Below are 345840 nucleotides of genomic sequence, written 5' to 3' on the forward strand. Positions count from 1 at the left end.
AGATGGCGATCCACCTGGATCGCCTAGAAAGACGAGGATAACCACCAGGGGTTCTCTTTTCATCCCTAGAATGCAAAACAAAAGAAACCCTGTGCCTTTAAAAAGACAGGGTTTCTCAACAATCTGAGGCTGCCGTATTGGCAGCCTATTTGAGTTATGGTAGTCATTATTTTCAACGCTAAGCAGGTTCTTGTTCTGTTTATTCCTTTGAGATACTTACATGAACCTTCCAAAGACTACAGAGATACGTAAATTGAAGTGGGACCTGCCACAAAGGTATTCGTTGTGCCCCAAGCAAGCTGATTTCCGTTTGACCCAACAGCTCTAATTTCTATTCTGTAAGCGGCGAATTCCTCCATCCCGACATCTCTGCCTGTAACACCCTGACTTCCCCACTCAACCAAATTTCCGTTTTTATACACGAAATACTCATAGCGAGTTGCGCCAGAAACATTTCTCCAAGAAACATTAGCGAAGAAGTAAGACGAAGCGGAAATCGATTCAGGATTAACAACACTTGTGGCTGCCGGTGCAGGAGCTTGAGTGCTTTCTTGGGCAAAAGCTGGAACAGCGGCAGTAAGTAAGAGAGCGGTCGTAAGTAAGGTTACAAACGTTTTTTTCATAGTTTGGCACACTTCCTTTTCAATTTTTCAACTTTAAGTCCATTATGTGTAATATTCTTCCAGGTGAATCTATATTACCATTAATGGTAATAAAAGATGAATGATACAAATTACCTATTTTGTGGGTCTATTTATAATTTGTGGATATCAACGAGTGGATATCCGCGACCATCGCCCCGAAGGACTAGGTCTCGGCAGGTATCTCTCCAGCCATCTTTAGGCGGTAAATCATCTCTTTTTAAGTGACATTGCTAGTGTTATTAAGCTAATAAGAAGTGTTGAATTGTAATAGTTAAGGTGATAGTTTACATTCGCAATCCCTCCTAAGAGGGGCTTTTCCCCATTTTAGGAACAATAGGAACTCCGTATGCTGAATAAATGATTTTTGTTAAACAAGAGGGTATTCGTCGCATAAGTGGCAATACGTTTTTTATTTTATTAAGTTATGTAGTAATACTCTATTTGACAAAATAGGTAGATATTTTGGGAGAATGTGCAGGAATATAGTGGTATATATCGAAGTTATGTGATTGGTCATTACATGCTAAGAACATAAACAGGGGAGAACTGAATGATGAAGGAGAAACTAAAAGGCCTACTAATGGGAGTAGTAATTGGGGGTCTGCTATTTGGTACAGCGGCATTTGCTGCTAGCACGGCAAAAATTGAAGTCTCGTTTGAAAACATAAAGTATATGTTCGATGGTGTTCAGAAAGTTAGCACAGAAAATGCGATTCTCTATAAAGGGCAGCTATATGCTCCAGTGAAATTCGTTGCTGACGCTTCGGGGAAAGAATTTTCGTATGACGGGAAAAATAAAACAGCCTGGGTTGGTAAAAAAGAAGGTTCGTTTAAATATTTATCTGATGTAAATTATGCAAGAACGGATGGCCCTAGTGGTTCAAGCGTTCATTTTAATCAAAACCCTTACAGCAATAAAATTGAAATTGCAGGAGATAAATTCCAAAAAGGAATTGTTTTTAATCTTAGCTTTATGAACAACAAAAGTACCTCTATTGACTATAACTTAAATGGAAAGTATAAAAAGCTGTCAACTTTTATTGGCGTAGATGATGAAACGAAAAATTCGAATAGAGTGGTTACCTATCGCTTTATTGGTGATGGGACAGAATTGGATTTGCTTGAAAATGTAAAGGGCGGAGATAACCCTAATCCTGTAAAAATTGATGTGAGTGGGGTACTTAAGCTTCAAATTGTGGCGGAACCAGGAAATGTTTTCGAGTCTACGTGGGCAGCACTCGCAGAGCCTAAATTGTTTCAGTAACATGCATAAATGATACTTTATCAATCTTAACAGAATTAATAAAAGAGAGGGTCATCGAATAGCATTTCTCGTTGACTCTCTCTTTTTTGAATGACCTGATTTCTCAGTTCAGCGGATTGCAGAAGCTAGCGGTGTTTTACCTAAGCTCAAAGATACTATTTCTTAACAGGCGTAAACACACCATTATGATAGGTTCCAAGATCATAGTTGTGGATCGTAATGGTATGCGTAAGCTCATTCCATTCTGGTGCAACGGCATCCATGCTGTACATTTCCAGACACCACTCATATTGATCTCGCGCTGCTTGCATGAACGTGGTTACAACATTGTTCAATTCCTTATCAGATAAAGTGAACTTCCCAGACCCCGCATATTTATTATTAAATTCGGGCTGAGTGCGAACGTCTATGGTCGTGCCGCTCGTTCCTTTGCGATAGACGATATCGTCGAAGTAGATTTTATCCAATATCAAATGATCGGATACGACGTTTTCCTCCATGTCATGTTGAATATTTGCATACAAGAGATTGTTCTGCAGTTGATTGATCGTAAATCCCTGTTTGCTGTTGTCTCTTTTTAGTTCCTCATAGTCCGCTTGCAATTTAGAGAAGGATTGCTGCAGCTTCTCTGTGGCTTCGTTGACATTATTGCTGTGTACCCATGCGTAGATAGATATGGCGATTGCACAGCAGGTTGCAAGTATAGAGATAACTACAATGCTGGAAGAAAGGAATCCTCCATTGGCTGTAGACTCCGATTGCTCAAGGATCCACTTGTCATCCATTTCTGTTTTCTCCTATCATGTAACTTCCTTTGTGAGATGACTGATTTCGATTACAGGAAAAAACCCGTAGGACAGCTACGGGCGCATAAATCGATATCATGATCTATAATTAATTTGGAACTTCATTGGTGACTACTATGAGGTGGGTGAACGTCCCGCCAACCTTGTTATCAACTTCCATCCGTCCCGTTACTAGCCCAGAAATCGTAACCTCGTCGCCAACTTCGATATCTCCGCTTGGAACAAGACTCAAAAAGTCAACAATGACTTCATCTTCGGTGACAATAATAATCTCCGAACGAAGAGGAACTTCATCGCTAGGTGGATAATCGGTGACTAAGCTCACTACACCAGTGAATTTTACTAATTTCCCATAATAATCCCATGGAGTCTTATGTACCTTAGCGGGTACAGCTTTCCCGGATGCTGGAAGCTTCTTGCCAGTCAGCAGCAAGTCCGCTGCAAACTCTATATTTCCATTTGTCTCCGCATCTACATCGGTTACGTTCCAAGTTGTATTGGCCTCAGACTGTTCCGTTTCTGCGGCTAGAGCTGCTTCCTCAGCAGCTTTTTTTTCTGCTGCTTCTTTATCTGCCTTTTCTTTTTTTAATTTGTCGGCTTCTGCTTTTAATTTTTCATTCTCTTCTTTTAGTTTCTGCTGCTCAACAGCTGATTCTTTCGGAGCACTTGCGTCTTTTCCACTGCAAGCAGTGAGCATCATGAAGCTGGAGGCGATTAGTAAAATGATAGCTAATTTCTTCAAGCGTGCATCTTCCTTTCGTTATTCCCTTGAAAAGGGAGAGTAGCGCCGAAGCAAGTCGCTAGACTTATTCGATTCTATGAGTCAATTGTACCATCTTCCATTTCTGGGGCGAACTTATTTAATGTTTATTTCACTATAAACTGGGAATACACATTCAATTTCTAACCTATTTTCTATCGATTCGACATTAATATGAAGGAGTGATGATAGGCCTTAGTACAATTGGCCTTGTCGGCGTTAGCAGCAGAAGAACTTAAAGCTGTTTATTGTAATGTGTCTCGGACAAGCTACAAGCCGCATGTATGGATGAATCAGCAGAAAATTTTATATTGATTATAATTTGTGAACCGAAATAGTAATGTTGTGAACAACTAGCCTAATACATAACAAGAGAAAACAAGCTATATCAGCCGGACAATTGCCAGAGCCAAACTTCTATGAAAGTACGTATGCTTTACTATAGAAGATTTGCGACGGCATTTCTAACTTAGGGTGATTCTCCTATATACAATCCAAATGTGGCAATGATCCAAGCGGCGTTCAACTCCTTTGAACGCTTTTTGGTGATAGATCAGCTCTCGCAGCATGCATGGCAAGTCTTCTAGGAGCAACACATTATGCAGAAGCGAGATGATGAACCATGAGCATCGCCATTCAACAACGTCTGATTCCAGATGGCAGTCCGAACAAGCCGAGCAAGCCTATGACACCTCAGTGGATTACGATCCACAACACGGACAATACAAGCGGAACAGCGGAATCGCACGCGCGCTACTTGTTAGATGGAAGCGGTGGGAGACAAGCATCATGGCACTATACGGTGGATGACAAGGATATTTATCAGCATCTGCGTGATAATGAGCAGGGATGGCACGCGGGCGATGGCAATGGGCCTGGCAACACGACAAGCATTGCTATTGAGGTATGCATGTATACGGGCATGAATCAAGATGTGGCTTGGAATAACGCAGCGTGGCTCGTGGCAACACTGATTTTGCGCTATAAGCTTACGATCGATCAAGTTGTCCCGCATAAGAAATGGTCAGGCAAGCAGTGCCCTTCGCAAATTCTCCCGTACTGGAGCCAGTTCATTATTTTAATTAAGGGGCAAGTACAGCAATTTCAAAATGGAATTCGCATTCTAGTCAATGGACAAGAAGCAGCGCAGGGAATAATGAAGGAAAATGTCGTATACGGTCCGATTCGTGATATAGCGTCAGCATTGGGTCTTTCTGTTGGATGGGACAATACGAAGAAGGTCGCGTATCTCAACAATATTTCTCAGCCAAATAGCATCATTCTGAATGGCAGTGCCTATGTACCTGTTCGAGCAATTGCCGAATCCATAGGGGCCAGCGTCACATGGAATGGAACGGAGAGAATTGTCAGCATCCAGCGCTAGGATACGAGTGAATGGGATCGCGGAAGATTGGCGTGCGTATCCCATATACCATAGGTTAATTTATTGGGGTAAAGTGGTAAAGGGGCGAATATCGCCTCTTTTTTCTTTCTATAATAGTCTTTTTAAAGAAAGTAATCAGTAAAATGAAAAATATAATTGCGAATTATAAATATTTTCCATCATTTTACTACCTGTAGTCTGATTCAAATGATACAATGTCTAGGAAAATATATCCTTCACAAAAAAATCGAAAATGAGAGAGGGGAATTATGTGGCAAAAAAGAAATGGATGTCATTTATGCTGCTCTTGGTACTAATGGGATCGCTGTTATCAGCGTGCGGTGGTTCAAGCACAACGACCAATCCGCCGAAGGATGAGCCCAAAAATACCGAACCAGCGAAAACGGAAGAGCCAGCGAAGGAGAATACGGCTCAGACCCCGAAAGATGGAGGTACAATCACGTTAGGTACCTTCTCGGATATCGTATCGACAAGTCCAATCTTCACGAGTGACACTTCCTCAGGTGACGTAATCAACTTGATTTTTGCCAGTCTGTATGACCTTGACCGTCAAGCGAACGTAGTCGTTGAGCCTTGGTCTCTCGCCGCTGAACCTCCTCAAATCAGTGAAGACTCGAAGACCTACACGGTAAAATTGAAGCCAGAAGCCAAATGGAGCGACGGTCAACCCGTAACAGCCGATGATATCATCTTTACCATTAATACAGTCCGCAACCCAGAAGCAGGCTCCCCAGCAATTAGCCAGTTCGAACATGTTGAATCGGTAACGAAGGTCGATGAGCACACTGTTCAGATCAAGTTAAAGCAAGTATATGCCCCATTCCTCTACTCTCTTAGACTTCAACCAGTGCCATATCACATCTTGAAGGACGTTCCGATTACAGAATTGAAGAAGCATTCATACGGTTCCAAGCCAGAGCAGACTGTAACGAACGGTCCTTGGAAATGGGTAGAATGGAAGCAAAAGCAATATCATAGCATGGAAGCAGACCCGAATTACTGGGGAGCGAAGAAACCTCACATCCAGAAAGTCATCTACAAAATCTACGCAGATCAAAATACAGAAGTGCAAGCTCTCATCAAGGGAGATATTGACTCCGTATCCGCGATTCCAGTCACTCAACTCGCAGCTGTTCAAGCTCGCGACAACCTCAAAGTCATCTTGGCACCAGGACCACTCTACGAATACATGGGCTTCAACTTTAACAAAATGAACTTCGATAATAAAGAAAGCTTCTTTGCTGGACAGAAGACAAGACAAGCGATTGCTCATGCGCTTAATCGCCAGGGCATGGTCGACAGTATCCTTAAGGGAACAGGTAAGTTGATGAACTCGCCATTCTTGCCTGGCTCATGGGCTGATCCAGTTGAAACTGCAGTAGTTTATAACTATGATGTGGAATTGGCGAAGAAGCTGCTGGCTGAAGACGGCTGGAAGGCTAACAATGACGGCATTTTGGAGAAGAACGGCGTCAAATTCTCCTTCGAACTTCAATACAATACAGGGAACAGCCGCCGTGAACAGGTTGCTGCTGTTATCCAACAGAACTTGAAAGATATCGGAATTGAAGTAAAGCCTAGAGGCATTGACTTCGCTGCTTGGCAAGAGCAGAACATTAATCCAGGAAAATATCAAGCAGTTTTGGCGGCATGGTCATTAAATGATCCGGATCCGAACGCGGAGAGCATTCTCTCCTCGAAGTTCTTCCCGCCGAACCAAAACTCGGGTTGGTATAAAAATGAAAAAGTCGATCAATTGTGGGTAAAAGGCTACTCTGTCGCTGATCAGAGCGAGCGTAAGAAGGTTTACGCAGAGATCGGTAAAGAAATCACAACGGATCTTCCTTATGTATTCTTGTATCAATATGGTACACCACAGGGCTTGAACCCTCGTGTGAAATATGCGGAAGAAGACAGACCTGAACCAGGACTCGCATATGGATACATGTTCCGCATGATCAACTGGTGGGTAGAATAAGATACCCAGCACAGTTTGAATATGTATGATGAGGGGAGGGGGTTGCTTGCCCCTTCCTCTTTTATATGGACGTGCTTATACATGAACTCACACGATACGAATTAGGAGGATTTCCTATGACGGAGTACCTGATCCGCCGTATACTACAGTCACTCTTAGTGCTGTTTTTGATCTCCATTGTTACCTTTGGACTCATTCATGCAGCACCAGGAGGTCCGACGCAAATCTTTCTGTCGCCGGGACTGTCTCAGGAAGCGGGTAAAATACAAGCGAAAAATCTTGGCTTGGACAAGCCAATTCATATTCAATATATCCGCTGGGTGGGCGGCCTGATGAAGGGTGATTTGGGGAAAACCTTCAAGAATAACCTTCCAGTAGGTGATATACTCTGGCCGACAGTGAAGAATACTGTTGTTCTGATGAGCGTTGCATGGCTGCTCTCCTTAATCATTGCGATTCCCTGGGGGATATACAATAGTACGAGAGAGTATGGATTATCCGATCAGACAGCTTCATTAATCTCTTATGTTGGGTTTGCAATGCCGACATTCTGGTTCGGTATTCTATTGCAGAGTTATTTTTCTATTAAGTTGGACTGGCTGCCCTTATCCGACATGTATTCGATGGGGAAAGAGGGCGATATTCAGGATTTATTCATGCATCTTATTCTGCCTGTAACGGTTCTTACATTAGGTTTCTTGGCTTCTTATGTGAAATATTCCCGATCCAGTATGCTTGAGGTGCTAGGACAGGACTACATTCGAACAGCGAGAGCGAAGGGGATGAAGGAGAGAAGAGTCATTGCCCGTCATGCTCTGCGGAATGCACTCATCCCGATCATCACAATTCTTGGCTTGGATCTGCCAATTCTCATTGCGGGAGCAACCATTACGGAGAGTGTGTTTAACTGGCCGGGAATGGGGCGGCTGTTCGTAGATATGGCGGTGTCACGGGAGTATTCAGTTCTCATGGCGATTACTCTTATTACAGCGGTTATCGTCGTTATTGGTAACTTGATTGCGGACATTCTGTATGCCATTGTTGATCCGCGCGTACAATTGGGCAGAGGGGGCGTGTCGTCATGAGTACAGCGAGTTTGCAGGATGCTCAGCTCGAACCGGATAAGACCCGTGAGATAGGCCCTCATAAGTCGGAGAAGCCGACAAGTATGACTTTAATGGCATGGAAGAAATTTATGAGCAATCCATTTGCAGTGGTTGGAGCCATCGTACTATTATTCTTTGTCGCCATTGCTGTATTTGCCAAATATATTGCCCCATATGACCCAGCAGCGATCGATATGCTGAAGTCAAGTTTGCCATCGGGCAGTCCTGGTCATCCACTTGGAACGGATGAATTAGGAAGAGACATCTTGTCACGGCTTATCTATAGCAGTCAAGTGTCGTTATCAGTCGGCTTTTCTGTTGCATTTATCTCTGTTGTCATCGGTACGATCATCGGCTCGATTTCCGGATATTTCGGCGGATGGATCGATACGATTTTCATGAGATTTGTTGACGTTATGAACTCTACTCCAACCTTGTTCCTGAACATCTTGGTACTCGCCATCTTCGGCGCGAAGTTCAGCTACATGATATTAATTCTGAGCTTTACAAGCTGGATGGGCTCGGCAAGACTTGTAAGGGGAACATTCCTGCAACTGCGTGAGATGCAATATGTGGAGGCGGCAAAGGCGATCGGTGTGTCCAGTTGGGGGATTATCGGCAGGCATTTGCTTCGCAATGCCACGGCTCCTATTATCGTAAACGCTACCTTAATGGTAGGCGGGGCAATCCTTGCTGAGTCAGGATTATCTTATCTCGGTTTAGGGGTACAGCTGCCTGATACGAGCTGGGGATTGATGCTTAGCAACGCACAGCAATTTATGCTTGTCGATCCGACGCAAGCGCTTTATCCTGGAGCATGTATTTTTATTGTTGTGCTGGCGGTCAATTTTATTGGGGACGGCATCCGTGATGCATTTGACCCGCGCAAGAAAGAGAAAATTCCACGTAGGAGGGTGCAGCAATGGCGGGAAAACTTCTTGAAGTCCAAAATCTGACCACAGGATTTGTGACAACACAGGGCATTGCGAAGGCAACAGATCGAATATCTCTTAGCGTGGAAAAGGGCAAGACACTGTGTATCGTAGGGGAATCCGGAAGTGGTAAGAGTGTTGCCTCAATGTCGATTATGCGATTGATCGACTATGCAGGCGGAACCATTTTTGAAGGCAGCATTCACTACAATGGTGTAGATCTAACAAGCAAATCGCAAAAAGAAATGATAAAGGTCCGCGGTGAGCAAATCGCGATGATCTTCCAGGATCCGATGTCGGCGCTTAACCCGGTATTTACAATAGGGGATCAAATTGCGGAAAGCTTGCAGCTTCATTCGGAAATAAGCAAGAAGGCAGCATGGGATCGGGCGATTGAAATGCTGCGCATGGTTGGAATTCCTGATCCGGAAATGCGTGCGAAGCAATATCCGCACGAGATGTCAGGCGGTATGCGGCAGCGTGTCGTTATCGCGATGGCACTTATATGTAAGCCAGAGCTGCTTATTGCAGATGAGCCGACTACCGCGCTGGATGTAACGGTTCAGGCACAAATTCTTGATCTGCTACAGCGCCTTCAGCAGGAGCTCGGCATGGCCATTGTGCTGATTACCCATGATATGGGCGTGGCTGCGGAGATGGCTGATCGCATTGCGGTTATGTATGCCGGCAAGATTGTGGAGGAAGGAAGTGTTGAAGAAATATTTGATCATCCTTCCCATCCTTATACAGTGGGTCTCCTGCAGTCGATTCCAGGCTTGGAAGGAGCCAGAGGCGAGGAGTTATACACGATTCCGGGAACAATCCCGAGTATCAACAACCTGCCTTCGGGCTGCCGCTTCAATCCACGCTGCGCGAAGGTGGAGGAGAAGTGTCGGCATCACGAGCCTGTTCTGGGGGAAATCCGGAGTAATCATCAGGTGGCATGTTGGCTGTACGACAGCAATAATGACGAACAATCCGAGGTGAAGCGCGCATGATGGATCAATCATTGATTGAAGTTCGCAACCTGAAGAAGTATTTCCCGATCAAGACGGGTCTCTTCAACCGGGTAGTTGGTCATGTTAAGGCTGTAGACGATGTTACCTTCAGTATTACCAGAGGGGAAACGTTCGGTCTCGTCGGCGAATCGGGCTGTGGCAAATCAACGCTAGGCAGAGCTATTCTTCAATTACAGAAGCCAACAAGCGGAGCTGTATTCTTTGACGGGAAGCAGATACAAGGGATGAATACGAAGCAGCTGCGGCTGATGCGGCAGGATATGCAGATTATTTTCCAAGATCCGTTCGGTTCCTTGAATCCCCGTATACACATTCGGGATATAATTGGAGAACCGCTTCGTGTGCACCATAAGGCCTCTTCCAGCGAAGTCGATAAGCGTGTAGTGGAATTGATGGAGTTGGTCGGATTGGATCCAGTTCGACGCAACCGTTATCCGCATGAATTCTCAGGTGGTCAGCGCCAACGGATAGGCATTGCTCGGGCGATTGCACTTAATCCTAGCTTTATCGTAGCAGATGAAGCCGTCTCGGCGCTGGATGTGTCCGTTCAATCCCAAGTGCTGAACCTGCTCATGAAGCTGCAGAAGGAACTAGGACTGACCTTCCTCTTTATTGCGCATGGTCTGAATGTGGTACGCCATATTTCTGATCGTATCGGGGTCATGTATCTGGGGAGATTAGTCGAAGTGGCACGCACAGAGGATTTGTTTGCGAATCCTAAGCATCCGTATACGGCGGCCCTGTTGTCAGCGATTCCAAGACCGAATCCGCACTATAAGAAGGAGCGAATTGTTCTGCAGGGAGATGTGCCATCTCCGGCGAACCCGCCTTCGGGGTGCCGGTTCCATCCACGATGTGCCTTCGCTCAAGAGAAGTGCCGGCTCGTAGCGCCGGAGCTGGAGACGGTTGGCTCAGACCGGCAAGTGGCTTGCCACTTCCCGTTGGAAGCAGCTCCAGCATCGATCTTGGCATAATAGAATATACCCATAAAGGCCGGGCCAATGTACCGTGTGGTTATTATGGCATTGTGGGGGACTTATATAATGCTTCTTTCTTGCTGCGACATGAGAACACGCTTCTCTGCAGCAGGAAAGAGGCTTTATTCTTTTTTCGATGCCTGATTTAATGCTGTCAATGTTATGGACGTATGGTCACTCTTGTATGGATGGGGACAAGAGCTGCTAATTGGAGGACATCCTCATTGTACATGCGGATACAGCCGTGAGATACGTAGTGCCCAATGGAGGAAGGATCATTCGTTCCGTGAATGCCGTAATGGGGCTTCGACAAGCCCATCCAGAAGACGCCAAATGGGCCGCCCGGGTTCGGCTCTTTGTTAATGATCGTATATTCCCCTGTAGGGGTTTGGGTTAACATCTTGCCGACGCCCACAGGATATTCCCTTACAACGACATCTCCGTCCAGTAGGTATAACCTGCGATCAGACAGATCGACAATAATTCGATATTGTGGCATATCGCCCAACTCCTCTTGATCAGCATATGCGATAGCAGGAATGGGGGTTCATCGAATGAATAAGCGTACAGTGGAAGTGCCTGTCGGCGGTTCACAGTACGCTTATTCTGATTCATGTCGTCTTATTGTATCGAACTCATTGCTCTATTGAATCCATTGCATTATTGAACGATTCTGGCTTATTTGCCCTGTGTGAGAGAGTTGCATTAGACTAGATATGATGACTGCTATAAGAAAATCATGACGTAGAAGTGCAACTAAGCGGGGGCAACGGTGTTTAACAGAGTAACTATTAATGCGGATCGTATTTCATATTGATCATATTTAATAATGATCATAATCAATAGATATCACAATCAATAGAGATCATAATCAATAGGGTTCATATTTAATAGAGATCATAGTTACCGAAGGAAATTGAGATAGAAAGCGGTGATAAGGCAACGTAGCAATCGTCACTCATTTACATAGTCGAAGAAAAGGAAATCATACAGGATTGGAATTTTGCCACCAAAGGGGAACAAAGGCATGGAACGGGCTAACATATTGCTGGTCGATGATGAGGAAGAAATGACGGTGTTCGTACGTGATTCATTGGAGGATGACGGGTATTCGGTACGCACGGCACACAATGCGGATCAGGCGCAGCGGCTTATTACGGAACAGTCGCCCGACCTAATTGTACTCGACGTTATGATGCCTGGCACGGATGGAGTGGAATGGTGTAAGCGGGTTCGAGAAGCGGTTGCTTGCCCGATTCTATTTGTCAGTGCGAGGGTGAGTGAAGCAGATCGTATATACGGTCTAGCGGCAGGGGGCGATGATTATATTAGCAAGCCATTTAGCATGCGTGAGCTGAAGGCGCGCATTGAAGCGCATCTTCGAAGAGAACGACGCTATGTGCGGCAGCAGGATAATCATGAGCAAGTACTCATATTTGGAGCATTTACAGTGGATGTGAAGGGGATGGAGCTTCGTTATGAAGGCAAGCGATTGCCGTTAACAAGCCGGGAGTTCGCGATCGTAGAACTGCTTGCTCTCCATCCGGGACAGGTATTTGCACGCGAGCATATTTACGAACAGGTATGGGGTATGGACGCCCTTGGAGATGATACGACAGTTACGGAGCATGTGAAGAATATTCGGGCGAAGATGGCAGCAGTTCACACGCAATCGCGCTGGATTGAAACCGTATGGGGCATCGGCTACAAATGGAAGGTGCAGGAATGAGCATGCACTCCTTTAAACGTCAGTTTATTACATACTTTGTATGGGTAATCGGTGCGAGTCTGGCACTGACGATTGTTGTATGGGGAGCCTTCATATGGATGCAATCGTATGACGACGGCGTGTTCAGACCTGCCAATTACTATGAGAAGCAGATTCCGCCCATACGCAAGTTAGTAGAATCAGAAGGGGAACGCTTGCTGGATAAGGAAAATCAATCGCTCATCGAACGATTAGTAGATGAGAAGGGGATACGTTACGCAGTTGTTGATCGAACAGGTCAATATAGATATGGATCGCTGCCTGATCCGAACATACGTGGTGGGCGCGAACTGATTTCCCTACTCAATGCAAGCGGGATGACGGGAATGGGGCGTGCTCGCAACGTATTGCCTGTCGTCAATCAGTCAGAAGAACTGCAGGGAGCTGTAGTCATCAACTACACACTTTCTGTTGGCGTTACTGTGCGATCGAAGCTAGGCCCTTACTTCGGACTGTTAGTCATCGCGGTCTTATTTTCACCTTTTCTATTTGTCATTCTATTTGCATGGCTGTTCGGTCGAAGGTTCGGCCGCAAGCTGAGCCGCCCCATCGAGGAATTAATAGAGGGCACGAGACGGGTTCAGCAGCGGGATCTGGATTTTAGCTTCTCCTATGAAGGTACTTCTGAAATGGCTCAACTCATGAAGGCATTCGACGAGATGAGGCGGGAGCTATATTTGTCTCTGCAACGCGAGTGGAAGATGGAGCAGCGGCGGCGCGAGATGGTAGCTGCGCTCGCACATGATCTGCGTACCCCGCTCGCAATCGTGCAAGGTCATGTAGAGGGTTTGCTGGATGGTGGAATGAATCGTCCGGATCGTCTGCAGCGATATTTGACGACGATTGATAAGAATACAAAGCGGGCCATTCGCCTCGTGCAGGAAATGAATCAGGTGTCGGAAATGGAGTCGCCGCAGTTCCGTTTGAACCGAAAGCCAGTAGAGATGAATCGATTTATGGAAGAGGTCGCACAGGATATGCAGCAGCTGTGCGCGGAACAGCAGATTGAATTCCATTGCATCCCACCTGCAGATCAACAAGCAGATGGAGCGCTGCTTCTCGATGGGGATCGTTTGAGACAGCTTATGGACAATCTGCTCGCTAATTGCCTTCGCTTCACACCTTCAGGCGGCACAATTACGTGGAAGGCGGAATGGAAAGTGCATGAGTTGGAGATGTCGATTACAGATACGGGAACTGGGTTCCCAGCACATATGCTGGATTCCGTATTTGATAAGTTCGTTCAAGGCGACGCATCACGTTCGCAATATCAAGGGCATGCCGGACTTGGGTTGTATATGGCGAAGCTCATTATTCGTAAGCATGGTGGGGGCATTCAAGCAGCGAATACGCCTGAAGGAGGGGCACGTATCACACTCAGTTTCCCATTACGTAGATAGCAAAAGAGTTGACAGCTGAAGAGCAGTAGCAACAGAATGCAACAAGTATAGCGAATAATCTATGTCATTTTGTGCAAATCTACTTTATATATTATACTAGTCCATGATTTTAGAAATAGAGAGGAGCAACCTCATGTCATCTATTCGTATAGGTATTGTAGGTTACGGTAACTTAGGCAAGGGCGTAGAGAAATCGATCCGCCAAAATTCAGATATGGAGCTCGTTGGCATTTTCACACGTCGCAGCCCAGAATCCATACAAGCAGAGGTTCCTGTCTTTTCACTCAATGATGCGGAATCTTACAAAGATAAAGTAGATGTAATGATTTTGTGCGGAGGTTCTGCAACGGATCTTCCAGAGCAAGGTCCTGAGCTTGCACGTATGTTCAACACGGTGGATAGCTTTGATACACATGCACGTATTCCTGAATATTTCGCATCTGTCGATGAAGCTGCTCAAGGAAACGGACATGTTGCAGTTATCTCGACAGGTTGGGATCCAGGCTTGTTCTCCTTAAACCGCTTGTTGTTCGAATCTGTTCTTCCAGAGGGCAATGAATACACATTCTGGGGACGTGGCGTGAGCCAAGGTCACTCCGATGCAATTCGCCGTGTAGAGGGCGTTAAGAACGGTGTACAATACACAATTCCTTCCGAGGAAGCTGTTGCGAAGGTACGTCAAGGGGAGAACCCTGAATTGTCCACTCGCGAGAAGCATTTGCGTGAATGCTTCGTTGTAGTAGAAGAAGGGGCGGACAAGGCTCGCATCGAGCAAGAAATCAAGTCCATGCCGAACTACTTCGCAGACTACGACACAATCGTGAACTTCATCAGCGAAGAAGAGCTGAAGACGAATCACTCTGCAATGCCTCACGGCGGTCTTGTATTCCGCAGCGGCGTGACTGGTGAAGGCACATCGCAAATTATGGAGTTCGGACTGAACTTGGGCAGCAATCCTGAGTTCACAGCGAGCGTTCTCGTTGCTTATGCTCGTGCTGTATATCGTCTGGCACAACGCGGCGAGTCCGGCGCGCGCACTGTATTCGATATTCCATTCGGCCTGTTGTCTCCGAAGTCTCCGGAGCAGCTCCGCAAGGAATTGCTGTAATAAGGTAACGTAAATAAGTCGGATCGAACCCTTGATATTTCGGGGCTATTCGTTAATAGGAAGGGGTTGTCCCAAGTCGCTCTAGACTTTTGGGACAGCCCCTTTTTATTCGAATGTTCGAGGCTGCTAGGAATAAGTGATGCCTTCCCCTTCTGCTACGAAGCCTTCGATTACCTCTTGGCAGAGGCTGTCGATTCGCGTACGATGAGCTTCGTTGGTAGCAGTAATTCCATATATGGCTCATGCTTGTGTTCCATGCGCCAGAAAAGTCGTTCGACAGCTTTGCGACCAAATTGGTTGAGATCAATCCCCATTGTGGTTGTCATCGGCGTAGCTAAACGAGACAACTGGCCATTGTCAAAACTGCAAATAGATATGTCTTTCGGCACTTGGAAGCCGAGCTGATGAAGAGTTGAGTTAAGGAGAAATCCAAGACCATCGTTAACACAAAACCAAGCAGTCGGTTGAGTACCTATAGACTTCATCGTCTGCATTACATATTTGGGTTCCTCGAGTGCATTCTTCACAATCCACTCCGGATTCGCGGCGATGCCCTTATCGTGAAGTGCTAATCGATATCCATCTAACCGCTCATGATAGCTCGGCGAGAAACTGATATTCCCCATAAAGCCGATATGCCGGTGCCCTAAATCGTATAGATGCTGAACGGCTTCGTAAGCGCTGAAGCGATTGTTTGTTAGGATGCAGTCCGCGTGAATAGCGGGATGGTGGTGATCAATGAGCACTGTCGGTATTCCAGTTGCAATAACCGCATTGGTATAAGATGTGCTGAGGTGTGATAAGATTATAATACCATCTACATCCTTATTTTCCAAAAAAAGAGGCAATACAAGTTCGCGCTCCGTTTCTTCATTTATGGATTGAATAAGCAGATGTTTGCTGCGTCTCCTCGTTTCCTGTTCTACACTCAAATATATCTCCCCAAAGAAACTTTTTTGCGCAAATGCGAAATCCGAAGCAATAAGTGCGATGTTGCCGGATTGTTCAGATAGCCGTTTCTTGCGTGCAGAAGGATACTCATAACCCATTCTTTCCGCTGTTTCAATAATCAGTCGACGCGTTTCTTCGCTGACGCCATCTTTCCCGGAAAGAGCTTGGGATACGGAGTTTTTTGAAATATGGAGAAAATCAGCAATATCCTGCATCGTTATTTTCGTTCTCATAAATAGGTTCGCCCTTCCTTTCATTCATTATCATAACTGTAAGGTATCAAAATATTTAAGAAAAACTTGAATGATTTTGTAATAAATAATCAATTCTAGCGAATAGATGGTTTATTCATGAGTTTGACTATATGAAATTATGCCAGAAATCAATCCAAAACAGTACAACATTACAATTTTTATTATAACGTTACAAAATATTTTTGTTAAGTTGAATAACTCATGTGAATAACGATGATTGTACATAATATCCATTGTTTGTAGATTGACAAGGGTATTAATTTGAATAATAATGTTAATACAAACGCTTTCATGTTGTTATTGTAACCTTATTTATTAACATTACAAAATATTTTGTAATGTTCCATTTGGTTATTACACCATCTACAGGAGGTTTGTTTCAATGAAAAAGAAACTGTCAGTATTGCTGATTCTTACGATGGTCTTCTCTCTCTTGGCTGCTTGCGGAAAAGGGGCAACGAAGGAAGGTGCAGACGGAGTAACGACGATTGAACTTTGGGCGGCACCGAATCCGCCACAGCAAGCTTACTGGATGGAAATGGCCAAGGAATATGAGGCTGTTAATCCGAAGATTAAAATCAATGTATCTGCCATTAAAGAATCGCCAAGCTCGGAAGCGAGCATTCAGGCGGCAATTGCAGGGGGGAACGCTCCGGCTATTTCGGAGAACATCAATCGCGGCTTCGCAGCTCAGTTAGCGAAGAGTAAAGCGCTTGTTCCACTGAATTCGTTACCGCAGTTCAATGATATCGTGTCGAGCCGCAATATGGAGAAAACGCTCGAGCCTTGGAAATTTGCTGATGATAATCAATACGTGCTTCCGATTTACTCCAACCCGATGTTGTTCGGCTGGCGCATTGACATTCTAAAGGAGCTTGGCTATAACGAGGCGCCGAAGACGTATAGCGAAGTGTTGGATGTAGCGAAGAAGCTGAAAGCGAAATACCCGGATAAATATGTATGGGGCAAAGGCGCAGATTTAGTGGATCCTACCCCTTGGAAACGCTGGTTCGACTTCTTTATGCTGTATAACGCATCATCTGACGGCAACAAGTTTATTGACGGCAACAAATTTGTCGGAGATGAAGCAGCAGGGGTCAAAACGCTGGAGTTTGTAGACAATCTGCGTAAAGAAAACGCAATTCTCTCGAAAAACGTAACTGATCCTTTTGAAACAGGAACAGGTATCTTTACGGATCTTGGACCATGGACATTCAACTATTGGGCTGAAAGATTCCCAGAAATGAAATTCAATGAGACGTATACGCTCACTCTTCCTCCCGTTCCGGACGGAATGAATCCTGCGGAAGCGAAGACGTTCTCTGATGCGAAAGGTCTCGTTATTTTCTCCAGTGTGCCGAAGGAGCAGCAGGAAGCGGCTGCCGAGTTCCTCAAATGGGTATACTCCGATGCGAAGCACGACGCGACATGGTTCGAGAAGACGAACTTGCCTCCGGCGCGCGACGATTTGGCTGAGTTGCCAGAATTCAAAAATATTATGCAAAAATCGCCTGGACTTGAATTGTATGCAAAATCCGTTCCGCATGGTGTTCCGGCAATCGACAACCCACGGTACAACGAATTACAGACAATTATTGGACAAGAGGCTTTCAACAAGGTAGTCAGAGGCGAAATCGATCCGAAGACTGCATGGGATAATATGAAAAAGGCAATTGAAGGGGAACTTCAATAATGGTTGATAAGCAAAATAATCGGTTGGGCTGGTTATTCACCAGTCCCTACCTCATTTATGGTCTTGTATTTTTCTTGGGACCGTTAATATGGTCCCTCTTTCTGTCATTCACGAACTGGGATTTAATCGCACCAGAATACGATATTGTCGGCTTTAAAAACTTCATTAAGGCTCTGTCATCGCCAGGTGTAGTATCGGCATTTTGGGTAACGTATAAATTCATGATTGTGTTTGTGCCGCTCGTTACCATAATGTCACTCGGAGTAGCCGTGCTTGTACAAGGATTGCCGAAGTTCCGCAGTCTTTATTTAATTGGCTTCTTTTTGCCGTACTTATCATCGGGTGTCGTGGCATCGCTTATCGTGAAGGGCTTCCTTTCCTTTAACAGTCCGGTGAATGTTTTTCTACGCAACAACTTTGGACTTGACATCAACTGGCTTGGCTCACCGCTATCGGCGCTGTGTCTCGTAGCGCTCATCATCGCTTGGAAATTTACCGGATATTATGCGCTTATTCTTACATCCGGACTCGAAAGCATTGATAAGGAAGTATATGAAGCAGCAGCGATCGACGGAGTTACGGATCGACAACGCTTCTGGAAGATCACGTTACCGTTACTATACCCTGCAATGTATACAACACTGATTTTGGCGTTTGGCGTTACCTTCGGTATTTTTACAGAGGTTTACCAATTGACAGGCGGAGGACCGAACTTCGCTACGAACACTTGGCAGATGGAGATTTATACCCAAGCGTTCAAGAACTTGCAGGCGGGCTACGCTTCCGCAGTTGCGATACTGGCATCTGTAGTTACGTTCATTTCAATTTTCATCATTAAAAAACTGCTGGAAACGTGGGGTAAACGAAATGGTTGGGTCTAAACAAAACAACAAATTCCGTTTGACGGTTCGTTACATCGTAGCAACGCTCCTGCTTCTGGTCATGGTATATCCCTATTTGTACATGGTATTAAACTCGTTCGCTGATTGGTCGCAGGTTGACCGAAAACTTATACCGGGCAGCTTCTCTCTGAAATCGTACGAGTGGCTATTTACCGGCGGTGAGTCTGGAATTGCTCGTCCATGGCTGAATGCTTTCCTGAACAGCGTGATCGTTTCGGTTGTATCGACGGCACTCATGATGCTCTTCGGCGTCATGGTAGCTTACGCGTTGTCGAAGCTGAATTTCAAGGGGCGGGACACAGTGAACAATTTCGTCTTGTTCCATATGTTCTTTCCGGCGATCATCCTGCTCATCCCGAACTTCCTCGTCATCCAGAAGATCGGTTTGTATGATACGTACTGGGCAATGATTATTCCCAAAGCGATCAGCCTATGGGCAATTTTCATGTATACGAACTTTTTCAAGGCAATTCCAACGGTATTCATCGAGGCGGCGAAGCTGGATGGAGCGTCCGACTTCAAGATTTTGTATCGCATCATGATGCCAATGTCGAAGTCGATTACTGCGGTTATCTTCTTGTTCCTGCTCATGGAGCGCTGGACAGAATTGCTGTGGGATATGATCGTTGTACGCAGTGACAATATGCTGACGCTGAACGTGCTTTTGTCACAAATGTTCGGCCCTTATGGCGGTTATCCAGGTCCGCTGTATGCCGCGTCGGTGCTGTTGACGCTTCCGATTATAATCATGTTCCTCGTGTTCGGCAAAAAGTTCAAAGAAGGTATGCAATTCAGCCTGAAGTAACCGTAGCAGATGGACTACGCAATGGGAGTGGAGAAAGTGGAGACACCTTGGTGGAAATCTGCCGTGTTTTATGAAATCTATATGCCGAGCTTTTGTGATGGAAACGGTGATGGAATAGGAGACTTTGCTGGTATTGTATCCAAGCTTGACGAGCTTCAGGAGCTCGGCGTCGAAGGCTTATGGCTGACGCCTTTCTATCTATCGCCCAAGGTGGACAATGGCTATGATATCGCCGATTATACGACCATCGATCCGGACTACGGAACGATGGTCGATTTCGACACTTTCATTCGTGAGGCGCATGATCGCGGTTTTAAGGTCATCGTTGACCTTGTACTGAATCATACGTCTGTGGAGCATCCGTGGTTTAAAGAATCTCGATCATCGCAGACGAATCCGAAGCGCGATTGGTATATATGGAAAGATCCAGTCGAAGGGGATGTCCCTAACAATTGGGAATCGTTCTTCGGCGGGCCCGCGTGGGAGTATGACGAATCGACGGGACAATATTATTACCATGCATTTGCGAAGGAACAGGTCGACTTGAATTGGGCCAATCCTGACGTACGCACGGCGATGAAGGAAGTTATGGGTTTTTGGCTTGATAAGGGCATCAACGGTTTCCGTCTCGATGTCATTAACTTCTTGAAAGTATCCGGAGAATTTCTTGATAATCCGTACGATGCGGCAGGCGAGCAGCAGCATGTGCACGATAAGGACCAAGCTGGCATCTTGGATGCGATTGCCGAGATATGCGCGTACGTGCATGAACGGGAAGGGGCATTCATGGTTGGCGAGATCGGCTCGGAGGATATGGACGTATTGAGACGTTATAGCGGCAAAGGGCTGCTTGACGTCGTATTCAACTTCAATCTAGGCAGTCAGGAGACATTCTCGTTCGATCGTCTCTATACAGAGTTGCAGAAGATGGAAGAGGTTCATGCATCTGATCAAGTGCCGACGCTATTCTTTAGCAGCCACGACATGCCGCGGCACATTTCACGGTTCGGCGATGGAAATCCAGAGCTGGAGGAGAAACGTGCGAAGCTGATCGCCACGCTGATGTTGACCGCAAAGGGTGTGCCGTTTCTCTATTACGGTGACGAGATTGGGATGCGCGATTTCGTGGCTGAGACAATCGAGGATATGCGTGACGTTCAGGGGCTGACCGCGTATCAGCTGGCGCTTGCGAACGGCAAGTCCTCCGAAGAGGCGCTGCATATGGCCAATGCGAAGTGCCGGGACAAATCCCGTACGCCGATGCAATGGACGGAGGAGAAATTCGGCGGCTTCTCGGATGCTGAGCCATGGATTGGCATGGGGCCGCAGCATCGTCTGTTGAACGTAAGAGCAGAGAAGCAGCGTCCAGATTCTATTTATCAATTTTATCGGAAGCTAATCGCACTCCGGCGCCGGCATCCGGCACTTCATGGAGGCTATTATGCCTTGATGGAGCGGCGTGAAGACACGTTGCTATACGTTAGGCGCGCAGCTGGCGAAGAAGCACTCGTGGCGCTTAACTTCGGTGCGAAGCCATTGGCGCTGTCGTCTGGCCTTCGAATAGCAGGTAACCCGTACTTGGCCTTATCGAATTATCGTGAAACGGCTGAAGATTTCGGTTCATTCATCCTTCGTCCGTATGAAGCGGTCGTCTGGATAAGCGAGACTAACTAATGAAGGAGATATGTCCGTCATGGAATTAATCAAAGGCAGTGTAAAGACGTGTGAAATCCTACAGCAGGAATATATGGCGCATAACCAGCTGGCACAGAACGCAGAGAAGCTGTCGTTTACCGGGGTTGGCGACAAGGACGTATACAATATTACGGCTCCATTTGAAGATGCAGGTGAACTGGTCATTGCTGGACGCGTCGAATCACGTGACAGCGAATTTTCCGAAGTTCGTTTCTTTGTTGAACAGAACGGGGAATGGGTACCGCGTGAAGGTGCACCAACATTCGAACTTCAGGATCCGTTTCAAACGCGAATCGGCGGCGAGCTCGTACTCGGCGGTGTGCAAATTTATCCGCATCCGACACAGGAGAACGCGCTTATGTGGCGCACAGTGTTCTACAAAGGGAAGAGCATCGCAGAGCTGAAGCCTTTCTTCAAGGGACCGAACGGAATGAAGGATTTGCGCATTGTTGAGCTTCAAGATGGCAGCGTTGGCGTCTTTACTCGCCCACAAGGAGAAAAAGGCGGCCGTGGAAAAATTGGCTATTCTCGTGTGAATCGCTTGGAGGATCTATCCATTGAGCTGATTAACAATACTTCGCTGCTTGACGGACAATTCATTGACGAAGAGTGGGGAGGCGCTAACGAAGCGCACCTGCTAAGCGATGGTCGAATCGGTGTACTTGGTCATATCGCCAACTTCGATGCACAAGGGGATCGTCACTATTACCCGATGGTATTTGTTCTCGACCCAGCAACGGGCAAGTATTCCGATATCAAGCTCATCGCTGTTCGCAATAAATTCTTGCCAGGTGCCGCGAAGCGTACTGATCTTGTAGATGTCGTATTCAGCGGTGGACTCGTGCGCAACGGAGATGGTACGGCAGTGCTGTATGCCGGCATAAGTGATGCAGAAGCACATCGTTTGACGATAGCGGATCCGTTTCAAGAGTTTGAACAGGCATAATAGTATTTACTATTTTACAGCTTAAGGAGTCTACAATATGAATATCTATCGTTATGAAGAAAATCCGATCATTACGCCAGCTGACGTCAAGCCACACCGTGACGACTTCGAAGTCATTGGTGCGTTCAACGCGGGCGTTGCAACCTATAATGGCGAAGTGCTGTTGCTTCTGCGTGTAGCGGAGCGTCCGATCAGCAATAATCCGAACATCGTAAAGGCACCTCTGTTCAATCCAGAAACGAAGAAGCTGGACATTATTGATCTTCGCATAGATGATGAACGCTATGATTTCTCGGATCCGCGTGTGATCCGCAACAAGACACTGAACGCGACTTTCGAATATTTGACTTCGATTTCTTATATTCGCATTGCGCGCAGTAAAGATGGACATAACTTTATAATCGATGAAGCGCCATTTGTATATCCGTCTACGGAATTGGAGACGTTCGGTATTGAAGATCCACGGGTAACGCAGATTGGCGATACGTACTATATCTATTTCTCCGCCGTATCCCCGGTAGGAATCGGTGAATCCATGGTATCGACGAAGGACTTCGTGAACGTGACGCATCACGGAATGATTTTCGGCCCAGACAATAAGGACGTGCTTATTTTCCCGGAACAAATCAACGGCAAATATTATGCGCTGCACCGTCCGACGATGAAGAGCATCGGCAACCCGGAAATTTGGATTGCAGAATCGGATAACTTGCTGTACTGGGGCAATCATCACCATCTGGCTGGCTTGCGTCCGGGCATGTGGGATGGCGGCCGCATGGGCGGCGGCGCTGTGCCGTTCAAGACAGAGAAGGGATGGCTGGAGCTGTACCATGGAGCGACGAAGGATCATCGTTATTGCATGGGCGCCGTTCTGCTGGACTTGAATGATCCGACGAAGGTAATTGCCCGTTCCGATAAGCCAGTGATGGAGCCGGAAGCGGATTATGAGAAGAATGGCTTCTTCGGCGATGTCGTCTTTTCTTGCGGAGCTATCATAGAAGGCGACACGGTGAAGATGTACTATGGCGTAGCAGATACATCGATGGCCTGCGCTGAGCTAAGCGTCAAACAAATTTTGGACAGTTTAACATACTTATAAACGAATTTAGAACAAAGAAACGTTAAAGCGCCAAAACCAGAAGGTTTTGGCGCTTTCTGAATAGGAGCACGAGATGAGATTAACTGATAACTGGAAGCTGCGCGATTTCAACGTTGGCGAAGCGCGTGACTTAGAGGTAGCATCCCCCGATTATATCGATTATTTCTGGATGACGACGCAGGTGCCGGGCGATGTGCATGCGACCCTAATCGAAAGAAACATTATTGATGATCCATTCTATGGGCATAATGACCAGAAGTGCCGCTGGGTCGAGGAGAAAGTGTGGTGGTACCGCACGGTGTTCACTTGGGACGGTGAACGGGAAGCCAGAGAGCGAATGGAGCTTGTTTTTGAGGGGCTTGATACGTTTGCAACCGTATATCTGAATGGAGTTGAATTGGGCTCGACAGATAATATGTTCATCAGCCACTCGTTCGAGGTAACAAGAGAGCTTAACAAGGGCAAAAATGTGCTGGCGGTTAAGATCGATCCGATCCATTTGCATGCCAAAGACAAGATTCAGTATTACTGGTCCGGGTTCAGCAAAAAAAGGATTTGGACGCGGAAAGCGCAAAGCCACTATGGCTGGGACTGGGGGCCGCGTCTCGTCTGCGCGGGTATTTGGAAGGACGTTCATCTCGTCAAGCGCCGCCATGGCTATGTAGACAACGTGTTTGCGCGTACGTCAGAAGTGAAGAACGGGGAAGCAGTCGTAGATGTGACTGTCGATGCGCGAGTGTTCGACCGCAGCGAGGCGTGCCTCGCAGAAGTAGAATTGCTTGATGCGCAAGGGAATCTTGTCGCGTCGCAATCGATTCAGCTTGATCGCAGCCTGGGCTTCGTACAAGACGGTGCCATTTGCACACATGGGCGATCCGATGACGTGCGTCTGCATGTTTCGAATCCGACATTATGGTGGACGCATGATCTGGGCGAACCATATTTGTACCAGTTAAAGGTAACACTTCGGAGTGGCAGCGAAGCAGTTGACACATGGCAGCAGCAGTTTGGTATTCGAACGCTGGAATTGCTTCTGCACGACGAAGCAGGGGAACATGCCTTCACGTTCGTGCTCAACGGCGTGAAGCTGTTCGCGAAGGGTGCGAATTGGATTCCGATCGACAGCTTCATTGCGGCTGTACCGGATGACCGGTATACTCGGTTAATTCGGATGTCACAAGATGCCAATATGAATATGCTGCGCGTGTGGGGTGGAGGCATCTACGAGCGTGACATTTTCTATGACGAGTGCGATCGGCTTGGCCTGCTCGTCTGGCAGGACTTTATGTTCGCCTGCGCGCTCTATCCAGACTATAATCGCAACTTTATGGACAATGTGCGGCGGGAAATCGATCAGGTTGTCAAGCGGCTGCGCAGCCGGACATGCCTCGCGCTATGGTGTGGCAATAACGAAAACGACTGGCTGTACGAGGCGCTGCATTCAAGCGGTGAAATTTTGCATCCATTTTATGGAGAGAGGATATATCATGAGCTGATGCCAGCAATGCTGGAGGCGCTTGATCCAACGCGCCCGTTCTGGCCGAGCTCGCCATACGGGGGCAACGACCACAATTCCCGCGAGGTTGGCGATACTCACAATTGGCAGGTATGGCACGGCAACATCGAACCGCGTGTGTTCGGCCAGCCACAGGTGCAGGACTATAGCGTAGAAGGATTGTCATTCAAAAAGTTCAAAGAGGACACTACCAAGTTCGCAAGTGAATTCGGGATGCATGCTTCCTCCAACCGTTACACACTGCAGCGCAATATTCCGGAGAACCAATTCTTCTGGGGCAGTGAAGAAATGATGTACCGGAATAAGGATATCCATTATCCGAAAGGCATTCTGCTTATGGAAGGATATACGGGCGCGCCTACAAATATAGAGGAATATATGAACTACTCTATGCTGACGCAGGCTGAAGGCTTGAGATACGGTATTGAACATTACCGCCGCAATAAGCCGGATACGAGTGGCGCATTATTCTGGCAGCTGAACGACTGCTGGCCAGGTACGAGCTGGTCGGTCATCGATTACTATGGACTGCCGAAGGCATCGTATCATTACGCTCGCAAGTTCTTTGCGCCTGTGGTGCTGACAGCGGATCACGACGCTGGACAGGATCTCAGTCTGTGGGTGCTGAACGATCGATTGGAAGCTTATGAGGATACAGTTCGCCTGACCGTATATATGATGGATGGAACGGTACTGAGTGAATACAGCTTCGATGTGTCCGTAGCGGCGAACAGCAAATTACAGGCTGCCGTGCTGTCCGAGGCGGAACTGACGAATGGGGCCGATCCGACAGAGGTCGTATGTGTCTTGTCCTCGGCGAATGGCTTGCTGGAGGATAATTTCGTTTATTTTCGCGATTACAAGGACATGCGCTTCAATACAGTGAAGCTTAAGTTTGAAGCGGATGAGGCAGCGAGCGTTATCCGTATAAGTGCGGATCGTGTTGCGCGCATGGTCAAGATCGAGCTCGATGAGGAATGGATCGTGCTGAGCGACAATTTCTTCGATCTTCTGCCTGGACATGTGAAGGAAATACAAGTCTCACAATCCGAAGGAAAGAGCATTCCTTGGAATACGCTGCGCGTATCCGCATTGAATGAAGGTAAATAGCGCCAGATCATGATGGCGAGAACAGCGTAGCAAGTAACAGTATTACGACATTATTTTGTGAAAAGGGATGAGGAGCATGAAGGCGGCAGTTCTTCGTGGAGCAAAAAACATGGAAGTTACGGAATGGGGCGAGCGCCCGCTTGGCAAGGATGAGGTGCGGCTGCGGGTTGCTTGCTGTGGAATTTGCGGCACAGATCAGCATATTTACCATGGGCATCCGGGGTCAGCGGAGGTAACGCCGCCGATCGTGCTCGGGCATGAACTGGCCGGAACAGTCGAGGCTGTAGGTGAGAATGTTGTGAATATGCAGCCAGGTAATCGGGTGTCGGTTGATCCGAATATGTATTGCGGATCATGTGAATATTGCCGCGGGGGACGTGCTCACCTGTGTGATCATCTGCAGGCTGTTGGCGTTACACGGGATGGCGGCATGGGTGAACGATGCATCGTTCCCGCTACCAACTGCTACAAGCTGCCGGAACAGGTAAGCTTGCTGGAAGGAGCGATGGTCGAGCCGCTCGGCTGCGTGCTGCATGGGTTCAAGAAGCTGGAGCTGCGAGCGAATCAGCACGTGATCATTGCGGGTGGCGGCTTCATTGGCCAGCTGTTCCTGCAGCTTGTCAAAGCTGCTGGTGTTGCACGCATTACCGTCATTGAGCCGGTTGTGCAGAAGCATGGGTCGCTGCTGGCACTCGGCGCACATGCGGTTGTATCGCCAATAGATGGAGGAGCGGACGAGCTGCGGAACTCTGCAGACGTCGTTATCGAATGCGTCGGCCGGTCTGAGTCAGTTGAGTTGGCATGTGCAGCTGCACGCAAAGGCGGCCAGGTGCTGCTCTTCGGCGTCGCTGCCCCGGATGTGCGCGTGAGTATTTCACCATTCGAAATTTTCAGCAAAGAGCTGCGCATTATGGGATCGTTCATCAATCCATACACACACGAGGAAGCAATTACGCTTATTGCGCAAGGAATTGTACGCATCGAGCCGCTTATCAGCCATCGCTTCCGTATGGGAGAGTTGCCGGACATCATGTCGCGCTATCCTCAGCTGAATGTGACAAAAGGTGTTATCATGCACGAATAGCAAGTAGCCATTGTTCAACCTATATAGATGCCTGCAATATGGAATAATCGAAACAGCCGCCCCGGCTCTTTGCTTGGGCGGCTGTTTCAATCTGAGAGCGGAGGCCAAAGTCTAATGTGTTCACCTCGTTATATGTGGTTAGTGGAATACCTTCCATTAATGCAACATAGCTCTAATTGGACATGTTCCAGTGCTGAGCAATGAATTCGTCACGACCAGACTTGGCACGATCCGCCTTATAATGTTCCGGCTCTTTGCGATAATAGTCCTGATGATGGTCCTCCGCGGGATAAAATGGAGTGGCATTGCGAATAGATGTGATAATGGACTTATCGAAACGGCCGCTTGTATCCAGCGCGGCCTTGGATGCCTCCGCCAAGCGGCGCTGCTCATCGGTATGCGTGAAGATGGCAGTCGTATAAGATTCCCCGCGATCGTGGAACTGACCTCCGTCATCCGTGGGGTCGATTTGCATCCAGTACAGATCGAGAATAGTCTCATAAGAAATGATGTCTGGATCATACGTGATTTGTACGGCCTCCAGATGGCCGCTAGTCTGCGATTTAACTTGTTCATAGGATGGATTGGAAATGTGTCCGCCCGTATATCCGGATACGATGCGATGCACGCCCTCCCACTGATCAAACGGCTTAACCATGCACCAGAAGCATCCTCCTGCAAATGTAGCGGTTTCGATTCTGTTGTTCTGTTCATTCCGCCCATTAACTTTGAGAGTAGTGGGTTGTCCCGCAGGCATTGACATCGTAGTTGCCCTCCCTGTTCACAATAATAGATAATATTCTATATTCACGGCTACCTATCTACATAAATTCAGATAAATGATCTACATGAACGCTTATCTGACGCATTCAGAAATGGGAATACCGCTTTTTAACAGTGTACCGCGGGAAGACTCAACTGCCAAGGAGTGATATGAATATGAACTTCGGTCTCGATCCATTTCCGCTCTATTTGCGGCATATAACATTGCTGTGCGAACAAGTACCATCCTTTCATGAATACCCCTTTGCCCTCGCTGCTATCCGCCCTTTTACCCAGCTTTCTTTTCGCAAGCCCGTAACCTTTATTGTCGGGGAGAACGGAACAGGAAAATCCACATTGCTGGAAGGAATGGCAATTGCCTGGGGATTTAATCCGGAAGGCGGATCCTTGAATTTTTCATTTGAAACCTCGGCCACGCATTCGGTGCTGCACCGTTATCTCCGGCTCTCACGAGGAATACAGCGTCCACGAGACGGATTTTTCTTGCGTGCGGAAAGTTATTACAATGTAGCGACGAACATAGAGGAGCTTGATGCAAGCGAGTCGCCAGGTCCAAAAATCAAAGAGTCGTATGGGGGGGAATCGCTTCATGAGCAGTCTCACGGAGAATCGTTCCTGAATACGTTCCTGCACCGTTTTGGCGGTCGGGGGATGTACATGATGGATGAGCCCGAAGCCGCATTATCGCCGCTGCGGCAGATGACGCTGCTTGCACGGATGCATGAACTGGTTGGCAAGCAGTCTCAATTCATTATTGCAACCCATTCTCCCATTTTAATGTCCTATCCCGACGCGGATATATGGCAGTTGGATGAGGAGGGCATTCGTCAGGTTGCGCTGGAAGAGACGGATCATTACATCATTACCAAGAGCTTCATGAATGATCGGGATGCTATGCTTCGGACGCTGTTCAATGATTGAGATACATTACGTTATCACATTGCGATCAGCTTGGACAGGTACGCGGTACGTGACAACGGGGATGTTGATTGGCTGTCCACGGGTCAAGATTACGGGTATGTCCTATTGTAAGATAGATACGCTCATTATGGGGTGACACACCTATGATTAAGTGCTAACGTTCGGTACATACACCCCTACGAGGACAAAGAGGCTTATGTATTGACGACGATCGTAAATGGCACGACAGCATCACACGATGCGCACGTTCCAGTTGCTTGGAACGCACAGCTATTCAACTGGTCTAGTAGAGCTCCGTTATTCCAAATAATCCTTAATCTGATACCATAATAAGAGCGCAGTCGTTGTTCAGATACAACGTTCTGCGCTCATATTAAATCGATTTCGTTTACATGTTGCCGATTTGGTTTAAAAAATATCGTTACGAACGCTCTACGATCGTGTTGTACGTTGTGCGGTCAGTATGCTTCACCAATTGAACAAGAAGTTCCTTCGCTGCGTCGATATCATCTGTATGAACGATCGAAGCAGGTGTGTGGATATATCGTCCGCATACGCCGATGACCGTCGAAGGAACACCCTTGTTGCTCAAATGCACTTGGCCAGCATCTGTTCCGCCTGGAGATACAAAATATTGATACGGAATGCGATATGTATCCGCAATATCTTGGATGAATTCCACCAGACCGCGATGTGTAATCATCGTAGGGTCGAGGATGCGAAGCAATGCACCTTTGCCGAGATGACCGAAGGAATTCACATCACCCGTCATATCATTTGCTGCGCTGCAATCCAGTGCATAGAAGATATCCGGCTGAATCAAGTTGGCAGATGTACGGGCACCTCTAAGACCAACCTCTTCTTGAACAGTTGCACCGCAGAACAGTGTGTTTGGAAGCTTGAATTGTTCACGATGAAGTTCCTTCATCAATTCAATGGCAAGTCCAACACCATAACGGTTGTCCCATGCTTTGGCCATAATTTTCTTCGGATTAAGCAAGGGAGTGAACTTGCAGACTGGAACGATTTGTTGTCCAGGGCGAACGCCTGCCTGTTCAGCTTCTTCACGGCTGTCCGCACCAATGTCGATGTACATATGCTTCACGTCTACAGGCTTGTTCGCTGTAGCTTCGTCAAGCAGATGCTTCGGAATGGAGCCTACAACACCTGGAAGCGGGCCGTTTGGCGTAATAACTTCGACCTGCTGGGCAAGTACAACTTGTCCCCACCAGCCGCCAAGCGGTTGGAACTTCAGCATCCCGTTTGGTGTAATTTGCGTGATCATGAAGCCAACTTCATCGAGATGGCCGGCTACCATAACGCGAGGGCCTTGCTCGTCGCCGCGCATAACGCCGAAGACACTGCCGAGTGCATCATGCACGAATTCATCTGTATATTTGGATAATTCAGTTTTTACCAAGGCACGCAGTTCCCGTTCGAAGCCGGGAGCAGAAGGGAATTCCGTCAGCGTGCGGAATAATTCTAACGTTTCCTGTTGCATGGGATTGCTCCTTTCATCACTAAAGCCTGTTCATCATTTTAGTATGAACCGATTTGATGCAGGATGCAAGCATGATAACGCCGTCCTGTAGAGAAAGCCAGGACGGCGTAAAATATATCTATTTGATTAACACAATAATGAATATTAAGATTGCGCTTGAATAAATGCGTCAATGCGAGACATTACGTCTTCAGATACGCGCTGCAAGCGTGCTGCAGCATCTTCGCCAGTCGAGCCCTTCACGGCGAAGTACATCTTAATCTTCGGTTCCGTTCCGGATGGACGGAGGCAGAACCAGCTGCCATCCTCGAGGTGGAACTTCAGTACATTTTCCTTCGGCAGATCATACAGACCTTGTGCGAAGTCTTCCGTTAAGGTGATAGCCACACCGCCTGCTGTGGAAGGAGCATCTTCACGCCAATTATTCATAATGCCTTGAATGATCGCTACACCTTCTACACCTTTCAACGTACGTGTTTGCAGTCCTTCGAGATAATGACCATGCTGCGCATACAAATCTTGTAGAATCTCGTACAGTGTCTTGCCCTGTGCTTTGTAATAAGCACCAGCTTCACTGATGAGCATAGCTGCGATAACAGCATCCTTATCGCGTGCATAGTTGCCTGCCAAATAGCCATAGCTTTCTTCGTAGCCGAAGATGAAGGTATGCTCGCCTGTGCGATCAAATTCTGTCATTTTCTCGCCGATATATTTGAAGCCAGTGAGCGTGTTAAATACAGTCATGCCGAAGGATTGAGCGATTGCTGCACCGAGCTCACTCGTTACGATCGTTTTGATCACAGCTCCGTTCGCCGGCAATGTCCCCTTGGTCTTCATCGCGTCCAGCAAATAATGCACCATAATCGCTCCGGACTGGTTGCCGGTCAGCACGACATATTCACCGTCCGCATTCTTCACAACAGCACCCATGCGGTCTGCATCCGGGTCTGTACCCATGATAATGTCCGCATCCCAAGATTTAGCCTGCTCGATGGCAATGCTGAATGCCTCGCGCTCTTCAGGGTTTGGCGACTTCACGGTAGGGAAGCTGCCGTCCGGCAGCTCTTGCTCTGCCACGACTCGAACCTGCTGGAAGCCGATGCGATCCAATACGGCGCGTACGGGCTTATTGCCTGTACCATGAAGCGGCGTAAACAGTACACGGAACGAATCGCTAGATGAGCGAATGATATCTTCATTTTGGCTGACAGAAGCCACGGCATTTATATATGCTTCGTCCATCTCTTGCCCAAGCCACACGAGGAGTCCCTGTGCTTCTGCTTCCTCGCGGCTAAGCTTCTGAATGCTCGCAAATGATTCGATGCCGCGAATTTCAGCAATGACGCGTGATGCTGTATGTGGCGTGATTTGTCCACCATCGTTGCCGTATACTTTGTACCCGTTGTACTCTGGCGGGTTGTGGCTTGCCGTTACCACGATGCCTGCGCTTGCCTTTAGGTTCCGCACAGAGAAGGACAGCTCAGGAGTAGGGCGCAGACTTTCGAACACATATGCCTTTACGCCATTGCCCGCTAGAACCAAGGCCGCTTCAAGCGCGAACTCTGGAGAGAAGTGGCGAGAGTCGTAAGCGATCGCGACGGAAGGAGCAGCTTCTTCTGCCTTCAAATATTGGGCAAGACCTTGAGTTGCTTTGCCTACTGTATATACATTCATGCGGTTGCTCCCCGCGCCAATCACGCCGCGCAAGCCACCTGTACCAAATTCCAAGTCTTTATAGAAACGGTCTGTAATTTCTCGTTCGTTGCCAGCAATCTGCTGCAATTCTGCCTTCGTCGCCTCATCGATGTGCGCATCGTTCAACCACGCATCGTAGGCCTGCTGTGCACGCAGTGCAGTGTCCATTCGTGAAATCCTCCTTCAACAAAATCATTTACCTAACGGTTACTTATCCTATTGTACTGGATAATGAAGCTACCTGCATGTGTAAAAATCATAGATTCCTTTTTATTCCTGAATGTGTGTAGTCTGTTGAACAATGAAACAAATATATGATTCACAAAGCGAATTGATGCTTTCGTACATGCTTCTACACCTTGCGGCAGATGACGATCATTGATGATGAAGCTTGCAACGGCTCGGCAGACCAATTTCCATATAAATGGAGAAGTTCAAACCCGTTCAATTCCAGAAGTCTTGCCAGCTCTTGTGGATACGTGTATCGAAGATGAATGGTCGATGTACGTTCCATCACTGTCTTCTCTCCTTCACGGAAGCGGCGGATTATCGTATAATGCTGAATTTGTGTCACAGGGTCGTATACCGCTAGCGTATACACATCGCATCGCTGCTGCGATCCCATCGGGATGGAGTGCCAAAACTCCTCCTCTTGTAGTTGAAGCAGTTCGTCCGCGGTCGGGAAGCGTGTATCGAAGATGAATATCCCGTTATCTGTTAGCAGGCTGCGAACAGACTGCAGGAGGCGATTTTGCAGCTCATTGGTTAGGAAATGTTGAAACGAATTGCCCACCATATAGGCAAAAGGCGCTTCTGTGGCCAGATTCAAATCCGTTAGATCCTGCTGCATCCATTGGATGCTTATGTCTGAACGTTGTGACGCCTTCGCACGGGCTTGCTCCAGCATTCCTTCGTGAAGATCAATGCCGATCACGGCATAACCTGCTTCTGCGACCGGTATGGTTAAGCGTCCTGTGCCACAAGCCAAATCAACAATAGGGCCGGTTCCCCCGGCTTGCTGCTGAATCCACGAGAGGAGCAGGGATAACTCCGGGCATCCCTTATTTTCCATATCATATAATGCAGGATCCTCATATTCAGATAAATCCCATTCAGTGAAGGTCATAATATTCTCCTTTGCATACAGAATATAACTATAGGTGAATTGTAGTTCTTGGTAATTGTTGTGTCAATTTTGCTAGTATAAGAGGCAACAATAACAATGAAAGCGCTGCTGTAGCCACTTTCTCCAAGAAAGTGGCTTTTTTCTTTACCCGATCTTTATCTCATCTTGATATGAGGCTAGTAAACTAGCTTTATTAACGAGATCGATAAAGAAGGGAAGAGGTAGTCTACGAATGAAAAGATTGACCATGGTATGTTTATCGGCGCTCCTATTATTGGGGCTCTCGACTTATGTTTATATGCAGGATGTACACGGTTCGCAAGAAGAGCATGTCCTTCTACGAACACCAGAAGGTGGAGGGCAGCAATTAGTAGGAAAGACGATTGTCCTTGACCCCGGTCATGGGGGACACGATTCAGGCTCGGTTGGCCAGCAGGGCACGCTGGAGAAAGATGTGACGCTGCAGACCGTTCAGGCGATTAAGCGCGAACTTCAGCGACGGACAGGCGCACAGGTCGTGGTCACACGAGAGCAGGACGAGACAGTATCTTTGCAACAGCGAATTGATGTCGCTGAAGAGAAGTCAGCGGATCTCTATGTAAGCGTCCATTATGATGCTTACGATACGGGAGAAGCCGAAGGAATGACAACCTACTATTACGATGATAACAATTGGCAGCTGGCCAACACGATGCATGAGTATCTGAAGCAGAGCCTCAATATGAGAGATCGCGGCGTTCATGTAGGAGATTACATGGTGCTGCGGGATAATTCAAGACCGTCGATCCTACTTGAGCTTGGATACATCTCCAATCATGATGATGAGCAGCGAATGAAGTCGCAAGCTTTTCAAGAACAAGCAGCCAATGCAATTGTTGATGGAATCATAGACGTGCTGCGATAACAACGCAAGGGAGAGTAAAAGAGAGTAGGATACAGGCACAAACACAGATGCAAGTTGCGTAGACAGCTCCGGTTATGCGGATATAGATCAAAAATAAGAGATGCGCGATGGCGCATCTCTTATTCTCTTTATTATGAATTGGGAAGGGGGAAAATAGAGAAAAATGATTAAGGCAAATCGATGACCATCACATAAGTGCCTGGTTTGAAGTGGAACTTCATCGTACCGGCATTCTCGATACGAGCCGCATCACGACGATGCAATACTTCACCGTCCTCGAAGCCAACTTCGCCTTCCATCACGAATACATACAGGGAGCGGTTCGGTCGTTGTTCAATAGTTACTTCTTCTCCCTCTGAGAATTGGCCCAAGTACATCGTCATATCTTGATGAATATGGGCAGTTCCAAGTTCCTCTGCGTGATTGGATACGACCGGAAGCAGACGGTTCTGGATCGAATCCAAGCTGTACGTATGTGTCTCGTAGGATGGATCGATTCCGAGACGCTCCGGCATGAACCACAATTGCAACAATTCAAGCGGCTCAGAGCTGGATGCATTTGCTTCACCATGGTAAATTCCTGTTCCGGCGCTCATGCGTTGAATTTGACCAGGTACAATAATTTCGCGGTTGCCCGTGCTGTCCGTATGCTCCAGCTCACCTTTCAAGACGACGGTTACTATCTCCATGTTTTTATGCGGATGCAGATCGAACCCAGTGCCTGCCGCAATATGGTCGTCATTCAAGACGCGCAGTGCGCTGAAGTGCATATTTTCTGGATCGTAGTAATCAGCGAAGGAGAAGCTGAAGTACGTCTTCAACCAACCGTGGTTATTGTGATAGCGGTCTCCTGCGCGTTGGATGGAACGTTTCATTGACGTGTTCATTGTAAAGTCCTCCCACTATGGTTAATAATCTGTACGATTTGGCTTCAGTAGTTGTATGCCTTGGTACAAAGAGAGTAATTAATAATTGCGTTAGTGAACAATTAATAAATGGATAATGCTGAAGTTACAACAATGCATCCAGAGACAATGAGCCTGCGCCAATCAGTGCAACGCCGATAGCAGCTGCAATCAGCATCACGTTGTATTCAATCCCGTTCGAAGTTACCCAGTAGCCGTTCGCCCCATGAACCTTCACAATCGCAACAAGCATCGTACCGACAATAAATGCCGCGCCAAGCCATGTGAGGAAGCCGAGTCCGAACAGCAAGCCGCCAGCAAGCTCAGTTAATCCAGCCATCAGTGCCATGAGTGGTCCAGGACGCATTCCGATAGACTCGAACCAGCCGCCTGTACCTTTAATTCCGTAACCGCCAAACCACCCGAACAGCTTCTGTGCTCCGTGTCCCATCATCGTCAATCCAATAACGAGACGAATAATCAATAATCCGTAATCTGCCAACATTTTATATTCCTCCTAAAGTAATGTTTGATTTGATTGCAAAACACTTGTACCAAGAATCTTTAATTCGAGATATTAGTTCGAAGGAATACCCTTCTCTATTGAAAAGGGCTACTTCGGTGAAGGGACGCTCTGTCCCAGTTGTTTTAGCAAGCTGATCAGTTGATCCTTGTCTTCCGTAGGCATTCCATTCACTGCCTCATGAAGGGCCTTCGCATGCCGTGGGAATATGTCGCCAATGACTGCTTCTCCTTCAGGTGTCAGTTCAGCGTATATGACGCGACGATCTTTCTCGCAAGGTCTTCGCTGCAGGAACCCCTTCTTCACGAGCTTATCGATCACATAGGTCATTGTGCCGCTTGCCAGCAAAATCTTGCCGCCAATCTGCTGGATAGGGGTTGCACCCTTATGATAGAGCAATTCCATGACCGCAAATTCGGACGGATTGAGCTCATAATGCTTCATATCCTGCTGGGCATAATCCATTAAAGCCTTGGAAGCACGGGATAAGACAACGAACAGCTTCAGTGATTGCTGAATCTCGGGATCGAATGCATCCGTACGAGGTCTGGTCATCTGTCATTCACCACCTTTATGTTAAGGAATTTCAATATCTTGAAAAGTAATATCTTTAATTCGAGATAAATATATCATGATCAAATCCCGATGTCAACTCATAATTTTCAGCTGTACATGCAAACCTATATTGGGAGAAGACGGAGACTCGGTACAGAGTCGGTATTCAGTGCAGGGAACTTCGAAGGAGGTAGGGTTTTATGCCTACAACAGAAGAGCAGCATAACGGAACTGCTCAAGCAGGTATGCCGCAAAATGTGGAATGGTCCTCTTATGGAGAACACAATGTTGCCTTCTTAAAAGATTGCTTTCAGCAGTGTGAAGACATGATTTTTTACAACTTCGAATTGCAGGGAGGCAAGAAGGCTACCTTATGCTATCTGGATGGTCTAACGGATACGGCGATGCTGGATGAACATATTATTGAACCGTTGAAGCAGCGTTATCCGGATCAGACAGACTCCGCTAATGTCCTGGTAGAGGATATTCTGCGAACCGTCACGGCTGTGAAGGTGATGCCGATTTATTCTATGGAGACTGCGATAGAAGCGATCCTATCAGGCTTGGCGATTCTCATTCCGCATCGGGCTGCAGCCGGCTTCACCATAGATGCTATAAAGTTTGACAAGCGCGGTGTATCAGAACCGACTGCCGAATCCGTCATTCGTGGCCCGCGTGATGGGTTCGTAGAGACATTGCAGACAAATGTTGCTTTGCTGCGTCGCCGTATTAGAACACAACAATTAAAAATGGAGTCATTAAAGCGCGGCGCGTTGACCCACACCGAAATCCGGTATGCCTACATCGAGGGGATTGCTGATCCCGACTTAGTGGAAGAGGTGCGTAGACGCTTGCAACGCATCTCCTTGCAAAGCGTGCTGGACAGCGGGTATGTGGAAGCATGTCTGGAGGATAAGCCTGCTTATCTGTTTCCTCAAATCGTAACGACCGAGCGTCCGGATGTAGCTGCCTCCCACTTGTTGGAGGGACGGATTGTTATCATTGTGGATGGTTCGCCAGTCGTTCTCATCGCTCCCGGACTGTGGGCATCGTTCATGCAGTCGCCGGAGGACTACTACCATCGCCATTACTTCGGCACTGTTATCCGTTGGTTGCGCTATCTTTGTTTCATTATTTCACTGCTCGGGCCATCTCTTTATGTCGCTATTATTACGTACCACCAAGAGATGATACCCACCGAGTTAATATTAACGATGGCGAGGGCACGTAGCCAGATTCCATTTCCAGCACTTGTTGAGGCGTTGTTAATGGAAATCATGTTTGAAGCAATTCGCGAAGCAGGCGCACGTTTGCCTCAGCAGGTTGGATCTGCGGTCAGCATCGTGGGTGCGCTCGTCATCGGTCAAGCGGCAATATCGGCTGGACTTGTATCTGCACCGATGGTAATGGTCGTATCCATTACGGGTGTATCCTCGTTCCTTGTGCCTCATTACAACATGGGCATAGCGGTTCGGATGTTGCGTTTTCCGATTATGCTATTTTCGGGATTTCTCGGCTTGTTTGGGTTGATAATGGCAGTTATTTTGCTTGCGACGCATCTGTTGAAACTCAAGTCATTTGGTGTTCCCTATTTATCGGGCATTGCTCCTATGCGTAAAAACGAGCTGAAGGATATTCTGCTTCGCGTTCCCGTGTGGAGTGAGGATACGCAGATCGAGCGTATGTCGTCGGCAGGGATAAACGAGGGAGTAGATAGGTCAAAGTCGTAAGGAAGGTTTATGAAAATAAATCAAAAAAGCTTGCTATACAGCGGCAATACGGAGAAAAGAGGTGAAAGTATGGGCTTGCGCAAGGACTCTCGGAACATAGTCAGACTGGTCGTTCTGTGTTGGTTATGGATAATATTGGCTGGTTGCTGGGATCGGACAGAAATTGAGCAGCTTTCGATCATTCTTGCCGCTGGATTGGACAAGGACGGAGATGGCGATGTAAAGATGACCTTGCTGGTGTACATTCCGAAAGAAGGAGGAGGTGGCGGAACGACGCCTGGCGACAGTAAAAAAAATGGCGGCGGAGGCACGACCACTGTATTCTCTGCTAAAGCAAAGACACTGGGTGAGGCGGTATTTAAGCTGCAAAATAAAATGCCGCGATATATTTTCTGGGGTCAGACCGAAGTGTATGTCATCAGCAAAAAATTAGCTGAAGAGGGATTACTTAAACATTTCGACTTTTTCCTTCGATATCAGAATCCACGGGAGAATGCACTGCTGTTTATTGCGGACGGCAAGGCAAGCGAAGTCCTGAAGTCATTGCCGCAGCTTCATCACGATGTCGCTGAATTGTTCAAAGATTTGGGGAAATCGCGATCCGTATGGAATGTGACGCTGCTTGATTATATGAAAATGATGGCTGGGGACTCGACAATGGCTTTTGCGCCATACGCTGAATGGAAGGAGAGCGAGCTTGGCATTCAGGCTCCCTCTATTGAAAAGTTGGCCGTTTTTAAGAAGGATCGCTATATTGGAGAGATTGGCGGCCAAGACATGATTGGCGTGATGTGGCTGCGTGGTGAGCAGAAACGGTTAACTGTTTCCTTTTGTAAGGAAGGAGATAGCAAGGACTGTTTGTCCCTGCGCGTTCATCGTAATTCCATTACATTTGACCCCTACTGGGACGGTAAGCAACTGACGATGCGCGTAAAGCTAGTCGCCTTTTTGGACATGATCCAGAATAACACGAAGTTGGACGTATCGGATGCGGATCAGACGAAACAAGTGGAATCAAAAACGGAGGCGAACATTGAACACCTCATCAAACAATCCATCAAGACGACGCAGCAGAGACTGAATACGGATGTGCTCGGATTCGCATCTCGTATACATCGGAAATATCCTGCTCAGTGGAAGAAGCAAATCCGATCCAATTGGGAAAAGATTTATGCCGATATGAGGACAGAAGTACGCGTACATGCCGTTATTGAACGTCCGGGTAGTATCACAAGTACGATCGAGCAGAAAGCAGGGGTTCAATAATGGGAGTCTATTTTTTGTCGGGTATGGGGCTTCTGCTTCTCGCAAATTTCATATTTGAATGGAGAATTCGAAGCAGGACGTCTATTCGAGAAAAGCGGGTATTTGTTATTATTTGGAGTCTGGCGTGGCTTGTCGTGCTGTTGGTCAGTGAATTCCCGCAACGGACAACTCCACGCCAATGGATAGATTTCATCTATAAGCCGCTGCTGTTGTGGTTGAAACATCCGTCTTGATTCTAAGGAAAAAGGAGGTTGCAGGGGGATGGAACAAGGGAAAATAACATGGCCGCAGCTATGCATGCTGATGTACTTAATGGTATGCGCTACTGCAGTGCTCGTGATTCCGACGGTAGCCTCTCAGATAGCCGGACGCGATGCGTGGTTAACTTCAATCATCAGTTCTTTAGCGGGATTTATTTCGCTCTATGTCGGTATGCGGCTAAATCGATACTTTCCCGATAAGACTATGGTAGAATATGGGCCGATTCTCATTGGCCGTTGGGCAGGGGCGTTGGCAAATGGGATCCTGATGTTCTATCTGCTGCATGGGGCGGGAACCATACTTCGAGAGTATGGGGAGTTCATCGTGGGATCGCTGCTGCTGCGTACACCGGAGATGGTCATTAGTACGGTACTCATTTTCGTATGCGCGGTAGCAATTCGAGGGGGAGTTGAGGTCATTGGCAAATTCGCATTGATTATTGCACCTTTGTTCATGGTCTTGCTGCTGTGCATCCCGTTGTTCCTTCTTCCCGTATTGAACGGTACAGAGATGTTCCCCATATTGAACAATGGGTGGAAACCGGTTTTGCATGGGTCGATAACGCCGGCAACCTGGTTTCTGGAATTTGTGCTGATTGGCTTTTTCCTCCCCTTTGCGATAGGCAAGCGCAGCCGTTGGAAATGGAGTGTAGCCCCTGTAATACTTATGCTAATCACGATGGTCGTTACGAATTTATTATGCTTGTTCTTATTCGGTCCGTTAACGTCGATGTTTACATTTCCGGTGTTTGTGGCATCTCGTTATATCAGTCTTGCCGACTTTTTTGAGCATGTAGAAGCAATCGTGGTCGTGTTGTGGGTGTTGGGCGGCTTCGTGCAAATTGCTACATGGTATTACATGCTCGTGCTTGGTACCGCCCAATGGCTGAAGTTAAAAGATTATCGGTCTATCATATTTCCACTCGGTGTGTTGATCATTGCGATGAGCTTTTGGACTGCAGATAATTTGCAGGATATGGTCGATCTTTTCATGACGACAGAGCCATTATTCGCGGCAACTGTGCTGTTGTTGTACCCGCTGCTGCTTCTGATTATCGCATGGTGGAAAAAGAGACGGGCCTTACATAAGGAAACACGAGATTAATGCCGTAATTTCTAACTAATTAGCGAATGCTTCTCTTTGAGGCGGCTCATGCCGCTGCGATGTTGAAATTTCGGTGATGCAATGCGGCAGTCTCGATTGACGATGATGGTGCTAGAAGGTAGAATGACGGTGATTTCACAAAGTAACCGCTTTCGAGCGGTACCTGACAAGTACAAGGAGTGTGCATCGTCATTACTACAACCAGGTCTCGTCACAAGCGCAAATTTTCCGATAGTCGGAAATATTTGTGGATAGGCACACTGGAGGGAGCTAACGCAGTCGTTACCCTTACTTTGCTCGGCGGCCCGTTCCTAACCGGATATTTATTGTATTTAGGCGCATCCTCAAGTCAGATCGGATTTATACTGTCCATCACGACATTTGTGAATGTCCTGCAAATTGCGATTGCTTACTTGCTGCAGCGGGTGCATTCGCCGAAGTGGACGCTGATTGGGTTAGTTGCTGTGCATCGACTTACGTGGGCGGCAACGGGATTGATTCCGTTTCTGTTCGACAAGGGCTTATGGATCACGGTGTACATGATCATGTATACGGTGGCGTTCGTTGCCAATGCGGGAGCGGGTATCATATGGACCAACTTTATGGGGGATATGGTTCCTGCTTCGGTTCGAGGGAGATACTTCGGTATTCGCAATACGATTGTCAACGCGGTAGGGAGCTTAGCGCTGTTTATTGGCGGGCAGATTCTTAGCGCTTATCCCGGAGGAAAAGGCTTCGAAATTATATTTATGATTAGTTTGGTATTTGCGCTGTGCAATATCGGCATGTTCTTCTTCTACCCGAACTTGCCGATGACGCGATCGACAGAAACGAACCTGATATCGATGGTGAAGAAGCCGCTGCGTGATCGTGCTTTTATGATGCCAGTGCTGTTCTTGTCAGTATGGCTGCTGTTCCAAAATATGATATTGCCCTTCTTCTCCTATATGATGCTGGAGTTGCTTGGGGTTGGTTATGATCAAGTATCGATCATAACAGTCGTACAGACGGTAGTAGGCATGTGCAGCCTCTATGTATGGGGCAATTTGAACGCGAAGTACAGCAATAAGTTTTTGCTGTTGTGCACACTGCCGATCATTGCTATGTCTTGTTTGGCTTGGTCGCTTACGGCATGGATTCCGACGTTCGAGGCGCTGCTCATCGCACATAGCTTAGTTGGGATTGGGGTAGGCGGCTTCAACCAAATGGCATTCAACTTCATTATTGGCGATACGCCGAAGACCGAACGGCCGATGTTCATTGCCATGTATTCAGCAATTACGGGACTGGCCGCTTTCGTTGGTCCGATAGTTGGAGGCTTGCTGTTTGACGGGATTAAGGGGCTGCCGATGTGGTTTCAGACGTGGGGACTTGCGATGCTTCTGGGCGTATGCATGCTGCTTCTTGCGGGGACGCTTGGAAGGCACGTGCTGCTTCGGGAAGGGCGGCATGTGAGTCACCGGTCGGAGAAGCAAATCAGCGGCTGAATTGCTCAGCATGTAAGTTGTGTACATAGCTGATTAGATGCATAGCATGGCTATGCCCCTAGAAAATAGCTGTGTTTTTAAAATAAAAGATGGGGCGTTCTATGAGGGTAGCTTTCGCTTCTATTCATGGGACGCCCCTGTTCTACAGGATAGTAAGGTTACGGATTCATTTGCTGCTTGCGATATGTGTTTGGTGACATGCCTTGTGTCTTCTTGAATACTTTACTGAAATATTTCTCATCCTGATACCCAATCATCTCAGCCACCTGAGCGATGCGCAGGTGGGGGTTGAGCAGCAACCGGAGTGCTTTGTCCATGCGAATATTCGTTATATAGTCAGACAGGTTAATGCCGAGCTGCTGCTTGAATTTGCGAGAGATGTATTCGCGGCTTACATAGAAGCGCTGCGCGATATCCTGCAGCGATACCTCCTCATGATAGTGCTGCTCCACGTACTTGGCGATATCATAAATGATGTGCTGTTCTTCCTTCTTTTGCTGCACCAGCAGGCCGGACAGCTGAGTAAGGGAAGACAGCCAGACCTGCTCCCAGTCTTTCCATGAGAAATCATCCATACATTCGGGACAATGGAAGTGAATAGACAGCTGATCTGGTGTACCAGCGTGCATCTCCTCAACTGAAGCGGCATCTGGAGCGGCGGCTTGCTCCAACCGCACACGAAAGGCTTCCCACTCCTTCATCCAGCCATTAAGCATATCCGGGGTCAACTGCGACAGCTGCTTCTGTGCTTCGATGAAGACGTGTACGGCTTGGCGGAGCTGTTCTTCATGCCCGCTTAACAGAGCGAGTCTCCATTCCTCCTCGAAGGAGGCAAGTCGGATCTGCTTGGAGACTCCCGTATGCAGAGGGGGAGAAGCGATTCGCGCGGTCTCATCCGCTATTGATTCCGTTGTAACCTTAAACTTATGGATATGCGTTCTATGCATGAGCAAATTGCGATGCATTAACGCATGTTTGGCTTCGGCATATCCGGCGGAGATTCCTGCGGGCAGGGAGAATGAACTCGATACACCGAAGTGCAGTCGGTGCTTGAAGGTCTGTTCCAGCCCGGCATTCAGTTGTTCCAGCACTGCCTCCAGCCGCATGGGAGAGTCCCACATGACGATAATAAGCTCGCCTTCCGGGGCGCCATAGCGGAAAGCGGTGCCGCAAGTCGATACGTGATTACGCTGCCCATCCGATGCGTAGGTCTTGCCGTTCAGCAGTTCATCGGCAATATTGACAAGCGAGTAGAATAGCAGATGTCTATTCTCGCCGAATTTCCCGCGCCAATTGACGTGCCCTGCGTGAATTCGAGCTACAGCAAGCCGAGCGCACGTGATGGCTTCGGGGAGATAGAACTCGCGCTGCAATCTGCGCACATTTCCTTCATAGACACAAGGATCGTCCAATAAACCAGACCACAGCTTCTCAGCCAGCATTGGCTTGAATTCGTTGGCTTGCATGCGCTGCTGCTGGCTTGATTGGCGAACGTCCTCTTCTTGCGTCCATGCGGCGATCGCCTTGCCGATGGCGTTATTAACTGCATCGGGGTCGATTGGTTTCAATATATAATCCATGCCTCCATGCTGCATAGCATGGCGAACGAGTGAGAAATCATCATGCCCGCTGATGGCAATGATCTTGCTTGAAGGAGCATGGCGGCTCATCCACTCCATAAGCGCTGTTCCGCTCATGGTCGGCATCATCATGTCGGTCATGACCAGTTGAGGCTTGTGCTCCTGAATCAGTTCAACAGCCTGCTCACCGTCCGCAGCCTCCATAACCGTATCAATTCCGTGTGTATCCCAGTCTACAAGCAATCGGATTGCATCCCGTACGTGCTTCTCATCGTCTACGATTAATGCCTTCATCATGTTAGTTCTCACGCTCCAATTCCAGCTCTATAACAATACGAGTGCCTTGGGGTTCCTGCTCCTCGACTCTCATCGTAGATTTGCCGTCGGTGAACAGCTGCAGCCGGGCGAGCACATTGACAAGCCCGATGCTGGACGGCGAGCCAGATGAAGAATCCGAGACGAATTCGTCCCGTGATAAAGTATGGCTTGTTCGTGTGCCTAGTTGCTCCGGATGTACCTCCTTCAGCCTCTCGTTCAGTTCGAACCGGCGCATCAAGGTCATGCCTCGACCGTTATCTTCAACGATAAGTTGCAGATAGGGGGCAACTATTCCTTGTGCTTGTTCTGCCCGCTCGATATATCTAGTGCGAATAGCAAGCTGCCCACTCGGTACGGAACGGTCAATTCCGTGCTTGAAATAGTTCTCGACGAGAGGCTGCAGCGTCATCTTCGGCACTTGTGTGTCCAGCGTTCGTTCGTCAATATCGAATACGGCTTGGAAAGTGTCTTCGAATCGCTGTAATTGCAGCTGCAAATAGGCCTTCACATGTTCGAGCTCTTCTTGCACGGTTGCTGTGCTCTTGTCCGTATACATGCTGTAGCGCATCATCTTGCCCAGCGCGGTGACAAGCTTATAAATATGCGGCGCATTATGCTGCAGCGCCAGTGTTCCAATCGATTGCAGCGCATTGTTCATGAAATGCGGGTTAATCTGGGCCTGCAGCGCTTTGAGCTGGTTTGATTTGTTCGCAAGCTCAAGCTGATATTCCCGCAAAATAAGGTTATTGATCATGTCCATCATATTGCGGAATCGCTTCAGGACGACGCCGATCTCATCGTTGCTGACAGGCTGGATATCTACGCGCAAGTTCCCTGTTTGCACTTGGTTGATGTAGCGGACGAGCTGACGTATCGGCTTCGTAATGCGGAACGATACGACGATCGTAGCAATAATGATGACAATCAGCGACAGGGCGATGAGCATCATGTTAATGACTGCGGCCTGATTCGCCTCCTGCAGCAAGTACGATTTCGGTATCTTCTTCACGAGCGTCCAATTCGCCAGCGGCGTCGCAACGCGCTCATGAATGAAAATGGCTCCATCCTGCTCGAAGTGGCCACTTTCTTTCTTGTTGATTTGTTCGCGGTTGTACCAACTTGCTTCGAGCTGCTGTCCAATGATTTGTCTGTCATCTGCGTAGAAGACGTGTCCGGAATCATCTAGCAGATAGATGCTTTCCTGCTCCTGCGTGTACAGTTGATCCACAATTTGAGCGAGTGATTCAAGCTTCACATCGACCGACAGCATCCCAATTCGATCGTTGGCAGGGATGCGGTAAATCGGCCGGTGCAAGGTGAATACCTGTACACTCGGGAAGAAGAACGGTGACGACGAGAACCCGTACGTATGGCTTAAATGCGTAGGCTGCATCTGAATGCCGTTCTTCGCATATCGGGCTGTATCCTCATAGAGCTTCGCATCGTAGATGCGCCGAGGCACGCTCTGAATGACCAGCGAGGCGCGCTTCGTTTCGGTGCGATAGAAGTACACCTGCCATATTCCGTTCATGGATGATGCCATATTTTGCAGCGTGACATAGGTGTAGGAATCGAATGTGTAATCGTCATAGCCTCTGTCCAGCTGGCGATAAAATTCATAGTCGGTATAGATCGTTAAGGAGGCACGGTTCAAATTGTCCACGAAATTCGCTAAGTTCGTCTTCCCTTGGAACATTAGCTGATGGTTCTGCTCAATGGCGCGCTTCTCTAGTGAATCCGTCGTATAGCTGTATGAAATGATCATCGTCGCTACAGTCGGGACGATAGTGGCAATGAGCATAAATAAAATAAGTTTGGTACGGATACTGTTCCAACGCATACATTCGCCCCCTCAGATTCACAGTGTAACGCTTACATTGGGAGGGGGTCAATATATTCCACCTTTTCGTTCAAGACCATCTGTGGTAACCGTTTACATTAGCGTGCATACTGAAAGCAACAAGAACGGATAACCTCTATTATTTCTGTTGAAAAGGAGAGAGTCGGATGTCGCGTAAACGATCATCTCAAGCCCTGCAGCAAGTCTTTTTCATCGGACCTGCGGCATTCTTTTTTACCCTTATCGTCGCAATTCCTTTTGTGCTCGGCATGTACTATTCCTTCACCGATTGGAATGGAGTCGCGGGTACTGTGAAGTGGGTAGGGCTCGATAATTTCATTCAAATATTTGCGAAGGACTCGGATTTCTTCCCAGCCTTCTGGTTTACGACACGCTTTACGGTCGTCGGCATTATACTAACGAACTTATTCGGCTTCGCGCTGGCTTATATTTTGACCCGACAACTGAAGCTGCGCAACGTGCTGCGGACGGTATTTTTTATGCCGAATGTCATCGGGGGGCTGCTGCTTGGCTTCATCTGGCAGTTCATTTTCATTAAGGGATTTGCAGCGGTAGGAGAGATGACCGGGATTGAGTTTTTCAACCTGCCGTGGCTCGGTGACGAGACAACGGCCTTCTGGGGAATCATTATCGTATTTGTCTGGCAGACTGCCGGTTACTTGATGGTTATCTATATTGCAGCAATGATGAATGTGCCCAAAGACGTGCTGGAAGCTGCAGAAATTGACGGGGCAACCCGGGGACAGGTGCTGCGCAACATTATCATCCCGCTGATTATGCCGGCTGTAACGGTATGCTTGTTCTTGGCGATCTCTTGGTCGTTCAAGATGTTCGATCTGAACTTGTCCCTGACGAAGGGCGGCCCGTTCAAATCAACAGAATCGGTTGCGCTTAACATTTACTTAGAAGCATTCCAGAACAATCGATACGGCCTCGGCACAGCGAAGGCGCTCGTATTCTTCTTGATTGTCTCTGCCATTACGCTCATCCAAGTGCGCATCACCAAGAGCAAGGAGGTTGATATGTAATGGAAGCCATTAAATCATACAATATGCGAACCTTTATTTTAGAAGTCTTGATGGTTATTGTGGGGCTTGTCTTCCTTGTCCCGTTCTACTTCTTGCTCGTGAACTCGGTGAAGTCCTTCGGGGATCTTCTGTCCAACGCGGCAAGCTGGCCGGAATCGTTCGAATGGGCGAACTATCAGAAGGCATGGGAAATGACGAAGTTCCCGCAAGCTTTCACCAATTCATTGCTTATTACGGTAGTAAGCGTTCTGCTCGTAGGCTTAACGAGCGCTATGGCGGCATATCGGATGGTGCGCCACAATACGCGTTTCAACCGAACGTTGTTCATGCTGTTCGTTGCGGCAATGGTCATCCCGTTCCAATCGATCATGATTCCCCTCGTGAAGGTAACGGGAACGTTGAAGTTAACCGATAGTATGCTAGGGCTGGTTGTATGTTATCTTGGATTCGGCGCGCCGCTGTCGGTATTCCTGTTCCACGGCTTCATCAAATCCGTTCCGCTTGAAATAGAAGAAGCTGCTGTCGTGGATGGTTGTTCACCCTATGGTGTGTTCTGGAAGGTTGTATTTCCGCTGCTGAAGCCGATGTTCGTTACGGTTGCGATTCTGAACAGCTTATGGATCTGGAATGACTACTTGCTGCCTTCGCTTATGCTGCAGAGTGCCAGTCTGCGGACGATTCCGCTCGCAACATATGCATTCTTCGGACAGTTCACGAAGCAGTGGGATCTCGCACTGCCAGCGCTCGTGCTTGGTATAACGCCGATCGTGATATTCTTCTTGGCGATGCAGAAGTATATTATCGAAGGGATTACTGCCGGTTCGGTCAAAGGGTAATTAGTACACGAATCGATCAATGAATTCCACCTGATCGGTCAATTCTATCTCTGTAACCGTTTGCAAAACAGGAGCTATAATCAAGATGCAGCAAGCGATAAGAACCACTGGCAGTTCACCTTAGCCAATTATGCTGCTGGGTTGTTGATGGTTCCGACGGATGAGTTGTGGAACATGTGGAAATGGTACAGTGAGAAGATTGGTATAGCAACCGAATGAATGAAAAGGGAAACAGACAAAGGGAGGTCTTGCAATGAAGCGAGTTGCGAAATGGTCTTTGTTAATGATGTTGGCAGTGTCCGTCATGCTGGCGGGCTGCGGATCGAAGGGCGATGGAGGAACAACGAGCTCTGGCGGCGATCAAGGAAAAGGCAATCAAGAAGTAAAGACAGTTAAAATATTTCAGTTCAAAGTCGAAATTGCTGAGGCTCTCAACCGCCTAAAGGGCGAGTTCGAGAAGACTCATCCGAATATTAAACTCGATATTCAGACAGTGGGCGGCGGTGCGGATTACGGCGCAGCATTGAAGGCGAAGTTCGCAAGCAACGATGCTCCTGATATATTCAACAATGGCGGTTATCAAGAGATGATTACGTGGGCAGATCATCTAGAAGACTTGTCTGCGGAGCCATGGGTTAAGGATGTCATTCCTCTTGCTAAGGAGCCTATGACGAAGGACGGCAAGCTGTACGGCATGCCGATGAACTTAGAGGGATACGGCTTCATCTACAATAAGGATCTATTCCAGAAGGCAGGCATTACAGAGATGCCGAAGACGCTGACTCAGCTTGAAGACGCAGCGAAGAAGCTTCAGGCAGCGGGCATCACGCCTTTCTCGAATGGTTATCAGGAATGGTGGATTCTCGGTATTCACAACTTGAACGTGCCGTTTGCACAACAAGCTGACCCAAATGCATTTATTAAGGCGCTTAGTGATGGCAGTGCGAAGTTCCAAGGCAACCCGGAATTCGAGAAATGGGTGAAGCTACTCGATCTGACGGTGAAATACGGAAATAAAAATCCGCTCACTACGGACTACAATACACAAGTAACGCTGTTTGCTAAGGGTGAGACGGCGATGATGCAGCAAGGCAACTGGACACAAGTGCAAATCGACAGCATTGATCCAAAATTGAACTTGGGTGTACTCCCAATGCCAATCGATGATGATGCAGCGAAAAATGATAAGCTCCTCGTCGGCGTACCGAACAACTGGGTAGTGAACAAGAACTCGAAGGTGAAAGAAGAGGCGAAGACATTCTTGAACTGGATGGTATCTTCTGATATCGGCAAGGAATACATTGCGAAGCAGTTCAAGTTCATTCCTGCGATGTCGACGATTCAGGCGACAGCGGATGACCTTGGCGACATTGCCGCTGAAGTGGTGAAGTACAGTCAGGACAACAAAGTGCTGAGCTGGAACTGGTTCAAGTATCCGGACGGCGCAACGCAAGAATTCGGCAATGCAATTCAAGCCTATATTGCCGGCAAGTCGGATAAGGACAAAATGTTCGCTGACTTCCAGAAGGCCTGGGATAATCTGAAAAAGTAACAATAAATGCGGCGGCCTCTATCCATCTAGAGGCCGCTTTGCTGTTGCCACAGGTTAGCCGTTTTCATCAGAGGTTAGGCTTAAAAGGCAGTCAATTTGGGGCAGGTGATCTCACAATACCTGCATTTCGAACTTTGTCACACTGGTGTAACAGAGGGACGATATGATGTGGCATGCATTCAATTCGCTACCTTCGTGCCCGAAGGGCATACTTCTGTGTTCTATTGACGGTACGGGGGAGTAGCGGTGATGAAGGAGGCATGCACACAGATGAGAAGAGGATTACTAACAACGATTGCAGTCGCTATGGCTGTAAATATGTGCACAGGCTGCAGCCAACAAGAGGTAGCCAAGGCGGAGGATGGTGCAGTAGCGGTATCCTCCAACCCGGTTCAAGCCATACAGGCTGCTTATCGTGAATTCACGTACCAGGTTGACCCGGCAACATTTGATATCGTGATCGAGCATGGCGGCGTTAAGGAACACGCTTCTATCCCGATCAAGCCACGGAAAGTGCGTGATATGAAGAAGAGCACGGATCGTACAGAATGGACGTATCCGGACGATAAGGTCAAGGTAGTTCTACAGAAAAAGGAGGGGTATCTGGACATTCGTATTCAATCGATCGGAGCGGAACAATTCGCATGGCCGACGGTACAAGCAGACAGCTACATGCTGCCGCTATGGGAAGGCAAGCGAATCCCTGCCCAAGATCCGAATTGGAAGAAGTTCCTCCATGAAGAGACGATGACATGGGGCGAGTCCTTCTCGATGAATTTCATGGCGCTCAATAAGAGCCAATTCAGCCTGCTCTATGTGGTCGAGAATCCCTTTAACAATGAAGTTTCGTTCCATACAGAACCAAGCATTGATATGTCGTTTACGCATGAGTTCCCATCGATTAATCCAAACAAAGAATATGGATTCCGCTTATATGTAACGGACAATGATCCAGTCGCTGTAGCGAAGCTGTACCGGGAATATGTGAAAGAGCAGCAAGGCTTCAAGACACTTGCGGAGAAGGTGAAGGACAATCCGGACATTGAGAAGCTATATGGCGCTCCGCATATTTATATGTGGAATAGCCAAGTGTTGGCTGAGACGAATATCCATTGGCCTGTCATGAAGAAGAAGCTTAATGATCCGATATGGTCATGGATTGCGAAGCTGGCGGATCAATTTACGGAGGATGGCGGTCAAGAGCTGCGTAATGCGCTGGCAGAAGGCAGGAAGGATGGAGTGTATGCGTACCAGAAGCGGGTAATGGTCAGAGCCTTGAATCAGGTGATGAAGCTGGAGAAGTTGTATCAAGCGGATCAATTCCCGAAGCTGGATGCCGAATCACAGCAGCTTGTCTCTACTGGTGTCAGCAAGCTAAGTGAACAGAAGCTGTACGAACTGAACAAGCGCTTATTGAAACATGCATTCGGAGAGGCATTGGACGATCCGTCAGCATGGGGACAAGATAAGTCTAATGCAATCGTCTCTGAGATGAAGCAGGACGGTATTGCTAAGGCGTGGATTGGATTGCCGAACTGGGCAGATGGATTAATGAATCCAGCCTTCGTCGAGAATGCTTCGAAGCTTGGTTACTTAATAGGGCCTTATGATTCGTATCATTCGATCCAGAAGGAAGAGAACAAGGACTGGAATACAGCCTACTTCCCAGATGCCTCGCTGTATGAAGAAGCTACGATTACCAATAAGAATGGGGTCAAGATCGGGGGATTCCTGAATCGCGGACGCAAGTTGAATCCGACCTTATCCCTTCCTAGTGTGAAGCAGCGCATGGAGCAGATTCTGCAGGATCACATTCTGTACACTACGTGGTTTATTGATTGTGATGCAACAGGGGAAATTTATGATGACTACACCCCTGGACATATCACGACGCAGGAGCAGGATCGGAAGGCACGCCTTGAGCGCATGAATTATATTGCGAAGGAGAAGCATATGGTCATTGGCTCCGAGGGTGGGAACGACTTTGCCAGCAGCGTGATTGCTTTCGCGCATGGCTTGGAAACCCCGGTCATCAAGTGGATCGATAAGGATATGCGTGAAGATAAGAACAGCCCCTATTATGTAGGAGCCTATTGGTCACCGGATGGCGGTATCCCGGGCAAATATGCGAAGCAGGTTCCGCTCAAGGAGCTGTACCAGCACATTTATATTGATCCTGCTTACTCCCTGCCTTTATTCAAGCTGGTATACAACGATTCGGTCATTACAACCCATCACTGGGAATGGGGAAGCCTCAAAATAAAGGATGAGGTGGCAGCACGCATGCTGTACGAGTTGCTGTACAATGTTCCGCCGCTGTATCATCTTGATAAGCAAGAATGGGACAATCATAAGGCGCTGATCACGTCATATTTGAAGGTGTGGTCTCCATTCCATGCGAAGGCTGTGCAGCGGGAAATGACCGCATTTGAGGTGCTGTCTTCGGATCGCCTTGTGCAGTCGGCTCAGTATGGGGAGGATTTGAAAGTCGTCGTTAACTTCTCCGGTAAGGATATTTCCTATGGTACAGATACAGTGAAGGCAATGTCAGCGCTTATTCTCGATGGGAAGCAGCGCATTGTCTTTGAGGCGGGTTCAGCTGTTATGGCGAAATAATCTATTAGCAAAGCAACGAAGAAAACGTAGCACAGGAGTAGTATGCTTGCTGCCATGCGTAAGTTGTATGCCAACTGACATGCTCATGCTACAGCTCCTGTGCTATAGGTGCAGGTGAGTTTGGAAGGTTGATGGGGGATGCGGGGAGAATATCTATGTGATCTGTTAATTCGTTGGGAGTATGGTTGGCATAAGACTAGGGCGGCAGCTACCGACTTTCAAACGATTGCAACTCGTCGATATAAGGGAGAGATATTCATGAGCGTGTACCCAATCGAACCACTTATTGAAGCCTTTCGCGCAAGTGCCGATCCAGACAGGGCGGCAGCGATGTCCGCTTATATGCGGGATCAGTTCCCGTTTCTTGGAGTCCCTCAGCCTGTGCGCAAGCTGTTGATTAAAGAGCATACGCAGTTGTACGGCAAGCCGCAGTCTGCAGAAGAGATATTGCATGCAGCTCAGCATTTATGGAATCTGGAGGAGCGGGAATTTGCTTATGCTGCAATGGGACTATTAGAAGGTGGAGTGAAGTTTTTCAATTTGGCACATATACATAGAATCGAGCAATTCATTGTAACCCGATCTTGGTGGGATACGGTTGATGGACTGGCAACCTGCACAGTGGGAGGGGGGATGAAGCGATACCCTGAGGCTTGGGCGGAATATGCCGATCGCTGGATTCATTCGGATCAGATGTGGCTGAACCGCACAGGGATACTGTTTCAGTTGAAATACAAAGCTCAGACGAATACGGACTTGCTGCATCTTGCGATTCATTCGCATATTGCATCGAAGGAATTTTTCTTGCAGAAGGCCATTGGCTGGGCGTTGCGTGAGTATGCGAAGACAAATCCAGAATGGGTAAGGGATTATGTAGAGCAGCATGTGCTGATGCCGCTAAGCCGGCGTGAGGCATTGAAGAGACTGGAGAGCAGGTAATCCAGCAGTAAGTGTGGCAGTGTAAGCAGCTTGGTCTAGTTGTACAGATCCGTATTGGAGGCAAGCTAGTTCATATATATCCAGCAAATACATTCATATCCAGTACATCCATTCATATAAAAAGTATTGACGAGTTCCGTCCCTATTTCTATAATACCAATTAAACAACTTGGAATTGTTATAATAAATAGATGAAGGGGTTATGATGATGAAGGAACAGAACTGGATCACCCTGCAAGACTGGAATGTCTATGCGAGCTGGGGGGCTGCATTGCTGCTCGTTATCTTGCTGTGGTGGCTTGCGAAGAAGAAGGTTGGGTTCGGCCTTCGCGTACTGCTGGCCATGGCGCTTGGCTTGACTCTCGGCGCGGTATTCGGAAAGTCTGCGGCAGATGTTAGTATCCTAGGCTCTATCTATGTCAGCTTAATTAAGATGGTTGTCATGCCGCTCGTATTTGCTGCTATTATTTCGAGTATTACCTCTGTGAAGGATCCGAATGTATTGAAGAAGCTTGGAACGAAGACCATCGCGTTGTTCCTGATTACGACTGCTGTCGCGGCTGTTATCGGTCTCGGAACAGCTCTCGTTATTGATCCTGGTTCTGGTATTGCTCAGAGCTCGGAAGCGGCGCAGGGGTTCGAACAACGTGAGATACCAACTTTCAAGCAGGTGCTGCTTGATCTCGTACCTTCCAACCCGATCAATGAGATGTCACAGGGCAAGGTCGTACCGGTCATTATATTTGCGGCCTTCATTGCAGTGGCGATTACATTAGAGGGGCTGCGTAATCCCGAACGAGTACAGCCGATTCGCGCCTTCTTCCAATCCTTCTCCCATATTATGTTTCGTGTGACGAAACTGGTTATTAAGCTTACTCCGTACGGCGTATTCGGGCTTATGACCTCGATGGCCGCCAAGTATGGATTATCGACTTTGAAGGAGCTTGCTTGGTTCATTATTGCGGTCTATGTAGCGTGCTTGATCCATATGATTGTGACTTTCGGGTCGCTTGTCACCTTCGGTGCGCGTGTGAATCCAATCCGCTTCTTCAAGAAGGCGTATCCGACCATTGCAGTCGCCTTTACGACACGCAGCAGCTACGCAACTCTGCCTGTGAATCTGGAAGTGATTACGAAACGAATGAAGGTGTCGGATCGAATTGCCAGCTTTGTGGCTCCGCTTGGTGCTACAATTAATATGAATGGTTGCGGCGGGATTTACCCGGCCATTGTTGCCGTGTTCATTGCACGCGTATACGGCATTGATTTGAATATTGCCGATTACTTGCTCATCATTGGTGCAGCAACGTTAGCTTCTGTTGGCGTAGCGGGTGTTCCGGGTCCAGCGTCCATCTCGACGACTGTCGTGCTCGTTCAGGCAGGCCTGCCGATTGAAGGATTTGCACTTGTTCTCGGTGTAGATGCAATCGTAGATATGGCACGTACAGCAGTAAATGCGACAGGTACGACGGTTGCGTCATTGCTTATTGGCAAAAGTGAAGGCGAGTTCGACCGAGAGGCCTTCAATCGTGATGAGGATGATGATATTGAAGTTGGACGGGAAGCGAAGAACAGTCATAACACTGTAACCGTATAGCATCGAGGAAGAGGAGAGTCTTCTAGTCCGCAGCTAGAAGACTCTAGCATCTGTATCGCATCTCTACTATTCGCAATACGTATTTTATTGCGATATAATAGACTCTCAATCTGGAATTGATAGATTGGGAGAGGGGAAATACTAATGAGTCAGCATAGTATGACTGCGAAGTGTCTTGTATTTGCTCTGGGAACAGCAATTCTGCTCAGCGGCTGCCAAAGCACGGACAAGACAGCAGTAACATCCGGACAAGAACAAGTTGACCCGGCACTGACACCAGCGCCGGATAATAATAAGCAGGGAGAAGGAAGCGGAGAGGGTCAGGGAGAGAATGGCTCCTCCAATACCGATGACACAACATCCGTTACAGCCAAGCTAAAATCGGAATACGGACTCAGCTCCACGATTGAACAGCAAGGCGATAAGGCGGTTGTTACCAATCCGGAGTCCATCCTCGTTGTGGTCAATAAGGAGCGTTACTTGCCAGATGGTTATGAGCCGCCGGATCTTGTGGAGCCGAATGTGAAGTTCTCCTTCGAAGAGGCACATGAGAAGCGTCATATGCGCAAGGAAGCGGCAGAGGCGCTTGAGGAGATGTTCAAGCAGGCGAAGGAAGAGGGCGTGACGCTGCATGCCGTATCGGGTTACCGTTCTTTCAAGCGTCAGGAATCCCTATTCAATCATTACGTGAATACGCAAGGGAAGGAATATGCGGCCCGCGTTAGCGCAGTTCCTGGAACGAGCGAGCATCAGACGGGCCTCACGATGGATTTATCGAGTCCAAGTGTAGGCGATGTACTGGAAGAGGTATTCGGTGATTCGGATGAAGGGAAGTGGGTGGCTGAACACGCTCACGAATTCGGATTCATGATTCGCTATCCGAAGGACGGGGAGAGCATTACCGGTTATGTGTACGAGCCATGGCATGTCCGCTATGTTGGCAAGGAAGCAGCCAAGGCAGCTTATGATGGAAAATTGACGTTAGAACAGTTACTGCAATAATACAAATTATATTACTTAATAAGAGAGGCTGAGCTTGGATTTCAAGCTCAGCCTCTCTTCATTCGATTCATCTGTCAACGATTGGGTGCACTACGAGGAAGCGTTCGATTGCTCGTCACGCTTCTCAGCCGCAAACCCTTCGATGCTGTGGCGGCGGCGCTCATTCTTGGCTTGCAAGTTATGACGCTCTGTCGCGCTAATCTCTTCAGCATGCTCAGTTAAATACTGCTCAGTTTCATGCAGTTTGCTCGATGTGTTATCAATTGCATTCTGCAGACGAGCTGCGTTGTTAGAGCGATCATCGGGTTTGGCCATGTTCGTGGTCCTCCTTCGTGATGACAGTTATCGGTTGATGCCGGTGAACATGACAGATCAAGTCCTCCGGCGTCATCGTTACGATGTGCAAATGGTGCGTGTTTTATCCAACCATTTCTCATCCCAGAGATGAACATCATCACTGCCCATGGGGAGCATTAGCACTATTGAGCATTCTCCCAAGGCAAGCCCTTCTGAATCGTGTTCGCCCAATCCTCGTGATTGTACGATAATATTTCTTTGCGCAGCTCCAGCATCTTCCGATCCAACTGATCGACTGCTCTTGCGGCCTCGGTTAACTCTTCTGTTACATGAGCCGGAACCTGCTGTTCGAACTTGTAGTAAATAATGTGCTCCAGACTTGCCCAGAAGTCCATGGCAAGCGTACGAAGCTGAATTTCAACATAGATCCAGCGTGTATCCTCGAATAATACGAGCGGCACTTGAACGATGACATGGAGACTCTGGTACCCATTGCTCTTCGGATTTTTAATATAATCCTTGATTTCCACGATACGAATATCTTCACGGGTCTTTAAATGTTCGAGTATGAGATAAATATCCTTAACGAAGGCGCAGACGATACGCATGCCTGCTACGTCATATATTTTGTCCACGATGGAATCGAGCGTCAATGGGAAGCCCTTGCGCTGCAGCTTGCTGAAAATGCTGTTAGGCTCCTTCAGACGCGTCTTAATATGTTCGATGGGCGGATAACCATTGCGTATTTTCCATTCCGCTTGAATGACCTTGATCTTAGTCTCCAGTTCTTCTAATGCAAGCTGATACAAGGTAGGTAACTGCTTTACCTGTTCGTATTGCTTCATAATCATATCGGTTTTGGACATGAAATATCCCCTCAATTTAGCACGGTATAGTAATCGGTTATTCGTCGTTTTTCTTCTATTCCTAAATAACAACATAGCATCTGATCCTATTGTACTGGATAAAGGGTGTGTATTTCAAAACTCAACTTTCGGGCGCAACCCTATATGACGATGTTCCAAGCATCCAGGAGCAGTTGGCTTACTTCAGCCTTCTGTCCATGCACGATTGCTGGGGAACTGATGTACAACTGCTCGCGTGCCCTCGTTACGGCCACATAAGCAAGCCTGCGTTCCTCTTCAAGGAGCGTATCATTCGTGCTTGCGTTCTCCGCCTCAGGACGGGAGATGTCATGCATCTGTTCTGCTCGTGGTCCTGTTCGCAGTGCCGCCGAGCGGTCTGGCGGGGCTCCCTTGCGAAGCGCTGTTCGGTGAGGGAGAATTCCATCGGCCGCACCGATTAGGAATACTTCAGGGAACTCCAGGCCCTTGGCGCGATGAATGGTCATGCAGGTGACGGCATCCTCCAAATCCCCATCCTCTGCACGTTGCATCGCGGAAGGAGCTCTTGTCCCTGCCTGCATTGGTGCTCGTCCAGAAGACAGAGAGCTGCTTGTTCGATGCTGTGCTCCATACTCGGGGTTCATCGCAACATACTTCTCCTTCAACTCGTCAATATGCTTCAGGAAGGCCTCGACAGTATCGAAGCGCTTGGCTGAGGACTCCAATTCCTCAAGCGTATCCGCTGCCCCTTCTTGATGAGCGGTTGATCGTTCTCCAGAAGATGCAGCCGTGAACTTGTCATAGAATTCGCGTCGCATCTCTCGTAGCGCGATATATGGCTTCATCGCAGCCAGTTTCTTAATAAGCTTAATGCGTGGCTTGACGGCCTCGCGCTGGAAGGAGGGCAGCTTGTCCCAACTCTGCAGATGGATAAGCGGATATTTCTTGGCCTTGATCCGCTCTGCTCCCATCAGATATTGCATGCCTGTCTCCCGCGGGACATATAGTGCGGCAACAGCGCTGTCCAGTGCGCTGAACTCACGCGGGGCAAGCGACAGCCGAAGATGGTCGATAAGCGGGCGAACAAGATTATGGTCATAGAAAAACGGCTCGGCTCCGAACTGGCGAAATGGAATGCCCTGTATCGTCAAGCATTCAATGAGTGCGCGGCTGGTGTTCGCTGTTCGGTACAGGATAGCGAAGTCTTGCCACGTATGCGTACCGGCATTAACAGCCGCTTGAATATGATCGGTGATAATCTGTGCCTCTTCCTCCGCATCGCGGGGGCGAAGATAGCGCGGCGCACTTGGTGCACGTTCCTTATCCGTCACGACATGAACGCCAGTTGGTGTTCTCATCTGCTTCGGCAGCCGCTCTTCATTATGGGCAATGACCGCATTGCCTAGGCCAACAATGGCTGGTGTAGATCGGAAGTTAAAGTCGAGCGTAACCTGCTTCGCTGAAGGGTATTGATTTTTAAATTCCGTGATATAACGATGGCTTGCTCCATTAAAAGTGAATATCGTCTGATCATCGTCACCGAAAACGGCTAAGTTTTGGTGCCCGTCGGTAATTCGTTGAAGTAGTTCATACTGCACAGGCGTCGTATCTTGAAATTCATCTACAAGCACATATTGGAAACGGCGGCGGAGACGCTCAAGCAAGTTAGCGTCTTCCTCCAGCAGCCGTAGAAGATCGATCAGCAGGTCATCGAAGTCTTTGCACCCTTGCTGCGCTTTTTGTTCTTCGAAGCGAATAAGCGCACGCCGAATATCGAGTTCACTTGCATTTGTTGTTTTCCAATCAGTAGGCATCAGGCGGCGTGATTTGAGCGAGGAGAGCGCAGCGAGCGCCGTCTCGGCTTGCAGGGTATCATGCAGCCCGAGCTCTCGTAGTATGCGCTTCATCAAGCCATGCCGTCTGCGTTCCTCTGCCATCAGTTGGAAGGGAGGCGCATAAGCCTGCAGCAGCTTGAGAGCGAAAGAATGAAAGGTGCGTGCCTGAACCTTGCGAGCCATATCGCGTGTAACGCCGGGCAGCTTGGCAAGGCGCACTCGCATCTCTTGCGCAGCTTTATTTGTGAAGGTGACCAGCCATAGCGACTCCGGTGATACTCCACCGACGGTCATCAAATAGGCAGCGCGTGCGGTCAGCACGGATGTCTTGCCAGATCCAGCTCCTGCCAAGCAGAGCAAGGGCCCGTCTATATGGCGTACTGCATCCCGCTGTGCGTCATGTAGACGTATCCCTTGTCGCTCTAACGCAGCGAAGAAGTCTGCAGATGCAGGAAGGGCACCGTTGCCGTCATTGCTCGGTTGAGCGCGATCATGGCGAGAAGCTGTGTATGGGTCTGCCGATCGCGCTGTAGGTACGGGTTGTTCCCTCTTTATACCAACTGGACGAGAGCGCCACTGGGCTCTGACCGTTTCTGATGAAGAAGGAGTGGTCATGATGGTGTATCTCCTTTATGATAGAAATAAGCGTTACATGATATTATACATGTTCTAGCAAGGCAGCGGACAGGGACACATGTTTTGCCTGAGCCATGCATACGTTGTTGTTGAAGGCGTTGTAATGACAAGTTCAAGGCAAAGAATAGCGCATGGTTGTGGCGATGGGTTTCACATCGCTAATACTGCGTTTATTAGTTTAACAGAGGAATTCTGCCGTAATGGTAGTTGAAAGGAGATATTGGGATGAACCGCTTTATACAAGTAATTAAAGATGGTGCTTCCAAAGCATCGGAAAAAGCGCATAACATGATGGAAATGAACCGGGTTCAAGCCCAAATTGTAGCTAAGCGCAAAGAATGGAAGCAGAATGTCTATGATATCGGCGAACTCGTATATGATGCCTATAAAAAGAATGACTTAACACTTGCGGAGGAAGGTTTGAAGGAAATTGCTAAGCTGAATCTGCTCGTTGAAGAAGAAATGAAGCTTCTGGATTGGAAGGTAAGCGAGCTGCGTAAGCAGAAGCGCTGCGAATGCGGCGAAATTGCCCCATTTTCGGCTAATTATTGTTCGGTATGCGGACGCAAGCTGCCAGAGCCGCCACAAGTGGAGGAAGAAGAGATTGATGAGCTCGGCATGGCCTTCCTGAAGGCCAAGCGGGAAGAACAAGAGGAGGCGGCTGCTGCTCAAGAGGCTGTGCGCTATCCGGAACATACCGATTATAAGGAGCATGACTATACGTACGAGGAAGAGGAAGAAGATGAGCATGTATTGGAGCCGCATGCGGAAGACTCCCAGAGCAGTGCATCTTTCGATCAAGGCCGGCTTAAACAAGGTGGAGCGGCCGATCGGGATCATGATGACTTGAACGTAACGGTCGGCGGGCGCCGAATTACCATTATGAAAGAAGAAGAAATAGCGGGTCGACGCTGTTCGAACTGCAACAGCACGGCAGACGAGGAAGCCAAATGGTGTGAACGGTGCGGGACGCCATTCGTATAAGCATCTGGTTCCGTTGCACCATTCACTTCGCGTAAGTTGAGGCGGTACAGACTGACAACAACCCAGCTGCAAGAAGTCTAAACTGGGAATGGGGAAATGTGTATCAGTCAGCTTATATGCATGGAATGACAATAGGGGCCTGCCATCTATGGAAATACGGCGGCCTCTTTTTCATTGTACGAGCAATACGAGTATGGAGACACCTAGAGCAGGAGGAGTACGATGGAAGGTCAAGGTCTAATTACACATTTACGTTCATTGGGATTTACCGAGATGGAAGCTAAAATTATTGTCAGTCTATCCGAACAAGGTGCGATGACGGGGTATGAGGTTGCTAAGAAACTAGGCGTGTCGCGCTCCAATGTATATGCAGCATTACAGCGGCTCGTTGATCATGGAGTCATTCTGCATCGGGATGGGGAACCCTCTCACTATGCGGCATTGCAGCCGGAGGAATTGACGCGCATATTAGCCTCTCGATTAGATTCATCGCTTCACTATATTCGGGAGCACATGCCCGTGACAGAGGCTGATGAGACTTCGTTCTACAGTATCGAAGGTGAGCGGGCGGTTATCGAGACCGTGAAACGCGTACTCCAGGAGGCTAAGCTGGAAATTATCGCAGATGTGTGGCCAGAGGATGCGACCTTAATTCGGGAGCACTTGGCACTTGCTGAGGCGCGGGGAGTGAAGGTGCTGTGGTCCATCGCGGGTTCGGAGGACAATGCAAGTATGCGGGTGCCTTCCTTGTTCGATACAGATGGCATGCGTCACACGCGTCCTTTTGCATTTATTATTGATCGTAAGGAAGCATTGGTTGGGTCTATGGGGGAAGGTGTGGCAACGAAGGCGCTGCTTACAGAGCATGCAGCGATCACTCGGCTTGTTTTAGGGAAGTTCGTACAGGATCTCGTATTGTACGAATGGCAATGCGAGATGGGGGCTGAAGATGCAGAGGCATTTAACAAGCGGATTCAAACGGTCATCTCATCGTATTTTGATTAACATCAATCGTGACAGATAAGTGAAAAATGACCAAAACCCGAAACCGGTCAAAGTATCTTTACGTATAGATACATATCGGAACGACTAGTATACCAGCAAGCCAAATCGGTATTTGACATAGATACATGTAATGGATGTTGAAAGACTTCATATGCATGTAAAGTATGTGCCGATCTTCTTTCGGAGAAGATACGAGGAAGGACAGCTTCGCTAAGAGACAGCAAGAGGAGGGCATCGTATGGAGTGCATTGTACATTTTGAAGTTGTTCATCACGGAACTGACGAGATCGCGAAGCTTCGCGGCCTAGTTATGACACCGGATAAAGAGAAGCCAACTGTGGATGATATGCAGGAAATGCTGCGTATGATGGGGTATGAAGTTCATTGTACGGATGAAGCAGCGCTTCGCTTCGAGCCAGATCGCGCGGGTACAGATGTAGAAGAAATTCGGATTAAAAAAGTGGATATGGGCGAGGAAGTATATACGCCAGATATGCAGCTTCGCGCGATTGCGGAGCAGCTTATGAGCAAGCCGAACCGTTCCATATAGCCATGTAGTCTCGCTATATCCGATTGGACAAAAAAGGCCTTCTTCCTACAGACATCATCAAGAGGATGGTGTGGTGCAGCAAGAAGGTCTTTTGTTGAATGATCTTAAATGGAGAACTTGCCGAACGTGCTCGTTACGCTTTGGCTTCGGACTCGTTCAGGATAGAAGTACAGTGTCCGCAGCGAGTAGCTTCTTTCGGAATTTCCGACAGGCAGTATGGGCAAGACTTCGTTGTCTCCTCTGCAGGTGCTTCGGGCTTCTTGCGATGAAGCGCATTGATCCCTTTAATAAGCAGGAACACAGAGAAGGCCACAAGGATGAAGTCGATAATAATACTAATAAATTGGCCGTATGCGATAACGGGAATTCCCGCTGCTTGTGCTTGCGCCAATGACGATACGTCTTGATCACTCAAGTTAAGGAACAAATCCTTAAAGTTGACTCCGCCCATCAACAGTCCGAGTGGAGGCATAATGAGATCGTTGACAACCGAAGTCACGATCTTATTGAAGGCACCGCCGAGAATAACACCGACTGCTAGATCGATAACGTTGCCTCGCATTGCAAATTGCTTAAATTCACCGAAAAATGATTTGACTTTTGATTCTCCCACGAATGGTTCCCCTTTCTCATGTAGGCATTACCATGTAATACTTACCCTTAATCGCGATACAGAAACAGTTTTTTTAGACAATCTTCGATTCGTAATGATGACTTGATGAAGGCTGAAGCATGAGCAGCTTATGTCTACCAATTGCAGCTTGGAGCGGAGTAGTGCCAATCCGTTCCCCATCACCATAAGCAACGCGAGCGTTCGATGAAGTGATATGAACATCGTGTCCGCGCAGCATCGAGACATAAGGCAGATTCACATGCTTGCCGGAAAATACGGTCGGGAATAGCTTCATTAAGGTCCAACGGGTGCAGCTGTGTACAATGCATATATCCAGCTCTCCGTCATGTGGGTCAGCTTGTGGACTGATACGGATTCCTCCCCCGTAGGAAGAGGAGTTGGCGATAGCCGTTAGCCACACGTTGTCAAAATGATGTATGGTACCGTTGATTGTAATGGAGGCTCTTGCGGGCTTGAACGTAAACATCGCGATGACCGCACCGATCAAATAGGCAGCGGAGCCTATTCGAAGTTGGTTGCACCAACGCTTATAACGGCTCTGGTTGACGGCTTCTGCTACTTCCGCATCAAATCCTGTCGCCAAAGCGGTCAATGTCCACTTGTCGTTGATCTCGATCAGATCGACAGCATTTCGCTGCCCGTGAAGAATGGTATGCAATGCTTGCAATGGTTCAGTAGGTATATGAAATCCTCGAGCGGTATCATTGCCTGAGCCAGCAGGAATAACTCCTAATGCAGCTTGGGTACCTGCTAGAATTGGCAGTAGTCGATGAATCGTTCCATCTCCGCCGAGTACCACAATCGTAGAACGAGGGTATTTCGTAAGATGAGCACTTACGTGCATCTCTGCTTCTTCGGGTGTTGCTGTCACGCAGGAGGTATATTCGATCTCTAGCTGCTGCATGCGCGATTCTATCAATTGCCATGTGCGCAGCCCTTTTCCATTGCCTGCATGTTGATTGATTACAAAGAGCATCAAGATTCCATCTCTCCCATGTTTGCCGAATCCAAGACGTTTCATACGGGCACTATATTGAGATTGCAACTGACTATTATTCTGTTTACTGCTATTCCATAATAGCAGAACGTTCTCTGTTTGGGGTGATTTTCGGGCAGGAAGTTTATATCAAATGTAAATGTTTGTGAGAGAGATTCATGAACATCGTTCAAAATTGAGTATTTCTTGCTCGTGTCGAAAAGGGAAAATGGGGAAGCTGTCGAATGGATATAAGAAACATTTTCCATATTTGCTCATGTGAATAGTTCAGGGGAGGGACAAGGTAATGTCCATGTTCAACCGTTTCCTAGGGAGCATTGGTCTTGGCACGGCCCAGATCGATACGCTTCTGGAACGTGGAAGATATGCACCGGGCGAGGAATTACGTGGAATTGTGAAGCTGCGGGGAGGCCATATCCCACAGTATGTCGAGCGCCTTGAGCTTGTATTAATGACGGAGTATGCGCGCCAATTGGATGGTCGAAGCGAGCGCAGTTATTGTGAGCTTGAGCGCTATACAATCCGTGAATCCTTCACGCTAAGTACGAGTGAGACGAAGGATGAGTCATTCTCCATTGTATTGCCGAATCGGGTTCCACTTACGATTGATAACACCCCTGTATGGCTGATGATAGAGCTAGGCGTAGATTGTACTCGTAACATCGAGCCAAATGACCACGATCGAATCGAAATTATCCCTACGGTCGAGCAGAGCATTGTAATTGACGGTGTGAACCGACTTGGCTTCCGACTGCGAACTGCGGACTGTATTCATGCCCCACGAATCGGCGGTAAATTCCCATTTGTACAGCAATTCGAATTCATTCCTACCTCTTATTTTCGCGGAGAAGTTGAAGAGATGGAGCTCATCTTTTTGGCGGCAGAATACCAGACAGAGCTGCTCGTCTATCTCAATGGACGTGCGCGTAATGTGCGGGGGATACTTGTGGATACGGATATGACAGTTGATCATTTCCTTCGCTTTCCGCTTACGAACCTCGAATGGCGCAGCATGGGGGCTGAAGGCTTCGCGGGTGAACTGGCAGAAATGATCCGACAGCACTTGTAATCGTTCCAGATGTACAAGGTAAGATTGCCTCACGCTTCATCGATTGGCTATATGAATCGGATATACATAACGAAGGGAGAGATTCGGGGCTGTAGACAGCTTGGAATCTCTCCCTATCATTTTAAGGAAGCATGAACGTATGCAGCTTATTTGTCGCCACGGTCGGTATGCTTGCGTGGACTCGTTTGCCTGGATTGCTTCTGCCTTGTCTCATCTGATTTGGCAATAAGCCGCTGATCCGTCTCACCAGTGTGGTGATTGTCGAACAAATATTGTTGGAGCTCCCACTCCGAAGCACCAAGCTGAGGATCAGATGGGAAGGTCTGACCGCGGTGCAAAACTTCCTCGCGTCCCCATTCATTGGCATAGATGCCGTCCACTTCAACATGCTCCCTCGATATCGGATTCATCTTATGGTCATTTTCAGTCATGCAGGTCATGAGCTCCTTTCGTTTGCTGCGTGCAAGCGGCAAGCTTCAGGTGATGGATCATCACCTCATTGAATGCTCTTATTAAGGTGCCCTGCCTACTTGAAATTATCCTGTGATGAATACAAAGGAAACGAATCAGTTATTTCAAAGAATGAGCGATTCGATTCGTGTAAATGATGTCTACAGCTTCTATAGCTGATAATGAGCTTCGAGCCTCTTCCCGCCGAGCCAGAGCAGGAACAGAACAGCAACCGCGACTAGAATGCGCCATGGCTGATGGATAAATCCCTGCCAGTCATGGCCGATGAAGGCCATGATGAATATGACAACCGACTTCCCGGCAAATACGGCGCATAAGAATGTACGAAACGGGATCGTGCTGATTCCTGCGGCGATATTGATTAGCGCTGATGGTGTGAATGGGAAACAATATAAGATGAACAATGGTGTGAATCCTTTGGTCTCCAGCCACGAGAAGAATCGCTGCGATGAAGGCATGTTCTTCTGCAGGTAAGCGCTGAACCGGCCGCCGAACTTACGAGCCAGCCAGAATACAAGGCAAGCCCCGAGGCTTGCGCCAATCCAGGAATAGAGGAAGCCAAGCCCTAAGCCGTAAGCAGCTGCATTTGCCATAACAAATACGATAAGCGGCAAGAAAGGCAGGATGGCCTCCACGAGCGGGAGCAATATGCCAGGTAACGGCCCCAAGTTCGAATATTGCTGCATCCAATGCTCGACTTGATTGATATCCAAATGTTTAAGCCAACTGATTGTGTTATGTACCCACTCCCACAAAACAAGTTCCCCCCGATGTTGAAACTACAGTTCCTTACGCTGTTGCTTAGTACATGTAACGTATGAGCGTTCTAATAGTTTCATTGTCTTGAATCTAGTGCGGTTCATGAATTAGATAAAATAGAAACCTCATTACAATTTCCGGAACTCACCGGATCGCTGCATAATGGTTCGTTGAAGCTATTGCTCGGCAAACCAGCGTGATGGAAACAGCAAATACACGATGGAGACGATGCCGAACAATGCTGCGCTAATCCATACGACCATGCTGGCAGACGTAGCGCTCGCAATAAAGCCCCCGAGAACGGGGCCGATGAGGACGCCAATGCCCTCCACAGTGGATAACAGACTCCATCCCAGTCCCTTCTGACCAGGTGGGACATAGAGGGCGAGCAGTGCGTTCCACGCGGGAAGCACTGCGGAATATGACAGGCCTAGAACCACGGCAAGTCCGTAAGCCATCAACTTCGACGGGTGCAGTGACAACGAGGCAAGCGTCAAGGCGAATATGCCGAATCCAATCACAAGGAATGGCTTGCGGCTGCTCTTATCTGACCATTTGCCCATCGGTACCAGCCCAAGTACTGTACAGCCGCCGCCGAGGAGCAGAAGAAGTGAGTATTCTCTGTGCTCGGTGAATGATAAAGACTCTGCAACAAATGTGGGCAGAATCGGCACAAGCATGCTTGCTCCGAGTGTCTGCAGAATCATGCCGGGCAGCAGTGGCTTGATCGCCTTCAGCTTCTCGCGCAGTGCTTCCCACTGCTCACGGAATGGAACGGAAATACGTTCGGCTTGCTTGCCGCCTGCGACGAAAAAGCTAAGCAGCCAAGCGACAGTGGACAAGGCAACAAGCAGCCAATACGAGAATGCAGGCTTATAGTCTAGGATAAGGTTCAACACGACAGGGCCGGCGCCCATCCCAACCAGCCATATCATATAGAGGAAGCCCATTTGGGCAGCTCGTTGATCTTCTTTTACCTTCGTTAAGCAGACAATCCATACGGGAGATATTCCAACGCCATATAAGGCAGCTGCCAAGATGAACACCCATGGAATATTTCCGTAATGGAACAGAGCAATCCCTGTCAGTGAAATAAGCAATCCTATATTAATAATCAATCTGGCGGGGAAACGATCCAGCAAATATCCGATAGCTGTCTTAAGCAGCGTATCCGTCAAGTAATGTGCGGTAGTCGCGGCCCCGATAATGGCAAGGCTAATGTACAGTATGTTCTGGCCATAGATAGGGATAAATGAAACGAGCGCTGCTCCTCGCACAAATTCAACGAAGAATAAGATGACGGCTAGCAGCACGATGTCCCTTCCCATGCCTAATGCACAAATTTTTTTCACATACAACGCCCCTTTCCTGATTGTACCATTATATCGTGCGGCACAAGCCCTCGCCAGCAGCGATAGTCGGATTGAATATTAAGAAAATGTAGCAGCAGACAACAGCTGCTCTTCCATCCAACGCTTCGGATGTCTCCACCGGTATACATGTGGATTGCCAGCGAAGACGGCAGTAAGGGAGCGCGACGGCACTACATATATCACTTGTCCGCCATGACCAACTGCACAAGCTGCCTCCTCGCTTCCTAATTGATGGAGCCACCATTGGTAGCCGTAGGCGCCAAAAGCAGGCATGCCAGGTGAATAGGGGCGATGCGATTCCGTAATCCATGTAGAGGGTATGACGTTAATGCGCTCGTCCGATCCTTCATTACCAGCAGGAGGTTGGATGGAACCGCCATCTAGTATGAGCTGGCCGAATCGAAGCATATCTGGGCCAGTCAGCCAGAGCCCAACATGGCCTGCTGCATGCCCGTCAGGGGATAAGTCCCAGCGGTAATGATCGATCCCTATTGGAGATAGCAGATGCGCTCTTGCATATTCATCTGCACGTATCCCAGTGCAAGAGGTGAGCAGGATCGATAACAGATGGGAATCAATGCTCCGATATTGAAATTGTCCGAACCGTTCGGGATGGACGGGCAGTCGCAGCGCATACTTCACCCAGCTGCTGCTGTTATGGAAGCTGCGTATCCAGCGCTCTCCGAGTCGATTGCCTGTCTCCCATAGCAGACCTGATGTCATTGTAAGCAAATGCTTGAAGGTAATGCGGTGCCACCAAGTATCTATCTGGCGCTTGCTCACGATGTCTTGCGGCAAATAGTCAGTGATTGGTTCATGCAGCGAAGGCATGTCCCCGCGATGAACGGCAATGCCCACGAGTGTTGAAATGAAGCTTTTGGTAGCAGAACGCAGATCATAGAATTGCCCAAGTCTTACTCCTTCGGCATATACCTCTGCGATTACTTGTCCATGACGCGCACACGCGAAGTAATACATACGGGGGAACAATTTTGGCAGCGTATCCAATGCCTGCTGCAATTTATCATGGTCAAATCCAGCCTGTTCCGCTGCGTCAGCTTGAATCGGACTCGAGGAATGCTGATTCATTGAGATTGCTCCTGTTTATTGTAGTAGTAATGGAATTTCAGCCTTACGACAGCTTGATTACGCGTTGTATGTTAACTCTAATGCTGTTACTAGCATACCCAATGGAGAAATGATTAAGATATGTTGGTGTGATTTTGCAGCTCGGCTGAATATGATATACTAAGACTAAAAGGTTGCAAATTCCAGTAAGTGAAGCGATAGTCCAATTGGTTCTCCGTTGCGGAGCATGATCTACAACGCTTTGGGAGGGAATTTTCATGGCAACAAAAGGTCACAACGAAGTGAAAGAAAGCTTGTTGGAGATGACACGTATTTTCCGTCCGAAGAATCCACGGAAATTCGTGAAGGAGTACATCCGAAAGTATCGGATTATGGGCGGCTATGAAGATGAATTAACTCAGCTTGTAGAATTGGAAATGTGCAAAATGGATACCAGTGTGTCGTAACGTTGTAACCGTCTCTGATCAGACATTACGAGGAACTGAAGTGCAAACCTGCGAATGTAAGGAATAACTAAGAATATGTACAGAGTAGGCGCGCCGGTAATCGGGGCGCCTTGTTTGCGTATGGATGGGTGAAATGAAAGGTCCAATAGTGCTTCTATAACAGATGATCCCGTGCATATACTTATCATTGGGACATGTAACGCTGGAGGAGTATGCGATGGAGAATACGAAGACTGCTGCGCAGATAGAGCTGATGCAGAAGGCAGGATACTTGGCAGCCCGCTGCCATCGTGAAGTGGCGTCAAGGCTCGCACCTGGCGTTACGACGGTGGAAATTGATCAATTCGTAGAGCGCTGGCTATTGCAGCAGGGAGCAACTGCTGAGCAGAAAGGGTATTATGGATATCCGTATGCAACATGCGCTTCGGTGAATCAGGTTGTATGCCATGGGTTCCCGTCTGCCAAACCTCTTAAATCAGGTGACCTCGTTACGATAGATTTTGTGGTGAATTACAAAGGATGGCTCGCAGATATGGCATGGACCTATGGAATTGGCAACGTACAGCCTGAGGCCAAGCGTCTTATGCAACAGACACTCCATGCATTACGTTATGCAGCGAAGCTGGCGACCCCTGGAAGGGCGGTTGGGGATATAGCGGCTGCGATCGGACGAATGGGGCGTGATGCGGGGTATGGAGTCGTAACTGCGCTTGTGGGGCATGGTATCGGGCAGTCTATTCATGAACCTCCTGAAATTCCGAATGATGGGTGGCCTGGTCGGGGGCCTTATTTGGAAGAAGGGATGGTCATAACGCTTGAACCGATATTTACGCTAGGTACATCTGGTGATGTGATTCTGGGTGCAGATGGATGGTCTGTTGCTACATGTGACGGTTCCTGGGGAGCGCACTTCGAGCATACCGTAGCGGTGACTGCAGATGGACCGCGTATTTTGACTTGTCTTCCATTTACACCAGGGGGAAAGAATAATTCGTCAGGGACTTAGGATAGGGCAGATCAACTATATACCATAATTATATAGGTAGAAATATGAGGGAGCGATGCGGCTGCATCCCTCCCTAAAACTAGTGCAAGTAACACACATCATTCTCATTGTCAGTTAGAGCTGTTCAACGTCTCATGAGTTGTTAGTGCATTGTGCGGTGTATAAGCTTCAGAATGTCCGCCTCTGCGAACTGCAGGGAATCTCCAGGATAAGCGTGCATGACATAAGGAGTTAATCCGTTGAATAAGTCCATATTGGCGCTAATTCGAACATGCTTCACCCCAGAGGTCTGACTCCGAACCGTCTTGTCGATGGTATGAAGAAGCTCATCTGATAATTTGTCGCTCTGCTTCACTGTACGTACCGGACTATCCGAAGTTATGAAGCGCGGGGGCCAGCGATTCGCCTCGCGTTCCATGTGACCAGCTGTATTCGGGGCGCCGATTCGGGATTGCTCATGCTTGCCTCCGCTGCCGATTGTACCTAGACCTGTGCCATCAAGCGTGAGTGCGATATAAGCGGTATCCTTATGCTGCAAGACATAGGCTACACTGACTCCATCCAGATGTCCGACAGCATCGCTGACAGATTGATTGATGAACAGGGGACGCGGATTAGACAATGCCTGCGGCTGAGATGTGGAATGGGACTGCTTTGTGTACTTTGTGTTCTGTTTTGTACGATAGTTGCTTTCGGTGCCCATTTGGGGCAACGGGGTTCCAGAAGGTGCTGATTGTTCCTTGACCTTCCGATCTGCATAGTTCGCCTTCGTGTTGCCTCCCGGCGACCTTGACTTCTCAGCCTCCATCCCAGCACAGCCGGAAGAGACCAGCATGACAGCAGCGATTATAAATGTGACAATCCAGTGAACATGATTTGCGTTGTTGTGAACATCATTTGACAACTCCATTCAACCTCCTTATTTACTTCCATTAGTGTTCAAAAATCAACATGCGAGTATGCGGAATATAGATTTTTGTGATCAAAACAGGCAGGAAACTGCCAGAAATTGAGTGGTTTCGACAAAGGCGAGCAGTCTCATTTTGTATTTTGTAAACGTTTACAAATACTGATATAAAGCCGTTTTTCAGAGTGTTTGAACACTTTGTGAACTGACCGGGAAACATTGACAAATAAATATATGGAAATTATATTTAGGTAAGTGATTGTAGTAATTGACAGGATTACGACATCCGTGTTTAAACCGGGGCCTGCCTGAAGGCATTCGAACATGAGAATGACTTCCGACGAAGGATTCTTACCGGTCTGAAATCGAATATGCATGCGCCTTCATTGCGCAAAGGATTCGTTGCGCAATGAATGATTGGTTAATATTGGCTTATCTGGATGGACGGCAGCTTGTACTCACTTCTAAGCCATAGGGGCACTTGCATTGAGATTCGACACAGCATGCGATGGGGTAATCAGCGAAAACGTACAAAGTGGGGTTGATCAATGATGAATCGGTGGCACGCAGTGAAGCGACTACTTCCACTGTTCGCCGGACTCGTCCTGCTCCTAAGTGCTTGCGGTCGTGCTGATATATCGGCTCTCAATCCGCAGGGGCCCATTGCAGACAAGCAGTTCGGATTAATGCAGTTGGCGATTACGATTATGACGCTGGTCGTTATTGTCGTATTCGGTATTTCCATTTATGTCGTCCTTCGCTATCGCAGACGACCGGGACAGAACGAGATTCCGAAGCAAGTCGAAGGGAACCACAAGCTTGAAGTGATTTGGACGGTCATTCCGATCATCCTCCTCATTATTTTGGCAGTTCCAACGGTGAAGTATGTATTTGCCTTCGCTGAGGATTATAGCCAAGACAAAGATGCAATTAAGGTTAAGGTAACAGGTCACCAATATTGGTGGGAATTCGAATATCCTGAGTACGGGATTACAACAGCTCAAGACATGATTGTTCCGAACGGGAAGAAGATTGCACTTGAGTTGAAGACAGCTGATGTCCTACACTCCTTCTGGCTTCCATCCATTGCGGGCAAGATGGATACGAACCCATCCGGCAACGTCAACAAGATGTACATTGAGACATATGTAGAAGGCGTGTATCGCGGGAAGTGCGCTGAGCTATGCGGATACTCCCACGCATTTATGGAATTTAAAGTGAAGGCGGTCAGCGAAGACACGTTCACGGCTTGGGTTAATGAGATGAAGGCTGAACCAAAACCGTTCGAAGGTGACACACAAGTTGCAGAGAGCTTCAAGCAGAATTGCTTGTCCTGCCACGCTATCGATAATAAGCCGTCCATGGGGCCTAACTTGAAGGGGTTTGGCAGCCGTGAAGCAGTTGCCGGTATTATGCTTAACCGTGAAACTGCTGATGAGCCACTGGATCAGAAGAAGGTTGAGGAGCAACTTCGTCAATGGATTCAGGATCCTGAGAAAGTGAAGCCTGGCAATAAGATGCCAGCATTCAAAGATAAGTTGTCTGAGCAAGAACTCGATGGCATCGTGAAATACTTGGCAGATTACAAGCTTGATTCCTTGAAAGCAATCAATAAGCAGTAGATTTCAGCATCTTCTAGGGGAGGTAACGACCTTGGCTCACACGGTGAAGCGACATCGCGGCTTGATGGATTGGCTGACGACGGTCGACCATAAGAAGATCGGCATTCTGTACCTTATCGCCGGGGCTTTATTCTTCGGTATTGGCGGTATTGAAGCCATCTTGATCCGGATACAATTAATTCAGCCTATGAATGATTTCGTAGACGCAAAAACTTTTAATGAATTGATTACCATGCACGGCACCACGATGATTTTCCTCGGTGTAATGCCGATTATCTTTGCACTAATGAATGCCATTATCCCGCTGCAGATTGGGGCTCGTGACGTTGCGTTCCCGTTCTTGAACGCACTCGGCTTCTGGACATTCTTCTTCGGCGGCTTGCTGCTGAACTTGAGCTGGCTGATGGGCGGTGTGCCTGATGCAGGCTGGACATCTTACGTACCGTTATCAAGTACGGATTATAGCCCAACGCACGGTGTGGATTTCTACACCATCGGCTTGCAGATTTCTGGTTTGGGTACACTCATCGGGGGCATTAACTTCTTGGCAACGATTATTAACATGCGCGCACCGGGAATGTCCTTCATGCGCATGCCGATGTTTACATGGGCGTCCTTTATTACGTCTGCATTAATTCTATTCGCTTTCCCTGCTGTAACGGTGGGATTGATCCTGCTCATGTTCGACCGCTTGTTTGGCGGGAACTTCTTCTATGTACCGAATGGAGGAAGTGTGGTGCTCTGGCAGCACATCTTCTGGATCTTCGGTCACCCGGAAGTGTACATTCTGATTTTGCCGGCATTCGGGATTATCTCCGACGTCATCAGTACGTTCTCTCGCAAGCGCCTATTCGGGTACAGCTCCATGGTATTCGCAACGATCCTGATCGGTTTCTTAGGCTTCATGGTATGGGCTCACCATATGTTTGCAGTTGGTCTTGGGCCAGTAGCGAATGCGCTGTTCTCGATTGCAACGATGCTTATCGCAGTACCAACCGGTATTAAAATATTTAACTGGCTATTCACGATGTGGGGCGGTTCGATTAAGTTCACCGCGGCCAATCTGTACGCAGTAGGTTTCATTCCAACATTTGTTATGGGTGGGGTTACGGGCGTCATGCTGGCATCTGCGCCTGCTGACTTCCAGTTCCATGATACGTACTTCGTCGTAGCGCACTTCCACTACGTTATTGTTGGTGGTTTGGTGCTTGGCTTGTTCGCAGGGCTCCATTTCTGGTGGCCGAAGATGTTCGGACGCATGCTTCGTGAAGGACTAGGCAAAGCTACCTTCTGGATGTTCTGGATTGGATTCCAATTGACATTCTTCGTTCAGCATTTCCTTGGTTTGATTGGAATGCAGCGTCGGGTCTTTACGTACTTGCCGAATCAAGGCTTCGACCTCATGAACTTGGTAAGTACGATCGGGGCAATCATGATGGGTATCGGGGTTCTTATGTTCTTGTACAACATTGCAATTACATCAAGAGATCCGAAGAACCTGGGCAACGATCCTTGGGAAGATGGTCGTACGCTGGAATGGACAATTCCATCTCCACCGCCAGAGTACAACTTCAAGCAAACTCCGCTTGTACGCGGCTATGATGCTTGGTGGAAAGAAAAGATGGAGGGCAACACGGAAATGCCGGCTGCAGAGCCGATTGGTTCCATTCATATGCCATCGCCATCTATTCTCCCGTTCATGATGTCTGTTGGCTTGTTCGTGGCAGGCTTCGGCTTCATGTTCGCGAAGGATGATTTCAATAATGCACTGCTGAACGGTTTGTTCAACAATCATATCGTTGCAGGTTTCGGCCTGCTGATTACATTCGGCTGTATGTTCCTGCGTTCGATTAAGGACGACCATGGATATCATATCGAACCGGAAGAGTTGGAGCAGAAGGGGGTTAAAGCATGAGTGCACATGCACATCACGCAGAAGGCGAATGGCCACATGAGCCGGAAAAAGCAACCCTAGAAGGCCGCAATAAGGTCGTCGGCTTCTGGTTGTTCCTTGGCGGAGAGGCAGTATTGTTCGGTACGCTGTTCGCAACATTCCTTGCGCTACGCAACCAAATCGGTGATGGTCCTGCCGCTTCCGAGCTGTTCAAGCTTCCAATGATTGCGGCTGCTACAATGATCTTGCTGACCAGCTCCTTGACGAGCGTGTTCGCTATTCAAGCGATGCATCGCAAAGAAGTCAAAGCCATGCTCAGCTGGCTCGCAGTAACGGTTGCATTGGGACTAGGATTCTTATGTCTTGAAATATACGAGTTCGTAGAATATGTGCATGAAGGTCACACGTTTACGACGAGTGCGTTCAGTTCATCCTTCTACACCCTGGTCGGCTTCCATGGCGCGCACGTTGCCTTTGGTGTCGTATGGATCACACTTGTTATTTTGCAAACAATGAAGAAGGGCTTGAATTTGGTTACAGCACCGAAGATTTACGTCTCCGCACTGTACTGGCACTTTATCGACGTTGTGTGGGTATTCATCTTCACAGTTGTATACCTCATGGGAAAGGTGGGTTAACCAAGTGACAACACACCAAGTAACATCAGACAACTCGAAGCGTCGACATAAGCATGAGGGCAAGCAGAAGCATATTATTGCATTCATCTTCTCTATTGTGCTTACGTTGATCGCATTTTCTACGGTAGGTTCAGCGGGTGAAGTAAACCCAACGTTCACGGTTATCATCCTTCTCGTCATGGCAGTCTTGCAGGTTGTCATTCAGATGGGGTATTGGATGCATATGAAAGATAAAGGACATATGATTCCGATCATGTTCATGATAGGCGGAGCCTTCATCGCCTTAACAGCCATTGTTATGGCTGTTTACTGGGTATGGTGGTAAGTCGGATAGAGAGAAGAGGGGACGCGGGAAAGCGTCGCCTCTTTTTCCGTAATAGGGCAAAATGTGACGAAATGGTGGCGCCTCGGGTGTTGCAGGATGAGGAGGGCTGAACATTTATGTTCGGATTGACAGAATACTTCAGTTTCTATGATGTGTGGAGTCCGTTGTTCCTTGCAGCAACGGTGCTTATCAATGTGTTATATTTCGGGCTGACAGGGCCTTTTCGCAATCGATTCTCATCTTCTGAGCCAGTGCCTGCGTCGAAGAAGCTAATGTTTGTAATTGGGACAGGCTTGCTCTACCTAGCTCAAGGCGGGCCTATTAATATGATGAGTCATATGATGTTTACCTTCCATATGGCGATGATGGCATTATCGTACATCATTGTACCGCCGCTTCTATTATTAGCTATTCCGTCCTGGTTATGGCGATATCTATTGGATCGCAAGCCGCTGAAGCGTTTGAAGCTGTTGACGAATCCGATTCTTAGCGCTGTTCTATTCAATACCTTGTTCTCTTTCTATCATGTGCCGGCAGTGCATGATTATGTCATGACTCATTATACGGAACATATTATTTACTACATTGTATTGTTCATTGCTGCTATGCTGATGTGGTGGCCGATCGTCGTTCCGGTACCAGAGTGGAACTCGTTGACAGATGTGAAGAAGATGGGCTATGTTTTTTTGAATGGCGTTCTAATTACTCCTGCTTGTGCATTAATCATCTTTGCAAGCGAGCCTCTCTATGCTACGTATGTGGACAAGGAAGCCTGGGTGCAGGCAATGGGCTATTGCATATCGGGGGATCCTGTAAAGATGCTCGCCGCATTTGATGGGCCTAGCTTCTTTAATTGGTTCACTCCGATTGAAGATCAACAGCTCGGAGGCATTCTAATGAAGCTGATTCAAGAAACGATGTATGGCTGTATTCTCTTCTACGTATTCGTCCACTGGTTCAGACGTGAAAGTAAAGATGATGACGATTTTGTGGACACCGCAGCAGAAGGGCAGTTGAATTCGTAAAAATGCTCTATAATGGGTAGCGTAAGCAGAAGCAGGAGAGTTATTGGCTGCTTCGTTGCCGATGCATATGAGGAGGGCGTTTCATTCGTGGATTTGTACTTTATTATGCCAACTATCAGCACGACGTTCATCGTCGTCAGCGCCATATTGGTCGCTATCGGTTGGGCTCAAATTATTAAGGGCAAGCGGGAACAGCATAAGAAGACAATGCTGGCAGCGGCCGTAGCTGCGACAATCTTCTTCATTATTTATGCGTCTCGCACGGTTTTCGTTGGCAATACCGCATGGGGCGGCCCGGATGACCTTAAGGTATATTATCTGGTCTTCCTGTTGTTCCATATTGTGCTTGCAGCTGTAGCAGCTGTGTTCGGCTTGACGACACTGTATACAGGGTATAAAGGGAGTTATGCGAAGCACCGCAAGCTGGGTAAGTTCACCTCTGTCATCTGGTTCATTACTGCAATAACAGGGGCAACCGTATATCTTTTGCTGTATATCTTGTATCCAGGTGGTCATACAAAGCCAGTAATAGATGCTATATTTGGTCTGTAATCCACTAGTAGACGGCGATCTGTGAAGAGGATTTCCACGAATCGCTGGTTTGTTCGTGAGTGCGATAGTTAGTTTAGAAGAAGCTCGTTCTTTCTGCACTTTAAGTGCGAAAGGCGAGCTTTTTTTGCGTGCTTAGATTCTTCAGCATAGTAGGCTTTTAACGGTGCAAATAAAGATGAGTCTGGATAGGGTAATGTTTATTTTTCCTAATGATGGATTGACAGGGAAGTAGTCACTCATTATACTGTGTATAAAGATATATACAGTAAGCACAGTGATGAGCGAGCAAGCAAGCACACTTGATTTACCGATCTATAGTGTGAATTAGTTTGATATAAAGGGGGTCTTAAAGTGCGCAGACCATATAGAGAAGCGTGGATGCTTGTAAAGAGTGATCTTGTTCGATTCAAGTGGGGCTTATTGATGACGGTAGCGTTCAGTATTTATATGGCCACGATGAGCGGTCTGGTGTTGCGAGAGTTATTTCGTGGCGACGAGGTCTTGACGAGAGCTTTCAAGGGGGTTGCGGATTTTGTGTTTCTTTTTACGATCCCGAATCTTGGCTTCTTTATCTCTCGAAGATCGATGCGATATATGAAGGATGACTCGTATACGAAATGGATGAGGAAGCTGCGCATACTCCCAATCGATGCGAGAACCATAGTGTATTCACGTACGATGCAGATGTGTGTGGCTCTGCTGATTAATATGAGCATTGTTATCGTGGGGCACTACTTACTCAGTGAGACATTGAGAAGTCTTGGCTGGATCAGCATCTTATCCTATGTATTCATGTTGGTAGCGTACGCTGTTGCTGTTAATTGGTTGTATATCTCGTGTGAGCTGAGCATGAGCGGACGACTATATATGAGGTATACATTTATTCTACTAGGCGTTATAACCATGGTGTCCGTCCTGATAGCGGTAGCGGACGGAAGTATTTTACAGACTTTGGTATACGTAGCGCGATCGTACCCTTGGATGGGTATCGTGTTGTCCATTGTTATCATCGTCAATTCGATGGTGATCGGAATGAATCGTTTGCATAAGATCGTTCTGAAGCGAGATTGGATGTGAATAAGCACAGAACGAATCTGGAGGTGATGAGGAGCGGTGTTTATCCCCATTCAAATTAATACGAATAGCTCCGAACCGTTGTATGCCCAAATTAAACACCAGCTTCGCGCACTTATCCTGAGCGGACAGGTCGAAGAGGGGATGCTGCTCCCGTCTATACGCGAATTCGCGAATCAGCTCCAATGCAGTGTCATCACGGTAAGAAGGGTGTATCAAGACTTGGAGAACGAAGGGCTGCTGCGGACGAAGCAGGGCACGGGGACGTTTGTGACACCGGTTCAAGCGGCAGAACGCGACAGGTATCGGAAGGAAGCGATCGAGCAGGCACTTGAGCAAGCCGTTGAAGCTGCAATGCATGTGGATGTATCCACTGAAGAACTCATGCTGATGCTTCAGGAAGTCATCCAGCGCAAGCACAGCGGGAGCTAGCATTTGGTGCGTACAAGGGGGGAGAAGCATTGGACAATCAACATGTAATTGAGATGAAACAGGTAGTGAAGCAGCGTGACAACTTCCGCATTGGCCCGTTAAATCTATGCATACCACAAGGCTGTGTCACCGCGATCATAGGTACAAATGGGTCAGGCAAGACGACGATGCTCGGAATGAGCCTGGGGCTTGTTCATCCTGATGAAGGGACGATAACCGTGCTGCAGGAGAAGACAGAGCCAGAGCTAAGTACACTTGTGAAGGCGCGTATTGGCTACGTAGCGGAGAACTCCGATTCGGAGGTGGACGATATGACAGCGGAACAGCTTGTATCCTTTGTATCACAGTGGTATCCATCATGGGATTGGCAGCTCTACCATCAGCTTATGGCGAAGTATGAGCTGCCGCCGAAGCAGAAGCTGAGCAAGCTGTCGAAGGGAATGCGCCGTAAGCTGGATTTGATCGTTGCGATATGTCCGAAGCCAGAGCTGCTAGTGCTTGATGAACCGACCTCCGGGTTCGATCCACTATCTTGGCGCATGATGATCAATGATTTGCATGCGTATTTAAAGGATGGGAAGCGGACCGTCTTAATCGCGACACATATCGTGGATGAGGTAAAGCGGTTGGCTGATTATATTCTGGTCATGCATAAGGGCAAGGTGCTTCATTTTACGGAAAAGGACGCCCTGTTCGATGCGTGGAAGGTGTTCGTCGTGGATGGCGAGGCAGCGGATTACGAAGGTGCACCAGGTCTGATGAAGGCTATGCAGGAGCGCTTCGGGGTAAGACTTATTGCGCATAATGCTACCGGTTTGGAGCGTTTTTTGCACGATGAAGGGATTGAGGTTGTTCAGACTCATGCATTGGAGCTGGATGACATATTAGCTTATATGATTGAGATGCATATTGAGGGGAGCGTATACGCGCAATGAATCCATTACAGTTGCAGCAAGTCGTGAAGCAGTACGGTGAAAAGACAGCCGTGAATGGTCTTAGCTTTAAGGTAGAAGAAGGGGAAATCTACGGATTGCTTGGTGCGAATGGTGCGGGCAAGACGACGACAATGCGGATGGTTCTTGGTCTTATTTATCCAGATGGCGGATCTATTACGTATCATGGCAAGCCTTATCATGATGGGCTGACTCGCATCCTCGGGTATTTGCCGGAGGAACGGGGAATGTACCCGAAGGTGAAGATTAGTGAGCAGGTAACGTACTTGGCGCAGCTGCGCGGGATGAAGCGTGCGGAAGCAGACAAGAACCTAAAGTATTGGCTGGAACGGTTCAATGTACCGGAAAACTACAACAAGAAAATTGAGGAGCTGTCTAAGGGAAATCAGCAGAAAATCGGCTTCATTGCAGCTATTGTTCACAAGCCGAAGCTGCTCATCTTGGACGAAGCATTCAGCGGCTTGGATCCCGTTAACGTCGAATTGTTGAAGGAGACGGTTAAGGAGCTGCGCGATCAAGGCACGAGCATTCTGTTCTCTACGCACCGGATGGAGCATGTAGAAGAACTGTGCCAGAACCTGACGATTTTGCAAAAGGGTAATGCGGTGCTGCAAGGGTCGCTGCGTGAATTGAAATCTCAATATCCACGAGAGCATGTCATCCTGCGCACGAGTGGAGATGTGGATGGTTTGGATCGCATCGCAGGCGTCCAATCCGTTTCCCGAACAGGAGACGGTTATAAACTGCACATTACGAATGAAGTGGCCGCACAGGATATCCTGCAGCTTGCGATGGCAAAATCGACAGTTCAGCAGTTCGAGCTGAAGGAGCCGACATTGAACGAGATCTTCATTAAAGCAGTTGGAGGCGAATCTAATGCATAACCTGGGGACGGTCATTCGATTCACATTGAAGACGAAGATGATGACGAAGTCGTTCATCATTACAACGATTATTTTAGCACTCATTATGTCAGTTGGGGTTAATATTCCGTATCTGATCTCGCAATTTTCGAGCAATGAACCTACATCAATCGGTCTGGTACAGGGTGGAGAGTACGCGGACATTGTGAAATCATTTGAAGATCAAATGACGAAGCATAGAGGCAGCGACTTAAAGCTTGTTCCGTCCGCTTCAGAAGAGGAGCTGCGCAAGAAAGCGGAGTCCGGCGATCTGGAAGGATACTTGAAGTTCGAGCCAAAGAAGGACGAAGCGGGCAATGTGGAGAAGCAATCGTTCCCGCAGGTTGTGTTCCATGGCAAGGATGAGCTTGGACATGGCGATGAGGCGACGGTTACAGGTGCATTAAGTGCAGTGAAGACTGAGTGGCTCGTGAAGGATTCACTTACCGAACAGCAGAAGGCAGAGCTGAGCAAGCCGGTTACGATTGATACACAGAAGATCGTGAAGGAAGGCGAGAAAGCGAAGGAAGAAAATCCGATACAAAAAACGATTTCGATTATCGTCGTTATGGTATTGATCATTCTGTTCTTCATGACGAATACGATGACAGGTAACATGATTGCATCCGAGGTTACGCAAGAGAAGAGCTCGCGTATTATGGAAATTCTCATTACGAGCGTATCGCCGCTCGCGCAAATGTTTGGGAAAATTATCGGCATGTTTATACTTGGACTGATACAAATTATTGTGTTCTTCGCTGTGGTTGTGATTAATCTGCTGCTGCCGCACAATTCAGCCCCACTGAAGGCACTCAACTTCGATATCTCGATGATTGATTGGACAGTGGTTGGCGGAGGATTGCTGCTCTATGTGCTTGGCTACTTCCTATATGCGACGCTGTTCGCAGCAGTAGGCTCGCTCGTAAGCCGGACAGAAGACTTGGCACAAGCGATTATGCCGATTACGATGCTCTCGTTGGCGGCGTTCTACATTGTAATGTTTAGCGTGTCGTCACCGAACACCTTGCTGGTAAAAGCGACATCCTTTGTTCCATTCTTCACACCGACCTCGATGCTGCTGCGGATTGGTACGGGAAATGCAGCATGGTGGGAATTCTGGGTGAGCATTGCGATCTTAATCGTATCCATCCTGTTCTTCGGCTGGCTCGCTGCGAAGATTTACCGCACGGGCGTACTTATGTACGGCAAGCGCCCATCGTGGAAGGAACTTCGCAAGGCGATGAAGGCGTACAAAATTTAGTACGAGCTTCAAACCACCTTGTGAGTAACAGTTATAATTGAGACGGATACCACAATATTTGAAACAAATGAAGGCATAGATTTAAGAAGATGTATATTGCCTGATAAGCCATACCTTGGTTTATCAGGTTTTTTTTTATTCAACCAGCTTTCTTTGAGTGTGTTTCATTCAATTCATTACACTGGGAAATCATGTCAAATTGAAAACGAGGTTCATTCCATAGGTACCAGATTTGCGAGAAAGCTTCGGGAACAGGGCTTTATTACCGGAGAATTTGATCATGTATATATTGTGCTGACTCCCTTACTTGAAGAGCAAGTAATCATGGAATCAGAGCGGAGACCGGAAAAATGGATGAGGTATTTTTATGTAGGTGTTTCTGTTGACTCTTTTAACTGCAAAACGAACCTGGAAAAAGAAGAATACATTCTTCAACTTATCTCAACCGTATTGAAAAAAATATCTATAAATGAGGAGCAAATGAGATTAGTAAGTGAGATTAGATGCATAGTAGAGGAACAACGTGGGGCAGCATCCTGGAATTGACTCACACGCTTCATCATTACAAAGGCGCTGCGCGGACAGCGTCTTTTTCTTGGGTTTTAGCGGTTACCGTGTAGTGTGGTGCCCTTCTTTTTAACTGCTGCAGCAATCGTGATATGATAGAGGCAAGCAAGGAAGGTTAGGACGGAAGCATTATTGGGGGTTAGTTATAAAGATGACTACAAATAAGCTGTACATGGCCATTTATGAAGATATTAGGGGAAAGATTGCTTCAGGTGAATACGCACCGGGAACAAAGCTTCCTTCGGAGCATGAATTTTGCGTTATCTATGACACGAGCCGGGGAACGATTCGTAACGCGCTCGATCTGCTTGTCGAAGAAGGGCTTGTCAATCGCCATCCTGGCAAGGGCGTATATGTGCTAGACAATAATGCCATCGCGTTCTCATTCGGCGGATTGGTCAGCTTCAAGGAAGCAAGCGAGAGCAGCGGGCAGAAGTTCGAGACGACCGTACCTTACTTTGAGGAAATTACGATTACGGACAAGCTGCATGAGCGAACTAAGCTGCCATTGGGCGCAACAGCATATTGTCTGCATCGGGTGCGCGAGCTTGACGGAGAGCGCATTATTTTAGATATCAATTATTTTTTAAAGGAGAAGGTGGAGGGCCTAACGAAGGAAATTGCTGAGCGCTCGATATACGACTATATCGAACAGCAATTAGGGCACAAAATAGGCTTTGCCCAGCGCGTGATCCAGGTGGAGCCTGCGACGGCAAAGGATCGGGAACACTTGATCATGAAATCGTACGGCTTCGTCGTCGTTGTGAAGAACTATGTATATATGCATGATGGTGAGTTGTTCGAGTACACGGAATCGCGCCATCATCCTGAACGATTTGTGTTTACTGACTTTGCGCGGAGACGATGACGAGGTACTAAGCATCTCGTATTCAATTGATAAAACAAACCGATGTTGCGAATTTTATAGTTGACGTAACTTAACGAAATGAAACAGCGGCAGTCTTGGATGAGAAAAGAAATCCTAGAGTGAACGCTGTTTTTTCACGATCTCCTAACCAACTTGTCTATACAAGTGTTTACAAACCTGTCTATACAAGTTATAATGGTCTCAACAAACGTGGAAGCGATTCCATTGGGGAGGTACATCGATATGGCAGTTGATCAACGTTCGGTTGAGCAGATTTTAGAAGCCATTGGTGGAAAAGAAAATATTTCTGCGGTTACGCATTGTGTAACGCGACTTCGCTTTGCATTGAACGACGAAAGCATTGTTGATCAGCAAGCATTGGAGAAGAATGAACTTGTCAAAGGATCATTTGCAACGAACGGGCAGTTCCAAGTCATCATCGGTCCAGGACTTGTACAGAAGGTGTACGAGAAGCTGCTTGAGATTAGCGGTGGGGAACGAGCGTCTACGCAGGACATCAAGAATGTGGCATCCAAGAAACTAAACCCATTGCAGCGTGCAGTGAAGGCGCTTGCAGATATCTTCATTCCGATTTTGCCTGCTATTATTACGGCAGGTCTATTGATGGGGATCAACAATATATTGACTGGCAAGGGCATCTTCTTCGCGGATCAAGCCTTCATTGATGTATATGCTCAGTGGAAGGGCTTCGCGGAGATGATCAATCTGATCGCCAATACCGCCTTCGTCTTCCTGCCGGGGCTGATCGGCTGGTCAGCGGTTAAAAAGTTCGGCGGCAGTGAACTGCTCGGGATTGTGCTAGGATTGATGCTCATACATCCGGATTTGCTGAATGCTTGGGCATATGGGGATGCAGTTGCGAATGGAACGGTACCGCACTGGAACTTGTTTGGATTTGAATTCGAGAAGATTGGCTATCAAGGGCAAGTGCTTCCTGTACTTGTATCTGCTTTCTGCTTGGCGAAGATCGAGGGCTTTCTGAACAAGCGTGTGCCGGATGGCTTCAAGCTGCTGTTGGTCGCTCCGACTACGCTGCTTCTTACCGGGTTTTTGTCCTTTATCGTGATTGGACCGTTGACCTTCACAATCGGCAACGCCATCACATCGGCTTTCGTTGGAATTTTCGAGCATGCGGCTGTACTGGGTGGACTTATTTACGGCGGCTTGTATGCGCTGCTTGTTGTAACAGGTATGCATCATACATTCCTGGCAGTCGACCTGCAGCTCATTGCAAGCACGGGCAGCACGTTCCTATGGCCGATTCTCGCCTTGTCCAACATTGCGCAGGGCTCGGCGGCGCTTGCGATGGTGTTCGTTACTAAGGACGAGAAGCTGAAAGGGATGTCCGTGACCTCGGCGATATCTGCTTACTTGGGCATTACCGAGCCTGCGATGTTCGGTGTGAATCTGCGGCTGCGGTACCCGTTCATCTCAGCGATGATCGGCTCTGCATTGGGCGCAGTCGTTATCTCAGCATTTCAGGTAAAGGCCGTGTCTATCGGCGTTGGCGGATTGCCAGGCTTCCTATCTATCTTCCCGCAGCAGTGGGTTCCATTCTTCCTCGGCATGGCGGTGGCGTTGATTGTACCGTTCGTCATTACGCTTATTATTGGGAAGACGAAGCGTCAGGCATAATTAGGGCATTCATAACGATACACAGAGCGATTCCTATATCGTACTAAAAATAAGAACTACATGGTGGTGCAAGACAATGACACAACAATTGGAGCAGGAGTGGTGGAAGAAATCTGTCATCTATCAGATTTATCCGAAGAGCTTCAACGACACAAACGGTGACGGAATTGGGGATTTGCAGGGGATTATCGACAAGCTGGACTACTTGAAGGAGCTCGGAATCGATGTCATATGGTTGACGCCGATTTACGAATCTCCGCAGAGAGACAACGGCTATGATATTAGCGATTATTACCGTATCCAGCCGGAATACGGCACGATGGATACATTCGAGAAATTGTTACAGAAAGCGCACGACAAAGATATCCGCATCATTATGGACATCGTCGTTAACCACACCTCGACGGAGCACGTCTGGTTCAAGGAGGCTGCAAGCAGTACGGACAATCCGATTCGCAACTACTATATTTGGAAGGATGGCGTAAACGGAGGGGAGCCGAACAATTGGCAGTCTAAATTCGGCGGCAGCGCCTGGGCGTATGACGAGAAAACGGAGCAATATTATTTGCACTTATATGACGTTACCCAGGCTGATTTGAACTGGGAGAATCCAGTTCTGCGGGATAAAGTGTACGACATGATGCACTATTGGCTGAATAAGGGCGTTGATGGATTCCGGCTGGACGTTATCAATGTGATTTCCAAGGATCAGGACTATCCGAACGATACGCTGGCAACAGCTACGGCTGATGGACGCAAATATTACACAGACGGGCCGCGCATTCATGAGTTTCTGAAGGAGATGAATGCTCGTGTATTCTCGCAGTATCCGCACATGTTGACGGTTGGCGAAATGTCGTCGACGACGATGGAGAACTGCATCAAGTATACGCACCCGGATGAGCGCGAACTGAGCATGGTGTTCAACTTCCACCATCTGAAGGTCGATTATCCGAATGGGGAGAAATGGGTTAAAGCCGACTTCGACTTCCTTCAGCTTAAGCGGATCATAAGCGAGTGGCAGGTTGGCATGAATACAGGCGGGGGCTGGAACGCCTTGTTCTGGTGCAACCACGATCAGCCGCGGGTAGTATCTCGCTTCGGCAATGACGGTGCCTATCGTGTGCAATCGGCGAAAATGCTCGCTACGACGCTGCACTTGATACAGGGCACACCGTACGTGTATCAAGGGGAAGAGCTCGGCATGACGAATCCGCATTTCTCGCATATTAGCGAGTATCGGGACATCGAATCGATCAATGCACATCGCTTGCTGCAGAAGCAGGGCGTTCCCGAAGCGGACATAATGGCCGCACTGCAGCAGAAGTCGCGCGACAATTCGCGCACGCCAATGCAGTGGGATGCTTCGAATCACGGAGGCTTCACGACGGGGATCCCTTGGATCGGCTTGGCTCCGAATTATCGTGACATCAATGCCGAGGCGGCGCTGCGCGATCCGGATTCGGTCTTCCATCATTATCGCGAATTGATTGCACTGCGCAAGCAGTACGACATTATCGTGCACGGCGACTACCGCCTACTGCTGGAAGACGATGCGCACACATTTGCTTACATGCGCACACACGGATCAGAACGATTGCTCGTCATCAGCAACTTCTATGGCGAGGAGGCGGAGTTCACGCTTCCAGTGGAAGTATCACTACACGGTGAAGCGCATATCCTTATCAGCAATTATAAGGATACACCGAGTACGATCCAACAGCTTACACTCCGACCTTATGAGTCTGTGGCCTTTCTTATCGGGAAGCATGACTAGAGAAAATAGCAGCAATGCTTGGCAGAATCCTGCCGGGCATTGCTTTTTTTAATGGGAGAGACAGAGGGGAAAAAAGAAAGCAGACAGCTTCTTCTGACATCTTCTAATGAAGACAGAATCCTGTCAGTCGGCTGTCTGCTTACTGGTTTGTTCAGGTCGTTAACGGCCTATTTTTAGTATCCTCTATATCCCGTTTGGGGAGTAGTGTTTACATGTGAGACGTAGTGCTGCGTATCGTTCACCTGTGGATACGTATGGGTTACATACCCCGCTGCATAACTGGTTGGTGCAGTATGTGTTTGATGGGCGAGGTTAACAATTTGCTGCAATTGTTGTACAGCAGTTTGATGGCCTTGAAGTGCAGTTTGTATCACATGGGCAGCATGCTGTTCGATTTTAGCAAGCTCCTGTAAGCGAACTGCGTTCTGCTGCTCTTGCTGCAACAACTGCTGGTATTTTTGCGTTGCTGCATTGGTTTGCTGGATTAATTGTTGCGCTAGTTGTTCGATTTGCACAGTATTCGTATGTGTCATTGGGCAGACTCCTTTTTATCCATAGTTTCGTATGGTTTCATCTTCCTTATATTGTCTAGCTTGATTGTTATTTATGCATCGCGGCTCTGGCCATAAATCGTTATATGTAAAGTAAGTTGTTTGGATTAGTGAGCGACTAAGCGTTTTGTTCCACCAATGAGATTGTAATAGGCGGTTTGGTGAACTACAGTACCAGTCATAAAGATATGAGATATAGCAGATGCGGAGATCTAAGTTATTAATTTTAAGCCTCCTTCATAAACCTTTGTTAGAACGATAAAGGAGGTCATCCCGTTGAATCAACCAGCGTTGTTTGAGCATCGCTTCTGGCTGCAAATTTTAGGCGATCATGCAAGATTCATCTTCAATGCGCTTTCCCCGAAAGAAACGTCAGATATACAGACTGCACAACAATTTATTCAAGCGTTCGATCAGCTTCTTCAACAAGCACGAGGGCTGCAATCAGATGCAGAGATCGGAACACTGAACCAGCAAGCCTACACGCTAACCATCAATCTGCGACATTTTAAGCTGAGTATTCTTGAACGTCTGATCCTTGGGCGTGTTACAATTGCGTTCACTCCAACCTTTATCAATCACATGGTGAATGAACTTGAGGAATACTTACGTATTTTAACCAACCTATTGGAAGGCAAGCCGGTTCCCCAATTTGATGCACTGCACCATGATTTCCTTTGGTTGCCTGACGCAGCGGGTCATGCTGCATCTATTTCCAGCGATTTGGATTTTGTAGAAAAGCGATTGATTCAGAAAAGTAAGGATTTTGAAGAGCATTTTCAACAATTCTATTTAAAGAGTATCGAAATGGCAGGGTACATGCGGACACAGCTTCGGGATTTTCCAGCGTTCCGCAGATTTCATACTGACGTCGATATGGAGATGAATTTGTTCAGAGCCTTTTTGAAGGAACTGGAGGATTTAGAATTGTCAGCCGAAGTGCTTAGTCGTATTTCCCCGCTCATACCAGATCATATGATGAGGGAAGAGTGCTATTATTTAATGAAGCTAGCACAATTAGGCTTAGTACCTGATCCGGAATGCAATCCAGACCATCCGAGGATAGATGAGAAGGTGTAATATTCCGCTGCAAAGCGGTTTTTTACTTTTCTCGAACTTCATTACGATTAAGCTATGTGCAACCCTTTCGGCTACTGACTCGTCTAACCAAGTAACTAGATAATGTAGGAGACGATAACATAAAAACATGTATGGCTTTACTTATATCTGTTATGCTGGCTTTTGGTGGTGGATCGAGTTCTTTTGCTCAGGAGTCAACTTCATCATCCCATACAACAAATGAGACGCTGGATGTAGCCAAGATGTATCGTGTTTCCCATGAGCTTATTATGGATGTTAACAGCGGACAAGCCGTGTTTGATGGGAGAAGCTTATCTCTTGATAAGCCAATCATGAAAAACGGACGTGTTTTTGTGCCTTTGCGCACACTGCGTGCAACAGAAGCCGTTAACCTATTAAAATTTGACGCTTCTACCCAGCAAGTCCAGGTCATCATGAATAGCGAACTGAAGCCCCCCTTTGAACAGCTTTTCTTTCGGGTAGGCTCCGATAAGGTTTATAAGGAAGACGGATCTGCCTTGCCTGGAGCAACCATCGCTAAGCCGTTCATTGCCAAAGGCGTCACTTACATACCGATTCAAGCCTTGACTTATGTGGGCATCAGCCCAGCTACTGCGAAACAGAAGGTAACGCTGAAGTGGAGCAATAAAGTCATCGAACTTCTACAGCCAAAGTGGGAAACGGACAAGGACAGCACAACCTTTACGATGCTTTATCAAAAGGATATGAATACGCCATCAGTCGCGACCGCCTTGAGCGGAGGAGGCTGGTTAGGGGGCAATGATCATGCCAAGGTCTTGAAAAAAGACATTTCGCTTGATGGTCGACAGTATAATCGAATCGAGTTTACCCTACCGCTCCGCCCCGGACCAAATGCGTTGAGAATTACAGCCGTGTCAGGTGGTGAGAAGTATATTTCGGTTATGCGGAAAGTTTCAAGTGAAGGCGCCACCCCTGTTCGTCTGTCTGATGAGGGGAAAAAGTACATCGCTATTGATCCATCTGCATCGGGTTATGTTCGCACACCGCAGGGAGGTTCAATCGACATTGCCGGTCGGGTGGTTGCTGGGAACGAGAAGCTTGGAGCGCTTAGCTTCACCGTGCAGCAATATGATAACGAGCAGGCTGTCAAATCTAATCCTTATAAGGACATCAAGGAAGGAAAGATGCCTATCCAAGAACAAGCCTTTAAAGGATCGGTGAAGCTTCAGCACAAAGGCTACTATCTGATTACACTGTATAGCGCCGACAATGTTCCGGCATTTGACCGCGGAGCTTGGGCAGAAATCGTTGTTGAAGTGTATTGATGATAATTGAAAAAACCCTTGATTCGGTTATACTACCGAATCAAGGGTTTTCTGCTTATTCTGCTTTTTCTTTTACGCCGATCCATATTTCGCTGTATACCTGATGAGGATCGGACATATCTCCGGTAAAGCAAATTTCAGGCACATCGATTAACTCATAGGAAGATGAAGGCAGCCACTCGGAGGCGATTTTTGCCCATGTCTGCTGTAGGGTATGAGGGTAGGAACCAACTGAGCTGAATATGGCCCATGTACAGGCTGGCACTTCAACTACTTCAAAGCTGTCAAAATCAGCATCAAGCGTCGTAATCGATCCGATGAGATGATCTAACTCGCCTTTTTCTTCATGACGTCCTTCGCAGAAATGATAAGATGCATTGACCACAGTGGTCACGTCGGTATTTCGATAGCTTTGGAGTTTTGTCCGCTGTTCTACGGTAATCGATTGAGCAAGCTTCAGAATATCAGCATTCTCGCCCTCAAATACGATGGGCACGCGGCGCTTCACACCCACAAGCTTGAAGGCGTCTTTCCGTTCGATTCGATAATTCATGTCGATTCCTCCTTGAATAGTGAGCTGGAAGGTCATGCGCGGGAATACCTTCAGATGATTCAGACCTCTCACTTCCGAAGGAGCAACCCCAAGCCAATCCTTGAATGCTCTCGTGAATCCGTCCACCGAATGGTAGCCATACTTGATCGCGATATCAATTACCTTAACGTTACTCTTGTGTAATTCCTGACCGGCTTGAGACAGCCTGCGGTTGCGAACATACGTGTTCAGAGACATACCGGCCAAATAGGAAAAGAGTCTTCGAAAATGATATTCCGAGGTTCCTGCAAGCCGAGCCACCTGGGCGTAATCGATGTCCTGATCCAAATTGTCTTCGATATAGCCCAAAGCAAGATTCATATCCTTCAGCATATCCATATCATGCCCTCCTTCGACTATCATTGTAGTGAGGTTAAACAATCGACATCCGACATTTCGCGTATGGAAATGGTCGTTACGTATGATCTAGAATATCCGCAATTATCGAATCATGAAAGCTTGGATGTCAAAATACCTATTTTGCCATGGTAGTCCTCATCATCTTCCACGAAATGCATATTCAGGAAACTGCGGGGCATATTACGGAAAGGTGATGAAAAATGTGGCAGGCGATTGCGCCTTATATACCAAGCTGGCAAGCATTCGCGCAAGCGGCGATTGCAGGCATTGTTCCTTATGTATTATCGAAGATTATGTCTATCACGATGAAGGATGAAAATGATCAGGGGAATCGGAAAGCCGAGACGGCTTACGAGGGGTTTGTAGGCCATTTTGAGGAGGATCTCAATAAGGTCAAGGAAGATATCGGCCAGATGGAGGATGTCAACATACGATTGTTCCAGCTCGGCTACACGACACAGCGTGCAGCGCTTGTGTTCGTTGGAGGGATTTCGGATCGGGACTTTATTGATAAGCACCTGCTGAAATCCTTGATGGGCGAGCTTCGGCCACCATCTGAGGGGGGAGCAGTTGCTTCTCCTGATTATAAGTATACGAAGGAATATTTGGTCGAGCATATTCTCCCTGTCGGATCAATGAAGGAGAATATGATTGTTAATGACTGTACGTACGACGTGTTGAAGGGCGATACGGCTTTGTTCATTGAAGGGCATATCGGAGCCATTATGTTCAATACGAGGAAGGTGAAGGTGCGCGGCGTGGACGAGCCGCCATCTGAGGTACTCGTACGCGGACCAAGGCTTGCCTTCAATGAATGCCTCGTTGACAATATGACGCTGCTCAGGCAGCAAGGTGAGAACAAGAAGCTCACTTTCATTCATCGCCGTGTCGGAACCCGGGTACAACGTGAGATGGTTCTCGCATACATCGAGGATATAGCTGATAAGCAGCTCGTTACCGATGTGCTGGATCGCATTAGCAAGATCGATATCGATGATGTTCCGGATTCAAGCTATATAGAACAGCTGATTGAGGATAATTACTTATCTCCTTTTCCGCAGCTGCAGAGTACGGAACGGTTGGATCGAACCTTTTGTGCCTTGATGGAAGGACGGGTGGCGATTTTTCTTGAGGGAAGCCCGTATGCTGTGCTTGCACCGGCGACGTTCACCATGCTGCTTCAATCGCCGGAGGATTATTATGAACGATGGATGGCGGGGACGCTAGTTCGTTGTCTGCGGTATTTTGCGGCATTTGTATCAACTTTTGGCCCTTCCTTGTATATTTCCTTGATCTCGTTCCATCAAGGTCTGATCCCAACGAAGCTGGCATTGTCCATTGCAGGCACCCGTGTTGGCGTTCCGTTCCCTTCAATCATCGAGGTGCTCATTATGGAGGTGGCGCTGGAGATCTTGCGCGAAGCGGGTCTTCGCCTGCCGAAGCCGATTGGGCAGACGGTCGGTATTGTGGGCGGTCTCGTTATCGGAGATGCTGCGGTTAGAGCGGGTATCGTCAGTCCGTTCACGGTTATCGTTGTTGCAGTAACGGCGATAACCTCCTTCGCTATTCCGCAATACAGTGCAGGTATTTCTTTGCGCATTTTGCGGTTCATCGCGATATTTTTTGCATCGATCCTTGGCTTGTATGGTGTTGTTCTGTTCTTCTTAGTGCTATGCAGTCATCTCGTTAAGCTGAAGAGCTTCGGTGTGCCATATATGAGCCCTGCTGTGCCTTACCGTTTGTCAGATTGGAAAGACTTCATTTTGCGTGCCCCGCTAAGGCTGATGAAGAAGCGTCCCAAGATGCTGGACACACGTAATCCGACCCGTGAGGAGTAGCAGATAGAAGGAGCTGTAGAGAACCATGAGTCAACCCATTGGATTGAATGAGAAAATTACGACACAGCAGGCGGCTGTATTTGTAGCCAATTATATACTGGGAGTGGGGATTCTAACGCTCCCCCGAGCAGCAGCGGAGAAGGTGAAGACACCGGATATATGGCTGACCGTCATTCTCGGCGGCCTTGTTGCTATGATAGCAGGCATTATTGTAGCGAAGCTCAGTCAGCAATTTCCAGGTAAGACCTTTTATGAATACAGTCAGCTTATTGTAGGGAAATGGCTAGGGATCGTGCTGAATGTGTCGATCATTATTTATTTCATCGCGACATCCGGTAATATGGTGCGAGCCATGTCGGAAGTAATGAACTTGTATTTGCTTGAAGGTACTCCACGCTGGGTGGTGATTATGTCCTTCCTGTGGGTGGGCATATATATCATGGTCGGTGGGGTAGCTGCAATTGCTCGCTTCTTCGAAATTGTATTTCCGCTGACGGTCCTGATTATTACGGGCTTGGCTCTGTTAAGCTTTAAAATATTTGACGTAAATAATTTAAGGCCAGTGCTAGGGCAAGGGATAGGTCCTGTATTGAATGGTGTGAAGACGACAGGACTTTCTTTCTCCGGCTTTGAAATATTGCTCGTACTGCAGGCGTATATGTCAACACCGAAGAAGGCTGTTCGTGCAGTTGTAATTGGCATTCTCATTCCGATGCTTTTTTACGTGGTTACTGTAGTGATGACAGTTGGATCTTTATCCATTGCTGGTGTTGTCAGCCGCACCTGGCCTACGATCACGCTGTTCCGCAGCTTCGAATATCCGGGGATCTTATTTGAACGATATGAATCGTTGCTGCTGGTCATTTGGGTAATTCAGATCTTTACTACATATGCGATTACACATTATGCGGCTGCGCTTGGCATGGCACGAATGACAAATAAGAATATTCGTCCGATGCTGTACTTGCTTATTCCGGTTATCTATATTGCCTCCATGTCTCCCAGAAATATTAATGATCTCTTCTCTATGGGAGATCGTTTAGGTGACGCAGCCATGGTGATGTTCGGGATATTACCTATTATTTTGTTAATGATTGTGAAGTTGAGAAGGAGAATGGCAAGCGATGAGCAGGAACAATAAGTGTCAGAACGTATCCAATCGTTGCTGCAATGTTGTCTTAGATGCTGCACAATCAGGTGGGCATTTGCGGGAGGATAAGCCAAGGAGATGCAAGCTGACAGCTATGCGCATTGCGATCATCTCACTTAGCATCCTGCTGCTCAGTGGGTGCTGGAGCCGAAGAGAAATAGAAGATTTGAACATTACAGTAGCTGCAGCGTTGGACATTGGCCACATCTCGTCAGAGGAGCAAGAATTTGAGAAAAAGGGTGCAGATTATCCGCGTAATCAGAGGATTACATTAACGTATCAAATGGCGAAGCCAGAGCAGTCTTCAGGGCAAGATGCATCAGGAAGCAAGAGAAAATATCGAAATGTGTCCCTGTCTGGGGATTCTTTATATCAGATTTCGAGAGAGACTTCCTTGAAGGAAACGAATCCAATATTCGGACAGCACTACAAAGCGCTGGTCATCGGTTCTGACTTGGCGCAGCAACTGAATTTGCGAGATGTACTGGACTTCTTTATGAGGGAGCAGGAATTTCGTCCTAGCTGCTTGGTTTATATTAGCCGGGGAACAGGGAAAGAGGTATTAGATGTAAATCTCCCGGGAGACGTTCCAGCCTTTCGCTTGTTAGGGATATCTGATAATCACTATCGAACGAATCGTTTATTGAAGCCCTTGTCTCTCACCAACTTGCTGGAGAAGTTGAATTTGATGACCAGTTTCATGATACAGAATGTCGTCACGGCCAAAGGGGAGCTGAAGCTGTCGGGAGCTTCCATTATATCAGGCAGTACAGGCAAGCAGCTTGGCTATCTTGACGAAGAGGATATGGAAGCGGTGAACTGGGTTCTGGGCGGTAGCAAGGGCGGTGTAGTAAAAAGTAAGGACATCATCACCAACCAAGTATCTGTATATGAAATTACCAACGTGAAAAGTCAAATTACACCGCATGTTGAAAATGGCCGCATTTCTTTCGATGTAAAAGTAAAGTCGGACGGTCGGTTAGGCGAGCAGATGATTAGCGATGGCAATGACTTTGACAATAAGTTTATTCGTCGCTTGGAAGAAGATGCTGAGAAGCAGATTAAAGAACTGGTGACCAAATTGCTGGATAAGCTGCAAAAGAAATACCACGCAGACGTGCTAGGGTTTAGCGATAAGCTGCGCATCGCATATCCTCGCCTGTGGGAGAAAGAGAAGAAGACATGGGATGAAACGTTCGCGACGACACCGATACGTTATGATGTCCAAGTAACGATTAGAGAATATGGAACGACGAATATGAGAGCGCGGCAAGTAGTAGGGCAGGAGGGTTAGTCGGGTTCTATCAATTCGTAGGTTGGGTATTATATACAGTGAAAATCCTGCTCTCCAATTGTTACAATGAATGCACATATAGTCTTTCGGATTCAAAATACATGTTTACACATATGATTTGCCGCAGCACGTGCATTGGGGGAGAGAAGATGCAAATCATTCAAGGGACAGCCTTGCTGTTGCTTGTCCTTTCTTTATTTAGTTTGTTCAGCTTCAGAGCACCTAACGGAATGAAGGCGATGGGAGCCTTGGCGAATGCTGCTGTTGCCAGCTTCTTGGTTGAAGCTTTCCAGCGCTATGTTGGCGGCGATATGCTGCAGCTGGAATTTTTAAGAGAGGTAGGAGTGACAGCCGGCGGCATGGGAGGCGTGGCTGCCGCTGCACTGGTGTCTCTGGCAATGGGAGTGTCGCCTGTGTATGCGCTTATGCTGGGTGTTGCGTGTGGCGGACAGGGGCTGCTTCCTGGCTTCATTGCGGGATACGTCGTCTCGTTCCTGGTTAAAGTATTCGAGCGGAAGGTGCCGGCAGGACTTGATCTTATCGCCTGTATTGTGGTCGCAGCGCCACTGGTGCGTTATTTGGCGAAGTTCGTAAGTCCTATCGTAGATGCAACGCTGCTCAACATTGGCAGCATTATTTCGGCTACGGCTACCGATAATCCGATTATTATGGGCATTATTTTGGGTGGTGTGATTACAGTCGTTGCGACTGCACCACTTAGCTCCATGGCCTTAACGGCTATGCTCGGCTTAACAGGATTGCCGATGGCAATCGGAGCCTTGTCCGTAATGGGGTCATCATTTATGAACTTCGTGTTCTTCCATCGCATGAAGTTCGGTGATCGTCGTACAACACTTGCAGTCGCTATTGAACCTCTGACACAAGCTGATCTAATCTCAGCGAACCCAATCCCGGTGTATGTCACGAACTTCATTGGGGGGGCAGCCGCTGGGGTGGTCGTGGCGCTTTTTGGGCTGGTCAATGATGCGACAGGGACTGCAACACCGATTGCGGGACTTATGGTGATGTACGGTTTCAATGATCCAGTTATGGTTACGATTACGGCCGTGTTATGTGCATTAGCTGGAGCTGGAGCAGGATTCCTTGGTTCGATTCTATTCCGCCATTATCCGATTCGTACGGTGGCTGAGGTTCGTGGCACACATCCTATTCAGGCTGATTCAACCAGTGAATCAGCAATATAAATCGGGGAGAAGAAGGATCATGATAATCTGGGCATATCCCCAATCTACAAGGCATGCATATACGTTAATCAGGCGAGGGCGGAGCTTGCGGATCTGATCGATTGAGAGTGTTTCCACATGGGAGACGCTCTTTTTCTTCTATATTCCCGTTTTTTTGTGTAAACTGAAAGGATACAGAATTTCGCGGATGCTTGCGATCGGACAGGTCTTGGAAGAGCATTGCCGCAGTAATGGAGGGTATTGACGTTGCAGCAACCGGACGTATCTGTGGACGACATCAACCGCTTAGCCGGGCAAATGAAGGAGCACTATTCGTACGCGACGCTGGAGCAGGGATGGCGCTATTACCGCAAAAATGCAGTATCCCATGTGCATGAGGACGTGGGGAAAGCTCGGGTGATCAGGGCTGAGGTGCATGAGACGGAACGCTATCATGTGAGCCTCCATATGAAACGTATCGAGGCGAGTACTTGCACTTGCCGAACTGGGAATGAGTGCAAGCATAGGGCGGCGCTGTTCTTCCAATTATGCGAGGCAGCAGGGAAGAAGCCTGAACTGTACCTGTCTGATTTCCGTCAAGCCTTCATTGTGCTTGAGAGACAACGTACTGCTGCTCGCAAGCGTGAAGAACAGAAGGCCGAACGGGAACGCCGCGTTAGAGCGAGTCAGATGACCTTATCAGCAGATGCTTCCGCCAAGGACTGGCATCTCTTATTTCATAGAAAATATGCACGGCCGTTTACAGACTTCCAATCCTCTGTAGTGGATATTACCAAGTGGGTTAAGGAGCAGCTGTATCGTGACAGCGAAGCGATGGCTGAGCCGGTGCGCACGCTGCTGCGCATGCATGTTCAGTTGTTCTTGATTCAGCAATTGGCTGAACGCTATGCGCAAGCTGCGCGAGGCTACCATTCTCGCGATATTTCCGCGGATGATGCTGTTCGTCCTTGTATGGAGGAGCTTACAGAATTAAGCCGCCGCTTCGCAGGCTCAAAGCTACCAATGGCCTTTAAGGAGCATCTTCGCCACTTAGGTGTCGTGGCAGAGCAGGTGGCGCTATCTGAAGAGGAGTCCCCTGTAGATAGACTGGCTGCCTTTGCGCTCGTGTGGTCGGGGGTACTGAACGATCCCGAAGAGCTGCAGCTTGAGCGTGCACGGCTTAAGGAGAGGTTGAAGCCGTTATCCGAGCTTCGTCCACGCCTGCGTGATTCAATTCGGGTCGCGCTTATCCATATTGAATCGTTGCTTGGCTGTGACGAGGATGCAATCGCTCATGTGCATTCACTTACTTTCTATAATGAACCTGAGCGATTTGTACAGTATGCTAACGATCGAATGCACAGTGGAGATCACGAGAAGCTGCTGATGTGGTTGAAGGCGCTGGCTCCGATGGTCAGCCAATCCCGCCAACGAGAGCATTTGGAACGGTATTGGATGTTGTGGAAACAGGCTTATGATGCACACGTAGGTATGCATCAAGAACTTGATTCGCTGTTGCTGGCACTGCTGCCTGGTATATACCCGTATCTGTCTGCTTTCCTCCTAGAGCAGGGAAGATATCGTGATTGGGCTGATATTCAGATCGCACGCCGCATATCGCCGGGGGAGGCAGATGCGGCTGAATGGAGGCAAGTCGCTGCTGCGGCGCCAGACATGCTGCTGCCGTTATATCATCAGGCCATTGAACGGCATATTGAGGAACGCAATCGCGATCAATACAGGATAGCGGTTACCTTGCTGCATGAGCTGCGCTCGATGTATGAACGCAAGGGCTCTCTTTCGACGTGGGAGAGGTACATGGATAACTTGCTGGAACGGTATTCTCGGTTAAGAGCATTTCAAGAAGAATTGAGAGGAGGGGCACTGCTGACATGATCGAACAATCGCCTTGGAACGTGGAATGCTTGAGACGAAGCGACGGTACATTCCTGGTATTTCATAGTGGAATGAGGCGGGACGTGCGAACACTGAAGCATCTGTTGTTCGGTTGGCATGCTCCTTCCTTCTACGGCACGATGCTCCCTGTAGAGGGAGAGGGGCGTATTGAAGGGATTGTTGTTACCGCGGCTGAAATGCTGGAGGTGATAGCGATGACGCCGCACGTAGGTTGGACAGAGTTGAAATCAGGAGACAGCTTCCGCATTCTAAGTGAGGCGGCTAAGCTGTATATGGTTCTGCTGCAAGAGGGGCGATATGAGCCGTCTTACGACAAATGGAAAGCGGGTGCATTCGGCTGGGAACTGCTGCTAAGCGAATCCGAGCAGAAGCAGCAGCGCGAATTGCTTCACCAAGCGCAACAGATCGAGCATCCCGAGCTTGTCGATTGGTTCGATGTGTTGATGACAGAACTGCTAACGGATAATCAGGAGCGAGATTCATTGCGTGCTGCCGCTCTGCGTGCACGTCCGGAACTGGAGGAGCTGCGCATTCCCCTGCAATCATCGCAGTGGACGGGGGAGCAAGATTGGCTCGAAATGATAGGCTGGACCCGAGATGAGACGCCCTTCCGTGTTGTGCTTCGTATTGATGAGCCGGAACAGGAGCGGATGCCTTGGGCGCTTCGCATCTTGCTGCAGGACAAGATGGATCCGAATGCTCAAATTGCATGCGTATTGAGCGAGTATAGGATTGATGGCGAGATCAGGAGTCAAGCGAAGGCAGCTGCTGGAGATTTTCCGGAAGAATGGAAGCCGTTCCTCCAAGAGAGGCTGATTCGAGATATCGGAAAGGTGCTGCAAATCGCCCCTTGGCTTGAGGATTCCGGGGTTAGCCGGAAGTTTCTATTGGAGCAGCCGGAACACACCAGTATGCATGAGACAGAAGCAGGTTTGGAAACGAAGCAAGAAGATCAAGAGGACACAGAGATCCGTTCTCTCCGATTGAAGACGAAGCTTGGCGAAGAGGATGCATGGCGGTTCTTAGCTGAGGGAAGCCTTCAGCTAGCAGAGGCTGGGTTCCGGGTCATTGTGCCTGCTTGGTGGCAGCGTGTGCGCCAGATGAGAACTCGGTTAAAGGCTAGGGTTCCTTCTTCCGCAGGTGCCTTCTCCGCTTCTGCGATGGGATTGAATCAGATGATTCAGTTCGATTGGAGACTCGCGGTAGGTGACGTGAACTTAAGTGAAGCGGAATTCCGTCAGCTCATCGAACAAGATCGCAGGCTGGTTCAACTTCATGGCCAATGGATTCAATTGAATCCGGATGACGTGAAGGAAATTCGCCGCTTGATGAAGCAAGTCGATGGCGGTGGGATGACATTCGGCGAGGTGCTTGAGCATCATATGGCCATGGAACGGAAGCGTATGGAGGAAGGGCTGCTGGATGAAGATATTGAGCGTGACAATAGCCTACAGCTTGAACTGGAACTGAATGAGCAGTTGCAGCATTGGCTAGGCATGCTTCAGCATCATGAATCGATCCCACCTAGTGAGTTGCCGGTAGGATTGCAGGGAACCCTGCGGAAGTATCAGGCTGATGGATACTCTTGGTTAATGTTCCTTCGTCAATTCGGCCTTGGCGCCTGTCTTGCGGATGATATGGGGCTTGGTAAGACGATACAATGGATAGCCTATGTTTTGAGAGTGAAGGAAATGGAACCTGCGTCAGGGGCTTCTCTATTGATTTGTCCAACTTCACTTATTGGGAACTGGCAGAGAGAGCTGGAACGATTTGCGCCGGATGTTCGAGTGTATTTGCATTATGGTGCTGACCGAATCGGGGATGAGCGATTTGCAGAGGAGATTCGCATGGCTGATGTGGTCATCACAACATACACGTTGGCCTTGATGGATCGTGAGCTCCTATGGCCGATCATGTGGAACTCGCTATGCTTGGATGAGGCGCAGAACATTAAGAACCCTTATGCGAAGCAGTCTGCAGCCATTCGGAAGCTGCGCGCGAAGCACCGGATTGCCTTGACAGGTACGCCAATGGAAAATCATTTGACGGAGCTGTGGTCGATCTTTGATTTCGTAAATCCAGGATATTTGGGTACGTTGGCACAATTCCGAAGAACGTACGTGAATCCGATCGAACGCAGTCGAGATGCAGAGTGGACGAAGCTTGTGCAGCGACTAGTGCAGCCATTTCTGCTGCGCAGGCTGAAGCGGGATCCTGAGATTCAGCTTGACTTGCCGGATAAGAATGAATCGAAGGTCTACGTTCCTCTGACCGCGGAGCAAGCTTCGGTGTATGAGCAGACGCTGCAGACACTGTTCGATGATCTGGATCGACTCGATCCAATGGAACGAAGGGGCAGAGTACTCACTGCGTTGACGAAGCTGAAGCAGGTATGCAATCATCCATCACTTGTGCTGCGAGACCGAGTATCTGGACGGGATTCCGCGCGTTCAGGCAAGCTGACACGCCTGCTAGAGATGCTGGATGAGCTGCAGTCGACGGGAGAGCGGAGTCTCATCTTCACACAGTATGCTGAGACGGGCAAGCTGCTGCAAGAGGTGCTGGAGCGAAACATGAAGGAGACCGTTCCGTTTCTGCATGGCAGTGTGCCGAAGGCAGAGCGGGATCGCATGGTTCAGCGCTTCCAGGACGAGTCACTTCCAGCAGAAGAACGTCCGCGCATCTTCATCCTGTCGCTAAAGGCTGGTGGAACGGGACTGAATTTGACAGCTGCCAATCATGTGTTCCATTACGACCGCTGGTGGAACCCAGCGGTGGAGAATCAGGCTTCCGACCGGGCATACCGTATTGGGCAGACGCGGAATGTGCAGGTGTATAAGCTGATTGCACTCGGCACGTTGGAAGAGCGAATTGACGATATGATTGAGCAGAAGCAAACTTTGAATGAGCAGGTAATTGGCGGTGGAGAGAAGTGGATTACAGAGCTGTCCCCAACCGAATTGAGAGAGTTGTTCGCCTTAAGGCGGCATGTCATGGAGTAAGGGATTTGTCCTCATTCTTCTGCATGGAATGGTCTGCATAATTTTTCTAATTATACAGACAATAATGTCCATGAGGAGGATGATGGACATGTGCAGGAGACTTTCGATTTCCGCTGATCTATCAGAGATTGAACGGGCATTTGGCATTGAGCAGGTGCTCTACCCCTATCAACGGCGCTTCAACATTAGTCCGACACAGACGGTGCCGGCTATTAGGGAGCTTGAGGGTAGACGTGTGTTGGATGAATACCGGTGGGGGATGGTTCCCTTCTGGGGCAAGGATTCACTGAATGCTGATATTTATTCCATTCATACGAATTCAGCATACTGGAAGCTGACAGAGCGACAGCGGTGCATCATTCCGTGCAGCGGGCTCTATTATTGGCGGCAGGAAGGCAAAAAGAGTTATCCCGTTCATGTGGTGCTTCGCAAGCAAGGGATCTTCGGCGTAGCGGGATTGTACGAAGTATGGCGCGACGCACAAGGGAGAGTGCAGCAGACTTGTACGCTGCTAATGGCGCGTTCCAATGAGCTAATTGCGGAATTCGAGACACGTATGCCAGCTATATTGGATCCAGAGGAGGCCGATGCGTGGCTTCGCCCAGTCTCGACTGAGATTGAGGCGCTTGCCAGACAACTGAGACCCTATACTTCGGAACGGATGAGACTATACCCGGTTACCTCGCTGATTGAGAATGAGCAATATGATCATTCGGACTGCATTCAGGAATTGGATGTAAGGCTTGGCCGAATTAAGGCCTGACAGCAGGGGGAAATAGGGGGTCAGATGACGGTTCAGGATTCAGATGGACAATATCGCGATGAACAACAAGGAACAATGCTCTTTATGCAGCCTTGACTCGAACAATCGGGTCGAGGCTGTTTTGCTGTACTGCACTTATGGTCAAGTGGTTGCAGCTGACAGCAGGTATAGGATAACTTCTCCCTTTTATGTATGGTGATCATGCTATAATAGCTTTTACAACTGAAGTTCGGTGAGCGACTTGGGGAGAGGGGAGATTTCCATGCAGCGTAAGCCATACCCGGAATGGTCATGGTCGCCGTCGCGTCATGTGCTGTTCGAAGAGTGCAGACGCAAGTATTTCTATCATTATTATGCCTCGCACAATGGATGGTTTCGTGATGCGCCGCCATTGGCAAGGCAGGCCTATCAGCTGAAGCAAATGACCAACCTGCATCTTGTATTCGGAGAAGCGATGCATAAGATGGCAGAGGCTGCATTGATGCAGATGAACCAATCCAGTCGGGTGATGGACGCTGAGGACATCGTTCGGCGAGTACGAAACTTGTTGAATCAGGCGTATACGGACTCGCTCGACGTGGAGGCATGGAGAGAACTTCCGAAGCAGCGCACAATGCTGCATGAAATATACTATGGCAAACAACTGCCAGCCCGTACCATTGAAACGATTAAGGCTCGGATCCCGATACTGGCCGACCGTTTTCTGAACAGTCTCAGTGTGCAGCATTTTAGACAAGATTCGGGTGTCCGGCTTATGGAACTGGAACGCTTAAATACAATATTGTTAGCAGATACGAAAGTATATGTGAAGCTGGATGTCATGTTCCGTCAGGATGATCAGTACATTATTGTAGATTGGAAGACGGGGCAGGAGGATGAGCGCAATAAGACGCAGCTGCGCCTGTATGGATTATATGTGCACCGGGTGTACGGGGTTCCCTATGAGAAGCTTGATATTCGTACAGAGTATCTACTCAGCGGCAGCTGTGTAGAAGATCATGTACATGAAGAAGAGATGGAAGAATTAGAGCGCCACGTTATAGATAGCATGCTGCTCATGCGTGAGTACTTGGAGGAGCCGCTCCGCAATCAGCCGCTCTCGATTGAAGCATTCGAGCCGACCGAAGAGACTAGACGTTGTCGTCGTTGCCCTTTTTTGGAGATATGCGAATACGGGAACCGAAATGAGGCCGTATCGTAGCCATATGAAAATAGACGCTTCCATCTCCACCAGTATAGTGGTGGAGATGGAAGCGTCTTTGCATTTTTTGTGGAAGACTGATCCGTTTGCTACTGACGAATACGAATTGGGGCAGTCTATGAGATGAGCTGATTTTAAGGTGTAAATTGGTCTGGAATGTTCTGTTCATTATTGATGGAAAAGAGGCAATTATTCTTGAAATAGAAGCGGTATGGGGAGGGAGGAGGCTAGGTAGGAGCGCATTTTGGCAGAACATTAAAATAATCGTTTGAATTTATGAATGGAACCGTGTATACTACAACTACAGAAACATTCAAACATTCGTTTGATTATTGTAATGATTACGATTAAGCAGATAAAACACCTTCAATGCAATCATTCATAATTAACGTGCTTAATCTTCAAGGAAATTAACAACAATATAGGTAATGAGGTGAATGCAATGGTTGCACAACGTTCGACGGACGATCTGGAGAACATCCAATCGCATACGCTCGATAAAGAAGATGTATGTGAAATTGTATGTTATGACGCTGTTAAAATTAATGCTTTAAAGGGTCGGGTTGAAGACAACGAGGTACAGGGTATGGCTCAAATGTTCAAGGCGTTGTCTGATCCGACACGGATGAAGATGGCATGCTTGCTGGATGAAGGGGAAGAGTTGTGCGTATGCGACATGGCGATATTGACAGGCCAATCGATTGCGACAACTTCACATCACTTGCGAGTGATGAAGAATCTAGGCATCGCGAAATCACGCAAGGATGGTAAGAATGTGTTTTACACCTTGAGTGACCATCATATTCGGTTGCTCGTTCGAATGACACTAGAACACTTGAGAGAGGAGCATTGTCATGACGACGCGGAGCACTGAAAAGGCTGATGAACGAATTGCATATCGGGTGCAGGGATTGTCGTGCGGCAACTGCGCTAGGGAAATGGAAGGCGAGATTCGCCGGTTGAAGCATGGCGAGGATGCCACATTAAGCTATAACAGCGGTACACTCAGGATGAGCAAGGACATTGATGTGGCTGCCGTAAAACGGATATTGCGTACAGATGGCGCCAAGCTGGTCGAATCAGGCGGAGGAGCTGTCGCAAGCGCTGCAAGTGCTCCAGTCCAAGGTCACATAAAATGCGCTTGTGACGGTCAGGACCATGAGCATTCCCACGAGGGGCATAGCCATGCAGGACATTCGCATAGTCATTCCCATAGCCACTCAGGTGGCAAGGCGCATCAACATGACCATGGGCATGACCACGGAGCCGAGGGTCATGGACACGATCACAGCCATGGGGATATGAATCGAATGAAGTGGCTGCTGGGCATCTCAGGCTTGCTCTATGTTGCAACATTTATTTTAGATAGCTCGCTGCCGAACGGCGTTCTGATAGGCATGTATCTGCTCGCGATGCTGCTTAGTGGATATGGCACCTTCATGAAGGGACTTCGCAATCTGCTGCGGCTGCGCTTCAATATGGACACTTTGATGACCGTGGCGCTTACCGGGGCAGTTGTTATCGGGGAATGGAAGGAAGCAACACTCGTTGCCATCTTATTCGGATTGAATGAGATGCTGGAAGGTTACGGCATGGAGCGTGCTCGTCAGTCGATGGAAGCTCTGCTGGCAGTAGCTCCGAAGCAGGCAACTGTGCTGCGAGAGGGGCAAAGTATTACCATTCCGATTGAGCAGCTCGTTGCAGGAGACATTGTACTCGTTCGGCCGGGTGAGAAAATTCCTTCAGACGGTACGGTCGTTGAGGGGAACAGTGCTGTAAACGAAGCAGCCATCACTGGTGAATCGCTGCCGGTAGCCAAAGCGGCTAACGATGTTGTATTCGGGGGCAGTGTGAACACGGACGGCATTTTGAAGGTTCGTATTGATAAAGCCTATGAAGATTCCTCTTTGGCGAAGATTCTGCATCTCGTGCAGGAAGCTCAGGATACGAAGACGCCAACAGAGTTGTTCATCGATCGATTCGCTCGTATCTATACGCCAATTATCATGATTATTGCAGCACTAGTAATGCTTGTACCTCCTCTCCTTATGGGTGGAGAGTGGTATAAATGGTTCTATCAAGGGCTTGCTGTTCTTATCGTCGGATGTCCATGTGCACTTATTCTTTCATCGCCAATTGCAATCGTTAGCGGAATTACACGCAACGCTCGCAACGGAATTCTGATCAAGGGCGGCGTCCATTTGGAGCAGCTCGGCAAGATTGAGGCACTGGCTTTTGACAAGACGGGTACGTTGACGAAGGGAGAACCTGCTGTACAAGATGAGGCAATTTATGATGAAGAACGCTTCTATCGCGTAGCTGGTTCCATTGAGCAGGCTTCCCTTCATCCACTTGCGAAAGCTGTTATGCGTCATCTGGAGGCCAAGGGACGTACTTCCTTCGAAGAACCTACGCATAGTGAGACCGTACCGGGAGAAGGCATACGGGCTGAAATCAACGGTGCTGTATACTGGGTAGGCAGCGAACGTGTCATTGATAAGCTGCAAGGCGGTTCGGCTGATCGCGTGCAGCAGGCGCGAGAGGCTGCAGAGCAGATGAAATCACGTGGATTAACCTTGGTAGTGGTTGTGTCTGAACAAGATGGTGAGCCGCTGGGTGTGTTCGGATTGGCCGATGAGATTCGTGAAGAGAGTAAACGGACGATAGCAGCACTGCACGCCGCTGGGGTGAAGCATACGGTCATGCTGACTGGCGACCATGCTCAATCTGCGGAGCAAGTAGCGAAGAACGTAGGCGTGACAGACTGGTTTGCGCAATTGTTGCCACAACAGAAGGTCGACAAGATTAAGGAGCTTGGCAAGAAGTATCCGGTCGCAATGGTGGGTGACGGCATTAACGATGCGCCTGCACTTGCTTCGGCTAGTCTAGGTATTGCGATGGGCAAAGGAACGGACAGTGCCGTTGAGACGGCAGATATCGTCCTGATGCAAGATCATCTTGGCAAGCTGCCAAGCGCCATTCGAATCTCGCATAAGGTCAACCGTATCGTACGCTGGAACATCGGACTTGCACTGGGACTGAAGATCATTGCCCTGCTGCTTACGATTCCAGGTTGGCTGACACTTTGGATTGCCATCCTTTCTGATATGGGAGCAACCATTGTTGTTACCTTGCTTGGTATGACGGTACTCCTTGGACGAGATCGTGAGGAATAACGTGAGAACGCAAGAGATTGTTTCTATTGGGAAAAAGTAATCACCAGAAACCGTATATACCGCCTGTCTTCTCCATTTCCGGAGGGGCAGGCGGTTTTTGTAATTGAGGTTCTCTCTTACAAGCTTCAGGATGAGCGTGAGGCGAAATTTTTCTCAAATAGAAGATAGTTGTTGTCGGTTCTTCCTTGGTACACAAAGCCTGCCCCTCGATAGAATGATTCCAGTGCGGCAACACCAGCAAGGCAGTCGAGCCGGATGTTGTGCTTGTCTGGGAAATCAATACCGCTCTCGACCCAGGCCAATATGTCACGTCCGATCCCTTGACCCGCATAATGGCGGTTCACAGCCAGTCGGTGCACATATACAGCATCCTCCAATGAATCATTCCCCCATAGCATACGATCCCAAGGACTTGGCGTTGTTAACAGCATCACCATACCAGCAAGCTGCTCTTCCTGTTTAAACAGGAAGACATCGCCGTTCAAAATTGCGTTTGCAGTCTGGTGAGAGTCTTGTCCCTCAAGCAATGGATTCCATTGCGTAGAGCCTTGTTCGTGAAGCCATCGTGCAGTATTATGCAGCAGCGCCATTACGTCCTCCGTGTCAGCTGGAAGTGCGCGAACAACGCGGAGCCCGTTAGGCAATGACTGATTTTGAATCAATCCTTCATTCACAACAATACCCCTCCATTTTTACGCCCTATGTCCATAATAGTTATTCGTGCTAAGGCGGTAATTATATTGAAGCTATTGTATCGCATCCACCTCGATTTTTGCACTGCTGATACGGAACACGGAAGCAGAAGCATTTCTAGAGTAAGAATGGGAACAGTCGGGCATCCTTACAAGATATGGATGGAGCAACTGGAGGTATATGTACATGAATGAGGCATGGATGCCAGCACGGCAGATGAATAACAGGGATACAAGACAGAATAGGGATGCTGCGATGGCTGCGCAGAATGGGAGCATGGGAAATCGAAAATATGTCATGCGAGCGATATGCTGGGGAGTACTATTCTCATGCTTGCTGCTAGCAGGATGTGGATCTACAATGACCGTCTCCTCGGGGGAAGCAGCGTTTTATGCTGGAGAGCCATTGGTTAGTGAACAGGCAGTGCATTCCCCTTGGATCGTAACGAAAAATATGACCCGAATCAATACAGATGATCATGTGAAGGCAGCTGTCACCATATCTCGCACAGTATGGCCTGGGCACATCGATGAGCAGCGACCGAATGGCGTCGTGCTTGTGCCTGATGAGCAGTGGGCGACTGCGATGGCTGCGGCTGATTTGATTCATTTCCCTAACAACGGCCCTCTTCTCTATATCAAGACAGATCGATTGCCAGAGGAGACACGAGCAGAATTGCAGCGCTTGAAGCCTAAGGGAGCTCCTGATAATAAAGGGGTTCAAGTTATCGTTGTAGGCAAGGTAGATGGGGCAGTTATAAATGAAGTCAAGAAGCTCGGATTCAAGATGGACGTTATTGCTGGGGATAAGCCGGCAGAAGTGGCGGCAGCGATTGATGATTATTATGCTAGAGTGAGCAAGGAGCGGCCGATGTCGGTAATAATCGTCTCCTCAGATGAACCAGCTTATGCACTGCCTGCGGTCAATTGGATTGCACATATGCAGGAGCCTGTCTTGTATGTGAATAAGCAGGGAATTCCACAGGCTACGGCTGATGCGCTTGCCAAGCGCCGCAAGAAGGCGGTTATGTATATTCTTGGCTCGGAGAACATTATTCCACGGGAAGTGACCGATGAACTTGCAGTGTTCGGAAGGGTAGAGCGGATTGCTGCTGCGACGCCAGTCGAGCAGGCAATTGCCTTTGCGCAGTATAAGGATAAGAAAACGGGGTTCGGGTGGGGAATAGCCACGCCAGGCCACAATTTCTCCTTCGTGAAGGAAGGAAATGAGTGGCTGGCGATCGCACAAGCCCCTTTCGCGCATCTGGGCAAACATGCCCCGCTGCTCTGGGTACAGCGGGATCAGGTGCCAATGGCGGTGTATGACTATGTGCAGTCGATCAGACCCTATTACGAGCATAGTCCTGTAGAAGGGCCATATAATGCAGCCTGGTTAACAGGAGCGGAAATGTCCGTTGTCCCACGAATTCAAAGTGAGCTGGATGCTTTGCTCGAAATTCAAGCGAGGAGCGGGGCAGGGCACGGATCTACGCATCATCACAGTTCGTGATTCAGAATAACGCAGCATGCAAGCTTCCTTCCCCGATGCTCATTGTTTCGGAAGGAAGCTTGTTACATACATAATGTAATCAAGATAACGTGCAGGTACGCGTTGACATGTTTATTTGAAGGAAGATGTTATCTTGTTCTTAGGCGTATCATGCTGGGTGATTTCAAGTTGGTTGAGACGGCTTACTAGCTACAATTCGGAGCCGCTTGTAATCGCCAGTCCACATGCCGTTATGATACAGAGCAGGTCGGCATTTTGCTTGAACCAATTCCATAAAGTTTGGAATATCCGCCGATGATAAGGATGAAGTAAAATCATGCGTGAAGGCATGCAGCCAATGGAGTAACCCGTTCTCACCGTCAGTCAATAACGTGGGTCGTTCGAAGTGAATCGCAGAGGTGACTTGAAAGCCGGCTTGCTCAAGAACAGTACTGTATTCGCCAATAGTCGGATAATACCAGGGATGAAGCGGCTTCGGATCGATACTGAAATGTTGCTCTAGAACCTCCTCGATGGCTCGGACAATGACTTCCACATTCCCTTTGCCTCCAAGCTCTGCGACGAAGCGCCCGCCAGGACGTAGAGCGGTGTAGATATGGCGTGCGGCTGCTTCAGGCTTCTTTACCCAGTGGAGGGCGGCGTTCGACAATGCGGCATCAAATGATCCTGCATAATGTCCGGGGCATTCGGCGGTGATATCCATGGGGATGAAGGTGAGGGAGGGGTATTTGTTACGAGCCTGCTCAATCATGTTGACGGATTGGTCGATTCCGACTACTCTTGCCCCTGCCTCTGCCATGTTAGCTGCCAAATCGCCCGTCCCGCATCCCACATCAAGAATTCTCTCTCCTGGCTGTGGCGAGAGCCATCCTACTACATCTGTGCCATACTGCGATACGAATTGAAGCTTGCTGTCATACAGTACAGGATTCCAATGATGATCGGTTGACATTAGCAGCGCCTCCTCTTTTGTTACCTTCGATAGGATTGATTGATCCGCTGTAATTAGTATGACAGATGGGATGTATATAGGTGAAATATATAATATCTATATGCTCTATAGTTATTAGTTATTAAAAGGCTAGGTTGTTGCTAAGTGATGGCAATCTTTGATAAATAATCTTTCATTTTGCACAAAAGAAATGGAAAAATGGACGGCTTTCCATTACATTTAAGGAAGGTGAAAAAAAGTTAGAAGAGGTGAATAGATTGGGTAAATCTTCAAAATCCAAACGTGCGAAGCAGCCTGGTCAGACTAGACCTTCAACTTCAGCATCCACTGCTGGGCAATCCCGGCCAACGTCAGCTTCACGCAGCAATAAAAAGCGCAATGACCGCATCTTCATGTTCATGATTCCTGTGGCAATTGTGGTTCTGCTCGGACTTATATTTGTATTGAACAAGCAAGGGGAGCAGATCAAGCAGGATGAGGTCTTGAACAGACCTGCCGTTCAGTTCGATCTGACTGGACAGCCGACACTTGGTTCTACAGAGGCGAAGGTGTCAATTGTCGAATTCGGTGATTACAAATGCCCTGCATGTAAGGACTGGGAAGAAACGGTGTTCCCGCAGTTGAAGAAGGACTTTATCGATACGGGAAAAGTGAAGTTCACCTTCATTAATTACCCGTTCATTGACAACTCCTATTTAGCGGCGAATGCAGCAGAGGAAGTGTTCCGTCAGAAGCCGGAAGCATTCTGGCCTTATCATGAGGCAATTTATCATGCGCAGGGCAAAGAGCAAGACAATTGGGTGACAACCCCATTGCTCGTAGACCTAGCCAAGCAGGTGTCGCCAGACATCGATGTAGCGAAGTTGGAAGATGCAATTGAGAAGCAGACGCACAAAGACGCAATCGCGCAGGATTTGAAGTTGAAGGATCTTGCGAAGGTATCAGGTACGCCATCTGTATATGTGAATGGCAAAGAGTTTACAGGTCAATGGGACAGCTACAGTGAATTGAAAGCGTTCATCGAGAACGTATTGAATGAAGCGAAATAGCATCTACAGCGAGTATACAAGCGGTAAGTGATTCGTTCGTTAATAGTGTTATTCTTTTAAATCAGGAGGTAATGATATATGTCTGTAATCCGGCGTTATGCATTATATGTTGCTTGGATCATCTCCCTGATTGCAACTTGTGGAAGCTTGTATATGAGTGAAATATTGTTGTGGGAACCGTGCAAATTGTGTTGGGTTCAGCGGATATTCATGTATCCGCTCGTCCTTGTGCTGGGGATTGCCGCATACCGCAATGACCGCAGTATCGTTCGGTATACACTCCCGCTATCGATTATCGGCGGGTCAGTATCAACCTATCATTATTTGCTGCAGAAGGTACCGGGGATGGCAAGCTTAACTCCTTGCCGCTCTGGGGTTCCGTGTAATTACGATTATATGGAAGGCTGGATTACAATTCCGTTGTTGGCGTTTATCGCATTTCTACTCATCACGATTCTGCTGATCATCGCACGCAAAAACGAGCCAGAGGAATAAGGCGTAGGGTTGTCGACGAGGTGGGGGAGAAGGAAATGATGAAATTCGGATTGCAAATGAAAATGGTAGTTGGCATGCTGGTGGTGTCGGGCGTTACCTATGCGACAAGCGGATTTTTCATCTTCGTGCTGAAGCCGTACTTAGCACCGGGAATGAATGAACTGTTGTATGACGGCATCATCTTCATGCTCGGCATATTCTGGACCTGCTTGCTAGGTTGGCTTGCAGCACGCCTCATTGTGAAGCCGATTATTCAATTGACGAAGGCGGCAGACGAGGCGGCGCAGGGAAAGTTGAATGTGAGCCTACCGTCGTACCATTTCCATGATGAGGTCAATGTTCTGATTGCTTCTTTTGGCCAAATGGTACGCAATTTGCAGCATATGATTACGGAAATTAAAAGCAGTGTTGATATTACGACGCAAAATACTTCAACATTAAGCGGTGCCATGACTCAAGCTGCTCACCAGATCGAACAAATCTCCTGCGCGGCTGACGAGATGAATCGTGGAGCGGAGCAGCAGGCGATGTGGACTGCCTCAGCAGCTGAATCGGTGGAACAGATTCACGCCTCAGCTGCTGCCGTTCAGGAAAGAGCGGAAGAGACGGAGCGTATGACTCAAGATATGCTCGGAACGCTTGCAGACAGTGAGGAGATGTTGAAGTCGATCATTGATGGCATGCTGATGGCGGCTGAATCTGGACAGGCCTCGATAGACACGGTACAGCGGCTCAGCGAGCAGGCGGAGCAGATTGGAGATATTTCGACTACGGTGCGAGAAATTGCTGATCAGACGCATTTGCTTGCCCTGAATGCTTCGATTGAAGCGGCTAGAGCAGGAGAGCATGGTGCTGGATTTGCCGTCATCGCATCCCAAGTTCGGAAGCTGGCGGAGCAGAGTGCTTCTGCGGTGAATAATATTAATGACCGCATCGTTCTGATGCAGTCTCAGGTGGAGCAGGCTGTTCGCTTGATTACGAAGCAAGTCGACATCGTAAGTGTTGAAGCGACGAAGAAGGATGAAGCTGCAAATGCCCTGAGTGCTATCGCACATGTAACGAAGCAGGCTTCGAAGGCCGTTCATGATATTGCAAGTGAAGTAGAGCAGCAGACAGAGCGCTTCGCAACTACGCTGGAGCAGACACGGAGGATGGCTTCCATTGTCAATGAGATGGCGGAAGGCACTCGTCAGGTAGCGAGTGCGACACAAGAACAGACAGCTGTCATGGAAGAAATGGCTGCCTCCTCTGATGTGCTACGAGATCAAGCGACTCGTTTGCAGGCGCAGACATCGGCATTTAAGAATTAAAATAGGAAATCACCTAATTAATGGCAATTTAACATAGACTTGCATCAGCCAAATGGATGCAAGTCTTTTCTTGTGACATTTGTTCATAAACTGGTATGTAAAATACATGTTCATTTGCGGCGAAATTGATATGATGGAGATATAAGTGCTTCACAATAAACGGTATAAGGCAGGAGGAGAACAAATCTTGACAACGCTTTCATATGAAGGTCAGCAATTTATGCTTCAAGGCAAGCCTACACTGCTTATTTCTGGTGCTGTTCATTATTTCCGTATTGTGCCTGAATACTGGACAGATCGGCTTCGCAAGGTGAAAGCGATGGGCTGCAACTGTGTAGAGACATATATTGCTTGGAACGTGCATGAGCCGCGAGAAGGCCAGTTCAACTTCAAAGGAATGGCTGACATTGCGGAGTTTGTCCGCATTGCAGAGCGTGAAGGTCTGTACGTTATTGTGCGTCCAAGCCCTTACATATGTGCGGAATGGGAGTTCGGGGGGCTGCCGGCTTGGCTGCTGAAGGAAGATATGCGGCTGCGCTGCAGTGATCCTAGATTCCTAGAGAAGGTATCCGCATACTATGATGCCCTTCTCCCGCAATTGAAGCCGCTGCTTGCGACAGCAGGGGGGCCAATTATTGCCGTGCAAATTGAAAACGAGTATGGCAGCTATGGCAATGATCAGGCTTACTTGCAAGCTTTGCGCGGCATGTTGGTAGAACGTGGCATCGATGTCCTATTATTCACTTCAGATGGTCCTGGTGATGATATGCTGCAGGGTGGGATGGCCGATGGCGTGTTGGCGACCGTCAACTTTGGTTCGAGACCGAAGGAAGCGTTCGACAAGCTGAAACAGTATCAGCCAGATGCTCCGCTTATGTGTATGGAATATTGGAACGGTTGGTTCGATCACTGGTTCGAAGAGCATCATACGCGCAGCGCAGAAGATGCAGCGCAGGTGCTGGATGAGATGCTGGGAATGGGCGCCTCGGTGAGCTTCTATATGCTGCATGGGGGTACGAACTTCGGATTTGGCAGTGGAGCTAATCACGGGGGACGCTTCGAGCCAACGGTAACCAGCTATGACTATGATAGTGCGATTAGTGAAGCAGGAGATATTACACCGAAGTATCGGTTATTCCGAGAGGTAATCGGTAAGTATGTATCGCTGCCTGAAGGTGACCTGCCTGAGAATACGCCTAAGACAGCGTACGGTGAAGTCACAGTGAACCGAGCTGTGAAGCTGTTCGATACGCTTGCGTCTATGACGGATGTGAAGATGAGTATATGTCCGGAGCCAATGGAAATGTATGATCAGAATAATGGCTTTATCTTGTATTCCACTCAAGTGTCTGGCCCACGCACAGAATGCACGCTGACGATTCAGGATGTTCACGATCGTGCTCATGTATTCTTGGATCAGAAGCTAATCGGCATAGTGGAGCGCTGGGATCCCCAGAAGCTGGCGGTGACGATTCCAGAGGGGGGAGCGCGGCTTGATATTTTTGTAGAAAATATGGGGCGTGTCAACTATGGATCAGAGCTGTATGATCGTAAAGGGATTACGCATGGCGTTCGATTGAATGGGCAATTTCTGTTCCATTGGGAAGTGCGCAGTTTGGAGCTGGAGAATCTGAATGGCTTGCAATTCAAAACAGCTGATTCTGGGCTAGAGGGAGAGCAGCCGGCATTCTACGAGGCTACGCTATCGATTCAAGAGCAGCCGCAGGATACATTTCTTCGCTTGGATGGATGGAAGAAGGGTGTAGTGTTCGTAAATGGCTTCAATCTTGGACGTTACTGGGAAGTTGGTCCTCAGCAGACACTCTATGTTCCAGCACCAATACTCCGCCAAGGAGAAAACCAAATTGTCGTATTTGAGCTGCACACACCGGGGGACAAGCTTACTTTTGAAGCGGTTCCGTCCTTATAATGTCATATGTAGATTGTAAGAAATACAGAGCAGCCTTTCTCCTCCGAGAAGGGCTGCTCTACTTATTTTGCTTCACAGCAAGGCTGATAAAAAATAATTGCCATTCGAACAGCACAACATGTTGTGTTGGCGTGTGAATAAGGTTAATTACGCGCCTAAGCCGATCAAAGTTAATCAAATGACCGGAAGCATGTTGTCGGCTTCAGCAGGAACGAGATCAGGGATAAGATCGATTCCGGGTTCCAGTACGGGACTAGGTTCTTCTACCACTTCGACTGTATCTTGAACGGCATCGGACAATGGTTCTGCCACTTCTTCATGATTTGGAGATCCAACGGTTGTCTGTATGAACGTTGTTACTCCTTGCCGGTAGCGTTCTTGATCAACGGAATAAGCGGTACCATGCCCGGCTCCCTCAATGAGGATCAAGGAAGATGTATCATGCTTCGCTTCATGCAGTTGCTCACTCATCCATGTCGGCACGAAACGATCCTCCTTGCCATGAATGAATAAGACGGGGAGGGGGCACGTCTTCATAATTCGTAATGGGCTTACTTGCTCCATGCGGAATCCAGCCTTGCGCAGAAGCAATCGATTAATGAGTGCCATAGTAGGCCATGCAGGCATTTGATTCAGCTTCGTTACTTGATAATGAATGAGCTGTGTCAAATCGGAGTAGGGGCAGTCAGCCACAATGAATTGTACCTGTGGCCTGCGGATTGCTGCGTATTCGAGCACGGTTCCCCCACCAAGCGATTGACCATGCAATCCAATGATGCAATCCTTCCCCTTCCGTTCAACAATCCAGTCCACCCACATTTGCACATCGTATTTTTCTTTGTAGCCAAAGGTTGTGTACTTGCCTTCACTCTGACCATGCCTGCGCTGATCAATAAGTAGTACATTAAAGCCTTGCTCGGTGAACATATCCATAAATTGAGCTGACCAAGGAAGAGCTCCTGTATAGCCGTGAACAATTAGCGCAATCCGGCGTGAATTCGGAAATTTCTCCATATAATAGCCGTGCAGCTTAATGCCATCATGGCTTCGGATAGTGACTTCTTCTTTGCGGCAAGCTTCAAATTGTTCACGAGTGAAGACCCCCTGCTGTTCAAGCATCTCCAGACAGCGCTCGTAGGTGGAACATTTGGAGCGTGTCATATAGTGAACAGCATAATGGGGAATGAGCCAAGCAGACAGTAACAAAAAGATAATAATGCCAAATGCAATCGGTGTCAGCATTGCTGTCAGACCTCCAATCACGTATACATTAGTCAAGCATGTTGTCCGCGGATACGGATTAGGATGTGCAGATTGCTGTCGATTTAACCGGACTCCAAGCAACCATCGCAAGTAATGCTTACAGTACTGAAGCATTGACCACATAGCTAAGGAAAGATTCTTGTCATGCCTGAACGGGTAATGGGCTTACCAATATAGACTATGACCATATATACCTGTATGTGAAGTGGTATGAATTGCAAGAGCAGGATGGATTGGATTTCGGAGCCATTGTCCGTTACAATGGAACGGGGTAAGAGAAAGAACGAACTCGAGGGTCGAATAACATTCCGAAGCGGGATTATATACATAAGAAAGCTTGAACAATGCGGCAATACAAATGGCTGCAGGCTGATTATTCGTACTTTCATGAACATTACACACAGAAATGCCGCTGATTTAGCTGCAAGCCTGTGTCACATTTCGTCAAAAACGTTTATAATGATTGCATAGACAAGCCCCGCCTCTGCGGGGTGTTGCCTTGTTCTGAGCGGGAACTGAGTACGTTCTACGCCATATGCAACGAGCGAAAGGATTTGGAACAATTATGTGTGGCATTGCTGGTATATATCATTTTCATGATCAACAACCTTCTGAACAAGTAGTACGCTCGATGATGGACTTGATCCACCATCGCGGACCGAATGACGCGAAGCTGTGGATTGGCGATCGTGTTGGACTAGGCTTCCGCCGTCTGTCCATTATCGATGTCGCAGTTGGAGCGCAGCCGCTCAGCAACGAGGATGATTCAATTTGGATTATTTTCAACGGAGAGATATACAATTATCAAGAGCTGCGTGAAGATTTGATCCATCGCGGGCACCAATTCAAGACACATACGGATACAGAAGTAATTATTCATCTGTACGAAGAGCATGGTTCGAAGTGTGTGCATCATCTTCGCGGTATGTTTGGCTTCGCCATCTGGGATCGCAACAAGCAGGAGCTGTTTATTGCGCGTGACCATTTCGGGATTAAGCCTGTATATTATTATCAAAATGACGAGATGTTCGTCTTTGGTTCGGAAATTAAAAGCTTGCTGGCGGTTCCAGGTGTTCAACGCCAAGTGAACATGAACAGCTTCTATAATTATTTAACATTCCAATACGTACCTGATCCGAACACGATGTATCAAGGGATTCATAAGCTGCCACCTGCGCACTCTATCACAATCCCGTTCGGCGGGAAGCCGATTATTGAGAAGTATTGGGATCCAATGTTCGAGCCTGTGGATCGTCCATTGACACAAATTATCGAGGAAATTCGCGATGTCATGCGCGACTCCGTAGAGCACCATCTTCATAGTGAAGTGGAGCGCGGCTGCTTCCTCTCCAGTGGGATTGACTCGACGATTACATCTACTTTGATGCGTTCGATGGAACCGATCAAGACATTTAGTGTCGGCTTCGAAGGTGCGAACAATGAGACAATTATTGCTCGGGATACGGCTAGACAGCTGGATACGGAGCATTATGATCGCATGATTACACAGGAGATGTACTTCGACGCAGTACCGCGGGCGATCTGGCACTTGGACGAGCCAGTAGCGGATCCATCCGCGATTGCTTTGTATGAGGTTGCTCGCTTAGCGAAAGAGCATGTCACAGTCGTATTGTCAGGTGAGGGCGCGGATGAATTGTTCGGTGGATACCGCATATATCGCGAACCGCATTCCCTTCGTTATCTGTCATGGATGCCTGAAGGCATGCAGCGTGCGATGCATAAGATGGTGCAGTCCGTTCCGTTCAACTTCTACGGCAAGAACTACTTGCTTCGTGGAACGACGCCGCTTGAAGAACGCTTCCTCGGCAACGCGAACATTATGACGGATGATGCGAAGGTAGAACTGCTGCGTGCGACACAGTCCGAGATTGCTGACTTCACGAAGCCGTTTGATATCGCACGCACCTATTATGACCGTACACGCCACCTGGATCCTGTATCGCGGATGCAGTATATCGATATGAATCTGTGGATGCCTGGCGACATCCTGATGAAGGCGGATAAGCTGACGATGGCGCATTCGCTCGAACTGCGCGTTCCGTTCTTGGATCGCAAAGTATTCGACGTGGCCCGCAGCATCCCAGCCCATTACCGCATTGCAGACGGTACGACGAAATATGCGCTTCGCAAAGCGATGCAGGGCATTATCCCAGATTCGGTATTGAACCGTCCGAAGCTTGGCTTCCCGGTACCAATGCGCGACTGGCTGCGCACGGAACGTGCAAACATCATGTGGGAAGAGTTGTCCGCAAGCGGTATTGACCACCTCGTCAATTTGACGGCTGTTGAAGATATGTTCCGCCGTCACAAGAATGGACAAGGAGACTACTCCCGCAAGATTTGGACATTGCATGTGTTCGCCCTCTGGCACCGCACATACATGAAACAGCAATAAAATAGTGGATTTAGATAAGCAGCTCCTGTTAAGCAGGGGCTGTTTTTTTGCGTCCAGTTGAAACTGGGAAAATGCAGGATATTGTAATTCCGATTAGGCAGCATGCATCACATCTCATCTCATGAAATCAACTAATAGGCTCATTAATGAAGAACGCGATTATTATCGAAAAAGGGAGAATTTTGAACGTTAGCTGACAGGTTTAACAAAACTTGTTTGGGATTATTTTCATATCCCCATTACAATCAGAGTGAATCTATAAAAATTGGAGGTTATGAACCATGCGCAATAAGTTTGTCCCGTCTATAATCATGGGACTCGTATTCCTATTAGTATTTTCAGTCTCGACAGCATTTGGAGCAAGCAGCATAGGTGATCCATCCTATAATCCAGACTACGGCTGGAAGCGTTACACCCAGTATTCTTCCGAAATTATGTATAGCGGAAATTGGTGGAATAGTGGTAATGCGAAACAAACCAGCTCCAGAAGCGCTTCAGTAAAGTTCAACTTTGTCGGCAGCTCGGTTCGCCTCATCGCACAAAATTATGGATATGGCTCCTATGATATTTCCGATAACATTACAGTTATTGTTGATAAAAAACCTTACACCACGATTTCAATGAGAAATATTCCTTCTGATTACTACAATCCACGTCTGGCTTATGAATTGACAGGATTATCGAATAGCGAGCACAGTATTGAATTTATCAACCAGACCGATAAGCTTATGTTCGTCAGCGCCGTGGATGTACCATCTGACGGGCAATTGCGCCCATACAATCCAGACGCCGTGTATACGCCGAAAGTGAGCGTAACTTCTGTGACGTATACCGTGTACTTGAATCAAACGTTTGACGTGCAAATTAAGCTTGATAATGTCAAAAATATTTATGCAGAAGATGTCAGCTTAACCTATGACAAAACGCGTTTCGAGCTCGTTGATGCATACGCTGATAATAAGCTGATGATCATTCATCAGAAAGATTCCGATGTGCTCCGCTTCATTACAGCAAGTAAAGGGCGCTATAATGGTATTAATGGCAGCAGCGTATTGTTGAATTTGAAGTTCCGAGCTACTAATTTAGGACGAGGCAAGGTTGATGTTGTAAAAGCAGTTGTTGCGGATAACGGACAGAATGAAGTAAATGTAGCTCGCGAGAACATGAACTCTTGGACGTTCACGGTGGTAGGAAGCCCTGAGTTCAGCTTGAAGCATATCGGTAAGCTTGCCTATCACTATCAAGAGGACAAGTCAGTATTGCCAAGCAATATTCAAAATGTCGTGGGCGACAACGGCCCAATTGAGCAAGTTGACCTGAAACAACTGGTCAAATCAGTGTTGTCCAACCCTTTGTATAATTAGTATCCATATAGAAACAAACGTTGTATCAAAATGCTAAAAAAGCAGCGAGCCTATTCCACGAAGGGAACGGCTTGCTGCTTTTCCTTTGTTGCATCTATTCGCCGGTAGGCGAGTATTAATTCGAAGAAGCTTGTGGCTGTGTCATTGTATCGTCAGAGCCCTCGCCTGGCTTGCGCTTCTGCATCGCCTCACGGGAGATACGTCCGTTGCCGATCAGCAATGCAACGAAGATACCGACCACGATGAAGCCGAGACCTGTCAAGAAGACAGTGGAGAAGGAAGCAGACCAAGCATCCTTGATCGTATTCAGCACGTTCACTTTCAAGTCCTCAGGAAGCTGTTTCAGCAAATCGCTGTTAATCAGCAACTGATACAGTGTATTGGAATCTGTGCCGGTCTTACTCAGAACGGCTTGCGTTCCTGGATCAGCACTAGCTGTTGCATTCGCAATATTTGTTGCAATGACGCTGTTCATAATAACGTTGAACAAGGTTGCCCCGATCGTCGATCCGATAGAGCGGAAGAACGTCGTAGCGGAAGTGACTGTACCCAGCTTTTCGCGTGGAAATGCATTCTGTACAACCAGCGTAATAATTGGCATAACCATACCGATACCGAAGCCAAGTACAACCATGAACGAATAAGCTATCCAAGTTGAAGTGCTGACACCCATTGTACTCATGAGCCAGAAACCGATGGACGTAATGATCATGCCCATCGTCATAACCGCACGATAACGCATGCGCAGAACCAGCTGTCCAGCCAAGATGCTTGCAATAATCAAGGCAATCATCATTGGTGTCATCGTGGAGCCTGCTTGCGTCGGTGTTACGCCAAGCACCCCTTGCATGAACATTGGCACGAACATAATTGCACCGAACATGCCAAGACCAACGAGAAAGCCGAGTGCTACAGATACGTTGAAGATACGGCTCTTGAAGAGTGACATATCAATTATTGGTTCTTCTGCTCTGTGTTCAACGAAGACAAACAGAACGAAGAGCACCAATGCACCAGCAAACACGAGAATGCTTGTTGGAGAATCCCATGCATACTTGTTATGGTCAAGCGACAGCCCAAGCAGCAATAAGACGATACCCGGGATAAGTGTGAAAATTCCGAGCCAGTCGATCGAGATTTTTTTGCTCTTGTCTCGAGGCTCATCAATTGATTTCATGCCAATAAAGATTAAGATCGTTGACAATAAGCCGAACGGAACATTAATAAGGAAAATCCAGTGCCAGCTGATATTATCAACAATAAATCCGCCAAAGAACGGACCGATGACGGAACTAAGACCGAAGATGGCTCCGAATACCCCTTGCCACTTGGCGCGTTCCTGCGGACTGAACATCATTCCGATAATCGTCTGGGACATCGGCATCAGCATACCGCCGCCGATACCTTGGATCGCCCGGTAAATAATTAACTGCTCCATATTCACTGCCGTTGCGCATAAGCCTGAACCGACAACGAAGATAAGCCATCCAGTCAGGTAGATGAATCGGCTTCCGAACAAGTCCGCTAATTTACCGGCTAGTGGGATGACTGCTGTTGAGCAGATCATATAAGCGGTTGTTACCCAAGCGAAGATGGCGAACCCATTGAGATCCTTAATTATCGTTGGCATGGCCGTGCCGACGATCGTCTGCTCCAGGGAACTGAAGAACATCCCCATAATCAGACCGAATAGTACCATATTGCGGCGAGATGCCGTATGGTCTTTCACTGTGGCCATTTATTAATCACCTTTCTTTCATGCTCGTTTATATGTTGTGTGAACGACTGACCTTCGGGTCAAAAAATAGCATGTTGATACTATAATCCCGATTGACCGCGAAGTCAATTGTTTTGGAACTAAAATATTTTTCATCATATTATGTTTGTGGTATGGTAGGAATAACGTAACAAACGATGCTGACTAGGCGGTCAAAAAGGGCTGAACCGAAAGTCATGACATACGGAGGACGGAACATGGAAGAGAAAAAACGTCTCATCATGGAAACAGCGCTCTCGCTGTTCGCTGAAAAGGGTTATCATGAAACCTCGATTCAAGAAATTGCAGAACGTATCGGAATTGCCAAGGGCTCAGTCTATTCCTTCTTTCGTTCGAAGGAAGAAATATTGTTCACAATATTCGACCATTATCATCAGATGATGTATGAATTAGCGCGGGATACACTCGCTGACAATTTGCCGGCTCGCCAGAAGCTGAACAAGCTCATTCACATTTCTCTGGAGCAGTTCGGCAGATTCAAGTTGTTCCTTACCCTGCAGCGTAAGGAAGCACACCTATATAAGAAGCGGGAAATTCGAGATATGGTATTCGATTTCCGTGCAAAGCGCTTCTTTACCTTCCGCCAAGTGGTTGCTGAAGTTTACGGTCAGGAAGCGGAACCTTATTGGATGGACTTAGCGACAATTATTAGTGGTATGACCATTGAGTTCATGAGTTATGCGACATTTGACCGGAAAAATGTGGATTTTGATCAAGTGTGCACCTTTATTGTGAATGTTCTGGATGCGACTGCGGAGTCACTTGTTCGCAAGAATGCCGAGCCTGTACTTACCATGGCGCTTATGAATGATTTTATGCGTTCCGGACACGTAAGCATGTCCAACTCGCAGCAACAATTGCTGGATCAAGTGTGGCTGCTGAAGGATGCAGTGATGAGTGCGCCGTTCAGCTTAAAGCAGCGTGAGGAAGCGGAGCAAGCGTACACAGCTCTAGAGTCAGAGATATTAAGGGGAAGCGGAAAAACGGTAAATGCGAGAGCAATGGCATTGTTCCTCTGCTCGATGCCGGACGATCCAATTGAACAGGCGGCCAAGCGGATTCTAACCTTGCTGGAGCACACTTGCGAGTCAGAAGGGGATGAACGAACATGCAAGCGTGGCTGAACAGAATTGATCCGATCACGAAGGGGATATGGCTGTTCGGCACCGGTCTTGCCGTTATGATTAGCATGAAGCTGAATTGGCAGCTTGGCTGGTTCTTATCCCTGCTTATCATCGGAGTGACGGGAGCGGGGTGGTCAGGTGCGCGATGGAGAACGGTGCTCATTCTGCTGCTTGGCTTCGCTCTGCCGCTCTTTCTATTCCAGTGCCTAGTCCTGCCAGGTACCAAGATTCGGCTTACGATTCTCGGATTGAATCTGACCGAGGAAGCGTGCCGTACTTCACTCACGCTGACGCTGCGTGCATTGACGCTGTTCTTGTCGTCATTGCTATACGCTACGACTACAGAGCCGCGTGATGTTGTCACGGCGTTGTCCCATCATCTAAGGCTGCCGAATCGCTTCGCGTTCGCCGTTGCCATCGCGCTTCGCTTCGTCCCTCTTCTCGCTGAAGAAGCGCGCAATATTCGTGAGGCACAGCGGATGCGTCAGCTTACCGCGCCGCAGGGGATTGGTGAGCGAATGCGTCTAGCGGGGCAATACGTCGCTGCGGTTACGTCCAGTGCGATGCGAAGAGTTCAAAATGTAGCGACAGCAATGGAAGTGAAGCAATTCGGGGCAAGCATTGCTCGAACGTCATGGAGAACTTTGCGTTTTACTGCGCTTGGGATCAGCTTCGCGACTGCGACTGTAGGAGCTATGACTGCGACAATTCTTTTGGGTTAATAAAAAACGCACACAATAATGATAGATTTGACTTGCATTTCCATGCCATCCCTTGTAACGTTAATGGTAGTTTATCTGTTGTGGGTTAACATATACCAGTATCACAACGTTACATAAGTAGAAGAATTGGGGATGAGTCATCTATGAGAATGGGAAATGGAACAACTACAATGAACGAATCTCGTTTCTCGCTCCGTTCCCTTACACTAGCGGACTGGGTGCTGATGGCACTGCTTGCAGCTGCAAATGGTGTAATGACGACCGGGTTATCTTGGGTAAATAAGCTGCTGCACTCTGTTGGTGGACCAATGCTAACATCAACGATCGTCGGCTTGTACATGATATATGGTCTGCTTGCGATATATGTTATCCGTAAGCCAGGGGCAGCGTTGGTAACATATTCGCTTGGCGCTTGTGTACAAATCTTAATGGGAAGCGCATATGGGGCTTGGTCTTGTATTGCTGCGGCATTATGCTATGCGGTTGTGATTGAACCGTTGTTTTATGTATTCCGTTACCGTCAATACAATTGGTTCACCATGCTGTTCGTAGGTACAGCAGCAGTACCGCTGTGGTTTGTGGTTTCGGCCTTTATGTTCGGTTATATCCACTATGAGATGTGGGTACTTATTGCAACCTTAATTATCCGCTGTATAAGCGGGATGCTGCTGTGCGGTGCTCTAACCAAGATGATTGGGGATCGGATTGCTTCTACAAGAGCAATGCGCCCATTCGCACTAGGAAGAGAGTCACGCGGGCAGTAGTATGGTAGGGGGCCAGTCTAATATGAGAATCCTACAATCTAAGGAGGTCATGCGCGCTGAGCGTGTGGCCTTTACTTATTTTGGCGAGTCTGAACCAGTATTGCAGCCATGCAGCTTCTGTATCAAGTCTGGATCTGTTGTGCTGCTGGCAGGGGGGAATGGGAGCGGCAAGACAACGCTCCTCAAGCTGATGGCTGGTGCAATGCAGTCGCATGAAGGCCAGCAGCAAGGTGAATTGAGCTGCGGCATGGTGCAGGATGGACAGGCGCCAATCAGGGGCTTTATCCTGCAGGAGGCCAAGGAGCAGTTTGTGATTGGTACGGTTGAGGATGAGTTAGCCTTCGCACCCGAGAATCTTGGCCTGCCGCGAGAGGTCATCCATAGTAGAGTAGAAGAGCAGCTTGATAAGGCTGATTTGCGTCAACTGCGCTTGCGTCAGGTTCAGCAGTTGTCAGGAGGCGAACAGCAACGTACAGCTGTTGCTTCTGTATTGACGATGGAGCCGGATGTGCTGCTTATTGATGACGCGTGGAGTCAGATGGATAAGGAATCTCGACGCCGTCTGTTAGAGCAGCTTCAAGCTTGGCATAGTCAGGGTAGGACGATAGTATTAGCCGCATCGCGCCTAGACGAGCTGTCAGACGAGTGGCAGCATGGCTGGATACAAGATGCACAGCTTCTTCTGTTGCATAATGGGAGAATGGTGTATGATGGAAAGATGCCTGTATATCCCTCAAGGGATGGTTTGAACGGTCTATCCCGTCCGAAGGACGATCTTCGCTGCTTGGAGCTCTGTTATGAGGCAGGCATTATACCTCCGAAGTGGGAAGGGAACGCTGAGACAACTATTATGTCCATGCAGGTGCCAGCCACTGTAAAACAAGGAAGTGCTGGAGACGATGCTGCTGTACGAGCAGAGTGTGCTGGGGGCGAGTGTAGTAGAATACTCGAAGAAGAAGTCCTTCTGCACTTATCGAAGGTGAGCTATCGGTATCATCCTATTGCTCATCGTGATCAGAAGCGTCGGCAGACAGAGGACGCGCTTCATAATGTTACCTTCCAGCTTAAGGCAGGGCGATGTATGCTGCTGACGGGCAAGAACGGGTCGGGGAAGTCAACCTTGTTCCGCCTTATAACCGGCGGCTTGTCGAAGCGCTCCGGCAGCATGGAAGGTGAATGGTGGATTGCAGGCCAATTGGGGCAGAAGCTGCGATCCTGTGAAGTGGCAAGACTTATTGGATTCACAGCACAGCAGCCCGAATCGGGCTTCTTTGCAGCGTCCGTGCAAGAGGAACTGCGAGATGCTCTCCATGTAGCGAATCAATGCGGGCGATTGCGCATAGAAGGACAGTCTTGGGAAGGCCACGCTGTCTATACGCATGAACAGGTGGAACGGGAAGTGGAGTCTCGCTTGCAGCAATATTGTCTATGGGAAGTGAAGCATCTGCATCCGCATGATATGCCAACTGGATTGAAGCGGCTGCTCAGTCTAGCAATTGCTTCCGCGCACGAACCTGAAGTCATTCTGCTAGACGAGCCGACAGCCTCCTTGGATGCGGTACATGCAGCCTTCGTTCGCGACTGGTGTCTGCGCAAAGCGGAACAGGGATGCGCGTTGATTGTTGCCACACATGATCGCATGTGGGAAGAGGTAGAGCACCCGCGATTGATGCATGCTAATATGGATCGGGGCTCACTGCACATCAATTTATAGTGAATCATGAGCTGCGGAAGCTGTACGAGATTTAGGAACGAAGGAAGGGTATTTATGGGGAACGAGGCTTCTATGCAAGCTGGACGAAGCCGCAAGCTTGTCACACTTGCACTACTATTGTCGACCTTTCTGGCGGCAATCGAGGTAACAGTAGTAAGTACAGCAATGCCGAAGATTGTTGCAGATTTAGGCGGATTATCCTTGATTAGCTGGGTATATGCCGCTTATTTGCTTACTACGGCAATCTCAACACCATTGTTCGGGAAGATGGCTGATTTATATGGCCGTAAGAACATATTTATAATCGGCTCCGCTCTGTTTGTAGGGGGATCGATGTTGTGCGGTCTATCGGGCACTATGACGCAGATGATTATATTCCGTGCTCTTCAAGGAATCGGAGCAGGCGCTGTAATGCCTGTTACCTTCACGATGGTAGCGGATATTTACACATACGAAGAACGGGCCAAGATTCAAGGCTTATTCAGCTCTATTTGGGGAATTGCTGGGTTGGTCGGGCCGTTAGTCGGCGGGTTCTTCGTCGATTCTTTATCATGGCACTGGATATTCTACTTCAATGTGCCGTTCGGCATCGTGTCAGTATGGATGATCATGGTGTGCTTCCATGAGAAGGTGGAGCGCAAGGACAAGCCTGTCGACTATGCGGGGGCAGCGACATTCTCCATCGGGATGACCGCATTCTTGTTTGCGATTATTACAGGCGGACAGGGGATCGCGTGGAATTCTCCATGGATGTTCGCACTGTTTGGGACTGCGGCTGTGTTCCTTGTTCTCTTTTTCCGGATCGAAGTGAAGGCAAAGGAACCGATGGTGCCGCTCAAGTTGTTCCGGATTCGCGACATCGGGGTGTCAAACCTTGTCAGCTTCCTCGCAAGTGCGATCGTGATGGGGATCAGCTCCTATATGCCGCTCTGGACACAAGGTGTGCTGGGGCAAAATGCCTCCAGTTCAGGCCTGTCACTGACCCCAATGTCAATTGGCTGGCTGATTGGATCAATTGTAGGCGGCCGTATGCTGATTAAGATAGGGGCACGCGTGACATCGACGCTAGGGATGATATTGATCGTGATCGCTTCCATATGGCTGTCGACGATTTCAGATACAACCCCGCTTATTTTGATCGTAATCATTATGTCATTGTCAGGCCTAGGTTTCGGCCTGTCGTTCACGGTATTTACCGTCATTGTCCAGTCTTCTGTCGATTGGAGCATGAGAGGTGCTTCAACAGCATTGAACACGTTCGTACGGTCGTTGGGGCAGATGCTTGGCATTGCCGCGTTCGGGACATTCTTAAATGCGAGCATTGCATCGATGGTATCGGATGCGGGGCCTGACGTATCCTCGCGTGTCTCGAATGAAGATCTGAGCAAGCTGTTGAATCCAGAAAGTGCAAGCTCGCTGTCGCCTGATTTAATGGGTACACTGCGTTCTTTCCTGGAGTCAGGGCTAGGGCAGGTCTTCCTGATAATGGCTATTATCGCGGTCGCATGCTTAGTAAGTATGTTGTTCATGCCTAAGTCGACAAATTCCGGGGGATCATCCGGTCAGGATGAAGCTTCTCCATCTCATTAAAGACAGGTGCAATGATACTTCTTTACGTAACTGAACCTAAAACACTAGATAATCAGGTCGTTTTTCCGGTAGTAGAAACTGCTTGGAAGGGCGGCCTTTTTCTTATGGGGATTGTTTCTCTTGCAAATAAATCACTCTACATTATCCTGCACAAAAGTAGGAAATTTTGGATTTGTGTCGAAGTATTTCGAAATAAGAGAAATGTACTGCTTCCATCTGTAAAGGAGTCACTCTGCCATGTCACGTACGTTACACCCATTGGCTTCGCTGCGTACAAGTATGCTGTTCGTGATACTGACCGTTCTCACTGCAGTGTTCTCTGTAATTGGACTCGAATTTTCATACGGTGCGGAGTTCATGTTGTGTGGGGCCACTCTGCTCATTATGCTTGTTCTGTATGGTTCGCACTGGGCGGCAATTATGGCGCTTATTATTGGACTAGGGTTTTATTTCTCAGGTTACGGTTCGTTTATATTGCTGCTTATTGGATTGGAAATGATATTGGTTGGATATATGTATGAACGGAAAAGGGGGTTCCTGCTTCTCTGGGACAGTCTGTTCTGGTTCGGAATCGGAGCCCCGCTTGCAGCGGTTTTATTTTGCCTGCAGACCAACGAGTACAACGCAGAAGCACTACTTCAATATTTTATGTTCGCAATGAGCGGACTATTGAATGCTCTGATCGCTGATGTGGTCGTTACCTATATGCCATGGAAACGGCTGTTGCCTGATCTGCGAACGAAGCCCGTGTATCTCAATCAGCTGCTGATGCATCTCTCTGTCGCAATCGTGTTCCTTCCGTTTCTGCTGAATATGCTGATTGATAGTCGCGATATGCAGCAGGACATCGAACGGGATTCTTTAGCAAGAATTGAATTGCAAACCGCTCAAATTACAGATGCACTTCTGCAGATGGACAGAAAACAGCGCCAAGGGCTCAATCTTGGATCGATTATGGAGACAGGGAAGCTTTACGATAATTTAAAGCTCCATTCCCAGAATGGCTTATTGAAGTTGGCTGCGTTCAATCATAAGGGCCAATTGGTTGCTTCGAGTGATGAGGTGTGGTTCGAAAGCAATGCAGTGTACATGGAAGATACTGTACCTAATAAATCACCTGTTCGCATGGCCGCTCATCATTCACAAATTCGGATGGATGCTTACGGGGTGAAGTCCTCTTTTTCCCGTATTCTGCCCCCTGACAGAAATTATGATTATGGAACAAGAAGGTGGAATGACGGTTATTATGTTTTGGAGGACAAGCTGACCGATCATCCGATCGCTAAGGTTGTTGGCTTTATTCCGATTTCCTATTTTCTACAAACGACGATTGACGTCTATTTGCGCAAGTTTTTAATGTTGTTCATGGTCTGCCTGCTGGCTACCGGGGTATCACTTGCGGTAAGCCGCTTTATTGTTCGCTCTCTTCGTGATTTGGAGGAGGCGACGGCAGGGATGCACCATAAATTGCTGAAGGACAAGACCGTCAAATGGCCTTGCATTCGAATCGGAGAGATTCGTTTACTGGCAATCAATTTCCGGGCAATGAGTGATCGGTTAACGGAAGTATTCAAGGAAATGCTGCGCATGAATGAGAAGCTGCTTGACCAGACGAAAATGCTAGAGCTGTCGGAAGAGAAGCTCCAGCATATTGCTTATTATGATACGCTGACCCAGCTTCCCAATCGGCATTACTTTACGATGAATGTAGAGCGGGCGCTGGAAGATGCGGATGACAAGGTTAGTTCATTGGCGTTAATGTTCATAGATATAGATCGGTTCAAGCATATCAATGATTCGCTCGGCCACAATGTAGGAGATATGCTCCTTGTACAAATTGCGCAGCGCTTGTCGGATTGTCTATCAAAACTGTCCGGCCGGCATTTGAGCTCGCGATATGGCGGGGATGAGTTCATCATTATGCTCGAAGACAGCTCAAGAGAGGAAGTCAACGCGGTCGCTAAGCGGATTTTGCAGCGGCTGCGAGAGAGCTTCCTTGTACAGGCTCATGAACTATTTGTCTCTGCCAGCATCGGCGTATCCTTATATCCGGATAACGGATATGTATATACGGATCTGCTCAAGCAAGCAGATACAGCCATGTACGCTGCCAAGGACAGTGGTGGCCATTCAGTGGTCTTCTATGATGAACTACAGCCGACCTTGCAGCCTGAACGCATGTTTATGGAGACACGTTTGTACAAAGCGTTAGAACGTAGAGAACTGCTGCTTCACTATCAACCGATCGTAGATGCCTCGGGGAAAGTCACAGCCGCAGAGGTGCTGCTTCGCTGGCTTTCTGGTGATGAAGGGTTTATATCGCCGACACAGTTCATTCCGGTCGCGGAAGAGACTGGACTAATCGTTCCTATTGGGGAATGGGTGCTTCGATCTGCATGCATGCAATACCGGATGTGGGCTGATGCAGGGATGCCTGCCTTCCAGCTGGCTGTGAATGTCTCGTTAAGGCAATTGCTTACGAATGACTTCGTCGCGACAATTGATCGAATTATTCGCGAGTGTGAGTTTAATCCGAGTGATTTGATTTTGGAGATAACGGAAGGATACGTTAATAAATCCACCGAGCAGGTCAACGAGGTATTGCACAATCTTAAGAAACGAGGAGTTCAGATAGCGATCGATGATTTTGGAACGGGCTATTCCTCGCTGCACCGCCTAAAGACTTTGCCTGCTCATGTGCTTAAAATTGACCGTTCTTTTGTGCGGCATTTGTTCGCGGATAAAGTGAACACTGCGATTGTTCAAGCGGTGATCCAAATGGGAGACAGCATGAATCTTAAAGTGACAGCTGAAGGGGTTGAAACACCTCAGGAGCTTGAACAGCTGCTCATACTTGGTTGTAGGCAGTTCCAAGGATATTATATTAGTCCCCCGCTGGCAGCCAATGAATTTGCTGCTAGGTTCCCTGACTTTTCAAGCAAGCTAAGAAGCAATTCAATTGCAGCATATGGAGGTTAATTTGTGAAAGGGAAGGGCTTGCCATTTCGAAGATTAATTGTATTCGCAATGATGATCATCATGATATTTTCTTCAACCGGATGTGATGAGACCACGATCCCACCGCAATTGCAGGACGATGAGCGAGTCGTAGAATCTAAGCCGCCTTCCGCAATAACCGTGTGGTGCTTCGAACAACAGTATGTAGACTATGCCAAGAAATTCGAAATCGAGCACCCAGGCGTGAAGGTAAATGTAAAGCGTTTTTCTTATGAAGACCATGTTGATGCTTATTTGGATGCCTTAGAGCAGGGGGATGCTCCGGATGTTATGGAGGTTGGCCATGAATTTCTAGGGGAATTTACGGGGATACAAGGGTTGATGGACTTAAATGCCGCGCCTTTTCTCGCGAGCACGCTGAAGCCGGATATTTCTCCTGACTTATGGGATACTGGACTATCCTTTGACAATAAGCGTCTTATCGCTCTCCCAATTACAACTTCGCCGCTTGTCACCTTCTATCGCAAGGACATTATGGAGCGATACGGATTTCCGTCAGACCCAGAAGAATTGGCTATCTACATGGAGGATCCGAACCGCTGGCTGGCAATGGCGGAGAAGCTGAAGGAGCATGGCATTTATTTAATTCAGTGGGATCGGGAACCCATGCAGTGGTTTGAGTCCATGTTCCCGCTACTTAACAGTAAGCTGCAATTCAACCGGAATAATGCCATGATCGCGCAAGGCATGCTGTTGTCTCAGCGTGTTAATGTGCAGGGGCTGGATGCAAATGTCGGATTGTGGACGGATGCGGGGAATGAAGCGCTGCGGAGTGGGAAGCTGGCAATGGTGTATCTTGGTTCCTGGGGAGAGCTGCAATTGGAGGAGTGGGTGCCGCATATGAAGGGATTGTGGAGAGCTACTCGCTTGCCTATGAAGTTGTACGGCTACTCGACAGGCGCATCGCTTATTATGTCTGAACAGGCCCAGAACAAGGAGCTGGCATGGTCGTTCATGAAGAGCGTGTTCTTTGGGGTGACCGATGATGCAACGGTTGCGGCGCATATGCCTTCTCGCAAAGTATTACTGGATAAAGCACGCAGAAGCGAGTTTCTTGGGGGACAGCAGTCAGATCGATTATATATGGAGCTGGCTTCGAAGATGAAGGAGTTCCGTCCAACCCCGCTTGATAAGCTGGCTGTCGAATGGTATCGCAGTACGAGGCAGAAGGGGATCGAGAATAACTCTCCGCCTGGTGTAATACTCAATCAGATTGAGAAGCTCATTGAGCAGCAATTGCAGCAGGAGAGGCGCGTGCTATTGCGATATTCGCGTGCGACATTCAGAACGTTGGACTTGATGTCATGAAGAGAAATAACAAGAGCGGAAGAACATGTTCTTCCGCTCTGTGCGTTGATTCAGCCCTTTTGGAAATTTAAGCGTATTAACTAATGGAATTGCTAGGAGCCCTTTTTCGTGACAAGGCTTAACTTCTCTGCTTGGATCCCGAGCTTCTTGAGCAATTGAATAGCCTCTTTTTTCTCCTCGAGCGTCAGCCCGCTCATGGCACGCTTTAGGAGTAGAGAATGCTTGGGGAACAGTCCCTGCATTTCTTCACGGCCTTTATCAGTCAACTCAGCGAAGATCACGCGACGATCCGTCGCGCAAGGGTGGCGGCGCAGCATGCCGTTACGTTCGAGCTTATCAATGACATAGGTTACGTTTCCGCTCTGTAGAAGGAGCTTGGAACCGATTTGTTGAATGGGTTGAGGCCCTTTATGATAAAGCATTTCGAGTACGGAGAAGTCAGTCGGGTTATATCCTTCTATTTTGCATCCAGCAGCTGAGTGATCCGTTACGCTCTTGAATGCCTTAGAGAAGACACGGAATAAATGCAAGGCAGCTTCGGTCTCATGATCGATTCGTTCAGACATACGAATCCCCCTCATTTCTTGATTTACTCTTTTATCGTATATCGAAGGAGATAGGAGATTAAATGTCTTTTGTCACACTTGTGAAACAATGAACAAAAAAATTTTGAATTATTCAAATTTAGAAAGGGCAATTCGGTAACATTTGGTTGAACCTGGCATTCAGCACATTGAAACTGCCCAGCTCTGTGCAAGAATAGATACGATAGAGTAAACTAAAAGTTAGAAGAACGGTTAGGTACAGCAGCTTGGCTATGCCTAAGATGAAGGGGGAGATCCGCATGGTTGTTCTTGATGCAAGCATACAATCTGCAGGATATGAGAAAGGCGAGTCTAAAATACATAATATCGAGTTTCAAGTAGAAGCGGGTCAATTGGTAGGGTTAATCGGTCCGAACGGTGCTGGGAAGAGCACGACAATCAAGTCCGTGCTGGGCATTATGCGAGATGTTGCTGGCAGCGTTCGGATTGGGGATGGCAATGGAACTTATGCATACGTGCCTGAACAGCCTGTCCTCTATGACTCCATGACATTATGGGAGCATTTAGAACTCGCTGCATCTGCATATGATCTGCCGCAGGAACAGTTTGTCGAGCAGGCGAATTATCTGCTCACCGAATTTCAAATGACAGAGGTGAAGCACCATTTCCCAACGAGCTTCTCGAAGGGGATGCAGCAGAAGCTGATGCTTATCATTGCCTTCATGCTCAAGCCGTCATTATACATCGTGGATGAGCCCTTCATTGGCTTGGATCCACGAGCAACGCGGAAGTTCCTCCGTATGCTTGAGGAAGAACGCAAGCGGGGAGCGGGCGTCCTCATGAGTACGCATGTACTCGACACGGCTGAGCGCGTATGCGACAGCTTCATCCTGCTTCATCAGGGAAGCGTGGTTGCAAGAGGGACGTTTGATGAAGTGCGGCAAATAAGCGGGTTGCCGGATGGAACCCTATTCGATTGTTTCGAGGTGTTGACCTAATGGGGAGCGAGGGACAGGTTCGTCCATTGTCGACGATGAAGGTAACATCCCCGCAAACACTCGCCTTCCGCCGCTTCCAGACGAATATGGTGTATCAATGGCGGGCACTTCGTATCGCATTGGATTGGACGGTATGGTTGTATATTGTCGTACCGCTATTGCTCCTAGGGGTTAAGTTCTATTGGGGATGGTGGGTGGAACCCTTGGATGCTGCATGGTTGAAGCTGCCTATAGCGGTCTGGCTGCTTCCCTTGCTGCTGCCCATCATAAGTGGATCACTTCGCACTTGGGTGGAAGGCGGGGATATTCTCTTCCTTCGTCAGCAGCCCTATTGGTGGAAGCCGCTTGTTCGATTCGGGTTAATTCAATATGCACTGCGAGGAACGATCATAACGGCTGTCATACTGTTACTGCTTGCTCCGTGGCTCATACGCGGGTATTCGTTGCATAGTGCGGATTTACTTACGATTGGATTTGCCGTTAGCTCCTTATCCTACTTAGCAGGATTAGTACGGAACTATAATTTGGCCGCTTTCTCAGGTTGGACACGTTGGATGATCCGCTTTGTCACAGGGGTGGCAGCTCTCGGATTGTATGGAGTTATTCTTTACTTGCTCGGTATTCATGTGAGTTGGGTGCTCGTCTATGGCTCGATTATATTGGTAAGCTGCTTCCCTCTTATTCGCTGGCGAAACCATGTTCAGCATACATTTGAGCATGATGTTGAACGGGAGGGCGAGCTCAAGATGCAATTAACGGCGATGCTGCTGTCGCAGAGCGTGGATAGAGCACAACGGCGCAAACGAACACGCCCAATGTTGTTCCCGAAGTCGGGCTACTTCATGAAGACGAATGAGTCAGGCCGCCTTATTGGAGCTATCGCGGTCAAGTCATTGCTTCGAAGCAGCACCCATCGCAAGTTTTATTTGCAGCTCCTCTTTATTGGAATGAGTGCGTCCTATATCACTTCACTGCATGGTCTGTTCATTCTTATAGGGCCGGTGCTAAGCGGTATTCTCGGATACTGGCTGAGCACGTATTGGAAGGAATTCATCGATGGTGATGTGGCGTCGATGTTCAGCTTCCGCTCAGAGAGTTTGCAGCAGGCCTCGGCGCATATGGCGCGTGTCTTATGTGCAGGGCCGGGCGTGCTGTGGGGGTTGTCTGCAGGTATTGCTGCAACACCTATTATGATTCCGCTATATGTAGCGGGAGGTGGTCTGATGGCTGCCTTCATCGGCAATACAATTGTTACGCTGCGTGGGTGGAAGCAGAAGAAGCAAATGGAGGAGAGACAAGAACAGTCACGTTTGTCCTCTACTGAATAAAGTATTCGGCAACTGCTCGTACAACCAATTGCAGGGCAGCTTGTGTGTATGTTCCTCCTGTCTGGCGGGTATATTAACGTAAGCTTATTCGAATAGGAGGAACGAGGATGCAAGATACGACTGCGATTCGGTTCCGATTCTCGGATCCTGCAGGTGCAAGACTGGCGTTCGATACATTGGAGGAGCTAGGATATACGCCTGCTTACGACAGCGCTAGTGAGACAGAACTGCATATCCATGTAGACAAGCGAGATTTGACCTCTGCGCTTGAGATCGCAGAGGCGCACGGCGGCCAGCTTTTAGAAGAAGCGAGTATGACGGAGATGTCCGTTATGGATCAAGCCTATGGAATGAATTATATCCCTATCCCGGCCCATATGGTCAATGAGGATTGGGCAGATGATGACCGCTATGCGTCTGCTAGGCACAATCCGAGTCATGATGACTTGTCGCATCGTGATGAAGAAGCATACGGGATGTTTGATGATGAGACGACGAATCACTTCCCTGGCGGCATCCATCTCTAATGATAGAAGACAAACAGCCTGCTCTATGAGCAGGCTGTTTGCTTGTTATGCTTGATGTAGGGTCTGCTGAGCAGCATGCATCCCTGCCGTATAGCCAGTTGCGAAGGCAGCTGTAATGTTATAGCCGCCCGTATAGCCATGAACATCCAATATTTCTCCGCAGAAATAGAGTCCATGCGCCTTTTTGGAATGCATCGTCTTCGGATCGATCTCCTTAAGATTCACACCGCCGCCTGTAACAAAGGCTTCCTCAAGCGATAACGTGCCGTTGACCTTCACAGGAAATGCCTTAATCAATTGGCACATCTCCTGCCATGGCTGCTTCGGAATATGGTCGTATGTGGTACTTTCATCGATGCCAGACTGTTCAAGCAGAAGCGGGATTACTCGTTCAGGCAGCAGATGCTTCAGTACATTCTTAATAGCTTTCTTCGGTTCTTGGGCACAAATGCGAAGCGAATCTCGAACAAGCTCATCCAGTGACTGATCAGGCTTCATATCGATGGTGACCTGTACGGTCTGAAGGCCGGAACGCTTCAATTCCTTCACGACGAATTGGCTGCAGCGAAGTGCAGCAGGGCCGGACAGGCCAAAGTGGGTAAAGAGCAGGTCGCCTTGATGCTCAATAATCTTCTTCCCCTTGCTGTTCCATACCGTGATCCGAATATCGCGCAAGGACAATCCTTGAAGCAGCTTCTCACGAATAAAGTACGTATTCGAGGTTAGAGGCACTTCCGTCGGATACAGCTCCGTAATGGAATGTCCGGCAGCCTCTGCCCAAGCATAGCCGTCTCCTGTTGAGCCCGTATGAGGAACAGACTTCCCGCCGGTAGCCAGTATGACCGCTGGGGCATACAATGCGGATCCATCTTTGAAGCGCACACCTTGGACGGAACCATCCTCGTACAGCAGATGTGCGACAGGCTGATTGACACGAATCGCTACTCCTAATCGGCGTACTTCTCCCAGAAGTGACTCAACGACCGTCTTCGCCTTGTCTGATACGGGGAACATACGGCCATTGTCCTCTTCCTTCAATGCAATACCGAGATTCTCGAAGAACTCGATTATATCCTGATTGTTAAAATGATTGAACGCACTGTGCAGAAATCTCCCATTGCCAGGGATATGCTGAATCAGCTCGTCCAGTGGTTTATTGTTCGTTACATTGCAGCGTCCTCCGCCAGATATAGCAAGCTTGCGGCCAAGTCGGTCTCCCTTATCCACGAGAATTACCTTGGCTCCGTTGCGTGCAGCAGAGATGGATGCCATAAGTCCAGAGGGGCCGCCACCTACGACGATAACATCGGTTCGTTCCATTTTGTACTCCTTTGACAGGTCTTTGACAGGGTTAGGATACGCACTGCGCATCCCTTACTGAAGCCTATTGTATCGTAAAAACTAAAACTTCGCTAAAACGTTCGGCTGTTCCATTGAAAAGCCCTCATTTTTATGCTTTAATCAAGCCAATCTTACCATTTTCTATCCTGACAAGAGGAGAACTGTATGTACGTAGCACTTAAGGAAGTCTTACTGCAAAGCCTTATTGCCTGCATACCAGCGATTGCCTATCAAGTCTGCTCCTTGAAGCCAGAGCGGGTGTCCCGCGCCCCTCTCGTCATAGGATTGTCTTCTGCTTTTTCTATGCTGTTATGCATCGTATTTTCCTTCTATACAGAAATGCCCCAGCCGTTTGATTTTCGATTTTTGCCATTTATGCTCGGAGTAATGTATGGTGGATATCGGGTTGGGTTCCTCATGATTGGATTATATTTAGGTATGCTTGGTTTTTTCTATCACGATGGGCATCCCCAGAAGCTGTGGAGTGATGCACTCCTTTATATGATCCCGCTATTGTTTGCTTTTATTAATTCTTTCCGTCATTCCGGATTCCGCCAACGTGTCACTATTATTTTGTCCTTCTCCTTCGCGGGTATTGTTCTCTATTCCTTGGTTTATGGAGTGCTGCTGTGGAGGCATGAACGAGTTATTGATGGCAGTATGCTTCTATCGATGCTCATGCTAGGAGCAGCCTTTTTCTTAACCGCTTACTTAGCTGTGTACTATATGGAAGAGACGAGGGAGAAGCTATTCCTTGTACAAGGATATGAAATCGTCTCTACGAAATATCGTGAAGAAGCAGAGAAGCTGAATCTATTAATAGACACGACACCGCTCGGTGTCATCGCGGTTGATGCACAGACCAATATAACCGCTTTAAATGATATGATGCTGCGCAGTATGCAGAATGCAGCACCTCATGTGACAAAGGGAGACATTCTCGGCCGCCCTTTTCGCTGCCTGTTGACACAGGTGGGGGATATTCCAACTTTGTACGACGGCATGTATCGTGCACTCGCGGGAGAGAAGATGGAAGGCGTAGTGGTGAAATTGGACGAACGAGAGTACGTCGTTAGTACAAGTGCGATTCGAAGCGAGACTACTGGAGCGATAACAGGGGCTGTCGGCATGCTGCATGATATTACGGAGCTGTCGAAGCTGCGTGCAGAGCTGGGCAAGATGGATCGCTTAAGCTTAGTCGGGCAGATGGCGGCAAGCATCACGCACGAAATTCGTAATCCAATGGCGGTTATTCGTGGGTTCATACAGCTGCTCCAAGAAAAGAGTCCCGCGCATTTGAAGGAATACTATCGAATCGTAATGGAAGAGATCGATAGAGCAAACAGCATCATTAACGACTTTCTCGCTTTAGCGCAAAATCGTATTATTGAGAAAGAACAGGTTCACCTTCATGACATTATTCATCAGTTATCACCGTTGCTTTGGGCTGATGCAAATATGAGAGGTCAAGAGATTGCGTTGAAGCTTGCGGAAAATGTGCCGATTTTCCCTGTCAATGTGAAGGAGATGAAGCAGCTTATTCTGAATCTGTCGCGCAACGCCATGGAGGCGATGGAAGCGATGGAAACGGGAGCGGTGCTTACGCTCGAAACAAGATTTGTTGGAGGGCAAGTGCAGCTGCGTATTCAAGATACAGGGTCTGGTATTCCCGCCGACATTGTGGAGCGGCTATTTGAGCCATTTTACACAACGAAATCAAAGGGGACGGGCCTTGGCTTGCCATTGTGCTTGAGTATTGTCGAACAGCATGATGGAACGATAGAGGTGCATACGGGGGAAGATGGGACGGTGTTTGAGGCAGCCTTTCGCCTAGAACAGACGAGCCAATCTCCGGTTCATGTCCCGACAGCTGCATGGGACTCTTCACTTGCACAGCATCCAGTACAACTAGGGAATATACAGCCGGATAAGGAGGAAGCATTGAACCAAGTCTAGTCTTTCGCTAATATGAAGCTTGGAGGTGGATAGGGTGAGCGTCATGCAGCTTGGCAATTTTACAATTCATTGGGGACTGCTCGTTAGCCTGCTCTCCTTGCTTCTAGCAGCTGGGGCGGTGGCGCTCCGGGCACGCGCGGAAAGTGGAATCTCGCGCCGTTATGGAGATTGGGCAATGACAGTTATTCTTGTCGTCATACTTAATGAGAAGTTCGGATTTTTATGGGACACGCCCTCAATCCTGTGGCGGCAGCCGCGTTCGCTGCTGTACATGACAGGTACTTCCACAGAGGGGAACATCCTGCTTGTGCTTGGTATTATGGTATGGACGACCTTATACATACGCAAGCATCAATTGTCTTATCCCGTGCTCATTGATCTATTGTCGCATAGTATGTTGACTTTCGTAACGGCATATGGATGGCTCTATACGCTTAATGGTGGACAGGCCCCGGGATTTACACCGCTGCTTCAGCTTAGTGGATTCCAGGTGGAGGGGATACCGCCGGCTGAGACGCTCGGTTGTATCGTTCTCCTGGCCTTGCTCTGGTCTCGTCAGAGAAGGCTCGGATCGCTTATTGACACACAGATCGCCTTTGTTGTATGCGGTGTAGTCGGCATGCTTGGCAGTTATGCATATGGCAGTGGATCTACATGGATGTACTTAACAGTGGATCAGTGGATCTACAGTGTAATGCTAGCGGTAGGTTATATGGTAACCCGCAGTAGAGAGCGGGGAGTGGCGCATAAGAATACGCAGGCCGAGGCTGCCATGCCTGTAGAGCCTCCTGCATCACAAGGATAGGTCAGTTGCTGCCTGAGCATAATAGAACCGACTTTGTGAAAAGGAGGCCTATGCGATGAGCCAAGATTCAAAGGAACAGCGCAAGCAAGACAAGCAAAACAGCGCTGCGAATGATACCTGCGGAGTCGATAAGAAGTTGAATGGCCCGAATCGCCCTTCTACGTAGGAGGATGCGATCTTCGGTCATGGAGCTTCCTCAGTAATGAGGGCCTAACTGGTAGAAGTCAGCGAGCCGGAACCGTTATCGGTTTCGGCTTTCCCTTGCTTTACTTCACTACAAATGGTTACAATAGTAGCGACAGTGTCCGATGGTACTCATCCATCACTGACAACGGAATTATTTATAGAGTAGGAGTGAAGTACGGATGTCCATGTCTTTTGAGCAATATATGCGTGATATGGTTCAACCTATGCGTGACGAGTTAACTTCCATCGGCTGCGTTGAATTGCGAACACCAGAGGAAGTGGAAGAGAAGCTGGCTACAGCGAAGGGAACAGCACTTGTTGTTGTCAATTCAGTATGCGGTTGTGCCGCTGGACTGTGCCGTCCAGGCGTACGCAAGTCATTAGAGAATGATGCTACACCTGACCACTTGTTCACCGTATTTGCTGGGCAAGATAAGGAAGCAACGGCGAAGGCTCGCGAATACTTCGCACCATATCCGCCTTCTTCTCCATCGATTGCTTTGATGAAGGATGGCGAGCTGGTGCATTTCATCGAGCGTCATCAAGTAGAGAATCGTTCAGCAGAGGAGATTGCTGCTGATCTGACGGCTGCATACGATAAGTTCTGCCGCTAAGTTAACTATGCCCCGCATCTTGTGATGCGGGGATTTTCTATAGAATTGTAGGCCAAGCACGGATGCTTGTAGGAAGGGGACGAAATAATGAGTTTACAGCAAGAGATTATCAAGCGCTTCAACGTGCAGACACAGATCGATCCAGATGCTGAGGTGCGCAAGCGGGTCGACTTCTTGAAGCAGTATGTGTTGAATACAGGAACGAAGGGGCTTCTGATCGCGATTAGCGGCGGGATTGACAGTGCGGTTGCGACGGGATTATGCAAGCAGGCGACGGATGAATTGACTGCAGAGACAGGCAAGGAGTATATGACGCTTGGCGTGTTCCAGCCTTATGGTACTCAGGCAGATATTTCTGATAGCTATGCAACCGCGCAAGCATTCAATCTGAAGCATACGGTAGAAACGAATATTGCTAAAGCGGTTGATGAAGCCGCCCAAGAGGTAGAAGCGGCGCTTAAGCAGCTGCCGGAAGCACGTTCCTTGAGTGTTCCAAATAAGGGAAACATGAAGGCTCGTACTCGGATGGTTGTGCAATACGCGCTTGCCTTTGATCTGAATTTGCTAGTTGTAGGTACTGATCACGCTTCTGAGGCGTTGACTGGCTTCTATACGAAGTGGGGAGACGGAGCAGTGGACATTACGCCATTGTCTTCTCTGAATAAGCGTCAAGTGCGCCAACTCGCGAAGCATATTGGTGTCCCTGCCAGCGTCATTGATAAGGCACCAACAGCAGGCCTGTGGGAAGGCCAAACCGATGAGAAGGAGCTTGGCATTACGTACGAGCATAATAGCGACTATCTCGAAGGTAAGAACATACCGGATGACGTGCGCGAGAAGATCGAGCGCCAATATCAGAAGACGGAACATAAGCGTTCCCCGATTCCCGGCATTTAACAGAACGAAATAACAGGTACGCCGCTGAAAAGCAGTTACCTATTACAGAAGGCAAGCATCGCACTTGATGCTTGCCTTTTTGTATACATTGGACGCTTTCCGAACTACTCGGTATCATGCATGCCTGCTTTATTGCGCCTTCACTTTCGGTTATATCGCGCGAGGATGTGCATCATGGGATACGCCCTGCCAGAATATTTCTTTTAATCGAGGGCGTGCGGCCTGCGGCTGTACTGCGCACTGTTCCTCAAACAGGCTGCCTAGTTTCAGGCAAGCTGTAGACAATGCAGATTCAGAGCCAGCGGCAACGAGCAACCCGCGGGATTCTAAATAGGCGATGACAACTTCATCTTCCTGAAGCTTACGTTTCAAACGGAATGGAGATTCTGGATGATTAAGCTGCTGTTCTGTATATATGAAAATCGAATGTTCAGGATAAAGCGTATGCTCGATGAATGGGAGATGACATGTGATGACTTCTTGCTGAGTAAGTGACGCTAGGAGATGTTGGAGTGTAGAAATAGAGTGTTTGACATTGGCATTCGTGCGTAAGTCCGAATATAGAGTCGTCATAGGTATCCTCCTTGCTGACTGTGTCTGCGTACAGCGTGAGTGCGCTGCTGCGCTGAAGAATGTTATTCTGAGAATTACCCGTATTCTATCAGATCGAACCAAAAAAACAAGTGAACGGACTGTGACGGCTTATGCAATACGGTAATAATTCAGTAGCCCATTTATTCCATAATATGTATAATATAAGTGGCTAGTTTTGTATTTTTCTGTTATCTATTCAATATCAAGGAACTCAATTCATTGAATGGGAAGAGGCGATGGAATGGCAAAGCAGCGTATTAAATTGGCGAATGGTTATCGCGTGTTGTCGGTATGGCTAGCGGTTATTATGCTGGCAGTCTCCAGCATGAGTTCTGCTCGCGCGGAGGAAGAACTGAACGTGTCTGCAAGTGCAGAGATTGTGGCTAAATGGGAATTTGCAAACCTAAAGAACGATCCAGGCATCTTCTATGCTGCATCCGGTTTATCCAAAGATTCCGCTACGCTTATCCAGGAGGTCGGTGGGAGTTCCAGAATAGGATTTACATTCGATGAGAACGAAAAGAGCATCCGTTATCAAGGTTGGGACAAGGGCAAAGGCAAGAAAGCATGGCTAGCCGCCTTGTCGACGAAGGGACTGGAGCAAATTACAGTATCTTCGCAGCAGAAGTCCTCCAGTACTGGGCCTAGGGACTTCAAGCTCCAAATTAGCACGGATCTGGCCAAGTGGACGGACGTTGAAAAAGGCACACTTGTGCTAGGCACGGAATACAGTACTGCCAGCTCGTTAAACGGTACTGCGCTGCCAAGCAGTGCAGCCGATCAAGAGCGATTATATATTCGTTGGGTCGTAAACTCTGATTCAAAAGTGTCAGGCAGCGGCTCGATAAGCGATACCGGCTCAAGTCGAATCAAGGATATCGTTGTTCATGGCGTACCCAAAACGAACAGCTCACTCAAGGCGCCGCAGTTATTAAACATGACCTTCAATGGAGGAACCAAGACAAGCCTGGCGTTTGCTTGGTATACGCCGAAGGAGGTATCTGGCACGAAGCTGCAGGTGGTGGAAGCCTCCGAAATGGAGAACGGCACATTTCCGGAAGCTAAGGCGACTACTTATACGGGAAGTTCCGAAATTATCGAGACATTCATGGTAAAAGGCGATCGATCCTCCAAGAAAAAAACGAAATTCGCAAGCCATAAGGTCACGGCTGATAATCTCAAGCCGGGGACGTCATATCGTTATCGGGCAGGAAATGGGGATGCGGACGGATGGGGAGCTATCGGCTCATTTACTACGGATCACGCAGACAATCGAGATTTTCATTTTATCGTAGGATCGGATTCGCAAGCCTCCAGCAAGTCCACATTCGAACTCTGGCAGGATACGTTCCGCAGAGCGATCGAGCATATCGTGGATCCGAAGTTCTTTATATTAACCGGGGATTTGGTCGACAATGGTGATTTGGAATCACAGTGGCAGTGGTTTCTGGGCCTCCCTCAGCAGGAACTTGCCCGAGTGCCGCTTGTGCCCGTGCTTGGCGGCCATGAGGTGAAAGATTACGATGGAGACGAAACTACGGACAACAATAATTTCTACAACCATTTTAACTTGCCGAAGGATGTAGTGAAAGGTACTCATGACGGTTCCGTGTATGCGTTCGAATATGGGGACGCGCTCTTCATGCAATTCAATTCCCAGTTCGAGGGCGGATTGAATAAAAAAGGAGAACTAGAGTGGGTGGATCCCGAATTCAACGCTCAATTGGACTGGATGAGAAATCAGGTTGCAAAGACTGATAAGAAATGGAAGTTCGTGTCGCTCCACAAAGGCCCTTACTCGGCAGGAGACAATGCTGGACAGTGGGAAGATGGCCGAATCCAGTTCTACAAAAAATACTTGGTGCCCGTATTCGATGAGCTGGGAATTGATATTGTGTTCGAAGCCCATGACCATATGTATATGAGATCCTACCAAATGCTCAATGATAAGCCGATCAAAAACGTGGTGAAGGATAAAGAGGGGAATGTAGTCGATCCGAAAGGCTCCGTGTACCTCATGACAAACTCAGTAGGCGGGAAATTTTACGAAAAACATCCGGGGTATGACGATTATTTTGCAGTCATTGACGCACAGCCCTTCAAAAAGATGTTCACTGATGTTTCGATATCGAACGATGTTTTGAAATTCACGTCCTATACGGCGGCAAAGAACGAAGGGATTAAGAAATACGACGAGTACAGCATTAAAAGAACGGACGGCAAGCCTGGCAAAGTGGAGCAAGCCCACCTGAAGTTCGAGAGCAGAGATGCGATTCTGTCGTGGAGTCGTCCTGCCGTTGCGTCGGAGCCTGTTAGAGGTTTCCGAATATATGAGCAGGATGATAAGGTTGGGGAAAATTGGAGCGTATATGTCCCGGCCCTTCCAAATCAAGCCGAATATAGTTATGTGCTTAAGAACATGGATTCTAAGCAGAGCTATCGCTTCGTAATTAAGGCGGTAGGAGCAAGGAATAATTCGGATTCCGTTCAGGTTGCTCATGGCAATCAATAAGCTTGGCGAAGTGGCGACATCGGGAAGCTTCGGAATTGCGGCTTGAAAAACAAGAAGTGCGAGCATCAGCAGCAGTCAGCTGCGTCACATATTCAATATAACACGGTATAGAACCAAATAAAGCAGAAATAAATAAACCGGTTCCTACTGCATAGTAGAACCGGTTTATTTATATTGTTATCGCTTTTAGATGATTCACTTCGCCATGATCTTAAATTGGAGTCTCGGTTATAATCCTTGCACCGTTGGAGCAGGTGCCGGTTTCAGCTTGCGTGTTCGTCTGTGGCCAATTACCCATGATACGAGCAGTGTCCAGATTGGAATAACCCAGAGGAAGACTGCGAATGGTGCATATTGATGAACGGGAATACCCAATATTGTGCCGCACAGTACCGCAAGCAGGTTCCAAGGAATAATAGCGGCAAAGACGAGCGCGCTGTCCGCAATCACCCTTGCAAGCTGTTCTTTCGGGAAACGCTCCGACCACAGCGGCATCACGCTCCGGCCTGCCATCATAATTGGCAGTGTCTGCGTACAGGATACAAGGGTTAATGATAATCCGAATAAACCGACACGGATGGTTGCTCCTGGCAGTGCGCTGTTGCGCCCGATAAAGGCAGAGATATACGGCTCCAGCGAACGAGTAGCCTCCAATATGCCATTAAAAGCACCCGCGATCATAATAAATAGGACAAGCTCAATCATATTCAGTACTCCCTTCGTATGAAGGGAAGGGAGCTCGGCATTTTCATATCCAAACAAGAAACCATTCACCCATTCGACTGGCGTCGCTCCTTGCAGCCATGTACCGATCACCAGAGCAACAATAATGGACAAGGTAAAAGCAATACGAGCCTGCAGTCGGAATATGATTGCGATAATCAAGACAGCAGCTGGAGCGAACAGCCAAGGACTGAAGGTGAAGTGGCTATGGAATGATTCCATGCGCAGTGCTTGTTCTGGTACAGTCCACTTCCCCTGTGTATCGAACCACATGAAGAATGCAGTCGCTGAAGCCAGTGCCAGCAGCGTGGTTGGCACGAGAGCTGGGTATTGGCGACCGACACTCGTCCCTGTAGAGTCCGCGACAAGACGATGCGTGCTGGAGAATGGCGATGTCCGGTCTCCGACAAATGCGCCGGAGACGAGTGCCCCTGCCATAAGCGGCAATGGAACGCCCGCAATCGCAGCTACCCCCATCATAGGGATGCCTACAGCACTAAGTGTTCCAGTTGAAGTCCCGAGCAGCATGGAGAAGATCGTGGAGAACCAGAACGTGAGTGTTGTCATATAAGCAGGATCGATCCAAGACAACCCCTGTTCGATAAGATAAGGGATCGTTCCGCTTATGGTCCATGCGGGAATCATAAGTCCGACCATAATAAGTATCCAAGCTACCCCAAGTGTATGCTTGGCTCCATCCCTCATATAACGAAGCAGAGAAGTCCATGTATTGCCTTGGCGACGAGATAAGATGGTGAGAACGATGAAGCCGAGTGCAAACCCAATAAGGAGTGGAACATGAAGCAAGTAAGCTGCAGTTAGTCCTGCAATGGTAGTCATAATGACCGTAATCAGCTGTTGTTTCGATAACATGGCAATTAGGCAACTCCTGTCTTATACTCTAATGCTGCATCTATCATGCAAGCAATAATCATCACGATGGTTCAAGCAGATTACGTTCAGGTTGTACTGTCGTTCTTCGCTGGCAGTTCAATGTGGGTGGTGATGAAGCCAGTCCGAGGTAGCCTCGATTGCAGCTTCAAGTGCTGGGGTCGTGCCTTGGAAGGGATGAACTGTATTAAATGTGTGTCCGGCATTATCAATGGTTATCCATTTCGCTGCAGGATAGTTATCAATTAGCTGTGCCGATCCCGCGCGGAATCCAGGCAAATCATCGGAGCCTTGAACGAGAAGCAGGGGGAAATGAGCCTTCTTCATACGTTCAATCAATGCATATCTCTCCACATTAGCCTCCAAATCCTCCAGCATAACTCGATCTAATGGCAATGCCTCTTTGGTGCGGGCATTAATAACGGCAGAACGCCCGGATTGCCTCATCTCCTCCTTCTGTTGTTCCGTGAACAAATCCATATGCGTAACACCATTCCACGAAATTACGCCACTTACCGCATCCGGGTGGTCGAGTGCATAGAGCAGACTGCTTGCGCCTCCACGGCTATGTCCGAGCAAGTAAATGGGTGTCTCCGGCAATACATCATATTCGATTCTTTCAGAAATTATCCACTGGCCAAATTTATCTGAACGTACCCAGTGGAAGAGACGATCTATATCTTCCTGCTCTCGCTGATAGGTGTTAACGGCAAATCGATCAGGTTCATCGAAGCGATCGAGCGAAGGGCCAACACCGTTATATGTGAAGTTGAAGGTTAGGGTCAGGAGTCCGCTGCGTTCAGCTAGCTGTTCACCGACATAAGGGAACATGCCCCAATCCTTGAATCCCTTGTAGCCGTGGGCTACAAGAAGCACACCTGTCTTTGGCTTTTCCTTTGAATTGAAGGTGCTGCCAGGGGTGAAGGCATCGCCTCGCAAAATGCGTTCTTGCCCTTCCCATGTGAGCGTAAATGAATGTCTCATTAATCCGACCCCCTTGGTCTGATAATATCCAGCCATATTGTAACACAGAATAAGAAAAATGGTGCATGGTATTCCAATAAATGTATTGACATATTTAGGTTTACAGGTGTACTATGTGTACTAGTTGAAGTAGTACACTTGTGAACGAATCTATTTGAAGCTGCTACGTGATTGCAAATGTGAAAGGAGGCTGCCATGTTTCGATTACATGAACAGAGCGCTATGCCGATTTATGAGCAAATCGTCGAACAGATGAAGGCTCTAGTTGCGCAGGGAGCGCTGCAAAGCGGAGACAAGGTGCCGTCCGTGAGGGAGTTGTCGACAATGCTGTTAGTAAATCCAAATACAGTGAGCAAGTCTTATCAGGAATTAGAACGCCAAGGAGTAATTGTGACGGTTCGAGGCAAAGGAACATTCATTGTGGATACACCTTTCCCTCGCATGGCGAATGAACGAATGACGAAGCTGAAGGATGAATTGAACCGCATCGCCGTTGAAGCGAAACATTTGGGGCTGGAACGGAAGGAATTTATAGAGATGGTGGAGCAAGCTTCGGAGGAATGGTGGAGGGATGAATCATGATGCGAGTGACGGATGTCCATAAAGCAATAGATGGGAAACCGATACTTCGCGGAGTAAGCTTTACGATTGAACCAGGGAAAATCATTGGACTCGTAGGACGGAATGGAGAGGGTAAGACCACCTTACTGCGGACGTTGGTTGGGGTATACGACCCAGATCAGGGCAGTGTATCGTATGACAGCAAGGATATTCACACGCACACACATGCGGCATGCAAGCAGGATGTTGTATTCGTACCCGATGCTCCAACTGCGCTAGAAATGTACACGATTCGGGAATGTGCTGCGTGGTACGGAATGATCTATCCCAAATTCGATTTGTTCTTCTTTACGTCGGCGATGGAGCGGTTCAAGCTGCCGATGCACAAGCGAGTTCGCACCTTGTCCAAAGGGATGAAGATGCTGTTCAGTACAGCGCTTGGTCTTGCAACGAAGGCGGGGTTGATCCTATTTGACGAACCGACGAATGGCGTCGATGCCGTTGCTAAGAAACAGCTCCTCAGCTTAATTGTCGACTCGCTCCATGAGAACAATTCCATTGTCATTTCGTCACACATGCTTAGCGAGCTTGATCGGATTGCCGATTCTGTGGTTCTGCTGCGAGATGGGAGAACGGATGATATATGGGAACTGGAGCTTTTGCGCGAGCAGATGAAGAAGCTGCAGGTCGTATTTAACGGGGATAAATCTCCGATGTGGCTGCATCGGGAAGATGTGTTCGTTCTACAACAGGTCGGCCGTGTATATACGGTTATCCTAGAGTCGAATGAAGCATTGACAGAATTGCAAGAGCTGAAGCCGCTGCTCGTCGATGAGCTCCCATTGACGCTAGAGGATTGGTTTATCGGGAAGGCGGGAGATAACGATGATGAAGCATAAGCTGTTCGTAAAGGCGCTCTGGTGGAAGGAGTATCGTCAGACACGCGTTATGCTGTGGCTCATGCTGCTGGCGAGTTTTTTTCCTATCGTTTATTCGCACATGTGGAAGCTGTGGTTGGCTCCTGATTCATTGAAGGAGATTTTTGCTCAGAACTTTACTGATGCATTTCATCATGGCCTTCTTAGTGAAAGGTTATATGGGGATTATGGCGGTGGATTGATCTTTATCATTATTAGTAGTTTTATATTGTCCGTTTGGCTATTAGGTCAGGAACGGCGGAATCAGATGAATGAGCATATGTTTGCCCTGCCTTATCCAAGATGGATATTGTATTTGACCAAATGGATGATTGGTATTGTGTACATTGTGAGCACAATTGTTATTACACTGGGATTAGATTTCGTGGTGCTCGCATCCTCGCATTTAAGTGAATATGTCTCTATAGGGGAGATAGTTGTACGAGGACTCCATATGATTTTTGTAGCAGTATCCATATACACGCTTACCTTGTTCCTAGGATCCTTTACAGGTACATGGTCGATGCAGGCGTTGATGTTTCTGTTGTGCATGACGCTGTTTGATTTTTTGCGGTTTGTCATAGGGAAATTCATTCATATATTCATGATTCCTGTGTCGGAATCCGCTCAATCTGTGCTGGACGGTGGAGGATGGGACAGTTTCTTTAATGTAGGGGAATGGATCATTCATGAAGGGCCAGGTTATTCGTATGGGTTTGTAAGTGTCGTTTCGATATTGTTATTACTCGCTGGCATGTGGCTGTACTCCCGCAATCGTGCGGAGAATAACGGCAAGCAGTTTGTATTCCCTGTTATAGAAAAGGCTTATACTGTGTTAGGTGTCATATGTGCGGCGCTATACGGGGGATATTTGGGTTATGAGTTTTTTTATCCGGGAAGGATTGGATATGTGTGCGGAGCCGGGGTTGGCGCTGTACTTTGCTATCTAATTATTCGAACATTTACACATATACACACACGCCGATAAAAAATATAGATTTTGCTGCTGATTGAGAGAATCGTCCATGCGTAATGTTATGCAGAAGCTAGGTTCCGAAATTATAGATTTTCTGGTGGGAGGTTCGTGACTTATGAGTTCAGAAGCAGTCCTTCAGCTCCGCAATGTAACCAAACAAATTGGTAAACGCACAATCGTGGATCAGATATCCTTCGATGTTCCGGCGGGAGAAGTATTTGGATTTCTGGGTCCCAATGGGGCGGGCAAGACGACAACGATTCGGATGATTGTGGGTTTAATTTCGATGACATCTGGTGAGATCTACGTGAAAGGAATTCCTGTGCACAAACAGTTCGAGCAGGCAATGACCCATATTGGAGCGATAGTTGAAAATCCAGAGATGTATAAGTTTTTGACAGGGTATCAAAATCTCGTATATTACGGACGAAGACATTCGGGCATAACGAAAGAGCGGATTGACGAGGTCGTGAAGCTCGTTGGGTTGGAAAATCGCATTCATGAGAAAGTAAAGCGTTATTCACTGGGTATGCGGCAGCGGCTTGGTGTCGCTCAAGCGCTGTTGCACAAGCCTTCCGTACTAATTCTCGATGAGCCAACGAATGGGCTGGATCCAGCGGGGATCCGTGAGCTGCGAGATTATTTGCGCAACTTGGCGCATCAAGAAGGCATCAGTGTCGTCGTATCCTCTCATTTATTGTCTGAGATGGAGCTGATGTGTGATCGAGTTGCGATCATCCAGACTGGCAAGCTGATCGATGTTCGCTCAATGAGGCAATTGAAGGAGAAAGCGGATACGCAGCATATCGTGATTGATGTCGAGAACCCGAAGGCAGCTTGGGAGATGCTATCTGCAATGATGCCCGATCTTGATATGCATGTTGATGAAGGCCAGCTTCATATTTCGGCAGGGCGCAAGCGGGTGCCTGACCTGACAAGGGCGCTCGTGCATGCAGACATCGATGTGTACGGCATTCAAGCGGCAAATCTGTCATTGGAAGATCAATTTTTGGAGCTGACAGGAGGTGAGCGTATTGTCTAGCTACTACAATCTCATTCAGAACGAGAATATGAAGATATATCGGCGCCCTCGTACATGGATTATGATCGGAATACTTATGGCTGTTATTGTGCTGCTGACCGGTATTATGGAAATTGACAAAGATCCGCGCAAGGGTGAGGGATGGCAGCAATATCTTGTCCAATCCAATGAACATTTGAAGCAGCAACTTGCAGACACCAGTGGAAATATTGGGCCGGACGCGAAGCAGGAGTTAACGAACCGGATCCAGCTCAATGAATACTACATGGAGCATAATCGTAATCCGCATGCCTTGAACATATGGAGCATCGTGAATCTTTCTTCGAAGCTGATGCTGGTTGTTGTTCTATTTACTGTTGTTATTGCAGCGGATATGTTCGCTGCCGAACATTCGTGGGGGACGATCAAGTTATTGCTCGTTGGGCCCGCCTCACGCACCCGCATATTACTGAGCAAGTATGCGGCTACCCTCCAATTTGCATTTGTTCTTACTGCAATCAATATTCTATTCTCCTTTTTGGTAGGAGGGGTTGTTGAGGGTTTTGGAGGTTTCTCACAGTCACTCATAGGTATCGGAGAAGACGGTGCAATTGTAGAAAGTTCGAGGCTGCTTGCGCTGCTGAAGGATTATGGGTTCAGTATCATTGAGCTAGTTATGTTTGTGACATTGGCCTTTATGATATCGGCGGCATTCCGCAGCTCGTCTATGGCTATCGCATTTTCCCTGTGCTTTTTGCTCATTGGCGGAAATATGGCAGCGCTCTTCGCGCATTATAGCTGGGGGAAATATATACTGTTCGCCAATATCGACCTCCGTCCGTATTTCGAGGGAACACCACTCCGCCCGGATATGACGCTCGGCTTCTCGATTGCCGTGCTGATTGTTTACTTCCTTGCATTTCACGTTGTTTCTTGGCTTACCTTTACAAAGAGAGATGTAGCAGGATAATAGAGCTGGGCCGCCTACTTGAATAGGCGGCTTTTGTTGCTTCTGAGTACATTCACACCTTCTGCACCTTCCGACTTCCTATTTCCCAGTAATGACCTTGAACCATGAATGAAGAAATGGACATTCGTTGAAAGCATACTTGTAACCGTACTATGCCACTGTATGGAACGAGCGTATTTCAATCAACAAGACAACTTCGATGATAAGTTCTCAAATCTTATTTATGCTTGCATGTTACGTAGTGATGAATCCCCCACCCCTTTGATTCAATTTATGTTTACATGTAACACAACGAAGAATCATTTACCTCTTTGATTTGGTGTCATCTATTTATGTTTGCATGCAACACGGCGAAGAATCATCTACCTCTTTGATTTGGTGTTATCATTTATGCTTGCATGTAACACAGCGAAGAACCATTTACCTCTTTGATCCGGTGTTATCTATTTATGTTTGCATGCAATGCAGCGATGAATCATCTACCCTTTTGGTTCTGTGTCTCTATTTATGTTTGCGTGTAACGCATTTGCGAATCATCTCTATCTATGATTGAGCGGCATCAGCAGAGCATTAACGCCGTTTCGAATCAGTTGCATCTTGATTGCGTATCATCAGAACTTGTTCTTATTTGCATGTAACAGGCTTTTGCATCATTTGCAGCTTCACTATCAATGCGCCGCCCTCACTATTGTTGCCATTCGCCCATGTTCGTGCATATGTTGGAGTAGTGGCTCCACGTACTGATTATCTTTCATGAGACTAGGGGCATACATGCGGGCTTGGACAAGGGGTGACTTTTGCCATCTTAATTGTCTGAGAAAATTTGATATACTGGAATGTATGTAAGGGAACGTCCATACAACGATAGAGAGCTTCACATAGGCGAACACTCTCGTATTGGTATGGCTATAATGGATGTTAATGTGAAATGAATGTAATGGTAAGGTTGAATGAATAAGATAAGTAAGGATGGAATAGCATGCATAACCTCTCAGAACGGTATCATGAATTATGTAAACGGATTGCGGAAGATTCGATAAAACAAGGTGAATGGCTTAAAGAACATACTTATACCCGAATGGGTGGCAAGGCCGATTTGTATGTAACGCCCGATAATTACGAAGGGCTGCAAGTTGTCATTGATTTCGCACGTCAGCATGAACTGCCGCTAACGATCCTTGGATTCGGCTCCAATCTAATCGTGAAGGATGGCGGAATTCGTGGAATTGTTGTCAATTTGAACAAGTTGAACAAAATCGAACGCCACGGAGATCAGATCATCGCGCAGAGCGGTGCGGCAATTATCGACGTATCGCGTGCCGCGCGGGAGCATCATTTGTCGGGACTTGAATTCGCTTGCGGCATACCGGGTTCTGTAGGTGGAGCATTGTACATGAATGCTGGTGCATACGGCGGAGAGATTGCGGATGTATTAGAAAGTACGCTGGTGCTTACGCCGGAAGGGGAGCTAGTTCGGCTTACCAAGGAGCAGCTTGAATTAGGATATCGCCGCAGCAACATCGGTCCGAAAGGATATATGGTGCTGGAAGCAACGTTCTCACTTGTGCCGGGAGAATATGATGCAATTAAGGCGAAGATGGATGAACTCACATTTTTGCGTGAATCGAAGCAGCCGCTTGAATATCCATCTTGCGGCAGTGTCTTTAAACGTCCTCCGGGGCATTACGCGGGACAGCTCATTCAAGAATCCGGCCTGCAGGGAACGCGTTTGGGTGGTGCTGAAGTATCCACGAAGCATGCAGGATTCATCGTTAACGTGGACAATGCGACTGCAGGCGAATATATCTCTCTTATTCGCCACGTACAAAAGACAGTTAACGAACGATTCGGCGTCGAGCTCGAAACTGAAGTTCGCATCATTGGCGAAGACGAATAATCACATCCTCAGATCTTGTAAATGGTTTGAGATAAACGGAGCAGCATACAATTCAGACTAGTTGCAAAAGTTATAGAGCCCTATGGAGCCAGAACCTAATTCCAATATTGATGGAATTCCTCTGGTGTATCCACAGGGCTCTTGTTGTTTGTGTTGTTTGTCTAGTGATAGCATTTGGGTGTGTGATTTGTCCTCTTGCGGAGGAAAAAACACTGAAATGTCTTTCAAATAGTGGACACATTTTCGGAGGAGAGGTACCTACCCAGAAGTCTTTTTTTATCTATATATGGTTATATATGTTCATATTTGTTTCTATATATAGAAATTCAGGTATGGAGGACATACTATCCTCTTTGTCCACCTTTGTATAGACATTTTTCTTGTTTGTCCATTCACAGTGTACAAAATAGTAGCACGCGCAGATAAGTGTCTTAATTAGTTGCATTGATCTCACCAACGCCGTAAAATGCTGTCGGTCGAAGCCAAATGCCAAATGCCGAAGCAAAAACCAAGACCAAGATCCGAGACCGCAAGACCGAGACCAAGACCAAGACCAAGACCGAATCCGAATCCGAATCCGAATCCGAATCCCCAGCCTAAGCCAGAGTCATCTTTCTATGATTTCTTTCTTTTATGTTTAACTGGGCTTATTTTCTCCGCTGGTTCCCTGTTTACTCTAAGCACGCTGGCGCTTGCAGCTGCAGAACGCGGCGGAGCACCCGGATGGTGCGAGCGGCGATGTCATGCACATCGTCTGGCGTGGCGCATAGCGGCAGCCAGAAGTAGAGGGTGTCACCGAGCGGGCGGAGGATGAGTCCATCCTCGAAGCCCGCCTCGTACATTTGCGCCCCGATGCGCTGCTCGGGCGCAAATGGTTTGCGGTGTTCGACATCCTCATATAGGTCGAACGCCGCAACGAACCCGAGCTGCCGCACATTTGCAACGTGTGGCAGCTCGGCAATGCCGCGCATCGCCTCGCCGAGCGCGGCAATGGTGTCTTGCGCTCGTTCGAGTGTATGCTCCTCCTCGAACAGGCGCAGGGAAGCGAGGGCCACGGAGCACGCCACCGGATTGCCGGTGAAGCTGTGGCCGTGGAAGAATGTCTTCTGCGCCGCGTAATCATCGTAGAACGCGGCGTAGATGCTGTCGCGGCACAGTGTAGCCGCGAGCGGCATTATGCCTGCGGTCAGCCCCTTGCTGAGACACATGATGTCGGGGCTGACCCCGGCGTGCTCACAGGCGAACATCTTGCCCGTTCGCCCGAACCCCGTTGCGACCTCGTCCGCAATAAGGTGGACATCGTACGCAGAGCACAGCTCGCGCAAGCCTTGCATATAAGCGGCAGGCGTCATGATCATGCCGCCAGCGCCCATCAGCATCGGCTCGACGAGGATGCCCGCGAGTGTATCACCCTCGCGTTCGAACAGCTCGCGCACCGGCGCTAGTGCCGCCTCCGCGACCTCCCGCTCGCCAATAGGGCCGGATATGCGAGTAGTGCGCATATCCGGCGCAGGCACGCGGTGGGCATGGAACAGAAGCGGCTTGAAAAGTGAATGGTAGAGCGGAACTCCGCCCACACTTACCGCGCCCAATGTATCACCATGATAGCTGCCATCCAAATAAACAAACCTTGTCTTCGAAGGGCGGCCAATCTGCTGCCAGTATTGAAAGGACATCTTAATAGCGACTTCCACAGCAGTCGATCCATTGTCCGAATAGAATACCTTATTTAGCCCCTCGGGGCTAAGCTGGACAAGCTTCTCCGCCAGTTCTATCCCTGGGGCATGAGTTAAGCCGCTGAACATAATGTGATCGAACTGATCCAACTGCTCGGCAATCGCGGCCTTAATGCGTGGATGCCCATGTCCGTGAAGGTTGCACCACCAAGAAGACACGGTGTCGTAATAGCGACGCCCTTCTGCATCGTATACATACATGCCCTCCGCACGTTCAATTAACACATGATCACGATCGGCATACTCCTTCATTTGTGTAAAGGGATGCCAGACATACGAACGATCCTTATGTAGAAGAGATTCCCGTCTTTCTGTTTCCATCTCATTTCCAGCTCCTTTGTAAATAACGAACGCTCTGAATCTTTAATGTTAACTGATTATTATATATAAAGGTTAACATTGAAGATTCGGCAGGGCAAGAACTTTACACGAGGGCATTGTCTGAAGAGAGACACTATCCGCAGGGAAACTTCATCAATAGGAGAGCATTGTCTGAAGAGAGACACTATCCGCAGGGAAACTTCATCAACAGGAGGGTATTGTCTGAAGAGAGACACTATCTGCAGGGGGATTTCGTCAACAGGAGTGTATTGCTTATAGAGAGACACTAACTACAGGGAGACTTCGCTACAGGAGAGCGTTGCCTAAAGAGAGACACTGTCTACAGTGAAACTCCGCTTATGGAGGACATCGTCAGCAGGGAGAACGCCGTCTATAAGTACTCCGTCTACGGACGGAGCAGCTTATTCACCTGGAGAACGAATATAAGATCCATCGATGGTCGGTTGTTGATACTAAACCTGTTAGGTATTATTTACCATATAGGGAGGGGTGGAACGTGAATCCTGTTATTTATGAACTCGACCATGTGAGTCAAATGTATAAACGCGGCAAGGTGAAGGCGAATGTAGATATTTCGCTGCAAGTGCAAGAAGGTGAAATATTGGGGGTGCTTGGCCCCAATGGAGCGGGCAAATCAACCCTGATCAAGCAGATGATCGGACACCTGAAACCTACAGAAGGAAAGGTGCTATTCAAGGGTATGGATGTATCGCGCCATACGAAATATGTGGCACAGCAGGTTGCCTATTTCTCGCAGGATCCGCATGTTTTGTCTGTGTTGAAAGCACAAGAAGCGCTGGAGTTTACCGGGCGCCTGCGAGGGATGACAAAATCGGACGCCATAAGACAGTCAGCGGAGTTGCTGGAGATGGTGGGATTGTCTGACTTTCGCGATAAGCAGCTAAAGCATTTGTCTGGAGGGCAACGGCGGATGATTGGCATCGGGACTGCATTGATCGGCCGTCTTCCAGTCCTTATTTTCGACGAGCCGACGAATGAACTGGATCCCACGAACCGCCGCCTCGTATGGAATTTAATTAAGGAACGCAATCGTGAAGGGGCGACCATTATCCTAGTTACGCACAACGTGCTTGAGGCAGAGCAGGTAGTGGATCGGGTTGCAGTGGTCAATCATGGACGCTTGCTAGTAATTGATGCGGTCGCCAAGCTGAAGCAGAAGGTCGATCAGCGGCTCAAATTCGAGCTGACCACGGAGTTTGGCCGCCGTGAGGCTGCCGAGCAGGCTTTGAGACAGTGGGGACAGCTTCATATTGATGGCGAGAACCGGCTTCGTTTGCTCGTAGACAAATCAGAAGCGAGCCTTGTGCTCGATTATATTGTTCGTTCTCCTCACTTGCCGATCGAGGAATACGCGGTAAAGCCGCCAAGTTTAGAGGATGTGTATTTCCATATTGATCGTCAAGCAGAGCAGGAGGTGCAGGATGTATGAAATCAGAAGCAGCAAGCAGATCTGATATCGTTAGCCAGTCTGCAGTCAAATCAGCAGTCCCATTCGCAGGTACAAGAGGAATTGGGCGGAAGTTGACAGAGTTTATAATCCTAATCCGAATTCAATACGCCAACATTCGAGACACATGGGTGTGGGTTCTGTTGATGTCAACAATGTTTCCATTTACAACCATGCTATTCATGATTTCTTTTACTGACAATCCGAGTCATGAAGCATTGATCCGGGTCATTGCCGGCAACCTCATATTCGGTATTATCGTAACGGGGATGAACTCGATGGGGCAGGAGATATCGTGGCAGAAGCATCAAGGTCATTTTACGTACTACTTGTCATTGCCGATATCCAAGCTGAACTTCGTAATTGCCAATATGCTGAAAGGCTTAATGAGTGCCCTTCCGTCCTTTGTATTGCTTGCATCATTTGGGAAATGGGGATACGGCATTGATTTTCATATTACATGGGCGCTGCCGATTGTTGTGCTATTGTCCTTGACCAGTGTTGTTGGCGTCGGTGTAGGCATCGGGTTCTGGTCGCCGAATCATCAGCTGACAAATATGCTTGTGCAGGCGCTGATGATGTTCGTTACATTTCTGTCGCCCGTCATGGTTGATATGCATCAGCTGCCATCATTATTGCAGTGGGTGGCCTATATTTTTCCGACCACATATGCGGCAGAGGCGATGCGGGGAGTACTTTTGACAGGATGGACAACAGATGTCATGCTGAACAGCATCGTACTGCTGGGGTACAGCATAGTATCGATTCTTGTGATTCATTTCTTGGTGAAATGGCGTGTAGGCGAATAATTGATTCTGGAGCGTATGTGGGCGCTGTCAGCCGTTATAGGTTGGGCAGTGCCTCTTGCATGTGATACAATTACCGCAAGATTAATTTCGTGTATATATCTGGAAGCGTTGATTTGCGATTGATCGGCGAAGCCGCATGGAAGGAGAGGATCAGGATGATACATGGATTAGGGCATGACATCATCGAAATTGAGCGTGTCAACAAGCTGCTGCATGATCACATCGGTGTACGATTTATCGCTCGTATACTAACAGAACGCGAACAGGCCGTATATGCGACCAAGGGAGGAAGGCAGGTCGAATTCGCCGCTGGCCGATTCGCTGCCAAGGAAGCAATCGTGAAGGCGTTTGGAACGGGAATCGGAGAAGTGATCTCCTTCCAAGACATCGAGATATTGCCGGATCAGCTTGGCAAGCCGATTGCCCGATTGAGCAAAGCTGCTTGGCAGCGGCTCGGCTTGTCCAGCAGCGAATATCGCATTCATCTTAGCATCTCGCACCAGCCGAGCATTGCGTCGGCACAGGCTATTGTAGAATGGCGTACGTCAGATACATAGTGGAATGGGGGAGTAAGATTATGGCGCCGGAAGAAGTGCTTCTGGAGGTATGTGACTACATCGGGTGCGACAGGTCGGAATTGCATATAATTGGTGGTTACGATCTTAATGTATACGAGGCAGCTATTGTAGGGAGAAGTCCTGTCATTATAAAGTTATATGAGCATGGAATTCATAATACGGCACATATTCAGTCTGAAGTGGAATGGGTGCAATATCTTCATGAATACGGTATTCCGGTTGCAGCACCGCTTTCTTTAAGAGGTCAACTTGTTCATTCCCTGCCAACTCACTTTTTTACGATATATGAGAAGATAGTAGGCCAACAAATCCAGATCCATGATGAGCAAGTGTGGAATGAACGCTTATTCAAGGATTGGGGGGCAGCCCTTGCACAGATGCATGCAGCTTCAGAAGCTTACGATGGATCTCCTCTTGTCCGTCCGCATTGGAAGGAGCATGCACTGTACCAGCAAGAGCATCATCAGCTTGATCCGACTGTGCGGAGCAAATGGGAGCAGTACTGCAAATGGTTGTCTGAACAGACGGTTACTCCCGCAGAGTATGGAATTGTTCACGGCGATCTTCATCAGGGCAATCTCCTGATTAAACAGAATACCCCAGTTATCATTGACTTCGGAGACAGCGAATACCATTGGTACGCATATGATGTGGCGATCGCCATCTATCATGCTGTCTCCACTGTGCAAGCTCCAGAAGAACGGCGAAACTTCGCCGAGCGCTTCCATGATGCAATGATGGAAGGTTACACAAGCCATCGCTCCACGAGGCTTATTACACCACGATTGAATGACTTCATCGATTATCGACATGTATTTTCCTATGTGTATCATCATACTTATGCAGACTTTAGCAAGTTGACGGATCAGCAGGTTATCTTTATGCAAAATATGAAACAGTCCATCGTCCAGCAGGATCATTTTTTAGGATTTGCACTTGCGTAGCAGGTAAGCGGAGAGTTCGGAGTGTGTATGCTTGATTCGCCATGTCCACGTACAGACCCTGGTTGTACGTCCGCCCTTATTTGCCAGTTCGAACGTTGAGGAAGTTCAGGCGTCGGGCAACCTTCAGCTAAGCTTTAGTGGCTATACAGAGGATGTGGTGAATGAAGGGTTTCGAAGCGGTTTGTTCACTCTTGGCGAGCGTAGGGAGTCGCGTGTTCCATTACTAAGCGAGGTAGGGGAATCGGCTGTCGACCATTGGTATGATAGGCAGCATGTGAGCGGGAGCGGAACCTTTTCACCAGGATAATAATGAACAGCGTAAATAGAAGATGGGGTTCCCGACAAGGGTACCCCATTTTTATGTAAGAGTCTGCAAAATAATGATAAGCATGAAGCGTTTATTAGGCCTCAAGAGCGTCTACATATTGCTTCGCTTCTACGAGCGACAAGCCAAGCACTTCTCTCGCCTTTTTGACTGCGGCTACTTTCTTGCCGTCGCGTACAAGCTGAAGCACCTCGTCTTGAACAGGATGTCGAGACAGGCCGTCTTCTTGGGCGATGTGGTCATAACTTACCTGCATTGCCTTGATGCGTGCCTCCATGGCACTTACCTTGTTGTACACAGATAAGCATACGAATAACGTGATGAGTGATATCGTGATAGATAGGTATTCCATTCGAACATCCCCTTTCGATCCCTATATATCAATTATCTATTATCTATTATAGCTGAAAGGATAGGCCTCTCAAAGCAAAACGGCTTATTGCCGTCCTTGCTTACTATGAGGTGTTCGTATGTTGGCATATATTCATCGAGCACTTATCTTATAGGGTTATCGGCCTCGAGGGGGAAGAGGCTATTTCTTGCTGGCGAGCCAGTCAGCAATTTTGTCGATTTCTTCTTTTTCCAGACGTCCGCCTTGGGCAGGCATGAGTTTGCCGCCATTTTCAATCGTATTCGCAATCTCTTCCTTCGTCAGCTTGCTGCCGATCTTTTGCAGGTTTGACTCTGGCCCCATCATCCCTTGCATTTCATTGCCGTGGCATTGCATGCAATTGTTTTTATACAGGGTGACAACTTCTTCTGGGCCTTCTAGTGCAGCTGATTTTTTGGCGTTTCCTGAGCTGCTCTCATTGCTGCTATTTGCTCCTCCTCCGCATCCGGCAAGCAGTCCTAGCAAGGCGATACCGGCGACAATTGGGATGAAGCGTGTGAACATTCGACGTTGTGGCACTGATGATGCCCTCCATTCTATTGGGACATTTCTATATGAATAGTATAGAAATTCCAGTACCTCTCTTGCAAGCGCTGGTGTGGATTGTTGGCAGAACGTTCACAACTGGTTCCCTTCATGTATAATGGGCAAGGAGACTGCGCTTATAGGATGAATACTAATTACTAGAGACAAATCAATAGACAAAAGACAGGAGGCCGTCATGGACGAGCAAAAGAGATATTTCAGCCGCGAGCTTCTGCTCTGGTATCGGGCGAATAAGAGGGATCTGCCTTGGCGGCGTCAATCGAATCCCTACTACACATGGGTATCCGAAATTATGCTGCAGCAGACGCGTGTGGAGACGGTAAAGCCGTATTTCGAACGCTTTATAGGGAAATTCCCTACCGTTGAGGCGCTGGCAGATGCACCTGAGGAAGAAGTGCTGAAGGCATGGGAAGGGCTCGGATACTATTCCCGGGCGCGTAATTTACAGACTGCAGCACGAGAAGTGAAGGAACAATACGGCGGACAAGTCCCTAATGACAAGGCGAAGGTGTCCGCGTTAAAAGGCATTGGGCCATATACATCCGGTGCGATCATGAGCATTGCCTTCAATCGGCCGGAGCCGGCAGTGGATGGCAACGTAATGCGGGTGCTGTCGCGTTATTTCCGCTTGCATGATGATATCGCAAAGCCAGCAACGCGTGTTCATATGGAGCATTTGGCACAGGAACTTATTCCGGAGGGCTGCGCATCCGATTTCAATCAGGCACTAATGGAGCTCGGCGCGCTCGTGTGCACGCCAAAATCCCCGTCATGTCTGCTCTGCCCAGCTATGGAGCATTGTGAGGGACGCATGGCAGGAGAAGAGCTTATCCTGCCGATCAAGACAAAAGCGAAGCCGCCGAAACCGGAGCTTCGGTATGCGGCATTGATTGAGGGAACTGGAGAACATGAAGGCAAGGTGCTTGTCCGTCAACGTCCGGATACCGGCTTGCTGGCGAAGATGTGGGAGCTGCCGCATATTCTCGTACCGAAGCAGGTGGGCATCGTCGGGATGAGCGACGCTGAGTCGTATGCGATTCTGCATCATTCCTTGCAAGCGGAGGGGGTAGATGTTGCGCCCGTTGAACACTGGATGGATGCAGAGCATACGTTCAGCCATATTCATTGGCAAATGCGCGTGTACCGCTGTAATCTTCGCAATCTGCAGCCGAAGGACAATACCGTATACAAATGGGCAGGTCCAGAAGAGATGGAGGAGCTTGCCTTCCCGAATGTATTCGTGCGATTGTTAAAAATCCGCTTTCAGTAATCCATTTAGTTACTTTCGTGACATTTATTCTGGTGTAGATTTTAAAGATTTACTAGACAAATTAAAGGGTGCTTGCCGTTTAGGCGGAAGTTCCCTTTTTTTCTATTTCGTAAACGTTTACAATGGTCACGACAACATTGTGGAAGCGTTACCAAAGTTAGGAGAGACTTCGGATACGCTTGTTGAGGCATTGGATTTGTCTATACAACATCAAGAGAAAGTCGTCACTTTGGAGGGGATTCTAATGAAACGATTGAAACCGACTATACTTTCCCGAGGTCAGATAAAACGCAAGTTTGCCTTGATGCTCAGCACAGCGATGATTGCTGGATCGCTTGCTGGCTTCGCTGGCCAGGCAGAGGCTGCGCAGCCGCATTCCTCGTATTGGTACCCGGATACGCTATTGTCGTGGTCGGCACAGACAGACAAGGATGCGGCATTCAACCGCAGCTCCGTGAAGCTGGACACTTCTCGTGTACAAGGAGCGAAGGTGAACCCGAATGCGAAGTCAGACGCCAAGGTCATGGCGCTTGCTTCGATGTACAAAAGTACGAGCGGTGCACCATCGCAAGGCAATGACAGCTTCCATGGCTACGCGTTCAGCTACTGGCAGTATGTTGACAAGCTGATTATGTGGGGCGGATCTGCCGGGGAAGGCTTGATCGTTCCTCCAAGTGCGGACGTAATTGATGCAGCGCACAAGAATGGCGTACCGGTATACGGCACCGTATTTCTTCCACAAAAGGAGCACGGCGGTAAAATCGAATGGATGCGTGATCTGATCCAGCAGCGTGAGGACGGTACGTTCCCTGTTGCAGACAAACTGATTGAAGTCGCGAAATACTATGGCTTCGACGGCTGGTTCATTAACCAGGAGACACAGGGCGGCACGCCGGAAGATGCGCAGAATATGCAGAAGTTTTTAAAATATTTGCAGAAGATCAAGCCTTCCAATATGGAAATCATCTGGTATGACTCCATGGTGAAGGATGGCCCTGTGAAATGGCAGGGTGGACTGACGGACAACAATAAGATGTTCTTCCAAGATGGGGAGGAGCGAGTAGCTGACAATATGTTCATCGACTTCCGCTGGCAGTTCAAGAAAGATGGCAAGTACGACTACGTAACGCCATTCCAGAACTCGCCGAAGGCAGCTGAGCAATTGAAGCGGGATCGCCATGAGCTGTTCGCAGGTATGGATTTGGAAGGCGGCGGCGGTTATCAAGGGGAGTACAACTTCCCGGTATTGTTCCCGGAAGGTCAGGACGCGGTGACATCGCTTGGCCTGTATCGCCCAGACTGGGCGTTCAATACAACCAAGACGAATGACGAATTCATGAAGAAGGAGCAGCGTCTGTGGGTAGGCGATAGCCTCGATCCATCCAAGACGAAGGCGAACGATTGGGCATGGCGTGGCATTGCGCATGATATCGTAGATAAGACGGTCATTACGAAGTCTGACTTCGTGACCCATTTCAATACAGGTAACGGTACGCAGTTCAGTGTATTCGGCAAGAAGGTCCGTGATCGTGAATGGTTCAACCGCAGTCTGCAGGACGTTCTGCCGACATGGCGCTGGATGGTTGACGAGTCTGGACAGAAGATTGCACCAAGCTTCGACTTCTCGAACTCCTTCTATGGCGGCAGTTCCTTGAAGCTTCAGGGCGAGGTTGCGGAAGGCGCTTCTTCAAATGTGAAGCTGTACAAGACTGATGTAGAGGCGACAGCTGCTATGCAAATGACGTTGACGTACCATTCGAATGCACCGGAAGCTGCTGATCTGAACATCGGTGTTGCGTTCGAAGGAGCACCGGATACATATACGTTTGTGAAGCCTTCTGATACGAAGGCAGCTGGCGCGAAGAGAGACTGGACACAGGCAACTTATGACTTGAGCCCATATGCAGGCAAGAAAATTGTTGGCGTATCCGTTCAAGTGGAAGGCAAGGCCAATGATAATCTATACTTGGCAAACGTAGGGGAGTTTGCGATCCGCGACAAGAATGAGAAGACGGCTCCTGTAGGTCAAGTATCGGATGTACGTATAATTGAAAACGATGTCCGTGACGGCATTTATGCAGACGCTCGCTTGACGTGGACAGCGCTGGGCGACGATGTGCAGTATTACCAAGTCTATCGTGTGAAGCCGGACGGTTCCCGTGAATTCATGGGCGCAACAGGCAACAACTATTACTATGTGTCTGAAATGAAGCGCGGCGGCGACATGGAGAAGACGACGCAACTAGCAGTCGTTCCGGTGAATCGTCACTATGAGGAAGGCCGCGCGGCAATGACTTCGTTTGACTGGCCTGAATATCCGTCCCCTAAGGCAGACTTCGAGGCGGATAAGACGTTCGTGGCGCCAGGTGAGGAAGTACAGCTGACAGATAAGTCTTCGGAAGTGACAACAGAATGGGAATGGAGCTTCCCAGGCGGAACGCCTGAGACAAGCAAGGAGCGCAATCCGAAGGTAAGCTTCGCGAAGGAAGGCACGTATGAAGTGAAGCTGACTGCGAAAAATGCAGTTGGTGAAGATGTAATGACGAAGTCGCAGCTCATTACGGTATCCAAGGAAGCAGCGTTCCGGGCAGAGGATCTGGCTAAGGGTGCGAAGACAGAAGCGTCCAGCTTCGTCAATGACAGTGAAGCGCCACAGTTCGCCGTTGACGGCGAGATGCATACGAAATGGTGTGCAGTCGGCAATGAGAAGCACTGGCTGAAGGTTGATTTGGGTAAGGAGTATGATGTAACACAGTTCATCGTACACCATGCAGAGGCTGGCGGTGAATCGGCTGCCTTCAATACACGCGAGTTCACGATTCAGCTCAGCATGGACGGCGAGAATTGGACGGATGCTGTGAAGGTGACGGACAACGAGAAGGGCACGTCCAAGCACGCGATTGCTAAGACCAAGGCTCGTTATGTTCGCCTTAACGTTGAGAAACCAACCCAAGGCGGAGATACAGCAGCTCGTATCTACGGCTTCGAGGTGCAAGGCATTAAGAATGTAGCTGCTGAATAATCGAAGATTCGAAGATGGATAAGAGGGTCTTCCCCTTAGGCGACGATGGTCGGCGAAGGGGAGGCCCTTTTTTATGGTTATAATGATTTGTTGGGTGGACAACCTCTACTTCGATTGCTTCCGGTGTCAGGCTAGAGGAAGATAGAATAGGGAGAATTATTGGTTCATAGTGTGATGGAACAGGTATGCAACAGGGTGAAAAATAATGACATTATATTTATGTTATATTGGATAGGGAAAACTCCAATGAAGATGACATGTACTTTAGGGAGCAGCGTAAAATGAAGCGAGAAGCTTCCCAATAGAACGTAGGGAAATAATAGCGAGTAGACCGTGATTGTTGATTTCAAAGAATGTGTAAACCATCTGCCATTAAGGCGGTTGATAGCAATTGCCAGAGAGAAAGGAGTGAGAGAGATGGCTGAACGCATCATTTTACCTTTTGGAGATCCGATATTGCGCAAGCGCTGCAAGCCAGTTACAGAGCTGAATGCGCGTACGATATCGCTGCTTAATGATTTGAAGGATACCCTGTATGCTGAGAAGGGAAGAGCAGGACTTGCGGCACCGCAAATTGGGATTTTGCGACGTGTTGTCGTCATGGATGTCGGAGACGGATATATTGAACTTATTAACCCAGAGGTTGTCGAGACGGCTGGCGAGCAGGAAGGGATGGAGGCTTGCTTGTCTTATCCTGGGTACTACGGCAGAGTGAAGCGTCATCAATATATTAAGATAACAACGATGAACCGGGATGGTGAGACGGTCACATTGGAGGCTGAGGATTTCTTTGCCCGCTGCATCCAGCATGAGATGGATCATTTGGATGGTGTGCTATTCATTGACCGTGTCGAGGATGATTATCTTGTCCATGGAACGAATCATCAGCATATGCCGCTGTTTCATGCACTTAGATTGACATCCCCAGAACAGCGTACCTAAGGGTGGAAGAGGCAGTTCCTCCATTTATCTCAGTATGTACCTGTGCTTCATAGACTTGAATACACGAAAGGTATTGGATGTTTGCTGAATCTTCTTTATTCCGGCGCTTGGGGTCGAATGATAGAAGTAATCATTTAATCGATAAGTGGAGGTGCAGAGGGATGGAGGAGCTACATCAACGATTTCTGGAGCAGCAGCTTCCCCGTAGGTATACGAATCTTGCTGCCGAGAAAATGCTTGTGGAGAAGTACCGCGCGATTGAAATCCCAGCAGAGGTGCTGGCTGATTTGCAGCGCGATCCACTGGCGAATTTTGAACAGGTATTCAAGTGCTTCAAGATTGAGGATCGTGATGTTCTGAACCGGATATATAGTGATACGGAGAAGGGCATCCAAGAAGAGCATAAGGCCAGATATGAGGAGCGGGAAGCTGAAGATAGGCCTCCGGAACCATCGGAGAAGGAATGGATTCGGATTCGAAATGGAGAGCTGCTTCGAGTTGTACTCACTAGTGAAGATGGGGAGCATATGCTCGGATTTACCGTGCAGGGATTGTGTTATGCATTAGTTGATGATCTTATGATTATGAAGGGGATTCCTCAAGGGGAAGAATGTTCACTGAACAACGAGTATTATGTGCACTATCTTCAATTACTACAGCGGCAGGGTCATTTATAAGGCGATGACGAAAGGGGAGGTCGGTGCTCAGCACTGCCTTTTTTTGTAAAGGCGGTCTTCCACTTACACAATTCGGCATGTATGTACAGAAGTGTAAGAGAGTCCATGGAGTGAGCAATTGCAAGCAATTATTATCGAATGAAGAGTGAGGTTCTGCAGTGAGCAGAACCTCTATTTGTTCGCCACCAGCACTCTGATTATATGCCCTAGTGTCTAGTGTCTGGCCTTATGCATTCTTATGCAGTGATCTTGTCCAGTATCATGAAGGCCGCTCCGATCGCAAGCGCCTCGTCACCGTAGCTGCCCTTGCTGAACATGACCTGATATTGCGGATAATGATAGGTTTTGCGAATAGCTGTTTGTGTTGCGGTATAGAAAAATAAATCATTCGCGTTCATGAGCGGTCCGCCAAGCACCACTTTCTCTGGATGGAGAACGTTGAGCAGGTTGGCTAACCCAATGCCGAAATAAGTAGCAGCCTGCGTTACAATCTCGGTCGCCAGTGGATCACGCCGCCGCAGTGCCTCCATAATATGCGCATATGAAATGTCGGAGCTTGCCCCCGCGATCTGCTCAAGCAGACTGCGGCGACCCATTCGGACGAGTGCGTTCGCTTCGCGTTCAATGGCGTATACGGTGGCATATGACTCCAAGCAGCCGTAGTTGCCGTTCCCTGTACGTGGGGGAATGCCATCTGCCTGAATGATCATTTGCCCAAGTGAGCCCTCCATGTCGACAGCCCCATAGATAAGCTTGCCTTCGGACATCATCGCGGAACGGAGCCCAATGCCGACATGTACGTACAGCATATGCCGGACATCTCTTGCCCGATTGGCCCACGCTTCTGCCCGAATTGCGGTGTTCGCCCCATTATCGAGCATGACAGGCATGTTCAATTGTTGTTCCAAGTCATTGACGATCGAGACATTCTCCCAGCCAGGAGAAGGGAAGAAGCTAGGCTGCAAGATGACACCTTCGAATCGATCCAGCGGACCGACGGCGCCGATTCCAAGACCGAGTACCTTATCTGGGCTGAGCTTATGCTTGCCCGTCCAGTGCTTAATCTGCTTCGTTACTTCTGCCAACAAGTATTCCGGTGTCATGAGTGCAGTCATTTCCCATTCGCATGTATCGAGCTTATTTCCGGCCATGTCCAGCATGACGAGGCGGGAAGAGGTGCGGGAGATATCAAGGCCGAATGCATAGCCGTAATCAGGAACGACTCGGTATAGAATCGGTCTGCGTCCGCCAGTCGAAGCGCCAAACCCACATTCAGCGATGAGTCCAAGCGCAGTTAGCTCCTCCAATACACGAGTCAGTGTGCTGACCGTAAGCCCACTGTACTGGAGCAAGTCCAGCTTCGAGATTTCATCGGTGCGTCGAATGAATTGAAATATTTCCTTCGCTTTGGAGGAAGGAATATGTTGATCCAATGATTTATCCATATATAACAATCCCCGCAATTCCTGACAATAGGATGACGGCTATCGGATGGAGCTTCAGCTTCATCAGCGCAAGTAGTGCACAGGCGAAGATTGCGACTGGAATGAATGATGATAATGTCCACTTCGCCGTGAGCCCAGAATGCATCGCCATGTTGACCGCCGCATAGGCGATCAGTGCGATTACGGCTGGCTTCATGCCGTCAAGTGCAGACTGCACCCACTGATTATCATACACGCGGTAGAAAATAGTGGCAATAAGCAGCATGATGATTGCAGATGGCAGGATAACTCCAAGCGATGCAGCGATACTGCCGATCAAGCCAGATGCAGTATACCCCACATATACGGCGCTGTTCATCGCAATAGGGCCTGGAGCCATGCCAGCGAGTGTGATTGCTTCCGTATACTGCTCTGCAGTCATCCAGTGATGAGACAATGCTTCGTGTTCAATAACCGGAAGCATCGCATATCCGCCTCCGAAGGAGACAAATCCTAGTTTAAAAAAAGTCCAAAAGAGTTCCCATAACATGGTGCATCCATCCTTCTTGTTCGATTATGGGAGGCTAACCATATCTATTCCATCAACCTAGACCGCTCTATTGTTGTGCTGCTTCGCTTGGCGGGAGCGGGTGGCGCTATTGCTTGTGCGCGGTGGCTTGGAACGGTCGTGTGGATGGTCGCCCATAAAGCTGCTGCGAGTGATCCAATTCAGTACGAGACCAGCGGCTGCTCCAATGGCTAACATGATAACGGGGTGGAGTGAAGTCCAGAACAGCAGTGCTAATGTGGTCAAGGTGATGATCCATGTGAACACATTGGTTAAGGTGCGCGTGCCCAGACGCACGGCTGCATATACAATAAGTGCAACGATAGCAGGTTTAATACCGAACAATGCTGCCTGTACATACGGTTGATCACGTAGTCCGGCTGCCCCAGCGCATAATAACAGCATAATGGCAATAGTAGGCAAGGAGATGCCGATGACTGCTGCTGCGAGTCCGGATAGGCCGGCAATGCGATAGCCGACGAGTGCGGCGACATTGACACCTATACCGCCAGGAGCGGCACCAGCTAGTGCAGTGATTTCCCCCATATCGTCTGTTTCCAGCCATTTGCGCTTTTCAGCGATTTCCCGTTCGATGACAGGCAAGATTGCATAACCGCCGCCGAAGGTGGTCGGTCCAATCTGGCTAAAGGTCAGAAACAATTGAAGGAGAAGGGTGCGCTTCTTTATTCGCTGCGCGGGACGGAGAGCATTTTGATTCATGGTGATTATCATCCCTTCCGTTCAGTGGTATGGTAGCTTCAGTATAACGCACTTAATTCCATTTTGGAATAAACTTTTGACCAATCGATGTAAATGATCCGTAATATGAAGAAGATGAATTGCGATTTATTGGATTTTAGAGGGAGTTTAATCTATATTGGAATCATGTTGACATGCATCTCGATTCGTTTACACGAAGAGGTGGCATGATTGAAGAAATTAAGAAGATTACAGGGACATAAGTGGGAGTCATTTCCCATTACTTATTGCGAAGGCAGTCGAGGAAGGGAGCAAAATGCCTGCGAGCTTGTGGCGGAGGGCTTCTATATATTAATATGGAATTATTAACGTAAGGAAGTAGGCAGCGTTTGCAACCAGTAACGGAAGCCGATGCCAGAGGAGGTACATTGGATAAGCGAATATCTCTCGGGCTGTATGTTCTCGCTGCTGTACTCATCTTGGTGTACCATGAGAAGCTGCTTGCTGTACTGCGTCATATGGAGCCTGGAGCAGGTGCGCTCATCATTATGTTTCTTGCTGCTGTCGCTATATCCCTATTTCCTGTCATTCCATTCGGTCTAGTGGCAGGGATTATAGGCGTTACTTTTGGCTTCTGGATTGGGGGCTGGATCAACGTGGCGGCTTCGACGGTAGGGGCTGCTTTGATGTTCCTTGCTGTTCGAAGCGGGATATCCAAGCAGAGCAGGTCGTATATCGAGCGTATCGGCTTACTTCGAAGCTTTAATCAATTAATGGAACGAAATGCATTCACTGCTGTGCTTATCGGACGGATGATTCCCATTGTCCCAGCTGTAGCGATTAATGCATATGCGGCCATGCTGTCTATCCCTCTACGCACCTTCATGGTGGCAACTGTATTAGGGAAGCTGCCGGTTATGTTCCTGTTCGCCTATGTCGGCGAGCAGTTGCTTCAAGACTGGACAAGGATTCCGGTCGTCTTGCTTCTATATGCCGTGTACGTGGCTGGCATTTATGGAATACATCGAGTCGTGGAGCGATGCCAATCAAGGCGTGGCCGCACGTAGCGACACAAGGAATTGCGATAATATCGTTATGGAGGAAAAGTTGAATATGTCCAACATTGCATCAAACATTACACAGCTCATTGGCAACACACCCCTAATGGAGCTGAACAACTACAGTCGCAAGCATGGCCTCGGAGCGAGGCTCGTTGCGAAGCTGGAAGCATTCAATCCTGGCGGAAGCGTCAAGGATCGTATCGGATATGCAATGCTTAAGGCAGCCGAAGAGCAAGGTGTCATCGACCGCAGTTCGGTCATTATTGAACCGACAAGCGGCAACACGGGGATTGCATTGGCGAGCGCTGCTGCAGCACTTGGTTATCGTATTATTATTACGTTGCCAGATACGTATAGTATGGAGCGCATTAAGATGATGAAGGCGCTTGGTGCGGAAATCGTGCTCACGCCTGGATCAGAAGGGATGCAGGGTGCAATTCGGAAGGCGGAGGAGCTTGCCGAGAGCATTCCGAACTCGTTCATCCCACAGCAGTTCCATAATAAGGCAAACCCAGAAATGCACCGGAATTCGACAGCACAGGAAATATGGCGCGATACGGACGGAGAAGTGGATATCTTCGTGGCAGGGGTCGGCACAGGTGGGACAATTAGCGGTGTAGGCGGCGTATTGAAGGAGAATAAGCCATCGGTACGAATTACAGCAGTTGAACCTGCTGATTCTCCTGTTCTGTCAGGAGGAAATCGCGGTCCGCACATGATTCAAGGTATCGGCGCTGGCTTCGTGCCGAGCACATTCGATCGCAGCATCGTTGATGAGATCATCCGGGTTACGAACGAAGAAGCATTCACTGCAGCGCGCGAGCTTGCGAAGCAGGAGGGCTTCTTAGTTGGTATTTCCTCCGGCGCAGCCTTGGCAGCTGCAACACAGCTGGCGAAGCGCCCTTCGAATGCAGGGAAGATGATTGTTGTGCTGCTGCCGGATACAGGCGAGCGCTATCTGTCGACACCGTTGTTCGAAGGCTAAGCGGCAGGCGCTGGAATACTTATTATATACGTGTCATGGTCAGTAGCAGTGTGACGAGGTAACTGCAGCGTACAGCGAAACAAGGTATGAACGTAACATGGTACAAGAAAACAACGTAAAACAACGTACAACGAAATAAGCATCAGCTGCAGGGAAGCACATGAATCTCTGTAAATAAGAAGCCCTGATCCTGTGCAAAGCAGGTCGGGGCTCTTTGCATATGAATAATGTGTTAACATCATAAGCGCTGCTAACAAAAACAGCCGTCCTCCGAGCAGAAAGCCTGCAAGGGGACGGCTGTTGCCAATGCATGAATTACTTGTTCAATGCATCTTCGTAGCGTTTTTCAACTGCTGACCAGTTCACAACGTTCCAGAACGCGGAAACATAGTCAGGGCGTTTGTTTTGATATTTCAAGTAGTATGCATGCTCCCATACATCCAAGCCGAGGATAGGCGTCTTGCCTTCCATAATCGGGCTGTCTTGGTTAGGCAGGCTGTATACGGACAATTTGCCGTCAGCATCTACTGCAAGCCATGCCCAGCCGCTGCCGAAGCGTGTAGCTGCAGCTTTAGCGAAGTCTTCTTTGAACTTGTCGAAGCCGCCAAGCTCATTGTTGATTGCATCAGCCAATTTGCCGGAAGGCTGGCCGCCGCCGTTTGGTCCGATGATTTCCCAGAACAGGGAGTGGTTCGCATGGCCGCCGCCGTTGTTGCGTACAGCTGTGCGGATGCTCTCAGGAACAGCATCCAAGTTAGCGATAAGTTCATCCAGGGATTTATCTTGCAATTCTGGAGCAGATTCCAAAGCTGCATTCAAGTTCGTTACGTATGTGTTGTGGTGACGATCGTGGTGAATCATCATTGTTGTTTCATCGAAATGTGGTTCCAAAGCGTTGTTGGCATAAGGAAGAGCTGGTAATTGATGTGCCATTGTGTCATACCTCCTAATAATTATGTAGCATCTTATATACTTCTAACCTAATTAAACATGAAGCGAACGAATAAATCAACATAAATGTTGCGAAAGTCTGCATTGAAAATAAAGCCTTCGCAATTCTTCACAAATAGATGAATAACAACCTGTCATTCAACGCTATCATATTACCCGAAAATGGTTCTTTTCAAACGAATGCTCCATTGGAGAACGATGGATCAGGGCTAGCAATGAATACGAATTCTTTACAATTTCTATAACCTTTTCTTGTATTGGGTAATGTAAACGCTTTAAATAAAGCGTTTACAAGAGAAAACGAGAGATTTTCCGATCTTTTTTATGGAAGTTGAAAGATAAAGAAGGATTTTCGCGATTTTTGTCGTATTTGTAAAGGTATTGCACAATCTATGTAGATAACCACAAGATACAGATTTAATGTAAAGGCGTAGAAAGGTGTTAGACAGAGAGACAACCGATCACGAAACCAAGCTCAGGATGAGGGAGAGTAAGTCATGAATGTTCGTTCCTTTCGTTTGTCGGATTATCTTCCGGCAACCCAGTTGTTGAAGGAATCACTGTCAGATGAATGTTGTGAGAAGACGCTGGAAGCATTCGCGCGTCAGTTATCGTTGGACGGAGAGCTGGTGCTCATCGCAGAACATGAGGCATCTAGTGGGGAGCAGGCTATTGTCGGACTTGTCATCGGAACCGTTGATCGTAACAACGGCTACTATTACCGCCTTGCCGTACACCCAGATTATCGCAATCAAGGAGTAGGCAAAGCACTGGTAGCGGGATTGGAACAGAAATTCCAACAACGCCGCGTCAAAAACATTATGATTGCTGTGGACGAGCATACAGAAGTCGTATTGCCATGGTTTGAGGCATTGGGGTACGGAGCGAAGGATATGCTGCGCTCCCTGTCGCAGCTGCGCATCGTTGCAGGGTAACGGCGCGCAATCCTGTATTGCAGATGTATTGCAAGGTCGCAATCGGCCTCACTCGGTAAGAGTGGCGATACACGATTTACTATAGCCAAACATTGTACAAGGAAGCATATCTTCTCAACCGTTGCATTCGGGGAAAAGATATGCTTTTCTATTAGTAAAGCGAATTGAACGCAAAGCCGAGGAATTAGCATGAATCGTTATGAGGAAGCTCTTGTGAAAAGTTTCAAGCACGATGGTCACCTGCATCGGGTATGGCTCGAGAACTGGCTTGTGCCCTCCACGATGCGGCATCCTGATCATGTGAAGGAAGACATGTACGTCCTTATCAATAGTCAGACGCCGATTCGGGAGTCGGATGGGAAGCAGTGGGTCAGCAAGATTCCTGCTGTAACCTTCTTCATCCCGAAGCAGTGGTTCAACGTTGTTGCTCTTATCGAGGAATGCGGTGTTCGGTATTATTGTAATATAGCATCGCCTCCGTATCGGTGCGGCAATATTTTCACTTATATTGACTATGATTTGGATGTCATTCGCATGGCGGACGGGCAAGTTCAAGTAGTGGATCAAGATGAGTATGAGCACAATCGCTTAACCTATCATTATCCGGAGCTTGTTGAGCAGAAGGTGAAGCTAGGCCTGGATCAGGTGTTGGAGTACATTGAGCAGGGTCGTACTCCATTCCATGATGGAACGGTACGTTGGTATTACGAAGAATGGAAGCGGTTGTTAGACGAATCTCGTGAACAGTAAGCGAGTAGACACGAAATCGGTGAACGGCGCCTGTTCCAGAACTTAGTTCCTGGGATGCATGGTGCCGTTTCCGATGTTGGCGGATTGTGGACAGGCTTTTTTTATTGAGTATTGGCGCATAGCGCATTAGCGGAATGAATGGAATATGAAAATACATCATGAGACGACAAGGAGGTGAATGGGATGCTTGATTCGAAGAAGCCGCATGGACAACAAAATCATGAAGAGCGGGTGATGCCTGATCAGGGTGCTTCCAAGGAACGGTGGCGCAAGTTGAAGCAGGATATTATTGAGGCCGCCCCGGCACTCGGAATTGATCAGGTTGGCTTTACGACGGCAGACCCATTCATTGAATTGAAGGCGAGGCTGCAGCATTCCATTGATCAAGGCTATGCCTCGGGATTCGAAGAGCCTGACTTGGACAAGCGTACTCGCCCCGAATTGTTGCTGGAGGATGCGCGCTCAATCATAGCCATTGCTGTGGCCTATCCTTCCAAGCTGGAGGAGTCGCCGAAGTCGAAGGCTGGCTCCTATCGGGGAATGTTCGCTCGGACAGCATGGGGACTTGATTACCATCATGTTCTGCGTGATCGTCTCGCGAAGCTGGAGGCTTTCTTGCGTGAGCGAGTGCCTGAACAGGAACTGCGGGTACGAAGTATGGTGGACACAGGGGAATTAAGTGATAGGGCCGTAGCAGAGCGTGCAGGTATTGGGTTCAGCGGCAAGAACTGCTCGATTATTTCGCCGCAGTGGGGATCGTGGATTTACTTGGGCGAAATGATTACGAATATTCCGTTCCCGTCTGACGAGCCTGTTACAGAAGACTGCGGCGAGTGCACGCGCTGTCTTGATGCTTGTCCGACAAGTGCCCTTGTCGGCCCGGGACAGTTGAATGCGAACCTGTGTATCTCCTTCCAGACGCAGTCGAAGGACATCTTGAGCCATGAGATGATGACCAAGATGGGGAATCGGCTGTATGGCTGCGACACATGCCAGATCGTTTGTCCCAAAAATAAAGGAATGAATTGGACGCACCAACCCGAAATGCAGCCTGATCCCGAGAAGGCGAAGCCTCTTCTCGTTCCAATGCTGCAATTATCGAATCGTGAATTTAAGGAGCAGTTCGGCTCATTGTCGGCTGCATGGCGCGGCAAGAAGCCGATCCAGCGCAATGCGATTGTGGCGCTTGGGAACTTCCGTGATCGAAGCGCGGTTGGGGAGTTGCGTGCCTTGCTGCGAGAAGATACGCGTTATGATATTCGTGCGACAGCCGCTTGGGCGCTTGGTCAGATTGGCGGTACTGATGCGAAGCAGGCGCTGCTGTCAGCCTTGAATCGTGAGAAGGAGGATGCCGTTGTGCAAGCGATAGATGATGCCCTGCAGCAGTTCGACAATCATGTGGAACCTATTTATGTGCAGGAGATGGAGTCGCCGATAGGGATGCTGACCGTTGCCTCATCGGCGACAGGACTGTGTTCTATTGAATTCGGCAGTGTGTTGGATACCTCTGCGCGTCTGAACGCCTGGGCGCAGCGCACATATGGTCGGGCTGCCCTCCAGCGTCATCCGGAACGGCTGCAGGAGGCAATTCGCCAATTGGAGGAATATTTCAGAGGGGAGCGGCAATCGTTCGATTTGACGCTTGATTTCCAAGGAACGCCATTCCAACGTGAGGTGTGGCGCGCTCTAATGGATATTCCGTACGGGGAGACAAGATCCTATAAGCAGATCGCAGAGGCAATTGGACGTCCGCAGGCAGTACGAGCAGTCGGTGGGGCGAACAATCGCAATCCGATTCCGGTTATTGCGCCATGCCATCGTGTCATTGGAGCAGATGGCAGACTGGTCGGGTACGGCGGGGGGATGGACAAGAAAGTTACTCTCCTCAAGCTGGAAGGCATGCAGGCGAATGAAGAGCGGATGCTGACTGCTCCTTAATGGAACAGGGGATATTTGTCACGATTGATGGTACGTGCTATCATAGTGGCGGTACGGTATATTCGAAATCGAACGGCACATCGATCGCTTTTCGTTTTCTATGTGAAGTTTTCGGTGGATCATTCACGGAATCTGTACCCTACTTGAATATAGAAGCAATGAGCTAAACTTGACGATGTTGGGGTGACCATGGGAAGATGTGGACAGTAATTACGGCAATCGTAACATTAATTGTAGGCATTATCATCGGCTTCGCTGGCGGCGTGTACTACTTGCGTAACCAAATGACGAAAATGCAATCTGACCCTCAAATGCTGCAGAAGATGGCGAAGCAAATGGGCTACAATCTGAACTCGAAGCAGATGCAGCAAGCACAGCAAATGATGAAGAACAAGAATTTCAAGAAAAACCGCTAAGTTAACGAGATCATGCTCACAAGCGCGGCGGAAGGAGGAACGTTCGTGGCTGGTTTGAAGGATTATGTGAATACACAGGTTGGTACGAATCGCGAGAAGATTGAGCATCATATTAAGGAAATCTTGAAGCTCGTCGGAGAAAATGTTGAGCGCGAAGGATTGCTGGATACGCCAGCACGCGTGACTCGCATGTATGAGGAAATCTTCGCCGGTTATGAGGTAGATCCTCGTGATGCGCTCGGGGTAGCATTTGATGAAAATCACGAAGAGCTTGTCATTGTGAAGGATATTACGTATTATAGCCAATGTGAGCATCATATGGCGCCCTTCTTCGGGAAGGTGCATATCGGATATATTCCAAGCGGCAAGATAGCAGGACTTAGCAAGTTCGCCCGCTTGGTGGAAGCAATCTCCCGCCGCTTGCAGGTGCAAGAGCGGATCACTACCGAGATTGCCGACATTATGGATGAAGTACTCATGCCACACGGCGTGATGGTCGTTGTGGAAGGCGAGCACTTGTGCATGTGCGCCCGTGGTGTGAAGAAGCCGGGAAGCAAGACGGTAACGATGGCAACACGCGGCAGCTTCCGGACGGATGCGGCGCAGCGCGCGGAATTTTTGTCACTGATTAAGTAGTAATGTGATGTATGTGGGTGAACTATGAACTGATGAACCCCGTTCCGGGCATGGGACGGGGTTTTTTTCGGACAGAGCAGGGAATTTGAATAGGAGGAGTTACAAGTCACATGACAGAAGCAAAGAAGAAGTCGGAACAGAAAAGTCCGGAACAAGAAGTAGAATTGACAGCGGAACAGAAGCTGTGGGCGAGATTGTATGAAGCAGCTTCTGCGTTCAAGAAGCAGGCGAGCTGGGAGTGGATGCCGGAGAACGTGATCTTTGGCGTGAGCAATCCCGAAGACGGAGAAGTGGGCTATTGCACGATTATGAATGGAACAGACTACTTGTTCGGTCTGGCGTTATTCCGCGGCGGTGAAGGATTAGAGAGCCTGAACAGCATGATGCTGGACAATCATGAGCAGAATGCATGGCTGCACCGCCAAAAATGCATCATGGTAACGTTCGAAGACCGTACGGATCTGGAAAAGCACGATTTGGCGCAGATCAAGGAGCTCGGGTTCCGGTTCCGCGGCCGTAATGCATGGCCAATGTTCCGCGCATACGACCCGGGGTTTGTTCCATGGACGCTTGACGAGAAGCAGGTCAGTTTCTTGGCGATCGCCTTAGAACAAGCGATAGATCTGGCAGCGCGCGTGAAGAAGGACAATGCGGTAATGACAGCACCGCAATCCGGTCAAGTGTTGGTTCGTACTCCGGACAACAAGAAGTGGGTAGATCGCTGGATGGATCCTGACTTCGTATTGGAGCGTCCTGTGAAGGTTGAAATCGAAGATCGGAATCGTCTGAATGATGTTATGAATCGTTTCCCGAATAAGAAGGGCCAATGGGAGACAGAATTTTTCTATGCGCCTGTTGCTGTGAAGGGTGAAGGCGAGCGTCCGTACTATCCGCGTCTTTGCTTGTGGGTAGACCGTACGACACGTGCAGCTGTAGGTTTCCATGTCGCGTATGATGACAACTTTGAGCAGGAATTCCTGAATCACTTCTTGCAGCTTATTGAAGAGCAGGGGGTACGCCCACAGAAGCTCATCATTCGCACGAATGAATGCGTGGATCTGTTCGAGAAGACAGCACAGCGTCTGAAAATTCGCATTGAGCGCGAGTCGCACCTGGCGTACTTGGAGGAAGCACGTGGAGACTTGTTCGATTATTTCTCCAAGCAAGAAGGGTAGAAGGAATCTATTTACGTTATAAATGATATATGTCCTTAATAAATAGGGAATGAGGAGAAGGCATGGCTTCGCTGAAAGGCGGGTCGTGTCTTCTTTTTTCTTATACTGCTCACCCGGGAAAGGAGGGTGTCTTAATGAAATCGCTGCATGTATAATGGGAATAAAGATGTTTATGCTATCTATGGAAATAAAGGAGTGCTGCTATGAAGATTTCAATGCATATTACAAAGGAAGACTATTGGAAATTTAATAAATTCGTGATATACAGCATGCCGAAATACCGTAAAGTCATGCTGGCGAACATCATCGGCCTGCCCTTGTTTTTAAGCATCATTCTTAAAGTTATCGGAAAACCATGGGTGTACTCGATTGTCGTTGGGGTAGCGCTGGGGGTGCTTTTGAACGTATTTATGTATTTTTCGATTAAGAGAAAGGTTATGCGTTGGTCTGCTTCCACAGAAAATGCAGCCTGGCTTGGCGATCATACGATGGAAATCGCTGAGCATGGAATTGATGAGACGACGCCGGTCGGCAGCGCTCATTACAACTGGGATGCGATACCGGAAATCAGAATGACCAAGGACTGTATCTATATCTTCATCAGCTCGATGCAGGCACATATTATCCCACTTGCTTGCTTGTCTAACCCGTCCGAGCAGACACAGCTTATTCAGCTTCTTGAGGAGCATCATAAGAAAAAGATTATCGTACATTCCTAACTGGTGATCACATAATTACATTCAAGCAAAAAGTCCTCTGTATACAAAAGTTGACAAGGAAAAAGCCTAATCAACATCTTGTAAGCAGAGGACTGTTATGTTAAGATCTAATGTACGATATGGTTATATTTTAAAACGCATTACTATCCAAATATATAATACCATATCGAATCACAGGCTGTCAACCTTGATTTATAAATTTCTAAAGAAGCGGGTGGTTAGATGAGTACGAAAGAAGAACAATGGCGTCTAGAAGAGGAACGAGCGGTTCGGGTGATGGAAGCTATTGAGCAGCATATTGAGCCCCTGCAGCAGGATATTGGCGACATCAAACACGAAGTAGTCGAATTCCGCAAGGCATTCTGGGACGATGTCAAAATCAACATGGACGATATAAATGAGGCGATAGAGACCTTCGCCAGCATGAAGCAGCAGGCAGAGGTGTTAACCGAACGCGAGCATAGACACCGCCATGCTGCGCGTCAGTTGGATGTATTAACTCGCATGGCGAAGTCTCCCTACTTTGCACGAATCGATTTCAAGGAAGATGGAGAAATGCGCGGTGAGGAGATCTATTTAGGCATTGGCTCTTTCCGCAATGAAGAAGGCGAATTTTTCGTATATGACTGGCGAGCTCCGGTGTCGAGCTTGTATTATGATTTCCCTCCAGGCCCTGCGCGCTACACGACTCCTGTAGGGGAGATAGAAGGTACGATGGAACTGAAGCGTCAGTTTCTTATTTCGGAAGGCCGGTTCCGTGGAATGTTCGATACCGGGGTTACGATTGGAGATGAACTGCTGCGTCAAATGCTTAGTCAGCCGTCAGCCGAGCATATGAAGAGCATTGTAGCGACCATACAACAGGAGCAAAACCGCATCATTCGCAATGAACGGAGCGGCGTGCTGATTGTGACGGGGCCAGCAGGCAGCGGTAAGACGTCGACAGCCTTGCAGCGTATTGCATACCTGCTCTATCGGTATCGGGAAACACTGCAGGCGGAGCAGATCGTATTATTTTCCCCAAATCCTCTGTTCAACCGTTATGTCTCGACAGTGTTGCCGGAGCTGGGAGAACGAAACATGGAGCAGACGACCTTCCAGGATTATTTGGAGCACCGCCTAGGCAGCAGTTTCAAGCTTGAGCATCCGTTCGAGCAAATGGAATATTCACTGACAGCTGCAGAAGAACAGGGCTATAGCGCTCGTATGGAGGCGATCCGCTTCAAGGCAAGCCGTAACTATATTGATATGATCCATGCGTACGTACAGTGGTTAGGGACAGAAGGCCTGCAGCTACATGATATTTGCTTCCGCGATGAGGTAATCGTAACTGCAGAGCAAATTCACAGCCAGCTCTACCGTTATGATGCATCGCTTCCGCTGCCGAACCGTTTGCGCTTGCTGGCCGAATGGCTGCGTGGGGAACTGCATCGCGCGGCGAAGCAAGAACGCAAGAAGGCGTGGGTGGATGAGGAAGTAGAGATGCTGGATGATGATGCATACCACGAAGCTTATATGAAGCTGCAGCGCAAGAAGCAGTTCTCGGAGGAAACCTTCGATGACTTCCAGCGTGAACGCGACTGGCTTGCTGCATCGATTGTGAATGAGCACTTCAAGTCTCTCTATTCACAGGTGAAGAAGCTTGGGTTTATTGATATGGAGGGGACGTATCGTCAGTTGTTCGCTATGCCGGATGTATCGGAGCGATGTGCGGCAGCCGGAACGCTGCCTGCGGAGTGGAGAACCATATGTGCAGATACGGAAGCACGCCTTCTATCAGGGGAGATGCCGTTTGAGGATACAACGCCATATCTGTATCTGAATGAATGCATTAAGGGGTTCCGTGTGAATACCTCTATTCGCCAACTGTTCATTGATGAGGCGCAGGATTACTCACCGTTCCAATTCGCATTGTTAAGACGAATGTTCCCGCGCTGCAGCATGACGCTGCTTGGTGACTGGGAGCAGGCGATTTATCCACATGCTGGGGAACAGGATATTAACAGCAGTTGGTTATCTTCGGATATGCGCGGCGATTCATCTACGGAAACTTTCCACTTGACGCGAAGCTACCGCACAACTCGTCCGATTATGGAGTTCGCCCGCTATCTGGCTATGGATGGCGATCGTATTGAACCGTTCGATCGGGCTGGGAATCTGCCGACAGTTACCGTTGTAGAGGACAGAGCGGAGCGTGATCGACTGGTCGTGGATCGCATACGGCAACTGCTGCAGGAAGGGCATCGCAATGTAGCCGTGATTTGTAAGACGGCTCAAGAGAGCAAGGAAGCATATGAGGCGCTGCAAAATGAAATTTCGATTTACCTTGTCGAGCAAGATACGGCCTCATTCCATGAGGGTGCGCTGGTTATTCCTTCGTATTTGGCCAAGGGAGTAGAATTCGATGCAGTTGTCATCTATGATGCATCGGAAGCTGCCTATGGGCGTGCAAATGAACAGAAACTGCTGTATGTATCCTGCACGCGGGCCATGCATGAGCTTCATGTATTCTGTGTCGGCAAGCCGAGTCCATGGCTGGCTGCGGTGCCGGCGGAGACATACCTTTCTCTGTTAGATCCCAAGAAAGCTGATAGGGAATAGAACAGAAATAGAACAGAACTGCCTTATTCGATTAGCCGGCTGTAGTAATCTTAGGCAAGGGAGGTATGGACATGAAGGTATACATCGTAGATGCTTTTACAGATGCGCCATTCCGCGGCAATCCGGCTGCGGTCTGTCTCGTTGAACAGGAATGGGATGAGACGATGATGCAGCATATCGCATCCGAAATGAATTTATCCGAGACAGCATTTGTTCATGTAGATGCAGAGTGGGAAGAGGGGGCTCAGCGCCCTCTCGGCCTTCGCTGGTTCACGCCTGAGGTCGAGGTTGATCTATGCGGACACGCAACGCTGGCTACGGCTCATGTATTACGGCAATGCGAGATTGTAAGCGGGGACAGAGTCTCCTTCGAGACGAAGAGCGGCATTCTCCATGCTGCATATAAGGAAAGCGGGGGCCAATGCGAGATCACGCTGGATTTCCCAGCATCTTCGCTAATGCCCGTAGAGGATGAGGCGCTGCGAGTGCGTCTGGAGGAAGCGCTAGGCTGCTCGGTGCATGAGGTACTTAGAAGCCGAATCGAGTTAATGGCCATCGTGGATTCAGAACAGACTGTACGGTCGCTGGAGCCACACTGGGAACAGCTTAAGGCGTGCGATCAAGAAGCGATTGGTGTGCTCGTTACAGCGAGAGCAGGGGAATCAGCCCATGACGGAATTGACTTCGTGTCTCGCTGTTTCTTCCCCGCGCTCGGTGTGAATGAAGACCCGGTTACGGGATCTGCTCATTGCACGATGGGGCCATATTGGGGAGCCAAGCTCGGCAAGTTGTCTCTTACTGGACGTCAATGTTCTGCAAGAGGAGGCGTTGTGAAGTTGGAGCTGCATCAGGAGCGGGTGTACTTAACCGGCACGGCTGTCACAATTATGGATGGCAAGTTCACTTTTTCGTAGATTAGTGATTTCATTTAAGGAGGGAATAGAATGGGAGTTTGGATGGAGATGACCATTCTCATCTTGCTCGCCTGCGATCTACTGCTCCTTCTGCACATCAACAGTAAGCTTCCAAGGCGGGATCGCGCCCAGGAAGCTTACGATCGTGCGAAGAAGAAGTATGGGATTGACTGATGCCTGCACTGCCCATAGGGTTATACAACCAATGCCTGCATATCCACGTTTCGTCTTACATGTCAATAATTCATAATAATGACCTCGTTGATCACACCACGGCCATCACCTTTGGAATTAATGCTTCGCCTCGCTTTTACCGTATGGATTCGATATCCCTCATACAATTGATGAATATAGTCTGTCGCATGATTGGACAGCATGACATATACACCACGTTCACTAAGTTCCTTAAATACATTGGCTAGACGCTGTTGTTCCGGTCGGCCGAAGCCCCCCTTGGCATACGAAGTGAAGGCGGCAGTTGGCGTCAAGGTGTCATACGGAGGATCAAAATAGACAAAGTCGCCGGCGCGTGCCTCCTGCACAGCCTCAGCAAAATCTCCATCCATCATTCGAATATTGGCGCGGTTCAAATAGGAGGACATACTGCGAATAGTTGTTTCTCTTATGATGTTCGGCCGCTTGTATTTCCCGAATGGAACATTGAATTGGCCGCCTGCATTGACTCGGTATAAGCCGTTATAGCATGTCCGATTCAAGTAAATAAGCCTGGCGGCGCGTTCGATAGAGGATAAGGCGGCGTAGGCTTCTTGGTTCCGATCCCATGCCCGAATTTCATAATAGTAGCCTTCGTCGTTTCGATGCTGGCGAAGGGCTTCGATAAGTTGGTCTGGCTGCTGCTTTATCATTTGGTACACGTTGATGAGCTCTGGGTTGACGTCGTTAATGGCCCCGTTGTCTGGCGTTAATGCTAACAATAACGCCGCTCCGCCGATGAACGGCTCGAAGTAGGCTGCTCGCGTCCAGTCTGCTGAAGGCAGAAGGGAACGGATGCTGGGAAGTAGTTGGCGTTTGCCGCCAGCCCATTTCACAATAGGTCTGAGCAATTCGCCTCACCCCTTTCGAAGTCGATAACTCATTGTTCTGGTACAAAAGGAAAGCGCGGCACAGAACCGCACGTGATCCAGCTATTTCCAATTATTATTGTATAGAACGAAAAGGGTGCGGCGCAACGGCGAATAAGCTCGAAAAATAGGAAGTAAACACCTCATTCATCGAATGATGTTGTAAGCTTAGAAGGGAGTCCATTTCAATTTGCGAGCTTGCTCGAATCGTTCGGATACAGCGGGCCAATTGATGACATTCCACCAATCGGAAATATATTTTGGCCGTTCATTTTGATGCTTCAAATAATAAGCATGTTCCCATACATCGAGCGGCAGCAGCGGGACGACATCCCATTGGGACAAGTTCTGATGCTTCTCAGCTTGCAAAATCTCCAATCTTCGGCTGCGCGGACTCCAGACGAGTATCGTCCAGCCACCACCCTCAACCTTCTCTGCTGCGTTCGAGAAATGCTTCCGGAAGGCATCGTAGCTGCCAAAGTCATGCTCAATTTGGCGCAGCAGACTGCCTGTAGGCCTGCCTCCACCCTGCGGACTCATTACATCCCAGAAGATGGTGTGCAGATAGTGCCCGGCCCCATTGAACGCAAGCTCGTTCTCCCAATATTTCACCAGATCGAACTTATTGGTGCGCCGTGCTTCCGCCATCGCCGACTCGGCCTTGTTCAAGCCGTCCACATAGCTCTTGTGATGCTTGTCATGATGAATGCGCATCGTCTTCTCATCGATATAAGGTTCAAGCGCATTATAAGGGTACGGAAGCGGTGGAAGCCGATGTCCGCCAATTGGAACGAAGGATTCCTCATCCGCGTCATCATCCTGTTCCGGAAGCGCGCTGCGCGTATTGCCAATGTGAGCATGAATGCCTTGAATGGATTGTTGTTGATAGGGATACTGATGTTGCTGGGGCTGATACTGATGCTGCGGCCAATGCGAGGAAGGCTCGTTCCCCGCAGCGTGAATGCGAGCTGGTGGGGAGGAGCTGCTGCTAGAACGAGTGTTATGATTGCTTCCCGGGGGCTCTACTGCTGGGTAAAAGACAGGTTTAATGGCATTCAGAAAGTACTGGGAGCGCTCCGTGATATGATCGAATACGACAGGGGCGTGCTCCGTATGCTGCACGGCTTGGCTGTTGTGCTTAATGGCATCAAGCTGCTGAACGAATTGCTCGGATTGATATACAGAAGCGCGGAGCAATTCTTGAAGCTGTTGAAGCTGATCTGGCTGAAGGACATCTGGCTGCTGCAGGGCGGTGCGCAGCTGTCCCCTCGCTGCATCTTCCGTCTGTGACAGAACCTGTTCCCATTGGGCAAGCAGCTGTACGTATTCAGGCTCCAGCTGGGGCACAATCGCGCGAATGACCTCTGTATTCTTCTTCTCCTGCTGCTTCCAGTAGGCACTCTCTTCCAACACACGCACAGGCATAAGTGGCCCGTATATGAGCTGCAATGTTCTCCCTCCTTATTGATTGAAATGGTTCTTTTTATTGTATTAGCTTCATAGGTTGACCTATGTAAAATGGCACAAAAAAACCGCAAGCGGGGTGCTTGCGGTACTACTTCGATTCATTCCATTTCGTGTCCTGTGAAACTTCCTTGCCGAATTTATAAACGTCTCAATCGGCGTAGCAGGGAAGTTAGTTCTGTGCAATGAACAAACCGCGATCAGCACGATAGGCTGCATTCAGGAATGCGGATGTCTTCGACAAGTATTCCTTGCGCTGTGTGCGATAGATAAGCTCATGCTGTGCATTAGGGACGATCCATGCCTGCGAGAGCTTATTGGACTGATGGGCGGCAATGCCTTCTGCAATTCCATATGGCGCCTTGGAGTCCGCTGTTCCATGAACGAAGAGAATCGGCATCTCATAGTTCGTTGATTTCACTTCGTTGTATGGAATTTGCTGCAGGCTCGTGCCATTGACAGCAGGGAAGAAGGTACGCAGCAGATCAAGCGATGGATGCTTCGGCAGTGGAGCGTACTGCTGCAAATTATGATATAGCGTATCTGGCTCCAGCAGGAAGGTGCTGTCCAGAATCATGGCATTAATATCATGGGTAAGCAGTGCTGCTTGAAGCGCCGTTCCGGCACCCATGGAGAAGCCCCATACGACGACGTGCTCAGCACCGCGTTCCTTCGCGAGCTTGACTGCGCCTAGCAGCTGTTCCTTCTCCAGACGGCCGCCTGTTGCTTTGGTCGGATGCTGTTCGGAAGCAAATCCATAGTCGAACATGATGACATTGTAGTCGAGTCGATGTGCGAATTTGGCGAGGTCATACATCGGCACCCAATATTCTTCTCGATTGGCCCCGTAGCCATGGCTGAAGATCAAGGTGCGCTTGGAAGGCTTATCAGATGGAATGTACCATCCGTCTACCAGCGTATGCCCATCGCGAGCGGGAAAGGATACCGTCTCGTACTTCATCCCTTTGGCCTCCATTGGATTGGAGAACAGCGGGGGTACTTGCGGATTGGCGAACATCCATGCGATGAATCCGTGCAGGGCAAGGAAGATGACAATCGCAGCGAAGAAGGTCGATAGGGATAGCGCAATGGCTACATGCTTCACTCGTAGTCTCCGCGCTGCCGCAGGGGCTGCTCCAGATGGGCCGAGCCATTCAGGCTGTAGTGCGGGAGATGTAATAACAGGTGTGCTCATGTAGATGACCTCCTTCGATGATGTAATGCAGAATGGTGTCGAGCCCAATAAATTCATATAGAACAAAAGTCCCGATGGGAGCTGATTCGTGTAAACGTTGTCTTCGTATCATTATCGTATGCGGGAATCCGCATAGGGTCAACGGATTTGCGCGATTTGTAAGGTGATTGTAATCGTCCCGTAACATTGCAATCTCCCTGTAAAAACATGTCGAAACAAGGGACGTTCGTAGGATGCGGGAGAATGGTGCTAGTATCTTTACGAAAATAAGGAAGAGAGTTATACTAGTTGTAACGATGTTCCATACTATGGAACCGAAGAGGGAGATACATGGTGGAAGAACGAGGAAAGCTAACCGTACGCGCCGTAGAGCGTGCACTCGATATATTAATGTGTTTTGCCAATGAGCGAGATATCAGCTTGACGGAACTTGCAACCCGCGTTGGGCTGAATAAGAGCACTGTTCATCGTCTGATGACAACATTGGAGGATCGCGGATTCGTACTTAAAAATGGCGATAAGTATCGCCTGGGATATCGGGTATGGGAGTTGGCGGCGAATTTGACGCAGGTCGATGATCCTGCTCAGCTGCTGCAGCCGGAGATGGAGCTCCTGCGCGATCAGTTGGATGAGACGGTGAGTCTATATGTGAAGGATGGCAACGACCGGATACGGATTCAGGCCGTGCAGAGCAATCAGGCGATCCGTAGAGTAGCGCCAGTAGGCGTTCGTTTGCCGTTGTTCGTGGGGGCATCCAGCAAGGTGCTGCTTGCCTTTGCTGAGACGCACGAGCTAGAGGCTGCATTGCGCGATTCACGCTGGCCGTCCTCCATTGACAAGGACAGCTATATGAAGCAGCTTGAGGAAGTGCGTCGACTCGGATATGCTGTGAGCTTGGAAGAACGCGAACTTGGAGCGGCGGCTGTATCTGTGCCGATCATGGATCGGAATCAGCGGCTGGTCGCAGCCTTGTCGGTATCGGGGCCTGTCAGCCGGATGTCGGCAGATACGCTTGTATCCTTTGCCCCGCAGATGATGGAGACTGCCCGCCGAATGGGCACGATGCTGCTGACGATGCAGTAACAGTCAGTCTGCTGTAATCGACGGTTAAGATTGTCTTTTTGCTAGATTCTGTGCATTGTAAATAATAAGTTCTTCGGCCCCTCTACTGCGGTAAGCAGTGGAGGGGCCGAAGTTGTATAGACCTATGAAATGCGCCTGACAGCACCCATCAGAACGGAGATCGGAATGCCAGCCATGATCTGCAGTGATGTATAAGGTTATGCTGAAGTTATTGCTCCAATTGCGACATCCTGCTATAGGGTTTGTGAGGAATGACGCTGGCGATATTGGCCGGGAGTTATTCCTTCGAGCTTCTTGAACATACGATTGAAGTAGGGGGCCTGGTAACCGGCCGATTCAGCGATTTCATTGATCTTCATATCCGTGGTCAGTAGAAGCTGCTTGCAATAGTTCATTCTTATCGAGGTAATATAATCGACATAGTTCGTTCCTGTCATTTGCTTGAACGCTTTGCTCAGTTGGGAGATGCTGACGCCATTACTTTTCGCATAGGTTTCGAGTGCAATCTCTTGGCCGTTGCTTTGTGCAATCTGTTCGAGCAGATTGTCTACAATCTCCTTCATAGATGCATTGAAGCTGCGAGAGAGCGAATGAATGTAAGGGTGGATCACCTTCTCTTGGAACCAGGACAAGGATGCTTGTGGATTGCGCAGCATACGAAGCTCTTCATACAGCTGGGCGCTGTCATAGACGGCATACGGATTATGGCCGGCCTGAAGCATAGCGCGATGGATGCTTCCCATTAGTCGCAATAGCGCTTGATGGACAAGCCATTCTGCCGCGTGGCTTGCTTGCAGTGTCTCTACATACTGCTCCAAGGCTTGCGTCGCTTCCTGGGCCAGACCCATATTGAGAGCGTAAATAAGCTCCTGCTCAAGCACAAGCAGAGGGGCTTCAAGCAGCGTATTCGCTCTATCCAGCACTTGATCGGCCTGAAGCAATTGGCTCGTTGCGTCGAAGGTGCGGCAACGAAGCGCACGCTGAGCCTGCTCCATGGCATGGGGAATATCCATCCACGACGAAGTTGGCCCGTTATAGACGATGGTGGCCTGGATGCGCAGAACCTCATGCAGGACGTTGATATAATGGGAGCACAGACTGTGCAGCTCCTGTTGTGCTTCTGCTTGAGTATGATCCTGTGTGGGAAGTATGAGCACAAGTCCGAACGATCCATCTAAGAAATTAATCGTGTGAACATGTTCCGCTGCGGATTGGGATAGCTCTGCCACGATATTGATAGCTGCGTACGTTAATAGAACATCGTCTTTATCGGACAGCGGCTTATATTCTTCATCGGTTGTATGAAGTTGTAGAACGATTGCTGCAAATGACCTGCCTTCAATGGCGACCCCCATCGTATGAAGCTTCTCAATCATCTCCCTCTCCGTCCAGTGCGCTGCCTGTCCTGTAATGAATTGATTCATAATTGCCTCGCGCATGGACGGCACGGCCTGATTCAGCCTCCGTTCCAATGTTTCATTTGTAATTCGATAATGCTGCCATTCCCGTTCAATATAATCAAGCTCATTGTGAACATCCGTATCCGGGGAGCGCCAGCCTGCAAGCAAGTTCATCATCCGGCGTATCGGCCGATACATACGGTGGGAAGCGAACCAGCTTAACGCTAACGCAGCCAGCACGGCAAATATCCAGCACACAATGAGGATATGTGTATAGGGTCGTGTAGGTGCTGTAATGATGGATTGAGGGGTAGCCGATAAGTAAGTCCATTTGCCGCCCATTTTCTCCAAGGTTACGGTGTTTATGAGCAATGTATCCTGATCCAAGGGAACCTTGCTGCTTCCGCTAGGTTGATTCAATGCCTCTGTATGTTGAGTCTGATGAGATTGAATAGCGGCGAATGCCTCAGGATTCTGTCTGCTTGCTCCGCTTTGCCCAATAATGTGTCCTTCCTCGTCCAGCAGGTAAGCATATCGGTCTGGGTTCGCAAATACGAACAGCTTAGACGGATTGATGTAAATCACGATAGCCCCATAAGATGCGTTTCCATTGAACGGCAGCTTCATTACGACGGCATGGGACGAGCCTCTACTGAAGGGACGCTGCAATTCATGTGTCCAGAAGATGCCCTGCTCGGCCGTCATAAGCTCCTTCCAGCGAGATTCTTCTTCCTGCTCCAATGTCCGAAGACCAATCGAGGGCTGAAGTACTTTGTTCTGCTTCGCCACGTACAAATACACCTGATCAATAATCGGATCGGCATTCTCGATCAGCGTGAGCGTATCGAGCAGTTGGTTCGTTTCCTCGAACTGCTGTGCGAAATCCATATCGGAAATCGTCGGCTTGAAATGCGGCTTCACGACCATATGTAGAGCGTAATTAATAAGCTGCCCAAGCTGTTTATCGATTTGTTTGGCTGCTTCAATCATCTCGCTGTCGTTCTTCTCTTGAAACTGCTTCACAAGCTGCTGGTTGCCCATATATAAATAAGCCGCACTGATGATCGTGATTGGCAGGCAGGTCAGCAGTACGGCGAGCGCGAGACTTTTCCAATAGAAGATTCCCTTGGAAGAGGGACGTAGTATATCATGCAGCTTTCCCATGAATTCCTCCTGTGTGGCAATGGATGATGAAACGGAATAATGGAGTAATCATTGATATTGGAATAGAAATTGTAATTTGCTCGACTGCACGAAGCTGTTCATACAAGAACGGTAGTATGGAATGTTCTGGTATGGTGGCCGATTGTATTTATCATACTGAATGGCACAACGGATGAAAAGGCTTACAGAAAAAAAGTGCAGCCTCAGGAAATCGCAAAAATGCTGCATCGAATCTCGCAGCAGTGATTCTTTGCGGGGCTTGCTTGTGCGTTCATCGAGCGATGAATAAGCACGGTTATGCAGGCAGGCAAGACGCTTCAGCAAAAAAGTCAAATTGCATGAAATTGTGATAGCGTTTACATTGATAAAAATCCTAGCAGACATTGTGATACTCGTTGTCTCAATTGAACATGCAGAAGAAAGTGAGGTAGTACTGGTGAGCATGGAACCATCAACATCTGCAGCCCAGTTAGAACGGAGGACATCATCTAAACGAAGAGCGCGCACACGTGTATGGGTAGATGTGAAGAGGGATAGATACTTGTATTTGTTGGCGCTGCCAGGACTTCTCTTCTTCCTTGTCTTCAAGTATGTTCCGATTACGAATCTTGTGATCGCCTTCCAAGACTATTCGCCGTATTTCGGTGTGTTTCAAAGTCCATGGGTAGGATTCGAGCATTTCAGCCGCTTCTTTGCAAATGAAGATTTCTACATTCTGCTGCGCAACACACTCGCTATCAGTTTTCTGAATCTGTTGTTTTTCTTCCCGGCGCCGATCATTCTTTCTATCATGCTGAACGAGGTTCGGCATTCGATTGTAAAGCGAACAGTACAGTCTCTCATTTACATTCCGCACTTCTTATCTTGGGTGCTTATATCGGGGTTGACGTTCCTCATGTTCTCGCAATCGGAAGGGTTGTTCAACAAGCTGCTGCTGTCTATGGACAAAGAGGCTTTTGATCTGCTCACGAATCCAAGTTATTTCTGGGGAATGTTGACGGCACAGTCGATCTGGAAGGAGGTCGGTTGGGGGACGATTATCTTCCTCGCTGCTATCGCAGGAATCGATCCTCAGCTGTATGAGGCTGCGGTGATGGATGGAGCAGGGCGGATGCGCCGCATTTGGCATATTACGCTGCCGGGCATGCGCAATGTGATCATCATTCTGTTTATTTTGCGGTTAGGCACTATTATGGATACCGGATTCGAGCAGATTTATCTGATGATGAATGCAGCCGTCTCCAATGTAGCGGAAGTGTTCGATACATATGTGTACAGGGTTGGGATTAAGCAAGGGGAGTTCAGCTACAGTACAGCCATCGGATTGTTCAAATCGGTAGTTGGCGTCATTCTTGTGGTGGCGGCCAATCAAATCGCCAAGCGCTTCGGACAGGACAGTTTATATTAAACAGGGAGGGAGACAAGTGCTATGAGAGATAACAGTGTGAGAGATCGCTTATTCAATATCGGGAACATAGCCATTCTGCTGCTCATCAGCTTGGCGACCGTCTTTCCCATTTACTATACAATCGTGCTGTCGTTCACGGATCCAACGGAATATTACACAAAGCCGCTTATTTTGTTCCCGGCCAAATGGTCACTGGATGCCTATCAGTACTTGCTCGCAAACGGCTTGTTCGTCAGCGCACTCGGTGTGAGCACCTTTCTGGCTACAGTAGGAACAGCGTGCAGCCTCATCGTAACCGGGGGCTTGGCTTATGCGCTCTCTCGGAAGCGACTGCGCTTCCGGAAGGCCATTCTGTTTCTTATTTTGTTAACCTTTCTGTTCCAGCCAGGACTTGTGCCGCAGTATTTAATTGTGCGCAATGTCGGACTTATCGATAATATCTGGTCGCTTATTATTCCGTCGCTGACCAGTGGGTGGTACGTTCTGCTTATGAAGGGATTCTTCGACAGTATACCAGATAGTCTGGAGGAGGCGGGACGCATTGACGGGTGCAACGAAATCAGCGTATTTTGGCGCATCATATTGCCTTTGTCACTTCCAGCGCTGGTCGCATTCGGCTTGTTCTTTGCGGTAGGGTATTGGAATACCTATTTCAACGCGCTTATGTACATTAACGACCAGAGCATGTGGCCGCTGCAGGTGCTGCTGCAAAACCTGCTGGTCGATCCGGCGGCAATGGGCGGCGGTGCAGGGGGAAGCGGTGCGGATTTTCGTATGAATCGTCAGATGCCGTCTGAGACGTTAAAAATGGCTGCAGTCGTTATTGCTACCGTACCGATTATGCTGGTGTATCCATTCTTGCAGAAGCATTTCGCAAAAGGTGCGATGGTCGGCTCTGTCAAAGAATGAGTAGATATAGATACACATTGACAGCCTGTAGCGCTCGCATATCAAAAAGGAGGGTTCAGAATGGTTCACAATTCATCACGTAAGTTGTCATCCTTGCTCAAGACAACAATGTTTATCATGCTGGCATGTTCATTGCTGCTGACTGCATGCGGCGGTGGAGGCACAGGCGGTGCCTCTGGGGGAGAAGGTCCGACGAAGATTACACTGCAAACGTTGAATTATGCGCCCGACATGGTGAACAACAGCAATCCGATGTGGAAGGAACTAGAGAAGAACACGAATACACAGCTGGACATCACATGGCTGACACCAACGACGATTGAAGATAAGGTCAATGTGATGCTGGCGTCCGGTGAGATGCCGGATGTTACCTTTGTGGAGTCGCTGAACAACTCGCAGCTCCAGAAGATGATTAAGCAAGGCGTGTTCTGGGATTTGACGCCTTTCATTACGGATTATCCGAATCTAACGGAAGGCGTTAAGGCGGCGATGTGGGAAGAGACGAAGATCGAGGGCAAGAACTATGCCATTCCACGGTACTATCCAAGCTTTGGCGGCGGTGTATTCCCGATGCTGCGTAAGGATTGGCTGGATGAGCTGAATCTGCAAGTGCCAAATTCCATGGATTCGCTCTTCGACGTACTGAAGGCATTTAAGGAGAAGGCGCCCGGCGGGAAGACTGATATCGTTCCGTATGCGGCATCCCCAGACTCGCTCGGTTTTGTATATAACGTCTTCAATGAAACGCAAGGCGCATGGAAGTTGAAGGATGGCAAGCTGGCGCCGATCATCACTGAAGATGCTTCCCGTGATGCGCTGCTGTGGATTAAGAAAGCCTACGATGCAGGACTGTTCCCGAAGGATTTTGCCATCTTAAAGTTCTCGCAAATTATTGATATGGTTCGTGGCGGCAAGGTAGGAGCGGTGGGCTTATCCATGAACCATGTCTGGATCCAAGGGGAAGTGCTTCGCCAGATCGATCCGAAGGCCGACCTCATTCCGGCCTCTTACCTGGCGAATCCGCAGGGGGCTAAGTATGTCCCTTCCGGTGAGTCCTATTATGGCGTGTATCTGATTCCCAAGAAGGTGCCAGAGGAGAAGGTGAAGAAGATTCTGGCGCTGTTCGATTATGGAAATAGCCCAGAGGGCAATATTCTGGAGTACTACGGTGTGAAAGACGTACACTACAAGGAAGAGAACGGCAAGCGGATTGCGACTGAGCAGGCGAAGAAAGATCTGACGGGAGACGGCAACATGTCGAGCTTGTTCCACTTGATTAGCGACGATATGGCTATTGCTGCAGTGGGGATGCCAGATGAATTGTATGAACGCAACGTGAAAATTGTAAATGAGCGCAAGGAGCATGTTGTACCAGATCCAGGACGCGGCATTTATTCGGAAGCCTATAATCGGTTCTACCCGGAAATTAAAAAGAAGGTAGATGATATGCGGACGAAGGTGATCATTGGGAAAGAGACGATTGAAGCCTATGATCAGTTTATTGCGACCTTGAAGCAGGATAAAGAGCTGCAAATGATTACAGATGAAATGAATAAGGCTTACCAAGCAAAATAATGAGAGGCCAAGGAACGCTGCTGCTTGCGGGCGTTCCTTCGCTTCATTAGAGGGGGAGAAGCAACATGAAGCCTATCACTGCGGTTGTGATTGGAGCAGGGGATCGGGGAGCACGTGCATATGCTCCATATGCGCTGGAGAATCCGCATGAATTTCGTATTGTAAGTGTCGCTGAACCGAATACAGAACGACGACGCAAATTTGCCGAGCAATTTGCACTAACCGCTCAGCAGCAATTCGATTCTTGGGAGTCGCTGCTTGGCAACGAGAGGCAGGCAGAAGTTGCAATTATCTGTACATTGGATCGAATGCACCTCCAGCCAACGCTCCGGGCACTTGAGTTAGGGTATCATGTTCTGCTGGAGAAGCCGATGTCGCCTGTGCCGGCAGAGTGTGTGGAGATGGAGCTTGCGGCCAAGCGGCACAATCGTCTGCTCACGATCTGCCATGTGCTGCGTTATACGGCATTCTGGTCATCTTTGAAGCGGGAAATCGACCGAGGTGCGATTGGTGATATCGCCTCGATACAGTTAAATGAGAACGTGGGCAATATGCATATGTCGCACAGCTTCGTACGCGGCAATTGGCGCAATAGCGACGAGTCGAGCCCGATGATCCTGCAGAAATCATGCCATGATATGGACATTTTGGCGTACTTAATGGGGGAACCGTGCACACGCATTAGTTCGTTTGGCTCGTTAATGCATTTTCATGAAGGGAATCGACCGGAGGGTGCACCGCTGCGCTGTATCGAGGGATGTCCGGCAGAACATGTCTGCCAGTATCATGCGCCGCGTTATTACCTGGGGGAAGGCATTGGATGGGCGCGGAAAATTACAGACGATCATACGAAGGAAGGCATCATTAAGGCGCTGTGGGAAGGGCCGTACGGCAAATGTGTCTATCAGACGGATAATAATGTTGTGGATCATCAGGTCGTCAATATGGAATTCGCCAGTGGCGCAACGGCTACCTTCAGCATGTGCGGCTTCACACACGACAATACTCGCATTGTGCAGGTGATGGGCACGAAAGGGGATATTCGCGGCAATATGGAGGATGATGCTTTCACGCTCCATGATTTCGTGACGAAGGAGAAGCGTGTTGTCCATATTCATGCATCTGCTGCGGGGCATGGGGGTGGAGATGCAGATATAGTCCGCTCCTTTATTAAGGAAGTGCGTGATTTCGAGGCGGGAATGGTGACGGAGAGCAAGTCTTCTGCCTCTGTCTCCGTACGCAGCCATCTGATGGCATTCGCAGCAGAGGCATCACGGTTGGATGGGGGCAGATCGATTGATCTACAGGCCTATTATGATGAACTGGCAGGAGCAGCGGTACAACCGCATGTTCATGAGAAACATTGCTAATCATGTCGTAATGCATGCATACTGATGAACTTAAAAAAGCCAGCGATCGCTGGCTTTTTGCATTTGTATAGATAAGTGCACAGTGTTTGGATAGGTATATAAATGTGCAACTGTATAGTGCACACTTGAATGATACGAGCCTTGCACGAGTAAAGGCAAATACCAACATCGTTCTACTACGAGAAAAGAAACACTAATTACGAACTAGTGGCTATACGCTGGCATGTATCATAAAAGACGGCTTCCAAGGAACGATGTCCATTTTCTGTACGGCAAAGTCTAGCGACAGAATCGCATGCGACCATGACGCCTTCATTCATGAAGGCGACAGTATCGGCCGTGTCCTCCACGACAGACAAAATATGAGTCGAATAGAGGATTGTTGTTCCTTTCCTGCGTTCAGCATGGATTAGTTCCTTGAACGTATGCACCCAATAGGGATCAAGTCCGTTGGTGGGCTCATCCAGAATGATGATCGGAGCTTCAGGCAGCAACGCTTGTACGAGCGCGAGCCGCTGCTGCATTCCCTTGGAATAATGGCTTACCTTCTTATGCTTGTCTTGTTCCAACCCAACGAGGCAGAGCAGCTCATCGATGCGACCTCGCGGCACCTGCAGCAGCTTGGAGAAAAAGTGCAGCACCTCGTATCCCGTCAAGGAACGGGGAAATACCATATTGTCAGGCATATAGGCGAATGTGGATTTATAGGCGCTGTCCGTGGACGATACCCTGTGCCCGTTCAAGTAAATGCTGCCTGACGTTGGCTTCACAATGCCGATCATCATCTGAATGATCGTGCTCTTCCCGGCGCCATTGCCTCCACATAAGGCGAAGCATTCGCCTTGGCCGATTGAGAAGTGGATATCGCGCACCTGATTCTGCTTGGAATAAATCTTGGATACATTATCGAATCGAATCATCGCATTTGTCGTCATTCGCGGATGCGCCCCCCCTGCTTCACAATGATGATGGATAAGGCAAGCGGAGCAATGATCCATGCCGCAGCCGTCAGACAGAAGGCAATTTGTCCGGTGCTCCCCTCGGCCCATATCGTAAAGTCATAGAGCGTCGGCCCGAATATCATGCCGCTCTTCATTTGAACGATGCTCCACACCCGTATCAGCTCAACTGGGTTGAACAGGATGGATGTGGTTAAGAGTGTAATAATCCAATGAAAAGGGACAACACTGGAGACGCCCATCACGATATATTCGTACAGGAGCACGCTGAGCGCCCATGTCAGAATACTGATTCCAAGCGCTTGGAATCGCGTGCTGGCATACACGCCGATGACCGAAGCTATCGCCAGGAAGATAGCCGCAAGCAGCAGGGTCAAGGCGATAAAGAGAAAAAACAAGGAGGCGGCGAACATGCCAGTGCGGTTCGTTATCCACAGCACAGTTCCGACAATACCGTAGCCGAGCAGGATAACGGCTGCAATGGCCGCCAGCATGCCTATGTATTTGCCAAGGACAATGGAAGTGGGCGATACCGGGTAGGTGAGCAGTAATTGATAGCCCCCATCCTCTTTATCTCCCGCGAGCATGGTACTGCCCATTAACAGCGTGAGAAGCGGAACGAGGAAGAGGGAGAGATTCAGAAGTCCTGCAGTCATTCTCGTAAACCCTTCGTATCCTGCCTGATAGCCGGTGCTGCCGAAGAATACGATGAACAGCGCCAGTAGTGTAAATAATATGGAGAAGCTTGCCAGCCAGCGGCTGCGAATGATCAGCTTCATTTCCTGCTTCGCAATCGAACCTATATGCTTCATTGATGACCGTCCCATTTATGCTGCTTCAGGTCAGAGAACGACAGAACGTTTCCTTTGCCCTCTTGTGCAACGTATTGCTCTGCTTGTTCCTTGTTCGGAAAGGCCAGCACGCCATTCGCCATTGGTGTCCAGAAGTCTTGGTGGTAGGCGAACCAGGCCTGCTCCAGCTCTACCCAATTGCTTGCGGCGTATACATAGGACTTGGCAATCGGATTGTCTGCATTGTGATACGATTGGATATAATCCATCATGCAGCCGATATCATCGAAGGTCATAATCTTGCCGTCCGTTAATACAACCTCTGTTGCGTAGTCTTCGTTCGCTACGCTCATATTGCATATGATGCATACATCGATATCAGGGTTAATCGGGCGCGGCTCATAGCTTGGCTTGCCGCAGGATGTGGCAAGCAGGAGGCCGACTGCCGCTACGACTGTTCCGAATCTCCATGTCATTTCTGAATCCTCCCTTGTGCAAGAATGAATATGCCGCCAATTAGGAACAAGCATCCTGCGATGCCGATAAGATGGCGGCTGTCTGCAGGAAGCTCCGCTTCTAGGACTGCTTGTGCAGGATCATCTACAAGCGGTTGAGGGGTGGGCTGCTGCGTAAGCGGAAATCGATCTGCTCCGCTCGTAGAGCTAGTGGAAGGCAGCATGTGATTAACTGCATTCCATAGCTGTATGGCAGGGCTCTCGAAGTAGAATTGCAGCTGCGGCTGCTTCGGCAGCAGCTTGTCATAGATGGAGCCTGCGTAGTAAGGTAGTTCCCCAATGCCGTCGCCGGTAATATCGAAGGAAGAGTAGTCGTCCCAATAATTGCCCGATGTGCCGTCATCAATGGCCTGCTTAGCATCCAAGCTTCGTGCCTGTACGACATTGCCGATGAACTGATTGCCCGATATGGTAGTTCCGGTATTGCCCTTCAGCAGACTAAGGCCAAGATGATTGCCCGCGATGACATTGTCCGAAATGATGCTGTCTCTCGCATCCTCCAGCGCGAGACCGTTGCTGTTGTACATTATGTGGTTGCCCCGCATTGTGATGTGATCGGTGTTATAGAGGAGCGCTCCGTAGCCGCGATAATCAAGCTGCTTCTGCATGATGTTCTGCTCAATCCGAAAGGAGGAGGAGCTCATAGCCATCATCCCGTTAATGTTGTACATGAATTGGTTGTCCGATACGCGACCGCCTTCACCGAACATGAGATGAATGGCGTAGCGTGAATCGGATATCGTGTTGCTGCTTAGCGTACTGTCGGCTGCAAAGTCGATGTAAATGCCGTCCTGCACATCATAAATGTCATTGCCACGGACGACATTACCACTGCCATAGAAGAGGTGAACGCCGTTGCCCCGCTTAGAGATGCGGCTGTTATTGCTCGTTATCGTATTGTTCTCGATCTGATTACGGCTTCCTTTGTTGACATAGATGCCATTCTGTACGCGGGACAGCGTATTGGACATGATCAAGTTGTCCGAGGAGGCGATATAAATACCAGCGTCCTGCTTTTTGCTGCCGCTCTGGATAATCTGAAATCCGGTTAGGGAAACGCCGGGGGCGGTAATCGTGACGACATGTCCTTGATTATTGCCGTTCAGCGTAACCTTAGCACTGCCTGCAGCTTGGAGCTTCAGTGGCTTATCAATGACAAGCTGTTCATGATAGCTGCCTTCTTGTACGGTAATGGTTGCGCCTACTTCAGCCTCATTAATGGCCTTCTGGATCGAATCTCCGGCACGAACGATGAACGCCTTCCCATTAGCGTTGGCGGCATGCAGCTTGCTTGTACCTGGGAAGCAGGTGAGGAGAGACAATAGCAAAGCTAGAGCGGCCAGCAGCATTTTTCTGTTGACTTGTCTGCAATTGGTCACAATTGGCCACCATCCTGTCCCCATTTTCATTTTCTTTGGCTCCTACATTACGACACAATTGTGTGCAAAGATGAAAGAATGTGTGAACGGAGCATGACAACCCGCAAGTTTTTATGTCTCTCTGTATCGCGGCAGCGCAATCGTCACAGTCGTCCCCTCATTCTCGATGCTGTGAAAGGTCAGCGTTCCGCCATGCATAGCAACAATATTGGACACAATGGCAAGCCCCAACCCTGTTCCACCATCCTTGCGGGTTCGCGCCTTATTGGCTCGATAGAACGGCTCGGTTATATGGGGAAGATGCTCAGGGGCAATGCCGATGCCGGTATCGCTGATGCTCAGCTCACAATGGGTGTCCGAGCTTGCGCGCAATTCGACGCTGATCGTTCCCTGTTCCGGCGTATACCTTATGGCATTGTCCAGCAGGTTATGGAGCACCTGCTCGATTTGATTTTGATCGGCTTCAATAATAAGCTCGGGATCAAGATCGATCGCCAATGCAATTTGCTGCTGGACAAGTATGTGTCTGTATGTCATCAGCACATCCTCAATAAGCTGAGCATACACCAGATGGGTGATGGCAAGCGGATAGGCATTGTTCTCCAGCTTGGCCAGCTCTAGCAGATCATGAACTAGCCGCTGCATGCGGCCGGCCTCGCGGTGGATCAGGCTGATATAGCTTCGCTGATCTTGTTCAGATTCAACAACCCCATCCAGAATCGCTTCGCTGTATCCCTTCACATAGCTGATAGGGGTCCGCAGCTCATGGGACACGTTCGCGAGAAATTCTTTTTTGCGCTTATCCTCCTCGGCAACGGCACATGCCATCTGATTGAAGGCTTGTCCCACCTTGCCGATTTCATCATGTGTTGTAATCGGAACACGTTCCGCATAATTGCCATGTGCCATCTCATGGGCAGCGGACTCCAAGCGTCGAAGGGGCTGCGTGATGCGGTTGATTAATGTTCTGCCCAGCGCAAGGGACAGGAACACGAAGCATAAGGTGATCGGAATGAAAATGCTGGTCAGTTCCTTGTTCATCTCCATAATGGTTGCAAGCGGGATGTACAGGAATAAGATGCCTTGCAAGCGATTGTCGTCCAGCAGCGGGATGCTGACAGATAGAATCGTGCGGCCGAAGCGTTCCTCGAACCCGGACTTGGTGACGGGGTTGCCCTGAAGGAGCTGCTGGCGATCCTGCTCGCTGATGAGGGAGTCGTATTCGACTTCGAAGGGAAGGCAGGCGCTTAACTCGCGCGGGTTCGTGACAAGAAACACCTCCGAGTCAGACATCTTGTTGTACCAATCGATCTGATCGCGCAGCTTGGCGGTGACCTCTCCACCGCTATAGTTGCTTGCAAGGCGAAGCCCTTCCAGCCGCAGTCCTTCATCTACCTTTTCGACATAGTATTTTTCATAGAAGTAGTGAGTGAGCGCATACGAAAAAGACACAGTTCCGATAATCGCCGCGCATACGATAAGCCACATTTTCTGTGCTAAGGTTAGCTGCTTCATGCCATTTACACCTCTAGTTTATATCCGATGCCCCACATCGTTTGTATGAATTCACCCACATTGCCGAGCTTAATGCGCAGTGTTTTGATATGTGTATCTACGGTTCTAACACTGCCCTCGTAGTCGATACCCCACACGTGCTCCAGAAGCTGCTCGCGGCTGAGTGCTTGTCCGCGGTGGCGGCATAAGAAGAGGAGAAGCTCGAATTCCTTCAAGGTGAGAGCTAAGGGCTTGCCGCATACCTTGACCGTTCTACCTCGTTCATTGATCTCGATTTGGCCGTATAGCTGAACCGTTTTGTCTGCTGCAGATTCTCGATTAACCCTGCGCAGAACCGCGTCGATGCGGGCGATCAGCTCGCTTGGACTGAACGGCTTCACAATATAATCGTCGGCACCGATTTTCAGGCCATAGACACGATCCCATTCTTCTCCTCTTGCCGTCAAGAAGACGATTGGCACGTTAGAGGACTGGCGTATGTTCAGACAGAGCGTGAAGCCATCCAGTATCGGCATCATGACATCGGCAACAATTAGATCGATGGACATGGCAGACAGAATCTCTAGCGCTTCCTCGCCATTCGCGGCTTGGTACACCTCGAATCCAGAGCTTTTCAAATACATATGCACGAGTGCTCTCATATCTTCTTCATCATCGATAATGAGCAATCGAGACTGGTTCATGCTTGTTCCTCCTTGCGCTTATGAGTTGGACGTAATCTGGAATGGGCCTTGGCCCACAGGGATGATTGAGCTGACGGTGAGTGAGTTGGGATCAATGACATAGATCTGATTGCTATCATAACTAGCGATGTATAGATTGCCGCCAATTTCCTTCATCTCGAATGGGTTGGCGCCAATTTTGATCGTGCCAAGCTCTGCGCCGGTATTCCGCGCGAACTTGCGAAGCGTGCTGGAACCGTGACTCAGTGCGAATATGCCTGTATCCGTCTGTGCAAAGCTTACGGGCATATAAGGAGCTGGGATGCGCCGAATAAGCGACCCGGTATCCATGTTGTACACATGGATGTCCGACTCGACCTCAGCTCCGCTTCCGTGACCGCCAACCCACAGCTCACGCCGATCATCCAACAGCAGACCGCCAGCCGAAGATTCGTTAATGCTGAATGTTTGTACAACTTTTTGCAATTGAGTGTCTATAATGGACATCGTCGTATCGTCGAAATTGATGACGTACAGCCTGCTCCCGTCCTTCTCCTCATACATATGCAACGGCTGCTTGCCTACAGAAACCTCGTACTGAAGCGTGCCGTCCAGCCGGAAAGCGCGAATCGATTTATGATGCTGATCAACAAAATAGACAAATTGCTTCGAATGGGACAGCAGCGCATTGGCCGCTCCTTTGCCTACGTCCCATGTCTCGATCTGCTTTCCCGTAGACAATTGGTAAATGAGAGCCTTGTCCGCCTGCTTGCCGTAGACGAGCAATTGATCCTGCGCAAGGAATAGGGCGCCGCTAAGCGGGAAATCGAGCTGCCATGCCGCCGACACCTTATTGCGGACAGGATCAAGGAAGGAGAGACTATGGTCCTTCACATTGACGCTGACGATAATAGGCTGCTGCTCTATAGGCTGGAAATCATTTTTGCCGCACCCGGTAAGAACAAAAGCAAGAGTGAGCAGAACAAACAAAGGCAAAAATGTGCGTAAGAAAGGTGCAAGGCGCATAAGGCGCTTCCTCCTGTATTTCAAAAAATGGAATATAGCAACATTATAGCGGCTTTAGACACAAAATCTGATCAAATCTATGAAGTTTCGTACTTCTTTTTGGAAAATTGCAACATAAAGTTCAACAATTCATTTCACTTCCTTCACAATCTCCTCACAATTGCTTGCTAGCATTTGTTCTGTCAATGAATTCCATCGTGGAGGGTGTTATATGAAAAAGGGGTTAGCTATTTTTATTTGTTCGATCATGATGCTGAGTATTCTTGCTGGATGTGGCGGTGCAGACCATGCGGGAGAGAAGGGCGAACAAGCTGCGGCGCCAGTTGAGGGGGCAGCGGCTCCGAATACGGGGAAGGAACAAGTAAGCCAAACGGCTGAGAATAAGGCACAACTCAAGCAGGAACTGGCTGCAGCGCATGCGGAGGAGCCAACTCATGAGGACTTATGCGCCTTTTGCCAAATGAAAATCTATTTGAGAGAAGAAGATATGGGGATGTTTACAGCGCAAATGCAGACAGCAGATGGTCAGCATCTCTATTTTGACGATGTCGGCTGCTTATTGAATTATGAGCGAGATATGAAAGAGAAGCCGGCTGCATCCTGGGTGAGAGATTATAGTACATTAGAATGGGTGACAGCAAAGGATTCAACTCCGGTAAAGGCGGATATTAAGACACCGATGAAATATGGCTATGCGTTGTTCGCTACGCAGGATGCAGCGCAGAAGTTCGTGTCGGACAATCAAGCCCTGAAGGGCAAGGAAGCATCGTGGAAGGAAATTGATGAAATCTCCCACCAACGTTATTTGAAGAGAAAAGAGAAAATGAAAAACGGCGGCATGCACAATGGAAGCATGAACAAACCAATGGATCATGGCAATAATGGGGACAAGCACAAAAGCGATGATAAGCAAAAAAATGATGGCAAACACTAAAGTGATAACAAATACTAAAATGATGACTTTGAAGGATAACAAACACTAGTGAAGAGGATTAAAAAGGAATCTGTCAGACATAGTTGATATAAGTTGAAAAGGTGTCAAGGTAACAATAATAATGATGGATGAATCAAAACAAGTCCCACCTGTTGCAAAGCAGCGAGCAGGTGGGACTTGTTGCTACAAGAGAAGCAGCAGCATTGCGACGAGTGTCGTGACGGTTAAGCCGATGATCACCGGGACAAGGTTGCGGCGTGCCAGCTCGAACGGGCTGATGCCACAAATAGCTGCTGCTGGTATGAGCGCCCAAGGGATTAGTGTTCCCCCTCCGACCCATATGGCGGCAACTTGACCGAGTGCAGTCAGGGTATCTGTCCCGCCGCCAATGGCGGCCCCGAACAGGGACGCTATGGAGCCGGCAAGCGAGATGCCGGAGAATCCTGACCCATCCAATCCTGTAATAGCTCCTACAATGGTGAGGGTAATTGCACCGATGGCAGGGTGGAGTGGAACGCTGTGTGCAAGCGCCAACCCTAGATCATTCACAATCCCATGCGATGCCGCGGGCAGAGTTTTGCCGAAGATTTCGAAGAAGGCAGAGTCTCCTAAATAGAAAAATGCGGCGATTGGAATGACAGGGCCGAATACTTTGAACCCAAATAGAAAGCCGTCCACGAGGTAGCTTGTTGTCTGTTCAAGTGCTTGCTTGCGATGGGTGAGCAGGGTAACGACGATGAGTATGATTGCAGCGGTTCCGCCGATAAGCGCCGTTGCTTCTCCACCCTGAAGATTCAACTTGAACAGCATGATGACGTCGATGACGAAGAGCAGGGGAATGAGAATGGCTAGAGTTGTTTTGGCAACGGGAGATAAGGGAATACGGGTCACATGGAAGCTGCTGCGGTCGTCATTTTTGGCAAGACCGGTACTCATGGTCAGAAGACCACGCCCCATATCGCGGCGCATCATCCAGAACGCTACGACCGTAGTGACGACACCCATGACCAGCACAAGCGGGATGCTGGCTTCCAGCACGCTCTTAACGGGCAATCCGGCTGCATCCGCGGTAAGCTTCGGTGCGCCCTGAATGACGAAGTCGCCTGACAATGCGATACCATGTCCGAATAAATTCATAGCCATCGCAACAGCAAGAGGAGGCAGCCCTACGCGAATTGCTGCTGGCAGCAGCACCGCACCAATAAGAGCGACACCTGGCGACGGCCAGAAGAAGGTGCTGATGACGACCATAACAATCCCAAGTGTCCAATAGGCCATCGTGGGACCGCGCATTAGCTTGGTGAATGGAGATACCATCGTTTCATTAATGCCGGACGCGAGCAGCACACGGCTCATCGCGACAATAATCGAGATGATGAGAATGGTGCCAAGCAACTCCTTAATGGCATAAATAAAGCTGGTAAATATACCGCTGACCGCTGAACTGACCGAGGAAGTTGCCAGCAAGCCGAGCAGGAATATCCCCGCCATACATACAATGGTCGTATCTCTCCGCATGACGAGGAAGCCAATAATTAACCCAATGAACAGCAGATACACCCAGTGTATCCCGACGAGTGTAACGACCAATGGAATCGCCTCCCATAATGTAAGCGTTAACATAGGTTTCGGAAGCGTGGAAGCTCTTCGAATTATGTGCTTCATACTATGCGGATACCTATCATTTGGTCATCATCAGGCGGATGAGAGAGGACGCGAGTCGTTCACATTTGCATTTAACCGGAAGATACAGCCAGCAAGCGGCGTGTCCTTGCATAGCTCTGTGCTAATCGCTACATATGGCAGGCACAACCTAAATGCCTGCCATATGAAGGACGCGCTTCAGCTTGTCGATGTCGACGATCAGGTTATCAAAGCCAGCGAGCTGCTTTGGCGGCTGCTCGATATTACATAGAACCTCATAGTAATTCATACCTGCATAATTGCTAATTTTCCAAAAGTAACTATCCATAACTGTTAACGGCGTCAGTTCGATCAATGTAGAGCCTGGATTGCAGAACACGGTGTTAATGCTCCCGCTTCCGAACGGCGAAACGATAACTTGCGCTGAAGAATAAATTGCAATCTTTTCAGCCGTGGACAGTGGTGTAAGCACAATGCGGACGAAGCCCTTCTCGGCCAAAACTTGCATGACTTCTTCTTCATTAATGACGTGTCGAACGAACGCATCTTGGCGGCTAACGTAGATTCGCTCATAGCCAGGACGAGGAGCAATGGAAGTATTTTTCAGACGGGTGCGAATGTATTGACTGGCCCAGCTCGGGCATCCGCCAATAAGGAATGGTACGGCCGGCACGACCAGCTTGTTTGCGACCAAATGGAAATCGTTACGGTCAACCTGTATTAACTTTTCTATCGGAAAGCCGAGCATTTGCAGCGATTCATATTGGAAAGAATGTGTCAGTTGGCCAACCAAATATTTGTCGATAGCGATTCCGCTCTGCTCCAACAAATGAATGCGGGTCAAATAATCAAAAAACCAGTGCCCGAAAATAGCTTGGTGATATGCAGTTCCGGGAACATTATAGCCCCACATTAATGTGGCAACAGTTTCTGATGTATATTGCGGCTCAGGAAGCTCATTGAACGGGTAAGGATAAGGGGGGAGTTCTACGTCTTGAAGCCGGCGGTGGTCAGGGGTTACCACGTGACCGCTTCCAGTCATGACCCTTCCCCCTGGTATAACGGCCACGAATGCTTCATCAAAGTGACATATAGATCCCCAGCGAGGCGTGTCTACTCCTTTGGGAGGAGGAAGAATAATCGTTTCTGCCGGGTAAAGCACACGATACATTTCTTGAAACTGTTGAAGGTTGAGAGCGGCTCCGGCAGCCCAGTCCCGTGTTCGCTGATAAGTAAGATGCGGAAATACGTTCACTCTCCAGTCCTCCTTTTGCAGATTGCTTCAGTTGCAATATGCAACGAATAGTAGACTTTATGAGTAGAGTATGCCAAAGAGTAAGAGGCAGCGAGGGCGGCTCTAAAGGGGGAGATGCACATTTCATAGACGTTTTTGGCTTGGAAGGATAGGCTCGCTGACCGGAAAAAGGGTTGTTTCTCTCCGGTACAGCGTTTTTTTATTGCTTTATGTTTCTGCGCGGTATGTCTTGCCCAGCTGGGCCCCCAATCCGAAGTAATGGCGGAAGTTATAAATCAGAGGGCTCCATTTCTGAGGGTCAATATGATTATCGTCGATGAGAATATCCTCGTGGGCATGAACTTGAATGGCTTCCGTCTCGACAATTGCCATAAATGAAGTATGCTCGGGGACACGAATATGTCTCACCTGTGCCTCGATTTGAATGGGGCACTCTGCAATACGGCTCGGCTGTACGACAGTTGATTCAGTTGGCGTCAATTCGCTCACTCCATATTTATCTGAATGATAGTGAATTCCGATGTGCTGTTTGAATTCGGGAACCTGCTGCTTTCCTGTATAGGGAGCCAGCTTCTCGACATTGCCCCACAGCTCAGGGCTCGGAACGTTGATGACGCATTGCGGATGGCGCTGTATATTTTCAATCGCTTTGCCTCCAAGTCCAATCCCCAGTACAATACAATTTCCTAAGGCCCAAGATGAAGACAAGGGGCTTATATTGGTGGTTCCATCTTCATTTAATGTGTTCAACAATATGACCGGAGTCCCATAATACAAAACTTTCGGCTGAATGCTTCTTGCAGACATCATCTTCTTCATCATTTCCATATTCATTGTGCCTCCTATGGTCGGGTTCTTTGTTCATACCTCTGCATTGTAAAACGTAAATAGTTCCATTATCATCGAAGTATGAAATACAATCTTGACAATCAAGGAGGGGAATGTCGTGTCTAGACAAATGGATGCCAATACAGCTGTCATCGCTTCGCTTGTCAGCGATTGCTCTCGTGCTGCTATGTTGACGGCACTGTTGGATGGCCGATTTCACCCAGCGAGCGAGCTTGCTTCTATGGCTGGAATTAAGCCGCAAACTGCCAGCTTCCACTTGGCCAAAATGATCGAAGCCGATGTCATCACGATGGAGAAGCAGGGGCGACACCGCTATTACGGCATTCGGAATCAAGAGGTCGCTCATGTGATGGAGACTTTACTATCAATTGCGCCTCCTGTTCCGATCAAGTCATTGAAGCAGCACAATGAAGATAAGAAAATCCGTTATGCGCGCACTTGCTACGATCACCTCGCCGGGCGTGTGGGCGTACAGGTGACAGATGCTCTTCTGCGAATGGAATTGATGGAAGATGTCGGGGAGACTTATCAGATTACAGAGCAAGGCGAGGCGTTTTTCACGGCATTTCATATAGATCTGGTAGAGACGCATAAGAAACGGCGCGCCTATATATTGAAATGCTTGGATTGGAGCGAGCGTCGCCACCATCTGGCAGGAGCACTAGGCAACGCGTTATTAGAAAGAATGCTGGAGCTAGGCTGGATGAAGCGGCTGCCGGATACGAGAGCCATTCATATAACGGAGGCGGGGATAGCAGGCTTGAAAGAAACGTTCGAAATTGACCTAACGATCCTTGCGGAGTTGTGATGTGAACAGCTCTCCATACAGAATGGACTCGATAGGGCAGCCAGTCATGGTGGAGAGCGTGTCATTGCCGTAATATGACTTGCCTTGGTTAACGTAGAAGGTAACCTCCATCAGGATACAGCGTGCTTCCTGTTGTATAGCCGTTCGTCATTAAGTAGATAACTGTATGCGCGGCTTCTTCGACATCTCCTACCCTGCCAAGCAAGTTAAGGCGCGCAGATTGCTCATAGGCCTGCTCTCGTATGGCCTGTTCTGCACCTTCCCAGTTGAAGGGCGTTCGAACTGTCCCCGGAGAGATGACATTCACGCGAATGGGTGCTAGCTCTACGGCTAAGGCTTTGCCAAGACTTTCGATGGCTCCATTGCAAGCGGCGTATGATGCGCCGTCGTCAAGGGGACGTTGACTAAATGCACCTGACATCAGCACGATGGAGCCGCTGTGGTTCAAGTACGGCAGCCCGTATTTAACCGCATGGTATTGCGGCCAGAACTTGGCGTCGAAGCAGCTGCGAGCTACTTCAAGCGTTGATGTAATCGGGCCGCGAACATACGAAGCCCCAGGCGTGAATAAATGATCAAATGGGCCAACCGTTTCAAAGAGGCGCTCGAGTTGATACTCATCGCGATTATCCAACGTATAAGTCTCTGTCACATCTGTCCCTAATAGCTGACGGGCTTGCTCCAATTTATCTGCGGAACGGCTGGCAAGCACGATGGAAGCTCCTTGTTCAGCGGCTTGCTTGGCCGTCTCCAAGCCAATTCCCGAGCTCCCTCCAATAATGACAACACGTTGCTTGTGTAATGAAATCGTAGACATAGATCTTGACTCCTCTCACTTGTAATTCGACGTTATTATGGAACAAGTAGAGAAGGGTGCCAAGTAGACACTTTCATCGTACTTAGTACGAAAAATCGTACTTTTTGACAGGCTAAGGAATTGGAGGGCAGGACATTTATTTAAAAATATAGGACAACATATCCCTTGCGAGGTGAATGAAGTGATGGATTTGCAGGAGCCGCGATTACTTGGCGTGATGACGACGCTTGAGCGAATCGGAGGCAAGTGGAAGCCTCTCATTCTATTTATTCTAGTAATCAATGGCACCCAACGATTTGGGGAATTGCGGCGGATCATTCCAGATGTCACCCAAGGCACGCTGGCCAAACAGTTACGGGAGCTGGAACAAGATCAGCTTATTGAGCGGATCGTCTATCCGGAGGTGCCGCCTCGGGTGGAATACCGTCTCTCGGAGCATGGACAATCCTTGGTTACTGTTCTCGATAGTATGTGCAGCTGGGGGAGAGAACATTTGAAGTTCATCCATGGCCAACAGCGGGATGAAGGAGGGGGAAGGGGCCAAGGTTGATGTCGGGGCTGAGTCAGAGGCAGCAACAGTAACAGTAACAGTAACAGTAACAGTAACAGTAACTGAAGTAACAGTAGCAGAGTCTGAGAATTGAGCTAGTCTATTACCTATTCTAGCCATACATTACGTACAGGTACTTCTCTTTTTTTATACACTTATAAAAAAGCCCCCTTATGCTTTATTGGAGGAACACACTAGGTGTCCAGCCAATATCGTCGATAAGGGGGCTCTTCATGTTGACCATGTTGGGCCGAGATTAATTATAGTTACGCGTGCGAGCGCTCTTGCGCGATCATTTGGCGAAGAACCGTTTGCAGGATGCCGCCGTTATGGTAGTAGTCGACATCGACCATGCTGTCGAGACGAACTGTTACCGGGAATTCGAATTGCGTACCGTCTTCGCGAGTTGCCACAACTTGCAGAGATTGACCTGGCTCCACGTTGTTGGACAAGCCTACGATGCTGAATGTTTCCGTTCCAGTCAAGGCGAGAGTCTGCCAGCTGTTGCCGTCTTGGAATTGAAGCGGCAGAACGCCCATGCCGACCAGGTTGGAACGGTGGATACGTTCGAAGCTTTCGGCGATAACAGCTTTTGCGCCGAGCAGGTAAGTGCCCTTCGCAGCCCAGTCGCGGGAGCTTCCTGTACCGTATTCTTTACCAGCGATTACGATCAGGTTTGTACCGTCTGCTTGATACTTCATGGAAGCATCATAGATGGACATCACTTCATCCGTAGGCAAGTACTTCGTTACGCCGCCTTCTGTGCCTGGCGCTATTTGGTTGCGGATACGGATGTTTGCGAATGTACCGCGCATCATGACCTCATGGTTGCCGCGGCGGGAACCGTAGGAGTTGAAGTCCTGACGAGTTACGCCATTATCGATCAAGTATTGTCCAGCAGGGCTGTCGACCTTAATATTGCCGGCTGGCGAGATATGGTCAGTCGTTACGGAATCGCCGAGCAGCGCTAATACCTTCGCGTCGCGGATATCTGCGATATCGTTCAAATCAGAACCAAGGTTCGAGAAGAACGGAGGATTCTGAATGTACGTGGACTTCTCATCCCACTCGTACAACTCGCCTTCTGGAACCGGAATGGAGTTCCAACGCTCGTTTTGAGTAAATACATTTTCGTATTTATCACGGAACATATCCGGTGTAATCGCTTGAGCAACAGCTTCCTTGATTTCTTCGGATGTTGGCCAGATGTCCTGCAAGAATACAGGTTCATTGTTGCTGTCGTAGCCAAGCGGCTCGTTCGCAAGGTCAATGTTGACTGTACCCGCAAGTGCATATGCCACAACCAGTGGAGGAGAAGCAAGATAGTTCGCCTTCACCTGAGCATGGACACGGCCTTCGAAGTTGCGGTTACCGGACAAGACAGCGGCAACGGTCATATCCTCATCTGCGATTGCCTTGCTTACTTCGTCAGGAAGCGGACCGGAGTTGCCGATACATGTTGCGCAGCCGTAGCCGGCAACATGGAAGCCGAGCGCTTCCAGCGGCTCGATCAAGCCGGATTTGTTCAAATATTCGGTAACGACCAGGGAACCAGGAGTCAAGCTGCTCTTCACGTAAGCAGGCTTCTTCAAGCCGCGCTCTACCGCTTTCTTTGCAACTAGACCTGCACCGATCATTACGCTAGGATTGGACGTATTCGTACAGCTAGTGATAGCCGCGATTACGACAGCACCTGTCTTCAGCTGTGTTGTCTCACCGTTCGGATGAGTAACCGCAACTTGCTGTTCGATCTTCTCGTCGCTCAGACCATATCCACCCTTATCGATCGGCGTGCGCACGATATCAAGGAAGGATTGCTTCATGTTCGTCAGCTCTACACGGTCTTGCGGACGCTTCGGACCAGCCAAGCTTGGTACGATCGAGCCGAGATCCAATTCAATGACATCTGTGAATGCCGGATCTTCGGTAGCCTCCGTGCGGAATAAGCCTTGGGCTGTATAATAAGCCTTCACGAGCTCGATTTGCTCTTCGGAGCGGCCAGTCAAACTCATGTAGTTCAATGTCTCTTGATCAACAGGGAAGAAGCCGATCGTTGCTCCGTATTCTGGAGCCATGTTCGCTACAGTTGCACGGTCAGCCAAGCTGATGTTCCCAAGGCCTGGACCGAAGAATTCAACGAACTTGCCGACTACGCCCTTCTTGCGCAGCATTTGGGTAACTGTCAGTGCAAGGTCAGTCGCCGTAGCGCCTTCCGCCAAGCTGCCTGTCAGCTTGAAGCCGATAACCTCTGGTGTAACGAAGTAGAGCGGCTGTCCGAGCATGCCTGCTTCTGCTTCAATACCGCCAACGCCCCAGCCTACAACGCCAAGACCATTGATCATCGTCGTATGCGAGTCTGTACCAACGAGCGAGTCAGGATATACTTCAGTAACGCCGTCAACCTGCTTCGTAGCCGCTACGGAAGCGAGGTATTCCAAGTTCACTTGGTGAACGATACCTGTTGCAGGTGGTACCGCACGGAAGTTGTCGAACGCCGTTTGCGCCCAGCGAAGGAAGCGGTAGCGCTCTTCGTTGCGCTCAAATTCCACGTTCATGTTATATTCGAGTGCATCCTTGGTGCCGAATGCATCAACCATGACAGAGTGGTCAATAACGAGATCGACCGGAACAAGCGGATTAATTTGCTTCGGATCTCCACCGGCTTTTTTCACCGTATCTCGCATCGCTGCCAGATCGACAACAACGGGTACGCCTGTGAAGTCCTGAAGCACGATACGTGCTGGAATGAATGGAATCTCTTTATTCTCATCACGGCCATTCGCCCAATTGGCGATCTGGTTCACGTGATCCTTCGTAATGGCGCGGCCGTCGAATTGGCGCAGGGCTGCTTCAAGCAGCACCTTGATCGAAAATGGAAGGCGGGAAATATCGTTGCCTTGCGCCTCGAACGCTTCCAAGCTGTAGTAGCGATAGGAATGATTGCCGACGGTTAACTCGCGTGCTGTAGAAAAAGCATCTGTTCTTGCCATAGAGAAACCTCCTTCTTGGTTCTGTGTTCATCTCTTGCTTGGTGATGCATCTGATTCACGTGTGCTGGCAGGTATGCAGGTAGTTAATTTTTTTCTATTAGTTCCACTAGATGAAACGTTATTTCATAATTGCTTCACATCTCCAGTATAGCGTGTTCCCGTATGAGCGTAAAGAGGTTTTTCTGCATAAAAATGCCTAAATGTACGTGCTTTTCGCACATATTTGTGATGTCTGGTCGTTTGTTCGATAAAGAGCAGATTCGTAGCCCTAAGCACACAATTGATAACCGTGCTTCCCAAGGGCATTCCACAGGACATGAGCGATGTGGATGACGCATATATATGGTAGCAATATTCCGCGGCTTTCAAGGACGGTTGTCCGCCGGAGGCGCGCCCGTACAAGGAGGCAGTAGCATGCGGCAAGATTGGAAAAATACGCTGTATCTCTATGTAGATCAGCACAATCGCTCAGAAGTGGATGATCGGAATTATGCGGTTCAGGCACCCATCGAGGATATGGAGTATGTCATGAAGGCCAGCGAGCGGGCTAGAAGATTGAAATTATGGTATCGCGAACGCGGGACAATACCGCTTAAGAGCGAGACAAAGGCTAAAATCGTACGCAAGCATGAAGGCGATGGAGAAGTGGCTGTCGATGTAGAGTTCCACGTCCAGCGCGAGTATGACCAGCAGGGTGTGTCCTTGTTCGATGAGCGAATTGACATCGAGCGATTGACCTTGAACCGAGACGGTGACAGCTGGATTATTACAAGAGTAGAAACACCGGCCCATGAGCGTCATGGCAGCAAGCTGGATGACGAGAATTATGAGGCGCAGCATTATGCCGAGAGGCAGAACCGCTCGATGCCCCTACTGAATCATGATGTGTTAGGCATGAATATGCGGACGCAGAAGTCTTCCCCCTATCGGCGGGAGAGAGCGGTACAATATGCAGAACAATGGTGGAACGAGCCTAATCCCCGTTTTCTGTCGTTTGAGGTCGATTGCACCAATTATGTCTCCCAATGTCTCTTTGCAGGGGGGGTGCCTATGAACTATACTGGTAGAAGAGAAACGGGCTGGTGGTATAAAGGAATGGTCAACGGTCAGGAGAGCTGGAGCTACAGCTGGGCGGTCGCGAACAGTCTAGAGCGCTTGCTTGCTAATAGCGCATCTGGCTTGCGGGCAGAGCTGGTTGCACAGCCAACTGATCTGCAGCTTGGCGACGTTATCGCCTATGATTGGGATGGAGATGGCCATTTCCAACACACGACGATCGTAACTGCATTTGATGCAAACGGCATGCCGCTCATTAATGCGCATACGACGAACAGCCGTCACCGTTATTGGGACTATCAGGATTCTTACGCTTGGACTGAGGCTACGCAATATCGCTTCTTCCATATAATTGATGCTCTGTAGAGGAGCAGCATGGACAGCGTAGGAGGGACAACAGGCGCTTGATGCGCTGACGGAGGGAATTATGGGACAACAGGAGAAGATGCGCGTCGGCTTGGTGTACGGCGGCAAATCAGGAGAACACGAAGTATCGTTATCGACGGCATTTGCCGTGATGGGAGCAATGGATTACGAGAAGTATGATATTATTCCATTCTATATTACGAAGACAGGGGAATGGCGCGTAGGAGAATTGCGTCATCAACCATTTAGCGATAAATCAGAGCTGACATTAGAAGGCGCTGCCGGTTACACGAAGGACGCAATGGAAATGCTGTTCGCTCGAGTCGACAGCACCGGAAATGCTGGGAACGGCATCGATGTTATGTTCCCGCTTATTCATGGAACGAACGGGGAAGACGGAACGATCCAAGGCTTGTTCGAAATGGCGAATGTGCCTTATGTCGGCGCAGGTGTATTGGCATCATCCGTAGGTATGGATAAGGCTGTCATGAAGCAAGTATTTGCGCATGCCGGCTTGCCGCAATGCAAATATGTTCACTTCATTCGCAGCGAATGGGAGCATCATCAAGCCGATGTGATGGCCAATATTGAATCAGAACTTGGCTACCCATGCTTCATTAAGCCAGCTAACTTGGGTTCGTCGGTAGGCATTTCGAAGGCGCGCAATGATGCCGAGCTGAAGCAGGCAATCGAGGTTGCGCTTCGCTATGACCGCAAGGTAATTGTAGAAGAGTTCGTAGACGCTCGCGAAGTAGAAGTCAGCGTGCTTGGCAATGACGAAGCAGAAGCATCCGTGCCAGGCGAAATTGTGTCTTCCGGTGAGTTCTACGATTACAAAGCAAAATATATCGATGGCAAATCGCAAATCGTTATCCCAGCTCCGCTGGACGAAGAGCTTCTGGATCGTCTGCGCGAGATGGCGGTACTTGCATTCCGAGCGATTGACGGCTCCGGCTTGTCTCGCGTCGACTTCTTCGTACGACGTTCGGATATGCAGGTATTCATCAATGAAGTGAATACGATGCCCGGCTTCACGCCTTTTAGCATGTATCCGCTCATGTGGAAGGAAACAGGGATTGCGTACGGAGCGCTGCTGGATCGTTTGATTCAATTAGCAATGGAACGCTACAAAATGAAGCAGCAGCTTTATTTTGAAAATGTATAAGCAGAAGGCTTGAGTTATTGCAGGTTACGAATACGGAACTTGCGTAACCTATTTTAAATAGGAAGAAATAGAATGGGCTGTCTTGTGGGTAGAGCAACTACTTGCAGGGCAGGCCCATTTTTTATGGTAATAACGAGGATGCATATGGTCTATCCAATTGTGGCTGCTTTTATAAAGAAAGTATGAAATCCGAAGGATGCAGCTTAGGAACAATTATAATGTGGACAAGGAGCGAGGGACACATGAATGCGAACATATTACTTGTCGAAGATGATAGAGAAATCGCGAGAATTGTTAGAGATCATTTGCGCCGGGAAGGATACGAGGTCACCTGGTCTTCCACAGGACTGGAGGGATGGGAGGACTTCCGCAGCGGTGCTTATGACATGGTTATCGTTGACTTGATGCTGCCGGAGATGGATGGGTTCACCTTGTGTAAAAATATCCGGCTGTCGAGCAACGTTCCGCTTCTTATAGTAAGTGCGCGGCTCGAGGATGAGGTCAAGGTACAGGGCTTGAAGCTCGGGGCGGATGATTACGTGACGAAGCCGTTCAGCTTGTCCGAGCTTACGGCTAGAATCGATTCGCATCTGCGAAGATTCAAGCGTTATACGGATGGGACAGAAGCCTCAACGAACAGCTTGTCCTTCGAGGGCGGGCTCGTTATTGACGAGGATCACCAGCTCGCAAGCGTAGGAGATCAGTCCATCGCCCTAACAGTCAAGGAATGGGCGCTTCTCGTACTTCTTGCTCATCACCCGCAGCGTGCGTTTACGAAGAAGGAGCTGTATGAGCATGTGTGGCAGCAGGCCGATGCCGAGGGCAATAATACGGTGTCCGTTCATATTAAGAGTCTGCGTATGAAGCTTGGAGATGACGTACGCAATCCTACTTATATACAGACGGTGTGGGGAACGGGCTATCGGTTCATTGGTGAGCGGCGCGGATGAAGATTACACATTGGCTGATGATCACTTGTCTTGTCGTTATGATTCTGCCGCTCGTGGCATTTGCTGCTTTATTCGGGCTGCTGCAGTCCTATGATGAACGGGAAGGATTAGCTGAATATATGGATGTGATGGAGCGCCTAAGTGAAGTGGAGCAGGTTATAGCAGCGCCTTCGCTGTATCGCATCCAGCCGCAGGACAAGTTCCAAGCGGTCAGTCGAGTCGCAGATCACTCGCTCAAGATCACACTGTATCGGGCAGATGGCGTTCAAGTATTCACATCGATGGAGAACAAGCTGCTTCCATCCATGTATCGTGTCAATCCGGAGCAATTGTATGAGAACCTGTACAAGCTGGAGCAGAGCCATGATACGTATACGTTGAAAAAGCCCATGTTCGAGAAAGGAACACTTATTGGGTTCTATGAAGTCACGATGGTACGCGAAAAGTGGCTTAACGCCTTCCAATATAGGACGTATATCGTCATTGGTTGTGCCGTGCTGTTTTTTATTGCCCTATATGGCGCGGCGCTTATTGTTATTCAGCGGAAGCTGAATCTTCCAATGAAGCAGTTGATGCGGCAGATGACTGCATTTGCACGCAATGAGCTTGTTCCTGATATTAGCCGCAGCTCCAAGGACGAGATGGGAGCCCTGATTACCCATTTTCACGACATGAGAGAGCAGGTTGGGCAGGCCAGAGCGCAAATTGCTGCGGAGCAGCGGGAGCGGGATTACATGGTCGCATCGTTGTCCCATGACCTGAAGACGCCGCTTACCTCCATTCGAGCATATGCGGAATCGTTGCAGCAAGATAAGCAAGTAACAGCGGATGAGAAGAAGGAATACTTCGGCATTATGCTTGATAAAATCGGCTACATGCAGCAGATGCTGGACGATCTGGCGACCTACACAGCACTTCGTTCTACGGAGAACGGGGATGGGCAAGAGCAAGTCCTCGTGGACGGGGAAGAACTGTTCGATATGCTGTTCTCGGGATATGATGCGGTTTGTGCGCAGCGAGGCATTCATCTCGACATTCGAAATGAGGTGGCCGGCGTCTATCCATTCCATGCGAAGCAGATGATGAGACTCGTGGATAATTTGATGGGGAATGCAAACCGGTATACGCCGCATGGGAAAACGATTTGGCTGGGGGCTTTTTCAGAGAATCAGCCGCTGCCGGAATGGCTGTTCCCGGCGTTTGTTGACCGTGTTCAGGCTTGGAGAGGGAATGCGCTAGTGCTGCTCGTTCAGAATGAAGGCGAAGAGATAGAGCCACAGCATATTGAGAAGCTGTTCCAACCTTTTTACCAGGCTGACATGGCGAGGACGAAGTCTCGTAATGGCGGAGCATCTGGACTAGGACTTAGTATCGCAAAAATGATCGCGGAGCGGCATGGCGGGAGCATCGGCGTATGGTCGGCTGCGGCGCATGGCACATTATTGGCCTGTCGATTTAGTTACGAACAAGGATCAGACAGAGAGGATGAATGAAGATGATGTTCCGATTTGCAGGCAGTCTATTACTAGCAAGCAGCTTGATCTTTACAGGCTGTACCAGTTCGGTGAAATTGAGCGGGGAACAACTCGTGAGTCAAGCGCTGGAAGCGGGTAAGAAGGAAGTCTCCTACTACGCGGAAGGTGTTACGGTTTCTTATGAGAACGGCAAAGAAACTGAGCGTTATATCCTGAAGGAATGGTCGGATGCAGAGACGAAGAAGAAGCGGGAAGAAGTAATTAAGGACAATGAGCGAGCCATATCTGTGAGTGACGGCAAGCTGATTACGGTATGGGATGAGCATAATCGGCAAGCGTTCAAAATGGACGTAGGTGACGGGATGCGGTCGATGACGCAGCGGGAGCAGTTGAAAAATATGCTGGAACATTTGAACAAATCGTATCGTATTGAATCGATGGGAGACGAAAAAGTAGGCGAACATCAAACGGTTCATATTAAGGCTTCATCCAAAAAGAAGGATGCCCTGCTGAAGCAAATGGAGTTATGGGTCGATCAATCTACTTGGATGGTGACAAAGAGCAAAATCGATAGCGGTGCGGTCAAATCCACTTTCGAATATACGAAGCTGGATATGGCGCCGAAGTTCACGGCAGATACGTTCCAGTTGAGCATACCGAAAGATATTCCGGTGCGTGACATCAATGAGCTGAACCCGGCGAAGCAGGTATCACTGGAGGAAGCGAAGAAAGCGGCAGGAGCCCCATTTCTACAAATAACGGATAAGGATTTTTCGTTGAAGAAGATAGAGTTGGCGCAGTTAGAGGGAGAGATGAAGCGTACGGAAATCTCTTTGGAGTATGACAAAAACGGTATATCTTATGTAAGTGTCAGTCTGTTCAAGACACCTGCCGACGCACAAAGAGATCTGGGCACAGCAGTAACGGTGCGCGGGAAATCAGGATGGTATTGGGACGAAATACACTCGCTTACGTGGGACGAGGATGGATTCCGTTACACGATGATTCCGTCGAACCCAGATGTTACGCAAGAAGAACTAATCAAGATTGCAGAGGGCATGAGTAAATAAGTCCCGATGGTTGGAGGGGGATATAGATGGAGAGTAAGCTGGGGCAAAAGTTGCATCCTGATTATAGGAAGGCATCTCGCATTGCAGGCGTCATTTCACATGGCATTATGGCCGCAGTCATTATTGCCTATGTTATTATCGCTTCTGTACAGGGTTGGATACAGTACCCCGCTTGGATTGCATCAGGATTATGGGTGTTGTCTTTCATTTGGTTCGTATGGATTGAACCGGTACTGACTTATCGTTATTTTGCATTCGAAGTATTTGAGGAAGAGCTGCACATTCAATCAGGAGTTATTTATTTGAAACATACGATTGTACCTATGAATCGCGTACAGCATGTAGAGACAGAACGCGGGCCGCTGCTGCGCAAGTATGGGCTCTCGCAATTGTCAGTCGTCACTGCGGCGACGACTCATCGGATTCTGGCAGTCCAAGAGGAAGAAGCGGAGCGGCTAAAGGCCAAAATTGCAGAGCTGGCGAAGGTGGATGACCATGAAGAATAAGGAGATGCGCCTTCATCCACTGCACATGGGATTTTCGATTCTACAGGTAGCCAAGGCCATATGGCCTTTCCTCATTCTCTACGCATGGAAGGCTAAGGATCACTCGTGGATGCAGATTCTTTTTGCCGCCATTGTTGTCTATGCAATCGTAGATGCGGTGTTGGATTGGAGAAGGTTCACCTTCCGCTTCGAGGAAGATAAGCTCGTCATCAATAAAGGGATTTGGATTCGGGAAGAAAAAACAATCTTCTATCGGCGCATTCACTCGGTACGCTTGGAGCAGTCCTTCCTGCAGCGTGTAAGCCGGACAGCTCAGTTGAAGATTGAGACGCCTGGTGGAGATGCGGATGGAGATGGCGTGCTGCCTACATTGTCGCTTGCACATGCGGAGGAATTGCGCACTATTTTAACGCAGCGCAAGCAGAGTACTCCGCAGATCGGTCTAGAGAGCGGCGATATACCTAAGACGGCAGGCGCTAATCATATGCTGCCTAGTAACAACGTCCGTGCGACAGCAGGCGTGGATAAGATGGATCAGGACACACCGTCAGAGGAGGCGGGCTTGTTCGCACGGGACATAAGGCTGAAGGTAGGAACATTATTCCTATCCTCGGCGACAACGATCCATTTAGGCATGCTGCTTGCCTTCTATTTGGCGATTACGAACTTCGCAGATGACCTGCTGAAGCTGATTCTGCCAGATGGGCTGATGCAAAGACTAATGGATCAGATGATGTCCGCGATCCCAAGCCATCTGACTTATGTCGTGCTCGGAGTCGGTGGTCTCATACTTGCATGGCTCATCTCAACACTGTTGTTCGTAGCGAAGTACTATCGATTTACAGCGGTGGTGCAGGGGGACGAGATTGTCATTTCCTACGGACTGTTCGAGAAGAAGGTGAACGTCTTCAAGCCAGGCCGAGTGCAGGAAATCATTGTGAAGGAGGGCATGCTTCGTCAGCTGCTCGGGTACGCACAGGTGGAGGTCGGAGTGCTGTCAGCAGATAAGAAAGAATCCTTGCTGCTGCATCCGCTTATTCGGGTTCGGGATCTTCCGCATTTGTTAGCCCATTTTGTACCGCAGGTTGAATTGGCGGACGATGCTGTGCAGCATCGTCCGCCTGGTCGGGCCTGGTGGTACTATATTCGTATGGAACTGCTGCTCTTCCTTACCACTTACGGACTGCTCTATTGGTGGCAGGGGAATATGGCCCATTGGCTGTGGCTCCTAATGCCGATATTGCTCGGGATGGGGACACTGCGACTTAAGGACGCGGGAATTGGTATCCAGAATAAGCAGCTAATGATGCGAAGCCGTATGATCGCTAGAAAGTCCTGCTATATGTTGAGACCGCATATTGTCTCGCTTTCAACGAAAGACAGTTACTTTCAGCGTCAGCGTAATATTCGCTCCCTACATGTTACGATTATGAGCGGACATTCCTATACTGCGACATGTTTCGACGACCGCGACGTCGCACGTGTACGGCAATGGTACAGCCGTCACAAACCTGAATAACCAAACAGGAGGGGGAATCCTCCTGTTTTTTTTATGTTCTGTAAAACTATGGTGCAAAACGCTCAGACGAAGGGTGACCATAGTCCGATAAATATACATTTTATTGGTAAAATGGTTACAAAAACGCAACTTTTTCGACGTATTCGCGTCAAATGATGACAAATGATATCGATTTACAATTTCTCCAACCGAATCGTTCGCGTAATCTGAAAAGGAGCGATCAAATCGCTTTGCAGCAGGCTTTTTCTTTGCTTCAGCGCTGTAATAACCAGCAGAAAATGAGGGTCCTAGTTTTCAAAACGCGACTATCTAACCATGTTATTCCAGAAAAAAACTTGGTTAGATAGTAAAAGAGGTTGCGGACAACACTCACAGAAAGGATGAACAGGTCACATATCTATGAACCGTAGGAAAAAGCGAAATCTCGTTATAGGCATACTGATGCCGGTCGTAATTATACTTGCAGGCGGATTGTATTGGATGCCGGAATTGCTGTCTTCCAAGCCTGTCGCCTACGCTGGTGAGGATGGCATCAAGCTGAAGTTCAAGACGGAGGGCGACCGCATCCTAGAGTACAAAGAAGATGGCTTCGAGCCAATCTTTGTTAAAGGAGTCAATCTGGGCGCTACACTGCCTGGATACTTCCCAGGGGAGTTCCCGATACAAGAAGAAGATTATCTGCGTTGGTTCCAGCAGATACATGATATGGGCGCGAATGTGATCCGGGTGTACACCGTGCACAATCCGGTGTTTTACGAAGCGCTTGTGAAGTTTAACCGCGATAAAGCGGAGCGGCCGCTCTATTTTATTCAAGGCATATGGTCGCCTGAGGAAGAGCTGATCGAGTCGCAAGATGCTTATTTGCCCGAGATCAAAGAGAAGTTCAAGCACGAAATTGAGAAGGTTGTACGAGCGGTATACGGCGATATTACGCTGCCAGATCAATCCGGTACAGCGAGAGGGAAGTATAGGACGAACGCCAGTGATTACTTGATGGCATGGCATATCGGTACGGAATGGGATCCGGTGATGGTTGATAAGACAAACAAGAAGCATAGCAAGGTATCGGCTTACACAGGTTCCTTTTTCAACGCGACTGGGCAAGCAAGCCCATTTGAGAACTGGCTCGCCGAAATGCTTGATCACGCTGCCGCGGTGGAGAACGAATATGGATGGCATCACCCGATGACGTTCACGAACTGGGTAACCACAGATGTGCTGAAGCACCCGGGAGAGCCACTATTCCAAGAAGATATGGTGAGCGTCGACGCAAGGAATATTCAGCCGAAGGCTTGGAGCGCGGGATATTTCGCTGCTTATCACGTCTATCCGTACTACCCGGACTTCTTCCACTTGGATGCTTCGCTGCAGACGATTCGCGACAAGCAAGGGCAGTTCAATACGTACAAGGCGTATCTGCGCAAGCTGAAGGCGGAGTTCAAGGATATGCCGGTCATGATCACGGAATATGGCGTGCCATCTTCGATTGGCATCTCTCATCTGGGTATGGGGGGACGCAATCAAGGCGGTCATAATGAGCGTGAGCAAGGGCGTATCGATGCATCGCTCACACAGGACATTTACGATGAGCATTATGCAGGAGCAATTCTGTTCATGTGGCAGGATGAGTGGTTCAAAAAGACGTGGAATACGATGAAGATTGAAGTTCCTGCTGACCGCAGGCCGTATTGGCTCAATGTGTTAACGAACGAGAAAATGTTTGGGCTACTGGGCATGTACCCGAGCAAGGCGGATGCCATTGTTATCGATGGGGATTCCAAGGATTGGGATGCTATTCCAGACGAAGAGAAAATGCTGCTGAAGTCAGATTTGCCGGGGGTTCGTGAGATGTGGATCACCCATGACGAGGGCTATGTCTATACAATGCTTAAGCTGGATAAGCCGTTCGATCCTGACAAGCAGACGCTATACATCGGGGCGAATACGCAAACAGGCGGCAATCGCACCATGAAGGAGCTTCCGGGTATTAAGCTGGACGAAGGGCTGGAGACACTTACGGTCATCGGCAAGGACAGTGAGGTTCGCATCGCTTCGAATTATGACTTCAACAACAGGCTGTATGGCCCATCCGGTTATTGGATGGTTGAACCGAAGCCGCAGGAAATGAAGGATAATTCAGGATTGTTCAATCCATGGAAGCTGGCAGTTAGTCTGAAGATGGAACCCCCGGATACAAGATCGGCGCATCCATTTCAAGATATTGTTGTAGGCAAGCTGCATCGAGGGACGAGCGACCCGAACAGCAAGTCATACAACTCGCTTGCAGCTTGGGAGGCGAAGGGCGACATCGTCGAAATTCGAATTCCGTGGATGCTGCTCGGTTTCGCAGACCCAAGTACGAAGCAAGTCATTTCATATGGCGACGTGGAACGAAAGCGAGATCTGCCGACGATTGCAACAGAAGGGATACGATTCTTGCCTTGGGTTGTGGAACGAGGAGGGAATTCATCGACAGGTGCACAAACTCGTGCATGGAAGAACTATTCTTTACACAATATCCAAGTATACACATGGAAACAGTGGGATAAGGTTGGCTATACAGAACGCTTGAAGCAAAGCTATTACGACATGAAGGAAGTGTTCCATCGTCTTCCATGACACATGCGGCCACCCATAGGTGGCATGCGACTTCCGAAAGCGGTTCGGCAAGTTCCTTGCTGAAAGCAACATTGATAGGGGCTTGAAGAACTGCCACTTCTCATGGAACAAAGGAGGCACACGTTACATGTATACAAAGTTAGACCTTGCTGTGTCTTTCATCTACGTCTGTCTGGGCCTGATTGGCTTCGGCGTATTGATACTGCTCATCATGAAAGCCCGAAATATACGGCTGATGCAGCAACGGGACGCGATCATGAAGAAATATAAACCTTACTTTATCTATTTGCAGCGTCATATCGGTGACGAGGGTTCCTTCCAGCCGCAGAAGGGGGCAGTTGCACCATTGGAGGCTAGGGTTATCCAAGACAAGCTGATCGAATGGATCGAGAAATTCCGTGGGACTCAGCGTGACAAGCTAACGAAGCTGTGCGAAGATATGGGGCTCGTTCAATTGGATATGAAGGATCTGAACAGCATGTTCTACGCGAAGCAGATGCAAGCGGCTTTCCGCTTGGGAGGAATGAGATCGTCCAGGGCGGTTCCGCAGCTGCTGGAACTGCTTAAGCAGGAGAAGTCGGCAGAGCTGATTCGAGTTATTGCCCGAGCTGTTGCGAAATGCGCGGACGATACGGCATCTCTGGGGGTAATGCTGGATGAGCTGGCGAGTCGTGAGCAGCACAATGAGCTGTTTGCCGCAGAGATATTGGAAGAATCAACGTTAGACGTGACCCCGCTTCTTGTTGGATGCTTAGCGGATAGCAATAATCGCTTGGTGAAGACAGCCTTGTTGGCGCTGCGCGGGCATGCTGGCGCAGAACTTACGCCTGCATTGTTCAAGCTTGCTGACAACAAGGACAAGGATATACGCTCCTTAGCAATTAAGCTGCTGGTGCGCACGGGCAATGTGCTGACGAAGGAGACATTGTGCAGTTGGTTCAAGGATCCTGAATGGGAAGTGCGGGCGGCTGTTGCAGAGTCGCTCAGCACGTACAATCATACTGCCAGCATTGTCATCTTGAAGGAAGCATTGACGGATTCTAACTGGTGGGTTCGGTATTACAGCTCGAAGAGCTTGGCTACGATGGGGGATGAGGGCTTCCGCGCGCTGTGTGAAGCAGCACTTGAGAGAGATGATCCTTACAAGTCGGATATGGCCAAAGATCGTATTCAAGAGGAGCTTCTGCGCGAGCATTACAATACGAATCGAAGGAAACACGTGTCCAGCCAAGCAACGAAGCGGCTCTTATATGAGCAGTATTTCGGCAAGGCTGCGACAGCACCGATATTTCGAAGCATAGGAGGCGATTATTCTGCTTAGAGACCTGCTTCTCATGTACGGCTTATTCGCCATGTACTATGTGATCGTCGTCAATAGTATTTATTTCGGCATCATGCTCTTCTCGTTCAAAAGCATTTTCTCGATCGTACGCCGAAAACGTTACGCATTAAGCGGGACAATAGCGGGATCAGAGCATGTCCCGCCGGTCTCGCTGTTGGTACCATCCTACAATGAAGAGCTGACGATTATCGAAAATGTAAAGTCATTAATGACACTGAATTATCCAACCTACGAGGTTATCGTCATCAATGACGGCTCCAAGGATGAGACCTTGAACGTGCTGATCGAGGAATTCGCCCTATATCGAATGGATAACTTGTCCATTCGGTATGCCGTGAATTGTACCAAGATCAATGCTGTCTATCATAATCCAGAGTATCCATTTCTCTATGTCATTGATAAAGCGAATGGAGGGAAGGCGGATTCCTTAAATGCAGGCATCAATTTCTCGCATTACCCGCTTATCTCGTCCATTGACGCGGATTCGCTGCTGGAGAAGGATTCCTTAATTCAAATGACAACCATGTATATGTCCGATCCAGAGCGATATGTGGCAATCGGTGGCAATGTTCGCATCGCTAACGGCTGTTCGATTGAGAATGGAACGGTGAAGGAAGTGCGCTTGCCGAAGAAATGGTGGCCGATGTTCCAAACGCTGGAGTACTTAAAGGCGTTCCTCGGCGGTCGAATCGGCTGGAGTGCGATCAATGGACTAATTATCGTGTCGGGTGCATTCGGGCTATTCCGCAAGGACTATGTCATCAAGGTCGGCGGATACCGTGAAGGCTATCCAGGTGAGGACATGAACATCATTATCAAACTTCATCGCTATATGCTGGAGAATAAACTGCCTTACAAAATTGCCTTCTGTCCGGAAGCTGTATGTTGGACGCAGGCACCGGATACGTATCATATTCTGTCCAACCAGCGCAAGCGCTGGGGGCGAGGGAACTTGAAGAATATGATCGAGAACTACGATATGACGTTCCGTCCGAAGTACAAGGTATTCGGTCTGTTATCAATGCCGTATACGATTATTTTCGAAGCGCTCAATCCTTATTTCAAAGTAACGGGATTGATGTCTTTAATCGGTTATGCGCTGTATGATATGACACATTGGGAAGTTGTGCTGGTATTTATGCTCATTAACTTCTTATCGGGTTTATTGCTAGCTGTAGGCTCGCTTTTGCTGGAGGAGATTGCGTTCAAGCGCTATCCGCGCATTAGCGATCTCGTGCGAATGCTTGCGTTCAGTGTGCTGATGTTCTTCGGATATCGGCAGCTTGGCAGCCTATGGCGCATTCAAGGGCATATTCAATTTTTCCAGAACAACAATTCATGGGGAGCCATGACGCGTCAGAGTTGGAGTGAAGAAGGAGAACAAACGAAAACCGCCTAAACGGCGCAGGGAAGGTGGAGACTGCACATGCTTCAAGTAATGGAACGAAATGCAGAGTTCGAATTTGTACCGACTTTCAAGCAAACGGTGAATCATCTGGTGATGAGTTATCCCGGACATAGCGTAGGCATTATCTTTATCCATGCGAAGCCGCTTGGACGTACGTGGGAGGCTGAGCTCAGGTCAACGCTGGATAGTGAGCAAATTCCATTTGAGCTGATGAATGCCACAGATCAGAATGTAATTGCCGTTATGCTGCCGCGCGTTACTCTGGATCAGACGCACTATTACGCACTCATGCTGAAGAGCGTGGTAGAAGAGCGGTTGGCAGGGACGCCAATCGTATGTGCGGTTGCCGCAGTGGCAGATTCGCAGGAGGCTGAGGATATTATTCTCGGTCGTTGGAACGACTGGCCGGCTGCAGATTCCTCCCATATTCGGGTTCTCCATGATCACCTTCAGCTCGAAGGAGCGAAGCGCATCCTAGTCGTGGATCACGATGCTAGCGTAAGAGAGTTCCTGAACATTTGGCTAACTTCACAGGGGTATGAGGTGCACGAAGCGGAAGATGCCTTGACAGCGCTCGATGTTATTTATGCAGGTCAATTCGATTTAATCTTAACGGAGCTGAATTTATATGGGATTAATGGTCTGCCATTCATTTCGCAAATTCAGAAGATGAATTTGGAGAAGCAGCCGAAGATCGTGATTCTGTCCGAGCAACGGGTAGGAAAGACGATAGATTACTGCTTCGAGCAGGGCGTTAGCGACTATATTACGAAGCCATTCTCGCCGGTAGAACTTGATGAACGGCTTAGCCGCTGTTTGTCATAACTATACACAATTAACTAGTGGATGGAAGGGTGAACAACTGTGAACATGTATGCTGCCAATTTAGAACATGCAATCGAACACAAAACTTCTGTAATCGGAGTCATCGGGTTAGGCTATGTCGGTCTGCCGCTTGCCATTGAGATGTGCAAGCAGGGCTTTCAGGTCGTCGGAATTGATGTTGATTCACGCAAGATCGAGAGTATCCATAACGGACATTCCTATATTAAGGATATCAGCGATGAGACGTTGACGCAGTGCATGAACACAGGCCGGTTGTTCGTGACGACTGACTTCAGTCATATTCAATTGCTTAATGCGGTCAGCATTTGCGTGCCGACTCCACTTAGCGAGAATCAAGATCCAGATACATCCTACATTACGCGTGTTGTGGAACAAATTAAGAAATATATGCGGAAAGGCCTGTTGATTACGCTCGAGAGTACAACGTATCCAGGCACGACAGAAGAGCTGATTCAACATGAAATTGAAGCCTCCTTGGGTTACCGAGCAGGAGAGGACTTCTTCCTCTGCTTCTCACCGGAGCGCGTGGATCCGTCCAATCCGAAGTTCAATACATTCAACACACCGAAGGTCATTGGCGGGACGACACCAACCTGCCTCAAGCTGGGAGCAGCACTGTACGACAATATCGTAGAGAGCGTCGTTCCCGTCACTTCGACGAAGGTAGCAGAAATGTCGAAGCTGTTGGAAAATACGTTCCGCAGTGTCAACATCGCCTTCATTAATGAGATGGCGATGATGTGCGACCGGATGTGCATCGACATCTGGGAGGTCATCGATGCTGCAGCGACGAAGCCGTTCGGATTCATGCCTTTCTATCCGGGACCAGGTATTGGCGGCCACTGCATTCCGCTTGACCCCATGTACCTGTCTTGGAAAGCGAAGGGGTATCGTTTCTATAGCAAGTTTATCGATATCGCACAAGCTACCAATGCCAATATGCCATACCATGTCATGGAGAAGACATCACGAATTTTGAATCAGAGCTCTAAGTCGATTAAAAACTCGAAAATATTGATTCTGGGTATGGCCTACAAGCCGAACATCGACGATTTGCGAGAATCCCCGGGTCTTGAAATCTATGAGCTGTTTAAGGCGAGCGGTGCTCAGATCGATTATTATGATCCGCATGCGACACACTTCAAGAACAAGGCTGGCAAGACGGTGCATACGATCGATTATGATTTGCCGGCGTTCCAGACATATGACTGCATGGTGCTGATTACGAACCATCAATCGTTCGATTACGAACAGCTCGCGGATTTGAATATCCCGATATTGGATACGCGCAATGCATTCAAGGGCATTCATCGCCCGAACATTCACAAGCTCGGTTATACCGAACAAGAAAGCGTCCGAGAAGTAGAAGAGGCGGTTCTTGTCTAAATCGGGTACGAATCCCATGCGTCCTCGGAATAGTAGGATAGGGAGACTTCGGCGATTCGCTCGAAGTTCACGGGGGGTGTTAGTTACGCTGTTACTGTGCTGCTGTGTCGCAGTCCTATTCTCGCTTCGATCTGCGGATGCGGATCGGACAAAGGCAACATGGTTGTGGGATACGGAATGGATTCGCGATTCGGGGGAGGATATCGTCTCGTTCTGCCGGACGAATGGAGTGAATCTCGTCTATTTGCAGATAAGTGACAGAGTAGAGCAGACTACCTACCGTGAATTTATTCGGAAGGCGCACGAAGCCGGGATTGACGTTCATGCTTTGAACGGTGCGCCGGAATGGGCGAAGGAACGGCATGAGGAGGAAGGTAAGTCATTCATTCGGTGGGTGAGTGATTATAATCAGCAGGCCGCAGAAGGCGAGCGATTTGCTGGTGTTCATCTGGATGTAGAGCCTTATTTATTGCCGGAATGGAAGCAGGATGAAGCAAGCCTCGTCTACAGCTGGGTTGACAACATGAAGATCTGGCTGGAGGCAGGGCGGGAGGCAGGTCTGTACATGGCTGCGGATGTTCCCTTCTGGATGCCGCGCCTGGATATGCCGGCTGGGAACGGCAAGGTAAGCAGCTGGATGCTGGAGCAATTCGACTCCTTGACGATTATGGCATATCGGGACAACTCGGATTCGATCTATGAATCGTCCAAGAGGCTGCTCTCGCAGGCGGACAAGCTTGGCAAGCCGATTGTCATTGGTCTTGAACTGGGCAAGACCAATGAAGGAGGCTACTTGTCCTTCCACGGCAAGCCGCTTGATTATTTCGAGGAGCAACTGCGTGATGTGAAGGAGCTCGGTGCAAGCCATTCCTCCTTCGCAGGAGCAGCGGTTCATCACTTGCGCGTGTGGTATGACCGAGCGAAGTAAAGAGAGCTGCTTCGCGGTTCAACAAACGTCGGCCTTCGGGAAGATATCCTCCGGCGCAATCAACCCCTTCTCTTGCGAGAAGCTCCATGAGGGGGGGATAGAACCTTCATACTTATCGAAAACGTAACGAGCCTGTGGATGTGCATCCACAGGCTCGTTGCTGCGTAAGGTGGAAAAGTTGTAACGTCTACTTCACTATCGTCTCCCTCGAACCGTGTATCGCGCTTGTTCCACCCACCAGATACACTGCGTTTTTGTCAGCATCCAATGCAGCTCTCAGCTTCGTTGCGACTACCTTTCTGTCCTTTTTATCCATATAGTCATTGTGGAAGCGGTACTCTTTCAGTCTGTTATCCCACTCCACTTCACATCCGCTAATATCGACACCCAGCACCTTTTGGGCCAGTGGAGCAATCACTTCTTTTGCATCTTTTGCCGTAATCTCCTTGTCGGTCGTTACCTTTTCCTTTAGACGCGATTTGTGAATGACTTCTATCGCCTTTCCCGACTTTGTATCAACTTGAATGTAAACACCGTCTCCTTGCAATACCCACATCGGTATGGCCAGCACCTTTTCATAGTCAAAATTACCATGTCTGAGTGTTGCCTCAGTCACTTCTTTCAATTCATGATTGAACGCTGTTTTCACGATTTCTGCTGCTGCTTTTGTCCATTTTGGATCAAGTTCTTTGGCATCAACTTTAATCGAGAACCCATTGAGTTGATCTTTTGCATCAGACCCGGCACCTGGTTTATAGAGCGAGATATAGAAGTCTTCCTCTGTGAAAAAATAGTTCGTATCTACAAATTTACCCTGTTTGTCGTCATATCGTCGACGCATTTCCACTTCATTAGTCAGCATATAGGTCTTGTTTGGATACAGCTCTTTTAATCTTTGAAGGACTTTATTCTGATCCTCTTTACTGACTTCATCGATTGAGATTTTTGCAAAACCCCACCATATTCCACCTGTTTTCGGATTAAAGTCAATTGAATATTTGTCATCCACAGATCGGACTGTTGCACTCCCAACCGAACCGGAGTAGCTCTCGCCGACATCCTGCATCTTGGCCTCTTTGCCCGCCAATTCCTTCATTGCTTTTTTCAGCTTGTCGGCCATCTTCTTGTCAATCTGAACCTTCACCTTCTCCGGTTGCTTCTGCTCTTGTGCAGCCGCAGCTTCGACAGGAATCGGTCCTCCCAATGAGGCTAGCATGCCGGATACGACCAATGTTGCGATGATAGCTTTTTTCATAAACATGATCATCCTCCTATGCATCTGTTTGTGTTTTTAATTCCCTGCGGCCGCTCTGCTCCCGGACTTTATATATACGACGTTTTTCTCGGCATCCAATGCCGCTCTTACCGCCGTAACATCATTTTTTTCAATGAAGCGGTAATCTTTAAATAAACTATCCCATTTCACTTCATATCCCGTAATGTCGATATTGAATAATTTCTTCGCAAGCGGAGCGACCGCTTCTTTGGCTTCTTTTTCGGTCATCTCTTTGTTCGTCGTGACCTGATTGCCTTGTTTATTGATCAGGCTGATTGCTTTCCCTTTCTCCATGTAAACCGTCACTTTGTCGTCCTCAAGCACCCACGTATAATGCTCAATTTGCGCCTTCGTCACGTCGAATTGATGATCGAACGCCGTTTTGATCGCTTCCGTTGCCGACTTCAGCAATTTCGGATCAAGTTCTTTTTTGTCAATATCAATTGTCACAACGGACAAGGCATAACCTTCTGAAATATTAGCATTTACTGAAACTTTAAAATCCTTCCCGGAAAACTCATAAAACATATAATCTCCAAATTTGCCCTTGCTATTATCGTAGGATCGTGACTGTGTAACTTCCTTGTTAAATACGTATTTCTTCTTTGAATAGGCGTTCTTTAACTCTTTTAAAGCTTCGTCTTGAAATTTTTTGTCGACTTTGTCGATTGTCGTCTTGTTGGAAACAAACCATATTTTTCCGCTTTTGGGATCAAAGCCAACACCATAATTTCCATCTGCAGATTGAACCGTGACCAAACTCTCTTTGATATGTTCACCGGTATCCTTAAGCTTAATCTCTTTTCCCGCATATTGATTTACCGCTTTTTGCAGCTTGGGGGCCAACTTCTTATCGATGGGAACCTTCTTATTATCGGATTGCTGCTCTTGCTGATTCTCTTGCGCTGCCTCCGCTCCGGCAGGAATTGGGCCGGCCAATGTGGCCAACATACTAGAAACGATCAGGGATGCTAGAATGACTTTCTTCAAATTCATACAAAATCCTCCTATGTTTCATATTCTCATTGTGTACCACTGTTGTATCTCCTACTATCGCATACAGTATATAACAATATCAATCCACTCATTTGTGACATCATCTCTATTATTTTGTCAGTTTTCTCAAACCTATATGACTGATATGCTTGATGAAAAAACTACGATTCGTGATGCGCTTGACCAGATGCAGCGCGAATTGCAGGCGACTCTTGTAATACCGTAAACGAACGAGCCTGTGGATGTGCATCCACAGGCTCGTACCGTCTCGTTACGGTGTAAGGTAAAAAGGTTGGAACGTCTACTTCTCCATCGTCTCCATCGTCTCCATCGAACCGTGTATCGCGTTTGTTCCACCCACCAGATACACTACGTTTTTGTCAGCATCCAATGCAGCTCTCAGCTTCGTTGTGACTACCTTTCCGTCCTTTTTGTCCGTATAGTCATTGTGGAAGCGGTACTCTTTCAGTCTGTTATCCCATTCCACTTCACATCCGCTAATATCGACACCCAGCACCTTTTGGGCTAGTGGAGCAATCACTTCTTTTGCAACTTTTGCCGTAATCTCCTTGTCGGTCGTTACCTTTTCCTTTAGACGCGATTTGTGAATGACTTCTATTGCCTTTCCCGACTTTGTGTCTATTTCAACGTAAACACCGTCACCTTGCAATATCCACATCGGTATGGCAAGCACTTTTTCATAGTCAAAATTACCATGTCTGAGTGTTGCCTCCGTCACTTCTTTCAATTCGTGATTGAACGCTGTTTTCACTAATTCTGCTGCTGCTTTTGTCCATTTTGGATCAAGTTCTTTGGCATCAACTTTAATCGAGAACCCATTGAGTTGATCTTTTGCATCAGACCCGGCACCTGGTTTATAGAGCGAGATATAGAAGTCTTCCTCTGTGAAAAAATAGTTCGTATCTACAAATTTACCCTGTTTGTCGTCATATCGTCGACTCATTTCCACTTCATTACTCAGCACATAGGTTTTGTTTGGATACAACTCTTTTAATCTTTTAAGGACTTTATTCCGATCTTCTTTACTGACTTCATCGATCGAGATTTTTGAAAATCCATTCCCTATAACCCCTGTTTTCGGATTGAAGCTAATCGAGTATTTCCCATCCACAGATCGAACGGTTGCACTTCCAACCAGACCCTTGTAAGTCTCGCCAGCATCCTGCAGCTTGATTTCTTTTTCGGCCAATTCCTTCATTGCTTTTTTCAGCTTGTCGGCCATCTTCTTGTCAATCTGAACCTTCATCTTCTCCGGCTGCTTCTGCTCTTGTGCAGCCGCGGCTTCGACAGGAACCGGGCCGACTACGGTGACCAGCATACTAGATACGATCAGGGATGCTAGAATTGCTTTTTTGATATTCATTTCATTTCCTCCTATTTATGAATATATGAGATATATTTCCATGCTAACATTGGATAATTAAGATTCAACTTAATAGATTCTGAATATAATTTAAGAAAAAAATCAGAAATGAAGGTGTATAAATATAACAATATCAATCAATCCGCTTATTTGTGACATCATCTCTTCCGAGAACATGATTGCCTATCATGTTGAGAGTCAGAAGGCGGGTTGCCAGTCTCCACCTCGCCATGATTCAATATAGGTACACTTTTTTACAGGCAAAGGAGCGGATAAGATGGGATTTCAGACTGAGTTTAATTCGGTATGCAAATTTAAGACGGAGCAGGAGCTGTATGAGCTGCTGGAATATGGACGGGGCAAAATGACGAAGCAAGGCTTCCGAGTGTTCCCGACAGGGCAGAAGGTGATTGCCTATACACCAGATAATGTGGCCGTAGCTATCGTGAAGATTGTTGCTTCGATCGCGGAAATCAATTTCCAAGGGGATGAAGTAACCGAGGTGGAGATGGAGTTAATACGCAAGCTGAATGAGGATGAATCACGTATTCAGACTGCATTAGCGCATGAAATGTTTTTCGGAGATCCAAATCGCAAATAATTGTTCAGTAGAAGCCCTACATGCCGAGAGGTATGGGGGCTTCTTTGTATTTGGCTGCGTCTTCGCATACAGTGATGGACGTTTGTAGACGGTTCCTATAGGCAGTTAATGTTGAAATAACTGAACAATCCTACGAAACTGGGAGCCCGGGGGTGAATTGGGCATTTTGCAAAAAAAAGAGCACCCCGATCGTCTTAAGCAACCGGAATGCCCTGCCTTACCGTTTTTATGCTATGCTTGCAGCGCCTGTTTGAATTGCTCAGTCAGGAGCGGCACGATTTCGAACAGGTCGCCCACGATGCCGTAATCGGCAATCTGGAAGATTGGCGCTTCCGGATCTTTGTTGATCGCGATAATGACGCGCGATTGGCTCATTCCCGCCAGATGCTGAATGGCGCCGCTAATGCCGCAGGCGATATACAGCTCCGGCGTGACGACCTTGCCCGTCTGTCCGATTTGCAGGGCGTAGTCGCAATAACCCGCATCGCAGGCACCGCGGGAAGCGCCAACAGCACCGCCAAGTAGAGAGGCGAGCTCCTCAAGCGGTTTGAATCCCTCGGCGCTGCGGACGCCTCGTCCTCCAGATATAATGATTTTCGCTTCACTCAAATCCATTTTGCCAACCGTATTTTGCACGACCTCGCGAATAACAGCGGATAGCGGCGGTTCAGGGTAAGCAATAGCCGTTACAGGCACTGTTCGGCCAGCTTCTGCTGCCGGAGGCTGAATGTTGTTCGGGCGTATGGTTACGATCCATGGTGCAGCAAGGAACTTCTTCTTCTCCATGGCCTTGCCTGCATAGATCGGGCGCGTGAATAATACCTCGCCGCTGCTGTCCACTTCAATTGCGATGATATCGGAAATTTGGCCGCTATGCAGGGAAGCAGCCAACTGCGGTGCCAAGTCTTTGCCCCAAGCGGTATGGCCGAAAAATACGCCATCCGGGTTGGCTGCTTGCACAACGGCTTGCAGCGCGGCAAAATAAGCCTCCGGATGATAATGAATGAGTGCAGTATGCTCCACAGTATAAATATGATCGACGCCGTAGGCCGCCAAGTCGCTGGAATAGCGGGTTGCATCCGCACCGATGATCACAGCGGCTACAGTGCCTCCATTGCCTGCGGCTGTGCGGGCTGCCCCAATCGCTTCATAGGACACTTGGCGAAGACTTCCACCCTTCGCTTCGGCTACGACAAGAATCGTTCTGGACATATCAATACGCCTCCTTGGAATATGAACTTACCGGATTCGTTGCATTCGATGAGAACTATACGACCTTAGCTTCCGTCCGCAGCAGTCGGAACAACTCTTGGACTTGAGCGGCTGGTTCCCCGGCGAGCAGCTTGCCGGCTTGGCGCTGCGGAGGCAGGAATAGCTCCGCTTGAGCTGTACGTGCTTCAACTGATACACCGAAGTCGTCGAGCGTAAGCTCACGGAAAGGCTTCTTCTTCGCCTTCATAATGCCTTGCAGCGAAGGATAGCGCGGATCATTCAAACCTTGCTGGGCGGTGAATAGGGCTGGAAGAGGTACCTCTACTACTTCTGTGTCTCCTTCGGCATCCCGGGAGCAGACGGCACGGGCATCCGCGATTTCAAGCTTCGTAATCGACGATACATGCGGAATGCCAAGCAGCTTCGCAAGTCTAACGGCCACTTGGCCGGAACCGTTGTCGACCGAGAAGTTGCCGCCAAGAATAAGATCGTAAGATTCTGTTCCGACAAATGCGTGCAAGGCATGCGCAACGGCATGCTCATCGCTACCGATTCGCTCATCGTTGAGCAGCACGGCTTCGTCAGCGCCCATGGCAAGTGCTGTTCGCAGCGCCTCAGATGTACGCTCGGGTCCTGCGGAGACGACGATAACCTTGCCGCCTTGGTCGTCGCGAATGCGAATCGCTTGCTCAACTGCATACTCATCATAAGGATTAAGGACGAATTTGACTCCGTCTTCTGCAATTTTGCCTCCTTCGGTGATGATCTTTTCCTCCGTATCGAATGTCTGCTTGACTAATACGATGATATTCATCGTTCATTGCCCCTTTCGCTTTATTTAGTTTCAAAATATCTAAAGCGGACTTGCAGAACAAGTGGACTGCCATGCAGGAGATTGGGTAGGAGTACAGCTCTGAGAAGGGGGATTACAACGTCGGTATCCATTTCCTATATGGCGATAACGTGATAGTGAATCCAAGATGAGACATGGATCATATATCCAAGATGGGTCTTGGTAGAACAAGAATAAATAAGAACCTGACCTTAAGAACAGGGTGTAATCGGGAAATTAGAAGGGGAGAGCTAAGGCTCTAGTCCCTTTAGGAAAAAAGTGATCGTGCCATCCAGCTGCCCGACCAGAGAATACTTCTGCCCGGAAATAAGCCATGACGTCACGACTTCATCCATAGAACCGAATATGAGTAGACGGGTAAGCTTGACGTCAATATCGTCACGGAATACCTTTTCTTCAATGCCCTGCAATAAGATACGTTCAATCAGTACAATATAGGGTTTTATAATTTTTCCGATTTCCTTGCGAAGCTCAAGGGAGCTTTGTCTCAGCTCGATTTGCGTGACGAACGCCAAGTCCGGATTGCTCTCAAACTCGGCAAAATGGATTTTGCATACATTACGCAATGCCTCTTTGGCCCCAGTTGTTTCTTCAAGGCTTGCATGAAACTTAGCGATAAGCTCTCCAAGCTTCTCCTGAAATAAGGAAATCAGGATATCCTCCTTTCGTTTGAAGTATAGATAGATCGTGCCGTCAGCAACTCCGGCAGTTTTTGCAATTTTGGAAACTTGCGAGCGGTGAAACCCGTGTTCTGCAAAGACTTTGACCGCTGCTTCGAGAATTTGGGAATATTTTTCTTTTTTCTGACTTGTCATGGAATCACCTCGGTGCTAGAATATGGAATACAAATGAATGAATGCTCATTCAGTTTCTGCTGCTATCATAAATTAGAACTGAGATCATTGTCAATCATTGGATATAGATCTGGGTTAAGGCAGTAGAAAGGCACATGGTGACAAGGGGATGAAAACGCTTCCTGTAGGTAATTCATTCATTTGCAATACTGAGAAAGGGGATGGTTCCGATGCCGGGAGCGATTGTGCAGCTTGTCCTATTTTTGGCCGTTACGGGACTCGGCGTTTATTGGTTTGCCAAAGCGGTCTATCACCGGTTCTTGTATGTCAAACTCGGACAGCCGGTAAATTGGAGCGGACGGGTGAAGCACAATTTGCATGCATTTGCCGCCCAAGTGTTCGGGCAGACGAAACTGCTGAAGGATAAGAAAAGCGGCCTGATGCATATTGTCATCTTCTATGGTTTCATCATTTTACAAGTTGGCGCACTGGATATTATTTATAAAGGATTGTCGGGCAAACCGCTGCCCATTCCCGGGTACGAGGCATTCGAGCTGCTGCAGGAAGCAACCGTGATGTTGATACTCATTGCCATGGGGTATGCTGCCTATCGCAGATACGGGGAGAAACTAGGAAGGCTGAAGCGGGGCTGGAAGCCATCGATTGTCGTCTTCTTTATTTACGCTTTGATGTTGTCTGTCTTATTGACGATGGGATTCCATCGGTTAGCTGAAGGAGAAGGGGCATCGGGATACGCGCCGATATCTTCCCTTATAGCAGGTATTTTTACCGGCATATCCCACGGGGTGGCTGAGGCGCTCTATATCGCATTCTGGTGGGCGCACTTGTTGATTTTGCTTGCGTTTCTTGTCTATGTGCCGCAGAGCAAGCATTTCCATCTACTGTCGGCTCCCGTCAACCTGCTGCTTCGGCGCACAGAGCCTGTCGGGCGGTTGAGCAAGCTTGACTTGGAAGATGAGGAAGCCGAATCGTTCGGTGTGGGCAAAGTGGAGGATTTTACACAGAAGCAGCTAGTGGATCTGTACGCATGCGTCGAATGCGGGCGCTGTACGAATGTATGTCCGGCTGCCAGTACAGGGAAATGGCTGTCGCCCATGCATATGATCGTCAAGCTGCGCGATCACCTGACAGAGAAAGGAGCGGCTATTACCTCTCGTTCACCATGGACTCCTGCCTTTGCATTCAAATCAACGGGTACTCACAGCATGAATCCAGAGGGGGCCGAGCTTGGAAAGTGGCACGGACAGGGGATAACCGATATTGCTTCGACGATGCAGGCGCAGGCAGCCACTTGGCAAATTGCACAACACCCCCCAGAGCAACTTGAGCTTATCGGCGATGTGATGTCCGAGGCTGAAATATGGGCATGCACGACCTGCCGCAACTGTGAGGATCAATGTCCGGTCGGCAATGAACATGTCGACAAAATCGTCGATATGCGCCGTTATCTGGTGCTGACGCAAGGGAGCATGCCGCATGATGGGCAGCGGGCGCTGCAGAACATTGAGCGTCAGAGCAATCCGTGGGGCATTAGCCGCAGTGATCGTGTGAAATGGGTGAAGGAAGTTGATCCTGAAGGTGTGCTTCATGTACCAACCGTGAAGGAGAATCCGGAGTTTGATATCCTGCTGTTCGTCGGCTCCATGGGCTCTTATGATAATCGCAGCCGGAAGGTAACGCGGGCGCTTGTGCGCCTGATGAATGAAGCTGGCGTGAACTTTGCCATACTCGGCAATGAAGAGAAGAATTCGGGCGATACTCCGCGGCGGATGGGCAATGAATTTTTGTTCCAGCAGCTATGTGAGGAGAACATCGTCACTTTCCAAAAATATAATGTACGCAAAATTGTTACGGCTTGTCCCCATACGTACAACACGTTAATGAATGAGTATCCCGAGTTTGGGCTGGAAGCCGAAGTACTCCATCACAGCGAGCTGCTTGATGAACTGATTCGCGCGGGAAGTCTTGTTCCACAGTATGAGGTGGAGGAACGAATTACGTACCACGACTCCTGTTATCTTGGACGCTATAATGGCGTTTATGAACAACCGCGCAATATCCTGCGCGCGATACGCGGCGTAACCCTGCTTGAAATAGAGCGAAGCCGTGAGAATGGCATGTGCTGCGGAGCTGGCGGCGGCATGATGTGGATGGAAGAGACTGCAGGCAAGCGTGTCAATCTGGCGCGCACTGAGCAAGCACTGGCCACAAAGCCGACCGTAATTTCATCGGCATGCCCGTACTGCCTCACAATGATGGAGGACGGCACGAAACTGCTTGAAGCCGAGGAATCCGTTCAGACGCGCGACATCGCTGAAATTTTGGAACTAGCTGTGTTCGGGGCGGTTAAATTGGATGACAAGCAGCCGATATCGGTTTCATAAGACAGCCTTCAGTATAACCACAAGAAATGATTGTATTTTTTGAACAATGGTCAATAACATCATTCTCTCACCATCAATGAACTACTCCATATATCAATCTTCTATAGAATCTTCAACCACAACAACAAGCAAAGTTCAGATATGTACCCTCAAGAGCAGCTTAACATCAAGCAGCGATCTGAACTGCAGCGGAGCATTGCACATCTCAGAAGTACACATTTCAAGCAATACACACCTCACGAAGTACAGACACACTTACAAGTCCTGAAGCAGGAACATCTTACGAAGTGCACCCAGCACTTCTGAAGCAGGGAACATCTCAGAGTATCGTCATCAGCCAACAATTTCATATCTATTAAAGTCTTGAAGTCGTTCTTGTTGTTCTCATCATGTGACACAGACCATTACAAATTGGGAGGGAACTCGCATATGGTTCAACCGATTCAATGCGCCGCCGTTATCGGCTCTGGCGTAATGGGTGCGGCTATTGCCGCCCACTTGGCGGGCGCGGGCATTCGCTGCTTGTTGCTCGACCTTGTACCGAACCAGCTTACAGAAGCTGAATCTAAGAAAGGACTCACACTGGAGCATCCAGCTGTACGCAATCGTTTAGCTGCGGATGCGATCGCGCGCCTGAAGAAGACGAAGCCGGCACCGCTTTATAGTGAAGAGTTCGCGGGCAGAATTACACCGGGCAATCTCGAAGATGATCTGTCGAAGCTTGCAGACGTGGATTGGATTATTGAGGTCGTCGTCGAGAGACTGGATGTGAAGCGCGACCTGCTGAAGCGAATCGAAGGGGTATGGAAGCCGGGAACGATCGTAACATCGAATACGTCGGGCATATCCATCAACGACATGGTTGCTTCGTGCGGAGAGTCATTTAAAAAGCACTTTTTAGGCACTCATTTTTTCAATCCTCCACGTTATATGAAGCTGCTTGAAATTATTCCGGGAGAGACGACAGATCCGGAAATTGTGTCCTACATGCATGAGTTCTGTGAGCGTCGCCTCGGCAAAGGCGTCGTTGTAGCCAAGGACACGCCGAACTTTATCGCCAACCGAATCGGTACATTCGGACTGCTTATTACATTGCGAAATATGATGGAGCTTGGGTACACGGTCGAGGAAGTAGATGCTGTCACTGGGCCTGCGCTTGGTCGCCCGAAGAGCGCAACGTTCCGTACACTTGATCTGGTTGGACTTGACACGTTCGTGCATGTAGCAGCGAATGTGCATGACCAGACAGCAGCGACAGTAGAGAAAGATGTATTCAGCGCGCCGGATGTTCTCACCCGTATGGTTGACTTAGGCTGGATAGGTGAGAAACAGGGCCAGGGCTTCTATAAGAAGGTAAAGACCGACTCTGGGAAGGTCATACAGGCACTGCGCTTTGACACGATGGACTACGAGCCGGTACGCAAAATCTCTTCCGCCTCCTTGGAAGCGTCAAAGTCTGCCAAGGGCGCAGCGAATAAAATCAAGGCGCTGCTCGGTACAAAGGATCGTTATTCCGAACTGGCATGGAACACGCTGAAGCCGGTGCTGCTCTATTCGGCGCACAAGCTGGGCGAAATCGCCGATTCGATTGTCGATATCGACAATGCGATGAAATGGGGCTTCAATTGGGAACTCGGGCCGTTCGAAGTATGGGACGCGATCGGCTTGGTGTCGGCTGCCAAACGTATGGAGGCAGAGGGCGACGTGCTGCCAGATTGGGTACGCGCGTGGATTGCTGAAGGACATACTCACTTCTATGAGAAGCGGGAGGCACAACAATTTTACGTTCATGGCGGGGAGTGGACTGAGCTGGAGTCGGCAGCGGAGCATATTTCGCTCAAGCAGCTCAAGCAGCAGAACAAGGTCGTGCTATCTAACCCGGGTGCTAGCTTGATTGACATCGGGGACGGCGTAGCTTGTCTGGAATTCCATTCGCCGAACAATGCCATCGGTGCGGATATTTTGACCATGATTCAGAAAAGCGTGGAGGAAGTTCGCCGTAATTACCGCGGACTCGTTGTGGCAAATGAAGGGCGTCATTTCTGCGTGGGCGCCAATGTCATGCTGCTTCTAATGGAGGCTCAGGAAGAGGAATGGGATGAAATTGATCTTATCATCCGCCAGTTCCAGACTACGATGCTGACGCTGAAGAGACTGGAGAAGCCTGTTGTAGCTGCGCCGCATCAAATGACGCTTGGTGGTGGGGTAGAAGCGTGCCTGCCGGCAGACAAAATCATTTTCTCTGCGGAAACGTACTTCGGATTGGTCGAAACGGGCGTTGGCTTAATTCCAGCGGGCGGCGGCTGTAAAGAGATGACCTTGCGCTCAAGCCAAATCGTCGGCCAAACGAATCCAGACCTGCAATCGTACATCAACAGCTATTTCGAAACAATTGCTATGGCGAAGGTATCGACAAGTGGACATGACACGAAGCGGCTCGGCTATATGGGGCCTAACGACTCCGTCGTTATCAACCCGGATCGCCGTATACATGAGGCGAAGATGGCCGTGCTGGAAATGGATCGGGCCGGATATGCGCCGAGAGAAGAGGAGCGCATCCGCGTTGTTGGTGAACCTGGCAAATCCGTCCTGCAGCTGGCAGCCTATACGATGCACCTCGGTGGCTATATTTCGGATCATGACCGACTGATTGCCAATAAGCTGGCGCATGTGCTTGCGGGCGGCAACGTACCGGCGAACAGCTTGGTGAGCGAGCAATACATGCTCGATCTGGAACGTGAAGCTTTCTTAAGCCTGTGCGGCGAACCGAAGACGCAGGCGCGCATGCAGCACATGCTCTCCAAGGGCAAGCCGCTGCGCAATTAATATCCTTCCAAATTAGGAATGAGGGGAGATCGCAATGAAAGAAGCTGTCATTGTATCTATAGCGCGTACGCCGGTTGGCCGGGCGAAGAAGGGAAGTCTCGCGCAGACGAGAGCTGAGGATCTGGGGAGAACGGTACTGGAGGAAGTTGTTCGACGCGCACCAGGCTTGAACAAATCGGATATTGAGGACGTCATACTCGGCTGCGCAATGCCGGAAGGCGAGCAAGGCTTGAACATGGCACGAATCTTGTCGTTGTATGCAGGTTATCCGCAGGAGGTGCCTGCGGTTACGGTTAACCGGTTTTGTGCTTCTGGCCTGCAATCGATCGCATTTGCTGCAGAACGGATTATGGCCGGCTCTGCGGACACGATTGTTGCCGGCGGGGTAGAGAGCATGAGCGCGGTGCCAATGACCGGTTTCAAGCTCGCACCGCATCCGAAGCTGATCTCAGAAATGCCGGAAGTATACATGGGCATGGGATACACTGCGGAAAATGTTGCGAAGCGATTCGGCATTAGCCGTGAGGATCAGGATCAATTCGCTGCTAACAGTCATCGCAAGGCTGCGGCAGCCATCGCCGAAGGCAAATTCCGTGACGAGATTGTACCTGTCTCAACGGTACAGAGAGGGGTCGACAGCAATGGACGGCCTTGGGAAAAAGAACTGACCTTCGATATGGATGAATGCGTTCGGCCGGACACGACAGAAGAAGTGCTTGCGAAGCTGAAGCCTTCGTTCTCCGTGGGCGGCAGCGTCACGGCAGGCAATAGCTCGCCGATGAATGACGGCGCGGCAGCCTGTGTACTGATGAGCGCCGATAGAGCGAAGGAGCTTGGATTGAAGCCGCTTGCGGCCTTCCGCAGCTTCGCGTTGGCTGGCGTCGCGCCTGACATTATGGGCGTCGGACCTGTAGAAGCGATTCCGAAGGCGCTGCGCAAGGCCGGTATTACGCAGGATCAGGTCGATCTGTTTGAGCTGAATGAAGCATTCGCCTCGCAATGCCTGCATATCATTCGCCACTTAGGGCTGGATGAGAGCAAGGTGAATGTGAATGGCGGCGCGATTGCGCTCGGCCATCCGCTTGGCTGTACGGGATCGAAGCTGACGGCAACACTCTTGCATGAGCTTCGCCGACGTGGTGGCGGCTATGGTGTCGTATCCATGTGCATCGGTGGTGGAATGGGAGCTGCCGGAGTGTTCGAAGTGTTTGCTTAAACGCTGTGCGTAGACTTATTGCCTTGCATTGTTGTTCAGATTGATCAAATGATTCAAAGCCATTTATCCATTCTTAATCCACTTCGAAAGGAAGAAGATTACCATGACCATGTTGGAACTGAAAATCAAAGGCGGAAGCTTTGTCATTGATGACATCACTCCCGATGCGATTGTTACTCCGGAGGACTTCACCGAAGAACAGCGCATGATGGTGGATACAACTCGTGATTTCGTAGAAGGAGAAGTGCTGCCGCACGACGAAGAATTGGAAAAATTGAATTACGATTTGACGGTTAAGCTGATGCGCAAGGCCGGGGAAATCGGGCTGCTTGGCGCAGATATTCCAGAGGAATACGGCGGTCTTGAGCTCGACAAGGTCAGCTCTACGCTGATCGGCGAAACGCTGACCAAAGCATCTGGCTTTGCGCTCTCGGTTGGCGCGCATGTGGGCATCGGAACACTGCCGATCGTGTTCTTCGGCTCACCGGAGCAGAAGGCCAAGTACTTGCCTGACCTGGCGACAGGCGCTAAAATCGCTGCTTATTGCCTGACGGAGCCGTCATCCGGATCAGACGCGCTTAGTGCGAAGTCGACAGCGAAGCTGTCTGAGGATGGCAGTCATTACGTGCTGAATGGCTCAAAAATTTTTATTACAAATGCAGGCTTCGCGGATATTTTTATCGTATATGCGAAGGTAGACGGCAAGGACTTCACGGCATTCATTGTTGAGAAGGGAATGGAAGGCTTCACGGTTGGGCCGGAAGAGAAGAAGATGGGCATCAAGAGTTCTTCCACTTGTCCGCTCTTCTTCGAGGACGTCAAGGTTCCAGTGGAGAATGTGCTTGGAGAGGTAGGCCGCGGACATGTCATTGCGTTCAATATTTTGAACATCGGCCGCTTCAAGCTGGGCGCGGGATGTCTCGGAGCAGCGAAGGAAGCGATCGAGCTGAGCGTGAAATATGCTGGCGAACGCAAACAGTTCGGCAAGGCGCTTACAGAATTTTCTCTGATCGGCAATAAGCTGGCGGATATGAACATCCGTACTTATGTAACGGAGTCGATGGTGTATCGGACTTCTGGCTTGGTGGACAATGTGCTGAAGGACATCGATTACAAGCAGCCGGATTCGGGGCAGTTAATGGCCAAGGCAATTGCTGAATATGCGCTTGAATGCTCCATTAATAAAGTGTTCGCTTCAGAGGTGCTTGATTTCGTAGCCGATGAAGGCGTACAAATTCACGGCGGCTACGGCTTTACGCAGGAGTATAAAATCGAGCGCATCTACCGCGACTCCCGCATTAACCGCATTTTCGAAGGAACGAATGAAATCAATAGATTGCTTATCCCAGGAACGCTGCTTAAGAGGGCCGCCAAGGGGGAATTGCCGCTCCTGCAGAAGGCGAAGGCACTCCAAGCCGATCTGATGTCTATCGTATCCATGCCGGAATCAGGTGGAGCGATGGAGCAGGAGGAACATCTCGTCCAGATGACCAAGAAGATATTCCTTATGCTTGGTGGATTGGCGGCTCAGAAATACGGTACATCGCTTGAGCAGCATCAGGAAATCTTGAGCAACCTTGCTGATTTAATGATTGCTGTATATGCAATGGAAAGCACGCTGCTGCGCACTAGCAAGCTGATGGCGAAGTCCGGCGAAGCGAAAGCAAAACTTGCGATGCAGATGACAACCGTATACATGCATGAGGCATTCGCTGATATTGAACGAACAGCTAAGGAAACGCTGGCGGCAATGGAGTCAGGCGATGTCTTGCGCACGCAGCTGTCCATTCTGAAGAAGCTGGCGAAGAGCACGCCGATTGACGGCGTTGGCATCAAGCGTGAGATAGCGGAACGCGTGATTCAAGCGGAAAAATACGTGGTCTCGTAATACGCGGGAGCTCCCCGCGAGGAAGGGATGGTTAGGCATGCCATTGGAGAAGCCATGGCTCCGTCATTACCCGCAGGAAATTGACCCGACGTATGATTACCCGCGACAAAATGTCGCCCAATTCCTCATTGATGCAGCGCAAGAATATCCGACACGGCCTGCGCTCGAATTCATGGGGAAGCAGCTGAGCTATGAGCGGCTGCTTGAAGAATGCTGCCGATTCGCAAACGCGCTTGTGCGGCTTGGGATCGGCAGGCAAGAACGAGTGGCAATTATGCTGCCCAACTGTCCACAGACCGTTATTGCGTATTACGGTACGTTAATGGCTGGTTGCATAGCTGTACTGACGAATCCGCTTTATAAGGAGCGGGAACTGGCAATCCAGCTAGCCGATTCCGGTGCGGCTGCGATCATAACTCTTGATGTATTATATCCGCGTGTGCGTGCCGCTCAGGCACGCACAACGCTTCGGCACGCGATCATAACCTCAATTAAGGATTACTTGCCCTTTCCGAAAAACGTGCTGTTTGCCTTTAAGATGAAGAAAAATGTTCAGGCGGCAGGGATCACTTATGATGATCAGGTTCATGCCTTCGCTCCGCTGCTCAAAAGCGTTCCGCCAAAATTTATGTGCGCCGAGATCGATGGAGAACATGATCTGGCATTGCTGCAGTATACGGGAGGGACGACAAGCACCCCTAAAGGGGTGATGCTGACTCATCAGAACTTGGTTGCCAATACGATGCAATCAGCTTCATGGTTCTATAAGGTGAAGCGCGGAGAAGAAATCTTCTTGGGAGCGCTTCCATTTTTCCATGTGTTTGGAATGACCATTTTGATGAATCTGTGTACGTTATGCCGGGGGATGAACGTGCTTGTGCCGAAATTCGAACCCTCTGAGATGCTGCGCATTATTCATAAGCTGCGCCCGACCGTGTTCCCAGGGGCACCGACGATGTACATTTCGCTCATTAATCATCCTGACACGGATCGTTATGACCTATCTTCCATCCACACGTGCATTAGCGGTGCTGCTTCGCTGCCGCTTGAGGTGCAGGAGAAGTTCGAGGCGATAACAGGCTGCGTGCTTATCGAAGGGTACGGCTTGACGGAAGCATCGCCGATTACGCATGCGAACCTGCTCTGGGGCAAGCGCAAAAACGGCTCTATTGGCATTCCATTCCCCGATACGGAGGCGAAGATTGTTGATTCCTACACGGGAGAAGAGTTGCCACAGGGCGAGGTAGGGGAACTAGTTGTCCGCGGGCCACAAGTAATGAAGGGGTATTGGAACAAGCCGGAGGAGACCGTAACGGCGCTTCGGGATGGCTGGCTGTATACAGGGGATCTGGGCAGGCAGGATGAGGATGGCTTTTTCTCCATCATAGATCGAAAAAAAGATTTGATCATTGCCGGCGGGTTCAATATTTATCCGCGGGAAGTGGAGGAAGTGCTGTACGAGCATCCTTGCGTGAAAGAAGCCGTCGTAGTCGGTGTGCCCGACTCCTACCGAGGAGAGACGGTCAAGGCATATATTGTGACTCGCACAGGTACCCAAGTGACCCAAGAGGAGTTAAATGTCTGGTGCCGCGAGCGGATGGCCTCCTTCAAGGTACCGCGCCAATACGAATTTCGCAGTGAGCTGCCGAAGACGATTGCAGGCAAGGTGCTGCGCCGCATGCTTCTGGAAGAGGAAGAATTACTGGTGAAAAAGTAAAAAAGCAAAAAAAGCGAATAAGCAATTAAGCGAAAAGCAGTAGAACCACTAGCAGGCATAAGGTTGAATACGAAAGCGATCGGAGGCGGAGATTTTTATGGCAGAACAGGCCGCATCCCCAGTAGCTATTGCCAGTGAGCGACTTGATCAATTGTATGCGCAAGCGAAGGGAACCTTCTGGGATTACCTTGGCTGCGAGACGATAACGGCAGAGCCGGGGCATGTCGTTCTGAAACTTGATGCTGAACCCCATCATTTGAACGTCATTGGCATCGTTCATGGAGGGGTACTGTCCTCCCTATTGGATAACGCTATGGGATTGGCTACGATGCTGGCTCGTCCTGATGAACATACCGTTACGTCCAACTTGAACGTCAACTTCGTTGCGCCGCTGCATACCGGAGAAATTCGAGTTACGGCGGAAATCGTGCATGAAACGCGCCGTTCAATTACGTGCACAGGACGAGTAACGGATGCAGATGGCAAGCTCGGTTCCCTTGCGCTGGCGACATTCCGGGTGATATAACCATGTAATAGGTAACGGTAACTTCATAAAGCAAGCCCCTGTACCAATCGGTCAGGGGTTTTTGCATTGTTAGGCAGGTTAGGAGTGTTGGCGCAAATTTAGTGATGAGGAGAGACGGCACTCGGTACATCCGCAACTACGAATATCTCTTAGCCTAGTTCGATTAAGCGCAGGATAGTAAGGTTATGCTAGAAGGAGAGAATGCCTATCAGGCAGGGTAGAAGTAGGGCCTATACGGCGATAGAAGTGGAGAGGGGTCCGAAGTATGCTGGTTCGATTCGGATACGTGGCGATGTCCGTCACGGTGGCGAATGCTTCGCCGTCGCGCACGATGACATTCACATCATTTTGTAAACTGGAAGATCGTGCTGCGGCGTTGCGCAAGGCGGAACGCATAGCGGAAGAAAATTTGCATAATACATTGCGGCTCTTGAAGCACAATCGTGCGCATGACATTCAACTGTACCGCTTCTCTTCGAAGCTAATCCCGTTGGCTACACATCCCGAACTAAGCGACTGGGATCCATTCCCGGCCTTGCAGGAGGCATTTCAGGCAATTGGACAATATGTTAATGAGCATCATATGCGCGTGTCATTCCATCCCGATCACTTTACCGTCCTGAGTACGCCGCGCGAAGATGTGCTCATCAAGTCTGTAAAGGATCTGGAGCATCATGTTCGGATGTTCAAGGCCATGGGAGTGGATGCTCGTGCGAAGAACAACATTCATGTCGGCGGGGCATATGGAAATAAGAAGATCGCGGGAGAGCGATTCATAGAGAACTTCAAGACATTGTCTGAAGAGGTACAGAAGCGCATGACACTGGAGAACGACGACAAAACCTTCAATGCGGTAGAGACACTTCATATAAGCGAGCAGCTTGGTGTTCCGATGGTACTGGATATTCACCATCAGTGGGTGAATCATGAAGAGGAATCGTTGGATGAGCTGTGGCCGCGCATATTGAAGACATGGCAGACGCCATTTGGGCAGGCGGACGCAGCGCCGGACGATCCCCTCCCACCTAAAATCCATGTATCCAGTCCGAAGAGCGCTTCCGATATACGTGGCCATGCCGATTATGTGGAAGTGAAGCCCCTACTCGCCTTCCTCAGGGCGATTGCTCCCTATACGGAGCGCATCGATGTCATGCTGGAAGCGAAGCAGAAGGACGGGGCATTATTTCAATTGATGCGGGATCTTGTCCCTTATACGGCGGAAGGGGTTACGATTCTCGACCAAGCGAGCGTGCGAATTGATCCGTAGCTCTTAGCGATGAGATCCACTTGCTACTTGAAAATCAAGCAAAAATAGGATACGTTGAAAAAAGAGCTTTTCCGCAACAGCCAAAAGGGGCATGCATAGTTCATGAAACCAAATTTGATGATGCGAAATGGCGAGAGGAGGAAATTTAGCAATGTCTCAATTATTAGCAGGTAAAAATATCGTGGTTATGGGTGTCGCGAACGATCGCAGCATCGCATGGGCCATCGCGCAATCACTCGCCGCACAAGGGGCAAGATTGGCATTTACATACGAGAGCGAACGTGTAGAAGCGCGTGTACGCAAGTTGGCAGAGACGATTCCAAACGCCATCATTCTTCCGTGCAACGTTACAGTAGATGAAGAGATCGATCAATTGGCAGATAGACTTCGTGAAGAATTCGGTACACTGCATGGTCTTGTGCACAGTATCGCATTTGCGAAAACAGAAGAATTGACAGGACTGTATGCAGATACGTCCCGTGCAGGCTTTGCGCTTGCGCAAGACATCAGCGCATACTCTCTCGTAGCTGTAGCACAGCGCTTGCATCCGCTCATGACAGAAGGCGGAAGCATTATGACGATGACATACCTCGGCGCAGAACGCGCGATGAAGAACTACAATGTCATGGGTGTAGCGAAGGCTGCGCTTGAGGCTTCTGTTCGCTACTTGGCGGCAGATCTGGGACAGTTCAACATTCGCGTCAATGCGATCTCCGCAGGTCCGATCCGTACGCTTGCTGCGAAGGGCATCAGCGACTTCAACTCGATCTTGAAGCAGGTTGAAGAGAAGGCTCCACTGCGCCGCACGACAGACACGGCGGAAGTTGGCGATACTGCAATGTTCCTCATGAGCCACTTCTCACGCGGCATTACGGGTGAAGTGATCTACGTGGATAGCGGCTTCCACATTGTCGGCGTGTAACACTCGACTTCCATATCCGCCTTGCCTGGCAGCCGCCTGAATTGGTAGCTGCCTGCGGGCGGATTTTTATTTATCCGGGTGGCCGGGCAATCTCATCCCGCTCAGTAATAGGGACTTACTATGTGAGGAGAAAGTAGGAGCATCCAAATGGCAGCAACCATTGTATTTCTTGTTCTTATTGGCCTAATTGCAGCAACGTTCGGCAGTCTTGTCGGACTGGGCGGCGGTATTATCATCGTACCGGGGCTGATTTTTTTCGGGCCGCATTTGCTAGGAGAAGCGATATCCTCCCAGACAGCGGTGGGAACTTCATTAGCGGTGCTTATTTTTACAGCGCTTTCCTCCACACTTGCCTATATGAAGGTGAAGCGGGTGGATTGGCGAAGCGGTGCGATTTATTTTATAACGAGCGGGCCTGCTTCTATGCTGGGTGCGGCGTTAACGGAGTATTTCAAGGACAATGTATTTAACTTGGTGTTCGGGTTCTTCATGCTCGGGATGGCAATTCTGATGATCGTGAAGGAACGGTTGAAGCCGGTGAATATCACGTGGCGAGGCACACGTACGTATGTAGCTCCCTCTGGTCAAGCGACTGAATATGGATACAGTGTTGTGCCAATGCTGTTTATTGGATTTGCAGTCGGCTTCATCTCAGGGCTGTTCGGGATCGGGGGAGGATCGTTGTTCGTTCCGCTTATGGTGCTGTTATTTCGTTATCCGCCGCATGTCGCTTCAGCCACATCCATGTTTGTCATCTTTCTATCCTCCATTCTCGGAACTACGGTTCATGCCTGGAATGGATCGGTCGATTGGATGCTGGTAGCGGTATTGGCTCCAAGCGCTTGGATCGGCGGAAGATTAGGGGCCGCAATTGCGAATCGAATGTCTGGCAAAGGGCTGTTGCTTGTCCTCCGAATTACCCTGTTCGTACTGGCAATTCGCATGATTGTGAGTGGATTTGCAGGCTCATGAACATTTTACATAGGCTAGGGTATTCGAACGAAACTTATAACTGATTACTACGTATATTGGAAGAAAAGGAAGCAATTTTTAATAGAAAGTAGCGTGAAGCCTTGAATACTTCAGATAAAACTCCACACGTGGTCACCAGTAAAAGTTATACAGCGGTAGCGGTCAACTGTGCGGCTAAGACAGGTGAATGGATCAAGAGTAAATTAGGGCAGTACATATCGCTCAATATAAAATCATCTATGCACGATCTCGTTACCGAAATTGACAAAGGAGCCGAGCAGATGATTCGTCGTCTGCTGTTGACTCATTTTCCGCAGCATGCCGTTCTCGGTGAAGAATCGGTAGATCCTGGAAAGGATGCAGCCAAGCGGGCGTTGGAGAACGCACTGCAGGAGGAATATGTATGGATCATCGATCCGCTTGATGGTACCACGAACTATGTTCACGGGTTCCCATTCTACTCCGTTTCTATTGCTTTGGCGCATAAGGGAGAAGTCATTGTTGGGATTGTGTACGATCCGATGAGAGACGAACTATTCGTCGCAGAGAAGGGCAAGGGGGCCTATGTGCACGGAAGCCGAATGCAGGTGGCGCCTGAGCAGCAGCTTGGAGCCAGCTTGATTGCAAGCGGATTCCCCACGGAGCGCGAGCGTGCGCTGCCTGCGAATCTGGCGGGAATTACTGCACTTGCGCCGCAGGTTCGCAACATCCGTACCGCAGGTTCAGCTGCTCTCCATATGGCCTATGTGGCGGCAGGCCGCTTGACAGGGTTCTGGGAACTCAACCTGAATGCTTGGGATTTGGCGGCAGGAAGCTTGCTGATCACGGAATCTGGTGGCAAGGTGACAGATACGTATGGCAAGCCCTATCATTTGGGCGTGCGTGATGTCGTTGCTTCGAACGGACATATCCATGGCTCCTTCATTGAAGCGCTAAGAGATGCGAAAGCTCAAGGGTAGAGAATAGCATTCAAGCTCATACTAGTGGAAGCATATGTTTGAGGGAGGTGTTCCTGTGGCTGAACGGGACAAGGATTCACAAGAACGACTGGAAGCGGAGCTGCATGAGCGTCTGACGGCTGGGGAGATGGAGTCCGAAGAGCCAAGTGAGGCTGTGCGGCGGCGGATAGCGCCGCGGACCGAAATCCGTATTCAGACGACGCTGGATCCAATCGTGGAAGAGACGAATCGGTATCGCTCTATCGCTGAGGAAGTAGACGACCGTTATGACCAATATATGAAGCGCGCTAAGCGCGATGGAGAGTCCCGGACATAGTCCGGGATTTTTTTGTGTACCAAAACCATTGCCCGAAGTGAGTCATCTTACTATCGAAATTCATTTTGATGGAGGTTGTTGTTGAAATGACTTGCTTTTCGCAAGTGTATTTATTATCTATTTTTTTCATTTCTGTATAAAAAAACTATTTTAATGGGTTGTGCATCTTATTATCGAAATTGACTTCAAATGAAGGAGGAACGATAATCATGAGATCAAATAAAAAGCTGCTTGCAGCAATAACTGCATTCAGCATGCTCTTCGCTCCGCTCATTACAGCGTGGACAGATTTAGCTAAAGAGAGCACGAATAAGGGCATCAAAAGTAATGGGCAAGTGGAAATAGCGATAGCTGATCTGGACGCGCAAAAGGTCCAGAGGGCAATGAAACAACTAACAGGCAAGGAAGTCGAGTTGGAAGCTGCCTCGGAATCCAAAGGAACGACGTAATATCATATTTTCCGTTTCCAAAACTATTTAGGGCCTCCATGCATCATAGTGGTGACCGAAGGGGGAGGAACTATGGATCAGAAGATGCTGATTGTCCGCGCGCAGCAGGGCGATACACACAGCTTTGCACTAGCGGTACAGCAAATTCAAGACCGATCGTACCGAATCGCATATAGTTATCTACACGATGAGGCCGCCAGTATGGACGCAGTATGCGATGCTGTGGAGAAGGCCCTTATTCATATACAGAAATTGAAAGACCCCGAAAAATTCAACACTTGGTTCACTCGGATTGTCATCAATCAGTGCAAAACCTATTTGCGTAAAAATAAATCGATAGTCTACATAGAGGACGAAGAGGTTATGGGAGTCGCAAAGCGTCCGCCGACGGACGAAATGCTGGATTTTCAGGCTCTTATGGAGCAGCAGCCGCCAATGACGCGGATGCTCATCCAATTGAAGTATGTACAAGGATACACGCTAGAAGAAATTGCAGAGATGACGGATATGCCGCTGGGCACGGTTAAAACGAAAATATATAACACAATTAAGTTGTTTAAAAAGCAAATGATGCCAGAAATGAAGGAGGCTAGATGCTGATGGAATTTAGGGATGAGGAGATCGAAGCAATGTTCGCAAAATTGCCCGAAGTGCCTATTCCACCTAATCTGTCTCAACGGATTGCGGAGCGGATCGAAAATATGGATCGCCGCCGCTATCGGACGAAGATTGTACAGCGCAGCATAGGAACGGTTGCGGCCGGCGTTTTGCTGTTCTCTGGCTCGATCATGTTTGTGCCTTCCTTTGCCGCGTATGCGAAGCAAATCCCCGGACTGGAGGCCGCAGTCAAGTGGCTGGAGGGGGCGGGCAGCTTTATGGGTATCCGCAATGCCAAGGAGCATGGTTACATTCCGGTACAAACCTATCGTACGAAGTGGGGAGAGCGGGAAGTAAGCGTAGATAATTTGTATTTGGAAGATGATCGTCTGTTCGTTACGGTTACAATCAAGGGCGAGGATATTGCCGAGGCGCAGCGTTCCCGCCGATTGTATGACGAGTTCGAGGATTATACGGCTACGCTGCCTGAATTTGAAGAACACCGATTCTCGGATGGAAGCAATCATACGACTTCCTATCATATTGAATCCGAGGATGAGTCGCGTAAACAGGCTAAAGCAAAAGCGGATGGTATAGTTACTTGGACACATAACATTCCTTTGCTGCCAGAATACGTCGAACAGCTAAAACGAGAAGATAAGGATCGGAAAATAACGATCCGGCTGACAAAAATTAAGCGCAATAACGAATATAAAAATATTTACTCCGAATCAGAGGATATTCAGGTTCCGCTCGGAATCAACAATATAAAGCCAACCCGCATGGTTAATCTGGAGCGGACGGCAGAACCAGCAAACTCAATTGTGCAGCAGTTTGCTCTTAAGGATATTATGATCTCTCCAACCCGCATGCTGCTTGAGGCTCGAACTCGAATTCAAGATGAAGGAAAGGCAGATCTGCATCCGGGTGACGATTGGAATGAGATTGTCCGAGAGAATCTTATTCTGAAAGATGAAACCGGTAAAGTGTATCCGATTCGACAATCTTCAGGATTCAATGATTTGGTGAATGGGGTTAGCCGCAACCAGTGGGAGTTTGTCCCGTCTGTCTATTTCGAGAACAAGCCGAAGCGCATGACTCTGGAATTGAAGAGATTGTATGTGACTCAAGCCCGGCCCAATCATACGTTCCGTCTTCGCACGGATGATAAATATCCAAAGAAGATCCAATACCAGGGCAAGGATATAACGATATTAGGCACGGAGTATGATAATAAGGGAATCCTCCATCTCAAGGTTCAGCCAGATCAAGCGGGAAATAACCCGTTTCAGAGCGCATTCTTGACGTATGAGCCCTATTACTTGAAGCTTCAGGAATCAAGCTCGAATGAGCTTTGGAAGCAATATGACTTGAAGCTGGATACACCGGAGACGAGAGCTATTCCATTGGTGGGCAAGCAACTATACGAAAAATATGAAAGAAATATTACGTTCAGTTGGGTATTGGGAACGATTTTTGAGGATAAGGATAAATGGGGACAGGAGAAGACCAAGCAAGATGTTTATGATATTGCGATTATGGCCCCGAAACTGGACGAATATGAGATATCGTTACGAAGATACAATGAGCCGGTAGAGGTCAATCAAAAGATTGAGTTTACGATCCCGCCGCTCGCAGAAGAGCATGATCAGGTAGGCAGCTTGATGGAGCCGAAGCATGGCAAGACGGTGAACGATCTTGAATCTTCCTTATTGAAGCGTATTAAGCAGGCAGTACGAGAAGTTGCCGGCCGTGACATTGAGTTGAATGGTGTCGAGGAATACCGTGGATCGTCTTATCATGATGTTACCGTTTATAGCAAGGATAACAAGAGCTATGCCGCTCTTGATGTGAAGCGTGGAACTTTCGATGTGAGCATCTCTATGAACTACGCTGAGCTGCCAGATAAGATGAAGCGGATTGTTGAAGCACAAACAGGACTGGACGGAAATCAGCTGGCTGCCCGTATTCAGGAAATTACTCGTGCAAAGACAAGGGTAGATCGGGATGTGCATACCTGGATGAAAGGAAAAGATATCGACATCGAGATGGAGGGAGAACGAGTCCTCAGCATGTCTTATGACATTCCGGTGGATCAAGTAAGTGCTAAGGCGCTTGAGTCGGCGAAGAAAGCTTCCCTCATCGTGAGAGGGAAAGTAACTCCGATGGCGTATGCGAGCCGTACTTATCACTATGACAGCCTTACTGGTATTGCGAAGGATGATTACCATTTAGAGGCTCAGAAGCATGACTTGTCTATGCAGGTAGGCTATCACTCTGGACGCATACTGTCAGTTTCAGATTCTGATATTTTGGAAACGGGGACAGATGCAACCGAGGCCCTCTTCGACCAATTCTCGAATAAGCAGGTACTCGACGCAGCGGCGCCAGACGTGAAAAAGCTGTTCGGGATTGATTTAAACGGGTATTCAGTTGAGCGATATAACGGTCAAAACTGGTATATATTTAAAAAGGAAGGCAGCTTGACGATTGAAGGGCAAATGAATCGTTATTTGAAGTTCTATTATATGGATATTGTTGGTATGAACGATATAAATTTAAATTAGACAAGAGAAAAAAAGGTTAGAAAAGCTGACCCGCGAAGCAGAATTCGCTTTGTGGGTCAGCTTTCTGTGTTCATAGGGGTAGTCAGGCATGTAGAAAAAGAAATCCTAATTGTAGAGCTCCCTGCGTACATATCAAAAAGGTGGTGTTTAGGTACAGCCGACATGAGCTATTACGGGCCAGGTTTCTTAGTTGGAGCGGGGGGATGCGGTTGATTGGCTTTCTCATATGGGTGTTAAGCTGGGTGTGCTTGTTTTGGATATGGGGCGAGGCATCAGCGCGCAAGGGGAAGCAGATTGGGTGTCTATGGGCGCTCGTTGTCTTCCTGCTTGGCCCGGTAGGGATAATCCTCTACCTCATTTTGCGTAATTATGATTAGGGAGAGTTTGTCTAAGAATCATGGGAGCAAAGTTTGAATACGGCCAGAAAGAAAAGGAACTGACTCTCTGCATAACTGGATGCAGTGAGGACAGTTCCTTTTGTGCTAACGGTGCGCCTATGTTGCTTGTGCAGTTGGCGCTGTCTTCGTATAGGTGATCGCTTGGCTGCCCATTTGCTCCCATCCACGCTTGAAGGCGGCGCGCGTGATACGATCGCGGCGACCAAGCGGATCATGCACGTATACATATTGCTCGTCATAGCCGATCACGAGCAAGGAGTGCTCATAGTAGGTCACTTGGATTGGCCCATCAGCAGTATTCCACGTTACCCAAGCGTTAGCGGGAACAGAATCGTACAGTGTCGTATGGATTACCCATACTGGCGTTCCTTGTCCAACCGTCCATAACAGATGATCCAGGGAGGTGCCGGTCATATCAATGATTCGTCCCGGCAAATACTTCTCCGCAACCGCTGCTATCGGCTCATGATACACCCCGAGACCAGGATTGGCGAACGTGTACATATCACCGACGAATCCGCGATGCGGATTGCCGAAATAAATGCCGCCATTCTTCTTCTCATAAGGCGTTGTATCTTTACGGATATTCTTCGCAAGCTCCATCTTGTCTACCTTCTGACCTGCGGATTGCAAGAGCATAGCAAGCGCAGTCACTTCACAGCCGCGCGGCAGCTCAGGGAGCTGCAAAATAAGCGGTGCTCCATTCAAGCGGATCGATTTCGGCGCAGGCTTCTTCGGATCCCACATCACATGCTGACCGCGGTAGGTGACTCTGCGTCCGGGAACCTGCTTCGCGTAATTGACAGCATCCTCCCAGCTATGGAACAACGCTGCATAGCTGGTTCCCATCTTGACTGCATACGAACCGAAGGCATCGTAGGCTAGATAGGAGGACAATTCCTCTCTCCACTCGTTCCACTTCTCTTGTTTAGGCGCTTTCTGTGTCGTGGTCAGCGCGATAACGCCGTCGCTGCTGTAAATATGCCGACCAAACGCTTTACTAGCCGGTCGAAGCGGGACGTAGGTAACTCCGTCCTTCTGGACAGGTAATGTGTTGACAGAGACTGCGGATTTGCTGCCGGATGGGGTCGCGATACTAACCTTGCCTGCCTCGAGCGAATACGTAATCTTTGCGTCGTCTCTTGATAACGTAAGGGTGCGGCCACTCTTATCGACAGCCAGCTCTGCGTCAAGCTTGTCCGCCAAGAAGCGGGCAGGTACAAGTGTCTCTCCCTTCTCTTGATAAGGAGCAGCCTTCGGCTCGGACTCTGCAAGCGGCACCAGATAGCGGCCTACCCTTGCAGTGTTGCTGTACAGCAACAGAACAATGTCATCCGAAGGCGGCCCGAAGGAGAAGGATAGGGAACCTTCCTTGAGCTTAGAGAGAATAAAATTTTGAAAGGGAAATGCACATAAAGCTAGCAATATAAGAAACAGCAGCCATCGATTCAGCTGCCTGACGATTCGCGGCAAAGTTTATACCCTCCTCAGACATACTCCCTTCTTATATCGGCAATGTACCGAGGTTTCATTAGGTACTAAATTTTTTACCCCATTTATCCAATAAATGAACCTTTTATAGAAGATAGTTGTTAATCTAGTAGTGCATGTTCAAGGGGAGCAGCAACTAGCGATGTGTAGGAAAGGTGGAGAACCTGTTGACGGACAGGGAATTTTTCGAACGATACAACAGAGATGTATACAGGACCTGCTACTATATGCTGCGCAATGCCTCGGATGCGGAAGACGTCTGCCAGGAGGTGTTTATGAAGGCGCTCACGTCGGGATGGGAGCAGGTGGAGTTTCTCAAGACGTGGCTCATGCGAATTACGGTCAATCATTGCCTGAATCACTTGCGCAGGAGTAAGTCGAGATGGATGAAGGAGAAGATGCTGCTCTTGTTCCAACGGGAGCAGGTGGAGCCTTCAGTCCTAACTGTAGTCGAACAAAAGGAATCGGAGGACGAGTGGAAGCGGCGCCTCGCGAAGCTGCCTGACAAAATCCGCATCGTCATCACCCTGAGGTATACGAATGATCTGCCGCTTGCCGACATCGCGGAGATTCTGGATATTCCGGTGGGGACCGTGAAATCCCGGTTGAACCGGGGATTGAAGATGATGAGAGTCATATTGGACGAGCTGGACGATGATTTGAAGCTGCCGGATGAGCAATCAGTCAAGCGGAACAGCAGCTTGGGAAGAAAGGAAGGTGAGGAACTTGGAGAAAAAAACAAACGAAGTAACGAATCTTTCTCAGCAGCTGGGCGATGATGGCAGCCATTCCTACCCGGACTTCGAGGCGATGTGGATGCGGATTGAGGCGGCCAGAAATGAGCAGGACGAACAAGGAACGTTTGCCGCTTCGTTACAGAAGAAGCCGTTGTTCCGCGGGCGCAGGTTGGCTGTGCTGTCAGTGGCTGCGTTTGTGCTGTTGGCTACTCCAGTGCTCGCCTATATTACCGGGAAGTGGGAATTTAATAATCTTAAAGGTGTGGAATCAGCGATCCAACAGGGATTCGGGCAGCCGATCAATAAGAAGGTCACGAATAGCGGCGTCACATTCACTATCGATACAGCGGTGTCCGACGATAATGGAACCACGCTGTTATACAGCTTGAATACAGGGGATAAGCAGGAGCGCAAATGGATGTTCGACCAATTTGAATTCAAAGACGATAAAGGAAATTCCATTGCGCGCATGGATCTGGTGCAGATGATGAAGATGAAATGGGATAATGGCCTCTATTGGCATAATTGGAATGAAGAAAGCCGAACCTACAACGGCTTCTTCGATACGTCTTGGACGGTTCCCGGCAAGGAAGCGAATGTGCAATTGTCTGCGCGCGGGCTGCAGGCGTTCGACTATGTTCGTGTACCAATCGATTTGGATCCGCGCAAGGCAGAGGTGCAGACTTTTCCGATTCATGATGGTGGGATTGAGGAATTGAAGGTACAGTTCGTGAAAGACGGACAAGGGCAAGCACTCCTCAAATATTCTGTTTCTTACACGGATGATTCGAATTTCAACATCGTTGGCCCTCAAATTGTGGTGAAAAAGGAAGGGGGAATGGTAATTCGATCAGGTGATAAGGCGAATAGAATGATCCCGATTGAGGGGCATCTAGAATGGGGTGTACAAGAAGGCTATAGCTCGGACGAACTGCTTCAGGGCGGCAATTCATTCGAATTTGTGTATGGCGTGAAGGGAAGCCATATCGAGGGAGAATGGGATATCGACATGTTCACCTTGAACAAGGAGAAGGCGCTGCAGGCATCAGTGACCCGGGAATTAAATATTCCGCTCCACACGTCGCAAGGAGATTCGATCCTCCGCAAGCTGATTATCAGACCGACAGCGATAAAATTGGAAGTAGAGAATAAGAAAGTATTCGAGGAAATTCCATACCGAGAAGTTTCGTTGCTCGTGAACGGACGTAAGCTTGAAGGCTGGGAGATGATACTGGAATATGCCAATACTTCGCTCTATGGATATCGGCAAGCCTTCACGTTTCCGGCAAGGCCCGACTTACGTTTGACCGCGGACACGCCGGTAGAATTGTTGTTGGAACGTGAGATCGAGAAGATAAAGGACTATAAGAAGCCAATCAAGTTGACAGCTATTTCAGATGAAAAGAAAGAAACGCTTGTGAACGTAGAGGGTTATCCGGTCAAAGTAACCTACTATACCAAAAACGGTGACCTGTATGTCGAGAACGAGAGCGAGGATCTAAAGTTCAGCGGCGTTTCTCAGACGTATATGAAACAGGGAGACGAGCGAAAATTCGGGGAAGCCCTGTTTTTCAAATGGGAGGAGAACTGGCTCGATTGGGAGAAATCCAACAAGTACGTAAACGTCTATCGCGGATTTAAGGGACATGAAACAGAGATTTACTTGTTCGAGTTCTTCATTCGACATTGGGATCGGAATATGAAAATAAAGCTGCAATAGGATGAACGATGCTGTCCTCGTCAGGATATGACGTGAGGGCAGCATTTTTTTGCATTCCTTCCAAATTAGTGAACCTAAATGAGGGCGGCTGTGTTAATTAGCATAGAGGCTTGCGCCTAGGGGATCCCATAAAACGCTATCGTGCGGCCTGAATAACAACCAATATCGCTTGAATAAGAGGGGAGAATAACCTATGAAAAATAAGATGAAAGTAACAATCGCTACACTTTGCAGCATTCTGATGCTAGGTTCCATGAGCGCTGCTGTACAGGCAGCATCGTCACAATCAATCAGCAGCATTACGCTCAAAACGGCAGCAGCCAAAGCGCCGACTGATGCAGAAAAAAAGAAAATGTTCGAAGCAGAGAAGAAAAAGATATTTCAAATCAAAAAAAATCCGGGGGATTTCTATGTTCTATATGTCAGTGATAAAAAACTGAATGGCGGAAGTGAGTTTTTATATTCTTCGGAGTTCCCCAAGTTCACAAAATATGAAGACTACAAGAACTGGACAACTAAATTGAAGGGAGCAGTTATTCAGGAGCCAGAAGGGATGCCAGAAGGATATAAATTCGTAAATGGAGTAATCCAAAATCCGTATACACAGTTCAATGCGCAAGTGAAGGCGGAAGCCAAAGGCAAAGTGGTGTATTCCAAAAAGATAGAATGGGATGAAGCGGGAATGATCAGGCTGGAATATGCCAATGGCAAAAACAAATTGGTGCTGAGTCTGAGAAAGATAGAAAACGGAGAGGAAAAGAAATCTAAAGAAGGATTCCAGTTTAAGTCTGCCGACGAGAAGGCCAAAGAAAATGCTAAACAGCCAAAGAATGAAATCCTTCAAGACATCAATAATTCACTGTCATGGACAGAAAAAGGAGTAAGCTGCACGATTTCCACAAATCCCGAGAATCCTTTGACGAAGGAAGAGATGATCAAGCTTGCGAAAACGATGATTAAAAAATAGTTCAGGAGAGGAGCATTACCCATGAAAAACACAAAGAAAGTAACAATCGCTACCCTTTGCAGCATTCTGCTGCTAGGTTCCATGAGCGCTGCTGTACAGGCAGCATCATCGCAATCAATCAATAGCATTACGCTCAAAACGGCGGCAGCCAAGGCTCCAACTGATGCAGAGAAAAAGCAAATGATCGAAGCGGAGAAGGCAAGGATAGTAAAGCTCAAAAAAAATCCTGGTGATGTTTATCTCGTGTATGTCAGCGATAAGAAGCTGAATGGCGATAGTGAGTTTTTATACTATGTGGAATTCCCAACATTTCAGAAATACGAAGACTACGAGAAATGGACTTCTAAATTGAAGGGAGCAATTGTGCAGGAGCCAGAAGGGATGCCAGAAGGATATACCTTTGTTAAAGGAGTAATCCAAAGTCCGTTCAGCAAAAAATTCGAGGCACAAGTGAAGGCTGAAGCCAAAGGCAAAGTAGTATATTCCAAAAAGATGGAATGGACGGAAGCGGGAGAGATCAAACTGGAGTACAAAAAAGGAAAAGATAATATCATTCTCCAAATGCAGACGGTTCATACCGAAGAAAAGGAAGCTAAAGGATACACATACGAATCCGCAGATAGCTTACATACTGATCGGAATCAAGTTACCTGGTCGGAGAACGGAAAGGTATTTTTCCTCTCCGTAAATTCTGGAAATCCATTGACGGAGGAAGATTTAATGGAGCTTGCGAAAACGATGATTAAAAAATGATACTATGCTGAATCCGGCAAAGCATTATACGGACGAGCAGTGAAGAAGGCGCAAGTGAAGCTGGAATTTTGCCCGCAAAGACAAGTAAAACAGAAACAGCCATAGTCGTTTCCCCCGGCTATGGCTGTTTGTTTGCTTAGGTTAGATATCTTAATCTTGTTTATTCAGCATATGGAATACTTGCTCGAGGTTCTTGTCTCCGCTGGACGACGACTTGAAGGGGCCAGAAGAACATTTAAATCAGAAGAACTTGGGAGGAAAGGAAGGTGGGGGATCTGGAGAAAAGAATAAACGGAATAACAAAACTTTTTCAGCAGCTGGGCGATGAAGGCAACCATTCCTACCCGGACTTCGAGGCGATGTGGATGTGGATCGAGGCGGCTAGGAACGAGCAAGGCGATCGAAGGATCTCTGCCGCTTCGTTACAGATGAGGCCGTTGTTCCACGGACGCCGGTTGGCCGTGTTGTCAGTGGCTGTGTTTGTGTTGTTGGCTACTCCGGTGCTCGCCTATATTACCGAGAAGTGGGATTTTAATAATCATCAAGGTGTGGAATCAGCGATCCAACATGGATTCGGGCAGCCGATAAATAAGAAGGTTACGAATAGCAGCGTCACATTCGCCATTGATACGGCGGTATCCGACGATAATGGTACCACGCTGTTATACAGCCTGAATACAGGGGATAGGCAGGAACGAAAGTGGATATTCGATCAATTCGATTTCAAAGACAGTAAAGGAAACTTCATTGCACACCTGGATGATGTGCAGAAGATGCAAATGCACTGGGGAAAAGGCTACTATTCGCATGCATGGGATGAAGAAACCCAAACCTACAACGGCTTTTTCGAAACGCCTTGGACGGTGCCCGGCAATGAGACGGATATGCAATTGTCTGTGCGCGGGCTGCAGGCATATGACTACGTTCACGTTCCGATTGCTCTGGATCCGAGCAAGACAGAAGTACAGACCTTTCCGATTCATGGCGGCGGGATCAAGGGAATTGAAGGTGCAGTTCGTGAAAGGCAGGAAAGAGCAAGTACTGCTCAAATACTCCGTGTCGTATACGAATGATTCGAATTTTAACATCGTTGGCCCTCAAATCGTAGTAAAAAAGGGTGGGAAAAAGGTAGATCGAACGGGCTATAAGATGACTGAATATATTGAGATTGAAGGGCATCCGGAATGGGGCGCGCAAGAAGGCTATAACCTGGGTGAACTACTGCAGGGCAGCAACTCATTCGAATTTGTGTATGGCGTGAAGGGAAGCTATATTGAGGGAGAATGGAATATCGGCATATTCACCTTGAACAAGGAGAAGGCGCTGCAGGCATCAGTGACCCGGGAAATGAACATTCCGATCCGCTCGGCACAAGGGGGATCGATCCTCCGAAAGCTGATCATCAGACCGACAGCCATGAAATTAGAAGTGGATAATAAGAACGGATTTAGCGGACTTCCGTACAAGTCGGTTTCGTTGCTGGTGAACGGTCGTAAGCTGGAAGGAGAAGAAACATGGGATTATGCCAATTCTCCGTTAGGTGCTTACAGGAAAGTGTATACATTCTCGACACCCCTTGATTTGCGACTGACCGTAGACGTGCCGGTAGAATTGCTGCTGGAACATGAGTTCGAGGAGATAAGAGACTACAACAAGCCGATCAAGTTGACTCACATTACAGAGCAAAAGAAAGAAACGATTGTGAACGTAGAGGGTTATCCGGTAAAAGTGACCTACTATATGAAAGACGGTGACCTGTATGTCGAGAACGAGAGCGAGAATCTAGAGTACAGCGGCGCTTCTCAGACATACATAAAACAGGGGAATGAGAGGATATACGGGAAAGTCCTATTTTACCAATGGGAGAAGAACTGGGTCGATTGGAGGAACTCCAACAAATTCATGAACATCTATCGCGGATTTAAGGGAACCGAAACGGAGCTTTGCTTGTTTAGTTTCGATATTCGACATTGGGATCGGAATTTGAAAATTAAACTGCAATAGGATGAACGATGCTGTCCACGTCATGATATGACGTGAGGCAGCATTTTTTTTCATTCCTTCCAAATTAGTGAACCTAAATGAGGGCGGTTGTGTTAATTAGGATAGAGGCTTGCGCCTAAGGGATCCCAAAACACGATAGTGTGGCCTGACTAACATCCAATATCGTTTGAATTAGAGAGGAGCATTACCCATGAAAAACACAAAGAAAGTAACAATCGCTACACTTTGCAGCATTCTGCTGCTAGGTTCCATGAGTGCTGCTGTACAGGCAGCATCGTCGCAATCATTCAACAGCATTACGCTCAAGACGGCAGCAGCCAAAGCTCCGACTGATGCAGAGAAAAAGAAAATGATCGAAGCGGAGAAGGCAAGGATAGTACAGATCAAAAAAAATCCTGGAGATGTGTATCTCGTGTATGTCAGCGATAAGAAGCTGAATGGCGGAAGTGAGTTTCTATACTATACAAATTTCCCGACATTCACCAATTATGAAGACTACGAAAAATATAGTTCTACATTAAAAGGGCCTATCATACAGGAGCCAGAGGGCATGCCGGAGGGATATGCCTTTGTCAAAGGAGAAATCCAGAATTCAATCGATTATAAGAAATTAGAGGCACAAGTGAAGGCTGAAGCCAAAGGCAAAGTGGTGTATTCCAAAAAGATAGAATCGCCAGAGGTGGGAGAGATCAAGCTGGAGTACGCCAAAGGAAATGATAAGTTGTTCATGCAAATCTTCACGATAGATCGCAATCTAGAAAAGGATGCCAAAGACGAAGGGTTCAAGTACAAATCTGCTGACGAATATGATGCAGAAACAAAGAAGAAGAATCCTCAATTCGTTAGAAATTCGGTGTCATGGACGGAGAAAGGGGTAAGATTCACCATTGCCACGAATCCCGGCAATCCATTGACGAAGGAAGAGCTGATCGAGCTCGCGAAAACGATGATCAAGAAATGATAGGGATTAAGGCCGACAGAAGCTGCAGGTACGGGTTGCCTGCGGCTTGGATACGGAAGCAAAGGAGAATGATAGGCGAGATGCGATGGGGTTCGTGGTTGAAGCAAGGTGTGATTCTAGTAAGCATTATGGCTCTGGTGAGTGGATGCTTCGGATCGAAGCCTGTGCTGGAGGAGCTTGGTAAGGATGGCCGCGGCAAATTAAAGGTGCTTTACTCTAATGAGGGCGATTTCTTTCGAGACTACGGAAATGTATTTACGCTCAAATTTCCGAATATCGACATCGAAGTGGTCGAGACCAATGGATTATACCAGCAGATGCAAATCCAAAAAGGTGTTGATTATGGGACGCTATTAACGAAGCTGATCGATGAACAGCAGCCAGATGTGTTGACTCTATCAGCTCCCGAGTATGAAGAATACGCATTGGGCGGCAAATTATATAATCTAGATTCGATCATCAAGCAGGAGCAATTCGATCTGGAAGGGTTCATGCCAGGTTTGATTGATATGGTGAGAGAGCAGGGAGGAGGCGCACTATTTGGCCTGCCGCCGTTTTTCTATACGGATGTACTCTACTATAATGCCGATTTATTCAAAGCGAATGCGATAGATCTGCCCAAAGGCGGCATGACTTGGAAAGATCTGTTTGATCTGGCTGCGCGCTTCGAAGATGCGGGAATGCCGGGGCTATATGCTGGCTATGAGAACGCGGTTGGGATGCTGAAACGCATAGCGGACACATGGGGCCTGCAGGAATTCGATGCCAAGGGGGAGCATATTCTGCTCGAATCCGAGAGTTGGAAGCAGGCCTATCAAATGATGACGGATGCAATACGTACCCGCGCACTGCAGGTTCAGAAATCGGATGCGATGTTTCTTCCTTCGTCCAACAATCTCTTCCTGCAAGGCAACGCGGCCATGACCTTTGGCAGCTCAGGCTTTATTAGTGAGTTTAGCGATCCGCAGAACAAGAAGGCAAGCAAGATGAATTGGGGCATGGTTCCTGTCCCTATTGATCCCTCCCACCCAAATGAAACGACAAGTGCAAGGCTCTATGAGTATTTTTCCATTAACGAGCATTCGAGCAATAAGCGGGCCGCCTGGGAATTTGTAAAGTACGTCAACGGACCGAAGATGGCGAAGGCAAGCTCTTCCATCTACTATAAGCTGCCGACGCGAACCGGATTCGTCAAGTCGATTCAGGGCAAGAGTACAGAAGCTTTCTATGCCTTGCAAATAAAAAATATGAAATACGAGTCGGCGATAAAGCGGGTTCCTAATGAATTCTACAGTGCATATTCTCCTTTGCGGGAGGAAGCATTGAAGGCCATCATTGACAAAGAGAAAACCGTGGATGAGGCCTTGACAGAACTACAGCAGAAGGCACAGGCAGCGCTTCAGAAGGTGCGCCAAGACAAAGTGAAATAAAAGAGATCGATGAATAGGCGTGTAAAGGGGAAGTGAAGTGAAGAAATGAGGCGAACCGGAAAACGAAAAGCGGCTGTACTGATTCTGCTCAGCATCGTCCTGGTCATAAGCGGATGCTTCGGGAGTAAACCAGATGGGCTTGGCGGTGAAGGCAACGGGAAGCTGAAGGTGTATTATCCCTATGTGGAGGACTTCCACAACAAGTACGGCCAGTTATTTAAAAGCCAGTACCCGGACATTGAAATTGAGATCATCCAGGCGGGGAATGAAGGAGAAGACGCATCGGACAAATTAAGCGAGAAGGATAAGCTGCAGCGTATGATGGAGCGTCAGAAGCCGGATGTCCTTGTTCTCAATCTGGATGAGTACGAGCATTTATCCAGCATGGGCAAGCTGTATGATTTGGAATCGGTTATCAAGCAGGAGCAATTCGATTTGGAGGGTTATATGCCCGGTCTGATCGACATGCTGCGAGAGAAGGGGAACGGTTCTCTACTTGGGCTTGCTCCTACGCTCAGGGCTGGGTACTTATACTACAATGCGGATATGTTTCAGGAGAAACGTATTGATCTGCCGGTGAACAAAATGCAGTGGAAGGATCTCTTTGAATTGTCTGCAAGATTCCATAACGGAAGGACGGATGAAGATGCTTCCTATGGATTGATAGATAATCAAGCTTCTGATGTATTGCGGGAAGTCGCGGATACGATGGATTTGCAGCTGTTCGATACGGAAGGCAAGAAGGTGCTGCTGCAGTCCGAAGGCTGGAAGCAAGCATTTCAGTTAACGGTCGATGCGATCCGGAAAAAGGCGGTATCCGTTCGTTCGCCGGAGCAGAGCGGCGATCCGGGATCGCGTTATATATTAGCCATGAACAAATTCGTTAACGGGGAATCCCCGATGATTCTCAATGATTCGTCCTTTGCAGCACACATTGGCGGGTCTTCTTCCAAGATAAATTGGGGCATGGTAACCGTCCCGATCAATCCGGCGCACGCAGATGAGTCCGACAGAATCTCTGCCACGCAAATATTCGCCATTGCCGCCGATTCGGCAAATAAACATGATGCTTGGGAGCTCGTCAAGTTCATGAACGGCACAGGAATGGCGAAAATCATATCCCGTTCAGGAAGAAGTGATTTACCAGCGCGGACGGGATATATCCCGAGAAGCTTGGAAAGAGGCGCTGAATCCATTTATATGCTGAAGCCATCGAAGCATCATACGAACGAGCAGTGGAAGAAGAACATTCCAGACAGCTTCTATCAGGTGTATGAGCCGCTGCTGAATGAAGCGCTGCATGCGGTGGCCGGAGATAAGATGACATTGGAACAGGCGATTGCGGATCTGGAGCAGCAGGCGCAAGCGAAGCTGGATCTTGCCCGCAAGGACAAATAAAGCAATAAACAGCCATAGCCGTAGCGAACGGACTATGGCTGTTTGTTTGCGTAGGATAGGTATCCTACCTTAGTCTTACTTATTCAGCATATGGAATACTTGCTCGACGTCTTTATCCCCGCGACCGGAGATGTTGACGATGATGATCTGCTCTTCTCCAAGCGTTGGCGCGAGCTTCAAGGTATGAGCAACCGCGTGTGCGCTCTCAAGTGCAGGAATAATGCCTTCTGTCTTCGACAGCACTTGGAAGGCTTCAAGCACTTCTTCATTCGTTACCGTCACATATTCCGCGCGTCCGGACTCTTTCAAGTGGCTGTGCTCCGGTCCGATACCCGGGTAATCCAAGCCTGCTGCGATGGAGTAGGTTGGAGCAGGATTACCTTCCTCGTCCAAGAGAACAAGACATTTGAAGCCGTGCAGTACACCAGGAACTCCCTTAGTTAAGGATGGCGCTTGATCCGGCTCAACACCGATTAGACGTACAGATCGCTCCTCAATATAATGGGAGAAAGCGCCGATTGCATTACTGCCGCCACCAACACAGGCGATAACGGCATCAGGGAGACGGCCTTCTTTCTCCACAATTTGACGCTTCGATTCTTCGCTAATAATCGATTGGAAATGCTTCACGATAGACGGGAACGGGTGTGGCCCGACAGCAGAACCTAACAGATAGAACGTAGACGCATAGTTTTCCACCAGATCATCCAGTGCTACATCCACCGCATCCTTCAGTCGTCCTTGCCCCTTCGAGACCGACACGACCTTGGCTCCAAGCAATTCCATACGGAACACATTCAATGCCTGACGGCGAATATCTTCTGCCCCCATATAAATGATGCACTCCATACCGAACATGGCACATACCGTTGCTGTCGCAACACCGTGCTGGCCTGCCCCTGTTTCCGCGATGATGCGGTGTGCGCCCATGCGCTTAGCAAGCAGAATCTGCCCGAGTACGTTGTTGATTTTATGGGAACCGGTGTGATTCAAATCCTCGCGCTTCAAATAAATCTTGGCGCCGCCGAGCTTCTCTGTCAGATGCTTCGCATAGGTGAGCGGATTGTCACGACCTACGTATTCGCGTGCGTACATATTGTATTCTTGGATAAATTCCGGGTCGTCCTTGTACTTGTAGAAAGCTTCTGCGAGACGCTCCAATACCCCTTGCAATTGGGGCGGTACATAGCTTCCTCCGAACTGCCCGAATCTGCCTTGCTCTGTTGATACGGTCATGTGAATACCCCCTCGGTTCCAATGATTAGCAATAATTTGTCCATATTTTAGCGCACTATCGGGTTAAAGTCTAACATTATTTCTGGTGCATTAGCTTCTTATAGACATGAAAAAGGGTATAAAGTTCAGGAGGTGTGTCCGAATCTTAGATGATGTGCGTCATATTATTGGAACATGAATGACTTAATGATATAATCAATATGATGAAAACGTTGTCTTTCGATTTGCGTTTTCGATTTTCGTAAGCGCGATCATAAGTTGGCATATGGGGGATCTCCTCTGAACGAGACAGATAAAGTCAGGCTTGAGAAGGTGAGGGAGAAACATGAAATTGTTAGGCGCTATTGAAGGCGGAGGCACGAAGTTTGTCGTTGCTGTCGGTACCGAAGATGGACAAATTCAGCAAATCGAATCGTTCCCGACGACGACACCGGAAGAGACGATGGATCGTACGTTTGCGTTCTTTAAAGATAAAGGGGTTAGCAGTATTGGCTTCGGTTCCTTTGGACCGGTTGATTTGAATCCGAACAGTCCCACATACGGACATATTGCAAAGACACCTAAGCCGCATTGGAGCGGATATGATGTAGTCGGACATTTGAAGCGTCATCTTAATGTCCCTGTCGGCTTCGACACGGATGTAAATGGAGCGGCACTCGGTGAAGCAACATTCGGCGCGGCTAAAGGATTGAACAGTTGCTTGTACATTACAGTAGGTACAGGCATTGGTGCTGGTGCTGTCGTGGAAGGCAAGCTGGTACACGGTCTGCTTCATCCAGAGATGGGTCATATTATGGTGAAGCGCCATCCAGAAGATACGTATGAGGGCAAGTGCCCATACCACAAGGATTGCCTTGAGGGTCTTGCTGCAGGTCCGGCAATCGAAGCGCGCTGGGGTGTGAAGGCGTACGAGTTAGGCGAAGACCATAAGGCTTGGGAGCTTCAGACCTTCTATTTGGCACAAGCGCTCATGAACTACATTTTGACGATTTCTCCAGAGAAAATCATTCTGGGTGGCGGCGTTTCCAAGCAATTGCACTTGTTCCCACGCATTCGCGAGCAAGTGAAGACATTGTTGAACGGATATGTTCAGCATCCTGCCATCTTGGAAGTGAACGAGGATTACATCGTGCCTCCAGCGTTGCAGGATCGTGCGGGTATTACAGGCGCATTGGCGCTTGCTGTACAAGCACTACAATAGAGAGCCACAGGAGCGATTCCCTGGACATAAAAAGAAACCGTTCTTTGCTACATGGATGCAGGATCAGCCATTTGGTGAAAGGAACGGTTTCTTTGTGTTTGCGAGATTTGCAGAGATCCATGTACCTCAGGCCCTCATAGCTGATTAATAAAAGCCAATATGCGATTATTCACTTCATCCGGGAATTCCCCGTTGATTGCATGGGATGCGTTGGGCCAGCATTCGATTTGAATATGGGGGGCGTAAAAAGAAGTTTCCCGCACCGCCTTCTCTGAATCATGCATCGCGCTGTTCTTGGCCATGAGTGCTAGAATAGGCATATCGATTGTCCGTATTTGCTCCTTGCTGATCAGAACCGGCGCAGGAAGGCTGAGCTTGAAATTTCGCATGCCGAGCTCGATTAGCCTAACAATTGGTTCGCGTTCGTCCGCTTTGGCTCCACCAGAGATGTAGCTCAACATTTTCCAACGTATAAAACTGGGTACGATTGGAACAGCTGCCGGAATGGAAGCTGCAATCATCTTCAGCGATGGGGGAGCGAATACAAAGACTGGATCTAATAGACTGATGGAAGCCAAATGTGAAGGGGCGTGCCTTGCGAGATTCGCCGCTGTCCAGCCTCCAATCGATACACCTACGAGGTGAACAGCCCTGACCCCTAAGCTGGACAAGGCATCACTTAGCCAACTGGCTTGATCTTCGGAGCTGCGAATCGGCTTACTCTGCCTGCTCATTCCCGGTTCTCCAAGCAGATCGAGCGTATAGACAGGCCTTTCCTTCATGAGGCCGTGAAGATTCGGTGCCCACATCGGCGTAGATGATGAGCGCCCTGGCAGCAGCAGGAGGGGCTCCTTTCTCTGATTTTCTGGCTTTGTGAACAAATAGCTTCTTACGCTTCCAAAGGAAGTCACGATATCCATCGTTTCCTGCGGCTCGGGGAGCAGCTTCATCGCTTCCCAATAAGCTGCTTCAAAGTCCGCCTTCCCCATTTCTGAAACATATCGTCCGATCTTTGACTGGTCATTTCTCCTCTTCATACTCCCTCCTCTCTGCTCCCTAAGAAATGTCGATGAGCTTCTTCCATAAAGTGTTCGCAGTATTCGGTTAGGAACCGATCTTCCTCTGGCCAGTGTTCCTTCTCCTCATAGCTTATCCGGTATGCCTCCCGCAGCTCTTGCTTCTCCTTGGTAGCATACCGAACAAAGGAATCCCACCTCTTGCCAAGGGAGTAGCCGGCGTCGCTGACGGGATGAATGCCATTAATCATGAGCATGTAAGCTTCCAAAGTCAGCCCCTTCCACTGCCAATATATCTGGATCGCGGCTTGATCATTTTGAACATGCTGTTCGAATATTGCCCTGGCTTCCGTTGGAAGGTTCATGTTGATATAGTCCAAGAGAAGATGTTTCCGTTTATTCAAAGCCAGCTTCATGATCGTTTCCACATTGATCGAGTCACTGTTCTCCATGCACGAAATCATCGCATCTATGAATGCCCGGTCTGAGCGGAATTCCATTTCTTTTGTGAACAGAAGGTCGCTTTGGCGCCGCAGTATGCGCTTCAGATCTCCTTTATTTTCATACGTAAGGCATTGTTCTTGAATTTCTTTTAGGTTAAAGCCTAAGTCTTTATAAAAAAGAATTTGCTGCAACTTTACCAAATCGCGCTCTCTATAGGTTCTTTTATTGCTGCCTCCGCTGCGCTGAGACGCCAGTAAACCGATGTTATCGTAATACTGAATGGTTCTAACGGTAGTGCCGCACAGCTCCGCTAATTGTCCGATTGCGTATTGTTGTTCCTCCAAATCTTCCACCTCCTGTAATTACTTTCCCATATGACGTAGCGTCACGCGCAAGCCTTATTTTTGCTTTTTCATGCATCTTGGCAGCTTATTCTACGACATCCCTGCACTGTCTGATCTAGCATATTTCATCGGATTGCATACTTTTTCCTGCACTAGGGAAAGGTAAGGCGTACTTAGCGTACTTACATACCTTGATGCGATGAGGGGTTGAATCACATGTTCAAATCAGCGTTCGGCGTGTTGCAGAAAGTAGGCAAGGCGCTTATGCTGCCTGTCGCCATCCTGCCTGCGGCAGGTATTCTGCTTGGCATCGGCAATGCGCTGCGCAATCCGGATATGATTGCGAGACTACCTTGGCTTGGAAATAGTGCAGTCAGTGTCATCACGAACGTCATGGAGCAAGCGGGAGGCATCGTATTCGATAACCTATCTCTCTTGTTCGCGGTTGGCGTTGCCATCGGTCTTGCTGGCGGAGACGGGGTAGCGGGCTTGGCGGCTATCGTTGGTTACTTCGTTATGAACGTAACGATGAAGGTCATGATGAACGTTACACCTGATGTTGTGGCTGGCAATTCTGCATATGCTACGATTCAAGGTATTCCGACTCTGCAAACGGGCGTGTTCGGCGGGATTATAATCGGGATTGTCGCAGCTGTTCTGTACCAGCGATTTTTCACCATTGAGCTGCCCTCTTATTTGGGCTTCTTCGCTGGCAAACGGTTCGTACCAATTATTACGGCTGTAACCTCGCTTATTATCGGTATCATCATGGTGTTCGTCTGGCCATCTGTTCAACATGGCTTGAATGCCTTCTCGCATTCTTTGCTTGATTCGAATCGAGCGCTGGCCGCGTTCATATTTGGTATTTGTGAGCGGGCACTGATCCCGTTTGGGCTGCATCATATTTTCTATTCTCCATTTTGGTTCGAATTTGGGGAATACATGGACAAGGCAGGGCAGCTCATTCGCGGCGACCAGAAAATATTTTTTGCCCAGTTAAAGGATGGGGTGCCTTTAACAGCCGGAACCTTCATGACTGGTAAATTTCCATTCATGATGTTCGGACTCCCGGCGGCTGCACTGGCAATCTATCATGAAGCGCGCAAGGAGAACAAAGCAGTAGTAGCAGGCTTGATGGGCTCGGCTGCACTAACTTCTTTTTTGACAGGGATTACGGAGCCGCTTGAGTTCTCTTTCCTGTTCGTTGCTCCTTTATTATTTGCTGTGCATGTGGTGTTTGCGGGGCTGTCGTTCTTAACCATGCATTTGCTTGGCGTCAAGATCGGCATGACGTTTTCGGGCGGCGTTATTGACTATTTGTTGTTCGGCGTCTTGCAGAATCGAACGCCTTACTGGCTCGTTATTCCGGTTGGGCTTGTGCTCGCCGTCATCTATTACTTTGGCTTCCGCTTTGCAATTCGCAAGTTCAATTTGCGAACACCGGGACGTGAAGACACAGCTCCAGCAGCTGCCGCAGCTACGGGGTCAGCCGCTTCTAATGAATTGCCGCGCGGCATTTTGAATGCGCTTGGCGGTAAGGAGAACATTGCTTCCCTCGATGCATGTATTACGCGTCTTCGTGTACAGGTGAAGGATTCCGGTGATGTGAATAAGGATCGTCTGAAGGAGCTCGGAGCCTCTGGGGTTCTTGAGGTCGGCAACAGCGTACAGGCGATATTCGGTACGCGCTCTGAAACTATTAAGCATCAGATTAATGAGCTCATCGCGCAGGAATCGATGGAGCTGAGGCCTGACGATGGAGATGCAGAAGTTCATCGTGATGCAGATACAGAGCCAAAGGATCGAGACAGTCGTCAGACATCGGATCGCGATACGGGTGATAATCGATAGCGCTTAGAAGAAAGCTATAGAAATACGGCGTAGAAGTAAGACGTACAACCTGTTTTATATACCTGATTGCTGGCAACCGAATGAGGCAACTGAGAAATACAAGCAGCTTAACTGAATGTCAGTGATTGATGATGACTGTCCCCTCACAACTTGAGTTGTGGGGGGATTTTTGATTGTAAGGTTTGTTATCTGGGTTCACAACAACATCTCCAAAAAACTTCTCCTGCTTGATAGGCTCATGATCACAGTAAAGTGTGATGTGTTGGTATTGATTAGAAATTTTCCGTTACTACAACATAATTGTTAACCCATTAACATAATATTTGGTTAACAAACTCTTGTCCTTTGAGAAATCATTAGGTAAAATATATTTCTGAAATGTTAACTATATATTTATTTCTATGGTTAACGTTGAGGAGGTGCTGCATATGGTTCCATATATACATACAGACGAGAAACACCATTTCTCAAGAGGGCTATTTATATCCTCCACAGGAACTGGGATAGGGAAAACGATTGTGACCGCAGGAATAGGGGCGTACTGCCGCGAGATATGCCAGCGTCGAATTCGAATATGGAAGCCGGTACAGAGCGGGGTAACCTTAGGTGATCCTGAGGCAGACAGCTATCGTCTGCGAATGGGAAGCGGACTGTTAGAGACACCGGAAGAAGAGATCGCGACATGGACGCTGCCAGATCCGTTGGCGCCATGGATGGCGTTTGAACGGGCGGGGGTTCCATTTGCATTCGAGCGCTTGTTGGAGGAAGGACGGAGACGGCAGGAGGATGGTTCCTTTTTGCTGGTTGAAGGAGCGGGAGGGATCGCAGTACCGTTCAGCGCAGAGTACACGATGGCTGACGCTGCTCGCGAACTGGGTACACCTGTGCTGCTCGTAGCTCCCCCCGGTTTAGGGACAGTAAGCCATACGGTGACAGCAGTGCAGTATGCGAGGGAGCGAGGCATCACGGATATAGCAGTCGTATTCAGCGGACCGCGGTCATTGGCAGATGAGCGAGAGATTGCGGAAAATGCTCGGATGATTGAGGCCATGGCTGGTGTGCCCGTATGCGGAATTGTTCCCTGGCTGATACAGCCTGCTGATGTTCAAGCTGCAGAAATAGTAGTTTGGGCGGCTTGGCGAGAGCAGTGGCTCGAATCCTTTGTCCGAATGGAGAAAATGATGGATTGGCTGCGGAAGCGGATCTAAGCGGCATCGGGGACAAAATGATGGATAGACATTGAGATGGATAGACACAAAGATGGATAGACACAGACACAGAGATATAGATACAGAGGTGTAGACACAAAGATATAGACAAAGATATAGACAAAGATATAGCACTGAGATGTAGAAACAAAGATATGGGCAAGGATATAAGCACATAGACATAGACGCAGAGATGCAGATACAAAAATGGAAAGACACAGATAGATGTAACGTTACACGGATGCATAGAAGCTGAAACAGAGGATGCCACAACCTTTAAGGGAGAGATCAGGATGAAGGAACAGTTGGTAAAGGCGGGTATGGATTGGCGCGGTCTTGCAGCAGAGATCATTGAGGGGAAGGTATTATCGCGTGAGGAGGCGCTATCCGTTCTGAAGGCTGAGGATAGTGAGCTGCTTGCCATTATGGATGGGGCGTACCAGGTGCGGCGGCATTATTACGGCAATAAGGTGAAACTGAACTTGATTATTAATGCAAAGAGCGGTTATTGCCCGGAAGATTGCGGGTATTGCTCACAGTCGACTCAATCTGATGCCCCAATCGAGAAGTATACGATGCTGGAGAAGGATACACTTGTGGACGGTGCGCGCAAAGCGATGGAAATGAAGGTGGGGACGTATTGCATTGTCGCCAGTGGGCGGGGGCCTACGAAGCGGGAGTTGGATCAGGTCGTTGCAGCTGTAGAAGAAATCAAGACGACAATGCCGATGAAAATCTGCGCGTGCCTAGGGATACTCTCGCAAGAACAGGCGGATCGGCTGAAGCAGGCCGGCGTTGATCGTTACAACCACAATTTGAATACGAGTGCCGATCATTATTCGCATATTACTTCAACGCATACGTATGAGGATCGAGTACATACGGTAAGTACAGCCAAGGCAGCAGGTATGTCTCCGTGTTCAGGTGTCATCATGGGGATGGGGGAGACTGACGAGCAGTTGGTGGATGTGGCCTTTTCCTTGCGCGAGCTGGATGCAGATTCGATTCCAATCAATTTCTTAAATTCAATACCTGGTACGCCACTGGCTCACCTGAATGAATTGGATCCGCGCCGCTGCTTGAAGGCATTGGCGATGTTCCGCTTCGTCTGCCCATCGAAGGAGATTCGGGCATCCGGAGGCCGTGAAGTGAATCTGCGTTCCTTGCAACCGCTAGCGCTCTATGCGGCTAATTCCATTTTTGTCGGCGACTACTTGACGACAGAAGGGCAGGAAGCAACAGAAGATCATCGGATGATCGAAGATCTCGGATTTGAGATTGAACGATGTGCGTTATAAGTTCTGGGTCTGACCGCTGGGCATGGATGCGCGAACAATTGGCGGAACGCGAGCAGGTCGGGCGTCTGCGTCAATTGACGCAGACAACTTGGCTGCCAGATGGCTGGGTGAATCGCGATGGGAAGAGGGTACTTAATCTTGCCTCCAACTATTACTTGGGGCTATACCCTTGGATATCTGAGACAATGTGGCGATCATTGCATGAGGAAGCTGTGGAACTGGGGGAGCCGGGACTGCGGATCGGGTCTGGGGCTTCGCGCCTCATTACAGGGCATGATCCTCACCATGAGGCATTAGAGCGGGAGATGTTGGATTTCAAGCAGACGGAGGCATGTCTCATTTTCTCAAGTGGATATATGGCTAATGCGGGAATTATCCCTGCGCTTGTCGGTCGTCACGACGTAGTATTTAGTGATCGACTCAATCATGCGAGCATTGTGGATGGGATTATGCTAAGTCGTGCAGCGCATGTTCGCTACCCGCATCGCGATCTCAATCGACTGGAAGACCAACTGAAGAAGTGGACGGTTGGTGCATCGGGGGCGGGGAGGGCGTCACGCAAGCTGATTGTGACCGATGCGGTGTTCAGCATGGATGGAACAAGGGCACCGCTGGAAGAGCTAGTTATGTTGAAGGAGCGGTACGGTGCAATCCTGATGGTGGATGAAGCGCATAGTGGCGGTGTGTACGGTGCCGAGGGGGAAGGACTCTGCCATGCGCTTGGCATTCATGGGCATGTGGATATCATTATGGGCACGTTCGGCAAGGCTTTCGGGGCAGTCGGTGCCTATGTCGCTGCGGAGGATATTGTGATTAGGTATCTTGTGAACCATGCTCGAACTTTTATCTATAATACGGGTTTGCCGCCGTTCATAGCAGCGCTTGTGCGCTCACGGCTTAGGGAAGTTCGCGCTGCAGGCCAGGCTCGTTCGGAGTTGATGCATAAGGCGGCGCTCTTTCGTACGCGATTGCAGGCTGGCGGCCTCGACACGGGAGAAGGGGACAGCCATATCGTTCCCGTCATGCTCGGCTCTGATCAGAGAGCAGTTGCGGTTAGCGCGGCTCTGGCTGAAGCTGGCGTAGCAGGTCTTGCGATTCGCCCGCCAGCTGTGCCTGAAGGAACGGCCCGCATCCGGTTCGCACCCTCTCCGCTGCATCGGGATGAGGAGCTGCTGCGGGCAGCAGATAGGGTTGTGGACGCTGCGAATCAATGGCAGGAAGCGTAACACGCTGATCGGCGACAGTAAAGGATATAAACTTAGAAATATAGAGGATAAAGATAAAGTTTGAGAGATAGAGAATGAGATAAATATAAAGGCAGAGACAAAAACAGTAGGACTGACAGTTACACGGGCAAAGAGAGATAAGGATGAGAAGAATGATAAATATGAGAGTGATGCAAAACTAGAAATTAAAAATTGATGCGGGATAGAGCATGAAGATAGAGGTTGATATATGGATGAAGAAAGCGATGGCATGAAATATGTATGCTATTATACCGTCCATGCTGAAGGGGATATGGGGAGGATGGAGATGCAATCGACAGGATTTGAAAAAGGCTGCTTGCAAGTTGCGGCATCATTGAAGCTCCCATCTAAACCGAAGCTGTTATGGGTACATGGCTGGGGAATGTCCTCTTCGGTATGGAGGCACCTTGCAGCGATGCTGCCTGAGTTCGAGCATCGTTATGTGTCGTATGCTGATGCGAGTACAGTTGCAGAGCTGCTGGCTGCGGTTCGACGGCCGTTTGAAGATGAGCCGGAAGGGGAATGGCATGCGATTGGTTGGTCGATGGGCGGTATGCTGCTGCTAGAGCTGCTGACTGAATGGCGCGAGGCATCGGACATCGGGCTGAATAAAGCGTGGGAGCAGGATCAAGGGCAAGAGCAGGTGCGAAAGCAAAGGCAAGAGCAAGTCCAGGTACATGAACAAAAGCAGGAGAAAGAACTGGAGAGTCATCGAGAGCAAGAGCAGATGCTAGAGCCAATGGAAGAACAAGAGCAAAACCAAGTGCAAAACCAAGTGCATGAGCAGGAGCGAAAGCAAGAGCGAAAGCAAGAGCGAAAGCAAGTGCAAGAGCAAGTGCAGGTGCAAGAGCAAGTGCAAGTGCAAGTGCAAGAACAAAAGCAAGAGCATGAGCGGGGGATTGGGCGAACAGGTTGCATGGGCGACTATGTCGTAGCTGTTCGCCCACCCGTTGTGCGCAGCGTCATTCTGACGGGAACCACGCTGCGCTTCATTGACGACACAGGTCAGGCCGGCTGGCCAGACCGGGTCGTCCGGCGCATGCGCCGCCGCTTGGCGCAAGCTGCGCCGGCGGATACACTCCGCGCGTTCGCGGAGTGTATCCCGGCTGCGGCGGAGCGCGCGAGCGCCGAGAGCTGCCGCTGGCTGCTGGAGCACACGGCAGCTCTCGGCAAGGACATCACGCCCGCGGGGCTTGATGCGGGTCTGGCCTACTTGCAGGAGGCCGACCTGGAGCGGGCGTGGGCGCGTCTTACCGACGCGCCGGATGGTCCGCGCCTGTACTGGCTTCATGGCGCGGACGACAGCGTATGCCCGCTTGCTGCGCAGCAGCGGGCACAAGCGGCGTGCGGCCACCGGAACGCTGCGCGGTTCGTGGTGCTCCCGCACGCCGGGCATGCGCCGTTCGCTGCGCAGACGGCGCAATGGCTGCACCATATACGCATGTGGTGCAGCGCATCATCGAAGGGGTCGCTATTCGATGATTTTCAGATGGAACAGGGAGGGGAAGCGTGATGTTTGCGGGGGCGAATGTGGACAAACGAATCGTGCGGCAGCGCTTTGATCGGCACGCTAAAGAGTATGACCATTATGCCGAAGTGCAGCGGGTAATGGCGGATGAGCTGGTCGAGCGTATGTGTCAGACTATAAGACCGCCCTTATCTGAAGGAACACCACATGGGAATCCTCCTAATACTGAGTCACTAATTTACGACATAGACCTTGATAAAATGACTGCATCGATCGATGAAGTAAGCTGTGCAGTGCGCATTCTTGATATCGGATGCGGGACGGGGATGCTGTCGGAACGATTAGCGCGTGCCTTTCCGGGAGCGGAGCTCACGCTGGTGGACTTGTCTTCGCGCATGCTTGAGCGGGCTAGTACGAAGCTGACACATGCGGGAGTCTCACCTGCCAACATACATCTTATCACTGCCGATGCGGAAGCCTGGCTGGAGAGTGCTTGCGGGCGGGAGGAGACGGAGAGGCCAATCTACAACATTATTGCGTCTAGCGCAGCTTTCCAGTGGTTCAATTTCCCGGCTGATACAACTCATCGCTTGCTGCAATTGCTGGCTCCTGGCGGGCTATTGGCGTTTGCTACCTTCTTGCCAGGAACGGTGAGAGAGCTGCATGACGCTTTCCGCCAAGCGGAAGCGCAGCTTGGTTTTCCTACCCAACCTCACGGCCAGAGCTATCCGAATAAGGTAGATTGGATGACATGGCTGCTCGAACATGGAGGAAATAGCCCTGCTGCAATTCGTTGGGAGACAAGCAGCTATCGCTATACATTTCCTGATGTTCGGACTGCACTTGCGCAGGTGAGACGTGTCGGTGCTGGCAATGCAGTTCTCGCACACAACGATGCTAGAACAATGGGTGATGGACAACGTAAAGGTGCAACCAGCAGGGAGCTCATTCATGCGATGCTGCAAGCCTATCAAGCAACATTCCAGCAGGACGATGGGCGAGTCCCGCTTACTTACGAAGTAGCATATTGCCTTACCCAGAGGGGGCTGCATACCAAGTGATTCGAGGATTGAAGGAAGGCATCCGTTGTAGGCCATACAAAAAACGGTCGTGCTGCGACTGTCTCAGTTGACAGTGCCCACGACCGCTCTAACGTTTTGCGATAGGATAAATTAAGAAAAGCAGGTAACCTGTATGTCACGTAGAAGGGATTCCACGTCAGACAGTTTCACCATACCGGCTGAAGGCATAAGCGCATTCGCTGTACCACAAGCGGCGCCAAGCTTCAGCCTCTCTTCAGGAGAGCAGCCGCGATGATCTGCGACGACGAGTCCTGCAACCATAGAGTCTCCGCTTCCTACAGCATTGACGGTTTCTACGCGCGGGATGGATACGCCGTACAATCTTCCATCAGAGCCTGCCAGAGCACCTCGCTCGCCAAGGGAGACGATCACATTGGAAATACCATCCTGCATGAGCTGCTGAATGGCTCGTACGATCTCGTCCTCATTGTCGGCAGAACCACCCGTGAGCTTCGTAACTTCATGCTCGTTTGGTTTAATCAAGTAAGGCTTGCTCTGGATGCCTGCGATCAGTGCATCGCCACTCGTATCCAAGATCGGAATCGCGCCTTGGCTTCGCGCGATCTGAATCAAGTTGGCATATAGATCTGTGTCGCATCCCTTCGGCATACTGCCAGAGAAGACTACATGAGAAGAACGAGAAGCAAGCTCTTCGATCTTAGCCTTCATGGCCTCAATCGCTTCCGGTGTAATCACAGGGCCAGCTTCCAGCAGCTCCGTCTGCGAGCCTCCTACCGGATCAATAATGTTCAGACAGAGGCGGGATTCTCCGGACACGGAGAGGAAATCTGCCTGAATACCTTCCTGACGAAGCATATCCACGATAGCCATGCCATTATAGCCGGCCACGAATCCAGTCGCCGTCACTTCTTCTCCTAGTGCATGGATGACGCGAGCGACATTGATCCCTTTGCCTCCTGCCGTAGCAAGTGTCTCATCAGCCCGATACAGCGCATTACTGCCGAATCCGGGAATGTAATAGGTCTTATCAATAGCCGCATTAAGGGTAACAGTTGTAATCATATTCAAACCTCCAGCCGCGATTAGCGAACGGCGCTCGCCTTCCCGATGCAGCCCGCCATTTCCATTTTGCGGATTGCCAGTTCCTTCACTGCTTGCTTCGCAGGCACCATATATTTGCGTGGGTCATTCTCATCTGGGTTCGCTGTGAACACATCTTTGATCGCGTTCGAGAAGGCGATGCGTAGCTCTGTTGCGACGTTCATCTTACCCATGCCCAGCTTCACGCAGCGCTTCACCTGCTCCTCAGGAATACCGGAGCCGCCGTGCAGTACGAGTGGTACGCTAACTTGCTTATAAATTTGTTCTAGGCGATCGAAGGCGATTTTCGGTTCGCCTTTATATATGCCGTGTGCAGTTCCGATAGCAGGAGCCAACGTTGGAACACCTGTCGCTTCTACGAATGCCACGCACTCTTCAGGAACAGCCAGACGCGCATCCTCTTCCTCGACGACAATGTCATCCTCCACGCCGCCGACCTTGCCCAGCTCCGCCTCGATATTGACGCCAGCAGCAAGCGCTACCTTCACGACCTCTTGCGTGCGGCGAACGTTCTCTTCATAAGGATGCATGGAAGCATCAATCATAACAGATGTATAGCCTGCGCGGATACATTGAACGAGCAGCTCATAGTCTGTGCAGTGATCCAGATGCAATGCGATGGGTATAGAAGCTTGCTTCGCTGCTGTCTGAGCGGCAGCTACAATATATTCTGGTCCTAGATGCTTCACGGTTCCGACTGTTGTCTGCAAGATAAGCGGTGTATTCGTCTCTTCTGCCGCTTCCACGACCGCTTGCAGCATTTCCAGTGTATGTACATTAAATGCAGTAATTCCGAATCCTTGTTCACGTGCAGCTTGGAGCATGGATGTAGAGCTGATAAGATGTCCCATTTCCGTAACCTCCTGCATATAAATGATTGAAACAATCAAAATAATGATTTATAATTTCATTAAGTTGATTATAAGGGAGGGATTTGTGATATGTCAAACCATCTTGATACACATACGTACCGGGAAATCAGCGATCAAGCGGCGGCGCTGCAAGCGGCTTGGGATCAGCTGCACAATCAGAAGGATTGGGTAGATCAATATATAGGAAACGATCAATTTGAAGAGGTTGTATTCATTGGTTCCGGGTCTTCTTGGTACCAAGCAATGACAATGGCGGCAACATACCGCAAGTGGACAGGAAGAAGTGCAGCTGCACATCCGTCCTCTGATCTGTTCTTGTTCCGCGAGCAGACGGTCACGCCATCGAAGAAGGTGCTGCTTGTCGGTGTATCTCGCTCCGGCGAATCCCATGAAGTGATTCTGGCGCTGGATTCCGTCAAGGACTTGACGCATTGGACAACATGCGGCATTACCTGTCATCCGAACAGCAAGATGGCGCAAATGACGCCATGCCTTGTATCTCCGCTAGGCGCTGAGAAGAGCACAGTTATGACGAAATCGCTCAGCAGCATGACGTTCATGATGCAGGCGGCAATTGCACTGGGTGCAGGACGGACGAAGGAATTGTCCGAACTTGAGGGAGTATTGCAATCCAGCAGTGCCTTCGTTACAATGGCGGATGACACGACATCTGCGTGGGTGAAGAGCAATCAATTTGATAAGACGATTTACTTGGGTATGGGCGCATTGTATGGATTTGCATTGGAAGCTTGCCTGAAGCTGAAGGAAATGACCTACACGTGGACAGAAGCATACGGCACATTGGAATTCCGCCACGGACCGAAGTCGATTGTTGAGCCCGGTACGCAGATTGTGCTGCTCTTATCGGAAAGCGCACGTGCTTACGAACTCAAGGTAGCGCAAGAAATGAAGGCGTACGGGGCGAAAGTTGTCATTGTAACAGCGCAAGCGGGTGCGGACACCGCATTTGCAGACAAGGTCATTGAGCTTGGCCATGTGGACGCAAGCGATGAAGCGCGTGCAGTGCTGTACCTGCCTTTTGTTCAATATAACGGATATTACACAGCGCTCAAGCGGGGCTTGAATCCGGATGATCCACGGAACTTGACGCAGTTCGTATCCATTTAAAGTAGAACGAGCCGTTCAGGCTAAGCATCAAGGTTGCAGGAACAGATAGCAGCTCTCACCTTTGCTTTAGGATCGCGTTTCTTCATAAAGAGAAGCAAGCCCCGACACAGGTATGATTATGGAACGGATGGAGTGTAAGTTATGAGTGAATCGTTATCCAAGGGTGAATTGCGACGCCAGCAAATCCTGCAAGTCATGAAGCAGAATGGACGCATCACGATATCAGAAATCATAGATCGGTTTGAATGTTCGGAAGCTACGGCCCGCCGTGATTTGGATCTCATGGAGCGCAAGGGGGAACTGATCCGCACAATTGGTGGAGCGCTGCTTGAAGGGCCAGGCACGGTAAGGGAAGTCTCCTTCGACGAGAAGCGTCAATTGCTGTGGCTGGAGAAGGAAGCGATCGCAAGACGAGCCTTGGAATTCATTGAAGAAGGCGACAGCATCTGCTTGACTGGGGGGACGACGACATTCCTGTTGGCTCGGCTATTGAAGCAGCGCCAAGGGATTACCGTTGTAACCAATGCAGTCAACATTGCGATGGAGCTGTCCGATTGTGAGGGAATTCAAGTTGTTGTCATCGGAGGCGTAATGCGCAGCAACAGCTTCGAGCTGTGCGGGCCATTAGCGGAACGGACGATTGAGCATTTAAATATTGAGAAGCTGTTCATGGGAATAGACGGGTTCTCGACAACGAAAGGGATTACCACATATTCCGAGCTGGAAGCCCAGACGGCCCGCATGCTAATGCGCCAAGCGCAGCAGACTTTTGCGGTATTTGATCATACGAAGGTGGGCAAAGCATCGTTATTTACAGTGACTACTGTAGATGGACTTACAGGATGCATAACGGACAGCCTATTGCCGGACGATATGGTCAACACCTTGCAGCAGATGGGGGTATCTTGCTATTATGCGGGGGACGAACAGTAATCAGCTAAACCTAAGTATGTTAAGGGTGGAGTAAGAAGGAAAAACTTGCGTCGTATGCGGTTTGAAACGTTTTCTCCAGTGCTTCGTATGATATGAAATATGATGTAACCATCAAATAAACACCCAATCATGTGGTGCAAATGTGGATATAGTGGGTATATTTGTATTGCAACCGTGGCGAATCGTAGACGGTATGATTTGTATCCAGAACGCACATCTTATGGATACCGCATAACTCAGCAGCCACTTGAGGATGGACGAATCGACTAGATTTCACCAACAGTCCGCTCGCTTGCATCCCGCGCAACCACCATGATACAATGGGTGTGAATCTTTACACATGAAATTAGCGTGTTACTAGTGCGACTAGGCATGAGCTAAGCGGCCGTTCACGGGGTGAACTGCATGCTTTAGCGCATGCCTTTTTATTTTCTCATAAGAGAAATTGGATTTTTTTGTCGGTTATCACAACAACCACAATGACGGACGAAAGTTCACATGGTTAAATACAAGGAGGAACTCAATATGTTTGGTTTTGGTAAAAAGAAAAAGAAAATTTCCATTACAGCACCGATCACAGGTCAAGCAGTACCTTTGGAGCAAGTACCGGATCCAGCATTTGCACAAAAAATTATTGGTGACGGAATTGCAATAGAGCCAACAGAAGGTGTATTTATCGCTCCATTCGACGGTCATGTCGTGCACTTGATCGATTCTCATCATTCCTTGGTGCTTGCACATGAATCCGGCTTGGAATTGCTCGTTCACATCGGTGTGAACACCGTATCCTTGCAAGGCAAACCATTCAAGCCACATGTGAAATCCGGCGATAAAGTGAAAAAAGGCCAAACGCTTATCGAGTTCGATATTGCACAAATTAAAGAAGCTGGCCTTCCTGTTGTAACACCAATTATCGTAGCAAACGGCGACATCGTTGCTGAGCTGAAAGCGAACACAGGCAATGTAAAAGCAGATTCCGATGAATTGATGGAAGTTGTATTGAAATAGATGGTTTAGAACTAGAACTAAGTCTGAACTAAGTTCTGAACGAGAGAAGCAACACATTCTACTACTACCGAAAAGAGGGCATAACAATGGAAAAACAATTTACAATTAAAAACCCACAAGGTATCCACGCTCGTCCAGCGGGCGCAATCATGAAGAAAGCTGCTGAATTCGCAGGAGAGCAAATTACAATCGAATTCAACGGCCGCAAAGTAAGCGCAAAAAGCATCACTGGCGTATTGACACTCGGTATGAAAGCTGGCGACACAGTAACAGTATCTGCTGAAGGCGATAAGGCTGCTGAAGCAGTTGAAGCAGTAGGCGCAGTAATCGAATCCGTATTGGACTAATAGAACGTAATCATTAACGCGGAAAAAGGAGTGGAGGAACCGATGCTACTTCAAGGTATTCCAGCTGCATCCGGTTATGCCATCGGCCAAGCATTCATCCTGGAGCACGATACATCTGAGGTTGAGCGCAGGCAGGTTGATGATGTACAGGCAGAAGCAACTCGCTTGCAGACAGCTGTACAACAGGCTATGAACGAACTGGAGCAGATTAAAGAAGACACAGCGAAAAAATTAGGCGAGCATCAAGCTGAAATCTTCGCTACACATATCCTTGTATTGCAAGATGAAGAGTTTGTTGGGCAAGCGATTGAGAAGGTTCGCAGTGAGAAGGTAAATGCAGAGTTCGCTCTTTCGGAAGTGACTCAGCAGCTGGTCGACATCTTCAGCAGCATGGACAGTGAATATATGCGTGAGCGTGCAGCGGACTTCCGCGATGTGAGCAAGCGTGTACTCGGTCTATTGTCCGGCAAGAAATCTGCTTCTCTGAATGACTTCGAAGAGGCAGTTGTGCTCTTCGCGCATGACTTGACTCCTTCCGATACAGCCCAGCTGGATCGCAGCAAGGTAGCAGGCTTTGCGACGAATATTGGCGGTCGTACTTCCCACTCGGCCATTATGGCACGCTCGATGGAGATTCCTGCGGTTGTTGGCTTGCAGGACGCTACATCTACAGTGAAGAACGGCGACATGATCATTCTCGATGGTTCCAGCGGCATTATCCTGATCAATCCAGATTCGGATACGATTGCAACTTACCAAGAGAAGAAGGTGAAGTTCGAGAAGCGTCAGGAAGAGATGAAGCTGTACAAAGACAAACCTTCGATCACTGCTGATGGCCATGAGGTTGAACTTGTGTCAAACATCGGCAATCCGCAAGATGCGCTTGGCGCACGCAACAACGGTGCTGAGGGTGTAGGCTTGTACCGTACGGAATTCCTGTACATGGGTCGTGACAACTTCCCATCTGAAGAGGAACAATACAACTCTTATGTTGCCGTATGTGAAACACTTGGAACGGAGAAGCCAGTCGTGATCCGTACATTGGATATCGGCGGGGACAAGGAGCTGCCTTACTTGCCACTTCCGAAGGAAATGAACCCATTCCTTGGATACCGTGCGATTCGCTTATGCTTGGATCGTAAAGATCTGTTCAAGACACAGCTTCGTGCGATCCTTCGTGCAAGCGCCAAAGGCAACATCAAGCTAATGTACCCAATGATCTCTACGCTGAGCGAGCTTCGCGAGGCAAATGCGATTCTGGCAGAGACGCAAGCAGAGCTGGATGCAGAAGGCATTGCGTATAATAAAGAGATGGAAGTCGGCATGATGATCGAGGTACCTGCTGCTGCGATTATTGCAGATCAATTGGCGAAGGAAGTTGACTTCTTCTCTATCGGTACGAACGATTTGGTACAATACACGATGGCTGCTGACCGGATGAACGAGCAAGTATCCCACTTGACTCAGCCATTCAACCCAGCAGTACTGCGCTTGATCAAGATGGTTATCGATGCTGCGCACAAAGAAGGCAAGTGGGCTGGCATGTGCGGTGAAATGGCTGGCAACCTGAAGGCTGTTCCGATCCTGCTCGGTCTTGGTCTTGATGAATTCAGCATGAGTGCAAGCTCTGTACTTCCAGTACGTGTACTGCTGAGCCGCTTGAACCGTGAAGAGATGCGCAAGCTAGCGGAAGAAGCGTTGATGCTGGAGACGGCTGAAGAGATTCAAGTTATGGTCGTTGACCGTGTATCGGCAGTTCAAGAAATGTCTATCTAATAGTAACGAATGTGTTGCAGTCGGGTGAGGATAAGCTCCTTTCCCGGCTGCCTCATCGTTTCCATATGTGTCAATAAAATTACAAATAAATAATATTCTGCAATAATTCTACATATTCGACAAAATTAGATTTATTCGTTGACATTGATTGTAGATTCACCTAGAATGAATGATGTAGTTGACGCACGAATCGAAAACGTTTCCAAAACGTAATCTTCCATGTGTACGCTCAGGGGAAAGGAGCCTTACTTTGTCAGAACAACGTCGCTTTGAAATCGTACGGTCATTAAGCAACAATGTCGTATTGGCAAACGATGTGTTGGGTAACAAAGAAACCATCCTTATGGGGAAAGGGCTCGGCTTTGGGGCAAAGCCTGGAGGTTCTTTGGAGACGAGTGATACACGAATCGAGAAGACCTTTGTGATCGAGGACAAACAGCATTTATCGCAGTATCAGATGCTGCTCGGGCAAATTGATCCCGAAGTCATTGTCATTTCGGAGAAGATTATTTCGATCGTATCGGAGCAGTTGACGCCGGATTTGAACGAGCATATTCATCTCGCTTTGCCGAGCCATATCGAATATGCGCTTTATCGTCTTCGCAACAATATTGCGATAGAGAATCCGTTTCTATGGGAGATTCGCACATTGAACCCCAAGGAGTTCGAACTTGCTACCCAAGCCGCTGAGCTTATCGGCAAGACGTTCGACGTTGTGGTGCCGGAGGATGAGATTGGGTTTTTGACAATCCATATACAATCTGCCGTTGCCCATGTCCCTGTCGGGAACTTTGTTCAATACAATCATCTTCTGAAGGATTTGGTCGCTCTCATCGAACGCGAGCGGGGCAGGGTCATTCCGAAGGATAGCATTGATTATTTACGATTAATTACGCATTTGCGCTTTGCGATGGAACGAATTCGCCAGGGTGATGCCACGAAGAATCCATTCCGGGACAATTTGAAGGAAATGGCGCCTTACGAATTTAGTGTCGCACAGAAATGTGCGGACGTAATGTCGAAGAAGCTGGAGATCGAAATACCCGAAGATGAAACGGCGTACATCGCAATGCATTTATATCGTTTATTTCATAAAGACTCAGAATAACGCTGGACAAGCGTGTTACTAGTTCGACTAGGCATGAGCTTGCTGGGGGATAACATCTAATTTTTTGGATGTCGTCCCGTCGCAAGCTCATGCCTTTTTTATATTCTCTAATGCGCTTACATTTTGGCGGAGGAGATGACAGGTCATAGCATAAATTTTTGACCTTTTATCCATACTTTACTTATTCACCACAAGGAGGAACGACATATGCTAGCCTTTTTGCAAAAAATTGGTCGTGCATTGATGCTTCCGGTTGCAACTCTGCCGGCGGCGGCGATTCTGCTTCGCTTCGGTCAAATTGACTATGTGAAAGATTTTCACTTGGGGGATACGGTCGGCGGGTTCTTGAACCAATACATCGCCCCATTCCTTGATGCAGGCGGATCTGCAATTTTTGATAACCTAGCACTATTGTTCGCTATTGGTGTTGCGATAGGCTTTGCCGCAGACGCGGTTGCTGTACTGGCAGCAGTTATCGCACATATGATTTTGCTGAAAGTGCTGACGAAGATTCCGGCAGCCTTTACATTCATTCCAGCTGATATGAAGTTGGACATGGGGGTTATCGGCGGTATTTTGGCTGGTTCCATTGCAGCCTTCATGTACAACAAATATCACAATATCAAGGTTCCAGATTGGCTCGGCTTCTTCGGTGGCAAACGCTTCGTGCCGATTGTCACTTCTGCTACGATGATCTTGATTGCGATTCCATTCGGTATCGTCTGGGGTCCAGTCCAAACAGCGCTAGATTCCTTCGGCAACTGGATCGTATCGCTTGGTGCGGTTGGTTCCGGGGTGTACCTGACAGCGAACCGACTTCTCATTCCGTTCGGTTTGCACCATGTATTGAATGCAATTCCTTGGTTCCAGCTTGGAACATTCACGGACGCAGCTGGCGAAGTATGGCGCGGCGATATCGCTCGCTTCTTCCATGGCGACATGACAGCTGGCGGATTTATGACAGGTTACTTCCCGATCATGATGTTCGCGCTTCCGGGTGCGGCGCTCGCTATTATTCATACAGCGAAGCCAGAGAAGCGCAAAGCGGTTGCATCGCTCTTCGTCGGAACAGCGATTGCATCCTTCTTGACAGGTATTACAGAACCGATTGAATTCGCGTTCATGTTCGTAGCGCCTGTATTGTTCGTCGTTCACGCAATCTTGGCTGGTATATCCGGCTTCGTAATGGCAACGCTCGGCGTGCGCCTTGGATTCGGTTTCTCGGCAGGATTTATCGACTACGTGTTGAACTTCCCGCTTGCGACTAAGCCACTGATGCTTATCCCTGTAGGTCTTGTATACTTCGTTGTCTACTACGCCTTGTTCCGCGTCCTCATCAAGGTATTGAACCTGAAGACGCCTGGACGTGAAGATGACGTTGAAGGCGAAGGCGCCAAGACTGAAGCTGGCGGCGGCAATGCAACACTGCAAGAGAAGGCTGTGAAAGTGCTGGGGATGATTGGCGGCAAAGACAACATCATTGTCAATGAGGCCTGCATCACGCGCCTTCGTTTGACGCTGAAGGATGATTCCGTAGTGGATGAAGCTGGTCTGAAGTCCCTCGGTGCAGCTGGCGTCATGAAGCTTGGCAAGGGTAACGTTCAAGTTGTATTCGGAACGCAGTCCGAGCTCTTGAAGGAAGAAATTAAAAAGCTGTAAGCAGTGTTCAATAGGCACTGTCACATAGGCATGATGGCAAGGCAGAAAGCCAGCGGATTTATTCCGCTGGTTTTTTTTCGTATGTCAAAAAAGAGGGCATTAAAGCAGGGGGGATAATTGTTTACGGAAACAAAGTTGATCCAAGGCAAAATATTTTCTATACTATACGTGCATCCATAGGAACTCCAACCGCTGTTCCAGACCGAAGGATAAGGAGATGGTGGAATTGGGACAAAGGAAAATGATAGACCAGCAGCACCTTCGAGTTAGGGAGGCTGGACGATGACGATTACGCAGCAAGCCAATATGATTAATCATCCAGCCCGTAGGAATATTTTATTGTTTCTGAAGCAGCAAGGAACAGTCGGGGTGCCAGCTATCGCGGGACATCTTCAACTGACGGCTATCGCCGTTCGCAGGCATTTATATGCGCTGCAAAAGGGCGGGTATGTACATGCTCATCTGATTCGTCAGCAGCTAGGAAGACCTACCTATGAGTATAGTTTGGCTGACAAGGCAAGTATGCTGTTCGTCAGTGCATATGATGCGCTGATCATCGATATTCTTGAGCAATTGCAGGAGCGATCCGGTGAAGATACGGTGGAGCAGCTATTCCATTATCGCAGGCAGAAGTTGGAGAAGCGATATGCTCCGTTATTGAATCAAGCAAGCTTAGAGGGGCGAATCTGTGCATTAGCAGCATTACAGGACAAGGAAGGCTACATGGTTAGATGGGGAAGATGTGAGGATGGCAGCTATTGGCTGGAAGAGGCCAACTGCCCGATCTCCCAAGTTGCGGTTCAATTCGGTTCTCCTTGCAGATGCGAGCAGTCGATGTTTGCCGCGGTGCTTCAAGCGGATGTTGACCGGACAGAAAGTATTGTGGAAGGTGGCACGAGATGTATGTTCCGTATCGCTAAGCCGGATCCAGGGGAACTGTGTGAATTGTCTGAACCGGAATGTAAGGATACAGGCATCTGAGCATGAATCGATTTAGCGTGGTTGCAGCTTGCTGGGGAAAGGAGAATGATGATGAAGCGGAAGGTTGATCAAAAGGATGTCGGGGCTGAGACATCAGTCGGGATTGAATGTAATGAAAATAATGAAAATAATGAAAATAATGGAAATAATGGAAATAATGAAAGTAATGAAGCTATTGAAGTTACTGATCCTTATTTGATTTCCATCGTGAATGCATTAGATCAGTTGACAGAGTCTTGGTCTGCTAAGCTGAAGAACGGCGGCATCAAGCTTCAGTTTGCCGTTCAAATCGGCTCCAGCCTGAGTGTAATCCAACAGGAATGGCTAATGGAGTTCCTTCAGGACTTTCATGTTCGTGATCAGGAAATGTCTAAGGTACTGTATGCCTTTGCCACCGAGATACCGGAATGGGCGATCCGGCAAATTCTTCAGCTCTTTCGCAAAGCGGAGCGTGTGAAGGCTGTACTAATTGCTCGGAATGATGTTATGGATCAGCTTGAACAGCGAATGAGGCAAATGGAGTACGACTTCTGGCAGGGCATGCTTCCTACAGATGAAAATGAGCTGGAACATGTGCTTTCAACATGGCAGCGGGAGCTGGCCGAATGGGAGGAAGAGGCGTCTCGCGAGAGAAATACATACAACCGAACCTATGGAGACAGCTCGCGTTCATCGGTGAACGCACCCTCTGCCGGTAAGGATTTGACCTTTCATACGTTAATTGGTGTCCCTGAAGAAGCGGATGCGAAGCAAGTGAGGAAGCAGTCCCGCAAGCTGCTGCGGGTGCTGCACCCTGATCACGGTGGAAGCGCGTATTTGTTTACATGGGTAAAGGAAGCGTACGATGCGTATCAAGCGAGCCGGATTTCGCCGTGAAAGTCCCACAGCAAGATGATAAATAATAAGCGCCCCGTCCTATGTTTATCACATAGGGAGGGGCGCTGTACTGTACATAACGTTTCTTTTTTAGAAAACAGGCTCAGCTACTCGTCTCTTCGTACAACTAGCCTCTCATGCGGCGGAACGCTTCATGCGCAGCTTCAATCGTACGCTCGATGTCTTCCGCGGTATGCTCGGTAGTCAGGAACCATGCTTCGTACTTCGAAGGCGCAAGACAGATGCCTTGATCGAGCATATGACGGAAGAATGCGGCGAACGCTTCGCTATCCGTCTCTTGTGCTTCAGCATAATTCGTAACCGGATGATCGCAGAAGTGCGTTGAGAAAGAGCCGCGAATGCGGTTGATCGTGAGCGGCACGCCATAACGGTCAGCGCCTTCTTGAATGCCGTTCGTCAAGCGGATTGCCAGCTCCTCCATTTGCTCGTATACGCCTTCTGCTTGCAGAACCTCCAAGCACGCAATGCCGGCTGAGATTGAAGCAGGGTTGCCTGCCATTGTGCCTGCTTGGTATGCAGGGCCGAGCGGAGCAACTTGTTCCATGATATGCTTGCGTCCGCCATAGGCGCCGATCGGCAGGCCGCCGCCAATGATTTTGCCCATCGCTGTCAAGTCTGGTTCAATTGCTGCATAGTCAGGGAAGGCGCGGTAAGTCTGCACCGAACCATAATGGAATCGGAATGCGCTAATGACCTCATCATAGATAACGAGCGCACCGTATTCGCGAGCGAGCTTGCACAAGCCTTCAAGGAAGCCTTCCGCAGGCATAACCATGCCGAAGTTGCCGACGATTGGCTCAACCATCACGGCTGCCACATCGTCTCCCCAATGCTCCAGTGCTTCCTTCAAGCTGTCCAGATCGTTGAATGGAACAGTGATTACTTCGTTAGCAATGCTGGATGGAATCCCTGCGCTGTCCGGAATACCAAGCGTAGAAGGGCCAGAACCAGCTGCAACGAGCACGAGATCCGAATGACCATGGTAGCATCCGGCGAATTTGATAACCTTCGTGCGCTTCGTATAAGCGCGGGCTACGCGAATTGTCGTCATAACAGCTTCGGTACCCGAGTTGACGAAGCGTACTTTATCCATAGACGGAACAGCTTCCTTCAACATGCGAGCCAGCTTGATTTCCAGCTCGGTCGGCGTTCCGTACAAGGTACCGTTCTGCGCAGCGCGAACGATTGCCTTCGTAACATGGGGGTGGGCATGACCTGTAATGATAGGGCCATAAGCAGCCAAGTAGTCAACATAGCGGTTGCCGTCTACGTCCCAGAAGTAAGCGCCTTGTGCGCGTTCCATGAAGACGGGGGCACCGCCGCCGACCGCTTTGAATGAGCGGGAAGGGCTGTTGACCCCACCGACGATATGTTGAAGCGCTTCTTCGTACAGTTGTGCAGAACGGTTGCGATTCGTAGTCATGTAGATGAATCCCCTTTATTGTGAATTAGTTTCAGATATGGATTGCGTGACATTCACTTCCAAAGCTTTTTGAATGTATTGCTTCAGCTTATCGTCGTCAATGACCCGGAGCACGGCAGCGTTGTTCACTCGTGCATCAGTGACATTGTCCATCGGCGGGAGTTGATGACTCTGCCCAATTGAGCTGTCGTAGCCAAGCGCGGCCAGCTTCACGATGTCATCGGCTGATAAGTTTGTCTCGACATAGGGCGACACTTCCCTGATAAGAGAGGGGAGCTGCAGCAGGTTCCAGGTTGATTTGAGCTTGTTGGCTAATGCCCCAAGAAGATCGCGCTGCCGCTGGGTGCGAGCATAATCGGACATCGCATCATAGCGGAAGCGGGCGTACATGAGAGCCGTTTCGCCATTTAGCAGCTGCTTTCCTTTTTTCAAATCAATATCGTATTGATGCTTATCTGCCTTGCTCGTATATTTCATATCCTTCTCCACTTCAAATTCCACGCCGCCCAGCGCATCAATCAACTTGATAAATCCGACGAAGTCTGTATACACATAATATTGAATGTCCAGTCCTGTCAAGTCGCTTGCTGTCTTCATAGCGAGCTCCGGTCCGCCATAGGCGAGCGCCGCATTGAGACGATCCTTGCCGAAGCCAGGGATGTCAACGTATGTATCCCGCAAGAGGGAGAACAAGTTGGCGCGCTTCGTCTTCGGATCGAAGGAGGCGAGCAGAATAGAATCTGACCGTGGGACTTCGTTAGCCTCCAGTCCGCGAGAGTCTCCGCCCAGCAGTAATATGTTGACTCTCTCTTCTCCCTGCCATTTGGGAGGCTCTATGTTGACCTTCTCCGGCACGCGATGTACGACGGGGGTGAAGCGAGAGGTTTCGGGCGGTTTCTGCAGACTGTCCAAGCTGCTGTACATGGACCACATATAATAACCGGCACCAGCCAGAAGGAATACACAAACAGAAATAAGGGCATGCTTCCAATACTTTTTCAACATATGGATCGTCCTTTCCGCATCCGGCGGCAAAGCGGCGAGAGTCATGATGTCGAATCCGGTGCATTCAGCATTCTTTCAAGTCGTCCTACGTGCTATAGTAAAGGTTATGGGCAAATGCTCCGCATCTTGTCTAATCAATTATAGAATTTTTACAGAATCGAATCAATTGAATGACTTGTACCCGCGTAACGGGTCGGTGACCAGGGAAAGGGTGACAGAAGTATATATGAACGCTATTGACGTGCGGGATTTGCGCAAAACGTTCCAAGTACAGAAAAATCGCGACGGGCTGAAGGGGGCGCTGCTTGATTTATTCAAACGGGAATATAACGAAGTAATGGCAGTGAAGGATATCTCCTTCACGATCCCACAAGGGGAAATATGCGGATATATTGGGGAGAATGGTGCAGGCAAGTCGACGACGATCAAGATGCTGACCGGGATTCTTGTGCCAACCTCCGGTGATATTCGTGTGAACGGATTTATCCCGCATAAGGAAAGAGAGAAGTTCGTGCAGGGCATCGGCGTCGTCTTCGGGCAGCGAAGCCAGCTGTGGTGGGATATCGGCGTAATTGAATCATTCCGGCTGCTGCGCAAGGTGTACCGCGTTTCTGAACATGATTTCAAGCAGCGGCTGGATGAGTTGGTTGAGCGTCTTGCCTTGCAGGAGCTGTTGAACCGCCCGGTACGGAAGCTAAGTCTTGGACAGCGCATGCGCTGTGAATTGGTGGCATCCCTGCTGCACCGTCCTTCTGTGCTATTTCTGGATGAACCGACGATTGGACTCGACATTGTCGTGAAGACGGAAATTCGCGAGTTCCTGAAGCAGCTGAATGCAGAGCATGGAACTACGATTTTGCTGACTACCCACGATTTGCAGGATATCGAAGCTCTATGTACGCGTGTCATTATGCTCGATGATGGACGCATTATTTATGACGGCGGATTGGACACGCTCAAGTCGACGTGGGGCAAGGGACGAGAGGTCCGTTTCCAATTTGCGAAGCCTATGCGAGCAGGTGATGTTGAGGCGCTTACGTCCGGCCTTGATGTGGAATGGACAGTTGAATCTCCTTATGAAGCCGGAGTTCTTGTGCCATTTGCCACGAATGTATCGGATGTCATAGGGCGAGTGGTTGGCGGTGCGTCGATATCGGATTTGAGCATTATTGAGACGAATACCGACGATATCGTTCGTGAGATTTACAAGGCGGGCACGGCGGAGAAGCCGGAAGGACTGAGCCCTCTCTTGGCTATGCAGGCGCAAGAGTCGAAGACAGAAGACCTTGAATACAAGGAAGAGAACGACAAGGAGAAGGAAGCGGTGACTCATGGCTAGCGCATATCTTGAATTTATCCGCATTCGCTTCCTGTTGATGCTGGCTTACCGTGTTAATTACTATTCCGGCATTCTCATCTATACGCTCAACATTGGCGTGTATTATTTCACCTGGCAATCGATCTACGGCGGACAAGGAACACTTGCAGGCTTTACGGCTGACCAGATGACGACCTACATTGCGGTATCTTGGATGGCGCGCGCCTTTTACTTCAACAACATGGATCGTGATATTGCCACGGAAATTCGAGATGGCAGCGTAGCGATCCAATTTATTCGGCCTTACAATTACCTATTCGTCAAGCTGATGCAGGCGTTCGGCGAAGGCTTGTTCCGGCTGCTGCTCTTCATGGGGCCAGGTATGATTATCGCGTGCATTCTCTTTCCAGTGAAGCTTCCGCAAGATCCGAAGCAGTGGGCCGTGTTCGGTGTCATGCTGTTCATGAGCTTCTTGATCAATTCGCAGTTGAATATGCTGACAGGATTGACGGCCTTTTTCATCGAAAATAATGAGGGCATGATTCGTATGAAGCGGGTTGTCGTCGATTTGTTCTCTGGTGTTATTGTACCGATCAGCTTCTTCCCAGGCTGGCTGCTCGCGTTGAATGAATGGCTACCATTCCAAGCGATCACGTATTTGCCGAGCTCTGTATTTACAGGCAGAGTGGTGGGCGATCAAGTGTGGGCGGCACTCGGCATCCAATTGCTGTGGGCGGTAGTGCTTGTTATTCCAATTGTGCTGCTGTGGCGTTCCGCGCGCAGACGCTTGTTCGTGCAGGGAGGTTGATCACGATGTATTACTTCGGACTTGTTAGTGAGTATTTGAAAAACTATATTAAAACACGCCTTACCTATCGTGCAGACTTCTGGATAGAGATCGCATCGGATCTTCTATTTCAGGTCACGAATTTAATCTTCATCTTCATCGTTTTCATGCATACGCCAACATTGGCTGGCTGGACGCGTGATGAGATGGTGTTCGTCTATGGCTATTTCATGATTCCATATGGCATATTCAGCTGCTTCTTCAATCTGTGGGGGTTCAGTGAGCGATATATCGTAAAAGGGGAAATGGACCGGATATTGACGCGTCCAGCGCATAATCTATTTCAGATTCTCCTTGAAAATGTAGATCCCCCCTCCATTATCGGATCTATCGTCGGTGCAATCATGATGGGCATTTGCTGGAACAGGCTTGGTCTCGACTTCGGCATCATGGAGCTGCTCATGCTGTTCGTGATGCTGATCGGATCGGTGATGCTGTACTTCGGCATTTATTCTGCACTAACATCGATTTCATTCTATTCGGATGCGCCGACAGGCATTCTGCCGCTCGTGTGGAACATTCAGAGCTACGGTCGTTATCCGCTAACGATCTATAATCGGTTCATTCAAGTGCTGCTCACATGGATTCTGCCGTTCGCATTTGTGGGCATCATTCCTGCCTCTTACTTCATGGAGGGCAAAGGATTGCAGCAGATGGCGCTCCTGACACCGGTTGTGGGAGTTATCTTCTTCGCCCTTGGGTTAACGCTGTGGAACATCGGTGTTAAGCGATACCGCGGGGCAGGATCCTAATTGAATAGGTTGTCGCCTTCCAAGTCAGCAATAGGTTTGGAAGGCGTTTTTTTATACACGTAGAAAGAATTAGAATCTAAGCCTCGTTGTTTTTGAAAAAAAGAGTGGGGGATGATAAGCTTAATGCAATAGAACGGCAGTCTTGGCTGCTGGGAAGGAGCCTCATACGAATGACACAATCCACGCAAGTTGAACTTGGACAAGTTATCCCTGACTTTACGCTGCCGGCATCTACCGGACAGGACGTGAAGCTGAGCGACTACCGGGGCAAGAAAGTCGTGATTTATTTCTATCCGAAGGATATGACGCCAGGCTGTACACAGGAGTCATGTGATTTCCGTGATTATCATGGAGACTTTGAGAAACATGGCGTTGTCGTGCTTGGCATTAGCCCAGATCCGATCAAGTCGCACACCAAATTTATTGAGAAGCACAGCCTGCCATTCACGCTGCTGTCTGACACGGAGCATGAAGTAGCGGATCTGTTCGGAGTATGGCAGCTTAAGAAGATGTACGGTCGCGAATATTACGGCATTGTTCGCTCGACCTTCCTCATTGATGAAGAAGGCAAGCTCATCAAGGAATGGCGAAGCGTCAAGGTGAAGGGACATACGAATGAAGTGCTGGAAGCGGTACGCGAGCTCGCATAGCGTCGCTTCATCTATATAGAAAGGGCTGTCCCCATCAGGGAGACACCAATGAATCAGTCCCGCAAGGAAGGGAAAGACGCCTCCAAAACCACTGGATTAGTGGAACGGAAGCGTCTTTTTTCATGCAACTTCACAGTAATACGGGGTACCCAATGTCAACATTGACTTCTGGGGAAGCCCTTTTTCAAATCGTGGCATGTACTTAGTTTAGTACACACGGTGGATAACATCCTCGAAATCCGGCTCTTCCATATGAACGTCTTCCACTTCACCGAATTGACCCAGGATGCGGAGTGCTTCCATGGCACTCAGCTCCTCGCGATTGCATTCCACGGTTAAGGTCTGGCCGTTCAATTCACGGAAGCGAAGCGGGCTGGGTACGTTTTTAGATTGGTCAGGGATTTGGCAGCTGCTTCGATAGGTAACCGAGATGACAGTCGGCAAGCCGATGCGCTTGCGCAGGTCGTCGATTGTGCCGTCGAAGCCGAGCTTGCCATGATTAATGACGATAACGCGATTGCACAGCTGCTCGATATCGTCCATGTCATGTGTTGTCAGCAGGATCGTCTTGCCGAGCTCCTGATTAATCGTCTTTAGGAACTGGCGAATATTCTTCTTGGCGATGACGTCGAGGCCAATTGTTGGCTCATCGAGAAACAGAATGTCCGGATCATGCAGCAGCGCGGCCGCGATATCGGCGCGCATTCGCTGCCCGAGCGAGAGCTGACGTACGGGCGTTTTCATGAACTCGTCCATCTCAAGCAATTCGGTCAGCTGCTTGATGCGCTTCTGCTTCTCTGCAGGATCGAGCCCATACATCGCGGACAGAATATCATAGGAATCTCGCGTCGGCAGATCCCACCATAGTTGAGTGCGCTGTCCGAAAAGGACACCAAGCCGGCGGGTTACTTGCCGACGGGCCTTATAAGGACTTAGTCCAAATATCCGCACGTCGCCAGATGTCGGATGCAAAATGCCAGACAGCATCTTAATTGTCGTAGACTTGCCTGCGCCATTCGGCCCAATATATCCGACGAATTCACCGCTATTGATCGTGAAGCTGATGCCCTGAACAGCTTCCTTCACAATCTTGTCGCGAGAGATTAGGGAGCGAATGCCCTTGAAGGCACCTTCCTTCGGGGCGGGCCGGACGAAGCGTTTATGTAAATCGGTTACGGTAATCACGAGTATCCCCCTTTAATTCCGTTCGTTACGTGTGTTGCCTGTTGCTTTTTCAGGTTGATTGTTGCCGTTATTGCATTCTGCTCTATAGCTAGTTTTATATCAAGCTGCTGATCGAACTTCATACCGAACTACATATCGAGTTCCATATCGGGCTCTGCATTGTGCTCAATATGGACGTCAGCTTAGCTCCCTGTGCTCTGATAACGGGAAATCCCAATCTTCCACACGCGCAGGGCAATCAGGAACACGACGGTCGTAATCGCGGTGGACAGACCAATTAGCCATATGCCGGATTGATGACGCAAGATGTAGAGCGAAGGAATATAGTTCGCGAACCCGACGGGAATGATGCTAAGCAGCACTCCTTGCATCCATTTCGGATAAATGGTCATTGGGTATTGCGCTGCCGTACGAGCAGCATCCTCCGTAATGTTCTGCAATTCCTCGATACGGGTTACCCAGAAGCCGGCCGATGCGGTTAACAATCCAATGGCAAACAGCAGGACGGCACCCGATAAGATGACAAATATCGTGAGCGGTATGGCAGTCCATCCAATCTGTCCGCTGCGCATCATAACATTCATGCTGATGGTCAATATCGCGGTTCCTTGGATGAACTCTCCGAGCCTAATGGAGAAATTCTGTGACATCAGCGCCAGCAGTACAGGGACAGGACGCAGGAGCAGACTATCAAGAGCTCCGTTAACCAGATAGTTCTCCAAGTGGTGCACGTCCGAAGCAATCATTCGGTATATTGCCTTGGACAAGGATAAGATGGCATACAAATATCCAGCCTCCGCCAAGCTCCAGCCTTGGATATGGCCGAACTTCAGCAAAATGACTGCAAGCATAAGAAATTCGACGACACTGATAACGGCCGCCATTAGCGTAGAGAACCAGAAATTAAACTTGTACTGCATGCGGCTGCGAATACTTGCGCGCACGAGCAGCACATACATACGAATCCACTTCATCCGCCCTGCACCTCCACCTTGCGTCGCATAATCCCGGTAACGGCGAGACATGCGGCAGTGAATACGATGCACCACATCAGCGAACCTAACAGCGCGGACGGGGATTCCATGCCGAGATAGATTCGAGTAGGGACATAATGCAAGAACGGATAGAATGAGGCACGACTAATGTCGGCAAGCCAAGATGGCAGCCATTCGATTGGAATGAGAAAGCCCGACAGCAGCATGCTGAACGCATAATTGACCCAGTACAGCCAGACTGATTCTGTTGTCCAGAGCGCAGCGGCTCCGATCAGATAGTTCAGGCAAATTGAAATGTACGCGGCCAGCGTCAAAGCTACAGCGGTCCACACGTAAGTGATAATGGTAGAGGGGACGTGAAGCGGCATTACGAAGAAATATAAAATGTAGATCGGTAAAAACTTGTACACGAACTGGTAGGCGATTTGCCCCCATTCCTTGCTCATCAGCTGATAGAACAAGTGAACGGGACGAACGAGATCAAGGGCGATCTGTCCGGTTCGGACGGACTGCTGGATGCCAAGTCCATTCGTTAGAAAGGCAGCAACCCACAAGCTAGCTTGATTGAAAGCGACGTAGCTTACGATGCCATTCAAGCCATACTCGCCAAGCGGCCTTCCTTCGCCAATCCCTGTCCAGATCGAAATGTAGATAAATCCGAACATGAAGCTGGCGATGTTGTGCACCATATGGGCACTGCGGTATTGCAAATTACTGAGATACTTTTTGCGAGCCAAAGTAAAAAAGAGCATTCTCCACCTCCGTCATCTTCTACGTATTGCGGCGTGCCATACTAGTGATGCTAGGTGAAATGAATAAAAAGAGAGCGAGGAATATAGTACCAGATACGTTGTTGAGATGGCAAGTATTATTTTGGATGCAGCACGGAACGGCTGAAAGTTAATACTCATATTCCTGTCCTTGTTCCTATACTTGCCAACACCTAGATTTACGATATATAGTATATCTAGGTATTACATAGATATGGGAGGGATAATCGATATCATGCAGCCTAAGGTTAGCAAGGAACTATTAAAAGGCAGTACGGCTATGCTTATCTTGTCCATGCTGGAGAAGGAAGAAATGTATGGCTACGAGTTGTCCAAGCGATTGGAAGCCGCGTCTTCGGGATTGTTCGCTCTAAAGGAAGGGACGCTGTATCCAATTCTTCATGCACTCGAAAGTAAAGGCGAGGTGGAAGCTTATTGGAATGAGGCAAACGGCAGAGCCCGCAAATACTACCGAATTACGGAACAGGGGCGCAAGCTTCTGCAAGAGAAGACGCAAGAATGGCGCTTATTCCGTCGTTCGCTTGATCAGGTGCTGGGGGAGGTATAGGGATGACGCGGAGTGAGGAAGGAAGAGACACGAAGCACAGCTCTAACCTTGAACAATTTGTAGGTGATGTTCTGGCTCACGTGAAGGCCAAGCAGATGCACGGTGAGATTCGAGCAGAATTGCTGGATCATCTATTGAATGAGATCGAGTATGGGATGGATCATGGTATGGATGAATCAGCGGCTGCACAGCAGGCAGTGCGCAACATGGGGGGGCCTTCCGTTATGGCAGCGCAGTTCAATCAGGTGCATCGTCCTAAGGCGCCTTGGAAGCTATGGATATCCGTATTCGTGTGGATTGCTATTTGTGTAGTTGGCTTGTTTGCCGTGCAAGCTGGGAATCCTCAAGATCTTTATCGCTTATCTGCCGAGGGCTATGCATGGCGTCTAGTACCGGGGGTGGTGGCTTTTCTGTTTGCATTTTGGGTAGGTTATCAGAAATTGCAAAAAGGAGCAGTGTGGCTATATAGCTTAACTCTGCTGCTTAGCATCCTTACAATTTATTCATCTTTGAGTATAAACGGACAATCCTTTCTGTCAATTGGGACTATCTCGATTAATATGTTATATATTAGTCCTTTTTTGGTTCTGATCGCGCTGTATTCGATAACGAGCAATAAATTCGTTAAGATGCATCGTACGACACTACTTCTCGCCTTATTATCTCCGCCTATTATTATCTATCTTGCAGATGGCCGGCTATTGCAGTTATGTACCTTTCTATGCGGGGTGCTGGTCGTTGGTAAGTTAGCAGGATGGAAGTGGGGACATTTTAAGTGGGCTGCTTGTGGGATTGTAATTGCAGGAGGACTATGTTACGGATTCATAGAGAGGTTGCGCCTTCTAGTGAATATAAGAATTGAAAATTGGCTCCATACGCTGAACGGTTCTGCAGACATTTCATACCTCCATAACATCACCCAGCAAATTCTTCGCGGAGCAGGCTGGTTCGGCCATGGTATAGGAGAGCTTGCATCCCTACCTTATGTGACTAGCGATAACTTAAGCATTGCGATCATTCATATGTTCGGTTGGGTAGGCGGTCTAATTATGCTGATAGCTCTCACTATTATAATCACGACCATGTTCAGGCAAGCTTTGCTATTTCGCGATCCTTATGCCAAAGGTCTTGGAATTCTGATCAGCAGCATGATGGCTGTGCACTGCTTGTTATACATAGGAGGGATTATTGGCATTATCCCTATCAACGGAGCAGGGTTCCCAATGCTTGGTTCAGGCGGGAGTGAGATTGTATTGTGGATGATGCTGCTAGGATTGTACTCAAGCGCACATTGGAATAAAGATATGATACCGGTTATGAATCGGTGATCTACACATATGCTCGTAGTAGCAGCAACGAGGAAAAGGTGACATCCAATCGATGTCCCCTTTTTTTGAATAGGAAAATGTTGTTATTCGACTAGTGAAATCGTATGATCAAGGAGTAGCCGCAATGAAATGAAGGTGGCACCCATTCGGTGTCATCTTTTTTTATTTCCGCCATATAATCTAGCAATAGGGTAATAGAAACAAGGACAAGTTCACGATGACTGCACTACGAAAGGGAAGAAGGAGACGATGATAATGATGAATGGCAAGTTGAAATCGGTAATGATAACGGCGCTGTGCGCCTTGCTTGTTCTGATTGGAACGTTGACGTTCGTAGACGGACAGCCACCAACGAAGCATATAGCTTATGCTTCGTCAGGGCATGTGGTGGATAGGCATGAATCTAGTTCACATACACTGGTGGGGGTCGGAGATCAGACTTCTGTGTTGTCAGCGGCTGTTTCTTCACAGATTGCAGGGCAACAGGTTGGTGTTGAGCCTGCGGCTGCACCGGTTCTAGTAAGCAGTAAGAGCAAGTCTGAAGTCCCTGCCAATAAGCCGGACAAGGTCGTGTATCTGACATTCGACGACGGACCAAGTGTACATACGAAAGAAGTACTCGATATTTTGCAGCAGGAGAAAGTGAAGGGCACGTTCTTCGTATTAGGTCAGCAAGCAGAACGGAACCCTAAGCTAGTGGAGCGAATTGTAAATGAAGGCCATGCATTAGGCAATCATAGTTATAATCATGATTATTCAGAGCTATACAGTGATTTCCGTAAATTCTGGAGTCAAATTAAGCGTACAGGCGAGGCTGTTAAGAAGATCGTAGGCTATGAGCCAGAACTTGTTCGTGCTCCAGGCGGTACATTTTTGAACTTTGACAAGCAGTATTTTGATTTGATGAATCAAGCAGGCTATCTCGTCTATGACTGGCATGTAGACAGCAACGATTCGAAGCGGCGCGGTGTTCCTGCGAAGGAGATTGTTCAAGGCGTCAAAGACGGTGCTCTGCTTCCGTCAACCGTCGTGCTTATGCACGATGGGGTGGGGCATGGCGAGACCGTGAAGGCACTGCCGGAAATTATTCGCTATTACAAAACGAAGGGGTATACCTTTGATGTGCTCTCTTCTTATGTGAAACCTGTGCAGTTCAAGCTGGCTGCCAAGCAGCGCTGGTCGAGAACATCTGTAAGTAAAGCGTGGATCGAGGCCAACGTGAAGCCGATTCAAACAGTGAGCAATGATAAGGCACAGAAGCCGGGTCAAAAGCCAGACACTACCGCAGGCGGCGCAACGGATCCGAAGACGAATCAGAAGCCTGCTGAACCAGTGAAGCTGGACAGACAACTGACGATTGCGACGGAGCAAGGCGAACTTGAATTTGCGCCGGATCAGTTCATGAGTTATCAAGATCTTACCTATGTTCCGCTTCGTATGCTGGTGGAGCGATTGAACGGTACCGTGAAATGGAATACAGAATTGGAACGGGTAGATATTGAGTGGAATAATAGTTCGGTAGGCATTGATGTACGAGCGGGCAAGATGGAGTTGATTGGTCAATCAGGAGAGGACGGTGAGGTGAAGGTGCAGCCTCTTCGTATTGTGACCGAGAAGTATGTAACATGGGTACCATTACGGCAAGTGTTGGATGCATTCGGTGTAAAGATGACTAGTTATATGCTGTCCCCGCTTAAACCAATAGAGAAGCAAGAGTAGATGGAGTAAAGAGTAGATGTATGATGAAAATGTACCTGCTATGGATAAGAGAATGCAAAATTGATAGGTTTGAAAACAAATAGCTTGGGCGACACTGGTATATAGAACGGCCCGGGACGATTACAGGACGTGCAGAGGCACGCGGGAATCGTTCCGGGCTTTTTTTTGTCATGTTGTTGTCTATGAATTGCAAAGAAAAGAAAGTTAAAAATGATATACACCGTTCAGAGTTGATAGGGAGGGAATCGCATGACGAATGAATGGAGTGTTAGTGGTGGACAGCGTCCCCAGCGGGATACAGATGTGTGGCTGGCCGAGTTCGCGCAGCGGGGCTGGATTGCTTATCTGGAACGTATGGAGCAGGTCATTGTGGGCAAGAGAGAAGTGATTACGATGGCGGGGCTTGCGATGATAAGCGGGGGACATATTCTACTTGAGGATGTGCCTGGGGTTGGGAAGACGGTACTGGCACGTGCCATGGCGCGAGTGACAGGTGGATCCTTCCGTCGCATTCAGATGACGCCCGATATGATGCCTGCTGATATTACGGGCAGTATGGTTTGGGAGCCAAGCAGCGGTGAGCTGCGCTACAGCGAAGGAGCACTCCAGGCGAATGTAGTGCTCGCTGATGAGTTGAACCGAGCCCCTGCTAGGACGCAGTCAGCTCTGCTTGAAGCGATGGAGGAGCGGATGGTGACCGTGGACGGCATGACGCGTCCGCTTCCGGATCCATTTATGCTGATCGGTACTCAGAATCCACAGTATTTCGAAGGGACGTATCGGATGCCGGAAGCGGAAGCAGATCGCTTCATGATGCGATTGTCAATTGGATATCCGCATGCTGAACATGAGGCAGATATGCTGCTCCGCCAGCGAGAAGAGCATCCATTGATGCGTGTTAAGCCGCTATGGACTCCAGAGGAATGGCGCTTACTCGTGAGACGCGTGCATATGGTGCATGTAGATGAAGCACTGTGCCGCTATATGGCGGATCTGGCGCTAGCGACTCGTACTCATGAATCGGTAGCGCTCGGGGTCAGTCCCCGGGGAACGCTTGCGTTGATGCGCTCAGCACAGGCACATGCTTGGGTAGAGGGACGAACTTATGCCGTGCCAGACGATGTGAAGGCTGTTGCAGTCTATGTACTGGCGCATCGGCTACAGCTCCACAACCATGCCGTACGAGCAGGCATTGTGGCTGAGGAGATTGTGCTGGAGGTGCTGGGTCACACAGCTGTACCCGGATTCCCATCAGGTTCTGCAGGCAAGAAGGGGACGAGCGGAGGTGGTTCGTCAGCCTCTACGAGTCTGGCTGGAAGGACTAGACAAGCTTCCACTTATCGTACACATGCAAGGGATGTGCAGTTCCCATCTGTTCAAGGAGAGCAGACGAACTCACGCCAAGCAGGGAAGCGCATATGGTTCGGAGGAGATTATCAATGAAGCAAGCGCTAAGACATCTATTCACAGCTATCGGCTGCTTGGCGCTGGCGTGGATCGGGTTTCAACGGGAAAGTGCTGCAGTCTGCTTCCTGGCAGCCATATTGGGTGTCATGTTGGTTAGCAGCGCCCGTTCTTATTGGATAGGAAGCAGGCTGCGCTCGGTGCAGACTGTACACCAACCGATTATTCCGCAGCGCAATGAGAACAGGAACATGGTATTTCTCGTCACCATGACAATGAAGCGTCCGTTTCCCGTATTGTGGCTGCGAGTGACAGAGTTCTGGACTCGTACAGGAGGGGCAGGAGGGGCGTGGATGTGTCGACGACTTCTATTTCCTCGCCGCCGCCAATCTCTTACTTTTACCTCATCCTTTGCAGGGGCTCCGCGAGGTGTATATGAGCTTACCCGCATTGAGCTTCAGTATGGGGATGTATTCGGTTGGTTCAAGCACAATGCAATCATCCGTCCGAGCGAAGAGAATGCGCCTGTATGTATTATGGCACCTGATCTCAGCACAGGAAATGGGTCGGCTAATGAGCAATATGCAATGGAAATTACGGAAAGCTTGGGAAGCCCTGAGAACACAAGCATTTATGGAACGGCTGAGCGGCAACAAGAGTCAGCGCTGTTCTCCCCATCCTTATATGGAGAAGGGGGCGAGCCGTGCACAGCAGTGACGAGTGGGATGCAAAGTGCTGAGCTTCGAACGTACCGTGCCGGGGATCAATGGAGATCTATTGACTGGAGAATGTATGCGAAGCGCCGATTGCTTGCAGTTCGTGTTCCTGAAGCGGGACAACTCGAACAATGGGATATTGCAGTGGATGATACAGGGTGGCGGAATGAGCTGACTCAGCATACGACGAACATGAACTCAAAAACAAATACGAACATAAATAAAAACACAAACAAAAGTACAAATATCAAAACGACTGCGAATAAGAAATCGAGCGCGAAGGCAAATATGGGTGACTTGCAAAAGGAAACGAAGCTGCTGCAACAAATGGAAGCAACGGTTTCAGCGGCAGCAGCCCTTGTAAGACAGAAGATGGAAGCGGGACATACCGTTCGCTTATTCTGGATCAGTGATGGAGCTAGTGTGCATGGTGCTCGGAATGCTATTATCGCACTCGCTGCCGAGCAGCTGGGCAAGCGTGAAGAACACCGTTGGAACTATGAAGAGGGAACTCCTTCGATGGTGCATGCAAATGCAGCAGTCCCTAGAAGGCTTGCCGTTGTAAGTTGGGACAGACACTCCCAGAAGTGGGGGGCTGCACAGCATTTTACGGGGCTTCACCAAGTGGATCAATGGCTGAATGCTGACGAGATCCAACGATTCGAGCCATCAGCGACTAGAATTGTGGGCAGCCAGAACACAGCGAATGCGAGTGTCTCGGCGGCAGCAAGTGAGCGAGTCGGAGTGAGAAGCAGTGAGCGAATGAACGATAGTGAGAACCGAGGTGAGTATCGTGTATCTACCGACAGTTGGACGACAGCACAAGGGTAAATCGCAACCGCTGCATACATCTGCGGCTCCAAGCAGCAAGCTTACCTGGTTGATGCGTTGGAAGGCTGCTGGATTTACTGTACTGCTTTTCGCCTTGTTCGCAGAGTGGTTCTATCCCCTGCAAGAGGTGGGACGCAATATTGACTTGAGCGATGTTCGCCCATTTCTCGTTGCGGTGGCGATATATTTGCTTCTTGGCTTAATTGTTCACCATACTGCACTGTCTGTGGTTCTGTATGGGATGGTGGCGATTGGAACGACCGCTTGGATGTTCGGCTCCGTTCGAGTACTTCCCCATGCGTCAGACTCCTGGCTAATGGGTGAAGGGTTTGTCCGTTCTTTGTTAGCAGGCTTAGGCAGAATCGGTACCGCACTGCGCACAGATATCAATGGCTGGATGGATGGCCATTGGTTGAACACAAGTGGTGAATTGCGGACACTGCTTCTTCTCATCGGTTGGGCGATGCTGGCGTCATCGATTCAATCGCTTATGTTAAGCCGCAGGACGGTGCTCTTTTTTACGGTGTCAACAATTGTTTATTTATTTGGATTCGAATTGGGATTCGGTATCGAAATAACGGGATCGGTCGCGCGAACGGTTGGCTGGGGATTGCTCTTGTCAGCGTGGCTGTATTTGGATGAACAGTTGGACTCTGATACAGAACGCTCACGCATTGGACATTGGCCATTTAGCTGGTTGTTGTGCGCCTTGCTGCTGTCCTTAGCCGTGGTTGGGATTGCTGAAGGAATCAAGCAGGTGTATGCATGGCCGAAGCCAATGCCGCTGAAATCGTTCGAAGCATTGACGCAGTCATTACAACCAAATGATTTGGCGGAACGAGGCAGGGGAAGAAAAGATGGGAATAACGGATCGGCTGTAGAGGGGCAGGATCAAGTCCGTACATCGATGATGGTAACAGGCTATAGCACAGACGACTCTGAGCTGGGACGTCCATTGCGTGACAATAATGAGGAATGGTTCACCGCGATATCTCCTGAGCCTACGTATTGGCGGGGAGAGAGCAAATCCATCTATACGGGGAGGGGCTGGACGAGCCCGCAAAAGGGAGAAGAGAAAATTGAACTGTCAAGCTCTTTGCAATTAGACCAAACGGGGGGGCATGAAGGGTGGTCGGAACCTTTTCAACAGACGATTATATGGAAGGGGTTCAAGCCGAAGTATCCCTTGCTGTTCGGAGGGGTGCCAGAGCGGATAACCTCTTGGCTTCCTAATGCAGAAGAGGCTGGAAATGAAGTTCCATCACAGCATTTCGTTCGCTATAATTCCCTATCCGAACGGTACGGAGCTGACATCGGAATATCGGATACGACGGGGATTCCATTAACCTATCAGTATGAGACAAGGGTGTTTCGTTTTCAGACAGAACTGCTTCAATCAGCACCGGAGAAGGTGTGGTCGGATGATATACGCGCGACCGGATTGCAGCTGCCAGAGGCGCTTCCGAATCGCGTTCGTGAGCTAGGTAAACGCATTACAGCGGGGGCAGACAGCCAGTATGACAAGGTTCGGAGGGTGCAGCAGTTTTTGCAGCAGGAATACATGTATACCAAGTCGGATGCAATCGTCCCGCCAGCCGGAAGGGATTTTGTCGATTATTTTCTGTTTGACTCGAGGCAGGGGTATTGCAATCATTTCTCGACATCAATGACCGTGCTGCTTCGCACTCAGGGCATTCCAGCCCGCTGGGTGAAGGGGTTCGCTCCGGGAGAAGCTGATTCGCCTGGACATTACACAATTCGAGGGACGGATGCTCATTCCTGGGTTGAGGTGTATTTCGCCTCCATAGGATGGGTGCCGTTTGAAGCGACTCCGCCTATAGGCGTACCAGGAGGCTCTGTGGCTGCTTCGAATCCTGACGTCATTACGGCTTCTACTCCCATAAGCGAAGGTACGAGCGGATTATCTACCGCTGCATCAGAACAAGCCGGGTACCGTACGCCACCAGAGGTTGTCGCGATGTTGAACGATGCAGCAGCCGAGAAGACTGGAGAGGGTTGGGGGGCGGTTCGTCAGTTCGGCAACAAGATCGCACAATGGTGGGACACTGGAGTACAGGCCACTCGTGCCCATATTGAGCAGGAATGGCATGCGCTTCAGCGTGTTCCCGAGGAATGGACAAGCGAGGCTTCCCGCAGTGGGATTGGTACAGCGTTGCTATCCCTTGTCCGCAAGGCGGTTACACAGATGCCGGTTCTCCTATTTGGCGGCGTGATCTTTATCGTGTTTCTATTGCTCACTATGAAATGGGCATGGCAGCGCAATGCGATGCAGCGCAAACTTCGCCGACTGGTGCATGCGCAGCAGCACAGCTTCCGTATGAGTCGCGTACAGGAAATGGGGCGTATCGCTTGGTCGCTTGTCGAGCGCAAATACGGTGCTAAGCCATGTGGAATGACATGGAATGAGTATGCTGGGCAAGCTGCCAGAACTCGTATTCCATCTGCAAGCAATCCGACACGCCATACAGAACATCAAGACTTGGAGCGTGATAAGGAACCGCTAGATCAATTTATAACTGCATGCAATTTGCTTTTCTTCGGGGGGCAGCAAGGGAATGCAGCTGTACAGCAGCAGTTTGTTGATGGCTGTGCACGAGTGCTTCGCGACTGTAATCGAGATAAGCGATGAATCCTCCAATTAAGGAGGATTCATTTTTTTATTTCCGCCGATTATCATAGTGACTTATGCCTGATAGGAATTACGCAGATTTCTTTCTCTTGGAGATTCGACGATTTTGCCAAGATGTTTTGCTTCGTACACGCTTCTTGGCAAGCACGCCTCCTCTTAGCGGACGTTTGCGGAGACGTCTATTGATGCGCTTATTGATACGTCTACTGCTGCGTCGAGTAAGTCTGGCACCGGAACGCGCGGTTCTACGTTTTCTTTTTTTACCGTATTTGCGAGTCCGTATGGAAGTGGAGGAAGCGGTTCTGCGTTTACGTGGGTAGTGAACTGGAGCAGCGCTCTCCTTAGCAGCAGGGATAGACATAGATGCATCAGTCCAATATCGAAGATCGCCATGTGTGCGAATGGTTGGCAGCTGTCCATAATGGACCAAGTGAAGAACACCGCGCTTGTGCAGGCTCGCAAGGTGGGCAGCAATTTGGGGATCGAGGAAGACCTGCAATTCCTCTTCTCTCGCTGTCGTCCACGTCGATAAGCGCCTAACATCGTCATCCACATATCCAGGGTGGCATAGAATCTCCGTGATTCCTTGCGGGGCATTGTTCACCAGCTTCAAGAGCAGGGATACACCTGTGTCTTTGCTAAATGTGTGCATCATTAGCGTGTCAGCAACCCATGGAAGTTCGGGATCCGGCCTACTAGGGTGCACACGCACAGGAAGCTGTTCCTGTTGAGCCAGGCGTTTGACCCATGCGTATACGCCTTGACTGTAGAAATGGATATGGTGGTGCGAATCAATATGGGTAGGATGAAGACCATGCTGCACCATGCGCTGATACTGGTTGTCGAGTTCAAGTGAGATATCTTGCTCTGTCCAATCATCCAGCATGCCGTGGAAGGAGCCGTCCTCTCGTACGAGAGAAGGGATAAGAGTTGGATCGGTAACAGGCGAGCCATAGGTTAAATTGCAGTGCAGTCCCACTCCCAGGGAGGGGGTAGATCGAGCAATGGACACAGCATCGAGGAAGCCAGGGGTGTTGATCATTAAGGACGCACTGCTGACTGTTCCAAGCCGGTGAGCTTCCAAGATACCGCGATTCACGCTGTTCGATAGACCGAGGTCGTCAGCATTAATGATTAAATATCGAGACAATGACAATCCCACCTTCTATTGTTTTAGTACTAATAGATGATGAGACGGGTGCAAAGGAAAGTGCAATTGTCCACATATCCATAAATTAGCTGACAATTAAAAAGGAGAACCCTATGCCCGTCTCGATTATTTGCCCACGGTAGGGTAATGAAGCAGTGTGATATAGCGGATCACTTCATCCGTATTATTGGTGTATGTATGACTTTCGTTCGCGGTGAAACGGAGCGCCATATTCGGTTCGAGGATATACGTGTTCCCGCCAATGCCGACTTGAAGCTGTCCATTCATGACCATGATGAATTCATCGACACCCTCGTAATGCGGCTCGGAGGTATAGCTGCAGCTCGGCTCGATGACGACACTATATACTTCAAATCCTTTATCCTGCTCGAACGGGAAAATTGGATATGCGCGGTAATCCCCCTCTTCTTCCACAAGGGGCGTCGTTTCGTCCATGTGCACAACGGTGACGTTCGGGGTTGATTCTTCCATTAAAGTTGCAAATGAAATACGGAGTCCATTCACAATTTTCCATAGAACAGAAATGGTTGGATTCGATTCTCCGCGTTCAATTTGCCCCAGCATACCCTTACTGACTCCACTCATTTCGGATACTTGATCAAGGCTAAGGCCCCGTGATTTACGTATTTCTTGTAGATTCTTGCCGATTTTCTTATGTATCGGTTCTGACATGGGATACTCCTCTCTGGTTGTCTATCCAATCCATTCCAAAATCATACAAATCACCATGTACAATATAACGCACAAACGTATAATATATTATACAGGAAAATGTTAGAAATATTTACTGCTTCTATTGTAAGAAAAAATCGAGGAAGGGGCAATCAGTTTATGACCCAAACGATGATCGGATTAGTGAAGGCAGAGCGCAAGCCTGGAGCAGTATTACAAGAGGTGCCTATACCTGCCTATGGCCCCCATGACGTACTCATTCGGGTGCAGGCATCCTCGATATGCGGTACGGATGTTCATATTTACAAATGGGATGATTGGGCTGCGCGGACCGTTGTTACACCTAATGTGTTCGGTCATGAATTCGCAGGCGTAGTTACTGCCGTTGGCAATGAAGTGACGAATGCGAAGCCAGGGGATTATGTATCAGGCGAAGGGCATGTGGTCTGTGGGATGTGCAAGGCTTGTCGTACAGGCAATGCGCATGTGTGCGCGAACACACGCAGCTTCGGCATAACGATACCAGGCTGTTTCGCGGAATATGCAGTTGTTCGAGACAGCAATGTCATCCATAACGATCCGAAGCTTCCGCCGCATATTGCATGCTTGCAGGATCCACTCGGCAATGCGGTGCAGGCTGCGTTGTCCGGCGATATCGTAGGCAAGAGTGTAGCGGTTATCGGCGTTGGACCGATCGGACTGATGGCGATCGCGGTTGCGAAGGCCTGTGGAAGCGGGACTGTAATTGCTGTAGATGTGAATTCGTACCGATTGGATATGGCCAAAGCAATGGGCGCTGATGTCATCATTAATAGTGCGGAGGAGCCGCTTGTCGACACTTTAATGCAGCATACTGGCGGTGAGGGCGCAGAGGTCGTGCTGGAAATGTCCGGTCATCCTGGGGCGATCCGCGATGCTTTGAAAGCGGCTGCACAAGCTGCTCGCGTATCTCTGCTTGGCATTCCGACAGAGGAAGTGCCATTCGACTTGGCAAGGGATATTATTTTCAAAGGTCTGCATATTGAAGGGATTACAGGACGGCGCATGTTCGATACTTGGTATCAGATCAAGGGTCTGCTCAATCGCGGCCGCTTGAATTTAGAGCCGCTCGTTACGCATCATTTCCGACTGGATCAGTATGAAGAAGCATTTGAGCTAATGGCGTCTGGGAAATGTGGGAAAATTGTATTCTCGCATGACCTTAACCGAGCAATATAGGTTCCTTAGGTGAAGGATTCAGATGATTCAACATGTAATCTAATTCGGGAGGTTGGACTAATGGCAGGATTTGAAGTAATCGAGGGTCAACTGAAGAGCCTGAAGGCGGAAGGACGGTATCGGCCGCTCACTGTATGGGAGGGGGGCTCCGATTCTTGGATGACGTTACAGGATGGTCGCCGTGTGCTGCAAATGTCTTCGAACAACTATTTGGGATTGACGAAGCATCCAGCCCTTAAGAAAGCTGCCATTGAGGCGATTGAAGACTATGGAGTAGGGGCAGGCTCGGTACGAACGATTACGGGGACACTCGACATTCATGACCGATTGGAGCAGCGCTTGGCGGAATTCAAGGGGACGGAGGCCACGCTTGTATTCCAGTCTGGTTTTACGACGAATCAAGGCGTGCTATCTTCTATTCTTGGTCCGGATGATGTGGTTATCAGTGATGAATTGAATCATGCGAGTATTATTGATGGCATCCGCCTTACGAAAACCAATAAACGCATATATGCGCATAAAAATATGGATCAGCTTGAAGACGTACTCAAGGAATCCGGCTCGTATCGTCAACGGATTGTGGTAACAGATGGCGTATTCAGCATGGATGGTGATATTGCCCCGCTGCCGAGTATTGTAGAGCTGGCTGAACGGTATGACGCCCTTGTCTATGTCGATGATGCGCACGCAAGCGGCGTGCTTGGCAAATGCGGCAAGGGATCTACTGATCACTTTGGGCTGCATGGCCGGGTGCATATTCAAGTAGGTACTTTGTCCAAGGCGGTTGGTGCTGTTGGGGGATATGTAGCCACCTCCCAAGTGTTGAAGGACTATTTAACCCATACGGCGCGTTCGTTCCTGTTCAGCACGGCGCTTCCGCCTTCTGTCGCGGCAACATGCTTGGCAGCCATTGACGTTCTGCAGCGTGAACCGGAGCTGACGGAGCGGCTGTGGGCCAACGCGAATTCATTCCGTGCTTCCTTGCAGGCAGACGGATTCGATACCGGAGGGAGCGAGACGCCGATTATCCCGATTATTGTCGGTGATCCAGCACGAACGATGGCCTTCTCACAGCGATTGCTGGAAGAAGGGATATGTGCGCAAGGAATTGTATATCCGACTGTAGCACTAGAGCGTGGCCGGGTTCGATTAATTGTAACCGCACAGCATACAGCTGATGATTTGAAGTTTGCACGAGATGTGTTGAAGAAGGTTGGCACTGAATTTGGAATATTGTAAGGTTGAGGAGGCTTGTAGATATGCTTAGGCATATCTGCAAGCTTCTTTGAATATTTTTTAAATGTAAGCGCTATATATAGCTGAACCGTTGAGACTAGTCGCAGCCTAATGACCGGAATCTAATGTAAAAAAATAACTATCAATCTTAGGATCTATGCAGTATAATACATAGAAATACATACATATGCACGTGAATAATAGGTGTTTTGTCACTATTTCAAAGTCGTCTTTTATGTTCATGAACCGTGGAATAACAGTGTTTTTTGACTTTATATGGTGGACAATCCCTCGGAGAGTTAGCGATACCTCTAAAATGTATATTTATAAATTTTCTTACAGAAATATAGAAAATCCCTATGGTAACAGAACGATACCCCATCACATGACCCAAGCGTCACCGCTCTGACATCATCGCCGTACAACTTTGCTTTTGAGCAGATAGTTTTTCTTCATTAACGAGTTAGATAATCAGTGTAATAAAGAGATATTTAGATTAAACGGAAGTGTTTACAGGAATATGTAGTGAATATTCGGGGAATTCGACTTATTGATCATAAATTGAACCAATTTTACTATGTACATAAATTTACCAGTGGATTATAATTAGGCCTATGAAATTCCTACTGTGCTTATAGGAATAGTCGATAATAAACTTGTTCATTTCAGGAGGGTCAACATGAAGAAAACTTTGCTTCTTCTCTTATCTCTAACGCTGGCTAGCAGCTTGCTTCTGGCAGCTTGCTCGAATGACAGTGCCGCACCTGCAGACCAAGGACAAAGTCAGGTGTCATCCAACAACTCCAGTTCGGGAGAGACCGCGACACCTCCTGCAGATTTGTTGACAGAACCGGTTAGTGCTTCGGATATGTCGAAGCTCCCAGAACAAGCGAAGAAGCGTACCGACATGATCATTGTCGGGTTGGTAGATCCGAGTGGTGCCTTTACACCTTACTTCCAGCAGAGCGGATATGACGGCAACGTGTCCTCCATTCTGTACACTCCACTCGTTACGAATGACGAGAAGGGACTGCCGATTCCAGGATTGGCCGAGAAATGGGAGATTACGGAGGATGGAAAAACATTTACGTTCCATCTGCGCCAAGGCTTGAAGTTCAGTGACGGCTCACCGATTACAGCCGATGATGTTGCGTTCACATGGACGCTGGTCAATGACAAGGGTTACTCCGGTGAGGAGGATCTGTCCATCATTGGTATTGAAGGGGCAAAGGCATTCAAAGAAGGCAAAGCAACTTCCATTTCTGGTATTAAGGTCATCGACGCCAATACAATTTCCGTCACGTTGGAAAAAGGAAATGCTCAAGCGTTGACGGTTCTTGGCGGGGATGTGTTGTCCAAAGCTTACTACGGCAAAGATTACAAACCTGGTCAATCTCAGGACTTTATCAAAAATTTGCATGCGAATCCGGTTGGAACAGGCCCATACAAGCTTGAGAAGTTTATTCCTGGGCAAGAGGTTCGCTTTGTCGCTAACGAAAATTATTATAAGGGCAAGGCAAAGACTGAGCATTTCATATACAAAACAACGGAGGGCGATACGTGGCAGTTCATCGAGACAGGTGAGCAGGATTACGGTTCCTTCACGGCAACACAAGAAAATATTGAGAAGCTGAAATCCTTGGGCTTCTTGAATCTCGTTCCGGTTATATCCAGCAACTATAGCTTCTTGGCATTTAACCACGAGCACGCCACGTTCAAAGACAAGCGCGTTCGTCAGGCATTGACTTATGGACTGGATCGCCAATCCATCTACGTAGATGCGAACCAAGGCGCAGGGCAAGTGGCGAACATCCCAAGTTCACCAACTTCTTGGGCATATACAGAAGAGGGAATTAACCCATACAACTATGATCCGGAAAAAGCAAAAACATTGCTTGACGAAGCTGGCTGGAAACCTGGTAGCGACGGCATTCGCGAGAAGGACGGGCAAAAGTTGAAACTCCACTTTATCGGTTCCAAGAGTAAGGGGAATGACTTGTTCGTAACGATTGCGAAGGAAAATTACGCAGCGATAGGGGTTCAATTTGAGCCAGAGCTGTTCGCAGACTTCAACGCACTTGGTGCGAAATCAGACAGTGGCGATTACGACATTGCTTCCTTCTCAACGCCAGTTCTGGTGGATCCTGCGGATGGCGTTCGCCGCTTCGTGAACGGTGAAGTAAAGGGCTATGACAACCCGAAGGTGAAGGAGTTGTACGAGAAGGGCTTGGCAACCTCGGATATTGAAGAGCGCAAGAAAATCTATAAAGAATTGTTCCAAGTGTTGAACGATGATATGCCTTACATCTTCGCAAGCTATCGCAAATCCGTATATGCCTACAACGGACGCATCCATGGCTTGAAGGTTACTCCGCTGACTGGCGTAGCTGGAAGCGTGTTTGACTGGGAATTGAAATAATGATTATTGGAGCCCCTGGCCTGCATCTTCATTCGCAGCCAGGGGCGAATGACTTCCAAAAGGAGTGCAATCATGAGTAACTTTTTACTGCGAAGACTTTTGTACATGATCCTCATTTTGTCTGCCGCATCCTTATTTATTTTTGTGCTGTTTGCAATGATGCCAGGTGATTTTTTGGCGGGAAATACGAAGCTGTCGCCTGAACGGAAGGAGGAGCTCAGGGCAATTTATGGGCTGAACCAACCGGTGCTGGAGCGGTATTGGAACTGGATGACAAATGCGTTCCATGGCAATTTTGGATATTCTCTTGCACAGCAGAAGCCTGTAGTGACGCTGTTTAATGATTATGTGTGGAATTCGTTTTTGCTAGCCATTGTATCTACCTTTTTCACATGGCTATTGGCGGTTATTATCGGGGTTGTATCGGCGTACAAGCAGTATTCCTTCTTTGATACGGCCGTAATGGTCTTTTTATTTGCTGCGATGTCCATTCCATCATTCTTCATCGGATTGTATCTGATCAAGTTGCTGGCAGTTGATCTGAAGATATTGCCTCCTGGCGGAATGATGACAACAGGAAGCAATGCTACAGGGATGGCTCATGTATGGGAAGTCGTGGATCATATGGTGATGCCGGTAGCAGTGATGGTATTGCTCGGAGTAGGTTCATTAACTCGATATTTCCGCAGCAACATGATTGACGTTATTCGGCAGGACTATGTCCGGACAGCTAGAGCAAAGGGGATGAAGGAACGCGTTGTGCTGTATCGGCATGCGCTTCGCAATGCGATGCTTCCAGCAATCACCCTGGTGGGATTTGAACTTCCAGGATTGTTCGGTGGTTCGATGATTATCGAGAAAATTTTTAACTGGCCTGGGATCGGGCAGTTGTACATGCAATCCTTCGGTACGAGGGACTATCCGCTGCTCATGGGCTTTACGATGTTCATTGCTATCTTGACGATAATTGGCACACTTATTTCCGATGTATTGTATAAAGTCGCCGATCCGCGCGTCAGATTGCATTAAGGGGGTTCCATCATGTCTTCCATTACCGGCGGGGTAACAGAGGTTCAGCGGACGGTGCCAGTAGCGGCACGAACGTCTCTATGGCGTCAAGCATTTCACAAACTATTAAAAAATAAACTGGCCGTATTCGGCTTGTTCTTCTTCATATTTATGTTCTTGGCTTGTTTCATCGGACCACTATTCTCACCATATGCGGATGGCAAGAGCAATCTGGCTATGATGAACAAAGCACCTTCGATGAAGCATTGGCTCGGTACAGACGGGCTCGGACGAGATGTGTTGACACGGCTGCTGCAAGCCGGGCGCATATCCTTAACTGTAGGCTTTGCATCAATGATTATCTCCGTATTTATAGGTTCAATTCTCGGTGCGGTTGCGGCATATTATCGTGGTGTTGTCGATCAAGTAATTATGCGGATTGCTGACTTGCTGCTGACAATTCCGAGCATGCCGATCTTGTTCATACTGGGGGCTTTGATGTCCGAGTGGAAGGTACCAACGGAATATCGTATGTATTTCATCATGATTATACTCAGCTTTATAGGCTGGCCTGGATTAGCACGACTGGTGAGAAGCCAGATGCTCAGTATTCGCGAACGAGAATTTATGCAGGCGACAATTGTGCTTGGGCTTGATGACAAGCGCAAGCTCTTCAACCATATGATTCCGAATATTGCACCTCTTATTATCGTAGCTGCTACTTTAAGTACGGGCGGAGCGATATTGAGCGAATCCACACTTAGCTTCTTCGGTCTGGGGGTACTGCCTCCAACTCCTACGTGGGGGAATATGATTGAGGCGGCGAACAGCATTATGGACTTTGAGAAGCGTCCGTGGCTATGGATACCGCCCGGGGTTGCTATCTTTACTACAGTAATCGCTATTAACGTATTTGGTGATGGTTTGCGAGATGTTCTCGATCCTAAACAGAAGAAGTAAGGGAATGACAGTTGATGAAAAATGTAATCGAAATTGATCATCTCAGTACTTATTTTTATACCGAAGCAGGAGCTGTTAAGGCAGTCAATGATATTAGCCTGCGTATTCGTGAAGGGGAAACTGTATGCATCGTCGGCGAATCAGGCTGCGGCAAAAGTGTAACCGCAATGTCCATAATGGGGCTCGTCGAAGAGCCAGCAGGTAAAGTGGTGAACGGCAATATCCAGTTCGGTGGCAAGGATCTGCTCCACATTCCGAAGGAAGAGCTGCGCCAAATCCGTGGTAACGATATTGCGATGATATTCCAGGAGCCAATGTCCTCTCTGAACCCGGTGCTTACGATCGGCAAGCAGATTATGGAGCCTCTCATGGTGCATATGAAGCTATCGAAGAAGGATGCGCGGGTTCGGGCTCGTGAGCTAGTAGAGCTGGTTGGAATCTCCCGTGCAGAACAGATCTTGGACAGTTACCCGCATCAGTTGAGCGGGGGCATGCTGCAGCGGATTATGATTGCAATCGCGATGTCCTGTAATCCGAAGCTGCTCATTGCGGATGAACCGACGACGGCACTTGATGTAACGATTCAAGCGCAAATTCTGGATATGCTGCGTCAAATCAAAGAAGATTCGAACATGTCTATTTTACTCATCACCCATGACCTTGGTGTCGTTGCAGAAATTGCTGATTACGTAATCGTGATGTACTCCGGCAAGATCGTGGAAGAAGGCGAAGTTGTCGAGCTGTTCGAGAATCCGAAGCATCCTTATACACAAGGTCTACTTCGTTCGAAGCCTGTCATCGGCCAGCGTCAGGATGACTTGTATTCGATTCCGGGACAGGTACCTAACCCATTGTCTTTGACTGAGTCCTGCTATTTCCATGATCGCTGTGACCGCTGCATGTCCGTGTGCACAACGAAGCAGCCACAGCTGAAGGATACAGCTGAACGGCATCGGGTTGCTTGCTGGCTGTATGAGGAGGGAATTCAACATGGCTGAGACATTGCTCGAAGTGAAACATTTGAAAAAATACTTCCCGATCACCTCAGGCATATTCAATCGAACCGTTGGCCATGTGAAGGCGGTAGATGATATCAGCTTCACCATCAAGCGGGGGGAGACGTTCGGCTTGGTTGGCGAATCCGGCAGCGGGAAGAGTACGGTAGGGCGTACCATTATTCGTTTGTTGGAGAAGACAGAAGGCGAAGTGAAGTTTCAGGGGATTGATATCTATGGCATGCAGGAGAAGGAGCTACGCAAGCTTAGACCGAAGATGCAGCTCATCTTCCAAGATCCGTACAGTTCTTTGAACCCTCGTGTTCGCGTCGGCGATGCCATTGGCGAGGCGCTGCTTAACCATGGGATGACCACGAAGGAAGAAGTTCGGGATCGAGTGCTTGAGGTTATGGAAGCATGCGGTCTATCGGCCTATCAGTATGATCGCTTTCCACATGAGTTCTCAGGTGGTCAACGTCAGCGCATCGGAATTGCCAGAGCGCTTATCCTAGACCCGGATCTCATTATTGCGGACGAGCCAGTCTCAGCGCTCGATGTATCGATTCAGGCACAGATTATTAACTTATTCCGCAAGCTGCAGAAGACACGCGGCTTGACGTATTTGTTTATCTCCCACGACCTAAGCGTCGTGGAGCATCTGTGTGATCGAATCGGGGTTATGTACTTGGGCACCATGATGGAGACGGCGTCGCGAGACGAATTGTTCCGCAATCCGCTGCATCCGTATACGAAGGCACTGTTATCAGCTGTGCCGATTCCGATACCGAAGCTGAAGCGTGAACGAATCGTCCTGCAGGGGGATATTCCGAATCCAGCCAATCCTCCATCTGGCTGTAAGTTCCACACACGCTGTCCGTTTGCGACCGATATTTGTCGTGAGCAGGTTCCGGTATTCAGGGATGTAGGCAACGACCATCAAGTGGCCTGCCACCTCGTATAAGCCGATTTTGATCACGAAGTAATGTAATGGGTAATTCGGCTGGTTTTGATACGCAAATCCAATAGAATGTCCCGACAGTCGGATTGCGACTTCGGGGCATTTTTCATATAACGGATAGGGACAACCACACCGACAGTTCTTAATGATGGAATGAAGAGGGAAATAAACAACAATAGTGCACAATAACCATGAACAGATTTTCGCATATACACACCTCGATTTTTAGGGGGGATCAGCTGTTACCGCTATGGGAAGGGGCTGATGTTCCATGATTTTACTATTTCGACCCTATAATAACTTGAATAGTTTTCAAATTAATGAAAAATAATAGCATTTTACCAGTAATTTTATATGGTTATCCAAACTTGATCACATAACACATTGACTCACGTTTTTCAATTTCGTTATAATAGTGGACAATATGTAGAGGGAGGCACGGCAATGACAAAGCAACATCATGAAATGATCGTTGTCCTCGATTTTGGCGGACAATATAACCAGCTCATCGCACGTCGTATTCGCGATATGGGCGTGTACAGTGAACTGGTTCCATACAACACTTCAATTGAACGTATTCAAGAACTGAATCCAAAGGGGATCGTATTCTCCGGCGGTCCAGCGAGCGTATACGAAGAAAATTCACCAATGGTAGATCCGCGTATTTATGAATTGGGTCTTCCAATCATGGGGATTTGCTACGGTATGCAAATGATGTCGCATCAGCTGAAGGGTAAAGTTGAGCGTGCAGGCAAGCGCGAGTACGGGAAAGCTGATGTTGTATTCCAGCCAGGCAGTGAATTGGCACATGGCTTGGAAGCAAACCAAACCGTATGGATGAGCCATACGGACTTGGTTGTTGAGCTTCCAGAAGGCTTCCGCGTTGACGCGGGTACGGAGCATGCTCCAATTGCGGCAATGAGCCATCCGGAAAAACGTTTCCATGCGGTACAATTCCACCCTGAAGTACGTCATTCCGTATACGGTAATGAAATGATTCGCAACTTCTTGTTCCGTGTATGCGAATGCAAGGGCGACTGGTCGATGGAAACATTCATTGAGGACAAGGTGCAAGAAATTCGCGAGACAGTCGGTGATCGCAAAGTATTGTGCGCGCTTAGCGGCGGTGTAGATTCCTCCGTTGTAGCGGCACTTATTCATAAGGCAATTGGTGATCAACTGACATGTATGTTCATCGATCACAACTTGCTGCGCAAAGGCGAAGCTGAAGGCGTAATGGAGACATTCGTTGGCAAGTTCGATATGCATGTGGTTAAAATTGATGCACGCGAGCGCTTCATGAGCAAGCTTACCGGTGTATCCGATCCAGAGCAAAAACGTAAAATCATCGGCAACGAGTTCATTTACTGCTTCGACGAAGAGTCCGCGAAGCTGGGCGACTTCGACTTCTTGGCACAAGGCACATTGTATACGGATATCGTAGAGAGTGGAACAGCAACTGCTCAGACGATCAAGTCCCACCACAACGTTGGCGGCTTGCCTGAGGACATGAAGTTCAAGCTGATCGAACCTTTGAACACGTTGTTCAAGGACGAAGTTCGCAAAGTCGGCGAAGAGCTCGGCTTGCCGCGTGAAATCGTATGGCGTCAGCCATTCCCAGGTCCGGGTCTTGCGATCCGCGTATTGGGCGAAGTAACAGAGGACAAGCTGACAATTGTTCGCGAATCCGATGCAATCTTGCGTGAGGAAATTGCGAAGGCTGGCTTGGACAATGAAATCTGGCAGTACTTCACAGCATTGCCGGACATGAAGAGTGTCGGCGTTATGGGTGACGCGCGTACGTATTCCTACACAGTAGGTATCCGTGCGGTAACATCCATCGACGGCATGACAGCTGACTGGGCACGTATTCCGTGGGATATTCTTGAGAAGATCTCCGTACGTATCGTCAACGAGGTCGAGAACGTTAACCGTATCGTCTATGATGTAACATCGAAGCCACCGGCAACGATCGAGTGGGAGTAATTCCGTTCGAATCTTAATAAGTTAAAGGCTATACCGCGTTTAACCGCGGTATAGCCTTTTTGCGTTACGGTATTGAAATTAGGTGACTTCCTTCACTACGGCGAACGAAAATCTCTTTTATTTGAGTTGTTTAGCAAATAGAAGGGAGTATTTTTTATGTTTGCTGCAAAGCCATCAGAGGAGAAATAATGGGTTTGAGTGCGTTCGTTGTATCTTTCAATAATTAACACGTTTTTCATGGTATAGTAAAATATAGGGAGTGAATTAGAGCGGTGTGGAGGGATAGCTTTGGATGTAGTGATCACCAGAACAATCGGAGAACTTATCATAGGCACTAGATGTTCAAGAAACAAATTAGAGAAATGATGAAGAAAATAATCCCTATTTCTCTTGTGAGCCTATTGTTGTTATTTGCAGTGATCACATCAATAATAGTGTTATTTTTTTTCAATGTCGGCATTTTTGAAATCTTAGGGATCGAATATGATTCATGGAAGTCAATACTATTGTTCTATGGATTGTCACTGATTGCAGATGCTGTTGTTATAATTGTTCTCATGTTTATTAAGATTAATTGCTCTAAAGTAGGGCACAATTTTCGGAGACTGCATGAATTTATACTGCGAGTTGTGCTTAACTTTATTGCTATTTACACGATAGATGAATGTATGTCTTCGGTTCGTATCTCTTTTGTTGCCGAGGTAGTTTTCGCGCTCATTATTTCTACAATAGATATTTCAATAACTGCAAGCAAACGGGATTCCGGTAATCCTAGAAGTGAATAAAAAAATTCGGACATTTTGATTCAAACATCTCTTTGCAATTGTATTCATTGTGACCGCAAGACAGTAATTAACTTACAGGAGAAAGATAAAATAAGTAAGCAGCTAAGGGGAGTATCCACATGTACTCCCTTAAACTTGTGTTTCTATGGTGAGATAATGCACTTTTGTCTGAAACGTACATTAAAATGTACGTGAGGTGAGCCGTCATAGACAAGAATTTAGAAGAAAAGATAAACGAACTCAAGGAAAAATTAGCCGAGGCGGTAGGAAACAAGGGACGACTAACAGATGAAGAAGTGGTTCAAATCAGCCAACAGTTAGATACATATATTGTTAAAACACATTCTCGTCAAGATGGAGAAAGAAGAAAAAGATAGAATTGGATGAGTTTGAAGTAATTTGAATAGTTAATCTCAGTTTAAAGCCTAACCCTAAAGGATATAGATTCACAATTAGCTGTTGATTTCAAAAAGAACTCAAAAGAGTCTCTGAGGGGGAGATAGTAAAGGCTATACCGCGTTTAACCGCGGTATAGCCTTATTGCGTTACGGTATTGATATAGGGTTCACTTTCCTTCGTTAGTGATGAGGCGGCTACCTATTTCTGTACAGGAGACCAGAGTGCTGGTACATTCGAAGGCTCCCAGCCAGTCAAAGATGTATGTGGTTGCACACACTTATAAATCACACCATTATAAGAGACAAGATCGCCTGCCTTGTATGCTTTACCTGCCTGCCATGGATCTGTATTTCCCTCCGGATTTGGGAGATTAGCCGTTACGGATTGACTATGAGGGGAGACATTGCCTTGTCCGTCGATGATCCTGACCGTAAAGGTATACGTATTGCCTGGACTAAGACCGGTTGCAGCATAATTGGTTTGACTGCTGGTTCCGATTTTTTGCTGTTGTTGATAGATTTCGTACGTAAGGCCTTGAATTCCTGTGTTCGGATCGCTCCAATTCAGGTTTACTGAATTATACGTGACTGCCGTTACAGCCAACTGCTCAGGTGCCTTCAGCACAACCGGTTCTGGTTGTTCAGGGCCTTGGCCAAGAATAGAAGAATGATTGCCCGATACAACTAATGCAAATGGCTGAGGGCCTTGTGGCACATTGTATCCTTTGATGGTCACCGTATATTCGCCCGTAGTTGGAGTTGAAAGATATGCATTTTCCACGTTGTTGATGTGGTCATAATTGGCACAGCTTGTGCTAGCTGTATTTTGTACGAAGCAGTTGCCTTTGTAGAGTTCGCCAGTTGGGGTTTTTACTTCAAGATCGAGGTCATTGACCAATTGCTTGCCAGCTTGAACGGCACCTTGGTAATCGCTCCAGACAAGAGATATCTTGAGAGGTTTGCCGGCTTCGGCCTTTACGCGGTAGGAGATAGAATCGTTTGTTTTGATACCTGTGGTGTTGTCGATGAAGCTATTGGTTCTTCCGTCAGTAGGGGTGAGTGAATTCACGAGGTTAACGCGTCCCCATCCTGTTTCTCTGCTCATCCATCCATATCCTACATCTTCAGCTCCATTAATGAGCGTCGCTTTGATGAGTGCTGAGGAAGGTGTTACGTGCTTGTTCTCGGTATAAAATTGGCGAACGATGGCTGCCGATCCTGCGACAGCTGGAGTAGCCATGGAGGTACCGGTCATGTTGGTGTAGTACTGATTTGGATTTGCAGGTCTAGTTGAGGCTGAAGAACGAACGGAAATAATTGAGGTACCAGTAACGACGAGGTCAGGCTTAACTCTTCCATCTGATGCATATCCTCTGCTGGAGGTTGGGGCAATTTGATTCGAATTTGTTTTTTGAAGATTACCAACCGTAATGGTGTTTTTGGCATTGCCAGGTGAATTGATGGTGTTGTTCCCGCTGCCATCGTTCCCTGCGGCGAACAATACGGTGAAGTCTTTATTGTTGAACGTATATTCATCAGCGCGAGCAGAGTTGGAATTGTAGGTGTAGCTGCTGGCGCCCCAGGAGTTGGTATGGATGAACGATCCTTGCTGCTTCGCAGAGCCGAACAAGTCGCGCAGGTCGCCTGGGCAGATAGAAGTACCACCACAGCCAATTGTTTGGGCGAACAGTTTGGCACCATAGGCAACGCCTTTATATTTCCCATTGGACATTGCTCCTGTGCCGAGCACGGTACCGGCTACATGTGTGCCATGACCGATCGTATCCTTCCATGTTCCTTCGGGGTTAGGAACAGGAGTCGTATGCAGCTGACCTTCGAAATCCTTATGGAGTGTGCTTAGATTACCGGAATCCAAGCCGCTGTCGGCTACAGTAACCACTTGACCTTTTCCGGTCAATCCCTTGCTCCACACGCCATTCGACGTAGCAGCCCCAACTTGATTTGTGACGAAGTCGTTGAGGATCTCTTCTTGAGGCTTAGATTCGACGAAGGTGACATCTGGTTGATTAAGAACGAGCGGGAGTGATTCGTTGCTTAATACAGCTTCGATATAGCCTTCTTGCACATCGGTAACGGGGATGGCTTGCTGCTTAAGTGATTGGGCAACTTCTGCCTCACTGCCCCTGAATACTGAGATTACATAGTTGCTTGGTGAAGTGTCTTCGGAAGTGGAGAGGTTGCCATTCTTCCATTCTGGCTGAAAGAGGGTGACTCTGTAAATCTGATCGTTTGCGGCGAGGGTGCCGGCTTGTTGCGGGTTCATGCGTACGAGATAAGCATAGTCAGGGAGATAGTCTCCGAGTTCCGCTCCAGCCTGTTGCAAGAGCTGTTTGGAGGAATCTGTGATGACGTCGTTGAATTGAACAACGTACAATTGGCGTTGCGTGCTTTCTTCATCAAGCTGCAGTCCATAGTGTTCATTTTCATTCTGGAGATTGACGGTGCCTGTTCGCAAATAGAGCAGCTTCTCGGTTGAATTGTTCGCGGGGCCTTCATAGGCTGACACCGCTGGTGACATCAGGCTGATTGCCATGGCAATCGACATGATCATTGAAAGCACTTTTTTGTTGTTTTTGTTCGCCAAATGCTATTCCTCCTTGGTATAAAAGAGTATAGTCTAGTCTGACAAAGCTGGCATTTTTAACGTATAAACTCACCTCCAAAATGCTAGATTTACATGTTTACCCGAATACCATTTGTAAAAAGCAATCATAATAGTTTCAGAACTGGGTAAAAATGTATGAACCCATTTTATAAAAAATAATGAATTAATTCAATAGTTTTACTGTGATTTTCCAGAAAAAATTTTTTTGTAATTCTAGCATGCTGGGACATCATAGAATGTTGATTTCAGTAATGGAGAAATTGAATTTGTTTTCGCTACAAAAACACGAACGAGTTATAAGATATTTTGTTTATTGTTCGGAAATGGCGTTGACAACCCTGCCGAATGCCTATACAATGTGAGTAGATAACCTAATAACGCAACTTTTTCGTATAATCTTGGGAATTGGCCTGAGAGTTTCTACGAGATCACCGTAAATGATCTGGCTACGAAGAGGAACGGCTTTCCGGATGAATCTAGTTAGAAGATTCGTCTTATACGCTCTGCCTGCCCATAATCTGTGTGCAATATCAGGATGGGAACTTGCTATTCATTCATATAGCGGGCAGTGCGAGTAGGGAATGCCTCACTTCTTTTCACGCCAGAGCTCGGGAGATCAACCTGAGTTCTTTTTTTGTACTTAGACAGGTTACTGGGGGAAACAGAAGCAGCAGTAAACACACATTCATGAGATGTCATGGGGAGGATGTTATACACATGGAGCGCTTCTTCAAAATCAAGGAGAACGGTTCGACAATTAGTACGGAGATTATGGCGGGTATTACGACCTTTATGGCGATGGCGTACATCTTGGCCGTTAATCCGAACATTCTAACGGCTTTCGGTAAGACCGGCATGGAATGGTATCCCGTATTTCTTGCAACAGCTATTGCAGGCGGTATTTTCACCATTGCGATGGGGATCTTCGTTAATTTCCCGGTTGCCTTGGCACCAGGGATGGGGCTGAATGCTTACTTTGCAACAGTCGTCGTATCGACTGCTGGCTCGGAACATCCGATCACATGGCAAATGGCACTGACGGCAGTATTTATTTCCGGGATTATCTTCTTCCTGCTTACGATTACACATGTACGTCAAATGCTGCTTGAAGCAGTTCCTGATGCACTTAAGCATGCGATTACAGTCGGTATCGGCTTGTTCATTACGATTGTCGGCTTGAAAAATAGCGGAATGTTGTCCGTGTCCGTTGAGACCGTGAATGATATTCCTAAGGGTACATTCACACCGCTTCAAGGTTTTGAAACAGTATTCGGCTTAGGCAGCTTCTCCAATCCTGATGTACTGCTTACAATTATCGGCTTGGCACTTATTTCGATTCTTATGATTTTGAACGTACGCGGCGCGATTTTGTTCGGTATTTTGGGAACGACGGTCGCTGCGATTTTGATGGGGCGCGTCGATTTCAGTTCGTTGAACGGTGCAAACTGGGTTCCAGATTTGACGCAATTGAGCTTCTTCGAGTTTGATTTCGCTGGCATCATGGGTGTGGGTATCGTATCTATCATCCTAACGTTCACATTCGTTGAATTGTTCGATACATTCGGAACATTGGTTGGTACAGCCAACCGTGCTGGATTCATGAGAAATCGTGAAGAAGGCAACAAGCGCGTAGGGAAAGCGATGTTCGTTGACTCTGTTGCGGTAGCGGGCGGTGCGGCACTTGGTACAAGTACGGTGACTGCATTCGTAGAAAGCTCCGCGGGTGTAGCAGAAGGCGGACGCACAGGACTTACGTCTGTAACGACAGGAATCTGCTTCTTGTTGTCCTTGTTCTTGGCTCCAGCAGTTGCTTTGATTCCAGGCCCAGCTACAGCAGCAGCGCTTATCGTCGTTGGTGTATTGATGATGCAAGCCGTTACGGAAATCAACTTCAAAGACTTGGTTATTGGGATTCCGGCATTTATGACGATTGCATTCATGCCGTTCACGTACAGCATTGCGAACGGTATTTCCTTCGGTATTCTTGGTTACGTCCTGCTGGCGTTCGTAGCGAACGTATTCGGCAAGGGTGAGAAATATAAGATTCACTGGCTTATGTGGGTGCTGTTTGTACTGGTTATTGTCCGCTATGTAGCAATGGGCGGCCACTAGGGCTCGCATTCGCTTTTGATCACGAAGTTGAACTGATTGTATCTCGGCATCGAATCTTGCGTTCACCCTTCGAACAGCACATGCTTTCGACGTATGTTTCCTTACGGAAACATTGTAGCTGCTCATGTAGTTCTGACTACATTCCGCTGCTCCTTACAAGTTTTGCATCGCAAAACTCGCTTCGGAAGCATCGGCTTCGGGTTCATGCAACCTTCTCGGTGCTGAAAAGCAAACTTTTGATCACGAAGTGGAACTGTTTGTAACAGTGCTGAAAAGCGAACTTTTGATCACTTATTACACGAGATACTCAACTTAGAATGGCATCAGGGGGATGGGACTTCATGAAAAAATTAGCGTTAACACTTGCATTCGTACTTTCGATGGGCACATTGCTGGCAGCTTGCGGCGGGGACAAGGCAGCTGAAGGCGGCAAGGAAGCGCCGACAGAATTGGTCATCTCAACTTGGGGCTTTGCCGAGGATGCGATGAAGAAGAACGTGTACGAGCCGTTCGAGAAAGAGTATAACGTTAAGATCGTGACAGAGATCGGCAACAACACGGATCGCTTGAACAAAGTCCGTCAAGGCAGCTCGAAGGTAGACCTGATCTACTTGTCCGACTACTATGCACTGCAAGGTGCTGAAGAAGGCTTATTCGAGAAGATTGATCGCAAGAACATTCCGAACATCGAGCAGCTGTATGATATCGCTAAGGCGCCGATCGGCGAAGACTATGGCCCAGCGCACACGGTAGCGCAGCTTGGACTTGCGGTGAACAGCGATGAGGCAAAAACGCCGATTGAATCATGGAGCGACCTGTGGAAGCCTGAATTGAAAAATAAAATTGCCCTGCCTAACATTACGATTACAACAGGGCCAATGATGATGGATTTTGCGGCGAAGGTAGCGGGCAGCAAGGATATGGATACGGAAGCGGCCTTCAAAGCGATGAAAGAAATCAATCCTGGCGTCGTGAAGTATTACTCCAAGTCCGCTGACTTGGTTAATATGTTCGCGCAAGGTGAGGTTGTGGCTGCACCGATGCAGGACACCTTCTTGGGCAGCTTGACGGAAGCTCTGCCATCCGCTAAGTTCGTAACGCCGAAGGAAGGCGCATATGCGCTCTTGAACACGGTCAACATTGTAAAAGGCTCGAAACATAAAGAGCTGGCAGAAAAGTTCATTAACTGGCACTTGAGTCAGCAAGTACAAGAAGCGAATGCGAAGGCTCGCGTCGATTCGCCAACGAACAAAGAAGTGAAGCTGACCGCTGACGAGGCGAAAGGCTTGACGTATGGCCCAGATGTTGTTGAAAACCTGAAGACGCTTGACCTTCGTAAAGTGAACAAAGAAATGAGCGGTTGGATTGACCGCTGGAACCGTGAAATCGAGTAAAGTCCAAATATTGAATGTTCAAAAACGTATACGTTGCAACGGCTAAGAGCGACTTCGCGACGACAAGGTACCTTTTTGAACTTCCTCGATCAAGAGGAGGGCTGCCGTTTATCGCACCCTCCTTTTTTATTCCCATCAATAGTCAGGAGGTTGGCATCATGGTTGCGGATACGGCTACTTCGAAGCAAATGCCCGTCATTATGGATGTCGATACGGGCGTAGATGATGCACTTGCATTAGCGTTAGTTTGGAAAAGCAAACAAGTAGAGCTTGTCGGCGTGACGACAGTGAATGGCAATGTCTCACTCTCACAAGCGACGTTAAATACACGAAAAGTGATACACATGCTGCAGCAGTTGGATGAGGACAAGCAACGCGCGGATGTTGAGGCGAACAAGGTTCCGCTGAATTTCGAGCAAAAAGGAGCTGCCTCTGCAAGGAATGGATTCACTCGCAATGTTCCAATCATTCCGGGAGCGAACGAGCCATTGATGCGTCCGACGTTCTTCGAGCACGCTGTGCACGGAAATGATGGCTTGGGCGGAGCTCTATCCGATATGAGTCCGCCCGAGCTGGAGGAAGGGCTGCCGCATGCAGCACAGTTCATCATTGAAGAAGCGAAGAAGCGCCCAGGTGAGCTGACACTTCTTATGACAGCGCCGCTCACCAATCTGGCAATTGCCTTGCGGGCCTGTCCCGAATTGCCGCAGCTCGTTAAGCGGGTCGTTATGATGGGAGGCGCGCTGCAGACGTTCGGCAACGTTACGCCAGTGGCGGAATACAACATCTACGTTGACCCAGAAGCGGCCAAAATGGTGCTGCATGCAGGATTTGACCTGACCATCGTCGGTCTGGACGTAACACGTCAGGCACTGCTGCGTCCCGAGCATTTGGAGAAGCTCGACTCCACACCGCTTGGAGGCTTTGTCCGTACATGTACGGCACAGTACATGGAGCGGTATCGAATGCGCAACGGTGTAGCAGCGTGTGCGATGCACGATCCGCTCGCTGCCTATATAGTGATCGATGCCAGTATCGTCAAGACGCATCGCTATTATGTGGACGTTGAGACACGAAGCGACCTGTGCGACGGTCAAACCGTGTGTGACGTTCAGAATCGCCTCGGCCGGGAGTCAAACGCAAATGTATGTGTAGAGGTAGATGGAGAGGCGTTCATGGATCGTTTTATCTCCGTATTGCAAGCATAGACATCAAGAGAAACAGGAGACGAACTGATGAAAAAACCATTTATATGGCTGCTGCTTCCGGGACTCGTATTCTTGACCTTGTTCATGATCATCCCGATCTTCATGACAATTGGCTCAACTTTCTTCCGTGAAGGGCAATTTACAATCGACGGTTATGTGAAGCTGCTCGGCGATCCGTACATGCTGAAAATATTAGGTACTACACTGCAGGTCAGCTTCGTTACAACACTTGCCTGCATAATGATCGGATTCCCTGCTGCTTACTATATTTCACGGCAGAAGGCGCGTATCAAAGGAATCCTGCTGGCGCTCGCAATCTTCCCACTCATGACGAGTGCGATTGTGCGCTCCTTCAGCTGGATGGTCATTCTCGGCAAGAACGGTTTGGTGAATCAGCTGTTGACCAGCATTGGATTAATTGATGAGCCGTTAAAAATCATGTATACGCCGACCGCGATGATGATCGGTCTCATTCATCTGTTTTTGCCGCTTATGATCATTTCGCTCGTCGGTGTTATGGAGAACATTGACGGCGACCTGTTGAATGCTTCATCAAGTCTTGGCGCATCTCGCATGAAGGGCTTTATGACCGTCATCGTACCGCTGTGTGTGCCTGGTCTTATCGTTGGCAGCATCCTTGTATTCGTCGGCAGTCTAACGGCGTATACGACGCCGCAGCTGCTTGGCGGCAAACAGCGAGTCGTCGCTACGTTCCTGTATCAGAATGCGATGACGCTCAACGACTGGGATATGGCTTCGATTATTGCGACCGTCATGATTGTCGTCACCTTCATCATTATCGGTCTTATGAATCAGCTCGCTCGCAAATTGAATCCGAAGGGATAACGGGGGTTAACTTCTTATGAAAGAACAACATCGCGGACTCGCCGTATTTACGGGATTGGTGTTTCTCTTTTTGCTCGGGCCGCTCATCATTATTATGGCAACGTCTTTTGGAGAGGGTTCGGTACTGAAGTTCCCGCCAGAAGGCTTCTCACTGAAATGGTATCGCAATATTTTTGATGTCGAAATGTTTTTGTCTACGTTTAAAGTTACGATCATCGTCGCGCTTGCCGGCAACCTGATTGCGCTTCTGCTCGGCGTTCCTGCTGCATATGCGCTGAGCCGCTATCAGTTTAAGGGCAAGGGGCTGCTCAATGCCATCTTTATCTCGCCGATTTTGATCCCTGGGGTCGTGCTCGGCTTCACGATGCTCAAGTATTTAGTCGTGAAATTCGAACTGCCCGTATATACAAGCTTGCTGATCGGACACATCGTGCTGATGCTGCCATTTATCATTCGGGTCATTGCATCGAGCTTGGCGAACTTCGACTATTCCGTTGAAGAAGCGTCCATGAGCTTGGGTGCGAGCCGACTGCAGACATTCTTCACGGTCGTGCTGCCTAACATTCGTTCTGGTCTTATCGCGGGTGTTCTGCTCGCGTTCCTGGAATCGTTCAACAACGTAGATATTTCCGTGTTCATGACGGGACCTGGGGTCAGCACATTGCCGATTCAAATGCTGACCTATGTCGAGAATTACTTCGACCCGACAATTGCAGCAATTTCGGTGCTGCTGATGGTCATTACAGCATTGCTTATGTTCTCAATTGAACGTTTAATGGGACTCTCCTACTTCACGAAAAATAACTAGCATACATCGGAGGCCAACGATCATGGAATTGCTATCCCTTCAAAATATATCTGTTGCATACGAGAAAAACCTGATCTTGAAAGACTTCAACCTAAGCCTGAACGAAGGCGAGCTGATCTCTCTGCTCGGACCATCAGGCTGCGGCAAGACGACAACACTGCGCCTGATTGCTGGCTTCCTGGAAGCGAAGGACGGCAAGTTCCTATTCCAAGGGAAAGATTATACACGGGTGCCGGTGAACAAGCGTAACTTCGGCTTCGTATTCCAGAGCTATGCGCTGTTCCCGCACATGAGCGTGTTCGACAATGTCGCGTACGGCTTGAAGCTGCGCAAGGTGGACAAGTCGTCCATCGCGAAGCGTGTACATGAGATGCTGGAGGTTGTAGACCTGAAGGGCTTCGAAAAGCGATTCCCCGGAGAATTGTCCGGTGGACAGCGTCAACGCGTTGCAATCGCTCGTGCGCTCGTCATTCAGCCGGATCTGCTCCTGTTCGACGAACCGCTTAGTAACCTGGACGCGAACCTGCGCGTCAATATGCGTGTAGAAATTCGCCGTATTCAGAAGCAGCTTGGGATTACAAGCGTGTATGTATCTCACGACCAAGAGGAGTGCTTCTCCATTTCAGATAAGGTTGCCATCATGAACAAAGGCGTCATTGAGCAATTGGATGCGCCTGCGAACATTTATAAATACCCGGCCACTGAATTCGTTGCCCGGTTCATCGGCTTCAACAACTTTATCGACATTGGCGAAATGCATGATGACGGAGGAGCGATTACGATACACGGCGCAGAAGGAGTGAAGATGCAGGTCATCCATCGCTCAGGCCATCCATTGTCCAGCTCGATGAAGGGCGCTATTCGTCCAGACGATCTTCTGGTAGCTACAGACAGCGAATGTACGGCTGGGATTGGCGGCTTAACGGCTGAGGATGTGGAAGCGGGATGGAACCAGATTGACGGTCAAGTGAAAATCAGTACCTTCCTCGGTCGCAGCTATCAATACATCGTCGAAACGCCGCTTGGCGAATTCACGGTAAATCGCGAAATGGAGACGCCGTTCGAACGCGGTACAGCCGTGAAGCTCGTACTGCCGAAAGAAAAAGTCGTTCTGGTGAGAACTTCGAACTAATATGAACTACCTCTATACCAACGAACGAAGGACAGCGAGGAGTGGAATACATGAAAATAGATTTGTTGGTAACGAACGTCAGCGTATATAACGTGTATTTGAAACGATTCATACAAGGGAATGCCGCCATTCAGGATGGGCGTTTCCTCTACATTGGGAATCGCGGAACGGATGCATTCGAGGCGGTCAAAGTCGTGGACGGAACGGGAAAGTACATGATTCCAGGCCTCGTCGATATCCATCTTCATATTGAGAGCACGATGGTTACGCCGCAGACGTTCTCGCACGGCCTAATTCAAAACGGGGTCACGACGATTGTATCCGAGCCGCATGAGATGGCGAACGTGTTCGGCGTTGAAGGCGTGAAGGAAATGATCAATGCAAGCAAGGGCTGCACAGCGGATATCTTATATGCAATTCCGAGCTCAGTGCCTGCAACGCCACTGGAGACCACGGGCGGGGAAATCGACATTGCAGATATCGATGAGCTGCTGAAGGATGAGCGGGTTGTATGCTTGGGCGAGATCATGAACTCGGTCGATGTTCTGCGAGACCCGGACTGCAAAACGAACCGTATCCTGCACCATATCCGCAGCAATTACCCGAATCTCGTTATCGAGGGACATACGCCGAAGAAGCTGGTTGATCTAGAACTGGCACGCTTCATGTTCGCAGGAGTAGACTCCGATCATACCGAGCAGGCCGTGGACAGCATGCGCGATCGGATGGCGAACGGCATGTTCCTTGAGATTCAGGAGAAGTCGATGACACCGGACATTATGGATGTACTCATTCATGAGGACGTAGCAGAGCTGTTCTGCTTCGTAACGGATGACGTCATGGCGGATACCTTCGTTCAAGACGGCCATTTGAATCACTTAGTTAAAAAGGCGATGGCTATGGGCATGAAGCCGGAACGCGCGATTTATGCGGCTACGTATACGCCAGCCAGACGGATGCACTTGTACGATCGCGGAGCAATTGCACCGAATAAAGTGGCGGACTTCGTACTGCTCAGCGACGTTGAGCAGTTCGACATCGCATCGGTATACAAGCATGGACGCTTGGCTTATGAGGCTGGAACAGCCTATGAGCAAGAGCGCGGTGAACGCCAATTCCCGTCTCATTTCTATGAGAGTGTGAAGTTGCAGAAGCTAACGGCAGAAGATTTCCAGGTAGCTGCAGAGGCTGTTGATGGCGAGTATCTCTGCCGCGTCATGCAGGTGTTGAACGGAACGACGAACACGAAGGAACTGCATGAATCGGTACGTGTGGCAGATGGAGAATTGAAGTGGCAGGAGAGTCCATATGGGTTGATTGCTACCTTCGAACGTTATGGCAAGAACGGCAACCGTGCTTACGGACTCATTACGGGCAACACGATTAAGCGCGGAGCGATTGCGACGACGTATTCACATGACAATCACAACCTGCTTGTCGTAGGTCATTCACAGGCAGATATGGTGCTTGCGGCCAATACAGTCATTGCGGATCAAGGCGGCTTCTGTGTCGTTGATGACGGCAAGGTGATTGCACATATTCCGCTGCCTGTCGGCGGCATTTTGTCAGAGGAGCCGTTCGAGGAGTTCGGACAAGCCGTGAAGAAGCTGCGCGAGGCGATGGAATCAATCGGCTACGAGCATTACAACCCGATTATGTCGCTGTGTACGCATTCCTTGCCAGTAAGTCCGGCGCTGAAGCTAACGGATCTGGGATTGATCGATGTTCATGCTGGACAGGTCGTTCCGCTTCTGGTGGAAAAGGTTTGAACAACCGTATCGACTGCGAACCGTTGAGGTATATTCCAGCATGTGGTATGATAACAATAAGGAAGGAGCAGCGGCGAACTGCTCCTAAGCACAAACATCTTGAGTGGGTTTCCCCTCCAGATTAAGAGTTAAGGTAAAGAAGTAACCCATTTCTGGCGCCAACCTTGATGGGTTACTTCTTTTTTCTATCCATGTAAGTCAGCAGCGCGACGATAAACGTGGCGAACATGATCATATCAGAAAAGGAGAAGTTCATAGGACTCACCTCCTTTCAGGAGGGAGTCTTTCCACTCAAGGTGTGTTGTGTCAGATTATTATACCACATATTAACATTGTCTTTTCTCTGGTTGTTTTACTTGAAACCAAGATTATAGGCGAAGAGTCGTAGGGATTGTTGCATCCTTACGGCTCTTCTCGTATTAGATCAGCCAAAGGGCTAAATTAACTACGACTATAAATTTTCAAGTAGGATCATTTGCCGTCGGTTTCTCGTACCTGCGTAGAATCCCCCGAAATCAATTGTGGCTGGAACACGATCTTTTGCTTCGGCATGTCTGGATTGTCTGCTTGGCGGAGCAGCAATTGAATCGTTTCCTTGGCCATATCGGGAATTGGCTGTGCGATCGTCGTGAGACGCGGCACAACGATTTGAGACAGGATCGTATCGTCGAATCCAATGATGGACAAATCGTTAGGAACCTGCAAGCCGATCTGGTGTGCAGACTGCATAGCGCCGACGGCTAGCAAATCATTGCAGGTGAATATCGCAGTCGGACGGGAAGATTGCTGCAGTATTTGATTTGCGCCGGAACACCCTTCTGCGACAGACGAGTGAACGACTGTGATCCATTGATCGTTCGGCTCGATTCCTGCATCCTTCATCGCTTGCTTGGCGCCTCGAACCCGGTGCTCACCGCTTGGGCTGTCCTCTGTAATGATGCCGATATCGGTATGTCCAAGCTGGAGCAGGTGACGAATCGCCTCGTAGCCGCCTTTATAGTCATCCACGGTCACGGTGTGCATGGTCAGGGATGTGATGTCTTTGGAGAATAGCACGATGGGGAGACTGTCGTTAATGTAGTCTTCTAGCTGCGACCATTTTGTAAATTGGCAGGCAATGATAAGCCCGTCAATTTGCTTGCGCTGCAATAGGGAAATGTAATTTAGCCCTTTATCATCCTTATTGTCTGTGCTGCACATAACAATACTGTATCCGGACGCTTGCGCTTGATCCTCCAGATTGCGGGCCACCTCAGCGAAAAAGGGGTTGGCCAGATCGGAGATGAGCAGGCCGAAGGTGGACGTTTTCTTTCCGGTTAACGCGGAAGCAACTACACTCGGCTGGTATTGCAGCTCTTTCATAATATGGAGGACACGCTCACGTGTTTTGGCGCTAATATTGCCTGTTTGATTGACGACCTTCGATACAGTGGCTATGGATACGCCAGCCGCCTTGGCTACGTCGTAAATAGTTGATTTCATAGGTAACTCCTCATCGTTCTTCGCACTTCTTGTGTACGTCTTCTCTTTATTTCTCATTATACAACAAAAGGAGAATGGACTACGCCATTCTCCTGTAAGAGACTGATCGAAATAAGCGGCATCACTTTTTTTCAAAAAGCCACTCGTGTTCGGGATCATTGTGGAACTTCCATGTACGCACAGGTCCCGCCATCACGTTCAAATAATAGGAATCGTACCCTGGAGGCGCGGATACCGGGTGGTACCCCTCTGGAACTAGGACGACATGGCGGTGCGGCACGGCCATCGTCTCATCCAACGAACGGTCGTCATTGTATACGCGCTGCATAATGAACCCTTGCTCAGGATTGACTTCATGATAATAGGTTTCTTCCAAATAAGATTCCTGCGGCAAATTTTCCTGATCGTGCTTATGCGGCGGATAGCTGGACCAATGCCCGCCAGGCGTGAACACCTCTACGACGAGCAGGCTGTCCGCCTCTTTTTGTTCCGGCAAAATATTATGGATATGCCGCTCAATGCTGCCGGAGCCGCGTGTTTCTACACCGACATCTTCAGGAGCGATGACGCGAGCCGGGTATGTTCCCTTGCCGGGTGCCGCGCAGACAGCCAGCTCCAAGGCCGTTTCAGCCTGAACGGTATATCGATCATGGTTCGGCACGTAAACCGAATACGGAGGAATGCGTTCAAATACACTCATGCGCTGTCCAAGCACACCGAACGACTTTTTCGAAGTGCTGACCTCAGCCTTCCCGCTCAGCAGGACAAGGCATACCTCCTGCTCGTTTGTATCGTTTTGCAGCGTTTCTCCCGGCTTCAGCGAATACAGCTCGAATCCTACATACTTCCAGCCTGCGCTTTGCGGCGTAACGGAAATGACCTTGCCTTGCTTATCTCTTGGTTGTGGCGATACGAGTAATTTAGACATAAAGGCGGCCTCCTTGCCTAAGTAGAGAATAGTTTTATCAATACAAATCTATATGTTAATGGGCTATCTTAACAGGCATCCCGCTGCGCAGCGACTCTTTAGCCGCTAGCGCGATGCGTTCCGCCTGCAATCCGTCGTTGGCATCGCAGACGACTGGGTCATCGTGCATAATGGCTCGGACAAAGTCTTGAACCTCTTGGATATAGGCCTGCGTATAGCGTTCGATGAAGAAATGTAGCGGCTTGTCCATATGAACTCCACTAGCCGTCGCAACAACTGCTGTAGAAGGACGATCGTTCTGTGTTGAGACACAGCCATCAGAGCCGAATGCCTCTAGACGCTGATCATAGCCGTACACGGCCTTGCGGCTGTTCTCGATAATGCCGAGCGCACCGTTGGCAAAGCGCAGACTAACAATGGCTGTGTCGATATCATTCAATTCCCCGATTTTCGGATCGACCAAATTCGCTCCTTGCGCATATACCTCAACGACCTCGCTTTGCATGATATAGCGAGCCATGTCGAAGTCGTGAATTGTCATATCAATGAACAATCCGCCGGACTTGGCGATATACTCTGCCGATGGCGGCTCTGGATCGCGCGACGTAATGCGCAGCAGGTGTGGGGCTCCAATGCCTCCGGATTGTACGACGTCACGCGCTTTTTTGAAATTATGGTCAAAGCGGCGGTTAAATCCGACCTGCATTTTTACGCCGGATTTCTTAACCGCAGCTAGTGCTTGCTCTGTCGTTTCGATTGAGAAGCTGACAGGCTTCTCACAGAAAATATGCTTGCCGGCTTCGGCAGCCTCGCGAATGATGTCCGCATGTGTGCTGGTCGGTGAACAAATAAACACCGCTTGAATATCCGGGTCATGAAGAATGTCTTGATAATCGTTCGTGACAACAGGGATTCCATGCGCGGAAGCCCATTCGTTCAACCCTTCCGTATATACGTCTGATATTGCGCGAACGCGGATATTGCTCATTTGTTGAATATGGCTGGCATGCAGCTTTCCAATTCGTCCGGCACCGATGATTCCTACTTGCAGCATAATAATCCCTGCTTTCTCTGAGTGTGATCGAAAAATTGTTCTGTATATGGAACAGTAAAACGACTTACTAGGCAAAGTAGGGAAAGCGCTTAACTCATATTTTAACTATAGGCTATGTTCCAGAGGTTGGCAAGGTGAAAAATCAATAATCGAGTAGGATTTCGCTGTGTAGTAGGGAAAATGGCGAGTTATTTTAAATAGGAAAAGAAGATGTGCAAGTGAAAAAAAGAACTTATTAAATCATTGAAAAAGCGTTTACATTACCAAATTGGTGTGCATATAATTAGCTAAAAGGTAAGCGCTTAACTCAACTCGCAACAGAAAGAGACTGCATCATAATGGCCTCAGTCCTGCAGAAAGAGGGCATGAGGCAGAGAACATGGAGGTGCTGACTGGATATGAGTACACTATCATTCCCTAAGGATCGGCCATTCGACTTGATTGCCATCGGAAGACTGTGCATCGATCTAAATGCGAACGAAATTAATCGGCCAATGGAGGAGACGAGAACGTTCACGAAGTACGTGGGCGGATCTCCAGCGAACATTGCAATTGGGGCGTCACGCCTCGGCATGAAAAGCGGATTCATCGGCAAGCTGTCCGATGATCAGATGGGCCGTTACATACGACAATATTTGAACGATCAATCGATAGATACGTCGCAGCTTGCTGTTGATGATACGGGAGCAATGACAGGATTAGCTTTTACTGAAATTAAAAGTCCTACAGATTGCAGCATTCTGATGTACCGTGACCATGTAGCGGATCTCCTCCTTAAGCCGGAAGAGGTATCTGAGGAGTATATCAAGCAGACGAAGGCGCTGCTCATATCAGGAACGGCGCTCGCTGCGAGCCCGTCACGCGAGGCAGTATTCATTGCCTTGGAATATGCGCGCAAGCATGGGGTATTCGTATTCTTCGATCTAGACTATCGCCCGTACACTTGGAAAAATGTTGCGGAAACCTCGATTTATTATCAGCTTGCGGCGGAAAAATGCGACTTTATCATTGGAACGCGCGAAGAGTTCGACATGATGGAGAAGTTCTCGGGTCAGCAAGCGGACGATCGACTGACTGCAGCGAAATGGTTCGGGCATCACGCGCAGGTTGTTCTCATCAAGCATGGCTCGGAAGGCTCGATTGCCTATACGAAAGACGGAGAAGCGCATAGAGGGGGCATTTTCAAGACGAAGGTGCTCAAGACATTCGGAGCGGGCGATTCCTATGCGTCTGCCATGATTTATGCATTGATGCAGGGCTGGGATTTGCCGCGTGCGATGGAATACGGCAGCGCTTCGGCCGCCATCGTTATCTCGCGCCATAGCTGCTCAGACGCGATGCCAACGACCGCGGAACTGGATGAATTCATCAGAAGCGCGGAGCGTGGGGAATAGACCTGAATACCGCTGACACACGACCAAATCTTCCATTGGAATGAAACTGCATTGGATTGAATGCAGCCATAACGGCTCGATGGGGTAGTTTGCGGCGTATGAGATAGTGAGCAAGTTATAAGTCATTCAACATGGAGGGACGGTTCATGCTCGTTACATTAACGGAAATGATGCAGGGCTTGCCGGAACGCAATGCGGCCGTGCCGGCATTTAACGTATTTGGTTATGAGGATGCTTCGGCGGTCATTGCCGCAGCCGAGGAAGTCGGAGCGCCGGTCATATTGGCGACAAATAAGGTGGCGCTTCGCTACATGCCTCTTCAAGTATCAGGAGCGTTGTACAGAAGCTTGGCTGAGCGTGCGAAGGTGCCGGTGTGCATCCATTTGGATCACGGCGATGGATTTGATACGGCGGCCGAAGCGATTATGAGCGGCTACACATCCATTATGTATGATGGCTCGCAGCTGCCGCTAGCAGACAATATCCGCAACACGCGGGAGATTGTAAAGCTGGCGCATGCCTGCGGCATTCCTGTCGAAGCGGAAATTGGCGCTGTCGGATATACGGATCCGTCCATGAAGGTGGAGGCGAGGCTGACCGCGCCAGGCGAAGCGAAAGTGTTTGCCGAAGAAACGGGTGTCGACGCCTTGGCAGTAGCGATTGGAACGCTTCACCGGATGGAGGAGCAGTCCGCGCCGATTGATTACGCACGGCTCGCGGAGATTGAGCGCGTCGTATCAGTGCCGCTCGTGCTGCATGGATCGACCGGTGTGAAGGACGATGATTTGCACAGGCTTGCGGCTACACGCATCAGCAAGGTCAATATCGGTACGGCACTCCGCATGGCGTTCGGCAAGACACTGCGCAGCGAAATACTGAACAAACCAAATGAGTTCGACCGCGTTGCCTTATTCGCCCGTCCGATAGAAGCGGTGAAGGAAGCGGCCAAACAGAAGATGCTGCTGCTGAATGCCCATCAAGCTTTGAATGTGTAACTCTTTTGAACGTATAAAAGGAACGGTTTGTTAGGTTCACATCCGGATTTCAGATGTTCTTACTATATATGAAATGACGAGAGGAGAATGGAACATGACAGAAGCAATCACCATTCGCAACTATGTCGGGGGACAATGGAAGGAATCAACATCAGGCAAAACGGAACCGGTATACAATCCGGCTACGGGCGACATTATCGGACATGTCCCGTTGTCCAGCATGGAAGAATTGAATGAAGCGGTAACTGTGGCTGCGGAAGCGTTCCGCACATGGTCGCGTACTGCCGTACCGCGCCGGGCGCGCATCATGTTCAAGTATCAGCAGCTTCTCGTTGAGCATTGGGATGAGCTGGCCAAGCTGATTACGCTTGAGAACGGCAAAAATTTCAAAGAAGCATACGGTGAAGTGCAGCGAGGCATCGAATGCGTAGAATTCGCAGCCGGTGCGCCAACGCTCATGATGGGCAAGCAGCTGCCGGACATTGCTACCAACATTGAATCCGGTATGTACCGTTATCCAATCGGTGTCGTTGGCGGCATTACCCCGTTCAACTTCCCAATGATGGTACCGTGCTGGATGTTCCCGCTGGCGATCGCTTGCGGCAACACGTTCGTATTGAAGCCTTCCGAGCGTACTCCTCTTCTGGCTTGCCGCTTGGCGGAGCTCATGGAAGAAGCTGGCTTGCCGAAGGGCGTTCTGAATATTGTCCATGGGGCGCATGATGTCGTGAATGGATTGCTTGATCATAAGCAGGTGAAGGCGATCTCCTTCGTTGGCTCCCAGCCAGTCGGCGAGTATGTGTACAAGCGCGGCACTGCCAACTTGAAGCGCGTGCAAGCCTTGACCGGAGCCAAGAACCACTCGATCGTAATGGACGACGCGAATCTGGAGAACGCTACGACGCAAATTATCAATGCAGCATTCGGTTCGGCCGGAGAACGCTGCATGGCTTGCTCGGTTGTGCTCGTGCAGGAATCGGTTGCGGACGAGTTTGTTGCACAGCTTGTGAAGGCTTCCGATGAGCTTATTATCGGCAATGGCGAACGCAATGACGTGTTCCTTGGGCCAGTCATTCGCGAAGGTCATAAGGAGAGAGCGATCGGTTACATTGATGCTGGCGTGCAGGAGGGGGCCAAGCTTGTGCGCGATGGCCGCCAGGACGCAGAAACCAATGGCGATGGCTTCTTCATGGGGCCGACGATTTTCGATGAAGTGACACAGCAAATGAAAATTTGGCAGGATGAGATTTTTGCGCCGGTATTATCGATTGTGCGTGTAAAGGATATCGATGAGGCAATCGCTTGGGCGAATGAATCGCGGTTTGCGAACGGTGCCTGCATCTTCACGTCGAGCGGCGCTTATATGAGACAATTCCGTGAGAATATCGATGCAGGGATGCTCGGTGTAAACGTTGGCGTCCCAGCACCGATGGCCTTCTTCCCGTTCTCTGGCTACAAGGATTCCTTCTATGGAGATTTGCATGCGAACGGCACGGACGGAGTAGAGTTCTATACCCGCAAAAAGATGGTCACTACGCGCTGGTAAGGATGGTGTTCGGGATGGAAACGATCCGTTTAACAATGGCGCAGGCACTCGTCAAGTTTCTGGATCAGCAATATGTGGAGTTTGACGGTGTGGAGCAGCGCTTCATTAAAGGCGTATTTACGATATTTGGTCATGGCAATGTGCTTGGATTGGGCCAAGCGCTCGAAGAGAACTGCGGCGGCTTGGAAGTATACCAAGGGCGCAATGAGCAGGGGATGGCTCAGGCTGCCGTCGCATTTGCCAAGCAGATGCGGCGCAAGCAAATATGCGCCTGTACCTCCTCGGTCGGACCGGGCGCAGCTAATATGGTAACCGCTGCGGCAACAGCAACGGCGAATCAAATTCCAGTGCTGCTGCTTCCGGGAGACACGTTCGCCTCTCGCCAGCCCGATCCGGTGCTGCAGCAAATTGAGCAGCCACATGATCTTACCATATCGACGAATGATGCTTTTCGTCCCGTAAGCAAGTATTGGGATCGAATCGTGCGTCCGGAGCAGCTAATGACGGCACTGATTCAAGCAATGCGGGTGCTGACTAATCCGGCCGACACCGGTGCCGTTACACTGGCATTGCCGCAGGATGTACAGGGGGAAGCGTATGATTATCCCGCCTCCTTCTTCGAGAAGCGGGTGCATCGGATCGATCGGAGGCCTGCTTCAGCGGCGCAGCTTGAGGATGCGGTTCGCCTCATCGCTCGCAAACGCAAGCCGCTGCTTATCTGCGGCGGAGGCGTTCGCTACTCCGAAGCGGGAGAGGCACTGGCGGCATTCGCGGAAGCCTTCCATATTCCGTTGGCTGAGACGCAGGCGGGCAAGAGCGCGATCGCAAGCTCTCATCCGCTTAATCTGGGCGGCATCGGAGTGACAGGCAATTCGGCTGCGAATGCGATTGCCAAGGATGCGGATCTCATTATTGGAGTAGGCACGCGCTTTACTGATTTTACGACAGGTTCTAAGGAACTGTTCGGCAATCCTGATATAGATGTCGTGACGGTGAACGTGTCCGAATTTCAAGCGATTAAGATGGATGCAACTCCGATAGTGACTGACGCAAAAGTGGGATTGGAGGAACTTCATCAGCGGCTTCAATCCCTGGATTACCGTTCAGTCTATACAGGGGAGATTCAAGAAGCGCGCGACGCTTGGGATAAGGAATGGCAGCGCTTGGCTGGCATTCAGTACGTACAAGGCGCAGGTTCATTTACTCCAGAAATTGAGGGCCATTTGGATGAGGCACTGCCAGAATATACGGCGGCGCTTGGCAGCAGCCTGACTCAGACACAGGTTGTGGCCGCCTTGAACCAACTGCTCGGCGACAATGCGATTGTTGTGGGCGCAGCCGGCAGCCTTCCAGGGGATTTGCAGCGGATGTGGCGGGCTGAGACACCGCATTCGTACCATATGGAATATGGCTACTCATGTATGGGATACGAAATTGCAGGCGCGCTTGGCGTGAAGATGGCGGAGCCGGAGCGAGAGGTATACGCTTTTACCGGTGACGGCAGTTACTTAATGCTTCACTCTGAGCTGCTGACGAGCATTCAAGAGGGACGGAAAATTAACGTCCTGCTATTCGACAATAATGGTTTCGGATGTATTAACAATTTACAGATGGGCAACGGCATGGGCAGCTTCGGCACAGAGTTCCGTTCGCGTAACCCGTATACGGGCAAGTTGGACGGGCCTCTTGTCGGCATCGATTTTGCGCTTAGTGCCTCGGGGTACGGAGCCGTTACGTATTCGGTACGCACCATGAAGGAGCTCGAACAGGCCGTGATGGCAGCTAAGCGCCAGAAGGAATCGACGTTGATCGATATTAAGGTGCTCCCGAAGACGATGACCCATGGCTATGATGCATGGTGGAATGTTGGCGTAGCAGAGGTGTCGGGCAAGAAGGCAATTGCCCAAGCCTATGATGAGCGGCGCCAATCCCTGAGCCAGGCACGACCATATTAGCCAATCCTCTCGTATATTCGATGGCAAGTCCGACACGCAATAACCTTTATTAACATGTCACAGAGCAGGAAACAGCAGTAATGGAGCAGGCGGCAGATACCGGGCACGGCATTCAGTTAAGCGGATATTATACGGAATGTTCGATGTTCGGAGCGCTTGACGGACAGCAGAGGATAATAATCGGGCGGTATTTTTTGAACCTAGCTTTGCGAGGTCTTCAAGCCGTCTTTTCAAGCTGTACCGCCTGCCTCCATGATCTTGATTATGACTTCTGGGGAGGAATGGGCATGTTTGCAGCAGAGAGTGTGAAGATTGGGATTGCTCCTATTGGCTGGACGAACGATGATATGCCTGAATTAGGCGGAGAAAATACATTTGAGCAGTGTGTAAGTGAGATGGCGCTTGCTGGTTTTACGGGTACGGAAATCGGCAATAAGTATCCTCGTGAAGTTGAGGTGCTGCGGAAGGCGCTGCATTTGAGGAATCTGGAGGTAGCGAGTGCCTGGTTTAGCGCTTACCTGACTGTAAAGCCGCTTGAAGAAACGGTAGAGGCATTTATTCAACACCGTGACTTTTTGCATGCGATGGGCTCGAAGGTCATTGTTGTATCCGAGCAGGGACACAGCATTCAGGGAGAAATGGATACTCCGCTTTTTGATAATAAGCCGATATTCAACGACGAAGACTGGAAGCGCTTAACTGAGGGGCTTCATCAATTGGGAGAGCTTGCTCGGGCCAAGGATATGCACCTCGTGTACCATCATCATATGGGAACTGGCGTTCAGACAACGGTGGAAATCGAGCGCCTAATGGCTAGCACAGATCCGGAGCTGGTGTCCTTGCTGTATGATACAGGCCACCTTGTATTTTCCGGAGAGGATCCCCTATACATATTGAATCGTTATATGGATCGCATTAAGCATGTTCACTTGAAGGATGTGCGCAAGGATGTGGCGCGCCGCGTACTTGAAGAAAAGCTCAGCTTCCTGCAGGCGGTAAAGGAAGGGGTATTCACGGTTCCCGGAGATGGATGCATTCCCTTCGAACCGGTGTTCCAATCGCTTGCAACGGCTGGATACCGCGGTTGGATGCTGGTGGAAGCGGAGCAGGATCCTGCTCGGGCGAATCCGCTCGAATACGCAATGAAGGCTAGACAGTATATTTTGCAGCAAGCGGGCGTATAAACGGAGGGACGAACAGATGAAACAGGGCAAACAGATATCGGTAGGTCTTGTAGGCTTAGGAAGACTCGGGCGGCAGCACGCGGATAATTTGGCGCATCGCATTCCGAATTGCAAATTGATGGCCGTATGCAGTGTGATACCGGAAGAGGTGGAGGAAGCTCAACAAGAGCTGAATGTCCCTTACGGGTATACGAATTATGAGGATATGCTGCGCAATCAAGAACTGGACGCCATTTTTATTGCTTCTCCATCTTCTTATCATTGCGAACAGATTGAGCAGGCGCTGGAAGCTGGGTTTCACGTATTCAGTGAGAAGCCGCTTGGGCTGTACATGGAGGAAGCGCTGCGCGTGCAGAAGGCTGTTCGCAAGCATCCGAATCAGGTGTTCATGCTTGGTTTTATGCGCAGATATGACCGCTCTTATGCGTATGCGAAGAAACAAATTGAAGCGGGTGCGATTGGCGAACCCGTGCTGATTCGCTGTTATGGAATCGATCCGGCACAAGCGATGCCTGGCTTCATGCAATTTGCCAAGAGCAACTATAGCGGGGGCTTGTTCCTCGATATGGCAATTCATGATTTGGATTTGGCTCGGTGGTATTTGGGCGTGGAAGCGGAACGCGTGTGGGCAATCGGCGGTTCTCATCGATATACCGAGCTTGCGGAGCTGAACGATGCAGAAACCGGAGCAGCACTTGTACAATTTGCAGGCAATAAGATGGGGATATTTGTAGCGGGTCGCAATTGTGCGCACGGCTATCATATCGAGACTGAAATTATAGGTACGCAAGGATCACTGCGTATCGGGACTGTACCAGAGAAAAATCAAGTCATGATTCTCGATGATCGGGGTGTCGTGAGAGAGTGCGCAAATGGATTCCTTGAACGGTTTGAACAGGCTTATATGGATGAAGCAGTTGAATTTGTACAGGCAATCCTCGAGGGAAGACAACCGAAAGTAACAGTAGAGGATGGGGTGCTGTCGACCGCGCTTGGGTATGCATGCAAGGAGTCATTTGAAAGCGGCCAACTGGTTGACGTTCGAATGCCTGCTGCTGTGACTGCCATCAAGTAAAAATGGGATTTCGTAATCCTTCTCGGTGCCATCAGTCCCATTTACTAGAACTAGCAATGATAAGCACAAGATTTCTCTATGCATAGAGGAGGGCTTTCATGACTTACATCACGGTCATCACCTTTTTACTGTATACTGGAATTGTTGCCTGGTACTCTTGGTACAAGACGCGCAGTGTGGATTTGAACAGCTCGGATGGATACTTTCTGGGCGGGCGCAGCTTGACAGGTATTGTAATCGCTTTCTCGCTGCTGTTGACGAACTTATCGACGGAGCAAATGGTTGGATTGAATGGGCAAAGCTATGCAACTTCCATGGTTGTCATGGCTTGGGAGGTAACATCGCCGATCGCGCTCATCTTTATGGCATTTATCTTCTTGCCGCGTTATTTGAAGTCAGGGATTACGACAATCCCGGATTTTCTGGAACAGCGCTATGATTTGCGTACGCGTCAGATTATCTCGATTTTGTTTTTGCTTGGATATGCTGTTGCTTATTTGCCTACCGTGCTCTATTCTGGTGCACTTGTGCTTGATACGATTTTTAATATTTCGGCTCGATTTGATCTGAGTGATTTCCATATTATATTGGTTGTATCTCTTGCGATTGGGATTACAGGGATTGCTTACGTGGTACTAGGCGGTCTGCGCGCATGTGCACTGTCGGATACGCTGAATGGAGTCGGCCTTATTGTCGGTGGTCTGCTCATTACCGTGCTTGGTCTGGTTGCACTCGGAGGAGGCAATTTGTTCGATGGGGTCAGCACACTGCTGCACAAAGAACCCGAGAAGTTGAACTCCATTGGTGACAGTTCTTCGCCAGTTCCTTGGGTGACGATCTGCGCTGGGCTTCTCTTCAACAATTTATTCTATTGGTGTACGAATCAGGCGATCGTTCAGCGGACGCTGGGCGCCAAAAACTTGAAGGAAGGCCAAAAGGGCGTGCTGTATGCCGGCATGTTCAAAATTTTCGGAGCGTTCTATCTCGTTCTTCCGGGCATTATTGCCTATCATCTCTTTAACAATTCGCTTAGCAATGCGGATATGGCCTATCCATCACTTGTTATTGAGGTTCTTCCGACGTTACTGTCTGGATTTTTCGCAGCCGTGTTGTTCGGTGCGATATTAAGCTCATTTAATGGAGCGCTCAACAGTTCGTTAACCTTGTTCACCTTGGATATTTACAAGCCGATATTCAAGCCGAACGCGACGGATCAGCAGCTCGTGAAGGCAGGCAGAATCTTTGCCGTCGTGCTTGGTCTTATTGCAGTAGCTGTTGCACCCTTTATTCTGTATGCGCCTTCAGGATTGTATTACTACTTGCAGGAGATGTTCGGATTTTATAACATCCCGATCATTGCCGCTGTCGTTGTCGGCTTCTTTAGCAAGAAGGTACCGGCAATTGCACCTAAAATCGCATTGGTTGTCCATATAGTACTCTATACCCTGTCCAAATTCTTTTTGGGTACGCTCAACTTCCTGTACATTTTAAGTGTATTGTTCCCAGTCTGCGTGTTAGTCATGCTGCTCGTCGGGAAATGGAAACCGCGCGAACAGGATTTCGAGCTGTTTGAATCAGGCAAGGTGGATTTGACGCCATGGAAGCATGCGAAGGCATTTACCGTTGTCATGATCGTGCTTATGATCGCTGTTTACATTCTATTCTCTCCATTAGGAATAGCTGCTTAATAGGGAGAGAGGAGTCTATCTTCTAGTACTATGAATAAGGGGTTAGCCTGAAAAAAGGAGCTTGGGAGTTTGGGATTCCATGCTAAGTGGGCTGCCCCTTCTCTAGTAAGTGTGTCATCATTATCCTAAGTATCCCTATTATTAATAGAAGGAGTTAGAGGAGAAACATGGCTGGGATAAACAAATTCAAAAAAAGAGGTTGCATTCTTTTAAGTAGCTATGGTATATTCAAATTCCTGCTTCGCTAAGAGGCGGGCAACAACAAAATGAAAACAACTTAAAAAATTAAGTTGAAAAAAAGTTGTTGACTTCGAATGAATGAAGTGATATATTATAAAAGTCGCCGCTGACAAAGCGGTGAGAAAAAGAAAGTAACTAAGAGATTGGTTACTGACTAAGATTGTTCTTTGAAAACTGAACAACGAGCAACGTTTGTGAATGAGGTAGCAATACCTCGTCAAAAGATATGAGCAGTTCAAACTTAACTTTAACGGAGAGTTTGATCCTGGCTCAGGACGAACGCTGGCGGCGTGCCTAATACATGCAAGTCGAGCGGGCTTGAAGGAGTGCTTGCACTCCTGATGGTTAGCGGCGGACGGGTGAGTAACACGTAGGTAACCTGCCCATAAGACTGGGATAACCCACGGAAACGTGAGCTAATACCAGATAGGCATTTTCCTCGCATGAGGG

General features: G+C 48.7%; 293 protein-coding genes, 1 rRNA gene and 1 riboswitch. Of the genes, 212 read left to right on the forward strand and 82 right to left on the reverse strand.

Annotation, left to right across the window (positions count from 1 at the left end):
- Positions 1-236: 236 nt before the first annotated feature.
- Positions 237-623 (reverse strand): hypothetical protein, encoded by a 387-nt coding sequence (locus tag M3661_RS13150; RefSeq protein ID WP_065293783.1) that lies wholly within the window; start codon positions 621-623, stop codon positions 237-239.
- Positions 624-1194: 571 nt separating this feature from the next.
- Here M3661_RS13150 and M3661_RS13155 point away from each other — a divergent pair.
- Positions 1195-1908: an NPCBM/NEW2 domain-containing protein gene (locus M3661_RS13155; RefSeq protein WP_251485693.1), complete on the forward strand. Its 714-nt coding sequence runs from the start codon at positions 1195-1197 to the stop codon at positions 1906-1908.
- 155 nt (positions 1909-2063) lie between these two features.
- Here M3661_RS13155 and M3661_RS13160 read toward each other — a convergent pair whose 3' ends face one another.
- Both M3661_RS13160 and M3661_RS13165 read right to left on the reverse strand, forming a co-directional pair.
- The gene (locus tag M3661_RS13160; RefSeq protein WP_251485696.1) at positions 2064-2693 is read right to left on the reverse strand and encodes a hypothetical protein; all 630 of its coding nucleotides are present in this window, start codon (positions 2691-2693) and stop codon (positions 2064-2066) included.
- A gap of 109 nt (positions 2694-2802) precedes the next feature.
- A complete protein-coding gene (locus M3661_RS13165) occupies positions 2803-3456 on the reverse strand; it encodes a hypothetical protein (protein WP_065290225.1) in 654 nt (217 codons plus the stop codon).
- A 640-nt stretch (positions 3457-4096) separates the two neighbouring features.
- Here M3661_RS13165 and M3661_RS13170 point away from each other — a divergent pair.
- From M3661_RS13170 to M3661_RS13195, 6 genes are all read left to right on the forward strand, one after another.
- Entirely contained in the window at positions 4097-4858 is a 762-nt protein-coding gene (locus M3661_RS13170) for an N-acetylmuramoyl-L-alanine amidase (protein WP_251485698.1), read from the forward strand.
- A gap of 298 nt (positions 4859-5156) precedes the next feature.
- Positions 5157-6857 carry a peptide-binding protein gene (locus tag M3661_RS13175; protein ID WP_175400462.1) on the forward strand — a complete coding sequence of 567 codons (1701 nt, stop codon included), beginning with the start codon at positions 5157-5159 and terminating at the stop codon, positions 6855-6857.
- Positions 6858-6973: 116 nt separating this feature from the next.
- Entirely contained in the window at positions 6974-7942 is a 969-nt protein-coding gene (locus M3661_RS13180) for an ABC transporter permease (RefSeq protein WP_065290222.1), read from the forward strand.
- On the forward strand, positions 7939-8919 hold the full coding sequence (locus M3661_RS13185; RefSeq protein ID WP_065290221.1) for an ABC transporter permease: 981 nt from the start codon (positions 7939-7941) through the stop codon (positions 8917-8919). Before M3661_RS13180 ends, M3661_RS13185 begins: the two co-directional genes overlap by 4 nt.
- Positions 8886-9893, forward strand: coding sequence for an ABC transporter ATP-binding protein (locus tag M3661_RS13190; protein ID WP_251485700.1), 1008 nt, complete (start codon positions 8886-8888; stop codon positions 9891-9893). The genes M3661_RS13185 and M3661_RS13190 overlap by 34 nt, the downstream gene beginning before the upstream one ends.
- Positions 9890-10888, forward strand: a complete 999-nt coding sequence (locus tag M3661_RS13195) for an ABC transporter ATP-binding protein (RefSeq protein ID WP_251485702.1) — start codon at positions 9890-9892, stop codon at positions 10886-10888. The genes M3661_RS13190 and M3661_RS13195 overlap by 4 nt, the downstream gene beginning before the upstream one ends.
- 163 nt (positions 10889-11051) lie before the next feature.
- On the opposite strand, the gene M3661_RS13200 is transcribed toward M3661_RS13195, so the two are convergent.
- Positions 11052-11390: a L,D-transpeptidase gene (locus tag M3661_RS13200; RefSeq protein ID WP_021256264.1), complete on the reverse strand. Its 339-nt coding sequence runs from the start codon at positions 11388-11390 to the stop codon at positions 11052-11054.
- 528 nt (positions 11391-11918) lie between these two features.
- Here M3661_RS13200 and M3661_RS13205 point away from each other — a divergent pair.
- From M3661_RS13205 to M3661_RS13215, 3 genes are all read left to right on the forward strand, one after another.
- Positions 11919-12620, forward strand: coding sequence for a response regulator transcription factor (locus M3661_RS13205; RefSeq protein WP_251485704.1), 702 nt, complete (start codon positions 11919-11921; stop codon positions 12618-12620).
- Positions 12617-14059, forward strand: a complete 1443-nt coding sequence (locus M3661_RS13210; protein WP_251485706.1) for a sensor histidine kinase — start codon at positions 12617-12619, stop codon at positions 14057-14059. The genes M3661_RS13205 and M3661_RS13210 overlap by 4 nt, the downstream gene beginning before the upstream one ends.
- Before the next feature lie 133 nt (positions 14060-14192).
- Entirely contained in the window at positions 14193-15167 is a 975-nt protein-coding gene (locus M3661_RS13215; RefSeq protein ID WP_021256261.1) for a diaminopimelate dehydrogenase, read from the forward strand.
- A 170-nt stretch (positions 15168-15337) separates the two neighbouring features.
- Here the strand turns inward: M3661_RS13215 and M3661_RS13220 are convergent, their stop codons facing one another.
- Positions 15338-16351, reverse strand: a complete 1014-nt coding sequence (locus tag M3661_RS13220; RefSeq protein ID WP_251485709.1) for a LacI family DNA-binding transcriptional regulator — start codon at positions 16349-16351, stop codon at positions 15338-15340.
- 403 nt (positions 16352-16754) lie between these two features.
- On the opposite strand from M3661_RS13220, the gene M3661_RS13225 reads away from it, so the two are divergent.
- The 8 genes from M3661_RS13225 (at position 16755) to M3661_RS13260 (ending at position 27222) form a co-directional block, all read left to right on the forward strand.
- A complete protein-coding gene (locus tag M3661_RS13225; RefSeq protein WP_044354161.1) occupies positions 16755-18065 on the forward strand; it encodes an ABC transporter substrate-binding protein in 1311 nt (436 codons plus the stop codon).
- The gene (locus M3661_RS13230; protein ID WP_044354159.1) at positions 18065-18946 is read left to right on the forward strand and encodes a carbohydrate ABC transporter permease; all 882 of its coding nucleotides are present in this window, start codon (positions 18065-18067) and stop codon (positions 18944-18946) included. Before M3661_RS13225 ends, M3661_RS13230 begins: the two co-directional genes overlap by 1 nt.
- Positions 18933-19772 carry a carbohydrate ABC transporter permease gene (locus tag M3661_RS13235; RefSeq protein WP_044354158.1) on the forward strand — a complete coding sequence of 280 codons (840 nt, stop codon included), beginning with the start codon at positions 18933-18935 and terminating at the stop codon, positions 19770-19772. The genes M3661_RS13230 and M3661_RS13235 overlap by 14 nt, the downstream gene beginning before the upstream one ends.
- 36 nt (positions 19773-19808) lie before the next feature.
- Positions 19809-21446, forward strand: coding sequence for an alpha-glucosidase (locus M3661_RS13240; protein WP_251485711.1), 1638 nt, complete (start codon positions 19809-19811; stop codon positions 21444-21446).
- Positions 21447-21465: 19 nt separating this feature from the next.
- Positions 21466-22413 carry an MTP-1 family protein gene (locus M3661_RS13245; RefSeq protein ID WP_251485713.1) on the forward strand — a complete coding sequence of 316 codons (948 nt, stop codon included), beginning with the start codon at positions 21466-21468 and terminating at the stop codon, positions 22411-22413.
- A 37-nt stretch (positions 22414-22450) separates the two neighbouring features.
- Entirely contained in the window at positions 22451-23512 is a 1062-nt protein-coding gene (locus tag M3661_RS13250; protein ID WP_251485715.1) for a BtaManbiosPhlase, read from the forward strand.
- 73 nt (positions 23513-23585) lie between these two features.
- Positions 23586-26138, forward strand: a complete 2553-nt coding sequence (locus M3661_RS13255) for a beta-mannosidase (protein ID WP_251485717.1) — start codon at positions 23586-23588, stop codon at positions 26136-26138.
- Positions 26139-26214: 76 nt separating this feature from the next.
- The gene (locus tag M3661_RS13260; protein WP_251485725.1) at positions 26215-27222 is read left to right on the forward strand and encodes a zinc-dependent alcohol dehydrogenase family protein; all 1008 of its coding nucleotides are present in this window, start codon (positions 26215-26217) and stop codon (positions 27220-27222) included.
- A 172-nt stretch (positions 27223-27394) separates the two neighbouring features.
- On the opposite strand, the gene msrA is transcribed toward M3661_RS13260, so the two are convergent.
- Positions 27395-27979 (reverse strand): peptide-methionine (S)-S-oxide reductase MsrA, encoded by a 585-nt coding sequence (msrA, locus tag M3661_RS13265; protein ID WP_175400461.1) that lies wholly within the window; start codon positions 27977-27979, stop codon positions 27395-27397.
- A gap of 182 nt (positions 27980-28161) precedes the next feature.
- Here msrA and M3661_RS13270 point away from each other — a divergent pair, with 182 nt between their 5' ends.
- Positions 28162-28926, forward strand: a complete 765-nt coding sequence (locus M3661_RS13270; RefSeq protein ID WP_251485728.1) for an AAA family ATPase — start codon at positions 28162-28164, stop codon at positions 28924-28926.
- 421 nt (positions 28927-29347) lie between these two features.
- On the opposite strand, the gene M3661_RS13275 is transcribed toward M3661_RS13270, so the two are convergent.
- The 3 genes from M3661_RS13275 to M3661_RS13285 all read right to left on the reverse strand — a co-directional run bounded on the left by M3661_RS13275 (position 29348) and on the right by M3661_RS13285 (position 33248).
- On the reverse strand, positions 29348-30427 hold the full coding sequence (locus M3661_RS13275) for a M42 family metallopeptidase (RefSeq protein WP_021256256.1): 1080 nt from the start codon (positions 30425-30427) through the stop codon (positions 29348-29350).
- 144 nt (positions 30428-30571) lie between these two features.
- Positions 30572-32290, reverse strand: coding sequence for a phospho-sugar mutase (locus M3661_RS13280; RefSeq protein WP_044353742.1), 1719 nt, complete (start codon positions 32288-32290; stop codon positions 30572-30574).
- Positions 32291-32474: 184 nt separating this feature from the next.
- On the reverse strand, positions 32475-33248 hold the full coding sequence (locus tag M3661_RS13285; protein WP_251485731.1) for a class I SAM-dependent methyltransferase: 774 nt from the start codon (positions 33246-33248) through the stop codon (positions 32475-32477).
- 232 nt (positions 33249-33480) lie between these two features.
- Here M3661_RS13285 and M3661_RS13290 point away from each other — a divergent pair, with 232 nt between their 5' ends.
- On the forward strand, positions 33481-34152 hold the full coding sequence (locus M3661_RS13290; RefSeq protein WP_251485733.1) for an N-acetylmuramoyl-L-alanine amidase family protein: 672 nt from the start codon (positions 33481-33483) through the stop codon (positions 34150-34152).
- Between the two features lie 167 nt (positions 34153-34319).
- Here M3661_RS13290 and M3661_RS13295 read toward each other — a convergent pair whose 3' ends face one another.
- From M3661_RS13295 to M3661_RS13305, 3 genes are all read right to left on the reverse strand, one after another.
- On the reverse strand, positions 34320-35039 hold the full coding sequence (locus M3661_RS13295) for a pirin family protein (protein WP_251485735.1): 720 nt from the start codon (positions 35037-35039) through the stop codon (positions 34320-34322).
- A gap of 124 nt (positions 35040-35163) precedes the next feature.
- Positions 35164-35562, reverse strand: a complete 399-nt coding sequence (locus M3661_RS13300; protein ID WP_090511878.1) for a DoxX family protein — start codon at positions 35560-35562, stop codon at positions 35164-35166.
- 108 nt (positions 35563-35670) lie between these two features.
- Positions 35671-36135 (reverse strand): MarR family winged helix-turn-helix transcriptional regulator, encoded by a 465-nt coding sequence (locus M3661_RS13305; RefSeq protein ID WP_065290206.1) that lies wholly within the window; start codon positions 36133-36135, stop codon positions 35671-35673.
- Positions 36136-36335: 200 nt separating this feature from the next.
- Between M3661_RS13305 and M3661_RS13310 the strand changes: the two genes are divergently transcribed.
- The 5 genes from M3661_RS13310 (at position 36336) to M3661_RS13330 (ending at position 41983) form a co-directional block, all read left to right on the forward strand.
- Complete coding sequence (locus M3661_RS13310) at positions 36336-37865, forward strand: spore germination protein (protein ID WP_251485737.1); 1530 nt, start codon at positions 36336-36338, stop codon at positions 37863-37865.
- Positions 37866-37874: 9 nt separating this feature from the next.
- Positions 37875-39131, forward strand: coding sequence for a Ger(x)C family spore germination protein (locus tag M3661_RS13315; protein ID WP_251485738.1), 1257 nt, complete (start codon positions 37875-37877; stop codon positions 39129-39131).
- Complete coding sequence (locus tag M3661_RS13320) at positions 39131-39364, forward strand: hypothetical protein (protein WP_065290203.1); 234 nt, start codon at positions 39131-39133, stop codon at positions 39362-39364. Before M3661_RS13315 ends, M3661_RS13320 begins: the two co-directional genes overlap by 1 nt.
- A 28-nt stretch (positions 39365-39392) precedes the next feature.
- Positions 39393-40496, forward strand: coding sequence for a GerAB/ArcD/ProY family transporter (locus M3661_RS13325; protein WP_251485740.1), 1104 nt, complete (start codon positions 39393-39395; stop codon positions 40494-40496).
- A gap of 245 nt (positions 40497-40741) precedes the next feature.
- Entirely contained in the window at positions 40742-41983 is a 1242-nt protein-coding gene (locus M3661_RS13330; RefSeq protein ID WP_251485742.1) for an MFS transporter, read from the forward strand.
- Positions 41984-42141: 158 nt separating this feature from the next.
- On the opposite strand, the gene M3661_RS13335 is transcribed toward M3661_RS13330, so the two are convergent.
- The gene (locus M3661_RS13335; protein ID WP_251485745.1) at positions 42142-43860 is read right to left on the reverse strand and encodes a response regulator; all 1719 of its coding nucleotides are present in this window, start codon (positions 43858-43860) and stop codon (positions 42142-42144) included.
- A gap of 1 nt (position 43861) precedes the next feature.
- Positions 43862-45721 carry a cache domain-containing sensor histidine kinase gene (locus tag M3661_RS13340; RefSeq protein WP_251485748.1) on the reverse strand — a complete coding sequence of 620 codons (1860 nt, stop codon included), beginning with the start codon at positions 45719-45721 and terminating at the stop codon, positions 43862-43864.
- Between the two features lie 167 nt (positions 45722-45888).
- Here M3661_RS13340 and M3661_RS13345 point away from each other — a divergent pair, with 167 nt between their 5' ends.
- From M3661_RS13345 to M3661_RS13375, 7 genes are all read left to right on the forward strand, one after another.
- Positions 45889-46770 carry a carbohydrate ABC transporter permease gene (locus M3661_RS13345; RefSeq protein WP_021256243.1) on the forward strand — a complete coding sequence of 294 codons (882 nt, stop codon included), beginning with the start codon at positions 45889-45891 and terminating at the stop codon, positions 46768-46770.
- Positions 46770-47606 (forward strand): carbohydrate ABC transporter permease, encoded by an 837-nt coding sequence (locus M3661_RS13350; protein WP_021261285.1) that lies wholly within the window; start codon positions 46770-46772, stop codon positions 47604-47606. The genes M3661_RS13345 and M3661_RS13350 overlap by 1 nt, the downstream gene beginning before the upstream one ends.
- Before the next feature lie 253 nt (positions 47607-47859).
- Positions 47860-49158, forward strand: coding sequence for an ABC transporter substrate-binding protein (locus M3661_RS13355; RefSeq protein WP_065290199.1), 1299 nt, complete (start codon positions 47860-47862; stop codon positions 49156-49158).
- A gap of 270 nt (positions 49159-49428) precedes the next feature.
- Positions 49429-51774 (forward strand): glycoside hydrolase, encoded by a 2346-nt coding sequence (locus tag M3661_RS13360; RefSeq protein WP_065290198.1) that lies wholly within the window; start codon positions 49429-49431, stop codon positions 51772-51774.
- A gap of 258 nt (positions 51775-52032) precedes the next feature.
- Positions 52033-52713, forward strand: a complete 681-nt coding sequence (locus M3661_RS13365) for a DNA alkylation repair protein (RefSeq protein ID WP_251485752.1) — start codon at positions 52033-52035, stop codon at positions 52711-52713.
- A gap of 208 nt (positions 52714-52921) precedes the next feature.
- Entirely contained in the window at positions 52922-54310 is a 1389-nt protein-coding gene (locus tag M3661_RS13370) for a dicarboxylate/amino acid:cation symporter (RefSeq protein ID WP_065290197.1), read from the forward strand.
- Positions 54311-54454: 144 nt separating this feature from the next.
- A complete protein-coding gene (locus tag M3661_RS13375; protein WP_065290196.1) occupies positions 54455-55312 on the forward strand; it encodes a M15 family metallopeptidase in 858 nt (285 codons plus the stop codon).
- A 90-nt stretch (positions 55313-55402) separates the two neighbouring features.
- Here the strand turns inward: M3661_RS13375 and tlp are convergent, their stop codons facing one another.
- From tlp to M3661_RS13390, 3 genes are all read right to left on the reverse strand, one after another.
- Positions 55403-55627, reverse strand: a complete 225-nt coding sequence (tlp, locus tag M3661_RS13380) for a small acid-soluble spore protein Tlp (protein ID WP_021256236.1) — start codon at positions 55625-55627, stop codon at positions 55403-55405.
- A 164-nt stretch (positions 55628-55791) separates the two neighbouring features.
- Positions 55792-56475 (reverse strand): GTP pyrophosphokinase, encoded by a 684-nt coding sequence (locus tag M3661_RS13385; protein WP_021261278.1) that lies wholly within the window; start codon positions 56473-56475, stop codon positions 55792-55794.
- 140 nt (positions 56476-56615) lie between these two features.
- Positions 56616-58904, reverse strand: coding sequence for an ATP-dependent helicase (locus M3661_RS13390; RefSeq protein WP_251485755.1), 2289 nt, complete (start codon positions 58902-58904; stop codon positions 56616-56618).
- Between the two features lie 246 nt (positions 58905-59150).
- Here M3661_RS13390 and M3661_RS13395 point away from each other — a divergent pair, with 246 nt between their 5' ends.
- From M3661_RS13395 to M3661_RS13405, 3 genes are all read left to right on the forward strand, one after another.
- Positions 59151-59909 carry a zinc ribbon domain-containing protein gene (locus M3661_RS13395; RefSeq protein ID WP_251485757.1) on the forward strand — a complete coding sequence of 253 codons (759 nt, stop codon included), beginning with the start codon at positions 59151-59153 and terminating at the stop codon, positions 59907-59909.
- Positions 59910-60131: 222 nt separating this feature from the next.
- Positions 60132-60914: a TrmB family transcriptional regulator gene (locus tag M3661_RS13400; RefSeq protein WP_251485759.1), complete on the forward strand. Its 783-nt coding sequence runs from the start codon at positions 60132-60134 to the stop codon at positions 60912-60914.
- A 238-nt stretch (positions 60915-61152) separates the two neighbouring features.
- Complete coding sequence (locus tag M3661_RS13405) at positions 61153-61464, forward strand: hypothetical protein (protein WP_021256231.1); 312 nt, start codon at positions 61153-61155, stop codon at positions 61462-61464.
- A gap of 133 nt (positions 61465-61597) precedes the next feature.
- On the opposite strand, the gene mscL is transcribed toward M3661_RS13405, so the two are convergent.
- A complete protein-coding gene (gene mscL / locus M3661_RS13410; protein ID WP_021256230.1) occupies positions 61598-62077 on the reverse strand; it encodes a large conductance mechanosensitive channel protein MscL in 480 nt (159 codons plus the stop codon).
- Positions 62078-62150: 73 nt separating this feature from the next.
- On the reverse strand, positions 62151-63074 hold the full coding sequence (locus M3661_RS13415; protein WP_065290237.1) for a diacylglycerol/lipid kinase family protein: 924 nt from the start codon (positions 63072-63074) through the stop codon (positions 62151-62153).
- Between the two features lie 307 nt (positions 63075-63381).
- Between M3661_RS13415 and M3661_RS13420 the strand changes: the two genes are divergently transcribed.
- On the forward strand, positions 63382-64164 hold the full coding sequence (locus tag M3661_RS13420) for a sporulation protein (protein WP_251485761.1): 783 nt from the start codon (positions 63382-63384) through the stop codon (positions 64162-64164).
- Positions 64165-64310: 146 nt separating this feature from the next.
- Here the strand turns inward: M3661_RS13420 and M3661_RS13425 are convergent, their stop codons facing one another.
- The 4 genes from M3661_RS13425 to M3661_RS13440 form a co-directional block, all read right to left on the reverse strand.
- Complete coding sequence (locus M3661_RS13425) at positions 64311-64595, reverse strand: transposase (protein ID WP_251485772.1); 285 nt, start codon at positions 64593-64595, stop codon at positions 64311-64313.
- 189 nt (positions 64596-64784) lie between these two features.
- Positions 64785-65390 (reverse strand): TVP38/TMEM64 family protein, encoded by a 606-nt coding sequence (locus M3661_RS13430; RefSeq protein WP_251485775.1) that lies wholly within the window; start codon positions 65388-65390, stop codon positions 64785-64787.
- A 180-nt stretch (positions 65391-65570) separates the two neighbouring features.
- Positions 65571-66746: an MFS transporter gene (locus tag M3661_RS13435; protein ID WP_251485778.1), complete on the reverse strand. Its 1176-nt coding sequence runs from the start codon at positions 66744-66746 to the stop codon at positions 65571-65573.
- 78 nt (positions 66747-66824) lie between these two features.
- Positions 66825-67856, reverse strand: a complete 1032-nt coding sequence (locus M3661_RS13440) for a serine hydrolase domain-containing protein (RefSeq protein WP_251485780.1) — start codon at positions 67854-67856, stop codon at positions 66825-66827.
- A gap of 257 nt (positions 67857-68113) precedes the next feature.
- On the opposite strand from M3661_RS13440, the gene M3661_RS13445 reads away from it, so the two are divergent.
- Both M3661_RS13445 and map read left to right on the forward strand, forming a co-directional pair.
- Positions 68114-68302, forward strand: a complete 189-nt coding sequence (locus tag M3661_RS13445) for a hypothetical protein (RefSeq protein WP_044353762.1) — start codon at positions 68114-68116, stop codon at positions 68300-68302.
- 217 nt (positions 68303-68519) lie between these two features.
- Positions 68520-69308, forward strand: coding sequence for a type I methionyl aminopeptidase (gene map / locus M3661_RS13450; RefSeq protein WP_251485782.1), 789 nt, complete (start codon positions 68520-68522; stop codon positions 69306-69308).
- Positions 69309-69450: 142 nt separating this feature from the next.
- On the opposite strand, the gene M3661_RS13455 is transcribed toward map, so the two are convergent.
- Positions 69451-70218, reverse strand: a complete 768-nt coding sequence (locus M3661_RS13455) for a hypothetical protein (protein WP_065290188.1) — start codon at positions 70216-70218, stop codon at positions 69451-69453.
- A gap of 545 nt (positions 70219-70763) precedes the next feature.
- Between M3661_RS13455 and coxB the strand changes: the two genes are divergently transcribed.
- The 15 genes from coxB (at position 70764) to treC (ending at position 85761) form a co-directional block, all read left to right on the forward strand.
- On the forward strand, positions 70764-71837 hold the full coding sequence (gene coxB / locus M3661_RS13460; protein WP_251485785.1) for a cytochrome c oxidase subunit II: 1074 nt from the start codon (positions 70764-70766) through the stop codon (positions 71835-71837).
- 64 nt (positions 71838-71901) lie between these two features.
- Positions 71902-73752 carry a cytochrome c oxidase subunit I gene (ctaD, locus tag M3661_RS13465; RefSeq protein WP_065290235.1) on the forward strand — a complete coding sequence of 617 codons (1851 nt, stop codon included), beginning with the start codon at positions 71902-71904 and terminating at the stop codon, positions 73750-73752.
- Complete coding sequence (locus tag M3661_RS13470) at positions 73749-74369, forward strand: cytochrome (ubi)quinol oxidase subunit III (RefSeq protein WP_021256218.1); 621 nt, start codon at positions 73749-73751, stop codon at positions 74367-74369. Before ctaD ends, M3661_RS13470 begins: the two co-directional genes overlap by 4 nt.
- A gap of 4 nt (positions 74370-74373) precedes the next feature.
- Positions 74374-74694: a cytochrome C oxidase subunit IV family protein gene (locus M3661_RS13475; protein ID WP_251485795.1), complete on the forward strand. Its 321-nt coding sequence runs from the start codon at positions 74374-74376 to the stop codon at positions 74692-74694.
- A gap of 116 nt (positions 74695-74810) precedes the next feature.
- A complete protein-coding gene (ctaG, locus tag M3661_RS13480) occupies positions 74811-75719 on the forward strand; it encodes a cytochrome c oxidase assembly factor CtaG (RefSeq protein WP_065290186.1) in 909 nt (302 codons plus the stop codon).
- 87 nt (positions 75720-75806) lie between these two features.
- A complete protein-coding gene (locus M3661_RS13485; protein ID WP_021256215.1) occupies positions 75807-76271 on the forward strand; it encodes a DUF420 domain-containing protein in 465 nt (154 codons plus the stop codon).
- Positions 76272-76622: 351 nt separating this feature from the next.
- Positions 76623-77348, forward strand: coding sequence for a hypothetical protein (locus tag M3661_RS13490; protein WP_065290185.1), 726 nt, complete (start codon positions 76623-76625; stop codon positions 77346-77348).
- A 36-nt stretch (positions 77349-77384) separates the two neighbouring features.
- A complete protein-coding gene (locus tag M3661_RS13495) occupies positions 77385-77777 on the forward strand; it encodes a GntR family transcriptional regulator (protein ID WP_251485797.1) in 393 nt (130 codons plus the stop codon).
- A 29-nt stretch (positions 77778-77806) separates the two neighbouring features.
- Positions 77807-78712 carry an ABC transporter ATP-binding protein gene (locus M3661_RS13500; protein WP_065290183.1) on the forward strand — a complete coding sequence of 302 codons (906 nt, stop codon included), beginning with the start codon at positions 77807-77809 and terminating at the stop codon, positions 78710-78712.
- Positions 78709-79614, forward strand: a complete 906-nt coding sequence (locus tag M3661_RS13505; RefSeq protein WP_251485811.1) for an ABC transporter ATP-binding protein — start codon at positions 78709-78711, stop codon at positions 79612-79614. Before M3661_RS13500 ends, M3661_RS13505 begins: the two co-directional genes overlap by 4 nt.
- Positions 79607-80893, forward strand: a complete 1287-nt coding sequence (locus tag M3661_RS13510; protein ID WP_251485827.1) for an ABC transporter permease — start codon at positions 79607-79609, stop codon at positions 80891-80893. Before M3661_RS13505 ends, M3661_RS13510 begins: the two co-directional genes overlap by 8 nt.
- Before the next feature lie 96 nt (positions 80894-80989).
- The gene (locus tag M3661_RS13515; protein ID WP_251485830.1) at positions 80990-81439 is read left to right on the forward strand and encodes a hypothetical protein; all 450 of its coding nucleotides are present in this window, start codon (positions 80990-80992) and stop codon (positions 81437-81439) included.
- A 172-nt stretch (positions 81440-81611) separates the two neighbouring features.
- Complete coding sequence (gene treR / locus M3661_RS13520; RefSeq protein WP_251485832.1) at positions 81612-82328, forward strand: trehalose operon repressor; 717 nt, start codon at positions 81612-81614, stop codon at positions 82326-82328.
- 243 nt (positions 82329-82571) lie between these two features.
- On the forward strand, positions 82572-83984 hold the full coding sequence (gene treP, locus M3661_RS13525) for a PTS system trehalose-specific EIIBC component (protein WP_021256208.1): 1413 nt from the start codon (positions 82572-82574) through the stop codon (positions 83982-83984).
- Between the two features lie 76 nt (positions 83985-84060).
- The gene (gene treC, locus M3661_RS13530; RefSeq protein WP_285853026.1) at positions 84061-85761 is read left to right on the forward strand and encodes an alpha,alpha-phosphotrehalase; all 1701 of its coding nucleotides are present in this window, start codon (positions 84061-84063) and stop codon (positions 85759-85761) included.
- Positions 85762-85934: 173 nt separating this feature from the next.
- Here the strand turns inward: treC and M3661_RS13535 are convergent, their stop codons facing one another.
- Positions 85935-86294: a hypothetical protein gene (locus M3661_RS13535; protein ID WP_065290176.1), complete on the reverse strand. Its 360-nt coding sequence runs from the start codon at positions 86292-86294 to the stop codon at positions 85935-85937.
- Positions 86295-86588: 294 nt separating this feature from the next.
- On the opposite strand from M3661_RS13535, the gene M3661_RS13540 reads away from it, so the two are divergent.
- Both M3661_RS13540 and M3661_RS13545 read left to right on the forward strand, forming a co-directional pair.
- Complete coding sequence (locus M3661_RS13540; protein WP_065290175.1) at positions 86589-87392, forward strand: DUF2935 domain-containing protein; 804 nt, start codon at positions 86589-86591, stop codon at positions 87390-87392.
- Positions 87393-87634: 242 nt separating this feature from the next.
- Positions 87635-88699 (forward strand): copper amine oxidase N-terminal domain-containing protein, encoded by a 1065-nt coding sequence (locus tag M3661_RS13545; protein ID WP_251485841.1) that lies wholly within the window; start codon positions 87635-87637, stop codon positions 88697-88699.
- Positions 88700-88754: 55 nt separating this feature from the next.
- Here M3661_RS13545 and M3661_RS13550 read toward each other — a convergent pair whose 3' ends face one another.
- Positions 88755-89630: an AraC family transcriptional regulator gene (locus M3661_RS13550; protein ID WP_251485844.1), complete on the reverse strand. Its 876-nt coding sequence runs from the start codon at positions 89628-89630 to the stop codon at positions 88755-88757.
- Between the two features lie 221 nt (positions 89631-89851).
- Here M3661_RS13550 and M3661_RS13555 point away from each other — a divergent pair, with 221 nt between their 5' ends.
- The 10 genes from M3661_RS13555 to M3661_RS13600 all read left to right on the forward strand — a co-directional run bounded on the left by M3661_RS13555 (position 89852) and on the right by M3661_RS13600 (position 105176).
- Positions 89852-91489, forward strand: coding sequence for a spore germination protein (locus M3661_RS13555; protein WP_065290172.1), 1638 nt, complete (start codon positions 89852-89854; stop codon positions 91487-91489).
- Between the two features lie 25 nt (positions 91490-91514).
- The gene (locus tag M3661_RS13560; RefSeq protein WP_065290171.1) at positions 91515-92630 is read left to right on the forward strand and encodes a GerAB/ArcD/ProY family transporter; all 1116 of its coding nucleotides are present in this window, start codon (positions 91515-91517) and stop codon (positions 92628-92630) included.
- Complete coding sequence (locus M3661_RS13565; RefSeq protein WP_251485846.1) at positions 92614-93933, forward strand: Ger(x)C family spore germination protein; 1320 nt, start codon at positions 92614-92616, stop codon at positions 93931-93933. Before M3661_RS13560 ends, M3661_RS13565 begins: the two co-directional genes overlap by 17 nt.
- 149 nt (positions 93934-94082) lie before the next feature.
- Positions 94083-95138: a PTS sugar transporter subunit IIC gene (locus M3661_RS13570; protein ID WP_065290170.1), complete on the forward strand. Its 1056-nt coding sequence runs from the start codon at positions 94083-94085 to the stop codon at positions 95136-95138.
- Between the two features lie 246 nt (positions 95139-95384).
- The gene (locus M3661_RS13575) at positions 95385-97013 is read left to right on the forward strand and encodes an SWIM zinc finger family protein (RefSeq protein ID WP_251485848.1); all 1629 of its coding nucleotides are present in this window, start codon (positions 95385-95387) and stop codon (positions 97011-97013) included.
- Positions 97010-100036: a DEAD/DEAH box helicase gene (locus M3661_RS13580; RefSeq protein ID WP_251485850.1), complete on the forward strand. Its 3027-nt coding sequence runs from the start codon at positions 97010-97012 to the stop codon at positions 100034-100036. The genes M3661_RS13575 and M3661_RS13580 overlap by 4 nt, the downstream gene beginning before the upstream one ends.
- Before the next feature lie 88 nt (positions 100037-100124).
- Positions 100125-100799: an SOS response-associated peptidase gene (locus tag M3661_RS13585; protein ID WP_065290168.1), complete on the forward strand. Its 675-nt coding sequence runs from the start codon at positions 100125-100127 to the stop codon at positions 100797-100799.
- A gap of 262 nt (positions 100800-101061) precedes the next feature.
- Complete coding sequence (locus tag M3661_RS13590; RefSeq protein ID WP_251485851.1) at positions 101062-102000, forward strand: PD-(D/E)XK nuclease family protein; 939 nt, start codon at positions 101062-101064, stop codon at positions 101998-102000.
- Between the two features lie 442 nt (positions 102001-102442).
- Entirely contained in the window at positions 102443-102874 is a 432-nt protein-coding gene (locus M3661_RS13595) for an ArsR/SmtB family transcription factor (protein ID WP_065290166.1), read from the forward strand.
- Positions 102855-105176: a heavy metal translocating P-type ATPase gene (locus M3661_RS13600; RefSeq protein ID WP_065290165.1), complete on the forward strand. Its 2322-nt coding sequence runs from the start codon at positions 102855-102857 to the stop codon at positions 105174-105176. Before M3661_RS13595 ends, M3661_RS13600 begins: the two co-directional genes overlap by 20 nt.
- 125 nt (positions 105177-105301) lie before the next feature.
- On the opposite strand, the gene M3661_RS13605 is transcribed toward M3661_RS13600, so the two are convergent.
- Positions 105302-105850, reverse strand: a complete 549-nt coding sequence (locus M3661_RS13605) for a GNAT family N-acetyltransferase (protein ID WP_251485853.1) — start codon at positions 105848-105850, stop codon at positions 105302-105304.
- A gap of 205 nt (positions 105851-106055) precedes the next feature.
- On the opposite strand from M3661_RS13605, the gene M3661_RS13610 reads away from it, so the two are divergent.
- Positions 106056-107378: a cell wall-binding repeat-containing protein gene (locus M3661_RS13610; RefSeq protein ID WP_251485855.1), complete on the forward strand. Its 1323-nt coding sequence runs from the start codon at positions 106056-106058 to the stop codon at positions 107376-107378.
- A 163-nt stretch (positions 107379-107541) separates the two neighbouring features.
- On the opposite strand, the gene M3661_RS13615 is transcribed toward M3661_RS13610, so the two are convergent.
- Positions 107542-108330, reverse strand: a complete 789-nt coding sequence (locus M3661_RS13615; RefSeq protein WP_251485858.1) for a class I SAM-dependent methyltransferase — start codon at positions 108328-108330, stop codon at positions 107542-107544.
- Between the two features lie 248 nt (positions 108331-108578).
- On the opposite strand from M3661_RS13615, the gene M3661_RS13620 reads away from it, so the two are divergent.
- The 4 genes from M3661_RS13620 (at position 108579) to M3661_RS13635 (ending at position 113114) form a co-directional block, all read left to right on the forward strand.
- Complete coding sequence (locus M3661_RS13620) at positions 108579-109379, forward strand: DsbA family protein (protein WP_251485861.1); 801 nt, start codon at positions 108579-108581, stop codon at positions 109377-109379.
- Positions 109380-109457: 78 nt separating this feature from the next.
- The gene (locus M3661_RS13625; RefSeq protein WP_072731054.1) at positions 109458-109874 is read left to right on the forward strand and encodes a disulfide oxidoreductase; all 417 of its coding nucleotides are present in this window, start codon (positions 109458-109460) and stop codon (positions 109872-109874) included.
- 35 nt (positions 109875-109909) lie between these two features.
- Positions 109910-111184: a methyl-accepting chemotaxis protein gene (locus tag M3661_RS13630; RefSeq protein WP_251485864.1), complete on the forward strand. Its 1275-nt coding sequence runs from the start codon at positions 109910-109912 to the stop codon at positions 111182-111184.
- A gap of 187 nt (positions 111185-111371) precedes the next feature.
- On the forward strand, positions 111372-113114 hold the full coding sequence (locus tag M3661_RS13635; protein WP_251485867.1) for a glycoside hydrolase family 35 protein: 1743 nt from the start codon (positions 111372-111374) through the stop codon (positions 113112-113114).
- A gap of 174 nt (positions 113115-113288) precedes the next feature.
- On the opposite strand, the gene M3661_RS13640 is transcribed toward M3661_RS13635, so the two are convergent.
- Complete coding sequence (locus M3661_RS13640; RefSeq protein ID WP_065290163.1) at positions 113289-114356, reverse strand: alpha/beta hydrolase; 1068 nt, start codon at positions 114354-114356, stop codon at positions 113289-113291.
- A gap of 586 nt (positions 114357-114942) precedes the next feature.
- On the opposite strand from M3661_RS13640, the gene asnB reads away from it, so the two are divergent.
- Together asnB and M3661_RS13650 are read left to right on the forward strand one after the other, a co-directional pair.
- On the forward strand, positions 114943-116793 hold the full coding sequence (gene asnB / locus M3661_RS13645) for an asparagine synthase (glutamine-hydrolyzing) (protein WP_021256184.1): 1851 nt from the start codon (positions 114943-114945) through the stop codon (positions 116791-116793).
- A 281-nt stretch (positions 116794-117074) separates the two neighbouring features.
- Complete coding sequence (locus M3661_RS13650; protein ID WP_251485870.1) at positions 117075-118157, forward strand: cohesin domain-containing protein; 1083 nt, start codon at positions 117075-117077, stop codon at positions 118155-118157.
- Between the two features lie 115 nt (positions 118158-118272).
- Here M3661_RS13650 and M3661_RS13655 read toward each other — a convergent pair whose 3' ends face one another.
- Positions 118273-119895, reverse strand: a complete 1623-nt coding sequence (locus M3661_RS13655; RefSeq protein ID WP_065290161.1) for an MDR family MFS transporter — start codon at positions 119893-119895, stop codon at positions 118273-118275.
- 236 nt (positions 119896-120131) lie between these two features.
- Between M3661_RS13655 and M3661_RS13660 the strand changes: the two genes are divergently transcribed.
- The 7 genes from M3661_RS13660 to M3661_RS13690 all read left to right on the forward strand — a co-directional run bounded on the left by M3661_RS13660 (position 120132) and on the right by M3661_RS13690 (position 130174).
- Complete coding sequence (locus M3661_RS13660) at positions 120132-121058, forward strand: TetR/AcrR family transcriptional regulator (protein WP_065290160.1); 927 nt, start codon at positions 120132-120134, stop codon at positions 121056-121058.
- On the forward strand, positions 121043-121780 hold the full coding sequence (locus M3661_RS13665) for an energy-coupling factor transporter transmembrane component T family protein (RefSeq protein WP_251485873.1): 738 nt from the start codon (positions 121043-121045) through the stop codon (positions 121778-121780). Before M3661_RS13660 ends, M3661_RS13665 begins: the two co-directional genes overlap by 16 nt.
- A 143-nt stretch (positions 121781-121923) precedes the next feature.
- The gene (locus M3661_RS13670; protein ID WP_251485876.1) at positions 121924-122544 is read left to right on the forward strand and encodes an ECF transporter S component; all 621 of its coding nucleotides are present in this window, start codon (positions 121924-121926) and stop codon (positions 122542-122544) included.
- Positions 122545-122566: 22 nt separating this feature from the next.
- Complete coding sequence (locus tag M3661_RS13675; protein WP_251485878.1) at positions 122567-124258, forward strand: ATP-binding cassette domain-containing protein; 1692 nt, start codon at positions 122567-122569, stop codon at positions 124256-124258.
- A gap of 54 nt (positions 124259-124312) precedes the next feature.
- Positions 124313-125848: an MDR family MFS transporter gene (locus tag M3661_RS13680; RefSeq protein ID WP_072731060.1), complete on the forward strand. Its 1536-nt coding sequence runs from the start codon at positions 124313-124315 to the stop codon at positions 125846-125848.
- Positions 125849-126085: 237 nt separating this feature from the next.
- Positions 126086-128827, forward strand: a complete 2742-nt coding sequence (locus M3661_RS13685; protein ID WP_251485881.1) for a putative bifunctional diguanylate cyclase/phosphodiesterase — start codon at positions 126086-126088, stop codon at positions 128825-128827.
- Between the two features lie 3 nt (positions 128828-128830).
- On the forward strand, positions 128831-130174 hold the full coding sequence (locus tag M3661_RS13690; protein WP_251485892.1) for an ABC transporter substrate-binding protein: 1344 nt from the start codon (positions 128831-128833) through the stop codon (positions 130172-130174).
- Positions 130175-130266: 92 nt separating this feature from the next.
- Here M3661_RS13690 and M3661_RS13695 read toward each other — a convergent pair whose 3' ends face one another.
- On the reverse strand, positions 130267-130740 hold the full coding sequence (locus tag M3661_RS13695; RefSeq protein WP_021256175.1) for a MarR family winged helix-turn-helix transcriptional regulator: 474 nt from the start codon (positions 130738-130740) through the stop codon (positions 130267-130269).
- 278 nt (positions 130741-131018) lie between these two features.
- Between M3661_RS13695 and M3661_RS13700 the strand changes: the two genes are divergently transcribed.
- From M3661_RS13700 to M3661_RS13710, 3 genes are all read left to right on the forward strand, one after another.
- Entirely contained in the window at positions 131019-131717 is a 699-nt protein-coding gene (locus tag M3661_RS13700; protein ID WP_251485894.1) for an ABC transporter ATP-binding protein, read from the forward strand.
- A complete protein-coding gene (locus M3661_RS13705; protein WP_251485897.1) occupies positions 131717-133045 on the forward strand; it encodes an ABC transporter permease in 1329 nt (442 codons plus the stop codon). Before M3661_RS13700 ends, M3661_RS13705 begins: the two co-directional genes overlap by 1 nt.
- Before the next feature lie 107 nt (positions 133046-133152).
- Positions 133153-133572, forward strand: coding sequence for a DNA/RNA helicase (locus M3661_RS13710; protein WP_251485899.1), 420 nt, complete (start codon positions 133153-133155; stop codon positions 133570-133572).
- Between the two features lie 45 nt (positions 133573-133617).
- Here M3661_RS13710 and M3661_RS13715 read toward each other — a convergent pair whose 3' ends face one another.
- Positions 133618-134892: a BaiN/RdsA family NAD(P)/FAD-dependent oxidoreductase gene (locus tag M3661_RS13715; RefSeq protein WP_251485902.1), complete on the reverse strand. Its 1275-nt coding sequence runs from the start codon at positions 134890-134892 to the stop codon at positions 133618-133620.
- A 186-nt stretch (positions 134893-135078) separates the two neighbouring features.
- Between M3661_RS13715 and M3661_RS13720 the strand changes: the two genes are divergently transcribed.
- From M3661_RS13720 to nadE, 5 genes are all read left to right on the forward strand, one after another.
- Complete coding sequence (locus M3661_RS13720; protein ID WP_251485905.1) at positions 135079-136869, forward strand: two-component system sensor histidine kinase NtrB; 1791 nt, start codon at positions 135079-135081, stop codon at positions 136867-136869.
- 43 nt (positions 136870-136912) lie between these two features.
- On the forward strand, positions 136913-137674 hold the full coding sequence (locus M3661_RS13725) for a hypothetical protein (RefSeq protein WP_251486229.1): 762 nt from the start codon (positions 136913-136915) through the stop codon (positions 137672-137674).
- Between the two features lie 55 nt (positions 137675-137729).
- Positions 137730-137840, forward strand: coding sequence for a hypothetical protein (locus tag M3661_RS13730; RefSeq protein WP_005543361.1), 111 nt, complete (start codon positions 137730-137732; stop codon positions 137838-137840).
- A 199-nt stretch (positions 137841-138039) separates the two neighbouring features.
- Positions 138040-138474 (forward strand): BrxA/BrxB family bacilliredoxin, encoded by a 435-nt coding sequence (locus tag M3661_RS13735; RefSeq protein ID WP_021256168.1) that lies wholly within the window; start codon positions 138040-138042, stop codon positions 138472-138474.
- An 87-nt stretch (positions 138475-138561) separates the two neighbouring features.
- Entirely contained in the window at positions 138562-139371 is an 810-nt protein-coding gene (gene nadE, locus M3661_RS13740; protein ID WP_065290149.1) for an ammonia-dependent NAD(+) synthetase, read from the forward strand.
- A gap of 150 nt (positions 139372-139521) precedes the next feature.
- On the opposite strand, the gene M3661_RS13745 is transcribed toward nadE, so the two are convergent.
- Positions 139522-139944, reverse strand: a complete 423-nt coding sequence (locus M3661_RS13745) for a hypothetical protein (RefSeq protein WP_251485908.1) — start codon at positions 139942-139944, stop codon at positions 139522-139524.
- Between the two features lie 262 nt (positions 139945-140206).
- Here M3661_RS13745 and M3661_RS13750 point away from each other — a divergent pair, with 262 nt between their 5' ends.
- Positions 140207-142477 carry a fibronectin type III domain-containing protein gene (locus tag M3661_RS13750; protein WP_251485924.1) on the forward strand — a complete coding sequence of 757 codons (2271 nt, stop codon included), beginning with the start codon at positions 140207-140209 and terminating at the stop codon, positions 142475-142477.
- A gap of 228 nt (positions 142478-142705) precedes the next feature.
- Here the strand turns inward: M3661_RS13750 and M3661_RS13755 are convergent, their stop codons facing one another.
- Positions 142706-144073, reverse strand: a complete 1368-nt coding sequence (locus M3661_RS13755; protein WP_251485927.1) for a Na+/H+ antiporter NhaC family protein — start codon at positions 144071-144073, stop codon at positions 142706-142708.
- A 117-nt stretch (positions 144074-144190) separates the two neighbouring features.
- Entirely contained in the window at positions 144191-145075 is an 885-nt protein-coding gene (locus M3661_RS13760; RefSeq protein ID WP_251485929.1) for an alpha/beta hydrolase family protein, read from the reverse strand.
- A 195-nt stretch (positions 145076-145270) separates the two neighbouring features.
- Here M3661_RS13760 and M3661_RS13765 point away from each other — a divergent pair, with 195 nt between their 5' ends.
- The 6 genes from M3661_RS13765 (at position 145271) to murB (ending at position 151417) form a co-directional block, all read left to right on the forward strand.
- The gene (locus M3661_RS13765) at positions 145271-145657 is read left to right on the forward strand and encodes a GntR family transcriptional regulator (RefSeq protein ID WP_251485931.1); all 387 of its coding nucleotides are present in this window, start codon (positions 145271-145273) and stop codon (positions 145655-145657) included.
- Positions 145654-146535, forward strand: a complete 882-nt coding sequence (locus M3661_RS13770) for an ABC transporter ATP-binding protein (protein WP_251485934.1) — start codon at positions 145654-145656, stop codon at positions 146533-146535. Before M3661_RS13765 ends, M3661_RS13770 begins: the two co-directional genes overlap by 4 nt.
- A complete protein-coding gene (locus tag M3661_RS13775; RefSeq protein WP_251485937.1) occupies positions 146522-147541 on the forward strand; it encodes an acetoin ABC transporter permease in 1020 nt (339 codons plus the stop codon). The genes M3661_RS13770 and M3661_RS13775 overlap by 14 nt, the downstream gene beginning before the upstream one ends.
- A gap of 103 nt (positions 147542-147644) precedes the next feature.
- Positions 147645-148571, forward strand: coding sequence for an ABC transporter ATP-binding protein (locus M3661_RS13780; protein ID WP_251485940.1), 927 nt, complete (start codon positions 147645-147647; stop codon positions 148569-148571).
- On the forward strand, positions 148555-149520 hold the full coding sequence (locus M3661_RS13785) for an ABC transporter permease (protein ID WP_251485943.1): 966 nt from the start codon (positions 148555-148557) through the stop codon (positions 149518-149520). The genes M3661_RS13780 and M3661_RS13785 overlap by 17 nt, the downstream gene beginning before the upstream one ends.
- Positions 149521-150499: 979 nt before the next feature.
- Positions 150500-151417 (forward strand): UDP-N-acetylmuramate dehydrogenase, encoded by a 918-nt coding sequence (murB, locus tag M3661_RS13790; protein ID WP_021256157.1) that lies wholly within the window; start codon positions 150500-150502, stop codon positions 151415-151417.
- Between the two features lie 671 nt (positions 151418-152088).
- Here murB and bioA read toward each other — a convergent pair.
- Positions 152089-153474: an adenosylmethionine--8-amino-7-oxononanoate transaminase gene (gene bioA / locus M3661_RS13795; RefSeq protein ID WP_251485945.1), complete on the reverse strand. Its 1386-nt coding sequence runs from the start codon at positions 153472-153474 to the stop codon at positions 152089-152091.
- 517 nt (positions 153475-153991) lie between these two features.
- Here bioA and M3661_RS13800 point away from each other — a divergent pair.
- The 5 genes from M3661_RS13800 to M3661_RS13820 all read left to right on the forward strand — a co-directional run bounded on the left by M3661_RS13800 (position 153992) and on the right by M3661_RS13820 (position 157601).
- Complete coding sequence (locus tag M3661_RS13800; protein WP_251485948.1) at positions 153992-154945, forward strand: ABC transporter ATP-binding protein; 954 nt, start codon at positions 153992-153994, stop codon at positions 154943-154945.
- Positions 154942-155772 carry an ABC transporter permease gene (locus tag M3661_RS13805; protein WP_083189206.1) on the forward strand — a complete coding sequence of 277 codons (831 nt, stop codon included), beginning with the start codon at positions 154942-154944 and terminating at the stop codon, positions 155770-155772. Before M3661_RS13800 ends, M3661_RS13805 begins: the two co-directional genes overlap by 4 nt.
- A gap of 155 nt (positions 155773-155927) precedes the next feature.
- The gene (gene acpS, locus M3661_RS13810) at positions 155928-156329 is read left to right on the forward strand and encodes a holo-ACP synthase (protein ID WP_021261197.1); all 402 of its coding nucleotides are present in this window, start codon (positions 155928-155930) and stop codon (positions 156327-156329) included.
- 20 nt (positions 156330-156349) lie between these two features.
- Positions 156350-157294, forward strand: a complete 945-nt coding sequence (locus tag M3661_RS13815) for a phosphotransferase enzyme family protein (RefSeq protein ID WP_251485951.1) — start codon at positions 156350-156352, stop codon at positions 157292-157294.
- 31 nt (positions 157295-157325) lie between these two features.
- A complete protein-coding gene (locus M3661_RS13820) occupies positions 157326-157601 on the forward strand; it encodes a hypothetical protein (RefSeq protein ID WP_139070696.1) in 276 nt (91 codons plus the stop codon).
- A gap of 94 nt (positions 157602-157695) precedes the next feature.
- Here the strand turns inward: M3661_RS13820 and M3661_RS13825 are convergent, their stop codons facing one another.
- Positions 157696-157971, reverse strand: a complete 276-nt coding sequence (locus M3661_RS13825) for a hypothetical protein (RefSeq protein WP_072730606.1) — start codon at positions 157969-157971, stop codon at positions 157696-157698.
- 180 nt (positions 157972-158151) lie between these two features.
- The gene (locus tag M3661_RS13830) at positions 158152-158529 is read right to left on the reverse strand and encodes a c-type cytochrome (protein WP_083189203.1); all 378 of its coding nucleotides are present in this window, start codon (positions 158527-158529) and stop codon (positions 158152-158154) included.
- 202 nt (positions 158530-158731) lie between these two features.
- Here M3661_RS13830 and mutY point away from each other — a divergent pair, with 202 nt between their 5' ends.
- The 4 genes from mutY to M3661_RS13850 all read left to right on the forward strand — a co-directional run bounded on the left by mutY (position 158732) and on the right by M3661_RS13850 (position 164467).
- Positions 158732-159826 (forward strand): A/G-specific adenine glycosylase, encoded by a 1095-nt coding sequence (gene mutY, locus M3661_RS13835; RefSeq protein ID WP_251485953.1) that lies wholly within the window; start codon positions 158732-158734, stop codon positions 159824-159826.
- Between the two features lie 244 nt (positions 159827-160070).
- Positions 160071-162848: an endo-beta-N-acetylglucosaminidase gene (locus tag M3661_RS13840; protein WP_251485954.1), complete on the forward strand. Its 2778-nt coding sequence runs from the start codon at positions 160071-160073 to the stop codon at positions 162846-162848.
- 417 nt (positions 162849-163265) lie between these two features.
- Positions 163266-163790: a peptide deformylase gene (gene def / locus M3661_RS13845; protein ID WP_065291596.1), complete on the forward strand. Its 525-nt coding sequence runs from the start codon at positions 163266-163268 to the stop codon at positions 163788-163790.
- Positions 163791-163951: 161 nt separating this feature from the next.
- Positions 163952-164467: a hypothetical protein gene (locus tag M3661_RS13850; RefSeq protein WP_065291595.1), complete on the forward strand. Its 516-nt coding sequence runs from the start codon at positions 163952-163954 to the stop codon at positions 164465-164467.
- A gap of 236 nt (positions 164468-164703) precedes the next feature.
- Here M3661_RS13850 and M3661_RS13855 read toward each other — a convergent pair whose 3' ends face one another.
- Genes M3661_RS13855 through M3661_RS13865 form a run of 3 tightly spaced genes read right to left on the reverse strand, consistent with a single transcriptional unit; the run spans position 164704 to position 167179 of the window.
- Positions 164704-165912 carry an ROK family protein gene (locus M3661_RS13855; protein ID WP_251485956.1) on the reverse strand — a complete coding sequence of 403 codons (1209 nt, stop codon included), beginning with the start codon at positions 165910-165912 and terminating at the stop codon, positions 164704-164706.
- The gene (locus M3661_RS13860; protein ID WP_021256143.1) at positions 165905-166441 is read right to left on the reverse strand and encodes a chromate transporter; all 537 of its coding nucleotides are present in this window, start codon (positions 166439-166441) and stop codon (positions 165905-165907) included. The genes M3661_RS13855 and M3661_RS13860 overlap by 8 nt, the downstream gene beginning before the upstream one ends.
- Positions 166442-166498: 57 nt before the next feature.
- Positions 166499-167179, reverse strand: a complete 681-nt coding sequence (locus M3661_RS13865; protein WP_065291593.1) for a chromate transporter — start codon at positions 167177-167179, stop codon at positions 166499-166501.
- A gap of 368 nt (positions 167180-167547) precedes the next feature.
- On the opposite strand from M3661_RS13865, the gene M3661_RS13870 reads away from it, so the two are divergent.
- A complete protein-coding gene (locus M3661_RS13870) occupies positions 167548-168225 on the forward strand; it encodes a TVP38/TMEM64 family protein (protein WP_083189202.1) in 678 nt (225 codons plus the stop codon).
- Positions 168226-168271: 46 nt separating this feature from the next.
- Positions 168272-169204 carry a cysteine synthase A gene (gene cysK / locus M3661_RS13875; RefSeq protein ID WP_021261186.1) on the forward strand — a complete coding sequence of 311 codons (933 nt, stop codon included), beginning with the start codon at positions 168272-168274 and terminating at the stop codon, positions 169202-169204.
- Positions 169205-169519: 315 nt separating this feature from the next.
- Here the strand turns inward: cysK and M3661_RS13880 are convergent, their stop codons facing one another.
- Complete coding sequence (locus M3661_RS13880; RefSeq protein ID WP_251485958.1) at positions 169520-170137, reverse strand: superoxide dismutase; 618 nt, start codon at positions 170135-170137, stop codon at positions 169520-169522.
- Positions 170138-170652: 515 nt separating this feature from the next.
- On the opposite strand from M3661_RS13880, the gene M3661_RS13885 reads away from it, so the two are divergent.
- From M3661_RS13885 to M3661_RS13935, 10 genes are all read left to right on the forward strand, one after another.
- On the forward strand, positions 170653-171090 hold the full coding sequence (locus M3661_RS13885) for a GNAT family N-acetyltransferase (protein ID WP_021256138.1): 438 nt from the start codon (positions 170653-170655) through the stop codon (positions 171088-171090).
- A 189-nt stretch (positions 171091-171279) separates the two neighbouring features.
- Entirely contained in the window at positions 171280-171840 is a 561-nt protein-coding gene (locus M3661_RS13890) for a DUF402 domain-containing protein (protein ID WP_065291592.1), read from the forward strand.
- Between the two features lie 234 nt (positions 171841-172074).
- Entirely contained in the window at positions 172075-173778 is a 1704-nt protein-coding gene (queG, locus tag M3661_RS30280) for a tRNA epoxyqueuosine(34) reductase QueG (protein ID WP_065291611.1), read from the forward strand.
- A gap of 197 nt (positions 173779-173975) precedes the next feature.
- Positions 173976-174194 (forward strand): YneF family protein, encoded by a 219-nt coding sequence (locus M3661_RS13905; RefSeq protein ID WP_021256135.1) that lies wholly within the window; start codon positions 173976-173978, stop codon positions 174192-174194.
- 45 nt (positions 174195-174239) lie between these two features.
- On the forward strand, positions 174240-174830 hold the full coding sequence (folE, locus tag M3661_RS13910) for a GTP cyclohydrolase I FolE (protein ID WP_251485961.1): 591 nt from the start codon (positions 174240-174242) through the stop codon (positions 174828-174830).
- A 110-nt stretch (positions 174831-174940) separates the two neighbouring features.
- Positions 174941-176005, forward strand: coding sequence for a DUF7309 domain-containing protein (locus tag M3661_RS13915; protein ID WP_251485963.1), 1065 nt, complete (start codon positions 174941-174943; stop codon positions 176003-176005).
- Between the two features lie 203 nt (positions 176006-176208).
- Positions 176209-176724: a YcxB family protein gene (locus M3661_RS13920; RefSeq protein ID WP_251485966.1), complete on the forward strand. Its 516-nt coding sequence runs from the start codon at positions 176209-176211 to the stop codon at positions 176722-176724.
- A gap of 222 nt (positions 176725-176946) precedes the next feature.
- Positions 176947-179325, forward strand: coding sequence for an RNA polymerase recycling motor HelD (helD, locus tag M3661_RS13925; protein ID WP_251485968.1), 2379 nt, complete (start codon positions 176947-176949; stop codon positions 179323-179325).
- Between the two features lie 71 nt (positions 179326-179396).
- Positions 179397-180239, forward strand: a complete 843-nt coding sequence (locus M3661_RS13930; protein ID WP_251485970.1) for a PhzF family phenazine biosynthesis protein — start codon at positions 179397-179399, stop codon at positions 180237-180239.
- A 30-nt stretch (positions 180240-180269) separates the two neighbouring features.
- Entirely contained in the window at positions 180270-180413 is a 144-nt protein-coding gene (locus tag M3661_RS13935) for a hypothetical protein (RefSeq protein WP_251485974.1), read from the forward strand.
- A gap of 62 nt (positions 180414-180475) precedes the next feature.
- On the opposite strand, the gene M3661_RS13940 is transcribed toward M3661_RS13935, so the two are convergent.
- The 3 genes from M3661_RS13940 to M3661_RS13950 form a co-directional block, all read right to left on the reverse strand.
- Positions 180476-181303 (reverse strand): DNA adenine methylase, encoded by an 828-nt coding sequence (locus M3661_RS13940; RefSeq protein WP_065291586.1) that lies wholly within the window; start codon positions 181301-181303, stop codon positions 180476-180478.
- Positions 181304-181489: 186 nt separating this feature from the next.
- The gene (locus M3661_RS13945) at positions 181490-182770 is read right to left on the reverse strand and encodes a Fe-Mn family superoxide dismutase (RefSeq protein WP_251485977.1); all 1281 of its coding nucleotides are present in this window, start codon (positions 182768-182770) and stop codon (positions 181490-181492) included.
- Between the two features lie 187 nt (positions 182771-182957).
- Entirely contained in the window at positions 182958-183980 is a 1023-nt protein-coding gene (locus M3661_RS13950; protein WP_065291585.1) for an alpha/beta hydrolase, read from the reverse strand.
- A gap of 333 nt (positions 183981-184313) precedes the next feature.
- On the opposite strand from M3661_RS13950, the gene M3661_RS13955 reads away from it, so the two are divergent.
- Positions 184314-185063 carry an IclR family transcriptional regulator gene (locus M3661_RS13955; RefSeq protein WP_028533615.1) on the forward strand — a complete coding sequence of 250 codons (750 nt, stop codon included), beginning with the start codon at positions 184314-184316 and terminating at the stop codon, positions 185061-185063.
- Between the two features lie 233 nt (positions 185064-185296).
- Here the strand turns inward: M3661_RS13955 and M3661_RS13960 are convergent, their stop codons facing one another.
- On the reverse strand, positions 185297-187627 hold the full coding sequence (locus M3661_RS13960) for a helix-turn-helix domain-containing protein (RefSeq protein ID WP_251485979.1): 2331 nt from the start codon (positions 187625-187627) through the stop codon (positions 185297-185299).
- Between the two features lie 442 nt (positions 187628-188069).
- Here M3661_RS13960 and M3661_RS13965 point away from each other — a divergent pair, with 442 nt between their 5' ends.
- From M3661_RS13965 to M3661_RS13980, 4 genes are all read left to right on the forward strand, one after another.
- Positions 188070-189035 carry an ABC transporter permease gene (locus M3661_RS13965; protein WP_251486232.1) on the forward strand — a complete coding sequence of 322 codons (966 nt, stop codon included), beginning with the start codon at positions 188070-188072 and terminating at the stop codon, positions 189033-189035.
- Between the two features lie 21 nt (positions 189036-189056).
- The gene (locus M3661_RS13970; RefSeq protein ID WP_065291583.1) at positions 189057-189944 is read left to right on the forward strand and encodes a carbohydrate ABC transporter permease; all 888 of its coding nucleotides are present in this window, start codon (positions 189057-189059) and stop codon (positions 189942-189944) included.
- 60 nt (positions 189945-190004) lie between these two features.
- Positions 190005-191519 carry an extracellular solute-binding protein gene (locus M3661_RS13975; protein WP_251485981.1) on the forward strand — a complete coding sequence of 505 codons (1515 nt, stop codon included), beginning with the start codon at positions 190005-190007 and terminating at the stop codon, positions 191517-191519.
- Between the two features lie 65 nt (positions 191520-191584).
- Positions 191585-192889 (forward strand): Gfo/Idh/MocA family protein, encoded by a 1305-nt coding sequence (locus M3661_RS13980; protein WP_251485984.1) that lies wholly within the window; start codon positions 191585-191587, stop codon positions 192887-192889.
- A gap of 197 nt (positions 192890-193086) precedes the next feature.
- Here the strand turns inward: M3661_RS13980 and M3661_RS13985 are convergent, their stop codons facing one another.
- The 7 genes from M3661_RS13985 to M3661_RS14015 all read right to left on the reverse strand — a co-directional run bounded on the left by M3661_RS13985 (position 193087) and on the right by M3661_RS14015 (position 199736).
- Positions 193087-193824, reverse strand: a complete 738-nt coding sequence (locus tag M3661_RS13985) for an ABC transporter ATP-binding protein (protein WP_251485987.1) — start codon at positions 193822-193824, stop codon at positions 193087-193089.
- On the reverse strand, positions 193821-194660 hold the full coding sequence (locus tag M3661_RS13990; protein WP_251485991.1) for an ABC transporter permease: 840 nt from the start codon (positions 194658-194660) through the stop codon (positions 193821-193823). The genes M3661_RS13985 and M3661_RS13990 overlap by 4 nt, the downstream gene beginning before the upstream one ends.
- Positions 194657-195115: a nitrous oxide reductase accessory protein NosL gene (locus M3661_RS13995; RefSeq protein ID WP_174807691.1), complete on the reverse strand. Its 459-nt coding sequence runs from the start codon at positions 195113-195115 to the stop codon at positions 194657-194659. The genes M3661_RS13990 and M3661_RS13995 overlap by 4 nt, the downstream gene beginning before the upstream one ends.
- Positions 195112-196563: a right-handed parallel beta-helix repeat-containing protein gene (locus M3661_RS14000; RefSeq protein WP_251485994.1), complete on the reverse strand. Its 1452-nt coding sequence runs from the start codon at positions 196561-196563 to the stop codon at positions 195112-195114. Before M3661_RS14000 ends, M3661_RS13995 begins: the two co-directional genes overlap by 4 nt.
- A gap of 81 nt (positions 196564-196644) precedes the next feature.
- Complete coding sequence (locus M3661_RS14005; RefSeq protein WP_251485997.1) at positions 196645-198048, reverse strand: sensor histidine kinase; 1404 nt, start codon at positions 198046-198048, stop codon at positions 196645-196647.
- 5 nt (positions 198049-198053) lie between these two features.
- The gene (locus tag M3661_RS14010; protein WP_251485999.1) at positions 198054-198731 is read right to left on the reverse strand and encodes a response regulator transcription factor; all 678 of its coding nucleotides are present in this window, start codon (positions 198729-198731) and stop codon (positions 198054-198056) included.
- 18 nt (positions 198732-198749) lie between these two features.
- Positions 198750-199736 (reverse strand): YncE family protein, encoded by a 987-nt coding sequence (locus tag M3661_RS14015; protein ID WP_251486001.1) that lies wholly within the window; start codon positions 199734-199736, stop codon positions 198750-198752.
- Positions 199737-199947: 211 nt separating this feature from the next.
- On the opposite strand from M3661_RS14015, the gene M3661_RS14020 reads away from it, so the two are divergent.
- Complete coding sequence (locus M3661_RS14020) at positions 199948-200670, forward strand: nitrous oxide reductase accessory protein NosL (protein WP_251486003.1); 723 nt, start codon at positions 199948-199950, stop codon at positions 200668-200670.
- A 183-nt stretch (positions 200671-200853) separates the two neighbouring features.
- Here M3661_RS14020 and M3661_RS14025 read toward each other — a convergent pair whose 3' ends face one another.
- The 3 genes from M3661_RS14025 to M3661_RS14035 form a co-directional block, all read right to left on the reverse strand.
- Positions 200854-202260: a hypothetical protein gene (locus M3661_RS14025; protein ID WP_065291575.1), complete on the reverse strand. Its 1407-nt coding sequence runs from the start codon at positions 202258-202260 to the stop codon at positions 200854-200856.
- Between the two features lie 223 nt (positions 202261-202483).
- Positions 202484-203569 carry a glycosyltransferase family 61 protein gene (locus tag M3661_RS14030; RefSeq protein ID WP_251486005.1) on the reverse strand — a complete coding sequence of 362 codons (1086 nt, stop codon included), beginning with the start codon at positions 203567-203569 and terminating at the stop codon, positions 202484-202486.
- A 207-nt stretch (positions 203570-203776) separates the two neighbouring features.
- Positions 203777-204397, reverse strand: coding sequence for a flavin reductase family protein (locus M3661_RS14035; protein ID WP_251486008.1), 621 nt, complete (start codon positions 204395-204397; stop codon positions 203777-203779).
- A 130-nt stretch (positions 204398-204527) separates the two neighbouring features.
- On the opposite strand from M3661_RS14035, the gene M3661_RS14040 reads away from it, so the two are divergent.
- Entirely contained in the window at positions 204528-205226 is a 699-nt protein-coding gene (locus M3661_RS14040) for an ArsR/SmtB family transcription factor (RefSeq protein ID WP_251486235.1), read from the forward strand.
- An 88-nt stretch (positions 205227-205314) separates the two neighbouring features.
- On the opposite strand, the gene M3661_RS14045 is transcribed toward M3661_RS14040, so the two are convergent.
- Positions 205315-206043 (reverse strand): SDR family oxidoreductase, encoded by a 729-nt coding sequence (locus tag M3661_RS14045; protein ID WP_065291571.1) that lies wholly within the window; start codon positions 206041-206043, stop codon positions 205315-205317.
- Positions 206044-206227: 184 nt separating this feature from the next.
- Between M3661_RS14045 and M3661_RS14050 the strand changes: the two genes are divergently transcribed.
- Positions 206228-206593, forward strand: a complete 366-nt coding sequence (locus M3661_RS14050) for a winged helix-turn-helix transcriptional regulator (RefSeq protein ID WP_065291570.1) — start codon at positions 206228-206230, stop codon at positions 206591-206593.
- A gap of 266 nt (positions 206594-206859) precedes the next feature.
- On the opposite strand, the gene acnA is transcribed toward M3661_RS14050, so the two are convergent.
- Positions 206860-209583, reverse strand: coding sequence for an aconitate hydratase AcnA (gene acnA, locus M3661_RS14055; protein ID WP_251486023.1), 2724 nt, complete (start codon positions 209581-209583; stop codon positions 206860-206862).
- Positions 209584-209997: 414 nt separating this feature from the next.
- On the opposite strand from acnA, the gene M3661_RS14060 reads away from it, so the two are divergent.
- The 13 genes from M3661_RS14060 (at position 209998) to M3661_RS14120 (ending at position 226219) form a co-directional block, all read left to right on the forward strand.
- Positions 209998-211005, forward strand: a complete 1008-nt coding sequence (locus M3661_RS14060) for an amidase domain-containing protein (RefSeq protein ID WP_251486026.1) — start codon at positions 209998-210000, stop codon at positions 211003-211005.
- Between the two features lie 61 nt (positions 211006-211066).
- Positions 211067-212170 (forward strand): D-alanine--D-alanine ligase, encoded by a 1104-nt coding sequence (locus tag M3661_RS14065; protein WP_251486029.1) that lies wholly within the window; start codon positions 211067-211069, stop codon positions 212168-212170.
- Positions 212171-212412: 242 nt separating this feature from the next.
- The gene (locus M3661_RS14070) at positions 212413-213120 is read left to right on the forward strand and encodes a response regulator transcription factor (protein WP_065291567.1); all 708 of its coding nucleotides are present in this window, start codon (positions 212413-212415) and stop codon (positions 213118-213120) included.
- Positions 213117-214613, forward strand: a complete 1497-nt coding sequence (locus M3661_RS14075; protein WP_065291566.1) for a sensor histidine kinase — start codon at positions 213117-213119, stop codon at positions 214611-214613. The genes M3661_RS14070 and M3661_RS14075 overlap by 4 nt, the downstream gene beginning before the upstream one ends.
- A gap of 2 nt (positions 214614-214615) precedes the next feature.
- The gene (locus M3661_RS14080) at positions 214616-215665 is read left to right on the forward strand and encodes a LolA family protein (protein ID WP_251486032.1); all 1050 of its coding nucleotides are present in this window, start codon (positions 214616-214618) and stop codon (positions 215663-215665) included.
- Positions 215666-215691: 26 nt separating this feature from the next.
- On the forward strand, positions 215692-216171 hold the full coding sequence (locus M3661_RS14085; RefSeq protein WP_065291564.1) for a PH domain-containing protein: 480 nt from the start codon (positions 215692-215694) through the stop codon (positions 216169-216171).
- Positions 216161-217690: a PH domain-containing protein gene (locus M3661_RS14090; protein ID WP_251486035.1), complete on the forward strand. Its 1530-nt coding sequence runs from the start codon at positions 216161-216163 to the stop codon at positions 217688-217690. Before M3661_RS14085 ends, M3661_RS14090 begins: the two co-directional genes overlap by 11 nt.
- Positions 217691-218089: 399 nt before the next feature.
- Entirely contained in the window at positions 218090-220309 is a 2220-nt protein-coding gene (locus M3661_RS14095) for a hypothetical protein (protein ID WP_065291562.1), read from the forward strand.
- A gap of 127 nt (positions 220310-220436) precedes the next feature.
- Entirely contained in the window at positions 220437-221630 is a 1194-nt protein-coding gene (locus M3661_RS14100; RefSeq protein ID WP_251486038.1) for a HEAT repeat domain-containing protein, read from the forward strand.
- A gap of 31 nt (positions 221631-221661) precedes the next feature.
- Positions 221662-223050: a glycosyltransferase family 2 protein gene (locus M3661_RS14105; protein WP_065291605.1), complete on the forward strand. Its 1389-nt coding sequence runs from the start codon at positions 221662-221664 to the stop codon at positions 223048-223050.
- A gap of 27 nt (positions 223051-223077) precedes the next feature.
- The gene (locus M3661_RS14110; protein ID WP_083189195.1) at positions 223078-223884 is read left to right on the forward strand and encodes a response regulator; all 807 of its coding nucleotides are present in this window, start codon (positions 223078-223080) and stop codon (positions 223882-223884) included.
- 45 nt (positions 223885-223929) lie between these two features.
- Complete coding sequence (locus tag M3661_RS14115; RefSeq protein WP_065291603.1) at positions 223930-225291, forward strand: nucleotide sugar dehydrogenase; 1362 nt, start codon at positions 223930-223932, stop codon at positions 225289-225291.
- A gap of 76 nt (positions 225292-225367) precedes the next feature.
- Positions 225368-226219: an SGNH/GDSL hydrolase family protein gene (locus M3661_RS14120; protein ID WP_251486041.1), complete on the forward strand. Its 852-nt coding sequence runs from the start codon at positions 225368-225370 to the stop codon at positions 226217-226219.
- A gap of 187 nt (positions 226220-226406) precedes the next feature.
- Here M3661_RS14120 and M3661_RS14125 read toward each other — a convergent pair whose 3' ends face one another.
- The 3 genes from M3661_RS14125 to M3661_RS14135 all read right to left on the reverse strand — a co-directional run bounded on the left by M3661_RS14125 (position 226407) and on the right by M3661_RS14135 (position 229875).
- Entirely contained in the window at positions 226407-227480 is a 1074-nt protein-coding gene (locus tag M3661_RS14125; RefSeq protein ID WP_251486044.1) for a hypothetical protein, read from the reverse strand.
- Between the two features lie 30 nt (positions 227481-227510).
- Positions 227511-228491 (reverse strand): hypothetical protein, encoded by a 981-nt coding sequence (locus tag M3661_RS14130; protein WP_251486060.1) that lies wholly within the window; start codon positions 228489-228491, stop codon positions 227511-227513.
- A 301-nt stretch (positions 228492-228792) separates the two neighbouring features.
- Positions 228793-229875 carry a hypothetical protein gene (locus M3661_RS14135; RefSeq protein WP_251486063.1) on the reverse strand — a complete coding sequence of 361 codons (1083 nt, stop codon included), beginning with the start codon at positions 229873-229875 and terminating at the stop codon, positions 228793-228795.
- A gap of 277 nt (positions 229876-230152) precedes the next feature.
- Between M3661_RS14135 and M3661_RS14140 the strand changes: the two genes are divergently transcribed.
- Positions 230153-230476 carry a hypothetical protein gene (locus M3661_RS14140; RefSeq protein ID WP_021256091.1) on the forward strand — a complete coding sequence of 108 codons (324 nt, stop codon included), beginning with the start codon at positions 230153-230155 and terminating at the stop codon, positions 230474-230476.
- A 231-nt stretch (positions 230477-230707) separates the two neighbouring features.
- Here M3661_RS14140 and M3661_RS14145 read toward each other — a convergent pair whose 3' ends face one another.
- From M3661_RS14145 to M3661_RS14155, 3 genes are all read right to left on the reverse strand, one after another.
- On the reverse strand, positions 230708-231688 hold the full coding sequence (locus M3661_RS14145; protein ID WP_065293670.1) for an electron transfer flavoprotein subunit alpha/FixB family protein: 981 nt from the start codon (positions 231686-231688) through the stop codon (positions 230708-230710).
- A 55-nt stretch (positions 231689-231743) separates the two neighbouring features.
- The gene (locus M3661_RS14150) at positions 231744-232502 is read right to left on the reverse strand and encodes an electron transfer flavoprotein subunit beta/FixA family protein (RefSeq protein WP_251486064.1); all 759 of its coding nucleotides are present in this window, start codon (positions 232500-232502) and stop codon (positions 231744-231746) included.
- A 269-nt stretch (positions 232503-232771) separates the two neighbouring features.
- On the reverse strand, positions 232772-233356 hold the full coding sequence (locus M3661_RS14155) for a fatty acid metabolism transcriptional regulator FadR (RefSeq protein WP_028533635.1): 585 nt from the start codon (positions 233354-233356) through the stop codon (positions 232772-232774).
- A gap of 209 nt (positions 233357-233565) precedes the next feature.
- Between M3661_RS14155 and M3661_RS14160 the strand changes: the two genes are divergently transcribed.
- The 15 genes from M3661_RS14160 (at position 233566) to M3661_RS14230 (ending at position 252339) form a co-directional block, all read left to right on the forward strand.
- Positions 233566-235740 carry a heterodisulfide reductase-related iron-sulfur binding cluster gene (locus M3661_RS14160; RefSeq protein WP_251486066.1) on the forward strand — a complete coding sequence of 725 codons (2175 nt, stop codon included), beginning with the start codon at positions 233566-233568 and terminating at the stop codon, positions 235738-235740.
- A 429-nt stretch (positions 235741-236169) separates the two neighbouring features.
- Complete coding sequence (locus M3661_RS14165) at positions 236170-238566, forward strand: 3-hydroxyacyl-CoA dehydrogenase/enoyl-CoA hydratase family protein (protein ID WP_251486068.1); 2397 nt, start codon at positions 236170-236172, stop codon at positions 238564-238566.
- A 34-nt stretch (positions 238567-238600) separates the two neighbouring features.
- Complete coding sequence (locus tag M3661_RS14170; protein ID WP_072730556.1) at positions 238601-239782, forward strand: acetyl-CoA C-acyltransferase; 1182 nt, start codon at positions 238601-238603, stop codon at positions 239780-239782.
- 103 nt (positions 239783-239885) lie between these two features.
- Positions 239886-241670 carry an acyl-CoA dehydrogenase family protein gene (locus M3661_RS14175; protein ID WP_397376520.1) on the forward strand — a complete coding sequence of 595 codons (1785 nt, stop codon included), beginning with the start codon at positions 239886-239888 and terminating at the stop codon, positions 241668-241670.
- A gap of 37 nt (positions 241671-241707) precedes the next feature.
- Complete coding sequence (locus M3661_RS14180; RefSeq protein WP_251486071.1) at positions 241708-243387, forward strand: long-chain-fatty-acid--CoA ligase; 1680 nt, start codon at positions 241708-241710, stop codon at positions 243385-243387.
- Between the two features lie 97 nt (positions 243388-243484).
- Positions 243485-243913 (forward strand): PaaI family thioesterase, encoded by a 429-nt coding sequence (locus tag M3661_RS14185; RefSeq protein ID WP_021252281.1) that lies wholly within the window; start codon positions 243485-243487, stop codon positions 243911-243913.
- Positions 243914-244178: 265 nt separating this feature from the next.
- Positions 244179-245180, forward strand: a complete 1002-nt coding sequence (gene uvsE / locus M3661_RS14190; RefSeq protein ID WP_021252280.1) for a UV DNA damage repair endonuclease UvsE — start codon at positions 244179-244181, stop codon at positions 245178-245180.
- 151 nt (positions 245181-245331) lie between these two features.
- Positions 245332-246102 carry an enoyl-ACP reductase FabI gene (fabI, locus tag M3661_RS14195; RefSeq protein WP_021252279.1) on the forward strand — a complete coding sequence of 257 codons (771 nt, stop codon included), beginning with the start codon at positions 245332-245334 and terminating at the stop codon, positions 246100-246102.
- A 147-nt stretch (positions 246103-246249) separates the two neighbouring features.
- Entirely contained in the window at positions 246250-247074 is an 825-nt protein-coding gene (locus M3661_RS14200) for a sulfite exporter TauE/SafE family protein (RefSeq protein ID WP_251486073.1), read from the forward strand.
- Positions 247075-247175: 101 nt separating this feature from the next.
- Entirely contained in the window at positions 247176-248033 is an 858-nt protein-coding gene (locus tag M3661_RS14205) for an inositol monophosphatase family protein (protein ID WP_072730553.1), read from the forward strand.
- 34 nt (positions 248034-248067) lie between these two features.
- Positions 248068-248349 carry a hypothetical protein gene (locus M3661_RS14210; protein WP_142545389.1) on the forward strand — a complete coding sequence of 94 codons (282 nt, stop codon included), beginning with the start codon at positions 248068-248070 and terminating at the stop codon, positions 248347-248349.
- Between the two features lie 209 nt (positions 248350-248558).
- A complete protein-coding gene (locus M3661_RS14215; protein WP_251486074.1) occupies positions 248559-248798 on the forward strand; it encodes a hypothetical protein in 240 nt (79 codons plus the stop codon).
- 72 nt (positions 248799-248870) lie between these two features.
- Entirely contained in the window at positions 248871-249398 is a 528-nt protein-coding gene (locus M3661_RS14220; RefSeq protein WP_005543265.1) for an RNA polymerase sigma factor, read from the forward strand.
- Positions 249398-251962, forward strand: coding sequence for a DUF4179 domain-containing protein (locus M3661_RS14225; protein ID WP_251486076.1), 2565 nt, complete (start codon positions 249398-249400; stop codon positions 251960-251962). Before M3661_RS14220 ends, M3661_RS14225 begins: the two co-directional genes overlap by 1 nt.
- Positions 251963-252165: 203 nt before the next feature.
- Positions 252166-252339 carry a hypothetical protein gene (locus M3661_RS14230; protein WP_251486079.1) on the forward strand — a complete coding sequence of 58 codons (174 nt, stop codon included), beginning with the start codon at positions 252166-252168 and terminating at the stop codon, positions 252337-252339.
- Positions 252340-252456: 117 nt separating this feature from the next.
- On the opposite strand, the gene M3661_RS14235 is transcribed toward M3661_RS14230, so the two are convergent.
- On the reverse strand, positions 252457-253833 hold the full coding sequence (locus tag M3661_RS14235) for a C39 family peptidase (protein WP_065293682.1): 1377 nt from the start codon (positions 253831-253833) through the stop codon (positions 252457-252459).
- A 185-nt stretch (positions 253834-254018) separates the two neighbouring features.
- Between M3661_RS14235 and M3661_RS14240 the strand changes: the two genes are divergently transcribed.
- The 9 genes from M3661_RS14240 (at position 254019) to M3661_RS14280 (ending at position 263821) form a co-directional block, all read left to right on the forward strand.
- Positions 254019-254630, forward strand: a complete 612-nt coding sequence (locus M3661_RS14240) for an RNA polymerase sigma factor (RefSeq protein ID WP_251486082.1) — start codon at positions 254019-254021, stop codon at positions 254628-254630.
- Positions 254569-256308: a DUF4179 domain-containing protein gene (locus tag M3661_RS14245; RefSeq protein ID WP_251486084.1), complete on the forward strand. Its 1740-nt coding sequence runs from the start codon at positions 254569-254571 to the stop codon at positions 256306-256308. Before M3661_RS14240 ends, M3661_RS14245 begins: the two co-directional genes overlap by 62 nt.
- A gap of 193 nt (positions 256309-256501) precedes the next feature.
- Positions 256502-257275: a hypothetical protein gene (locus M3661_RS14250; protein WP_251486086.1), complete on the forward strand. Its 774-nt coding sequence runs from the start codon at positions 256502-256504 to the stop codon at positions 257273-257275.
- A 21-nt stretch (positions 257276-257296) separates the two neighbouring features.
- Positions 257297-258028, forward strand: coding sequence for a hypothetical protein (locus M3661_RS14255; protein WP_251486088.1), 732 nt, complete (start codon positions 257297-257299; stop codon positions 258026-258028).
- A 266-nt stretch (positions 258029-258294) separates the two neighbouring features.
- Positions 258295-259101, forward strand: coding sequence for a DUF4179 domain-containing protein (locus M3661_RS14260; RefSeq protein ID WP_251486090.1), 807 nt, complete (start codon positions 258295-258297; stop codon positions 259099-259101).
- The gene (locus M3661_RS14265) at positions 259046-260032 is read left to right on the forward strand and encodes a hypothetical protein (RefSeq protein WP_251486092.1); all 987 of its coding nucleotides are present in this window, start codon (positions 259046-259048) and stop codon (positions 260030-260032) included. Before M3661_RS14260 ends, M3661_RS14265 begins: the two co-directional genes overlap by 56 nt.
- Before the next feature lie 190 nt (positions 260033-260222).
- The gene (locus M3661_RS14270; RefSeq protein ID WP_251486094.1) at positions 260223-260993 is read left to right on the forward strand and encodes a hypothetical protein; all 771 of its coding nucleotides are present in this window, start codon (positions 260223-260225) and stop codon (positions 260991-260993) included.
- A gap of 80 nt (positions 260994-261073) precedes the next feature.
- A complete protein-coding gene (locus tag M3661_RS14275; RefSeq protein ID WP_251486097.1) occupies positions 261074-262423 on the forward strand; it encodes an ABC transporter substrate-binding protein in 1350 nt (449 codons plus the stop codon).
- A 45-nt stretch (positions 262424-262468) separates the two neighbouring features.
- Positions 262469-263821 (forward strand): ABC transporter substrate-binding protein, encoded by a 1353-nt coding sequence (locus M3661_RS14280; RefSeq protein ID WP_251486100.1) that lies wholly within the window; start codon positions 262469-262471, stop codon positions 263819-263821.
- Between the two features lie 75 nt (positions 263822-263896).
- Here M3661_RS14280 and trpB read toward each other — a convergent pair whose 3' ends face one another.
- Positions 263897-265057, reverse strand: coding sequence for a tryptophan synthase subunit beta (gene trpB / locus M3661_RS14285; RefSeq protein ID WP_251486102.1), 1161 nt, complete (start codon positions 265055-265057; stop codon positions 263897-263899).
- Positions 265058-265382: 325 nt separating this feature from the next.
- Here trpB and M3661_RS14290 point away from each other — a divergent pair, with 325 nt between their 5' ends.
- On the forward strand, positions 265383-266258 hold the full coding sequence (locus M3661_RS14290; RefSeq protein WP_285853031.1) for an ROK family protein: 876 nt from the start codon (positions 265383-265385) through the stop codon (positions 266256-266258).
- 134 nt (positions 266259-266392) lie between these two features.
- Here the strand turns inward: M3661_RS14290 and M3661_RS14295 are convergent, their stop codons facing one another.
- A complete protein-coding gene (locus tag M3661_RS14295) occupies positions 266393-267295 on the reverse strand; it encodes an alpha/beta fold hydrolase (RefSeq protein WP_251486105.1) in 903 nt (300 codons plus the stop codon).
- Positions 267292-268062 (reverse strand): MerR family transcriptional regulator, encoded by a 771-nt coding sequence (locus M3661_RS14300; protein WP_251486108.1) that lies wholly within the window; start codon positions 268060-268062, stop codon positions 267292-267294. Before M3661_RS14300 ends, M3661_RS14295 begins: the two co-directional genes overlap by 4 nt.
- Before the next feature lie 216 nt (positions 268063-268278).
- Between M3661_RS14300 and ptsG the strand changes: the two genes are divergently transcribed.
- The 6 genes from ptsG to M3661_RS14330 all read left to right on the forward strand — a co-directional run bounded on the left by ptsG (position 268279) and on the right by M3661_RS14330 (position 276195).
- Positions 268279-269913 carry a glucose-specific PTS transporter subunit IIBC gene (gene ptsG, locus M3661_RS14305; RefSeq protein WP_311279572.1) on the forward strand — a complete coding sequence of 545 codons (1635 nt, stop codon included), beginning with the start codon at positions 268279-268281 and terminating at the stop codon, positions 269911-269913.
- Positions 269914-270341: 428 nt separating this feature from the next.
- Positions 270342-271121 carry a dethiobiotin synthase gene (gene bioD / locus M3661_RS14310; RefSeq protein ID WP_251486111.1) on the forward strand — a complete coding sequence of 260 codons (780 nt, stop codon included), beginning with the start codon at positions 270342-270344 and terminating at the stop codon, positions 271119-271121.
- Positions 271122-271414: 293 nt separating this feature from the next.
- Complete coding sequence (bioB, locus tag M3661_RS14315; RefSeq protein ID WP_251486114.1) at positions 271415-272419, forward strand: biotin synthase BioB; 1005 nt, start codon at positions 271415-271417, stop codon at positions 272417-272419.
- Positions 272407-273645: an aminotransferase class I/II-fold pyridoxal phosphate-dependent enzyme gene (locus M3661_RS14320; RefSeq protein ID WP_251486117.1), complete on the forward strand. Its 1239-nt coding sequence runs from the start codon at positions 272407-272409 to the stop codon at positions 273643-273645. The genes bioB and M3661_RS14320 overlap by 13 nt, the downstream gene beginning before the upstream one ends.
- Before the next feature lie 229 nt (positions 273646-273874).
- A complete protein-coding gene (locus M3661_RS14325) occupies positions 273875-275179 on the forward strand; it encodes an alpha/beta fold hydrolase (protein WP_251486120.1) in 1305 nt (434 codons plus the stop codon).
- Complete coding sequence (locus M3661_RS14330; RefSeq protein ID WP_251486244.1) at positions 275179-276195, forward strand: methyltransferase domain-containing protein; 1017 nt, start codon at positions 275179-275181, stop codon at positions 276193-276195. The genes M3661_RS14325 and M3661_RS14330 overlap by 1 nt, the downstream gene beginning before the upstream one ends.
- Positions 276196-276306: 111 nt before the next feature.
- On the opposite strand, the gene pfkB is transcribed toward M3661_RS14330, so the two are convergent.
- Positions 276307-277239 carry a 1-phosphofructokinase gene (pfkB, locus tag M3661_RS14335; protein ID WP_065293420.1) on the reverse strand — a complete coding sequence of 311 codons (933 nt, stop codon included), beginning with the start codon at positions 277237-277239 and terminating at the stop codon, positions 276307-276309.
- 20 nt (positions 277240-277259) lie between these two features.
- Complete coding sequence (locus M3661_RS14340; protein WP_065293421.1) at positions 277260-278129, reverse strand: class II fructose-bisphosphate aldolase; 870 nt, start codon at positions 278127-278129, stop codon at positions 277260-277262.
- A gap of 90 nt (positions 278130-278219) precedes the next feature.
- On the opposite strand from M3661_RS14340, the gene M3661_RS14345 reads away from it, so the two are divergent.
- The 9 genes from M3661_RS14345 (at position 278220) to M3661_RS14385 (ending at position 287966) form a co-directional block, all read left to right on the forward strand.
- The gene (locus M3661_RS14345) at positions 278220-279278 is read left to right on the forward strand and encodes an SIS domain-containing protein (protein WP_251486122.1); all 1059 of its coding nucleotides are present in this window, start codon (positions 278220-278222) and stop codon (positions 279276-279278) included.
- Between the two features lie 141 nt (positions 279279-279419).
- Positions 279420-280211: a DeoR/GlpR family DNA-binding transcription regulator gene (locus M3661_RS14350; RefSeq protein ID WP_251486124.1), complete on the forward strand. Its 792-nt coding sequence runs from the start codon at positions 279420-279422 to the stop codon at positions 280209-280211.
- Between the two features lie 525 nt (positions 280212-280736).
- A complete protein-coding gene (locus tag M3661_RS14355) occupies positions 280737-281219 on the forward strand; it encodes a PTS sugar transporter subunit IIA (RefSeq protein WP_072730533.1) in 483 nt (160 codons plus the stop codon).
- An 86-nt stretch (positions 281220-281305) separates the two neighbouring features.
- Positions 281306-281566, forward strand: coding sequence for an HPr family phosphocarrier protein (locus M3661_RS14360; protein WP_021252247.1), 261 nt, complete (start codon positions 281306-281308; stop codon positions 281564-281566).
- A 42-nt stretch (positions 281567-281608) separates the two neighbouring features.
- The gene (gene ptsP / locus M3661_RS14365; protein ID WP_251486127.1) at positions 281609-283342 is read left to right on the forward strand and encodes a phosphoenolpyruvate--protein phosphotransferase; all 1734 of its coding nucleotides are present in this window, start codon (positions 281609-281611) and stop codon (positions 283340-283342) included.
- A 250-nt stretch (positions 283343-283592) separates the two neighbouring features.
- A complete protein-coding gene (locus M3661_RS14370) occupies positions 283593-284450 on the forward strand; it encodes a PRD domain-containing protein (RefSeq protein WP_065293424.1) in 858 nt (285 codons plus the stop codon).
- 207 nt (positions 284451-284657) lie between these two features.
- Positions 284658-286109, forward strand: a complete 1452-nt coding sequence (locus tag M3661_RS14375; protein WP_251486130.1) for a PTS transporter subunit EIIC — start codon at positions 284658-284660, stop codon at positions 286107-286109.
- Between the two features lie 282 nt (positions 286110-286391).
- Positions 286392-287090, forward strand: a complete 699-nt coding sequence (locus M3661_RS14380; protein WP_251486133.1) for a helix-turn-helix transcriptional regulator — start codon at positions 286392-286394, stop codon at positions 287088-287090.
- Between the two features lie 45 nt (positions 287091-287135).
- Positions 287136-287966 (forward strand): J domain-containing protein, encoded by an 831-nt coding sequence (locus M3661_RS14385; protein WP_251486136.1) that lies wholly within the window; start codon positions 287136-287138, stop codon positions 287964-287966.
- 127 nt (positions 287967-288093) lie between these two features.
- On the opposite strand, the gene M3661_RS14390 is transcribed toward M3661_RS14385, so the two are convergent.
- Positions 288094-289410, reverse strand: coding sequence for a glutamate-1-semialdehyde 2,1-aminomutase (locus M3661_RS14390; protein ID WP_251486140.1), 1317 nt, complete (start codon positions 289408-289410; stop codon positions 288094-288096).
- A 15-nt stretch (positions 289411-289425) separates the two neighbouring features.
- Positions 289426-290460 carry an LCP family protein gene (locus M3661_RS14395; RefSeq protein WP_083189513.1) on the reverse strand — a complete coding sequence of 345 codons (1035 nt, stop codon included), beginning with the start codon at positions 290458-290460 and terminating at the stop codon, positions 289426-289428.
- Between the two features lie 181 nt (positions 290461-290641).
- On the opposite strand from M3661_RS14395, the gene M3661_RS14400 reads away from it, so the two are divergent.
- The 4 genes from M3661_RS14400 (at position 290642) to bcp (ending at position 293982) form a co-directional block, all read left to right on the forward strand.
- Positions 290642-291754, forward strand: coding sequence for an ABC transporter ATP-binding protein (locus tag M3661_RS14400; RefSeq protein ID WP_251486144.1), 1113 nt, complete (start codon positions 290642-290644; stop codon positions 291752-291754).
- Positions 291747-292541 (forward strand): ABC transporter permease, encoded by a 795-nt coding sequence (locus M3661_RS14405; RefSeq protein ID WP_251486146.1) that lies wholly within the window; start codon positions 291747-291749, stop codon positions 292539-292541. Before M3661_RS14400 ends, M3661_RS14405 begins: the two co-directional genes overlap by 8 nt.
- 5 nt (positions 292542-292546) lie before the next feature.
- Positions 292547-293332, forward strand: coding sequence for an ABC transporter permease (locus tag M3661_RS14410; RefSeq protein ID WP_021252237.1), 786 nt, complete (start codon positions 292547-292549; stop codon positions 293330-293332).
- A 170-nt stretch (positions 293333-293502) separates the two neighbouring features.
- Complete coding sequence (gene bcp / locus M3661_RS14415) at positions 293503-293982, forward strand: thioredoxin-dependent thiol peroxidase (RefSeq protein ID WP_065293594.1); 480 nt, start codon at positions 293503-293505, stop codon at positions 293980-293982.
- A 207-nt stretch (positions 293983-294189) separates the two neighbouring features.
- On the opposite strand, the gene M3661_RS14420 is transcribed toward bcp, so the two are convergent.
- From M3661_RS14420 to M3661_RS14430, 3 genes are all read right to left on the reverse strand, one after another.
- Positions 294190-295167, reverse strand: a complete 978-nt coding sequence (locus tag M3661_RS14420) for an ABC transporter ATP-binding protein (protein WP_251486148.1) — start codon at positions 295165-295167, stop codon at positions 294190-294192.
- Positions 295168-295349: 182 nt separating this feature from the next.
- Entirely contained in the window at positions 295350-296141 is a 792-nt protein-coding gene (locus M3661_RS14425) for an ABC transporter permease (protein ID WP_065293596.1), read from the reverse strand.
- On the reverse strand, positions 296138-296914 hold the full coding sequence (locus M3661_RS14430; RefSeq protein ID WP_021252233.1) for an ABC transporter permease: 777 nt from the start codon (positions 296912-296914) through the stop codon (positions 296138-296140). Before M3661_RS14430 ends, M3661_RS14425 begins: the two co-directional genes overlap by 4 nt.
- Positions 296915-297167: 253 nt before the next feature.
- On the opposite strand from M3661_RS14430, the gene M3661_RS14435 reads away from it, so the two are divergent.
- The 6 genes from M3661_RS14435 (at position 297168) to M3661_RS30520 (ending at position 306148) form a co-directional block, all read left to right on the forward strand.
- Positions 297168-297500, forward strand: a complete 333-nt coding sequence (locus M3661_RS14435) for a PadR family transcriptional regulator (RefSeq protein ID WP_065293597.1) — start codon at positions 297168-297170, stop codon at positions 297498-297500.
- A 2-nt stretch (positions 297501-297502) separates the two neighbouring features.
- The gene (locus tag M3661_RS14440; protein WP_065293598.1) at positions 297503-298828 is read left to right on the forward strand and encodes an FtsW/RodA/SpoVE family cell cycle protein; all 1326 of its coding nucleotides are present in this window, start codon (positions 297503-297505) and stop codon (positions 298826-298828) included.
- A 255-nt stretch (positions 298829-299083) separates the two neighbouring features.
- Complete coding sequence (locus M3661_RS14445) at positions 299084-300547, forward strand: polysaccharide deacetylase family protein (protein WP_251486151.1); 1464 nt, start codon at positions 299084-299086, stop codon at positions 300545-300547.
- A 249-nt stretch (positions 300548-300796) separates the two neighbouring features.
- Positions 300797-301990: an AAA family ATPase gene (locus M3661_RS14450; protein WP_065293600.1), complete on the forward strand. Its 1194-nt coding sequence runs from the start codon at positions 300797-300799 to the stop codon at positions 301988-301990.
- A complete protein-coding gene (locus tag M3661_RS14455) occupies positions 301987-303498 on the forward strand; it encodes a DUF58 domain-containing protein (RefSeq protein WP_065293601.1) in 1512 nt (503 codons plus the stop codon). The genes M3661_RS14450 and M3661_RS14455 overlap by 4 nt, the downstream gene beginning before the upstream one ends.
- Entirely contained in the window at positions 303461-306148 is a 2688-nt protein-coding gene (locus M3661_RS30520) for a transglutaminase-like domain-containing protein (protein ID WP_251486163.1), read from the forward strand. Before M3661_RS14455 ends, M3661_RS30520 begins: the two co-directional genes overlap by 38 nt.
- 70 nt (positions 306149-306218) lie before the next feature.
- Here M3661_RS30520 and M3661_RS14465 read toward each other — a convergent pair whose 3' ends face one another.
- Together M3661_RS14465 and M3661_RS14470 are read right to left on the reverse strand one after the other, a co-directional pair.
- Positions 306219-307298, reverse strand: coding sequence for a ChbG/HpnK family deacetylase (locus tag M3661_RS14465; RefSeq protein ID WP_065293603.1), 1080 nt, complete (start codon positions 307296-307298; stop codon positions 306219-306221).
- A 126-nt stretch (positions 307299-307424) separates the two neighbouring features.
- Positions 307425-307991, reverse strand: a complete 567-nt coding sequence (locus M3661_RS14470) for a helix-turn-helix domain-containing protein (protein WP_065293604.1) — start codon at positions 307989-307991, stop codon at positions 307425-307427.
- A gap of 159 nt (positions 307992-308150) precedes the next feature.
- On the opposite strand from M3661_RS14470, the gene tdh reads away from it, so the two are divergent.
- From tdh to M3661_RS14515, 10 genes are all read left to right on the forward strand, one after another.
- Positions 308151-309209: an L-threonine 3-dehydrogenase gene (gene tdh / locus M3661_RS14475; protein ID WP_251486166.1), complete on the forward strand. Its 1059-nt coding sequence runs from the start codon at positions 308151-308153 to the stop codon at positions 309207-309209.
- A 60-nt stretch (positions 309210-309269) separates the two neighbouring features.
- Positions 309270-310448 (forward strand): glycine C-acetyltransferase, encoded by a 1179-nt coding sequence (locus M3661_RS14480; RefSeq protein ID WP_251486169.1) that lies wholly within the window; start codon positions 309270-309272, stop codon positions 310446-310448.
- Positions 310449-311124: 676 nt separating this feature from the next.
- Complete coding sequence (locus M3661_RS14485) at positions 311125-312864, forward strand: ABC transporter substrate-binding protein (RefSeq protein ID WP_251486171.1); 1740 nt, start codon at positions 311125-311127, stop codon at positions 312862-312864.
- Between the two features lie 72 nt (positions 312865-312936).
- Positions 312937-313893 (forward strand): ABC transporter permease, encoded by a 957-nt coding sequence (locus M3661_RS14490; protein ID WP_044354900.1) that lies wholly within the window; start codon positions 312937-312939, stop codon positions 313891-313893.
- Between the two features lie 12 nt (positions 313894-313905).
- Entirely contained in the window at positions 313906-314832 is a 927-nt protein-coding gene (opp4C, locus tag M3661_RS14495; protein WP_251486188.1) for an oligopeptide ABC transporter permease, read from the forward strand.
- Between the two features lie 14 nt (positions 314833-314846).
- Positions 314847-315830, forward strand: a complete 984-nt coding sequence (locus tag M3661_RS14500; RefSeq protein ID WP_251486191.1) for an ABC transporter ATP-binding protein — start codon at positions 314847-314849, stop codon at positions 315828-315830.
- Positions 315823-316788, forward strand: a complete 966-nt coding sequence (locus M3661_RS14505; RefSeq protein WP_021259916.1) for an ABC transporter ATP-binding protein — start codon at positions 315823-315825, stop codon at positions 316786-316788. The genes M3661_RS14500 and M3661_RS14505 overlap by 8 nt, the downstream gene beginning before the upstream one ends.
- A gap of 441 nt (positions 316789-317229) precedes the next feature.
- Positions 317230-318771, forward strand: coding sequence for a glutamine-hydrolyzing GMP synthase (guaA, locus tag M3661_RS14510; RefSeq protein ID WP_251486196.1), 1542 nt, complete (start codon positions 317230-317232; stop codon positions 318769-318771).
- A 365-nt stretch (positions 318772-319136) separates the two neighbouring features.
- On the forward strand, positions 319137-319556 hold the full coding sequence (locus M3661_RS30760; RefSeq protein ID WP_397376521.1) for a YrvL family regulatory protein: 420 nt from the start codon (positions 319137-319139) through the stop codon (positions 319554-319556).
- 230 nt (positions 319557-319786) lie between these two features.
- Entirely contained in the window at positions 319787-319933 is a 147-nt protein-coding gene (locus M3661_RS14515; RefSeq protein WP_251486247.1) for an aspartyl-phosphate phosphatase Spo0E family protein, read from the forward strand.
- A gap of 220 nt (positions 319934-320153) precedes the next feature.
- Here M3661_RS14515 and M3661_RS14520 read toward each other — a convergent pair whose 3' ends face one another.
- A complete protein-coding gene (locus M3661_RS14520; RefSeq protein ID WP_251486198.1) occupies positions 320154-322559 on the reverse strand; it encodes a S8 family serine peptidase in 2406 nt (801 codons plus the stop codon).
- A 389-nt stretch (positions 322560-322948) separates the two neighbouring features.
- Positions 322949-323049, forward strand: a riboswitch (purine riboswitch).
- Between the two features lie 248 nt (positions 323050-323297).
- Here M3661_RS14520 and M3661_RS14525 point away from each other — a divergent pair.
- The 7 genes from M3661_RS14525 to M3661_RS14555 all read left to right on the forward strand — a co-directional run bounded on the left by M3661_RS14525 (position 323298) and on the right by M3661_RS14555 (position 331849).
- Entirely contained in the window at positions 323298-324692 is a 1395-nt protein-coding gene (locus M3661_RS14525) for an NCS2 family permease (protein WP_251486201.1), read from the forward strand.
- A gap of 341 nt (positions 324693-325033) precedes the next feature.
- Positions 325034-326086, forward strand: coding sequence for an ABC transporter substrate-binding protein (locus M3661_RS14530; RefSeq protein ID WP_065293632.1), 1053 nt, complete (start codon positions 325034-325036; stop codon positions 326084-326086).
- A gap of 158 nt (positions 326087-326244) precedes the next feature.
- Positions 326245-327294, forward strand: coding sequence for a nucleoside hydrolase (locus tag M3661_RS14535; RefSeq protein ID WP_251486204.1), 1050 nt, complete (start codon positions 326245-326247; stop codon positions 327292-327294).
- Positions 327295-327321: 27 nt separating this feature from the next.
- On the forward strand, positions 327322-328140 hold the full coding sequence (locus M3661_RS14540; RefSeq protein WP_028533676.1) for an ABC transporter permease: 819 nt from the start codon (positions 327322-327324) through the stop codon (positions 328138-328140).
- 16 nt (positions 328141-328156) lie between these two features.
- Positions 328157-328948 carry an ABC transporter permease gene (locus M3661_RS14545; RefSeq protein ID WP_021252207.1) on the forward strand — a complete coding sequence of 264 codons (792 nt, stop codon included), beginning with the start codon at positions 328157-328159 and terminating at the stop codon, positions 328946-328948.
- A gap of 22 nt (positions 328949-328970) precedes the next feature.
- A complete protein-coding gene (locus M3661_RS14550) occupies positions 328971-330080 on the forward strand; it encodes an ABC transporter ATP-binding protein (RefSeq protein WP_065293633.1) in 1110 nt (369 codons plus the stop codon).
- 50 nt (positions 330081-330130) lie between these two features.
- Entirely contained in the window at positions 330131-331849 is a 1719-nt protein-coding gene (locus M3661_RS14555; protein ID WP_065293634.1) for an adenine deaminase, read from the forward strand.
- 172 nt (positions 331850-332021) lie between these two features.
- Here M3661_RS14555 and M3661_RS30765 read toward each other — a convergent pair whose 3' ends face one another.
- The 4 genes from M3661_RS30765 to iolG form a co-directional block, all read right to left on the reverse strand.
- The gene (locus tag M3661_RS30765) at positions 332022-332105 is read right to left on the reverse strand and encodes a putative holin-like toxin (protein ID WP_368072462.1); all 84 of its coding nucleotides are present in this window, start codon (positions 332103-332105) and stop codon (positions 332022-332024) included.
- A 215-nt stretch (positions 332106-332320) separates the two neighbouring features.
- A complete protein-coding gene (locus M3661_RS14560) occupies positions 332321-333331 on the reverse strand; it encodes a LacI family DNA-binding transcriptional regulator (RefSeq protein WP_251486207.1) in 1011 nt (336 codons plus the stop codon).
- A gap of 121 nt (positions 333332-333452) precedes the next feature.
- Positions 333453-334259 (reverse strand): 5-deoxy-glucuronate isomerase, encoded by an 807-nt coding sequence (gene iolB, locus M3661_RS14565; protein WP_251486210.1) that lies wholly within the window; start codon positions 334257-334259, stop codon positions 333453-333455.
- A 55-nt stretch (positions 334260-334314) separates the two neighbouring features.
- Positions 334315-335319 carry an inositol 2-dehydrogenase gene (iolG, locus tag M3661_RS14570; RefSeq protein WP_251486250.1) on the reverse strand — a complete coding sequence of 335 codons (1005 nt, stop codon included), beginning with the start codon at positions 335317-335319 and terminating at the stop codon, positions 334315-334317.
- Positions 335320-335711: 392 nt separating this feature from the next.
- Here iolG and iolC point away from each other — a divergent pair, with 392 nt between their 5' ends.
- From iolC to M3661_RS14610, 8 genes are all read left to right on the forward strand, one after another.
- A complete protein-coding gene (iolC, locus tag M3661_RS14575) occupies positions 335712-336707 on the forward strand; it encodes a 5-dehydro-2-deoxygluconokinase (RefSeq protein WP_251486213.1) in 996 nt (331 codons plus the stop codon).
- 146 nt (positions 336708-336853) lie between these two features.
- The gene (locus M3661_RS14580; RefSeq protein WP_251486216.1) at positions 336854-337702 is read left to right on the forward strand and encodes a class II fructose-bisphosphate aldolase; all 849 of its coding nucleotides are present in this window, start codon (positions 336854-336856) and stop codon (positions 337700-337702) included.
- Positions 337703-337796: 94 nt separating this feature from the next.
- Entirely contained in the window at positions 337797-339248 is a 1452-nt protein-coding gene (locus M3661_RS14585; protein WP_251486219.1) for a CoA-acylating methylmalonate-semialdehyde dehydrogenase, read from the forward strand.
- Positions 339249-339262: 14 nt separating this feature from the next.
- Entirely contained in the window at positions 339263-341203 is a 1941-nt protein-coding gene (gene iolD, locus M3661_RS14590; RefSeq protein ID WP_251486222.1) for a 3D-(3,5/4)-trihydroxycyclohexane-1,2-dione acylhydrolase (decyclizing), read from the forward strand.
- A gap of 287 nt (positions 341204-341490) precedes the next feature.
- The gene (gene iolE, locus M3661_RS14595) at positions 341491-342387 is read left to right on the forward strand and encodes a myo-inosose-2 dehydratase (protein ID WP_065293645.1); all 897 of its coding nucleotides are present in this window, start codon (positions 341491-341493) and stop codon (positions 342385-342387) included.
- 16 nt (positions 342388-342403) lie between these two features.
- Positions 342404-343462: a Gfo/Idh/MocA family oxidoreductase gene (locus M3661_RS14600; RefSeq protein WP_251486224.1), complete on the forward strand. Its 1059-nt coding sequence runs from the start codon at positions 342404-342406 to the stop codon at positions 343460-343462.
- 98 nt (positions 343463-343560) lie between these two features.
- Positions 343561-345150, forward strand: coding sequence for a solute:sodium symporter family transporter (locus M3661_RS14605; RefSeq protein WP_251486226.1), 1590 nt, complete (start codon positions 343561-343563; stop codon positions 345148-345150).
- 487 nt (positions 345151-345637) lie between these two features.
- Positions 345638-345840 (forward strand): 16S ribosomal RNA (locus M3661_RS14610); the annotation flags it as partial.

The organism is Paenibacillus sp. MER 180 (assembly GCF_023713665.1).
GTDB classification, from domain to species: Bacteria; Bacillota; Bacilli; order Paenibacillales; family Paenibacillaceae; genus Paenibacillus_B; species Paenibacillus_B suaedae.

What these genes read in the sequence shown, in the direction of transcription:
- M3661_RS13150 (WP_065293783.1), bottom strand. Translation starts at nt 623, where the DNA reads ATGAAAAAAACGTTTGTAACCTTACTTACGACCGCTCTCTTACTTACT.
- M3661_RS13155 (WP_251485693.1), top strand. Translation starts at nt 1,195, where the DNA reads ATGATGAAGGAGAAACTAAAAGGCCTACTAATGGGAGTAGTAATTGGG.
- M3661_RS13160 (WP_251485696.1), bottom strand. Translation starts at nt 2,693, where the DNA reads ATGGATGACAAGTGGATCCTTGAGCAATCGGAGTCTACAGCCAATGGA.
- M3661_RS13170 (WP_251485698.1), top strand. Translation starts at nt 4,097, where the DNA reads ATGAGCATCGCCATTCAACAACGTCTGATTCCAGATGGCAGTCCGAAC.
- M3661_RS13175 (WP_175400462.1), top strand. Translation starts at nt 5,157, where the DNA reads ATGCTGCTCTTGGTACTAATGGGATCGCTGTTATCAGCGTGCGGTGGT.
- M3661_RS13180 (WP_065290222.1), top strand. Translation starts at nt 6,974, where the DNA reads ATGACGGAGTACCTGATCCGCCGTATACTACAGTCACTCTTAGTGCTG.
- M3661_RS13185 (WP_065290221.1), top strand. Translation starts at nt 7,939, where the DNA reads ATGAGTACAGCGAGTTTGCAGGATGCTCAGCTCGAACCGGATAAGACC.
- M3661_RS13190 (WP_251485700.1), top strand. Translation starts at nt 8,886, where the DNA reads ATGGCGGGAAAACTTCTTGAAGTCCAAAATCTGACCACAGGATTTGTG.
- M3661_RS13195 (WP_251485702.1), top strand. Translation starts at nt 9,890, where the DNA reads ATGATGGATCAATCATTGATTGAAGTTCGCAACCTGAAGAAGTATTTC.
- M3661_RS13200 (WP_021256264.1), bottom strand. Translation starts at nt 11,390, where the DNA reads ATGCCACAATATCGAATTATTGTCGATCTGTCTGATCGCAGGTTATAC.
- M3661_RS13205 (WP_251485704.1), top strand. Translation starts at nt 11,919, where the DNA reads ATGGAACGGGCTAACATATTGCTGGTCGATGATGAGGAAGAAATGACG.
- M3661_RS13210 (WP_251485706.1), top strand. Translation starts at nt 12,617, where the DNA reads ATGAGCATGCACTCCTTTAAACGTCAGTTTATTACATACTTTGTATGG.
- M3661_RS13215 (WP_021256261.1), top strand. Translation starts at nt 14,193, where the DNA reads ATGTCATCTATTCGTATAGGTATTGTAGGTTACGGTAACTTAGGCAAG.
- M3661_RS13220 (WP_251485709.1), bottom strand. Translation starts at nt 16,351, where the DNA reads ATGAGAACGAAAATAACGATGCAGGATATTGCTGATTTTCTCCATATT.
- M3661_RS13225 (WP_044354161.1), top strand. Translation starts at nt 16,755, where the DNA reads ATGAAAAAGAAACTGTCAGTATTGCTGATTCTTACGATGGTCTTCTCT.
- M3661_RS13230 (WP_044354159.1), top strand. Translation starts at nt 18,065, where the DNA reads ATGGTTGATAAGCAAAATAATCGGTTGGGCTGGTTATTCACCAGTCCC.
- M3661_RS13235 (WP_044354158.1), top strand. Translation starts at nt 18,933, where the DNA reads ATGGTTGGGTCTAAACAAAACAACAAATTCCGTTTGACGGTTCGTTAC.
- M3661_RS13245 (WP_251485713.1), top strand. Translation starts at nt 21,466, where the DNA reads ATGGAATTAATCAAAGGCAGTGTAAAGACGTGTGAAATCCTACAGCAG.
- M3661_RS13250 (WP_251485715.1), top strand. Translation starts at nt 22,451, where the DNA reads ATGAATATCTATCGTTATGAAGAAAATCCGATCATTACGCCAGCTGAC.
- M3661_RS13255 (WP_251485717.1), top strand. Translation starts at nt 23,586, where the DNA reads ATGAGATTAACTGATAACTGGAAGCTGCGCGATTTCAACGTTGGCGAA.
- M3661_RS13260 (WP_251485725.1), top strand. Translation starts at nt 26,215, where the DNA reads ATGAAGGCGGCAGTTCTTCGTGGAGCAAAAAACATGGAAGTTACGGAA.
- msrA (WP_175400461.1), bottom strand. Translation starts at nt 27,979, where the DNA reads ATGCCTGCGGGACAACCCACTACTCTCAAAGTTAATGGGCGGAATGAA.
- M3661_RS13270 (WP_251485728.1), top strand. Translation starts at nt 28,162, where the DNA reads ATGAACTTCGGTCTCGATCCATTTCCGCTCTATTTGCGGCATATAACA.
- M3661_RS13275 (WP_021256256.1), bottom strand. Translation starts at nt 30,427, where the DNA reads ATGCAACAGGAAACGTTAGAATTATTCCGCACGCTGACGGAATTCCCT.
- M3661_RS13280 (WP_044353742.1), bottom strand. Translation starts at nt 32,290, where the DNA reads ATGGACACTGCACTGCGTGCACAGCAGGCCTACGATGCGTGGTTGAAC.
- M3661_RS13285 (WP_251485731.1), bottom strand. Translation starts at nt 33,248, where the DNA reads ATGACCTTCACTGAATGGGATTTATCTGAATATGAGGATCCTGCATTA.
- M3661_RS13290 (WP_251485733.1), top strand. Translation starts at nt 33,481, where the DNA reads ATGAAAAGATTGACCATGGTATGTTTATCGGCGCTCCTATTATTGGGG.
- M3661_RS13295 (WP_251485735.1), bottom strand. Translation starts at nt 35,039, where the DNA reads ATGAACACGTCAATGAAACGTTCCATCCAACGCGCAGGAGACCGCTAT.
- M3661_RS13300 (WP_090511878.1), bottom strand. Translation starts at nt 35,562, where the DNA reads ATGTTGGCAGATTACGGATTATTGATTATTCGTCTCGTTATTGGATTG.
- M3661_RS13305 (WP_065290206.1), bottom strand. Translation starts at nt 36,135, where the DNA reads ATGACCAGACCTCGTACGGATGCATTCGATCCCGAGATTCAGCAATCA.
- M3661_RS13310 (WP_251485737.1), top strand. Translation starts at nt 36,336, where the DNA reads ATGCCTACAACAGAAGAGCAGCATAACGGAACTGCTCAAGCAGGTATG.
- M3661_RS13315 (WP_251485738.1), top strand. Translation starts at nt 37,875, where the DNA reads ATGAAAATAAATCAAAAAAGCTTGCTATACAGCGGCAATACGGAGAAA.
- M3661_RS13320 (WP_065290203.1), top strand. Translation starts at nt 39,131, where the DNA reads ATGGGAGTCTATTTTTTGTCGGGTATGGGGCTTCTGCTTCTCGCAAAT.
- M3661_RS13325 (WP_251485740.1), top strand. Translation starts at nt 39,393, where the DNA reads ATGGAACAAGGGAAAATAACATGGCCGCAGCTATGCATGCTGATGTAC.
- M3661_RS13335 (WP_251485745.1), bottom strand. Translation starts at nt 43,860, where the DNA reads ATGATGAAGGCATTAATCGTAGACGATGAGAAGCACGTACGGGATGCA.
- M3661_RS13340 (WP_251485748.1), bottom strand. Translation starts at nt 45,721, where the DNA reads ATGCGTTGGAACAGTATCCGTACCAAACTTATTTTATTTATGCTCATT.
- M3661_RS13345 (WP_021256243.1), top strand. Translation starts at nt 45,889, where the DNA reads ATGTCGCGTAAACGATCATCTCAAGCCCTGCAGCAAGTCTTTTTCATC.
- M3661_RS13350 (WP_021261285.1), top strand. Translation starts at nt 46,770, where the DNA reads ATGGAAGCCATTAAATCATACAATATGCGAACCTTTATTTTAGAAGTC.
- M3661_RS13355 (WP_065290199.1), top strand. Translation starts at nt 47,860, where the DNA reads ATGAAGCGAGTTGCGAAATGGTCTTTGTTAATGATGTTGGCAGTGTCC.
- M3661_RS13360 (WP_065290198.1), top strand. Translation starts at nt 49,429, where the DNA reads ATGAGAAGAGGATTACTAACAACGATTGCAGTCGCTATGGCTGTAAAT.
- M3661_RS13365 (WP_251485752.1), top strand. Translation starts at nt 52,033, where the DNA reads ATGAGCGTGTACCCAATCGAACCACTTATTGAAGCCTTTCGCGCAAGT.
- M3661_RS13370 (WP_065290197.1), top strand. Translation starts at nt 52,922, where the DNA reads ATGAAGGAACAGAACTGGATCACCCTGCAAGACTGGAATGTCTATGCG.
- M3661_RS13375 (WP_065290196.1), top strand. Translation starts at nt 54,455, where the DNA reads ATGAGTCAGCATAGTATGACTGCGAAGTGTCTTGTATTTGCTCTGGGA.
- tlp (WP_021256236.1), bottom strand. Translation starts at nt 55,627, where the DNA reads ATGGCCAAACCCGATGATCGCTCTAACAACGCAGCTCGTCTGCAGAAT.
- M3661_RS13385 (WP_021261278.1), bottom strand. Translation starts at nt 56,475, where the DNA reads ATGTCCAAAACCGATATGATTATGAAGCAATACGAACAGGTAAAGCAG.
- M3661_RS13390 (WP_251485755.1), bottom strand. Translation starts at nt 58,904, where the DNA reads ATGACCACTCCTTCTTCATCAGAAACGGTCAGAGCCCAGTGGCGCTCT.
- M3661_RS13395 (WP_251485757.1), top strand. Translation starts at nt 59,151, where the DNA reads ATGAACCGCTTTATACAAGTAATTAAAGATGGTGCTTCCAAAGCATCG.
- M3661_RS13400 (WP_251485759.1), top strand. Translation starts at nt 60,132, where the DNA reads ATGGAAGGTCAAGGTCTAATTACACATTTACGTTCATTGGGATTTACC.
- M3661_RS13405 (WP_021256231.1), top strand. Translation starts at nt 61,153, where the DNA reads ATGGAGTGCATTGTACATTTTGAAGTTGTTCATCACGGAACTGACGAG.
- M3661_RS13415 (WP_065290237.1), bottom strand. Translation starts at nt 63,074, where the DNA reads ATGCTCTTTGTAATCAATCAACATGCAGGCAATGGAAAAGGGCTGCGC.
- M3661_RS13420 (WP_251485761.1), top strand. Translation starts at nt 63,382, where the DNA reads ATGTCCATGTTCAACCGTTTCCTAGGGAGCATTGGTCTTGGCACGGCC.
- M3661_RS13425 (WP_251485772.1), bottom strand. Translation starts at nt 64,595, where the DNA reads ATGACTGAAAATGACCATAAGATGAATCCGATATCGAGGGAGCATGTT.
- M3661_RS13440 (WP_251485780.1), bottom strand. Translation starts at nt 67,856, where the DNA reads ATGAATCAGCATTCCTCGAGTCCGATTCAAGCTGACGCAGCGGAACAG.
- M3661_RS13445 (WP_044353762.1), top strand. Translation starts at nt 68,114, where the DNA reads ATGGCAACAAAAGGTCACAACGAAGTGAAAGAAAGCTTGTTGGAGATG.
- map (WP_251485782.1), top strand. Translation starts at nt 68,520, where the DNA reads ATGGAGAATACGAAGACTGCTGCGCAGATAGAGCTGATGCAGAAGGCA.
- M3661_RS13455 (WP_065290188.1), bottom strand. Translation starts at nt 70,218, where the DNA reads ATGGAGTTGTCAAATGATGTTCACAACAACGCAAATCATGTTCACTGG.
- coxB (WP_251485785.1), top strand. Translation starts at nt 70,764, where the DNA reads ATGATGAATCGGTGGCACGCAGTGAAGCGACTACTTCCACTGTTCGCC.
- ctaD (WP_065290235.1), top strand. Translation starts at nt 71,902, where the DNA reads ATGGATTGGCTGACGACGGTCGACCATAAGAAGATCGGCATTCTGTAC.
- M3661_RS13470 (WP_021256218.1), top strand. Translation starts at nt 73,749, where the DNA reads ATGAGTGCACATGCACATCACGCAGAAGGCGAATGGCCACATGAGCCG.
- ctaG (WP_065290186.1), top strand. Translation starts at nt 74,811, where the DNA reads ATGTTCGGATTGACAGAATACTTCAGTTTCTATGATGTGTGGAGTCCG.
- M3661_RS13505 (WP_251485811.1), top strand. Translation starts at nt 78,709, where the DNA reads ATGAATCCATTACAGTTGCAGCAAGTCGTGAAGCAGTACGGTGAAAAG.
- M3661_RS13510 (WP_251485827.1), top strand. Translation starts at nt 79,607, where the DNA reads ATGCATAACCTGGGGACGGTCATTCGATTCACATTGAAGACGAAGATG.
- treR (WP_251485832.1), top strand. Translation starts at nt 81,612, where the DNA reads ATGACTACAAATAAGCTGTACATGGCCATTTATGAAGATATTAGGGGA.
- treP (WP_021256208.1), top strand. Translation starts at nt 82,572, where the DNA reads ATGGCAGTTGATCAACGTTCGGTTGAGCAGATTTTAGAAGCCATTGGT.
- treC (WP_285853026.1), top strand. Translation starts at nt 84,061, where the DNA reads ATGACACAACAATTGGAGCAGGAGTGGTGGAAGAAATCTGTCATCTAT.
- M3661_RS13535 (WP_065290176.1), bottom strand. Translation starts at nt 86,294, where the DNA reads ATGACACATACGAATACTGTGCAAATCGAACAACTAGCGCAACAATTA.
- M3661_RS13545 (WP_251485841.1), top strand. Translation starts at nt 87,635, where the DNA reads ATGTATCGTGTTTCCCATGAGCTTATTATGGATGTTAACAGCGGACAA.
- M3661_RS13550 (WP_251485844.1), bottom strand. Translation starts at nt 89,630, where the DNA reads ATGGATATGCTGAAGGATATGAATCTTGCTTTGGGCTATATCGAAGAC.
- M3661_RS13555 (WP_065290172.1), top strand. Translation starts at nt 89,852, where the DNA reads ATGTGGCAGGCGATTGCGCCTTATATACCAAGCTGGCAAGCATTCGCG.
- M3661_RS13560 (WP_065290171.1), top strand. Translation starts at nt 91,515, where the DNA reads ATGAGTCAACCCATTGGATTGAATGAGAAAATTACGACACAGCAGGCG.
- M3661_RS13565 (WP_251485846.1), top strand. Translation starts at nt 92,614, where the DNA reads ATGAGCAGGAACAATAAGTGTCAGAACGTATCCAATCGTTGCTGCAAT.
- M3661_RS13570 (WP_065290170.1), top strand. Translation starts at nt 94,083, where the DNA reads ATGCAAATCATTCAAGGGACAGCCTTGCTGTTGCTTGTCCTTTCTTTA.
- M3661_RS13580 (WP_251485850.1), top strand. Translation starts at nt 97,010, where the DNA reads ATGATCGAACAATCGCCTTGGAACGTGGAATGCTTGAGACGAAGCGAC.
- M3661_RS13585 (WP_065290168.1), top strand. Translation starts at nt 100,125, where the DNA reads ATGTGCAGGAGACTTTCGATTTCCGCTGATCTATCAGAGATTGAACGG.
- M3661_RS13590 (WP_251485851.1), top strand. Translation starts at nt 101,062, where the DNA reads ATGCAGCGTAAGCCATACCCGGAATGGTCATGGTCGCCGTCGCGTCAT.
- M3661_RS13595 (WP_065290166.1), top strand. Translation starts at nt 102,443, where the DNA reads ATGGTTGCACAACGTTCGACGGACGATCTGGAGAACATCCAATCGCAT.
- M3661_RS13600 (WP_065290165.1), top strand. Translation starts at nt 102,855, where the DNA reads ATGACGACGCGGAGCACTGAAAAGGCTGATGAACGAATTGCATATCGG.
- M3661_RS13610 (WP_251485855.1), top strand. Translation starts at nt 106,056, where the DNA reads ATGAATGAGGCATGGATGCCAGCACGGCAGATGAATAACAGGGATACA.
- M3661_RS13615 (WP_251485858.1), bottom strand. Translation starts at nt 108,330, where the DNA reads ATGTCAACCGATCATCATTGGAATCCTGTACTGTATGACAGCAAGCTT.
- M3661_RS13625 (WP_072731054.1), top strand. Translation starts at nt 109,458, where the DNA reads ATGTCTGTAATCCGGCGTTATGCATTATATGTTGCTTGGATCATCTCC.
- M3661_RS13630 (WP_251485864.1), top strand. Translation starts at nt 109,910, where the DNA reads ATGATGAAATTCGGATTGCAAATGAAAATGGTAGTTGGCATGCTGGTG.
- M3661_RS13640 (WP_065290163.1), bottom strand. Translation starts at nt 114,356, where the DNA reads ATGCTGACACCGATTGCATTTGGCATTATTATCTTTTTGTTACTGTCT.
- asnB (WP_021256184.1), top strand. Translation starts at nt 114,943, where the DNA reads ATGTGTGGCATTGCTGGTATATATCATTTTCATGATCAACAACCTTCT.
- M3661_RS13650 (WP_251485870.1), top strand. Translation starts at nt 117,075, where the DNA reads ATGCGCAATAAGTTTGTCCCGTCTATAATCATGGGACTCGTATTCCTA.
- M3661_RS13655 (WP_065290161.1), bottom strand. Translation starts at nt 119,895, where the DNA reads ATGGCCACAGTGAAAGACCATACGGCATCTCGCCGCAATATGGTACTA.
- M3661_RS13660 (WP_065290160.1), top strand. Translation starts at nt 120,132, where the DNA reads ATGGAAGAGAAAAAACGTCTCATCATGGAAACAGCGCTCTCGCTGTTC.
- M3661_RS13665 (WP_251485873.1), top strand. Translation starts at nt 121,043, where the DNA reads ATGCAAGCGTGGCTGAACAGAATTGATCCGATCACGAAGGGGATATGG.
- M3661_RS13670 (WP_251485876.1), top strand. Translation starts at nt 121,924, where the DNA reads ATGAGAATGGGAAATGGAACAACTACAATGAACGAATCTCGTTTCTCG.
- M3661_RS13675 (WP_251485878.1), top strand. Translation starts at nt 122,567, where the DNA reads ATGAGAATCCTACAATCTAAGGAGGTCATGCGCGCTGAGCGTGTGGCC.
- M3661_RS13680 (WP_072731060.1), top strand. Translation starts at nt 124,313, where the DNA reads ATGGGGAACGAGGCTTCTATGCAAGCTGGACGAAGCCGCAAGCTTGTC.
- M3661_RS13685 (WP_251485881.1), top strand. Translation starts at nt 126,086, where the DNA reads ATGTCACGTACGTTACACCCATTGGCTTCGCTGCGTACAAGTATGCTG.
- M3661_RS13695 (WP_021256175.1), bottom strand. Translation starts at nt 130,740, where the DNA reads ATGTCTGAACGAATCGATCATGAGACCGAAGCTGCCTTGCATTTATTC.
- M3661_RS13700 (WP_251485894.1), top strand. Translation starts at nt 131,019, where the DNA reads ATGGTTGTTCTTGATGCAAGCATACAATCTGCAGGATATGAGAAAGGC.
- M3661_RS13705 (WP_251485897.1), top strand. Translation starts at nt 131,717, where the DNA reads ATGGGGAGCGAGGGACAGGTTCGTCCATTGTCGACGATGAAGGTAACA.
- M3661_RS13710 (WP_251485899.1), top strand. Translation starts at nt 133,153, where the DNA reads ATGCAAGATACGACTGCGATTCGGTTCCGATTCTCGGATCCTGCAGGT.
- M3661_RS13715 (WP_251485902.1), bottom strand. Translation starts at nt 134,892, where the DNA reads ATGGAACGAACCGATGTTATCGTCGTAGGTGGCGGCCCCTCTGGACTT.
- M3661_RS13720 (WP_251485905.1), top strand. Translation starts at nt 135,079, where the DNA reads ATGTACGTAGCACTTAAGGAAGTCTTACTGCAAAGCCTTATTGCCTGC.
- M3661_RS13725 (WP_251486229.1), top strand. Translation starts at nt 136,913, where the DNA reads ATGCAGCTTGGCAATTTTACAATTCATTGGGGACTGCTCGTTAGCCTG.
- M3661_RS13730 (WP_005543361.1), top strand. Translation starts at nt 137,730, where the DNA reads ATGAGCCAAGATTCAAAGGAACAGCGCAAGCAAGACAAGCAAAACAGC.
- M3661_RS13735 (WP_021256168.1), top strand. Translation starts at nt 138,040, where the DNA reads ATGTCCATGTCTTTTGAGCAATATATGCGTGATATGGTTCAACCTATG.
- nadE (WP_065290149.1), top strand. Translation starts at nt 138,562, where the DNA reads ATGAGTTTACAGCAAGAGATTATCAAGCGCTTCAACGTGCAGACACAG.
- M3661_RS13745 (WP_251485908.1), bottom strand. Translation starts at nt 139,944, where the DNA reads ATGACGACTCTATATTCGGACTTACGCACGAATGCCAATGTCAAACAC.
- M3661_RS13750 (WP_251485924.1), top strand. Translation starts at nt 140,207, where the DNA reads ATGGCAAAGCAGCGTATTAAATTGGCGAATGGTTATCGCGTGTTGTCG.
- M3661_RS13755 (WP_251485927.1), bottom strand. Translation starts at nt 144,073, where the DNA reads ATGTTATCGAAACAACAGCTGATTACGGTCATTATGACTACCATTGCA.
- M3661_RS13760 (WP_251485929.1), bottom strand. Translation starts at nt 145,075, where the DNA reads ATGAGACATTCATTTACGCTCACATGGGAAGGGCAAGAACGCATTTTG.
- M3661_RS13765 (WP_251485931.1), top strand. Translation starts at nt 145,271, where the DNA reads ATGTTTCGATTACATGAACAGAGCGCTATGCCGATTTATGAGCAAATC.
- M3661_RS13770 (WP_251485934.1), top strand. Translation starts at nt 145,654, where the DNA reads ATGATGCGAGTGACGGATGTCCATAAAGCAATAGATGGGAAACCGATA.
- M3661_RS13775 (WP_251485937.1), top strand. Translation starts at nt 146,522, where the DNA reads ATGATGAAGCATAAGCTGTTCGTAAAGGCGCTCTGGTGGAAGGAGTAT.
- M3661_RS13780 (WP_251485940.1), top strand. Translation starts at nt 147,645, where the DNA reads ATGAGTTCAGAAGCAGTCCTTCAGCTCCGCAATGTAACCAAACAAATT.
- murB (WP_021256157.1), top strand. Translation starts at nt 150,500, where the DNA reads ATGCATAACCTCTCAGAACGGTATCATGAATTATGTAAACGGATTGCG.
- bioA (WP_251485945.1), bottom strand. Translation starts at nt 153,474, where the DNA reads ATGGAAACAGAAAGACGGGAATCTCTTCTACATAAGGATCGTTCGTAT.
- M3661_RS13805 (WP_083189206.1), top strand. Translation starts at nt 154,942, where the DNA reads ATGAAATCAGAAGCAGCAAGCAGATCTGATATCGTTAGCCAGTCTGCA.
- acpS (WP_021261197.1), top strand. Translation starts at nt 155,928, where the DNA reads ATGATACATGGATTAGGGCATGACATCATCGAAATTGAGCGTGTCAAC.
- M3661_RS13815 (WP_251485951.1), top strand. Translation starts at nt 156,350, where the DNA reads ATGGCGCCGGAAGAAGTGCTTCTGGAGGTATGTGACTACATCGGGTGC.
- M3661_RS13825 (WP_072730606.1), bottom strand. Translation starts at nt 157,971, where the DNA reads ATGGAATACCTATCTATCACGATATCACTCATCACGTTATTCGTATGC.
- mutY (WP_251485953.1), top strand. Translation starts at nt 158,732, where the DNA reads ATGGACGAGCAAAAGAGATATTTCAGCCGCGAGCTTCTGCTCTGGTAT.
- M3661_RS13840 (WP_251485954.1), top strand. Translation starts at nt 160,071, where the DNA reads ATGAAACGATTGAAACCGACTATACTTTCCCGAGGTCAGATAAAACGC.
- def (WP_065291596.1), top strand. Translation starts at nt 163,266, where the DNA reads ATGGCTGAACGCATCATTTTACCTTTTGGAGATCCGATATTGCGCAAG.
- M3661_RS13850 (WP_065291595.1), top strand. Translation starts at nt 163,952, where the DNA reads ATGGAGGAGCTACATCAACGATTTCTGGAGCAGCAGCTTCCCCGTAGG.
- M3661_RS13855 (WP_251485956.1), bottom strand. Translation starts at nt 165,912, where the DNA reads ATGGATAAATCATTGGATCAACATATTCCTTCCTCCAAAGCGAAGGAA.
- M3661_RS13860 (WP_021256143.1), bottom strand. Translation starts at nt 166,441, where the DNA reads ATGTTATGGGAACTCTTTTGGACTTTTTTTAAACTAGGATTTGTCTCC.
- M3661_RS13865 (WP_065291593.1), bottom strand. Translation starts at nt 167,179, where the DNA reads ATGAATCAAAATGCTCTCCGTCCCGCGCAGCGAATAAAGAAGCGCACC.
- cysK (WP_021261186.1), top strand. Translation starts at nt 168,272, where the DNA reads ATGTCCAACATTGCATCAAACATTACACAGCTCATTGGCAACACACCC.
- M3661_RS13880 (WP_251485958.1), bottom strand. Translation starts at nt 170,137, where the DNA reads ATGGCACATCAATTACCAGCTCTTCCTTATGCCAACAACGCTTTGGAA.
- M3661_RS13885 (WP_021256138.1), top strand. Translation starts at nt 170,653, where the DNA reads ATGAATGTTCGTTCCTTTCGTTTGTCGGATTATCTTCCGGCAACCCAG.
- M3661_RS13890 (WP_065291592.1), top strand. Translation starts at nt 171,280, where the DNA reads ATGAATCGTTATGAGGAAGCTCTTGTGAAAAGTTTCAAGCACGATGGT.
- queG (WP_065291611.1), top strand. Translation starts at nt 172,075, where the DNA reads ATGCCTGATCAGGGTGCTTCCAAGGAACGGTGGCGCAAGTTGAAGCAG.
- M3661_RS13905 (WP_021256135.1), top strand. Translation starts at nt 173,976, where the DNA reads ATGTGGACAGTAATTACGGCAATCGTAACATTAATTGTAGGCATTATC.
- M3661_RS13915 (WP_251485963.1), top strand. Translation starts at nt 174,941, where the DNA reads ATGACAGAAGCAAAGAAGAAGTCGGAACAGAAAAGTCCGGAACAAGAA.
- M3661_RS13920 (WP_251485966.1), top strand. Translation starts at nt 176,209, where the DNA reads ATGAAGATTTCAATGCATATTACAAAGGAAGACTATTGGAAATTTAAT.
- helD (WP_251485968.1), top strand. Translation starts at nt 176,947, where the DNA reads ATGAGTACGAAAGAAGAACAATGGCGTCTAGAAGAGGAACGAGCGGTT.
- M3661_RS13930 (WP_251485970.1), top strand. Translation starts at nt 179,397, where the DNA reads ATGAAGGTATACATCGTAGATGCTTTTACAGATGCGCCATTCCGCGGC.
- M3661_RS13935 (WP_251485974.1), top strand. Translation starts at nt 180,270, where the DNA reads ATGGGAGTTTGGATGGAGATGACCATTCTCATCTTGCTCGCCTGCGAT.
- M3661_RS13950 (WP_065291585.1), bottom strand. Translation starts at nt 183,980, where the DNA reads ATGAGCACACCTGTTATTACATCTCCCGCACTACAGCCTGAATGGCTC.
- M3661_RS13960 (WP_251485979.1), bottom strand. Translation starts at nt 187,627, where the DNA reads ATGGGAAAGCTGCATGATATACTACGTCCCTCTTCCAAGGGAATCTTC.
- M3661_RS13965 (WP_251486232.1), top strand. Translation starts at nt 188,070, where the DNA reads ATGGAACCATCAACATCTGCAGCCCAGTTAGAACGGAGGACATCATCT.
- M3661_RS13970 (WP_065291583.1), top strand. Translation starts at nt 189,057, where the DNA reads ATGAGAGATAACAGTGTGAGAGATCGCTTATTCAATATCGGGAACATA.
- M3661_RS13975 (WP_251485981.1), top strand. Translation starts at nt 190,005, where the DNA reads ATGGTTCACAATTCATCACGTAAGTTGTCATCCTTGCTCAAGACAACA.
- M3661_RS13980 (WP_251485984.1), top strand. Translation starts at nt 191,585, where the DNA reads ATGAAGCCTATCACTGCGGTTGTGATTGGAGCAGGGGATCGGGGAGCA.
- M3661_RS13985 (WP_251485987.1), bottom strand. Translation starts at nt 193,824, where the DNA reads ATGACGACAAATGCGATGATTCGATTCGATAATGTATCCAAGATTTAT.
- M3661_RS13990 (WP_251485991.1), bottom strand. Translation starts at nt 194,660, where the DNA reads ATGAAGCATATAGGTTCGATTGCGAAGCAGGAAATGAAGCTGATCATT.
- M3661_RS13995 (WP_174807691.1), bottom strand. Translation starts at nt 195,115, where the DNA reads ATGACATGGAGATTCGGAACAGTCGTAGCGGCAGTCGGCCTCCTGCTT.
- M3661_RS14000 (WP_251485994.1), bottom strand. Translation starts at nt 196,563, where the DNA reads ATGAAAATGGGGACAGGATGGTGGCCAATTGTGACCAATTGCAGACAA.
- M3661_RS14005 (WP_251485997.1), bottom strand. Translation starts at nt 198,048, where the DNA reads ATGAAGCAGCTAACCTTAGCACAGAAAATGTGGCTTATCGTATGCGCG.
- M3661_RS14010 (WP_251485999.1), bottom strand. Translation starts at nt 198,731, where the DNA reads ATGAACCAGTCTCGATTGCTCATTATCGATGATGAAGAAGATATGAGA.
- M3661_RS14015 (WP_251486001.1), bottom strand. Translation starts at nt 199,736, where the DNA reads ATGCGCCTTGCACCTTTCTTACGCACATTTTTGCCTTTGTTTGTTCTG.
- M3661_RS14020 (WP_251486003.1), top strand. Translation starts at nt 199,948, where the DNA reads ATGAAAAAGGGGTTAGCTATTTTTATTTGTTCGATCATGATGCTGAGT.
- M3661_RS14035 (WP_251486008.1), bottom strand. Translation starts at nt 204,397, where the DNA reads ATGGAAATGATGAAGAAGATGATGTCTGCAAGAAGCATTCAGCCGAAA.
- M3661_RS14040 (WP_251486235.1), top strand. Translation starts at nt 204,528, where the DNA reads ATGGATGCCAATACAGCTGTCATCGCTTCGCTTGTCAGCGATTGCTCT.
- M3661_RS14045 (WP_065291571.1), bottom strand. Translation starts at nt 206,043, where the DNA reads ATGTCTACGATTTCATTACACAAGCAACGTGTTGTCATTATTGGAGGG.
- M3661_RS14050 (WP_065291570.1), top strand. Translation starts at nt 206,228, where the DNA reads ATGGATTTGCAGGAGCCGCGATTACTTGGCGTGATGACGACGCTTGAG.
- acnA (WP_251486023.1), bottom strand. Translation starts at nt 209,583, where the DNA reads ATGGCAAGAACAGATGCTTTTTCTACAGCACGCGAGTTAACCGTCGGC.
- M3661_RS14060 (WP_251486026.1), top strand. Translation starts at nt 209,998, where the DNA reads ATGCGGCAAGATTGGAAAAATACGCTGTATCTCTATGTAGATCAGCAC.
- M3661_RS14065 (WP_251486029.1), top strand. Translation starts at nt 211,067, where the DNA reads ATGGGACAACAGGAGAAGATGCGCGTCGGCTTGGTGTACGGCGGCAAA.
- M3661_RS14070 (WP_065291567.1), top strand. Translation starts at nt 212,413, where the DNA reads ATGAATGCGAACATATTACTTGTCGAAGATGATAGAGAAATCGCGAGA.
- M3661_RS14075 (WP_065291566.1), top strand. Translation starts at nt 213,117, where the DNA reads ATGAAGATTACACATTGGCTGATGATCACTTGTCTTGTCGTTATGATT.
- M3661_RS14080 (WP_251486032.1), top strand. Translation starts at nt 214,616, where the DNA reads ATGATGTTCCGATTTGCAGGCAGTCTATTACTAGCAAGCAGCTTGATC.
- M3661_RS14085 (WP_065291564.1), top strand. Translation starts at nt 215,692, where the DNA reads ATGGAGAGTAAGCTGGGGCAAAAGTTGCATCCTGATTATAGGAAGGCA.
- M3661_RS14090 (WP_251486035.1), top strand. Translation starts at nt 216,161, where the DNA reads ATGAAGAATAAGGAGATGCGCCTTCATCCACTGCACATGGGATTTTCG.
- M3661_RS14095 (WP_065291562.1), top strand. Translation starts at nt 218,090, where the DNA reads ATGAACCGTAGGAAAAAGCGAAATCTCGTTATAGGCATACTGATGCCG.
- M3661_RS14100 (WP_251486038.1), top strand. Translation starts at nt 220,437, where the DNA reads ATGTATACAAAGTTAGACCTTGCTGTGTCTTTCATCTACGTCTGTCTG.
- M3661_RS14105 (WP_065291605.1), top strand. Translation starts at nt 221,662, where the DNA reads ATGTACTATGTGATCGTCGTCAATAGTATTTATTTCGGCATCATGCTC.
- M3661_RS14110 (WP_083189195.1), top strand. Translation starts at nt 223,078, where the DNA reads ATGCTTCAAGTAATGGAACGAAATGCAGAGTTCGAATTTGTACCGACT.
- M3661_RS14115 (WP_065291603.1), top strand. Translation starts at nt 223,930, where the DNA reads ATGTATGCTGCCAATTTAGAACATGCAATCGAACACAAAACTTCTGTA.
- M3661_RS14125 (WP_251486044.1), bottom strand. Translation starts at nt 227,480, where the DNA reads ATGTTTATGAAAAAAGCTATCATCGCAACATTGGTCGTATCCGGCATG.
- M3661_RS14130 (WP_251486060.1), bottom strand. Translation starts at nt 228,491, where the DNA reads ATGAATTTGAAGAAAGTCATTCTAGCATCCCTGATCGTTTCTAGTATG.
- M3661_RS14135 (WP_251486063.1), bottom strand. Translation starts at nt 229,875, where the DNA reads ATGAATATCAAAAAAGCAATTCTAGCATCCCTGATCGTATCTAGTATG.
- M3661_RS14140 (WP_021256091.1), top strand. Translation starts at nt 230,153, where the DNA reads ATGGGATTTCAGACTGAGTTTAATTCGGTATGCAAATTTAAGACGGAG.
- M3661_RS14145 (WP_065293670.1), bottom strand. Translation starts at nt 231,688, where the DNA reads ATGTCCAGAACGATTCTTGTCGTAGCCGAAGCGAAGGGTGGAAGTCTT.
- M3661_RS14150 (WP_251486064.1), bottom strand. Translation starts at nt 232,502, where the DNA reads ATGAATATCATCGTATTAGTCAAGCAGACATTCGATACGGAGGAAAAG.
- M3661_RS14155 (WP_028533635.1), bottom strand. Translation starts at nt 233,356, where the DNA reads ATGACAAGTCAGAAAAAAGAAAAATATTCCCAAATTCTCGAAGCAGCG.
- M3661_RS14160 (WP_251486066.1), top strand. Translation starts at nt 233,566, where the DNA reads ATGCCGGGAGCGATTGTGCAGCTTGTCCTATTTTTGGCCGTTACGGGA.
- M3661_RS14165 (WP_251486068.1), top strand. Translation starts at nt 236,170, where the DNA reads ATGGTTCAACCGATTCAATGCGCCGCCGTTATCGGCTCTGGCGTAATG.
- M3661_RS14170 (WP_072730556.1), top strand. Translation starts at nt 238,601, where the DNA reads ATGAAAGAAGCTGTCATTGTATCTATAGCGCGTACGCCGGTTGGCCGG.
- M3661_RS14175 (WP_397376520.1), top strand. Translation starts at nt 239,886, where the DNA reads ATGACCATGTTGGAACTGAAAATCAAAGGCGGAAGCTTTGTCATTGAT.
- M3661_RS14180 (WP_251486071.1), top strand. Translation starts at nt 241,708, where the DNA reads ATGCCATTGGAGAAGCCATGGCTCCGTCATTACCCGCAGGAAATTGAC.
- M3661_RS14185 (WP_021252281.1), top strand. Translation starts at nt 243,485, where the DNA reads ATGGCAGAACAGGCCGCATCCCCAGTAGCTATTGCCAGTGAGCGACTT.
- uvsE (WP_021252280.1), top strand. Translation starts at nt 244,179, where the DNA reads ATGCTGGTTCGATTCGGATACGTGGCGATGTCCGTCACGGTGGCGAAT.
- fabI (WP_021252279.1), top strand. Translation starts at nt 245,332, where the DNA reads ATGTCTCAATTATTAGCAGGTAAAAATATCGTGGTTATGGGTGTCGCG.
- M3661_RS14200 (WP_251486073.1), top strand. Translation starts at nt 246,250, where the DNA reads ATGGCAGCAACCATTGTATTTCTTGTTCTTATTGGCCTAATTGCAGCA.
- M3661_RS14210 (WP_142545389.1), top strand. Translation starts at nt 248,068, where the DNA reads ATGTTTGAGGGAGGTGTTCCTGTGGCTGAACGGGACAAGGATTCACAA.
- M3661_RS14215 (WP_251486074.1), top strand. Translation starts at nt 248,559, where the DNA reads ATGAGATCAAATAAAAAGCTGCTTGCAGCAATAACTGCATTCAGCATG.
- M3661_RS14220 (WP_005543265.1), top strand. Translation starts at nt 248,871, where the DNA reads ATGGATCAGAAGATGCTGATTGTCCGCGCGCAGCAGGGCGATACACAC.
- M3661_RS14225 (WP_251486076.1), top strand. Translation starts at nt 249,398, where the DNA reads ATGGAATTTAGGGATGAGGAGATCGAAGCAATGTTCGCAAAATTGCCC.
- M3661_RS14230 (WP_251486079.1), top strand. Translation starts at nt 252,166, where the DNA reads ATGCGGTTGATTGGCTTTCTCATATGGGTGTTAAGCTGGGTGTGCTTG.
- M3661_RS14250 (WP_251486086.1), top strand. Translation starts at nt 256,502, where the DNA reads ATGAAAAATAAGATGAAAGTAACAATCGCTACACTTTGCAGCATTCTG.
- M3661_RS14255 (WP_251486088.1), top strand. Translation starts at nt 257,297, where the DNA reads ATGAAAAACACAAAGAAAGTAACAATCGCTACCCTTTGCAGCATTCTG.
- M3661_RS14270 (WP_251486094.1), top strand. Translation starts at nt 260,223, where the DNA reads ATGAAAAACACAAAGAAAGTAACAATCGCTACACTTTGCAGCATTCTG.
- M3661_RS14275 (WP_251486097.1), top strand. Translation starts at nt 261,074, where the DNA reads ATGCGATGGGGTTCGTGGTTGAAGCAAGGTGTGATTCTAGTAAGCATT.
- M3661_RS14280 (WP_251486100.1), top strand. Translation starts at nt 262,469, where the DNA reads ATGAGGCGAACCGGAAAACGAAAAGCGGCTGTACTGATTCTGCTCAGC.
- trpB (WP_251486102.1), bottom strand. Translation starts at nt 265,057, where the DNA reads ATGACCGTATCAACAGAGCAAGGCAGATTCGGGCAGTTCGGAGGAAGC.
- M3661_RS14290 (WP_285853031.1), top strand. Translation starts at nt 265,383, where the DNA reads ATGAAATTGTTAGGCGCTATTGAAGGCGGAGGCACGAAGTTTGTCGTT.
- M3661_RS14295 (WP_251486105.1), bottom strand. Translation starts at nt 267,295, where the DNA reads ATGAAGAGGAGAAATGACCAGTCAAAGATCGGACGATATGTTTCAGAA.
- ptsG (WP_311279572.1), top strand. Translation starts at nt 268,279, where the DNA reads ATGTTCAAATCAGCGTTCGGCGTGTTGCAGAAAGTAGGCAAGGCGCTT.
- bioD (WP_251486111.1), top strand. Translation starts at nt 270,342, where the DNA reads ATGGTTCCATATATACATACAGACGAGAAACACCATTTCTCAAGAGGG.
- bioB (WP_251486114.1), top strand. Translation starts at nt 271,415, where the DNA reads ATGAAGGAACAGTTGGTAAAGGCGGGTATGGATTGGCGCGGTCTTGCA.
- M3661_RS14320 (WP_251486117.1), top strand. Translation starts at nt 272,407, where the DNA reads ATGTGCGTTATAAGTTCTGGGTCTGACCGCTGGGCATGGATGCGCGAA.
- M3661_RS14325 (WP_251486120.1), top strand. Translation starts at nt 273,875, where the DNA reads ATGGATGAAGAAAGCGATGGCATGAAATATGTATGCTATTATACCGTC.
- M3661_RS14330 (WP_251486244.1), top strand. Translation starts at nt 275,179, where the DNA reads ATGTTTGCGGGGGCGAATGTGGACAAACGAATCGTGCGGCAGCGCTTT.
- pfkB (WP_065293420.1), bottom strand. Translation starts at nt 277,239, where the DNA reads ATGATTACAACTGTTACCCTTAATGCGGCTATTGATAAGACCTATTAC.
- M3661_RS14340 (WP_065293421.1), bottom strand. Translation starts at nt 278,129, where the DNA reads ATGGGACATCTTATCAGCTCTACATCCATGCTCCAAGCTGCACGTGAA.
- M3661_RS14345 (WP_251486122.1), top strand. Translation starts at nt 278,220, where the DNA reads ATGTCAAACCATCTTGATACACATACGTACCGGGAAATCAGCGATCAA.
- M3661_RS14350 (WP_251486124.1), top strand. Translation starts at nt 279,420, where the DNA reads ATGAGTGAATCGTTATCCAAGGGTGAATTGCGACGCCAGCAAATCCTG.
- M3661_RS14355 (WP_072730533.1), top strand. Translation starts at nt 280,737, where the DNA reads ATGTTTGGTTTTGGTAAAAAGAAAAAGAAAATTTCCATTACAGCACCG.
- M3661_RS14360 (WP_021252247.1), top strand. Translation starts at nt 281,306, where the DNA reads ATGGAAAAACAATTTACAATTAAAAACCCACAAGGTATCCACGCTCGT.
- ptsP (WP_251486127.1), top strand. Translation starts at nt 281,609, where the DNA reads ATGCTACTTCAAGGTATTCCAGCTGCATCCGGTTATGCCATCGGCCAA.
- M3661_RS14375 (WP_251486130.1), top strand. Translation starts at nt 284,658, where the DNA reads ATGCTAGCCTTTTTGCAAAAAATTGGTCGTGCATTGATGCTTCCGGTT.
- M3661_RS14380 (WP_251486133.1), top strand. Translation starts at nt 286,392, where the DNA reads ATGACGATTACGCAGCAAGCCAATATGATTAATCATCCAGCCCGTAGG.
- M3661_RS14385 (WP_251486136.1), top strand. Translation starts at nt 287,136, where the DNA reads ATGATGATGAAGCGGAAGGTTGATCAAAAGGATGTCGGGGCTGAGACA.
- M3661_RS14390 (WP_251486140.1), bottom strand. Translation starts at nt 289,410, where the DNA reads ATGACTACGAATCGCAACCGTTCTGCACAACTGTACGAAGAAGCGCTT.
- M3661_RS14395 (WP_083189513.1), bottom strand. Translation starts at nt 290,460, where the DNA reads ATGACTCTCGCCGCTTTGCCGCCGGATGCGGAAAGGACGATCCATATG.
- M3661_RS14400 (WP_251486144.1), top strand. Translation starts at nt 290,642, where the DNA reads ATGAACGCTATTGACGTGCGGGATTTGCGCAAAACGTTCCAAGTACAG.
- M3661_RS14405 (WP_251486146.1), top strand. Translation starts at nt 291,747, where the DNA reads ATGGCTAGCGCATATCTTGAATTTATCCGCATTCGCTTCCTGTTGATG.
- M3661_RS14410 (WP_021252237.1), top strand. Translation starts at nt 292,547, where the DNA reads ATGTATTACTTCGGACTTGTTAGTGAGTATTTGAAAAACTATATTAAA.
- bcp (WP_065293594.1), top strand. Translation starts at nt 293,503, where the DNA reads ATGACACAATCCACGCAAGTTGAACTTGGACAAGTTATCCCTGACTTT.
- M3661_RS14425 (WP_065293596.1), bottom strand. Translation starts at nt 296,141, where the DNA reads ATGAAGTGGATTCGTATGTATGTGCTGCTCGTGCGCGCAAGTATTCGC.
- M3661_RS14430 (WP_021252233.1), bottom strand. Translation starts at nt 296,914, where the DNA reads ATGCTCTTTTTTACTTTGGCTCGCAAAAAGTATCTCAGTAATTTGCAA.
- M3661_RS14435 (WP_065293597.1), top strand. Translation starts at nt 297,168, where the DNA reads ATGCAGCCTAAGGTTAGCAAGGAACTATTAAAAGGCAGTACGGCTATG.
- M3661_RS14440 (WP_065293598.1), top strand. Translation starts at nt 297,503, where the DNA reads ATGACGCGGAGTGAGGAAGGAAGAGACACGAAGCACAGCTCTAACCTT.
- M3661_RS14445 (WP_251486151.1), top strand. Translation starts at nt 299,084, where the DNA reads ATGATGAATGGCAAGTTGAAATCGGTAATGATAACGGCGCTGTGCGCC.
- M3661_RS14450 (WP_065293600.1), top strand. Translation starts at nt 300,797, where the DNA reads ATGACGAATGAATGGAGTGTTAGTGGTGGACAGCGTCCCCAGCGGGAT.
- M3661_RS14455 (WP_065293601.1), top strand. Translation starts at nt 301,987, where the DNA reads ATGAAGCAAGCGCTAAGACATCTATTCACAGCTATCGGCTGCTTGGCG.
- M3661_RS14470 (WP_065293604.1), bottom strand. Translation starts at nt 307,991, where the DNA reads ATGTCAGAACCGATACATAAGAAAATCGGCAAGAATCTACAAGAAATA.
- tdh (WP_251486166.1), top strand. Translation starts at nt 308,151, where the DNA reads ATGACCCAAACGATGATCGGATTAGTGAAGGCAGAGCGCAAGCCTGGA.
- M3661_RS14480 (WP_251486169.1), top strand. Translation starts at nt 309,270, where the DNA reads ATGGCAGGATTTGAAGTAATCGAGGGTCAACTGAAGAGCCTGAAGGCG.
- M3661_RS14485 (WP_251486171.1), top strand. Translation starts at nt 311,125, where the DNA reads ATGAAGAAAACTTTGCTTCTTCTCTTATCTCTAACGCTGGCTAGCAGC.
- M3661_RS14490 (WP_044354900.1), top strand. Translation starts at nt 312,937, where the DNA reads ATGAGTAACTTTTTACTGCGAAGACTTTTGTACATGATCCTCATTTTG.
- opp4C (WP_251486188.1), top strand. Translation starts at nt 313,906, where the DNA reads ATGTCTTCCATTACCGGCGGGGTAACAGAGGTTCAGCGGACGGTGCCA.
- M3661_RS14500 (WP_251486191.1), top strand. Translation starts at nt 314,847, where the DNA reads ATGAAAAATGTAATCGAAATTGATCATCTCAGTACTTATTTTTATACC.
- M3661_RS14505 (WP_021259916.1), top strand. Translation starts at nt 315,823, where the DNA reads ATGGCTGAGACATTGCTCGAAGTGAAACATTTGAAAAAATACTTCCCG.
- guaA (WP_251486196.1), top strand. Translation starts at nt 317,230, where the DNA reads ATGACAAAGCAACATCATGAAATGATCGTTGTCCTCGATTTTGGCGGA.
- M3661_RS30760 (WP_397376521.1), top strand. Translation starts at nt 319,137, where the DNA reads ATGAAGAAAATAATCCCTATTTCTCTTGTGAGCCTATTGTTGTTATTT.
- M3661_RS14525 (WP_251486201.1), top strand. Translation starts at nt 323,298, where the DNA reads ATGGAGCGCTTCTTCAAAATCAAGGAGAACGGTTCGACAATTAGTACG.
- M3661_RS14530 (WP_065293632.1), top strand. Translation starts at nt 325,034, where the DNA reads ATGAAAAAATTAGCGTTAACACTTGCATTCGTACTTTCGATGGGCACA.
- M3661_RS14535 (WP_251486204.1), top strand. Translation starts at nt 326,245, where the DNA reads ATGGTTGCGGATACGGCTACTTCGAAGCAAATGCCCGTCATTATGGAT.
- M3661_RS14540 (WP_028533676.1), top strand. Translation starts at nt 327,322, where the DNA reads ATGAAAAAACCATTTATATGGCTGCTGCTTCCGGGACTCGTATTCTTG.
- M3661_RS14545 (WP_021252207.1), top strand. Translation starts at nt 328,157, where the DNA reads ATGAAAGAACAACATCGCGGACTCGCCGTATTTACGGGATTGGTGTTT.
- M3661_RS14550 (WP_065293633.1), top strand. Translation starts at nt 328,971, where the DNA reads ATGGAATTGCTATCCCTTCAAAATATATCTGTTGCATACGAGAAAAAC.
- M3661_RS14555 (WP_065293634.1), top strand. Translation starts at nt 330,131, where the DNA reads ATGAAAATAGATTTGTTGGTAACGAACGTCAGCGTATATAACGTGTAT.
- M3661_RS30765 (WP_368072462.1), bottom strand. Translation starts at nt 332,105, where the DNA reads ATGAACTTCTCCTTTTCTGATATGATCATGTTCGCCACGTTTATCGTC.
- M3661_RS14560 (WP_251486207.1), bottom strand. Translation starts at nt 333,331, where the DNA reads ATGAAATCAACTATTTACGACGTAGCCAAGGCGGCTGGCGTATCCATA.
- iolB (WP_251486210.1), bottom strand. Translation starts at nt 334,259, where the DNA reads ATGTCTAAATTACTCGTATCGCCACAACCAAGAGATAAGCAAGGCAAG.
- iolC (WP_251486213.1), top strand. Translation starts at nt 335,712, where the DNA reads ATGAGTACACTATCATTCCCTAAGGATCGGCCATTCGACTTGATTGCC.
- M3661_RS14580 (WP_251486216.1), top strand. Translation starts at nt 336,854, where the DNA reads ATGCTCGTTACATTAACGGAAATGATGCAGGGCTTGCCGGAACGCAAT.
- M3661_RS14585 (WP_251486219.1), top strand. Translation starts at nt 337,797, where the DNA reads ATGACAGAAGCAATCACCATTCGCAACTATGTCGGGGGACAATGGAAG.
- iolD (WP_251486222.1), top strand. Translation starts at nt 339,263, where the DNA reads ATGGAAACGATCCGTTTAACAATGGCGCAGGCACTCGTCAAGTTTCTG.
- iolE (WP_065293645.1), top strand. Translation starts at nt 341,491, where the DNA reads ATGTTTGCAGCAGAGAGTGTGAAGATTGGGATTGCTCCTATTGGCTGG.
- M3661_RS14600 (WP_251486224.1), top strand. Translation starts at nt 342,404, where the DNA reads ATGAAACAGGGCAAACAGATATCGGTAGGTCTTGTAGGCTTAGGAAGA.
- M3661_RS14605 (WP_251486226.1), top strand. Translation starts at nt 343,561, where the DNA reads ATGACTTACATCACGGTCATCACCTTTTTACTGTATACTGGAATTGTT.